Here is a 461,373-nt window from a genome sequence, read left to right as displayed (position 1 = left end):
CCTCGCTCCGCTTTTTGCGCCATAACTATGGCCAGGCCGCATTCTGCGCGGCAAATGATTGTCTGCCGAAGGGCTTTGCCAATAAGCTGGTGCTTATTTTTTTTGCAGGCAAACGCATGGGCACCTCACTCCCCGAACAGGAAGACCACAGATTGCGCCGCCGGGTATGGCTGGCCGTACTGGCCGGCTGTGGTCTGTTCTGGATCGGGCTGATTTGGCTGCTCTGCTATTAGCGCGCCGCGCCCTTCCGCTCCCGACTATAATAGGGAATACAAAGCTGGCTTAACTGTGTATAATGGTCGGCTAAACTTTTTATAAGTGTTTGATTTACTTCATAATAGCTTATAACCCCCCATTTCTGGGCCGTGGGTTTTCCCCGGCGGCCCATCTGACGCCTGTGAAGGCGACAACAGAGGTTGCTCAATGAGCGAGAAATTACAGAAAGTTCTGGCGCGGGCCGGTCATGGTTCCCGCCGCGAAATCGAAACCATGATCCAGGCCGGCCGCGTCAGCGTGGATGGCAAAATTGCCACCCTGGGCGATCGGGTCGATGTGAATCCTGGCATGAAAATCCGCATGGATGGCCACGTGGTCTCGATTAAAGAGTCCGCCGAGGCTGTCTGCCGCGTGCTGGCCTACTACAAGCCAGAAGGCGAGCTGTGCACCCGCAGCGACCCGGAAGGGCGCCCAACCGTGTTTGACCGCCTGCCGAAACTGCGCGGCGCGCGCTGGGTGGCTGTAGGCCGTCTGGACGTCAACACCTCCGGGCTGCTGCTGTTCACCACCGACGGTGAACTGGCCAACCGCCTGATGCACCCGAGCCGGGAAGTGGAGCGCGAGTACGCGGTGCGCGTCTTCGGCCAGGTTGATGATGACAAGATCAAGCAGCTCAGCCGTGGCGTGCAGCTGGAAGATGGCCCGGCCGCCTTCCGCACCATCAGCTTCCAGGGCGGCGAAGGCCTGAACCAGTGGTACAATGTCACCCTGACCGAGGGGCGCAACCGTGAAGTGCGTCGCCTGTGGGAAGCGGTCGGCGTGCAGGTCAGCCGCCTGATCCGCGTTCGCTATGGCGACCTGCCGCTGCCGAAAGGGCTGCCGCGCGGTGGCTGGAAAGAGTTGGATCTGGCCGAGATCAACTACCTGCGCGAGCTGGTGGAGCTGGACCCGGAAACCGTCAGCAAGCTGCCGGTAGAGAAGGAGCGTCGCCGCGTCAAGGCCAACCAGATCCGCCGCGCCGTGAAGCGCCACAGCCAGGTCTCCCCCGGCCGTCGCAGCGCCCCCAGCAAGCGCGGCTAAACCCCTTCGACCTTCCCCAAACCGCAGCCCAGGCTGCGGTTTTTTATTGAATTTTTCTGAAAATTAGCCGTGAAATTATATAAAAATGGCGTTATTTCAGTAATATATTCATCCCTGAATAAAAACAGGCCAGGTTTCAGACGCCTGCCCGTAATAGGAGGGAGAAACCTGTGCTATTAATAGCCAGGCGCAATGCCAGGCGGGCAAGTAAGACAATCACTTAAAGAGCTGGGACTTATATCGATGGACAGATCCGCGTCATGAAAATCTTTTTGGCAACCTTACAATTTTTGACCCGCCTGCCGGTGCCGAGCAACGCCTGTGACCGCATGAGCGTGCATGACTACCCGCGTGGCGTCTACTGGTTCCCGGTGGTGGGGCTGGTGGTGGGGATGTGCTGCACCGTGGTCTATATGCTGACCGCGGGCGCGCTTGGGCCATTGATGGCGGCCATTCTGGCGGTGGTGACCAATGTGCTGGTGACCGGCGCGTTCCACCTCGATGGGCTGGCCGACAGCTGCGACGGGCTGTTTGCCCATGCTCGCCGCGAGCGGGCGCTGGAGATCATGCGTGACAGCCGCATCGGCACCTATGGTGCGGCGGCGGTGCTGCTGACGCTGCTGATGCGCGTCGCCGCCCTCTACCAGATGGGCGTCAGCGGCTACGCCATGTTGCCGGTGCTGCTCGCCACGCCGATGGTTAGCCGCGGTCTGCTGCCGATTCTGATGTTCCGCCAGAACTATGCCCGTGAGGATGGGCTGGGCAACCTCTACATCGGCAAAATTTGCCCGCGCCGTTTCTGGATCACGCTGCTGATCACCGCACTGGGCGTGGCCCTTGTCTGCGGCGTCATGAGCCTGCTGGCCGTGGCGATCACCCTGTTTGTTGGCCTGATCTTCCGCAGCGCGGTACAGGAGAAGATTGGCGGCCAGACCGGCGACACCCTTGGCGCTGGCATCGAGCTGTTTGAGGTGGTGTTCCTGCTGGCCCTGATGTGGCGCTGAGCGCCATCCCCCCGCATTTCCCCCGGCGGCGTCCGCGCCGCCTTTCAACATGGAGAGTGAATCATGAATTCCGTCAACGACATCCTTAACGCCATCGCGCCACCTGACCGCGCGGCGATGGCGCAGGCCCAGATCCGGCTCGATGCGCTGGTGAAGCCGCCCGGCAGCCTTGGTCGGCTGGAGGCGCTGGCGGTACAGCTGGCGGGCATCCGGGGCAGCGGTCGCCCGTTGCAGTTCCCGCAAAAAGAGATTGTGGTGATGGCCGCGGATCACGGCGTCTGGCAGGAGGGGATCACCCCATCGCCACAGGTGGTGACCGCCATTCAGGCTGGCAATATCCTGCGCGGCGTGGCGGGCGTCAACGCGATGGCGAAAATCGCTGGCGCAGCCGTGACGCTGGTGGACACCGGCATCATTGGCGGCCCGGTGCCGGGCGCGGTGGCGTGCCATCAGGGCGAGGGCAGCGGCAACATCGCCCGTGGCCCGGCAATGACGTGCGAGCAGGCGGAACAGCTGCTGCTGTGGGGCGCTAACTGGGTAGCCGAACGGGTAGCGCAGGGTCTGACGGTGCTGGGCGTGGGTGAGCTGGGGATGGGCAACACCACCCCGGCCGCGGCGGTGATTGCCGCCATCACTGGCCAGCCGCCGGAGCAGGTGGCCGGGCTGGGCGCCAACCTGCCGCCGGCGCAGCTGGGGCACAAGGTGGCGGTGATTGAGCAGGCGCTGGCGATCAACCGGCCACAGGCGAACGATGGGCTGGAGGTGTTGGCGAAGGTCGGCGGCTTTGATCTGGTGGCGATGAGCGGCGCGATGTTAGGCGCGGCAGCGGCTGGCATTCCGGTGGTGCTGGATGGCTTCCTCTCCTACGCTTCGGCACTGGCCGCCTGCCAGATTGCGCCAGCCGTCTGGGCCTACCTGATCCCCTCCCACACCTCCGCCGAGCGCGGCTCGCAGATTGCGCTGGCGCACCTGCGGCTGCAACCCTACCTCGATCTCTCCCTGCGGCTGGGCGAGGGCAGCGGCGCGGCGCTGGCCTTCAATCTGATTGACGCCGCCTGCGCCATGCACAATGAGATGGCGACGCTGGCGGAGTGCAATATTGCCCTCTGAGTTACCAGTCGATCCCCTTCTGCGCCATGATGCCGGCGTCGAAGGCGTGTTTCACCGGGCGCATTTCGCTGACCGTGTCGGCCTGCTCCAGCAGGTCGCGGTGGCAGCCGCGCCCGGTGATGATCACCGTCTGGTGGGCCGGGCGCGCCGCCAGCGCCGCCATCAGCTCCGCCAGATCGAGGTAGCCGTAACTCACCATGTAGGTCAGCTCATCGAGCAGCACCAGATCGAGCGTCTCATCGGCCAGCATCCGCTTGCCATGTTGCCACACCGACTGGCAGGCGGCGGTGTCGGTGTCGCGGTTCTGCGTCTCCCAGGTGAAGCCGGTTGCCATCACCTGGAACTCGACGCCATGCGGCTCCAGCAGGTTGCGCTCGCCGTTCGGCCACTCCCCCTTGATGAACTGGATCACCCCGGCGCGCAGGCCGTGGCCCACCGCGCGCGTCACGGTGCCGAAGGCGGCGGTGGTCTTGCCCTTGCCGTTGCCGGTGAACACCATCAGCAGGCCACGTACCTCTTGGGCGGCGGCGATGCGGGCGTCAACCTGCTCTTTCAGTTTTTGCTGGCGTTGCTGGTGTCTGTCGCTCATCTCGGCTTACTCCGCCGGGCCGGGCTTGCGGCCCGGTTGCGCGTCAAAGCTGATGCCGGTCTTGCGGCGGCTGTCATCGCCCATCAAATAGAGGTAGAGCGGCATGATGTCAGCGGGCGTCTTCAGCTTGTTGGCATCCTCCTGCGGGAAGGCAGAGGCGCGCATCGCGGTGCGGGTGCCGCCGGGATTGATGCAGTTGACGCGCAGGGTGGAATGTTTGTACTCCTCCGCCAATACTTGCATCATCCCCTCGGTGGCAAATTTGGAGACCGAGTAGGCTCCCCAGCCCGCGCGCCCCTCGCGGCCGACGCTGGAGCTGGTGAACACCAGCGAGCCGCCGCTGGACTTCAGCAGCAGCGGCAGCAGCGCCTGCGTGAGGATAAAGGTGGCGTTGACGTTGACCTGCATCACCTGTTGCCACAGGTCGCTGTCCTGCTGCGCCATGGGCGCGATCTCGCCCAACAGGCCAGCGTTGTGCAGCACGCCATCCAGACGCGGCACCTGCTGCGCCAGCGTGTCGGCCACGGCCTGGCACTGCGCCGGCGTGGCGGTCAACAGATCCAGCGTGATCACCTGCGCCGGTTTCAGCCCGGCCTGCGCGATGCGCTGTTGCACCGCCAGCAGCTTCTCCTCGGTACGGCCCAGCAGGATCACGCGCGCGCCGAAGCGGGCGTAGGTCAGGGCGGCCTCGCGGCCAATGCCGTCGCCGGCACCGGTCACCAGAATGATACGGTTGTCCAATAGGTTGCTTTTCGGATGGTAGTGCATGGGGAAGTCCTCTCGCGTGGCTGGGGTGCCGGCGGCGTGGGCCGGTCACAAAATGCCAGGATGGCGGCGGGAGCCCGGCTCAACCTGCTCGCCACCCTGGTGCGAAATCGTGGGTGTGAAGAATATTGAACGTATATGCCTCAAATGGATCGACATTTCAATGAATAACCATCATTTCCTCTGGTTTTGTAACAAAACCGCGCAACGTTGTGGCGCTTTGCGCATCAGGCAAGACGGCGCGGTGGGAAATGGCTAAGATAACTTGTAGATGTTAACTGACAGAAAAAGGCGGAAATTCGTGGAGTTATTCTCTCTGTATGGGCTGTTTCTGGCCAAAGTCGTCACGCTGGTGGTGGCAATCGGTGCGCTGGTGGTACTGGTGTTCAGCCTGAAGGCGCGCAAGGCGCAGCGTCCGGGCGAGTTGCACCTGACGGATCTCTCCAAACAGTACCGGGAGATGCAGCAGGAGATGCGTTCATCGCGTCTGGACGAGGCGGCGGGCAAGGCGCAGGACAAGGTGCTGAAAAAGAGCCGCAAGGCCGAGGCCAAACAGGCCAAACTGAACGCCAAACAGGGCGTCAACAGCGGCAAGCCCTGCCTTTATGTGCTTGATTTCAAGGGCAGCATCGATGCCCATGAGGTGGCGTCGCTGCGTGAGGAGATCACCGCCGTGCTGGCGGTAGCCACACCACAGGATGAGGTGCTGTTGCGACTGGAAAGCCCCGGCGGGGTAGTGCACGGCTACGGCCTTGCCTCCTCCCAACTGACGCGCCTGCGACAGGCGGGCATCCGCCTGACGGTGGCGGTGGACAAAGTGGCGGCCAGCGGCGGCTACATGATGGCTTGCGTGGCGGATCGCATCATCGCCGCGCCGTTTGCCATCGTCGGCTCGATTGGCGTAGTTGCACAGATCCCCAACTTTAACCGTCTGTTGAAGAAAAATGATATTGATGTGGAGCTGCACACCGCTGGGCAGTTCAAGCGTACATTGACGCTGTTTGGTGAGAATACTGAGCAGGGACGTGAGAAGTTCCGCGAGGATCTCGACGAAACCCACCAGCTGTTCAAAACCTTCGTCAAGCAGCAGCGCCCGTCACTGGACATTGACAGCGTGGCAACCGGCGAGCACTGGTTTGGCCTGCAGGCGCGTGAAAAGGGGCTGGTGGACGCCATCGGCACCAGTGACGATCTGCTGATTGCCGAGATGGAGAACCATGAGGTGATCAGTGTGCGTTTCCGCCGCCGCAAGCGGATGATGGATCGCTTCACGGGCAGCGCCGCCGAGAGCCTTGACCGGCTGATGTTGCGCTGGTGGCAGCGTGGTGAAAAACCGATGTTATAAGGAAGAAAAAAGGGGCGTTAGCCCCTTTTTTCATGATGATTAATTCTCTAAAAAATATTTATCAGAGAAATAGGTCGCCAGGTATTTAAACATATTAAATACCGCCGTGCTTTTCGCCGTTGGCAACCCCTGAGCATCAAGGAAAAACTCCCCGCTGAATACCAGTATATCCCCCTTTTGCCTGACGTCGGTGGCTACCATGCCGTGCAAATAATCTTCATGTGCCCTGATTATAATATTGGCCTCCTCCAGCAAACGCTGTTTGGAAATCGCCGTTCTATTTTTGTTCATCCTGATGACTCCACAGCTGATTATGTGCGTCCAGTCTAATGCTGGCGGCCAAAACCCGCAAACCTGATGGGGTTATCAGTCGCGAAATCGGGGATTGGCGAAAATGCGTAATCCATGCTAATTAGGTTGCGTGGCGTTTTTTATCAGGTAGAGTGTGGGCTTTCGCGCCGGCAGGTGGAAGATTTACTTTACGCTCAGCCCTTTGTTGGCACTGACCCCCGGCCAGGGAGCAGGCGGCCAGCGACGGCGCGGCAGAGCCTGAGGGCAAAGCTGGGCCGATTGCGGCAGTGATGAGCAGTCAGAGGGACAATGATAAAAAACGTCTTGATCTCCAGCCTCACTGTCGCAATATAAAAAAAGGATGCAGATTGCTGCGGCATAACGGGATAAAAAACTTCTTTTTCGGAAGAATTAATTTAGGTAAAGGTAAATATGGGAAAAGCTCTCGTAATAGTTGAGTCCCCGGCAAAAGCCAAAACGATTAATAAATATTTGGGCAATGACTACGTGGTGAAGTCCAGCGTCGGTCATATCCGCGATTTGCCCACCAGCGGTTCGGCCGCGAAAAAAAATGCAGAATCTTCCGAAGAAAAAGCCAAGAAAAAAGTAAAAAAGGATGAGAAAGCAGCGCTGGTCAACCGCATGGGCGTCGACCCTTATCACGGCTGGCAGGCGCAATATGAGATCCTGCCGGGCAAAGAGAAGGTGGTGTCGGAGCTGAAATCCCTGGCGGAGAACGCTGACCACATCTATCTCGCGACCGACCTTGACCGCGAAGGGGAAGCCATCGCCTGGCACCTGCGGGAAGTGATCGGCGGCGATGACAAGCGTTTCAGCCGCGTGGTGTTCAACGAGATCACCAAAAACGCCATCCAACAGGCGTTCAACCAGCCGGGCGAACTGAATATCGACCGTGTGAATGCCCAACAGGCGCGCCGCTTTATGGACCGCGTGGTGGGTTACATGGTCTCGCCGCTGCTGTGGAAGAAGATCGCCCGCGGCCTGTCAGCAGGCCGGGTGCAGTCCGTGGCGGTGCGGTTGGTGGTGGAGCGCGAGCGCGAAATCAAGGCGTTTGTGCCAGAGGAGTACTGGGAGCTGCACGCCCAGCTGAATAATGGCGACGCCCAGCTGATGATGGAGGTGACCCACCTCCATGAAAAACCGTTCAAGCCGGTCAACCGCGAGCAGACCCACGCCGCCGTCGCGCTGCTGGAGAAGGCGCGCTACACGGTGCGCGACCGCGAAGACAAACCGACCAGCAGCCGCCCGAGCGCGCCTTTCATTACCTCCACGCTGCAACAGGCCGCCAGTACCCGCCTGAGCTTTGGCGTGAAGAAGACCATGATGATGGCGCAGCGCCTGTATGAGGCCGGCCACATCACCTATATGCGTACTGACTCCACCAACCTGAGCAAGGATGCGGTGGAGATGGTGCGCGGCTACATCGGCAGCGAGTTCGGCGACCAGTACCTGCCGAAAGAGGCGAACACCTACAGCAGCAAAGAGAACTCCCAGGAAGCGCACGAGGCGATCCGCCCATCGGATGTACAGGTGCAGGCGGAGCAGCTGAAGGACATGGAAGCGGACGCGCAGAAGCTCTACCAGCTGATCTGGCGCCAGTTCGTGGCCTGCCAGATGACGCCAGCGAAGTATGACTCTACCACCCTGACGGTGCAGGCGGGCGACTACCAGCTGCGTGCCCGTGGCCGCATCCTGCGCTTTGATGGCTGGACGCGGGTGATGCCTGCGCTGCGCAAGGGTGACGAGGATCGCACGCTGCCTAACGTGGCGATCGGCACTGAGCTGACGCTGCAACAGCTGCTGCCAAGCCAGCACTTCACCAAGCCGCCGGCACGCTTCAGTGAAGCCTCGCTGGTCAAGGAGCTGGAGAAGCGCGGCATTGGCCGTCCGTCAACCTATGCTTCCATCATCTCGACCATTCAGGATCGCGGCTATGTGCGGGTGGAGAACCGCCGCTTCTACGCCGAGAAGATGGGTGAGATCGTGACCGACCGTCTGGAGGAGAACTTCCGCGAGCTGATGAACTATGACTTCACCGCCCGCATGGAGGATGGCCTCGATCAGGTGGCCAACAACCAGGCCGAGTGGAAAGCGGTGCTGGATGGTTTCTTCGAGGACTTCAGCCACCAGCTGGAGCAGGCGGAGCGCGACCCAACCGAAGGCGGTATGCGTCCGAACCAGATGGTACTGACGGACATTGACTGCCCGACCTGCGGCCGCAAAATGGGCATCCGCACCGCCAGTACCGGCGTGTTCCTCGGCTGCTCCGGCTATGCGCTGTCACCAAAAGAGCGCTGCAAAACCACCATCAACCTGGTGCCGGAGAATGAGGTACTGAACGTGCTGGAGGGCGAGGACGCCGAAACCAACGCGTTGCGCGCCCGCCGCCGTTGCCCGAAATGCGGCACGGCGATGGACAGCTACCTCATCGACAACCAGCGCAAGCTGCACGTCTGCGGCAACAACCCGGCCTGTGAAGGCTACGAGGTGGAAGAGGGCGAGTTCCGCCTGAAAGGCTACGACGGCCCGGTGGTGGAGTGCGAGAAGTGCGGCTCAGAGATGCACCTGAAGATGGGGCGTTTCGGCAAGTACATGGGCTGTACCAACGAGGCGTGCAAAAACACCCGCAAAATCCTGCGCAATGGCGAAGTGGCGCCACCGAAGGAGGATCCGGTGCCGCTGCCAGAGCTGCCGTGCGAGAAGTCCGACGCCTACTTCGTGCTGCGTGATGGCGCGGCGGGTGTCTTCCTGGCGGCCAATACCTTCCCGAAATCGCGCGAAACCCGCGCGCCGCTGGTGGAGGAGCTGGCCCGCTTCCGCGATCGCCTGCCAGAGAAGCTGGTCTATCTGGCGGATGCGCCGGTCGCTGACCCGGAAGGCAACAAAACGTTGGTGCGCTACAGCCGCAAAACCAAACAGCAGTATGTCTCCTCGGAGAAGGAGGGCAAAGCCACCGGCTGGTCTGCCTTCTACGTGGATGGCAAATGGGTGGAAGGCAAAAAATAACCTCTTGTCCCACCAATGAAAAAAACCAGCGTGCAAACGCTGGTTTTTTTATAGCCCGTGGATCTATTATCAGGCACCGATATAAATTAATCGCCATAGATAATAAATGGTGACGTTAGCCAGTCGGGGATCTATACATCGCCGCTCTATTCGATATAATGGTTATATAAAATAGCTTTTTATTCTAATATGCTATTTATCGACTGACGTTTTGCGCCCTGGCGTTTATCCGCGCGGCGTTATAGCCATACCATGCGACCTCTCACTTGCCTGGCTACCTGCGGGGCAGGGCGAAACCTAGGACGGTAAAGATATGAAATTGCAGCAGCTTCGTTACATTGTGGAAGTGGTCAATCACAACCTCAACGTCTCCTCCACCGCGGAGGGGCTGTATACCTCCCAGCCCGGCATCAGCAAACAGGTGCGGATGCTGGAGGATGAGCTGGGCATTCAGATCTTTGCCCGTAGCGGCAAGCACCTTACTCAGGTCACGCCAGCCGGGCAGGAGATCATCCGCATCGCCCGTGAAGTGCTCTCCAAGGTGGACGCCATCAAGGCGGTCGCTGGCGAGCACACCTACCCGGACAAAGGCTCGCTCTACGTCGCCACTACCCATACGCAGGCGCGCTACGCCCTGCCGATGGTGATCAAGGGCTTTATCGAGCGCTACCCGCGCGTGTCGCTGCATATGCACCAAGGGTCGCCAACGCAAATTGCCGAGGCGGTCTCCAAGGGTACTGCGGATTTCGCCATCGCCACCGAGGCGCTGCACCTCTATGACGATCTGGTGATGCTGCCCTGTTACCACTGGAACCGTGCGGTGGTGGTGCAGCCGGATCACCCGTTGGCTGGCAAATCCCACGTCACCATCGAGGAGCTGGCGGCCTACCCAATCGTCACCTACACCTTTGGTTTTACCGGCCGCTCGGAGCTGGACACCGCTTTCAACCGCGCTGGCCTGACGCCGCGTATCGTCTTTACCGCCACCGACGCCGACGTGATCAAGACCTACGTCCGGCTAGGGCTGGGGGTAGGGGTGATCGCCAGCATGGCGGTGGATCCGGTGCAAGACCCCGATCTGGTGACGGTGGATGCCAGCGACATCTTCACCTACAGCACCACCAAAATTGGTTTCCGGCGCAGCACCTTCCTGCGCAGCTACATGTATGACTTTATCCACCGCTTCGCCCCGCACCTGACGCGGGACGTGGTGGACAGCGCCGTCTCCCTGCGCTCCAACGAGGAGATTGAGGCGATGTTCAAGGATGTCTCCCTGCCCGTGAAGTGATCCCCCGGCCGGGCCATGCGCCCGGCGGCTTTTCCCCCTCTGCACCGCCCATTTCTCCTGCTTTTCCCTGTCTGGCAAGGGTTTGCCGCTCTGCCATTGATCAAAAAGGGTTGTTATCAAATCGTTACGCAATGTTTGTGTTATCTTTAATGTAGACGTACAACCCGACAGGATATTGTCCGGAGTCCCTGCTGAACCCCACACCATTGCGCGTTGTGCGATATGAAAAATCTAAATGGGAGGAGAGCCATGTCTAATCTTCGTGAGCAAAGTAAGGAACAGCTTGAGGCGCAGCAGCGCGAGTACCACTACTACAGCCTGAATGCGGTCTCGGCGGCGCTGGGGGATATCACCCGGTTGCCCAAATCGATGAAAGTGCTGCTGGAGAACCTGTTGCGGCACATTGACGGTGACACTGTCACGGAAGAGGATCTGCGGGCGATGGTGGCGTGGCAGAAGAGTGGCCACGCCAACCGTGAAATCGCCTACCGCCCGGCGCGGGTATTGATGCAGGACTTCACTGGTGTGCCGGCGGTAGTGGATCTGGCGGCGATGCGCGAGGCAGTGAAGCGCCTCGGCGGCCAGGTGGAGCAGGTCAACCCGCTGTCGCCGGTAGATCTGGTGATTGACCACTCGGTGACGGTGGATGAGTATGGCGACCCCGGTGCCTTTGATGAGAACGTCCGGCTGGAGATGGAGCGCAACCACGAGCGCTACCAGTTCCTGCGCTGGGGGCAGCAGGCGTTTAACCGCTTCCGCGTGGTGCCGCCGGGCACCGGCATCTGCCATCAGGTCAACCTAGAGTACCTCGGCCAGACTGTCTGGCATGAGGAGCAGGAGGGCGGCCGCGTTGCCTATCCTGATACGCTGGTCGGCACCGACTCCCACACCACCATGATTAACGGTCTGGGCGTACTCGGCTGGGGCGTCGGCGGCATTGAGGCGGAGGCGGCAATGCTGGGCCAGCCGGTGTCGATGCTGATCCCGGATGTGGTGGGCTTCAAGCTCACCGGCAAGTTGCGCGAGGGCATTACTGCCACCGATCTGGTACTGACCGTGACCCAGATGCTGCGCAAGCATGGGGTGGTCGGTAAGTTTGTGGAGTTCTACGGCGACGGTTTGGCCGATCTGCCGCTGGCGGATCGCGCCACCATCGCCAACATGGCGCCGGAGTATGGCGCAACCTGTGGCTTCTTCCCGGTGGACGAAGTGACCCTCAGCTACATGAAGCTGACCGGCCGCAGCGACGAGCAGGTGGCGCTGGTGGAAGCCTACACCCGGGCGCAGGGGCTGTGGCGGCTGGAGGGCGACGAGCCGATCTTTACCAGTACGCTGTCGCTGGATATGGGCACCGTGGAGTCGAGCGTCTCCGGGCCGAAGCGCCCGCAGGATCGCGTGTCACTGCCCGGCGTGCCGCAGGCATTCAAGGCCGCCACCGAACTGGATCTCAACAGCCGCCCTGGCAGCGAAGCGGAGAATATCCAGCTGCGCGGGCAGGAGGTCAGGCTGGAGAATGGCGCGGTGGTGATCGCCGCCATCACCTCCTGTACCAATACCTCCAACCCCAGCATCCTGATGGCCGCCGGCCTGCTGGCGAAAAAGGCGGTGGAGCGCGGGCTGATAAGCAAGCCGTGGGTCAAAACTTCGCTGGCGCCCGGCTCAATGGTGGTGACCAACTACCTGGCCAAGGCCGGGCTGATGTCCTACCTCGACAAGCTGGGCTTCAATTTGGTGGGCTACGGCTGTACCACCTGCATCGGCAACTCCGGCCCGCTGCTGGCGGAGATTGAGCAGGCGATCAAAGAGGGCGATCTTACCGTCGGGGCAGTGCTCTCGGGCAACCGTAACTTCGAGGGGCGCATCCATCCGCTGATCAAAACCAACTGGCTGGCCTCGCCGCCGCTGGTGGTGGCCTACGCGCTGGCGGGCAACATGAAGGTCAACCTGAGCGAGGAGCCGCTGGGGCAGGACAAAGAGGGCAACCCGGTCTACCTGCATGAGATCTGGCCGAGCGCCAATGAGATTGCGCAGGCCGTGGAGAAGGTGCGCACCGAGATGTTCCTCAAGGAGTACTCTGAGGTGTTCCGGGGCGACGAGAGCTGGCGCGCGATTGATGTCAAAGGCTCACCGACCTACGGCTGGCAGGGTGACTCCACCTACATCCGCCACTCGCCCTTCTTCGATGACATGGAAGCGGCGCCCAAGGCGGTGCAGGACATTGAGGGCGCGCGCATTCTGGCGATGCTCGGCGACTCCGTGACCACTGACCACATCTCGCCGGCCGGCAGCATCAAGCGCGAAAGCCCGGCGGGGCGCTACCTGATGGATCACGGCGTCGAGCCAAAAGATTTCAACTCTTATGGCTCGCGGCGCGGCAACTATGAGGTGATGGTGCGCGGTACCTTCGCCAACGTCCGCATCCGCAATGAACTGGTGGCGGGCGTGGAGGGGGGGTATACCCGCCACCTGCCGTCACAGGAGCAACTCTCGATCTATGACGCCGCGATGCGCTACCAGCAGGAGTCTGTGCCGCTGGCGGTGGTGGCTGGTAAGGAGTATGGCTCCGGCTCCAGCCGTGATTGGGCGGCGAAGGGGCCGCGCCTGCTGGGCATCCGCGTGGTGATCGCCGAAACTTTCGAGCGTATCCACCGCTCCAACCTGATTGGCATGGGCATTCTGCCGCTGGAGTTCCCGGAAGGGGTGACGCGCAAAACGCTGGCGCTGACCGGCGAGGAGCAGATCACGATCCGCGGCCTGCAATCGCTGACGCCGGGCCAGACCGTCAAGGTGCTTTTCACCTACGCCGATGGCCGCACGGAAGAGGTAGACGCCCGCTGCCGCATCGACACCGGCAATGAGCTAACCTACTTCAATAATGACGGCATCTTGCACTATGTGATCCGTAAAATGCTGTGATCCAAAAAATGCGGCGATTGACTGCCGCCATGCAAAAAGGGCACCCGGAGGTGTCCTTTTTTGTGCTGCCGTTTACTTGTCGAGCAGGTGGCCCATCTTGGCGGCCTTGGTAGCCAGATAGTGCTCATTTTTCGGATTGCGGCCGACGATCAGCGGTACGCGCTCCACGATATTGATGCCAGCCTCGCTCAGGATGGCGACTTTCTTTGGATTGTTGGTCAGCAGGCGCACCGCGCTGACGCCCAGCAGGGTGAACATGTCGGCGCACAGCGTGAAGTCGCGCTCATCGGCGGCGAAACCGAGCTGGTGGTTGGCTTCCACCGTGTCAGCGCCCTTGTCCTGCAAGGCGTAGGCGCGGATCTTATTCAGCAGGCCGATGTTGCGCCCCTCCTGACGGTGGTAGAGCAGAATGCCACGCCCCTCTTCGGCGATGTGCGTCAGGGCCGCCTCGAGCTGGAAACCGCAATCACAGCGCAGGCTGAACAGCGCGTCCCCGGTCAGGCACTCGGAGTGCACGCGCGCCAGCACCGGCTCGGTGCCGGTAATGTTACCGTAAACCAGCGCCAGGTGATCGTGGCCGGTGGCCAACTCTTCGAAACCGACCATGAGGAAATCGCCCCAAGGCGTCGGCAATTTTGCCTCGGCGACCCGTTTAAGCTGCATGTTACTCTCCAAAAAAACTGATAATCGATACTCTTGCTGCGCATCCTACGTTTTGCAACGCGCCTTGACCAGCCCTAAGGCCGCTTTACCCTCAGATGGGGACGAAGGACAGGAAAAACAAGCGCCGCACCGGCAGGCGCTGCCCTGCTGTCGGCAGTGCCTGAAATACTATGCCTGATTCCAGTGAGGCGAAATGGATTTATTGTGTCAAGCTTATGACACAGTTGTGAGACTCATGTTCTATTTTAGCAAGGATGTCACCATGTTAGAGATTGTGAAACGTACTACCCTGGGAGCGCTGCTGTTGGCGCTGATGCCGCTGGCGGTCTGGCTCTCCGGCTGGCAGTGGCAGCCGGGGGAGGGCAACGCCGTGCTGCGCGTCCTCTACTGGATCACCCAGACCGTCACCCGCCCTTGGGGCATCCTGACCAGCGTGCTGCTGATTGGCTGGTTCCTCTGGTGCCTGCGCTTCCAGTTGCGCGGCGCGATTGGTCTGGCTCTGCTGCTTGGCGCGGTGATCCTGCTCGGCCAGCAACTCAAAAGCATCGTGAAGGAGCATGTGCAGGAGCCGCGCCCGTTCGTGGTGTGGCTGGAGCGCGACTATCAGGTGAACAATGAGGACTTTTATCGGTTGCCGCGCGACGGGCGCAGTGCGCTGGTGGCGGAGCAACTGCGTGATAACCGCGTGGTGCCGGCCTGGCTGAAGGCGCACTGGCAGTTCGAAACCGGCTTTGCCTTCCCCTCCGGCCACACCCTGTTTGCCGCCAGCTGGGCGCTGCTCGGCGTTGGCCTGCTCTGGCCGCGCCGCCGCTACAAAACGCTGGCGCTGCTGATGATCTGGGCGGTGGCGGTGATGGGTAGCCGGCTGGTGCTGGGGATGCACTGGCCACGCGATCTGCTGATGGCGACGGTGATGAGCTGGGGCATGGTGACCCTTGCCTGTTGCGCGGTGCAGCGCTTTATCGGGCCGCTGACCGTGGAGCCAGACGAGCACCGCGAGATAGACCAGCGCAAGCCCTCATAAAGGGCGGGCGGCGCTTGCAACGGGCCAGCGCCGCCCCCATATCCTTCTGGCCAGCGTGCGCGGTGCGCAGAATAGCGGCAGTAAGCGGCTTTATCGTGGCGCAGGGTTTCCCAGCCCTAGTGGGAAATGCTAACTTAATAGTTCAGGACGCCACAATTGTTGGCTTAATTCATCCGGTTAACCCGGCATTACAGGAATGAATGTGAAATATCTGCTCATTTTTTTGGTCTTGCTGGTGATCATCGTGATCTCCATCACGTTAGGCGCCCATAACGATCAAGTTGTCACCTTCAACTACTTACTCGCCCAGGGCGACTATCGCGTTTCGACGCTGCTGGCGACGCTGTTCGGCACCGGCTTTGTGCTCGGCTGGATCATCTGCGGCCTGTTCTACCTGCGGGTGCGGCTGGCGCTGGGCCGTGCGCAGCGCAAGGTAAAGCGACTGGAGCAGCAGATTGCTCCGGCCGGTGAGGGTGTGCCTGCGGCCCAGGCCCCTCTCAGCAAGGAATAACCCTCTATGTTAGAGCTGCTGTTTCTGTTGTTGCCCGTGGCTGCCGCCTACGGCTGGTACATGGGTCACCGGAGTGCTCAGCAGAACAAACAGCAGGAGGCGAACCGCCTGTCACGGGAGTATGTGGCTGGCGTCAACTTCCTGCTCTCCAACCAGCAGGACAAAGCGGTAGACCTGTTCCTCGACATGCTCAAAGAGGACAGCACCACCGTGGAGGCCCACCTGACGCTGGGCAACCTGTTCCGCTCGCGCGGCGAGGTTGACCGGGCCATCCGCATCCATCAGGCGCTGATGGAGAGCGCCTCCCTAAGCTTCGAGCAGCGTTTGTTGGCGGTGCAGCAACTGGGCCGTGACTACATGGCCGCCGGCCTCTATGACCGGGCGGAGGACATGTTCACCCAGTTGATCAAGGAGGAGGATTTCCAGCACTCCGCGCTGCAACAGCTGTTGGTGATCCATCAGGCCACCAGCGACTGGCAGAAGGCCATCGACGTGGCGGAGAAACTCACCCGCCTCGGCAAGGAGGACAAGCGCGCCGAGATTGCCCACTTCTACTGCGAACTGGCGCTGCTGGCGATGGGCAGCGACGATCTCGACCGCGCCATGGCGCTGCTGAAGAAGGGCTTCGCTGCCGATCGCGACTGTGCGCGCATCTCCATCATGCAGGGACGTATCCTGATGGCGCAGGACGAATGGGCGAAAGCCGCCGCCGCGCTGGAGCGGGTGCTGGAGCAGGACAAGGAGATGGTCAGCGAGACGCTGACCATGCTGCATGAGTGCTACCAGCACCTGCAACAGCCAGAGCAGTGGACGGCCTTCCTCAAGCGTTGCGTGGAGAGCAACACCGGGGCGATCGCTGAACTCTATCTGGCGGAGATTTTGGAGCGCGATGAGGGGCGCGACGTGGCGCAGGTCTATATCAACCGCCAGTTGCAGCGCCACCCGACGATGCGCGTCTTCTACCGCCTGATGGATTACCACCTGGCGGACGCGGAGGAGGGGCGCGCCAGAGAGAGCCTGCAACTGCTGCGCGACATGGTGGGCGAGCAGATCCGCACCAAGCCGCGTTACCGCTGCCACAAGTGCGGCTTCACCGCCCACTCCCTCTACTGGCACTGCCCCTCCTGCCGGGCATGGGCCTCGGTCAAGCCAATTCGCGGCCTCGACGGCCAGTAGCGGCGCTTTCTTCGCCGGCCAGCGCCACCGGCAGGCGGGCGGCTGGGCTTTCCGTCCGCTGGCATGTAGAATGCGGGCGGTTAAAACGGCGAATCCTGCCCCCACCTGCGCATAAGGATGAAGAAATGGCGTCTGCCCACACCCCGACCTCCCGTCTCCCTGTCTCCTCCCCGGTTGTTGTCGCGCTCGATTATGCCGACAAGGCGGCCGCACTGGCCTTTGCCGACCGCATCGATCCCCGCGACTGCCGGCTGAAGATCGGCAAGGAGATGTTCACCCTGTTCGGGCCGCAACTGGTGCGCGACCTGCACAGCCGGGGCTTTGAGCTGTTTCTTGACCTAAAATTCCACGACATCCCCAACACCGTGGCCAAGGCGGTGGCGGCCGCGGCCGATCTCGGCGTCTGGATGGTCAACGTCCATGCTGGCGGCGGCCGCCGCATGATGACTGCCGCGCGTGAGGCGCTGGCACCGTTTGGGGCGGACGCGCCGCTGCTGATTGCGGTCACGGTGCTGACCAGCATGGAGGCGGAGGATCTGCGCGATGTGGGCATCGACCTGTCACCGGCCGAGCACGCCGAGCGTCTGGCGCTGCTGACCCGCGACTGCGGGCTGGATGGCGTGGTCTGCTCCGCCCATGAGGCGGTGCGGCTGAAACAGCGCTGCGGCCAGGCGTTCCAGCTGATCACCCCCGGCATCCGCCCGGCGGGCAGCGAGGCGGGCGACCAGCGCCGCATCATGACCCCGGAGCAGGCGCAGGCGGCGGGCGTGGACTATATGGTGATCGGCCGCCCGATTACCCAGTCTGCCGATCCGGCCGCCACCCTGCGCACCATTCTGGCCAGCCTGACCTGAGGAGAAGAGCATGAGCCGAGATAATCCTTTAGTTTACTCCACCGACAGCGGGCGCATCAGCGCGCCAGAGGTCAAACCGGCGCGCCCGAAGGGCGATGGCGTGGTACGCATCCAGCGCCAGACCAGCGGCCGCAAGGGCAAGGGTGTCTGCGTCATCACCGGCATTGATCTGGACGACGCGGCGCTGGAGAAGCTGGCGGCCGAGCTGAAAAAGAAGTGCGGCTGTGGCGGGTCGGTGAAGGAGGGCGTTATTGAGATCCAGGGCGACAAAAGGGAATTGCTGCAACAGCTGCTGGAAGCCAAGGGAATGAAAGTCAAACTGGCCGGTGGCTAAAACAGAAAACCCGCGGGGCGTGCCCCGCGGGTTGTGTTGGGTTGCTGAGCGTCGTTAAACCTGTGGCTTACGGAGCCATCGCGAAAGGTGGCGGCGATATTCTTTTCGCACTGGCGAATAAAAAATAGCGCACATCATTGTTTTAACTCTCGCCCCCTCATGGGGCCGACATTCTTATTATCAAACGATCCTGCGGCGAATCTTTCGCCTCTCTGCGCGGCGGGTAAATAACTTTACCCAGGCAGACATTTATTTACGCGTGAATTAACGATCAACCTGGTGACCAATAATCCCACCGATGGCTGCGCCGCCCAGAGTACCCAGGGTGCTGCCGTCAGTCAGGACTGCGCCGCCCAGTGCGCCCGCGCCCGCGCCGATGGCGGTGTTGCGGTCACGGTGCGACATGTTGGAGCAGGCAGAGAGGGACAGCGCCAGGGTGGCAGCCAGAGCAGCAGTCGCCAAACGTTTGTTGAACTTCATCATGTTATATCTCCTTGCAGGTGAACATGCCCACTATAGACTTAAGTGAAATTTATCACTCCGTCCTGGCATTCACTTCATTATAGGCAATAATGCCGGGGTTAGCGTCTCTGCCGGGCGAATTTCACACAGCAGATAATAGGGATTATCCACGCCCATGCCGGCTAAAGCCGGAAATAAACCCGCGCTGCCGGCGTTCTATTTTGCGCCACCGCAAAAAGCGGGGCGAAAACACCCGGACGGGGCATCCCAATTGGCGCCTATTTTATTTATCGCCGTGACTACGGGTAGGTAAATATTCTTAATTTGTTCCCCAAAAAAATGCCGTCGCACAAAATGATAAGCCGCCGCAGACAGCAGGTTTCTACGCACTCTTTAGCGATTTCGCCCATACCGGCCATGCGGGCGCGCTCCCAGAATAGGGCATCAGCGCAGTGATAAAGGACACGATGATGCTTACTGAATTAAAACAACAGGTTCTGGAGGCCAACCTGGCCCTGCCGCGCCATAATCTGGTCACCTTTACCTGGGGCAATGTCAGTGCCGTTGACCGGCAGCAGGGGCTGGTGGTGATCAAGCCATCCGGGGTGGAGTACGCGCACATGACGGCGGAGGATATGGTGGTGGTGGAGCTGGAGAGCGGCCGGGTGGTTGAGGGTACGAAGAAACCCTCCTCGGACACCGATACCCACCGCGTGCTCTACCTCAACTTTGCCGGCATTGGTGGCATTGTCCATACCCATTCGCGCCATGCCACCATCTGGTCGCAGGCCGGGCTGGACATCCCGGCGTGGGGCACCACCCATGCCGACTACTTCTACGGCCCGATCCCCTGTACCCGGCTGATGCATGAGGCGGAGATTGCCGGCCGCTACGAGTGGGAGACCGGGGAGGTAATTGTGGAGACCTTCCGCGAGCGCCGCATCGACCCGCAGCAGGTGCCGGCGGTGCTGGTGCACTCACACGGCCCCTTCGCCTGGGGCAGCGACGCCGACAACGCGGTGCACAACGCGGTGGTACTGGAGGAGGTGGCCTATATGGGCATCTTCTCGCGCCAGCTCACGCCTGACCTGCCAGCGATGCAGCCGCAATTGCTGGACAAGCACTACTTGCGCAAGCACGGCAAAAACGCCTACTACGGCCAGTAGGGGCGATCACTCGCCCACGCGATCGACCTGGATGCCCTGCGCCTCCAGCGCCTGCCCATAGTGCGCGGGCAGCTTGTCATCGGTGATCACCCGGCTGAAGGAGGCCAGCGGGCCAAGCACGTTGGGGGTGATGTGGCCGAACTTGGAGGAGTCGGTCAGCACGATATTCTGCGCGCCCTTCGCCAACAGGGTGTTGACCACGTCGGCGCGCATCATGTCACGGCCCGTAAAGCCGCTCTCGACGGAGAAGCCGTCAATGCCGATAAAGGCTTTGCTGAAGTGGAGCTGCTGGATGCAGAGCCGGGTCAGCGGGCCAACCACGGTTTCGCTCTCTTTCTGGTACATGCCGCCCAGCAAAATCACCTCACCAGGGGTGGGGCGCAACAGGTGGGCGATGTAGCTACTGACGGTGATCAGCGTAATGTGCTTGCGCTCGGCCAGGTAGCGCGCCAGCAGGGCGTTGCTGCTGCCACTCTCGATAAAGATGGTCTCCCCATCCTCCACCAGCGAGGCGGCATACTGCGCCAGCTTCTGCTTTTGCGCGAAGTTGGACATCATACGCGCGTCCAGATCGTCGCTCTCAATCGCGACGGCGTAGCCGTGGATGCGCTTGAGGTAGCTGCGTTGCTCGAGCCGGTTCAGGTCTTGCCGGATGGTGACTTCCGAAACGCCGCACTGCTGCGCGAGGGTAGTGACGCTCACCCGGCGATGTTGGTTGACCACCTGCATAATATGTTGTTGTCGTGCGTTCATAACGGCCCAGACGAAAAGGGCAGCCAACCGGCTGCCACGATAGTGTTGCTGAAAAAAACCGAGGTTTCTCAGAGCGTGTGTTCGGTACGCGCAATAATATCATCCTGCGCGTCTGGCGATAAGGCCGTAAAGAAGGCTGAGTAGCCTGCGACCCGCACCACCAGGTCGCGGTACTGGTCTGGATGCGCCTTGGCGGCCAGCAGCGTGTCGCGTGACACGATGTTGTACTGTACGTGCCAGCCCCGGTGCGCCTCAAAGAAGGTGCGCAGCATCGCCATCAGCTTCTCGCGGTCACGCGGGTTATCGAGCGTCGCTGGGTTGAGTTTCTGGTTGAGCAGCACGCCGCCCAAAATCGCCGCGGTTGGCAATTTGCCCAGCGAGTTGAACACCGCCGTTGGGCCAAGGGTGTCGGTGCCGGAGGCTGGGCTGGCCCCCTCCGCCAGCGGCGTATGGGCCTTGCGGCCATCCGGGGTGGCGGGGGTGGCCGCGCCAAACGGCACGTTGGCGGAGATGGAGGAGGTGCCAGCGTAGTAGGTGCCGCCAATCGGGCCACGGCCAAAGCGGGTATTGTGGTACTGCTTCAGCTCATCAATGTAGGTCTGGTAGGCGCGCACCAGCAGCTGGTCCACCTCGTCCCGGTCATTGCCATATTTGGGCGCGCCATTGATCAGCCGCTGGCGCAGCATCTCGCCATCCAGCCCGTCAAAGTCGCTGGCCAGCGCCGCCGCCAGTTGCTGCTGGCCAACCAGCCCCTGCTCAAACACCAGCGTCCTGACCGCCGCCAGGCTGTTGCCGAGGTTGGCAATGCCGACCTGCAAGCCGGAGACCCAGTCATACTTCGCGCCGCCCTGCTTGATGCTTTTGCCGCGCTCGATGCAATCATCCACCAGCGCCGAGCAGAGGATGTCATGGGCATTCTCCTCCAGCACTGTGTCCACCACACACTCAATCTCAATCGATTTGCGGGTGTAGTAGCGGATTTGGCGATCCCAGGCCGCCATCACCTGCGCGAAATCCGTGAAGTTCCCTTGTGACAGCCCCTGCGCCTGTGGCAGGAAGGTGTGGCCGCTCTGGGCGTCGCGCCCCTGTTCCAGCGCCGCCAGCATTACGCGGGCGAAGTTGATGAAGCTCATGCCAGTGCAGCGGTAGCCCCACTTGCCGCCGACCGCCGTCTCAATGCAGCCGATGGCGGCGTAGTCATAGGCATCCGCCTCCTCCACGCCCAGCTTGATGAACTCGGGGATCACAATCTCATCATTATTGAACGCTGGCATACCAAAGCCGCAGCGGATCACCTGCACGCAGGCATCCAAAAAGTCATCGCTCATGCCAGCATGGTAGCGCACGCTCAGGTTGGGCTGGGTGGAGCGCAGGCGGCCGCAGGACTCCAGCACCGCGTAGGAGAGCGGGTTGACCGCGTCACGCGCGCGGCCGTCGGCCCAGATCTGCCCACCGATGGTGACGTTCTGGTAGAGCGGGCTGCCCGCCGAGGCCTTGGAGTGGCTGCCGGAGCGGATCTTGTTCACCTCCAGCAACTTCAGCCAGCAGCCGTGCAGCAGCTCGATCGCCTGTTCGCGCGGCAGGGTGCCGGTCAGCTCCACGTCGCGGCGATACCACGGGTAGAGGTACTGGTCCAGCCGGCCAAAGGAGACAGAGTGGCCATTGGACTCAATCTGCAACACCAGCTGCACGAAGTAGCAGAGCTGCAACGCCTGCCAGAAGCTCTCCGGCGGCTGGTGGGCAATCCGCTCGCAGTTGGCGGCGATCTGGTGCAGTTCGGCCCGGCGCACGTCACGTCTTTCACTGGCCGCCATCTCACGCGCCAGCGCGGCAAAACGCAGGATGTGCTGGGAGAGCGCCTCGAGCGTCAGGTCAATCGCCTTCAGGAACTGCTCTTTATGCAGGTCATCCCAATCAGTGAGCGCCAGCCTTTCGCGGCGCTCCGCCACCTTGGCGCGCAGCCCGTGCAGGCCAAGCGACAGCAGCAGCGGGTAGTTGACCGCCAAATGGGCGTCGCCGGAGGTCATGTTGCCCTCGGCCTTGATGATGCCAGCGTCCAGCAGCGCCTTCTGCTCATCGGTGAACATGCCGTAGCAGCGATCCTGCACCGTCTGGCCGCGCCACCACGGGCAGACGCGGTGCAGCACCGCCTTGTCTTCGGCCGATACCGAGAAGCCCGCGCCGGGGCGATCGGCCAGATCGTCGATCTCCTTCTCAATCCAGCCGACGGTGTACTCCGGGAAGATGGGCGCGGCGCGCACTTGGCTGGCCTGATTGCCGACAATCAGCTCATCATGCTTGATCCAGATGGTGCGCTGCGCCAGGTGGTGGGCCAGCGCCAGCGCGCGGCGCACCGGCAGCGGCTTGTCCTGATGCTGTTGGTAGATGGCGGTGTAGTGCTCGGCGCGCTCGGTGCAGATCGGCGGCTTGACGATGGAAACCAGCGCCGCCTTATGGGCGCGGATGCGGTCGCTTAGAATATCAAGATTGAGTTGGGTCATGGTTTATCCTCTCAACAGGGCAGTCAACCCGCGCCGCCGGGCATGGTGGCAGGCAAAGGCCAGCAGGTCCGGGTCATCCAGGGGGACGGCCGGGGCGCGGTAGGGTTGGTCAAGCAGGGCATACTTCTGGATGCCAAGCGTGTGGTAGGGCAGGAAATGGATCTCGTTGCAGCGTGTCTCATCGGCGGCAAAGTCGATGATGGCGCGCAGCGAGGCGCAATCGGCGTTGAAACCGGGGATCACCGGCACCCGCACAATCAGCGGCGTGCCGGCCTCTTTCAGCCGGCGGAAGTTATCCAGCACCCGTTTGGCGGAACCGTCCGTCCAGTCGTGGAAACGCGCCTCATCAACATGCTTAAGATCCGCCAGCAGCAGCGACAGGTGGGGCAGCGACGGGGCGATGTAGGCCCACGGCACATGCAGGCAGCTCTCGACCGCGGTGTGCAGCCCCTCGGCGCGGCAGCGCTGCAACAGCGTGGCGCACGCCTCCGGCTGCATGAACGGCTCGCCGCCGGAGAGGGTAACGCCCCCGCCGCTGCGCTGGTAGAAGGGGCGGTCGCGCAGCACGGTTTCCACCACCGCCTCCAGATCGAGCGCCTCGCCGCACAGCGTCAGGGCTTGGGTCGGACAGGCGGCGGCGAGCCGCGGCAGATCCTCGGGCGTCAGGCGATCGCGGTGCAGCCGGGGGCGGCCATCCGCCATCTCCACGGCGTGTGGGCAGATCTGCTGGCAGGCGTGGCACCCGGTCAGGCAGCGGCGCGCGTCATACAGCAGCTCCGCGGTGCGGGCACGGCTCTCCGGGTTCTGGCACCAGCGGCAGCCCAGCGAGCACCCCTTCAGGAACACAACGGTGCGAATGCCGGGGCCGTCATGGGTTGAGTAGCGTTGCAGGTTAAACAGCATAGGGACTCCTTTTTCGTTCGTAGATTAAAGTTCTTTCGAACGAAAGATATTTTGATAAGGGTCAAGAAGAGGCAGGCTTTTTCGTTTACCATGCAGACAGTGTGAAAATTGAGCCATTCAGGAGAGTGAAATGGAGCTATATCTGGACACGGCAGACGTCAATGCCGTCAAACGTTTGGCGCGCATCCTGCCGTTGCAGGGCGTCACCACCAACCCGAGCATCGTGGCGCGCGCGGGCAAGCCGCTGTGGGAGGTGCTGCCCGCGCTGCGTGATGCGCTGGGCGAGACGGGCAAGCTGTTCGCCCAGGTGCTGGCGGAGCAGGCCGATGGCATGGTGGCCGAGGCGCAGCTGCTGACGCAGCGGGTGCCGGAGTTGATCGTCAAGGTGCCGGTGAATGCCGAGGGTCTGGCGGCGATCAAGATACTCAAGGGGCTGGGCATCCCGACGCTCGGCACCGCAGTCTATGGGGCGGGGCAGGGGTTGCTGGCGGCGCTGGCTGGCGCGGAGTATGTCGCGCCCTACGTCAACCGGCTGGATGCGCAGGGCAGTGATGGCATTGAGATGGTGCGCCAGTTGCAGAGCCTGCTGACCCAGCACGCGCCGCACGCCCAGGTGCTGGCGGCCAGTTTCCGCACCCCGCGTCAGGCAGTGGATTGCCTGTTGGCCGGTTGCCGCGCCATTACCCTGCCGGTGGATGTGGCGGAGCAGATGCTCTCCACCCCGGCGGTGGAGGCCGCCACCCGCGCCTTCAGCGATGACTGGCAACATGCGTTTGGTGCCCGCCATCTGGGTTGAACCCGCCCGAACCCAAGCCCGCCGCTGGCGGGCTTTTTTATGCCCCCACGCTGCGCTTTTTTTAAGCCAGTGAGATCTCAATGAGATTTTTTAGCCATTGATGATGAGAAGATGAACCTGGGTATTCACAAAAAAGAAACAGCGTTTCAATTTTGTGGGTGAGATCATTTTTATTCACCGTGTGAACAGTTAAGTTACTCAACTAATGGCTCACCAATAAATAACAGCGTGCCGCGCAGTCCGGCACCCCACCCGGTTCTTATTCTCTCTGAGGCGAAAAAGTCCATGCAAATCAAACGTGCGATTGAAAAAATCCCTGGCGGCATGATGCTGGTGCCGCTGTTCATTGGGGCGTTGTGCCACACCTTCGCGCCAGACGCCGGCAAATATTTTGGCTCGTTTACCAACGGCCTGATCTCCGGGACGGTGCCGATTTTGGCGGTGTGGTTCTTCTGCATGGGGGCTTCGATCAAGCTCAGCGCCACCGGCACCGTGCTGCGCAAGTCCGGCACGCTGGTGGTGACCAAAATTGCGGTGGCTTGGCTGGTGGCGGCGGTGGCCTCGCGTTTGTTGCCAGAGAATGGGGTGGAGATTGGCTTCTTCGCTGGCCTCTCCACGCTGGCGCTGGTGGCGGCGATGGACATGACCAACGGCGGGCTGTATGCCTCCATCATGCAGCAGTACGGCACCAAGGAGGAGGCTGGCGCGTTTGTGCTGATGTCGCTGGAGTCCGGGCCGCTGATGACCATGATTATCCTCGGCACCGCGGGTATCGCCTCCTTTGAGCCGCATGTCTTTATCGGCGCGGTGCTGCCGTTCCTGGTGGGCTTTGCCCTCGGTAACCTGGACCCGGAACTGCGCGACTTCTTTGGCAAGGCAGTTCAGACGCTGATCCCGTTCTTTGCCTTTGCCCTCGGCAACACCATCAACCTGAGCGTGATTGCCCAGACCGGGCTGCTCGGCATCCTGCTGGGAGTCAGCGTGATTATCATCACCGGCATCCCGTTGATTATCGCCGACAAACTGATTGGCGGCGGGGATGGCACCGCTGGTTTGGCCGCCTCCAGCTCTGCTGGCGCGGCGGTGGCCACCCCGGTGCTGATCGCGGAGATGGTGCCGCAGTTCAAAAGCGTGGCGCCAGCTGCCACGGCACTGGTGGCGACCTCGGTGATTGTTACCTCGGTACTGGTGCCGATTTTGACCGCCATCTGGTCAAGAAAGGTAAAGGGTGCGCGCAAAACCAGCCTTGATGAGCAGGCGGCGCAGGTGAAATAGCTCATTTATATGCATTACCTGAAACCCTGCCCCTCAATGGGCAGGGTTTTTTTGCAGTAGCCCTATCATTTTCAGGCCCTTTTCACCTCCCTCTGCCGCCCCGGTTTCCACCCTTTCCCGTTTAAACATTAACAGTGTTGATTAGTGATGTTTGTTTACTCCTCACTGCGCCTGATTTCGCTAGTCTTCAGAGTGCTGGGAGGCGAAAAATCATTATCGTCCCTTAAGTTAGCGATTCATGCCTGCCACAGCCTTTCGTAATTTTGCAGGCGTTCATAGTGAACAGGAGGAAGTAAACATGGCTACACAATGTGCTGATATTACCGCCCTACGTAAAATTGAACCGAGTGCTGACGGTGAAACCGTCAACGTTGCCGCCTATTATGCCGGTGTGACCTATACCGACAGCGTGCCAAACGGCGGCGGGCTGTTCGCCCATGATGCCAAGGACACCACCAGCGTTGACAATGGCGGCTCCGTCATCGTCACTGCCAGCGGTAAACGCTGGAAACGCTCGGTTGATCAGCTGCTGCCGGTGCACTTCGGTTGCCGTCCTGGCGGTACCGTGGACTGCACCACCCAGATGAAGGCCTATGTCACGGCCTCCGCCGGGAAAGTGGTGGACTTCCGGTATGGCCCGTGGCGTGTCAATGCCACCATCGACCTGACCAACGTCACCCGTATCATTGCCGATCAGGCCGGTCGCTTCAAAGTGACGCCGAAAGGCTTTACCGGCAACTACGTGCTGACCTTGGGCGACCCGACCAAGGCCGCCAACGCCGGTCGCACCAGCCGGCAGATCATCGATGGCTCGCTGGTGGTGGAGTGTGACAGCCGCGACACCGTTCTGAACGGCATCTATATGAAGGGGCAGTGGTTCGTGGGCGAGCACATCCGTGCCCAGGGTTTCAACGGCATCGGCATCCATCAGGACACCATCTGGGACTCCACCTTCCAGCGCCTGAGCGTGGAGCGTTGTGGCAACTTGACGGACTATGCGTTGGAGATGGGGTCGGACACTGACACCATGAACGCCACCCACATCGCCTCGGTGCAGTGTGAGCAGGCGTACCATCGCGGCATCAAAATCTCCAACAAGGTGCGTAACGTCATCAACAACATCCACGCCGAGCGCCTGATCATCCTGAAAGAGGATGACGGCACCACGGGGCTGGCGTCCGGCCTGAAGTACATGAACCACTACATCGTGGCCGGTAACTCCATCATCCAGCAGGTGATCATTGATGCGGACAAGGTGGACAGCGTGACCCAGCAGACGGTGGGTGTTTCGCTGGTGCCCTCCATCTATCTGGCGGCCGACCGTTCGGAGTTCCGCAACTGGAACTGTGGCAGCTCGGTGGTGAGCACCGCCTACGGCACTAACTCGGTCTTCTCCACCTGCCTGTTTAGCTCCTGGTACATCAAGGCGCCGACCTATGACCTGTCAGTGATTGAGCCGGCGGTGTCAAACGTCTTCATGGTGGAGTCTGACCTCAACATCGTTAACCCGACGGCGACCAACCTGTCGTTCTTCTACAACGCCAACAAGGTCAAAATCACCAAGGGCAACATCACCAACGTAAGTTTCCCGAACAACATCAAAGGGGACATTACCTTCAACGGCACCTATATCAGCGGTGACATCACCGCCACCAAAGTGCCGGCGGCCGGGTATGCGCCTGTCACCTTCAACGACTGTAACATCACCGGCACCTACAGTGGCGCCTACCGCCAGTCTGCCGTCATCAACGGCGGCCACCTGACCGACGTCAATCTGGTGAGTGGGGCGGCAGTGATCTTCACTGACGTGCTGATAGACAGTTTTGCCTACACCGGCGAAGTAGGGTATATCACCCGCGGCTGCCGCGCGACGAAAGTCACCAAGTGGGCGACGCCGACGGGCACCAACTACCCAGCCGGGACCTTTACCGAACGGCTGGGGGTGGATACCGCCAAGGCCGGGCTGGTTTACGTCAACACCAATGGGGCCGTGGCTTGGACGCCAGTTGTGAAATTGCCTTAACATTCGACATGCAGCAAAACGGCTCCCTCGGGAGCCGTTTTTTTTTGCCTTTTTAGCAGGGGCATTTGCCCATTTTTCCCCCCTGGCTGGGGAAGCGCGCCTCCAGACAGCGGTGATGGAAGGCCGCCTCGCTCAGCGGCGGCTCACCGGGGTGATGCAGCTGGTGGTAACGCAGGTAGGCCGGGTAGTCATGCACGCCCACCATCAGCCGGAAGCTCTGCGCCAGCCGGCGGAAAACGCGCCGTACCCGGCCCGGCCAGGTGCGCGGTAGCGTCTCGCTAAGCGGGCAGCAGCGGATGATGGTGAAGGCCGGGCGGCGGGGCGCGGCATAGGGCAGGTCAGCCATGTTTCACCTCCGGGCGCAGGCGGGCATCGGTTTCATGCACTGTTGGGCGGTCAGCGCGCAGCGCCCGGCGGATGGCAAAGAAGGCGGCGACCAGCATGGTGACCGCCACCAGCATAAAGAAGCCGCACAGCACGGCGTTGATCTGGTTGGCAAACACGATAGTCTCCATATCTTTCAGCGACTTGGCCGGGGCGATCACCGTCCCGGCATCAATGCCGGCGGAGAATTTGCGCGCCTGTGCCAAAAAGCCGATGGCCGGTTTCTCATGGAAGATCTTCTGCCAGCCAGCGGTCATTGAGGTGATGAACAGCCAGACGGTAGGCAGGATCGTCACCCAGGCGTAGCGCTGTTTCTTCATCTTGAACAGCACCACGGTGCCGAGGATCAGCGCCATGGAGGCCAGCATCTGGTTGCCGATGCCGAACAGCGGCCACAGGGTATTGATGCCGCCGAGCGGGTCAATCACCCCTTGATAGACGAAGAAGCCCCAGCAGGCCACCGCCACCGTGGTGCCAGCCATGTTGCCGAGCCAGGAGCGGTTGTTCGCCAGCCCCGGCACCACCACGCCTGCCAGATCCTGCACCATGAAACGGCAAGCGCGGGTGCCGGCATCCACCGCCGTCAGGATGAACAGCGCCTCAAACAGGATGGCGAAGTGATACCAGAAGGCCATCATCGCCCGGCTGTTGAACACCTCGGTGATGATGTGGGCCATGCCGACCGCAAAGGTGGGCGCGCCACCGGCGCGGGAGAGGATCGAGGCCTCGCCGACATCACGCGCGATCCCTGACAGCATCTCCGGCGTCACCACAAAGCCCCAGCCATTGATTACCTCGGCGGCGTTCTGCACCGTGGTGCCAATCAGCGCGGAGGGCGAGTTCATGGCGAAGTAGACGCCCGGATCAATCACCGAGGCGCAGATCAGCGCCATGATGGCGACGAACGACTCCATCAGCATCGCGCCATAGCCGATAAAGCGGGTGTGGCTCTCACGCTCCACCAGCTTGGGCGTGGTGCCGCTGGAGACCAGCGCATGGAAGCCGGAGATGGCACCGCAGGCGATGGTGATGAACAGGAACGGGAACAGGCTGCCAGCGAACACCGGCCCGCTGCCATCAATGAAGCGCGACACCGCCGGCATCTTCATCTCCGGCATGGCGAAGACGATGCCGATCGCCAGCCCGACAATCACGCCAATCTTCAGGAAGGTGGAGAGATAATCACGCGGTGCCAGTAGCAGCCAGACCGGCAAGACCGAGGCGACAAAGCCGTAGATCACTAGCACCCAGGTCAGCGAGGTGCCGGAGAGGGTAAACAGCGGCCCCCAGTAGGGGTCTTGCGCCACGTTGCCGCCGTAGACGATCGCCAGCATCATTAGCACGAAGCCGATGATAGAGACTTCGGCAATCTTGCCGGGACGGATAAAGCGCATGTAGATGCCCATCAACAGCGCGATCGGGATGGTGGCGGCGATGGTGAACAGCCCCCACGGGCTGTCGGCCAGCGCCTTCACCACCACCAGCGCCAGCGCCGACAGGATGATGATCATCACCCCCAGCGCGCCGAGCATGGTCACCACGCCGGCGAACGCCCCCAGCTCCTGCTTGGCCATCTCGCCCAGCGACCGGCCATCGCGGCGGGTGGAGATAAACAGCACCAGAAAGTCCTGCACCGCACCGGCCAGCATCACACCAATCAAAATCCACAGCGTGCCGGGCAAAAAGCCCATCTGCGCCGCCAGAATCGGGCCAACCAACGGCCCGGCACCGGCAATCGCCGCAAAGTGGTGGCCGAACAGCACCCACTTGTTGGTCGGCACATAGTCCAGCCCATCATTGTGGCGCTCCGCTGGAGTCATGCGCCGGTCATCCAGCTCAAACACCTTGTCAGCGATAAACCGGCTGTAGAAACGGTAGGCGATGCTGTAGCAGGCGACGGCCGCCACCACCAGCCACAGGGCGTTGACCGGCTCACCGCGCTGGAGGGCCAGCATGGCGAAGGCCAGGGCGCCAACTAACGCCACCACGAACCAGACCACTCTGGTTTTGACGTTGCTCATGGGAACTGCTCCTTGTCGTTATAGGGGAGAGGGGGATCCAAGCGGCGACGCCGGGCGGCGAAAACCGTTGAACCCGTTAAACATAGGGCTTGTGGCGCGCTTGAGAAGCAGGGCGGCGAAGAAGTGTGAAGCAGGCGGGATTTTGGTGGATAAAAAAAATCCTGCACCGGGGTGCAGGATTATTCAGGCAGTCAATGCGACAGCGATCAGGCGACCGGGCGGGCGATCACGCTGCGGGTTTCCATGCGCACTTCGGCGATCTCTACCTCAATCACGTCGCTCTGGCGGTAGGCGACTTCGCCCTTGATCTGCACGGTGCCGGTCTCCTGGCTGCACACCAGCTCGTCACGCACCGCGTGCAGGAACGGGGCCGGGATAAAGGCGACCGCGCCGTTGTCCAGCAGGCGCACGCGCAGGCCGCCACGGGTCACGTCGATCACCTCGGCACGGAAGCGCTCGCCGCTGCCCACTTTCGGGTTCAGGTAGCGGGCGTAGAGCCAGTCACCGACGTCGCGCTCCGCCATGCGGTTCAGGCGGCGGCGCTCGGCCAGTTGCAGCGTCATCTCTGCCTGCGGCTTGACGCCCGCCTGACCGGTGATGATCGCCTTCAGCAGGCGGTGGTTGACCATGTCGCCATACTTACGGATCGGCGAGGTCCAGGTGGCGTACGCCTCCAGCCCCAGACCGAAGTGCGGGCCTGGCTCGGTGGCGATCTCAGCGAAGGTCTGGAAGCGGCGGATGCGGCTGTCAAGGAACGGGGTCGGCTGGGCGTCCAGTTCACGGCGCAGGGTGCAGAAGCCCGGCAGGGTCAGCAGCTCGGCCGGATCGGCCTCAATGCCGTTGGCCTGCAAAATGGTCACTGCCTGCTCGACCAGCGCCGGGTCGAAACCGGTGTGGACGTTGTAGACACCAAAGCCCAGACGGTCACGCAGCACGCGCGCCGCACAGACGTTGGCGGCGATCATCGCCTCTTCCACGATGCGGTTGGCGATGCGGCGGTGCTCCACCAGAATCTCCAGCACGTTGCCCTTGTCGCCCAGCACGAAGCGGAAGTCCGGGCGATCCTTGAACACCAGCGCGTTCTGTTCACGCCACTGGCTGCGCAGTTCACACACGCGCTTGAGCAGGCGGATCTGGGTGGCGATCTCGTCACTCTGCGGCTGCCACTCACCCTGGCCCTCGAGCCAGTCGGAGACCTCGTCATAGACCAGCTTGGCGCGGGACTCGATATGGGCGGCGAAGAAGTGGATGTCATCACCCAGGCTGCCATCCTCGCCCAGCGTCACGCGGCAGGCCAGCACCGGGCGCTGCACGTTGGGGCGCAGGGAGCAGAGGTCATCGGAGAGTTCACGCGGCAGCATCGGGACGTTGAAGCCCGGCAGGTAGTTGGTGAAGGCGCGGATGCGGGCGGCGTCATCGATGGCACTGCCCTCGCTGACGTAGGCGGTCGGGTCGGCAATCGCCACCGTCATGCGCAGCTGGCCGTTGTCGAGGGTCTCGACATACAGCGCGTCATCCATGTCCTCGGTGCTGGCGCTGTCGATGGTGACGAACGGCAGGGCGGTGAGGTCTTCACGCGTCAGTTGCTGCTCCAGCATCTCGCCAACAGCGGACTCCGGTGCCTCGCGCTCCAGGTTGTGGCGCGCCAGCGTGACCCACCAGGGGGCAAAATCATCTTCACCAAAGGTGATGTAGGCGGTCAGGTCGGCGTAGAAGCCGCGGTCGCCCTTCAGCGGGTGGCGGCGCATCTCGGCCACGGCCCAGTCGCCCTCTTTGAATTCATGTTTTACATCGCGCGCCGGGCGGCACGGGATGGCATCTTTTAGCAGCGGATGATCCGGCACGATGGAGAAGCGGTCATCTTTCTTCTGGACGCGGCCAACAAAGCGCGTCAGGAACGGTTCAATCAGCGATTCCGGCTCTGCGACCTCGCGCTCTTTCTCCGTATGCAGGGTAGCCACCACGCGGTCGCCATGCATCACTTTCTTCATGTACGGCGGCGGGATGAAGTAGCTTTTTTGGCCATCCACTTCCAGGAAGCCAAAGCCTTTCTCAGTGCCTTTTACCACGCCTTCCGCGCGGGGAGTCTGAGAGTGAAGTTGCTGTTTTAGCTGTGCGAGCAGCGGGTTATCTTGAAACATAGCATCCAGAGCGTGGGGTTAAAGGGGGCGGAATCGCGGCTGACAGTTTTACGCGAATCAGCCCCGGCGGGCAAGCGCTTTAGCCGCAACCTGTTGCGAAAAAAGCGCCTTGGGGCAAGGCCCGGCCGGGCGGCCGGGCAGACGCATCAGGCGATGCGGCGGGTATCAGCGGCTTCGCTGCGGCGGATGGTCACCGGCACCGATTTGGAGGTCGGGGTGTGGGTGTCATCGCCAAAGCTGGACATCGGCACCAGCGGGTTAGTCTCGGGGTAGTAGGCCGCCAGGTTGCCGCGCGGGATGTCGTAGCTCACCAGCTTGAAGCCGGTCACCACGCGTTCCACGCCGTCATGCCACAGCGTCTCGATGTCCACCAGCTCACCGTCGTTCAGGCCCAGCGCTGCCAGATCCTGCGGGTGGATGAACAGCACTTCACGCTGGCCGTAAACGCCACGGTAACGGTCATCAAGGCCGTAGATGGTGGTGTTGTACTGGTCGTGGGAGCGCAGGGTTTGCAGCGTGAACGGCGCTTTCTCGCCATTCGGCATCGGGATCACCGCGTCCGGCAGCGGGGCATGGCTGAAGTGTGCCTTGTTGCCCGGCGTGTTGAAGCGCAGTTCGGCCGCCGCGTTGCCGAGGTAGAAGCCACCCTTGATGTCGCAACGGGCATTGAAGTCCTTGAAGCCAGGGATGGTGGCCTCAATGTGGTTGCGGATCAGGTTGTAGTCGCCCGCCAGCGCCATCCAGTCCAGCTTCTCGCTGCCGAGTACCGCATCAGCGATGCCACAGACGATCGCGGTTTCGGAGCGCTGCATCTCGGAGATCGGTTTGCCGACACCCTCGGAGGCGTGCACCATGCTGAAGGAGTCTTCCACGGTGATGAACTGCGGGCCGGTGGCCTGGATGTCCGCCTCGGTGCGGCCCAGGGTCGGCAGGATCAGCGCGTCACGGCCCGGCAGCAGGTGGCTGCGGTTGAGCTTGGTGCTGATCTGCACGGTCAGGTCGCAGGCTTGCAGCGCCTGCGCGGTGCGCGCGGTATCCGGCGCGGCCGCGGCCAGGTTACCGCCGAGGGCAATCAGGACTTTCACCTCGCCACGCAGCATCGCTTCCAGTGCCTCAACGGTGTTGTGGCCCTTCTCGCGCGGCGGCGTGAAGTTGAAGTGCGCCGCCAGGCTGTCGATCAGCGCGGCCGGGGCCTTCTCATCGATGCCCATGGTGCGGTTGCCCTGTACGTTACTGTGGCCGCGCACCGGGCAGAGGCCAGCACCCGGCTTGCCGAGCTGGCCGAACAGCAGTTGCAGGTTGACGATTTCACGGATGGTCGGCACCGAGTGCTTGTGCTGGGTCAGGCCCATCGCCCAGGTGCAGATCACGCGCTCAGCGCTCTCATAGATGCTGGCCGCCTCACGCAGATCCTGCTCGCTCAGGCCAGACTGGCTGACGATGTGATCCCAGGAGGTGGCGTCCACCGCGTCGAAGTAGGCTTCCACGCCGGCGCAGTTCTGGTCGAGGAACGCCTGATCGAACAGGCCCGGCTCGCCGGCCGCCAGTTTCAGGCGGTGGCGCTCCAGCAGCACTTTTACCATGCCGCGCACGGCCGCCATGTCACCGCCGAGGTTCGGCTGGTAGTAGCGGGAGCTGATGCGACCAGCCTTGGTGGTCACCACTTCCAGCGGCTTCTGCGGATCGGCGAAGCGCTCCAGCCCACGCTCGCGCAGGGTATTGAAGCTCACCACGTGCGCGCCGCGGTCGGCGGCGTGGCGCAGGCTGTGCAGCATACGCGGGTGGTTGGTGCCGGGGTTCTGACCGAAGACGAAGATCGCGTCCGCCTTCTCGAAGTCATCCAGACGGATGGTGCCCTTGCCCACGCCGATGGACTGCTTCAGCGCCACGCCGCTCGCCTCATGGCACATGTTGGAGCAGTCAGGGAAGTTGTTGGTGCCCAGCATGCGGCCAAATACCTGATAGAGGTAGGAGGCTTCATTGCTGGCGCGGCCAGAGGTGTACAACTCGATCTGGTCCGGGTGGCTCATCGCCTTCACATGGCGGGCGATCAGGTCGAACGCCGCTTCCCAGCTTACCGGGCGGTAGCGGTCAGTGGCGCGGTCATAGCGCATCGGGTGGGTCAGGCGGCCTTGGTACTCCAGGAAGTAGTCGCTCTGCTCACGCAGGGTAGAGACGCTGTGCTTGGCGAAGAACTCTGGCTCCACCGCTTTGCGGGTCGCTTCCCAGGTCACCGCTTTCGCGCCGTTCTCACAGAAGCTGAAGGTGCTGTGGTTGTCATCGCCCCAAGCGCAGCCGGGGCAGTCGAAGCCGCGGCCCTTGTTGACACGCATCAGGTTGCGCAGGTTGGAAAGCACTTTCTTGCTGTCAAAAACGTAACGGGTGGTGGACTCAAGCGCGCCCCATCCGCCGGCTGCGCCGGTGTAAGGCTTAATCGAAGGTTTGAATTTCATTCTTATGTCGCAGGCTTTGTTTCAGAAACGTAAACACTTTTTTAAGTGTTTGGATAATTTATGTCGCAATTTTAGGGAGTGACCGTCACAGCGTCTAATCGAATGACGCAATCGTCTGATAGAGGAAGCTTATCGCATCACCACAGGACGAGAGGGGGAGAAAAGCGGGCAGGGCGGATCGCTGAAATTGTGAGCTTGTTGTAAATGGATGGTTTCATTATGTAATCATTAGCAAAAGTCTTGGGGTTTCACCCCAGCCGGAATTGATGCACTCTAGCCCCCGGATTTTTCGATGGTTTTTTATTGCGTGGGCCAGATTGTCCGCGCAGCAAGAGGATATGTGTGTGAAGCGTAGTGTTTTGAGTATGTTATGTGGTGTGCTGCTGTTCTCCGCTGGCCACGCCGCGGCAGACGCCAGCCCGACCGCCGCCGGCGTGGCGCCGATCAACTTCCCGGTGGTCGCGCCGGGCATCGACGCCGCCTCCTTTGTGCTGATGGACTATGCCACCGGCGACATCCTGGCACAGGGCAACCAGGACGCGCGCCGCAACCCGGCCAGCCTGACCAAGCTGATGACCGGCTACGTGGTGGATCGCGCGCTCGACCAACACAAAATCACGCTGGATGATGTGGTTACCGTCGGCAAAGATGCCTGGGCGGCGGGCAACCCGGTCTTCGCTGGCTCCTCCCTGATGTTCCTCAAGCCGGGCGACCGCGTCACGGTACGTGACCTGAGCCGCGGCATCATCATCGACTCCGGCAATGACGCCTGTGTGGCGATGGCGGACTACGTGGCGGGCAGCCAGCCAGCCTTCGTCAACCTGATGAACCAGTACGCCGACCAGCTTGGCCTGAAGGATACCCACTTCGAAACCGTGCACGGGCTGGACGCACCGGGGCAGTTCACCTCCGCCCATGATTTGGCGGTGCTGTCGCGCGCCATCATCCACGGCGAGCCGGAGGAGTACCACATGTACAGCGAGAAGACGCTGACCTACAACAACATCACCCAGAACAACCGCAACGGCCTGCTGTGGGACAAAAACCTCAACGTTGATGGCCTGAAGACCGGCCACACCGAGAGCGCCGGTTTCAACATCATCGCCTCGGCCACCGAGGGGCAGCGCCGGCTGATCGCCGTGGTGATGGGCGGCAAAAGCCCGAAGGGGCGTGAGGAGCAGGCACGCAAACTGCTGACCTGGGGCTTCCGCGAGTTCGCCACCCTGCCGGTGTTCAAAGCCGGGCAGGGCGTCGCCAATGAGCAGGTATGGTATGGCGATCAGGACAAGGTGAAGCTGGGCAGCGCGGATGAGGTGTTCCTCAGCGTGCCGGCGGGAGACACTGATAAGATCAAGGCGCAGTACGTGCTGGACAACCCGCAGCTCAAGGCGCCGCTGACCAAGGGACAGGCGGTCGGCAAGATCAATATCCTCGATCAGGGCAAGGTGCTGAAGTCAATCCCGCTGGTGGTGCTGGAGCCGGTGAAGCAGGGCAGCCTGATCAGCCGTGCGGTGGACTACATCAAGCTGAAGATCTAGCCCCGCGCCGGGCAGAGGAGAAGCCAGCCCACGGGCTGGCTTTTTTACGCCGGTTGCCGGCGCAGCCAGGTCTGGGCGGCGTCAAAGAAGTGCTGGGCCAGCGGTGTGGCGCGCCCCGGCTCGGCCACCACCAGCGCGGCGTGGCGGCTCATCGGCGCAATCGCCAGCGGGCGGCGGCGCAGCGCCGGGGTCATCTCGTCAATCAGGTGGCCACGCGGCACCAACCCGCAACCAAGGCCGACATAAACCCCCTGCATCAGCTGGAAGATGGAGCTACTGTCAAGGATCGGCCGCAGCGCCAGCCCGGCCAGGCTGAACTGGTTGTCGAGGTAGCGGCGGAAGTAGCGGCTGGGGTCGGAGAGGCAGAGCGGCAGCGCCGCCGCCGCCTCCAGCGCCAGTGGCGACTCGCCCGCCAGTTGCGGGAAGTGCGTCGGGTGGTAGAGCACATCCACGCCATTGTCCTCCAGCGGCTGCAACTGGAAATGCAGCTCGTTGAGGGTGGTCATCTCGAAAAAGCCGATGCCCACGTCCACCGCGTGGCTGTTGAGCGCCTCCAGCAGCTGGTCGGCGCTCAGCTCCGCGACACGGTAGTCGAGGCGCGGGTTCTCCGCCTGCACGCCCTTCAGCATCTGCGCCAGCGACAGGCTGCACTGTGGCATCACGCCGATGCGCAGCGTGCCGGTCAGGCCATGCTTGAGGGAGTCCACCTCCAGTTTCAGCCCCTGATAGACGGCGACAATTTCCCGCGCCCAGTTCAGCACCCGCTCCCCCTCGGCGGTGAAGCCCTCGAAGTTGTTGCCGCGGTTGATCAGGTTCAGCCCCAGCTCCTTCTCTAGGTTCTTCAGCCGCATCGACAGGGTCGGTTGGCTGACAAAGCTGGCCTCGGCGGCGCGGCCAAAGTGGCGCTCCCGCTCCAGGTTACAGAGGTAGATCAGTTGTTTAATATCCATAAAGGGTGCAGATGATTATTATCAGGCAGGGAATGGGGGCATTATACCACCGTTGGCGCCGGATAATCCGCCGTGATGGGGGTGAAAGCCGCTTATTCCGCAACGGCCACCGGGGCGACGTGCAGCGCCACCTGATGCTGCGCCAGCCGGGCCGCCAGCGGCGGTGGCGGCGGGGCGTCGGTGAACAGCGCGCTGATCTCGCCCACCTGCGCCAGCTCCACCGCCGCCGAGGCGCGGAACTTGGTGTGGTCGGCGGCCACCAGCACATTGCGGCTGTGTGCCATCATGGCGCGCGCCATCGCCACCTCGTTGACGTCAAACTCCAGCAGCGTGCCGTCGCCCTCCAGCGCGCCAGTGCTGGTGAGGGTGTAGTCGGCGCGGAAACCAGAGACAAACTGGATGGCGCTCGGGCCAATGATGCCGCCATTGTGGGCGCGCAGCACGCCGCCCGGCACCAGCACCTCGAAATCCTTCTGCTTGTAGAGGATCTGCGCCACCCGCAGGCTATTGGTGATGACGCGCAACTGGCTGTGCGCCAGCAGCGCGCGGGCGATGTGCTCAACGGTGGTGCCGATGGTCATGAATAGCGTGCAGCGGTCAGGCAGGGCGTCGGCGATCGCCGACGCGATGGCGCGCTTCTCCTCGTTGCAGGCCAGCTCCCGCTGCTCAAAGGCGGTATTCACCAGACTGGAGGCGCGGCCCGCGCCGCCGTGGTGGCGGGTGATGAATCCCTCCTCACTCAGCTTGCGAATATCGCGGCGCACGGTCTGGGTGGAGACCGCCAACAGCTGTGCCAGCGCCTCAATGCTCATGTAACCCCGTTCGGCAATCAGCGCGATCAGTTGATCGTGCCGTGGGTTGCCCGTCACTTCCGTCAGGCTCATCTCTGTTCCTCGCTCTGCTGTGCGGCGTTGGCCTATTCTAGCCATAAAGTGACAAAAATGCGCCTAGCTGATCATAGTCCGCGATCCCGGCGCGGCCCCCTCGCGGGTGCACTTCAGCGCCGCCGCGCCGCTGGCCCAGCGCACCGCCTCCGCCGGGGCCATGCCGCGTGCCAGCGCCCACGCCAGCGCGCCGTGGAACACGTCGCCAGCTCCCGTCGTGTCTTTCACCGCCACCGCGAAAGCTGGCTGGTGGCGGCAGACGCCCCGATCGAGCCACAGACAGCCCTCCGCCCCGAGGGTGACGTAGACCTGACCGGCGGTCAGCGCGGCCGCCCGGCGCAACGCCTGCTCCACCGGCAGCTCGCCGGTCAGCCGATGCAGGCCGGGCAGGGAGAAGGCGGCGTGGTCAGCCAGCGCCAGCAGCGGGGTAATGGGTTGCGGCGTGAGGTCGGCGTCCAGCACGGTCACCACCCCGGCGGCGCGCGCCCGCGCCATCGCCACCTCTGCCCCCTCCGGCCAGCGCACATCGGCCAGCAGCGCGTCATAGGCACTGAAATCAATGGCCGCCAGCCACCCGGCATCCGCGTCCAGATTGTGTCCCGGATGGTTGATGATGGTGCGCTCACCGGCGGCGTCCACCAGCACCGCCGACTGGCCGGAGGCCGCGCCCGCCACCTGTCGGCAGTGACGCACGCTGACGCCATAGCCCTCTAGCTCCGCGCGCAGCCGCGCTCCGCAGGCGTCATCGCCGGTGCGGCCGATGAAATCCACCGTGGCTCCCAGCCGCGCCGCCGCCACCGCCGCGGTGGCCGCTGGCCCGCCCCCGGCCTCCTGGTAAGAGTAGGCGATATATTTGCCGCCGCCGGTTGGCAGGCGCTCCAGAGAGTAGAGGCGATCCTCCACCGCGATCCCTACACAGGCCAGATGTCCCATCACATGCTCCTTAACGCTGATTGAGTGCGACCCAGTTTAGCCACGGCAATTGTTCAAAAAGTGACGGCTGTCCGGTTTTTTACTCAAAACAACAAATACGATCAGAAAAAGACAATAAATGACATCGAGGCGTGGCGGCCTGCTCACTGTTGGACACTGCACCCTGCCACCTTCAATCCAGCCAAAGGAGAGTAAGTATGACAGTAGTGGCCTTTATCGGTCTGGGGCAGATGGGTGCGCCGATGGCACGCAACCTGATGCGCCACGGCCATACGCTGCGGGTGCATGACCTCAACCCGCAACCGGTGGCGGCGCTGGTCGCGGAGGGCGCCCACGGCTGTGACAGCCCGGCGCAGGCGGCGCAGGGCGCGGAGGTGGTGATCACCATGCTGCCGACCGGCCCCCAGGTGCACGCGGCGCTGCTGGGGGAGCGGGGCGCGCTGGAGACGCTGACCCCGCAGGCGCTGGTGATTGACATGTCCACCATCCTGCCAACGGAGAGCGATGCCCTGTGCGCGGCGCTGGCGGCGCGCGGCATCAGCTTTATGGACGCACCGGTGGGGCGCACCTCGGATCATGCCATCGCCGGCACCTTGCTGATTCTGGCGGGCGGCAGTGAGGAGCAGGTGGCACGCGCCACGCCGCTGCTGCGCTGCCTCGGCGACACCCTGATCGCGGCGGGCGGGCCGGGGCGCGGCATCCGCCTCAAGCTGATCAACAACTACATGAGCATTGCCCTCAATGCCCTCTCGGCGGAGGCGGCGGTGCTGTGCGAGGCGCTTGGGCTGCCGCTGGATAAAGCGCTGGAGGTGATGAACCTCACCCCGGCGGTGCGCGGCCACTTCGGCACCACCTGGCCGCAGCGGGTACTGAAGGGCGATCTCAGCCCGACCTTCATGATCGATCTGGCGCACAAGGATCTGGGGCTGGCCCTGACGCTGGCTGGCCAGTTGCGGGTGCCGCTGCCGATGGGGGCGGCGGCGCGCGAGCTGTACAGCCAGGCGCGGGCGCAGGGACGTGGCCGGCAGGACTGGAGCGCCATTCTGGAACAGATGCGGGCCGCCGCCGGGCGGCCCTCCGTGGTGCCTGAGGGCACGCAATGAGGAGTAGATCATGCCGTATGTAGCAGGAGACACCATGGTTCGTCATGCGTGGCAGGAGGGGTATGCCATCGGCGCGTTCAGCGCGCACAACGCCGAAACTATTCTGGCGGTGCTGGAGGCGGCGGAGGCGGAGCGCTCGCCGGTGATGATCCAGATTGGCCAGCGCGCCATCAACACCCTGGGCCTCGCGCCGCTGAAGGCGCTGGTGGACGCCTACCTGGATCGCGTCAGCGTGCCGGTCTGCGTCCACCTCGACCACAGCCGCCGCTTTGAACAGACGCTGGAGGCGGTGCGCTGCGGCTTCCAGTCGGTGATGTTTGATGGCTCGCACCTGCCGTTCGCCGAGAATGCGCGCATCACGCGCGCGGTGGCGGAGGTGGCCCACGCGCTGAAGATTGGCTGCGAGGGGGAGATTGGCAAAATTGGCGGCGTGGAGGATGAGATAGACGTGGCCGATGAGGAGGCGCTGATCACCTCCTGCGAGGAGGCGGCGCGCTTTGTGGCGGCTACCGGCGTTGACTATCTGGCCGTCTCGATCGGCACCGCCCACGGCCTCTACACCCGGCCACCAAAATTGGCCTTCGGGCGGCTGGCGGAGCTGCGTGAGACGGTGGCGCGCCCGGTGGTGCTGCACGGCGGCTCCGGCGTGCCGGATGCGCAGATCCGGCAGGCGATTGGACTGGGGGTAGCCAAGATCAATGTGGACACGGAGCTGCGGCAGGCGTTCACCGAGGGCATGGCCGGGGTACTGGCGGAGAACCCGCAGGAGTACGCGCTGGCCGTGACGCTGGGTCGTGGCCGTGAGGCGATGCGCCAGAAGGTGCAGGAGAAGATCCGCCTGTTTGACAGTCAGGGGCGGGCATAGGGGGAACAGGCAATGACAGAGATACATGAGGCTCCCTTCGGGGAGCACCACGGGCAGGCGGTGAGGCTGTTTACCCTCACCAACGGACAGGGGATACGGCTGGCGGTGACCAACTACGGCTGCATCATCACCCAGCTGTGGGTGCCAGACCGGCAGGGCGTGCCGGGCGACGTGGTGCTGGGGTTTGACACGCTGGCGGAGTATCAGGCCGGACACCCCTTTTTCGGTGCCATCGCTGGCCGCTGCGCCAACCGCATCGGCGGCGGCCGCTTCCGGCTGGCGGGCCGGACGCACACGCTGGCCTGCAATGAGGCGGCGACCGGCCAGCATCTGCATGGCGGCGTCTGTGGCTTTGACAAACGGCTGTGGCAGGCGGAGCCGGACGGCGACGGCGTGCTGTTCTACTACCGCGCGGCGGATGGCGAGGAGGGCTACCCCGGCAACCTGGAGGTGATTCACCGCATCAGCCTGCGTGAGGATAACGTGCTGGCCTTTGACTATCAGGCGACCTGCGACCAGCCGACGCCGGTCAACCTCACCAACCACAGCTACTACAACCTCTCGGCGCAGGCGGAGGATATCCGCCGCCATTGGTTGCAGATTGACGCCGATTTCTACACCCCGGTGGAGCATCAAACGATGCTGCCGACCGGTGAGATCCGCACCGTGGCTGATAGCCCGGTCGATTTCCGCCAGCCACGTCCACTGGAGGAGGTGATGGCCCCGCTGCCGCAGCAGGGGATTGACCTCAACTTTGTGCTGCGCGGCGGCGAGGGGGCGCTGCGCCCGGCGGCCACCCTCTACCACCCGGCCAGCGGGCGCGAGATGCGCGTGACCACCAACCAGCCCGGCGTGCAGTGCTACAACGCCTTCAAGCTGTCGAACAAACGCTGGATCGGCAAGGGGCAGCGCCACTATGCCGCCTTCGCTGGCCTCTGTCTGGAGACGCAGGCGTTCCCTGACAGCCTGCACCAACCGCACTTCCCCAGCATCGTGCTCCAGCCCGGCGAACGCTATCGCCACCATACCGAACACACCTTCTCCACCCGAGCGGAGGATTGAGATGAACCCACAACCCACTTTGGGCGTGCTGGCGCTGGGCCGCGCCACCTTCGATGTGCCCTATGCCGAACAGATGCTGGCGCAGGCGTGGCAGACGCTGCGCCAGTTGCCGGTGACGCTGGCTGGCGAGCCGGTGCTCTGTCTGGACGCGGAGACCACCCGCACGGCGCTGGGCACGCTGCGCGCCGCCCAGCCGGATCTGCTGCTGATTGTGCAGGCGACCTTTACCGACGCCTCGCTGACCACCGAGGTACTGCGCGAGCTGGATCTGCCGGCGCTGCTCTGGTCATTCCCCGAGCCGCGCACCGGCGGCCGCCTGCGGCTGAATGCCTTCTGCGGCGTCAATCTGGCCTGCCACGCCCTGAGCCGCCTGAATATCACCCCGCTGACCCTGCACGCCGCGCCAGATAGCCCGGCCGCCGCCGCCGAGCTGGCGCTGGCGGCCAGGGCGGCGGGCATCGTCTCGCGTCTGCGCCGGTCACGGCTGCTGGTGATTGGCGATCATCCCACCGGCTTTGACGCCTGCAACTACCAGCCGCAGGAGCTGGCGAGCCGCCTCGGTGTGGCCCACGACCGGCTGGAGGTGGGGGCCTTCATCAATCAGGTGAAAGCGCTGCCCGACAGCGTGGCTGACGCGCCGTGGCAGCGCCGGGCGCAGGACTTCAGCAACTTGGCGGAGATGGATCCGGTGGCGACGCGCAAGACGCTGAAGACCTACGCCGCCCTGCAACAGCAGGCGGCAGAGGGGAACTATGACGGCATCGCGGTGCGCTGCTGGCCGGACTTCTTCACCGATTACGGCTGTGCCGCCTGCGGTGCGCTGGCGCTGATGAATGAGGATGGCGTGCCCTGTGGTTGCGAGGCGGATCTCTACGGCGTGATCTCCTCGCTGCTGTTGCAGTGGGCTTCCGGGGAGGGGGCGTTCAATACCGATCTGGTGGACATCGACCCGCAGGACAACAGTGTGGTGTTCTGGCACTGTGGTCAGGCACCGATTGAGATGGCCGACCGTGACGGCCCGGTGCGCGCGACGCTGCACTCCAACCGCAAGCTGCCGCTGCTGTCGGAGTTCGCGCTGAAGCCGGGGCGCATCACCCTCTGCCGCATCAGCCAGGGGCAGGGCAAGCTGCGGCTGATGCTGGCGGGCGGCGAGATGCTGAAAGCGCCGCTGGCCTTCTCCGGCACCTCCGGGGTGGCGCGGCTGGACGTGGACGCCGACACCTACCGGCAACGCCTGTTGGCCAGCACCACACCTCACTGGTCTATGGCGATCACCGGCCGTTGCTGCGCAAGGTGGCGCAACTGCTGGATCTGGAACTGCTGGAGCTGGCATGACGCCAGCTCCCACACAGGGAGTCAATGATGAGCACGTTACCCAAGAATGTCCGCTTTATCCCCACTGCCGATGGCTTCCACCTCACGCTGGATGGCAAGCCGCTGCTGTGCCACAGCGCCTCGCGCCCCTGTCTGGTGGCCGGGCGCGGCGTGGCGGACATTGAGATGTTCCGCGGCAACTTTAGCGTGAAAGATCAGTTGGAAGAGAAGCTGGCCCTCACCACTTGCCACATTGCGCCGCACGATGGCGGGCAGGTGGTGACGCTGTCACGTGGCGAGGTGGCCGCCGCCCGGCTGACGCTGGGCAGTGACGACGGCGGGCGGCTGACGCTCAACGTCCAGACGCTGACGCCGCACTACAACCGGCTGTGGATCAACCTCGAGGCGGAGCCGGAGGAGCGCGTCTACGGCTGCGGCGAGCAGTTCTCCTACTTCAACCTGCGCGGCCGCCCCTTCCCGCTCTGGACCAGTGAGCAGGGCGTGGGCCGCAACAAAAAGAGCTTCGTCACCTGGCAGGCGGATTGCCAGGAGAACGCCGGCGGCGACTACTACTGGACTTTCTTCCCGCAGCCGACCTTTGTCTCCAGCCGCCGCTACTTCTGCCACTTCAGCAACAGCGGCTACATGTGCTTTGACTTCTCGCAGCCAGAGCACCACCAACTGGCAGTGTGGGAGGGGCAGGCCGACCTCTGCTTTGAGGCGGCAGACAGCCTGCTGGCGCTGGTCAGCCGGGTGAGCGCGCTGCTGGGCCGCCAGCCGGAGCTGCCGGAGTGGGTCTACGACGGCATCATCCTCGGCATTCAGGGCGGCACCGAGGTGTGCCAGCAGAAGCTGGATCGCGCCCGCGCGCTGGGGGTGCCGGTGGCCGGCATCTGGGCGCAGGATTGGGAGGGTCGGCGCGTCACCTCCTTTGGCAAGCGGCTGATGTGGAACTGGCGCTGGGATGAGACGCTCTATCCGGGGTTGGATCAGCGCATCGCGCAGTGGCGCAAGGAGGGGGTGCGCTTCCTCGGCTACATCAACCCCTACGTGGCGGTGGAGAAGGAGCTGTATGCCGAGGCGGCGGCGCGCGGCTACCTCACCACGGACGCCGATGGCGGCCCCTATCAGGTGGAGTTTGGCGAGTTCTACGCTGGCGTGGTGGATCTGACCAACCCGGCGGCCTACGACTGGTACAAGGGGGTGATCAAGCAGAACCTGATCGCCTTTGGCCTCGACGGCTGGATGGCCGACTTTGGCGAGTACCTGCCCACCGACACCCACCTGCACAACGGCGTCAGCGCCGAAATCATGCACAACGCCTGGCCGGTGCTGTGGGCGAAGTGCAACTACGAGGCGCTGGCGGAGAGCGGCAAGCTGGGCGAGATCCTGTTCTTTATGCGTGCTGGCTTCAGCGGCAGCCAGAAATATTCGGTGATGATGTGGGCCGGCGACCAGAACGTTGACTGGAGCCTAGACGATGGGCTGGCCTCGGTGATCCCGGCGGCGCTGTCGCTGGCGATGTGTGGCCACGGCCTGCACCACAGCGATCTTGGCGGCTACACCACGCTGTTCGGCATGGCGCGCAGCAAGGAGTTGCTGCTGCGCTGGTGCGACTTCGCCGCCTTCACGCCGCTGATGCGCAGCCACGAGGGCAACCGGCCGGATGACAACTGGCAGTTCGACAGCGACGACGACACCCTGCGCCACTTGGCGCGCATGGGGCAGGTGTTCCGCCGCCTGAAGCCCTACCTGCAACAGGCGGTAGCGCAGAACAGCCAACAGGGCGTGCCGGTAATGCGGCCGCTGTTGCTGCACTACGAGGATGACCCGCGCACCTGGGATCTCGGCTACCAGTACCTGCTGGGGCGCGACCTGCTGGTGGCGCCGGTGCACCAGCCCGACCAGCATGAGTGGCGGCTCTACCTGCCCCATGACCAGTGGGTGCACCTCTGGAGCGGCGAGCCGTATGACGGCGGCCGCGAGGTGACGGTGGCCGCGCCGCTCGGGCAGCCACCGGTGTTCTACCGCCGCGACAGCCAGTGGGCCACGCTGTTTGCCAGGTTGCGCGACGCCTAACGCCCGCCACGGCGCACCGCCGTGGCGGTGCGCCTTCAAGGAGAATCCATCATGAATCCACAGACTCAGCCGGCGTTGCCGCTGCGTGAGAAGGTCGCCTATGGGCTGGGGGACGTCGGCTCCAATTTGCTGCTGGACATTGGCACCCTCTACCTGCTGAAGTTCTACACCGATGTGCTTGGCCTGCCCGGTGCCTGGGGCGGCCTGATCTTTTTGGTCGCCAAGTTCTTCACCGCCTTCACGGACATGGGCACCGGACTGCTTCTGGACGCCCGCCGCGCTGGCCCCGGCGGCAAATTCCGCCCCTTTATCCTCTATGCCGCCTTCCCGGTGGCGCTGCTGGCGGTGGCCAACTTTGCTGGCACCCCCTTCGGCCTGACTGGCAGGGCGCTGTTCGCCACGCTGCTGTTTATGCTCTACGGGCTATTCTTCAGCCTGATGAACTGCGCCTACGGCGCGATGGTGCCCGCCATCACCCAACACCCCGATGAGCGGGCGCAGCTGGCCGCCTGGCGGCAGGGCGGGGCGACGCTCGGGCTGCTGCTCTGTACCGTCGGCTTTGTACCGATCCTCGACCTGTTTGCCGACCGGCCCCAGCTCGGCTACCTGATGGCCGCCAGCCTGTTCGCGCTGCTGGGGCTGGCCTGCATGTGGCTCTGCGCCCGTGGCGTCACCGAGCGCCACGTCGCACCGGCGGCCAGCCAGCGCGCCAGCCTGCTTGGTTCCTTCCGCGCCATCGCCGGCAACCGGCCGCTGTTTGTGCTCTGCCTCGCCAACCTCTGCACGCTGGCGGCGTTCAACGTCAAGCTGGCGATCCAGATCTACTACATCCAGTACGTGCTCAACGACCTGTCGCTGATGGCCTGGATGGGCTTCTTCAGCATGGGCTGCGTCCTGCTCGGCGTGTTGTGCGTGCCGCGCGCGGTGCGCCGGTTCGGCAAGAAGCGGGTCTACCTCGGCGGGCTGCTGCTCTGGGCGGCGGGCGACCTGCTCAACTACCTGCTGGGGAACGACCCACTCAGCTTTGTGCTGCTCTCCTGCCTGACCTTCTTCGGCTCCGCCTTCGTCAACAGCCTTAACTGGGCGCTGGTCTCCGACACCGTGGAGTATGGTGAGTGGCGCACCGGCGTGCGCGCCGAGGGCACGGTCTACACCGGCTTTACCTTTTTCCGCAAGATGTCGCAGGCGCTGGCCGGCTTCTTCCCCGGCCTGATGCTGACGCAGATTGGCTACGTGCCGAACGTGGCGCAGTCCGCCGAGGCGCTGGAGGGGCTGCGCCAGCTGATCTTCCTCTACCCCTGTGGGCTGGCGCTGCTGACGGCGCTGATCATGGGGCGCGGCTACCGCCTCAATGAGCAGGTTTACGTGAAGATTGTCGGCGAACTGGCGGCCCGGCGGCACACCGCCTGATTTGGCCCTACACTTACCCACCGGCCTGTGGCCAGAGAGGGAACCATGACGCAACAGAGTGATGTGCTGGCAGTGCCCCCGGCGGTGGATGCCGCCCCCAGCGTGCTGCCGGTGACGCTGCGGGAGAAGATCGCCTACGGGCTGGGCGACGTCGGCAATGGCTTTATGTTTGACCTCGGCCAGATCTACCTGCTGAAGTTCTACACCGACACCCTCGGCCTGCCACCGGCGGCGGCCGGTGGGGTCTTCTTCTTCACCAAAATCTTCGACGCGCTGGCGGACTTCAGCGTCGGCACCTGGGTTGACCGGCGGCAGCGCATCGGGCCGCGCGGCAAGTTCCGCCCCTTTATGCTCTATGGCGCGGTGCCGCTCGGGCTGGCGACCGTCGCCAGCTTCACCCAACCGGGCTTCTCGCCCGACGGGATGCTGCTGTGGGCCTACTTCACCTACATGTTGTTTGGCCTGATCTACAGCATCGTCAACATTCCCTACGGCTCGATGATCGCCGCCATGACCCAAGACCCGGTGGAGCGGGCGCAGCTCGCCGCGTGGCGGCAGGGCGGCTCCAACCTGGCGCTGCTGATCACCACCGTCAGCTTTGTGCCACTGCTGTCGCTGGCACCCGCCACCCCGCAGGGCGCGCTGTGCGTGGTGGCGCTGTTTGCCAGCGCCGGGGTGGCGCTGCAACTCTTCTGCTACGCCAATATCCGTGAGCGGGTGCGCCCGGCCATCCCCGCTGCGCGCGATCGCGCCCCGCTGCCGTTGCGCCCGGCGCTGCTGGCGATTGCGCGCAACCGGCCGTTGCTGCTGCTCTGTCTGGTGAACGTGCTGACCTTCTCCGCCTTCAACGTCAAACTGGTGGCGCAGGTCTACTACTGCCAGTACGTGTTGCAGGACATCAACATCCTGCCGTGGATGGGCTTCTTCAGCATGGGCTGCGTCTTCCTCGGCGTGCTCTGCGTGCCCTGGCTCTCCAAGCATCGCGGCAAAAAGTTCACCTTTATCCTTGGCTGTGCCATCTGGGCGCTGGGCGAGCTGTGCAACTACTTCTGGCCGACGCCGGACAGCGTCAGTTTTATCCTCTTCTCCTGTCTGGCCTTCTACGGCAGCGCGCTGGTTAACAGCCTCTACTGGGCCTTCGCCTCCGATGCGGTGGAGTATGGCGAGTGGCGCACCGGGCTGCGCACCGAGGGGATGGTCTATGCCTTCTTCACCTTCAGCCGCAAGCTGTCACAGGCGATTGCCGGCTCGCTGCCGGGGGTGGTGCTGGCGTGGGTGGGTTACCGGCCCAACACCCTCCAGACCGTGGAGGTGCAGCACGGCATGACGCTGCTGATGTTCATCTACCCCGGCGCGCTGGCCCTGCTGACGCTGCTGATCTGGTGGCGCGGCTACCGGCTGGATGAGCAGCGTTACGAGGAGATCCTGCTGGATTTGCAGCGGCGCAGCGGTTAAGGCGTGTTCATTTTCCCGACAATTGTCTATACTGAATACTGACAATTGTCGAACAAGGAGAGAACCATGCGCGCATATATCCCTACCCAACCCTCGCAGGACCACGCCCTGTGGCGTTTTGCTGGCCTGCCGGGTGACCGGGGGCGGGCGCTGATCTCAGCGTTGCAGGCCGGGCTGCCGGTCGAGGTGCTGGAGAGCATCCGCGACTGGTCATCCATGTCGCAGGCGGAGATTTTGCGCATCGCTGGCATCAACGAGCGCAACATTGCCCGGCGCAAGCAGGCGGGCAGCACGCTCTCGGCCGATGAGAGCGAACGCATCGCACGGCTGGTGCGGGTGTTTGACGCCGCCGTGCAGCTTTTCGGCGGCGATAAGCAGGAGGCTGGCGACTGGCTGCGCTCGCCGGTCAAGGGGCTGGGGCAGGTCAGCCCGCTGTCGCTGATCGCCACCGAGAGTGGCGCGATTGAGGTGCTGGATCTGATTGGCCGGCTGGAGCATGGTGTGATCGCATGATCTTCTACCGGTTGGTCAAGGCCGCATTTGCCGATGAGGCGTGGAGCGGCAGCGGTGCCAAGCGCTTTGGTGGCCGCTGGAACCACAAGGGGCAGGCGGCGGTGTACGTCTCCAGCTCCATCGCGCTCGCCGCGCTGGAGATTCTGGTGCACGCCCCGCGCCAGAGCCTGCTGGAGCGCTACGCGCTGTTCAGCATTGAACTGCCGGACAGCGAGGTGAACTATTTGGAGTCGCGCTACCTGCCCGATGACTGGACGCATGACCCGGCACCGCTCTCGACGATGGATCTCGGCAGCGGCTGGCTGGAGGCCAACAGCGGCGCGGCGCTGATGGTGCCCTCCTGCGTCATTCCCCATGAAAACAACGCGTTGCTTAACCCCCACCACCCGGCATTCCGCGCCGCGCTGGAGAGCGTGGTAATCTATGACTTCAATTTTGACCGTCGGCTGGCGCTTTGACGGCAAAACTCGGATTGTCCCGCATTGAGCATTGTGCTTCCTGCCGCTAGGCTGGGCGGGCATGAAACATGCACCATTTTAATGAATTGAGGGGATAGTATGATCTTTTCCGTACGCCGCCTGATGGCATTGGCGCTGGCTGGCACGCTGGTCAGTGGGGCGGCGCAAGCCGATTTGATGGGCGCGCTGAAGAGTGCCAATGACGCGCTGAATGGCAACAATGCCAACGGCACCGCCACCAGCACCACAACCAACACCGGCGGCACCTCGCTGACCACCCTGATGGGGCTGCTCAACGGCGGCGACAGCGCGCTGAAGGCCGACAGCGCCAGCAACGCGGCGGGCGTGCTGGAGTACTGCGTGAAGAACAATGTGCTCTCCACCAGCAAGGCCAGCAGCGTCAAGGATCAGTTGCTGAGCAAGCTCGGCATCCAGAGCGCCGCGGGCGCGGAGAACGAGGAGTACCAGCAGGGGCTGGGCGGCCTGTTGCAGACCGGGCAGGGCACCAGCCTCAACCTTGCCAGCCTCGGGGCGGGCACCCAGCAACTGCGTGACAAGCTGAAAACCAAGGCCTGTGACGTGGTGCTGAAACAGTCAGCGAAACTGCTGTAACTTGCCAGCCGGGGTATCCGCCCCGGCCTATTCGTAGACCTTCTCGCGATACTCGCACAGATCCTCAATCAGGCAGGAGCCGCAGCGCGGCTTGCGGGCGATGCAGGTGTAACGCCCATGCAGGATCAGCCAGTGGTGGCAATCGACCTTAAACTCCGCCGGCACCACCTTCAACAGCTTCTCCTCCACCTGATCGACGTTCTTGCCCGGTGCTAAATTGGTGCGGTTGGAGACGCGGAAGATGTGGGTATCGACGGCGATGGTCGGCCAGCCAAAGGCGGTGTTAAGCACCACGTTGGCGGTCTTGCGCCCGACGCCCGGCAGTGCCTCCAGCGCCGCGCGATCTTCTGGCACCTCGCCGCCGTGGCGCTCCAGCAGCAGCCGGCAGGTCTTGATGACGTTCTCCGCCTTGCTGTTGTAGAGGCCAATGGTCTTGATGTACTCCTTCACCCCGTCCACGCCCAACTCCAGTATCGCCTGCGGCGTGTTCGCCACCGGGTAGAGCCGGGCAGTGGCCTTGTTGACGCTGACGTCGGTGGCCTGCGCCGACAGCAGCACCGCGATCAGCAGCTCAAATGGCGTGCTGTAGACCAGCTCGGTGGTGGGGTGCGGGTTGTTGTCGCGTAACCGGGTCAGGATGGCGACGCGCTTCTCTTTATTCATGCGTTGCCCGCCTCGCCCGGCAGGGTGGTGACCGGGATGGCCTTCGCTGCCGCGGCCCGCGCCTTCATCTTCTGGTCAATCAGGTACTTGATCGCCAGCAGCATCGCCAACCCGATAAAGGCACCCGGCGGCAGCATCGCCAGCAGGAACGGCGTGTCGAGGTGCGCCACCTCCACCCGCAGCACCTTGGCCCAGCTGCCGAGCAGCAGGTCAGCGCCATCAAACAGCGTGCCGTTGCCCAGAATTTCACGCATTGACCCCAGCACGAACATCGCCGCGGTTCCGCCGAGGCCGGTCATCAGGCCATCCAGCGCCGCGTAGCGCACCGGCGCCTTGGCGGCGTAAGCCTCTGGGCGGCCAATCACGATGCAGTTGGTGACAATCAGCGGAATGAAGATGCCCAGCGACTGGTAGAGGCCGTAGGCATAGGCGTTGATCAGCATCTGCACGCAGCTCACCACCGAGGCGATGATCATCACGTAGATCGGGATGCGGATCTCATGGGGGATCCAGCGCTGCATCAGCGAAATAGAGGTGTTGGTGCAGAACAGCACCAGCGTGGTCGCCAGCCCCAGTCCGAGGGCGTTGGTGGCGGTCGAGGTGACGGCCAGCAGCGGGCACATGCCCAGCAGCTGCACCAGTGCCGAGTTGTTCTTCCACAACCCGTCAACGATTACGCGTTTGGCTTCACTCATCAGAGGCTCCACAAGGGGGTAAGGTGGCAAGGTTCGGCGGTAGGCTCTCCATAAAGAGCGTAGTGCGGCGCACCGCATTCACCACCGCGCGCGGGGTGATGGTGGCACCGGTGAACTGGTCAAACATGCCGCCATCTTTCTTCACCGCCCAGCGGCGGTCATTTGGCCCATCAATGCTCTGTTGGGCAAAGTGCTTGATCCAGTCAGAGATCCGCACCTCAATCTTATCACCCAGACCCGGCGTCTCATGGTGCTCCAGCACACGGGTGCCATAGACCTTGCCGTGGAAATCGGCGGCCACCAGGATCTGGATGGCACCGGAGTAGCCATCCGGCGCGGTGGTCTCAATCGCCGCCGCCACCGGTTCGCCGCCCTTGCGCGCCAGATAGAGGCGGTGCGGGGCAGCGCTGCCGAGCGCTGGGTCGGTCACCAGAAAGCACTCATGCTGCATAGAGTTGTCGTAGATGTCCGTCGGGATCACCTGATCAAACAGCGCTTTCTGCTGCTGGGCGGCCTGATCGTTGATGGTTGGCCGGGTCAGGTGGTAGACCACCGCCGTCAGGCCAGTGGTCAACGCCGCGAACAGCGCCAGGGTGGTGCCGTGGCGTCGCATGGTATCAAACATCATAGCTCCTTAGCGATGCCCGTAGACTCTGGGTTGGGTGTAGTGGTCAATCAGCGGCACGGTAATGTTGGCCAGCAGCACGGCGAAGGCGACGCCATCCGGGTAGCCGCCATAGACGCGGATCAGCCACACCAGCAGGCCAATCAGTGCGCCAAAGATCAGGCGGCCGCGCGGCGTGGTGGAGGCGGTGACCGGGTCGGTGGCGATAAAGAACGCGCCGAGCATGGTCGCGCCGGAGAAGAGGTGGATCAGCGGCGAGGCGTTGGCCGCCGGGTTGACCAGCCACGCCAGCCCACTGCAAAACGCCAGCATCAGCAGGAAGCTGACCGGGATGTGCCAGTGGATCAGGCGACGGCCGAGCAGCAGCAGGCCGCCCGCCAGGAAGCCAAGGTTGATCCACTGCCAGCCGAGGCCCGCCAGAAAGCCGCTGTAGATCGGCTGCGCCAGCAGCTGCGTGTGGCTGTGGCCGGCGCGCAGGCCGGTCTTGAAGCCATCCAGCGGCGTTGCTTGGGTCACGCCATCGACATTCATCTGGAGCTGGTAGGGCGTCAAGCCGTCGCTGTTGTGGCCGCTGAAGATGCTGAGCAGGGTGTCATGCCAGCCCGGCGTATGGAGTTGCAGCGACTCTGGCGGCAGCCAGGTGGTCATCTGCACCGGGAAGGAGATCAGCAGCACCACGTAGCCGACCATCGCCGGGTTGAACGGGTTCTGCCCCAGCCCGCCATACAGCCCCTTGGCGATGACGATGGCGAAGACGGTGCCGAGCACCACCATCCACCAGGGGGCGAGCGGCGGCAAACTGATGCCGAGCAGCAGGGCGGTCAGTAGGGCGGAGTTGTCGCCCAGTTTGGCTTTCACCGACTGGTGGCGCAGCGCCACGATGGCCCCCTCCGCCAGCAGGGCGGTGACCATCGCCAGCGCTACCTGCACCAGGTTGCCGGGGCCGAAGAAGGCCCACTGCGCCGCCATGCCAGGGATGCAGGCCAGCATCACCCACAGCATGATGCTGCTGGTGCGTTGCCGGTTATGGGTAAAGGGTGAACTTGCGATTCTGAAAGCCATTTATTCCTCGTTCGACATCGTTTCTTGTGCGGCCTTGCGCGCCTTGATCCGGGCAATCGCCGCAGCGACTGCCTCCTTGCGCGGGTCGCTTTCTTGTTTTTCCATGCTGTGCTTCTCGTCGCCGACGGCTTTACGCAGCGGCTCCGGGGCATCGTCATTGGCTGAATCCGCCGCCTGCGCGGCACGCTTGGCCTTGGCGCGCGCGACAGCGGCGGCCACGGCGGCCTTGCGTTTCTCCTCGGCGGAGCGTTCGGCGGCTGGTTCCGCTGTTTCTGCCGGGGCTTCTGCCTCCGCGTCTGCCGGGGCATCAGCGGCCTGCGCGGCACGCTTGGCCTTGGCTCGGGCAACGGCGGCGGCCACGGCGGCCTTGCGTTTCTCCTCGGCGGAGAGTTCGGCGGCTGGTTCCGCTGTTTCTGCCGGGGCGTCTGCCTCTGCGTCTGCCGGAGCATCAGCGGCCTGCGCGGCGCGCTTGGCCTTGGCACGGGCGACAGCGGCGGCCACGGCGGCTTTGCGTTTATCTTCGGCGGAGAGTTCGGCGGCTGGTTCCGCTGTTTCTGCCGGGGCGTCTGCCTCTGCGTCTGCCGGGGCGTCAGCGGCCTGCGCGGCGCGCTTGGCCTTGGCACGCGCGACGGCGGCGGCCACGGCGGCCTTGCGTTTCTCCTCGGCGGAGAGTTCAGCGGCTGGTTCCGCTGTTTCTGCCGGGGCGTCTGCCTCTGCGTCTGCCGGGGCATCAGCGGCCTGCGCGGCACGCTTGGCCTTGGCACGGGCAACGGCGGCGGCCACGGCGGCCTTGCGTTTCTCCTCGGCGGCTGGTTCCGCTGTTTCTGCCGGGGCGTCTGCCGGGGCAGCGGCGGCCTCGGCGGCGGCGGCGCGTTTGGCGCGCACCCGATCCAGGGCGTCAGCCACGGCGGCTTTACGCTGCTCTTCGGCCGAAGGGGCGTTGGCCGGGGTCTCGGCCACTGGCGCGCCCTCGGCCGCTTTCTTGGCCTTGACGCGGGCGAGGGCCGCGGCGACTGCCGCCTTGCGCGGATCGACGTCGTGCTGCTGCTCATCCTCAGACTGGGAGATCTGGTCAACCGGTGTCTCTGCCGCGGCGGCGGCGCGTAACAGGCGGCGCTCGGCCGCGCGGGCCTCACGCTCCGCGGCGGCCGCCGGGTTGGCGTCAGCCGGGGTCGCGCTATCATCCAGCCGGACGGCCGCCTTCTTATGGCGATCCTCACGCGCCTGCTTCTCACGCTCCAGCCGCGCCTGCTTGGCCTCAAAGCGTGCCTTGGCCTCGGTGGCGCGCGCCGCCTCTTGATCCAGCTCGCGGATCTCGGCCTTCTCCTGACGGTAGTACTGCACCAGCGGAATGTTGCTTGGGCAGACGTAGGCGCAGGCACCGCACTCGATGCAGTCAAACAGGTTGTAGTTGCGTGCCTTCTCATGCTCCTGGCCGCGGCTGAACCAGTAGAGCTGTTGCGGCAGCAGGCCAGCCGGGCAGGCGTCCGCGCACTGGCTACAGCGAATGCACGCCTCTTCCGCCTGCGGCTCGCCCATCTCGCTGCGCGATGGCGCAAGCAGGCAGTTGGTGATCTTGACGGTCGGCACGTCGAGGTTCGGCAGGGTGAAGCCCATCAGCGGGCCGCCCATGATCACCAGTTGCTGGTCATGCGGGCGGAAGCCGCTGTACTCGAGCAGCTGGGAAACCGGCGTGCCGATGCGCGCCCACAGGTTGCCCGGCTGGCCGACGGACTCACCGGTCAGCGTCACCACGCGCTCAATCAGCGGCTCACCATGCACAATGGCGCGGGTGATGGCGTAGAGCGTGCCGACGTTCTGCATCAACACCCCGATGGAGGAGGAGTGCTTGCCGTGCGGCACCTCCTGCCCGGTCAGGATGCGCGTCAGCTGCTTGGCACCGCCGGAGGGGTATTTGGTGGGGATGACGCGCAGCTCAATCTTCACGCCCGGCGTGTCATCCTGCTTCAGCGCCGCTTTCAACGCGGCGATCGCCTCGGGTTTGTTGTCCTCAATGCCAATCAGCACCTGCTCCGGTTGCAGGATGTGGCAGAGGATGCGCGTACCGGTGATGATCGCCGGCGCGTGCTCCTGCATCAGGCGGTCATCGGCGGTGATGTACGGCTCGCACTCGGCGGCGTTGACGATCAGCGTCTTCACGCCGCGCTGGCCGCCCTGCAATTTGGTGGCGGTCGGGAAGCCCGCGCCGCCAAGGCCCGCCACGCCCGCCTGATGGATGCGCGCGATCAGGTCGGCGGCGTCATGCTGGCGGTAGTCGGCTACCGGCGACAGGTCACACCAACGGTCATTGCCGTCGGCGTCAATCACCACGCACAGCTCCTTCAGGCCGGAGGGGTGGGCGGTGATGCGCGGCTCCACCACCCGCACGGTGCCAGAGGTGGGGGCGTGCACCGGCAGGGTGCGGTTGCGCCCCGCGGTCAGCGGCTGCCCCTTCAGTACCCGGTCACCGGCCTTGACCAGCAGCTCGCCCTCAGGGCCAAGGTGCTGTTGCAGCGGAATGATGAACTCATGGCTCAGCGGTGCCAGCCGCAGCGGCACGTGGCTCGACTGGGTCTTCATCTCTGGCGGGTGGATGCCGCCGGAGAAGTCCCAGATCTTGTGTTTATTAAGGGCCTTCAGCAGGTTAAACATGCTGGCCCTCCGCAATCACGCGGACTGGAATGGCGTTCAGATCCCATTTCCAGTTGGCGGTAGTGGTCTTCACGGGTCTCATCTCAATACAGTCAGTCGGGCAGGGGGCAACGCACAGGTCGCAGCCGGTGCAGAGATCGGCCACCACGGTATGCACGGCGCGGGTGGCACCGACAATCGCATCCACCGGGCAAGCCTGAATGCACTTGGTGCAGCCGATGCAGTTGCTCTCATCGACAAAGGCCACCTTGCGCACCGGGTGCGTGACAGTGTCACCCCCATCCAGCGGCTGCTGCTCAACGTTGAGCAGCGCGGCGATCTTCACCATCACCTGCTCGCCGCCGGGGGCGCACTTGTTGATCTTCTCGCCGTTGGCCACCGCCTCGGCGTAGGGGCGGCAGCCGGGGTAACCGCACTGGCCGCACTGGCTCTGCGGCAGCAACGCATCGACCTGCTCGGCCACCGGATCCTCTTCCACTTTGAAGCGGCGGGAGGCGTATCCCAGAATCAGGCCGAACACCAGCGCCAGCGCGCTCAGCGCGGCAATCGCAATCCACAACGTGCTCATCAGAATTTCACCAAGCCAGTAAAGCCCATGAAGGCCAGTGACATCAGGCCAGCGGTCACCAGCGCAATTGAGGAGCCACGGAACGGTGCCGGCACGTCGGCCACCGCCAGACGCTCACGGATGGCGGCGAACAACACCATCACCAGCGAGAAGCCCGCCGCCGCCGCAAAGCCATACACCGCGGACTGGAGGAAGTTGTGGGATTCATTGATGTTGAGCAACGCCACCCCGAGCACCGCGCAGTTGGTGGTGATCAGCGGCAGGAAGATCCCCAGCAGGCGGTAGAGCGACGGGCTGGTCTTGCGCACCACCATCTCGGTGAACTGCACTACCACGGCGATCACCAGAATAAAGGAGAGAGTGCGCAGGTAGACCAGATCCAGCGGCAGCAGGATGAAGCTATTGATCGCCCAGGCGCTGATGGAGGCCAGCGTCATCACAAAGGTGGTGGCCAGGCCCATGCCAATGGCGGTCTCCAGTTTCTTGGAGACGCCCATAAAGGGGCAGAGGCCCAAAAATTTCACCAGTACGAAGTTGTTCACCAGCACGGTGCCGATAAACAGGAGCAGGTATTCGGTCATTGCAATGCCTGAAAGTCTGAAGCCAAAAGAAGCCGTCGCCAACCGCGACGGGGTTACTCAATAAAGGTCTGCTTGACCCGTCGCGAACGCGTGAAGTAGGGCGCCAGCAGCGCCGCCGCCAGCAGCGGGGTCAGCAGCACGCGCACCGCCAGCTCATCGGGGATCGGCGAAAAGGCGAAGGTTTTGATCGCCAGCAACACGCCCACCAGCAGCCAGAAGATATAGAGCTTCGGCAGCACCCGCCGGCGCTGGGTAAAACGCCAGAGCACCCAGGCGCTGAACAGCCACATGCCCAGGGTCGTCAGCAGCGAAACAAACCACGGCAGGGCCATGCCGGGCGAGCCAGCCAGCAGTTGCGCCCGCGATGTTTCACTGGAGAGCGCCATGCCATACAGCACCAGCATCACGGTGTTGCTCAGCAGGATCAGGATCAGGTAGGCCAGCGGAGCTAGCAACCAGCCGCCAAGCCGTTTGATGGGTTGATTTTGCAGCATAAAAAACCTTTGTGCAGGATGAAACAGCGCGGAAGGCCCGCATTCAGCCGGCACATACTACCAGAGTGAAATTCCCCGGCTTATCAAGAATGTGTTGTGAAAGAGTAACAAAATAACAGGGCCGGGCAGGGCCGGCCCCGGTGGGATTAACGCTGTTCGCCGTTGCTGGCGATCACTTGCTGATACCACGCAAAGCTCTTTTTGCGCTGGCGTGCCAGCCCGCGCTGGTGGTCAACGTAGACAAAGCCATACTGCTTCTGGAAGCCGTTGAGCCAGCTCAGCAGGTCGATGAATGACCACGGGTAGTAGCCGCGCACGTCCGCCCCTTGCTCAATCGCCTCGGCGATGGCGGCGATGTGCTGGCGCAGGTAGTCGATGCGGTCATCATCGCGCACCTCGCCATCGACAATCGGGTCTTTCGCCCCCAGCCCGTTCTCGGTGATGTAGATCGGCACATCGCCATAGCGCGCCTTGATCATCATGATGCCGTCGGTCAGCCCCTGCGGATAGATCTCCCAGTCCCAATCGGTGTAAACGCCCTGCGGGTTGCGCACAAACTTGAACAGCCCCTGCACGCCAAACTCCTTGCCCTGCTGGTGGCCGCTGCCGCGCTGGCCGCTGTGGTTGGCGTTGAAGCTGGTGGGCTGGTCGTTGGCGGCCACGGTCTCGCGCTTATAGAAGTTGAGGCCGATGAAGTCGCAGCGGTTGTTGCGCAATAGCTCGGCATCGCCTGGCGCAAAGCGCGGCACGCCCCACAGCGCCTGTGCCTGTGCCAGCAGCTCCGCCGGGTACTCGCCCTTCAGCACCGGGTCGTAGAGCCAGTGGGTGTAGATGCCATCGGCGAACTGGCAGGCGGCGATATCCTCCGGCGCGTCGCTGCGCGGAGTGTGCGGTTGCAGCACGTTAACGAAACCAATCTGCCCGTCGATGCCGCTGGTGCGGAAGGCCGCCACCGAGGCGGCGTGGGCGACGAACACATGGTGGCAGGCCTGCAACGCACGCGCCGGGTCTTGCACCGCGGGTGGGTGCGCGCCGGTAATGTAGCCGTGGCCGATGAACACCACCGTCTCATTGAAGGTAGACCACAGCTTCACGCGGTCGCCGAAGCGCTGGTAGCAGAGGCGGGCATACTCCACAAAGGCATCGGCGGTGGAGCGCGCCTCCCAGCCGCCCTCCTGTTGCAGCGCCAGCGGCAAATCCCAGTGGTAGAGGGTGATCATTGGCTCAATCTGGTGCTTGAGCAGCTCATCGATCAGATCGCTGTAGAAGGCCACGCCCGCCTCATTCACCTCGCCGCGCCCCTCTGGCAGCAAGCGCGGCCAGGAGAGGGAGAAGCGGTAACTCTTCATCCCCAGCTCGCCCATCAGCGCCACATCCTCACGGAAGCGGTGGTAGTGGTCTACCGCCACGTCGCCGTTGGTGCCCTGATAGGTGGTGCCGGGGCGGTGGGCAAACTCATCCCAAATCGATGGCCCCTTGCCATCCGCGTCAAAGCCGCCCTCAACCTGGTAGGCGGCAGTGGCCGCGCCCCATAAAAAATCCTGTGGAAATGCAGACATGGCAAACCTCTCCTGAGTGAATAACACCGGCGGCCAGTGTAAAAGCCGCCCCGCAACAACCGCAACCGGTTTCTGTAACCGGTTGCGGCTGGGGATGGTTTTTGCGATCCGGCGCACTGTTTCACCGCGACGGGCAGGGGCGTGTTCAGCGTGTGGCGCGGGTCGCCGTCACGCAGGCATAAGTTGCTATGCTAAAAGGAGCGTTGAGAACCCTGGAGGGGCCGATCATGTACGACAAATACTTTTCACAGGCCGAGCAGGCGCAACTGCCGCTCTCCCGGCCAGATGAGGCGCGTGACATTGAGTGGCGCGCGATGGTGAAGGAGGCGGAGTGGCTGATGGAGAACCACACCCTGCCGCAGGAGCCGGCCGCCCGGCAGCTGGCGTTGCGCTGGATGCTGGCGCTGGAGCGCGACACCGCTGGCAACCCAGATTTCCTGCACCGGTTGAACCAGATGCACCAGCAGGAGCCAGCGCTGCGTGAGGCGATCGGCATGACGCCGGAGATTGAGGCGTTCATCACCCACGCCTTTGCCGAAAACCGGATGCAGATCTTCCGCCGCTACCTGAATGAGGCGGAGTACGCCTTCCTGTATGAGAACTACCCGAAGCAGATGGCCGCCTGGCTGCCGCTGGTGGCGGAGATGCGCCGCGCGCGCGAGCAGGGCATCGCGCCCGATTCGCCGCAGGCGCGGCCACTGGCCCAGCGCTGGCTGGCGCTGTTTTGCGCCTTTGCCGGCAACGATCCACAGACCCACGCCAAAATTCGCCATGCGATGGAGAGCGAGCCAGAGCTGGCGCAGGGGGCGTGGCTGGATGAGCCATTGCGCCAGTGGCTGCGGCAGGCGGTTGACCATCTCACCCGCCGCCCCTGATCCCCGCCTGAAATTGCCCGTTCCGGGCAATTTTTTTCTGGCCGCCTCTTCGCGGCGCGCTTTTCCGGGAAAGCCCTAAAATAGAGAGGGCTAAATCCCCTCACTGACTATTTTCATATTGCCTGCCGGTTCAATCCCCTTAACCTTTGGCGACTTTTTTCCGTCATGAAATAGTTCACCGCCATTAATTCAACCCTGAATTGTGGTTTTTTTATTTCCCGCCAACCGAAGCGGTTATTTTATTTGGCCGCGGCTGGGGTTTATTTGTTTGCCTGCTTAGCGCGCTGTTTTTAAACGGTGATGAGCGGCGTGAATGAGAAAAAAGAGGGAATATGATAGCTCACTGAGAGGGGGGAGGCGCGTGCCAGAAGGCTCATAGAGTTGAATGATGCAAAATGAACCGGGTGAACTTTATCAGTTACCGCGCTGATGTTATGCCTTTAATGAATCGCAGGGATTGGGATGGCATTGAAACAGTGGAATGTATTAATTAACGGAGGTTTTACCATGAGCGAAAAGCAGACTAAACATCCACAGCCCCAACGGGAGGGGTCAGTGGAGCCACACAGCACCTTGCCGGAGAGCCACGCCGCCGTGGCACCGGTGCCAGAGGCCGTTCCTGCCGCTCCGCAGGAGAGAGAGCCGTTCCTGAGCAACAACTTTATCTATATCTACGCCTTTTGCGTCACATTGCTGACTTTCCTGTTTTTGTTCATGGCGTGTTTTTCGTCGGCCGTGGAGATGGCCCAGCGAAAAAGCATCATCAATACCGTTACCGGTTTTCTTCTGGGGGTAGCGCTGTCGGCCATTATCCAATATTTCTTTGGATCCAGCCTCAGTAGCAAAATAAAGGATGACACCATAGGCGCACTGAAAAATAAACGATAGGAGAAATAATTTTCGCCCGTGCGCCATCGCCAGATGTTATTGCGGAGGGGAGATGGCGCACAACCATTATAGAGAATCAGGTTATTCGCGTGAAGGCGCCTTTTATATTCCTGTGGTTTTTCCGGCCACTTTTCTCATTACATTATGCAGAGGTACATTATGTTCTATTTCAGAGCCAACCAAGTCAAACTAACCAGTAATGGCGCCACCCGCTCACTGTTTAATTGGCGCAAGGACCTGTCGAATGTCAAATTGATCAGTTTCGTCACCACCAGCCAGTCCACCCTGCCAGACATCGACACCTGGCTGGACTCCAACGATCCCGCGCAAAAAACCGCGCTGCTGGCGCGCGCGGTGCAGAGCGTTAGCTCCTCGCAGATCCTGACCACGGTGGAGAACGTCAAAGACAACGCGCGGCTGACCTTTGGCAGCACCGGCTACACGCTGTTCCAGTGCGACAAGATGCCGGAGGACGTCAACTGGTGCCTGATGGCGGTCAAGAGCAACAAGGACACGCGCGAGTTGGGGTCGGTCTTCTCCTCTATCGCCGACCACGCCGAGTTCAACAACTTTGCCGGGTCGCTGGGGTCGCTGGTGCTCAACGTCGCCAACCCCGGCTTCCGCGCTGGCGTGGAGATCGTGAAGTTCGTGACCGAGGTGATGTCGCAGCGTTTGCAGGATGAGGATGATGAGCAGCTGGGCCTGCTTTATCTCTCCCTCAACCGGTTGCAGCACTACAAATATGGCGAGCGCAAGGAGAACGGCGTCACCGACCTGACTGGCAACATGCAAGTGGACTACTCCATCTTTGGCGTGGAGGACGCCAACTATCAGCCGAGCACCGTCAGCGCCGAGGAAACGGACATGAGCACTGGCCTGAGCGTGCCGAAAGAGGTGGCGCAGGTGGCGAAGCAGACCGTGGAGGCCGGGCTGGCCGCCGCCACCGCCATCGCCCACAAAGCGGTGAGCGATGGCGCGGAAGCCGTGAGCGAGGTGCCGCTCCAGCCAGCTGACATCCTGATGAAAAAGGCCAAGGCGATCCTCCAGGCCAAGGAGGATGAGCTGCTGTCGAAAGCCAAGGAGGCGGTGGCTGGCGCGGCGTCGGGCGCGGTCTCGGCCGCCACCGGCGCGCTGGCCGATGTAGTCACTGGCGTGGTGGCGCAGGTGGCGCAGGCCGCAGGCGTGAAACTGCCCGCACCGGAGGAGGGCACCACGCCGCAGGCTGACCATGATGCGGGCCGGTTATCGGAGTCCAGCGTGCCGGCCAAGGGTGAGCCGAAGGAGATTGTCACGGAAGAGGCCCCGGATGAGCAGGCTTCCAAGGAGATCGCCACCCCGCCGGGGCTGGCGGTGGGCGAGACACCGAAACCGCAGGGCGGCGACGTTGACCAGATCGGGGATACCACCGATCAGGCTGACCACGATGCCGGACGGGTGCGGGATGCCAGCGCGCCAGCCAAGGGCGAGCCGAAGGAGATTGTCACCGAGGAGCCACCCGCTGACCCAGCCGGGGGAGTTCGCAGCCTGTGGACGCGGCGGCCAGTGACGCCCCGGCTGAAGGCGGCGAGGGTGGCGCGGCACCGGCGGCGGATGCGTCCAGCGATAGCCCGGCGATCCCGGCGCAGCCAGCGGAAGTGAACGCCGCCAATGCCCCGGACGTCGGCCAGCCCGCCGATCTGAACGCACCTGACGCCGCGCCGACCGAGGCGGAGCAGGCTGCCAGTGACGCCATCCCGGTGCAGCCAGCGGAGGTGAACGCTGCCAATGCCCCGGACGTCGCCCAGCCCGCGGATCTGAACGCGCCGGACACGCCGCCGACCGAGGCGGAGCAGGCCGCCAGTGACGCCATCCCGGTGCAGCCCGCCGATGCGCTGGCCGCTGGGGTGGGGGGCAAAAACGCCGCTGGCCAGCCGACCGACGTGGAGGCTGACACCCAGCCAGATGATGGCACCGGCAGTGGCAGTGGCAGTGATGCTGGCCCACAGAGCGTGGCAGGCACGCCCGATCCCTCCAGCGCGGGAGATGGGTCTCAGCCCGGCGCCACTCCCGCGACAGCGGAGTCGGTTACGGAGGCAACAACGGAGACGGCAGCCGCACCCGATGCCTCAGAGCCAGGGCCAAGCGACGGTGCCGAACAAGAGATTGTGGTCGAGGAACCCGCCGCTGATGCCGGTGCCGTTCCAAAGGAACAGGCCGCCGAGGATACCGAGGCCGCCAGCGGTGCTGACGCCGCTGCGGTGGATCAAGCGGTGGATCCAGGCAGTGCTCAGCCAACTAAAAGTGGGAAAAAAAGCCAATAAATCAGGTGGGCAATAACAGGGAGCGGCAAGCAGGAGTGGGCCTTCAGGCCCACTCTTTTTTATGGCGGGGGATCAGCGGGCGCAGAGCTTGTAGTAGACCTCGTTCCAGCGCAGCGCATCCTTGAAGGCGGGCAGGGTGGTCTGGTTGTCAATCACCAGCAGCTCGATGTTGTGCATCTCGGCGTAGAGGCGCAGGTGGTCGAGGTTCAGCGCCTGACTGAACACGGTGTGGTGCGCGCCGCCGCCGAGGATCCAGGCCTCCGCCGCGGTCGGCAGGTCAGGCTGCGCCTGCCAGATGGCGCGCGCCACTGGCAGTTTCGGCAGCGGGTGCGGCTGCTCGACGGTATCCACCACGTTCACCAGCAGGCGGAAGCGATCGCCAAGGTCAATCACGCTGGCGTTGACCGCCGGGCCAGCCGGAGTGGAGAAGATCAGGCGCGCCGGATCGGCCTTGCCGCCAATGCCGAGGTACTGCGCGTCCAGCAGCGGCTTGCGCTCCTTGGCGATGCTCGGGCACACCTCCAGCATGTGGGAGCCGACCACCAGATCATTGCCCGGCTGGAAGTGGTAGGTGTAATCCTCCATAAAGGAGGTGCCGCCCTCCAGCCCCTCGGCCATCACCTTCATGATGCGCAGCAGCGCGGCGGTCTTCCAGTCGCCCTCGCCGCCAAAGCCGTAGCCCTTCTGCATCAGGCGCTGTACCGCCAGCCCCGGCAGCTGCTTCATGCCCCACAGGTTCTCGAAGTTGGTGGTGAAGGCGCGGAAGCCGCCCTGCTCGAGGAAACGCGTCATCCCCAGCTCGATGCGCGCCGCGTCCAGCAGGTTCTCGCGCCGGTCGCCGTTGACCTTCACCGCATCGGTCAGCTCGTAGCTCGCCTCATACTCCTCAATCAGGGTATCGACGTCGCCGTTGCTCACCTCGTTGATCACGCTCACCAGGTCGCCGATGCCGTAGGCGCTGACGCTGTAGCCGAACTGGATCTGCGCGCCCACCTTGTCGCCCTCGGTGACCGCCACCTCACGCATGTTGTCGCCAAAGCGCGCCACCTTCAGTTGCTGGCTCTCCTGGCGCGCCGCCGCCACGCGCATCCACTCGGCGATGCGGCGGTGGGTGGTGCCATCCTGCCAGTGGCCGGTGATGACGCTATGGTGCTGGCGCATCCGCGCGCCGATGAAACCGAACTCGCGGCCGCCGTGGGCGGTCTGGTTGAGGTTCATGAAGTCCATGTCCATGCTCTCCCACGGCACCTGGGCATTGAACTGGGTGTGCAGCTGCAACAGTGGCTTGTGCAGCAGCGACAGGCCCGCGATCCACATCTTGGCTGGCGAGAAGGTGTGCAGCCAGACCATCAGGCCGATGCAGCCCGCGTGGTAGTTGGCCTCGCGGCAGAGTGCGGCGATCTCATCCGGCGTGGTGGCGAGCGGCTTCAGCACCAGCTTCACCGGCAGGCGCGCCTCTTTGTTCAGGCCGTTGACCACCTGCTCGGCGTGATCCGTCACCTGACGCAGGGTCTCCGGCCCATACAGGTGCTGGCTACCAATCACAAACCATACTTCGTGCTGTTTAAATGCGTCCATCTGCAACTCCTGAAAGATAGGGGCGGGCGGCAGGCGCCCGCCGGAAAAATTAGGCAAGGGGTTCGGCCGTCGGGGCGACCGGCTGGGCCGGGGCGGCGGCGAAGCGCGGCTCGGCGGTGTCACACCACTGCTGGTAGTGGCTGTAGAGGCGCTGGAAGGCGGCCACCCGCGCCGCATCCGGCAGCAGGGTGCGCTCAATCTGGCAGGCCATCTGCTGCTGGGCGGCTGGCACGTCGGCATACTCGCCAGCGGCCACCGCGGCAAAGATGGCCGCGCCCAGCGCGCAGCACTGGTCAGAGGCGACAATCTGCAACGGGCGGTTCATCACATCGGCGCACACCTGCATGATCAGCGGCGATTTGCGGGCGATGCCGCCCAACGCCAGCACGTTCTCCACCGGAATGCCCTGCTGCTCGAAGCACTCCATGATGGCGCGCGCGCCAAAGGCGGTGGCGGCGATGAAGCCACCGAACAGCGCCGGGGCGTCGGTGCCAAGGTTCAGGTCAGTGATCAGCCCCTTCAAACGCTGGTTGGCATTGGGGGTGCGGCGGCCGTTGAACCAGTCCAGCACCAGCGGCAGGCTCTCCAGCGAGGGGTTGTCCGCCCAGGCGCGGGTCAGGGTGGGCAGCAACTCCGCCTCAATCTGCTTGAGTTGCGGCGCCAGCGCCGGGTTGGCAGCGGCGGCCTGCTTCAGCGGCCAGCTCAGCAGGCGGCTGAACCAGGCGTACATGTCGCCGAAGGCTGACTGGCCAGCCTCCATGCCAATCATGCCCGGCACCACGCTGCCATCCACCTGGCCGCAGATGCCAGCGATGGCCCGATCCTCGACCCGCGCCTGATCGGCGAGCAGGATGTCGCAGGTGGAGGTGCCAATCACCTTCACCAGCGTGTAGGGCTGCGCCCCGGCACCGACCGCGCCCATGTGGCAGTCGAACGCGCCGCCGGAGAGCACCACCTCTTCAGAGAGGCCAAGGCGCTGCGCCCACTCGGCGCTCAGGGTGCCGACCGGCCGCTCGGCGGTGTAGGTCTCGGTGAACAGCGGGTAGGGCAGGTGCTCCACCAGCGCCGGGTCAAGCGCGGCGAAGAAGTCACGCGGCGGCAGCCCGCCCCAGGAGGGGTGCCACAGCATCTTGTGGCCAGCGCTACAGCGGCCGCGCAGCAGGTCAGCTGGCGCGGTGCGGCCAGCCAGCAGTGCTGGCACCCAGTCGCACAGCTCTACCCACGAGGCGGCCGCCTCACGTACCGCGGCATCGGCGCGCGAGACGTGCAGGATCTTGGCCCAGAACCACTCGGAGGAGTAGACGCCGCCGATGTAGCGGCTGTAGTCGGGGAAGCGGCCACTGCGGCAGAGGCGGTTGATCTCCTCCGCTTCTTCAATTGCGGTGTGGTCTTTCCACAGCACGAACATGGCGTTCGGGTTGTCGGCGAACTCTGGCCGCAGCGCCAGCACGCGCCCTTCGGCATCGACCGGGGCGGGGGTGGAGCCGGTGGTGTCCACGCCAATGCCGCGCACCGCGGCGCGCTGCGCGGGCGTCAATTGGCTGACCACGTTGCGCACCGCCTGCTCCATCGCCTCGATATAGTCAAGCGGATGGTGGCGGAACTGGTTCTGCGCCGGGCGGCAGAAGCGCCCCTCTTGCCAGCGCGGGTAGTAGATGACATCCGTCGCCAGCTCGGTGCCCTGTTGGCAATCCACGGCCAGCGCGCGTACCGAATCGCTGCCAAAATCAAGGCCGATCGCTATGGCACCTTGCGTCATTCTGGGTACTCCTATGGGTCTGGGGAAGTGCTGACTACATTAGGAGCTGGCTGGCGGGCAGGGTGAGGAGCCACTTGCTGCAAGTATGCACTTTTCTGCTTCCTTGGATGTTTCTGTGATGTCAGTCAAAAGTTATCGGTTGGCTAAATTCGCTATATCTATGCATATTCCTGCTGTTATTTGCAGATGTGATAGCGCTCCACATTTTCCGTGCCCATTTCCCGTTAAAACTGTTCCTGTCTTACCGCAGGCGGGCAGCCAGAAAGCGCCCTGTCACGGGCACTGTCCCGCTGCTCCGCCCGACGTGATCCCCTACTGATAACGTTTTCACAGCGCCCGTCGCACCGGGTGAACAACACCAATAAGACCGGAGAGCATCATGCATAAATTCACTAAGGGACTCGCAGCCATCGCATTGGCGGCCGTTATGTCACAATCAGCTATCGCCGAAACCATGAAACTCGGCTTTCTGGTGAAGCAGCCGGAGGAGCCGTGGTTCCAGACAGAGTGGAAGTTTGCCGACAAGGCCGGCAAGGATCTGGGCTTTGAGGTGATCAAGATCGCGGTGCCGGATGGCGAGAAGACGCTGAATGCCATCGACAGCTTGGCGGCCAGCGGCGCGAAGGGCTTTGTGATCTGCACCCCTGACCCGAAACTCGGCTCGGCCATCATGGCCAAGGCGCGTGGCTATGACCTGAAGGTGATCGCGGTGGATGACCAGTTCGTCACCGCCAAGGGCAAGCCGATGGAGACGGTGCCGCTGGTGATGATGGCCGCCACCAAGATTGGCGAGCGCCAGGGGCAGGAGCTGTACAAAGAGATGCAGAAGCGTGGCTGGAACGTGGCGGAGACCGGGGTGATGGCGATCACCGCCGACGAACTGGACACCGCCCGCCGCCGTACCACCGGCTCGATGGACGCGCTGAAGGCCGCCGGCTTCCCGGAGAAGCAGATCTACAAGGTGCCGACCAAGTCCAACGACATCCCCGGCGCGTTTGACGCCGCCAACTCGATGCTGGTGCAGCACCCGGAGGTGAAGAACTGGCTGATCGTCGGCATGAATGACAACACCGTACTGGGCGGCGTGCGCGCCACCGAGGGGCAGGGCTTCAAGGCGCCGAACGTGATTGGCATCGGCATCAACGGCGTGGACGCGGTGAGCGAGCTGTCGAAGGGCCAGGCCACCGGCTTCTATGGCTCGCTGCTGCCAAGCCCGGACATCCACGGCTACAAGAGCATCCAGATGCTGCATGACTGGGTGCAGAAGGATGCGGAGCCAGCGAAGTTCACCGAGGTGACCGACGTGGTGCTGATTACCCGCGACAACTTCAAGACCGAACTGCAAAAGAAAGGGCTGATGTAAGCCTCCCGGCGGCCCCTGCGGGCCGCCTTTTCCGTTGACCATCCCACGAGGGTTATACGATGACAACGCAGTCACCCTATCTGGAGTTTCGCGCCATCGGCAAACAGTTTCCGGGCGTGAAGGCGCTGGACGACATCAGCTTCCACTGCCATGCCGGCCAGATCCACGCGTTGATGGGGGAGAACGGCGCTGGCAAGTCAACGCTGCTGAAGATCCTCAGCGGCAACTACACCCCCACCAGCGGCGAGATCCGCCTGAAGGGGGCGCCGGTCGCCTTTAACAACACCACCGACGCGCTGAACGCCGGCGTCGCCATCATCTACCAGGAGCTGCATCTGGTGCCGGAGATGACGGTGGCGGAGAACATCTATCTGGGCCAGCTGCCGCACAAGCGCGGGCTGGTGAACCGCAAGCTGCTGCGCTACGAGGCGCAGTTGCAGCTTAAACACTTGGGGCTGGAGATCGATCCCGACACCCCGCTGAAGTACCTCTCCATCGGCCAGTGGCAGATGGTAGAGATCGCCAAGGCGCTGGCGCGCAACGCCAAGGTAATCGCCTTTGACGAGCCGACCAGTTCGCTCTCCGCGCGCGAGATTGAGCAGCTGTTCCGCGTGATCCGCGAACTGCGCGCCGAGGGGCGGGTGATCCTCTATGTGTCACATCGCATGGAGGAGATTTTCGCCCTCAGCGACGCCATCACGGTGTTCAAGGATGGGCGCTACGTGCGCACCTTTGACGACATGGCGCAGGTGGACAACGAGAAGCTGGTGCAGGCGATGGTGGGCCGCAATCTGGGCGATGTCTACGGTTATGCGCCACGCCCGCACGGCGCGGTGCGGCTGAAGGTGGAGGAGGTCAAGGCACCGGGCGTGCGCACCCCGATCTCGCTCGAGGTGCGCGCCGGTGAGATCGTCGGCCTGTTTGGGCTGGTGGGGGCCGGGCGCAGCGAGCTGATGAAGGGGCTGTTTGGCGGCACGCGCATCAGCGGCGGCCAGCTGCTGCTGGATGGCGAGCCGCTGCGGGTGCGCTCGCCGATTGACGCCATCCGCGCTGGCATCATGCTCTGCCCGGAGGATCGCAAGGCCGACGGCATCATCCCGGTGCACTCGGTGCAGGAGAACATCAACATCAGCGCCCGGCGCAAGACCGTCACCGCTGGCTGCCTGATCAACAATCGCTGGGAGAGCGCCAACGCCGACAAGCATATCCGCTCGCTCAACATCAAAACGCCGCACGCCCGCCAGTTGATCATGAACCTCTCCGGCGGCAACCAGCAGAAGGCGATTCTGGGCCGCTGGCTGTCGGAGGAGATGAAGGTGATCATGCTGGATGAGCCGACGCGCGGCATTGACGTCGGCGCGAAGCATGAGATCTACCACGTGATTTATGAGCTGGCGAAGCAGGGCATCGCGGTGCTGTTCGCCTCCAGCGACCTGCCGGAGGTGCTGGGGCTGGCTGACCGCATCATCGTGATGCGCGAAGGCGCGGTCTCCGGCGAGCTGTCCCATGATGAGGCTACGGAAGAGAAAGCGCTCAGCCTGGCTATGCTGCGTACCCCTGAACTTGACCCAGGCGCCGCCGCCTGATGTGAGGAGCAATACGATGTCCACTGTTACCACAAATTCCATCAAACCCGGCAGCAGCCCGGCGAAACCGCGCGGCCTGGGGCTGTCCCGCGTCTGGGACAGCTACGGTATGCTGGTGGTGTTCGCGGTGCTGTTTCTCGCCTGCGCCATCTTCGTGCCGAACTTTGCCACCTTCATCAACATGAAGGGGCTGGGGCTGGCGATCTCCATGTCCGGCATGGTGGCCTGCGGGATGCTGTTCTGCCTCGCCTCCGGTGACTTTGACCTCTCCGTCGCCTCGGTGATCGCCTGCGCCGGTGTCACCACCGCGGTGGTGATCAACCTGAGCGAGAGCCTGTGGCTCGGCGTGGCCGCCGGCATGGGGCTGGGGCTGCTCTCGGGGCTGGTGAACGGTTTTGTCATCGCACGGCTGAAGATCAACGCCCTGATCACCACGCTGGCGACGATGCAGATCGTGCGCGGGCTGGCCTACATCATCTCCGATGGCAAGGCGGTGGGGATTGAGGATGAGCGCTTCTTCGCCCTCGGCTACACCAACTGGTTCGGCCTGCCGGCCCCAATCTGGATCACTGTCGCCTGCCTGATCCTGTTCGGCTTCCTGCTCAACAAAACCACCTTTGGCCGCAATACCCTGGCGATCGGTGGCAATGAGGAGGCAGCGCGGCTGGCCGGGGTGCCGGTGGTGCGCACCAAAATCATCATCTTCATCCTCTCCGGGCTGGTCTCGGCGGCGGCGGGCATCATCCTCGCCTCGCGCATGACCAGCGGCCAGCCGATGACCTCGATTGGCTATGAGCTGATTGTCATCTCCGCCTGCGTGCTGGGCGGCGTCTCGCTGAAGGGCGGCATCGGCAAAATCTCCTACGTGATCGCCGGTATCCTGATCCTCGGTACAGTGGAGAATGCCATGAACCTGCTGAACATCTCGCCTTTCTCACAATATGTGGTGCGCGGCGCGATCCTGCTGGCGGCGGTGATTTTCGACCGCTACAAACAGGCGGCAAAACGCACGGTGTAGGGGTAAAAACCTTTTCTGTTCACACTTTCGCAACATGGCCGGGCAGCGCGCTTGCTGCCCGGCCGCGAGATCGGCAATGTGTGGCGTTAACGCGTTGATGTTGGAGGATCAGATGTATCACCGTATGATTCAGGAACCGCAACCCAACCCGCTGCTGCCGGGCTATAACTTCAATGCCTATCTGGTGGCCGGGCTGACGCCCATCATGGCGGATGGCCCGCTCGACTTCGTGGTCGACCGGCCGGGCGGCATGAAGGGCTACATCCTCAATTTGACCATCAAGGGGCAGGGGCGCATCTTCGACGGCGAGCAGGCGTTCTACTGCAACCCCGGCGATTTGATGCTCTTTCCGCCCAAGGCGCCGCACCACTATGGGCGCTCCGCCAACAGCGACTGCTGGTATCACCGCTGGGTCTACTTCCGCCCACGCGCCTACTGGGCCGACTGGCTGGAGTGGCGCAGCAAGACCAACGAGGTGGGCCGGCTGATGCTGCCAGACAATACGCTGCTGCTGGAGTTTGACCGCCTGTTCGCCAACATCGAGCAGACGCAGAAGTCGGGCCGCCGCTTCTCCGAGGAGCTGGGGATGAACCTGCTGGAGCGCCTGCTGCTGCGGGCGATGGAGGAGGATCCGCAAAGCCCGCAGAAGATCCTCGACCCACGGGTGATTGAGGCGTGCCAGTTCATCACCGGCAACCTGGCTGGCGAACTGCGCATTGAGGAGGTGGCACGCCACGTCTGCCTGTCGCCGTCGCGGCTGGCGCACCTGTTCCGCGAGCAGGTGGGAATCAATATCCTGCGCTGGCGCGAGGATCAGCGGGTGATCCGCGCCAAATTGCTGCTCCAGACCACCCAGGAGTCGATCGCCACCATTGGCCGGGTGGTGGGCTATGATGACCAGCTCTACTTCTCGCGCGTGTTCCGCAAGCGGGTGGGCGTCAGCCCTAGCGACTTCCGTCGCCGCAGCACCGAGATCAACTACCCGGCGCGCCCCTACCGCGAACGCCCCTGGCCGGAGCAGGAGGCCGCCAACTCCCGCTAGCGCCCGCCGCCGCCCGGCCGGGTGGCGGAACCGCCAATCTTCACAAATAATTTACTCTTGTTCTGCTGCCCGTCATGGTGTCAAATCAGGGCAGGTAAACGTTCAAGAGGATGTGAAATGGCAGAGAAAATCCGTGTTGGGCTGGTGGGTTACGGCTACGCCAGCAAAACCTTCCATGCGCCATTGCTGGCGGGAACGCCGGGCCTGGAGCTGGCGGCGATCTCCAGCAGTGACGCCAGCAAGGTCGAGGCCGACTGGCCTTCGATGAAGGTGGTAAAAGACCCGCAAACGCTGTTCGACGATCCCAGCATCGATCTGGTGGTGATCCCCACCCCGAATGAGACCCACTTCCCGCTGGCGCAGGCGGCGCTCACCGCCGGCAAGCACGTGGTGGTGGACAAGCCCTTTACCGTGACGCTGGCGCAGGCGCGCGAGCTGGAGAAACTCGCCGCCGCCACCGGCAAGCTGCTCTCGGTGTTCCACAACCGCCGCTGGGACAGCGACTTCCTGACGCTGAAATCCCTGATGGGCGAGGGGAGCCTTGGCGACATCGTCTACTTTGAGTCCCACTTCGACCGCTACCGCCCCGAGGTGCGCAACCGCTGGCGCGAAGGCGGCGGCCCCGGCAGCGGCATCTGGTACGACCTTGGCCCGCACCTGATCGATCAGGCGCTGCAACTGTTCGGTATGCCCGACAGCCTCTACGTTGACCTGGGGATGCTACGCCCCAACGCCCGCGCCGTGGACTATTTCCACGCCATCCTCAGCTACCGCAATCTGCGCGTAGTGCTGCACAGCACCGTCTATGCCGCCGCCGAAACCCCGCGCTTCACCGTGCAGGGCACGCAGGGCAGCTACGTCAAGTTTGGCCTCGACCCGCAGGAGGATCGCCTGAAGGCCGGCGAGCGCCTGCCGCAGGAGGATTGGGGCTATGACATGCGTGACGGCGTGGTGACGCTGGCGAACGGCGACATGATGGCGGAGAAGGCGCTGCTGACGCTGCCGGGCAACTACCCGGCCTACTATGCGCAGGTGCGTGACGCCATCAACGGGCAGGGCAACAACCCGGTGACCGCCGCCGAGGCGATCCGCGTGATGGAGCTGATTGAGCTGGGGCTGGAGTCCGCCGGCCAGAAACGCGCCCTGCCAGTCAAAGCCTAAGGGCATCATATTGGGCGCCGCCTGGCGCCCCTGTTCAAGGAAAGTGTCATGTCGTGGTTGCAACGTTTGCGGATAGACCCCTTTTTGCTGATTCTGGTGACGGTAGTGATCGTTGCCTCGCTGTTCCCCTGTGAGGGCCGGGCCAAAACCGGCTTTGAGTACCTGACCACCGCCGCCATCGCGTTGCTGTTCTTTATGCATGGCGCGAAGCTGTCACGCGAGGCGATCATCGCGGGCATGGGCCACTGGCGGCTGCACGTGGTGGTGTTCCTGAGCACTTTTGTGCTGTTCCCACTGCTGGGGCTGGCGATGAACCTGCTGTCGCCGGGGATTCTGACGCCCACTGTCTACCTCGGCTTTCTCTACCTCTGTGCGCTGCCGGCCACCGTACAGTCGGCCATCGCCTTCACCTCGGTGGCTGGCGGCAACGTGGCGGCGGCAATTTGCAGCGCCTCGGCCTCCAGCATCCTTGGCGTGTTCCTGTCGCCGCTGCTGGTGGGCGCGCTGATGCATACGCAGGGCGGTAGCACCAATATCCTGCACGCCATCGGCTCAATCATCCTGCAACTGATGGTGCCCTTTATCATTGGCCACCTGTCGCGCCCGCTGATTGGCGGCTGGGTGCAGCGCCACAAGAAGCTGGTGAACATCACCGACCGCTCCTCAATCCTGCTGGTGGTCTACACCGCCTTCAGCGCTGCGGTGGTGGAGGGGATCTGGCACCAGATTGATGGCTGGTCAATTCTGGCGATTGTGGTGATGTCGCTGGTGCTGCTGGCGGTGGTGCTGGTGATCAACACCCTCGCCGCGCGCTGGCTCGGCTTCAACACCGCCGATGAGATAACCATTGTGTTCTGCGGCTCGAAAAAGAGTCTGGCGAATGGCATCCCGATGGCCAATGTGCTGTTCCCGACCGCTGCGGTCGGTGCGATGGTGCTGCCGCTGATGATCTTCCACCAGATCCAGCTGATGGTCTGTGCAGTGCTGGCGGCGCGCTACGCCCGGCGCACCGCCGCGGCGGAGGCCAAGGCGGTCGAGCGCCCGGCGCGCTGAGCCTAAATATCCAGGTCTACCCACAGCGCCGCATGGTCTGAACCGGCATGTTCCGGCGCTGTCATCTCCGGGTAGGCCTCCCACTTCACCGGGCGCACGCCCGGCCACATCCCCTTACGAATCACGCCGCCCGCCTGCACCTTGTCCCATAACGCGGGCGACAGCAGGATGTAATCCAGCTTGTTGCTGGCCGCGCAGTTGCCCCAGGTGCCGGGATAGCCGCCCTGATCAAAGCGCGGGTGGGTGAAGGCGTCACGCAGGTCGCTCTCCTGCAACAGCGGCGCGAGGGCGTCGCTCTCCGGCGTGTCATTGAAATCGCCAGCGATGGCGATGAACCGGTGCCCCTCCTGCACCCGCTGCTGGTAGATCTCCCGCACCCGCTGCGCCTGCAACCGGCGGCGGGCGTCGGAGCTGCTCTTGCTGCCGTAGCCCTTGCTTTTCAGGTGGTTGACCATCACCCATAGCGTCTCGCCGGAGGCGAGGGGAATGCTGTACTCCGGGCAGTCACGCGAGAAGATCAGCGCCTCGCCCTGCCGGTCATCGACGTGGCTGCGCATCTCGCGAATCGGCAGTTGGGAGCCGGTCATCAGCCCGACGTCGATGCCGCGCGTGTCATTACCATCAATCACCATCACATGGCGGAACGGCTCGCCGCCCAGCGCACGGATAATCTCCTGATTGAAGGCCGCCAGCGATGGCCGGCTCTCCGCCTCAATCACCGCCAGCACGTCAGCTTTCAGGTCAATCATCACTTTGGCGGTGAGGCGCATGGCGATTTCGTTCACCGGCTCCTCAATCAGCTCCAGCGAGCCAACCCAGTCGGCCCGGCCCTCGGCCGTGATGGTGATGCCACCCGCGCGGGGCCGCGTCAGCAGGCTGCCGCGGTTGCGCCGCAACATGACGAACGGGCCGGTGTCTGACTTCTCCAGCCCCAGATCGACGAGCAGGGCCGCCATCTTCTTTTTCATCGCGTCGGTGTAGGTCACTTCACCCAACAGGGCGTTCAGTGCCGCGAACTTCTCCAGCACCGGCCGGCCGCTGCTCCAGCTGGCCTGATCCATCACCGCTGCCCGGTCAAACAGGTTTTCCACATTGTAGGATGCAATACGCATGGCTCTCTCCTGTGTTGCGCTGTTTACAGCGTAGCCAGCAGGGAGGCAAAAGGGGGGAAAATCAGAAAAGGGTGGGGAGGGGCAGGCCGGGCGGTGCCGGCCTGCAACACATCAGCGGGCGGCGGCCTTGTCGCGCAGCGCCTGCTTCTCCTGCTCGCTGAGGAATGCCATCGTCAGGCCATTCTGCTGGGCCTGGCGGATCTCCTCTGGCGTCAGGCCGGCCTGCGGCGCGGCAACCTGGTACTCGTGTGGCAGCTCAATGCCCTGCACGGCCGGGTCATCGGTGTTGATTGAGGCGAGCACGCCGTGGCGCAGGAAGGTCGCCAGCGGGTGCGCAGCCAGCGAGGAGACGGTGCTAGTCTGGATGTTGGAGGTGAGGCAGGACTCAATGCCAATCTGCTGCTCAGCCAGAAAATCGAGCAGCGCCCGGTCTTCTACCGCCTTCACGCCGTGGCCGATGCGCTCGGCACCCAGCTCGCGGATCGCCTGCCAGATGCTCTCCGGGCCAGCGGCTTCGCCAGCGTGCACGGTGATGCGCATCCCGGCGTCACGCGCGCGGTTGAAGTGACTGAGGAACAGGCTGCCGGGGAAGCCCAGCTCATCGCCAGCCAGATCCAGCGCGGTGATGCCATCGCGGTGCGCCAACAGCCCCTCCAGTTCACGCAGGCAGGCTTCTTCGCCAAAGGTGCGGCTCATGATGCCGATCAGGCGCACCTCGGTGCCGAAATCGCGGATGCCAGCGCGCACGCCGTCGATCACTGCTTCCACCACGCCAGCCACCGGCAACTGGTGGGTCATCGCCATGTAGCCGGGCGAGAAGCGCAGCTCGGCGTAGTCGATCCCGGCCTGGCGGGCATCCTCCACATTCTCATAGGCGATGCGGCGGCAGGCCTCCAGCGACCCCAGCACCGCCACGCCCAGATCCAGCTTTTGCAGGAAGCTCACCAGATCCGGCTCATTTTTCATCACCTGCACATGCGGGCGCAGCGCCTCCAGCTCATTGGCCGGCAGCGGGTGGTTGAACTGGCGACCCAGCTCGAGAATGGTTTGCGCACGGATGTTGCCGTCAAGATGGCGGTGGATGTCAGTCAGGGGAAGGCGGGGATCAATCATGATGTGCACTCTTCTAAGAATAAAGTGCATAACAGTATAAAAATAAACAGATGAAAATTACCATGCGTTGCAGCAAAAAGAGGGCGAATGGCGGGTTGTTTGCGCAATCCACCGCCACCTGTGCTGGCGGCGGTGGGATTTTTGCCAGTTACTGCGCCTGCAAGGTGCGCAAGGCGTGGATCAGCGCGTTGACGCCGTGCTCCAGTTTGCTGCGCGGGCAACCGGCATTGAGCCGCACAAACCCGCGCCCCTCCGCGCCATAGGTGGTGCCGGGCATAATCGCCACCCGCTCATGCTCCATCAGTTGCCGCTGCAACGCTTCGTCATCCATCGCCAGCGGCCGCAGGTCAATCCACGCCAGATAGGTTGCCTCTGGCGGCTGCCATCCGAGCGTTGGGAAGGCGTGGTTGAGCGCCTCTGCCGTCCAGCGCAGGTTCTCCGCCAGATAGTTGCGCAGCGCATCCAGCCAGGGCGCGCCCTTCTGGTAAGCGGCGATGTGCGCCGTTAACGCCAGCACCGCCGGGGAGGAGAGGCCATCGCGCCCCTTCAACTGTTGCAGATAGTGCCCACGCGTGACGTCGTCACTTATCAGGCCATAAGCGCCGGTCAGCGCCGGGATGTTGAAGGATTTGGAGGCGGAGGTCAGCAGTGCCCAGTCACTCTCCGGCGGGGCGATGGCCGCCCACGGGCGGTGCCGCCCCTGCCACACCATATCCATATGGATCTCATCGCTGATCACCCGGACGCCGTGGCGTGCGCAAAGCCCAGCCATGATGCGCAACTCCTCCTCCTGCCACACCTTGCCGGTGGGGTTGTGCGGGCTGCACAGCAGCAGGATTTTGCACTCGGGCCGCGCCAACAGGTGCTCCAGCGCCGCAATATCGCAACGCCAGGTGACGTTGTCACGTGTCAGTGGGCAGGCCAGCACCTGCCGCTGGTTGCCCTCAATCACTTTGTAGAAGGCGTCATAGGCAGGCGTATGGATCACCACCGCGTCGCCGGGCGCTGACCAGAGCTGGATTAGCGCCGAAACCATATAGATCACCGACGGCCCATACACCGCGCTTTTGGTATCAATCGCGGTATCAAAGCGCGACTGGAACCAGCCCTGCAGCGCGCCCAAAAAGTCGTCGTGCTGCCAGCGGCTGTAGCCCAGCACACCGTGCGCCAGCCGCTGGTGGAGCGCCGCCAGCACACAGGGCGCGGTGGCAAAATCCATGTCTGAGATGGTGAACGGCAGCAGATCCGCATGGCCGAAGCGATCGGCCACGTAGTCCCACTGGGTGCACCAGGTGTTATGCCGGTCAACCGGTGTGGAGAAATCAAACATCATGGCTCCTGTTACGCTGTCACGTTCTGTAGTGGGCGCTCAACGACCATCAGCGCCGCCAGCTCATCTTTTACCGACTGCACCTGTGGGCCAATCACCACCTGCAACGTATGGGCGTTGAGGTGCACCACGCCCAGCGCGCGCAGGCGTTTCAGCGCCGCGTCATCCACCCGCGCCATCTCCTGCACGGTCAGCCGCAGGCGGGTGATGCAGTTATCGAGTGACAGGATGTTCTCTGCCCCGCCCAGCGCCGCCAGAATGGCCGGGACGTCATAGCCGGAGCGGCCGGTGGGGGCATTGCTCGTGGCGAAAGTGCCAGCCACCGGCTCGGTTTCACGGCCAGGGGTGTGGATGTCAAAGCGCAGGATGGCGACGCGGAACAGCACATAGTAGAGGGTAAACCACGCGGCAGCGGCCACCGGCACCCAGTACCAGCGGGTGGCGGTGCCATGCAGGATGCCGAACACCACGAAGTCGATGATATTGCCATCGGTGTTGCCGATGGTGACGCCCAGCAGCGCCATCAGCGTAAAGCCGAGGCCGGTGAGCAGCGCATGGGCAAGGTAGAGCAGCGGGGCGACAAACAGGAACAGGAACTCAATCGGCTCGGTGGTGCCGCCCACCACGCAGGCCACCACGCCTGAGATCAGCAGCCCCTTCACCCGTGCGCGGTTCTCTGGCCGGGCGCAGTGGTACATGGCCAGCGCCGCGCCGGGCAGGCCGCCGAGGAAGGCCGGCATCTTGCCCTGCGACAGGAAGCGGGTGGCGCTCTCCGCGAAGCCGTGGGTCTCCGGGCAGGAGAGCTGCGCCTGGAAGATGGTGAGCGCGCCGCTGACATCCTGTCCGCACACCTCCAGCGTGCCGCCCGCCTCGGTAAAGCGGATCAGCGCCACCAAAATGTGGTGCAGGCCGAAGGGGAGCAGCAGGCGCTCGCCGCTGCCAAACAGCATCGGGCCAAAGATGCCCGCGCCGCTGATCAGCTGCCCCAGCCCGTTGATGCCAGCGGCAAACCACGGCCAGACCAGCGGCACCGCCAGCCCGAGCACGCCCAGCACCAGCGTGGTGATGATTGGCACGAAGCGCGCGCCGCCAAAGAAGGCCAGCGCATCGGGCAGGCGGATGGTGTGGAAGCGCTCATGCAGCAGCGTGACCACTATCCCCACCAGCACCGCGCCAAGGATGCCGGTATCGATCGACTGCACCCCCAAAATCATCTGGATATTGTTGGCCTTCAACAGCAGCGGGTCACTGGCGGGCAGGATGCCACGCGCCGTCAGGCAGACGTTGGTCGCCAGGTTCAGCACCGTATAGCCGACAAAACCGGAGAAGGCGGCGACCCCCTTGTTTTCCCGCGCCATGCCGAGCGGGATGGCGATGGCGAACATCACCGGTAGGAAACTGAAGGCCACCGATCCGATCTTGCTCATCCAGGCAAACAGCATCTGGCAGAGCGGGTGGCCGAGCGCTGGCAGCAGGGCAATCACGTCCCGGCTGCTGAGTGAACTGCCGATGCCGAGCATAATGCCGCAGAACGACAGCAGGGCGACCGGCAACATAAAGGTTTTGCCGAGGCTTTGGAAAAATTCCCACAGCGTAAGGCGGGGCCGGGCAGAGAGAGACATACACGCTCCTTGCGAAAATGTTGTAAAAACGCGATAAAATTGTGAAAAAAGCCTGATAAATCAGGTAAAGTAAGATAAAACGTTTTAGCACTTTGGTTTGAGGGGCCGATCACAGAGTATGAGGGCCGCATTCATCAAAGAAGGTCAACGGGGCGGAGAGATGGCGGAGAAGAAGACAACCATTCATGACGTCGCCAGCCAGGCCGGGGTCTCCATTACCACGGTGTCAATGGTGTTGAGCGGCAAAGGACGCATCTCAGCGGAGACGGCGGCACGGGTGCAGGCGGCGATTCAGGCGCTAGACTACCTACCGAACCGGCAGGCCGCGACCCTGCGCGGCGGGCGCTCCGGCACGGTTGGGCTGATTGTGCGCGACCTCTGTGCGCCCTTTTACGCGGAGGTCACGGCGGGGCTGGGCGAGACGCTGGAAGCGGAGGGGCGCACGCTGCTGCTGGCACAGGGCGGCGCGCAGGGCCACGGCACGCTGCGGGCGGCGGAGAGCCTGCTGCGTCAGGGCGTTGAGGGGTTGGTGCTGGCCGGCAACCTGTTGCACGGGCTGGAGGTGCGCCAGCGTGCGGAGACGGCGGGGGTGCCGTTGGTGTGCGCGGCCCGCGGCGCGGCGCTGGAAGGGATGGATCTGGTGCGGCCGGACAACCAGCAGGCCGCGCGGATCGCCACCCGCTATCTGGCGGATGGCGGCCACAAGCAGATCGCCTATCTGGGCGGCGCGGGCCACTCGCTGACCCGCGCCGAGCGGCTTGGCGGCTTCTGCGCCACGCTGTTGCAGTACGGCCTGCCGTTCCACCCGGAGTGGGTGATTGAGTCTGATGGCCGACAGGGCATCGCCGCCAAAACCGAGGCGCTGTTGCGCCGCCACCCGCAGATCACCGCGCTGGTCTGCCACGACGCGGCGGTGGCGCTGGGGGCCTACTTCGGCGTGATCAGCACGGGCCGCGCGCTCGGCGGTCAGGCGCTGGAGGGACTCTACAGCCCGCGCATCACGCTGGTGGGGTTTGGCGAAGCCAGCGACGCCATGCTGGCGGAACTGCCGCTCACGCTGGTCTCCGCCGAGGCGCGCGAAGTGGGCCGCAGCGCCGCCAACCGCCTGCTGCAAAAAATTGACGGCGACACCACCCTCCGCCAATGGGTGGTCGCCCCACAACTGACGGTGCGGGCGGGATGAGCGGTAAGGGAAGCCTTAGAAAAAGCTACGCGGGTCGTAGAGGGATTCGGCAAAGAAAAAGGCCATCCCTGAGGATGGCCTGTTGATTACTGTGCCGGGGTGACCGGTGCCATGCCGGGCAGGGGGGCCAGCGGCGAGACGCCGGGCACCTGCGTCGGGGCGGGGGCGTCAACCGGGGCGCCGAAGATGCCAAACAGGCCAGCGAACTGTTGCAGGCTCATGGTCTGGCCGTTCAAATCCACCTGATTATTGGCGAAGTGGAAGCGGGTGCTGATGGTGTTGTCCTGCACGTTGGTCAGCTTGAACATCTGGCCCATCGCCGCCAGCCCCTGCACCTGCTGCGCCGCCAGTTTCTTGGCGTCCGCCTCGCTGTAACCCTGCATCTTGCCAATCTGGGTCGCCAGCTCGGTTGCCATCGGCATCGGGATGGTCAGGGTGGCGTCGAGGTTACGCACCAGTTGGGCAATCAGCTGATCCTGAGTCTGCGCCGCCGGCTGGCCCGCCGGGGGTTCGTTGAAGTTCAGGTTCAGGGTGAAGGTGCTCTCGCCAGCGCTGTTCTTCCAGCTCAGCGGGTTGATGGTGATGCTCGGGCTGCCCTTCAGCAGGATCGGCAGGTTCTGGCCAAGGATGGCGGCGGCCTGCGCCTGATAGGCGGCCGGGTCGAGCTGGTCGCCCTGCTGCATCAGCTGCATGGTCTGCTGGTTGTACTGCTCAGAGAACTGCTTCAGCGCCGCGGCGTCCAGCTTGTCCAGCGTGACGGTCAGCTTGCCCGCGCCGAGGTCAGCGCCCTGTACCTTCAGCGCGTCCAGACTGTAGTCCAACCGGCCATTCAGGGTGTTGCCCTGCTCGCCGAAGTGGCTGTTCAGACGGAAGTTCTCCAGCGCGGCAGCATCTTTGCCCTCCACGTTGACGACCACCTGTTTCGCCACCAGCTGCTGGTCGCCGATCGCCACCTGCAACGCGCCCTTGTGGGTGTCGCTGCTGGCCGTTACGCCGCTGAAGGTCATCTTCTCCAGCTGGCCGAACTGGTTACGTGAGGTGAGGGCGACGCTGTCGCTGCGGGCGTCAAACTTGGCGGTGGCGAAGTCGCGGGCGATGTCGGCGTCAAGGGTGGCACCGGAGAACTCCAGACGGCTGGCGTTGTTCTGGTAGTCAATCGGGGCCAGCGCGAGGGCGGTCTGGGTATCGCCATTGTAGGCGATGCGCGTCTCGGCGCTGGCCGGGGTCGCGCCCTTGGTCATGGTGAACAGCCCCTGCACGGCGGCGGTGTTCGCCAGCTCACTGTGCACTGAGGCCATGCTGGGGATCAGGTTGAACTTTTTCAGCTGCGCCAGCGGGAAGGGGCCGTGGTCGATGGTCTCATTGAACACCACCTCCTCGCCGGGGCCGAGCGCCTTCTCGCCCTGGGCGGCCGGATCGGCCTGCAACACCAGTCTGGCGTTGCTGCTAAAGAGATGGCGCTGGAAATCCTGGTACACCAGCCGCACGCCGGCCTGTGGGAACTGGGATTTAATTTGGCTGTTGGCCTGCGCCACCATCTCGTCCAGATGGCTTTCGAGTTGCTTCCCGGTGTACCAGGAAGCGCCGGTCCATGCTGCGCCCAGCACCACGATGACGCTGACGGCAATTAACGATTTTTTCATAGCTTCTCATCCTTTACGCGGCCTTGGGCATGGCCGCTGTCTGTTTTCCCACGGCGCCGGCGCATAAAAAAACGCCCGAAGGCGTTTTTTTGGCTGGCCCGCGGCAGAGTTTAGCAAAGAATGGGCCGGGGCGGGGGAGCGGGATCAAGACAACTGGTTGAATACCCGCGCAATCCGGCCCACGCCGCTGGCTTGCACCGGCGACTCAAAGGCGCCGATGAAGCAGGACTCGCCCGGCTTCAGCACCACCTGGTTCCCCTCATTCTCCAGCACCGCCTCGCCCTCCACGCAGAACAGGATGGCCGCGCTCTGCTGCGCCAGCGCCTGCGGCTCGGCCGAGAGATCGTGCAGGGAGAAGGCGAAATCCTCCACCGGGATCGGGAAGTTCAGCTCATGGCCGTGGCGGTGCGGCTGGGTCAGCAGCGTGTCGGCAGGCTTCGGCTCAAATTTCAGGTTGGCCATCAGCTCCGGGATGTCGATATATTTTGGCGTCAGCCCGGCGCGCAGCACGTTGTCCGAGTTGGCCATCACCTCCAGCGCCACGCCGTTCAGGTAGGCGTGCGGCGTCTCGGCGTAGAGGAACATCCCTTCGCCCGGTTGCAGGGTGATGACGTTCAGCAGCAGCGGCGAGAAGAGGCCGCTGTCATCCGGGTAGACGCCGGCGATGCTGCGGATGGCATCCCAGGTCTCGCCCTGCTGGCTGTTGAGCGCTGCCTTCAGCACCGCCAGCGCGCGCGACTTGGCCTCGCCCTGCATACTCAGCAGGCCGGTGAAGAGGGCCGCCAGGCGATCGGCGTCCGGCTGTTGCAGGAAGGCGGCGATGTCCGGGTGCGCACCGGCCACCGGTTGCAGCAGGGAGATGATGTCATTCAGCGCGCGGAAGCCGTTCAGCGCCTGGAACGGGGTCAGGGCGAACACCAGCTCCGGCTTGTGGTTGGCGTCCTTGTAGTTGCGCTCGGCGGCGTCCAGCGGAATGCCGGCCTCATTCTCCTTCGCGTAGCCCACCTCGGCGGCGGCCTTGCTCGGATGCACCTGGATGGAGAGCGGCTGGTCAGCGCACAGCACCTTGAACAGGAACGGCAGTTCGCCAAAGCGATCCGCCACCGCCTGGCCGAGCCAGTGGGCTGGGTCAGCGTCAATCACCTCGCGCAGCGCGCGGCGTTGCCCCTGCTCATCAACAATCTCGGAACTGCTTTTGGGGTGCGCGCCCATCCACAGCTCGGCCATCGGCTTGCCCTGCGGATTAGCAATACCATACAGGCGGGTCAGCGCGTCGGGGCTGCCCCAGGCATAGTTCTGAACCGCATTGTGCATCTTTTGCATGTGGCTATCCTGCTCATGAAAAATATAGAAAGGGGCCGGGGAGATCCCGGCAATCAGCAAAATTTTGGTTAGTTAACAATGGCAACGGGTGATTATCAATAAGGAAAGTCTAATAAATGAGGCTGTATCTCATTATCGTGCGCTTTTCTGTGTCAATATAGGGTGTTGTGCCGAGGGCAGCCTGGGTGCGCCCGGCGGCACACTCACTATCTGTGCTATGCATCTTAAGGAGAAAGTAATGGCAGCCACTCGCATTGAAAAAGACTCAATGGGGCCGATTGAAGTTCCTGCGGAACAACTGTGGGGCGCACAAACCCAGCGTTCATTAGAGCATTTCCGCATTTCCACGGAGAAAATGCCCACCGCGCTGATCAACGCTCTGGCGCAAACCAAGCGCGCCGCCGCCACGGTAAACATGGATTTGGGCCTGCTGCCCGCAGAACGCGGCAATGCGATCCTGCAAGCCGCTGATGAAGTGCTGGCCGGTAAACATGGTCAGGAATTCCCGCTCTCTGTCTGGCAGACCGGTTCCGGCACCCAGACTAACATGAACATGAACGAAGTGCTGGCCAACCGCGCCAGCGAGCTGCTGGGCGGCGAGCGCGGCAACAGCCGTCTGGTGCACCCAAACGATGACGTCAACAAGAGCCAAAGCTCCAATGACGTCTTCCCGACAGCCATGCACGTGGCGGCCGTGGTCGCACTGCGCGAACACCTGCTGCCGCAGCTGGAAACCCTGCAAAACACCCTGGCGCAGAAGGCCGAGGCGTTCAAGGACATCGTCAAGATTGGCCGTACCCACCTGCAAGACGCCACCCCGCTGACGCTGGGGCAGGAGATCTCTGGCTGGGTGACGATGCTGGCCTACAGCCAGAAGCACATTGAGGCGGCGATCCCGCACCTGTGCGAACTGGCGCTGGGCGGCACCGCCGTCGGCACTGGCCTGAACACCCACCCGGAGTATGCCGAGCGCGTGGCCAAGGCCATCGCCGAGCTGACCGGCCAGCCGTTCGTCACCGCGCCGAACAAATTCGAGGCGCTGGCGACCTGTGACGCGCTGGTGCATGGCCACGGCGCGCTGAAAGGTCTGGCGGCCTCGCTGATGAAGATCGCCAACGACGTGCGCTGGCTGGCCTCCGGCCCACGCTGCGGCATCGGCGAGATCTCCATCCCAGAGAACGAGCCGGGTAGCTCCATCATGCCGGGCAAGGTCAACCCGACCCAGTGCGAAGCGATGACCATGCTCTGCGCGCAGGTGATGGGCAACGACGTGGCGGTCAACATTGGCGGCGCGTCCGGCAACTTCGAGCTGAATGTCTTCCGTCCGATGGTGATCCACAACTTCCTGCAATCCATCCGCCTGCTGGCGGACGGCATGGAGGGCTTCAATGAGCACTGTGCGGTGGGCATCGAGCCGAACCGCGATCGCATCAGCCAGCTGCTGAATGAGTCGCTGATGCTGGTGACGGCGCTCAACACCCACATCGGCTACGACAAGGCGGCTGAGATTGCCAAGCAGGCGCACAAAGAGGGTCTGACCCTGAAGGCGTCGGCGCTGAAGCTGGGTTATCTCACCGAAGCGCAGTTCGATGAGTGGGTGCGCCCGGAAGAGATGGTCGGCAGCATGAAACGCTAAGCCCGCTCCCGGCAGCAAAAAGCCAGCGCATGCGCTGGCTTTTTTTATCCCTGCCGCTTAGACGCGATGGTCGGTATAGAGGTGCAGGCGCGGGATCACCAGATGCAGCGGCTGCGCCGCCGGGCGGTACTTGTGCTTGATGGCGTTGACGTCATAGTCCGGCAACTCGCCCAGTTTCGGCGTCTTCACCTGCTTGCCGACCCGCTCGCACAGGGTGATCAGCGGCATCGGGCAGGGGTGCTGCACCTGCTTCTGCTCCGCCGGATACCAAGCGCGGGCGATCGGCTGCACCTTCACTGGCCGGCGGATCTTCAGCGCCGCCTTCTCCGGCAGGCGCATGATGTCATTGATCTCGCGCGTCACATGCTCGGCCCACTGCTCACGCGTGTAGGGGGCAACGGCGCGCCCGGCCTTCAGGCTGCGGTTCAGCTGATCAACAATCTCCTCGCGCGTCACGTTCTTGATGATCTGCTTGTTCGCCCAGCCAAAGCGCACCGAGCCGGGGTTGAGCAGGTAGGTGACGGAGCGGTAGGCGTTGAGGGTGATGAGTCCGCGCAGGTGGGTGTGGACAAACTCAAAGCGCTGCTCGCGCTCCAGCCCGGACTCCACGGTGACGATATGCTCCAGCTCCGCCTTCAGTTTGTTCACCTCCTCAATCAGCAACTGTGCCGCCTGGCGCTCATCCGGTGAGACGGCGTAGCAGAGCACCCCCGGCAGGCGTACCGCCGATTTGCTGCTGATGTGTTCGGCGTTGTCCTGGATAAACAGCCGGCGGAAGTGTTGCAGCGCGCGCTGGTGGGCAACGTCGCCCACCAGTGGGGTGACGGCGATCTGGTCGAGCGGATCATTCTCCTTGCCTTTCTCTATCTCCGGCAGCACAAACACCCGCGCATCCAGCCGCTCCAGCTTGCCCAAAAGATGGGTGAGGTCATCCAGCGCCAGTTCAAGTTCGTGAAAGCATTCATTCATGCGTTCTATAAGCTCGTAGTTACTCATTCACCCCTCCTAGTAGTTACAACATACTTTATAACGCATAAAAAACAGGCTGGCTACCTGAAATTCTGTGTTTTGTGCGTCAGCAGGAAAAAATGCGCACCGGGCGCAAGAGGCCCGGTGCGCGGAGGGAAGGGATCAGGCCGGCAGGCGCTTCTCCGGCAGGCTCTTGAGCCGCCAGCCGACGGCCAGGCCCACCAGCAGCATCAGGCTGATGTAGCCGACCACGCCCAGCCAGCCAAAGTTGTGCCAGAAGACGCCGCCAAAGGTGCCGGCCACGCTGGAGCCTGCGTAGTAACAGAACAGGTAGAGCGAGGAGGCCTGTCCCTTGGCGCGGCGCGCGCGGCGGCCAATCCAGGCGCTGGCGACCGAGTGGGCGGCAAAGAAACCGCCCGTCACCAGCACCATGCCAGCCAGGATCACCGGCACCGGGTTAAAGGCAGTCAGCAGGATGCCCACCAGCATCATGCCAATCGCGCCGAGCAGCACTGGCCCGCGGCCATAGCGGGTGGAGAGCAAACCCGCCTTCGGCGAACTGTAGGTGCCCATCAGGTAGACGATCGACAGGATGCCGACGATCGCCTGGCTCAGGTGGTAGGGCTGCGCCAGCAGGCGGTAGCCGATGTAGTTAAACAGCGTAACGAAGCTGCCCATGATGACAAAGCCCTCCACGAACAGCAGCGGCAGGCCAGCGTCGCGGAAGTGCAGGCGAATGTTGATCAGCAGATTGCGCGGACGCATTGAGGCAGGGCGGAAGTGCTTCGACGCTGGCAGGATGCGCCAGAACATCAGCGCTGCGCCGAGGGCGAACAGACCGACCACGCCAATCGCCACTCGCCAGGAGAAGAAGTCAGAGAGCACGCCCGTCACCAGACGGCCACTCATGCCACCGATGGAGTTACCGCTGATATACAGCCCCATCGAGAAAGCCACCACGCTCGGGTGGATCTCCTCGCTTAGGTAGGTCATCGCCACCGCCGCCACGCCACTCAAGGCCAGCCCCACCAGCGCGCGCATCAGCAGGATGCCGTCCCAGCTGGTCATCACCGCGCAGATCAGCGTACAGACCGCCGCCAGCAACAGCGCCACCACCATCACCGGCTTGCGGCCCACGGCGTCCGAGAGCGGGCCAGTAAACATCAGCCCGATCGCCAGCAACCCGGTCGAGGCCGACAGCGACAGGCTGCTGCTGGCTGGCGAGATGCCAAAGTCATGGGAGAGCAGCGGCAAAATCGGCTGGACGCAGTAGAGCAGGGCGAAGGTTGCCAGCCCGGCCGAGAACAGCGCCAGCGTCACGCGGATGAATTGCGGCGTCCCACGCTTGATAAAGGGCGTCGTCGGGCGCGGCGAGGCGATTTTCAGGGCACGGGATAAGGTCGGCAGTGAGGGTTGTTGATGCGCAGCGTCACTGTCATTGGCTGCATCGCTCGCACGGTGGTCATTCGCAGAGCGTTGGGGGCTGGTCACGGGTAATCCTTATGTTGGGGGAGTCATACAGGTGTAACAAAATCATAGGCAGGTCACATTTTTCTGTCTAATATATTAATCATTGCAATTGATACTTTAAAAATATGATGAACATTGAACTGCGCCATTTGCGTTACTTCATCGCGGTGGCAGAAGAGTTGCACTTTGGCCGGGCGGCAGAGCGGCTGCGCATCTCACAGCCGCCGCTGAGCCTGCAAATCCAGACACTGGAGCAGCAAATCGGTGCCACATTGCTCTCCCGGACGAACCGCAGCGTCAGCCTGACACAGGCGGGCGAGCAATTTTTGCGTGATGCTTACCAGATTCTGGCGCAGGTCAATGATGCGGCGGAGAAGGCGGCGCGCATCCACCGGGGGGAGGTGGGGGAGCTGACCATCGGGTTCACCTCCTCCTCGCCCTTTATCGGCAGCATTTCGCGCAGCCTGCGCCGCTTCCGCCAGATGCACCCCCATGTGCATATCCAGATGGAGGAGCTGAACACCAAGCAGCAGATTGGCCCGCTGTTGGAGGGAAAACTCGATCTCGGCGTGATGCGCAACACCGTGCTGCCGGAGGCGCTGCACTACCAGTTGATGCTGCGCGAGCCGCTGGTGGCGGTACTGCCGGAGGATCACCCGCTGGCGGCCGGCGAACCGGCGGCGCTGGATGTGCAGGCGCTGGCGGATCAGCCATTTGTCTTCTTCTCGCGGCTGGTTGGCACCGCACTCTATGATGAGATCCTTGACCTGCTGGCAGAGGCGGGCATTCGCCCCTTCATCACCCAGGAGGTGGGCGAGGCGATGACCATCATCGGGCTGGTCTCCTCGGGGCTGGGCGTTTCCATCCTGCCGGCCTCCTTCATGCGCCTGAAGATCAGCGGCGTGCGCTATATCCCGCTGGCTGACCCGCGCTTCGCTACCCAAGTGTGGCTGGTGAGCCACGCGCGCCGGCCGTTGACCGCACCCGCCCAAGCGCTGCTGGATCTCCTGCTGGAAGATCGCGGGCTGCTGGCCAAATAGAGGCTTTCACGCCGGGAATCTGTGCGGCGAATCACATAAACAATCAAATGGTTGCCGTCTTATTCCCAAACGCCCGACATGTCGAATATGATTTATTTCGAGGCGCGAAAAATTTCAGGAGCAAGTAAGTGATTGTCGACGGGCTACCCGGGCATATCGATCAGATTAAGCAGACCAATGCAGGCACGGTATACCGGCTGATAGACCAGTTTGGCCCCATTTCACGCATTGAACTCTCCAAACGGGCGCAACTCGCGCCAGCCAGCATCACCAAAATTGTCCGTGAACTGCTGGAGGCCCATCTGGTACAGGAGACGGAGTTCCAGGAGCCGGGTAGCCGTGGGCGGCCGGCGGTAGGGCTGATGCTGGACACTGAGGCGTGGCACTTCCTCTCCGGGCGCATCGGCCCCGGCCACCTGACGCTGGCGCTGCGCGACTTGAGCAGCCGGCTGGTGGTGGAGGAGCAGGTCTCCCTGCCAGCCACCGGCGATTTGCCGCTGCTGGAGTGCCTGCTGCGTGCCATCGATCACTTCTTTATCCGCCACCAGCCGCGGCTGGAGCGCCTGACCGCCATCGCCATCACCACGCCGGGCATCATCGACGCCCCGGCCGGGGTGATCCATCGTATGCCGTTCTACTCGGAGATGGAGCTGCCGCTTGGCCCGGCGCTGGCGCAGCGCACCGGGGTGCCGGTCTATTTGCAGCATGACATCGGCGCCTGGACCATGGCCGAGGCGCTGTATGGTGCCTCGCGCGGCTCGCAGAATGTGATTCAGTTGGTGATTGACTACAACGTCGGCGCGGGCGTGATCACCGGCGGGCGGGTGCTGCACAGTGGCAGCCGCAGCGTGGCGGAGATTGGGCATGTGCAGGTCGATCCCTACGGCAAGCGCTGCTACTGTGGCAACCACGGCTGTCTGGAGACGGTGGCGAGCATTGAGAACATGCTGGAGCTGGCGCGCCAGCGGTTGAGCGTCTCGATGAGCTCACAGCTGCACGCCATGCCGCTGACGGTGGAGTCGCTGTGCGACGCGGCGATGGCGGGCGACCAGCTGGCGCGCGACGTGATTCTGGACGTGGGCAATAGCGTTGGCCGCATTCTGGCGATCATGGTCAACCTGTTCAACCCAGACAAAATCCTGATTGGCTCGCCGCTGAACCGCGCCGCGGCCATCCTGCACCCGGCGATCATGGGCTGCATCCGCCAGCAATCCCTGCCGGCCTACAGCGCGCCGCTGGCGCTGGAGGCGACCCGCTTCCAGAATCAGGGCACCATGCCGGGCGCGGCGCTGATCAAGGATGCGCTCTACAACGGCTCGCTGCTGGTCAAGCTGTTGCAGGGCTGACCCCGCCCGGATCATATTTGTCTCAGTTATGGATACTCACCAAACAAAACCTTGAGCTATCTCAAGGTCTCCCCACCGCCACCCCCTAGACTGGCCCGATAGCGCGGCCTGTGCCGCTTTACTGCTCAAGGGAGCGAGAACTCATGACAGCACTTTTTGTCACCGGCACCGACAGGGATGTCGGCAAAACCATTGTTTCACGTGCGCTGGTTCAGGCGCTGACGGCGCAGGGGCAGCGCGCGGTGAGCTACACGCCGCTGGCGCTGAGTGCCGCCGCGCGTGGCCTGAACGCCAGCATGGCGCAACCAGAGGAGGCGCAGCCGCTCCTGGTGCTGGATGGCGAGGAGATCTACGCCCACCCGCCAGAACCGGCGCTGTTTGAGCGCTTCAGCGCCGGGCTGACCGCGCGAAAGGCACTGGCCGACCGCGTGGTGGTGGAGGGGTGCGGCGGCTGGCGGCTGATGTTGGACGAGACGCGACGCTACGCGGATTGGGTGCGGGCGCAACAGTTGCCGGTGGTGCTGGTGGTGGGCATCAAGCAGGGCTGCATCAGCCACGCGCTGCTGACCGCCGAGGCGATCGTGCGGGATGGCCTGCCGCTGGTGGGCTGGGTGGCGAACCGCATCAACCCCTGTCTGGCGCACTATGCCGAAACCATCCACCTGCTGTGCCGCAATATTGACGCGCCGCTGCTGGGCGAGATTCCCTACCTGCCGCACGCGGAGCGCCGCGAGCTGGGGCATCTGCTCGACCTCAGCCCGCTCGCCGTACCACGCTGATCGCCATTTTGGCATACCCTTCGCAAAAATCGCCGCACGCCCCGCCGGGTGGGCGGCGGGCTGATATACTGAGGCAGTAAACAAAACAGCAAATTGCGAAGGTGTATGAAACAGACTCTCCCACCGGATCGGGTTCCCCATCGTTCCCTTATCTTGATTGCCTGTATGCTGGCGATGTTCATGGCGGCGATTGAAGTGACCATCGTCGCCACCGCCATGCCCACCATCATTGGCGAGCTGGGCGGCTTCCCGCTGCTGGGCTGGGTGTTTGCCGTCTACCTGCTGACCCAGGCGGTCAGCGTACCGATCTATGGTCGGCTGGCCGATCTCTATGGCTGCCGACGGATGTTCTTTATCGGTACGCTGGTCTTCCTGCTTGGCTCGGTGCTGTGCGGCTTCGCGCCCTCAATGATCTGGCTGATCGTCTTCCGCGCGTTGCAGGGGCTGGGGGGCGGGGCGATCATGCCGATTGCCTCAACCATCATTGCCAACGTCTACTCCCCGGTGGAGCGCGCCAAGGTACAGGGTTACCTGTCGAGCGTCTGGGGCATCTCGGCGATTGTCGGGCCGCTGATGGGGGCATTTATTGTCGAGCACTTCAACTGGGCGCTGGTGTTCTGGATCAACGTGCCGATTGGCGTGGTGGCGATGGCGATGCTGGCGCGCTATCTGCCAGCGGCGCAGGCTGGGCGGCAACACAGCCTGGATCTGGCGGGCACCGGCTGGCTGACGCTGGCGGTCTCGGCGCTGCTATTGGCGCTGTTGCAGGCGGAGGCGCTGGGCTGGATGACCGGGGCGCTGCTGCTGGTGGCCATCGGCAGTGCGGTGATGTTGGTGCGGCAGGAGCGGCGCACCGCCGAGCCGCTGTTCCCGCTGGCGCTGTGGCGCAGCCGGGTGATTGTCGCTGGCAACATTGGCGGGCTGGTGATGGGCGCGGTACTGATGGGCATCAGCGCCTTCCTGCCGACCTTTGTGCAGGGGGTGATGGGCGGATCGCCGCTGGAGGCTGGCTCGACGCTGGCGCTGGTTTCGATTGGCTGGCCGCTCGCCAGCACCCTCAGTGGTCGGCTGATGCTGGTCACCTCCTACCGTTTTACCGCGCTGTGCGGCGCGCTGCTGATGATCGCTGGCAGCCTGCTGCTGCTGTTGGTGCAGCCAGAGCAGACGCTATGGTGGGCGCGGCTGGCGGCTTTCACCCTCGGGGCGGGCATGGGGCTGAGCAACACCACCTTTTTGGTGGCGGTGCAGAATGCCGCCGACGCCTCGATCCGGGGCATCGCCACCGCCTCCACCATGTTTTCACGGCTGATTGGTTCAGCGCTTGGCACCGCGTTGTTGGGTGCGACGCTCAATCTCAGCCTGCAACGGCAGTTGCCGGGGGTGGCCGATCCGGTACAGCAGCTGATGGAGGGGCCACAGCGTGACGCGCTGGGCAACGGCCAATTGCAGGGGCTGATGGAGGGTGTAGCGACGGCGCTACACGGGGTGTTTATGGTGTCGGCGGGAATGGCGTTGCTGACGCTGCTGGCGGTGTGGCTGATGCCAGCCAGCCAGCGGCCAGCCGAGCCGGAGGCGCAGGGGAGCCGCCCCTGAGCAGAGGCAAAAGAGAGGCGCCCTGCGGCGCCTCTCTTCATTACTGGGCGGGCGCGGCATCCTGACTGGTGCCGGTCTGCGGGTTGGCGGTGGCGGCCGCATCGCTGCTGCCATCGCCGGTCTTGCTGTAAACAATTTTCTGTGTGTCGTTCTCACAATGGCCGACAACCTGTCCGCCAGCCTGCTCGACCTGATCGTTCGGGACAATATCCAGGGTAAAGCCCGACTCAGGCACGCCGTTATTGATGATCTTTTGGGTAATGTCCGCTTTCACGCTCTCGCATGAGGCTTGCGCTGCCAGAGGTAACAGGGCCAGCAGGGCCGCGGCAATCAGTGGTGATCTCTTCATCATTCCATCCTTTAGCAAAGCCAGTCCGGGGTATCGCGCTCGCAGCCAATGCCCCCGCCATCGAAAAGTTGCCTACCTGGGGCCTTACGGCAGAATCTGGCGGCCAGTGCGACGATCCAGACAGCGCTCAGTGTTCGGTTCCCAATAGGCATTCAGGTTCATGCTCTTGTCACAGCTTTCGCGCTGGTCAATGGCGGTGTCGAACTTGTCGAACTCCTTCTCGGCACGGTTGTTGACTTTTTTGCGCAACATCCGGGTATCATCCCACTGCTCTTTGTTCTGGCGCGCCTCCTCATTGGAGAGGGCATTGTCGCCATTGCCGTTGAAAATACAGGTGCCGCTGGCGCAGTTGGTCGCGGCCACGGCCGGTGCCTGCCAGACGGCAAACAGGGCTGCCAGCGCAATCGGCGCGAGGAGTCGCCACCGAGGGATCATGGGTTCAGTCATTTTCATATCCTTATCAGTGATTCGCCGCAGGCTTCACCTGTGCGGTCAACAGGGTGCCCCGCAGATCCGGGGTACGCTCTAATTATAACACTCCACCTCCTGCTGGGCAGTGGCGCTGCCTGCGGGTTTAGGGATGATTGAAGGAGAAATCCGGTGCTCAACACCACATTGCTGTTCTTCGCCACCGCGCTGGCGGAGATTGTGGGCTGTTTTTTGCCCTACCTCTGGCTAAAAAAAGCGGCCAGCGTCTGGCTACTGCTACCGGCGGCGCTTAGCCTGATGCTGTTTGTCTGGCTATTGACGCTGCACCCGGCGGCCAGCGGGCGGGTCTATGCCGCCTATGGCGGGGTCTACGTCTGCACGGCTCTGGTCTGGCTGCGGCTGGTGGATGGGGTGCGGCTGGGGGTGACGGACTGGCTGGGCGCGCTGGTGGCGCTGGCCGGGATGCTGATCATCGTCTCCGGCTGGCGCGGCGCGTAAAGCGCGGGGCAGTGAGGCCCCGCACCGGCGTTACCCTTCGCGGTGGATATTCAGCGCGGAGAAGGATTGGCTGACCGGCATGATCTCCAGCCGGTTGATATTGACGTGTGCTGGCAGGGTGCTGCACCAGTAGACGGACTCGGCAATGTCCTCCGGCATCAGCGGGTTGGCGTTGTCGTAGGTCTTGCTGGCTTTCTCATCATCGCCCTTGAAACGGACGTTGGAGAACTCGGTGCCGCCCACCAGACCTGGCTCGATGTCGGTCACGCGCACTGCGGTGCCCGCCAGATCGGCGCGCAGGTTGAGGCTGAACTGCTTAACAAACGCCTTGGTCGCGCCATAGACGTTGCCGCCCGGATAGGGCCAGCTACCGGCAATCGATCCCATGTTGATCACGTGGCCGCGCTGGCGCTCCACCATGCCCGGCAGCAGGGCGCGGGTCATGAACACCAGCCCCTTGGTGTTGGTGTCAATCATCGTCTCCCAGTCATCGCTATTGGCGCGGTGCGCTGGCTCCAGCCCCAGCGCCAGACCGGCGTTGTTCACCAGCACGTCCACTTCGCGCCATGCTTCGGGCAGGCTGGCCAGCATCTCATCGATGGCGGCGCGGTCACGCACGTCGAGCTGCACCACATGCACCTGATCTCCCAATGCCTCCTTCAGCGCATCCAGACGCTCCTGACGGCGGCCAGTGGCGATCACCTTGTGGCCTTCGCGGATGAAACGGCGTGTGATGGCTTCCCCAAACCCGGCAGTCGCACCGGTAACCAGAATGATCATATCCATATTCCTCAACAAGTTATTCGCCTTGGCAGGCAACGTCTCATCATACCCGCTACAGGGCGCGTACGGCTTATTTGGAGGCCGGGGTGTTGCACGGGTTTTTGGCCTTCTCCCCGGCGCTGGCCTCCTGCAATTTTCTCTGTCGCACCTCATTCCCGGCGGCCGGGCTGAGGGTAAAGGCATCCGCCACTGCCAACAGTGCCAGCAGGCCAATCACCATAAAGGCGAAGTGGAAGGCGGTCAACGCCTCTCCGGTGGCGGCGGGCGTCAGCCACTCGCCGCTGCGCAGCGCCAGCGCGCCGATGGCGATCCCCAGCCCACTGCCGAGCTGTTGCGCCATATTCAGCAGGGTATTGGCCCCGCTCATGTGCGGCTGCGGCACTTCAGCGAAGGCCAGGGTATTGAGCGCGGTGAACTGCATTGAGCGCGTCAGGCCGCTGACGAACAGCAGCAGCACCACCAATAGCGTCGGCGTCTCCGGCGTCAGCAGCGCGCAGGCAAAGATGGTCAGGGCGTTGAGCGTGCCATTGACCCACAGGGTGGTGCGGAACGGGAAGCGGTAAAGAATGGCAGAGGTAAAGGGCTTCATCGCCAGGTTGCCGGCAAACACTGCCAGCACCAGCAGCCCGGCGCTAAAGGCGCTCATGCCAAAGGCGAGTTGGAACATCAGCGGCAGCAGGAAGGGCACCGCGCCAATTGCAATGCGGAACAGGGTGCCACCATAGAGCGTGACGGCGTAACTTTTCAGCCGCAGCGCCCACAGATCGATCAGCGGGAAGGGCGCGTTACGGGCGTGGCGCACCGCCAATACTCCCAGCAGCGCACTGCCCGCCAGACAGGCCACCGGCAGCCACAGCCGCTCAGCAGCGTGGTTGAAGAGATCCAGCCCAAACATCAGCCCAAAGCAGGCCAGCCCGCACAGCATAAAGCCGCGCACATCAAAGGGCACCGAGCGATCGCCCGTTTCATTGGGCACCAGCCGCAGGCTCAGCCAGAAGGCCACCAGCCCGAGCGGCACATTGAGCAGGAAGATCCAGTGCCAGGAGGCGTAGGTGGTAAAGAAGCCGCCGACCGCTGGCCCGAGGATCGGTGCCACCAACCCCGGCCAGGTGATGGTGGCGATGGCACGGATCAGCCCTGACTTTGGTGTATTGCGCAGCACCACCAACCGGCCGACCGGCACCATCAGCGCGCCAGCGAAGCCCTGCACCATGCGGGCGGCGGTAAAGGTCATCAGGCTGGCGCTCAGGGCGCACAGGATCGAGGCGAAGGTAAACAGCAGCAGCGCGCAGCTGAACACCCGGCGCGCGCCAAAGCGATTGGCTATCCAGCCGCTGGCCGGGATAAACACCGTCAGCGTCAGGATATAGGCGGAGACGCCAATGTTCAGGTCAACCGCCCGCACACCGAACGCCTGTGCCATCTGCGGCAGCGCGGTGACAATCACCGTGGCGTCGAGGTTCTCCATAAAAAAGGCACCGGCAACCAGCAGCGGCAGGGCCAACTCCCCGGACACTCGACCCCTCATCGCCGCCACCCTGATAACCACGCCTTGCATTCACCGGACATAGCACCGCCTTTTATAGAGTGGAAGGGTAAAAAAGAGCCTTGAGCATAGCCGATCCGCCTTTTGCGTCAACCGGTGCACAGCTGCCCATACTGCGCCCCGGCCAGCCCGCGGCAGAGCTTTATTTTTCCACCAGAAAGCCGGCCAGCAAGAGATGCGCCACCGCCAACGGACGGCAGTAAAAATGTGTCGGATTATGCCGAAAAAATTTTAGCCTCCGCCAAAATCTTAATTTCTTATCCTTGCTCACTGATGGTGCAGCATTACGCGGGCAACGCGCCCCGCGCCAAATTGCAAACGGTTGCGTTTATTGTGAGTTCCCATTCACTGCCCACCTTGTCTAAAAAGTGCCTCCCGACGTACGGGCGCTCACGCGGTTAAAGATTAGTTTTCAATGGGATGAAAAGGAAATGGCGGAGGTGGCATAACGCTTGCTGGGGAAAGATGAACCATACTCAACCATGACCATAACAACAAGAAGGGCGTCATCATGAACCAGACCGTCACCCGTGCCATTCGCGGCAACTTTTTTGACCTGACCGGCTGCGCCAGCCGACCCGAAGAGATCGCTGACCGGGTGCGCTATATCGAGGATGGCGCGCTGCTGCTGGAGGAGGGGCGGATTGTCTGGCTCGGCCAGTGGCAGGCAGCGCAGGCGCGGCTGCCGGCCGGCACGCCGGTGGAGGATTACCGCGGGAAACTGATTGTGCCCGGTTTTATCGACACCCACATCCACTACCCGCAGACCGAGATGGTCGGGGCCTATGGCGAGCAGTTGCTGGAGTGGCTGAAGAGTTACACCTTCCCGACGGAGGCGCAGTACCACTGCCCAACGCACTCGGCGGAGATGTCGCGCTTCTTCATCCGCCAATTGCTGGCGAATGGCACCACCACCGCGCTGGTGTTCGGCACCGTCCACCCGCAGTCGGTGGAGGCGCTGTTTACCGAGGCGGACGCCCACCAGATGCGCCTGATCGCTGGCAAGGTGATGATGGATCGCAACGCGCCGGAGGGGTTGCTGGAGGATGCCGACACCAGCTACCAGCAGACGCGTGAACTGATCCGCCGCTGGCATGGGCGCGGGCGGCTTGGCTACGCCCTGACGCCGCGCTTTGTGCCGACCTCTTCCCCGGAGTTGCTGACCGCCGTGCGTCGGTTGCGCGAGGAGTTCCCGGATACCTGGGTGCACACCCACCTCAGTGAGAACAGTGATGAAGTCGATTGGGTACGCGCGCTCTACCCGGATCATGCCCACTACCTCGGCGTCTACCATGACTACGGGCTGACCGGCAAAAAGAGCGTGTTTGCCCACTGCCTGCACCTGGATGAGCATGAATGGGCGTGCATGGCGCACACCGGCTCCTCGATTGCCTTCTGTCCCACCTCCAACCTGTTCCTTGGCAGCGGGCTGTTCCGGCTGAAAAAGGCGTGGGAGATGCAGGTGCGGGTGGGCATCGGCAGTGACATCGGCGCGGGCACCACCTTCAGCATCCTCTCGACGCTAGGGGAGGCGTACAAGGTGGGGCAGTTGCAGCAGTACCGGCTGTCGGCATTTGAGGCGTTCTACCACGCCACGCTGGGCGGCGCGCGCGCCCTGCACCTGGAGGAGAAGATCGGTAACTTCGAGCCGGGCAAGGAGGCGGATTTCGTGGTGCTCGACAGTCAGGCGACGCCGCTACAACGGCTGCGCGCCGCCAACAGCGGCACCCTGGCGGAGAAACTGTTTGTGCTGATGACGCTCGGTGATGACCGCAACATTCACGCCACGTGGGTGAATGGCGTGCCGGTCTATCGCGCCGGTGAATAATCCCCGCTACACTGCCGGCAGGGGCGCGCAGCCGGTTCGCCCCACCATGAGGCAACTTGCAGGGATCACGCACCACCAATGAACAGTGAAACCAATGGCCGTGGGCGGCGGGAGCAGATGCTGGAGGCGATCCGCCACGCGGCCATCAGCGAATTCAGTGAGAAGGGCTTTGCCGGGGCGACCACCCAAGCCATCGCCCAGCGCGCCGGAATGAAAAAGACCCAGCTCCACTACTACATCCAGGGCAAGGAGGAGCTGTATGAGGAGCTGCTGCAACGGGTGCTGGCGGCCTGGGCGGAGATCATCCGCTTCGACGACGCCCTGACCGAGCCGCAGGCGGTGCTCAGCCGCTACATCCGCAACAAGCTGCACTTCTCCTTCACCCAGCCGGCGCTGTCGCGCATCTTCACCAGCGAGGTGCTGGCGGGCGGGCACTATCTGGAGAAGTACTGGCCGCAGGCGCGCGAGAATATCCTGCGCAAGGAGCAGCTGATCAACCAGTGGATTGCGCAGGGGGCGCTGCGCCCGCTGGATGCGCGGCTGTTCATCATGCACATTTGGGCGATCACCCAGTACTACGCCGACTTCGCGGTGCAGGTGAAACACATGTACCACGACACCGACGCGGCCCCCGCCACCCAGGAGCACATCATCCGGGAAGTGACCGAACTGGTGCTGCGCGGCTGCCTGCCCACCACGGCCGCCTAGCCATCGGCGATTCTGGCACTGAATTTGCTTAGTTAATCAGCATTATTTGACCAGTTGTACAAATCAAATGGTCAGCCATGCTTACTGAGTAAGCGCCGCACAGGCGGCGCACCGTGCCGAGGATCGCCACCATGATTCAATTCCTGCTAAACCAACGCCTGCATACCGAGCAGCTTGACCCCAACACCACGGTGCTGACCTGGCTGCGCCGCAGCCAGCAGCGCTGTGGCACCAAAGAGGGCTGCGCCTCCGGCGACTGTGGTGCCTGTACCGTGGTGCTGGCGGAACCGGCGGGTGACCGGCTGCGCTACCGCACCGCCAACGCCTGCATGACGCTGATGTCCGCGCTGGATGGCAAGCAGCTGATCACCGTAGAGGATTTGAAGCAGCGCGACCGCCTGCACCCGGTGCAGCAGGCGATGGTTGATTGCCACGCCTCCCAGTGCGGCTTCTGCACGCCGGGCTTTGTGATGTCGCTGTTTGCGCTGCAAAAGCAGGGGGGCGAACCGGGGGAGGCGCTGGCTGGCAACCTCTGCCGCTGCACCGGCTACCGGCCGATTGCTGACGCCGCCGAGCGCGCGATGCGCCCGGCCCAGCGGGCGCTGGAGGATCAGTTTGACCGCGCAGAGGCGCAGACGCTGGCGCAATTGCAGGCGCTGGCCGCTCAGCCCGCTCGCGAGCTGGCATCAAGTGCGGCGCGCTGCGAAATGCCCACCTCGCTGGCGGCGCTGGCTGCCGCCTATCAGGTTGACCCGGCGGCGCGGCTGGTGGCGGGCGGCACCGATCTGGTGCTGGAGATCACCCAGCGCAACCGGCGCTTCCCGCGCTTGATTGCGCTGGGGCAGGTGGCGGAACTGCGAGCCATTAGCTGCTCATCCACCCACCTCTCCTTGGCGCGGCCGCGCCGCTCACCGACTGCCAGCCGGCGCTGGCGGGCCACTTCCCGGCCTTCGCCGCGCTGCTTGGGCGCTTCGCCTCACAGCAGATCCGCAACCTTGGCACCCTTGGCGGCAGTCTGGCGAACGCCTCACCGATTGGCGATGCCGCCCCGGTGCTGCTGGCGCTCGGTGCGTCGCTGCACCTGCGGCGTGGGGCGGTGGCGCGTGTCTTGCCGCTGGAGGCGTTCTTCCTCGGCTACCGCCAGACCGCGCTGCAACCCGGCGAATTCATTGAACGCATCGAGATCCCGCTGCCGCCCACCGCGCATCCGTCGGCGCTGCGCGTCTATAAAGTCTCGAAACGGCTGGAGGATGACATCTCCACGGTGTGCGCCGCCCTCTGCCTCGACATCCGCGAGGGCATGGTGCAGGGTGCACGGCTGGCCTACGGCGGCATGGCTGCCACCCCGGCACGGGCGCGCGCCGCCGAACAGGCGCTGGTGGGGCAGCCGTGGCGGGCCGCGACCGTCGAGCTGGCCTGCCGCGCGCTGGTGCAGGACTTCACCCCGATCAGCGATTTCCGCGCGGGCAGCGGCTACCGGTTGCAGGTGGCGCAAAATTTGCTGCGCCGTTACTTCTTCGAACTCGCTGCGCCCCAGCAGCCAATCACGGTGACTGACTATGTCTAAAATCAAACCGGCGATGAGCCAGCAGGAGATGGAGGTGCGCTTCCGCGCCGATCTGAACCGTGGCGTCGGGCGCAGCCACAAGCATGAGAGCGCCGAGAAGCACGTCACGGGTGAGGCGGTCTACATCGATGACCGGCCGGAGTTTCCCCACCAGCTGCACCTTGCGCCGCGGCTAAGCGAGATGGCGCACGCCGAGATTGTGCGTATCGATGTGACGCCGTGCTACGCCTTCCCCGGCGTGGTGCGGGTCTTCACCGCCGAGGATGTGCCGGGCGACAATGACATCGCGCCGCTGACCCACGGCGATCCGCTCTATGCCGAGGGCAAGGTGGAGTACCTTGGCCAGGTGGTGCTGGTGGTGGCGGCAGAGGATCCGCAGGTGGCGCGGCAGGCCGCCGCGGCGGCGATTGTCGAGTACCGCGCGCTGCCAGCGATTTTTGACGTCCGGCAGGCGCTGGCGCAGGGGCATCTGGTGGAGGAGAGCCACCAGCACCGGCGCGGTGATTCGGCGGCGGCGCTGGCCGCCGCGCCACGTCGCCTGAGCGGTGAGTTGCACATTGGTGGGCAGGAGCACTTCTACCTGGAGACGCAGATCGCCTCGGTGATGCCGGGCGAGGATGGCAGCGTGCTGGTCTATAGCTCGACCCAGAACCCGACTGAGGTGCAGAAACTGGTCGGCTCGGTGCTCAACCTGCCGATGCACAAAGTGGTGATTGACATGCGGCGGATGGGCGGCGGCTTCGGCGGCAAGGAGACGCAGGCCGCCACCACCGCCTGCCACGCGGCGCTGGCGGCGCGGCTCACCGGTCGGCCTGCCAAGATGCGGCTGGCGCGTGAGGATGACATGCTGATGACCGGCAAACGCCACCCGTTCTATGTGCGCTATGAGGTGGGCTTCGACGACCGTGGCCTGATCCACGGCATCGAAATTGAGCTGGCCGCCAACTGCGGCTACTCGCTCGACCTCTCCGGTTCGATCGTAGACCGGGCGATGTTCCACGCCGACAACGCCTACTATCTGGGCGACGTCACCATCACCGGCCACCGCTGCAAGACCCACCTCGCCTCCAACACCGCCTACCGTGGCTTTGGCGGCCCGCAGGGGATGCTGGCGATTGAGAACATCATGGATCACCTCGCGCGTGAAACCGGCCTCGACCCGTTGGCGGTGCGCCGCGCCAACTACTACGGCGGGCCGGGGCGCGACGTCACGCCCTACTACCAGACCGTAGAGCAGAACCTGCTGCATGAGATGACCGATGAGCTGGCGCTCAGCGCTGGCTACGCCGCCCGCCGCGCTGAGATCAGCGCCTTCAACGCCGTCAGCCCGGTGCTCAAGCGCGGGTTGGCGCTGACGCCGGTCAAGTTCGGCATCTCCTTCACTGCCAGTTTCCTCAATCAGGGCGGGGCGCTAGTGCTGGTCTACACCGATGGCAGCATCCAGCTCAACCACGGCGGCACGGAGATGGGGCAAGGGCTGAACACCAAGGTGGCGCAGGTGGTGGCCGAGGTGTTCCAGGTGGATATCAGCACTATCCAGGTGACGGCGACTGACACCGGCAAGGTGCCGAACACCTCGCCGACCGCCGCCTCCTCTGGCACCGATCTCAACGGCAAGGCGGCGCAGAATGCCGCCGAGACCATCAAGCAGCGGCTGGTAACGATGCTGATGGCGATCCATCAGGCACAAGAGGCGGAGATTGTGTTCCGCAACGGCGTGGTGTGCGCCAAAGGGCACTACTACAGCTTCGCCGAGGTGGCACGGCTGGCGCACTTCCATCAGGTATCGCTGGCCAGCACGGGTTACTACCGCACGCCAAAAATCTTCTACGACCGCAGCAAAGCTGCTGGTCACCCGTTCTACTACTACAGCTACGGCATGGCCTGTGCCGAAGTGGTGATTGACACCCTGACCGGCGAGTACCGGCTGCTGCGCGCCGACCTGCTGCATGACGTCGGCGACTCGCTCAATCCGGCGATAGACATCGGCCAGGTGGAGGGTGGCTTTGTGCAGGGCATGGGCTGGCTCACTTGTGAGGAGCTGGTGTGGGGCGAACAGGGGCAGTTACTGACGCGCGGCCCGGCCAGCTACAAGATCCCGGCAATGGGTGATGTGCCGGCGGATCTGCGCGTCCGGCTGGTGGAGAACCGCAAAAACCCGGAGGAGACGGTGTTCCACTCCAAGGCGGTCGGCGAACCGCCCTTTATGCTCGGCATCGCCGTCTGGTGCGCGCTGAAGGATGCGGTCGCCTCGGTGGCTGATTACCGCCACCAGCCGCCGGTGGATGCCCCGGCCACGCCAGAGCGGGTGCTGATGGGCGTAATGGCGATGCAACAGCAGCGTGACAACGTCACTGAAGGGGAGCCAGCCGATGCGACACGATGAGTGGATCACCACCCTAAGCGAGCTGCAACGGCGCGGCGAATCCTGCGTGCTGGTGACGGTGGCGGAGCACCTTGGCTCCACGCCGCGTGACAGCGGCAGCAAGATGCTGATCACGGCGGAGCGCCACTACCACACCATTGGCGGCGGCAACCTGGAGTTCCGCGCCATCGCCATTGCGCGCGAACTGTTGCAGGGCGGGCAGGCGGAGAGCCGGCTAGAGCGCTTCCCGCTCGGTGCGCGGCTCGGGCAGTGCTGCGGCGGCAGCGCCACGCTGCTGTTTGAGCCGCTGCTGCGCCCCAGCCGCTGGTGGCGGTGTTTGGGGCCGGGCATGTGGGTCGCGCGCTGGTGTCGATACTCGCGACCCTGCCGTGCCGCATCCGCTGGATTGATGGGCGCGCGGCAGAGTTCCCGCCGCCGCTGCCCGGCGTGGAGCAGCGGGTGGCCGAGGAGCCGCTGGACGAGGTGCGGCGGCTGCCGCCGGAGAGCTACATCGTGGTGCTGACCCACGATCACCAGCTTGATCTGGCACTCAGCGAACAGATTTTGCGGCGCGGCGATTTCCGCTACTTTGGCCTGATTGGCTCGGCCACCAAGCGCAAGCGCTTTGACTACCGCCTGAGCGGCAAGGGCTTCAGCGCGGCGCAGTTGCAGCGAATGCGCTGCCCGGTCGGGCTACCGGACGTGACGGGCAAACTGCCCGCGGAGATCGCCGTCGCCATCGCCGGTGAGATCATCGCCTGCTACCAATCCGGCGCGCCCACGCCGCCAACGATTACTGGGTAATGCCTCGCAAAAAACAGCACGCCATTTTGCCGACCGGGGCAATGCCGCCTATGCTCAAGGGGTCGTGAATCAGCAGCTTAGCCGGCGCGTGGCCGGCCCACAGGGAGGCGTCATCCGCATGTCCAGGCCATCTATCCATCTGCCGCGCCGTCGGCTGTCATCCACCTTCTGCCGTCCCGTTTCCTGCTTCCGACTGGCGCTGCTGGCGCTGGCGGTAAGCTGGGGAACCAGCGCCTTGTCGGCCGGGGCGGCCCCCACCACACCACAGGAGCCCGCCATGCCAACTGACCAGCCTAGCCCCTCGTCGCCTACCGCCGTGCTGCAACGGCTGGAGAATCCGTTCTTCAGCGCCAGCACCCTGCCAATGGAGGCACCGCTGTTTGACAAGATCAAAGAGGGCGACTTCCGCCCGGCGCTGCTGGAGGGCATCCGCCAGAAAACCGAGGAGGTGGAGAAGATTGCCAGCAACCCGGATGCGCCTACCTTCGACAACACGCTGGTGGCGCTGGAGCGCAGTGGCGTACTGCTGCGGCGGGTGAACAATGTGTTCAGCGCCATGACCTCCGCTAACACCAGCGACGCCCTGCAAACGCTGGACGAGGAGATCTCGCCACAGCTGGCGGCGCTGGATGACACCATCAAACTCAACAGCGCGCTGTTCCAGCGCATCGATACCCTCTACCAGCAGCGGGAGAGCCTGTCGCTGGCGCCGGAGGATCTGCGCCTGCTGGAGGTGACGCGCCAATCCTTCGTGCTGGCGGGCGCGCAGCTCTCTGATGCGGACAAGGCGCAGCTCAAGCAGCTTAATCAGGAGGCGGCCACCCTCAGCACCCGCTTCACCCAGCGGCTGTTGGCGGCGACCAAGGCCGGGGCGCTGGCGCTGACTGACCCCGCGCAACTGGCGGGGCTGAGCGAGGCGGAGCTGGCCGCAGCGGCGGAGGCGGCCAAGGCGCGCAATTTAGAGGGGCAGTGGGTGCTGGTGCTGCAAAACACCACCCAGCAACCGGCGTTGCAGTCGCTGGAGGATCGCGCCACCCGGCAGGCGCTATTTGAAGCCTCCTGGAACCGCGCGGAGCGGGGCGATGCCAACGACACCCGATTGCTGATCGCCCGGCTGGCGCAGGTGCGCAGCCAGCAGGCGAAGCTGCTCGGCTTCCCGACCTATGCCGCGTGGAAATTGCAGGACCAGATGGCGAAAACCCCCGAGGCGGCGCTGGCGTTCATGCACAACATCGTGCCGGCCGCCACCGACCGGGTGAAGCGCGAGGCGCAGGATATTCAGGCGCAGATGGCGAGCCAGCAGCCGGACATGACGCTGGAGGCGTGGGACTGGCAGCACTATGCCGAACAGGTGCGCAAGGTCAAATATGATCTGGATGAGAGCCAGATCAAACCCTACTTTGAGCTGGACAATGTGCTGGAGGATGGCGTGTTCTATGCCGCCACGCTGCTCTATGGCATCACCTTCAAGGCACGCCCGGATCTGCCGGTCTACCACCCAGACGTCAAGGTGTATGAGGTGTTCGACAAGAAGGCCAAGTCGCTGGCGCTGTTCTACACCGACTACTTCAAGCGCGACAACAAGAGCGGCGGCGCGTGGATGAGCAACTTTGTTGACCAGTCAACGCTGCTCGGCACCCGGCCAGTGGTCTACAACGTCGCCAACTTCCCCAAACCGGCGGAGGGGCAGCCAGCGTTGCTGGCCTGGGATGACGTGATCACCCTGTTCCATGAGTTCGGCCACGCGCTGCACGGCATCTTTGCCGCCCAACAGTATGTGTCGCTCTCCGGCACCAACACCGCGCGCGACTTCGTGGAGTTCCCCTCCCAGTTCAATGAGCACTGGGCGGACGATCCCAAGGTGTTCAGCCACTATGCCCGCCACTACCAGACCAAGAAACCGATGCCGCAGGCGCTGCGCGACAAGATTGAGCGTGCCACCACCTTCAACAAGGGCTATGAGATGACCGAGCTGCTGGCGGCGGCGCTGCTGGACATGCACTGGCACGCGCTGGCGGCTGGCGGGCCGTTGCAGGACGCCGACGCCTTCGAGGCGGCGGCGCTGAAGCAGGATGGGCTGGACATTCCGTATGTGCCGCCGCGCTACCGCTCCAGCTACTTCCAGCACATCTGGGGCAACGGCTACGCGGCGGGCTACTACGCCTACCTCTGGACGCAGATGCTGGCCGATGATGCCTTTGAGGCGTTCAAGGAGCAGGGCGGGCTGACGGCGAAGAACGGCCAGCGCTTCCGCGATCAGGTGCTGTCACGCGGCAACAGTGAGGATCTCGAGCAACTCTACCGCGACTGGCGCGGCAAAGACCCAGAGATTGGCCCGATGCTCAAGGCGCGTGGCCTGACGCCGGATGAGGAGCCGCCCGCACCCGCTGCGCCCAACGCCGCTGGTAAGTAGCCGCCATGCGTGACCCCTGTGTGATGGTCTATCCTTGGGAGAGCAGCCCCGGTTGTGCTACTGCGGCCGGGGCGGCCAGACAGAGGGGTACTTATGCACGTACAGGAATTCTTGCCGGATGAGGCGCACGCTGGCCCGCCACAGCAGCTGATGGTGCTGCTGCACGGGGCAGGTGGCCAACCGGATGATGTGGGCGCGCTAGTGATCATGCTGCGCCAGCACTGGCCAGCGGCGGCCATTGTGGTGCCGGAAGCGCCAGAGATCTTTGACGCGGAGGATGCCGACCCCGGTGGCCGACAGTGGTTCTCCGGCCGCGACATGAGCGAGCAGGATCTGGTGGCTCGGGTCGGGGCCGCCCTGCCGCCGCTGCTGGACTATATCCACGAGGCGCAGCGTCGGCTAGCGCTGACCGGCACGCAGACCGCCCTGATTGGCATGGATCAGGGCGCCATCATGGCGCTGGAGGCGAGCGCCCGCGAACATGACATCGCCGGGCGGGTGGTGGCCTTCTCCGGCCGTTTCGCCACCCTGCCGACGCAGGCCGCGCCCGCCGCCACGCTGCATCTGCTGCACGGCGGCGCAGACCCGGTCATTGAGGTGCGCCACGCGCAGTCTGCCTTTTCACGGCTGGAGGCGCTGGGCGCGGATGCGACGCTGGACATCGCCTGGGAGGCGGGGCATGAACTGAATGCGGAGCTGCTGGCGTGCGCCATCGACTTATTACAGAGTTATGTGCCACAGCGCCTGTGGCGTGAGGCACTGAGCATCGTGCCGCAGGCCGCCAGCGGAACCCGGCACTGAGCGGCCAACCCACCATATTTGACCCACGAGGAGATCAGGATGGAAGAGAGCAACATGGCATTTAACGTCGGCGACAGCGTACAGCCGAAAACCGGCGGCCGAAAAATGACCGTCACCGCCGTCAATGGCGATGAGGTGGAGTGCGTCTGGGGCATTCTGGGCGAGGAGGGGGACAAACGCACCTTTAAGGCGCAGGATCTCTCCCCCTACCATGAAGAGGGTGACTTCGGCGTCTGCTAGACGCTGATCGAGAGCGCCTGCCAGACGGCGGCGCTGCGGCGGATCTCCGCATCCAACCGGCGGCGGTCTGCCTCGGTCTGGGGTGGCGTCATCGGCGTCAGGTGCGGCAGCACCAGTTCAATCGCCACGTCGCCGGTGAAGCCAATCTGCCGCAACGCCCGGTACTGGGCGAGAAAGTCGATGTTGCCACTGCCAATGCCCGCGCGGTTGGAGTCCGAAATGTGGTACACCCCCAGCCGGTCGCCAGCAGCCAGAATGGCCTGCACCGGCGAGGGTTCATTGATGTTCATATGGAAGCTGTCGAGGATCAGGCGGATATTGTCACTGCCGACCGCGTCCAGCAGCGCCAGCCCCTCGCGGGCGGTGTGGATCAGCGGCACCTCATAGTGGTTGCACACCTCATACAGTAACGTTACCCCGCACTCGCGCGCATAGGCATCCACCTCACGCACGCTCTCCAGCAGTTGCGCGTAGGCCTCCGTTTTGTTGGCGGCCTGCTTGGTCCACTGCGCCAGCCCCTGAAGCGTCAATGTTCCGGCCCCGGTGGCCTGCGCATACTCCACCAGCGTGCGGTAGTGGGCGATCGCCTGCTCTGGCGTCGCCTGTTCCGTCCGGGTGGGCGCGGCGTTGAGCGGATCGATGGCGATTATCTGAATATGGTGCATGGCGGCAGCCTTGCGCACGCGCTCAGCCGGGCAGGCGCGCGGGTCGCCGCAATATTGTACGCCCGGCAGGCGCAGTGTGGCGGCATGGGCCATCATGGCATCGACGTTGTTGACGCCGAGCGGCCAACTTACGGTGGCAAGTCTCATCCTTCACTTCCTTGGCGTTTTACAGCTACACTGTTGATTACGGGTGATATCTCCTGTGCCGTGATCCACCCCAAAAAAACCAAAACTTAATGCAAACAAAAGGTGAAATAAAAAAGCGTACTGATGCACAGCTTGTAAAACTGTTGTAACGCAACAGGGGGTAAGATGCCAGCGAAGAAGGCCTGCGCTAACCCTTGATTTCACACTGAATTATTCTGCAACATCGGCCGCTTTCCGGGCCGCAAGGAGTAAACGATGGTGATAAGTGAATGGGAAACCCGGTTCCAACACTATATGGCCTCCCGTCCTGAAGCGGACAAGGCTCACGATATCAATCACTTACATCGCGTATGGCAGAACGCGCAGTTAATCATGCAAGGGCTGGAAGCGAACCGCCTGGTTGTGCTGGCCGCCTGTTACTTCCACGATTTTGTCAATCTGCCCAAAAACCACCCGCAGCGCCATCTGGCCTCGACCATGGCCGCGCAAGAGACCCTCAGCCTGTTGCAGGACGACTTCCCCGATTTTCCGCACGAACTGTATGACGCGGTGGCCCATGCCATCCGTACCCACAGTTTCAGCGCCAACATCCCGCCGCAGACGCTGGAAGCGAAAATCGTGCAGGACGCCGACCGGCTGGACACGCTGGGCGCGATAGGGCTGGCGCGGGTGTTCTATGTCTCGGGTGCGCTGGGACGCGATCTGGTGGATCCGGATGACCCGCTGGCGGAGCGACGTGAGCTGGACGACCGACGCTTCACCCTCGATCACTTCCAGCAAAAGCTGTTGCGTCTGCCCTCAACCATGCAGACCACGGCGGGCCGGGTGCTGGCGGAGAAGCGCTCAATCTTTTTGCAGGGCTATATGGAAACGCTGTGCGCGGAGTTGCGCGGCGCGGCGTGATGGCCCATGCCGACCCGCGGGAGCGGGTCTGGCATCATGGCGCGGGCAGGGCGCCCGAACCGGTTGCGCGATCAATTCAACGAGAGCATATAGTGGTAGTTCACCTGTGACTGCCCCCACTTGGCATTCACGCCCGTCTCATCCACCTCAATCTGTTCAATCTCCTGGCTGGCCCCCACCTGTTTGCGCAGTTCTGGCAGTACGCTGTCAAACAGGAAGCTGGTCAGCTGGTTCGTCTCCGTCATGGTGCCGGAGAAGCGGATCGACATGTAGCAGCCGCCATCAATCGACACCCGCTGGGCGTCATGGGTGCTGCCGCTGGCGCTCTCTGCCAGGGTAAAGCGCACCGAACTGCCGTCACGCGCCTCATTTTTGCCGCTCATGATGCTGAAGATGGGCGTATTGCGCGTGGGGCCACGGCGGAAGGCGTCACACATCAGCTGGTCACGCATCGCCAAAAAGTGCGACTTGCCCTCAGGCGCGCTGCTGCGGTCGAACAACGTGACGTCGTCACGTAGCCGTTTCAGTTGCAGGTCAGGCACCTTGATGCACTCAATATTGAGCTGGAACGGGTCACCAAAGCGGAAGTGGGGCGTCAGCAACTCCACATGCCACTCATCGGAGACGCGGTACTGGTGCGGCGTCACGCCAAACCGTTTCTTGAAGGTGCGGGTAAAGGTCTGCTGCGAATCAAAGCTGTAGTGGGTGGCGATGTCGATAATCGAGTCGTTGCTGGTTTTCAGCGCGATCGCGGCCTTCGAGAGGCGGCGGTTGCGCATGTAGGCGGCGATGTTCATGCCGGTCAGCGCGGTGAATTTCCGTTGCAGATGCCATTTCGAGTACCCGGATTTCTGCGCCACTGTCTCAATGCGCGGCGCACTCTCCAGATGCTCTTCAATCCAGTGGATTAATTCGTCAATCAAGGCGCGATCTTTATTATATTCCATCATGGGGGGAGATACTCTTCATTATTGGCACAGAATCCGCGAGGGTTCATTAACCTGAACGATCGGCGTCGGCTCAATTTATTGTTTCGTCCTGACGCTGTCAATTATTAATTTAATGATCGTTATATTAATGATGCCGTTGACGCCGCGACTTTTTTTGCACAGCGTTTGACCGGATTGGCAGGGCTGGGGATAATGCCGGGGATCCGCCGCCAGCGGGGCGGCGGGCACTGCCGTTGATGCAGGCTGGCAGCCCGGAACAGGATTACGACGAAAATGAATAAAACTGCCACAGCCAAGCAGCTTGAGGTGAAGCGCATTGTTGACATTTTAGCGCAAGCCATTGCACAGCACCGCCTGCGGCCGGGAACCCGGCTGATTGAGGCCCAGATTGTCGAGGCGCTCGGCGCCAACCGTAACCACGTTCAGGTGGCGCTCCAGCGTCTGGCGATACAGCGCATCGTCACCATTGAGCCAAACCGTGGCGCGATGGTGGCCCAGCCCAGCGCCCTGGAGGCGCGTGAGATCTTCATCGCCCGGCGCGCCATCGAGCGGGCGGTGGTGGAGGAGATCACGCCAGAGAGAATGCGTCGCCACCGCCAGCAGCTTGAGGAGCACATGCGCCATGAGCAGGCGGCGATTGCCGCCGCCGACCGGCGCGCGATTGTCCGTGAGCTAAGCAACTTCCATCTGGTGCTGGGCGAGGTGAGCGGCAACGCGGTGCTGAAGGAGATCCTCACCAACCTGATGATGCGCAGCTCGCTGATTGTCGCGCTCTACCAGCGCAACGACGTGCCCGCCTGCGCCTCCGGCGAGCATCAGGCGATCCTGGACGCGCTGGAGCAGGGCAACCAGCAGGCCGCCGCCACCGCCATGCTGGCGCACCTGGATGAGCTGGAGGGCCAGCTCGACCTCTCCGACCGCAGCACCGCCGAGATCAACCTGCGTCAGGCCCTGACCGGCTTCTGACGCCATGCCCGGCCCGCAATGGGCCGGGTAGATCATGCCACATCTCTTTCCCCAATGGCCTATTGGAAATCCCCTGTCACCGCCTGTCACATCCGCGTCATCTGTGGCCGTTACCCTGCCTCTCCCGGTGGGTAGATGGTTCTGTGCTAAGGTTAGTGGCACGACCATCAGAGAAGGAGCACGAATGAACAGTGTGGCTATTTTGGGCGCCCACGGCAAAATCGGGCAGCTTGTGGTACAGAATTTGGTGGCACAGGGCCGCCGGGCGGTGGCGATTGTGCGTAAAGAGAAGCAGGTGGCAGCGCTGCGTGGGCTGGGGGCCGAGCCGATCCTGTTGGATGTGGAGCAGGCGACCGCCGAGCAGCTGGCGACCGCGCTGGAGGGCGTCGATGCGGTGGTGTTTACCGCCGGGGCTGGGGCCGGTTCAGGCGCGGAGCGCAAGCGCACCGTGGACTATGGCGGGGCGGTGAAACTGATCGCCGCCGCGAAACTGGCGGGCGTCAGCCGCTACGTCATGGTCTCGGCGGTAGGGGCCGATGATCCCTTGCCGGCCGATGTGGATGCGGTGTGGCGCGCCTACGTAGAAGCGAAACGGGACGCCGACCGCGAGCTGCGTATGAGCGGCCTGCAATGGACCATCCTGCGGCCGGGGCCATTGACGGACGATCCAGGCACCGGGCGCGTGACGCTGGCCGAACGCACCGGTCGCGGCGAGATCCCGCGGGCAGATGTGGCGGCGCTGGTGGTGGCGACCCTGAATGAGCCAGCCACCATTGGCAAACAGTGGGAGGCCCGCGGCGGGGATACTGTCATAGCCGCGGCCATCCTGGCGTAAAGAGAAGGGCGGCGGGGGCCTCGTCCCGCCGTCAGTTCAGGCCGCAATCAGTCACACTTGGCCAGGGCGTCCCGGTAGGTGAGCATATCGTTAATCGCCTGGTCGATGGAGTGCAGCTTCTCCATCTTGCTGATGCCTTCAGCAAAATGGAGCTTGCCGCCCTCATCCCATGACATGACCCATTTCGGGGCGTTATCGGCAGGTATCGCGCTGCCATAGGCGTTCTCAAACGGCTGTTGCAGTTCGCAGTGGTTATCCATTAAAGACCTCCATAAATACAACGACAGAAGTGGCCGGGCGTCACACGCGGTGGTACGCCAGCGGTGCCGGCTTCCCTGGGGAAGGTCGCGCGAAAGGGCGCGGCAAAGCGGGGGCGGCCAGGTGCCTGTGGCAACGGGCGCGAGATAAGTTTTTGTTATTGCTGGTGCAGGCTCTCAAGGCGCGCAAATAGGGGAGCAATTCAGCACGTGATTCAGGATAACCAACCGTCGATTATTTGCAATAATTATAAGTTGATGCAAATCAATAAATAACCTGAATTTTTTTAACTGGCTGCGGTCTATCTCATCAGGACCCTTGCCGAAAGAAGCCACATGGCCGGAAAAGGCCTCCCGCACATCAATGTGCTGCTACATTTGAGAATGTTCTTAATGCCGTTATACGGCGGACAACAACACTTAGCGGTCTACACCATTGTGATTTTGTACAGGAACCGGTGGCGACACTGTTCAGCAGAGGGGGATTTATGACAGAAACTGAACGTCAACATGCGCGCTTCGACGTAATCAAGACCTACTACTCGAAACTGGACGCGCAGGATGCCACGTTGCTGGATCTGTTCAGCGATGATGTCGCATTGTTCTTTCCGAAATATGGTGTCAGCCGGGGCAAGGCCGAACTGGGCAACCTCGGCAAACGGCTGGGTAAAGAGGTGGTGCGCTTTGAGCACGACACCGAGAATTTCCGCTACGTCTGCCACGGCGATACCATGGTGATCGAGGGCGGGGTAAAGGGGGTGATGCAGAACGGCGACCGCTTCCCGGTCGGTGATGACAGCTACCACCTGTTCTGTACCGTGTTTGAGTTTGACGGCGACCTGATCTGCCGGATGCACACTTATATCGATCCCGACTATAACCATCAGGATGCCCGCCGCGTGGCCAACTACAGCCGCAAGGTGCAGGCCACCCGCACTTGATGTTGCCCCTGGCGCCCGGTTGGGGCGTCAGGTTCTCCTGCCCCTCTCCTGCCCGCCAATTTCCCGCCTTTTTTGTACAAAAACGTTAATAATTTTCCATATTATTTATCCGGAGATTAGCAAGTGTTGGATTGTGTCATTTACAATGTAAATTACATGTTACTTTTAGCCGGATTTATAACGTAAGACCCTCATTTTATGCCAGAGAGCCAGATTATCCCGCCAGAGCAGAATTTTATCCGTGTGTTGCACTTCACCTCCCGTGCCCTACGGCAGGCCATTGACCGCCGACTGAAGGCGCAAGGGCTGAATCAGGCCAGTTGGGTCGCGGTCTCCACCATTGCGATGTCAGAACCTCCACTGTGTCAGGGGGAGCTGGCGGCCCGGCTTGGGCTGGAGGGGGCCACCGTGGTCAGCATGATTGACAAGCTGGTGCGCCAAGGGCTGGTGCGGCGGCTGATGACGCCAGAAGATCGCCGCAAACGGCTGGTGGTGGCGACCGAGGCTGGCTTCGCGCTCTATGAGCGGGCGAAGGGCGAGGCCGACGCGCTGCACAAGTCACTGATGTCCAAACTGGCCCCGGCAGAGCTGGCCGCGGCGGTGCGGGTACTGGACGCGCTGCGCGAGGCGTCCGAGCAGAGCGAATGAAACCCTATATTGTGCGGGAGTGGGCGCCCCATGAGCGCCCGATGCTGCCCGGCTCCCCCTCAACGCCGCTACACCCGTGGCACAAGCGGCTGGCGTTTGGGATAGTGGGTATCCTGGTCGCCATCACCGGCGGCCTTGGCAACGCGCTGGTCAGCGCCAACCTCACCAACCTGCAAGGGGTGCTGGGCGCGTTCAGCAATGAGATCGCCTGGCTGCCAGCGGTCTATGTGATGACCAACATCTCCATCAACCTGCTGCTGGTGAAGTTCCGCTTGCAGTTCGGCCTGCGGCTGTTCTGCGAGGCGTTTTTGGTGCTCTATGCGCTGATCACCTTCTTCCACCTGTTCGTCAATGACTTGGCCTCGGCGATTGCGGTGCGCGCCGCCCACGGCGCGGTGGGGGCGGCGCTCTCCTCGCTGGGCATCTACTACCTGATTCAGGCGTTCCCGGCCAAGCACCGGCTGAAGGGGCTGGTGATTGGCATCGGCGCGTCACAGCTGGCGATCCCGCTGGCGCGGCTCTTCTCCGCCGAGCTGCTTGAGCTGAATGAGTGGCGCGGCCTCTACCTGTTTGAGCTGGGGCTGGCGCTGCTCTGTCTCGGCTGCGTGCTGATGCTGAAACTGCCGCCCAGCGACCGCTACAAAGTGTTCGAGAAGATGGATTTCGTCACCTTCTTCCTGATGGCCCCCGGCATGGGGCTGCTGTGCGCGGTGATCTCGCTCGGCCGCTATGACTGGTGGACCAGCACCCCATGGCTGGGGGCGGCGCTGGCCGCCGCGATTGTGCTGATCACCGCCGCGGTGCTGGTGGAGCACCGGCGCACCAACCCGCTGCTCAACATTCGCTGGCTGAGCAGCGGCAACGTGCTGCGGCTCGGCCTCACCATGCTGCTGATGCGCATCGTGCTGTCGGAGCAGAACGTCGGGCCGATTGGCTTTTTGCAGTACATCGGCTTGCAGAATGACCAGATGCAGGCGCTCTCGCTGGCGGTGCTGATGGGGGTGATCGCTGGCATGGCCGCCAGCGCGCTGACCGTCAAACCCGGCCAGTTGGAGGTGCCGGTGGTGATTTCGCTGGTACTGATGATCATCTCAGCGCTGATCGATGCGCAGGCCAACAACCTGACCCGCGCGTCGCAGATGGTGTTCAGCCAGTTTTTGATGGGCTTTGGCGGTGCCTTCTTCCTTGCCCCGGCGATGCTGTCGATCATCGGCAGCGTGGTGGCGGAGCCGCGCAATCTGGTGAGCTTCGTGGCGGTGTTTGGCATGAGCCAGAACCTCGGCGGGCTGATTGGCTCGGCGCTGCTCGGCACCTTCCAGATCGTGCGCGAGAAGTACCACTCCAGCATCATCGCCGACAACCTCAGCAACCTTGACCCGCTGGTGATGGAGCGCATCACCAGCTACAGCGCTGGCCTCAACGGCGTGCTGAATGACCCCACGCTGCGTGGCGCGGAAGGCTCGGTGCTGTTGCAGGCCGCCGCCACCCGTGAAGCCAACGTGCTGGCCTACAACGACGTCTACCTGCTGACCGCCGCCATCGCCGCGGTCACGCTGGTGTGGATGCTGGGCCGCTATTTCCTAAAACAGTTACGCGCACGCCGTGAGCGGCAGGCGGAACAGAACACAGCAACATCGGCGCCACCGCGCGCCAACTCCCCGGAGGGTTCATGAGTGAAGTGGTCACCCCGGCGCCACCGCGTCGGGCCAAACGTTACCTTACCATTGCGTTGCCAGTGGTAATTGCCCTCCTTGGCGTGCTGGTGGTGCTCTATGCCTGGCAACTGCCGCCGTTCTCACCAACCCGCCAAGCCACGGAGAACGCCTATGTGCGCGGGCAGGTCACTATTATCAGCCCACAGCTCAACGGCTATATCACCTCGGTGCGGGTGAATGACTTCGACCACGTGCGCAAGGGCGACCTGATCATGACCATCGATGACCGCATCTATCAGCAGCGCCTGCATCAAGCGCAGGCGCAATATGCGATGAAAAAAGCGGCGCTGGCGAACAATATCCAGCAGCGGCGCAGCGCCGAGGCATCGATAGCCCGCAGCGAGGCGGCGGTGCAGAACGCCAGCGCGCAGGCGCTGAAGGCGCGGCTCGATCTGAAACGGGTGGAGGATCTGGTTTCCGACGGCTCGCTGTCAGTGCGCGAGCGTGACGCCAGCCGCGCGGCGGCGGCGCAGGCCGAGGCCGACGTGGCGCAGGGCAAGGCGGCGCTGGAGATGGCGAAACAGGACAAACAGACGGTGATCGTCAACCGCGCCTCGCTGGAGGCGGATGTCGCCAACGCCGCGGCGGCGGTGGAACTGGCGGAGATTGATATGGCGAACACCCGCATTACCGCGCCGCGTGACGGCCAGCTTGGGCAGGTGAGCGTGCGGCAGGGGGCCTATGTCAGCGCTGGCACCCATCTGACGGCGCTGGTGCCGCAACAGCTGTGGGTGGTCGCCAACATGAAGGAGACGCAGATGGCGCAGGTGCGCGTCGGCCTGCCAGTGACCTTCAGCGTCGATGCGTTGGATGGCGCGGTCTACAGCGGCGTGGTGGAGAACCTCTCTCCGGCCACCGGCTCGGAGTTCAGCACCATTGTCGCTGACAACGCCACCGGCAACTTCGTCAAGATCGCCCAGCGCATCCCGGTGCGCATCCGCATCAAGGCGGATGAGGCGACGCGCGCGCGCCTGCGGCCGGGAATGTCGGTGGTGGTGACCATCCACACCGACCGGCCGACCGAGGCAGTGCCGCCGCTGGAGCCGGTACGATGAGGCGGCGCATGGCGCTGTTGCCGCTGGCCCTGCTGCTGGCGGCCTGTGGCGGGCGGCAGGTGGAGCAGGCCGCCCCTCCTTGACCATTCCGTCGCAGTGGCGGGAGACGCTGGGGCCAGCCTCCGCCGCCGGTGGGGCGTGGTGGCGCGGCTTTGGCGATCCGCAACTTAACCAGCTGGTGAACCGGGCGCTGGTCGCCAACACCGACATTTTGGTGGCGCGCGCACGGGTAGAGGAGTATCAGGCCCGGCTGCGCGCCGCCTTTGGCGAGCAGTTGCCGACGCTGGACATCGGCGCGAACGCCGCGCGCCAGCGCACGATCTCCTCGGTCACCGGCCAGCAGGCGCGCAGCACTGTCTATCAGGGCACGCTGCAACTCAACTACAACGTCGATCTCTGGGGCGGCCAGCGCAGCGCCACCGAGGCGGCGCGCGCCAGCGCCGAGGCGCAACAGGCCGCCGCCGAGGCCGCGGTGTTACAGGTCTCGGCGGCGGTGGCCTCCGGCTACCTGACCCTGCGCGGGCTGGACGCCCAACTGGCGCTGACCGAGGCGACGCTCACCTCGCGTGAGAATTCGCTGAAGCTGGCACAGCGGCAGTATGAGACTGGCTACAGCTCGCGGCTGGAGTGGGTGCAGGCGGAGTCGGAGTACCGCGCCACCCGCGCCCAGATCCCGGCGCTGCGTCACCAGATCACCGAGCAGGAGAATGCCCTGAACCTGCTGCTGGGTGGCAACCCCGGCCCGATTGCCCGTGGCCCGGCGCTCGACAGCCTGCACGCGCCACCGCTGCCGCGCTCTCTGCCCTCCGCGCTGCTCAACCGCCGCCCGGACATCGTGCAGGCGGAGCGGCTACTGGTGGCGGCGGACGCCTCGCTGGCGGTCTCACGCGCCAACCTGTTGCCATCGCTCAACCTGACCGCCAGTGGCACCCTGCAAGATGACACGCTGGCCGAGGTGCTGGCCAGCCCGTTCCGCCTCTGGTCACTGGGCGGCAGCGTGCTGGCCCCGATCATCAACCGCGAGGCACTCAACGCGCAGGTGGATGTCTCGATGGCGGCGCGCAATCAGGCGCTCTACCAGTATGAGTCGGTGGTGCGCAACGCCTTTGCGCAGGTGAACAACAGCATTGATGCCATCAACCGCCTCGGTGAGCAACTGGCGGAGGCGGAGCAGCAACAGCAGGCGCTCTCGGACGCCTTGCGTATCGCCCATAACCGCTATAGCAACGGCTACGCCTCCTATCTGGAGGAGCTGGACGCCCAGCGGGCGCTCTACAGCACCCAGCTGACGGTGATCCAGCTGAAAACCAACGTGATGCTGGCGCAGATTGACCTGTGGCAGGGCATGGGCGGCGGCTGGCAACGGGACACCGCGTCGCGTTAGGGCGGCGCGGAAAAAAGGCGAAAAAAAACCCACATCGGACAGTGGGCATGGTCGCAACAGGCAACAAAGAGGAACTGCTCTTCCTCGGCCCCTAGCATAACTGTTTGATGTTGCTAATGGGTAAAGACAATTGCTAAGTAATTGTGAGGAGTTGTGAAGACCTCGAACAGGTATATCAAAATATTTCAGTGTTGAGCAGCGTGATAGTTACACTGCGCATGGAATATTGTGCTGGGCTGGTTTTTCTTGCAGAAATATCATGTTTACTTAAGTAAAACGTGACCCAGATCATTGAATGTTTCTGTCGATGCTTTGTCGGTTTTTTCGGGCGGTAGGTCAAGTTGGGTCAAGTAGATTGAATTATTTTAGTATTTCTCTTAACGATACCCTTACATGAGTTAAGAAAACGCTTCTCGTATAGTAGCCCTCTTATTTTGAGAACGACTGTTCTCGCTTTTAACCAGAGTGGAAACTATGCGCCGCAAACTTCTCTCATTGAGCATTGTGATGCTTCTCTCCGCGTGTGATCAGGCGGCCTCTTCGCAGGCCGGCGCGCCCGCCCAGGACCCGGCTGTTGATGTGGTCACCCTGCACGCCCAGGCCGTCAGCCTGACCACTGAACTGCCCGGCCGCACCACCGCCGTGCGTACCGCCGAGGTGCGCCCGCAGGTCAGCGGCATCATCCAGAAACGCTACTTCACCCAGGGCAGCGAAGTGAAAGCTGGCCAGCCGCTGTACCAGATCGACCCGGCCACCTATCAGGCAGCCTACGACAAGGCACAGGCCACCCTGCGCAACGCCACCGCGCTGGCGAAGCGTTACAAGCCGCTGGCCGAGGCGCACGCCGTCAGCAGCCAGCAGTATGAGGACGCCGTGGCGGCGCAAAAAGAGGCCGAGGCAGATCTGGAAGCGGCCCGCGTCAACCTGAACTACACCCGCATCACCGCGCCGATCAGCGGCCACATTGGCCGTACCCTCTATACCGAAGGGGCGCTGGTGACCAACGGCCAGAGCGCCTACCTGACCACCATCCAGCAGCTCGACCCGATCTATGTCGATGTCAGCGAGTCCTCGCAGGATCTGCTGCGCCTGCGCCGCGCGCTGGCGTCCGGCCAGCTGGCCTCCGCCGGTGAAAACGCCGCCAAGGCGACCCTGACGCTGGAAGATGGCTCGCACTACGCGCAGCCGGGCCGTCTGGAGTTCTCGGAAGTGACCGTTGACCAAGGCACCGGCTCAGTGACGCTGCGCGCCGCCTTCCCGAACCCGCACAACGAACTGCTGCCGGGGATGTTTGTCCACGCCACGCTGCAACAGGGCGTACAGCAGAAGGGGATTCTGGTGCCGCAAGAGGCGGTCGGCCATGACACCAAGGGCCACCCCTATGTCTATCTGGTGAAGGCGGACAACACCGCCGAGCAGCGCCAGATTGAGACCGGTGAGATGATCAAGGGGGAGTGGCTGGTCAACAGCGGCTTGGGTGAGGGCGATCGCGTGGTCACCAATGGCCTGCAAAGCGTGCGCAATGGCGTCAAGGTGGTGGCGAAAGAGCGCCAGCCGCAGGCTTACGCGGATGCCACCAAAAACCTCTCCCTGACCGATCCGTCCGCACAATAAAGGCCACGTCATGTCGAAATTTTTCGTCGAGCGTCCGATCTTTGCCTGGGTAGTGGCAATCGTCGTGATGCTGGCGGGTGCGCTCTCCATTTTGCACCTGCCGATTAACCAATACCCGAACATCGCCCCGCCGGCGATTTCGGTCTCCGTCACCTATCCGGGCGCCTCCGCGCAGACCGTGCAGAACACCGTGGTGCAGGTGATTGAGCAGCAGCTGAACGGGCTGGACAACCTGCGCTACATTGAGTCGCAGAGCAACAGCGACGGCAGCGCCTCCATCATCGCCACCTTCGATCAGGGCACTGACCCGGACATCGCGCAGGTGCAGGTGCAGAACAAGGTCTCGCTGGCCGAATCCCAGTTGCCCACCGAAGTGGTCAACCAAGGGATGCGCGTCGCTAAGTACCAGTCCAACTTTATGATGGTGGTCAGCCTGATTGCCGACAGCGGCTCGATGTCCAACTCGGATCTGAGCAACCTGTTGGTGACCAAGCTGGAAGACCCGATCACCCGTACCAAGGGCGTCGGCGACTTCCTGATGATGGGTTCGGAGTACGCGATGCGTATCTGGCTCGACCCGGCCAAGCTCTACAAATACCAGCTGATCCCCAGCGACGTCACCACCGCCATCAACCAGCAGAACGTGCAGGTCTCCTCCGGTAAGCTGGGCGGCCTGCCGACGGTGAAGGAGACCAAACTGAGTGCCACCATCATCGGCAAGACCCGCTTCACCACGGTGCAGCAGTTCAAGGACGTGCTGTTAAAGGTCAATGCGGACGGCTCGCAGGTGCGCCTAAGCGATGTTGCCAACATCGATCTGGGGCCGGAGAACTACAGCATCGCCTCCACATTGAATGGCAAGCCCTCCACCGGTATCGCGTTGCGTCTGGCGAGCGGGGCGAACATCCTCGACACCGCCAAGGCGGTACGCGCCACGCTGGATGGCCTGAAATCCTCTCTGCCGGAGGGCGTGCGCATCGAATTCCCGTATGACACCTCGCCGGTGGTCAGCGCCTCGATTGAAGAGGTGGTGAAGACCCTGCTGGAAGCGATCGTGCTGGTGTTCTGCGTGATGCTGCTGTTCCTGCAAAACCTGCGCGCGACGCTGGTGACCACGCTGGTGGTGCCGGTGGTGCTGCTTGGCACCTTCGGCATCCTGTCCGCCTGCGGGTACTCCATCAACACCCTGACGATGTTCGGCATGGTGCTCGCCATCGGCTTGCTGGTGGATGACGCCATCGTGGTGGTGGAGAACGTCGAACGCGTAATGCATGAGGAGAAGCTCAGCCCGAAAGAGGCGACCATCAAATCGATGGAGCAGATCCAGGGCGCGCTGTTCGGCATCGCGCTGGTGCTCTCCGCAGTACTCATCCCGATGGCCTTCTTCGGTGGCTCCACCGGCATCATCTACCGCCAGTTCTCCATCACCATTGTGTCGGCGATGGCGCTGTCGGTGCTGATGGCGCTGATCTTCACCCCGGCGCTCTGTGCCACCCTTCTCAAGCAGTATGACGAGGAGAAGGCGCACACTGGCTGTGCCGGCTGGTTCAACCGCCAGTTTGACGCCGGTACGCTGCACTACACCCGCAGCGTGAAGGGCGTGATCTCGCGCCGCAACCTGTTTTTGGTCATCTATCTGGGCATCGTGCTGCTGACCGGCTTCCTGTTCACCCGCGTACCCACCTCCTTCCTGCCGGATGAGGATCAGGGCGTAATGCTGGTGCAGGTCACGCTGCCGCCGAATGCCTCCTCCGAGCGCACCCAGAAAGTGCTGGATGACATGCGCAGCTACCTGCTGGACAAAGAGGGCGCCTCGGTGCGGTCGGTGTTTACCGCCAACGGCTTCAGCTTCTCTGGCCGTGGCACCAACGTCGGCATCGCCTTCGTGCTGCTGAAGGACTGGAAAGATCGTGAGGGCAGTGACCTGACGGTGCAGGCGCTGGCGGGCCGCTCGATGGCGCGCTTCTCACAGGTGAAAGACGCCAAGATCTTTGCGCTGGTGCCGCCAGCGGTGATGGAGCTGGGCAACGCCACCGGTTTTGACTTCTACCTTCAGGACACCAACAACGCTGGCCATGAGGCGCTGATTGCCGCACGCAACCAGTTCCTTGGCATGGCGGCGAAGGACAAACGCCTGATGGCGGTACGCCCGAACGGCATGGATGATGAGCCGCAGTATGAGCTGATGATTGATGACGAACGCGCCCGCGCCCTTGGCCTGAGTCTGGAAGATATCAACGACACGCTCTCGGCGGCCTGGGGCTCCAGCTACGTCAACCAATTCATGTACCAGGATCGCGTGAAGAAGGTCTACATCCAGGGCCGCGCCGCCTCGCGCGTGACGCCGGAAGATCTCGACAAGTGGTACTTCCGCAACAGCAGCGGCCAGATGGTGCCTTACTCCTCCTTCGGCAGCGGCAAGTGGGGCTACGGCTCACCACGCTTCGAGCGCTTCAACGGCGTCTCCTCGGTGGAGATCATGGGCTCCCCGGCCAGCGGCTATAGCTCCGGCGATGCCACCAAGGCGGTGATGGAGATTGCGGCCAAGCTGCCAGCGGGCTTCCGCGTGCAGTGGCACGGTATCTCCTATGAGGAGCAGATGTCCGGCTCGCAGGCCCCGGCGCTCTACGGCCTGTCGGTGCTGGTGGTGTTCCTCTGTCTGGCGGCGCTGTATGAGAGCTGGAGCATCCCGTTCTCGGTGCTGCTGGTAGTACCGCTCGGCGTGCTGGGCACCATCGGCGCGGTGCTGATGCGCGGCCTGCAAAATGACGTCTTCTTCCAGGTCGGCCTGCTGACCACCGTCGGTCTGGCGGCGAAGAACGCCATCCTGATTGTTGAGTTCGCCAAAGAGCTGCATGAGCGTGAGGGGATGGGCATCGCGGAGGCTGCGGTTGAGGCCGCCCGCCTGCGTATCCGCCCCATCATCATGACCTCGATGGCGTTTATCCTCGGCGTACTGCCGCTGACCATCTCGCACGGCGCGGGGGCAGGCAGCCAGCACTCGATCGGCACCGCAGTGGCCGGCGGGATGCTGACCGCCACCTTCCTGGCGATCTTCTTCGTGCCGATGTTCTACGTGGCGGTGGTGCGCCTGTTTTCCCGTCGCAAGGCGGGCCAGAACCAACCCGTGACCGCCAACGGCCACGCTAGTGAGACTACGAACCATGACTAAGCCACTCCGCCTCTCTTTGCTGGCGTTGGTGACCCTCGCGACCCTGAGCGGGTGTACGCTGGAACCCCACTATGACCGGCCCGCCATGCCGGTTCCCGCCAACTGGAACGCGCCCGAGCAGGGCGCGTCAACCGCCACTGGCGCGGACATTGGCTGGAAAGCCTTCTTCAACGACGCGGCACTGCAACAGCTGGTCAGCCTGACGCTGGCCAACAACCGTGACCTGCGGGTCGCGGCGCTGAACGTGGAGTCGGTGCAGGCGCAGTTTGACATTGACCGCGCCGCGCTGCTGCCGACCATTTCGGCGGGCGCGGGCAGCACCGCCGCGCACCTGCCGGGCGGGCTGTACAACACCCGCAGCACCGGCCCGGTGACCTACCACCAGTATCAGGCCAATTTGGGCGTCACCTCCTATGAGCTGGACCTATTTGGCCGGGTGCGCAGCCTGCGCGACCAAGGGCTGGAGACTTTCCTCCAGACCGAAGCGACGCAGCGCGCCACCCAGATCAGTCTGGTGGCGGAGACCGTCTCCGGTTACCTGTCGCTGTGTGCTGACCGTGACCTGCTGGCGCTGGCGCAACAGACCGTCGCCAGCCAGATGGACTCCTACAACCTGACCAAGGTGAGCTATGAGCAGGGCGTCGCGACCACGCAGGATCTGGCGCAGGCCGAGACCACGGTGCGCACCGCCCAGGCTGACGTGGCGAGCTACAGCCGTCAGGTGCGTCAGGACATCAACGCGCTCAACCTGCTGGCTGGCACCACCGTGCCGCAGAGCCTGATTGAGGGCGCGACGCTCAAGCGCGACTGGCGTTTCCCGGCCATCCCGGCGGGTCTGCCGTCTGACCTGCTGACCCGCCGCCCGGATATCGTCGCGGCGGAACATGCGCTGAAAGCGGCCAATGCCAACATCGGCGCGGCGCGCGCGGCCTTCTTCCCGAGCATCACGCTGACCGGGCAGGGCGGCACCACCAGCGCCCGCCTCGGCGATCTCTTCTCCGGCGGCACCGGCTCCTGGTCGTTCATGCCCTCCCTCAACCTGCCGATCTTTGATGGCGGCGTGAACCGCGCCAACCTCACCCTGGCCGAGGTGTCGAAGAAGGTGGAGATCGCCCAGTATGAGAAGGCGATCCAGCAGGCGTTTGAGGAGGTGGCGGACGGTCTGGCCGGCCAGAGCACCTATCAGGATGAGTTGCAGGCGCGCGAACTGGACACCGCCGCCAACCAGCGCAACTACGATGTCTCGCAACTGCGCTACAAGCAGGGCGTGGACAACTACCTGAACGTGCTGGTGGCCCAGCGCTCGCTCTATAGCGCGCAGCAAGCGGAGATCACCACCCGCCTCGGCCAGCTCAACCAGACCATCACCCTCTACAAGGCACTGGGCGGCGGCTGGAAACCCTAAGCTTTCCCTCCTATCTCCCAAAGGGCGCAGTGTGCGCCCTTTTTTTATGCCTAGCGCAAACTGATGAAGTCGCAGTGGGTGACGGCGCGATCCCGCGAGCAGACCTCATAGCCGTTGGTGGAGTTCTCATTGTTGGTGTTGCCCTCCACGGTACGGAAGGTGTGGTCGACCCCCTCAAAGCCGATGCCGGTGTGCGTCCAGTCATTGGGGTTTTTGCCGCGCCACAGGAAGATCCAGGCGATGTCCAGATCGCTCCACGGCGAGTTGCCGCTATCAATGTCGCCGCCGAAGACAAAGCGCCCGCGCTGTTTCGCCTGTTGTGCCAACGCATCACAGCTCAACGACCCCGGCAGTGGCAATTCCACCCCCTGTACCGCGCACGCCTGTTTCAGCACAAAGCTGACGAAGCCCGCGCACCAGAGCATCTCTTTGCCCTCCTGGCCGTTGCAGTAGAGCCGCACCCAGGGGCCACGGTTCTCGCCGCCCAGCTCCACCGGGTGCGGGCGCAGATGCTGGAGGGCAATTTTCAGCACCGTCTCCGGCAGAGTGGTGTCTGGCGGCGGACACTGCAAGGCCTCGGTCATCGGGAGCACCAGCCTCTGCCAATCCTCGAGGCTTACCGGGCCGTCGGTGGGCAGGCCGGAGAGCTGGCGAAAGCGCGTCAGGGCCTGATGGGTGGCGGGGCCGTAGTCACCGTCAATCACCAGACCATGCTGGTGATAGGTGAGCCACTCCTGAAGCCGCTTGACGGCAACCGAGTGGTCATGCTGCTGGAGGGGGCCGGGATAGGTGGTTTCTGCCAGAATGCAGTCGAGCTGTTGATAGTAGGACATGGTGCATACCCCACTGGGATGGGTGGTTGAGCGGCAATCCGCACCTTGGCGCGCGGATGTCGTGCCTTTTCGCTTAAGTGTTGGTCAATTTTTGGGCGAAGTAAATCGGGTGTGCGTGGCGCGGGCGACGGGCCGGACAGGCGGTTGAAAGCCGGGGCCATTTTCCCGCCAGAATCAGAATAGCTGTAGCGGCGCAGGGGCAGGGCGCGACACGGCGGTTTGGCAAATGCCGGATTTCACCCATACTTTGGTGTGCGCCCCCTTGGCGCAATGTCGGTCCCCCTTTTTAGACAGGAGCCACACATGAGTAATGCGTTTCTAGAAGCCATCACCCCCCGGCGCAGCATCTATGCGCTGGGCAATGAGCTGCCGCGTTCCCAGGAGGAGGTCATTGAGCTGGTGACCACGGCGGTAAAACTCAGCCCCTCAGCGTTCAACTCACAGAGTTCGCGGGTGGTGATCCTTTTTGATGAGCAGCATCAGGCGTTCTGGGAGATTGTCATGCAATCACTGCGTGAGATTGTGCCAGCAGACGCCTTTTTCAGCACCGAGAACAAGATCAATGCTTTTGCCGCAGGCGCCGGCACCGTGCTGTTCTATGAGGATACCCAGGTGGTGGAGGAGTTGCAGAAACAGTACGCGCTCTACGCCGACAACTTCCCGGTCTGGTCGGAACACTCCACCGGCATCGCCCAGTTCTCTGTCTGGTCGACGCTGGCGCAGGTGCAGATTGGCGCCTCGCTGCAACACTACAACCCGCTGATTGATGAGGCGGTGCAGCAGCGCTGGGAGCTGCCGGAGAGCTGGCGGCTGCGCGCCCAGATGCCGTTTGGCAACATTGTCCAGCCGCCGGGCGAGAAGACCTTCATGCCAGATGAACAACGCTTCCGTATCTTTAAGTGACCTGACGCGCCGCGCCTGGCGCGGCCTTTTGTTTCCCCGCGCACGATCCGCCCCGCCTCACAAAATTGGCACGCCCTCCGTAGCCCCCGCTGCTTTTCCGCCATACTTATCCGGCACTCTTGTTACGCAAGGCGAAGCCTATGTATACACACCGGTTGGTTTTTCCTGCCAGCGTCCTGCGTGGGCGCGGGGCGATTGCCCATCTTGGGCGGATGTGCGGGCGGCTCGGCCAGCGTGCGCTGTTGGTGGGCGGCAAACGGGCGCTGGCCTTTGCCGAGCCGCTGGTGGCGCAGCAACTGGAGGAGAGCGCGCTCTGTTACCTTGGCAGTGAGTGGTATGGCGGCGAGTGCAGCGAGACGCAGATCCGCCGGCTGGCCGACCTGCTGGCGCGGCAGGGGGTGGAGGTGCTGGTGGCGGCCGGCGGAGGCCGGGCGCTGGACACCGCCAAGGCCGCAGCGGCGCAGTGCCGGGTGCCGGTGGTCACGCTGCCGACCGTCGCCTCCACCTGCGCGGCCGTGACGCCGATGGCGTTCCGCTACCATGATGATGGCCAGTACCGCGACATGCTGTCGCTGCCGGAGGGGCCAGCCGCCGCGGTGATTGACGCGAACATTCTGGCGCGCACGCCACTGACCGGCTTTGCCGCCGGGTTGGGCGATACGCTGGCGAAGTGGTATGAGTTTCGCGCCATCAGCGGCGACCCAACGCGCCAGGGGCTGGCGGCGGTGGTGCGCACCAACAGCGCGCTCTGCCGCTCACTGATCGTGACGCACGGCGAGGCGGCCTGCCACGCGGTACGCGCCGGGCAGGCTAACGCCGCGCTGGAGCAGGTGCTGGACGCGGTGTTCCTCTACGCCGGTCTGACCTCGGTGATGAGCAATGGCGGCCACACCGGCGCGGCCCACGCCCTCTATGAGGGGTTCACCGGCTGCCCGCTGACCCGCCACGTGGCGCACGGCCTGCTGGTGGGCTACGGCAACCTCTGCCTGCTGGCGCTGGAGCAGCGCCCCGATGAGGAGTTACTGGCCGCCATTGCACTGGCGCGCGCCTGCGCCATCCCGGTACAGCTCACAGAGATCGCCCCGGATCTGGAGCCAGCACAGTTGCAGCACATCCTGCAACGCGCGGTGCTCTCTTCAGACATGGCAAACATGCCCTTCAGCATCGACGTGGGCCAGCTGCACGAAGCCATCGCCCGCGTCGATAGCCTTGCCGCACGTGAGGTGTAGGGGGCGTGGAGTGTGAGTATGGTGAAATAAAAAAGCCGGCATCCGCCGGCTTTTTTGTGTGTCAGGCATAACGCCGCTGGTGAATGGGGTTTTCAGCTACGCGCTCCTTTCCTGCCAGAACCGGCTCAGCTGGCTCATTGACATGGCGCATTGCCGCACTCAATGCCTGCAATTCATGCTGGCTATTTTTATAGTTGGCCTGCATTTCTGGAGAAAGCGACTGCAAAAGTTCTTCTCTTGATCTCATGATGACGCTCCTATTCTTTACCACAGTGTAACGCTTGCCAGAGTCAGGTCAATAGCCTGTTTTTTAGACACCTTAAACGTATTACCACTCATATGCATGGAAGCCCGCATTGTCAGAGACCTCAGTGAGCCGTGATAAAAATCGGCATCGCTCGATGGTCATGTGATTGCCATCATATTTAAACCCCCAGTATTGGTAATAGGGGATGACATCTTCAATAGGGTGGCAAATTCGGAAAGACTCTGCGTTCACAATCATGGCAAAGGCATAGGCGGCATAAAACGCAATCCATGCCATCCGCTTTTCTACCCCAGAGTTAGGATAAGCTTGCCTAAAGTGCTCCAGCATATGAATAGAAACTTGTTTTATCTCAATGTCGTAAGAATATACAGCGACGCCGACCACCACTGGCGGCTTTCCTGGCGAGGTCAGACTAAGAGAAAAGCAGTTCTCCACGTCATGCTGGCCTTCACGAAACCACCATTTCCAGTCAAGGCGCGAACGTCGGAATTCGACTTCTAAAGCTTGCTCCTCAGAAAGGAGTCCAACAGATACCCTAACTTCTTGCTTTATTAGCTCTTCCTGAAGATCGAGGAATGCCAACTCAGCGGCAGTGTATATCAATGCATGAGTCGCCACGCTTAAGCATCCTTTCTCTAAAATGGGATCGAATTTTAATGAACAACCATCCCCTCCTGCCAGAGGGCAGGCATAAAAAAGCCGGCATCCGCCGGCTTTTTTGTGGGCTGACAAACGTCACTGTGGATAGGGCACCCAGTCGCCGCCGTTGAGGCGGATGTAGGGCTTGCCTTGGTACTGCATCACGATGGCGTTGGCGTTTTCAGAAACCACCGCCGTTTGCGGCAGATTCTGCGCCAGCGTTGACCAGTCCACGGTCGGCGCGGTGAAGACTTTGCCATCCACCGAGCGCGCCACCAGCTCCGACACCGCCAGGTAGCTGCTCGGTGCCGTGACGGTCAGCGGCGTGCTCTGGTGCGGCGCCTGCATCCCGAAGAAGCGGATGCCCGCCGGGATGTGGGTGATGCTCGGGCTGGGGATGTCACGCAGGCCAGACATCTGCATCTTGTCGCCGCTCACCGCTGCGCCATGCTCCGGCACAAACACCACCATCACCTTGCGCCCAGACTTCTCCAGCTCGTCAAAGAAGGTGTTGAGCTGGTTGAGCAGGGTGGTGGCGCGGGTTTTGTAGTCGGCGGGTTTGTTCTCGCCAATGAAGCGGTTGCCGTCGTGCAGCGCAATCAGGTTGAAGAAGGTGGCGCTGCGCGGCGTCTCCTGCTTGGTGTTCAGCCAGCGGTTGAGGATCTCCAGATCGTTGTAGATTGGCTCGCCATCAAAGGAGGTCATCTCATGGCCGATGCCCTGTTGCGACATCAGCGGCACCTGCATGTTGGCCTCTTTGCGCAGGTCATCAATGTAGCCGCCAAACACCCCGGAGTGATCCATCATCAGCTGGGAGGTGAAGCCCAGTTTCGCCAGGTTGTCGAACAGGTAGCACTGCTGGCCGGCTGGCTGGTAGAGATCGTGGTGCGACGGCTGGCCGCAGCTGGCGCGCAGCAGGCGGATGGAGGCCGGGCCGCTGTAGGCGGTGGCGGAGTTGAAGTTGTCGAACTTGATGTCAAAGCGCGACCAGAAGGGCGAACTGTCCTGACCCACCGCCTGCATGTCTGCCCAGGCCAGCGAGCAGACGTTGATCACCAGCACGTCAAAGGGTTGGGCATCCGCTGGCAACTGGGCCGGGAAGCTGGTGGCGCGCGAGCGCTCCTGATCGTAGAACTGGTTGAGGTAGGCGGTCAGGTTGGCGTTGGTCGGCGGCAGGGTCTGCGCCGGCCCGGCACCTGTGGCGCCCGGTGCGGCTCCGGCACCTACCGCAGGCGCACCGCCCGCCGGGGCGGTGGTCACCACAGCGGCATTGGGCGCGGCACTGGTGACCCGATCCGGCAGCACCTGCACCGCGGTCAGCCAGACCAGCGCCACCAGCGTAAAGGTGGTCACGCGGATCCACTGCGATATAAACAGGTAAGCCACCAGCATGGCGAAGGCGATGCCCACCCACTGCCAGTTGATAAAGCGGTTAGCCAGATCGAGCAAATAGGCGGGCGAGAAACCGGCAACCTGCGATCCCTCCGACAGGATGGACTGGTAACTCGGCAGCCAGGTGTCGTGGTAGAACAGCCCCAGCCCAATCGGGATCGCCACCCACATGCGTATCCGGTGCAGCCGCGCCGAGGGCAGCGGGCAGAGCAGGAACGCCACGAAGATCAGGTTGCTGATCAGGTCAAAGTTCAGGTAGCCATGCCACAGCAGGGCGAATTTCAGCAGGTAGTAGTAGTTCCACGCGCCCAGCCCGCGCCAGTGACGCCAGAGTGAGGGGCGGTCGGCGGGCGTCTGCCGCGCGGAGAGGTGTTCGCTCATGGGGTTCGTTTCTCTTTGCTGGTTCCATTACGCACCCACACGCCAGCCGATTTCAGGTAGCGGGTGGGGAAGAGTCGGGCCTGAAGGCGTCGCCAGAGGGCGGGCAGGCTGCGGCACGCCAGCCAGCCAAGGATAAAAAATAGAATCGCGGCGATCAGCGCCACCTGAAGCAGGTCACTCATGGCGATCCCTCCACCATCGGCAGCGTCAGCGGCGTGGGCAGACGGCGCTCCGGCGCGGGCGTGGAGGCCGCCACGCTATGGGTCTCGGTCACCGGCAGGGGTGGCTCCTCGCTGTCGGGCGCGTCCTGGGCGATGCGGTGCAGCTGCTCCAGAATCGCCGTGTCCTCATGCCACTCGCGGCGGCTGGTGAAGGCGTCCGTCACTGGCAACGGGAAGACTGAGCGCAGCGCGATCTCCAGATCCGCCAACCGGCAGTTGGAGAGGAACAGGTGCAGGTGATGGGCATCCACCGTCACCAGATCGCCGTCGCGCCGCAGGGTGCAGAGCGACAGCGCCTGACGCGGCAACAACCCCGGCACCGGCCGCAGCGACAGCAGGATGCCCCGCGCATCCTCCGGCAGCAGGCTCGACGCCAGCAGCGTACCCACCGTATTGCAGAAGGGCAGGCGCGCCATCGGCCCGCGCACCTGCATCGGGCGCATCCCAGCGATCAGCCGGTCGATATCATCCGGCAGTGGGCGCGCGTAGCGACTGCCCTGAATGCCCTCCAACAGGGTCAGGAAAGCGGAGAGCGAGGCGGCATGGGGCACCACCAGATTGGCACCGCTGGCCTGCAACAGCTTCTCATCGGTATAGCGCAGGCTGGAGGTCATCTCCCGCACCGCAATCTTCAGCCCATTGCCGCCCTGACGGCGTACCTGATGGATCTCCCGCGCCAGCGCTGGCACCCCCTGATTGCTGTGCAGGGCAAAGATCAGCGTGGCGGCCTGTAGCACCGCCCCCCGTTGCGCCAGCAGCGTGTTGTCATCAAACAGCTGCCACTGGGAAGAGAGCGGCGGCGCGCCCTCCAGCACACTGCGCTCCGCCAGATACCACCCCTCGTCGCCCCCGTGCTGGCCGCCGGTCTGTTGCTCTTCATGCAGCGTCCAGCCCCCCTCCGGCAGGGGCCGCAGGGTAAAGGAGTGGTTGGTGATAATGCCGAGATCTGCCGCCCACCATGCCACTTGGTAAGCCGGTCTCTCCACCTCATGGGCGAGGGAGGCAAAGCCAAATAAAAGGCGATGTTGTGACATAAGCTGGCCTTTTATTTTATTTATTCCCGTACCGTGGCAAATAATGAGAACTGTGCTACCGGCCTTATTAATCACCTGCCGCAATTGTTTCAACCACTCTACCAACTCATCGTCTGGCAATTGCAGCGCCAGTGCGGCAGGGAAGTAAATAATAACCAGTGATGGGCGGCGGGCGATTATTTTCCATAGATCGCGCGGCAGGTGGCGTAATGCCTTTGCTTCTGCCGGGAAGGTATATAACGGCAGGCGACGCAGGGCCGCGCCCGGCAGCTCGCCAATCACCACATCAGGATTATTTTCTGTACAAATCAAGGATATGGAATTATTCTCCGGCTGCATGCGCAGCACTTGCCGGCATAATTGGCGCGCATTTTCCTGGGTATCCACATTTACCCAGTAACCGCCCCGTGCCTGCATTACGGATAATTCATCCCAAAGATGGGCAATGCCAAAGGGAAATGATAGCGCCATGAAATTTTCTGCTTAATGAGTAAGTTTGCCAGTGAAAACGAGGAAAAAACCTATAAGTCAGTCTAACATTGGCATTTGTAAACACAAACTTTACACATAAAAAATAGTGGATTACGGCGCATGAGAATGGCTGGAATTCCTATTTTTTAGTGAGTTATCGGTAATGATCTGTTTAAGGGATGAGGCATGGATAACAGCGATCAACAGAAGCCCATTTCGGCTATCCCACCCATCAGTGATGATTTTTTAGCGCTGCACCGCACCTTCGGGCTGCCAGTTTTCCACTATGTGGACATTGCCCGGCAGGCGCGTATCCCGGAACTGCTGGCGCGCTGGCCGTTGCTCAGTGAGCTGAGTGCCCGGCCAGATGATGGGGAGTCCGTCTAGATGCCGGTGATTGCCATACAGGGGATACGCGGCGGCGTGGGGGCCAGTGCGGTGACCGCCGGGCTGGCTTGGGCGCTGCAAAGTCTGGGGGAGCGGGTGCTGGTGGTGGACGCCGGCCCCAGCAACCTGCTGCGCCTGCATTTCAACGTCCCCTTTGATGACGGCCGCGGCTGGGCCGAGGCCGGGCAGGCGGGCCGCCCCTGGCAACAGGCGGCATTGCGCTACCTGCCGGGGCTGGATCTGCTGCCCTTCGGCCACAGTGACACCGGCACACTGCCAGACGTCGCCGCGCTGGCCCGCGCCGGGCACTACCAGTGGGTGTTGCTGGATACCCCCAGCGGCAGTGACCCGCTGGCCTGGCAGGCGCTGGCGCAGGCTGACCGGCTGCTGCGGGTGCTGGCTCCCGATGCCAACTGCCACGCCCGGCTGCACCAGCAACCGACCGCGCCCCAGAGCGTGCTGCTGGTCAACCAATTCAGCCCCACCAGCCAGCTGCAACAGGATCTGCTGCTGCTGTGGCAGCACAGCCTGACCGGGCTGGTGCCCGTGACCCTCCACCGGGATGAGGCGGTGAGCGAGGCGCTGGCCGCCAAGCAGCCGGTGGGGGAGTACCGCCCACAGAGTCTGGCGGCCAATGAGATGGTGGTACTGGCAAACTGGTGCCTGATCAACCTGAAGGGGGGCACGGCATGAGTGCGCTGCTGAGGCTGTTTCTGCTGCCGCCAGTGACGCAGGCGCTGCGCGAGCGCTATCAGGACTACCGCCGCCATCGCGCCGGGGTGCTGGCGAGCGCGCTGATGACCACCTGGGTGGCGCTGGCCTGGCTGTTCCTGCGGCTGGAGTCGCCCGCCTGGCAGCCGCTGCGCGCCCATCCGCGCCACTGGTTCCCGCACATCGCCCCGCACAAGCCACGGCTGCTGGATGGCCTGCGCTATCTGTTGCAGGCCGGGTGGCTGCTGCTGACCCGGCCGGGCCGGCGGGTGCGCACCCCCGTGAGCGGCGCGTGGTGCCGATTCTGTCGCGCTGGCGGCAGAGGGCGATCGCCCAGCTGGCGCACCTGCCAACGCGCGTGGCCTCCAGCCAGTTGGAGCGGAAGGCCATCCGTCGGCTGGCACGCATGAACCACGTGCTGCGGCGCGTGCTCTATCTGGCCTGCTGCACGGTGGCGCTGGTGCTGGCATGGTTCTGTATCTCCCAGCCGTTTGGCCTGTTCTCCCAGTTTGTGTTTGTGCTGCTGCTGTGGGGCATCGCGATGGTGGTGCGCAACATCCCTGGCCGCCTGCCGACGCTGATGCTGATTGTGCTGTCACTGACCGTCTCCTGCCGCTACCTGTGGTGGCGCTATACCGAGACGCTGAACTGGGACGATCCCCTGAGCCTCTTCTTTGGCGTCACGCTGCTGGTGGCGGAGACCTATGCCTGGCTGGTGCTGGTGCTCGGGTACTTCCAGACCATCTGGCCGCTGAACCGCAAACCAGTGCCGATGCCAGAGGATATCTCCACCTGGCCGCACGTCGATGTGATGGTGCCGACCTATAACGAGGATCTCAGCGTGGTGAAGCCGACCCTCTATGCGGCGCTGGGAATGGACTGGCCGAAGGACAAACTGGATGTCTGGCTGCTGGATGATGGCAACCGCCCGGCCTTCCGTGCCTTTGCCGAGGAGATTGGCATCCGCTACATCGCCCGGCCCACCCATGAGCACGCCAAGGCGGGGAACATCAATAACGCCCTGAAGCAGGCGACCGGCGATCTGGTGGCTATCTTTGACTGCGACCACGTGCCGACCCGCTCCTTCCTGCAGATGACGGTGGGCTGGTTCTTCAAGGATAAGCAGCTCAGCATGTTGCAGACGCCACACCACTTCTTCTCGCCCGACCCGTTTGAGCGCAATCTGGGGCGGTTCCGTCAGGCCCCCAATGAGGGCGCGCTGTTCTATGGGCTGGTACAGGATGGCAATGACCTGTGGGATGCCACCTTCTTCTGTGGTTCCTGTGCGGTGCTGCGCCGCGACGTGCTGAATGAGATTGGCGGCATTGCGGTGGAGACAGTGACTGAGGATGCGCACACCTCGCTGCGTATGCACCGGCATGGCTATACCTCTGCCTATATCCGTATCCCGCAGGCGGCGGGGCTGGCGACCGAGAGCCTCTCCTCGCACATCCGCCAGCGCATCCGCTGGGCGCGCGGCATGGTGCAGATCTTCCGGCTCGACAACCCGCTGTTTGGCAAGGGGCTGAAGCTGGCGCAGCGGCTCTGCTACGTCAACGCGATGATGCACTTCCTCGCGGGCGTGCCGCGGCTGATCTTCCTGCTCGCGCCGCTGGCCTTCCTGCTGTTCCACGCCTACATCATCTATGCGCCAGCGCTGGCGATTGTGCTCTACGTCTTCCCGCATATGGTACACGCCAGCCTGACCAACTCGCGCATCCAGGGAAAATACCGCCACTCCTTCTGGAGCGAGATCTACGAGACGGTGCTGGCGTGGTATATCGCCCGGCCCACCACGGTGGCGCTGTTCCGCCCGCACGGCGGTGTGTTTGACGTCACCGCCAAGGGGGGGCTGGTGGAGGAGTCCTATGTGGACTGGAACATCTCCAAACCCTACCGCGTGCTGATGCTGATCAACCTGTTTGGCCTGCTGGTGGGGATCTGGCGGCTGGTGGATGGCATCCCTGATGAGCGCCTCACCGTAGTGGTCAGTTTGCTGTGGGTGCTCTACAACATGATTATCCTCGGCGGCGCGACGGCGGTGGCCTTTGAGGCGAAACAGGTTCGCCAAGCGCACCGCGTGGAGATCGCGCTGCCCGCCGCCCTGATGCGCGCCGACGGGCACCTCTTCCGCTGTACGCTGGTGGACTACTCCGACGGCGGCGTGGGCGTCGAGCTGGAGAACGCCGCCGACCACTTCCGCCGCGACGATAGCCTGCACCTGCTGCTGCGACGCGGCAATCAGGAGTTCAGTTTCCCCTGCGTCATTACCCGCCAGTTTGGCAACCGGCTGGGGATGCGCACCGACAACCTCAGCGTGCGCCAGCAAATTGACTTCGTGCAGTGCACCTTCGCGCGCGCCGATACCTGGGTAGTGCAGGGGGACAGCTTCCCGGAAGACCGGCCTCTCGCCAGTCTGCGGGAAGTGATGCTGCTGGGCATCCGCGGCTATGTGCGGATGGCCGACCACTTGCCGGCAGTGATCAGATCGCCCGTGCGGCTGATCAACGCGCTGCTCGCCGGCCTGATCTCATTGGCCCCCCGTAGCGTAACGGCCCTTCCTGCGGCGCATGGGGCGCCCCAGGCTGTGAACTCACCAAGATGATGACACCGATGATTAGACTATTGACCTGCTATACCGCCGTTGCCCTTAGCCTGACCACGCTGGTCAGCATGAACGCCCAGGCCCAGTTGCCCGTGACGCCACTGGTCACCCCGGATGCCCCGGCGGCCAGCAACCCATCGGCCCCGGTGCGCGACATGCAGCTGGCCTTTCCCCAGCTGGCGCCACCCCCCGGCACCTTTACCCTGCGTGGCCTCGCCCCAGAGGGGCAGATTGAGTTTGGCGTGCGTAGCGATGAGGTGGTGACACAGGCGACCCTTAACCTCCAATATACGCCGTCGCCCTCGCTGATCCCGGTGGAGTCACAGATCAAGGTCTACCTGAATGACCAGCTGATGGGAGTGGTGACCATCGCCGCCGACCAGCTTGGCAAGGCCAACCAGATCCAGCTGCCGATTGACCCGCGCTACATCAGCGACTTCAACCGGCTGAAGCTGTCGTTCATTGGTCACTATCAGCGCATCTGTGAGAACCCGGCGAATACCACGCTGTGGGTGGATATCGGCAAGGCCAGCTCGCTCGACCTGCGCGTCCAGAAACTGCCAGTGGATAACGATCTCGCGCACTTCCCGGAGCCGTTCTTCGACAAACGGGACAACCAGCCGCTGACGCTGCCAATGGTGTTTGCTGGCCAGCCGGATCTCGGGATGCAGCAGGCGGCCGCCAAACTGGCCTCCTGGTTTGGTACGCAGGCCCAATGGCGCGGCCAGCACTTCCCGGTGCTCTATAACCAACTGCCAGATCGCCATGCGGTGGTGTTCGCCACCAATGACCATCGCCCGGACTTCCTGCGCGACCTGCCGCCTGCAACCGGGCCAACGGTGCAGATGATTACCCGCCCGGATAACCCCTATGTGAAGCTGCTGGTGGTACAGGGGCGCGATGACAAGGATCTGGTGCAGGCGGTGACCGGCATCGCGCAGGGCAATATTCTGTTCCGCGGCCAACAGGTGGCGGTGACCAAGGTTGACCAGCTCGCGCCACGCCAGCCCTATGACGCGCCCTTCTGGGTGCATACGGATCGGCCGACCACCTTCGGCGAACTGAAGACCTTCCCGGAGCAGCTACAGGCCGATGGCATCCAGCCCTATCCGATCTCGGTGAACCTCAACCTGCCGCCCGATCTCTATCTGGTGCGCAATACCGGTATTACCATGCAGCTGAAGTATCGCTATACGCCACCGGCACAGGCGAGCACCTCGCACCTGAGCATTAACCTCAATAACCAGTTTGCGCACGCCTTCCCGCTGAAGCCCGATACCCGCGAGGGGACACAGCTGCTGCGCCTGCCGCTGTTGGGGCTGTTTGACGATGGGAAACAGGTCAATATTCCGGCGTTGAAACTCGGTGCCATCAACCAGATGCGCTTCGATTTCGAGTACGCCTCGCTGATCGCCAGTAGCCGTACCGATCGCTGTGAGACCTTTACCACCGTCAATAACCATGTGGTGATTGACGATAGCTCCACCATCGACTTCTCGGGCTATCGCCACTATATGCCGATGCCTGACCTGCGCGCCTTCGTCAATGCCGGTTTCCCATTCAGCCGCATGGCCGACCTGTCGCAGACGCTGGTGCTGGTCAACCCGCAGCCCCAGCCAGTGCAGCTGACCACCTTGCTCGATACGCTCGGGCGCATCGGCTCCCTGACCGGCTATCCGGCGCTGGGGGTGAAGATCAGTGATAACTGGCAGCAGGCCAAACAGAGCGATGACGATATCCTGATGATTGGCGCCATTCCGCCTGACTTGCAGAATGACAAACAGCTCAATGTGCTGGTGGACGCCACCCAGAGTTGGGTGACCCAACCGCGCCGCCCGCTGCCGCTGCCGGATAGCGTGGCCGGGGAGGGCGATACCACCGCCGATAGCCGCACGACCATCACGGCGTCCGCGCCGATGGCGGCGATTGTTGGGGTGCAGTCGCCCAATAACGATCAACGCAGCATTGTGGCGCTGCTGGCGAATAACGCCGAGGGGCAGGGCCTGATGAACGATGCCTTGCAGGATAGCGGCAAACGCGCGGCGATGAGTGGCTCAGTGGCGGTGGTGCGCGCCTCGGGCGTCAATAGCCTGCGCGTTGGCGACGTCTACTACGTGGGCCATTTGCCGTGGTGGGAGCAGGCATGGAGCACGCTGGCGAACCATCCCGGCTGGCTGGCGGTGATGGCCGCGGTGCTGGTGGTGATGGTGGCGCTGCTGCTGTGGATGGCCTTGCGCAGCCTGAGCCGCCGTCGTGTGATGACCGATGATGACCATCAGGACTGACCATGCATAAAACTTTTCTGCGGCCAGCGCTGCCGCTGGCCCTGAGCCTGACGCTCTCCCCCCTCGCACCGGCGGTGGAGCAGGCGCTCTCGCCGCCAGCCGGTGAGGCGGTGTCACCCGAGGCATGGCTGCTGGGCCAGGTGCGGCTGGGCGAGGCCACCCACCAGGATGCGCTGGTGGAACAGTCGCTGCACCGGCTGGAGCTGATGTCACCGGCCAACCCGCAGGTGATCATGGCGCGGTTGCGGCTGGCGCTGCGTCAGGGTAACGCCACGCTGGCGCAACAGCAGCTGGCGCGCCTGCAACAGGTCGCGCCAGGCTCGGCGCTGGTTCGTCAAGCGGAGGTGCTGGTGGGGCTGACCCAGCCTGACCAGCGCCAGCAATTGCAACAGGCGCGGCTGCTGGCGACCGCTGGCCGGCTCGACGATGCGCGCGCCGCCTATGACGCGGTGTTCAAGGGGCCGCCGCCGAGCACGGAGCTGGCGGTGGAGTATTGGCAACTGGTGGCGCGGATGCCACAGCAGGCGCCGGAGGCCACCCGCCAGTTACAGGCCCTCGATCGCGCCACGCCCGGTGACACCCAGGTGCGGATGGCGCTGGCCCAACTCTTCTTCAGCCAAAACCGCGAGCCAGAGGGCTACGCGATGCTGGAGCAGGTGGCGAAGGATGCCGCCTCCCGCGAGGCCGCTGGCGATATCTGGCTCAACCGCATCAAACGCATGACGGTGACGCCAGAGAGCGTGGCGGCGCTCAACCGCTTCCTGACGGTGTTTGACAGCGGCAATGCCGCTACCGCGGGCCGGCAGGAGCTGGCACGCCAGCAGACCCAGCTGGCCGATCCGGCCTATCAGGCGCGGTTGCGTGGGCTGGCGCGGGTTGATCAGGGCGGCGGTCGCGAGGCGATCCCGGTGCTGGAGCAGGCGCTACGTGCCACCCCCAATGACCCGGATCTGCTCGGCGCGCTCGGCGTGGCGTGGGCGCGCTCCGGCGACCGCGCCAAGGCGATCGGATTGTTCGAGCAGGCGCAGAAGGTGGACACCGACGGCTTCCACAGCGGCAAGTGGAGCAGCCTGATCAACAGCAACCGCTACTGGCTGTTGATTGAGCAGGGTGACAAGGCCCTCAAAGCTAACAATTTTGCGGCGGCTGACACCTTCTACCAGCAGGCGGTGCCGCTGGAGAGCGATGACCCCTACGCGCTGCTGGGGCGGGGCGACGTGGCGCTGGCGCGCAACGACCTGCCAGCGGCAGAGCGCTTCTACCAGCAGGCGCGGCGCATTGAGCCGGACAACGGCAGCGCGCTGCGCGGGCTGACCAACGTCTACCAGAAGCAGTCCCCGGCGCGGGCGCTGGCCTTCCTCAACAGTCTGCCAGCCAGCCAGCGCAAGGGATTGACCGACACCCTCAACCGTTTGCAGGGCGATCTGCTCAGCGCGCAAGCTGACCAACTCAACCAGCAGCAGCGCTGGCGTGAGGCGGCGGAGGCCTACGCCGCCGCCCGCCGCTATGCGCCGGATGAGGTCTGGCTGGTCTACCGTCAGGCGGGCGCGCTGCAACAGATTGGGCAGGGCGCGCAGGGCGACCAGCTGTTCCGCGACTTTATTGCCGCCCATCCGCCCGGCGCGCAGGAGAACTACGCCTATGCGCTCTACCTCTCCTCCCGCGATCGTGACAGCCAGGCGATCGCGGTGCTCAACCAACTGCCACGCGAGCAGTGGTCGGACAATATGCGTGAACTGGCGCAGCGGTTGCAACAGGAGCAGGCGATCAACCGGGCGCTGGCGCTACGCGAACGGGGTGACAAGGCCGGTGCGGCGCGGCTGTTGCGCACCTTGCCGCCCCAGCCACGCATTGAACTGACGTTGGCGGAGTGGGCGCAAGAGGATGGTGACTATACGGCGGCGCGCGCCGGTTTTAACCGCGTGCTGGCACAGGAGCCAACGAATGCCGATGCCCGGCTGGGGCTGGCCGAGACGGCGCTAACCACCGGCGATCTGGCAGCCGCGCGCCGCCAACTGGAGCCGCTGGACAAGCTGCCCGCTGATACCCTGACGCTCAACCAGCAGCGGCGCATCGCCACCGCCTGGCAGGGCGTCGGGGAGCCGGATCGCGCCGCCACGCTGCTCGCCCGCCTCAAGCCCGCCGCCCGTCAGGCGGGGCCGGGGCTGACCAGCGCACTGATTTTCCGCGACAGCGCGCGGCTGGCACAGCAGCGGGGCGACTACCCGCAGGCGCGTGAGGATTTTGGTGAGGCGATGGTCTCCAGCGGCATTACGCCCGCCGCCCCACGTGACAACGAGGGTTACACCCGCCTGACGCGCAACCAAGCCGGGGATGACTGGCTGAAGCGTGGCATCCGTGCCGATGCCGCCGACGCCTACCGCCAGCAGGAGGTGACGCTCACCCTCGGCCATGACTATTGGGGTTCCAGCGGCACCGGCGGCTACTCAGACCTGTCGGCCAACACCACCATGTTGCAGGCCGATATGCCGCTCGGCGATGGCCGCGCCTTCCTGCGCAGCGACTACGTGCAGATGGACGCCGGCACCTTTGATACCAGCAATGGCCGCTACAGCGAGGATTTCGGCACCTGTGACAGCGTGGCCTGTCAGGGGAATGAGCACCAGACCGCCCGCGGTGCCAGCCTCGCCGCTGGCTGGCGCAACGATCGCTGGAACGCTGACATCGGCACCACGCCACTCGGCTTTGAGGTGGTCGATTGGGTCGGCGGCCTGAGTTACAGCGGCGACTGGCGGCAGATTGGCTGGACGGCCAGCGCCTCGCGGCGCCCCATCTCCAGCTCGCTGCTCTCTTTCGCTGGCACCAAAGACCCGAACACCGGCACCACCTGGGGCGGGGTACGCGCCACCGGCGTCAGCCTCAGCGGCAGCTATGATCAGGGCGGGGCGAATGGCGTTTGGACTGACCTGAGCTACCACCAGATCACCGGCAAGAACGTCGCGGACAACCAGCGCACCCGGCTGATGGGCGGCTACTACTACAAGGTGATCAACGAGGACAACCGCCGGGCGACCATCGGCCTGAACAGCATGTTATGGCACTACCAGAAGGATTTGAGCGGCTACTCGCTGGGTCAGGGCGGCTACTACAGCCCGCAGCAGTACTTCTCGCTGGCGGTGCCGGTCAACTATCGCCAGCGCAGCGACAACTGGTCATGGCAACTGGGCGGCTCGGTCTCCTGGTCTTATTCGAAGACCAAGGATCAGGCGCGCTACCCATTACAGGGACTGGTGCCCGCCAGCTACGCCGACCGCAACGCCATTGAGCAGGGCAGCAGCAGCACCGGTTTTGGTTATACCGTACAGGCGATTGTAGAGCGCCGGCTCACCTCCCACTGGACGCTCGGTGCCGGCATCGACATCCAGCAGGCAGAGGACTACACCCCCAGCCACGCCCAAATCTACATCCGCTACTCCGCCAGCGGCTGGCAGGGCGACCTGGATCTCCCGCCCAATCCACTGACCCCCTACGCCGACTTCAAATAACCGAGGCGCCGCAAGGCGCCTTAATTCTTCCGATAAAAAATTGATAGAATTCAATCGCACACTGAAAAGTATGCTTAACCATCTGGCATGATTTTATCAGAAAGCTACGCTTATTTCATAACCTTCAAGCGGAGCTGATAACATGCCAAGCTTTCCTGCTTTTATAGAATCAGTCTTTTCAGGAGTTACCATTTTAGCAGTGGCAGCATTCTTGGCGCGAAAAATCATTGATTCCATTATTCAAAAACGGCTAAGCGAGGGGGCGGCGCTTCATCAACATAACTTAAATATAGCTCGAGACGATATGCAGGCTGAAATGAATGCATTGCGTGATAAAGTCCAGCATCAGTACGGTAAGTTGCTTGCTAACTATAACCGTGATCTTGCAAAAAAAGATGCGTTAGAAGTTATAGTAACAAAGTATTCTGGCGTCATACTTTTGGCAGCAACGGATTTACAGGATAGGATTTGGCACCTTTGTGAACGTCAAGCTAAAGCCCAACTCCCTGTTTTGAAGATGAAAAATATTGATGAGATAGCATATCCAATGTGGCCCATGACAAAGAAACACTATCTGCACAGTACAATTTATTTATTTGCAAAGTATTTTTGCTGGGTAGAAATTTTGCGCAGGGATATTCAGTTCCTCAATTTCGGCGATGACAAGAAAACTAATGATTTTAATTATTTTCTTAAGAAAATTGAAAGGTGTTTAGCAGAGACCGGCTTAAAAAACTTTTTAAATCCCGGCACTAATATTTCTAGCGATCGTCCTGTTTTTCAACTTATGCAAACAGAAATTGGAGAGTCACTCATTGTTCAGGAGGGCAATCTTAAACAGTGTATGATGTATTGGAGCTATATTGATGCTATCGATGATTTTCTTAATAAATCGAGCGCCTATCAAGCATTGGAAGCGCTATTAGAGGGGGCAATGGGAGATTATAAAACGAAGTTCCACTTGACTCGCTTACGTCTGCTAAATAATGCTCTCGTTGAGCTCATCAATTTTTTGAACGACCATAATAGACTGCTCATTATTGACGAGGTCAAGGAATTAGCGTGTCCTGGATTCGACTTGAAAGCTTATCAAGAGAAGTGGTCTGGCATTTATTTATCTAATGTTGAGCAGCCAGAGGAAGCATCTCCAATTGACAATGGATAGCACATTGCCGCTGGCCTTCTATTTCACATGATTTTAGTTACAACAAACTATTAACATAAGATTAAAAGAAACGATCGTGAGCTTAACAAGGTTAAAATTTCACGAGGCAATAGGTTAGGGCAGAAACGTTCCGTGACAACGTCACTAACGAGATTAGTCATCAAATGAAATGATGCATGCCTTCTTACTGAATGCCTCGACTGCACGATGAGCAGACTAGAAAGGTGTTTACCAATAAAGCTTTTGGCAAATGTTGACGTTTAATATTCATTCATGGCTGAGAGCTATTCATATATCTGAGCCTCACTTATCCCGTCAATCAACCAGATTTCACGTAGCGCCATCAGCAGTGAAGAGCGTGGCGCAGGCAGGCACTTGTCGCTTAGAGAAGATGCGGAAAACAGCGGGCAGCACTTAGAGAACCGCTACGCATTCTTATCCCGCCAACTGCCCAGATTTCACGTAGCGCGATCGGCGGTGAAGAGACGGGCATGGGCTGGACGGAGAGATGCCGCGCCGGTTGGTCAATCTTGGATTTGGGCATCGTTGAAACGGAATGCATCCTCATGGCGTATCAAGTGGTGTCATCATGACAAAACGCCGGAAGCTGGTTTTGATAAACGGGTATCGATAATAACGCTGGAAAGACATGGGTAAATCCGGGGTGAGCATATTGCCAGGCATGGCCGAAAACTGCCAGAGAGACAAAGGATTATAAGAGTTCGCATAATGTATATTATGTTAAATTGGATTGGAAGGTGCGTGTGGGGCTGGTCTGTTATGTCGGTTTGGTACTTCCCTGCTCTGCCAAGATAAATGGCGTCATGGCTGACCCTTGACTATAAAGAGATCGACCCTCCTTTAACACGCCAGTTGGCGTGCCCGATCAGGAAACGCCATGCAGACCGTAAAACCTTTTCGCCTTGATGCGACGACGCCTTTTATTTGGCTGCTGGTGATCGCCGCCGGCCTGACGGATGCCACCCTCTACCTGCACAGCAAAGATCTGCTGGCCGTCTATGTCACGGGCGATACTTCCAAGCTGGGTCAGGCATTGCAACAAGGCGATCTGCAAAAAGCGCTGCCCTTGCTGGGCGTGATTGTGGCTTTCCTGTTTGGCACCACGGCCGGGGCTTGGTTGGGACGGCGCGCTGGCAGTTGGCGTTCGCCGTTGTTGCTGGCATCGGTGGCGCTGCTGTTGGCGATCGCCTGGCTGGCGACGGCTCCACACTATCCGCCGCTGATGGTGCTGGTCATCGCGGTCGCCATGGGTCTGTTGAATCAGGTACGCGGCAGTGAACCGGGCGTGACCTTTATCACCGGAACCTTGGTCAGGCTCGGCCGGGTGGCAGCTGGCGCAGCGCCGGCGGACTTGGGTTGCGCTGGCTCGCCTGGCTGTTGGCCGCGCTTGCCGGTGCCTGGCTCGACAGCCGACTGGCTGCATGGGCCATCGCGATTATCGCCCTCTACTGCCTGTTGCTGGCGGCCGTGGTGGCCGCCAACCATCTGGTGATCCGTGAACGCCTGCAAAAACGGGCGGCGCAGCACGACGCGCACTCCTGACTCCCCTACTCCACCGGCAAAAAAAACCGGGCGCATGGCCCGGTATGGTCTCGATGTGTCGGGAGATTATGGCGTGCCCGCGGCGGTGACGCGCCAGACAATGTTGCCGGCGTCATCCGCGACCAGCAGCGCGCCCTGCTTGTCCTGCGCCAGCCCAACCGGCAGGCCCCTGACCTCTTGTTGATCATCCGTCAGGAAACCCGTCACCACCGGCTTCGGTTCCCCGACCGGCTGGCCGTTCTGGAACGCAACCCACGACACGCGATAGCCGTTGAGGGGTTTGCGGTTCCAGCTGCCGTGCTCACTGACAAAGGCCCCGCCGCGGTACTCGGCAGGCAAGTTGTTGCCGGTGTAGAACCACAGACCCAATGGCGCGACGTGTGAACTGAGCGCGTAATCAGGTTTGATCGCCTTCGCCACCAGATCCGGGCGCTGCGGTTTGACGCGCGCATCGATGTGCTGGCCGAAGTAGCTGTAGGGCCAGCCGTAGAAACCGCCATCCTGCACCGAGGTCATGTAGTCTGGCACCAAGTCTGCGCCAATCTCATCCCGCTCGTTGACGATCGCCCACAGCTTGCCGCTCTGCGGCTCCCACTGCATCCCGGTTGGGTTGCGCAGGCCGCTGGCGAAGATGCGGCTCGCACCGGTGGCGGCGTCCACTTCCAGAATCGCCGCCCGTCGGAACTCCGCGCCGATGCCGTTCTCGGTGATGTTACTGTTCGAGCCAATGCCCACGTAGAGTTTGCTACCGTCCGGGCTGGCCAGCAGTGATTTGGTCCAGTGGTGGTTGATCGGGCCACCCGGCAGGTCTGCCAGTTCAACGCCCGGATCGGTGATGCGCGTCTCGCCGGTCTGGTAGCGATACTTCCAGAGGCTGTCGGCATTGGCGACATAGAGCGTGTCCCCCACCAACTGCACGCCAAAGGGCGAGTGCAGGTTCTCCAGGAAAACATGCTTCTCCCAGGTGCGGCCATCGCCGCTGGTGTTGCGCAGCAGCGTGATGCGGTTGCCCCCTTGCCCGCCCTTGCCGGAGGATTGCTGAACCAGCCCCATGATCAGTTGCTTCGGCCGGCCAATCTGTCCCTCCGGCGCGTTGCCCTCGACCACCAGAATATCGTTGTTCGGCAGCACGTAGAGCTGGCGCGGGTGCATCAGGCCCTCGGCGATCCTTTCAATCTTCAGCCCTGCCGCGACCTTGGGCGTCTCCCCCTCTTTCCACGGCACGCCGCTTGGCACTTGCATCGGTGGCAGCAGGAAGTTTTTCGCCTCCGGCAGTTCCGGGTTCGGCCCTACCTGCTTATTGGGATCGAGGGTGGAGCCGTCGTCGCAGCCAGCCAGGATCAGGGAGGCGGCCAGCAAAGAAAGCAGATGTATCGTTCTCATCGGGTCACCGCCTTAATGTCAGAGGAACGGGGTTCGCGCAGGGCCAGTTGCAGGTTGGCGAACGCCAGCAGCAGTACCACCAGGGTGGAGAGGATCACGCCCATCGGCACCACGGCATAGGCATCCCGGCTGTGGATGAAGGCATTAAAGATGGCGAGGATGATGGCCAGCAGGTTGGCCCAGAAGTGGATCTTGATCGGCGAACCCTGTGGGTAGGCGTGCCCAACCCACACCTGCACCAGATTGATCAGCCGCGGGATGATGGCGAGTACCAGCCCAATGGCGATCAGCCAGCTGGCGGCCTGTGTCCAGAAGATGTTGGTGCTGATGATGTAAATAATGTCGAAAATCCAGGCGGCGACAAACAAGCCGTAAGGAATGGGGTTAAGTAGCTCATACAGCGCCACGGCAGGCGTGGAGGGCCGTGAGGTGCCATTGGACGTCATTCACAAACTCCTTATCAAAGAGGAGAGCCGCGCGGCCCTCCCATCACGGACGGACAGTGAAAGATAGGCTTCCTGCTAGCCGGCCAGGGCAGCCCCTGTTTAACTATAGAAGAAAATGCCTGAATATCAGGCAGATCGGCTGATTAATGCAGCAATCTGGCGGAAAAGCAGCCAAAGTGGACGATCGCCGGCAAAAATGCGGTGGAAAAACGAACAATTTTGGTGTCGCTACGTGAAAAATAGCGCGCTGTAGAGGGTCAGTTATCCCAACGGGAAAGAGAGGTGGGCGTGGGAGAGACGGTGTCGAACATGACAAAAAAACGGGAGCCAGGCTCCCGTTGTTATGGCTGGCTGTGGCGGTGGCCGCCCTAGCCCACTTGCACCGGCTGGGTGGCAAGCGTGAAGTGTTCCAGCGTGCGCAGCAGCGCGAGTTGCTTGACCATCCAGGGGCTGAAGGCCCAAGGGGCGGCATCGGCCCCCTGATAGAGCGCCTCCAGATCGACCCACTGGTAGTCCATCACCTCGCTGGCGCGCGGTGCGGGCGTCGCGTCACTGAAAGCGCGGAAGATTGGGCAGTACTCGTTTTCAACGATGCCCGAGGCGTCCACTTCGCGGTACTGGAAGTTGTCGGTGACCAGCTCCACCTCTTCCACCGCCAGGCCCATCTCATACAGGCAGCGGCGGCGGACGGCATCGGCCATCGCTTCGCCCTGCTGTGGATGGCCGCAGACCGAGTTAGTCCAGACGCCCGGCCACGCCACTTTACTGGTGGCGCGGCGCGTCACCAGCAGCTGGCCGTCCGCATTAAACACATAGCAGGAGAAGGCCAGATGCAGCGGGGTATGCGCGGTATGAACCTGCGATTTATCCATGATCCCAATTTGTTGATGGTTGGCATCCAGCAAAACCACATGTTCGATAGCACGGTTACTCATTACTCACCCTTGTTGCACGCCTGTCATGCGCATGGAAATTTAGGATTTTTGCCATGGAAGTATAGGGTAAACACGTGGCAGAGGCGACCGCTTTGCCATAACTGGCCCTAATGGAAGCGTAAAAAAGTGCGTCAGACTGCCCCTGTCCTGATTTTCTGTGACAACGTCACGCGTGGTCAGGTCTGTGCGCCCGGTTGGTCCAGCAGTTCCCGGTAAATCGCCTCATTCTCCGCGTCGAAACAGATGAACAGCACCTCCTCAATCGTGGTGTTGCTGCTCAGCACGGTGCGGGTGACGTCGATGGCAATCTCCGCCGCCGCCTGTTTCGGGAAACCATAAATGCCAGTGCTGATATTGGGAAACGCCAGCCGCCGGATGCCATACTCCGCCGCCAGATCAAAACAGCGCAGGTAGGCGCTGCGCAGCAAATCCATCTCTCCCCGGTCGCCACCCTGCCAGCGCGGGCCAACGGCATGGATCACCCATTTCGCTGGCAGCTGGCCGCCGCGGGTAATCACCGCGTCACCGGTTTTGCAGCCGCCGATGCGTTTGCAGGCTTCCAAAATCTCTGGCCCGCCGGCATGGTGGATGGCGCCATCTACCCCGCCGCCGCCGAGCAGCGAACTGTTGGCGGCATTCACAATGGCGTCTATCTCCAGGCGCGTGATGTCCCCGGAGAGCACGCCGATACGATCATTCATCCTTTCCTCCCCATGATAAGAAAAAGGCCAACCCCGCTGGGCTGGCCTTTACAGTGTAGACGCTGCTCTGGGAAGGCGGTCACCCCTTGATGGTGGAGACCACGTTCAGCTGCTGGGCATCCGGCAGGATGTTCATGTGCTCCATCACCTGCGCCATGATTTTGCCGAAGATTGGCCCGGCCACCGAGCCACCGAAGTGCTTGCCCGCCTTGGGGTTGTTGACCATCACCACCAGCGCCACGCGCGGGTTGCTGGCGGGCGCGACACCGGCGGTGTAGTTGATGTAGCCGCCATCATACTTGCCGCTCTTGCCCATCTTCTCGGCGGTCCCGGTCTTGATCGCCAGACGGTAGCCCGGAATGGCGGCGCTCAGGCCACTGCCGCCCGGCAGCGCATCGCTCTCCATCATGTGGATCACGGTTTTCACGATCTCCGGGTCCATCACCTGCTTGCCGAGCACTGGCGGCGTGACCTTGGTGATCGACAACGGGCGGTAGACACCATAGGCCCCGATGGCGGCGTACTCGCGCGCCATCTGCAACGGCGTGACGCGCAGGCCATAACCAAAGGAGAAGGTGGCGCGATCGATGTCTGACCACACTTCACGGTGCAGCGGGAAGTAGCCGCTGCTCTCGTTGCCCATGCCGAGGTTGGTCGGCTGGCCCAAGCCAAAGCCGTGGTAGACATTGACCAGCACGCTGGCCGGCATCGCCAGCGCAATGTGGGAGACGGCAATGTCACTCGACTTTTGCAGGATGCCGGTAACAGTCAGCTCCGGCCAGTTGCCAACGTCGCGGATCAGGTGGCCATTGACCCGGTACGGGTGGGTATCAAGCACCGAGTCCGGCTTGATCAGGTGTTTCGCTAATCCGGTCATCACCACCAGCGGTTTGACGGTCGAACCCGGCTCGAAGCTGTCACTGCTGGCAACGTTGCGGATATTCTCCGGTGGCGTATCCGCCAGGTTGTTCGGGTTGAATGACGGGTAGCTCGCCATGCCAAGGATCTCGCCGGTATTCACGTCCACCAGCACTGCGCAGCCGGAATCGGCTTGGTTAAGCAACACGCCATCGCGGATATGCGAATAGAGCACATACTGCATGAACTTATCGATGCTCAGCGTCACGTTGGGCGCGGCCACTGGGTCTACCGTCTTCAGCAGGCTGATTACCGCGCCGTGCCGATCCTTCTGGTAGACGCGCAGGCCGGGCTTGCCCTGCAACAGGCGATTGAAGCCCAGCTCAATCCCCTCCAGCCCTTGGTTATCCATGCCGACAATCCCCACCAGCGCGGCGGCGTCCTGCCCCATTGGGTAGAAGCGGTTGAAGTCCTGCTGGGTGGAGACACCGGTCAGGTGCAGTTTGGTGACATACTCGGCGATCTCGGTATCGACCTTATGGGCGGCGAACAGGAAGCGCTTGCGCGGGTTATCGCGGATCATCTGCTGCAATTGGCTCAGCGGGATCTTCAGCACGCTGGCGAAACTCTGCCAACGTTCGTTATCCAGCTGGGTATCCGCCTCAAGAATATGTTTCGGGTCGAGGATGATGTCACGCGAGGCGACGCTGACCGCCAGCGCCTCGCCATTGCGGTCGGTGATCATGCCACGGGTGGCGGGCAACACTTCGCTGCGTACCGAACGCTGGTCGGCCTGATCATTGAGCTGCTTGTCATTGAGCAGTTGCAGGTCACCGACGCGCGCCACCAGCAGGAAGAAGCAGACCAAAATGCCAGCGCAGATCCAGGCAAAGCGCGCGGAGGAGTAATTTTTGGCAGAGGACGCCGGTTTTTTGCCGGAGAGGCCCGGACGGATCTTTTTCATGCTATTTCCAGAAATGACTCAACGTGGCGGCACGGGCCACGGGAAGGCTCGCGTGGCCAGGTTTAAGATTATTATTAGATTACAGCGGATTACCGCGCCCTGCCGGTCAATTCCGTTGCTGTTTGTAAGAAAGGACGAGGAAAGGTAATGCCTGCCGGATTAATCACCAGCAGGCATCGTGGGCTTAGCGGGCGGGATCGACAATCTGTTGGTTAGCCGCGCTATCGGCATGGGCCGGGTCAAAGATATGGTCGAGAATGGCACGCGCCGTCGGGCCAGCCACCACCCCATCGCCGCCGCCGTTCTCAAGGATCAGCGCCATCGCGACCTTGGGGTTCTTATAGGGGGCGAACAGCGTATAGAAGATATGGTCACGCAGCCGCACCGGCACCATCTTGGCGTTATAGGTCTGGTTCTCTTTCAGGCTGAACACCTGTGAGGTACCGGACTTGGCGGCAATCCCATAGGGGGCGGTATGGAACAGCTTATAACCGGTGCCATTGGGTTGGTTCGCCATCCCGAACATCGCCGCCTTAACGATGCCCCAGTAAGGTGAGCGCGGGTCACCAATCTGTGCCGTCGGGCCGGCCGGTGGCTGGTAGGGCGTGACATGGTTGCCCGCCTTCACCGAGTAGAGCAGGTGCGGCGTTTTCACCTTGCCGTTATTGATCAGGGTGGTCAGCGCCTTCACCATCTGGATCGGCGTGGCAATCCAGTAGCCCTGCCCAATCCCCACCGGCACGGTATCGCCCTGATACCAGGGTTTCTTGTGCACGCGCTGTTTCCACTCCCGGCTGGGCAACACCCCTTGGTACTCCTCATTCAGGTCAATGCCAGTAGGCTGCCCATAGCCGAACTTGCTGAGCCACTCATGGATGCGGTCAATCCCCATCTCATAGGCCACCTGATAGAAGAAGGTATCGGCGGACTCCTCAATCGCCTTGGTGACATTCAGCATCCCATGCCCACTCTTCAGCCAGTCGCGGTAGTGGCGATGGCTGCCGGGCAGTACCCAGCTTGGCGCGCCAAAGAAGGTGGTTGAGGGGGTGATGACGCCAGCAAACAGCGCGGAGATGGACATATAGGGCTTCACCGTGGAGGCCGGTGGATAGAGTCCCTGCGTCACCCGGTTAATCAGCGGCAAATCCGGGTTGGTGAGCAGCGACTTATAGGCCTTGTAGCTGATGCCCTTCACAAAGGGGTTGGGATCGTAACTGGGGCTGGAGACCATCGCCAGAATGCCGCCGTCGCGCGGGTCTTCCACCACCACCGCGGCGCGCTGATTCTTGAGCACCGACTCCACATACTGTTGCAGCGGCAGGCTGAGGGTCAGGTAGATATTCTGCCCGGCCTGCGGGGGCTGCTCCTTCAGCAGGCGCACCACCCGGCCGTGGTTGTCCACTTCCACCTCGCGGTAGCCGGTCTTGCCATGCAGCACGCTCTCATAGTACCCCTCGATGCCCTGCTTACCGATATTGTGGTCGGCGGCATAGTTCTCCGCGACGCCCTCCTTCTCCAGCCGCTGCTCATCGCGGTCGTTGATCTTGGAGACGTACCCCACCACGTGCGCCAGCTGGCCGCCATAGGGGTATTCGCGTTGCTGGTAGCTATCAACGGTAACGCCGGTGAACTTGAACTGGTTGACGGCAAAGCGCGCCACCTGGCTGTCAGTCAGCTCCATCTTCAACGTTACCGGCTTATAGCGGCTGGTATGTCGCGCGGCATCATGGAAATCGGCAATCTCCTCCGGCGTCAGGTCAACAATCGGCGTCAGCGCCTTCAGGGTGGCTGCCAGATCCGGCACCTTGCCGGGCGTCACCTCGATCTGGTAGAGCGTCAGGTTGCGCACTAGCGGGATGCCGTTGCGATCATAGATCAGCCCGCGGCTGGGGGCGATGGGCAGCATCTTGATATCATTCTGGTTGGAGCGGGTCTGGTAGAAGCCATGCTCCTTCACCTGCAAGCGGTAGAGGTTGGCTATCAGTATTCCAGTAAGCAGCAACACAATAACGAAGGCCACCAGCGCGCGGCGGATAAAGAGACGGGATTCTGCGGGATAGTCGCGAAACGGTGCCTGATGGTGCGAAAAATGGGCCATGCCGGAGGGGTTACCTGTCTGCCGTGATTCCTTGCCGGCCGGAGCATGGCGCAGAATAGGGTAAAAGGCGGCAAGGATAACGGTCTGGGGAGTGAGCGCCTATTAAAAGGTTGCTAATGAACGGGTTGGAATGTTTCAGAGTGTTTAAATGTTACATAAGTGAAATTTCCGCGCGCCACGGGGGTGTGCCGGACGCGCGGTGGGGTCACAGGCTACCGGGCTTGCCAGTGAAGGGTGGCGCGGGCCGCGGGGTGGGCTGCTCCATGCTAACGGCAAAGGCGCGCAGGCCATTGAGGATTGGGGTTATGGCGCGCCAGACGCTCTCGTCATTCAACAGGTGATAGAAGCCAGCCAGCCCCGGTGCCTGTGCCTCGCTGGCTGGCGGCTGGCGGCCCACCGCTTCCATCCCCTCCTTCATGGCGAACACCACGCGGGAGAAGGTTTCAGGCGGTACGCTCGACAACGCCTGCATCAGCACCGACAGGTTCTGCACCGCATTGAGGGTGCCCGGCTTGTTCAGCCCATCCACCAGCGCCCCGGCAATCGCATTGTTGGCGGAGACCACCTCATTGGCGAAACGCAGCACGCCGTGGTGATGCAGGGTGTGCACCAAATTCTGTAGCTCCTCGAAGGCGTCCAGCCCTGGGTTATGGTGGGATTGGTCGTGTGAATCAGCCATCAGCGTCTCTCCGGGTTGGATGTCCATGAATTCAAGGTGTAAGGATAGTCGCCATCCGCCGCCTCTGCCTTAATGCGTGCGCGGCAGCAGCAGCCAGACCAGCACACCACCCACCAATCCCCAGAAGGCAGCGCCGACGCCCCACAGCGTCAGCCCGGAGGCGGTGATCAGGAAGGTGACGATGGCGGCGTCACGCCCCTGCTCCTCCTGCAACGCCCGGCTGAGGCTGCCGGAGAGCGTGCTGAGCAGCGCCAGCCCGGCAATGGTCTGGATCAGCGGCGCGGGCAGCGCGCTGAACAGCATACCGATGGAGCCGCCAAACAGCCCAGCAATCAGGTAGAACAGCCCGGCGGCGACGGCGGCCATATAGCGGCGCGCCGGGTCGGGGTGGATCTCCGGCCCCATGCAGATGGCGGCGGTGATGGCGGCGATGCAGACCGAGAAACCGCCGAACGGCGACAGCAGCAGCGCCAGCAGTGCGGTGGCGCTGATCAGCAGCGAGATGGGGACCCGGTAACCGGCCGCCTGTAGGGTGGCGATGCCCGGCGCATTCTGTGATGCCATAGTGACGACAAAGAACGGGATGCCGATGCCAATCAGGCTGTGCAGGTTGAACGCCGGCTGGATAAAGGCCGGGGTCGCCAGTGCCAGCGGTTGGTGGGAGAAGGCGATGCTCCCCTGTAGGGCGGCAATCACCAACCCGGCGGCCAGCGCCAGCAGCACGGCAAAGCGCGGCAGCCAGCGGCGCGCCAGAAAGTAGGCCAGACACATGCCGCCAGCCAATGCCAGGTTTCCCTGCAACGGGGCGAAGGCCCCCAGCCCAAAGCGCAACAGGATACCCGCTAGCATCGCGCCGGAGAGCGCAGGCGGAATGATGTTCATCAGGCGGGCAAACAGCCCGGTGACGCCGCTGATCAGGATCAGGGCATTGGCGAAGATAAAGATGCCAATCGTCTCATTCAGGCCGATGCCCGGCAGGCTGGTTGCCAGCAGCGCCGCGCCGGGCGTTGACCAGGCGGTCAGCACCGGGGCGCGGGTATAGAGCGACAGCCCCAGCGAGGAGAGGCCCATCGCCAGCCCCAGCATCGCCAGCCAGCCGCCAATCTGCGCCGGGGTGGCACCCGCCGCCTCCGCCGCCTGAAAAATGATGGCGGCTGAACTGGTGTAGCCCACCAGCACCGCCACAAAACCGGCAATGATCGCTGACGGCGACAGATCCCGCCATTGGATGCCCGGTTGCCCGGCGCGGCTGCGCGCGTTGTCCATATCCCTCTCCCTCTGGTCATCTCAGTAAAACAGGCACCATAACACCGGCGCGTGGCCCCTGCACCCTGCCCGGCCCCGCGCCACCGGGCGCTCCCTTACCCCTCTGGCGGCATGGCAGGAGATTGTGCCACCGCCCACCGGGGAGACGGCAGGATTGTGACGGAAACGTCAGATTTTATGGACTATTTGAACGTTCTGTTAAGTTCCTCACAATTCGAGAATTTTTCTTGAATTTCATCGTTTAACAATCAGCACCTTACTCACGGCCTAATGCAAACCCGGCAAATTTTACTTTGCCGACAATGGCATGAATGGCAGGACTGTCTACGCTTAACCCTGTAATGCGTGAAAAACGCTGTCCCGTGGCGGGAATAATTCAGAGCAACACCCTCCGGACCATGGCGTATGCCGGGCGCGGGCCACTGGGCAGCAGAGGAGTTCAGACCCAATTTCTGGGTACCCACGGAAAATTGCGAGGAACAACATTATGACCAATTACGATGCCGACTTGACCAAGGATAACCGCGCCGGGTACGCCCCGAACGCGCCGCTGACGCCATTGAAACGGATCTCCTGGAGCGCAGTGTTCGCTGGCGTGATCCTGTCGATGGTGACTTACCTGCTGCTGTCGATGCTGGGTACGGCGATTGGCGCCGCCACCATCGATCCGTTGCAGGAGGGCAACCCCTTCAGCGGCCTGAGCACTGGCGCGCTGGTCTGGATGGTCATTACCATACTGCTCTCCTTTGCGGTGGGTGGCTACATCGCGGGCCGTCTGGCCCAGCGTGAAGGGATGCTGCACGGCCTGCTGGTGTGGGGCGTCAACACCCTCGTCTGTACCTACCTGATGATTGCGCTGGTCTCCTCCGCCGTCGGCGGCGCGGTAAACGTGGCCGGTTCCGGCCTGCGCGCCATGGGCAGCGGCATTGCCAATGTCACCCCGCAGGCGACCCAGATGGTGAAAGACCAGCTGCAACAGGCCAACATCAACCTGGATGACCTGCAAGGCGAGCTGGAAACCACCCTGCGCCAGACCGGCAAACCAGAGCTGCAACCGGAGAACCTGGAGCAGCAGGCAAACACTGAGGCGAACAACGCCGAGAATCAGGCTAACAACGTTGCCCAGAACCCGAACCAGGATCCGAATCAGGCGCTGAACCAGTGGCTGAGCGGCGTGATCAGCCGTAACAACAGCACCCTGCAGGCCGCTGATCTGGATGCCCTGAAAAACATCATCAAGGCCCGTACCGGCAAATCCGATCAGGAAGTGGATGCCATCGTCCAGCGCGCGCAGCAGACCTATGCGCAGGCGTACCAAAAATACCAAGAGCTGAAGGCACAGGCCGAGCAGAAAGCGCGTGAAGCCGCTGATGCCGCTGCCAAGGGTGTCTCCACTGCCAGCTGGTATGGCTTCTTTATGCTGATCATCGGCGGCATTATCTCTGGCGCCACCGGTGCCTGGGGCCGTCGTACCCAGCCGCGTGCCGTGGGCGTGACTGCCGACAACCGCAAGCTGTAATCCCCCCTTTGTCTACCACGGCCAGCTTATGCTGGCCGTTTTTCGTTGTGCGGCAAGGATCTGCCGCGACCGCTGGGCTACGCTTATCACACCCCTACCCAATGGATGAGATGCCATGCCGACCGATGAGGATGATGAGTTCACCAGCCGCCACTACCCGGTGAAAGAGAACATGCACTGGCTGCGCTGGGCGCTATGGCTGGAGAGAGTGGGCACCCTGCTGCTGTTTGGCTTTATTGGGGCGGCGCTGCTTGGGCTGTTCTCCAGCGGCTGGCTCAGTGACCGCGTGGATCTGAATGCGGATCGCAGCGTGCAGATGAAGTATGACCGCTTCGCCCGCCAGCAGTCCGAGAGCCAGATGGTGCTGCATGTCTGGCCCCACGGGCGGACACCGGCGATGGTGCGGCTCGGCGGTGACTTCGCCAGCCACTATGAGATTGTGGCGCTCCAGCCGCAGACCGCACAGATGGTCACCACTGGCAACGAGATGATCATTACCCTGCCCACCTCCAGTGCCTCGCCCTCCACCGCCCTCTACCTGACGGTGCAGCCGAAATCCTTCGGCCACTACCGCAACGAGGCGGCACTGGCTGGCCATCCGCCACTGGTGTTTGAGCAATGGGTCTACCCCTGATAGGAGAACAGAGATGGATATGGTATTGCGTGCGGGTTGCATGTATCTCTTTTTGATGGTGGTGCTGAAGATTGCTGGCCGGCGCACCGTCATGCAGATGACCTCGTTTGATTTTATCCTGCTGCTGATCATCAGTGAGGCGACCCAGCAGGCGTTGCTGGGCAGTGACTTCTCCCTGACCGGGGCCTTCATTACCATCGGCACCCTGATCGCGATGGATATCCTCTTCTCCCAGCTCAAGCACCGGCTGCCCGCCGCTGATTTGCTGCTGGATGGCTCACCGGTGATTCTGGTGGAGCATGGGCGCACGCTCGACAAGCGAATGCAGCAGTTGCGTATTGACCTGGAGGATGTGATGGAGGTGGCGCGCCAGCAGGGGCTGGAGCAGACCAGCCAGATCAAATACGCCATCCTTGAGACCAATGGCCGCATCTCCATCATCGCCGATGAACAGAAGTGACCACCGGGCGCGCTGCCTGCTTTCTTGGCTAGCGCGCCAAAAACCACATTTCCCGCCCTGCCCGCAGTTGAAACGGTTCAAGTGGTGTTCACCGAATCTCTGCGTTTAATCCTAAACCGCACCTCAACAAGTGACCGCCAAAAACTAATTTTTAACCTTGATGCAACATAGTCCATCGGGCTACAAGCTATGCGGCCAGTGGCTTGCGCTCTGGCGTGCAAGGTAAGCGTTTGCCTGCCTGTCGCCTGCATTTATGCTGCGAGTGGTGTCGCTACGTTAGTGGTAAGAGCAGATAATGTTAAATTGCCTGACGTTTTGTGCTAACAATAGAGGTAGCAATACACATTAAACCGCTGACAGAGTGAACTTTTATGGCGAATAAACGGGTGGTTCTATCGGATGTGGCTCGTCTGGCTGGCTTGTCTAAGGCCACGGTTTCACGATACTTGAACAACAGTATCGTGTTGCCGCAACAGACGACGCAAAGGATTGAGGATGCTATCAGCACATTGAATTACCGTGGCAACAGCCTGGCGCGCCGCCTGAGCAAGGGTGGCAGCGAAACCATCGGGCTGGTGTTGCCTGAAATCAGCAACCCCTTCTTTGCCGAACTGGCAGAGGCGGCGGAAGCGGCGGCCTCCGCGCACCAGTACAGTCTGGTGCTGTGCGTGACGCGCAACAACCTGGAGAAAGAGACCCAATTCATCCGCTGGCTGGATACCCGCCAGGTGGATGGCCTGCTGTTCGCCACCAACAAGCCGGATGATGGCCGGTTGCTGGCGGAGCTACAGGGCCAGAGCAATATTGTGCTGATCGATGAGGATGTGCCGGGCGCTGAGGTGCCAAAAGTGTTCGCTGACAATGTCTGTGGCGGGCAGCTGGCGACGCGGCAACTGATTGATGCCGGCCACCGGCGCATTGCCTATGTTGGCGGGCCAGATACGCTGATGAGCGTGCGCGAGCGGCGCGAGGGCTTCCGGCAGGCGCTGGAGCAGGCGGGCCTCGCCTACCGTTCAGAGCTGGTGCTGTGCGGCGACTATACGCGCGAGTTTGGCCAGACGGCGATCGACCGCCTGCTGGCGCTGCCGGAGCCGCCGACCGCCATCTTCGCGGGCAGTGACTATCTGGCGCTCGGCCTGCTGGATGGCCTGCGCACCCACCAGCTGAGCGCCCCGAAGGATATGTCGATTGTCGGGTTTGATGACGCCAACTACGCGGAGTTGATCACCCCTCGCCTCTCCACCATCCGTCAGGATGCCGGCCAGCTCGGCCGCACCGCCGTCGAGCTGCTGATCCGCATGTTGAAAGAGGGGACGCAGGAGAACTGCGTCGCCCGCATCCCGGTGCAGAGCATCAAGCGCGAATCCATCGCCCCGCTGGCGAACGCCCGTTAAGCCCCCACCCGCCGCCCGGCGGGTTTTCCCCCCATAAAAAAAGCGGAGCCAGAGGCTCCGCTTGCTAATTACCCGCTCAGACACAGGGAGGGTAACGAACTCAGCACTGCATCAGAAACGATAGGTCAGGTTCACCGTGACCACGTCGTCCGTCGACAGGTTCAGCGCGTTATCGTCATCCAGCAGGTTCACCTTGTAATCAACATAGGTGTACATGTTCTTGTTCAGGTAGTAGGTCACGCCCACTTCCAGGTATTTCACCAGGTCGGCGTCGCCTACCCCTTCAATGTCCTTGCCCCAGGATTGCAGGTAGGCGATGGAGGGACGCAGGCCGTTGAGGAACTGGTACTGGGCCACCGCTTCCAGGTTCTGGGTTTTGTTGGCATAGCCGCTGATGGCCACGCCGCCGTCAGTGGTGCCGGAGATGCGGGTGGTGTTGCGCGTTTCAGCGTACATTGCCGCCAGGTAGACCTGATTGGCGTCATACTTGATGGCGCTGCTCCACGATTCAGCGGTGTCGCCGGAACCAATCGCGGAAACCTTCTGGTTGGCGGTGCGGTTGGCGTTGGAGTAGGCCGCCGCGACGCCAATGCCGGAGCCGCCGATGTCCTGATACTCCACCGAGAAGCCATAGCCGTCGCCATTGCCGCGCTGCTCAACGCTGCTGCCGTCGCGGTCATTCTTGCCCTGATACTGCACAGCGAAGTTCAGGCCCTCTACCAGCCCGAAGAAGTCGAGGTTACGGTAGGTGGCAAGGCCGGTGGAGCGGGCAGTCATGTAGTTATCAGTCTGGGACCAGGTGTCGCCGCCGTACTCTGGCAGCATGTCGGTATAGGCCTCCACGTCATAGACCACGCCATAGTTGCGGCCATAGTCGAAGGAGCCATATTTGCCGAACTTCAGGCCAGCGAAGCCAAGGCGGGTTTTGTTACCGGTCTGGGCATCACTGCCCTCGGAGTTATTGGCCTGGACGTTATATTCCCACTGGCCATAGCCGGTCAGTTGGTCGGAGATCTGGGTTTCCCCTTTGAAGCCGAAACGGACATAGGTGCCATCCGCGTTGGCGTCATCGGCAAACACATACTTGGCCGAGACACGCCCATATAAATCGAGCTTGTTGCCATCTTTATTATAAATTTCGGCCGCGTTTGACATGCCTGAGGCGGCGATTAAGGAGATTGCCAGGGCCAGCACACTGCGCTTCATCATTATTGCGTTTCCTTGATTTAAATTCTGACTCTTTGGTCTTTGTGATTTTTGTAATGCGATTTATTCCGGCTGGCATCCCGTGCGTGGTGGTCGCTGCTTATTTCAGGCAAGCCTTTCCCGGCCCGGGAATTACCGGAAAAAAGCAGCGCGCACTGTATTAAATAAATATTTAAACGGATGGTTGCCGATTTGTTTATAATTGTTTGGTTATGCAAACGCCAGCAACCATAGCATTACGCACAAAAAGTTAAAATGAAAAAATAACCACAGAATCGACATTTTTGTGAAAAGCAATGTTACAAAATGTTAATAAGGTTATAGCAAATAAGTGACTGTATACCCTATTTTTTTGTCTATAGCCCTGCCTGATAACGGTGCACTGCCCTGCTTTGGTGCAAAATAGTGTCTTTTTGTTACAGAGTAACAGCCTGCCATTGCTGATTTTGTGAGGATACCAACAGTGGTCTACCTAAATAGAATTTGACGCAAGAAATAGAGTATGCCTGCAACTGGGCTATTTATAACAACGGTGAGGATAATTAGCTTGCTTTGTAATAATACGCGGCGGGAAATAAGCCGGAATGTGTTAAGGCGGGAATTTCTTTTATAAACGTTAATTAAACGGATTGGTTATTTATTGAGCGGTTGCATAAAGTAAATCGATGGGTAAAAGCGTGGCGTGGATAGCGGAAGGGGCCGGCAGGCGATCGCCTGCCAGCGGTTAATAGGAAAAGGGCAAGTTCATGCCCTCAGGCAGCGTCAGCAATTTGTGGCGCACCTGCAGCACCTGGCTGGCGACAATCACCCGGTTGCCCAGCAGCTCACACTCAAACTCCGCCCGGCGTGGCGAGAGCTGTTCGGCGTGCAAGTGCGGGCAGCCCAGCTTGTTCGCCCAGTAGGGCGCGAGCGCACAGTGGGCGGTGGCGGTCGCGGCATCCTCGGGAATGCCAGCCGCCGGGCTGAAGGCGCGCAGCACATAGCCCTGCCCGCCATCGGATGCGGAGACGACCACCAGCGGCGAGGGCAACGTCGCCAGCCGGCTGAAATCTGGCCGTAGCGCCGCCACCTGCTCCCGGTTCTCCAGAATCACCACGATATCCCGGTTCTGCCACACCTCGCCCTGCTCCACGCCAAGCGCCGCCAGCGTCGGGCCGGGGTGCAGGCGCGGTTTCAACGTCCACTGTGGCAGATCCAGGCTGAGCTTGCCGCCATGCCGCCATACCCCCACCGTGCCCTGTGGATGGACGAAATCCATCCGCCGCAACCGGCGGTCAAAGAAATCCATGATCACCGCGGCGGCCGCCAGAATGGCGCTGCCGCACAGGTCAATCTCACGCTGGGCAGAGAAGCAGCGAATTTCGCACTTCTCCCCGCGCCGCACCACAAATGCCGTCTCTGGCTTGCCCCCCTTGATGGCAAGTATCTGCAAGGTCTGGCTCCCCAGCCACTCATCCAGCAGCATTACCGCGAGCGGATTGCCGCCCTGTGGCCGGTGGCTGAAGGCGTTTACCTCATATAGGTCAATCTCCATACCCATCCCCCCGGTGTGCCGGCAACGATATTTTCTCACCTGTCAGCCTTTTTCAGCTAACAGTTAACCTATAGAACAGAGTGAAAAAATGTGAAGCAAATCTACTGAAGATTGTGAAACGGCTTGCATGACGTTGCTGAAACCGGTGAAAAACCCGCCAATCTTGCGGGTTGGCTACACTCCCTGTAGACGCCGTAACCCACTCAGGAGATGCCGATGAAGATGATCAATGCCCAGCTGCGCCACCGCAGCGGACTCTACACCCTGTGCGCTGAACAGGGGCGTTTCACGGCCATTGAGCCGCAGCATGGCGAACTGGCTCCGGAGGCGTCGGCCCTTGACGCTGGCGGCCAGTTGGTGATCCCACCCTTGGTGGAGCCGCATATCCACCTGGATGCGGCGCTGACCGCCGGGGAACCGGCGTGGAACATGAGTGGCACGCTGTTTGAGGGCATTGAGCGCTGGGCAGAGCGTAAGGCGACGCTCTCCCATGAGGACATCAAGCTGCGCGCCCACGCTACGCTGGATATGCTGCGTGACCACGGTATCCAGCATGTGCGCACCCACGTGGATGTCACCGATCCGTCGCTGACTGCGCTGGGGGCATTGCTGGAGGTGCGGGACGAGGCGCGCGATCGCATCGATTTGCAGATTGTCGCCTTTCCACAGGAGGGCATTGACTCCTTCCCGCAGGGACGGGCGCTGATGGAGGAGGCGATGGGGCGCGGCGCGGATGTGGTGGGCGGCATCCCGCACTATGAGCACACCCGCGAACAGGGCATCAGCGCCCTCACCTTCCTGATGGATCTGGCGGAGCGCACCGGCGCGCTGGTGGATGTACACTGTGATGAGACGGATGACCCGCACTCCCGTTTCCTCGAGGTGCTGGCGGAGCAGACGCGGGCGCGCGGCATGGGGGCGCGGGTCACCGCCAGCCACACGGTGGCGATGGGCTCCTATGACAACGCTTACTGCGCCAAGCTGTTCCGCCTGCTGCAAAAGGCCGGGCTGAACTTTGTCTCCTGCCCGACTGAGAGCATCCATCTCCAGGGGCGCTTTGATACCTTCCCGAAACGGCGCGGCGTGACGCGGGTGGCGGAGCTGGATCGCGCCGGGCTGAACGTCTGTTTCGCGCAGGACTCGATCAAAGATCCGTGGTATCCACTCGGCAATGGCAACCTGTTGCGGGTGCTGGATGCCGGGCTGCACATCTGCCACATGATGGGCTTTGAGGATCTGCGCCGCTGCCTCGATTTTGTCACCGACCACAGCGCCAAGGTGATGCAGCTTGGCGACCAGTATGGCCTGGAGGTGGGCCGCCCGGCCAACCTGGTGGTGCTGGACGCGGAGAGCGACTACGAGGCGTTGCGCCGTCAGGCCAAGGCACGCCTCTCGGTGCGCCACGGCGAGGTGATCCTGCGGCGTGAGCCGGAACGGTTGATTGTGCCGCACGCGGCGCGCACCTGAGCCACGGCCGATTGGCCTACGCGGGGAAAACGTCTATGCTGTCGGCCGCCCATATTTGGCCGCCCCACGGGGCGGCCTTGCCAGACAGGAGTTTTCATGGCCCTTCCCCCCGCGCTACTGCGGCTTAACGGCGTCAGTTATGCGCCCAACGGCGTGCCGCTGTTGCAGGATCTCTCGTTCACCCTCGCCGCTGGCGAGTTTGTCATGCTGCGTGGCCCCTCCGGCAGTGGTAAAAGCACGCTGCTGCAACTGATCGCCGCGATGCTCACCCCAGACGAGGGGCGCATTGTGTTTGAGGGTCAGGACATCGCCAGCCTTGACCCCACCGCCTACCGCCGCGCGGTCTCCTACGGTTTCCAGTCGCCGCAGCTGTTCGGCGAAAGCGTCTATGACAATCTGGCGTTCCCCTACCGCATCCGCCACCAGCCGGTGGATGAGGCGCGCATCCGCCACGGGCTGGCCGAGATGGCGTTGCCAGCGGGCGTGCTGGGGAAGGCGCCCACGGCGCTCTCTGGCGGGGAGCGGCAACGGGTGGCGCTGCTGCGCAATTTACAGGTGATGCCGCAACTGCTGCTGTTGGATGAGGTGACCAGCGCGCTGGATGAGGAGAACAAACGGCGGGTGGGCGACGTGATCCGCACCGAGACGGCCCGGCATGGCACGGCGGTGCTGTGGGTCAGCCATGATCCGCAGGAGGGGCACCACGCCAGCCGTGAACTATGGCTCGATCAGCAACGCCTCCGCCGCCGCCCGACGGCCGGGGGCGTGGCATGAACCAGCACACCATAACCAATGAGTCGCTGATGATGGCGCTTGGGCTGGTGCTCATCGCGCTGCTGATTAGCCGCCGCGAGCGGCTCGGGCTGGAGCGTGACATCCTCTGGAGCATTGGCCGCGCCATCGTGCAGCTGGCGATTGTCGGCTATGTGCTGAAATACCTCTTCGCGCTGGATAATCTGTGGCTGACGCTGCTGATGGTGCTGTTTATCTGCGTCAACGCCGCGCTGAACGCCCGCAAGCGCAGCCGCAACCTGCGCCACGGCTTTGCCGTCTCCTTCATTGCGATTGGGGTCGGCACCGGTCTGACGCTGGCGACGCTGATCGCCACTGGCTCAATTGCGTTCGTGCCGATGCAGGTGATCCCGATAACCGGCATGATTGCTGGCAACGCGATGGTGGCGGTCGGACTGTGCTACACCCAGCTCCACCAGCGGTTCCGCGACCAGCAACAGCAGGTGCTGGAGATGCTGAGCCTGGGGGCGACAGTGCGCCAGTCGGCGCGCACCATCCTGCGCGACAGTATCCGCGCGGCGCTGATCCCGACGGTGGACTCGGCCAAGACCGTCGGGCTGGTGAGCCTGCCGGGCATGATGTCTGGCCTGATCTTCGCTGGCGTCGATCCGGTCAAGGCGATCAAGTACCAGATCATGGTGACCTTCATGCTGCTCTCCACCGCCAGCCTCGCGGCCATCATCGCCTGCTACCTGGCCTACCGCACCTTCTATAACCGCCGCCAGCAGCTGGTGCTGTCGCCTTCGTCACACTGAAACAAAGGGCTGCACCGCGCCGGAGGCCAGCGACGCCCGCAGGCAGACCGACTGGTGGATCTCGATGTCGAAGTAGTCCGCCTCCGTCCCTTCGTTCAGGTAGCGTGCATAGCAGGCACCGACGCAGGGGCGGTACTCGCTCTCCTCCAGGTGGCGCTCATAGAATTCGCGCCACGCCTTCACAAAGTCGGTCTTGAAGACGCGGGTGCGCCACATGGCGTAGATGCCGCCTGGGATCACCTGCTCCTTGACCTGCACGTTGCCCCGGTTGAGTTTCTGTAGCGCCAGTGGCTCCGCGTCCTCCTCCAGCGTGAAGACCACGTCGGCGCGCAGTGACTCGTTGGCTACCGTCAGCGGGTTGTCCCAGTAGAGGGTAAGGATGTTGCCGCCGCTCAGGTTGCGCGCCTTGCGCCAGCGGGTGAGCTGGATGAAGCCCTGCATGATGCTGCGTTCATACGGCCCCACTACCCGCACGCCGTAGACCGTCTGGTCGGGTTGTTCCAAAATGATCAAAGCCATAGGTGGTTCTCCCTCGTGCGCAAATCGGTTGCTCCTGACAGGATAGACCATGCGCCGCCTGCCGGCAGTGCGCAGAAATTGTGCTGGACAAAAGTTATACACCCTTTCGCAAATGCATCGCTTCTGATAGGCTGGATATAATTACAGTGATGGAGTAAACGTTTTGGCCAGACGCGGTTCCGCGCACCGGCTTGAGTTCGAGCCGGCCGCAATCTACCAATATCCCGAGCACCTGCGGGATTCGCTGGATGCGCTGCCGAAGTGCCCCGGCGTCTATGTGTTCCACGGTGAGAGCGACGTGATGCCGCTCTATATCGGCAAGAGTGTCAATATCCGCAGCCGGGTGCTGTCGCACCTGCGCACCGTCGAGGAGGCGCGCATGTTGCGCCAGTCGCGGCATATTACCTTTATCCCGACCGCGGGCGAGGTGGGCGCGCTGCTGCTGGAGGCGCAAATGATCAAGGAGCAACAGCCGCTGCACAACAAACGGCTGCGCCACAACCGCCAACTCTGCTCGCTACAGATCCTCAATGGCAAGCCGGAGGTGGTCTACGCCAAGGAGATCGACTTCTCCCACGCGATGGGGCTGTATGGCCTCTACTCCAGCCGCCGCGCCGCCCAGCAGACTCTGCTGACGCTGGCGGATAAGTACCAGCTCTGCCACGGCCTGTTGGGGCTGGAGGCGACCCGCGCCGGGCGCGCCTGTTTCCGCGCCAGCCTTGGCCGCTGTGCCGGGGCCTGTTGCGGCAAGGAGACGCCAGAGGCGCATAACCAGCGCCTGCTAGACGCGCTGGCCTCGGTGCAGGTGGTGTGCTGGCCCTACCCCGGTGCCATCGCGCTGGTGGAGGAGCGGCCCAGTATGAAGCAGTACCACATCATCCATAACTGGTTCTATCTCGGATCGGTGGAGGATTTGGCTCAGGCGGCGTTACTAAAACGCACCGCCAAAAGCTTCGACAGCGATGGCTATAAAATCCTGTGCGGGCCAATTGTTCAACAGCGCTTGCCCATCATTCCCCTCTAATAATTAGCGCCGGTTAACCTATCCGGCGCTGATACCCCACCTTTTTCTATTCCGCTCCCTCACCCTTTTGTGATATATCCTTCGCCAATCTTATCTTTCTAACTGCCAGATTTATATGAATAAATAACTGTACAACGAGGAGTTCATGTAGAATTTTTAGCTGAAAATGTGTCGCCTTTCACAATCTAGGAAGGCCATTTTTAAAATTGCTACAAAAATGCAACCTCATTCCGCATTATGGCCTCGCCCTCAAAAGTAGGGATGATTTTGCAGGCTTCGGCCAGACCATGGCCATCCAGGGCAAAAAACCAGCGGTCCCTTGTTTTGCGTTGTGTTACTGAAAGATTTGTAGCCATTACAACCTGAAATGTGTTTCTTAACGTTGGCTTCTGGGGGATAACATAATGTGTGCTCAAGATGAAAAACCTGAGGTTCGTCGTAAACGTACTGATGAAATTGCTGATGCGATCAAAGAGAGCATCATTGTACAAAAGTTGCAGCCGGGCGATCGGTTGCCGCAAGAGAAGGACCTGATCATCCAGTACTCTGCTGGCAAAAGTACCGTACGGGAGGCGCTGAAGGCGCTGGAAGTACAGGGGCTGATCCGCACCCGTACCGGGCCGGGCGAGGGTGCCTTTATTGAGAGTATGCCCGAGGCTCGCGCCATGACGCTGCTCTCCAACTACCTGTTCGCCAAAAACATCGGCATCCGCGATATCTATGCCCTGCGCCGGACGCTGGAGCCACAGGCGGCGGTCAGCGCCATTGGCCGCATCGATGAGGCCGGGTTTCGGCGGCTGCATGAGCTGCTGGCGATCTACGATCCCTCATCGGGGGATGAGAGTGAGGGCGCGCGCTGGACACAGCGCATGGCAGAGCTGGATTTCCACGGCGTGGTGGCCAGCTATGCCGAGAATGCATTGCTGGCGTTTTACTGCCGTTTTCTGCAACGGTTGCTGAAGGAGTTGGCCGTCTGTAAAGATATCTACCTGTTGCCGCACTCGGAGGCCCGCGCTCAGGGTATCCAGTGGCAACGCCAGGCTATCGAGGCACTACGGGAAAAAAATGCCGACGAGGTATACCGAATTACTAGCGAGCATATGCACCATGCCGAAGAGGAGATGCTGAGTTTGCAAGCCACACTTAACCAGCACTTCCTGCACGATCAGTAGCACCCGTTGCAGGAGAGTGTGATCACATTCTAAATTTTTATTTCATTTCATCAATTTTTGGATTTTAAATTTCAAAAGTGCCGTGCTTCTGGATTAGGTTAAGAGTTCTTACCCCACCTTTTTATGGACAGAACAGAACCTATGGCACTTCCAACACGACTCCCTTCCCCGCGGGCGCTGCCCGCCAACCGTATCCCGGCATTGCGATGGGGCATCTTTGGGCCAGGCTGGATCGCGGAACGTTTCACCCAATCCCTGTTGCAACACACCCACCAGAAGATCGTGGCGGTCGGTTCACGCACGCGCCACCATGCTCAGGCTTTCGCTGACAACTTTGGCATCCCGCGCGCCCACGGCGGCGGCATCGGCGCACTGGTGAACGATCCCAATATTGATGCGGTGTATATCGCCACGCCGCACAACCACCACTTCCCGGCAGCGCTTGCCGCCATCAATGCCGGCAAGCATGTGCTGGTCGAGAAGCCGCTGGCGCTGAATGCGCAGGAGGTGCAGGCGCTGACCGAGGCGGCATTTGCCAGGGGGGTGCTCTGCATGGAGGCGTTCTGGAGTGACTTCCTGCCGAAATTTGACGTGCTGCGCCAGGTGCTGGCCGATGGCCTGCTGGGCGAGGTGCACACCATTCTGGCAGACAACGGCGAATCCTTTACGCCTGACCACCGCATCATGAACCCGGCGCTGGCCGGCGGGCCGTTGCTGGATCTCGGCACCTACCCGGTCGCCTTCGCCACCAAAATCCTCGGCGCGCCGACGCAGGTGTTGGCGATGGGCGAGCCAGCGCCGGGTGGCGTCAATGGGCAGGCATCGATTCTGCTGCGCCATGCTGGTCATGCGCAGTCGGTTATCCATACCACGCTGTTCAGCCAGACCACCAACAGCGCGCTGATCGCTGGCAGTGAGGCGACGCTGACGCTGCCGGACTGCTTCTACGCCCCCGGCCCCTTCACTCTGATCCACCGCGACCGCCAACAGCGATTGGTGTGGGAAGAGGAGAGCAACCGCTACCAGCAGCTCTACCATGAGGCGGAGCACTTTGCCTGGTGCATCGGCGAGGGGCTGAGGGAGTCGCCGGTGCGCCCACTCTCTGACAGCCTGCTGACCATGCAGACCATCGATGAGGTGCGCCGCCAGCTCGGCATTGTGTTTGAGGAGGAGAAGGCGTAACCCTGAGCCGCTTTTGCCACGGCTGAAAAATTTCCATACACCCTGTGCCGGTTGCACACACTTTGCCGCGCCCCCCGGGGCGTGGCTTCACTTTTCCTCCATCATTGATCGGCAGACTGGCGTCACCCTTAACTGTATTAATTAACTTATTAATTAATCCCTTATGATTGAGTGAACCGCCTTTCCCATGTCTTGCTCCCTGTTGCCCCGCCGCCTGTTTGCCCGTGCTCTCCTGCTATTGCCGCTCCTGACCCTGCTTCTACCACTCATGCTGGCGCACGCCGCCGCCCACTCGCCGCGGCTCCAGTCGCGCTCCATCTATGTGATCAATGCCGTCAGCGGTCGCACGCTGTATAGCAAAAACAGCGCGCACGCCTATCCACTGGCGTCATTGACCAAATTGATGACCGCCATGGTGGTGCTGGACAGCCACCGGCCGCTGGGCAACCGCATCCAGGTGAAACCGGCCGACCGTGATTTGCTGAAGAAGACCGGCTCGCGCCTGACCGTCAGTTCGGTGCTGTCGCGCCGCGATATGTTGCACATCGCGCTGATGTCGTCGGAGAACCGGGCGGCAGCGGCGCTCAGCCGCTACTATCCCGGCGGCCGCCCCGGCTTCCTGCGCCAGATGAACCGCAAGGCGCGGGCGCTGGGGATGCGCCACAGTCACTTCTTCGACCCGACCGGCCTCTCGCCGCGCAATGTCGCCTCGGCGCGGGATGTGGCGCGCATGGCGCGCGCCGCCTGGCACTACCCGCTGATCCGCCGCTTCTCCACCGACAAGGGCGAGGTGGTCTACCCCGGCCACGGCCGGCTGGTCTACCACAGCTCCAATGGGCTGATCCACAACCACCACTGGCGCATTCAGTTGCAGAAGACCGGCTTCACCGATGAGGCCGGCCACTGCATGGTGGTGCGCACGCTGATCCATGGCAAGCCGGTGCTGATGGTGATCATGGGCGGCAAGAACCGCTATGCGCACTATGCCGACGCGCTGCGGCTGAAGAACTGGCTGGAGCGGCGCTGAGGCGCTACTTCTCCTCGTCAAGCAGGAACGCCTTAAACTGCGGTGACATGTAGCTGGTGAAGCGGTCACCCTCGCGGGTCACCAGATAGACCGCCAACCCTTGCTGTTTCGCCACCGCCAGCGCCTGCTCGGTGCCGAGCAGCATCAGGCCGGTGTCCCAGGTGTCCGCCAGCGTTGCGGTCGGGGCGATCACCGTGGCCGAGACCAGCTTATGGGTAATCGGCCGGCCGGTGTCGGGGTCAATGATGTGGGAGATGCGCTTGCCGTCCAGCTCATAGTAGTTGCGGTAGCTGCCGGAGGTGCTGATGCCGTGGCCCTGCAAGTTCACAATCGCCTGCACCGCGTTCTCACGGTCGGTGGGTTTTTGGATCGCCACCCGCCACGGCTGGCCGTTGGCGTTCACACCGCGCGCCAGCACCGCGCCGCCCACCGACACCAGATAGTTGCGGATGCCGCGCTGCTCCATCAGCCGCGCCAGATGGTCAGTGGCGTAGCCTTCCCCCACCGTGGAGAGATCCACATACAGCCCCGGCAGATCCTTTTGCAGCCACTGGCCGTCGGCGCGCGCGCTGACCGTCAGGTGGCGCAGCCCCACCCGCTGGCGTGCCTGTGCAATCTGCTGGTCAGTCGGCGTCTTCACCGGCTGCTTGTCCGGCCCGAAGCCCCACAGGTTCACCAGCGGCCCGACGGTGATGTCCATCTTGCCGCGGGTCAGGGTGCCAATGCGCAGCGCCGTGGTGATGACATCCGCCATGTCGGCGCTGATCGGTTGCGGATCGGTGCCGGGGTAGCGGTTGAAGCGCGAGATGAGGGAGTCTGGCTTGTAGGTGGAGATCTCCCGATCGTCACGCTCCAGCACCTGCCGTACCGCCTGCTCCAGCGCCGGGCGTTGCGCCGCCGCCACCCCTGCGACGTTGACGCGGTAAGTGGTGCCGAAGATGTGGCCCTCAATCACCATCGCCTCGGCAGGCGGATCGTCGCGCTGGCAGCCGGCCAGCAACAGGGCCGCCAGCAGCGGCAGGGTCAGGCGCGGGGCGCGAATTAGGAAGGCGTGTGGCATAGGTGGTTGTCCAGCAAAAAAAGGAGGCGCTGATTTCAACAAATCACGCGGCAGATTGCAGCAACCCCGCGTCAACAAAAGGGAAAAAACCGGCGCGATGGCCGGTTTTTTGTCTCAGCGGCTGTGCTTGGCGTGCATCTCCCAGTTGTGCTGCTTGGCCTGCGCCGATTTTTTCAGCACCACATAGCAGGCACCCGCCCCGCCATCCTGTTTCAGCGCCTCGCAGTAGGCCTGCACCTCCTCCAGCTGTTTCAGCCAGCGGGCGACGTAACTGCGTACAATGTTGGCGTGGCTGCCCGCCTCACGCCCGCGGCCATGCACAATCAGCAGCGTACGCCACTGGTTCTCCTGCGCGCTGAGGTAGAAGGCAAACAGCTCCTCGCGGCAGGTGGCGACCGGCTTGCGGGTCAGGTTGAGGGTGGCCTGGGGGGGATATTTGCCCTTGCGCAGCTTGTCCAGCACCCCCTGTTGCACGCCGGGATCTTTGTAGTCCAGCGCCTCATCGAGGGGAATGATGTCCAGCATCCCTTGGGTCAGCGGGTTCTCCAGCGCCTCGAGCTGCGCCTGTACCGCCTCCCGGCGGGCCGCGTTGCTGCTGGTTTTGAGGTAAACCACACTGCGTTTTCCTGACAGCGGGGTCACATCCGCCATCTCCTGACTGAACAGGTCTTCTTCATCACTCATAATGGTTTCCTCCTGCGGCTATTGTAGCCATGATGTTGCATACGGCAAATACCCCGCGCCGGGCAGTCTATACTCAAGCGACAACCGTCTGGCAACGCCGGCGGACACAACCGGACGGGGAGCGCATGGCATACGGAGCGGGACAGGCAATAAAGGGACTGGTGCTGTTGGCGGCGGCGGGCACGGCCGCCTCACCGTGGGTCTTCCCCACCTGGCGCGCCCAGCTTGAGCGTTATATCCCCCCCGGCTACAACCCCTTCAGCCCGCTGACGGTGGATGACCCGCCTACCTTCATCACCCGTTATAAGCTTAAGCAGTTGCAGCAAGATCCCGCCGCCTGTTTGCAGGTGCTGGAGCAGGCACAAGCGCGCGGCCGCATCAGCTATGCTCTGCCCGGCGCGATGGACGGCAAGTGCCCGTTGCCCCATCCGGTGCGTGTCACGCGCTTTGGCAAGGTGGCGCTCAGCAGCAGTTTCCTTGCCAGCTGCCCGATGGCGCTCAGCAGCGCGATGTTTGTCAGCCAGACAGCGGCCCCGCAGGCCGAGGTGCTGCTTGGCAGCCGCCTGACGCGCATTGATCACCTCGGCAGCTACGCCTGCCGCAACATCTACCACCGCGAAAACGCCCGGCTCAGCGAGCACGCCACGGCGGAGGCGCTGGACATCTCCGCCCTCCGGCTGGCCGACGGGCGCACCCTCAGTGTGCTGAAGCAGTGGCCGCAGGAGGGGCCGGCCGCCGGCTACCTCCATCAGGTCTTCAGCGAGAGCTGTGGCTTCTTCGGCAACGCCCTTGGCCCGGAGTACAACGCCGCCCACGCCAACCACTTCCACCTCGGGATGCGCGGCTATGGCATCTGCCGCTAAACCATAAGCCACGCTGTAGAATTGGTGGGAAGTTTGCCTTTGCGCAACAGCATCCACTGCCAAGTTCAGGGAATGGCTCTGATAATATTCAGAATTTGACTGTTTACAGCTTAACCATTGCCTGTCTGAATAGCGTATATACTTTTATAGGATATGCAGAGATCGCAGGAGAGCCTTATTGGCGCTGCGGATGATTTGGGGAGAGATAATGCCGTATCTGGATAATTCACTGCTGATCTTTACTGACCTGGACGGAACACTGCTGGATCACCACGACTATAGCTGGCAACCGGCGCAAGGCTGGCTGGAGCGGCTGGCCGCGCATCAGGTGCCGGTGGTGATCACCACCAGCAAGACCGCCGCCGAGGTGGCGGCGCTGCAAAAGGCGCTGAAATTGGAGGATGCGCCGTTTATCGCCGAGAACGGTTCGGTGATCGCCCTACCGGAGAGCTGGCGCGACCACATCGCCTACCCGCGCAAGGTGTTTGGCGCCGAGTATGGCGAAATCCGAAAAATCATTGAGGATCTGCGGCTGCGCTATGATTTTGAGTGCCGTGGATTTGGCGATGTCTCGCCGGCGCAGGTGGCCGACTGGACGGGCCTGCCAGAGGAGGAGGCGCGGCAGGCGATGATGCGGGAAGGCTCGGAGCCGCTGGTGTGGTTCGGCAGCGACAGCGACCTGAAGCGGTTTGAGGAGTACCTGCACCACGAGGGGCTGATGCTGACCCGTGGCGGGCGCTTCTGGCATGTGATGGCCGCTGGCGTCAGCAAGGGCCAGGCCGTGAACTGGCTGACCGGTGAGTACCGCCGCCTGCGTGGCCACCCAATGGTCACCATCGGGCTGGGCGATGGCCCGAATGATATCTCCATGCTCAACGCCGTTGACCGGGCGGTGGTGATCCTTGGTCACCACAACCAGCCAATGCCGCTGGAGCATGATGACAAAGAGCGGGTGTTCCACACCACGCTGCATGGCCCGCAAGGCTGGAAGCAGGGCCTGTCCCACTTTATCAAAGGCTGAGAAGCGGCAAGGGAGCCGCAGCCTCTGGGAAAGCCGCGCGTTGGCATTCGCGTACTGCTTCAGACCCAATACTTTTATCTATTCTAAAATTGGAGAGTGTATGAGCGATTTTTATCAGGACGGTGTGATCACCAACTTCCATAACTTTTCCCGCCGCAAGCTGGAGGAGCTGGAGTATGACCTCCAGGTCTTCTCTGGCCGCCGCGCCATGGGGCTGATCCTGCCCTCGCTCTTCTCTGAACTGGAAGGCCCGGCGCTGACCCACATTGTTGATGAGCTGTGCAAGGTCAGCTATCTGGAAGAGATTGTCATCGGCCTGGATCGCGCCGACCGCGACCAGTTCCTGTTCGCCCGTGAGTTCTTCAGCCGCCTGCCGCAGCGTCACCGTATCCTGTGGAATGATGGCCCGCGCCTGAAGGCACTGGATGAGGAGCTGGCCAAAGAGGGGCTGTCACCGCAGGAGCCGGGCAAGGGGCGCAACGTCTGGTTCTGCGCAGGTTATACCCTCGCCTCGCGCCGCACCACCGCCGTCGGCCTGCACGATTGTGACATTGTCACTTATAACCGTGAGATGCTGGCGCGCATGATGTACCCGATCGCCAACCCGAACTTCCACTACGACTTCTGTAAGGGCTATTACGCACGCGTCGCCAACGGCAAACTGAATGGCCGCGTCGGCCGCCTGCTGGTCTACCCACTGCTGAAGTCGCTGGAGCGCGTCTATGGCCGCTCTGACTTCCTCGAGTATCTGCGTAGCTACCGCTACCCGCTCTCCGGTGAATTCGCAATGCGCACCCACGTGCTCAACGACCTGCGTATCCCGAGCGACTGGGGCCTGGAGATTGGCGTGCTGTCGGAGCTGCACCGCACCACCTCCACCAAGCGCATCTGCCAGGTGGACATTGCCGACAACTACGACCACAAGCACCAGCCGATGTCCGAGGATGACGCCACCGCTGGCCTGCAACGCATGAGTATCGACATCACCAAGGCGCTCTACCGCAAAATGGCGATTCTGGGTGTGCCGATCACCAGCGAATCCTTCCGCGTGCTGCGCGCCACCTATTACCGCACCGCGCTGGACATGATTGATGACTTCGACCATGACGCACGGATGAACGGCCTGACCTTCGACCGCCATAGTGAGGAGTCAGCGGTGGAGATGTTCTCCAACGCCATCATGGAAGCGGGCGCGGCCTTCACTGACACGCCGAGCGAAAAACCCTTCATCCCGAGCTGGAGCCGTATCCAGTCCGCCTTCCCGGACATGCTGGAGCGCATTTACGACGCGGTAGAGAAGGACAACGCTGGCGACGTCTAGTCGCTCCGCCAACAATCAGGGCGCCCTACGGCGCCCTTTTTTATGGTCACGCCTCGCTGGCGGGCGGTAGCCAGACCCCGTGCGGACGGATGCCGCTACAGTAGAGGACGTGGAACCCCTCCGGCGTGCGGAAGATTGGGCTGAGGGTCTCTGATTCCATCGCAAACAGCACCCGCTCCAGCGCCACGGGCAACATGCCGCGCGTGACCCAGCCGAGCGCGCCGCCGTTGTCGGCATCTGAGTAGCGGGCCGCCAGCCGGTGGAAGCGGCGGATGTCAATCAACAGGCGTTGGTAAAGGCTGCGCATACGTTGCTCCGTTTCAGTGGCCTGCTCCGGGGTGCAGGCCAGGAAAAGGTGTCCCGCCAGTCGGCGCTCCGGCAGATGCACCTGCCGGGCTGGTGGCGCTGACGTGGTAAGCGGCTTGGCGGCAAGGTGCGAGGCCGCCCGCTGCTGTGGATGTGTAAACATGCCCTGCTCTGCCATAATCCCCTCCCATGCGCCGCAATGCGGCCTCTCATCTCTATTAAGCAAAGCTTATGCCAGCCAAATTGCCAGCAAAATGGCGGCCACGCGCTGGCTTATGGCGAAAAGTGGTGCAGCGCCTGCACTTTGGCGGTGAACCCTGCACCGCAAAGCACGTTGTGCTACGCTGAACCGACCTTTTCAGGAGAGCACACATGCTGACACTATTCATGGATAAGCTGGCGACCCCGCTGGGCGATCTGCTGCTGGTGGCGGACGAACAGGGCAATTTGCGTAGCGTTGAGTGGCTGGAGTTCAAGGAGCGGATGGATCGGCTGCTGGGCCTGCACTATGGCCGACAGGGAGTTGAGCTGCGCGAGGCGCGCGATCCGCATGGCCTTACCCGTGCGCTGGCCGATTACTTTGATGGCGATCTGGGCATCATTGATACCCTGCCCACTGCCACCGGCGGCACCGAATTCCAGCGCCAGGTATGGGCGGCGTTGCGCACCATTCCCTGCGGCGAGACCCTTAGCTATGGCGCGCTGGCGCAACGGCTTGGCCGACCGGGTGCCTCGCGGGCGGTGGGGGCGGCCAACGGCGCCAACCCAATCAGCATCGTGGTGCCCTGCCACCGGGTGATTGGCAGCGCAGGCGTGTTGACCGGCTATGCCGGTGGCGTGACGCGCAAGGCATGGCTATTGCGTCACGAGGGTGCCAGCCTGATGAAAAATCAGCAACAGTTAAATTTAATTTAAATAAATTTAAAGACTTAATGGCGGCCTTAATAAGCAATAATTTTGCTGAATAACGCCGCTTTTTTCTTTTTTTTGTGCAGGCTGTCACGAATTTTTTGCACAAAAAAACGCCAATTACAGCGCCGCGTAATCTCCCCAAGCAAAATAAGTCTTTATTTTCATGTGACTATAGCTAAACCACGGTTATGTATCGATATTTTGACATGACACAAAGTTGGTGTGGCTTATCAGTGTCCTTAAAAGCTGGTAAAATTGACCAATATCAAACCACGCCTGAGCCAATATTATGATCCCAGAAAAACAGCGCATCATTCGACGTATCCAGTCTGGCGGTTGTGCCATCCACTGCCAGGATTGTAGCATCAGCCAATTATGTATCCCCTTTACCCTGAATGAGCATGAGCTGGATCAGCTCGACAATATCATTGAGCGGAAAAAGCCGATCCAGAAAGGCCAGGCCCTGTTCAAGGCGGGCGATGAACTGAAGTCGCTGTATGCCATTCGCTCCGGGACCATCAAAAGTTACACCATCACCGAACAGGGCGATGAGCAGATCACCGGCTTCCACCTAGCGGGCGATCTGGTTGGCTTCGACGCTATCAGCACCCTGCAACACCCCAGCTTTGCGCAGGCGTTGGAGACCTCAATGGTGTGTGAAATCCCCTTCGATACCCTCGACGACCTCTCCGGCAAAATGCCCAACTTGCGCCAGCAGATGATGCGCCTGATGAGCGGCGAGATTAAGGGCGACCAGGATATGATCCTGTTACTGTCGAAGAAAAATGCCGAGGAGCGGCTGGCGGCCTTTATCAATAACCTCTCCCGCCGCTTTGCCCAACGCGGCTTCTCGCCACGCGAGTTCCGCCTCACCATGACCCGCGGCGACATCGGCAACTACCTTGGCCTGACGGTCGAAACCATCAGCCGCCTGCTTGGCCGTTTCCAGAAGAGCGGCATTCTGAGCGTCAAGGGCAAATACATCACCATTGAAAATGGCGAGACGCTGGCGCAGATGGCTGGTAACCCGCGCAAAATGGCATAATCGCCCTGCGTTTAATCCTGTAAGTCATGCATTTTGACGGATCGATAAATTCCAGCAATTTATTGATCCGTCACATTTCTCTGTCTGTCCTGTTCGCCAATGTTGAGTTACTCTTAATCTGACAGTCTGTGTTTTACAGCTCTGTGAGGAGGAGTTATGGCGAAGTATCAGAACCTGCTGGTGGCAATTGACCCCAACCAGGATGACCAGCCCGCCCTGCGGCGCGCGGTCTACCTGGTGCAGCGCAACGGCGGGAGGATCAAGGCCTTCCTGTCTATCTATGATTTCTCATATGAAATGACCACCTTGCTTTCGCCAGACGAACGGGCTGCCATGCGCCAGGACGTGATCGGCCAGCGCGCCGCCTGGATTAAGGAGCAGTGCCGCTACTACGTGGAGACCGGCATCCCGATTGAGATCAAAGTGGTCTGGCACAACCGCCCCTATGAGGCGATCATTCAGGAAGTGCTGACTGAGCACCATGATCTGGTGCTGAAGATGACCCATCAGCACGACCGGCTGGAGTCCGTGATCTTTACCCCTACCGACTGGAACCTGCTGCGCAAATGCCCTTGCGCCGTCTGGATGGTGAAAGACCAGCCGTGGCCGGAAAATGGCAAGGCGCTGGTGGCGGTCAACCTCTCCAGCGAGGAGCCGTACCACGATCCGCTCAATTTGAAACTGGTGCAGGAGACGCTGGAGCTGGCGCGCAACGTCAACCAGACCGAAGTGCATCTGGTGGGGGCGTACCCGGTCACGCCAATCAATATTGCCATTGAGCTGCCCGACTTTGACCCCAGCGTCTACAACGACGCCATTCGCGGCCAGCACCTGCTGGCGATGAAGAGCCTGCGGCAGAAGTTCATGATGGGTGAGGAGCTGACCCATGTGGAGAAGGGATTGCCGGAGGAGGTGATCCCGGATCTGGCCGAGCACTTGCAGGCTGGCGTGGTGGTGCTTGGCACCATTGGCCGCACCGGCATCTCCGCCGCCTTTATCGGCAACACCACGGAGCATGTGATTGATCACCTGAAGTGTGACTTGCTGGCGATCAAGCCCGATGATTTTGTCTGCCCGATGGTGCTGGAGTCGCAGGAGCCAGCGATGCCCACGGCGGAACCTACCCCGCCCAATGAGAATAACCCGGTGCGCTGACGCGCCGGGCCATAAAAAAAGGGTCGCCTCGGCGACCCTTTTGCTTTTCTGCGTTTGCCCTATCCTTACAGCGCGCGCAGGATGGCGTCCACGCTCTCTTTGGCGTCGCCAAACAGCATCTGGGTGTTCTCTTTGAAGAACAGTGGATTCTGTACACCCGCGTAGCCGGTGTTCATCGAGCGCTTGAAGACGATCACATTGCGCGCCTTCCACACCTCTAGCACTGGCATCCCGGCGATGGGGCTGCGCGGATCTTCCTGCGCGGCCGGGTTGACGGTGTCATTGGCGCCAATCACCAGCACCGTATCGGTGTCGCTGAAGTCGTCATTGATCTCATCCATCTCCAGTACGATGTCATACGGCACCTTGGCCTCCGCCAGCAGCACGTTCATGTGTCCCGGCAAACGGCCCGCCACCGGGTGGATGCCAAAGCGCACCTGGATGCCACGCGCACGCAGTTTGGCGGTGATGTCATGCACCGGGTACTGCGCCTGCGCCACCGCCATGCCGTAGCCGGGGGTGATGATCACCGAGGAGGAGCCTTTCAGCAGCTCTGCCACCTCCTCCGCCGTGGTTTCGCGGTACTCGCCCATCTCCTCGGCATCGCCGGTGGAGGCACCATCACTGCCAAAGTCGCCAGCGATCACGCTGATGAACGAGCGGTTCATCGCCTTGCACATGATGTAGGAGAGGATGGCACCCGATGACCCCACCAGCGCACCGGTGACGATCAGCAGGTCATTGCTGAGCATGAAGCCCGCCGCCGCCGCTGCCCAACCGGAGTAGGAGTTGAGCATCGAGACCACCACCGGCATGTCCGCGCCGCCAATCGAGGCCACCAGATGCCAGCCGAAGGCCAGCGCGATCAGGGTCATCACCAGCAGCGCGAATACCTGCCAGCCGACGCTGTCAGTGCGCACAAAGATAATCATCATCGCCAGCGACACCACCAGCGCCGCCAGATTGAGCTTGTGCCGGTTCGGCAGCATCAGCGGGCGCGACGAGATTTTGCCGCGCAATTTGCCAAACGCCACCAGCGAGCCAGTGAAGGTCACGGCCCCAATGAAGATCCCCAGGAACACCTCCGTCAGGTGGATGTTCTCCATCACCGGCATCATCGGCGCATCGCCGTGATCGAGGAAGCTGTTGAAGCCCACCAGCACCGCCGCCAGCCCGACAAAGCTGTGCAGGATGGCGACCAGCTCCGGCATCTCGGTCATTTCGACCTTGCGCGCCAGATGGACACCGATGGCACCGCCAATGATCATCGCCAGGATGATCCAACCGACGCTGCCGCTGTCCGGGCCAAGAATGGTGGCAATCAGCGCTATCGCCATCCCGGTCATGCCGAAAATATTGCCCTGGCGGGATGTCTCATGCTTCGACAAGCCGGCCAGGCTGAAAATAAATAAAATCGCCGCAACAATGTATGCTGCCGTAACCAATCCCTCAGACATCTGCGACCCCTTAGTGTTTGCGGAACATCTTCAACATGCGCTGCGTGACGGTAAACCCGCCAAAGATATTGATGCTGGCGATCAGCACCGCGATGAATGAGAAGAAGCTCACCCAGCCGCCGTGGTCAATCTGCAACAGCGCCCCCACCACGATGATCCCGGAGATGGCGTTGGTAACGGACATCAGCGGCGTATGCAGCGCGTGGCTCACGTTCCACACCACGTAGTACCCCACCACGCAGGCGAGTGCGAACACGGTGAAGTGCGAGAGGAAGTCACGCGGCGCGACATCTGCCAGCCAGCCGAACAGCACCAGCGCCACCCCCGGCAGCAGCAGCTTTTTCCAGAGCGGCAGGGGCGCTTTCTCCACCGGCGCGACCGGTGCCGGGTTGGCGGCTGGCTTGGGTTGGGCGGAGACCTGGATCGGCGGGGCCGGCCAGGTGAGTTCACCGCTGCGTACTACGGTTACGCCGCGCACCACGGTATCCTCAAAATCGATCTCAATGTTGCCATCTTTCTGTTTGCACAGCAGTTTCAGCAGGTTAACCAAGTTGGTGCCGTAGAGCTGGGAGGATTGGGTCGGCAGGCGGCTCGGTAGATCGGTATAGCCAATGATGCGCACACCGTTCTCGGTCACTACCACCTGATCCGCCACCGTCAGTTCACAGTTGCCGCCGGTCTGCGCCGCCAGATCAACAATCACGCTGCCGGGCTGCATCGCGGCCACCATCTCACGGGTGATCAGCTTGGGCGCCGGGCGGCCGGGGATCAATGCAGTGGTGACGATGATGTCCACCTCTTCCGCCTGCGCGGCAAACAGCGCCATCTCCGCCTTAATGAACGCCTCGGACATCACTTTGGCATAACCGTCGCCACTGCCCGCCTCTTCCTGCAGATCCAGCTCGAGGAACTGCGCGCCCATGCTCTGCACCTGCTCCTTCACCTCTGGGCGGGTGTCGAAGGCGCGCACAATCGCGCCCAGGCTTCCGGCGGCACCGATGGCGGCCAGCCCGGCTACGCCTGCGCCAATCACCAGTACCTTGGCAGGCGGCACCTTGCCGGCGGCGGTAATCTGCCCGGTAAAGAAGCGGCCAAACTCATGCGCCGCCTCCACAATCGCCCGGTAGCCCGCGATGTTGGCCATCGAGCTGAGGGCATCGAGGGATTGCGCACGCGAGATGCGCGGCACGGCGTCCATTGCCAGCACCGTCACCTGCCGCTCCGCCAGCCGTTGCAGCAGTTCCGGGTTCTGCGCCGGCCAGATAAAGCTGACCAGCGTGGTGCCCGGTTGCAGCAACGCCACCTCCTGCTCGTCCGGGGCGTTAACCTTCAGGATAATGTCCGACTGCCAGACATCCGGGCCTGCAACCGTCTGGGCGCCTGCCCGCTGGTAAGCGCTATCCTCAAAGCTGGCCGCCTGTCCGGCCCCCTGTTCAATGGCGACGCTGAACCCCAGTTTCAGCAGCTGCTCCACCGTTTTCGGCGTCGCAGCCACCCTGGCTTCGTTGGTCGTCCGCTCTTTAGGTACACCAATGCGCATAATGATCCTTTTACCTGTGAAAGGTGGTTATAGGGTGATGCCTCTGTGCAGCGCCCGGCGGAAAAGCCCGCGCCCGGTTATGAAATTCCCTGCGGCAGAGCCGGTTTAAGCTACTGAAGTTGTGACCGCTGATCTATAAATGCCCCCGCCACGCGGCAGGTATTTGTAAAAACTGGAAGGCAGCGCGCTTTTTTGCCTGGTGAATTACAAGAAAAAACAACAATTACTCAAAATCTTTGCAAACTTATTGCCAACCTGGCGCATGGCGTTTTTTAACCAATTTGCCCGGTGCACACTGGCCTGCAACATAAATAGCTGAGACACTTCTTGACTTACATGTAATAATTGACGCCGTTTTGTTATACATCACTGTTACATAACAAGAAGTCAGCACGTGACTTAAGTCAATGCGCGAGGCGAAAGGATTTATTTATGAAGCTGAAGAACACGATCATCGCATCAGCCCTGTTTTCAATGTCTGCGCTGTCCGCTGCCCATGCCGCGCAGGAGCTATCCCCTGAGAAAGCCGCGACCCTGCAAGCCAGCGATCGCATTGTCGTCTCTGGCCGTTTCAACGCCATCAATGAAGCGGCGGAAGCTGTCTCCAAGCGGGCGGACAAGGCGGGGATGGATGCCTTCTATATCCAGGACATCAGCAACAGCAACAACGGCGGCAACTGGCGGGTCACGGCCGATCTCTACAAAACCACCACTGCCCCGGAGCCGGCCAGCGACGGCCGCACCTACCGTGAATTCAATGGCGTGCGCGAACTGCCGAAAACTGAAGCGTACCGCCTGGAGCCGTACGATACCGTGACGGTCAGCGGTTTCTTCCGCAGCCAGCCGGACATCAGCGACGCCATCTCCAAGGCGGCCGTGAAGAAAGGTGCCTACGCCTTCTTTATCATTCGCCAGATTGACGCCAACCAAGGCGGCAACCAGTTCATCACCGCCTACGTCTATAAAAAAGATGCGCCAGAGCGCAAGGTGCAAAGCCCGAACGTGATCCCGGCTAACTCTGAGGCGGGCAAAGCGGCACTGGCCGCAGGCGGCGCAGCGGCGAAACAGGTTGAGATCCCGGGCGTAGCCTCCTCCGAGACCCCGAGCCGCAACGTTGGCCGTTTCTTCGAGACGCAAAGTTCCACCGGCGAGCGTTACACCGTGACCCTGCCGAACGGCACCAAAATTCAGGAGCTGAACAACGCCACTGCCGCGCAGATGGTGCCGTTTGACTCCGTGACCTTTACCGGCCACTTCGGCAGCATGACGGACATCTCCTCCGAGGTGGCCAAGCGCGCCGCCGACAAGGGCGCGAAGTTCTACCACATCACGCGCCAGTGGGAACAGAACCAGAGCGGCGGCAACCTGACCATCAGCGCCGACCTCTATAAATAACCCTGCCACACCGCGATCAGGCAGCCCACGGGCTGCCTTTTTTCTGTCCCCTTCGCCACGCACTGCATAAATTGTTTATTTATGCGCTTCTTATGCATAATTTTAGGTGGCAGTCATTGCATCACCCGCCGTCACTCCGTAGAATCGCCCCACTTTTTCAGGGCAATCCCCCGAGATAAGTCCGCAGGCATAAGTATTTATGCTGGCGATGATTAAACACTTGGTCATATATTCTGCATTGGAATAGGACATTGGAAAAAAAATTAGGGTTAACCGCACTGACCGCGCTGGTGCTCAGCTCCATGCTGGGCGCGGGTGTCTTCAGCCTGCCACAAAACATGGCCGCCGTGGCCAGCCCCGCCGCGCTGCTGGTGGGCTGGGGCATCACGGGCGTCGGCATTCTGTTTCTCGCATTCGCCATGCTGCTGATCTCAAGATTGAGGCCAGATCTGGATGGCGGCATCTTCACCTATGCCAAAGAGGGCTTCGGCGAGCTGGTCGGCTTCTGCTCCGCCTGGGGTTACTGGCTCTGCGCGGTGATCGCCAACGTCTCCTATCTGGTGATCGTGTTTGCGGCGATCAGCTTCTTCACTGACTCCCCGGGGCACGTCATCTTTGGCGATGGCAACACCTGGCAGGCGCTGATTGGCGAATCGCTGCTGCTGTGGGGCGTACATGCGCTGGTACTGCGCGGCGTCCAGACCGCGGCGGGCATCAATATGGCCGCCACGCTGGCGAAGCTACTGCCGCTCGGGCTGTTTGTGGTGCTGGCAGCCCTCGCCTTTAAGCTGGAGACCTTTAAGCTGGACTTCACAGGGCTGGCGCTGGGCAGGCCGGTGTGGGAGCAGGTGAAGGACACCATGCTGTTTACCCTGTGGGTGTTTATTGGCGTTGAGGGGGCGGTGGTGGTCTCCGCCCGCGCGAAGAACAAGCGTGATGTTGGCCGCGCCACCATGCTGGCGGTGCTGAGCGCGCTGGGCGTCTACCTGCTGATTACCCTGCTCTCCCTCGGCGTGCTGCCGCGCGCGGAGCTGGCGGAGATGCGCAACCCTTCGATGGCTGGCCTGATGGTGGATTTGATGGGACCGACGGGCCGCTGGATCATTGCGGCTGGGCTTATCATCTCCGTTTGCGGCGCCTACCTGAGCTGGACCATCATGGCCGCCGAAGTGCCGTTGCTAGCCGCGGCGCAAGGGGCATTCCCGCGCATCTTCCACGGCCAGAACCAGTATGACGCGCCCGCGCCCTCGCTCTGGATCACCAATGGCTCGGTGCAGCTGGCGCTGGTGCTGATCTGGCTGACCGGCAGCGACTATAACAACCTGCTGACCATCGCCTCCGAGATGATTCTGGTGCCCTACTTCCTGGTCGGTGCCTTCCTGTTCAAGCTGGCGCGCCAGCAACGCGCATGGGGCCTGACCCTGGCGGCCAGCGGTGCCTGCCTGTATGGGCTGTGGATGCTCTACGCCTCCGGGCTGGTGCACTTGCTGCTGTCGGTGCTGCTCTACGCGCCGGGCCTGCTGGTGTTCCTCTATGCCCGCCGCGAACAGCCGAACCGTACCGCACTGAACCGGCTGGAACTCTCCGCCGTCGCCCTGCTGCTGCTGGCAAGCGTGCCGGCTGGCTGGTTTATGGCGCACTGATCGCGTCATCGACGCCAACAAAAAAGGCCGTATCTCACGATACGGCCTTTTTTATCGGCTCTGGCTAGTGGGTGGCGGCGTTGAGGCTCACCGTCAGGCACTCGCCATGCTGCTCGAAGCCCACATCCTGCTCGCACTCCTCACGTACCACCGCCAGCTGTTCTGGCGTCAGCGCGTAAGGCAGGCAGATATCGATCAGCACCAGGCCCTGCTGTTTAGCCAGCAGGATCAGCCGCGCGATATTGACCTCGTCGCTCACCTGCGTGGAGACCACTTGCAGCGCCAGCTCCTTGAGTTGCTCCTGCCGCGACTGGGCATTGGGCGTTTTGGATTTCAGTACCAGACCGAAGATCGGCATCACGCCATAAATCGCATCCACGAAACGCCACTGTTTCTTGCATGACGCAGAGAGATACTCCATATAGTTGAAGCAGACTCTTTCACTGCGCGCATCGGGTGCAAGGCGATCGGTCGTCATCCCCTGTTCCTCTCCTGGCCCGTTTTGGCATTCTGAAATGGTTTATTGAAAAGACGTTTCATACGCTATGGCGCTTATAATGGCATAATTACGCGGTTTTTTGCCAGCAACAATCAGCGCAATAAATTGGATTAACTGTAATGATTCATTGGCACTATATGTTGGCACTGGAAATAGAACCTAAACCACTCATACCCTATTACCATTGACGCATGGCATACCCCGGTGGCTCGCGCTATGCTGGGGCCATGATTCCGGGCTTCCCCCTTTCCATGACACCATGAATAAAATTGTATACGTCGAAGATGACCAGGACGTCGGCAAACTGATCGCGGCCTACTTGAGTAAACATGACTTTGAGGTGGTAGTTGAGCCGCGCGGGGATACCGCCCAGGCGGTGATCGCACATGAAAAGCCCGATCTGGTGCTGCTGGACATCATGCTGCCCGGCAAGGATGGCATGACGCTGTGCCGTGACCTGCGCCCCACCTATCCCGGCCCGATTGTGCTGCTCACCTCGCTCGACAGCGACATGAACCATATCCTGTCGCTGGAGATGGGCGCCAATGACTATATCCTCAAGACCACGCCCCCGGCGGTGCTGCTGGCCCGCTTGCGGCTGCACCTGCGCCAGCACAGCCAGCAACCGGCACGCGAGGAGTCGCCCATGCTGCTGACCCGCAATGCGCTGCACTTCGGCCTGCTGTGCATTGACCCGGCCAACCGCCAGGTGACGCTCGGCGCGGAGGATATCCCGCTCTCCACCTCGGATTTTGACCTGCTGTGGGAACTGGCCACCCATGCCGGGCAGATTATGGATCGCGAGGCGCTATTGAAGACGCTGCGCGGCGTCAGCTATGACGGCATGGATCGCAGCATTGACGTGGCCATCTCGCGCCTGCGGCGCAAGCTGTATGACAATGCGCTCGACCCGTTCCGCATCAAGACCGTACGCAACAAGGGTTACCTGTTCGCCCCCAACGCCTGGGAGACGGCGCAGCAATGAGAAAGCTCTTTATCCAGTTTTTCTTGCTGCTGTTCGTCTGCTTCCTGGTGATGGCGATGCTGGTGGGGCTGGTCTACAAAGTCACGGCAGAGCGCGCTGGCCGCCAGTCGATGGATGACCTGATGAAAAGCTCGCTCTACCTGATGCGCAGCGAGCTACGCGAAATCCCGTTGCGCGACTGGAACAAAACCATCAATACCCTCGACCTGAACCTCTCCTTCAAGCTGCACATTGAGCCACTGGGTAAGCGCAAGCTAGGGGAAGATCTCGACCGCCGACTACGGCTGGGGGAGATTGTGGCGCTGGATGATGAGTACACCTTTATGCAGCGGGTGCCGCGCAGCCACTATGTGCTGGTCGTCGGGCCGATCCCCTATCTCTTCTACCTGCATGAGATGCGGCTGCTGGATCTGGCGCTGCTGCTGTTTATCGGTTTGTCGCTGGCGTTGCCGGTGTTTCTCTGGATGCGGCCGCACTGGCGCGACCTGATGCAGCTGGAGAAGGCGGCGCAGCGGCTCGGGGCCGGCCACCTGAGTGAGCGCACCCATTTTGACGCCACCTCCAGCCTGAACCGGCTGGGCGTCGCCTTTAACCAGATGGCCGATAACATCAGCACGCTGATCGCCAGCAAGAAACAGCTGATTGACGGCATCGCCCATGAACTGCGCACGCCGCTGGTGCGCTTGCGCTACCGGCTGGCGATGAGCGAGAACCTGGAGGAGAGCGAGCAGCTGGCGCTGAACCGCGACATCGGCCAGTTGGAGTCGCTGATTGATGAACTGCTGACCTATGCCCGCCTCGACCGGCCACAGGTGGCGCTGAAGCTCGACGCCGTCGACCTACCCGCCTGGCTGGCGGACAAGGTGGAGGATATCCAGTTGGTGAACCCCCTGCGGGAGGTGACGCTGGATATTCCCCATCAGGGCGACTATGGCGCGATTGACCAGCGGCTGATGGAGCGCGTGCTGGACAATCTGGTGAACAACGCGCTGCGTTATGCCAACCAGCGCCTGCGCATCGCGCTGTGGATGAACGGCGATGAGGCCTGTTTGCAGGTGGAGGATGACGGCCCCGGCATTCCGCTGGAGGAGCGTCAGCGCATTTTCGAGCCGTTCGTGCGCCTCGACCCCAGCCGCGATCGCGCCACCGGCGGCTGCGGCCTTGGGCTGGCGATTGTGTTTTCCATTGCGCAGGCCTTTCAGGGCCGGGTGCTGGTGGAAACCAGCCCGCTGGGCGGTGCCAGTTTCCGCTTCTGCTGGCCCATCAAGCCGGCCCTTCCCCTGATGACGGCTGGCGCGCAGTGAGCGCCCGGCCCTTTTTGACTAACTATGGAGAGTGACATGACCTCTGCTTACCAGCATTTGCACCGTACCTTTAGCCGGCTGTCGCGTTTCGGCCACCTGTCCGCCATCGCGGGCTGGGATATGCAGACCATGATGCCGCCGCAGGGCAACCAAGCCCGCTCCGAGGCGCTGGCTGAGATGAGCGTGCTGTGCCACGGTATCCTGACCGCACCGGAGGTGGGCCAGTGGCTGGCACAGGCGCAACAGGAGACGCTGAACGATGTGGAGCAGGCCAACCTGCGCGAAATGCAGGTCGCCTACCAGAATGCGGTGCTGCTGCCAGCCTCGCTGGTTGAGGCCAAATCGCTAGCGGGGGCGCGCTGCGAGCACGCCTGGCGCAGCCAACGCCCGGCCAATGACTGGCAGGGGTTTGCCGCCAACCTGAAAGAGGTGGTCAGGCTGACCCGCGAAGAAGCGGAGATTCGTGCGCAGGCGGGCGGCACCAGCCGTTACGACGCGCTGCTGGCGGTGTTCGAGCCGGGCATGACCAGCGTCCAGCTCGACGGCCTGTTTGGCGATCTGAAGCAGTGGCTGCCCGACCTGCTGCAAAAAGTGGTGGCGAAGCAGCAAGCGGAAACCTGCCTGACGCCGACCGGCCCGTTTGACCTCGAGAAGCAGCGCCAGCTTGGGTTGCAGGTGATGTCGTTGCTGGGCTTCAACTTTGACGGCGGCCGTTTGGATGTCAGCGCCCACCCGTTCTGCGGCGGCGTGCCGGAAGATGTGCGTATCACCACCCGCTACAATGAGCAGGAGTTCCTGAGCGCAATGATGGGTGTGATCCACGAGACTGGCCATGCGCGTTACGAGCAGAACCTGCCGCGCGAGTGGCTGGGCCAGCCGGTCGCCCTCGCCCGCTCAACGGCGGTGCATGAATCCCAGAGCCTGCTGTTCGAGATGCAGCTCTCCCGTAGCGAACCCTTCCTGAAGGTGTTGCAGCCGCTGGCGACCACCATGTTTGGCAACCAGCCGGCACTGGAAGTGGAGAACTTCGTGCGCCTTAACCAGCGCGTGCAGCCGGGGTTGATCCGGGTGGATGCCGATGAGGTGAGCTACCCGGCGCATGTCATCCTGCGCTATGAGATTGAGAAGGCGTTGGTCGAGGGCGAGATTGAGGTGGATGACATCCCTGCCCTGTGGGATGAGAAGATGCAGGCCTATCTGGGGCTGGATACCCGTGGCAACTACCGCAATGGTTGTATGCAGGACATCCACTGGACTGATGGTGCATTTGGCTACTTCCCGACCTATACCCTTGGGGCGATGTATGCCGCGCAACTGTTCCAGACGGCCAACCGTGCCATTCCAACCCTGCAACGTGACATTGCCGAGGGCGATCTGAGTGCGCTGTTTGAGTGGCTGCGTCAGAATATCTGGCAGCATGGCAGCCGTTTCCCGACGGCGGCACTGATTACCAATGCCACCGGTGAGCCGTTGAATCCGGCTTACTTCCGTCAACATCTGGAAAGCCGTTATTTGTAGTTGATGAGGGGTCAGCTTGCTGGCCCTTTTTATGTGGCTTATGTTGTCGATAATTAAACAATAAGTATGTTGTAACTATTAATGATAAGGAGATGATAACCTCGGTTTTTCCTGCCTGTACATTCAGTTACACGCCGACACCAATCACTCACGGACGCTGTTTTGCCCTGCCCTTACTATCTTCAGACCTGCCATAGGCGTGAAAAGGTTCGCGAGATATGCTGCGCCGTTACTTGTTCGAGATCATCCTGGCCGCCCTGATCCTCTGTGGCCTGATTGCCGCCTACTGTTATTTGTGAGCCAGCCGGTAAAATTTCCCGCAAAATCAACCGCCGCCAATTCATACTCAGGCTGAATGCCGCTATAGTTATTTTATAAAAATGTTAAAAAATTCCTTTTTCAAGGCCAGATCCTTATGCGCAAGTCGTTAGTCATCGTCTGTTGGTTGGGGTTATCTGCGCCACTGGCGCACGCCGATTCCTCGGCAAGTGAAAAAACGCAGCTGTTCTTCGGGCATGATGACCGCACCCGCCCACCCCGCCCTGCCAGCTGGCCGTGGCAGGCGATTGGTCAGGTGGAGACGTTGAGCGGCAACCTGTGCAGCGCGACCCTGATCTCCCCCCATCTGGCATTGACGGCTGGTCACTGCGTGCTGGCCCCGCCGGGCGTGATCGACAAGGCAGTGGCGCTCCGTTTTATTAGCCGCAACGGCAAATGGCGCTATGAGTACACCAAATTGGAGACGCTGGTCGACAAACAGCTGGGCAAGCGATTAAAAGCCGATGGCGAAGGCTGGATTGTGCCACCCAAGGCGGCCTCGTGGGATTTTGCGTTGATCCGGCTGCCAGAGAGCGTCTCCGTGCCGTTGAAGCCGTTGCCTTTGTGGCAAGGCAGCGAGGCGGAATTGACCGCCGCGCTGAAAGCGGCTGGCCGTCAGGTGACGCAGGCGGGCTACCCGGAGGATCATTTGGATACGCTCTACAGCCACCGTAACTGTCTGGTCACCGGCTGGGCTCAGAGCGGCGTGCTCTCGCACCAGTGTGACACCCTGCCCGGCGACAGCGGCTCGCCGCTGCTGCTGAAACAGGGGGACGCCAGCTGGTCGCTGGTGGCGGTGCAAAGCTCCGCCCCTTCGGCCGCCGATCGCTACCGCGCTGACAACCGCGCCCTGGCGGTCACCACCATCCGGGCGCGATTGGCGGCGCTGGCCCCCAATGCGGGCTTTACGCCACCTGCTCCATAGCCTGTAGGATCCGCTTGTCCGAGATCGGGTAAGGCGTACCCAGCTGCTGCGCGAAGTAACTGACGCGCAGCTCCTCAATCATCCAGCGGATCTCGCGCACGTCCGGGTCATTGACCCGCGCTGGCGGCAATTTGTTGACCCACTGCTGCCACGCTTGCTGCACCTGCTCCACCTTCAGCATCTGCGCACGATCGCGGTGGGGATCGATCGCCAGCTTCTCCATGCGCCGCTCAATGGCGTTCAGATAGCGCAGCGTGTCCAGCAACTTTTTCCAGCCGTTACGGGTCACGAAACCTCGGTAGACCAGCCCGGACATCTGGCTCTTGATGTCTGACAGCGCCAGCGCCATCGACATGTCCACCCGCCCCTTCAGGCGTTTGTTGATGTTGAATACCGCCGTCAGGATCTGCTCCACCTGCTTGGCGATCTCTACCACCGTTTCATTGAGGTGCGCGCGCACCCACTCATGCAGCCGGGTGAAGCTGGCCTCATCCCAAGCCGGGCCGCCAAAGTCCGCGATCAGCTTGTCCACGCCACAGGCGATGCAGTCATCGATCAGATCCAGTACCTTGCCGTAGGGGTTGAAATAGAGCCCCAGCTTGGCCTTGTTCGGCAGCTTCTCATGCAGGTATTTGATCGGCGAAGGGATGTTGAGCAGTAACAGGCGGCGGGTGCCCTCCCACATTGCCTGCTGCTGCTCCTGCTCGCTGTCAAACAGCCGGATGCCGATGCTCTCTTTCTCATCCACCAGCGCCGGGAACGCCTTGACCTGATAGCCGCCGCGCTTCTGCTCATAGCGCTCTGGCAGCGCGCCAAAGCTCCAGATGTGCAGGCCGCTCTGCTCGATGCCGTCATCCGCTACCGCGGAGAGCGTCTCCTGCACCTTCTCTTTCAGCTGCTGCTTCAGCGCCGTCAGGTCTTTGCCCTCGCGCAGCGTGCGGTTCTTCTCATCCACCACCCGGAAGGTGATTTTCAGGTGATCGGGCACCTGATCCCACTGCCATGCCTCGCGTGACACCGTCACGCCGGTCATTTTGCGCAGCTCTTTCTCCAGCGCATCCAGCAGCGGCATGGCCAGAGGCGTCACACGCCCCAGTACCGCCTCGGCATAGTTAGGCGCAGGCACGAAGTTGCGGCGCACCGGTTTCGGCAGCGACTTGATCAGCGCGATCACCAGCTCGCGGCGCACGCCCGGAATCTGCCACTCAAAGCCGGTCTCCTCCACCTGATTCAGCAGCGGCAGCGGGATATGCACCGTCACGCCATCCGCATCCGCACCCGGCTCAAACTGGTAGCTGAGGCGCAGCTTGAGGTTGCCCTGATGCCAGAAGTTAGGGTAGTCGAGCGCGCTGATGCTCGCCGCGCCCTCCTTGATCAGCATCTCTTTCTCAAAGTTGAGGCTGTCCGCTGGCTGCTTTTTCCACCAGCTGTCAAAGTGGCGCGCTGACACCACCTCATGGCTGATACGCTGGTCATAGAAGTTGAACAGCGTCTCATCATCCACCAGGATGTCGCGGCGGCGGGATTTGTGCTCCAGCTCCTCCACCTCTGCCAGCAACTTCAGGTTGGCGCGGAAGAAGGCGTGGCGGGTCTGCCAATCCCCCTCCACCAGCGCATGGCGGATGAATAGCTCGCGACTGAGCGCCGGGTCAATCTTGCTGTAGTTGACCGGCCGTGCCGCGACAATCGGCAAACCGAACAGCGTCACCTTCTCGCTCGCCATCACCGCGCCCTGCCCCTTCTCCCAGTGCGGGTCGCTGTAGCTGCGCTTGATCAGGTGCTGGGCCAGCGGCTCAATCCACTCGGGATCGATACGCGCGGCGATGCGCCCCCACAGTCGGCTGGTTTCCACCAGCTCCGCCACCATCACCCACTTCGGCGGCTTCTTGAACAGGCCCGAACCGGGGAAGACCACAAAGCGGGCGTTGCGCGCGCCGGTGAACTCCTGTTTGTCGGCGTCCTTCTGGCCGATGTGCGAGAGCAGGCCGGTCAGCAGCGCGCAGTGCACCTCGCGGTACTCCGCCGGTACACTGTTCACCGGCAGCCCCAGCTCCTTCACCACCTGGCGCAACTGGGTGTAGATGTCCTGCCACTCGCGCACCCGCAGGTAGTTGAGGTAGTCGCTGCGGCACAGCTTGCGGAATTGCGATGAGGAGAGCGCCTTCTGCTGCTCCTTGAGGTAGTCCCACAGGTTGACGAAGGCCAGGAAGTCCGACTCTTTGTCCGCAAAGCGGCGGTGCTTCTCATCGGAAGCCTGCTGTTTGTCGAGCGGGCGTTCGCGCGGATCCTGGATCGACAGCGCCGAGGTAATGATCATCACCTCACGCACGCAGCCATTTTTCTGCGCCTCCAGCACCATGCGCGCCAGCCGCGGGTCGATGGGCAGTTGCGCCAGCTGGCGGCCGAGCGGCGTCAGCTGGTAGTGGCCATTCTCCTTGGTGCTGATGGCACCCAGCTCCTCCAGCAGGCGTACGCCATCCTGGATGTTGCGCTTGTCCGGGGCCTCGACAAAGGGGAAGGCGGCGATGTCGCCCAGCCCCAGCGAGGTCATCTGCAAAATCACCGAGGCCAGGTTGGTACGCAGAATCTCCGGGTCGGTAAAGGCCGGGCGCGACAGGAAATCCTGCTCATCATACAGCCGGATACAGATGCCCTCGGAGACACGGCCACAGCGCCCCTTGCGCTGGTTGGCCGATGCCTGCGAGACCGGCTCGATCGGCAGTCGCTGCACCTTGGTGCGGTAGCTGTAGCGGCTGATGCGCGCGGTGCCGGGGTCAATCACATACTTGATGCCCGGCACGGTGAGCGAGGTCTCCGCCACGTTGGTCGCCAGCACGATGCGGCGGCCGGCGTGGGACTGGAACACCCGGTTCTGCTCACTGTTGGAGAGGCGCGCGTAGAGCGGCAAAATCTCGGTGTGCGGCAAATTGAGGCGGTTGAGGGCGTCCGCCGTGTCACGGATTTCGCGCTCGCCGCTCATGAAGATCAAAATATCGCCCGGCCCCTCGCGGCCCAGCTCATCCACCGCATCAAAGATCGCCTGTAACTGGTCGCGTTCGCTGTCATCGGCGTCATCCACCACCGGGCGGTAGCGCACCTCCACCGGATAGGTGCGGCCAGAGACCTCAATGATCGGCGCATTGTTGAAATGGCGTGAGAAGCGCTGCGGGTCGATGGTCGCCGAGGTGATGATCACCTTCAGATCCGGGCGCTTCGGCAGCAACTGGCGCAAATAGCCCAAAATGAAGTCGATGTTCAGGCTGCGTTCGTGCGCCTCATCGATGATCAGGGTGTCATACTGCATCAGCATCCGGTCCTGCTGGATCTCGGCCAGCAGGATGCCGTCGGTCATCAGCTTCACCTGCGTGGTGTCGCTGACCTGATCGTTGAAGCGCACCTTGTAGCCGATCGCCCCGCCGAGGCTGGTCTCCAGCTCATCGGCGATGCGGCTGGCGACGGTACGCGCCGCCAGCCGACGTGGCTGGGTGTGGCCAATCAGCCCCTTGATGCCGCGCCCCAGCTCCAGGCAGATCTTCGGCAGCTGGGTGGTTTTGCCGGAGCCGGTCTCACCGGCGACAATCACCACCTGATGGTCACGCACCGCCTCCAGAATGGCCTGTTTCTTCTGGCTGACCGGCAGGTTGTCCGGGTAGGTGATGGCCGGGCGCGCCGCTTCCCGCTGGCTGACGCGCTGGCGCGCGGCCTCGATGTCCTGGCCGATTTCAGCGGCGATGGCCTCCAGCGCCTGCGGGTTGTTGACGCCGCGGGCACCGTGCAGGCGGCGCTGCAGGCGTTGTTGGTCACGGAGCATCAGGTCCGGCAGTTGCTGGGCCAGTGCCGCGAGCGGAGATTTCACCATGGTGTTCCTTGTTGCTGGCAAGCGCCAGACAGGCGCTTGATTCTGAAGAAGTTAGCCTTACGGGCCATGCTGACCCTATGGTAGCACAGGGCGGCGGATCTCTGGCACCCTTCACGCGGGCGGGCGCTTGTTCAATAAAATCGAACATAGATCTCGAAATATTGCGCTTTTACTGATGAGCGTTTGCCCCTACAGTGTGAACCATCAAAGGGCGCGCTGCCCTGACCTGACAAACGAAGGAAGAGACAATGAGCAAAGTTCTGGTACTGAAATCAAGCATCCTGGCGACCTACTCCCAATCAAATCAGCTGGCTGACTTCTTTGTCGAAGAGTGGAAAGCGGCCCATGCGGGTGACGAAATCACCGTGCGTGACCTGGCAGCAGAGCCGATTCCGGTACTGGATGGCGAACTGGTGGGTGCGCTGCGTCCATCTGACGCCCCGCTCTCCCCGCGTCAGGAGGAGGCACTGGCTCTCTCCAACAAACTGATTGAAGAGTTGCAGGCCCATGACATCGTGGTTATGGCGGCGCCGATGTACAATTTCAATATCCCGACCCAGCTGAAAAACTACTTTGACCTGATTGCCCGTGCTGGCGTCACCTTCCGTTACACCGAAAATGGCCCAGAAGGTCTGGTGAAAGGCAAGCGCGCGGTGATCCTGACCACCCGTGGCGGTATGCACAAAGATACCCCGGCTGACCTGCTCAAGCCTTACCTGAGCCTGTTCCTCGGCTTCATCGGCATCACCGATATCGAGTACGTGTTTGCAGAAGGCATGGGTTACGGCCCGGAAGTCGCCAGCAAATCCCAGGAAGCAGCCAAGGGCGAGATTGCCCAGCTGATCTCCGCCTGATTTACGGCTTCGTGATGCAGAGCGCGCCCAAGGGCGCGCTTTTTTATTTCTTCAGCCACAGGCCATTGAGGCCGCGCACATACTGGCCAGCGGGCGCGCGCTCCACCAGTTTCTGCCCGGCCAGCCCCGCGACGCTCTCCAGTGATGCCTGATTGCGCGCCGCCAGTTGCCGGTAGCGCTCACGGCGCGCCGCGTTAATCTGCGCCGCCAGCGCCTCCGCCTCTGCGTCTGGTGCCACGGCGGCCACATAACCGCCCAACGTCTCACCCAGCCGCCCCTGCGTCCGCGCTTCATCCAGCGTCAGGGCGTGGGCCGCGCCGCTGCACAGCAGGCACAGCGCCATTAAAAACGTTCTCATCCCCGCTCCTTAAAAGAGATCGCTCTGGCTCTTCAGCAAATTCTCCACATCCTTGTCGAGCTGGATATGGATCTCATGTTCGATTTTTACATTCATGTTGATGGTGATCGGTTGGGCCGGCGTCGCCAGTTCAATGCGCGGCACACAGCCGGCCAGCAACAGCAGGGGCAGCAAACGCCCGGTCAGGGTGATCATGGTTGCGTCCTCGCAGGTTGGGAGAGCCGTTCGGAGAGCCACTCCTGTAAATTGTCGCCGAAGCGCAGGCTGCGCCACAGCTGGAAGATATTCTCCTGATGGTGGTAGTTCAGGATGATGTTGCGCCGCTGCGTTTCACTGGGGCTGGTGCCGTCGATGCGGGCCGCCAGCGTCAGTAGGCCAAGATTGTCCAAGCTGACGTCAGCCGAGGTGCGGCTGATCTCCAAATAGCGTAACCAGTCCACCACCAGCCGGTTGGTGAAGTTGCCGCTGGCCAGCGCCCGCGCCATCTCGGGAGCCAGCCGCAGGGTCAGCAGGCCATGGTTGCGTACCCAGCCGCCGTGCACCAGCCAGCGCGGATCCTCCAGGTAGAGCGGCAGTTCGCCATCCACCTTGCCGGACATGGCGAACTGCTTGGGTTTCAGCGCGGTAAACAGTTCGCTCAAATCAATCTGCTCCAGCGTGAGTATCGCTGGCTGGTGCTGTGGCAGGCGCAGAGCCGACAGGCTGACCTGGCCGCCCAGCAGCGCCATGCTGACGTTACGCAGGGTCAGCGGCAGATGCTCGCTGTAGGGGTAGTTGCCCTGTAGCTCGGCATGGATATCGCGCACTGTCACCAGATTGTCGAGCCGACCAATGTGCAGGCTCACCGGCTGCTGCGCGCCAAACTGCCAGCGGTGGTTCTCCAGCCGGTAAGGCAGGACAAAATCGACATCGCTGACCTGCCCATCCTTCAGCCAGGCACCGCCCTGTTCTACCGCCCAGTGGCCGCCAGCCACCAGCCCCTGACCGCGCGCGGCGGAGAAGGCGGTCTGGGCGCGGAACCGCCCCTCACGCAGCACAATTTTCAGCGCCGGATCGAGCAGCGACTGGAAGGCGGTCATTGGTTGCTCCGGCCACCACCCTTCGCCGCGCAACCGCTCGCCATCCCAACGGCCGCGCAACCGTATCGGGCCAATCGGGTCAGCCGCCAGCGCGCCCTGCCAAAGAAACGCCTGCGGCGAATGCCCCTTCAACGTCAGATCCAGCGTAGCTGGCGGCAAGAAACCACCGCTGCCCAGCTGGATCTGGCCGGTGGCGAGCGCCAGCCGCCCACTCAAGGCGTCGGCCGGGCGCTGCCACACTAGCGGTTCCGCCAACGTCAGGCGCGGCGCGTGCAGCGTCATCAGCCCGTAGTGCAGCTGGTTAAAGCCGGTGGAGAGGGTATGGATGCCCAGACGCTGCTCCTCCCAGCGCCCTTTACCGCGCATGTCCCAGCGCGCTTGCAACGGCGGCAGGGTGCCATTACCCCAGAAGTTGAACTGCCAGCGGCCGTTGTCGGGCCAGAAGTGCTGCGCCTTACCGTCCAGATGCAACTTCACCGCGCCCCAGTAGCGATCGCGTAGCCGCACAATCGCCTGCAGCGGGCCACTGACGCCTGCCAGTGACAGTGTCACGCCCGCCAGCGGCCAACGGGCCTCCTCCAGCAGTTGCTGCGCCGAGAGATTACCCCACGCGCGGGCCAGCGCCCCACTGCGCAACGCCAGCGACGGGCTGAGCACCGAGCCGCTGAGGTCGGCCGGAATGGAGACCGCCGCCGAAAGCTGTGCGGCATTGGCCTGCCCGGTGAGTTGCAGGTGCAGATCGCTCTCCGCCAGCCCTAACGTGCCCGGCCCGGCCGAGAGCACCACATTGGCGCGGCCATTGTGGCCAGCGGTCACCATGTTCAGCCGCCCTGCAAAATCAGTACGCAGCGTAGCGATATCCCACCCTGAGAGGACAAAACTCAGCCCACCCTGTAGCGGCTGGGCGGCGTAGGGCCAGCGCCAGCTGCCCCCTTCAACGGTCAGGCGACGGGCGGAGAGTTGCCACGGCAGTGCCAGCAGCGGTGGCTGGTCGTCACTGGCCGTGACCTGTAGTGTTCCCTGCTCATCCTGCCACGCCAGCCGGGCGCTGAGCGGCGTAGGCACCTGCGCGACCTTCAGCCGCGCGGTGATTTGCCCCTGTTGCGGCAGGCGGTCAAAGGCAACCGGCAACGTGACACTGCCTGTCAGGGCGAGGGGTTCCGCCATGCCAGCCAGGGTCACGGCGAACTGGGAGAGGGTCAGGCGCGGCCCCTGTAGATCGGCTGCCAGCGCCAGCCGGTTACCGGCCCGGAAGTGCAGGTGCTGGCCGCGCGCGTCACTGCTGAAGGTCAAACGACCGGCGTAGGGTTGCCAGGGGATCAGGGAGAAGCGGTCAATCGCCAGCTCCAGCGCTGGCAGGCGTTGCTGCCAGGCCGCCAACGAGAAGGGTTCGCCCTGCCCGTCGCTGGCTGGCAGGCGGCTGAAGCAAGCGTTGTCGAGGGTCAGTTGCCGCGCCGTGATGATCCAGCGCTGCACCTGATGGCGTACGCGCAAGCCAGAGAGGGAGGCCAGTGTGCAGCCCTGCGCCATGAAACGGGCGGCTGGGAGCCGCAATCCGTGCCGGCCAAGGCCCAGCGGGGCGTCAAACACCAGTTGCGTGCCAGCCGGCAGCCAGTTCTGTGCCACGCGCGGCAGCCACTGAGGCAGGGTCATCCAACCCGCCGCGCCCGCCACTGCCAGCCCAGCCACACCCAATGCCAGCGCCCTCCATCCTTTTCCCATCACCTGTCCTGTTTTTCCCCAAAAACGCTGCAAGATACCATACTTAACACCATTCCTCTGCCAGCGTACGGCGGCGATGCCGAAAAGGCAGCAACCGATGGTGGCAACCGGCCGCATCTGGTAGTTTCACAATAGACTTTTATTATTGGCTTACGGTAGGAGAGCAGCGATGAAGATGGCGATCTACAGTACCAAACACTACGACCGCAAATATATGGAGCTGGTGAACCAGCGCTTCCACTTTGAACTGGCATTTTTTGACTTTCTGCTGACGCCGGTGACGGCCAAGAACGCCGTGGGCTGTGAGGCGGTTTGTATTTTCGTCAATGATGACGCCAGCCGCGAGGTGCTGGAGGATTTGGCATCCCAGGGGGTGAAGGTGCTGGCGTTGCGCTGTGCTGGCTTCAATAACGTTGATCTTGATGCCGCCCGCGAGTTGGGCATCCAGGTGGTGCGGGTGCCAGCCTACTCCCCGGAGGCGGTGGCAGAGCACGCCGTCGGGCTGATGATGACCCTCAACCGCCGCATCCACCGTGCCTACCAGCGCACCCGTGATGCCAATTTCGCGCTGGATGGGCTGATCGGTTTCAATATGCACAACCGCACTGCGGGCGTTATTGGCACGGGCAAGATTGGGCTGGCAACCATGCGTATCCTGAAGGGGTTCGGCATGAAGCTCCTGGCCTATGATCCCTACCCGACGCCGCAGGCGCTGGAGATTGGCGCGGAGTATGTCGATCTCGATACGCTCTACGCCCAGTCGGACGTTATCACCCTGCACTGCCCAATGACGCCGGAGAACCACCACCTGCTGAATGCCAGCGCCTTCCGCAAGATGAAAAACGGCGTGATGATCATCAATACCAGCCGCGGCGGGCTGATTGACTCCACCGCCGCCATTGAGGCGCTCAAGCAGCAGAAGATTGGCGCGCTGGGAATGGATGTGTATGAGAATGAGCGCGATCTGTTTTTCGAGGACAAGTCCAATGACGTGATTCAGGACGACGTCTTCCGCCGTCTCTCCGCCTGCCATAATGTGCTGTTTACCGGCCATCAGGCGTTCCTGACCGAGGAGGCGCTGACCAGCATCGCGGAGACCACATTGCAAAACGTGGCGCAGCTCGCGAGCGGCCAGCCCTGCCCCAATCTGCTGACCAAGGAGCCTTAATTAGCCGGGCAGCCGCCGCGCATCAACGCCCACTCTTCGCACTGCTTGCCGTTCGGCAGTTGGCACATGCCGATGGTACTGCCATCTAACTGGCGCGCCAGCGTCAGTTGGCCTCCCACCCGGCCACAGTTCAGCGAGGCCGGGTTTGCCCGGTTAAGGTGGGCGCTGGTGCCCTGCTGCGCCGGCTCATCGGCATACTGCATATCATCTTCATGACTGCTGCATCCAGTCAGTGCGAGTAAAGTGCCTGCGAATAATAGACCGGCGGCGAATTTCATTGGCCTGCTCCTGCATCGGGGTAAAGGAATGGGCGGCGACCCGACGGCATGACAGGGATACGCCAGCGCTATTTTTAGCGCCCTTTACGGCAGGAGTAAATATGCAAACAGCGATAAAAAAGAATAATCAATTCTCCCTGCTCTTAAAAATAGTTGCGTCCATTGACAACCCACCAACACCCTACCCGCCAGACAGGCGAGCTACCCATCCAAGATCAAGCGCTTAGCCGATGCGGAATCTGGTGTGAGGAATGTCCGAAAAGCATTGCCAGCTATTTTCAGGGTGTCGCCCTGGAAGCGGCGTCACGCGCGGCTTGTGGTAACATTTTATTTCCGCCGACTAAGCCGGACGCCAGTGCAGGCATTTATTTTAGTTGCGGTAATTGTCCGCTTTTATATAGTTCCTGAGCTAAGTAATTAGCATCCACTGTTTTTCAGTTAAATACTGACTGTTTTTCTGCCGGCGAAACCTGATCCTTTCGCCGGACTTTTTTCCCCGTCGCCCTTTTTCGATTATCCCATTGGCCTGCCCGCCGGGGTGTATCTGTTCGACAGCCCCATCTTTGAGCGCCCTTTTCGCCTGTACTGCTACGTTATGGGGTCTCCTTTCCCTGAACCGGGCACCATGACAAAGCCATTCAATTTATAGTATGTTGTAATTAATAGTGGAATGACCGGCGCAATCGCCCATTTTCCTCCCTGCCAGAGCAAAAACGCGCTGGCATTCGCCGTGGCAATCCGTACCATACAGCGCATTAGACACTTTCAGACTCTCCCGGCTCACTGGCCCGCATTGTGGCGGCTGAGCGTGACAACTATGCAAGAGAAACACGTGGTTAATCAAAAAGAACAGTACAACCTGAACAAGTTGCAGAAACGCCTGCGCCGCAACGTGGGCCAGGCCATCGCCGACTTCAATATGATTGAAGAGGGTGACCGCATCATGGTGTGCCTCTCCGGCGGCAAAGACAGCTACACCCTGCTGGAAATCCTGATGAACCTGCAACAGAGCGCGCCAGTGAACTTCTCGCTGGTGGCGGTCAACCTCGACCAGAAACAGCCGGGCTTCCCGGAGCATGTGCTGCCCGCCTATCTGGAGCAGTTGGGCGTCGAGTACAAGATTGTGGAAGAGAACACCTACGGCATCGTCAAAGAGAAGATCCCGGAAGGCAAGACCACCTGCTCGCTCTGCTCGCGCCTGCGTCGCGGCATCCTTTACCGCACCGCCACCGAGCTAGGCTGTACCAAGATCGCGCTGGGCCACCACCGTGATGACATGGTGCAGACCCTGTTCCTCAACATGTTCTACGGCGGCAAGCTGAAAGGAATGCCACCAAAACTGATGAGCGACGATGGCAAGCATGTGGTGATCCGCCCGCTGGCCTACTGCCGCGAGAAGGACATTGAGCGTTTCGCGGAGGCCCGCGCCTTCCCGATCATCCCGTGCAACCTGTGCGGCTCGCAGCCTAACCTGCAACGCGCAGTGATCAAAGAGATGCTGCGTGACTGGGACAAGAAATACCCTGGCCGCGTGGAAACCATGTTCAGTGCCATGCAGAATGTGGTGCCGTCGCACCTGGCCGACCATACCCTGTTTGATTTCCGTAGCATCCGCCACGGTAGCGCGGTGATTGACGGCGGCGATCTGGCCTTCGACCGTGAAGATCTGCCGGCCCAGCCGGTGGGTTGGCAGGGCGATGAGGAGGAGCCAGTGATGGCTGAGCGCCTCAACGTGCTGGAAATAAAATAACCCGCTGAGGGTGGGAAAAGGCGCACTGCGGTGCGCCTTTTTTATGCCTGCTTACCAGATAAGAGGCAAAAAAAAAGCCGGTCAGAGACCGGCTGGTACGAATTAAATGTGCTATGCAGTAATTCTAAAGTAAGAAATAAGACAATATGGAGCGCAACGCCCATCGCTTGGCGTTGCATTCACCTGCGAGAGAGATAGTGCCTGATTCCGCAGGCCGTCATTTTGATTTCGCTCAATATTGGGGCCGATTGTCTGGTTATAGCCACTTGCTGCGCTTCAGCCACCACGCCACGCCCCCTACCAGCAGCACTAACAGCAGGCAGAAGGTGGCGAAACCGTAGGGCGAGTTGCCGCCGGGAATGCCGCCGAGGTTGACGCCAAACAGCCCGGTCAGGAAGGTGGTCGGTAGGAAGATCATTGCCAGCAGCGACATGGTGTAGGTACGGCGGTTCATCGCATCCGCCATCAGGTTGGCAATCTCATCGGTCAGCACCGCCGTGCGCGCCACGCTGGCATCCAGGTCGTCAAGGCCGCGCCCAAGGCGATCGGCGATCTCCTGCATCCGGCGGCGGTCATCCTCACTCATCCACGGCAGGCGCTCACTGGCGAGCCGGGTGAAGACATCGCGCTGGGGCGCCATGTAACGGCGCAGCACAATCAGCTGTTTGCGCAGCAGCGCCATCTGCCCGCGCTCTGGGATCTGCTGGTCCAGCACCCCGTCTTCCATGTCGATGATCTTGTCATGCAGATCCTCAATGAACTCGCTGGCGTGCGCTGTCAGTGCATCACACAGCTCAATCAACCAGGTGCCACTGTTGACCGGGCCACTGCCCTTTTTCAGGTCATCCAGCACATCGTCAATCGAGTAGACCTTGCGGTGACGGGTGGTGACGATCAGCTTGTCGGTGATATAGACCCGGATGGTTACCAGCTGGTCTGGCCGGGAGTCGGGGTTGAAATTGATGGTGCGCAGGGTGATCAGGGTGCCGTCACCCATTCGCGTCACGCGCGGGCGCATACTCTCGCCCCCGAGGGCGTCGCGCACCGTGTCCGGCAGCAGCGGCGTGGTGCTGAGCCACTGGCCGCTGGCGGGCAAGGCGTAATCAAGGTGGATCCAGCAGGGTTTGTCGCTGGTGATGGCGCTTTCCGGGTCGATCGGTATCGCCCCACCCTTACCGTCCAGCTGGTAAGCATAGACTGCGTCTGATATTTGAAGTTGTTTGCCGCTAATGACGTCCACGTATTTCACCTAGATAGTGTCTGCCGGACGGGCACTGCGCCGCCGGCCTTTTCCTCTATTTTAGCGTTAAGTCTTTGAGACGCAACGCAACCGCCCGCAGAGAAGTGTGAACGGGTGTGGCGAATGTCACTGGGGCCGCCGTGCGGCCCCGGTTTCTCAATGCTTCAGGATGTAGAGGGTATGGCTGTAGGCCACATCCTCTGGGTTGGTGATGGGATACCCCTTGACCCACGGCTTGATCAGCCGGCCATTGGTGTACTGGTAAATGGGCGCGATGGGTGCCTGCGTGGCGATGATCTGTTCGGCCTGATTATAGGCCTGATTGCGCGCCGACAAATCCGTCTCGTTGGCGGCCTGACTGATAGCTTTGTCATAGGCCGAATCGCTAAAGCGCGCAATGTTGCCCGGCTGGTTCGAGGTCAGCAGCGACAGGAAGGTGGAGGCCTCGTTGTAGTCGCCAACCCAAGAGGCACGCACCACGTCAAAGTCGCCGCTGTTACGGCTATCGATGTAGGCTTTCCACTCCTGATTGACCAGCTTCACCTCCACCCCCAGTTTCTTCTTCCACATGGAGGCCACCGCGATGGCGATCTTCTGGTGATTCTCGGAACTGTTGTAGAGCAGCGTGAGATGCAGCGGCCGTCCGGGGCCATAGCCAGCGGCTGCCAACAGGGTTTTCGCCTGTGCATCCAACTCTGGCTGGCTCATCTGTTGCAGCGGGCCGGGTTCGGCGCGGAAGCCCGCGGTGACATCCGGGGTAAAGTGCCACGCCGGTTTCTCACCGGTGCCGAGCACCTTCTGCGCGATGATGCGGCGGTCAATGGCAAAGGAGAGCGCCAGCCGCACCCGCGCATCGTTGGTCGGCGCGCGCCGAGTGTTGAAGGCGTAGTAGTAGGTGCCGAGCTGGTCTGGGGTGTAGACCTGGCCGGGGATCTCCTTGAGCAGCTTCTGGTAGAGGTTTTTCGGGAAGGACTCGGTGATATCGATGTTGCCCGCCAGATAGCGCTTGGTGGCGCTGGACTCCTGATTTATCGGCATCAGCGTCACCTTGGTCAACACCGTGTGCGCGTGGTCCCAGTAGTGCGGGTTGGGCACCAGCACCAGCTTCTCATTCACCACCCGCTGTTGCAGCATGAAGGCGCCGTTGCCGACCAGATTACCTACCTTGGTCCACGCATCGCCATACCTCTCCACCGTTGCCTTGTGCACCGGGAAGAGGTTGAAGCTGGCCAGCAGGTTGACAAAATAGGGCACCGGCCGGCTCAGGCGCACGCGCAGGGTGTGGTCATCCATCGCCGTTACGCCCAGCCGGGCCGGCGGCAGTTTGCCAGCGGTGATGGCATCGGCATTCTCCAGCCCCGCCAGCGCGGCAAACCACGCACCCGTGGCGTGGGTGGCGGGGTCCACCAGCCGCTGCCAGCTGTAGACAAAGTCGTGGGCGGTGACGGGATCGCCATTCGACCAGCGCGCATCACGGCGCAGGGTGAACAGGAACTCACGGTTGTCCTGCGTCTGCCAGCTCTCCGCCACGCCGGGAATGGCCTTGCCGTCGGCGTCCTGATTCACCAGCCCCTCAAACAGGTCGCGTGCCACCTGTGCCTCCGGCAGGCCAACGGCTTTCATCGGGTCGAGGGAGGCGGGTTCATCCTTGATGTGGCGCACCACCTCCTGCTTCTCCGCCAGCACGGCACCGGGCGGCACCGTCGCCGCGCCAGCCAGCCCGGCCACTGCCAGCAGCGCGGCGCTGCCGAGTATCATGTTACGTTTTGCCATTCCTTGTTACTCCGGCTTGTGAAATGTCTCCTTTGCCAGTTGTACCACTCTCGCCGCGACGACTGAACAGAAATTCCCGACTATTCCGTGTCTTCCGCTATTGGGTGATGAATTTTGCGAGCCGGCTGGCATCCGCGCTGCAAGAAAAGGCTGTTTCCCTCTCGGGAACAGGCGTAAATAGAGGGAGGCCCTTTAAGAGGAGACACAGGTGACATTATTAAAATTGCGCAGCGAGCGTGGCCCGATGCCAAACAAAGGCGTGGAGTATGGCCGGTCAGTGCTCGGCGCGCCGCTGCTCTACTTTCCCGCCAGCCACTTGACGCCCGAGACCGGCCTGATTCTGGCTGGCACCCACGGCGATGAGGGGGCCGCCGTGGTCGCCCTCTCCTGCGCCCTGCGCGCCCTGCTGCCGGGCCAGCAGCGCCACCATGTCATTCTGGCGGCCAACCCGGATGGCTGCCAGCTAGGGCTGCGCGCCAATGCGAATGGCGTGGATCTCAACCGCAACTTCGCCAGCGACAACTGGCGGGCGGGTGATACCCACTATCGCTGGAACAGTTATGCGTCAGAGCGCGACGTGCGCCTCTCCCCCGGTGATGCCCCCGGCTCTGAGCCAGAGACACAGGCGCTCTGCGCGCTGATTGCCCAGCTGTCGCCGCGCTGGGTGGTGTCGCTGCATGAGCCGCTGGCCTGTGTCGAAGACCCGGACAGCACCGCGCTGGCCGGCTGGCTGGCGCAGGCGTTTGACCTGCCGCTGGTCGCCAGCGTCGGCTATGCGACGCCCGGCTCCTTCGGCAGTTGGTGTGTTGAACGCGAACTGCCCTGTATCACGCTGGAGTTGCCGCCCATCTCCGCCGATGAGGCGAGCGAGCGCTACCTGTCAGCGTTGGTGGGGCTGTTGCAGCACGACTAGCGGGTTAGGTCGATGCCGCCGCGGTGGAACGCCAGCCGGGGTTCCGCGTCGGTCTCCAGCCAGGTCGGCCCGTCAAGATCCAGGAAGCGCGCGCCGGGTGCCAGCGGCAGGGCGGCACGGATGGCGCGTGAGGTGCAGAGCATACAGCCGAGCATCAGCTCCAGCCCCTGCGCGCGTGCCTGCTGCGCCAGCTCCAGCGCCGCCGTCAGCCCGCCCGCCTTGTCGAGCTTGATGTTGACCATCTGGTAGCGCCCCGCCAACGCTGGCAGGTCGGCGGCGGTGTGGCAACTCTCATCGGCGCAGATTGGCAGTGGATGAATGAAGTTGGCCAGCGCGCCATCCTCGCTCGCCGGCAGCGGCTGCTCCAGCATCAACACGCCCAAATCCGCCAGCAGCTGGCAGCGTGCCGCCAGCCCCTCGGCCTGCCAGGACTCATTGGCATCGACAATCAGTGCCACCTCCGGCACCACCGAGCGGATCGCCACCAGCCGCTCGGCAATCAGCCGGTCATCCAGCTTGATCTTGAGCAGGGTCACGCCGTTGTCGCGCAAGGCGGCGGCGGAGCCAGCCATCTCCTCCGGTGAGCCAATCACCACGGTCTGCGCGGTGCTGACGGCGGGCACTGGGGCGATGCCGGTGCGCTGCCAGAGGGTCTCGCCGCTGCGCGCGCACTCCAGGCTCCAGAGCGCCGAGTCCAGCGCATTGCGCGCCGCGCCGGGCGGCAGCAGTTGCTGCAATTGCTGGCGATCCGCGCCGCGCTCCACCGCCGCCACCGCGCCAGCCAGCTGCGCCATCACCGATGCCTCGCTCTCGCCATAGCGCGGATAGGGCGTGCACTCACCTACCCCACGCCAGCCCTGCTCCTCAATCTCCACCACCACCACACGCGCGTCAGTGCGGCGGCCTCGGGCAATCACAAAGGCCGAATGCAACGGCCAGGCTTCCGGGTAGTAACGCAGGGTTCTCATAGCGGCTCCATTTTGAATGCTCTTTTAAGCATGGCCGATTCCTTCGCACAGACAAGGTATTAGCAAACTTTATATACCCAAGCCTGGAGCGATCCCTTATATTGGGGGCCAGTGTTAAACACTTGTAAAAGGATGGCAACATGACACAAACCGTACACTTCCAGGGCAACCCGGTGCCCGTTACCGGCACCCTGCCGCAGTCTGGAGAGCAGGCGGACGCCTTTACGCTGGTCGCGAAGGATCTGTCTGATGTGGCGCTGAGCAACTTTGCCGGCAAGCGCAAGGTGCTGAACATTTTCCCCAGCATTGATACCGGCGTCTGCGCCGCGTCCGTGCGCAAGTTCAACCAGCTCGCCAGCGGCCTCGACAACACCGTGGTGCTCTGCATCTCTTCGGATCTGCCGTTTGCCCAGTCACGCTTCTGCGGCGCGGAGGGGCTGAGCAATGTGGTCACCCTCTCCACCCTGCGCGGCGGTGACTTCAAGCAGGCCTATGGCGTGGAAATCAGCGAAGGCCCGCTGGCCGGTCTGGCTGCCCGTGCCGTGGTGGTGCTGGATGAGCAGGACAAAGTGATCTACAGCCAGCTGGTGGATGAGATTACGACCGAACCGGACTACGACGCCGCGCTGGCCGCGCTGAAGTAAGCCCGTTTTTGACAAAAAAGAGAGGGCATATGCCCTCTCTTTTTTTATTCTTCCGCGTCACCGCCGCGTTTGTTGCCCAGCCCATACTCGCGCAACTTGTTGGCGATGGCGGTATGGGAGACCCCCAGCCGCTTCGCCAGCTTGCGGGTACTGGGGTAGGAGCGGTAGAGGCGCGTCAGTACCGAACGCTCAAAGCGCTTGCTGATCTCATCCAGTGAGCCATCCAGTGCCTCCTCGCTCATCGCCAGGTCGCTGTCAAACTCCGGCAGCGCGATATCCTGCGGCCGCAGCTCATGCCCCTCCAGCTGGGTCAGGGCGCGGTAGATGGCGTTCTTCAACTGGCGCACGTTGCCCGGCCAGCCGTAGTGGGTCAGGAAGGCGGCCAGCCCCGCTGCCAGTTTCGGCCGCGCCACCCCCTGCTCATCGGCAAAGCGCGCCACGAACAGCTCCGTCAGCGGCATGATGTCCGCCGGGCGCTCGCGCAGCGGCGGCAGGTTGAGGGTCAGCACGTTGAGGCGGTAGTAGAGATCCTCACGGAACTCGCCACGCTGCACCAGCTCCAGCAGGTTTTTCTGCGTGGCGCAGATCACCCGCACGTCGACGTGTACCTCATGCTCCTCACCGACGCGGCGGAACGTGCCGTCATTGAGGAAGCGCAGCAGCTTGATCTGCATCCGTGGCGACATCTCGCCAATCTCATCCAGCAGCACGGTGCCGCCGTTGGCCTGCTCGAAGAAGCCCTTCTTGCCCTCCAGGGCGTTCGGGTAGGCACCGGCGGCGTAGCCAAACAGCTCGCTCTCCACCACGTCATCCGGCAACGAGGCGCAGTTGAGGCCAAGGAACGGCTGCTTGCCGCGCGGGCTGCGCAGGTGGCAGGCGCGCGCCAGCAGATCTTTGCCGGTGCCGGTGTCGCCGATGATCAGCAAGGGTGCGTCGAGCATCGCCAGCTTGCGCGCCTGATCCAGCACCTGCCGCATCTTCGGGCTGACGGCCACAATGTGGTTGAACTCGCTGTCATCATTGACCGCCAGGTTCTGCAACTGCCGCCCCATGCGGGCGGTGGATTTCAGCATCACCACCGCACCGACCGCCGCCGGGGCGCGGTTTTCGTCATCCAGGTGGATCGGGGTGATCTCCAGCAGGAAGTCCTGATTGCGGATCACTACCCGCTCGGATTGGGTCTGCACCCGCTCCTGCTCCAGCCAGCGGGTGAAGTTGAAGCCGCCAATCAGGCTGGCGGCGGTGTGGTTGCGGATTTTATCCTCATCCAGCCCGAACAGCGCCTGCGCCGCCGGGTTGGCCTGCTCCATCTTGCCGCGCATGTCGATGGAGAAGACCGGCTCCGGCATCGACTCCAGCAGCGCGCGCAGGGCGCGGTGCTCGCGCTCCGAGGGCAAAAACGGCACGGTGCGCACGTCGGTTACGCCGTCAATACGGCGGATCTCGGCCATCAGGGCGCGGAAGGTATCGAAATCAAGCTGGGCAAAATTGAGGTAGATGCGGCCAATTGGCGCAATCTCGATGCCCTGCAAATCGATGCGGCGCAGCACCAACAGATCGAGCAGTTCCCGGGCCAGACCCAGGCGGTCCTCACAAAATACTTCCAAACGCATTGGCATACCTTCCAGCAGGATCAGAATCACTTCCGGCATCATACTCCTCCCGTCGCGCCGGAAGAAGTTATCTGTCACAAAATGTTGACACAATAACCAGAGTTTTAAACTGGATGCCTACTATTGCGCCTGATGGCGAGATTTCACACCATAAATTGCGCCTTTTTTGACAGGATGCGCGGCCGATCCCCTGCCAGCCGCGTCAAGTTTGCAGGACTGTGACTGTCACGGGAAGCATACGCGCGATCAGGCTGCCGAATCTGGCTGACCAAAGGCGCGCAATACTTCCCCTTCCATCCGGTAGCGTACCCATTCGCTCTGTGCCACCGCGCCAAGGCGCTCATAGAAGTCGATGGCTGGCTGGTTCCAGTCCAGCACGCTCCACTCCAGCCGGCCACAGCCGCGCGCCACGGCCAGTTGGGCCACCCGCTTCAGCAGCGTTTTGCCCGCGCCAGTGCCGCGGAAGTTGGGGGAGATGTAGAGATCTTCCAGGTAGATGCCGTTGCGGCCGAGCCAGGTGGAGTAGCTGGTGAAGAAGACCGCGTAGCCAGCCACCTTCCCCTCCACCTCACAGATCAGCGCCTCGGTGTGGCTGTCCGGCCCAAACAGCGAGGCGGCAATTCCGGCCTCATCGGTCACCACCTCATGCGGGGCTTTTTCATATACGGCCAGCTCAACAATCATGTTGTAGATGGCGGCGGCGTCACGCACTTCAGCGGGGCGGATCGTAATCTCCATGGTATTTCTCCTTTAACGGGCATTGAAAGGCAGACAGGGTAAACAGGAGCGCCACTGAAATACAGGAAAATCACCCGCACGCCGCGCGCGGATGATCGCGCCGGACGAATCTGCTACCATCCGCTCACTCTCAGATTCAGAACGGCTTTGACTATGAAGTTTATCTCTTTCAACATCAATGGGCTGCGCGCCCGCCCGCACCAACTTGCTGCCCTTATCGAACAGCACCAGCCAGACGTTATCGGCCTGCAGGAGACCAAGGTGCACGATGACATGTTCCCGCTGGAGGAGGTGAGCCGCCACGGTTACCACGTCTTCTACCACGGCCAGAAAGGCCACTACGGCGTGGCGCTGCTGAGCCGTGAGGCACCGCTGGCGGTGCGCCGCGGTTTCCCGACCGATGATGAAGAGGCGCAGCGCCGTATCATTATGGCGGACTTCCAGACCAGCCAAGGCGTGCTGACGGTGATCAACGGTTACTTCCCGCAGGGCGAGAGCCGCGACCACCCCACCAAGTTCCCGGCCAAAGAGAAGTTCTACCGCGACTTGCAGAGCTACCTTGAGCACTCCCTCTCCACCGATAACCCGGTGCTGGTGATGGGCGACATGAACATCAGCCCCACCGATCTGGACATTGGCATCGGCGAGGAGAGCCGCAAGCGCTGGCTGCGTGGCGGCAAGTGCTCCTTTCTGCCGGAAGAGCGTGAGTGGATGGCGCGCCTGCAGAGCTGGGGGCTGGTGGACACCTTCCGCGCCGCCCACCCGGAGGTCAACGACCGCTTCTCCTGGTTCGACTACCGCTCACGCGGCTTTGATGAAAACCGCGGGCTGCGCATCGATCTGGTGATGGCCAACGCCCCCCTGGCGGCGCGCTGCATCGCCACCGGCATCGACTATGACATCCGCGCGATGGAGAAGCCCTCTGACCATGCGCCGGTATGGGCAGAGTTCGCGCTGTAATCCGGGCAGGGAGAGGCGATGAGATCGATTGATGTGGTGGCCGGTATTCTGGAGCGCGATGGCCTGCTGCTGCTGGCGCAACGGGATGGCTCGCGCGATCAGCCTGGGCGCTGGGAGTTTCCCGGCGGCAAGGTGGAGCCGGGCGAGAGCCAGCCACAGGCGTTGGCGCGTGAACTGGCTGAGGAGCTGGGCATTGAGGCCGAGGTGGGTGAGTATGTTGCCAGCGAGTGCTGGCAACAGGGTGACCGGGAGATCCGCCTGCACGCCTGGCGGGTGCCGGTCTGGCACGGAACGCTGCGCCTGAGTTGCCATCAGGCGCTGGCGTGGGTCACGCCGGAGCAGGCCGCACACTACGACCTGCCACCGGCAGACATTCCGCTGCTGGTGGCCTGGCGCGCCCACACCGGGCGCTAAAACCTACTTCACCCGTTGCCAGATCAGATCATTGGTGCCCACGACCTGCGGGTCGCGGGCGCACTGCAACAGCTCCCCGTCGACCTTCAACAACGCCCCCTCGGAGTAACGCTCATCCTGGTAGACGCAGCAACGCGTACAGGGCGGGCTGTTGGACGCCCCGCCCCAGCCATCCAGTGATACCACCGCATCGACATTGCCCGTCGTGCCAGTGCCGGTGGCCGGCTCCTCGTGGCGATGCGCCGACGCGGGCAGCGCCAGCATCAGTGCCGCGCCACCAAGCGCCATCAATTGCCAGATTTTCATCCTTTCTCCTTTGCTTTGGTCGGTTTGGCGCTGCGGGGTTTGCGCTTCTTGCCCGCTGAGGGTGCGGGTGGCAGCCGGCGGAAGGCCGGTGACGCGCCGTTCTGTTTGGCCTGCTGGATCAGATCCTGCAACGTCGCCTCCAGCGGCTGCATGAACTCCTGATAACGGCAGCTCTTTTCACTGATTTTGGTCAGCGTCGCCTCCCAGTTGGCGGTCATGTCTGGCCGGGCGGCGATGTCCGGCAATGCGTGGATCAGCGCCCGTCCGGTCTCGCTGGCATGGATAAAGCGCCCCTGCTTGTGCAGGAAGGCGCGCTTGAACAGCAGCTCAATGATGCCAGCGCGCGTTGCCTCGGTGCCCAGCCCATCGGTGGCGCGCAGAATTTTCTTCAGCGCCTTGTCCTGCACAAAGCGCGCGATGCCAGTCATCGCTGACAGCAGGGTCGCGTCGGTGAAGGGGCGCGGCGGCTGCGTCTGGCGCTCCACCACCTCGCCACGCTCACACTGTAGCGTGTCGCCCTTTGCCACCACTGGCAGCGGCGCACCCTCATTCTCATCATCGCGCTCCTTTGCCCCCAGCAGCGCCCGCCAGCCCGCCTCGGCCAGGAAGCGCGCCTTGGCGACAAACACCCCGCCAGCGATCTCAAGGTCAATGACGCACTTGCGATACACCGCGTCGGCGCAGAACTGCATCAGGTACTGGCGCGCAATCAGCTGGTAGACCCGCGCCTCATCCTGGCTCAGCGACACCGCGCTGCTGCGGGCGGTAGGGATGATGGCGTGGTGGGCATCCACCTTTTTGTCATCCCAGCAGCGGTTGCGCCGGTTGCTGTCCACCGCGGGCTGCGGCAGCAGGTCACGGGCGTGCACGCCGATCGCCTTCAGCACACCCTGCCGGCCGGCAAAGTGCTCCTCCGGCAGGTAGCGGCAGTCGGAGCGCGGATAGGTGATCAGTTTATGGGTCTCATACAGCCGCTGGCAGGCGTCCAGCACCTGTTGCGCGCTCAGGCCAAAACGCTTGGCCGCCTCAATCTGCAACGCCGACAGCGAAAACGGCAGCGGTGCCGTTTCCGACTCACGCTTGTCGCTGTAGCCGGTCACCTGCGCCGGCTGGCCCTCAATACGCTTCACCACGTGCTCTGCCAGCGGGCGGTGCAGCAGGCGGCCCTCCTCATCCTGATACGGCTCGCAGGCGTCGCTCGGCTGCCAGAGGGCGGTGAAGCGCTCCTCGGCCGGTGTGACGATGTGCGCCTTGACCTCAAAGAAGTCCTTCGGCACGAAGTTCTCGATCTCCTCATCGCGCCGCACCACTAGCCCCAGCACCGGCGTCTGCACCCGGCCAACTGACAGCACGCCGTCGTAACCGGCGTTGCGCCCCAGCAGCGTATAGGCACGGGTCATGTTGATGCCGTAGAGCCAGTCGGCGCGCGACCGCGCCAGCGCCGAGACGCAGAGCGGCACAAAGTCGCGGTTGTCACGCAGCCGCTCCACCGCGCGCGTCACCGCCTGCGGGTTGAGGTCATTGATCAGGCAGCGCTTTGCCTGCTGGCGCTTCTCCGGGGCCAGTTCGAGGTACTCCAGCACCTCATCCACCAGCAACTGCCCCTCGCGATCCGGGTCGCCAGCGTGGATCACTTCGTCAGCCTGCTTCAGCAGGCCCTTGATCACATTCAGCTGCTTGGTGACGGACGGGCGCGGCTGCAACAGCCACTTTTGCGGGATGATCGGCAGATCCGTCAGCGACCAGCGGGCGTAGCGCTCATTGTAGGCATCTGGCTGCGCGGTCTCCAGCAGGTGGCCAATGCACCAGGTCACCACCTGGTCATTGCCACAGGCAATATAGCCGTCACCTTTGCGGTGCGGCTTGGGCAGGACGTCCGCGATGGCACGCCCCAGACTCGGTTTTTCAGCAATAAACAACCGCATCAGTCACCTGCGGCCGGGCAGTCAGCCACCACAGGCGGCCTATTCAGGGGAAACAGTCTCATCTCCACTCCTTCAGGATTGAGCAATTGGCATAGGATAACGGCTGGCGGGCGGATTGGTAAGGGATGGGCAGCCCATGTGGAACGGGCCGCGCATTTTGCCAGCGGCCACACAGGCGGCCGCTGGGTTTAGAGGTAGCTGACGAACTGGCTGCTGTCCGGCGGCACCACGTGGGTCGCCGATTTGAGCTGCGGCGTGCCCAGGTAGAGGAAGCCAACAATCTCATCCTCCTCCTCACAGCCAAACGCGGCGCGCACGCCCTCATCTTCCGTCCAGGCACCGGAGCGCCAGATGCCGTTGAAGCCCTGCGCCAGCGCCGCCATCTGCATCGCCTGCACCGCACAACCGGCTGACACCACCTGCTCCCACTTCGGCACTTTCTGGCTCTCTTTACAGTGGGCCACGACCGTGATGATCATGGGTGCGCGGAACGGAGCCTGCGTCGCCTTCTCTACGCCCTTCTCATCCATTCCCTCGGCCACTGCGGCATTGTGCAGGATCTGGCTGAAGCGGTTGAGGCCGTCATTCTCGACGATCACAAAGCGCCAGGGTTGCAGGCCGCCGTGGTCTGGCGCACGCAGCCCGGCGTGGATAATGTTTTGCAGCACCTCCCCCGCCGGGGCCGGGGCCGCCAGACGTGAGGCCGAGCGGCGGTTCAACAACAGATCTAAAGCATCCATGGGTTTCTCCTGATGACCATTTGCATGTGCGCAACGTTAACATAGGTTATAAGTGTGTTACCACTGACAGCCATCCGCCCACACAGCTGCAACAGGAAGAGACGATTTAAAGCTGACTTTTTTCCGGTGGGTCATTAGGATAGCAACACTTTTTCCCCTTTTTGGAGTTCCCATGCGCACATTGTGGCGAATTATCGCCGGTTTCTTCAGGTGGACCTGGCGCCTGCTCAACTTTATTCGGGAATGCATTCTCAACCTGTTCCTGATCCTGCTGATTCTGGTGGCGGTCGGCATCTATTTCCAGTTGCAGCCCAAGCCCGCAGAGAACCTCACCAAGGGCGCGCTGCTGGTGGATCTCAGCGGCAGCGTGGTGGACAAGCCCTCGGTCAACAATAAGCTGCGCCAGTGGGGCCGCGAGCTGCTGGGGGCCTCCAGCGGGCGGTTGCAGGAGAACTCGCTGTTTGATCTGGTGGAGACCCTGCGTCAGGCCAAAACCGATCCCAATATCACTGGGCTGGTGCTCTCGCTAAATGACTTTACCGGCACCGATCAGGCCTCGCTGAACTACATTGGCAAGGCGCTGCGCGAGTTCCGCGATAGCGGCAAGCCGGTCTATGCCATCGGCGACAGCTATAACCAGACCCAGTACTACTTGGCAAGCTACGCCACCAAAATCTTCCTGTCGCCGCAGGGCACGGTCGATCTGCATGGCTTCGCCACCAATACCCTCTACTACAAGTCGTTGCTCGACAAGCTGAAGGTGAGCACCCATATCTTCCGCGTTGGCACCTATAAGTCGGCGGTAGAGCCGATGATCCGTGACGACATGTCGCCGGCGGCGCGCGAGGCGGATAGCCGTTGGGTCGGCGGATTGTGGCAGAACTACCTGAACACCGTAGCGGCCAACCGCCAGCTGACCCCGGCCCAGCTCTTCCCCGGCGCGGGCGGTGTGTTGCAGGGCCTGCAAGCGGTGAATGGCGATACCGCGCAATATGCACTGAAGAACAAGCTGGTGGATGAGCTGGCGAGCCGTGCGCAGGTCGAGCGCGAACTGACCAAAGCGTTCGGCTGGGACAAGCGCCAGAACGACATCAATGCGGTCAGCATCTATGACTACCAGCCTGCGCCGCAGCCCACCAACACCCAGCCGCAGATTGCGGTGATCTTCGCCAATGGCGCCATCATCGACGGTCAGGAAGAACCCGGCTCCGTCGGGGGCGATACCACTGCGGCCCAGATCCGTCAGGCGCGTCTGGATGACAAAATCAAGGCCATCGTGCTGCGCGTCAACAGCCCCGGCGGCAGCGTCAGCGCCTCTGAGGTGATCCGCGAGGAGCTGGCCGCCGCACGCGCCGCTGGCAAACCGGTGGTAGTGTCAATGGGCGGCATGGCGGCCTCCGGTGGCTACTGGATCTCAACGCCCGCCAACTACATCGTCGCCAGCCCGAGCACCCTGACCGGCTCCATCGGCATCTTCGGCGTGGTGAACACCTTCGAGAACTCCCTTGACGGCATTGGCGTGCACACCGACGGCGTTGCCACCTCGCCGCTGGCGGATTTGGCGGTCACCAAGGCCCTGCCGCCGGAGTTCGCGCAGATGATGCAGCTCAATATTGAGAGCGGCTACCGCACCTTCCTGGGGCTGGTGGCCACCGCGCGCAACAAGACACCCGAGCAGATTGACCAGATCGCCCAGGGCCATGTCTGGCTAGGCGTGGATGCCAAGAGCAACGGGTTGGTCGATGAGTTGGGTGACTTCGATGACGCGGTGAAGAAGGCCGCCGAACTGGCGAAATTGCCGGCCTGGCAGCTGAACTGGTTTGTTGAGGACCCGAGTTTCAGCGACCTGATCTTCTCGCAGATGAGCGCCTCGGTGCAGGCGGTACTGCCACAGGCGATGCAGGCGTGGATCCCCGCCCCGCTGACGGCACTGGCCACCGCCATGAAGCAGCAGCCGGGCCTGTTCACCACCCTGAACGACCCGCAGAACCGGTATGCCTTCTGCCTGACCTGTGGTGACGTGAAATAATCTGTCCCCCCGATGCAAGCCCGGTCATGCCGGGCTTTTTTTCGGGGCGTTGGCCCTTATACTTTGTTGGATTCCCGTAAGCGTAATTAAGACCTTCCTATGAAAAAGAAATCGATTTACGTCGCCTACACTGGCGGCACCATTGGTATGCAGCGCTCCGATCAGGGCTATGTGCCGGTTTCCGGCCACCTACAACGGCTGCTGGCCGCCATGCCGGAGTTCCACCGCCCGGAGATGCCGGATTTCACCATCCATGAGTACGCCCCGCTGATTGACTCCTCAGACATGACGCCAGAGGATTGGCAGCATATCGCCGATGACATCCGCCAGCGCTACGATGAGTATGATGGTTTTGTGATCCTGCATGGCACCGACACCATGGCCTTCACCGCCTCGGCGCTCTCCTTCATGCTGGAGAACCTCGACAAGCCCGTGATCGTCACCGGCTCGCAGATCCCGCTGGAGGCGCTGCGCTCTGACGGCCAGATCAACCTGCTTAACTCCCTCTACCTGGCGGCCAACCACCCGGTGAAAGAGGTGTGCCTGTTCTTCAACAATAAGCTCTACCGCGGCAACCGCACCACCAAGGCCCATGCCGATGGCTTTGACGCCTTCGCCTCGCCTAACCTGGCGCCGCTGCTGGAGGCTGGCATCCATATCCGCCGGCTGGCGACGCCGACCCTGCCCGCCGCCGCCGCGCCGCTGAAGGTGCACCACATCACGCCGCAGCCGATCGGCGTGGTCACCATCTATCCGGGTATCTCCGGCGAAGTGGTGAGCAACTTCCTGCGCCAGCCGGTGAAAGCGCTGATCCTGCGCTCCTACGGCGTTGGCAATGCGCCGCAGAAACCCGCGCTGCTGGATGAGTTGCGTCAGGCCTCTGAGCGCGGCATCGTGGTGGTCAACCTGACCCAGTGCATGACCGGCCGTGTTAACATGGGCGGCTACGCCACCGGCAACGCGTTGGCCCATGCTGGCGTGATCAGCGGCTTTGACATGACCGTGGAAGCGGCACTGACCAAGCTGCACTTCCTGCTGAGCCAGCCCTTCTCTCCCGAGGAGATCCGCACCCTGATGCAGCAAAACCTGCGCGGCGAGCTGACTGACGTCGTCTGATGCCCTTTGCCGGGCGCTGCCGCCCGGCCCTTTCCCCCAGCTACTCACCAAGGAGCGTTTATGAGTACCGCACTGTTGTTGATTGACCTACAGAATGATTTCTGCCCCGGCGGCGCCTTGGCCGTGCAGGAGGGTGACCAGGTGATTGCCGTCGCCAATCAGGCCATTGAGGTCTGTCGCCGACGCGGCTGGCCGGTGGTCGCCAGCCAGGATTGGCACCCGGCTTCCCACCGCAGTTTCGCCACCCACTCTGGTGAGGCGCCCGGCACGCTCGGCACGCTGGAGGGATTGCCACAAGTATGGTGGCCGGAGCACTGCATACAGGATCAGCCGGGGGCGGATTTCCATCCGGATCTCAATCTGGCGGGCATCGATCAGGTATTCCGCAAGGGGCAAAACCCGGATGTCGACAGCTACAGCGCCTTCTTTGACAATGGACGCCGCACCGAGACGGAACTGGACAGCTGGCTGAAGGGGAAAGGGATCACCACGCTGGTGGTGATGGGGCTGGCTACTGACTACTGCGTGAAGTACAGCGTACTGGACGCGCTGGCGCTCGGCTATACCACCTCACTGATCACCGAGGGGTGCCGCGGGGTCAATCTGCAACCGGATGACAGCGAGCGGGCGTTTGAGGAGATGCAGCAACAGGGCGCGCACCTGATTGCGCTGAAAAGCTTTGAGATGGGCGCGCACTGATCATGGGGGGCGCGGTGGCCGCGCGCCCTATTACTGTGGCTTAAGCGTTGCCAGCGGCGAAGTGATGCCAAACTCCTGCTTCAGCTGCTGCTTGCTCTTCATCACCAACTGGCCGTCAGTGTTGATGGTCATGTGCTGTGCATCCTGGTTGTGGCGGGCCTGATAGAGCATGACCGCCTGCAGGCTGTTCTCTTTCTGCGCCTCGGTCAGCGGTACACCATCCGGCCACTTGCCAAGCTCCACCGCCTGCACCAGACGCTGGTAAATTTCCGGGGTCATGGCAGCAATCAGATCATCTATTTCCACGCATTTATTCCTCTTTTCGGCGCACCAATGAATAATTGGCTGAATCGATTTTGTTAACCAGATGTGGCCATTAGCCTGCGGTTTTTTCGCCGCTTTCGCCATCGGTGAAGCTCAGTGACGCAGAATTGACACAGTAGCGTTCACCCGTGGGTTGTGGCCCATCGGGGAAAACATGGCCAAGGTGGGCATCACATTGCATGCAGCGGATCTCGATGCGGTGCATGTTGTGTGAATAATCATCAATATATTTAATCGAATCATCACGTACCGGCTCATAAAAACTGGGCCAACCACAGCCGGAGTCATACTTGGCATCAGAGTAAAACAGGGGCGCATTGCAGCACAAACAGTGGTAGATCCCTTCACGCTCGTTGTGCAACAACTTGCCGGTATAGGGGGCCTCAGTGCCACGCTGCTGGGTGACATAGCGCTGGATCTCACTGAGTTGGATAGGGTTTTCTGCCTGTTCGTTCTCTTTAGTCATGATGGCCCTTCTTATGCTGACGACATTGCAAATAAGATAACGTTTAATAATAACAAAAAATTAACAACCACACAGCCTATTTTGGCCTAAACTTGATGCCATAAAGGCAACGCGCACATGATGTGTGATGCCGATCACATATATGTAGGCGGGGCGGCTCTTTCCCAGGTTTTGTGTTGTCAGAAATGCAGAGAGCCGGCAAAAACCGGGGCGGGTGATAAGCGTACAATCGGAGTAGGCAGCTTTGACTTATAGCAACAATTGACACGATTCCGCTTGACGCTCGTTAAGGTTTTTGTAATTTTACAACCAACCTTTTATTCACTAACAAATAGCTGGTGGAATATATGACTATCAAAGTAGGTATCAACGGTTTTGGCCGTATCGGCCGCATTGTTTTCCGTGCTGCTCAAGAACGCTCTGACATCGAGATCGTTGCTATCAACGACCTGTTGGACGCAGAGTACATGGCTTACATGCTGAAGTATGACTCTACTCACGGTCGCTTCAACGGGACGGTAGAAGTACAGGACGGTCACCTGGTCGTTAACGGTAAAACCATCCGTTGTACCTCTGAAAAAGACCCGGCTAACCTGAAGTGGAACGAAGTCAATGTTGACGTGGTAGCAGAAGCGACCGGTATCTTCCTGACCGACGAAACTGCCCGTAAACACATCACCGCTGGCGCGAAAAAAGTGGTGCTGACTGGCCCGTCCAAAGACAACACCCCGATGTTCGTCATGGGCGTTAACCACAAAGCCTACGAAGGCCAAGACATCGTGTCCAACGCCTCTTGCACCACCAACTGCCTGGCACCGCTGGCGAAAGTCATCAACGACAACTTCGGTATCGTTGAAGCGCTGATGACCACCGTTCACGCGACCACCGCTACCCAGAAAACCGTCGATGGCCCGTCCCACAAAGACTGGCGCGGCGGCCGCGGCGCATCCCAGAACATCATCCCGTCCTCTACTGGCGCAGCCAAGGCCGTGGGTAAAGTTATCCCTGAGCTGAACGGCAAACTGACCGGTATGGCGTTCCGCGTACCGACCACTAACGTTTCCGTGGTTGACCTGACTGCCCGTCTGGAAAAACCGGCAACCTACGCTCAGATCTGTGAAGCCATCAAATCTGCTGCCGAAGGCGAGCTGAAAGGCGTGCTGGGTTACACCGAAGACGAAGTGGTTTCCACTGACTTCAACGGCGAAAAACTGACTTCCGTGTTCGACGCGAAAGCCGGTATCGCGCTGAACGACAACTTTGTGAAACTGGTTTCCTGGTACGACAACGAAACTGGCTACTCCAACAAAGTTCTGGACCTGATTGCCCACATCTCCAAATAAGTGAGCATCCAGTCAGAGTAAGAAAAGGCGACGCTAAGTCGCCTTTTTTATTGGTGTGGCCCCAGACCGGGCATGTTTTCTTGTTGAAAGGAGATGACGATGAATCAGCACATTTTTACCCTTCCCGTAATCAAACCCATTACCGCCACCCTCAGTGAGCGCCAGCTCGACCAATTGCCGGTGATCGTGGTGGATCATCCGCTGTGCCGTGCCGCCGTGGCCTTGCAGGGCGCGCACCTGCTGGCATGGCAACCGGCGGGCGAACAGCCGGTATTGTGGCTGAGCGCCAATAGCGCCTACGAGCCGGGCACCGCCATCCGTGGTGGCGTGCCAATCTGCTGGCCATGGTTTGGCCCGGCAGGCAAGCCGTCGCATGGTTTTGCGCGCAATATGCCGTGGGAGTTCACTGACCACAGCGAAACGCCAGAGGGTGTCACCCTCACCTTCACCCTGAAGGACAACCCGCAGAGCCGTGAGTTGTGGCCGCACGCCTTTACGCTGGTGGCCCGTTTCACGCTGGGTGCTACCTGCCATATCGAGCTGGAGTCCAGCGGCGATTTCACCACCACTGCCGCGCTGCACAGCTACTTTGAGATTGGCGACATTGACGCCGTCGCGGTGCGTGGTTTGGGTAACCACTACATCGACAAGGTCCGTGATGGCATCGAGGGTGAACAACAGGGCGATCTGACCTTCCCCGGCCGCGTTGATCGCGTCTACACCCAGCCGCAGGCCACCAGCCTGATCCTTGATTCAGCGTTAAACCGTGAGATTGAGGTGGAGCACCACCAGCACAGCGATGTGATCGCCTGGAACCCCGGCGCGGAGCTCTCTGCCAGCATGGCGGACATGGCAGATGACAGCTACAAGACCATGGTCTGTGTGGAGACCGGCTGCGTCAGCACGCCACAGGTGAGCAAGCCCGGCCAACCGGCGCGCCTCGCCACCACCCTGCGGGTGCGCCGTCCGGCGTAACGCATGAAAAAGGAGCCAGATGGCTCCTTTTTTTATATCACGGCCAGCGGAGCCTTGCGCTCAGGCGGCGGGAACGCCTGATTGATGGCCAGCATGTCCTCGGGCGACAGCGTCAACGCCAGCGCACGGGCATTCTGTGCCACATGTTGCGGCTGCACTGCCTTGGGTATCGCCATCACCTGCCCATTACGGATCACCCATGCCAGTGCCACCTCGGCACTGCTGACGCCATGCTCCGCCGCCAGCCGATTGAGGGTGCCCTCCTCCAGCAAACGGTGGCCCGCCTGTGCCAGCGGGCAGTAGGCCATCACCGGAAGCCCGTGCTCGCCGCACCAAGGTAGCAGGTCAAACTCAATGCCCCGCGAGGCCGCATGGTAGAGCACCTGATTGGTCTGGCACTGGTCACCGCCGGGCAAACGCCACAGCGCGTCCATCTCGTCCGTGTCCAGATTCGAGACGCCCCAGCGGGCAATCTTGCCGCTCTGTTGCAGGTTCTCCATCGCCGCAATGGTCTCCTCCAGTCTGGCACTGCCCCGCCAGTGCAACAGGTAGAGATCGATCTGATCAATCTTCAGCCGCCGCAGGCTGTTTTCACACGCCTGCACTGCCTTGTGGCCGGCGACATGGTGCGGGTAGACCTTGGAGACGATAAACGCCTCTTCGCGCCGCCCGGCGATTGCCTGCCCCACCACCTCCTCCGCCCCGCCATCGGCATACATCTCCGCCGTGTCGATCAGCGTCAGGCCCGCGTCTAGCCCTTGTTGTAGCGCGCGCACCTCGGCCGGGCGCTGCTCTGGGCGTTCGCCCATGTTCCAGGTTCCCTGCCCGATGGCTGGCAGCCGTGTCCCATCCGGGAGTGTGACATGTTTCTCCGACATTGCGCCTCCTGATACTGGTTTGTAGCGTTCAGCGTAGCAATAAAAAACGGGGCCGTAGCCCCGTTTGGTCATTTCACCAGCATTCTGGTCAGAAGGTGTAGGTCACACCCGTCCAGAGAATGCCGGTCCAAGATTTGTCCACCATCGGGCTATCTTTCACTTCATCAGAGAGGCGTACATAGCGGCCCATGGCGAAGGCGTTCCACTGCGGGGAGATCTGGTAGGTGGCCGACAGCTCAACGTAAGGCGTGAAGCTGTCATCCGGGTGGTAGCTATCCAGACCGCTGCGGCGCGACTCATCGCTGCTGACGCCGTAGTAGTAGCGGTTCTGGTTTTTGCTGTTCCAGGTGACGCCCACGGCCGGGGTCAGGCTCCAGTTCTGCTGTTTGAAGCGGTAGAGGTAGGCGACGTCGCCCACCAGCCCGTTGCTATTGTCCAGCGTGTCACCGGTGAAGAGCGTACGCAGGGTGCCCCAGTCAGCGTTATAGCTGTAACCCAAGCCGGCCATCAGCGTGGCGCGGCGCTTGTTCAGGCGCTCCATCTGGTCATTGTCGCTGTCACTTGGTGAGAAGTGCAGCGGCGAGTAGAAGGCATTGATGCTGAGCTGGTGGGTCGGGTCTTTCCACAGGTAGTACCCGGCCATCAGGCTGCGGAAGAAGAATTTATCACTCTCGTAGTTCACCACCGGCACCGGATAGACCCGGTCCTGCTCGCTACGGTATGGGTTTGGGCTGACCAGCGCGGACGCCCCCAGAGAAAAGGTATCGGCTGCCGCCAACTGGCTAAACAGTGTACCGGCCATCAGTGGCAACAAGGTTAAACGGGAAATTTTCACACTTTATCCATTAATGTTATCAATAAATCCGCCTGAATTTTATGACAAACCTAATAACAGTGCGAATATCCCTGCTCATTAAGGCACCATTTAACAAAACGCCGGTCCAAAAAAGAGTCAATGGCAAGGTCAGAATGTCATCTGACCGTCATGGAGGCGGTTTAGGCTGCTCAGCAATCAGGCACGGGGGGTGACCCCGCCGGCAGCCCTTCTGTCGTCTGGCTTAGCGCCCCGCTGACCTAAGGAGAATCCTAAAGCGTGTCTGGCAAAAGCGGATGTGACGGCCGCCACTAAACTTGATGGCCTGCAAAAATTTACTATTGAAAGAATTTCTTGATAGGTCAGCTTATTCACATAAATAAAGATAATATTCCCGCACTATCGTCTGCAAAGTAGCCATATTGCGGTCTTAATGACCATTTATTGCTGTTTTATTGCGCGGCACGCCTACTTTATCGCCTGAAAAGTCACTTGCTCTTTAGCTAATAGCCGTCCATAACAATAAGGTAAGAGTTTCATTATTTTACCCAAAAACAGAAGCTCTTAATTTTTGTTCCCAACCAAAACAACAGGACGGGCATCGCTATGAACATTTTTGACCACTACCGTCAGCGCTATGAAGCTGCCAAGGACGAAGAGTTCACACTGCAGGAATTTCTTACCATCTGCCGGCAAGATCGCAGTGCTTATGCCAACGCGGCGGAACGTTTGCTCACAGCTATCGGTGAACCAGTGATGGTGGATACCGCGCTTGAGTCACGCTTATCCCGCCTGTTTTCCAACCGTGTTATCGCACGCTACCCGGCGTTTGAAGAGTTCTATGGGATGGAAGAAGCGATTGAACAGATCGTCTCCTACCTGAAACACGCCGCGCAGGGTCTGGAAGAGAAGAAACAGATCCTCTACTTATTGGGGCCGGTGGGTGGCGGTAAATCGTCACTGGCCGAACGTTTAAAAGCGCTGATGCAACGCGTGCCTATCTATGTGCTCAGTGCCAATGGCGAGCGCAGCCCGGTGAACGACCATCCCCTGTGCCTGTTCAACCCACAGGAAGATGCCAATATCCTGGACAAAGAGTACAACATTCCTTCGCGCTACCTCGGTACCATTATGTCGCCTTGGGCGGCAAAACGGCTGCATGAGTTTGGCGGCGACATCACCAAATTTAAGGTGGTAAAAGTTTGGCCCTCGATCCTGGAGCAGATCGCCATCGCCAAAACCGAACCGGGCGATGAGAACAATCAGGACATCTCCGCGCTGGTCGGCAAGGTCGATATCCGCAAGCTGGAGAACCACGCCCAGAACGATCCTGACGCCTATGGCTACTCCGGTGCGCTGTGCCGCGCCAACCAGGGCATCATGGAGTTCGTGGAGATGTTCAAGGCGCCGATCAAGGTGCTGCACCCGCTGCTGACCGCCACCCAGGAGGGCAACTACAACGGCACCGAGGGTATTTCCGCCCTGCCGTTCAACGGCATCATCCTGGCGCACTCCAACGAATCGGAGTGGGTCACCTTCCGCAACAACAAGAACAACGAGGCGTTCCTTGACCGTGTCTACATCGTCAAGGTGCCTTACTGCCTGCGCGTGTCGGAAGAGATGAAGATCTACGACAAGCTGCTAAACCACAGTGAGTTGACCCACGCGCCTTGCGCGCCGGGCACCCTGGAAACACTGGCGCGCTTCTCCATCCTGTCGCGCCTGAAAGAGCCGGAAAACTCTAGCCTCTACTCCAAGATGCGGGTATATGACGGCGAGAGCCTGAAAGATACTGATCCGAAGGCCAAGTCTTATCAGGAGTACCGCGACTATGCCGGCGTGGATGAGGGGATGAATGGGCTTTCCACCCGCTTCGCCTTCAAAATCCTGTCGCGGGTCTTCAACTTCGACCACACCGAGGTGGCGGCCAACCCAGTGCACCTGTTCTATGTGCTGGAGCAGCAGATTGAGCGTGAGCAGTTCCCGCAAGATCAGGCTGAGAAGTATCTGGAGCACCTGAAGGGCTACCTTATCCCGAAATATGCGGAGTTCATTGGCAAAGAGATTCAGACCGCCTACCTCGAGTCCTACTCCGAGTATGGCCAGAACATCTTTGACCGCTATGTCACCTACGCTGACTTCTGGATCCAGGACCAAGAGTACCGTGACCCGGACACCGGCCAGCTGTTTGACCGTGAGTCGCTCAACGCCGAACTGGAGAAGATCGAAAAACCGGCCGGCATCAGCAACCCGAAAGATTTCCGCAATGAGATCGTTAACTTCGTCCTGCGCGCACGCGCCAATAACAATGGCCGCAACCCGAACTGGACTAGCTACGAAAAATTGCGCACGGTAATCGAGAAGAAAATGTTCTCCAATACCGAGGAGTTGCTGCCAGTCATCTCATTCAATGCCAAGACCTCGACCGATGAGCAGAAAAAACACGATGACTTTGTCGACAGAATGATGGAGAAAGGTTATACGCGCAAACAGGTTCGTTTGCTGTGTGAATGGTATCTGCGCGTCAGAAAATCGTCGTAAGCAGTTATCGCTTCATCATGGAGGGCGTGGCAACGTCGTTTGGGGGAGATATGGGATACTTTATTGACCGACGGCTGAACGGCAAGAACAAAAGCATGGTGAACCGCCAGCGCTTTTTACGTCGCTATAAGTCGCAGATCAAACAGTCGATTGCCGAGGCCATCAACAAGCGGTCGGTGACTGACGTGGAGAGTGGGGAGTCTGTCTCTATCCCCACAGATGATATCAACGAACCGATGTTCCATCAGGGACGCGGTGGCCGCCGCCACCGCGTGCACCCGGGGAACGACCACTTCGTGCAAAATGACCGTATCGAGCGCCCCCAAGGCGGCGGGGGCGGCAGCGGCAGCGGTCAGGGCAACGCCAGCCAGGATGGCGAGGGTCAGGATGAGTTTGTGTTCCAGATCTCTAAGGACGAGTACCTCGACCTGCTGTTTGAGGATCTGGCACTGCCCAACCTGAAGAAGAACCAGTACAAGCAGCTCAATGAGTTCAAGACCCACCGCTCCGGCTTTACCTCCAACGGGGTGCCAGCCAACATCAGCGTGGTGCGCTCATTGCAGAACTCGTTGGCGCGCCGCACGGCGATGACCGCTGGCAAGCGCCGCGAGCTGAAGGATCTGGAGTCCGAACTGACGGATCTGGAAAATCAGGAGCCGGTGCAGTTGCTGGAGGAGGAGCGACTGCGCAAGGCGATTGCCGAGCTGCGCCAGAAGATTGAGCGCGTACCGTTCATTGATACCTTTGATTTGCGGTACAAGAACTACGAGAAGCGCCCCGAGCCCTCCAGCCAGGCGGTGATGTTCTGCCTGATGGATGTCTCTGGCTCAATGGATCAGGCCACCAAGGATATGGCCAAGCGCTTCTACATCCTGCTCTATCTGTTCCTGAGCCGGACTTACAAAAATGTGGATGTGGTCTATATCCGTCACCACACCCAGGCGAAAGAGGTGGATGAACAGGAGTTCTTCTACTCGCAGGAGACCGGCGGCACCATTGTCTCCAGCGCGCTGAAACTGATGGATGAGGTGGTGAAGGAGCGCTACGACCCTGCCCAGTGGAATATCTATGCGGCGCAAGCGTCGGATGGGGACAACTGGGCGGATGACTCGCCGCTTTGCCATGAGTTGCTGGCGAAGAAGATCTTGCCGATGGTGCGTTATTACAGCTATATCGAAATAACCCGCCGCGCCCACCAGACCTTGTGGCGGGAATATGAGGCGTTGCAGGCCAAATTTGATAATTTTGCCATGCAACATATTCGCGAGCAGGCGGATATCTATCCGGTATTCCGCGAACTTTTCCACCGGCAGACTGCCGACAATTAATTATGCAGCCCAGCCAACGGGTTAGCAGCATAAAACCGGTGCCGATGCGCCGGTTTTTTTATTGCCGCTCTACCTGATCTACGCCCATAAAAAAACCGCCGGCGGAGGGCCAGCGGTTTTTACGCATGGGCAACCTATTACAGGTTATACACCAGTGAGATCGTGGTGGTGGTATCGGTCTTCTCAGGCGCGCTGGACGGCGGCTTGGTGTTGTAGGTGACGTTATACGCCAGCTTCAGGGCGAAGGATTTGTTGATCGCCACATTCAGCGCCGTTTCGGAGTTGAGGGTGGTCTCATCGTTCGCCAGCACGGAGAGTGCCTGGGTGAACTTGGCGTTGTCGGAGAGCTGGTAGTCATAGGTCAGCGCGCCATAGGCCAGCGCACGGGTCTGGTTGCCACCCTGCTGGTATTCGTCATGGCGCACGCCCGGGCCCACTTCCAGACGCAGGGTGTGGATCGGGCCGTTGAGCACCTGACGGCCATAGCCGAGGGTGCCGATGGAGCGGGAGCGGTAGCCGTTGTAACGATCGCTTAGCCAGCTCGCCTGACCAAACAGGTAGTTGTCCGCGGAGAGGTTGTAGCGGGTACGCGCACCTACCTGGTACTTCTCAGAGGAGCGCTCATCGTTGGACGAGGCGTTACGCGCCGAGCCCCACAGGCTGTAGGCGGTGTCCGGCTGGAACCAGGTCATGGTGGTGTCGGCACTCAGCACCGAGTTTTTGGTGTTGCCGGTCTGGGCGCTGTACCCGGCCTGCACGTTGCCTTCAAATGTCTTTTTTGCGGTGGATGGGTCATCCAGGGCAGTAAAGAGAGAGGTGTCTGCGAAACTGTTCATGCTGAACAGTGCTGCGCCGCACACCAAGGCGGTGCGTGGTAATGCACGTAAAACCCGACTGGCAATCATGTCTTCCCCAATAAATAACGCAAGGTAAAAAAATAAGCGGCAGGCCCGGCCTGCGCGGCGCTTATTTCAAGTTTTCATCAAGCAAAAGTCAATGCAGGAATATAGCGCACATTAGACCAAATACGCTAAGCCAACGATTTTTTTAGAACATTCTTAATAGTGACACACTTTGTCATGGGAATTTCGTTTAATTTTACCCTACCCGCTCTTGACTTGATTAAATAACAGCCACATTTGCCGCTTATTCTAACTTGTCGCCCCTTGGCGATATTTCCTTTACCCACAATAAAAATGGTGCCTTATTTTTTCATTGTCTCTTTTTCCACCAGATAATTTGACTTAATTCACGCTAGACTTATTGGCACGGTATCGCGCCACTGAGCGTAACCGCTGCCAGCCGGTGGTTAATGGCCTGATTTGTCCGAGAATCTGCGTTAAGTCAGCTGGGTGTCCTATAGTTAGTGATTGCATCACCTCACGCACGCATTGAAGGCAAAGATCTTCAATCAAAAAAGCTGCCCGAAAGGAGTATTGTTCAATGTCGAAAATCAAAGGTCATCATACAACCCTGAAAACCGCCTCACACCAGGCACCGGCGACCGATGGCCGCCAATCCAAGCCCGGTCTGGGTGATCTGGCCCCGGCTGACGATTCGCACCGCCCCTCGCCTGCCCCGACACCGCCCGGCAAAGAGCCGACCGCACCGGGCAGCATGAAAAGCGCGGATATCCATAACGAGAAACTGGACGCGCTGGAGGCCCACCGCAAACAGGGCGCGGGTCAGGCCCTGACCACCAATCAGGGCACCAAAATTGCCAATGACCAGAACTCCCTGCGCGCTGGCAAGCGTGGCCCAACGCTGCTGGAAGATTTCATCCTGCGCGAGAAGATCACCCACTTCGACCATGAGCGCATCCCGGAGCGCATCGTCCACGCGCGCGGCTCGGCGGCGCATGGCTACTTCCAGCCCTACAAATCAATGGCCCACGTCACCAAGGCCGCTTTCCTGCAAGATCCGCAGAAACAGACGCCGGTCTACGTGCGCTTCTCCACGGTGCAGGGTTCGCGCGGCTCTGCCGATACCGTGCGTGACATCCGCGGCTTCGCCACCAAGTTCTATACCGATGAGGGCATCTATGACCTGGTCGGCAACAACACCCCGGTGTTCTTTATCCAGGACGCCCATAAGTTCCCGGACTTCGTCCACGCGGTAAAACCTGAGCCGCACAACGAGATCCCGCAGGGTGCCAGCGCCCATGACTCCTTCTGGGACTACGTGTCGCTGCAACCGGAAACCCTACACAACGTTTTCTGGGCGATGTCCGATCGCGGCATTCCGCGCAGTTACCGCACCATGGAGGGCTTCGGCATCCACACCTTCCGCTTTATCAATGCGGAAGGTATCTCAACCTTTGTGCGCTTCCACTGGAAACCGCTGGCGGGCAAGGCGTCGCTGTTGTGGGATGAGGCGCAAAAACTGGCTGGCAAAGACAGCGATTTCCACCGCCGTGACCTGTGGGAAGCGATTGAAGCCGGCGACTACCCCGAGTATGAACTGGGCGTGCAGCTGATCCCGGAAGAGGATGAGTTCAAGTTTGACTTTGACCTGCTGGACGCCACCAAGCTGATCCCCGAGGCGCTGGTGCCGGTCGAGATCATTGGCAAAATGGTGCTGAACCGCAACCCGGACAACTTCCACGCCGAGACCGAGCAGGTGGCCTACCACCCCGGCCATGTGGTGCCGGGCATCGATTTCAGCAACGACCCACTGTTGCAGGGGCGGCTCTTCTCCTATCTCGATACCCAGATCAGCCGTCTGGGCGGGCCGAACTTCCATGAGATCCCGATCAACCGCCCCACCTGCCCCTACCACAACTTCCAGCGCGACGGCATGCACCGGATGGAGATCGACACCAACCCGGCCAACTATGAGCCGAACTCCATCAATAACAACTGGCCGCGCGAAACGCCGCCGGCGGCCTCCGGTGGCGGGTTTGAGAGCCACTATGAGCGCGTTGAGGGGCACAAGGTGCGCGAGCGCAGCGAATCCTTTGAGGATTACTACTCGCAGCCGCGCCTGTTCTGGCTGAGCCAGACGCCGATTGAGCAGGAGCACATTGTCGGTGCCTTCTCGTTTGAGCTAAGCAAGGTGGGCCGCGCCTATATCCGTGAGCGGGTGGTTGACCTGCTGGCCCGCGTCGATCTCGACCTGGCGCAACAGGTGGCCGAGAACCTTGGCTTCACCCTGCCGGAGAGCTGCCAGAACTATCCCCAGCCCCATGACGTCAATGGCCTCGACAAGGATGAGACGCTAAGCCTCTATGCCACCGGTGACGGCGTGCTGAAAGGCCGTATTGTGGCGATACTGCTAAGCGACGGTGCCCATGCCGCCGACGTGCTGGAGATGTTGCAGGCGCTGCGGGCAGAAGGGGTACACGCCAAGCTGCTGGCACGCCATATCGGCCAGGTGCTGGCGGATGACGGCTCTTCCATCCCGGTGGATGGCACCTTCAGCAACACCCCCTCCATCACGGTGGACGCCGTGCTGGTGCCGAACGGCAACATTGACTCACTGCTGTTGGATGGCGATGCCCGCCACTTCCTGTTGGAAGCATACAAGCACCTGAAAGTGATCGGCCTGAGTGGCGACGCCCGCCGCATCAAGCCGCTGCTCGGCATTGATGACGCGCAGCCTGAAGAGGGGATCATTGAGGAGGATAAAGCGGAGAGTGCGCTGTTGCAGGCCTTCCTGGACGCCATGGAGGAGCACCGCGTCTGGTCACGCAGCGCCAAGGCGGCCAGCGTCCCGGCATGACCCTATGACTATCGGGGAAGCCACGCTTCCCCTTTTCACTCAGTAAGGAGGAGATATGAGCGAACAGACCCTGCCCAAACAGCATCAGGATGAGCAACCCGGCCGCGAAGCGCCGATGGATCCACAGCCGCTGTATGATGACGCCGACTACCGTGCCGGCGATAAGCTGAAAGACAAGGTGGCGCTGGTCACCGGCGGCGACAGCGGCATTGGCCGGGCGGTGACCATCGCCTACGCCAAAGAGGGCGCGCAAGTGGCGATTGTCTATCTGGAAGAGGATGAGGATGCCAAAGAGACCCAGCGACTGGCGGCGAAGTATGGCCCTGAGCCGTTACTGATCCGCGGCGATTTGGGCGATCAGGCGTTTGCCGTGGAGTCCGTGGAGAAGACGGTGCAGGCCTTCGGCAAGCTGGACGTGCTGGTGAACATTGCCGGTGAACAGCATCCCAAAGAGCGGCCGGAAGAGATTAGCGCAGAGCAACTGGAAAAGACCTTCCGCACTAACTTCTTCTCCATGGTCTATCTGGTACAGGCGGCGCTCAAGTATCTGCCAGAGGGCAGCGCCATTATCAACACCAGCTCCATTACCGCCTTCCGCGGCAACCCCAAGCTGATTGATTACTCCTCTACCAAAGGAGCGATCACCGCCTTCACCCGCTCCCTCTCGACCAACCTGGTTGAGCGCGGTATCCGCGTTAACTCGGTGGCGCCCGGCCCCATCTGGACGCCGCTGATCCCGTCGACCTTTGACGAGGAGCATGTCTCCCAGTTTGGTGCCGAGACGCCGATGAAGCGCCCCGGCCAGCCCTCTGAACTGGCGGCGGCCTATGTCTATCTGGCATGCAAGGACTCCTCCTACGTCAGCGGCCAGACCCTCCATGTCAACGGCGGCGTGGTAATCAACGGCTAAGCCTCTCCCCGGCCCAATAAAAAAGCCCCGCTAAGCGGGGCTTTTTTATTGGCGATGTTGCGGGGTCGGTTACCACCTTGCACCCGACTGGATAAAGTGCTGCTGCTTCAAATGACGCAGCAGTACCCGGCCCTCTGGGATGAACTCCGTGCCATAGCGCACCAGACCCACGCCCTTCAACTCGGCGTCAATGGCATAGATCAGCTCGCCCGGTATGGCTTGCTCCAGCAGGAGAACGTTCAGGCCCTTCAGGCGCGGCTCATATTTCAGCAGCGTGGTGGCTAGGACATCCATCAACTGATGGGCGCTACCCGGCATCCCCTGGAGGATTTTGGTCATATCCGGCAGGCCATAATCCGGCAGGTGCTTGATGCTGCCCGCACGGGTATTCAGGATGCGCTGCATGTTGTCCAACACCGACAGGATGACCTGCTCCTGCTCACTGACCGCCTCCAGATTCAGGCCACCCGCGAAGTTACCGTAGAGCATCTCATAGAGTGAAGGCGCATGATAACTGGTCATCGCTGCGCCTCCGCCCGAAGCGTCAGGCTGTTATGCCCGGCCTCAATGACGCGTGGCTTATCGGGATCCAGTTCATCCAGTGTGAGCACCTGTTTCCAGCTGTTGGTGGCCATATCCGGATGGCGGAATAACCCAACAATCGCGACAAATGTTGTTCCCGGCTCCATCGGCATGTCCAGCAGCACATCCCCACCCGGTTTCAGCACCACATCGCGGCGCGCCAACAGGTCGCTGCCCAGTACGGTGTCCCCTTCGTTCAACAGCTGTTGATAGAGGGCCTTATCGAAAGTCTTACGATCCTGGAGCTGGTAGACCCGCACCATCACAGGTTCAGAGAGGGAGTTATTCTCGGTACTGTCGGTATTCAACGCCTCACGGGCCGTGAAATCCAGATGCAGCGTGATGATCTTCTTATAAAAAATAGACTTCACTGTCGAGGTTGTGCCCTGTGTGACACTCTGTGTCAGGCCACAGCCCGTCAGGCCAAGGATCAATGCAGGGAGCAGACAGTAAGTGGTTTTAAGCGAACTGATAGGTAACACGTCGAATTCCTTTTGTTGATGTTGCCGGCGCCAAGCCGTGGTAATGCCCAAGTTCGAAGGTAACGCGCGAGGGAAGATCGGCTGGGGTATGTTGTGCCTCCATGCCAAGCACGCCCCCCAGCCCCAGCCAGAGGTTCTCTGTGCCCAGTTGCGGTGGGGGCAGCAGATGGGTGCTGACCGTCAAGGTAATGTTGGCGATATAGCGCCAGCCCAGATAGACCCGCAGCATCGCCACCAAATCCTGAAAGAGTTGCCCATCAGGCATCCAGGCTTTCGCCTCCTGCTCACTCTCGGTATGCAGGGCAATCAGCAACTGGCTGTTGGCGTCCATCATCTCATCGCCGAGGGGGGTATTGCCGTCCAGCACTATGCCCTCCTCGGTAAACCCCAGCGGCTGCGCGATCGGCACGCGTCGCAGGGAGTGTGGGCTGACCGTCACTTCGGTCTGCGGCGCCAGAAGTTGTACCACCGCCCTGATGCCCCCCTCCGTTCTTCCTGGCAGGTGCAGTGGCCCCAGCAGGGCCAAAAAGCGGGAGAGCGGCGCGGCGACGTGCTTCTCTGTTCCGGGTATCCCCAGTCCCGCCAACCCCAGCAGCGATTGTGAAAGCGCATCCCCACCGCCGGCCTGAAAGGTCACCGGGTAGGAGTATTTACGCCAGATGCGATAGAACTGCGTCAAAATGCGATGGTTAAAAATATCCAGAAAGGCCTGTAGCGCCTCGTGCCCCTCCCGCCGCTGGCTAATGTCGTCGAGATACAGGGTGGGCAGAGGGGAGTCTACGCCATACATCCCCATAAAGGTGGTGCGGATAACCGGGGGCGTAGCATTGCCCTCGCTGTACTCCACCGCTTTCAATTCGCTGATGGGGAAACCCATGCCCGGATGTGGCGAAAAGCGCACAGGATCATCGCTGGGATGGGGGGTGCTACCCAACGGCGGCCGCTGCCGATGCTGTTTTTCCAGAATTTGGCAGAGCCGATAGAAATTGATTCGCGCCAGTTCTGCCTCAAGCCGAGGGGTCAGCCGGGGATACGGCGGTTGTGCTTCTCTGCCCATTCGAGGCGCTCTCCGGTGGGTTGAATGATAAAGATCAACTTATTAAACAGGTGGATATCCGTATAGAGGGCAAAGAAGCGGCTGAGCATTTCACCAAACAGGCAGATGTCACCAGTACCGGCAAAGCCATGGCTATCGAGGGTCACCTCTATCTGCACCCCACGCAGTAGGTATCCCTGCTCAAAGCGTTCAATTTCACTGTGCCGAACGTCCAGAATCGCCTCCAGCCGGCGGCGGTTCATCTCACTGTCACTCCACTCATACAGCGCCAACGTACCACGCAGTACGTCCGCGTTATCCAACAGTGACAGGAAGCCTGCCCCCAGGTGGCTCAATACCCGCCAGTGGAAGCGATCGCGATCGGGCGGATAGCACGGCAAGGTGGGCGGGCAGAGATTGCGCACCCAAATCTGGGCCTCGGTGGTTTTCATCAACGTATCCAGCACCGTGCTTTGCAGCGCCCGTCGGGGGAGCTGCCCGTTGGTGCCGGTCAGCGTCAGGGAGAGGCTCTCCCGTTCCGGCACGCTGTGGGAGTCAAACGCCTCACCGCCGAGGATGAGCCAGGTATCGTGCAGCCCGGATGGCCCACGGCGCACCCGGGTGTGGTAGTAGTACTCTGGTGCCTCATGGCGCATCATGCCGCCCTTATGGCGGAAACTGGAGAAAGGCACATAGGCGTGGTTGCCGGATGAGATCACCGAGTCCACAGAGTAAATCTCAGTATGCCCATCCTGTATGCGCATTGGGCGTAGCAGATATTCCGTCTGTAGTGAGTCAAGCGTCAGCGGATCTGACTCCAGTGAAAAAAGGTTAATCACCGGCGTACAGTTGAGTTGCAGCTGCTTTTCGCTGAAGGTGAAATCGTGTTCCCAGCGTTTCGTCAGCACGATGTCAATTTCAAACCATGGCAATGCTGGCGGCAGCTCCACCCGCTCAAGCCCGCGAAAGCCCGTAAACATAAATTTCTCGCGGAAGGTGAAATACTCCAGCAACAACTGATAGCCGCTGAAATTGCCGGTATCTTTTGGCCAGAGATGGTCATCTTCACTAAAACCCAAGGCGGTGAAGTACCCCTCCAGGGGTTGGCGATCCGGGATGCCCGGCAGACGCAGCCAGAGCCGGGCAACATTCATCACGAGTGCCTCATGCATGGCGCAGGCCAGCGGCGCATCCGCATTGAAATAGAGCGGCAGGTGGCTCAGATCAATGCGGCTCCAGTCAGCCAGGGGACTGCAAACAAACCGCAAGTTCACCACAGAGCGGCCATCGCCGTCAGTGGTGAGCCTGGCCCGGTCAAGGGCCAGCGGCAACACATTCACCTCCCGGGTAGTGGTATAACGGCAGCGGGTGCCCTTCTCCCCGACTGGCCGTGACAACACTTCGAACCCCTTCTCAATGTGCATCGGCTCTTTCATCTGTTGCCAATCTGGTGTGAATGCCACCACTGACATTGAAGGAATGGTGCGTAAATAGTGTGGCCACAGCAAACTGACCAATCCTTCGGTCAATTCCGGCAGGTCATCATCAAGCTTTTCACGAAGCCGCCCCATTAAAAATGCAAAGCCCTCCAACAGTCGCTCCACGTAGGGATCGCGGGCACTCGCCTTATCCAGATTCAACATGGCCGCTCTGTCCGGGTGGGCGTGGGCAAACTCTTCTCCTGCCTCAAGCAGGTAGCGCATTTCGGCGTCATAATAACGCAGCGTTAAGTCATCCATAGATATTCAATAATTAATATGTAATGGTCAAAGAATGGGACAGGTAAAAAATAGGGCCAGCTTATAACGCCCTATTTCTTAACTGCCTCCCTTATTAAAAGGCGCTTATTGCAAATGGCTATATTCAATAACGGGGGTTCAACCCTGCCACTTTCCTTTTATATAAAAATCTTGAGACGCTGAGGAGATAAAAAAGGCGTTACGAAATGGGAGCGTTATCCACACAATATGGCCGCACGTGCTGGATCAAGCGCAATCAGGCCAGCCAGCAGCGTATCCATCTCTGGTTGTAGATGGATTTTCTCCGCGTCATTGCGGCTGGCTTTCAAGCGCAATAATTTCAGGCGGCGGGCTTTGATCTCAAATATCAGATCCGGCGTCCAGTGATAGAGGGTCAGGGAGTGCGCGGCCGTATCGAGATCCCCCAGCAGATGCAATGCCATCTCATGTTTGCCATGCTGCTCCGCCACGCGGGCCATCAGCAGGCGCATTAGCCATTGATGGCGGGGCGATGTCATGCCCGGTCGCGACTGGAGCCAGCTGAGCGCGGCCTCAATGCCATCGCTGTCCGCCATCGCCAGCATCTCCGGTTCAAGGCCAAGGATCTCATCCGCGGCGGGCAGCGCTGCCATTGCCGGCTCATCTTTCCAGAGGGGCATGTCATTCAGGACGTGCTCGTGGATCCAGTGCTGCGTCACCTCGTCGGCAAAAGGCGATCCGTCATTGAACAGCCGCTCCTCCAGACCGGGCAGACGGGTAAGTAACCCTTTCATATCCCTGCAAATAATGTCGGCCCGCACACGGTTGTTATCCATGCCAATCAGCGCCTGCCAGAGATACCACTGCACGTCCAGCCACAGGTGGTTTCTTCCTTGGGCAAAAAAGCTGTCCGCCTGTACCAGCAACTCTGCCCAGTTGCGCTCCAGATAGAGGCGCTTGAGATGGGCGCGGTGCTCGATTTTGGGTGGCAGGATATGCGTCAATTCACTGGCATTGAGCCGCGGAAGCGACGTCAAGGTATCCCAGCGGACGCTTTTGACCAGATGGTGTGCCGCCAGCCAGCCATCTTGCTGCTCCTGGAGATACTTCGCCAGCATCCTGACCTGATTGAGCAGTGCGCCTGCGGAGTCTACGGTTGAGGCGACCGGGGTAAAATCGGCCAACGCCGTAGAGGACTGCGCCTCTTTCGCAGCGTCTGATACGGGATTACTCAGGCTGCCGCGCGGTAACTGCCGGGTTTCCAACGCCTGATAAAGGGCAGAGAACTGGGGACGCTCCTCGGGTGGCAGCGACTGCATAACCTGCTCAATCAGTAACAGCGCGCCGGTGATACGTTGCAGCGTGGCGAGATTGGCGTCACTGTGCAGCGACAGGCTATTGAGGATGCGGTCACTGCACAGCCATTCCAATGCCGCTTTGCGGCTACGCTCGCGTTGCGGATGCAGCTGTACCGTAAAGCGCTGTAGCAGGCTCGCCAGCAGCGTCAACCCTTCCGCCAACCCGGCCTCGCCCTCCTGATGTAGGCGTCCCCATACATAAAACGTGGCGACTCGCAGATCTTTACTTACGCCGGTCAGCAGTTTCTCAGCCAGGGTACAAATTAGCCCGGCATCAGTACCCGTCAGTTTATTTAACTCTTCGCGGATACGTTGAAAGTCATCCTGATAGGCAGGATCTTCCCCGGTAGGATAATGAACACTCACAGGCATAAGCCAACGCTCCCATTTTTCACACTGGGTGATGGCCTGCTGTATTAATTGCCCTTTATCTTTCTGACAGGCAATAATTAAATTTTGTAATGACACCATTACTCTTCTCCCTCTTGCTTGTTACTTTCCATATTATCTTCCGGCAACTGCAAATCGCTCTCCATGGCAATAGTGAAAATCTCTGCTGGCAGAGTGAATTTGCGAAGCTGCAATAGCGCCAGCGGGCCGTTTTCCAATTGCGAACGTAATACCCATTGCAGGGTCTCCCCCTCTGGCGTAATAAAATTCATCATCCACTGGCTGTTATCCAGCGGCTGGCGTTTGCCTGACTCCAACCAACGAATAAAACCCCAAGTACCGGTATAATCCCCCAATAATTTCGCGCCAGCATCCAGGGGTGTCCAGGTCAGCATAGTGCCGGGTTTATAGGTATTTCCTGGCCAGCGGAAAGTCTGCCAGTCGGCCATTTGGTTAAAGTAGTGTAATTTCTGCCCGTCGATGGTCAGCTCCGTTTCCACGACATTTGCCGCAGGCCGCGCCTGAAGCTCGAAGCTGATGCCTTGATTGCCATCGGTGAACAGAATGTCCGATAACTTACTCAATTGGTTAATCGCACTGAGAAACGCGGGATTAAAGGTCAACCCCTGACTATGGGCGCTGTCTGGCACCCATTGGCTGCCCTCTTTATGCAAAATGCCTCCCAGCTCCTGCGCCAGAAAACGCTCTATGCGCCCGGTATCCTTGCGAATAAATTCCGCCAGCATCGGCAATGAGGCTTCGCTTTTGCTGACCGCAAAGGGATAGCGGCCCTCAAACGCCGTCTGCCAATGATTCACAATCGCCCGATGCCATGTGTCATTGAGGCTGGCGGCAGAGGGTTGCAGCACCGTTTCCCACGCTTGCGTCAGCGGTTGTACAAACATCGTCTGCCCAAATCCGTTCCACTCTTCACCAAGGCTGGCGGCAATCAGGCTGCCGTACTGCTGGGTGTCAGTCAGGTCAACGCTTTTTCCATGGAATACCGTCTGCGCCAGGGTCTGCATCATCTCCTGGGGGTCTGGTGCATTGGCGACCTGTTGCAGGCGCAGCCTGACGCGGGTAATCCGCGTCAGGTAGGTCTGCAAACTCAGGCTGCTGTCCGCTGACATTACGCTCTCGGCTTTGTTTTTGCCCATCAGAGTCAGCAGTGGGCCAAATGTCTCATCCAGCGGCCCGGCTGGCCCTGCAACGCTCTGGTCGATAACCGGCTTATCACTGCCCTGTATCAACTCTTTTGCCGATTTGATGACAGACTCCGCCAATTTCGCGTTTTTTTGCCCAGCCTGTCCCTGCCAGGCCAGGGTATTCATCAAAGCAATCAGGGGGGATTGGCGCACATCGCTCATCAATGTCAGCTGGTCTGTGACATCGGCAATATTATTGGCTGGATTCCAGCGCAAATTATTCAGGAAGTTGAGCCAGCTTCCGGCAAAGTCAGTGAAGTAGCGCTCCCTAAGCCGTGCCTTCAGCGCTTCCGGCGAGACCTCCGAGGAGAGGCGTTGCTTACTGTCACTCAGCACCCAATCAATTTCATCACGCCGTGAGTTAGCTGCTTTTTCAATCGCCTGTTCAATTTCACCCTCCCATGCCTGACGGGTGAACATCCCCGGAATGATCTCATTGGTGGCAAATAGCCGCCGGGCGTCCGTTCCGTTGGTCATGTCATCCAACGTGACATCCGCGAAATTGCGCCGCACCGATTTGAGCATGTTTTCGTACAGCGTACTTTCTGCGTTACGGCGGCCAATCTGTTGCAGCAGTATCTGGCGAACGTGCAAGACCAGCGCCATGTCTGGCGTAATTTTCCACTGCGGCTGGTGGGAGAGTTCCGTAATCGAGAAAGCCCAGAGATCCGGTGACAGGCTCTGCCATAAGGCGGTCGAGATCCCTGGATAAGTCGGCTGTACGGATTGCATGGTTTGCACATAAAACGCCGCATCCACTTTATCCGGGCGTGACATCATCAGCCATGCCTTCAACTGGTCGTAACCCGGCTTGGCCAGTTCCGCACGCAACGGACTTTCGGGCGGCAGGTTTGCCAGCTTAGTCAGCCTCTGCCTTAACGCCTTCTCTGCGGGATCCCGTATTAAACGGTTATTCAGCACGCCATACCAAGGCAGCATGGCGTTCAAGAGTGCCTGATTATGATTCAGGCCAAAACGCTGATACCAAGGCGCGCCGTGCTGGAGCTGATGTTGCAGCCGGCCGGCATCATTGCGTAATGCGTGCAGGGCCGTAAGCTGCCCATCGGTGACTGCCCGCTGCGTTATCAGTGCCTGGGTTTTATCGGCCACCGAGACAATCTGTGCCCGGTTCGCCATAAACGAGATCAGCAAGCCAGCGCACCCTACCCCCATTGCCACCATCATCGCCGTTGCACAGGCCCTTTCCCATGCCATGCCCACCCGGCGGCCACGAAGGCGGGCGCAGTCATCAATTACCCCTTGCCAGGAGAGAGGGAGCGCCAGGGCGTGCGACGAGGAGGGCACAGCCGGTGCCACTGCCCTCTCCACTTGTTCCGGCAGTGGCACTGGCTCTGCCAGACTGAACATCAGGCCGCGCAACGGAACACGCTGCTGTGACACATATAGCCAGGGTGCCAGATGGTTTTTCCAACCCTCAATCCCGCCCTGTTCAAGCTGCTGGGCAAGGCGCAACAAAAAATCGTGGGCAAGATGTTCAGCAACTTGTGCCAGTCCCTGCGCGCGCAACGACGGCAGCAATGTGCGAAGTTGTTTTTCTATGTCGCCCGGCGTTGCCCGAACCGGCCACGTCGCCCCCACGGCTTGCTGCACTCGCTCCGCCTGCGGCCAGACGCTGGCGCACAGCTGCCATAGATAGACAGGCGGTTGGTAGTGCAACACTTCGCCAATTTTCTCCAACCCACGTAAATCGCCGTCACTCAGTTGCGGCGTCAGGATCTGCTCCTCACCAAGCACGCGCACAATTCCATCCAATGGACGGCCCCGACGTAACTTGCGCAGAGCCGCATATTTTTCCACCTCCACGTCACCCGCCAGCGTACCGCCATAGATCAGGACGGTACGGCGCCCCTCTAGCCATTGTTTGGCACGCAAATCCGGTAGCAGCAGCGTAATGGCGTTATCATCGCCGGTAATCAGCAAGATCCGAACTTTCCTGCGCCAACCTGTCCGGTAACGCTTACGTAGGTAAGTGGCAATACTATAATTCAGCGTTGGCTGGGCTTGGGTACGCTTTATTTCTGATGTTTCACCCGCGCTATTTGCACCTCTTTTGACACGATTCCTTATCCATAATTGATTGGCTATAAAAATCAGCATCGATAAACATGCCAGCGCAATCCAGCTAATCGCGCACACGATTAACAGTGAACGAATAACGGACCAGTCAGTGGTGGCGTGTTCGGCAAAAAGCCAATACAACAGCCCAGCAATTAATATGAATAGAGTGAGTACGGTGATAACGAGCATCCCCGTGGGGGTTATAGAGATGCTTGGACGTGGTGCGTTGGGTTTATCCTTTTCCATGAGGCTTAACAATTCCAAGTGCAAAAGTATGTTGAGGATCAGGGGCTATCCAGCCACATGGCTGGTTCTGCTGCCGGGCCAATATTGCTGCCAATGAAATAACCACCAATGGCTCCATATCACCCACCTCGCCCCAATAGTTGTCCTGATGATGTTGGTTGATATTCCAGCTACAGCCAGCCAGTGCAGGCAGATGAGCATGGGCAAACAGAAGACAGTCATCCGGTGCAACTTCAAGGCCGCTTTGCTTGACGGCACGTTCACACACCTCCTTGAGCGCTTCATTGGCCGAAGCATCAAAGACCTCGCCGCGGGGCATGACGACATCCCCCTTCGCGCCGATAAGCCAAAGCACCGCGGACTCACCGGCAGGCAACGCGCTATCATGTGCTGGGGGGCATGAACGACATCCAGCCACCAGAAAGTGCTGCTGCTCATCAGCACGCAATGATGCAGCAATGCGGGAGAGCGTGGCCTCCCCCTGCCAAGGCTCTGCAGAGGCAGGCAATAGGGCGTCTGGAAAGGAGATGCTCATCTGTGAGCAAAATACCCGCCAGGCATCATCACTGCCGAGCCAGAAACAACCGGCCAAGGGAGGAACCGGCCCCTGGTGCTCCTTTTGCCATTGCAGAACCAGTGCGTAAGCCAGTTGCTGCTCGCGCTCAGACACATCCGCAGAAAATGTGCGCGCAAGGCGTAAGGTTCTACCACCGGCCTCCTGCCTGACAGCGGGCGTCCGCTGCTCGCGGCGTAATAACCGTATCCAGTCGAGCGCATGGCACCCCGACGGCCCCATCAGACATATTTCATTGAAAGCCAACAAACTCTGATGTTTCTCCCACCAGATATTGCATTCACGCTCTACTTCACTGTCCCAGACGATGCAGTGATGCACCGACACCCGGTAATAAATCAGGCGGCATAACCACAGTGTGCCGGTGATCGCCAACGTGAAGAGCATGGCAGCAAAAATCATGCCGCCATCCTTTACCCCTTTTTGGAGTAACGTAGTGCCGCCCCCTGCCAGCAGATTTAGCACTGCCCCGCTTGTAAGCCACTTTTTGGCGTCCGGGGGCGTTGCCGTTCGCCAGTGTGGGAATTTAGGCAGCGGTCTCACTGTTCAACTCCACAGTCAGCGAGCGAACTCACCAATGTGCACCCACAGGCGCAGCGGTGCCCATGCAAGGCAATAGGCTTACCATCAATTTCAGACAACGCACTGCCTTCAATAATGGTGGTCATGCCATGCTCATAGCATTTAACGGCATCACCTTTAACCGCGACTCCTTTACCAAAACAGAGGGCGTGTCCTTCCAATACTTTGCCGCCATACTCCCGCAACGTATCGCCCTGACGAATTATCTGTTTCATCCTCTCTTCCTATTCAGGTATGGCTCATCTCAAGTGATGTTTTATTTATTGCGCGGATCACGGCTTTTGCCCTGGCCAATTTCAGCTCATTGACTTTGGCGGTCTCTGTTGCCATCAACAGGCCGGGTTTGGTGGTAAATGCGGTCAGCTGTGCGGCATCAGGCGTTTGAGGGATAGATTGGCCCGTGATATAGTCCATGGCCTTAACCTCCAACGTATACGCGCCAACAGTGCCTACCAGACCTGCCAGTTTCTCGGCATTCCCTTTCTGTTTGAAGCTGAATATGACGCCCCCCACCAATGTCGCTGCGCCCACAACATTGCCGGCTATGGTCAATGGCGACAGTGCCTTATTACATTCGCTCCCGAAATAGACCATGCGGTAGCGGAAGTAACTGCCAAATGGCTCACGACAACCGAAGGAGTAGTGCATAAACCAGGCTCGGGAATCATGCACCTGATCATCAAAAAGCGCCCTGACCAGTCCCGCAGGCGTGTCTGCATTACTGGCCTCCCCTTGGGCGGGAAAAAGGATGGATACCTTTTCATCGCCCGCTGCTTTCATTTGGTAGTACTCTTTAGGCTCATCGTCGCTGTTCAATAAATAAATTGCATGCTGAGGAATATTCTCAAATATAATCTGTGGGAAGCTGGTGGGCTTACGGGAGACGTTTCTATAATCTTCGCCAAATTCATGTGCTGCCTGAAGGAGCTGGGTCTTGGCGAGATCCGGATCAAAGTCTTTCACTCCGGGTTCCAGCACGGCCTCTTTCGCCTCCTCCGCAGACATACTTGCCAGCGCATTCTCACGCCGTGCTCTGACCGCACCCTGATCAAGTTCACGTCGGACTTTAGATGTGTCCAATTTCGCAGGATCGTCGTGATCGTTTGTGGCATTTTTATAGAAGGGCATTTTCAGCAGGGTGGATTTCGCATAGCGATCAATTCGCCAGGCGGTGATCCATGCCAGCTGATTTTCAAGCTCCTTCTCCAGCGTGAGGCCAGATCGGAGTGGGCGATACTCCGAGGCCTGTTGCTCTGTAACAGGCGTTGTATCTTTTGGCTGCTTTAAGGTCAGCTCACGCCATGCGTTAAAGCGATTAATAAGGGTGGCATTAATTGCATATTCCCTTAAAACATCCAATGGAAATTTTCGCCATTCATCCTTACTTAAATTATCCGGTAAAGCTTCATCTGGCACCTTAAATGGTGCTCCTGAATTAAAAGCCTGACAATACATATCATGCAGAGTAATTTGTGAAAGCAGTTGGCTATCGCTTTTATCTAAATAAATGGCTTTGCCCTGATCCCCTGGTGGATATCCCCCGCCAATATCTGAATGCATCCCCGGATAGATAACTTCTATGCTATTGGCTGGATATTGGCCATTGCTGCGGCGAATGGAGTCCAATGGAAAACAGAGTCGCTGCTCATGGGCAGAGACCAGATGCACGCAGTGTTTAATCAAGCCGCCATAGGTATGCTCATCCGGTAACGCCTGGTTTCCATCTGCCCAGGCCATATGCCCTTCCGCTATTGGTGCGATATGCGGCACCCCAACTGAGGCCACCGTCTCCAGCAGGCCAAGAAACTCTATACTTAGTGGGATTTTGACATCATCGACCTACAAGCACTGCTCCGCTTTGCCGCCATTTTCAGGTTGGGGTAATAACTCACTCAACCATGTGACAAAGGCGCGGGCCGCTGCCGCCCCCCGTGAAAATCCATAGATATAGAGCTTGATACCCAGCAATCTTGACTTCCCCGGCTCCGACTGTGTCAGGGCAATTTTTAACGCGGAGTCTTTATTTAGATTTCTTAACTGGTTGGTAAACTCTTCATGCCGGTTGTAACTGCCCATCAGACCAAAGGATGCTTTGGAGGTGCCCATTCTTTTTATTGAATCGCGACTTTTACTATTGCTTATCCATTTTCTTTTCAGGGAAAATTGCAATGCATCTACAATACGCAGCAGTGCCCAATTGATACGATCCTCGCCCCTATCGGCAAATGCCAACCCATAAGTGGAGTAGTCCAGATCATTAATTTCCGGGAAAGGGGCACCCACACCAGGAATATAGTATTTAAAATATTTCCCTAAAACCATATCGCTTTGATCAAATAGCTCTTCACCGCCAACAACCCCGCCCGCAGAGCCGCTACCAATGGTAGACCTGAATAGTCTGGCAATATTGGTGGGGTGTTTGGGTTCTGAGCGGTAGAGATCGTTATTTAAATTATTCCCGGTTCCATCAAAGAATAAACTGATATGCAGTGTTTTGCAGCATGGAGGCTCCACAATACGCCCCTGACGCTCACACAGCTCATTACGATAATTGCGCTCCTGGCTCTCTTGCTGATGGCAGTTTTTCCCGACCAGATCCGCATAGGAGGGTAATCGGCCTTCAACAGGAAACGCGGGTGGATACCAAACTGATTGATGCATCATTTCGGACATACTTTTGGCTCCTCCATTTTAAGCGGCAATTTAACCGGATAACTTTCATGATTTGGTGCCCAACAACTGGTTGTCACTCTGACATCATCACAAGGCAGGAAATGCACGGTGATACCACAGACTTCCTCACCGGTATAATCTGGGACAGGTACGGTTTTACTGTGCTGGCGGTTATTCGCACTCATTTTTTTATACCAAGCTTCGTATTTTTCATAATCAGCAAAGCCAGGGAAACCTTTAGTTGAGAATTCACCACTTTCCCAATCAATTCTTACCGTCATTCCCGGCCGCCAACGCCCAGGTACGCCATAGCAGCAGCCGCCTCCGCCGCCATCAAAGGGGCCAATGGCATCAATGCCTGACTGGCCGTTAACGCTGAAGTGGTTAATCGCCCATTTGGTGTGATTAATGGCCCTGATCGTTCCGCCACCGCCGCCTGTATCTGCGTGCACGGTGTGCTGGCTACAGCCAGCCAGTAAAATTACGGCCAGCAAGGTGCTACTTAGAATTATTTTCATATTTAAGTCCGGGTTGTTTAATTTTTATTTAGATAATTACTACTCATTCAATGAGACTGATATTTTGCGCTGTGAATTTATTAGAGAGTGACGCGATGATGAATAACTTCTTACCCTTTCGGGCATACTTTTGGCTCCTCCATTTTAAGCGGCAATTTAACCGGATAACTTTCATGATTTGGTGCCCAACAACTGGTTGTCACTCTGACATCATCACAAGGCAGGAAATGCACGGTAATGCCACAAATTTTTTGACCGGTATAATCTGGGACAGGTACGGTTTTACTGTGCTGGCGGTTATTCGCACTCACCTCTGTTACCCAGGCTAAATATTTTTTTCTGTCTGCAAACCCCGGAAAACCCTCAGTAGAAAATTCACCACTTTCCCAATCAATTCTTACCGTCATCCCCGGTTTCCAACGCCCTGGCACGCCATAGCAGCAGCCACCTCCGCCGCCATCAAAGGGGCCAATGGCATCAATGCCTGACTGGCCGTTAACGCTGAAGTGGTTAATCGCCCATTTGGTGTGGTTAATGGCCCTGATCGTTCCGCCACCGCCGCCTGTATCTGCATGCACGGTGTGCTGGCTACAGCCAGCCAATAAAATTACGGCCAGCAAGATACAACTTAGAATTATTTTCATATTTAAGTCCGGATTATTTTCATTGCGTTATTTAAATAATATCTTAATTAAACTGACGAATTAAGGCTTGCGTTTATTAGCATGACGATGCAGCGTAAAATAATCTTCTTATGCTTATGGGCAGACCTTTGGCTCCTCCATCCTTAATTTTTCTTTGATGGGATAAGAGGGACTACCATAAGTGAAACAACTTGTTGTTACTTTGACATCATCGCACGGCAGGAAGTGCACGGTAATGCCACAAACCTCCTGACCGGTATAGTCAGGGACAGGTACGGTTTTACTGTGCTGGCGATTATTCGCACTCATTTTTTCATACCAAGCTTCATATTTTTCTGAATCCGCAAAGCCCGGGAAACCTTCAGTAGAGGCCTCACCGCTCTCCCAATCAATTCTTACCGTCATTCCCGGTTTCCAACGCCCTGGCACACCATAGCAGCAGCCGCCTCCGCCGCCATCAAAGGGGCCAATTGCATCAATGCCTGACTGACCGTTAACGCTGAAGTGGTTAATTGCCCATTTGGTATGGTTGATGGCTTCAATTATTCCACCACCTCCGCCACCCGTTTCGGCCTGCACGGTGTGCTGGCTACAGCCAGTTAGCAGGAGTGCCACGAACAGCACACCTGAAATTTTTGTCTTCATGCTTTTCCCTATTACTTAATTATTTGTTGCGACACAGACAGCATCAATAGGTAACGTCAAGGTATCCAGAGCAGCAGAAAATGGCACATCAAGCCATATAAAAAAATACATAATAGCCTAATTCTATTGACTTACTTGTTCCTTCATAATATTCCCGATAGCATCCTTCCATATGCTTAACAAGTGAACCACAACCGCTCAGTAAAAATGACAATGCTATTACACTCACTTTTAATAATCTCACTGAACCCACCTTCTATTTGATTGCATAATCTTTATCTTGGGATAACAGGTTAATTACCCACGTGTCTCGTGCCTCTTCGAAGAGTATGCCTTCACGTGTTGCTGCCAACATGGCATGGCAACATGCAGAAAAAGCGTCCTCTTTGGTTGGAAAGGATGCTTTTAATGAGGGGTTGGCATTCAGTAATCTCTTTGCATCACTCAGGCACAACATTTTCTCAAACTGTGCATCACTAAAGGTGATATGCGGTTGAGGCATATTTTCGTCGACAGTGCGCCCTTTGCCTTCAAAAAATTCAAAGGCACCATCTCTGTTCATCCAACTCCAAAACGCTGCGGGCTGCTGCAACTGATCCTGCTCTTTTTGATCCAGAATGGTGGAAAAATAGTAGTGGAAAACACGAGCATCCCAGAAGCGGAAAATTCCTTCCCGCCCTTCTAGCTCGGCCTTTACGCAATTTTTTAACCATGTCTTAAGCGGAGAAAATTGCCAGAACGAGCCAACTGCCATTAATGGCGCGTGTTGTGAAGTTTCGTGTGCCAACTCATAAAGCCAACGAACTTGTTGCTGTTCTGTAAGCTCAATACGCATTAATAAAGGTGCATCTTCTTGATATATATCTTCAGGCAAGCCCTCATACAGAGAACCCCAAATCATTTCAGCCGAGAAGCCCTTAAGGGCAGGAATAACGGAGAAGTCCACGCCACACTGGTCAATGATGATATCAATATAATCTAGTGTCATTTCCTGACAGGCGCGAAGAAGCTTATCCAACCAGAGTGCACTGTTTCCCATTATTACTCTCCTCTTACAACAAAGCCTTGCGCTCGCTGTTGCGCGCGTTTCATGCACTCTTTACAGATGGATGACGGCAAATCCGGTAGCGGGAAATTATTGCTGGCAGGGCCGGCCAATCGGTGTAGTCCTTTCAGGCTTAATAGACCCGGCCCATGAATTTCAATTTCACCCTGTGGCGTTAAGCGAATATAGGCACCGCCACAACCTAGCGTGATACCGTTTTTGGCTGTGAGCTGTATGTGCCCCTGTGTAGATTGGAGAGTGACATCACTTAATGAGGTGAGGGTCAGCGTATCTGCATGAGACTCCACTGCCAGCGGCCCTTTTGCTGATACCAGCCGCAATCCCTCCTTATGTGCCAGCATGGAGATGGCCTGGCTGGCATTCACGGAGTAACGCTGCGACGAGGTGATGTTTACCTCGCCCAGACTTTGCAGATAGAGTCCTTTTCCGCTGTGCAGCAAGGTACTTTCCGGGGTGACGACAGCCGCGCCCTCCGGTGCCGACATGAGTAAAGCCGCGCCTTTCAACTGACTGGCGTTATGTACCAACCTACCAAGAGGGGCTCTTTCTGGCGAAACGTTATGGTGTGTCTCAGCGATGCTTCCCCACTCTGTGACCTGATTCAATGCGCCTTTCAGTAAGCTGATCGCAGGTTGCATCTCCAGTTGCTTACCCTGCGCAGCAGGTTGCCCATCAGCGCTGATGAACAGCCCTTTCTCGGCCCGGATGGCACCCCAAGCGTCTGTTCGGAGTTCAAATCCCTCCCCGCGCTGCTGTTTTTCGCTGTCTACCAGGTACCCAAGATTCAGCTGACTTTTGCCGCCGTACTCGGTGGATATTTTGATGTGCTCCTGACCGCGCGTATCATCCAACCGGATTTTATTGTTCGCTGGCGTGCGCAGTACATTGCGCTTGTAGTTTCGGATAGTGACGTGATCCGGGTGAACGGAGTCATGCAACACACCCGCGATGTAGGGCCGATCCGGGTTGCCATCCTCAAAACCAATGGCGACTTCGGTGCCAGCCAGTAGCGGCAGATGCAGGCCGTAGGTATTGCCAGCATAGGGGCGTGACTGGCGTACCCACAGGCTCTCAAAGCCGCGTTTCCAACTGTGCCGGTCAAACAGCATATTGACACGGTAGCGGCCCGCTTTATCGATGTGGCCATAGAGATCATTTTCTGTGGTACTGGTGACGCGCGCGGGCAAAGTGCCCGCCATGACCGGACGCGCGCCCGGCTCGGGCCGGAAGCCGTAGTCAGCGGTTGCAGGCATGGCGTCAAAATGGATCAGCAACTCCCTATCCCGCCGCGCAGAGCGGATCACGCCGGTGATGAGTACGCCCTGGCTGAAAACATCGGCGACTTCATGGCCGCCAGCCACCTTTAATACCTGTCCGGGTGACAGCGTCACGTAACTTGTCACGCCGCTCAGTTGGGTCTGATTGTTCAGGTAGCGCTCATGCCGCAGGCGGGCATAGAAAGCACCGCTCTCTGGTGTGGAGGTTGCTCCTGCCGTCAGGTAGTTATCTGCCCAGTGGTAGGCTTCGCCGTAGGTGGTCACGTCATCCCCGGGGGCCTCCGCCCGGGCGTTCATCTCCTCTGTCGCCTGACGGTAGTTATAGTCATGGGTACTCACCTGCTTTTGTACCACCTGATGGTGGCTTTTCATCTCCCAGACCGCCTCCACGCCCCGGTCATGCTGCCCGGAGGGCGGCACCGAGGGCAGCGTCAGCGCAGGCTGATACCCCTGCTGGCTGTCATAAAACTCCACTACGTCGATATGCAGGCGGGTATCGGTGGTAAAGCGGAACCAGATCCCCACCTCCCCCAACAGGCGGGTAATGAAGTGCAGGTCATCCTCGCCATACTGCATCACCTGCTCGCGGCGTGGGTATTCGCGCGTCAATGAGAACAGGAAATCCTGTCCGCGCATGTTGTGCCGCTCACGCAGGATGCTCTCCACAATTTGCGGTACCGACATATCCTGGTAAATGGCGTTCTGGCGCGAGCGATCAAGCAGGGCCAGCCGGGGTTGGAGTGTCAGGGCATAGTGCGTCTGATCTTTCGAGGTGCTGAAACGCTCGAACGCCGTCACTACCCCCTGCACCACCCGAACTGGCTGCTGAAGCGTGATGCCAAGCCCCTGCGCCACGGGGGCCTGGAGCGTCAGGGAGGCTGACTTCATCAGCATTGTGTTACGGGTGATGCCATGATCAGGGCTGGTAAACTCAATGCGATAACTGAACGGCTTACTGAGATGCTCTTGTCCCTCAAAGGCCAGGACATCCAGTTCGGCCGGGCTGTCGCGTACGGCAAGCAGATGACAGTTATGGCTAAAACTGATCGGCTTCTCGTTCATGGTCACTCCTTGTTGCTTCCATTCAGATGGCTCTGCTCGCCCAAGTCCAGCACCACGCCCTCCTCCTCGTGCCAGCCAAGGGTCAGAGTGTGTGGTTGCTGCCCCGCGGCCAGATGCGCCAGCAGTTGCTGGCTCAGTACTGGCAGGATCTGTTGGTTGAGCAGGCTATCAATATTGCGCGCGCCAGTGTCTGGCAGCAGACAAGCGGCGGTCAGGGCATCGTACAGGCTCTCTTCAATCTGGCTCCGGATGCCGTAGTGGCGTGTCAGGCGGCCAGTGACCTTCTCGAGTTTCATCTCCACGATGGTGCGCAAGGCACTTTCGTTGAGCGGGCGGTAGAGTACCGTCTGGAAACGTGCCAACAGCGCAGGCTGGAAGTGATCGCGCAGCAGCGGCCGCACTAGCTCGTGGAGATCGGACTCTGTGGCCGCTGGCTGCTCCTCCAACAGTTGCATGATGTGATCGCCGCCGAGGTTGGAGGTCATCAGAATGACGGTATGGCGGAAATCGATCTCGCGCCCTTCGCCGTCACGCATAAAGCCCCGGTCAAAGACCTGATAGAAGAGATTCATCACATCACGGTGCGCTTTTTCGACCTCGTCGAGCAGCACGACGCTGTAGGGACGCTTGCGTACCGCTTCAGTGAGAATGCCCCCCTGACCATAGCCGACGTATCCCGGCGGGGAGCCTTTGAGCTGGGAAACCGTGTGCGGCTCCTGATATTCAGAGAGGTTGAGGGTAATCAGTGACTTTTCACCGCCATACAGACAGTCGGCCAGCGCCAACGCGGTTTCAGTTTTTCCGGTGCCGCTTGGGCCGGCAAGCAGGAAGACGCCTTGGGGGCCATTCTCAGCGGTCAAGCCGGTTTTGGCCGCGCGCAGGCGCTGCGCAATGGCATTCAGCGCGGCGGCCTGACCCACCACCCGTCTGCCCAAATCATCTTCCAGCGATAGCAACTCGCTCTGCTCATCCTTCATCAGGGTCGAGAGCGGTATGCCTGTCCAGTCTGCGATAACGTTGGCAACGGTACGGCTGTCGACATCCACCTGAATCAGTGCCCCCTCTTTTTGCAGCGCGTCCAGTTGCTGTTGTCGTGCCGGTAGCTCCGCCTGACGCTCGCTATCGCGGCGGCACGCCATCAACGCCTCCACCTGCGCCCGCTCCTCAGTCAGGCGCGCCTCCTGCTGCTGCAAGGTGGTGGTCAGCGCCACACGCTGCGTTTCAATCTCCTCCAGACGCTCGCCGGGCAGGCTGCTGCCCGTAGCAATATCATCCCGCAACGCCTGCTCTTCCAGCGCCAGAGCGGTGAGTTGGGCCTTAAGGCAGGTGATCGTTTCTGGCACCGTATCAAGGCTGATGCGGACTCGGGCGGCGGCAGTGTCCAACAGATCTACCGCTTTATCCGGCAGTTGTCGGCCGGTGAGGTAACGGCGGGAGAGCGTGACCGCGGTGCGCACCGCGGCATCGGTGATATGCACGCCGTGGTGCATGGCATAGCGAGATTTCAGGCCGCGCAGCATCAGGCAGGCGGAATCATCATCGGGCTCATCCACGCTCACCCGTTGGAAGCGGCGCTCCAGTGCGGCGTCGCGCTCAAAATATTGCTTGTACTCACTCCAGGTGGTGGCGGCAATGGTTCGCAGCTCCCCGCGCGCCAAAGCAGGTTTCAGCAGGTTGGCCGCATCCGCGCCCCCGGCCTGATTACCGGCGCCAATGATGGTATGCGCCTCATCAATGAACAACAGCACCGGGTTGGGTGACTGCTGTACGGCATCGATGATATTTTTTAGCCGCTGCTCAAACTCCCCTTTCACGCCAGCACCGGCTTGCAACAGCCCAAGATCCAGGGTACGCACACTGACGGTTTTCAGGCTGTCAGGGACGTTGCCCTGCGCAATGCGCAGCGCCAGCCCCTCCACCAGCGCGGTTTTGCCCACGCCCGGCTCACCCACCAAAATGGGGTTATTTTTACGGCGACGGGAGAGGATATCCACCATCTGGCGGATCTCATTGTCGCGGCCAAAAATGGGGTCAATCTCCTCGGCCCGTGCCTTTGCAGTAATGTCCTGAGTGAATCTGTCCAACACGCTCTGCAATGCATCCGCGAGGGCGGGAGAGGCCGTGTCTGTAGGGGAAACCGACGTCACGCCCTCGGCTGCTGGCGACAGGCCTGCCTCCTGTTGCCGTGCTGGCCGTTCATCAGATTGCGCATCCAGCAGCGGGCGCAGCCGCTCCACCTGGCTGATACGCAGGCTCAACAGCGGCCACAGGCTGTTGCAGCTGACCAGTTTAGGATTCTCCACCAGCGCCGCCAGCAAGTGGGCACTCCGGATCTGCGTGTCACCCTCGTCCAGTGACGCCGCCAGCCACGCCTGACGGATCAGGCTCATCAGATTGTCTGCAAGCTGCGGCCGTCCTTTGACGGCGTGCGGCAGGCGATCCAGATGGGCTAGCAGACCTTGCCATAGGTCATCCAGATCCCACTCATAACGGCGGGCGATAACGGTAATGTCGCCCTCGCCCTGCTCCAGCAGTTTCAGGATCAAGTGTTCGGGCGTGATTTCCCTATGCGCCCGGGTTTGGCAAAGGCTGGCTGCCGCTTCCAGCGCGCCGGCGCAGTAAGGGTTGAGGCGTCGTAACAGGGAGGCTGACTGGTGTTCCATGAAGGTTCCTTTCTTCGTATGAGGGTATCTGGTTTCAGGCACGCTACCGCCCGTCGCCATTAACCGGGGCGCATAAGGTCTAGGTTCTGAGGTGTGTTTTGCTTAACGACCGCCGGGCAGGCGTTCAGCAAAAGAGTGCGTCAGGCCAATTTTCTGAACGGGAAGGCGTGAAATGTGGGCCGCCCCGCCAAGATGCCCTGTTCCGGCAGGGGGTGCCGGAACAGGGTGTTGCATCAGGCTGTGGCGCGCTCATTCCAGGAGTCGGAATAGATGATGTTGCCGTCTTTGTAGGTCCAGGTGATTTTTTCGTAACGAAGCTCAATCTGTTCCATATGGTTGTGCTTGTCCTTGGTAGGGTCTTTGACGTCGTACATCACCGGTGTGACGCTCACCAGTTTCACGTTCTCAAGCAGGGTATTGAAATACTCCTCTTCCTGACCGGCTTCGTTGATGCGATACCATTTAAATTCGGCCGATTTCAGGGTCTGGCCACTGGACACCGCCCTATAGAGGTAAGGGGTGGAGCCGTCGGTCTCTTTGGTCAGTATCACCGGCGAATGCACCCGGGTGCCGGTCAGCTTGCCGGTATTGTTGTCGGTTGGAATGTGCAGGTTGTGAGTGAATGCCGTGACCTCAATGCTGCCTTCACGGCCCTGCACGTCGACGGCCCCTTTGATGTGTGCGCCGCCGTCATCTTTCAGCCACAGATAGACTGGAATAGCCATATGTTAATTCTCCATTTAGGTGAGTAGAAGCCTCGGCCGTTCCCGGTGAGGCCAGGTTAGTTGCCGGCAACCGACAGGCATCTGCCTGTGGCACCAGACTGATTTCGACACGCCGGTTAGCCGCGCGGCCAGCCGATGTTTCGTTAGATTGCAAAGGTCGGCTCTCTCCATAGCCCTGTACCGCAAAACAGCTCTCCGGTACGTCGCCGGTGTCGCGCATCCAGTTGCGTACGGAGACTGCCCGCCTTAGCGAAAGCTGTTGGTTGGTACGTTCATCGCCAACATTGTCGGTATGCCCAGCGACGACAATCAGCCAGCCCGGTTTCGCTTTAATATCCACCAGCGAGTTCACCAGCATTTTTGTTGAGCCAGCTTTCAACTCTGCCCGACCAGAATCGAACAGTGACATGCTGTCGAGACGGACAATTTTGGGTGGTTTTGGGGCAGGCTTGGGCGGCGGCGCAGGCGGCGTATAGGTACGGATGACATCCAATATGGGCATTCGCAGCCGGGTGCCTTGATAGAGCCCGAGGCTCAGGCGCAGTGGCTCGCCACCGCGCGCCCACTCATCCAGCTGTGCCAGATCCTGACGCAGCACGTTGACAGCCTCTGCCTTGGGACGGTGGTCATTCATCGGGATACGTTGATAGTGCTGAATGTCAAAGCTCAGGCGTTGCACCAGCTGGCGGTTGTTCCAGCCACTGCTGCACAGCGCAACGATCGCGGCGACGACAAAGAGGGTAAAGCCCCATCGGCAGGCCCGTTGGCGTGGCGTCAGGCCATGTCCTTCCGGTAACAACGGCAAAATAAAGTCAGGTAACAGTGGTGCGTGGGGAAGATCGGTATCCGCTGGCTGCCACCCTGTGACCTGACGCATTGCCGTATGTTGCTGCAACCAGAGTGCCCAGAGGCAGTGCGGCTGTAGGGCATCCATCACGGGCCCCATCCCCCACAGCACCGCCGCAGGTTGCAGACCAGGCATATCCGGGTCACTGTTTGTCAAGGTGGCGACCACATGTTGCTGGAACCAATCCACCAGCGCGTTCATCAGCACCTGGTGTTGGATGGCCTCCGCGCCCCCGGCTTCTAACCAGTTATCGGCCGGGCCGAAGGGCGACACGCCATCCCAGACGCAGAGGCGTTCATTGGGCAACGAAGCCTGCCAGATCATCTGCTTCATCATGGCGCTGCCTGCCACTCCCTGTAGCACCAAGGGAATGGCGAGGCCGCTAGCCCGGCGTAACCGGCCAAGTTTCCAGCGCAGAGACAACAAATGGCTGGTCAGGGTCTCAACGTCATCATGCTGTTGCGGGCAGACCGTCACCATTACTGAGAGTTGACGCCCCCAGTCCGGTCGCAGCCGCAGCACCTGGCGGGCAACCTGTTCGACATCCTGATGCGCGGCCACACGGATCCAGCACCCCTGGCTGGCCGCCAGCACTGCGGTCTCTGCCGGCCAGGGGTGTGGCATGTCGCCGCAGACCAACACCACAGGCTGGCGGTAAGCGGCATTGGGGAGGTGAGCAAGCTGAACCTCTTCATCGGGTTCATGTCGGCGGATGATGACAGCAAAGACAACGCCGGTGAGTCCCCAGATTGCCAGCATTAACAGGGTGGCGGCCAGACGAGGGACAGGCAGAAAACCTTGGCAGACCAGTCCGCTCAGCAGCACTGCCCAGAGCGCCAGCAGGCGCTTTTGTGCCAGACTCATGGCATGGCTCCTGGTAGCAGGGTGGCCAGCAGGTGGTCAAGCCAGCGATTAAGCCCCCACCATAAAGCGGCCAACCCCAGCAGGCTGACGCCAAGGCGTATCGGCCAGGAGGAGATGTACCCACCTTGCGCCCACGTCCGCGAGGCCGCCGCCAGTACTGGCTGGCTCTGCGCCACGGCGAAGGGCGGAACCCGCTCTGTCAGTGCCTTGAGGAGCTTTTCACGGTCGGGATCGTTGAGCGTCCGGTACTCCCCAAGGAACCCCAGCATCATGACCCGGTGAAAGCAGGTGAGCACCGCAAGGTCTGGCGCGGGTTCACGCAGCAGCTCACGCATACGGCCACACAACGTATCTCCGGCCTCAATGGTGCCGAGGAAGTGGCCTTGCAAAGGTATGTCATACCACTGCATACAGGCGTCATCATGACTCCCTCGGCTCTTGACGGCCTCATCCAGCAGGGCGCACTGGGCGATAAGAATGTGCCGGCAGCTGGCCTCATCCATGCCCGCAGCGCGCAACGCCTGCTGTACCTGCTCAACATCGGCCACACACCGCTCCCATAACCTGCGCCCGCCCCCCTCTTCAAACTCAGGCCCATGGCGCAGGCTAATCGCCTGCAGCCAGGTGTTTTGCAGCAGCGCATCAATGTCAGGGGATAAAATTGAACTGCTTTGGTTAGCACTCATGTTCTTAGCACCGCATAGAGTTCAAGTTCTGGATCACCCAGCGTGCCTGGGACGTAAAACATACAGTGCCCGCTCGCCAGCATCTCCTGAGCCGCCGGGTGGCTCAGATCAAGCGAGAAATATTGATTCTCCAAACGCAGGGGAATGGCGGCCGGAACATGGCGCAGCGGGTTAAGGGGAATGCCCTGCCGCGACGCATTGACCAGGCTGGTCACATAATCCGGGCTGCCAACCTTGCACTGCCGCGGGAACTGCTCCTGAATTTGCGCCACCGGCATGGATGAGCGTACCGACAGGTAGTAATCCGCCCCGTCGCGCAAGCGGGGGTCTTGCAACTGGGCGTGCCACTGACGCATTCGCTTGTCGCATGTCAGCTCAATGGCGACTACACGTGACGGCAGGCTGGCCTCCAGCAGATCGCTCAACAGGTCAAACAATGGCGGGAAAACCGCGTTGAGTTGCGTGTGTTGATAGTTCGGAATGGCGCTGACCTTATGCGCAAGGGAGAAGGTCAGTAAGCTGCCGGCCAGACGGGCAAGCTCTGGATAGAGACGTTCGACAGGGCTTTGTGGCGCCTGCCAGAACTGGTTCAACACCGGTTCAGCGCTGTTCAGGGCGTTGAGGAGCCAAAACAGTGAGACGTCCGCGACGGCAAAATCTGCCATCCGCTCATTGCTTTCACGACGCATCGCCATCAGGCGGCTCAAGCGTGCGCGTAGCTGAACCAGAAGTTGCTCCAGGTGGGTCATCAGCCAGCGGCTGCTGTTGATGTTTAACAGGGGCGGCAGGAATGCCTCGTCCAGTATCCAGTTGCCCTGCGAGTCTTGTAGTAAACGCGCTACTGGGCAGGTGAGGTAGTCGCTGTTGTCCTGATGGGCAAACCGCAGGGTCAGCTCTGGTTGAATGACCGCAATCTGGCGATCGTCATCGCCGAAATGGTTGCGGATATCGCGCCAGCGCTGGCGGTAACGCACTGGCCGATCCGCTGTCTCATCCGGCTTCAAGCAGTTGTTTCCATTTGCCCGCAGCAACGGCAATGCCAGTACCACCACCTTCTCTTGCTGTTCACCCTCAAGGAGCAGCGCGGGCGGCAAGGCATCGGCATTGTCCGTATCAATCAGGGTTCCATCCTGGAAACGGACATGCAGCCGGTGCGCCTGCAGGCGGCCAAGCACCAGCATCTGAGGTTCAAAGGAGACGTGCAGAATCCCCCACGGATGGGCCAGGCCCATCCGTGCGATACACTCCTCCGTCCAGGCCGCATAGGCGGCCTGTTGTTGAAAATGCTGGGGTGAGAGCATGATGCCCCGACCCCATAAAGGTTGTTCTGTTTTCACCAGATCCCCTGTCTTACGATTTGGCCTTTGGCATCTGGCTGACCAGTGACAAGTTGACGTCCATCCCTTCCACCTGGAAGTGCGGCACGGCGTAGAGTTTCACGCGGAAGAAGCCAGGGTTGTCCTCGATATCCTCCACCACCACTTTTGCGTCGCGCAGCGGGTGTGAAGCTTGCAGCTCGTCGCCTGGATCGGTCATTTCAGTGACCAGCGTGCGCACCCAGGTATTCAGTTCCAGCTCCAACAGGCGGCGATCCTTGGTAGTACCGATGTTTTCGCGCTGAATCAGCTTCAGGTAGTGGGCAATGCGGGACAGCAGGAAGATGTAGGGCAGGCGCGCATTGATGCGGCTGTTTGCCGTGGCATCCGGGGCATCAAACAGCGCCGGTTTCTGGGCGGAGTTGGCCGAGAAGAAGCAGGCGTAGTCACGGTTTTTGTAGAACGAGAGCGGGATGAAACCGAGGTTGGCGAACTCAAACTCACGGGTTTCAGGAATCATCACCTCAGAGGGGATTTTCACCTGGCTGCCCGTGCCGAGATCGTACAGGTGGATCGGCAGATCCGTGACCGCCCCACCCGCCTGCGGCCCACGAATCTGGACACACCAGCCATTTTTGATGAAGCTGCGCACCATGTTGGCGGCAAAGGCGAACGCGGCGCTGGTCCAGAGGTACTTCTCATGATCCGGGCCTTTCACCTGCTCAACGTAGTTGAAGCTGCGCACCGGCACCGTGTCCGGGCCATACGGCAGGCGACCCAGCACACGCGGCATGGTCAGGCCGATGTAGCGGGCGTCATCGGTGTCACGGAACGCTTTCCACTTGATGTATTCGGCACGGTCAAAGTAGTTGCCGATGTCCTTGATGGCAGCCACCTCCTCCATCGACTCTTTCATGAAGAATTTCGGGCCAACGGTGCCAATGAAAGGCATGTGGGCGGATGCCGCCACCTTGGAGATGTTGCGCAGCAGCGCCACATCTTGCGCCGAGGCATCAAACTCATAGGAGGAGACCAATGCCGCCACCGGTTCGCCGCCGGGGGTGTCATACTCCTGGGTGTAGGTGTGGTAATAGAGGCCGCTCTGGACAATCTCTGGCGCATCCTCAAAGTCCTGGCGCAGATCCTCTTTGGAGACATCCAGGATCTCGGTCTTGACGTTCTGGCGGTAATCGGTGCGGTCCACCAGGTGTTTCAGCCCGCGCCACAGCGACTCCACCTGCTGGAACTCTGGGTGGTGCATCACTTGATCCAACTGGCGGCTGATCTGGTAATCCAGTTCGGCGATGTGGTGATCCAGCAGTGCTTTATCCAGCTTCTCCACTTTTTGGCGGGAGAGGTGCAGGCGGGTGAGGAACACCTGCACGGCCGCGGTGACGCGCTCATCGGCACTGGCGTCGGCCATGGCCTGATTGTCCTGCCAGACGTTCAAATCACGCAGCTCGGCAACCGGCTTCAGGTTAATTTTGTCAAACAGAGAGGCATAGACGCCACCCGCATGAGGCTGTTCCACGACAGCGGTGCTACCGGCGGCAGAGAGGGTTTCGTTTTTTACAGACATCAGCATAATCCTGTGTTATTCCATGAAAAGCATCAGGCTTCTTTCGACGCCAGCGCCGAAATCTCGTCACGCAAATCGTCGCTCAGGGCCGGATCCTTCAGGATGGCCTCCAGCTCTTTACGGAAGGTGGTGTTGTCCAGCAGGTTGGATTTGAGGTCGCGTAATAGGTTGCGCATCGCGAGCATCGCCTTGAGCTGTGGGATCTGCCGCGCTACCCGCTCCGGTTCAAAGTCCTTCATCTCGTTGAACACCAGCTTTACGCTCTCTTCACTGCCATCGCCGGCCAGCGTGTTCTCGACGGTAAGGTTGACGCAGGGATGGAGGTCTGACAGGACGCTGTCAAAATTATTTTTGTCGATATTCATTTTCTCGCGTTCAGAGATTGGCCGGTGCTCCTGACCGTGGCTGAAATCCCCTGCCACCAGCAGTTTCAGCGGCAGCTCGACTTTCTTTTGCGCCCCACCGGTGTGCAGGTCGAGTTTAATATTGACGCGGGCCTTGGGTATTTCCGACTGGAAAGACTCTGACATGAAATAATCCTTTTAATCGCAATGAGAAGTGAGGAATGCCCAACAAAACAGTGCGCCAACTTTTATGCGCGCAGGCATAAAACGAGCGCAGAGTGGCAGGCGTAATTAACTAAGAAATAGCGCGCATTGTGGTAACAGTACGCCGTCAGGGTGCTCATCCTATATTCAAAAATAAGCCTAATCAAGCGCACCCATCCCTCTAAAAACAGCAAGATAGGGCATAATTTGTTACTGAATGGTTGCGAGTAAGCCTAGCAAGAAAAGCCGTTTTTTTTGCCAACCCGTCTGCCATCAGGCATAGCGCAGACTTTTTCCCAAATCGACAGGGTTTTTGAGAAAAGCCTATTTTTAGTCTGACTTTAAAAAAGATGGACGTCTTTTGACATTAATCAAAAATGGTAGATTTTATGGATGAATTTATCATTATTAATTTATATACAAGGCCAATATATTTCCATCGGGTTACTTTATAATTAAATACCCAGCTGTTACGCCTGGTGCAATAATTTACTTCGGAATCATTTTTCCTTCGATTAATAACTGAGCGTTATCGCTAAGTAATAAAAACGCCCCGATAAAATCGGGGCGTGATGCGGGCAGTGCTTTCGTCAGCCGGGTTTACTTAGGCTGTTAGGGAAACATTGACTTCATCCCCTCGCCATCTGCCTCCTCTTCACGCTCACGCTCCGCCAGCGCTTCAAAGGCCATCGCGGTGGCCGGATCAAACAGGGAGAGCGTCTCAATCTGGTTGAGCATGATCACCTTGCGAAAGTAGAGCGCAGAGATGGGTTCCGACGCTGGCGTAATGCCATGTTTCTGGTAGTAGCTGGCGTAGTTGTGCTCGACCTGCATCTTTTGCGTCTCTGGGTCGCGGAAGCCGCTCACCATCGGGATCAGCACCACATTGTCGGTGGAGCCGCTTTCGCAGCGCAGCGTATGCACCATGCCGATGTAGACACGCCGAGAACGCAGCGTGACAAACACTAAATCGCCTTGGTCCATGCACTGATAGAGCAGCCCCTCTACGCCATTGGAGCGGGTCAATTGCTGGTAGAGGCTCTTGCGCCCGGCCGGGTCGAGGTTGCGGCTGCGTGACCAGGAGGTGCAGAACAGACAGAGCAGCACTGACACCGCCAGCATGATCACGACCGGTGCCTGAATGCCAAGGAAACTCCACATAATAAAGTCGCGCTGGAGTTGCAGTTCATCCGAGAGCAACCCTGGGATGTGGTTCATCAGACCTGAAAAGCCCCATAGCAGCAGGTAGACGATGGCGATGACCAGCACGCCCTGAAGCACGAAGATGCAGCCATAGAGCGCCACCACAAAGTAGACGTCCCAGCCAAAGGTGCGCTTGAGTTTAAAGCGTGATGACACATCACGCGTGGTGTACCAGTACCCGCACACCATCAAAACCATAAAGATTGCCGTTCCCATCAGTCAGCCCCCTCCCCGCATTGGCCAACGGCCAACATGGGCAAGCATCGGGCTTGCGCGTTCTGCATATCTCCTCCTGGTGTTTTCCATGTGAATGAATAGCGTGGACACCGCCGGGCGGGGCCGAGTTCCTCGGGTTCCCGGAATGGCGCGGCGGCCCGTTAAGCATAGTTAACCTGCTGGATAACCGGCGGATTATCTGCTCAATGTCCACCCGCTTGCGCGTGGCAGGCGCGATCGCGCCTTGTCCTTTCCGATCTGCCGGGTTAGTTTTATAACTAGAATGAAAAGCGTTTATCCGCAATTAACCCGCATTCAGGAGGAAGTGGTCATGGCATTGCAACAAGAGATCATCGAGGCGCTCAAGGTAAAACCACAGATTGATGCGAAGGAGGAGATCCGCCGCAGCGTTGACTTCCTGAAAGCCTATCTTCAATCGGCATCGCTGAAAACACTGGTGCTGGGCATCAGCGGCGGCCAGGATTCGACCCTGACTGGCAAGCTGTGCCAGCTGGCGATTGACGAGTTGCGTGAAGAGAGCGGCAGCGAAACGTACCAATTTATCGGTGTGCGCCTGCCCTACGGCAACCAAGCGGATGAGTCTGATTGTCAGGACGCCATCAATTTCATCAAGCCGAGCCGGGTGCTGACGGTTAATATCAAGGAGTCGGTGCTGGCGAGTGAGGCTGCGCTGCGTAAGGCAGGCATTGAACTGAGCGATTTTGTCAAAGGCAATGAGAAGGCGCGTGAGCGCATGAAAGCCCAGTACAGCATCGCCAGCATGACGCAGGGGCTGGTGGTAGGGACAGACCACGCTGCAGAGGCGGTCACCGGCTTCTATACCAAGTATGGCGATGGCGGCACCGACATTAACCCCATCTTCCGCCTTAACAAACGTCAGGGCAAAGCGCTGCTGGCCGAGCTGGGCTGCCCCGAGCACCTCTACAAAAAGGTGCCAACGGCAGATCTGGAGGAGGATCGCCCCGGCCTGCCGGATGAGGTGGCATTGGGCGTGACCTATGAGATGATTGATGATTATCTGGAAGGCAAACAGGTTGAGCCAAACGTGGCGGCGATCATTGAGCGTTGGTATACCCGTACCGAGCACAAGCGCCAGCTGCCGGTCACGGTGTTTGACGACTTCTGGAAGAAAAAATAAGCCCGGCGGCCATCGCGCCGCCCCTGCCCTTTTTTTGACGCGCCGCCCTTCGCGGCGCGTTTCTTTTGCCAGCCGCCCAGATACACAGGCGGCCGGCTGCCGCTGAGGAAGTGTTGTTTACGTTATGCAAAAATTTTTACTGCTGTTGTTGTCCATTGTCCTGCTTGGCCCGCTGGGCATTGATCTCTACCTGCCGACCATCCCGGCGATTGCCGAGGGGCTGGGCACGCCACAATCGGTGATTCAGGCGACCATTTCACTGTTTATTCTGGTGCTCGGTGCCGGGCAGCTGGTGGCTGGCCCGCTGGTGGATAACTATGGCCGCAAACCCGTGGCACTGGCCGGCATCGCGCTCTACCTGGCCGGGGCCGTGGTCGCGGCACTGGCGGTCAGCCCGGCGATGTTTATCGCCTCGCGGCTGATCCAGGGGGTGGCGGTCTGCTGCACCGCCGTGGTGGCCTTCACCGGCGTGCGTGACCGGCTGAACGGCGAAGACGCGGCGCGTGCGTTTGGCTTCCTGAATGGCACGCTCAACATTGTGCCGGCGCTGGCACCCTTGCTGGGCGGCCTGCTGGCGGAGGCGTTTGGCTGGCGCGCGCCCTTCTGGTTCCTTGGCGGCTATGCGGTGGCGGTGTTTATCCTGATTGCGCTGCTGATGCCCGAGACACGCCCGGCGGATACAGTACCGGTGCGCGGCCTGCCGCTGCGCCAGTATGGCGCGATTTTACGCGATCGCCGTTTCGTCACCTTCGCGCTGGTCAACGCCGGGGCGATGGGCATGGCGCTGACCTATGTGTCGCTGGCCCCTACGGTCTTGATGGGTGACGGCGGGCTGTCGCCGCTGCACTTCTCGCTGGCCTTTGGCGCGAACGGTTTCTGGATTTTGTTGGTGAGCATCATCGCCAACCGCGTGATCCACAAGATGGGCCGCCCGCTCTGTCTGGCAATCGGCAGTGTGCTGATGCTGGTGGGCGCGGCCGGACTGACGTTGGGTATGGCGCTGCTGCCAGCCACCGTGCAGCCACAGTGGTGGGTCTATATGCTGCCGGTCGCCGCGGCCTGTGCCGGGCTGGCGTTTATGATGGGGCCAGCCACCAGCTACGCGCTGGAGCCGTATGGCAGTGAGGCAGGCGTTGCCTCGGCGCTGGTGGGCTTTGTGCAGATGGCAGGCGGCTCGGTGCTTGGGCTGGCAGCGATGGCACTGCCGCTGGCCCCGAAACTCTCTCTGGCGGTGATGATGCTGGCCGGTTGCCTGCTGGCGCTGCGTGCCCGCCGGTTGAGTAAAACCCTGCGCGGCCAGATCACCTCATTGAAGTCGGACGCCTGACCGCCCTAGCCGTGGTAATGGAACGGCACCCTGGCCGTCACCGCTGTCAGTAGCTCATAACCGAGCGTATCAGCGGCGGCGGCCACCTCATCTACCCGCACTTGCTCCCCCCACAACTCCACCGGCGAGCCAATCTGGGCCGCTGGACAGGGCGTCAGATCCACCGCCAGCATATCCATAGAGACCCGCCCAAGGGTGCGCGTCATCACGCCTCCTACGCTGATCGGCGTACCGGTCGGCGCGTGCCGCGGGTAGCCGTCGGCATAGCCACATGCCACCACGCCCATGCGCTGCGGGCCGTCAGCCGTGTAGCGTGCGCCATAGCCGACGCGGTCACCGGCGCGCAGTTGCTGGATGCCAATAATCTCGCTGGTCAGGCTCATGGCAGGCCGCAGGCCGGTAGCAGCGATGTCCTGCGCCACGCCGCTTGGCGACGCGCCATACAAAATAATGCCCGGCCTGACCGCCGCATGGTGAGTCTGCGGGTGCCAGAGGGTGGCGGCCGAGTTGGCGAGGCAGCGCGGCAATGGCACATCGCGCCCTACCTGTTCAATCACCGCGTACTGCTCACTCACCCCTTCCGGAGCATCCGCCAACGCGAAGTGGCTCATCAGCGTCAGGTTGCCCACCTGTGGCAGCGCCTTCAGCCGTTGCCAGGCCGCTGGCAGCGCATCTGGCGCAAAGCCTAAGCGGTTCATGCCGCTGTTGAGCTTCAAGTAGACATCCAGCGGTGCGGAGAGCCGGGCCTGTGCCAGCGCCTCTACCTGCCAGGCGCTGTGGACGGCGGTGGTAAGGCGGTAGCGATCCAGCAGTGCCAGATCCTCGGCGGCGAAAAAGCCCTCCAGCAACAGGATCGGCCCCTGCCAGCCCGCCTCGCGCAGCGTGATGGCCTCCTCATAGTTCAGCAGCGCATAGCCATCAGCCTGATCGAAAGCCTGCCACATCTGGCGCAGGCCGTGGCCATAGGCATTGGCCTTTACCACGGCCCACAGGTGGGCAGCGGGCGCGGCGCGGCGCGCCACGCCAAGGTTGTGGCGCAGGGCATCCAGGTGAACGGTCGCGGATATCGGACGCGGCATGACAATCTTCCCTCTGTAAACGTGTGTGCCCGGAGGCAGTCAATAGTGAGCTGGCCTTAGCTGACCGGGTGAATGCGGCCCGCACCGGGGCGTACCGTGGCCTGGAATCCTTCCAGATAACGTGCGACCGAGAGATCCTCATACGGGATGGCCGGTGTCACGCCAGAGACGATGTCCGCCAGCAACTGCCCGGAGCCGCAGGCCATCGTCCAGCCCAGCGTGCCGTGGCCGGTGTTGAGGAAGAGGTTCTTCAGCGGCGTGCGGCCCACCACCGGCGTGCCATCCGGCGTCATCGGGCGCAGGCCGGTCCAGAAGGTGGCCTGCTCGACGTTGCCGCCACGCGGGTAGAGATCCTTGACCACCATCTCCAGCGTTTCGCGGCGCGCCTGCATCAGGCCGGTGTTGAAGCCGACAATCTCTGCCATGCCGCCCACGCGGATGCGGTTGTCAAACCGGGTGATGGCGATTTTGTAGGTCTCATCCAATACCGTAGAGTGTGGCGCGCCCGCCGGATCAGTGATTGGGATGGTCAGCGAGTAACCTTTCAGCGGGTAGACCGGGATGGAGACCACCCCTCTCAACAGCGCCGTGGAGTAGGAGCCAAAGGCCACCACATAGCTGTCAGCCGTCAGGGTTTCATTGCCGCACTGGACGCCACGGATGCGATCCCCCTCCACCAGCAGGCGATCCACATTGCGGTCAAACAGGAAGGTAACGCCTGCCTGCTTCGCCATCTCCGCCAGCTGGCGGGTAAAGAGTTGGCAGTCGCCGGTTTCATCGTTCGGCAGGCGCAGCCCGCCGGTCAACTTGTGCGCCACCCCGGCCAGTGCTGGCTCCACGCTTGCCAGTTGGGCCGCCTCGAGCAGTTGGTAAGGCACCCCGGCCTCCTGCAACACCGCGATATCCTTGCTGGCATTCTCATACTGCTGGGCCGTGCGGAACAGCTGCAACGTGCCACCCTGCCGCCCCTCATACTGGATGTGGGTCTCCTGGCGCAGCGCCTTCAGGCAGTCGCGGCTGTACTCTGACAGGCGTACCATGCGCCCTTTGTTGGTCTGGTAATGGGACATGTCGCAGTTGCGCAGCATCTGCCACATCCAGCGCAGCTGGAAGCCACTGCCGTCAAGGCGGATCGCCAACGGCGCGTGGCGCTGGAACATCCACTTGACCGCCTTGAGCGGCACGCCGGGCGCGGCCCAGGGGGCAGCGTAACCCGGTGAAATCTGCCCGGCGTTGCCGGCACTGGTCTCCTCCGCCGGGCCGCTCTGGCGATCGATGACGGTCACCTCATGCCCTGCTTTCGCCAGATACCAGGCGCTGGCCACGCCGACGACGCCACTTCCCAAAACCAACACACGCATAGCGATCTCACCTTTGGCTTGATAAAGCACAATCTTCTGTTAACGACAAATTAACGCAACAGAAAAAACCATCCAACAATATCCACGATAGTCGTGACTGTTTTCACAAATATTTATCCTTTATCACCCGATATTTTTCAATAGCCGTGATCAAATAGCGATAAGATCCGGCTCAGGCCCCCTGCAAGCAGAAATCTGGTACTTTTTTGCTGTCAATGACAGCACTGACAGCGGCGAACGGATCGGCCTGCCAGCGAGGCTTTTTTACCGCAGCTTGTTTCAGCCCATCGTCACATACGCAGCATTTAATATCGCTACAGTGGGCAGTTGCCCCATACTTATTGTTGCACCCCGCTGGAAAGCGCCTGACAGATGGCGGATGATAGGCTTTGGCCCTGCCTGCCGCGGCCTGTGGGCGGATAGGTGCAGCTGGCGCGTATCGCGCTAACCGGCTGCTTTTTCTGGCGGAGTGTGAGGCTGGATAGCCTGCCACCGGCGGTGGCCTAACCCGATGTGTAAAGTTTGAGCTACGATTGATAGTGGGCCGGCAAGATCAGGCCAAACAACAATGAGGGTGCGCTGATGACGATGACGCAAGAGCAGATTAAACAGGAACGCCTGAGTGATGGCCCGGACTGGACATTCGAGCTGCTTCAGGTCTATCTGGAACAGATTGATCGGGTGGCCAAACTCTACCGACTGGACACCTATCCCCACCAGATCGAGGTGATTACCTCTGAGCAGATGATGGACGCCTACTCCAGTATCGGCATGCCCATCAACTATACCCACTGGTCGTTCGGCAAAAAGTTCATCGAGACGGAGCAGCGCTACAAGCATGGCCAGCAGGGGCTAGCGTATGAGATTGTGATCAACTCTAACCCCTGTATCGCCTATCTGATGGAAGAGAACACCATGACCATGCAGGCGCTGGTGATGGCCCACGCCTGCTATGGTCACAACTCCTTCTTCAAGAATAACTACCTGTTCCGCAGCTGGACAGATGCCGGCTCCATCGTTGACTACCTACTGTTCGCCCGCCACTACATCAGCGAGTGCGAGGAGCGCTATGGCGTGGATGAGGTGGAGAAGCTGCTCGACTCCTGCCATGCGCTGATGAACTATGGCGTGGACCGCTACAAACGCCCGCAGAAGATCTCCTTGCAAGAGGAGCGCGCCCGGCAGAAGAGTCGCGAGGAGTACCTGCAAAGCCAGGTGAACTCGCTGTGGCGTACCCTGCCACGCCGTGAGCGCGAAGAGGCACCAGAAGTGGCGCGCCGCTTCCCGGCCGAGCCGCAGGAGAACTTGCTCTACTTCATGGAGAAGAACGCCCCGCTGCTGGAGCCGTGGCAACGTGAGGTGCTGCGCATCGTGCGCAAGATTAGCCAGTACTTCTATCCGCAGAAGCAGACCCAGGTGATGAATGAGGGGTGGGCCACCTTCTGGCACTACACCATCCTGAACCACATGTATGATGAGGGGCTGGTCAGCGAGCGCTTCATGATGGAGTTCCTGCACAGCCACACCAACGTGGTCTACCAACCGCCCTACAACAGCCCCTACTACAGCGGCATCAACCCCTACGCGCTGGGCTTTGCCATGTTCCAGGACATCAAACGCATCTGCCAGAACCCGACGGAGGAGGATCGCTACTGGTTCCCGGACATCGCTGGCTCTGACTGGCTGGATACCCTGCACTTCGCGATGCGTGATTTCAAGGATGAGAGCTTTATCAGCCAGTTCCTGTCGCCCAAGGTGATGCGCGACTTCCGGCTGTTCACCGTGCTGGATGACGATCACAACAACTACCTAGAGATCGCCGCCATCCATAATGAGGAGGGTTACCGTGCCATTCGCCAGTCGCTGTCGGCACAGTACAACCTCAGCAACCATGAGCCGAATATCCAGGTCTGGAACGTTGACCTGCGTGGCGATCGCTCCCTCACGCTGCGTTACATCCCGCATGAGCGCGCGCCGCTGGACAAGAGCCGTCGGGAGGTGATGAAGCATATCCACCGCCTGTGGGGCTTTGATGTCTACATGGAGCAGAAAAATGATGATGGCAGCGTGGAGCTGCTGGATCGCTGCCCGCCGCGCACCTCGCCACTCTGATGACCGGCCAACAAAAAGGGCGCCTGCGGGCGCCCTTTTTATTACATGCGGATTGCGTACTTAGCGGCGGATCTCCGCGATATCACGCGGGATGGCACCCTGCATACCGTGCCAGATGGCGCCACTCTCCTTGCCGTAGTTGCGCACGCACTCCATCACCTGATCGTGCATGTTGTCGCGGCTCAGCGCCGAGAGACGCTCATAGAAGTCCAGCGCCAGCTTGCGGGCCTCCGGGTTGGAGAAGTAGTAACGCCCAACGCGCATATAGAGGCCGCGCAGGCCGTTGAGGATCAGGCCATAGATCGGGTTGCCGGAAGCAAACGCCAGCCCACGGAAGATACCGTAATCCAGCTCGGCAAACGCATCCGCATTGTCCTCCACGGCAGAGGCCTGCTCGAGGATTTCACACGCCTGCTCCGGGTGGTGGCGCACTGCGGTGCGGATAAAGAGCGAGGCGATATTGGTGCGCACCGCCAGCAGGTTGTCGATCAGCTGCGGCACGCTGTCATGATCGAGGCGAGCCAGCGTCTCCAGGATGTTCAACCCGGAGGTCTCCCAGAAGTTGTTGACCCGCGTGGGTTTGCCGTGCTGGATCGTCAGCCAGCCATCGCGTGCCAGACGCTGCAAGACTTCACGCAGCGTGGTGCGGGTGACCCCGATCAGCTCTGACAGCTCACGCTCCGCGGGCAAAATAGAGCCAGGGGGGAAGCGATTATTCCAGATACTCTCAATAATGTACTCTTCCGCGAAACCGGCAGGACTTTGCGCCTTTATAACCATGTATTTAACGTTCCGTAGCGACATATATAAGCCAAATATTTCAGCTCATCATACCAGACGTCCAGGCCAGGTTATAGCACCAAAAGCTAACATTAACTGAATGCCTGCGCAGTGGCTTGCCGCCGCCCCTGTTCATGCCAGGGCGTGTGGGCGCGGCATTTATCCCTAAAAAACCCTGCCTCATTTACCGCTTTTTACGCATATTTGTGCAACGGTGGCTGGCAGCGCCAGCAATTTGGTTTACACTGCCGCTCAGACAGTTATCGCATGGACAGGACATTATGTTGCACTTTCTAAACCGTTGCTCCCGGGGGCGCGGTGCCTGGTTATTACTTGCTTTTGCCGCAGTGGTGCTGGAACTGACTGCCCTCTATTTCCAGCATGTGATGATGCTAAAACCCTGTGTCATGTGCATCTATGAGCGCTGCGCACTGTTCGGGGTCATGCTGGCCGCACTGGTGGGCGCACTGGCCCCGGCGACGCCGCTGCGCTTCGTGGCAATGGCCGGCTGGATCTACAGCGCGTGGGAGGGCATTCGCTTGTCATGGGAGCACACCATGATTCAGCTCCACCCCTCGCCTTTTGCCACCTGCGATTTTGCCGCCCGTTTCCCAAGCTGGCTGCCGCTGGACAAATGGTTGCCCAGCGTGTTTGTCGCCACGGGCGATTGCGCGGAGAAGCAGTGGGAGTTCCTCTCACTCAGTATGCCGCAGTGGCTGGTGGTGGTGTTCGCCATATTTATGCTGATTGCCCTGCTGGTCGTACTGGCACAGTTCTTCCCGCCCCGACGCCGCGACCTCTTTAACCGCTAAAAAGACGGCGCCTGCGGGCGCCGTCTTTATGCACATTTATCATATCCATTCATAAATACTATCATATCGATAGAAGCAACCGATTTACTTAAATTCCTTGCCTATGGCATTGTCTTTACAGATAAAAGCGAAGCAATGTCTGCCCAACACCAGGTTTTCCCGCAGTACCTGAAAAAAATAGCCCGCCCAAGAGCGGGTTTTTCTTTGCATAAACTTCTTCAATTCTCGCCCCGCCAGCAGGGTAAAATTCTTATAAAAATTTAAAATTCAAATAGTTATTGATAATTAAATAACAAGCGTTATTATTACGCGGTGATTATTAACCCCTTTGAATAATCACGCTATAGGATACCTCTTGTAGCGGATAATCTATCCGGCGCGCATCATGCGGGCTTTTTTTGAGACTTCTACCAGTTTCAATCTGGCTACTGGCTGGCTACTATCATGGGGTGGGCGCAGATCCACTTCTAATGATCGGTACTATCCCTACGCCCGCTATCCGTTGTGGGCTTTTTTCTTTCTACTTCCCGCCATTTGCTTTCATTCCCACGCCCCTGCTGGGCCGAGCCTCTACGTCTCCATCGCGCGCGATTACGCCTTTTTGCGTATTCGGTCAAATCATATCTTCAATTGAACCGATAAATATCAAGCATATACTTCGTGCCGGATTCTATGGAGATAACAACAATGCTAAGAGATCACCTGCACCTCACCGAACAGGATACGCTGGAACAGATCCACCATACCCGCCTGCCCAATCAGGGCCAGGAGGAGATCACGGTTTACCAGATCCGCAATGGCGCTGGACGCATCACCGGCACTGTCTCGGTCTTTGATCGATTGAACACGCGCCGCTCCTACCCGGTGGATGTACGCATCACCCAGCAGGACGTAGAGGGAACAGTGGTCGTGGATAAGCTGACGGATCGGCTATAGGCCGCAAGGCTGGCAGAGACTGCCCCGCCCAAGCGGACGGGGCGGCAGGGATCAGTTGTGCAGTTTGTAGTCGAGCGTAATGTCCGCGTTGATCAGTTGTGACACCGGGCAGCCCGCCTTCGCTTTATTGATCAGGGACTCAAACTCCCCCTCCTCAATGCCCGGCAGCGTTACTTCGCTCTGGAGAGCCACTTTCGTGATTTTGTAGCCCTCACCCACTTTGTCCAGTGAGACATCCGCAACAGTATCGATGCTCTCCGGCGTATAGCCCGCTTCACCCAGGATCAGTGACAGCGCCATAGAGAAACAGGCCGAGTGCGCGGCCCCGATCAGCTCTTCCGGGTTGGTGCCCGGCTTGCCCTCAAAACGGGTATTGAAGCCATACGGCTGCTGGTTGAGCGCGCCGCTCTCCGTGGAGATATGGCCCTTACCACGTTTGATGTCGCCTTCCCAATGCGCTTGCCCTTTCTTATGAATGGTCATCGTCGTCCTCCGTTCGGTTATACATAACACTTCAGTGTAGTAGGAAATTTTCAAGATGGTGGCAACCACGGCGCGATGCCTGCCCAGCCCACGCCAGCCGCTGGCTCAGCGGCGGGCGGGCTTTGTCACAAAATGTTGCCACCTGCCGCAGGCGACGGCGGTTTGAGCCATTTCTTGCCCTGACTGCGTGAGAAATTTTTATCGTGCTAAGGGGATAAAAGGGGAAAAAGCGGGAAAATCATCAGGCCCAGGGATGGGCCTGTGAGGGCGCAACGTATGCGACACGCATCAGCAAGCTTACTCCACCTGATACGGGTCCTCTTTATCATCATCGCTGTCATCCCGTTTTCTGGGGATCTCCCCCTCTTCATCCGGCGGCGTATTGACCGGGATATCATCCTCTTCATAAGGATTGGGGACGTGGGGCGCATCTTCCGGCAGGCCATGGTTTTCATGATCGTCCGGGAATGGCGCATTGTGATCGGGGCGTTCAGACATTGCATTACCTCCATTAACCCAACATAGGTTAATGAAGTATAGACTCTTTTCAGGCCGCCGTTTTCCTGACTACGCCTACTGGCCGCTCGGCCGACACCTTAGCGGGGCCGCCGACGGGCCGAAGCCAGACTGAACCATGCACACAGCACCGCAAAGAAGAAGAGAATCAACGCATGCAGCCATAGGCCGGAGATGACCCGCATGATGGCGCCGATCAGGAATGCCAGCGCAAATATCGCGAACAGGATGACTTTATTCATGCTCCCCTCTCTTCATGGCCTTGTCTGCGTCAATCATAGCCTGTATGGGAACGTTGTGCCGCCAGACCAGCCACAAAGCCGAGGTTTCCTGTCAGCGATCAGGGATCTTTGCTAAGGTAATGGCGCTTTCGCGCCGAAAGAGCGGTTGCCGGGCGGTTACCATGACAATCAAGGAGAGCAGATGTCTACATTCACTATCATTGCCATTCCCCAACTGGTGTTAGCGTGCGCCATGCTGGCGCTGGCGGCCACCCAGAAGCAGAAAGCCTTTTGGATTGTAGGAGGCGTGTTTACGGTGTCCGGGATGGTGAATGCCATCATCGGCATTAGCCTGACCTGATTCATCCTGTTTGCCTGCCGAATGGGGGCATTCGGCATCAGCAATGGGGTGCCGGGCTTAGCGCGCCCAGTCCGGTTTATTCAGGATGTGATCCTGCCAGTCCACCACCTCACTTTCGCGCACGGCAATGTTGCGCACTGAGATGCGTTCACCATGCATCGCGGCCTTGGAACCGGTGAGCAACGGGTGCCAGGGCAGCAGCGTTTTGCCCTCACCAATCAGGCGATAGGCACAGGTCGGCGGCAGCCAGTCAAACGTCGTGAGGTTCTCGCGCGTCAGCTTGATGCAATCCTCTTCCAGCTCAAAGCGACGCTCATAGTTACGGCACTGGCAGGATTTGATATTAAGCTGGTTGCAGGCAACGTTGGTGAAGTAGAGCTCGTCCGTATCCTCATCAATCAGCTTGTGCAGGCAGCACTGCCCGCAGCCGTCACACAACGATTCCCATTCACCGTCCGTCATCTCGGACAAGGTTTTTTGCTGCCAGAAAGGGAGTTGGGACATATGCGATACCTGATAAGTGAAAAGACGCAGCCTATATAGACCCTTTGCGCCCTAGATGCAAGTTTTCCGCCCCCAGCGGGGCGGAAAGCGATCACAGTACGCGGGTGGTCAGGCTGTGGTCGTTGAGGGAGATCTCCAGCGCGTCGCCGGCGGCCAGTGGGCCAACGCCCTCCGGGGTGCCGGTCAGGATGATATCGCCGGGACGCAGGGTGAAGAATTTGCTCATGTAGCTGATGAGCGGCAGAATCGGGGTGATCATGTCTGCGGTGGTGCCCTGCTGGCGCACGTCGCCATTGACGGCCAATTTCAGCGTAGCCTGTTGCGGGTCACCAAACTCCGCCACCGGGATAAAGCCAGACACCGGGCTGGAGCCATCAAACCCCTTGGCCTTCTCCCACGGCTGGCCAGCCTTTTTGAACTCCGCTTGCAGGTCGCGCAGCGTCAGATCCAGCGCCACCCCATAGCCAGCGATGGCGCTGGCAACCCGCTCCTCACTGGCCTGTTTCAGCGGCGAGCCAATCAATACGGCCAGCTCCACCTCATGGTGCACGGAACCGAACTCTTTCGGTATGGCAATTGGCTGGCGCAGATCGCACAGGGCGGTCTCTGGCTTGATGAACAGCACCGGCTCAGCCGACGCCTGATTGCCCATCTCTTTAATATGCTTGGCATAGTTACTGCCAACACAGACCACTTTACTGACCGGGTAATCCAGCAGACAGCCCTGCCAGTCACGATGTTGATACATGCCCTTCTCCTGCGTAAACACGTTAGCAACCGGCCCATTGTGCGGGCCAGTCCGGGTTACTGGGCCACGCCGTCCGCCATCATGCCGATGCTGAGGGCAAAATAGTAGGAGCGGTTCCAGTGCATAATGGTGCGGAAGTTATCGTAAACCATAAAGGCGCGTCCCTGAAGATCGTCTGGCGTGATAATCCAGGCACGGGTGCCGGCGGCCGGCAGCGGTTTGGCATCCGCTGGCGTCACACCCAGCGCTTGCCAGTCGCTGATTCGCTTCGCCTGATCATTCTTCAGCCCGGCCAGATCAGCGCTGAAACCGGCGGGCAACCGTACCTCCTGCCCCCAGCCCTGATTGGCTTTCCACCCTTCGGTGGCAAGGTAGTTGGCGGTGGAGGCGAACACATCAGCCCGGTTTTGCCAGATGTCGATGCGACCATCGCCGTCACCATCCGCGCCGTAGGTCAGGAACGAGGTCGGCATAAACTGTGACTGCCCCATCGCGCCAGCCCACGAGCCTTTCATTTCTGCGGCCGGGATATGCCCCTGCTGGACAATCTTCAGCGCCGCCATCAGCTCCTTGGTGAAGAAAGCCTCACGCCGCCCCTCAAAGGCCAGGGTCGCCAGCGCGGAGATGACATCCTCCTTGCCCTGGATCTTGCCGAAGCTGCTCTCCATCGCCCACAGGGCAACGATATATTGCGGCTGCACGCCATAACGTTGGCTGGCGGCATCCACTTCCGCCCGGTTCGCCTGATACTGCGTGCGGCCCTGCGCCACTTTCCAGGCTGGCAGGACGCGTTGCAGGTAGTCATCCAGCGTCACCTTCTTCTCCAGCTGATTGCGATCGGAGGCGATCACCCGGTCAACAAAGTGGATATTAACGAAGGCACTCTCCAGGGTGGCCTCGCTGATCCCCTGGGCACGCGCCTGCTGTTTCAGCTGCTCAACATAGGCCGGGAACTCCGCCGGGTCACGCCCCTGCGCCGCCAGCGTGGTTTTTGCCGGGGGTTTTAGCATCCCGCCACTGGGCGACGCCGCTGGCGCACGGTCCGGGGCGGTGGCCGACGGGGCTGCCGGTGGCTTGCTGGCACAGGCGGTCAGGGTCAGGCCAATCAATAGGGCTACCACGCTCTGTCTCATCACATACTCCTTGGGTCACGGCAGGCAGCAGGCTGCCTGCGGGGCATCACTGCGGGTCTTGGGCGTTCTGGGCCGGTGGCTCGGCGTTGAGCATGCCGCCAGAGGCGGAGGCAGCGGAAGGGGAAGGCGTGGTGTTTTCAGGCGCGGTTTTTTGCGCGGTGGTGCAAGCGGTCAGGGCCAGGGTGCCGAGCAAAATGGCCAATACGGTCTTTTTCATACGGTTTTCCTTATGGTCTAGTCCAGTGGGGGCAGAGGGGAGACGTGCATCACACTCCGCTCCCCGGCCGCCCCCATTCATGCGTCACCGTTCACATTTTCCGCAGAAATTATTCTTCAAAAGAATATTTGGCGATTATTCCGGCTTATTATCCAGATGCAGTTTCAATAATGACTCCGGAGGTGGCGGCAATTGTAAATAATAGCCCTGACTGGAGAGAGCTTCGCGTACTTTTTCAATATCGGCACCGGCCAATTTAGTGCGGGTGGCCAGATTGATGACCATCGAGAACTGCGGTTGGCCGAAGCTTTTCAACAACTCATCTGGAACGGCGGAGAAATCATCTCTTTTTTCGATGTAGAGATAAGTTTGGTCGCGTTTTGAACTTCTATAAATCATGCAAAGCATTTTTTTAACTCTTTTTAATGGATAGCGTCTCTTGCCTAGATATACCGGTAACTATAACATGCTTCACGTACATCGGAATATCGCCCCCCGGGTGCTGTTCCGGGGATTTACGTTGCTGAAACTGAGTCAGGATAGATGTCACAATCGCCCATTGAGCTAAAAGGCAGCAGTTTTACCCTGTCGGTGGTCCATTTGCACCACGCGCAGCCTGAGGTCATTCGCCAGGCATTGCAGGAGAAGGTAGAGCAGGCACCGGCATTTCTTAAAAGTGCCCCTGTTGTGATCAATGTGGCCTCGCTGAGCGGTGAGGTTAACTGGAAGGAGATACAACAGGCCGTGACGTCCGCGGGCCTGCGTGTTGTCGGCTTCAGCGGTTGCAAGGATGAGCAGCAAAAACGTGCCATCGCCCGTGCCGGGCTGCCACTGCTGAACGAGGGCAAGGGGCCGAAAGCGCCGCCCCCGCCGCCTGTACCCGACAACCTCCCGGCCAAGACGCGCATCGTCCACGCCCCTGTCCGTTCCGGGCAGCAGATTTATGCACGTAACAGTGATTTGATTGTAATCAGCAGCGTCAGCGCTGGCGCGGAGCTGATTGCCGACGGCAATATCCACGTTTATGGGATGATGCGCGGCCGTGCGCTGGCAGGTGCCAGCGGTGATGCGCAGTGCCAGATTTTCTGCACGAATCTTAGTGCTGAACTCGTGTCGATTGCCGGGCAGTACTGGCTGAGCGACCAGATCCCGCCAGAGTTTTCTGGTCAGGCGGCGCGCCTCAGTCTGATAGATAACGTGTTAACCATCAAACCTTTAAATTAAGCCCTTTCACAAGGAATCTTTTCATGGCACGCATTATTGTTGTTACATCGGGTAAAGGGGGCGTTGGCAAGACCACATCAAGCGCGGCCATTGCTACCGGTTTAGCCCAGAAAGGGAAAAAGACGGTTGTCATCGATTTTGACATCGGCTTGCGTAATCTTGATTTGATCATGGGGTGCGAGCGCCGCGTGGTCTATGACTTCGTGAATGTCATCCAGGGTGATGCCACGCTGAATCAGGCTTTGATCAAGGACAAGCGGACCGAGAGCCTGTTTATCCTGCCCGCTTCCCAGACCCGGGACAAAGACGCCCTGACCCGTGAAGGGGTGGAGAAGGTGCTGAACGATCTGGTGGCAATGGACTTCGACTTCATTCTCTGCGACTCCCCAGCAGGGATTGAGACCGGTGCGCTGATGGCGCTCTATTTCGCCGACGAGGCAATCATCACCACCAACCCAGAGGTTTCCTCGGTGCGCGACTCTGACCGCATCCTCGGTATCCTCTCCTCCAAGTCACGCCGCGCCGAGCAGAACCAGGAGCCGATTAAGGAGCACCTGCTGCTGACGCGCTACAACCCTGGCCGGGTGAACCGCGGTGACATGCTGAGCATGGAAGATGTGCTGGAGATCCTGCGCATTCCGCTCGTGGGCGTCATCCCGGAAGATCAGTCTGTGCTGCGCGCCTCCAACCAGGGCGAGCCAGTCATCCTCGATCAGGACTCCGATGCGGGCAAAGCGTATGATGACACTGTCTCACGCTTGCTGGGCGAAGAGCGCCCCTTCCGCTTTGTTGAAGAAGAGAAGAAGGGCTTCCTGAAACGCCTGTTTGGGGGATAAACCATGGCACTGTTAGACTTTTTCCTGTCCCGCAAAAAATCGACAGCCAATATAGCCAAGGAACGGCTGCAAATCATCGTCGCAGAGCGCCGCCGGGGGGATTCAGAACCCCCTTACCTGCCGGATCTGAAGCGCGATATTCTGGCGGTGATTTGTAAATATATCCAGATTGACCCGGATATGCTGCACGTTCAGTTCGAACAGAAAGGGGACGATATTTCTGTTCTCGAACTTAACGTCACCCTGCCAGAAACGGAAGAACCGCCGAAATAACGCCCCGGACTTTCCGCTCCCCCTGTGGTTAACGCAGGGGGAAAAATGGCCGTAAACATTATTGCCAACTCCGAGTACTGTACGGACATCCAGCCTATTTTATTTGCCTTGCCAAATTTCACCGCCAATAACCCTAAATCGGGATTAAGACTTATCCCAAATACGCTGGCGACAGCCAACGTTATTCTTATCTTCGCCCCCTTCCGAGTGCTGGCATCCGCATTTCTCTGCATAAATAAATAGGGCCAAAAAGGTCTTCCCCTTTTGGCCAGCTATTTTAGTAGTTCGCCAGAACCGCCATTAATTTCTCTGACAGCAATTGGCCACGCCAGCCAGCGATCAGCTCTGGGCTATTTTCACGCTGCTTTAATCCCCAATGCCAATTCAGCAACTGGTTAATCTGGCGACGTGAAGCCAGCAGTTCGTTGCTCAGCCCACTCTCCGTGCTGACAGACTGGATCACGGCTTTCAGATCCTTAAACGCCTGTTTGTAGCCCGGCTGGTCAATCAGGTTGGCGATCGGCGCGGGTAGCGCCTCCTCTGGCAGGGCGCTGCCCTCTTTCACCAGCTCCAGCAGCGTGCGGCCGTGGTAACGGATCTCTGGCCCACTCAGCCCCAGACTCTCCAGCTCGCCCAGCGAGGTTGGCTGGTAGCGCGCCACTTGCCACAGGTTCTCTTCGCGCACCACAAAGTTGACGGCCAGGTCGCGCTGGCGCGCCTGTTGCAGCCGCCAGGAGGCCAACTTTTGCAGGCAGGCCAATTGGCGGGTACGCAACTGCCAGGCGTTGCTAATCTCGCGGTAGGCCAGCTCCGGCTCTAGCACGTCACGGCGGCGGCGGCAGAGCGCCCGGCACTCGTCTAGCGCGGCCTCCATCCAACCGGCATCGATGGTCTCCTGCTCGAGGCGCAGCGCCATCGGCAGCAGGTAGAAGACGTCAGCGGCGGCATAGTCACACTGGCGGCTGCTCAGCGGGCGCGCCAGCCAGTCGGTGCGCGATTCGCTCTTGTCCAGTTCCACGCCCATGTACTCCCCCACCAGCTTAGCGAAGCCGCAGGAGAGCGGACGCCCGGTGAAGGCCGCCAGGATTTGCGTATCAATCATCGGCGTCGGCAGCACGCCAAAGGCATTGAGGAACACTTCCAGATCTTCGCTCCCGGCATGCAGGAACTTGATCACCTGTTCATCCAGCAACAGCTCACGGAAGGGTTGCCACTCGGTGATGGGCAGCGGATCGATAAGCGTCAGCCGCTCGCCGTCAAACAGCTGGATCAGGCCAAGCTGTGGATAGTAGGTGCGGGTGCGCACGAATTCTGTATCCAGGGCGATACGCGCATGGCGGCGGGCCTGGAGGCATACCTCTTCCAGCTCAGAATTGGTGGTGATCAACTGATAATTCAAAACGTCACTCTCTTACGGATAAAGGATCATACATGGCAACGCCGGCACGGGCCGGCGTTGTAAAAGGGTGGAAGCCCGTCATGCGGCGGTGGGCGGTTTCGGCTTCATGTGCTCATCCCGCAGCGCCCGGCGCAAGATCTTGCCAACGTTGGATTTTGGCAACTCCTCACGGAACTCAATAATTCTTGGCATCTTGTAGCCAGTCAGGTGGCGGCGGCAGTGGGCCAGCAGCTCCTCACGCGTCAGGGAGGCATCTTTCTTGACGATGCATGCCTTGACCGCCTCGCCGGAGGTTTCACTTGGCACGCCGATGGCCGCCGCCTCCAGCACCTTCGGATGCTGCATCAGCACGTCTTCAATTTCATTGGGATAGACATTAAATCCGGAGACCAGGATCATATCTTTTTTGCGATCGACAATCCGCAAGAACCCCTGCGCGTCCACTGTAACGATATCCCCGGTGGAGAGCCAGCCCTCTTTCAGCACCTCGGCAGTGGCCTCTGGCCGCTGCCAGTAACCGGCCATCACCTGCGGCCCGCGGATCAGCAGTTCGCCCGGCTCGCCCATGCCCACCTCCTGCCCCTGATCATCCACCAGCTTGACCTCGGTGGAGGGCACCGGCAGGCCAATGCTGCCGCTGTAGTGTTGCAGGTCATAGGGGTTGCCCGCCACCAGCGGCGCGCACTCGGTCAGGCCGTAGCCCTCCAGCAAGTGCTTGCCGGTCAGCTTCTCCCACTTGTCCGCCACCGCTTTCTGCACCGCCATGCCGCCCCCTACGGAGAGGCGCAGCGTGGAGAAGTCCAGCTCGCGGAAATCCTCGTTGTTCATCAGCGCGTTATAGAGCGTATTGACGCCGGTCAGGGCGGTGAAGGGGTACTTCGCCAGCTCCTTTACCATGCCGGGAATATCACGCGGATTGGTGATCAGCAGGTTGCGCCCGCCGCGCTCGATAAACAGTAGGCAGTTCACCGTCAGCGCGAAGATGTGGTAGAGCGGCAGCGCGGTGACCACCAGCTCATGGCCCTCCTGCAACAGCGAGCCGTAGGCGGCCTTGGTCTGCTCCAGATTGGCCTGCATGTTGCGGTGGGTCAGCATCGCCCCCTTCGCCACGCCAGTCGTGCCGCCGGTGTATTGCAGGAAAGCCAGATCCTGATTCGTGATGTCCGGTTTCACATATTGCAGGCGGCGGCCGCGTTGCAGCACGCTGCGGAAGGAGATGGCATCCGGCAGGTGATACTTGGGCACCAGCCGCTTGATGTACTTCACCACAAAGTTGACTAGCGTGCCCTTGGCAGGCGACAGCTGGTCGCCCATGCGCGTCAGGATCACATGGCGGATGGGCGTGTTGTAGACCACCTTCTCCAGCGTATGGGCGAAGTTGGAGACGATCACGATGGCGCTGGCCCCGCTGTCTTTCAGCTGGTGCTCCAGCTCGCGCGGGGTGTAGAGCGGGTTGACGTTGACCACCACCATGCCAGCGCGCAATACGCCGAACAGCGCAATCGGGTATTGCAGCAGGTTGGGCATCATCAGGGCGACGCGGTCGCCTTTCTGCAATTTTAGGTCATTTTGCAGGTAGGCGGCGAAGGCGCGACTCAGCTCCTCCAGCTTACGGAAGGTCATCACCTCCCCCATATTGATGAACGCCGGCTGGTCAGCATAGCGGAGCGCCGCATTTTCAAACATCTCAATCAATGAGCCGTGACGATCCGGGTCAATCTCGGCCGGAACATCAGCGGGATACCGTGTTAGCCAAACCTTTTCCAAGGTCATACTCCATCATTATTTGTTGTCGTGGTTGCCGATCTGACGCGTCGGTTTGACAAAATTTTAACTCAGCTTCTGGCTGAATTTCTTAAACAATGTTCAGCTTGCGAAGCGGGTCACTTTTTGCCTCAGGCTGCCGCGATGCCAAAAAATAAGGCGGCTTGCGCCGCCTCTGGGGTGCCCTACTCGGTGACTACGGTCTGCACCTGGGCCGGTTGCGGCGAGTACCAACCGCCACCGCCATAGAAGCCCGGCCCCCAGCCGGGGCCGCCCCAGCCCGGGCCCCAGCCCCACGGGCCAGTTGGGCCCGGCGGCATCACCACCTGCTGTTGCAAGCGCCAGCGCTTGTAGCTGTTGGCGTTCATCACCACAAAGGTGTAGTCCGTCTGGCCGATTTTGCCGCGTTCGCTGCCGGTGATCGGGCCGACCACCGTCACCAGCTGGCCGCGCAGGTCAACCGGGTCTACAAAGCCGTTAATGTAAGCCACCACCCGCCCGGTGGAGCGTTCGCCAAGGATGGGCCGCGCCGCCGAGTCCAGCGGTACGGCGGCAATCTCCAGCCGGGTGCGGCGGGGTTCATTGTCCATGCTCACCACCGAGCCGCCAAAGCGCGCCTCCTGGCCGACGTACAGCTGCGGGGCATTCTGTACTGCCGCCAGGTTCTGCTGCGGCGTGGGGGTGGTGCCCCTGATCTCATTAGGGACGCTGACGCAGCCCGACAGCGTCAGCGCCGTCAGGCCAAACAGCGCAACCCGCAGGGGGTGATTGATTAACAGCTTATGCATACCTACTCTCCGGAATGATTCTGACTGTTAGACCTTGTCACCGGGGTAAAGTTGCCGGGTTTCAGCGACCTGGGAGTTTTTTCCAGGTCACCTCATTGCGCAAATAGACCGGCTCGGCCTGTTCAACCGTTACGGTACGCTGCGCCTTCCAGGCTTCCAGCGCCAGCGGCAGCATATCTTCGGCGTGGGGCAGTTGCATGTCGCCATCACGCAGCGTCAACGGCGCACCGGCCACCAGATCAGGATAGCTCGTCCAGCCGGTTCCGGCTGTGGCCCACTCACCAGAAAGCGCCTGCGCTCGGGCCAGCGCCTGCTCCGGCGTTAGCACTGCCTCACTCTCGCCGCCCTGCCAGATGCCATCGGCATCACGCTGGTAGGCGCCCCAGTAGACCTCGCCCATGCGCGCGTCAATCGCGGTCAGCACGCGCGGCGCACCGGTGCGGCGGAACGCGCCCTGCGCCATGGTTTGCAGGGTGGAGACGCCAATCATCGGCAGGTCAGCGCCCAGCGCCAGCCCTTGGGCGATGCCAATGCCGATGCGCACGCCGGTAAAGCTGCCCGGCCCACGGCCAAAGGCCAGGGCATCGAGCTGGCTGAGGGTCAGGCCAGCCTCGGCCAGCACCTGCTCCACCAGCGGCAGAATGCGCTGGGTGTGCTCGCGCGGGCAGAGTTCAAAATGGGCGAGCGTTTCGCCGTGGTTCCAAAGTGCGACAGAACAGGCTTCCGTGGCGGTATCGATGGCTAAAATTCGCGTGGACATGCCAACCTCAGGCAGGAAAAGATGGGGTTTCAATTCAGGGCGCGCATCATACCACAGGGCAGCACTTAATGCTGCCCCGCTTCCCGGCGCAAAAAGGCCATTGCCTGACCGATGTCGCGGGTGCGCGGCGTCGGCGGCAGGCTGTTGAGGAACACCGCGCCATAAGGACGCATCACCAGCCGGTTGTCACAGATCACCAGCACGCCGCGATCGTCCGTATCGCGGATCAGGCGGCCCACCCCCTGCTTCAGGGTGATCACCGCCTCCGGCAGTTGCACCTCGGCGAAGGGGTCGCCGCCACGCAGACGGCAATCCTCAATCCGCGCCTTTAGCAACGGGTCATCCGGCGCGGTGAAGGGCAGCTTGTCGATGATCACCAGCGACAGCGTATCGCCGCGCACGTCCACCCCCTCCCAGAAGCTGCTGGTGCCGACCAGCAGGGCGTTGCCAGCCTCGATAAACTGCTTCAACAGCTGGCCCTTGCTGGTCTCGCCCTGTACCAGCACCGGCAGGGTCATGCTGGCGCGGAACTCCTCTGCCAGTTGGCGCAGCATCTGGTGCGAGGTGCAGAGGAAGAAGCAGCGGCCGCCGTTAGCCTCAATCAGTGGCTTCAGCATTCGCGCCAGTTGCCGCCCGCCGCCCGGCTGGTTTGGCTCCGGCAGGAAGCGCGGCACACAGAGCAGCGCCTGACGGGCATAGTCAAACGGGCTGGGCAGTAGCAGCGAATCCGCCGCCTCCAGCCCCAGCCGCGCGGTGAAGTGCGCCAGCTTCTCATCCACTGACAGGGTAGCAGAGGTGAAGATCCAGCTGCCCGGCTTCTCCTTCATCACTTCCGTGAACTTGTCAGTCACTGACAGCGGCGTCAGCGCCAGAATGAAGTGGCGCGAGGTGCACTCAAACCAGTAGCTGAAACCGGGTTGGGAGGTCTCTTTTAGCCGCTTCAGGCGCGCACGGTAAAGGGTGGCGCGCTCAAAGGCAGCATCCAGCAGCGCCGAGCGCCCCAGCGACAGCTTGACCACGTCGTAGCACAGTTCGAGGGCGTCATCGAGCAGCACCAGTGCGCGTTGCACCTGCTGGTCCTGCAACGCCTCGCGCAGGTTGCCGCGGTAGCCCGGCTCGCCCAGCGCCAGCCGGAAATCCTGGGCGCTCTGCGCCAGTCGGTCGGCGCTCTTTTGCAGCTGGGCCGAATCACGCACCTCGGTGCGATAGGCGATGGTGATGTCCTTCGCCAGATCGAGCAGCTGGCGGCTCGAGAGTTGCTGGCCGAAATATTGGCTAGCGATGTCCGGGATCTGGTGCGCCTCGTCGAAAATCATTACCTCGGCCGCCGGGATCAGCTCGCCAAAGCCGCCCTCTTTCACCACCATATCCGCCATGAACAAATGGTGGTTGACCACCACCACATCCGCATCCATCGCCCGCCGACGCGCCTTCACCACGAAGCACTCCTTGTAGAGCGGGCAGTCGCTGCCAAGGCAGTTGTCATTGGTGCTGGTGACCAGCGGCCACACCGGGCTGTCTTCCGCCACGCCCCCACAGTTGCTGATGTCACCATCCACAGTTTCGGAAGACCAGCGGCGCAGCTGCACCAGCTCCGCCAACGCGGAGTTGGCCAGCTCGCCGCCGGCCAGCGTCTGCTGCTCCAGCCGCTCAAGGCAAAGGTAGTTGGAGCGCCCCTTCAACAGCGCCAGCTTGCCGCTGTAGTCGAGCGCCTTCGCCACCGTCGGCAGGTCACGGCTGTAGAGCTGGTCTTGCAACGCCTTGGAGCCGGTGGAGATGATCACCTTGCGGCCAGCACGCAGCGCCGGGGCGAGGTAGGCGTAGGTTTTGCCGGTGCCAGTACCGGCCTCGACCACCAGCGCCTGCTGTTTCTCTATCGCATGGGCGACGGCGGCCGCCATCTGTTGCTGGGGTTCACGCGGCTTGAAGCCGTGAATATGTTGCGCCAGGGCGCCATCGGGGGCGAAATCGTCGGTCACACTGCCTCTCAGCCGGAAAAAATCAGCGCTGATTATGCCAATCCTTCCCCACGGCTACCACACCCATCTTTGCCACGGCTGTGTTACCCTGTGCCGGTGGCCGGGATTTTCCCCGGCATCCCGTTGAAAACCCAGCCAAAGGAGCTGAGCATGACCATTGAGCGCTATCTGCCGGAGCACCGGATGTCTGAAGCGGCCATCTATAATGACACCATCTACTACACCAGCGTGCCCGAGAATCTGGACGCCGATGCCGAGGCGCAGACCGCCGACGCGCTGGCGGTGATTGACCGGGTGCTGGCGGCGCTGGGATCGGACAAGAGCCGCATCCTGGACGCGACCATCTTCTTGGTGGAGAAAAGTGATTTCGACGCCATGAACCGCGCGTGGGATGCCTGGGTGGCACCGGGCCATGCGCCGGTGCGCTGCACGGTGCAGGCTGGCCTGATGAACCCGAAATATAAGGTAGAGATCAAGGTGATCGCCGCCCGCTGATTGCGGGCATAAAAAAAGCCATCCCGAGGGATGGCTTGGTTTGGCAAGGCAGGATCAGTCGCGCGCGCCAGCGACGGCTTCACGCGCCAGTTCGGTGATACGGTCGTAGTTGCCCTCGGCCAGCGCCTCGGCTGGCACCAGCCAGGAGCCACCGATGCACAGCACGCTCTTGAGCGCCAAATACTCCCGGTAGTTCTTGAGCGAGATGCCGCCGGTCGGGCAGAAACGCACCTGCGGGAAGGGGCCAGCAATCGCCTGTAACGCTTTCACGCCGCCATTGGCCTCGGCCGGGAAAAACTTGAACTCGCGCAGACCGTAGTCCATGCCCAGCATCAGCTCCGACACGGTGCTGATGCCAGGGATCAATGGCACTGGCCCTTGGGTGGCCGCCTTGAGCAGCGGCTCCGTCAGGCCGGGGCTGATGACAAACTGCGCCCCGGCGGCAATCACTTCATCCAACTGCTGCGGGTTGATCACCGTACCGGCCCCAATGATTGCCTCTGGCACCTCTTTGGCAATCGCCCGGATCGCCTCCAGCGCGCACTCGGTGCGTAGCGTCACCTCCAGCACCTTGACCCCGCCGGCCACTAGCGCTTTCGCCAGTGGCACCGCGTGGCGCAGTTCGTTGATGACAATCACCGGGACGACCGGGCCTGTGGTGAGGATCTGTTCCGCGCTAACTTTCCAGTTGTTCATCCGTTTCACTCCATCTATGCCGTACTGGCATGGTTAAGATAGGGCGCGCCCCTGCCACAGGGACCTGTCAGCGAAGTGACAGGTATCCGACCGCACCTTGTGCCATACAAAACGTCTCCTGCCGACTGGCTGTGCCAGTCATGCCGGGGTCAGACTGTCCAGCAGACATCCACCGGCGTGTGTTGTTGGTTCAGGATCGCCCGAACCGGCATCTCGTTGACATCATTGCCCTGCGCGGCGCGCTCATACAGTTCGCGCTTGGCCTCGCCAACCAGATGCAGATAAATATGCCGGCTGTTGAGCAGCGCCGGCAGGCTGAGCGTGATGCGCGCCAGCGGCGCGGTCACGGGGGTCATGGCGAAGCAGAGCTGGCCGGCGTCCAGCGACAGCGCCGCTGGCAAATTGGCGGCGCCAGGGAACAGCGAGGCGGTATGCCCGTCCGCGCCCATGCCCAGCATCACCACATCCGCCGGCCAGGGGAAGAGCGCCAGCGCCGCCTCACTGGCCACCACCCCCTCTTCCGGGGTGGCCGCGCCATTTTTCAGGCCGATGAAGGTGGCGGCCGCAGCTGGCCCCACCAGCAGCGCCCGGCGCACCAGACGCTCATTGCTGAGCGCATCCTCCGGGGCCACCCAACGCTCATCCGCCAGCGTGATCACCACCTTTTCCCACGCCAGCGGCTGTTGGGCGAGCAGCGCGAAAAAGCCCTCGGGCGTGCGCCCGCCGGAGACCACCAGACTGGCACGGCCCCTCGCCTCGATCCCCTGACGCAGGCTGTCTGCCACCTTGCGCGCCAGACTCTGGTTCAGCGTCTGCGCGCTGGGAAACTCGGCGAAGTGTGCCATGCCCTGCCCCCTGTTACTCAAACTCGTTCCAGGAACGGCCATCGCGGGTGATCATCGCCACCGATGCGACTGGCCCCCAGGTGCCGGACTGGTAAGGCTTCGGTGCCTCGTTGTCCGCCGACCAGGCGTTCATGATGGAGTCAACCCACTTCCACGCCTCTTCCACCTCATCACGGCGCACGAACAGTGCCTGAATGCCGCGCATCGCTTCCAGCAGCAGGCGCTCATAGGCATCGGCGATGTGCTGCTGGTGGAAGGTTTCGGAGAAGCTCAGGTCAAGCTTGGTGGTTTGCAGGCGGTGCTTGTGCTCCAGCCCCGGCACCTTGTTCAGCACCTGGATGTCGATCCCTTCATCAGGCTGCAGGCGGATGGTCAGCTTGTTCTGCGGCAGTTGCTGGTAGGAGTCACGGAACAGGTTGAGCGCTGGGTTCTTGAAGTAGACCACCACTTCGGAGCACTTGGTCGGCAGGCGTTTGCCGGTACGCAGGTAGAACGGCACGCCGGCCCAGCGCCAGTTGTCGATGTCCACACGGATGGAGACAAAGGTCTCGGTATTGCTGGACTTGTTGGCGCCCTCCTCTTCGAGGTAGCCCGGCACCTTTTTGCCCTGCACGAAACCAGCGGTGTACTGGCCGCGCACCGTGGTTTCACGCACGTTGCTCTGGTCAATGCGGCGCAGGGAGCGCAGCACTTTCACCTTCTCATCACGGATGCGGTCAGTGGTCAGGTCAGCCGGCGGCGACATGGCGATCATGGTCAGGATCTGCAACAGGTGGTTCTGGATCATGTCGCGCATCTGGCCAGCTTTGTCGAAGTAACCCCAGCGGCCCTCGATGCCCACCTCTTCCGCCACGGTGATCTGCACGTGGTCGATGGTGCGGTTATCCCAGTTATGGGCAAACAGTGAGTTGGCGAAACGCAGCGCCAGCAGGTTCAGTACGGTCTCTTTGCCAAGGTAGTGGTCGATACGGTAGACCTGGGATTCGTTGAAGTACTCGGCCACCTGGTCGTTGATGACGCGGGAGGACTCCAGGTCGGTGCCCAGCGGTTTCTCCATGACCACGCGCGCCGGGTCCTGGTTCAGGCCCGCTTCGCCAAGGCCGCGGCAGATGGCGCCAAAGGTGTTCGGCGGCATCGCGAAATAGTTGATGGTGACGCGGTTTTCCTGGTCAAGCATCTTGCCAAGGTTGGCGAAGTGCTCTTTGTCATTGACATCCAGGTTGCAGAAATCCAGACGGGCGCTGAGGGTTTCCCACAGCTGGTCGTCCAGCTTCTCTTTCATGAAGGTTGTCAGCGCCTCTTTCACCACTTTGGTGTAGGCCGCTTTGTCCCAATCCGCACGGCCAACGCCGATGATTTTGGTCTCCGGATGAATATGGCCGGCTTTCTCGAGCTGGTATAGGGAGGGCAGCAATTTGCGGCGCGCCAAATCGCCTTTCGCGCCGAAAATAACCAGGTCACAGGCCTGGGCTGTAGAGGTTACCGCCATGTTCTTCTCCTCATTGCAGGATATTTGTAATTTTCTTACATGAATAATGTACTCTGTTTGGCCGCAACCCGTAAACCCGGATCTAAGGCCTTAATAAACGTCCAAAAATTACACCTTGGCTGGGTGTGGAAAAAGAGTAAGCAACCCTGCCCGCCTATCATGTAATTTTCTGACGTTTTTGACACCCTTTTACCAATATGAAAGTTAGACACAGTTCAAATTCTGGTGAAAAAAGAGGGGATTATCTCGTCCCGCCGGTGCCAACGCCTTTCAGCTCGTAGTATATTTTCATTAAACCGGCATTGATTTCTCCTTTGGTTGAAATCGACAAAACCATGGACTGTTAAACAATGAATACGCTGGAAACTATCCAGACCCACCTGGATCGCCTGAGTAAGTCAGAGCGCAAGGTGGCTGAGGTCATCCTCGCCTCCCCGCAGACTGCCATTCACTCCAGCATCGCCACCCTGGCCCGACTGGCGGAGGTCAGTGAGCCTACCGTCAACCGTTTCTGCCGCCGGCTGAACACCAAGGGCTTCCCGGATTTTAAGCTGCACCTCGCACAAAGTCTGGCCAATGGTACGCCATACGTAAACCGCAATGTGGAAGAGGCGGACAGCGTGGACGCCTACACCGATAAAATTTTTGAGTCGGTGATGGCCATCCTCGACCATGTCAAAACCACGCTGGACATCGCCGCCATCAACCGGGCGGTCGACCTGCTGACCCAGGCTAAGAAGATCTCCTTCTTCGGGCTGGGCGCGTCAGCGGCGGTCGCCCATGACGCGATGAACAAATTTTTCCGCTTCAACATCCCGGTGGTTTACTTCGATGACATCGTGATGCAGCGCATGAGCTGCATGAACTCCAGCGAGGGGGATGTGGTAGTGCTGATCTCCCATACCGGGCGCACCAAAAGTCTGGTCGAGCTGGCGCAACTGGCGCGCGAGAACGACGCCACCGTGATTGCCCTCACCTCCCGTGACACGCCGCTGGCGCGCGAGGCGACCCTGCCGCTGCTGCTGGATGTGCCAGAGGATACCGATGTCTATATGCCGATGGTGTCGCGCATCGCGCAGCTGACGCTGATTGACGTGCTGGCCACAGGCTTCACCCTGCGGCGCGGCGCACGCTTTCGCGACAACCTCAAGCGGGTCAAGGAAGCGTTGAAGGAGTCCCGCTACGATAAGGATGCCCTCTCCCCGCGCGAGCCCGGCAGCGAATGAATCATGCGCACAAAAGATGCGGAAAACGTTGTCCCCCCTCTCGATAATGGATCGGGAAAGGCATACCCTGCTAACAGTAGCGGGCAAGGATGTTTCACGCAGATGAAACAGTTTTGTCGTAAAATTACAGCCACAGCATTGTTTGGTTATCCTTAAATCTGGGGAAACCCCATGCTTTACCAGTGAACGGAGTTATACATGTCCAGACGGCTCAGAAGAACCAAGATTGTCACCACGCTGGGGCCGGCTACCGACCGCGACAATAACCTGGAAAAAATTATTGCCGCAGGCGCGAACGTAGTCCGCCTCAATTTCTCCCACGGTACCCCGGAAGACCAGCAGCTGCGCGCCAACAAGGTACGCGAGATCGCTGCCCGATTGGGCCGCCATGTCGCCATCCTCGGGGATCTACAGGGGCCGAAGATCCGCGTCTCCACCTTCCGCGAAGGCAAAGTGTTCCTCAACGTCGGCGACCGCTTCCTGCTGGATGCCAATCTGGCGAAGGGCGAAGGCGACAAAGAGCGCGTCGGCATTGACTACAAGGGGCTGCCGGGCGATGTGGTGCCGGGTGATATTCTGCTGCTGGACGATGGCCGGGTGCAGCTGAAGGTGCTGGAAGTCCAGGGGATGAAGGTGTTCACCGAGGTGACCGTCGGCGGCCCGCTCTCCAACAACAAGGGCATCAACAAGCTGGGCGGCGGCCTGTCGGCTGAGGCGCTGACCGAGAAGGACAAGGCGGACATCGTTACCGCCGCCAAGATTGGCGTCGACTATCTCGCCATCTCCTTCCCGCGCACCGGTGAAGACTTGAACTATGCCCGCCGTCTGGCGCGTGACGCTGGCTGCCATGCCAAAATTGTTTCCAAGGTGGAGCGCGCCGAGGCGGTCTCCTCTGACGCCGCGATGGATGACATCATCCTCGCTTCCGACGTAGTGATGGTGGCGCGTGGCGATCTGGGCGTTGAGATTGGCGACCCAGAGCTGGTGGGCATCCAGAAGAAGCTGATCCGCCGCGCCCGCACCCTCAACCGCGCCGTGATCACCGCCACCCAGATGATGGAGTCGATGATCACCAACCCGATGCCGACCCGCGCCGAAGTGATGGACGTCGCCAACGCCGTGCTGGACGGCACTGACGCGGTGATGCTCTCTGCCGAGACCGCCGCTGGCCAGTACCCGGCCGAGACGGTGGCGGCGATGGCGCGTGTCTGTCTGGGCGCGGAGAAGATTCCGAGCATCAATGTCTCCAAGCACCGGCTGGACGTGCAGTTTGAGAACATTGAGGAGGCGATTGCCATGTCCTCAATGTATGCCGCCAACCACTTGAAGGGTGTCACCGCCATCATCGCGATGACGGAATCGGGCCGCACCGCGCTGATGATGTCGCGCATCAGCTCTGGCCTGCCGATCTTCGCCATGTCCCGCCATGAGCATACGCTCAACCTGACGGCGCTCTACCGTGGCGTGACGCCGGTCTACTTTGACAGCAACAATGATGGCGTGGCCGCCGCGCATGACGCCGTCAACCTGCTGCGAGACAAAGGCTACCTGCTCTCCGGCGATCTGGTGATTGTCACTCAGGGCGATGTGATGAGCACGACCGGCACCACCAATACCAGCCGCGTATTACGCGTCGAGTAACCGGTTTACCTTCTTACCAGCCGGCCTTCTTGGCCGGCTTTTTATTTCCGCCTTCTCTTCTCTGTTCAAAATATATTTTAAAATATCCCCTCTAATAAAGCAGGGAATTACCCCTATCCGACTTTGCCGATTAATAAACGCCTTTCCTTGGCCATCAACCAAATAAGAAACAACATTGAGAAAATTTGCTTGCACTTCCTCTAGGAAAATTGCGGATCTTTCTTATTTTCAATTACATTTGTTAATATTTATCCCGCTGAAAATCGTGACCTTCATCACACTTTTGGCCGCCTCTCCTCTTTTCCCTCACATTTTCGTATTGATAACTTGAATGATAATGATTTGCATTTATAATGCTCGGCAAGGTTAAACCTGCGCTTACCTTTTGACTTGTAAGGATTTCACTTTATACGAAAATTTTGAATTCATCTGCTGCTCGATTTTCTGCCCTGCCCTCTGACTGACAGACGCCCTTCGCGGGCGCCGGACGCGGCACGCCAGAACGATTACCACTTTGCTATTCATCTCTTATCCAGGGGAAGGCCAGCGCACGCGCCTGCCTCACCGGGAAATAAAGACAGGGTCATATTATGTATGAAATGAAACACGCTCACGCCAGTGTTGAGAGCCAGGAAAATAACCGGACGGCCGCCTCGTTTATATTTAACCAGGATAGCTCCGCTGAATGGCAACAACAAATTACCCAAGCGTTGTCACTGGTCAAAGACCATATTGATGGCACGGAAAAACCCTTCAGTGGAATATTGCCCAATGAACTGGTCAGCGCCTTTAATCAGGTGGATCTGCACCAGCCATTGGGTGACACCGCGGCGGCACTGCGCGAGCTGGAGCAGCTCTACCTGCGTGACGCGGTCTACTTCCATCACCCCAAGTATGTGGCACACCTCAACTGCCCGCTGGTCCTGCCAGCCCTGCTGGGTGAGACCATCCTCTCCAGCATCAACTCCTCCGTGGATACCTGGGACCAGAGCGCTGGCGGTACGCTGATTGAGCAGAAGGTGATTGACTGGACGCTTGACCAAATGGGCCTTGGCCCGCAGGCGGATGGCATCTTTACCAGCGGCGGTACCCAGTCCAACCTGATGGCAATGCTGCTGGCGCGCGACAGCCACTGCAAACGCACCCACCCTGAGCACAGCATCAAATATCAGGGCCTGCCGGCCGATGCTGGCCGCTGGCGCATCTTCAGCTCCGGTGTCAGCCACTTCAGCATCCAGAAGTCAGCCGCGCTGCTGGGGCTAGGCTACAACGCCGTAGTACCGGTGGCGAGCGACAACGCCTTCCGCATGGATCCGCAGGCGCTGGCACAGGCCATCGAGGCGTGTCTGGCCGAGGGCAACATTCCGCTGGCGGTGGTTGCCACCGCCGGCACCACTGACTTCGGCAGCATCGACCCGCTGAACGCCATTGCCGAGGTGTGCCAGCGCCACCGCGTCTGGATGCATGTGGACGCCGCCTACGGCTGCGGGCTGCTGGTCTCCCAGCGCTTTGCCCAGCGCATTGATGGCATCCGCCACGCTGATTCGGTGACCGTCGATTACCACAAATCCTTCTTCCAGCCGGTGAGCTGTGGCGCATTCTTTGTGCGTGACCACCAGCATCTGGAGCATGTCACCTGCCATGCCGACTACCTCAACCCGCTGAGCGCCAAGCTGGAGGGTACGCCCAATCTGGTCAACAAAAGCATCCAGACCACCAAGCGCTTCGATGCCCTGAAGATGTGGCTGACGCTGCGCATCATGGGTGAGAAAAAGCTGGGCGAAGCCTTCGACCAGTTGCTCGACCTGACGGCCGAGGTGCACCAGAAGCTGGCGGCCCACCCGCACATTGACGTGCTGCACCAGCCAGAGCTGAGCACCCAGGTGTTCCGTTTTGTGCCGCGTCAGTCGCTGCCAGCGGAGGTCATCGACCAGATCAATGCCGACATCCGCAAGGCGATCTTCCGCGCCGGCAATGCGGTGGTGGCTGGCACCAAGGTACAGCAGCGCCAGTATTTGAAGTTCACCCTGCTCAACCCGACCACCACCCTGGCGGACGTTGAGGAGGTGATTGATCTGGTGGTGCACTACGGCAAGGAACTGACCGCCAATACCCTATCCAAGATGATGAGCGAGTGATCCCATGTCCAAGCACATTCATGACTTTATCGCCATCGGCATCGGCCCCTTCAACCTCGGGCTGGCCTGCCTGACCGCGCCGATCGCAGAACTTGATGGCCTGTTCGTTGACCAGAACCCCGGCTTCGACTGGCACACCGGCATGTTGCTGGAGAACGCCACGCTCCAGACGCCCTTTATGGCCGATCTGGTGACGCTGGCCGACCCCACCAGCCCCTACAGCTTCCTTAACTACCTGAAGCAGCAGGGCAAACTCTACTCCTTCTACATCCGTGAAAACTTCTTCATGATGCGCAAGGAGTTCAACCAGTACTGCCAGTGGGCCTGCGCGCAACTGCCGAACCTGCGCTTCAACACCCGCGTCGAGCACGTCAGTCATGATGAGGCGCTTGGTTGCTACTGCGTGCGCACCCGCGACACCCGCAGCGGCGAGGTCTCTGAATTGCTGGCGCGCCGGCTGGTGCTGGGCACCGGGCCATCCGCCTGGCTGCCGCCCTGCGCCAAGCCGCTGGCGGACAAACTGCACCACTCCAGCGCCTACCTGCCAAACAAAGAGGCGATGCAGCAGAGTCGCTCCATCACCGTGCTGGGCAGCGGCCAGAGCGCGGCGGAGATCTTCTATGACCTGCTGGGCGAGATTGACCAGCATGGCTACCAGCTCAACTGGATCACCCGTGCACCGCGCTTCTACCCGCTGGAGTACAGCAAACTGACGCTGGAGATGACCTCGCCGGAGTACATCGACTACTTCCATGCCCTGCCGATGGCGAAGCGCGACCAGCTCAACCGCGAACAGAAAGGGCTGTACAAAGGCATTAATAGCAGCCTGATCAATGACATCTATGACCTGATGTACACCAAGCGCCTGAATGGCCCGCTGGATGTCAACCTCTATACCCATGCCGAGCTGACCGGCCTCCAGTGGCGCAGCAGTGGCGAGCTGGAACTGGAGCTGATGCAGCAGGAGCAGCAGGTAAGCTACCGCCACCGCACCGAGTCGCTGATTCTGGCGACCGGCTACGCCTATCGCCAGCCTGACTTCCTCGAGGGGATTACGGCGCGCATCCAGCGTGATGAGAAGGGGCGCTTTGCCGTCAACCGCAATTACAGCATTGACGACCGCAATGAGATCTTCGTCCAGAACGCCGAGCTGCACACCCACGGCTTTGTCACGCCGGATCTGGGCATGGCCTGCTATCGCAATAGCACGCTGATCCGCGAGATGCTGGGCCGCGAGGTCTATCCGGTGGAACAGCGCATCGCGTTCCAGACCTTCTGCACCCACAAAATCGGAGGCCAATGATGGAGACGCTGTTCAACTGCCACCGCCCGGCCGGCGAGTTCCGCCTGCGGCCGCTGCGCCTGCCAGAGGATGCCGCCATTCTGCACGGCTGGATGACGCAGGCGTATGCCAGCTTCTGGGGAATGCTCGACAGCACGCAGGCGCAGGTCGAGACTTTCTACCGTGAATTGACGCAGCGCGATCCGCACGCCGCCCTGATGGGTGAGGTCAATGGCGAACCGGCATTCCTGATGGAGTTCTACCACGCCAGTGAGGATGAGATTGGCCGCTACTACCCGGCACAACCGGATGATTACGGTATGCACCTGCTGCTGGCACCCGCCGACGCCCCGCTGCCGGGCTTTAGCTGGCAGGTGTTCACCACCGTGATGGACTACATCTTTAGCCTGCCGCAGGTGGCACGGGTGGTGGTGGAGCCGGATGTGCGCAATGAGAAGATCCACCGCCTCAACCGGCGCGCCGGCTTTGTCTACCAGCATACCGTGACACTGCCGCACAAAACCGCCTGGCTGGCCTTCTGCCGCCGGGAAGATTACCCCGGCTACCGCGACCCGGCGGCCGTGACCACTGAACCCCAGGAGTACCCGATGACCGATTCCGTTGCCCGCACTGCGGCCTATCAGGCTGGCGAACACCTGCACGCGCCGCACTGGGCGCAGGCCAATGCGCTGCTGCTGCGCAAGGCGCTGGCGGAGTTTTCCCACGAGCGGCTGATTGCGCCAGAATTAATGGTGGAGAAACATGGCTGGGGCCACTACCGCCTGCCGGTGCCCGGCTCCGAGGTGGAGTACCGTTTCCGCGCGAAGATCCTCTCACTCAACGACTGGCTGATTGACCTGCCCTCCCTGAGCCGGCTGGAGAACCTGTCGCCGCGCCCGCTGGACGCGCTGCAATTCATCATTGAGTTCAGTGAGCAGCTTGGCATCACCCAGGCCCTGCTGCCGACCTACATGGAGGAGATCACCAGCACCCTGGCGGGCAGCGCCTTCAAGATGACGCGCAACGCCCCGGATGCCGCCGCGCTGACGCAGGCGGATTTCCAGACCGTTGAAACCACCATGAGCGAAGGGCACCCCTGCTTTATCGCCAACAACGGCCGCATTGGTTTTGATGCCAATGACTACCTGCACTACGCGCCGGAGGCCGCCTCGCCAGTGGCGCTGATCTGGGTAGCGGTGCATGACAGCAAGGCCACGTTCGCCAGCCTCAGCGGCCTCAGCTACTCACAGCTGATGCGCGAGGAGCTGGGCGATGAGCAGATCGCGGCCTTCACCGCGCAACTGCGCGAGCACGGCGTTGACCCGGCGCGCTACTTCTTTATGCCGGTTCACCCTTGGCAATGGCACAACAAACTGCTGACGGTCTTCGCGCCGGACATCGCCAACCGCCACCTAATCTCTCTGGGGCGTGGCGAAGATCACTATCTGGCGCAACAGTCGATCCGCACTTTCTTTAACGTCTCCCAGCCGCAGAAGCGCTACGTCAAAACCGCGCTGTCGATTCTCAATATGGGCTTTATGCGTGGCCTGTCGCCCTACTACATGGCGACCACGCCGGGCATCAACGAGTGGCTGGCGGAACTGGTGCAGCAGGACAGCTACCTGCAAGGTTGCGGGTTTGGCATCCTGCGCGAGGTGGCCTCCATCGGCTATCGCAACAGCTATTTTGAGTCGGCCATCAGCGCGGACAGCCCATATAAAAAGATGTTCGCCGCCCTGTGGCGTGACAACCCGGCGGCCAACCTGCCCGCCAACCGCCGCCTGATGACCATGGCCGCGCTGCTGCACGTGGATGACGCTGGCCACGGCGTGCTGCCAGCGATGATTGCCGACTCCGGCCTGAGCGCCGAGGCGTGGCTGGCGCGCTACCTCCAGTGCTACCTCGCACCGCTGGTGCACTGTTTCTACACCTACGATCTGGTGTTTATGCCGCACGGCGAGAACCTGATCCTGGAGTTTGAGGGGAACGTGCCGGTTCGGGCCTGGATGAAGGACATTGCCGAGGAGATCGCGGTGATGAACCCGGATGCCGACCTGCCGGAGAAGGCGCGCCGCGTGGCGGTAACAGTGCCAGAGCCGTTGAAACTGCTGTCAATTTTCACCGATGTGTTTGACTGCTTCTTCCGCTTTATGGCGCGCATCCTGCATCAGGAGATGCACCTGAGCGAAGATCGCTTCTGGAAGGTGGTGGCGGACACCATCAGCGACTACCAAGCCACGCACCCGGCGCTGGAGGCCAAGTTCGCCCGCTACGATCTGTTCTGTGAGGAGTTTGACCACTCCTGCCTGAACCGCCTGCAATTGGCGAACAACAAGCAGATGATCAACCTGGCCGACCCGGCGCAGAACCTGAAATTTGCCGGTACGCTGAAGAACCCGATTGCGGCCTTCCGCCCCTGATCGGTACGTTGTCTGTCCATGATGGCGCGGCCCCTGGCCGCGCTTTTTCTGTTTTGGCCTCTTTTGAAGGGACGCTGGATCCATGAGTACCTCCTATACGCCGGCTGCGGCCATGACGCGCCGCCACTGGCTATTTCCCCTTTCGCTGGTGCTGTTTGAGTTCGCCACCTATATCGCCCACGACATGATCCAGCCCGGCATGTTGCAGGTGGTCAAGGATTTTGGCGTCGGCAGCGACTGGGTCTCCACCTCGCTCACCGCCTACCTGCTGGGCGGCATGACGTTGCAGTGGCTGCTTGGCCCACTCTCCGACCAGCTTGGCCGCCGGCCAGTGATGCTGGCGGGCGTGGCGTTGTTTGTCACCACCTGTCTGCTGACGCTGTGGGTGCAGAGCATCGAGCAGTTTATCTTGATGCGTTTTTTGCAGGGCATCAGCCTCTGCTTTATCGGTGCCGTGGGCTACGCCACCATTCAGGAGGCCTTTGCTGAGACGCTGAGCCTGAAGATGATGGCTCTGATGGCTAATATCGCCCTGATCGCCCCGCTGCTGGGGCCGGTGGCGGGTGCGGCCTTTATCCACCTTGCGCCGTGGAAGTCGATGTTTGGGCTGTTTGCGCTGCTGGCGGCATTGGCGCTGTGGGGACTGTGGCGGGCGATGCCAGAGACGGCGGGCAACCGCGGCCAGCGCTTTTCGTCGGCGCGCCTGCTCACTGACTACCGGCACGTGCTGGGCAACCGCCGGACGCTGTGCGGCTCGCTGGCCATCGGTTTCTCCGCCCTGCCTCTGCTGGCATGGGTGGCGCAATCACCGGTAATTTTGATGCAGGATGGCGGCATAACGCCCTGGCAGTATGGGCTGGCGCAGGTGCCCATTTTTGTGTCGCTGATCATTGGCAACCTGCTGCTGGGCAAAATTAGCGGCCGGGTAAGCATTGAGCGGCCGCTGTGGCTGGGTGTCTGGCCAATCATTGGCGGGCTGGCGCTGGCTGCGGCGGCGGCCGTGATCGATCCGCACCAGTGGCTGTTCAGCGTGGCGGGATTGAGCCTCTACGCCTTCGGCACGGGTCTAATCAACGCCGGGCTGTATCGCCTGACGCTGTTCAGCAGCCCAGTGGGCAAAGGCACGGTGGCGGCGGCGGTGGGAATGATCACCATTGCGCTCTACGCTGGCGGCATTGAATTGGCCAAGCAGCTCTACCTGCATGGCGGCAATGGGGCGTTCTCGCTCTACAATGCGCTGGCGGGTGTGCTGTGGCTGGGGCTGATGCGGTGGTTTTTAAAGACGCGCCCGGTAAGCGTATAAAAAAACGCCCGGCGTATGGCCGGGCGTCATGTTAACTCTTCTTGCGCGGATAGAGCTCATCACGGCTGTAGGGCTCTTTCTCCCCCGGCTTGCGGGTTTTCAGCAGCTTCAAAATCCAGGTGTACTGTTCCGGGTTCGGACGCACCAGATTCTCCACCTCTTCATTCATCCGGCGGGCGATACGCGGATCGTCGGCAGTCGCCAGATCGTCCATCGGCGGGCGGACATAGATGTCCAACCGGCTCTCGTTACCGTTATAGACCGGAAACAGTGGCACGATCGAAGCCCGGCACACCTTCATCAACCGTCCCACTGCTGGCAGCGTCGCCTTGTAGGTGGCGAAGAAGTCGACGAACTCGCTGTGCTCCGCGCCGTGATCCTGATCCGGCAGGTAGTACCCCCAGTAGCCCTGACGTACCGAGCTGATGAAAGGTTTGATGCCGTCATTGCGCGCATGCATCCGGCCACCGAAACGGCGGCGCACGGTGTTCCACAAATAGTCCACCAGCGCATTGCTCTGGTTGTGGAACATGGCGGCCATTGGCTGACCATCGGCGGCCATCAGCATCGCCGGGATGTCCACTGCCCAACCGTGGGGCACCAGGAAGATGATGTTTTTCCCCTCGGCGCGCAGGTTGTCAATCACCTCCTGCCCATGCCAGCGCACCCGCTGCTGCACCTTCTCCGGCGCGCGGCAGGCCAGTTCCGCCATCAAAATCATCGATTGCGGCGCGGTGGCGAACATCTGGTCAATGATCGACTCACGGGCCTCTTCAGTCAGTTCTGGCATGCAGTAGAGCAGGTTGATGCGGGCGCGGCGGCGGGCACTGCCTGCATATTTGCCCACCAGCTTGCCCAGGCTCCCCAGAAAAGGGTCGCGGATCCAGGTTGGCACATAACCCATTCCCGCCATGACACCAGCCCCCAGCCAGACGCCCCAGTAGCGCGGATGGTAAAAGGCCTTTTGGAATTGCGGGATAAACTCTACGTTCGATCTATTCTCTGTTTGCATGCGAAAACTCAATGTCTTTTCAGTCGGCTAATGATAATTGCGAAGCAGAATTTTGCAATGCACCAGAGCTAAACGGAAAAGCGCCTGCCCGGCCCGCAATACGCCGGCCAGCAAAATGAAAAAGTGAAAGCCGCGGATGAAATCACCCGCGGCAAATAAAATTAATCCAGCTGCAACTGCGGGATCACCTCTTTGACCGTCGCCAGATAGTCGCTGCGATCCTTGCCGCTCAGCCCTTCCGAACGTGGCAGTTTGGCGTACAGCGGGTTGACGGCCTGCTGGTTAATCCAGATCTCATAGTGCAGGTGCGGGCCGGTGGAGCGGCCGGTGTTGCCTGAAAGCGCGATGCGGTCACCGCGTTTCACTTTCTGGCCCGGTTTCACCAGAATTTTACGCAGGTGCATGTAGCGGGTCATGTACTGGCGGCCGTGGCGAATGGCAACGTAGTTACCGGCGCCGCCGCTGCGTTTCGCGACCACCACTTCGCCGTCGCCTACGGCCAGCACCGGTGTGCCGACCGGCATGGCGAAGTCAACGCCCTTGTGCGGCGCGATGCGCCCGGTCACCGGGTTAACGCGGCGCGGGTTAAAGTTGGAGGAGACGCGGAACTGCTTGATGGTCGGGAAGCGCATAAAGCCGCGCGCCAGCCCGGAGCCTTGCTGGTCGTAGAATTTGCCATCTTCGGCGCGGATGGCGTAGTAATCCTTGTCGCCGCTGCGCATCCGCACGCCCAGCAGCTGGCTCTGCTCGCTCTGCCCCTCCAGACGCTCACGGGACATCAGCACCGAGAATTGGTCGCCCTTGCGCAGCTTTTTGAAGTCAAGCTGCCACTGGAGCGCCTTAACCACCGAGCTGACCTCACCGCTGCTCAGGCCCGCAGCACGGGCGCTGCCGACGAAGCTGCCGTCAAGGCGACCGGTAATCACGCTGTTTTTCCACTCGCCCTCTTGGGTCTGCATCGACATCTTGAAACCGGTGGGGGTGCGGTCATAGGTGCGGGTTTCACGGCGCGACATTTCCCACGTCAGGCGTTGCAGGTCACCGCCATCAGTGAGCGTCCAGGAGAGTTGCTGGCCGACCTTGAGGTTGCGCAACTCGCTGTTCTGTTGCGCCAGGGTCGAGATGTCTGCCATCTCAATGCCATACTGGGTAAGGATACTACTGAGGGTGTCGCCGGTGGAGACGACGTACTCATGCACGCCCTGCTCACCTTCGACTTTTTCATCGATTTCATCTTGCGGAATGTCATCTTCCGGTGCCGGCTGGTCTATCGGCTCACTGGCCTCCGGCAACAGGGAGCGGAGCTGCTCGGCATCCAGCTCGACGTTGCGCACGATGGGGTTCTGTTCGGGGTGGTAAACAAAAGGCCGCCAGACAGCGACGGCCAGGGTTACCACGGTCAGCGATCCCAGCATCACACGGTGGGGTCGCGGTAAGTTGTTGTATGCCAAGGCAATAGCGCGGGCTAGTTGCTGCACGTGATGTTATCCTCTGTTTACTCCAGGCAGCTCACGTACTGGCGGGCTATTTGTGACAGGAAGGTCATATAGCTCTGTTTATCCAGTGTCAGCCCGCTGCCAAGTGGATCAAGGGTGCCCATTTTGACACCGGTCCCTTGCGCAACGGCTGTAATGACGGCCGGCCTGAATTGTGGCTCAGCGAAAACGCAGACCGCTTTTCGCTCAACCAGCTCTGTTCGAATGTGATGTAAACGCTGTGCACCGGGCTGAATCTCAGGGTTGACCGTAAAATAGCCCAGCGGGCTGAGGCCAAACTGTTTTTCAAAATACGTATAGGCGTCATGAAAAACGAAATACCCTTTGTTCTGCACGGGTGCCAGCATAGTAGCAATATTTTGCTGGCTTTGCGCAAGGTTAACCGTAAACTCACGCAAATTCGCGTCTAATTTGTCTTTGTTTTGCGGCATGAGTTCAATTAATTTGTCGTGAATTGCAATTGCTGCCTGTTTTGCAATCTCCGGAGAGAGCCACAGGTGCATATTGTATTCACCATGATGGTGATCTTCGTCATGGTCATGCGCATGATTTTCAGCTGCTTCTGCGCCATGATCGTGATGTTCCTCGCCTTGCTCATCATGATCGTGCGCATCCCGCACTAACAGCGGCTTTACTGTCGGCAGTGCGGCCAGTGAAAGCTGACAGCTGGCAGGCTGTTGCGCCAGACTTTTGGTCATGAAGGCCTCCATCTCCGGCCCGACCCACACCACCAGATCCGCCTTGTTGATGCGCAACACATCGGACGGACGCAGGGCATAGTCATGCTCTGATGCGCCATCTGGCAACAGCACCTCCGTCGGCGTTACGCCATCGGCAATTGCCGCAGCGATAAAGCCCAGCGGACGGACGGAAGTGACCACCGCGGCCGAGGCCGTGTTCAGAGAAGCGGCAACCAGAGCCGCTGCGCCCAAAAAGGCCACAGGCAACCAGCGCTTTTTTTGTATCATAATGAGTTATCTCGTCGTTTTATTTTGTGAAACGTAATATTATAACATTCGAATTTTACTGCAAGATGTAATCACTATGTCCACATTGGTCAACCTTGAGAAAGTGTCGGTTAGCTTCGGCAACCGGCAGGTTCTCTCCGATATTTCGTTGGCGCTGAAGCCGGGGCGAATCCTCACCCTGCTCGGCCCCAATGGCGCGGGCAAATCCACCTTGGTGCGCGTGGTGCTCGGCCTGATTGCGCCGACCGGCGGCCGTCTGGTACGTGAGGGCGGGCTGCGCATTGGCTATGTCCCGCAAAAATTGCACCTCGACGCCACCCTGCCGCTGACGGTCAGCCGCTTTATGCGCCTGAAACCGGGCGTGAAAAAAGCCGATATTTTGCCAGCGCTCAAGCGGGTGCAGGCGGCGCACTTACAGGATCAGCCGATGCAGAAGCTCTCCGGCGGCGAAACCCAGCGGGTGCTGCTGGCGCGCGCCCTGCTCAACCAGCCACAACTGCTGGTGCTGGATGAGCCGACGCAGGGGGTGGATGTCAACGGCCAGCTGGCGCTGTATGACCTGATCGATCAGCTGCGCCGCGAGCTGGGCTGCGCGGTGCTGATGGTCTCCCATGACCTGCATCTGGTGATGGCGAAAACCGATGATGTGCTCTGCCTCAACCAGCATATCTGCTGCTCCGGCACGCCGGAGGTGGTGTCGATGCACCCGGAGTTCATCGCCATGTTTGGCAACCGCGGCGCGGAGCAACTGGCGATCTACCGCCACCACCATAACCACCGCCACGATCTACAGGGCCGCATTGTGCTGAAAAGCCCCAAACAGGCGCGCGCAGGGAGCGTGAAAGATGATTGAATTGCTGTTGCCCGGCTGGCTGGCCGGCATTCTGTTGGCCGGCGCGGCCGGGCCGCTCGGCTCCTTTGTGGTGTGGCGGCGCATGTCCTACTTTGGCGACACGCTGGCCCACGCCTCGCTGCTGGGGGTGGCGTTTGGCCTGCTGCTCAACGTCAATCCGTTCTATGCGGTGATTGCGGTAACGCTAGTGCTGGCGCTGCTGCTGGTGTGGCTGGAGCGCAAGCCGCACCTGGCGGTGGATACCCTGCTCGGCATTCTGGCGCACAGCGCGCTGTCGCTGGGGCTGGTAGTGGTGAGCCTGATGTCCAATGTGCGGGTGGATCTGATGGCCTACCTGTTCGGCGATCTGCTGTCGGTCACCCTCAGTGACATCTGGATGATTGGGATTGGCGTGGCGGTGGTACTGGCCGTGCTCTGCTGGCAGTGGCGCGCCCTGCTCTCCATGACCATCAGCCCGGAGCTGGCGCATGTGGATGGGGTGAATTTGCAACGGGTACGCATCATCCTGATGCTGGTGACGGCGCTGACCATCGGGCTGTCGATGAAATTCGTCGGCGCGCTGATCATCACCTCCCTGCTGATTATTCCTGCGGCCACCGCGCGCCGCTTTGCCCGCACGCCCGAGCAGATGGCGACGGTGGCAGTGGGTGTCGGCATGGCGGCCGTTACTGGTGGGCTGGCCTTCTCCGCCTTCTATGACACGCCGGCTGGCCCCTCGGTGGTGCTGTGCGCCGCGCTGCTGTTCCTGCTGAGCCTGTACCGGCGGCAACCTGCCTGATCCCAACACAGTAAAAAGGCGCCTGCGGGCGCCTTTTCACTGTTTCACTTCGCCTGATTTTACTCGGGCCGTTCAATGCCAAAGTGCCGGTAGGCATGGAGGGTGGCGATGCGCCCACGCGGCGTGCGCTGGATAAAGCCCTGTTGGATCAGGAAAGGCTCCAGCACGTCCTCAATGGTTTCGCGCTCCTCGCCGATGGCTGCCGCCAGGTTGTCCAGCCCCACCGGGCCGCCGGTGAATTTGTCGATAATGGCCAGCAGCAGTTTGCGGTCCATAAAGTCGAAACCCTGCCCATCCACGTCCAGCATGTCCAGCGCCTTGCCAGCGACCGTGCCGTCAATGCTGCCATTGGAGCGCACTTCGGCGAAGTCACGCACCCGGCGCAGCAGGCGGTTGGCGATACGCGGCGTGCCGCGCGAGCGGCAGGCGATTTGGTGCGCGCCCTCTTCCGACAGCGACAGCCCCAGGCACTGGGCGCTACGGCTAACGATGTGTTGCAGATCCTTCACCTGATAGAACTCCAGCCGCTGCACGATGCCGAAACGGTCACGCAGTGGCGAGGTCAGGGAACCAGCGCGGGTGGTGGCACCCACCAGCGTAAAGGGCGGCAGGTCGATTTTGATCGAGCGGGCGGCTGGCCCCTCACCAATCATGATGTCGAGCTGGTAATCCTCCATCGCCGGGTAGAGCACCTCCTCTACCGCTGGCGAGAGGCGGTGGATCTCATCGATGAACAGCACGTCATGCGGCTCGAGGTTGGTCAGCATGGCGGCCAGATCGCCGGCTTTCTCCAGCACCGGGCCGGAGGTGGTGCGCAAATTGACGCCCATTTCATTGGCGACAATGTTCGCCAGCGTGGTTTTGCCCAGCCCCGGCGGGCCGAAAATCAGCAGGTGGTCCAGCGCGTCACCACGCTGGCGGGCGGCCTGGATAAAGATCTCCATCTGCTCGCGCACATGCGGCTGCCCGACGTACTCGCTGAGCATTTTCGGGCGAATGGCACGGTCAATCACCTCCTCTTCGGTGATGGCCGTGGAGGCGATCAGGCGGTCAGCTTCAATCATGGGTCACCTCACAGCGCGGCGCGCAGGGCGTCACGGATCAATGTTTCGCAGTCAGCGCCCGGCTTGGCCGCCTTGCTGACCAGTCGGCTGGCCTCCTGCGGTTTGTAGCCCAGCGCCACCAGCGCGGAGACGGCCTCGGCTTCGGCGTCCGCCTCCTGACGTGCCTCTTCCGCCTGCGGCAGCGGAATGTCGCTGACGCTGTTGAATAGGTCGCCGTTCAGGCCCTTGAAGCGATCTTTCATCTCCACCACCAGCCGTTCGGCGGTCTTTTTGCCGACGCCCGGTAGTTTCACCAGCGCGGTGATCTCCTCTTTCTCCACGGCACGCACAAACTGCTGTGCCGACATGCCGGAGAGGATGGCCAGCGCCAGTTTCGGCCCGACGCCATTGACCTTGATCAGTTCGCGGAACAGCGCGCGCTCCTGCTTGTCATTGAAGCCATAGAGCAACTGGGCGTCTTCGCGCACGATGAACTGGGTGAAGATCACTGCCTCCTGCCCCAGTTCCGGCAGCTCATAGAAACAGGTCATCGGCATATGCACTTCGTAGCCCACGCCCTGCGTTTCCAGCAGCACCAGCGGTGGCTGCTTCTCCAGAATGACTCCTCTGAGACGACCGATCACAATGTTCCCCTTCGCGAATGATGCCGGCCCCGGCCTGAAAATCGTGGTGGCGAGGCGGCAGAATAACTAACTGCGCTGTTTATAACATAAAAAAGGCTGGATGAATATCCAGCCTGTGGTCAGCGCAGCCTGCCGCGCGCCAACTGAAGCCGTTCGCTGCTCATCTTAAGCGTATTCTGGCTCAGATGGCAGTGGGTAATGGCGATCGCCAGCGCATCGGCGGCGTCGGCCTGGGGATTGGCGGGCAGCTTGAGCAGCGAGCGCACCATGTGCTGCACCTGGCTCTTTTCGGCCGCGCCGGTGCCGACCACCGTCTGTTTCACCTGACGGGCGGCATACTCAAACACTGGCAAGTCGTGGTTGACGGCGGCGACGATCGCCACCCCACGCGCCTGCCCGAGCTTCAGCGCCGAATCGGCGTTCTTCGCCATGAATACCTGTTCGATGGCGAAAAAGTCGGGCTGGAACTGGGTGATGATTTCGCATACGCCGGCGTAGATCAGCTTCAGGCGGCTCGGCAAGTCGTCCACCTTGGTGCGGATGCAGCCGCTGCCGAGGTAGCTCAGTTGCCGGCCCTGCTGGCGGATGACGCCATAACCGGTGATGCGTGAACCGGGGTCAATGCCCAGGATAATTGACATGGCGTCGGTTTGCCCTGTGGTTGTGCCTGCCGGGGCAGGCGGTGGGTGCCGTGGCACCCGGCCAAAAAAAAGATGCCGGACAGGTGTCCGGCATCGGGCCTTGCTGCGGGCGAAACGCCTTACAGGGTCGCGGCCACTTCGTCGGAAATTTCACCATTATGGTAAACTTCCTGCACGTCGTCGCAATCTTCCAGCATGTCGATCAGGCGCAGCAGTTTCGGCGCGGTCTCGGCATCCATGTCCGCCTTGGTGGACGGGATCATGGAGACTTCAGCGGAATCCGCTTTGAAACCGGCGGCTTCCAGCGCGTCTTTCACGTCACCCAGGCTCTCCCAGGCGGTGAAGACGTCGATGGCGCCATCGTCATAGCCGACGATGTCTTCCGCGCCCGCTTCCAGTGCCGCTTCCATCACCGTGTCTTCATCCAGGCCCGGCGCGAAACTGATCACGCCCTTCTTGGCGAAGAGGTAGGACACGGAGCCGTCGGTGCCGAGGTTGCCACCAGTCTTGGTGAAGGCGTGGCGCACTTCGGACACGGTACGGTTGCGGTTGTCACTCAGGCACTCAACCATAACGGCGGTGCCGCCCGGGCCGTAACCTTCATAGATGATGGTTTCCATGTTGGAATCATCTTCACCGCCCACACCGCGGGCAATGGCGCGGTTCAGGGTGTCACGGGTCATGTTGTTGGAGAGCGCCTTGTCAATCGCCGCGCGCAGACGCGGGTTTGAACCCGGATCGCCGCCGCCGAGTTTGGCGGCGGTCACCAGCTCCCGGATGATTTTGGTGAAGATCTTACCGCGTTTGGCATCCTGTGCCGCTTTGCGGTGTTTTGTGTTGGCCCATTTACTGTGACCTGCCATATGAATCTCCAAATAGCCTGTTCAGGCTGAATAATTAACAAACTCTTCTATCGCCTGCCGGTTGCTCCAGGACTTGGTCAGGGCCGCGGCATCCGCGGCGTCCAGCCACTGGTAGGCAAGGTGCTCCGCAATCATCACCTCACGCTGCGCGGGCAGCGCGAGGCAGAACCAGTGCTCTTTATTGCGGGTCACGCCCGGGGCGTAACGGTGGCGCAGGTGCGGGAAGATCTCGAACTCAATGCAACGCTGGCAATCCACCAGCGTCAGAGACTCGCCAGCAATGTTGATGCCGGTCTCCTCCATCACCTCTCGTTGCGCCGTCTGGTGCGGCGGCTCCCCGGCCTCCAGGCTGCCGGTCACCGACTGCCAGAAGTCCGGGTCATCCCGCCGCTGAAGCATCAGCACCCGGCCGGTGGACTGGGCGTAGATCACCACCAGCACCGATTCAGGGCGCTTATGGCCCATCAGGCTTGCTCTTCGCTGTCGCTGCCCTTTTTCACCACGCTGATTGCCAGCTCCTGCAACGATGCCGGGTTGGCGAAGCTTGGCGCCTCGGTCATCAGGCAGGCGGCCGCCGTGGTTTTCGGGAAGGCGATCACGTCACGGATGTTGTCAGTGCCGGTCAGCAGCATCACCAGACGATCCAGGCCGAAGGCCAGACCGGCGTGCGGCGGGGTACCGAACTTCAGCGCGTCGAGCAGGAAGCCAAACTTCTCACGCTGCTCGTGCTCATTAATGCCGAGGATGCTGAACACTGTCTGCTGCATCTCACCGCGGTGGATACGCACCGAGCCGCCGCCCACTTCGTAGCCGTTCAGCACCATGTCATAGGCATTGGCGATGGCAGCGGTCGGGTTGGCTTTCAGCTCGTCTGGTGTCATGTCGCGCGGCGCGGTGAATGGGTGGTGCATCGCGGCCAGGCCGCCCTCACCATCCTCTTCAAACATCGGGAAGTCCACCACCCACAGCGGCTCCCAAGTGCCTTCGCGGGTCAGTTGCAGATCGCGGCCCAGCTTCAGGCGCAGCGCGCCCAGCGCGTCGGTCACCACTTTGGCGCTGTCCGCGCCGAAGAACAGGATGTCGCCATCGGTCGCGCCAGTGCGCGCCAGCAGCGCGGCCAGCACCTCTTCGCTGAGGAACTTGGCCACCGGGCTTTGCACGCCCTCCAGGCCCTTCGCCGCCTCATTGATTTTAATATAGGCCAGGCCCTTCGCGCCGTAGATTTCGATGAATTTGCCATACTCGTCAATCTGCTTGCGGCTCAGTTGCGCGCCACCCGGCACACGGATGGCGGCCACGCGGCCTTTGGCGTCATTGGCTGGGCCGGAGAAGACCTTGAACTCCACGTCCTTCACCAGATCCGCCACGTCCACCAGCTCCAGCGGGTTGCGCAGGTCGGGCTTGTCAGAGCCAAAGCGGCGCATCGCCTCGGCGAAGGTCATGATCGGGAACTGGCCCAGATCAACGCCCTTCACTTCCAGCCACAGGTTGCGCACCAGCTTCTCCATCACCTCACGCACCTGCTCGGCGTTCATGAAGGAGGTCTCGACGTCGATCTGGGTGAACTCCGGCTGGCGGTCAGCACGCAGGTCTTCGTCACGGAAGCACTTCACGATCTGGTAGTAGCGATCGAAGCCAGACATCATCAGCAGCTGCTTGAACAGCTGCGGGGATTGCGGCAGCGCGTAGAACTTGCCCTTGTGCACGCGGCTCGGCACCAGGTAGTCACGCGCGCCCTCTGGCGTCGCCTTGGTCAGCATCGGGGTTTCGATGTCCAGGAAGCCGTGCTCATCCATGAAGCGGCGCACAAAGCTGGTGATTTTGGCGCGGGTCTTCAGGCGGTCAGCCATCTCCGGGCGGCGCAGGTCGAGGTAGCGGTACTTCAGGCGCTGCTCCTCGCTGTTGACCTGGTTGGAGTCCAGCGGCAGCGGCTCGGCACGGTTGATGATGTTCAGGCTGTGGGCGAACACTTCCACCCCGCCGGTCGCCATCTCTTTGTTGATCTGGCTCTCCGGGCGCGCGCGCACGGTGCCGGTGATCTGGATGCAGAACTCATTACGCAGTTCTGAAGCCTGAGCGAAAGCGGCCTGGTGGTCAGGGTCGAAGAACACCTGGACAATCCCTTCGCGGTCGCGCATATCAATGAAGATCAAGCCACCCAAATCGCGACGGCGGTTTACCCAACCACACAAGGTCACTTCCTGGCCCACATGGGACAGGTTCAACTGTCCACAATATTCAGTACGCATAACGATATCCTTTAACTCAGCCGATGAAACGGCGGGCGCTCGCCCGGCCGGTGCTGCTGTTTCTAGTGTGCTGTTACTTATCCGCGGCGGTCTTGCCGGTATTGCTGCCGCCCGGCTTGAAGTCGGTGGCATACCAGCCGGTGCCCTTGAGCTGGAAACCGGCCGCAGAGATGAGTTTGGTCAATGTCGGTTTGCCGCAGGCCGGACACTCGGTCAGGGGTGCCGCAGACACCTTCTGTAACTTTTCTAACCGGTGATCACAGGTCTGGCATGCATATTCGTAAATCGGCATCGCGTTTATAGTGTCATAGCTGGTGAAAAAAGGCGGTCATTATAAAGGAAATTCACGCGCCCGATAAGAGTGAAGCAGGGGTCTGGCACGGACAAAATGGCCGGCAGGCGCTTGTCACCACACATCATTTAACAAATTTGCCGCCCTTTTGCCCGCCCCGTAACATAAACTCGTGACGCGGGGCCACTGCCCCCTGATACCCACGCCAACTGAGGGAGCCACCATGCTGACACTTCGCCCTACCACCACCGCGCTGGTTCTGATTGACCTGCAACAGGGGATTTTGCCCTTCGCCGGCGGCCCCCACACCGCCCAACAGGTAGTGGACAACAGCGCCCGTCTGGCGGCGCGCTTCCGTGAGCTGGGCGCGCCAGTGTTTCTGGTGCGCGTTGGCTGGTCTGCGGGCTATGCCGAGGCGCTCAAGCAGCCGGTTGACCAGCCGACCCCCGCGCGCGCGCTGCCCGCCGACTGGTGGGAGTTCGCCCCGGCGTTGCAGGTGGCGGAGAGCGACATCAGCATCATCAAGCGCCAGTGGGGTGCCTTCTATGGCACTGACCTTGACCTGCAACTGCGCCGCCGCGGCATTGATACACTGGTGCTGGCCGGTATCGCCACCAACATTGGCGTGGAGTCCACTGCCCGCAGCGGCTGGGAGCATGGCTATACTCAGGTGATTGTTGAGGATGCGTGCAGCGCCCACAATGCCGAGCAGCATCTCGGCAGCGTTAACGTCATCTTCCCGCGCATCAGCCGGGTGCGCACTACCGACCAGGTGCTGGCCGCACTGGCGGAGTAACGTTTTACCCTGCGCCGCCCGGCGGCGCATTGCCGGAGGGACGCCTGCATGTATATTGGACTGCCACAGTGGCAGCACACCGCCTGGCACCGTATCGGCCTGCATACGCTGGCCGACTACAGCCGCTACTTCAACTGCGTGGAGGGAAACACCACCTTCTACGCCCTGCCGAACGCCGAAACCGTGCTGCGCTGGCGCGACATGACCAGTGACGATTTCCGCTTCTGCTTCAAGTTCCCTGCCACCATCAGCCATCAGGCCGCGCTGCGCGATTGCGATGCGCTGGTGGAGGAGTTCTTCCGCTGTCTGGCACCGCTCACTGGCCGCCTCGGCCAGCTATGGCTGCAACTGCCCGCCGCCTTTGGCCCGACCGGGCTGCCGGCGCTGTGGCGCTTTCTGGATGGCCTGCCCGCTGGCTTCAGTTACGGCGTGGAGGTGCGCCACCCGGCCTTTTTCGCCAAGGGCGAGGAGGAGCGGCGGCTCAATCAGGGGTTGCAGCAGCGCGGCATTAACCGCGTGATGCTCGACAGCCGCCCGGTGCACCATGCCGATCCGGCTAATGCGGCGGTGCGGGATGCCCAGCGCAAGAAACCCCAGCTGCCGGTGCACGCGCACTGCACCGCCGACCGGCCGATCATCCGCTTCATCGGCGGTGACCAACTGGCGGACAACCTGCGCTGGTTCACGCCGTGGTTTAGCAAGCTGGCCGACTGGCAGGCCGATCACCCGCCGTTCCTGTTCATCCACACCCCGGATTGCAGCGACGCCCCGCAGCAGGCGCAGAAGATCTGGCAACAGCTGCAACAGCGGCTCCCCGCCGTCGACCCCGCGCCAGACTGGCCGGAGCAGGCCGCCCTGTTCTGACGCACCGATTTTCAGTACTTTCTGCAAGACAGCGCGATCGGGCGCGCGTATCATTCGTGCGCAAAACAGAGAATCACAGGGGTGGACATGGTTAGCGCGCTATATGTGGTGCTGGGCGCATTGTTGTTGATTAAGCTGTCAGTGGATGTGGTCAGGCTGCGGATGCAGTACCGGGTGGCCTATGGCGATGGCGGGTTCTACGAGTTGCAGACTGCCATCCGGGTACACGGCAACGCCGTGGAGTATATTCCCATCGCCGTCCTGCTGCTGGTGATGATGGAGATGAACGGCGCGGATATCTGGATGGTACACCTGTGCGGCCTGATGCTGCTGTGCGGGCGACTGTTCCACTACGCTGGCCTCAAGCAGCGGGAGTTCCGTTGGCGGCGCACCGGCATGGCCGCCACCTATGCCGCACTGCTGCTGATGGTGGGCGCGAACCTCTACTTCCTTCCCTGGAGCCAGATCCTGACCCTGCGCTGAGGCCAATCCGCGCAAATTCTTGCTTTATGCCGCTGGCCGCATGATTTCCGGCGGTTATCTGTTAGAATATGCCCCCTCATTTTTTCGATCAGACACAGCGCTATGCCAAACCGCGATACCCTATTCTCCGCGCCGATTGCCAAGCTGGGCGACTGGACCTTCGACGAACGCGTTGCCGAAGTGTTCCCGGACATGATCCAGCGCTCGGTGCCGGGTTACTCCAATATCATCTCCATGATCGGGATGCTGGCCGGCCGCTTTGTGCAGTCGGGCACGCAGGTCTATGACCTCGGCTGTTCGCTGGGGGCGGCGACGCTCTCCATGCGCCGCCATATCAACGTGCCGGGTTGCCGCATCATCGCCGTGGATAACTCGCCAGCGATGGTGGAGCGCTGCCGCCGCCACATTGATGCCTTCCGCGCCGAGACGCCGGTTGAGGTGCTGGAGGCGGACATCCGCGACATCAAGGTGGAGAATGCCTCGCTGGTGGTGCTGAACTTTACCCTGCAATTCCTGAAGCCGGCGGATCGCCAGCAGCTGCTGGATGCCATCTATCAGGGCCTGCGCCCCGGCGGCGCGCTGGTGCTGTCGGAGAAGTTCAGCTTCGAGGATGCCGACATCGGCGAACTGCTGTTTAACATGCACCACGACTTCAAGCGTGCCAACGGTTACAGCGAACTGGAGATCAGCCAGAAGCGCACCATGCTGGAGGATGTGATGCTGACCGATTCGGTGGAGACCCATAAGGCGCGGCTGGCGCAGGCGGGCTTTGAGCATGTGGAGAGCTGGTTCCAGTGCTTCAACTTTGGCTCGCTGCTGGCGCTGAAGGCGGGGGACGCGGCATGATCGAGTTTGGCAACTTCTACCGGGCGATCGCCACCGGCCCCCTCAGCCACTGGCTGAACACCCTGCCCGCCCAACTCAGCGCCTGGCAACAGGAGTCGTTGCACGGCAAGTTCCGCCAATGGTTCAACGCCGTGGATCGGCTGCCAACGCGGGTGCCTGACCGCCTCGACCTGCTGCACGGCGTGCGGGCCGAGAGCGAGACGCCGCTGAGCGACGGCCAGCGTGCCGGGCTGGAGAATCTGCTGCGCAACCTGATGCCGTGGCGCAAAGGCCCCTTCTCGCTGTATGACATCCATATCGACACCGAGTGGCGCTCTGACTGGAAGTGGGAACGGGTGCTGCCGCATATCTCACCGCTGGCTGGCCGCACCATTCTGGATGTCGGCTGCGGCAGTGGCTACCACCTGTGGCGCATGGTGGGCGCGGGCGCGCAGATGGCGGTCGGCATCGACCCGATGCAGCTGTTCCTCTGCCAGTTTGAGGCGGTGCGCAAGCTGCTGGGCAACGACCAGCGCGCGCACCTGCTGCCGCTCGGCATTGAGCAGTTGCCGGAGCTGGCGGCCTTCGACACCGTCTTCTCGATGGGCGTGCTCTACCACCGCCGCTCGCCGCTTGACCACCTGTTCCAGCTCAAGAACCAGCTGGTCAGCGGTGGCGAACTGGTGTTGGAGACGCTGGTGATTGAGGGTGACAGCAATCAGGTGCTGGTGCCGGGTGACCGCTACGCGCAGATGCGCAACGTCTACTTCATCCCCTCCGCCGAGGCGCTGAAGGGGTGGCTGGCGAAGTGCGGCTTTGTTGATATCCGGCTGGCGGATCTCTCTGTCACCAGTCTGGAGGAGCAGCGCCGCACTGACTGGATGACCAGCGAGTCACTGGCCGAGTTCCTCGACCCGCAGGATCGTACCTTGACCGTCGAGGGCTACCCGGCCCCACGCCGGGCGGTATTGGTGGCACGCAAGCCCTGATCGCGACGAAAAAAAGCCCCGACAAAATGGACGGGGCTTGGTACGGGCGCAGTACACGCAAAGGGTCTGACGACCCAGGTAATCACCGCCGCTCAGGCGCTGCGCGACAGCGGGCGGCCGACCGCCAAAGCACTCTTCATGGCGGCCACCACATCGGCATCCACGCAGTAGCGGCTGAACTCATCAAATTCCGGATCGGCACACAGTGACACGCCCGCCTTGCGGAAGCGCACCGGCGAGGCCATGCTGCTGCCGGCGGAGCTATGCACCTCCTGGATGCCAATATCAATAAACTTTTGCAGGTTGGTCAGGCGGATGCCGCCGCCGGCCATGATCACTGGCCCCTGGGTGGCGCGCACCAGATCGCGCAGCAGCACCAGCCCGAGTTCGGCGCTCTGCTGCTGCCCTGAGGTTAAAATGCGCGCAACGCCGAGTTGCGTCAACTGTTCCAGTGCCACCATCGGTTTTAGGCACATGTCAAACGCCCGATGGAAGGTCACGGCCATGCCATTGCAGAGCGCCATGATCTGCCGCATCCGCGCCAGGTCAATGTGCCCCTCCTCATCCAACAAGCCAATCACCACACCCGGAAACCCGAGGTCACGCAGGCAAGCGACATCATTTTTAATCGCGTTGAACTCATAGCTGTCGTAGCAAAAGTCGCCGCCACGCGGGCGCACAATTGGGTAGACCGGCACGGAGAGCAGCTCGCGCGCCGCAATCAGCGTGCCGTAGCTCGGCGTCACGCCCCCCTCTGGCTGGCTGGTACACAACTCAATGCGATCCGCCCCCGCTCGCTCCGCCGTCAGCGCACAGGCCAGGCTATAGCAACACACTTCCAGTTTCGTCATTCCTTCTCCCCTCTTCGGCCCACATGCTATAACCCGTATGGCGGGTTAACCGTCAAGATGGCCGGCCGCTGGTTGGGCCAACCGGTCGATTTTGCGGCGAATCCGCAGAAAAATGTCTCGCGCTGATGAGAACGTGCTGCTTTCCGTCAGGCAGGAGAGGGTAACTATGGCATTCAATTTCGACTTACGAGTAGATCGCAGTCACAGCGATAGCATCAAATGGCATAAATATCGCCACCAGCCGGTGATCCCGTTATGGGTGGCTGACACCGATTTTACCGCGCCGCCGGCGGTGATTGAGGCACTGCATCAGCGGGTGGAGCACGGGATATTTGGCTACGGCGGCCCGTCGCCGGAGTGGAAAGCGTTGATTGTTACGCGGATGCGCGATCGCTACCAGTGGGCGATCCAGCCGGAGTGGATCGTGACGCTGCCGGGGCTGGTGTGCGGGTTGAACCTGGCGCTACGCGCCTCGACCGACGCCCATCAGGCCAGTATCACCCCTTCGCCCATCTATCCGCCCTTCAGGCAGGCCGCGGCCCACGCCGGGCGCCAGCAGTATCTGGCCCCGGTACGCGAGCAAGAGGGGCGCTGGCAACTTGACCTGGCGGCGTTGGAGCCAGAACTGACCGGCGATCAGGCGCTGCTGTTTTTGTGCAACCCGCACAATCCCGGTGGCACCGTCTATCGGCGTGAGGAGCTGGCGCAGCATCTCGCCTTTGCGCAGCGCCACAATCTGGTGGTCTGCTCGGATGAAATTCACTGCGATTTGGTACTGGAGCCGGGCCTGCGGCACATTCCGTTCGCCTCGCTGGACGCGGACGCCGAGCAGCGCACCATCACGCTGATGGCACCGTCAAAGACCTTTAACCTTGCCGGGCTGGGGGCCTCGTTTGCCATCATCGCCAACCCTTCACTGCGGCAAGCGTTCAAGCGGCAGATGCAGGGTATCGTCCCGCATGTGGATGTGCTGGCGCAGGTGGCGGCCACGGCGGCCTACCGGGAGGGCGAGGCGTGGCTGGCGGCACAGCTTGAGTACCTGCGCGCCAACCGCGATGAGGTGGTGCGGCGCATCAACGCCCTGCCCGGCCTGCGGCTGCTGCCGATTGAGGCGACCTATCTGGCGTGGATTGATGCCCGCGATCTGCCGGTGGAGAACCCCCACGCTTTCTTCCTGGCGGCGGGGGTCGGCCTGACGGATGGCAAGGAGTTTGGTGACGCGCGCTTTGTGCGGCTCAATTTTGGCTGCACGCGCGCGCTGCTGGATGAGGCGTTGTCACGCATTGAGCGCGCCGTCGCCGCGCTTTAGCCCTGCTCGCTGGCAACAATCTCCCGCAGGGTGTGCGGATGGAACTTGATGGTCACGGAGCCGTCGCTGACCGCCAGCGTTGGGTTTGGCAGGCGTTCGTTCTCGCCCTGTGGCGAGCTGTACTTCAGCTTGATGCCGGGTGCCAGCAGCGCGTCGTCAGAGAGATGGGTCAGCGCGCGCGCATAGAGGGTCTCCGGATCGCCCGGCAGCACCAGTTCCACATGCTCCCACCCCTCGTGGGGATAACGGCGCTCGCCCGGATAGGGCAACTCAATCAGGTCAATCTGCCAGGAGCAGATCCGCAGCGGCTGCGCCAGATCGTAGAGGCAGATGGCGCGCCCATTGATCTGGTTTTCAGAAAGCAGGGTGCCGCACTGCTCAAAACCCCGCCGCCAGCGTTCGGCGGTGGCTACCTGATGGCAGCGCACCGAAATGTGGTCTGCCGTAAATTGCGGCAAGTTCAGGTGCAGTTTCTGGGCGAAGGTTTCCAGCACCAGCTCAAAACGGCTGAGGTCAGCCGCCAGATCGTCCAATTCGGCGATGCCCGCCAACGGGGATAACGACATCTTTTTGTTCTCTCAGGTCAACAGCATAAAGCCCTAATTTACACGCCCACCATGTCGCGTGCCAGCCTCCCCACGCTTTTCCTCTGCCCCACACCGCCTTGCCGCCCCACTATGTTGAAAAAGGGCAGTTATCCCCCTACTTCGGCAAATTGCTGCAAAAATAGCCTGAAATTTCATATTTCACCGAATGAAATTTTATAAGTTATGGATTTAATTAGGAAAAATCGCAATTTCACTTAAGACTTTTCTTAAAGAATTGGTGCCAGATTGTAACGGTTTGGTAATTGGGATAACTTATTTTTAGTTTACTAATGAGTGAGATACCAATCATGCTGTTATTGACTGCTTGCCTGCTGCTGCTGGGAACCGCCTCTTTCGCGATGTACCGCCACTTTAGCCTGATCAAAACGACCCAACTGAGCACTGACCGCCGGATGCGCAAACATTAATCAACTATTTCATTGCGCCCTCCCGTTTACTTTTTCCCCTTTCCCATACCTCTCTTCTGGATACTTGATGCGGCGCCACCTAGTGCGCCGCGCACCTGCCTGACTGGCGGCTTGCCATACTGACGTCGCGGATCGGATCAGGTATAATTGCCGTTTGCTTAACGTCTTGCCCTGACAGCGTATTTATGTGCATCTACGGCAAGCGTCCTATGATCTCAGGCGGCCGCCACCTCACGGCCCCTACCAGCAATAAAGGTATCCCGGTGAATATACAGGCACTTCTTTCCGAAAAAGTCAGCCAGGCGCTGATTGCCGCAGGCGCTCCCGCTGACAGCGAGCCGCAGGTGCGTCAATCCGCCAAGGCCCAGTTTGGTGACTATCAGGCCAACGGCGTTATGTCCGTCGCGAAAAAGCTTGGCATGCCGCCCCGACAACTGGCGGAAAAAGTTGTGGAAGCCCTGGATCTCGACGGCATCGCCAGCAAGGTTGAAATCGCCGGCCCTGGCTTCATTAACCTGTTCCTGGAGCAAAGCTGGGTCGCCCGCCAGGTTGACCATGCGCTGAGCGCGCCGAAGCTTGGCATCACGCCCGTCACCCCGCAGACCATCGTGGTGGACTACTCCGCGCCCAACGTGGCGAAAGAGATGCACGTCGGCCATGTGCGCTCCACCATCATCGGCGACGCCGCGGTGCGTACGCTGGAGTTCCTCGGCCACAACGTGATCCGCGCCAACCATGTGGGCGACTGGGGCACCCAGTTCGGCATGTTGATCGCCTATCTGGAGAAAGTGCAGAACGAGCACGCCGAGGACATGGAGCTTTCCGATCTGGAGCGCTTCTACCGTGAGGCGAAGCAGCACTATGATGAAGACCCGGCCTTTGCCGAGCGCGCCCGCGCCTACGTGGTGAAGTTGCAGGGTGGCGACGAGTACTGCCGCCGCATGTGGCGCAAGCTGGTTGACATCACCATGGCCAAGAACCAGCTCACCTACGATCGCCTGAACGTCACCCTGACTGAGCGCGATGTGATGGGCGAGAGCCTCTACAACGCCATGCTGCCGGGCATCGTCGCTGACCTGAAGGACAAGGGGCTGGCGGTGGAGAGCGAAGGCGCAACCGTGGTGTTCCTCGATGAGTTCAAGAACAAAGAGGGCGAGCCGATGGGGGTCATCATCCAGAAGAAGGATGGCGGCTACCTCTACACCACCACCGACATCGCCTGCGCCAAGTACCGCTACGAGACGCTGGGCGCGGATCGCGTGCTCTACTACATCGACTCCCGCCAGCACCAGCACCTGATGATGGCGTGGTCCATCGTGCGCAAGGCGGGCTACGTGCCGGACTCCGTGCCGCTGGAGCACCACATGTTCGGCATGATGCTGGGCAAGGATGGCAAGCCGTTCAAAACCCGCTCCGGCGGCACGGTGAAGCTCTCTGACCTGCTGGATGAGGCGATTGAGCGCGCCGGCAAGCTGATCCGCGAGAAGAACCCGGATCTGGGCGAAGAGGAGCTGCAACAGCTGGTGAACGCCGTCGGCATCGGCGCGGTCAAGTATGCGGATCTCTCCAAGAGCCGTACCACGGACTACATCTTTGACTGGGACAACATGCTGGCGTTTGAGGGCAATACCGCCCCTTACATGCAGTATGCCTATACCCGCGTGGCCTCTATCTTCAAGCGCGCCGAGATTGACCCGGCCACCGTGCTGGCACAGCCCGTGCTGCTGGGTGAAGAGCGTGAAGTGGCGCTGGCGACCCGCCTGCTCCAGTTCGAAGAGGTGCTGACCACCGTGGCGCGTGAAGGGACACCGCACGTCATGTGCGCCTACCTCTACGATCTGGCGGGCCTGTTCTCTGGCTTCTACGAGCACTGCCCAATCCTGAGCGCGGAGAGCGAGGCTACTCGCCTTAGCCGCCTGAAACTGGCGCTACTGACGCAGAAGACGCTGAAGGCCGGTCTGGATACGCTGGGCATCGAGACCGTCGAGCGCATGTAATCCCCTTCCCGCGCGGGAAGCGGCCACAAAAAAGGGCGACATAATGTCGCCCTTTTTTTATGCCGTGTCGCTATACCGTGCGGCGGGCAAAGTCACGCGGGCGGAAGCCCAGTAGCGCCAGCACGCCGAAGTAAGCAATAACCCCGGCCACCACCACCGCCGCCAGACGCAACAGGCGCAGCGGCATGGTGCCAAGATCCCAGGCCGGCATCAGCCACATCGCCCCGACCAGCACCGCCGACATCACCAGTACCGCCACCACCAGACGCATCAGGAAGGCCGCCCAGCCCGGCTGCGGCTGGAAGATCTGCTGCTTGCGCAGTTGCCAGTAGAGCAGCGCGGCGTTCAGGCAGGCCGCCAGACCGATGGAGAGCGACAGGCCAGCATGTTTGAACGGGCCAATGAACGCCAGGTTCATCAGCTGGGTCATCACCAGCGTGATCATCGCAATCTTGACCGGGGTTTTGATGTCCTGACGCGAGTAGAACCCCGGCGCCAGCACTTTCACCACAATCAGCCCCATCAGCCCGACCGAGTAGGCCACCAGCGCCCGTTGGGTCATGGCGGCGTCAAAGGCGCTGAACTTGCCATACTGGAACAGCGCGACGGTCAGCGGCTTGGCGAGGATACCCAGCGCCACCGCGCTCGGCAGCGCCAGCAGGAAGCAGAGGCGCAGGCCCCAATCCATCAGGCGCGAGTACTCATCATGGTTGCCGCTGGCAAAACTTTTCGCCAGCGAGGGCAGCAAAATGGTGCCGAGCGCCACCCCCAGCACCCCGGAGGGGAACTCCATCAGCCGGTCGGCGTAGTACATCCAGGAGACCGAGCCAGAAGCGAGGAACGAGGCGAAGATGGTGTTGATGATCAGCGAGATTTGGCTCACTGACACGCCAAGGATCGCCGGCCCCATCTGGCGCATCACCCGCCAGACACCGGCATCATTCAGGTTGAGGCGCGGCAGCACCAACATGCCGATTTTGCGCAGGTGCGGCAACTGGTAGCCGAGTTGCAGCACCCCGCCCACCACCACCGCCCAAGCCAGCGCCAGTACCGGCGGGTGGAAATAGGGAGCGGCGAACAGCGCAAAGCCAATCATGCTGATGTTAAGCAGCGTCGGCGCAAACGCCGGGATGGAGAAGCGGTTCCAGGTATTGAGAATCGCCCCCACCAGCGACGCCAGCGAGATCAGCAGGATATAGGGAAAGGTGATGCGCAGCAGCGAGGAGGTGAGCGCGAATTTGTCAGCCGTGTCGGCAAAGCCCGGCGCGGTCACGAAGATCACCCAGGGCGCGGCCAGCATCCCCAGTATGGTCACCAGCGCCAGCGCCAGCGTTAACAGGCCGGAGACATAGGCAATAAAGGTGCGGGTCGCCTCCTCCCCCTGCTGGCTTTTGTATTCCGCCAGGATCGGGACAAAGGCTTGGGAGAAGGCCCCCTCGGCAAAGATGCGGCGCAACAGGTTGGGCAGTTTGAAGGCCACGAAGAAGGCATCCGTCGCCATACCTGCCCCAAACACCCGCGCCACGATGGCATCACGCGCAAATCCCAGCACACGTGAAAACATGGTCATCGAACTGACGGCAGCTAATGATTTAAGTAGGTTCATCTCTTAGTTTCAATTATGCGCCCCAAACAGCGACGCCCGCATCCGCGGGCGTCAAAGGTGGGCCGCCAGGCTCATGGTGCGCTTAGTCTACGGATAACGCGCGCAATAGCCAGAGCCAGTTGTATCAGCCGGTTACTCCGGCAGCTCGCCGTGATAGAGCAGCTGCTCAATGATGCGCTGGGCGAACAGCGCCTGTTCGCCCGAGGTCTCCGGCGCGGTCTGGTTGCTGACGCACTGGATGAAGTGGCGCACCGCGCCATCAAAGCCGCGCTGCACCAGCACCCCCTGCCAGCTCGGTGCCGGCTGTTCGCTGATCTGCCCCGCGCGCTCCTGCATCCAGTGGCGCATCTCCGACACCTGATACAGCGCGCCGTCACAGATCGCCTCCACCCGCTCACGCTGGCTGCCGGCGCGACGGTGCATACTGGTGGTGACCAGCGTCTCGCCGCAGCGGAAGTGGTGCTCGGCGTAGAGCATCTGCCCCTCAGGCGTCAGGCGCAGGTCGCCGCCCTCCAGCGTGGCGTCAAAGCCGCCCAGCCACAGTGCGGTGTCAATTACGTGCAGGTAGTCATCCAGCAGCGTGAACCGCAGGTCATGCGGGCCAACGCTGTCGGTGCGGTGCTTCTCCATGCGCAGCGAGGCGGGCTGGTGCAGGGTGTCACGCAGCTGGCGGTAGCGCGGCGCAAAGCGGCGGTTGAAGCCCACCATCAGCGCCACGCCGTTCTCCCGCGCAATCTCCACCAGGTGCTCGGCCTGCTCCAGCGTTTCGGCCAGCGGCTTATCGACGTAGACATGTACCCCGCGGTTGAGCAGATCGCTGACCACGTGGAAGTGGCTGGCGGTACTGCTGTGGACAAATACCGCGTCGCACTGCTGCGCCAGCTCATCCAGCCGGCCAAAGTGCGCCATCCGGTAGCGGGCGCAGATCGCCGCCGCCTTGGGCGCATTGGGCGAGAAGCCCCCGGCCAGCGTCCAGTCGCTGGCATCCGCCAACACCGGCAAATAGGCTTTCTGGGCGATGTCGCCCAGCCCCACCACACCCACACGCAATGTCGTCATCGTCTGCTCCGTTAGTCAGCTGGCCCGGCCAGCAGGGAATCAAGGCGTTCAGTCAATTCAGCTACCTGGCGCTCCAGCGCCGCCACCCGTGCTTCCAGCGGCTCGGCCGCCTCGGTCATGGGTGCTTCGACGGCCGCTTCATTCGTCGCGCCGCTGAACAGGTGCATATAGCGGCTCTCACGTTTGCCCGGCTCACGCGCCAGCCGGGTGACAAAGGGGCCATCCTCACGCGCCGCCAGCTGCTCCAGCACCCGTTCGGCCTCCGCCACGTCGCTGAAATCATGCAGGCGGGCGGCGCGGGTACGCAACTCGCCAGCGGTTTGGGCACCGCGCAGCAGCAGCGTGGTCACCAGCGCCACCTCCGCTGACGAGAACTTCAGGTTGCCAAACTCCGAGTTGCAGAAGCGGTGCTCATAGCGCTGGGTGCGGCTGGCGCTGACGCTGCGGATCAGGTGTTTCCTGACCAGCAGATCCAGCGTCTGCTGCACCTGGCTCTCACTGAGATCCAGCACCGGCTCGCGGTTGCTCTTCTGGTTGCAGGCGCTGGTCAGGCTGTTCAGCGACAGCGGGTACTGCTCGGGCGTAGTGATCTGCTTCTCCATCAGGCAGCCGATCACCCGCGCCTCCTCAAGGCTCAATAGGTGTTTCATGGTTTTCCCTCAGCGTGGCGGTGCCCAGTCACGGGTGGTCAGCGCCGTCAAAATGTGGTCCTGCCATTTGCCATCAATCAGCAGGTAATCCTTGGCGTAGCCCTCACGCTCAAAGCCCAGCCGCGCCAGCAGCTCCCCGCTGCGCTGGTTGTGGGGCATATAGTTGGCCATGATGCGGTGCATCCGCTGCTGGCGCTGCATGTAGCGGATCGCCGACTGCAGCGCCTCATACATCAGCCCCTGCCCCTGCCACTTCTCCGCCAGCGAGTAGCCGAGGAAGCAGGCGTGGAACGATCCGCGCAGCACGTTGCTGAAGTTGGCGACGCCGCGCACCTCGTTCTCCTCCAAATCGAGCAGGATGAAGTAGTAGGCGTTGCCCTGCTTTTGCAGGTCGGCAATCAGCCCAAGCCGCGCCTGCCAGCCCGAGGGATAGCAGTGGCTCTCATCCCTGACCGGCTCCCAGGGTTTCAAAAAGGCCCGGTTCTCCGCGTAATACTCCGCCAGGCGGTGGGCATCCCGCTCATGGACCAGCCTGACCACCAAACGATCGGTGGTGAGGCGTACTTTTGGTGATGCTGAGCGATAGCCAAACATCCATTCCTCCATTCTCTGGACGGTTCACACCCTGACTTGCCACACGCACCAGCCCCGGCCATCTTTTCGCAGCATAGAACACCGACGGGTGCTCTGCCGGTAAACCGCCAAGGGACGTGGCGCGCCTCATAAAAATTTACCCGGATTTTCCTCTATCGTTAACACTTTGACGACAAAAATATTATTCCCGCGCACCGGCCAGCCACGGGTTTGATCTCCGCCGCTTCCTTAACCATACTTTTTATTCGCACATACGGACGCCCGGTTGCACCGGCTGCCCGTGATGGCAAACCAAAGGAGCCACTATGAAACTGTATATCTATGAGCACTGCCCATTTTGCGTGAAGGCGCGCATGATCTTTGGCCTGAAAAATGTCCCGGTCGAGATTGACGTTCTGGCCAATGATGATGAGAAGACGCCGGTGGCGATGGTGGGCCAGAAGATGGTGCCGATCCTGCAAAAAGAGGATGGCAGCTTTATGCCGGAGAGCATGGATATTGTGCACTACATCGACCAGAAGTATGGCGCGCCGCTGATCACCGGTGCCACCAATCCGGCTATCGCCGCCTGGCTGCGCCAGGTGCAGGAGTACACCGGCCGCCTGCTGCTGCCGCGCTTCGCTCGCGCCAATTTTGAGGAGTTCGCGACGCCCGAGGCGCGCCAGTACTTCGTCAACAAGAAAGAGGCAACCCTTGGCAGCTTCAGCGATCACCTCCAGCACACGCCCGGCCTGACCAAGAAGATCACGCAGGATCTGCATGACCTCGACCCACACATCAAGGAGCCGAACGCGGTGAATGGTGAACTGTCAGAGGATGACTTTAGCCTGTTCCCGCTGCTGCGCTCCCTGACCATCGTGAATGGCATTACCTTCCCGACGCGCGTCGCCGCCTACCGCGACAACATGGCAAAACAGACACAGGTTAACCTGCTTAGCAGCGTCGCCCAGTAGTTGCCCCCGCCGCCGGCCCGGCCGGCGGTTCCCGCCCTGTCATCCCCCACGGAGCTCCTGTACCATTTGGCCGTCCAAGATGGGCCCGGCGCTGCCGGTATGGATTGTTACGGTTGTGAGGAGATGATGAAAAAACGCATGTTAGGGGCCGCGGCCCTGCTTTTTGCCGGCCTGCTTGCCGGCTGTAACCAGATCACGCAGTACACGCTCAGCGAGCAGGATGTGAACCAGTACCTGCAAAAGCATGACCAGTTCGCCAAGCAGATCGGCGTGCCGGGGCTGGTGGAGGCCAACATTGTGCTGACCCAGTTGCAGAGCCAGATTGGCCGCGCCCAGCCGGATCACGTGACCCTGACCGGCCACGCCAATATCCGCATCAACTCGCTGTTGGGCGCGCAGCAGGCGGAGATGGATCTGACCCTCGACGCCCGCCCGGAGTTTAACAAGGAGCAAGGCGCCATCTACCTTAAGGATTTGCAGCTCACGGACTACAGCGTCCAGCCTGACAAGATGAAGGGCGTGATGAAAACCCTTAGCCCCTACCTCAACCAGTCGTTGAAGACCTACTTCGACCAGCGCCCGGCCTATGTGCTGAGCAGCGATCGCAGCAAGGGCGAGGCGCTGGCGAAAAAACTGGCCAAGGGGCTGGAAGTCAAACCGGGTGAACTGGTGATCCCTTTCACCGAGTGAAAAAAAACGCGCCCTGAGGCGCGTTTTTTATGGCGGCGGGCGTTACTCGTCGTCCGCGTCGCCCTCTTCCGACTCCGCCAGCTCATCGCGCATCGCCTGCAGGGCCTCACGGCTCAGCAGCGCCAGCGTGCGGTAGAACGGCGTGGCGGCATGTGCCTCCACCTTGCCGAGGAAGCGGCCACACCACGGCAGCAGGTAGTCGTCAAACAGCGCGAGTTGCGCCTGCACCTCATCCTCCTGCGACTGATCCTCCAGCCAGGAAGCGGCCAGCAGCAGCGCGCCAAAGTGGTCAGCCGGGGCGTCGCCCAGCGGCATCCCGCGCTGTTGCAGGAAGGCGCGCACGGTGCTTTCGGCAATTTCCGGTTCATAGTCGTGGGCATAGGGCGACACCGCCGCCTCATTGCCTGTAAACAGCGCCTGATAATCCGCCACCAGCGCAGGCAGATCGGCTGCGCCGGTTTGCAGACGAGCCAGCAGCTCATCCTGCTCCAGCGGCCAGTGCTGCGCGAGTTTGCCCTCACAGATCAGGGCAAACAGCGGCGCCACCAGCGGATCCTGCGGCGAGCGGTTGAACAGCGTACCCAGTACGCGGCAGACGATGGAGAACTCATTCATGGGACAATCCCTTCAAGGCAGAAAATTTGGCGTGACGATGTCACAGTTCCGCCAGTTCTGCAATCGCCGGACGCCCACGGCGTTCGAGGAAATCCAGGAAGCGGCGCGGCGAGACGTTCAGGATGCGATCCAGTGGGAAATCCACCTCTCTTAAGATGCGTTCGCACTGCTCAAAGCCGCCCAGCGAGTAGGCAATGTGGGAGTCAGAGCCAAGCGACAGCCAGCCGCCGGCATCCCGCACCGCGGCGGCAATCGCGCGGCAATTCGGCTCACTCCCCTTGCGCGAATGGATAAAGGAGGAGTTGTTGAGCTCCAGCGCCACCTCATAATGGGCCGCCGCCTCAGCGATCGCCGGGATGTCAACCGGGTAGTTAGGATTACCGGGATGGCTGATGATGTGCACCTCGCCACCGGCCATCGCCGCAATCATCGCCTTGGTATGGGTTTCGCGATCCTGCGGTGCGAACACCGGCTCATGGAAGCCTGCGATCACTACATCCACCGCCGTCAGCATCGGGCCGGTACAGTCAATCTCGCCCCGCACGTTCTTGATGTTGGCCTCAATGCCGCGCAGGATGCCGACCCCCTCCACCAGACGCGGCCAGACTCTCATATTCATGAAGTGCCAAGCGTGCGGCGCGTCGGCCATGTCTGGCCCGTGGTCGGTGATGGCAAACAGTTGGATGCCCTTCTGCTTCGCCTCGGCGATATAGTCATGCAGGGTGCTGTAGGCGTGGGTGCTGGCGACGGTATGCATATGTAAATCAACCGGGAACATCGACATCTCCTTTCTCTGGGGGAACGCCGCCTCGGCAGCGGCACGCCCTCATCATACACGGCGCAGATGACAATCAGTAACCGCGCGCCAAATCCACCAGTCCGCTCGGCTTTTCGCCCGCCTCGATCCGGCGGATATTGGCGGCGATCTGGTCCATCGCCTGCGACGGCAGGGTCACGGCGGCAATGTGTGGCGTGATGGTAATGCGCGGGTGTGACCAGAAGGGATGCATAGGTGCCAGCGGCTCCTCGGCGAACACATCCAGCGTGGCGGCGGCAATCTGCCCCTGCTCCAGCGCCTTCAGCAGGTCGCCCTCTTTCAAGTGCGCACCACGGGCGGCGTTGATCAGATAAGCCTGCGGTGCCAGTTGCTGCATCAGCGAGAGGTTGAGGATGCCGACGGTCTCCGGCGTGTTGGGCAACAGGTTGATCAGCAAACGGGTCTCCTTCAAAAAAGCGGGCAGCTGGTCATTGCCGTGGAAGCTCTCCACCCCCTCAATCTGCTTGGCCGAACGGCTCCAGCAGCGCACCGGAAAACCAAACGCCGCCAGCTTGCTGGCCACCTGCTGGCCCAGCACCCCCGCCCCCAGGATGCCGAGGGTGAAGCGTTGCAGGTCATGGGGTTTGAGCGGCTGCCACTGCTTCTGCTGCTGTTGCAGCTGGTACTCATCCATCCGGCGGAAGTAGCGCAGCACATAGGCGGTCACGTACTCCTGCATCTGCTGTACCATGCCGGTGTCCTCCAGCCGCACCAGCGGCACGCCGGCGGGCAGTGTGCCCGGCGTCTGGCGCTCCTGCGCCAGAATGGCATCCACGCCAGCACCGAGCGCGAAGATCCCCTTCAGGCCGCTGCGCTGGGCCAGCATCTCATGCGGCGGCAGCCAGACCAGCGCGTAGTCAGCCTCCGCCTCGTCGCCCGGCTGCCAGATGCGCACCTGCGCCTGCGGCAGGCGGTGCGCCAGTCCTTCAATCCATTTCTGGCCGTTAAAAGTCGGGTGGTAGAAAAGAATGTTCATCACGTGGGCCTCCTGGTGTTGTTCAAATTCCGTAATCAGGCAATTAGCGTAGCGGACAAAAAAAGCCCCGCCAATCGGCAGGGCCTGAAGTTATGCGGCGGCGCGCGTAATCAGTTTGCGCAGCAGCGGCACCAGCACCAGCAGCGCCACGCCGGTGGCGACCGCGCCCCAGCCCAGCATCATAAAGATGTGGCTGTAGCCGGGGTTGGTGGCGAGCGGCGTGCTGCCGCTGTTCTGCGGCATCAGGCCGGAGATGTAGCCAGACAGCACCGAGGCAACGCCCGTGACCATCATCCAGCTCCCCATCATGATGCCCTGATAACGCGCCGGGGCCAGCTTGCCAATCATCGCGTAGCCGATGGGGGAGATCAGCAGTTCGCCCAGGCTTTGCAGGATATAGCTGATGACGATCCACTTGAAGGCCACCATGCCATCCGCGCCGGCCAGCGCGATGCCCACCGGCAGCACCAGCATACCCAGCCCGATGCAAAACAGCGAGGCGGAGAACTGCACGGGGATGTCGATGCGCCAGCCGCGCTGGCGCAGGCGGCTGAAAAGCCAGGCCATCAGCGGGCCACCCACCACAATCACAATGGTATTGATGTTCTGCACCCATTGCGGCGCGACGCGCAGCCCCCATACTGCCAGCTCAATGTTGTGCTCGGTAAACAGCATCAGCCCCATCGGCGCCAGCTGGTAGAGCATCCAGAACACCAGCGATCCCAGCGCCAGCAGCAGGTAGGCACCCATGCGGCGGCGCTCGCCCGCATTGCGCTGCCGCAGGGTCAGCAAACCGAGCGCCACAAAGATCAGGATGCCGAGCACCACCACAAAGTAGCCGCTGAAGCCCGCGTGGGTCAGCAGCACGCGCAGCAGCGGCACCAGCGCCAGCAGCACGGCCACGCCCACCAGCATCCGCAGGCGCAGCTGGCGGCACGTGGCCCCCATCAGCGGGGTGTTGATATCCTTCAAGACAGGCCAGCGCAACAGGGTAATGACAATCGCCAGCAGGTTGCCGCAGGTGGCAAACAGGAACAGTGCGCGGTAGTTCTCGCTAAGCTGGAAGTAACCCGCCACCGCAAACCCGATAAAGAAGCCGAGGTTCATGCCAGCATAGTTCCAGAGGAAGGCCGATTCGCGGCGCTCATCCTCTGGGCGGAAACGCTGGGTCAGCATCATGTTCAGGCAGGTGACGTTCAGCCCACTGCCGGTCAGGAACATCGCCAGCCCCCAGTAGAGGCCCTCTACCCCGGCGGTGGCGATCAACCAGCAGCCCACGACCTGCAGGGCCATGCCCATCACGAACAGGTTGCGGTTGCTGAGGAACCGTCCGCCCAGATAGCCGCCGAACATATGCAGGCCGTAATTGAAGGCACCGAAGATGCCCATCATGGCGTTGGCGCTGCCCTCGCTAAAGCCGAGCTTTTTGGTAGCGTAGAGTACCAGCGTGGAGTAGAGCACGGCAAAGCCGAGGGTGGAGAAGATCTGGATGAAGAACAGCGCACCGGCGCCAGCAGGGATAGGGTGCCCGGCCTGCGGTGCGGGAGATGATTGGTTCATGAAGCCCCTGATTATCCTTAACTAAATAGCTTCCGTCGCGAGCCAAGGACGCCGCCCTGCCCGGCACGGAATATGTTCTGACCTCTGTCAGGCTTACCTTATTTAGCGGCAGTCAGGCAGGGATTGCCAGCTTTTATTAGCCTGCTACTGATTGTTTAGTCATTATTTACTCATTCCAACAGCGTAATTATGCAAAAGCGCCCGGTTTTGCCTAAAAAAGGCGTGCAGGCGGCTTTTACTTGCCTTAATCAGGCCATGTTGCACAGATTTAACACAGATAATGCGTTATAAAACAACGCATTGCTGAAATTTTAACTAAACGGTAAAAACCTTGAAAAAGAGGCTTGACCGATCGCACCGACCTCCCTATAGTAGCGCCCCGTTGAGACGCGAAAGCGAAGCGACAAAAATATGGTGAGGTGTCCGAGTGGCTGAAGGAGCACGCCTGGAAAGTGTGTATACGTGAAAACGTATCGAGGGTTCGAATCCCTCCCTCACCGCCATATTCTAAGCAGAAGGCCCCGATGAAAATCGGGGCCTTCTGCTTTTATACGTTTACCACTTCTCTAAGTTTAACCCTTCCGGCAATTTACGAAACTTTCCCCTCCCTCATGCCAAAGATAAAAGGCGTTTCCTCGCCAGCAGGTTCCGCCGTGATTAGCCTGCTCTCTCTTTTTTGGGGCCGAAACGCCCTGTTAGCGGGAAAAATCGAGTGAAAATGGCGAGTTTGCCAACAAAGCGCGCAGAGGTTAACCACTTGCAAATAAACAAAGAAAATATCCTTGACCGATCGCACCGACCTCCCTATAGTAGCGCCCCGTTGAGACGCGAAAGCGAAGCGACAAAAAATATGGTGAGGTGTCCGAGTGGCTGAAGGAGCACGCCTGGAAAGTGTGTATACGTGAAAACGTATCGAGGGTTCGAATCCCTCCCTCACCGCCATATTCTAAGCAGAAGGCCCCGACGAAAGTCGGGGCCTTCTGCTTTTGCGCGCAAGAGTGGTGATCTCCTCTTAACGCGGCACATCGCCCAACTGGTCAAGCTGCATGATGCGGCTGCACATCACCTGGTTCTTGCCGCTGCGCTTGGCCTCGCCGAGCGCCTCCTCGGCCATCTCCACCGCCTTATGCACCACCATGCCCGGCAAGTAGACCGCCGCGCCAATCGACACCGTCACCCGGACGTCGCCCTGCCCCCCCAGCGGCAGCGGGCGGGCCGCCATCGCCTGCCGGATGCGTTCAGCGGTGGCAATGATGGGATCGGTATTGTGGCACTCGGTAATGACAATAAAGGTGGTGCCGCTGTAGCGCCCGGCAAAGTCATCGCTCTCCACCGTCTGCCGCAGCACCTCGCCCAGCCAGGTCAGCACCCGGTCGCCCGCCAAACGGCCCCACCCCTCATTAATGCGGCTGAAGTCATCAATGTCTACCAACAGCACCCCGCCCGGCTTTTGCCAGGTATGCAGGGAGATCAGTTTGAAATCGACGCTGGTGCGGTTGTTCAGCCCGGTCAGGCTATCCAGCGTGGCGTGATCACGCATCTCGAAATAGCGCGTCAGATGGCGTTCGGCAAAATTAAGGGCATGGTAACTGGCCGCCAACGAGGCCAACGCCGCCAGTGCGGTGACCAGCATCCCCGGCCAGCCCTGCGGCGGGGGCCGGAAAGCGGCCAGCACCAGCCAACCCAGCGCCAGTAGCGCCAGCGCGCCGTAGAACACCTGATGGGTTTTGTGCCGCCAGACCCGCCATCCCAACAGGGGAATCAGCACGACGGCATTCACCAGATCGTCGAGCGGAAGGTGCGCCGGCAGCAAGGCACTGACCAGATAGCTACTGATACCGCTCAGCCAGCCCCCAAAGAAGGTCGCCAGAATAATCGGCACCACCCCAAAGTGTAACAGCGCCTGATTCTCCTCCGCTAACTGGCCTGACGCCATCACCCACAGCGAGAGGCCAGAGAAGAGGCCAAAGGCAAACCGTTTCCACGGCCTACTGTCCCACGAAAAGGCCGACTGGCGACTCAGGATAAAGTAGCTCAGGGAGAGCGTCGCGTAGATGACGCAAATATCCGCATAGAGCAGTGAATAGGATAGAACCAGCTGCATCATCGTTGCCTCTCCCTCTGCACTGGCAGCCCTCGCCGCGCAGCTTTTCCCGGTGTTTCTGGCCGGCTGGCCACTTCCACAGGCACGAGAACATGGCCCGTCATTCCCAAATATAATAATTTCTTATTCAAGCACGTTGAATCATAATTGACCAGCCAGTTCCTGCACTTGAATACCCGCCAGAGTTTGACGCACATCTATAATTGCCCGGCCTGACCGGCGTATCTTATGGCCCATTTTTCCTCTACTGTCGGGTTGTTAATTAAATGAAAAAACATGGATGGCGCGCCCTCTTTCCGGGGAGCGCATTGGCTGACGCCTGCTGGCGCGATCCCTACTCCCTTTCGCGCCTGGCCAAAGATGGCGTGGCGGGCCTGACCGTGGGCATCATTGCCATTCCTCTGGCGATGGCGCTGGCGATTGCCAGCGGGGTGCCGCCGCAATACGGGCTGTATACCGCCGCCGTGGCCGGGCTGGTGATTGCCTTGTGTGGCGGGTCGCGTTTCAGCGTCTCCGGGCCGACAGCCGCCTTCGTGGTGATCCTCTTTCCGGTGTCGCAGCAATTTGGTTTGGCCGGGCTGCTGGTGGCGACGCTGCTCTCCGGCGTGATTCTGGTGCTGATGGGCCTGCTGCGCATTGGCAAGTTGATTGAGTATATCCCGCTGCCGGTCACGCTGGGTTTCACCGCCGGTATCGGCATCACCATTGCCACCATGCAGGTCAAAGATCTGCTGGGGCTGGAGGTGGCCGCAATGCCGGAGCACTTCACTGGGAAAGTGGCGGCGCTGGCTATGGTGCTGCCGACTGCCCATGCCGCCGATGCGCTGGTGGGCGTGGTCACACTGGCGGTGCTGGTGATGTGGCCACGGCTGGGCATCCGGCTGCCGGGCCATCTGCCGGCGCTGCTGGCGGGCCTCGGCGTGATGCTGGCGCTGTCAGCGGCGGGTATGCCGGCCGCCACCATTGGCTCCCGCTTCAGCTATGTGCTGGCGGATGGGAGCCACGGCATCGGCATCCCGCCGATCCTGCCACAGCTGGCACTGCCCTGGACGCTGGCGGGCGGCAGCCTCAGTTGGGAGATGGTCTCCGCGCTGCTGCCAGCGGCCTTCTCTATGGCGATGCTGGGGGCGATTGAGTCGCTGCTGTGCGCCGTGGTGCTGGATGGCATGACCGGCACCCGCCACCGCTCCAACCATGAACTGATCGGTCAGGGGATAGGCAACATCATTGCCCCCTTCTTTGGCGGTATCACCGCCACCGCCGCCATCGCCCGGTCGGCGGCCAACGTGCGCGCCGGTGCCACCTCGCCGGTGGCCGCCATGATCCATGCGCTGGTGGTGTTGCTGGCCCTACTGGCGCTGGCACCGCTGCTCTCCTGGCTGCCAATGGCCGCGATGGCGGCGCTGCTGCTGATGGTGGCCTGGAACATGAGCGAGGCGCACAAAGTGATTGCCCTGCTGCGCCGCGCGCCGAAGGATGACATCATCGTGATGCTGCTCTGCATGAGCCTGACGGTGCTGTTTGATATGGTGCTGGCGATTGGTGTCGGCATCGTGCTCGCCTCGCTGCTGTTTATGCGCCGGGTGGCGCGCATGACGCGGCTGAGCGCGTTACCGGTCAGTGATGAACGGGTGCAGGCGTTTCGCATCAATGGCCCGCTGTTTTTCGCCGCGGCAGAGCGGATTTTTGCCGAGCTAAGCCAGCGCTCGCGGCAGGCGCAGACGTTGATCCTCCAGTGGGATGCAGTGGTGGTGCTGGATGCCGGTGGCTTGCAGGCGTTGCAGGGCTTTATTGATGCCCTGCCCGCAGGCTGTGAGTTGCTGATTTGCGAGGTATCCTACCAGCCGCTGAAAACGCTGGCACGGGGCCGGGTTGCACCGCAACCAGGGCGCTTGATGTTCCTGCCGACGCTGGCAGAGGCGCTGGAGGTGGCCCACGCCAGCCGCCCACCGGCAGAGGTGGCGGCCTGATTTCAGGCATAAAAAAAGGCGATACTGAGTATCGCCTTTTTGTTGTGCCGGGGTGTGACTTAGTTGCTGGTATCCAGCGCCGGGAAGCTCTTCACCAGATCGTCGATGGCTTTCATCTGCATCAGGAACGGCTCCAGCTTGTCGAGCGGCAGCGCGGACGGGCCGTCGCACTTGGCATTGGCCGGATCCGGGTGCGCCTCAATGAACAGGCCCGCCAGACCTACCGCCATGCCAGCGCGCGCCAGCTCGGCTACCTGACCACGACGGCCGCCGGAAGCCGCACCAAACGGGTCGCGGCACTGCAGGGCGTGGGTCACGTCAAAGATCACCGGATGGCCGTTGGTTGCCTGAATCATCACATTGATGCCCAGCATGTCCACCACCAGATTGTCATAGCCAAAGTTGCTGCCACGGTCGCACAGGATCACTTGATCGTTGCCACCCTCTTTGAATTTGTCGACGATGTTACCCATCTGCCCTGGGCTGACGAACTGTGGTTTCTTCACGTTGATAACCGCACCAGTCTTCGCCATCGCTTCCACCAGATCGGTCTGGCGCGCCAGGAAGGCTGGCAGCTGGATCACGTCCACCACGTCAGCCACCGGTTGCGCCTGCCAGGACTCATGCACGTCAGTGATGATTTTCACGCCAAAGGTCTGCTTCAGCTCCTGGAAGATCTTCATGCCCTCGTCGAGGCCCGGGCCACGGTAGGAGTGAATGGAGGAGCGGTTGGCTTTATCAAAAGAGGCCTTGAAGACATACGGGATACCCAGCTTCTGCGTCACGGTCACGTAGTGTTCGCAGACGCGCATCGCCATGTCACGGGATTCCAGCACGTTCATGCCGCCAAATAACACGAAAGGCAGATCGTTTGCGACCTGGGTATCACCAATACTAACCACTTTATGTTTCATGCTTTCGCCTTTATTAAAAATAGGAAACAGTCCATTAAACCAGCAGGCTCAGTGCAGCACGACCTGCTTGCTCTCAAGGGCGTCAATTTGAGTTTTCAGCACCTGGGATACCGGATCGTCAGGGCACTTCTCAACAAAATAGCGCAAATCCGCACGCGCGATATGCTCGCAATCGAGGTGGGCATAGATCAGGCCCCGATCACGGATCTCATAGGGGTCGTCTGGCTCGAGGGTCAGAATCGCCTCGCTGGTCGCCAGCGCCAGCTCCATCTGCCGCTCTTCCATCAGTGAGGCTTTCAGCGTCTCCAGCATCTTGCGCACCACCTGGCTGTTGGGGCTTTCGTCGATGTCCTCATCCTCAAGCTGCGCACCTACACCGAGGTTGCCCTTCAGCCACGCCTGCAGCGTGTGCTCGCTCAGTGTCTCGCCATTGAGCGGGTTGATGAGCCACATCTCCTCCTCCAGCCAGTCGGCACGCAGGATCAACTGCGTCGGGAAGATGACTGGCGAGAGCGGCAGGCCAATCGCCGCAGCGATGTAGAGGAACAGCGCGCCAAGGGAGACCGGCGTGCCCTCACGCGAGGCCAGCACCCGGTCCAGCCAGATGGCGTCTGACAGACGGTAGACGCCGCCCGCGCCGCCAAAGCCCCAGGTGTGGTAAAACAGCGTAATCAGCGCTTCCAGCCGCTGCTCATGATGGCCGCCCGATGGCACGGCGCGCTCTGCCTCAGCCACCAGCGCCTGCAACTGGCTCGACACCTCATCGCCAGAAAAGTCAGCGCGAATCGCCTCAAACACGCGGATCATGCCGGCACTCAGCGGCACGTCATCAAAAGCAAATTCAGCCAAACTACTCATTCATTATCCTAACAACAGCGGCATTTTGGTCACCGCCAGATTAACTACTGACGCCACGCAGAGCAGCGCCAGGATGAAATAGGCCCAGCGGGCCGGCAGGCCGCGTGGCTTCTTGGTCAGGGCGCCAAAGCCCAAACCAATATAGATAATAACGCCGAATAACTTCTCCGTCAGCCATGCGCCTTGCGGGCTGAAAGGATAGAAGTGGGTGATGAACACCAGCGCCACGCCACTGGCCAGCAGCAGGGTGTCATTTACATGCGGCAGGATGCGCACCCAGCGCTGCTGCAAACGCGGCGAACGGCGACAGAGCCAGTAAAACCGCACCACCAGCAGCGTGACGCTGAGGATCACGGTCAGGACATGGAGATCTTTTACCCATACATAGGTTGGCATGTTTCTTCCTTAACAGAGGGAGGGGGGAGCCGTCAGCCGGCCCACTGCCCGAAGGTGACGCGGTCATTGCCGCCGTAGTCCTGCCGGGTGGCGACCTGGGTGAAGCCACGGTGTGAGAGCGCCTGACGCACGGCTTCGGCCTGTTGCCAGCCATGCTCCAGCAGCAGCCAGCCAGCGGGCAGCAGGAAGCCCGGTGCCTCGCTGATAATCTGGTGCAGATCCGCCATCCCTGCCTCATCCGCCACCAGCGCGGAGGCCGGCTCGAAACGCACGTCCCCCTCCGCCAGGTGCGGGTCAAGGGCATCAATATAGGGGGGATTGCTGGCAATCAGCGCAAAGCGCTCGCCAGCCAGCGGGCTGAACCAACTGCCCGTCAGGAAACGGACATTGTGGATGTTCAGGGCAGCGGCGTTGCGTTGCGCCAGCGCCACCGCCTCCGGTTGGCGATCGACACCCGTCACCTGATCCTGGGGGCGCTCGCTCGCCAGCGCCAGCGCAATTGCCCCGGTGCCGGTGCCAAGATCCAGCACCCGGCTGGGTGAGGCCGGCAGGCGCGCCAGTGCCTCTTCCACCAGACATTCGGTGTCCGGGCGCGGGATCAGGGTGGCAGGCGAAACCGCCAGCGGCAGTGACCAGAATTCGCGCTCCCCCACCAGATAGGCGATAGGCTCGCCCCGCTCGCGCCGTGCCAGCAGCGTCTCAAGCTGCTCGGCCTGCGCGGCATCCAGCTCCGTCTCGCCAAAGGCGAGCAGGTAGGTGCGCGCACGGCCAGTGACGTGGCCCAGCAGGATCTCCGCGTCGCGGCGCGGGCTGTCGCTTGCGGTAAGACGGGCGGCGGCCGCCGCCAGCCAGCTGCGGAAATCCATTACTCTTGCTCGGACAGCGCGGCCAGCTGATCCGCCTGATACTCCTGCACAATCGGCTGGATCAGCGTATCCAGCTTGCCTTCCATCACCTCGTCCAGACGGTAGATGGTGAGGTTGATGCGGTGGTCAGTGACACGCCCCTGCGGGAAGTTATAGGTACGGTTGCGGTCAGAGCGATCGCCACTGCCGAGCAGGTTGCGGCGGGTAGACGCCTCTTCCTGCTGGCGCTTCGCCATCTCCCCGGCACGGATGCGCGCGCCCAGCACAGAGAGGGCCTTGGCCTTGTTCTTGTGCTGTGAACGCTCATCCTGGCACTCCACCACGATGCCGGTCGGCAAGTGGGTGATGCGGATCGCGGAGTCGGTGGTGTTAACGTGCTGGCCGCCTGCGCCGGAGGAGCGGAAGGTGTCAATTTTCAGGTCGCTTGGGTTGATGTCCGGCAGTTCAGCCTCCGGCACCTCTGGCATTACCGCCACGGTGCAGGCGGAGGTGTGGATGCGCCCTTGCGATTCGGTCTCCGGCACGCGCTGCACGCGATGGCCGCCCGACTCAAACTTAAGCTGGCCATAGGCACCTTCGCCGGAGATTTTGGCGATCACCTCTTTATAGCCGCCATGCTCGCCCTCGTTGGCGCTCATGATCTCCACCCGCCAGCGGCGGCCCTCGGCGTAACGGCTGTACATGCGGAACAGGTCGCCGGCGAAGATCGCCGCCTCGTCGCCGCCAGTGCCAGCGCGCACTTCCAGGAAGCAGTTACGCTCATCGTCCGGGTCTTTCGGCAGCAGCAGTACCTGCAACTGCTGCTCCAGCTCCTCCAGCGCCGATCTGGCCTGCTTGATCTCATCCTGCGCCATGTCGCGCATCTCTGGATCCTCAAGCATCATCTCGGCGGTTTGCAGGTCATCCTGCACCTGACGCCAGTGCTGGAAGCAGCGGGTCACGTCGGTAAGCTGGGCATACTCACGCGACAGGGCGCGGAAGCGCTCCTGGTCAGCAATGACGCCGGCATCGCCGAGCATCGCCTGAACTTCTTCATGGCGCTCTTGCAACGCTTCCAGTTTGGCAACAATAGAGGGCTTCATGCGTGGTGTTTAACCTTGTTTCTGATAGGAAGAATCGATCTGCTTTGTATTGAAAATTATGGCTTTTCCAGCCCAAGCGTGTCACGCAAAATCTGCAGCCGCTCCACATCGCCGGTACGGGCCGCCTGTTGCAGGGATTTGGTCGGCGCATGGATCAGGCGGTTAGTCAGCTTGTGTGCCAACTCATGGATCACTGCCTGCACGTCCGCGCCCTGCGCGATGGCGGCCAGCGCCCGCGCCTCCATATCATCACGCACGCTCTCCGCCTGAGTGCGGTAGTCACGGATCATCTCCACCGCGCCCTGTGAGCGCAGCCAGGCCATGAAGTTGGTGCTCTCCTGAGCGACAATCGACTCCGCCTGCACCGCCGCCGCTTTACGCTGCGCCAGGTTGTTCTGGATGATGGAGTGCAGGTCGTCCACGCTGTAGAGGTAGGCATTGGAGAGCTTGCCCACTTCTGGCTCGATGTCACGCGGCACCGCGATGTCCACCAGCAGCATCGGCTGGTTACGGCGCGATTTCAGGGCGCGCTCGACCATCCCCTTGCCGATGATCGGCAGCGGGCTGGCGGTGGAACTGATGATGATGTCGGCATCCGCCAGACGGGCGTCAATCTCCGGCAGCGTGATCACCTCGGCACCCACCTCATCCGCCAGCGCCTGAGCGCGTTCACGGGTGCGGTTGGCAATCATCATGTGCTTGACCCGGTGCTCGCGCAGGTGGCGCGCCACCAGTTCAATGGTTTCGCCCGCCCCCACCAGCAGCACGTTCAGATCAGCCAGCGACTCAAAGATCTGGCGCGCCAACGTACAGGCAGCGAAGGCCACAGAGACTGCACTGGCGCCAATGTCAGTTTCGGTACGCACTCGCTTGGCGACAGAGAAGGATTTTTGGAACAGGCGCTCCAGTTCGCCGGAGAGCGAATGGCCGCGCTGCGACTCGGCAAAGGCTTTCTTCACCTGCCCCAGGATCTGCGGCTCGCCCAGCACCAAGGAATCCAGCCCGCTGGCGACGCGCATCAGGTGGCTGACGGCATCGTTGCCCTGATGCCAGTAGAGACTTTTGCGCACCTCATCTTCGCTGAGATGGTGGTAGTCGCAGAGCCAGGCCACCAGCTGCTCCTGCAGGTTCTCCTTCTCCTCCACGCTGAGGTACAGCTCGGTGCGGTTACAGGTAGACAATACAACGCCACCCTGCACCAACGGTTGCTGGAGCAGGCTGTCCAACGCCTGATCGAGGGTATCCGGGGAGAAGGTCACCCGTTCACGCAACGACACTGGCGCGGTTTTATGATTAATACCTAATGCAAGCAGGGTCATGGGAATGGCTTTGAATAATACTTGTCTTGATATGGGATTGGTCTGAGCGGCATTCTACTTGATGAGCGGGATCAATAAAAGTAAGACCGCATTATCAGTGCAATTGATGAAATCCTGTTCTCGCCGGGGATCAGTAACATAAGAAAATTGACGCTCCGGGGTTTCGCCGTTTAGCGTGGGCAGCTTATGTTAGAATTAACGTACCATTCGACAAGGACACGATAAATTACTATGCCAATGCAACCGCGAACCCGCCTCCCCGCCCTGTTGCGCCTTCTGCCCCTCGCCAGCGTGCTGCTGGCGGCCTGTAGCACCACCCCGCGCGGCCCGGCCACCAGCCCCGACTCCCCGCAGTGGCAGCAGCACCAGCAGCAGGTTCAGCACCTGAGCGCTTACCAGACGCGCGGCGCCTTCGCCTACCTTTCCGACCGGCAGAAGGTCTACGCCAACTTCTTCTGGCAGCAGTTCAGCCCGACCAGCTACCGCCTGCTGCTCACCAACCCGCTCGGCAGCACCGAGATGGAGCTGAAGGTGCAGAATGGCGTGGCGCAGCTGACCAACAGTGAGGGCAAGCAGTATGTCAGCGACAACCCGGAAGAGATGTTGCAGAAGCTGACTGGCATGGCCATTCCGCTCAACAGCCTGCGCCAGTGGATGCTCGGCCTGCCGGGCGATGCCAGCGACTTCACGCTGGATGACCGCTACCGCCTGAGCGACCTGACCTACCAGCAAAATGGCCTGACCTGGAAAGTCACCTATGCCGACTATAATGATGAGGTGCAACCGTCACTGCCCAGCAACCTGACGCTGACGCAGGGCGAGCAGCGCATCAAGCTTAAGATGAACCGCTGGGTTGTCAGCCAATGACGCGTTACTGGCCCTCGCCGGCGAAACTGAACCTGTTCCTCTATATCACCGGTCGCCGGCCGGATGGCTACCACCTGCTGCAAACGCTGTTCCAGTTTTTGGAGTATGGCGACACCATTGGCGTTGCGCCGCGTGAGGATGGGCAGATTGTGCTCAGCACCCCCGTTGAGGGGGTGCCCGATGAGCAGAACCTGATGGTGCGCGCCGCCCGGCTGTTGCAGAGCCACTGTGTGGCGGCGGGCCTCCCGCTGCCGCCGGGCGCGACGCTCAGCGTGGAGAAGGTGCTGCCGATGGGCGGCGGGCTGGGCGGCGGCTCCTCCAATGCCGCGACGGTGCTGGTGGCGCTCAACGAGCTGTGGCAGTGCGGCCTGAGCGATGAGGCGCTGGCGGCGCTGGGCGTCCAGCTGGGCGCGGATGTGCCAGTGTTCGTGCGTGGCCATGCCGCCTTTGCCGAGGGCATTGGCGAGCAGCTGCAACCCGCTGATCCGGCGGAGAAGTGGTATCTGGTGGCGCACCCTGGGGTGAGCATCCCGACCCCAGTGATCTTTGGCGACCCGGAACTGACGAGAAATACCCCAATCCGGCCAATAGATGTGCTGCTCACCTCACCCTACGCAAATGATTGCGAACCGATTGCAAGAAAACGTTTTTGCGAGGTTGAACAGCTTCTTTCATGGCTGTTAGAATACGCGCCGTCACGCCTGACTGGCACCGGAGCATGTGTTTTTGCTGAATTTGACAGTGAATCCGCTGCCCGCCAGGTTTTGAGTCAGGCTCCTGAGTGGGTACGCGGTTTTGTGGCACGAGGCGTCAATATATCGCCGCTACACCGCGCCCGCGCCGGGAGTTGATGACCGCCGGCCTGCCCTGCACCGCCGGCGGATGACGTGATGGAATACCCGTATGTATATTGGGGCATGCCCGCGAACGTGCCTACAATATCTTCTCTGGACGCAAGCCTGAGGTTCTTCTCGTGCCTGATATGAAGCTTTTTGCTGGTAACGCCACCCCGGAACTAGCACAACGTATTGCCAACCGTTTGTACACCAGCCTTGGTGACGCTGCTGTAAGTCGTTTCAGCGACGGCGAAGTAAGCGTACAAATCAACGAAAACGTACGCGGTGGTGATATTTTCATCATCCAGTCCACCTGTGCCCCCACTAACGACAACCTGATGGAGTTGGTGGTGATGGTCGATGCGCTGCGCCGCGCCTCCGCAGGCCGCATCACCGCGGTAATCCCCTACTTTGGCTATGCCCGCCAGGATCGCCGCGTGCGCTCCGCGCGTGTGCCCATCACCGCGAAAGTGGTGGCGGACTTCCTCTCCAGCGTAGGGGTAGACCGTGTGCTGACTGTGGACCTGCATGCTGAACAGATTCAAGGCTTCTTCGATGTGCCGGTAGACAACGTCTTTGGCAGCCCGATCTTGCTGGAAGATATGTTGCAACAGAACCTGGAGAACCCGATTGTGGTCTCTCCAGACATCGGCGGTGTGGTGCGCGCCCGTGCCATTGCCAAGCTGCTGAACGACACGGACATGGCGATCATCGACAAGCGCCGTCCGCGCGCCAACGTCTCCCAGGTGATGCATATCATCGGTGACGTGGCTGGTCGTGACTGCGTGCTGGTGGATGACATGATCGACACCGGTGGCACCCTGTGCAAGGCGGCGGAAGCGCTGAAAGAGCGCGGTGCCAAGCGCGTGTTCGCTTACGCCACCCACCCGATCTTCTCTGGCAATGCCGTAGAGAACATCAAAAACTCCGTCATTGACGAAGTGGTAGTGTGCGACACCATCCCGCTCTCCCCAGAGATCCGCGCCCTGAGCAAGGTGCGCACCCTGACCCTCTCCGGTATGCTGGCGGAAGCCATTCGCCGTATCAGCAACGAAGAGTCTATCTCTGCGATGTTCGAGCATTAATTCGGGCGGCCCCTGGCCCTCGCGTTAACTCTGCTTGCAACAAAAAACCGCCGGTTATGCCGGCGGTTTTTTTATCGATCAAATCAGCGGGGATGATGGGTATGCGAGCGGGTACAGCGCTTATCAAAATGTTTAACCCACCAGTAGCGATCGCAAACCTGTTCACGGCCACCGATCCTTGCCCCAGTCAGCCAGAGCAACGCCCCCACGAAGATACTGACCACCGCGCCGTGGGCGAAAAACTGCGGCAGATTGAGTTGTGGCAACTGGTTGAGCATTGAGTAGCCAACCCCGCCCACCATGGTGATTAACCCGATGCCCATCAGGACGTTACCTAGCCGGGTTGCGTTTCTGCGTCTCATATGTCACCTCCTTGAGGTCACCTGATTAATGATGGCCGCTAACAGGCTTAAGTATAGGAAGCGCTTATGATGGCGTTTGCGGTTACGATCACAGAGTAGTGCGAATTTTGACAAATCTTTACGGAATTGGCGGCGTTTTGATTAGCAGTTTTAATAGTTTACAGAGTTCACTATTCGAAATGCATTAGATTTGGCACCCTGTGCGGCGGCTTTTGTCATTAGGTTCATCCACGGGTAAACTAACCGGCTTCATTCTTAGTTAAGCGAATTCCCGTGAGCAGCATAAAACTCATCGTTGGCCTGGCAAACCCAGGCGCTGAATATGCCCAGACCCGCCACAATGCCGGTGCTTGGTTCGTCGATCTGCTGGCGCGCCAGCACAATGTCTCCTTAAAAGAGGAGAGCAAATTTTTCGGCCACACGGGCCGGCTGAATCTGGCGGGGCAGGATGTGCGCTTGCTGGTGCCAAGCACCTTCATGAACCTGAGCGGCAAGGCCGTGGCAGCGATGGCGACCTTCTACCGCCTCAACCCGGACGAGATTCTGGTCGCGCACGATGAGCTGGATATCCCGCCCGGCGTCGCGAAGATCAAACTTGGCGGCGGCAACGGCGGCCACAATGGGTTGAAGGACATCCAGAGCAAATTAGGTAACAACCCGAACTTCTACCGCCTGCGCATCGGCATCGGCCATCCGGGTGACAAAAATAAGGTGGTGGGCTTTGTGCTTGGCAAGCCGCCCACCAGCGAACAGCAGCTGATTGACAGCGCGATTGATGAGTCGCTGCGCTGCACCGAACTGTTGATGAAAGAGGGTCTGGAGGTGGCGATGCGCCGCCTGCACAGCTTCAAGGCGTGACGTTCAGGCGGCGGGCCTGCTGCCCGCCGCCCCTCCCCATCAGGTGCGGCGAATGTCGCCCGTCCCCGCTTTCCCCTCATCCGGCTGGTAATCCTCTTCCGCCACAAAATAGTGCGGATCGTCCAGCTCATGGCTACAGAACGGGCCAGCTTTCGCCAGCAGTCGCACGCAATCCGGGCTAAGGTGGCGCAGGCGAATGCGCTTGCCGGCGTCCAGGTAGCGGCCGGTCAGCTTATCAATCGCCTCCACGCCGCTGGAGTCCATCACCCGCGTTGCCGCGAAGTCAATCACCACCTCCGCTGGATCCTGGGCCGGGTCGAACAGCTCCGCAAAAGAGGCGGTGGAGCCAAAGAACAGCGGCCCCTCCAGCTGGTAGACCGCCACGTCGCCCTGCTGCTGGCGACGGCGCACCGTGATGCGCGCGTGCTGCCAGGCGAAGACCAGCGCAGAGATAATCACCCCACTGATCACCGCCACCGCCAGATCGGTGAAGATGGTAATTAACGTAACGATCACCATCACTAGCGCATCGGCCTTTGGCATCCGGCGCAGGCGGCGCAGTGAACTCCACTCAAAGGTGTTGTAGCAGACCACCAGCATGATACCGGCCAGCGCCGCCACCGGCAGCAGGCCGATATAGTGCGACAGGCTGACCACGAACAGGATCAACAGCAGCGCCCCCACGGTGCCGGAGAGACGCCCGCGCCCGCCAGAGGTGAAGTTGATGATGGACTGGCCAATCATGGCGCAGCCGGCGAAGCAGCCAAACAGCCCGCACAGGGTGTTGCCCGCTCCCTGCGCGATGCTTTCACGATTGCCGTTGCCCTTCTTGTCGCCCATCTCATCCAGCACCGTCATGGTCAGCAGCGACTCAATCAGTCCCACCAGCGCGATGACCACCGCATAGGGCAGCACGATGCGCAGCGTCTCCAGCGTCAGCGGCACGGTCGGCAGGCTGAAGCTGGGCAGCGTACCGGTGATGTCCGCCATGTCGCCGACCCGCAGGGTGTGCAGGTTAAAGCCGATGGCCACTGCCGACACAATGATCAGCGCCGCCAGCGACGACGGGATGACGCGGGTCACTTTCGGGAACAGGCAGACCACCAGAATCGCCAGCAGCACCAGCCCATACATCAGCGGCCCCTGCCCGGCAATCATATGCAGCTGCGCCAGCATGATCACAATCGCCAGCCCATTGACGAAGCCGTGGATCGCCGGCAGCGGCACCAGCCGGATGAGCTTGCCGAGGCGGAACGCGCCGATGGCAATCTGGATCAGGCCGGCGAAAATGGTCGCCCACAGCACATAGGCCATACCATGTTCGCTGGCCAGGCTCATCAGCACCACCACGATCGAGCCGGCCGCGCCGGAGACCATGCCGGGCTTGCCGCCAAACAGGGCGGTCACCAGACCGATGATAAAGGCCGTGTGCAGGCCAACGATGGGCGACAGTCCAGCCACCAGCGAGAAGCCGACCGCTTCCGGGACCATAGAGACCGCAACGACGCAGCCCGCCAGGACATCATTTTTGACGTCAGCGAGCCTGGCGTTCTTCATTCCAGACATGAGAATTTCCACATTTTATAGGATGTACCACAGCTCCCCGTTTCAGGGGATACAGAATCCATCGCAGGCGCGATGAGGTGCAGCGAGCGCTGCCAGGGCGGGATCACAACTCAGGGTGGAGTAGGCAGAAAGTGCATCCGGCGCGTTTCCAGTTAGTTAATCAGAAGTAGCAGTATCGGTAATGGAGGCGTGAAAGGCAAGCCCGGCCACCGGGCGGCAGATGCGGATCGAGATAACGGCGCTTTCCGTGTATAATAACGTGATAGTGTGCAATTCGATTGTGCGGACATTGTTAACCGCATGATATTTAAGCGATTAAGGTGATATAAACATGGGATTCAAATGCGGTATCGTCGGCCTGCCGAACGTGGGTAAATCAACGCTGTTCAACGCCCTGACCAAAGCGGGCATTGAGGCGGCGAACTTTCCGTTCTGCACCATAGAACCCAACACCGGCGTGGTGCCGATGCCCGATCCGCGTCTGGACAAACTGGCGGAGCTGATCAAGCCGCAGCGCGTGGTGCCGACCACCATGGAGTTCGTGGACATCGCCGGTCTGGTGAAGGGTGCCTCCAAGGGCGAGGGCCTGGGCAACCAATTCCTGACCAACATCCGTGAGACCGAGGCCATCGGCCACGTGGTGCGCTGCTTTGAGAACGACAATATCATCCACGTGGCGGGCAAAGTGAACCCGGCGGAAGATATCGACGTGATCAACACCGAGCTGGCGCTCTCTGACCTCGAGACCTGTGAACGCGCCATCCAGCGTGTGCAGAAGAAAGCCAAAGGCGGTGACAAAGACGCGAAAGCGGAACTGGCCGCACTGGAGAAGTGCCTGCCGCAGCTGGAGAACGCTGGCATGTTGCGCGCGCTGGATCTGAGCGCGGAAGAGAAGGCAGCCATCCGTTACCTGAGCTTCCTGACGCTGAAACCGACTATGTACATCGCCAACGTCAACGAAGATGGTTTCGAGAACAACCCGTACCTGGATCAGGTGCGTGAGATCGCGGCCAACGAAGGTTCCGTGGTAGTGGCAGTCTGCGCGGCCGTCGAGTCTGACATCGCCGAGCTGGAAGATGAAGACCGCGCCGAGTTCATGGCCGAGCTGGGTCTGGAAGAGCCGGGCCTGAACCGCGTGATCCGCGCCGGTTACGAGCTGCTGAGCCTGCAAACCTACTTCACCGCTGGCGTAAAAGAAGTGCGCGCCTGGACCATCCCGGTAGGCGCCACCGCCCCGCAGGCCGCAGGCAAGATCCACACCGACTTTGAGAAAGGCTTCATCCGCGCCCAGACCATCGCCTATGACGACTTCATCACCTACAAGGGTGAGCAAGGCGCCAAAGAAGCCGGCAAGATGCGCTCTGAAGGTAAAGAGTACATCGTCAAAGATGGCGACGTGATGAACTTCCTGTTCAACGTCTAATCCCAAGCACGCCCTGCCGTGCCTGTGAACCCAAAAATCCACGCTATCGCGTGGATTTTTTTATGCCATGACGTCTTACGCAATCTATTGAAAGCACAGCCAAAATAAGCACGAGGATGAGTACAATCAATTTTTAGGTGAATATCACAAACAGGCACTGAATCCTCAGCGTATCAGGAAGCTATTAAGCTGTTTTGATAACAGCCGTGGCTCATATCAGGTTAACTATTGCATGTGACTAATGGGGTGGACACTAGCGCGACCAGCCGAAGTCACCGAGGCAGAATTCGATCTTGATAATGCCCTGTGGACCATTCCGGCAGCGCGAATGAAAGTCCGCAGAGAACCGTTATTCCCCTACCCTCCCAAGCAGTCAAAATGCTCAGAACGTTACAAGGATTAACCGGGCATCGGCAGCACCTTTTCCAGGCAGAGATAATCCGCCAGGTCCTATGACATCGTACTCCCTGCGTCAGCTACTAAAAGCCTCGGCTGGAGTGGTACTTATAGCCCATATGCAACCCGAACTACAGGGAGTACTGATGGGATATTGGCCTGATACTATTGAGGCCCAACTAGCGCACGCTGATACCAACAATGTTCGTCGAACATACAACCATGCAACTTATCTTGATGAGCGTAAAGTGATGATGCAGGAATGGGCTGATAGGCTTGATGGATGGATAATCAGCACTGATAGCAGTGCTGTTGTTTCGTAAATGATGATGAACTGGTGTGTTAATGCTGATAATAAAATATTGTTCCCTTAGAATAAGAAAATACCATGTTTTCACCTAAGCTTAATCAACTTCCTGATTTTAAGACACCCGCTGAACGTTATCCTTTCATCCCCTCAACCATTATTACCGATTATATATGAGCCGGTACCACGTTTCTGGCAATGAAAGCCAGTATGGGAAAGACTCTGGGGGCAGGTTCTGGCCAATAAACTGAGCATCGATAATTCCGATGGCATAGATGATGCGGAACTTGTCTTATTCGAACAGTAATGTAAGCCCACCCTTTTTAGTTCCAAATACTTTTTGAGATTTCTGGCTTTTCAGACATCAACCGATACTCTTCCGGTGTCAGGTATGCCGGACGAAAACTTAGATGTGGCCATGTGTATAGGTGGCAATTTATGTACGCCATAATCTCACCGCCACATGGCCAATCTTTAGTGTCTTACTTCACCACTTCCATCAGCTTACCGAAGCTATCCACTACGTCATACCTCACGTTTTCTGGAGAAAACTTGCTGTTGATCTCATCGAAGAACTTACGGGCACATTTAATCTTTGTGGCTTCAATAGGCCGTAAATCCAGTGACGACATCGAGCCCTTGGTCTCAGCAACGAAATATACATGCTTGACCGAACCTTCTTTGAAGGAAATGGCCCAATCGGGGTTGTAATCGCCGACAGGGGTTGGAATCAGAAAACCACGTGGCAACTTGGCATATACCACCACATCCTTGCTAGTATCCAACTCTTCGACGAACTTGCGCTCAATCGCGGAGTCGGTAAGCACGTAATCATAGATGTGATTTTGCAATTTATTCCCGGCCTTACTGAGATCCTGTTTGCTCTGTCCCGTGGTAAAGATGTCCAAATCAAACTTATCTTCTAGCGTGTCATAGGCCAGATGCTCGATGATGACATTGGCCTTTTGTTCGTTGACCAAGCGAATGGCTTCGGCAATGAAGCTTTCCGGATTGCTCTTGAATTGTGCGAAGACGTCAGCATTGAGGCCTTTAAGAATTTCGGCAACGGTTCGTCTTGTAAGCAAAGTCCCCTCTGATAACTTGCCAATCAGATCGTACTGCACAGCGGAGTGGATGGAGGCGTTTTGCGATTCTGTTTCGGTAACTTTCAGCTCGAAGGCATTGCCCTTTTTGAGGTCATCGTAAGTTGCCGTATCAGCCTGCTCGCCACGTTGAATAGTGTATTGTAACGGCGTCACTCGCAACCCAGCATTCTTGTCATTGAGCGCCTTTATCGTATTGTTCACTAGCTCAACATCATTGAACAGCACATTGTAGGTAGCCTTGCGATTGATTCGCCCCCACAGCGCCTTAAATTCCTGCTTTTCAAAGTTGGCGTTGGTCTGCAGTCTTTTGGGCTTGCGACCATCGTCTATCTGCATGATTTGGCTTTCGCTGAATACGCTATCAATCAGCTGGAATATCTGCTCTGCATAAGGCTGCAGTTCATCCGGCAATGCCTTCAGCGTGCCGTCTTTCTTAGCTTGATGGTACTTCTCCGTGATATTGCGTTTCTTATCGACGTAGCCGTTCTGGATCAAATAAAACTCGATGTCCGTGGCCTGGTCGTCCGATACCGTAATCGGGCCTTCCTTCGTGTTCAGCATCTTGCCCGTGAAGTAGGCCCTGTCCGCCACACGCGGACGAGCTGACAAGGACTCGCTAATGTCCTTTTGCAAGGCGGTCACGAAATCCTTGTAACTTTCGCTGGCCACGACTGTCAGTACGTTAATGTCATGAACAATGGACGGGTGATTCATGCGTTCACCATTTTGATTAACGGACAAACGCAGGCCGCGCCCGACCTCTTGGCGGCGTGATATGGTGTTATCACTATGCTTGAGCATGCAGATCACAAACACGTTCGGGTTATCCCAGCCTTCACGCAAGGCCGAGTGTGAGAAGATAAAACGCACCGGCTCAGCTAGTGATAACAACCGCTCCTTGTCTTTGAGGATCAGATCGTAAGCATCTACGTCATCCGACAAGCCCGCATTTTCACCGCGCGCAGCGGTCTTGGGATCGGTGAGGCGCTTGCTCTTCTTATCGATGGAAAAGTAGCCGCTATGCGTCTTATCGGCCGCAATGTGGCGTAGATATTTAGCATAAGGGGTATCCCCTTGCATAAACCCATTATCAAACGCTTCTTGAAGGTGCTTAGCGTACTCCTCTTCAAAGATTTTTGCGTACTCTCCCTTTTCATCGGCAGCGGAGTAGTCCCGGTACTTGGCTACTTCGTCGATAAAGAACAGCGAGAGAACCTTCACCCCTTTATCAAAGAGCTCCATTTCCTTATCAAAGTGCGCCCTGATCGTCTCACGGATCTGAATGCGGCGCAGCGCTATCTCGGAAACATCACCAGTCGCATCACCCACCGTCAGTTCTACACCATTGGTAAAGCTGAAGGTGTCCGTATTGGCATTGATGTCCGATACCACAAACCTATCGCGGTATTGATCCAGCTCATTCGATAGTACAAACAGATTGTCACCCTTGCCCAGTTTGCGAGTGACGCGCTTGATGTTTCCTCCGCTGAGTTTCTGTTCGAACTCCACAACCGCGACTGGCGGTTTTTTGTTTGAGATTTCGATGGCTTGTAAATAGAGATAGGCGTTGGTTCCCGCCAGTCCCTTCACCGAGATCCCGCGCACCTCAATCTTCTTCACCAGCTTCTGGTTGTAGGCATCGAGCGCATCCAGGCGGTGGATCTTGTTGTGTGTTGTCTTGTGAGTAGCGGAATAACGCAATACCATCAACGGGTTGAAATTCGCTAGGGAATCCAGCGTCTTGCCTCCCTCCATTCGCTGCGGCTCATCGAGGATTAAGATGGGGCGGTTTGCGCTGATCACATCGATCGGGCGACGTGACTGAAAATCATCGAGCGCTTCATAGATGCGGCGGTTATCTTTCCCAGTGGCGTTAAACGCTTGTACGTTGATCACCATGACATTGATAGCGGCATCGGAGGAGAAGCTCTCCAGATGGTGCAACTGCTTAGAATTATAAATAAAGAAGCGCGCCTTCTTTTGGTAGGTCTCCTGAAAGTGCTCGGCCGTGATTTCCAACGACTTGGTGACACCCTCGCGGATGGCAATGCTCGGTACCACTATGACGAACTTGCTCCAGCCGAACTGTTTGTTCAACTCGAAAATTGTCTTAATGTAGCAATAGGTCTTGCCAGTACCCGTTTCCATCTCGATATCAAGATTTAGCTTGGCGACCTTGGTCTTGACCAAGCTCTCCGACAACGGCAGGTTTTGCTGGCGCTGCACCTGTTGGATGTTATCAAGCAAGGCAATCTCACTGAGGGTTAGCTCAGCATTTTTAAAACCAGTATCTACCGCAAACAGATCACCCATACCGTTTTTGGTATTACCAGGGTCAAGGCGATAGCTCATGGCTGCATTAGAGGACGGTGGCTGCCCCTGAAAAACATCGACGACCGCCTGCACGGCGGCAGCCTGATAGGGCTGATGTTTAAATTTAAGTTTCATTGCACGTCCCCTTAGATACATTTCACTTCGGTGACGGGCGACATGAGCTTGAAGATCTGCTCGACGTTGATCTTGACGGCGCTGTTCTTGTAGCCCGCGTCGCGGAATACCACACGCAGAGGCTGATGCTTGGCCAGATCTTTCACAAAGGCTTCATCAATGCTGCCGCTGGCGTCGAAGCAGGCAGCAAGCACATTGCCATCAACGAAGAACACGTCCTTACCTTGGATGGACTGTTTGGCGATAGGCAGGGCCAGATCGACGCCCCAATCCAACATTACTTGGAACAGTAGATCCTCATGTGTGCGGTCGGGCTTGATGTTGTCAACAAACAGGTCAAAGTTGGCCTCGTCCAACGCATCGGGAGTGTAATAGACGTCAGCCATGTTGGAGGTGTCGATTTTGAGGGTGCGGAAGCCGACGTCACACTTTTCGTTACCCTCTTGGGCTCGAAGCTCATTCGCAACGTTACGAATTCTTTTGAGTCCTATTTCGAAAATGGAGGTCATGCCTTTCTCGGGATTGGGTAAAGGTTCGGCAATTTGCACAGCGATGAAGCGACGGTTGCCGCCATCTTCAGCGTTCTGCTTAAGTACGGCATGTGCGGTAGTTGCACTACCGCTAAAAAAATCGAGCACTATGTCGCTGTCGTTAGGTTGCCCCGCTAGTTGCAGCACTCGTTGCAGTAATTCAACAGGTTTCACCGAATTCAGTACGTTTTCTGTGTGCTCGAATTGTACATATTTAAGCAGTGCCTTCTTGGCATCTTGTGTATGTCCAACTTCTTTATAAAACCAAAGTGTCTGTGGAGTTCGCCCTTGCTTAACCTCTTTAAGAAAACGCTTCAAACGTGGCATGTTATTGCCATCGTTCCCCCACCAAATACGATTCTCTGTTTTGAGTCGCTCAAAATTGACTCTACTTACTCGCCAGTACATACCTTTACCTGGGCCTTCAATTAATCTTCCAGATGGGCAAGTGACGGGATATGTTCCTTCCGCGTAGTAATTTCGGGCTTGTAAATCACCAGAGGTCCAAGGACCGCGAGGATCATTATCAGGGTTCTTGTACCGCGCAATCATCTCATCAGTTTGTGGTAAAAGATTTGGTGTCCAATTCCCAGCTGATTTTGCATATACTAAAATATAATCATGATCTTCAGAGAACCACTGAGCTGAGTTTTTAGGAGAAAAGACTTTTTGCCAGATAATTTGTGCAATAAAGTTATCTTCGCCAAATACTTCGCTACATACCTTCCGCAGGTTATCAACCTCGTGATCATCGATTGATAAAAAAATAACCCCGTCGTCTTTGAGTAGGTTACGTGCCAGTCGAAGTCTAGAATAGATCATACCCAACCAGTCAGAGTGAAATCGGCCGTTTGCTTCTGTATTCGCTACTAGTCTAACCCCCTGATCATTGACTTGGTTGGATTGCTTCAAGTAATTTTGCACGTCGTCGCTGTAGTCATCGTCATAGATAAAGTCGCGACCTGTATTATAGGGTGGGTCGATGTAGATCATCTTGACCTTGCCGAGATAGGTCTCTTGCAGCAACTTCAACGCATCGAGGTTATCGCCTTCGATAAACAGATTCTTCGTGCTATCGAAGTCCACGCTTTCATCACGGCAGGGGCGTAGCGTCTTGGCAATCGATGTATTGGCCGTCAGCAGCGCCTCACGCTTGCCAGGCCAGTTCAGGTGGTAGCGTTCCTGTGGCCCCTCGACAATTGAATCAGCCAGTTCTTGGCGCAACTGGTCAAAATCCACCGCCAGTTTCACTGTGCCGTCCTCGCCCTTGGCTTCGGTGACGCATCCAGGAAACAGATCGCGAATGCGGGCGATATTGTCCTGCGTGAGATTGGGTGAATGCATTTTTAGCTTTTCCATGTTCTTTTCCTCTTGTCGCCGTGCTTTTTATGGAAAAAGCATGGCGGCTCATAATTCAAGTTCGTATGAGTATGGTCAGTCGCCTTGCTGCCAGTCTTGGCAACAGTGCGGGCGCAGACTTTCGATGGCGGATGGCAAGCTGCTCTGGCAGGTCACGCCTAGGTAGGTGGCCGCGCGGGTGGTGCCAACGTACAGGTATTTGTCAAACAGTGCCGGGTGCAGCCGTGGCGAGCTGGTCAATGCTGATAAAGAATACCGCCTCGAACTCAAGGCTTTTAATGTACTGGATGTCGAACACGCGCACGTTGTTTTCCTGCCCCACGCCTGGCCCTCTCGGCAGGCGATGACCTGGATGTTGTGCTCCGCCAAGGCTGTGTTGAGTGCTTCGGCCACCGGGGCTACGTCGTCCTCGGTATTTACAAAAATGGCGGTAGATGGCAACTGACCGACAAAGCGCTCAATCTCGCGAATGCGATCCGCCAGCCAACCGACAATGGTTTCTGCGTTGGTCGCGAGCTCCAGCAAGGCTGGTGCAACACCCATGCTGTCCATATGCGCAGGCAAGCTGGCGTTTTGCTCGGTACCACCGACGGCGTGGATCATGGCGCGAGCCAGATCGTTCAGTTGCTTGCTCTGCCGGTATGAGACCGTAATCTCCTTGATGTCGAAATCCTCAAAGATCCACTTTAAGTCGTCGACAGAGCGTGCGCCCCAGGTGGTCAGGCGTTGATTAAAGTCACCACAGGCAAAGAATGAGCGCAGTCGTGAATGCGCCAGCGCCGCCATGCTCGCGAGTTGAATAGGCAGGATGTAGCTGATCGGCGCGTAAACAGCGAACTTGAGTAAAGACAGCTGCTCGAAAATTTCGTTGAAGCTCATCACATCCGTTCGCTGCGTGAGCGGACTGTCGAACGACAAGGGCTTGCAGCGCTCGGGAAATTGGCCGATTTCCTTGGTGTCGTAGAAGGTCTGAATATGTTTGCGCGAACGTGCAATGGTGACGCTGTCGAGCAATTCGAAGAAGTCGAAGTCCAATGAATCCAGGATGGCCCGCGCTGTGCGCTCTTCCGATGGAAGCTTTGCCCATGCATTGAAGCTGGCCTGCGCACCACGGAAAATCTCCTCTACCGTCTTGCCGGTACGCAGCTTCTTGCTTAGGTTTTCGGAATCACCTTCATAGGCCAGTGCCAGTTGGTTGCGTAGGTCATTGAAGCGATTGTACACCGGGGTGGCCGAAAGCATCAGCACCTTGGTTTTCACGCCCCCCTTGATAACCTTGTTCATCAGCTTCTGATAGCGGGTTTCCTTGTCCTTGTAAGCGTCATTGTTGCGGAAGTTGTGCGACTCGTCGATGACGACGAGGTCGTAGTTGCCCCAATTGATACGGTTCAGCGGTGTACCGAACGACTCACCGCTTGTACGGCTGAGGTCGGTATGGCAAAGCACGTCGTAGTTGAACCGGTCGCGAGCAAATATGTTGGTCTTGAGGTTGCGGCTGTAGTTCAGCCAGTTGTCCGCCAGCTTCTTAGGGCATAACACCAAAACTGACTTGTTGCGCAGTTCGTAATACTTTACCACGGCCAGCGCGGTAAAAGTCTTTCCCAAACCCACGCTGTCGGCCAAGATGCAGCCGCTGTAGCTTTCAAGTTTGTTGATGATCCCGGTGGCAGCATCTTTCTGGTAATTGAAGAGTTTGTTCCAGATGAGCGTGTCTTGATAGCCCGTGCGGTCGTTCGGCAGGACATCCTCGTTGATGTCGTCCAGAAACTCATTGAAGATATTGTAGAGCATCAGGAAGTAGATGCTCTCGGGCGAGTTTTCCTGGTAGACGGATGCAATGTGGTCGCAGATCTGCGCCGTTACATCCTCCAGCTTCTCGGGGTCCTGCCAGATCTGGTTAAACAGACTGAGGTAGGTCGCCGTAAATGTCGGCTCGTCCATCTTGTTGACGAAGTTGGAGACAGCGTTGCCCTGCTGGTAGCCGAGATCGACGGCGGTAAAGCCGTGCAGTGGCATGTAGGCAGTATCTGCGGCAGCAGCCTGAATGCAAGTAAATTGCTGCATCGGTGCCTTGCTGCGATTGGACTTGAATGTTGCCTTGCGCCGCATCCAGTCCGCGCACTCTTTTGCAATTGCGCACTGGGTCAGTTTGTTACGCAGCTGAATTTCGAACTCACTCCCGTACAAGCTCCGTTCGCGGTCAGCCTTCGGTATGTGGAATTCTCTGCGTTCCTTGCGAATCTTGTCGGTAACCTCGTTAGCGGTAAACGTCGGCGAGGTAAAGATGAATTGCAGCTCGTCGACTTTTTCCAGCTCTGCTTTGAGCGCTTCAAATGCGTACATCGAAAAGCAGGAGGCGGCGATCTTCAGGCGAGCACCAGGTTTGAGCGTCTGCTTTAGGTCGTCTCCGAGCAGGCGGTTGATATTATCGATCAGTTCCATTAATAGTCAGTCTTCTTAGTGGCGCTATAGCCTGGTGCCAGTAAGGCATTTTTTACGCCGTAAATTGCGAGATGATCTTTGAGCCATAACCGGTACTCCGGCCCACGAAGGCAATGATCGGGTGAGCAGTCCACCCGCCAGCGCAGCAACATATAGCCCACCACCGCAGCGCGAACGCGCATCCTGATCGAACCATCGGTCATCCCGTAGTCCATCTTGATAATATCGGGACGCTCAACGCTTGGGTGCGGCACGAAATCCAGCTCGACGATGCGTGTCCACTGGATGTCGTTATCCTGTTGTTCGTGGGCCTGTGGCTCCTCGTCGAGCAATGTTGGTGCTTCGATGCGGGTGACGACGAAATCCCGAAACTCTCTACTCTTGCGATCAAAGGCCCGGACGTGCCAGCGCAGGCCAGTATCAACCAAGGCAAAGGGCACAATTACCCGCTCGGACTCGCCGCTGCTCATTGAGTGGTAGCGGATAGCGACGGGTCGCTTAGCGTGGATGCCTCGGCAAATCGTGGCTAACACATCCATCTTGGGAATGCTTAGGGCTGCGGGGGATTCGCATGGTAACAGCGCCTGCATTGAGCCGTTCACGCCATCGCCAAAACCGAGAGCCAGCGCCGACAGAACGCGCTGCGATGCATGCTCGAACAACGGGGAGAATGCATGCCCAATGCGATAGATCTTGTAGCTACCATCGAAGGTGATGTTATGCGGCGCGATTTCCCGGTACAAAGTTAAATCTCGTGTTGCCCCTGCAGGAGCCACACCGAAGCGCTCAAACAGATCTGGGCGACCGATCACACCGAAAAAGTAGAGCCGAAAATCGATGTAGGCCAGCCGCTCGCGCTGGGCCAGACTCAAGTCCTCAAGCCGCTTAGAAGGGGAACTAAGCATGAATCATTACTATAGAGGAAAATGAACATTGAATACGGTAATCCATAAAGCGCCATGATAGTCATCAATTTGATGACAATCATGCATTAATACTTATGTAACAGCAAGAAATGATGTCTCAAACGTAGACAGTTTTCGTATTGGCTGATGTTTCTATACCGTTAGATTGATACCATCCAACTATGAAACCTTACTGCCCAATGCTCTATCAACCCCTCAGATAATTTGCTCTTATCCGCTGATCTTTAGGCGTAAAGTGAGTACCATATTGACGTCTATATATTGGTGAGAGCTACGTTCAAGGGCAGAAGCTCTACCACCTAATTGAAAGGCCACTCAGGATATATTTGAGTTAGGTTTCCGGATCGATAACATTTAGCGTGCATGTCCCGCTCAGTCCATACAGCAGAGCTCCTCGTTCACCTCCATCATCGCTGCCGAAGAAAATATAGTTTTTCTTTCCAGACATACGGCACGTAATGCCCGTTCTGCGGCGTTGTTAGCAGGCTCTGCCAGGCCATCATCACTGTAATAGCACAGCACATCCCACTGATTGAGCACATCTAGGGGAAATATCCTTATTGAAGGCTTCGATAATGTCAGAAACTTAACCCTCTCACCACCGACCACTTTCGTTCCGTGCCATTCAAGCGGCGCAGCCTGAAACGTGTTATTGAGCTGCATATACGAACGAGCTTTTCTTCTTTCTTGGCAAAAGATGGATCAATAGCATCCGCCAGCTTTTTCTTCGCTGCATCACGTAGTGCCCTCACTCGCGCAAGGAACACTGCTAGATAGACACTGAAAGCCATACGCTTTTCTTTGCCATTGAAGCCTTATATTATCCGCTAATATTGAGAACCAGATGGAACAGCCTCAAGATACAAACCCGCACTATCTGCCAGCTTATAGGCTTTCTCTACAGGTTTAGCTGCCTCTACCTGTCATGCATTCAGCTTCACTGGGTCATCTCCTGCACCGAACACAGCCTCACTTATGCCCCAACTGAGACTTGATTCCTGTTGAGTCCAGTTGATACCAAAAGATAAGATACGGGCTAGAAACCGCCGTATACGGGCTTTGAGTTGATTTAGTTAGACTTGGCGAGAGTTTGAAATGGTGTCGATAATAGGAGTCGAACCTACGACCTTCGAATTACGAAAGCAAGCCTACTCCAAAATGAGTATGCTGAAGATAAATTTTTAAACAAAAAATAAATATCAACAAGATACAAATAAATTCACCATTCAACGTCTATCCCAAGCACGCCCTGCCTGAGCACCCCAAAAATCCACGCCATTGCGTGGATTTTTTTATGCCTGAACCGCACCGTTCAGGCGAGGTCTGCGGCCATGCGGCGCAGGGCTGGGTGGGCGTGCTGGTAGAATTTTCTTAGGCCGGGGCAGAGATAGTTCAGGCCCGGCTCTCCGTCGGGGGTCTGGATAAAGCGGTTGCGTGGGCACTCGCCCCAGCATAGGGAAAGATGGGCGCATTGGCGGCAATAGGCCGGTAGCGCGGCGCTTTTGTCACGGCCAAACTGCAACTGGCGCGCTGAGGAGGCCAGCGTGGCGATCGGCGTCTGCTGGATGTTGCCCAGCCGGTACTCGGGGTAAACGTAGTGATCACAGGCGTAGACCGAGCCATCCTGCTCCAGCGCCAGCGCTTTGCCACACTCGCGTGAGTGGGTGCAAATCTGGGCCGGCAGCCCCATCATCTGTGCCACGGCGGTCTCAAACAGGTTCACGAACACGAAACCTAAATCCCTGCCGTACCACTCATCAAAAACGCGGCACAAAAAGTCGCCCCATTGGCTGGCCTTGACCGACCAGTCCGTGACCACCGAGGCCGGGTTGCCGGGAAAGGTGGCGGCCGAGCCGACGCGCGGCATCTGGTCGGCACGCCAGCGCTGCGGGGCCGTGCGGCAAAAGTCCTTGGGTTCCACGCAGGGAATCAGCTGAATCATCAATGGCCGCACCTCATCACGCAGGAAGCGGTAAACCTCCAGCGGATGGTGCGCATTCAGCCGGTTGACCACCGTCAGCGTGTTGAATGCCACATTATGCTTTTTCAGCATCTCCACGCCGCGCATCACCATGCCAAACGTCGGTTGCTGCTGGCGCGTCAGGCGAAAGGCGTCGTGCAGCTTCTCCGGGCCGTCGATGCTCAGTCCGACCAAAAAGTCATGCGCCTTCAGCCAGCGGCACCACCTCTCATTCAGCAAGGTGCCGTTGGTTTGCAGGGTGTTCACAATGCGCTGGCCAGCGGGTTGGAAGCGCTGTTGCAGCGTAATGTCTGCTCGAAATAGGCCAGACCCGCCAGCGTCGGCTCGCCGCCCTGCCATGAAAAGACGATCTCCCTGCCACTTTGTGACGCGATATATTGCTGGACCCACTCGGCAAGCAGCGTCGGCGGCATCGGCTGGCTACGCTGCTGCTGCAACAAACTCTCTTTGTGCAGGTAGTAGCAGTAGCGGCAATCCAGATTGCAGCTGGCGCCGACCGGCTTCACCATGGTGTGGAACTGGCTTTTTAGGGGGGCAGCGGGTTGCACGCCCGGTACTAGGATGCTGTTTGCCATAGGCTCCCTGCGGTTGAAATGAGGAATTAAAACTGGCCCACGAGGCTCAGTTCGAAGGCGTTACCATCAGGCCGGTTTTTGACGGCAAACTCATTGATCCAGCGCAGTGACAGCGACAATGGCAGGCTCCCCCCTTGCCCTCCCAGGTGACGATCGGCTCCCCAGGACTGGGAGCGGTCGCCCCCCAGAACAGTGGCCCGCCCGCCGCGGTCATCGCTGACCTCCGCATACTGAAAGGGTTGCGCCAAGGGGGCACTTCATGCCCCCACAGAACCCCAGACATAGGTGAGGCCCAGCGTCGTGTAGAGCCCAGCTGCGTACCGCTACGAGCGTATGGCCGCGCGGGATGGCGCTGTTGCGGCTGGCACCATCATAGTAGTGGGCGTTCAGCCCGGCATAGATGCCCGGCTCCACCGGCACTACGCCAGCCAACGGGTCAATCTGCTCGCCGGTCAGCGGCCGGCCCATGCCGCCTTCCACGGCGTTTGCCACAGGGAGAGCGCGCGCCAGGCTGATGCCGGCGGCCAGAAAGGTGCGGTAGAGATCTCTCATCATCACCGGGTTGGCTGGGCAGATGGAGCAGCCTCTACCGCCCCACCGTCAGGGTGCGTCAGCTATTTTTGGGTGGGCGGCACGTAAGGATCGGGCGTGCCAGCCACAATCGGATACCCATCGATAAGCCTCATGGCCGGGTGAAAGGAAATTCAGGGCGTGGCCCGCACGGCGTACATCCGCTGAAAACAAAAAATCCACGCCGTGGCGTGGATTTTTTTGCTTGCGTGACCGGGTGCTCAGCGCCTCTCCGGCTGACTGAACCAGCGCGGATCGCTGTGCGCCATATCCACGCCATACAGACTGGCGGCAGAGAGTACCGACTCCATTACCCGGTGATCGCTATGCTCAGAATGGGGCCACAGCCGCGCCAGCCGTCGGATGGCGCCCTGCCAGACGCGCAGTTTCCATGCCTTTTTCATTACTCTCTCCCCTGAACTGGATAACTGCCCCCAGTTGACCCCACTCTGGCGGTGAAGGGAAATATCAATGGCGTCTAAGGTTTCCCGCTGGCTGGCAATGCAGGCTCTCATCCCGGTGCATCCCGTGCGCCCTTTCAGTGCACACCCCGCCGTTACGCCCAATGCGCCCCCTGCTTCCCGTGGTAAACGCCTTTACCCGACCCGCGCCAGCCGGGCATGGCGACCTTTTTTGCTGAACCAATTCAAAATTGGTTCGATTCCTGCAATGTCCTCTTACCTGAGTTCATGGCGAGAAGATGATGGCTGAATTCCCTGAAGTAATCCCACTACCGGAGAGATCGTCGGCCTCGGCGCTGGAGCAGTTGCGACAGCTGCTGGCACAGCACTCCGGCCAGCCGGGCGAGGCGCTGCCGACGGAGCGTGAGCTGTGTCGGCGCTTCAGTGCCGGGCGACGTGCGGTGCGGCGGGCGTTGGACGTGCTGGAGGAGGAGGGGCGCATCTGGCGCAAACAGGGCAAAGGCACCTTTATTGGCCCCGAGGCACCGGCGCAGCCGCTGATGCTACAGGCGCTGCCGAAGCAGTCCAATTTGCTGGAGGTAATGGAGGCACGCCTCCAGCTGGAGCCGGGGCTGGTGCGTTACGCCGCCCTGCGCGCCACCCCAGAGCAGATTGCCCTGCTGCACCGCATCCTCGAGCGGCTGCGCCAGCTGGATGACCATGACGCCGATCAGGTGGAGCTGTGGGACAGCGCCTTCCACCGCACCATTGCCGAGGCGGCGGGCAACCGGCTGATGCTTGGGCTTTTCGACGCGGTGGACGCCATCCGCCGCGACCCGAGCTGGCTGCACCTGCGCCAGCAGGCGCGCACCGGCGAACGGCTGGCGCACTATGACGATCACCACCACCGCATCGTGCAGCATATTGCGGCGCGCCAGCCGGCAGAGGGCGCGGCCGTGATGCATGAGCACCTGTTGGCGCTGCATCAGGCGCTGCTGGCGGCCATCACCCACCATGAAGGAGAGGCATGATGAATGAGCAACCCAACCCGGTGCTGCGCATCCGCGATCTGGTGGTGCAGTTCCGCGGTTCGCCCGCCACGGTGCTGGACGGCATCTCGCTCAGCATCCCGGCTGGCGAGACGCTGGCGCTGGTGGGGGAGTCCGGCTGCGGCAAGAGCGTCACCTCGCTGGCGTTGATGGGGCTGCTGCCCCACGGTGCGCAGGTGCTCGGCGGTGAGGTGACGTTCGCTGGCCATGACCTGCTGGCGCTGGATGAGCGCCGCTACGCCGACCTGCGCGGCAACCAGCTGGCGATGATCTTCCAGGAGCCGATGACCTCCCTCAACCCGGCCTTTACCCTTGGCGACCAGCTGATGGAGGCGGTGATGCGCCACCAGCGGGTGAGCCGCGCCGTGGCGCGCGAGGCGGCGCTGGAGATGCTGGCGCTGGTGCAGATCCCGGCCCCGGCGCTGCGGATGAAGGCCTATCCCCACCAGCTCTCCGGCGGGATGCGCCAGCGCATCATGATTGCGATGGCGCTGATTAACCGGCCAGCGCTGATCATCGCCGATGAACCCACCACGGCACTGGATGTCACCATTCAGGCGCAGATTTTGGCGCTGCTCAACCGGCTGCAACGCCAGCGTGGCAGCGCGATGCTGTTGATCACCCACGATCTGGGCGTGGTGGCGGAAGTGGCCGACCATGTGGCGGTGATGTATGCCGGCCGTATCGTTGAGCAGGGGCCGGTGGCGGCGATCTTTAGCGATCCGCAGCACCCCTACACGATCGGCCTGATGGCCTCGATGCCTTCGCTCGGCGGCCGCACTGGCCGGCTGGCGACCATTCCCGGTGCGGTGCCGCAACCGGCGGATCTGCCGCCCGGCTGCCGCTTCTCCACCCGCTGCCCGTTCGCCACCGGCCACTGCCGCCAACAGCGCCCGCCGCTGGCGGCACTCGGCCCACACCACCGGGTGGCCTGCTTCCGCGCCCCCTTGAACTTCACCTTGCTGCCGGAGATGCCTGATGACCCCCTCCCTGTTCCCTTGCTTGAGGCCATCGGCCTGACCAAAGCGTTCCGCGGCCCGCCGGGGCTGTTCCGCCCGCGCCGCAGCGTGCTGGCGGTTGACCGCGTCTCGCTGCGCATCTGGCCGGGCGAAACCCTGGCCATTGTCGGCGAGTCCGGCTCCGGCAAATCCACCTTGGGCCGGCTGCTGCTGAAGCTGCTGGACGCCAGCGCCGGTGAGGTGCGCTACCAAGGGCGCGACCTGCACAGCTTCACCGGCAGTGAATTGAACGTGCTGCGCCGGGATCTGCAGATCATCTTTCAGGATCCTTTCGCCTCATTGAACCCGCGCATGACAGTCGAACAGATCGTTGGCGAGCCGCTGTGGCTGCACCAAAAGATGGCACGTGCTGACCGCCGGGCGCAGGTGCAGGCGCTGCTGGCGACCGTCGGCCTGCCCGCCGCCTGGGCCGGGCGCTACCCGCATGAGTTCTCTGGCGGCCAGCGCCAGCGCATCGGCATTGCCCGCGCGCTGGCCTCCAACCCGACCCTGCTGCTGGGCGATGAGCCGGTCTCCGCGCTGGATGTCTCGGTGCAGGCACAGGTGGTCAACCTGCTGGAGGGGCTGAAAGATCAGTTCGGCCTGACGATGGTGATTGTCGCCCACGGGCTGGCGGTAATCCGCCACATGAGCGACCGGGTGGCGGTGATGTACCTCGGCCAGATCGTTGAGCTGGCCCCGGTGGATGCGCTGTTTGACCAGCCGCTGCACCCCTACACGCAGGCGCTGATCGCCTCCGCGCCACAGCTGGCACCGGGTGTGCGCCGTGAGACGCCGCTGTTGCAGGGCGATCTGCCGAACCCGGCGGCGATGCCGTCGGGTTGCCGCTTCCATACCCGTTGCCCGTTCGCCACTGACCAGTGCCGCCAGCAGGAGCCGCGGCTGGAGGGCGTCGGCGAGGGACGGCAGGTGGCCTGCCACCGCTGGGCCGAGGTGCAGCGTGACAGCACCGCCGTCGCGCCCCCGCCGCCCTCTGACGCCTTCCGGCTGCGCCGCAGCCTGTTTGAACATGCCGTTAACCGCCACTCCCGCTAAAAGGAACCTGAGATGAGACTGCGACTTCCCCTGCGCCCGACCCTGACCGCCCTGACGCTGCTCGCGGCGGGTGGCCTGCATATTCAGGCCGCACAGGCCGAGAGCGTGCTGCGCATCGGCCTCGGCGCTGACCCGGACATGCTCGACCCGCACACCGCCCGCACCTACTACGGCCGCTTTGTGTTCAGCGCGCTCTGTGACCGGCTGGTGGACATCGACCAGCACCTAAATATCGTGCCGGGGCTGGCGACCTCTTGGGCCTACAGCCCAGACGGCAAGACCCTGACGCTGCAGCTGCGCGAGGGCGTGACCTTCCACGATGGCGAGAAATTCGATGCCAACGCGGTGAAGTTCAACCTCGACCGCGCGATGACGCTGCCCGCCTCACTGCGCAAAAGCGAGCTCTCCTCCATCGACAACGTGGAGGTGACCGGCCCCTACAGCGTGGCGCTGCACCTGAAAACGCCGGACGCCGCGCTGCTGGCACAGCTTACCGATCGCGCCGGCACCATGCTCGCGCCGCAGGCCAGCGCCAAGGGCGAAGTGGCCGCCCACCCGGTCTGCTCCGGCCCCTATGAGTTTGTCAGCCGGGTGCAGCAGGATCGCATCGTGCTCAAGCGCTTTGACAACTACTGGAACAAGGGGGCGTACCGCGTCGATAAGGTGATCTTCCTGCCGATCCCGGACGCCTCGGTGCGGCTCGCCAACCTGCGCGCCGGTGACCTCGATCTGACCGAAGGCATCGCCGCCAGCGACATCAAAACGGTGCAGGCCGACAGCCGGCTGGCGCTCGCCAAGATCACGGGCCTCGGCTACATGGGGCTGACCTTCAATATCGCCAATGGCCCGGCCGCCGCGGATAGCGCCTTCGCCAAAGATGCGCGAGTGCGGCAGGCGTTCTCGCTCGCGCTAGATCGTGACGCCATCAACCAGGTGGTGTTTGAGGGGCAGTTCACCCCGGCCAATCAGGCCTTCTCCACCGTCAGTCCCTACCACGCCGGGGTGCCGGTGCCGGCGCGCGACGTGGAGAAGGCGAAGGCGCTGCTGGCTGCCGCTGGCGTGACCCCGCCGCTGAAGGTTGACCTGCTGGTGCCCAACAACCCCACGGCGTTGCAGGTCGGCCAGGTGATTCAGGCGATGGCCGCCGAGGCGGGCTTTAACGTCAACCTGCAAATGAGTGAGTTCGCCACCCTGCTCGACCGCCAGCAGCATGGCCAGTATCAGGTGAGCATGTCCGGCTGGTCAGGCCGCCCGGACCCGGATGGCAGCATCTACAGCTTTATCCAGAGCGGCGGCAACCTGAACGATGGGCGCTACGGCAACCCGCAGGTGGATCAGTGGCTGCTCACCGCGCGTCAGAGCGGCGACCCGGCCCAGCGCAAGGCGCTCTACAGCCAGGTGGTGCAGCAGTTGCAGAGCGATATGCCCATCGCCTACCTCTACTATGAGCCACGCATCTTCGGCATGAGCAAACGCGTCACCGGTTTCACTCCCTACCCGGATGGCCTGATCCGGCTGGCGGGCGTCACGCTGGCGGCAAAATAACCCAAGGAGCCGCTATGGTTGAGTTAATCGGCAAACGCCTGCTGTTGGCGATCCCGACGCTGTTTCTGGTGACGCTGATGGTCTTCTCGCTGCAAAAGCTGCTGCCGGGCGATCCTATCAGCGCGATGGCTGGCGAGGAGCGCGATCCGCAGGTCATTGAGCTGCTGCGCGCCAAGTACCACCTGGACGATCCGATCCCCAGCCAGTACTTCCACTGGGTGGGCAATGCGCTGCGCGGCGACCTCGGCGTCTCGCTGCGCACGCAGGAGCCGGTGGTGTCCTTGATCGCCGCCAAGCTGCCGGTGACGCTGGAGCTGTCGCTGCTGGCGATGCTGGTGGCGCTGGTGATCGGCATCGCGATGGGGGTGCTGGCGGCGGTGCGCAAGGGGAGCTGGGTGGATCACGGCACCAACTTCATCGCGCTCTCTGGCATCTCGGTGCCACACTTCTGGCTGGGGGTGCTGCTGATCCTGCTGTTCTCGGTGAAGTTGCAGTGGCTGCCCGCCTCCGGCTACGTGCCGTTCAGCGAGGATCCGGTTCAGAACCTGCGCACCCTGCTGCTGCCAGCGCTGGTGCTCGGCTCCGGGCTGGCGGCGGTGCTGATGCGCCACACCCGCTCGGCGATGATCGCGGTGCTGAAGGCTGACTATGTGCGCACCGCAAGGGCCAAGGGGCTGCGGCCACGCCGGGTGATCATGAAGCACGCGCTGCGCAACGCGCTGGTGCCGATCATTACCCTCACCACGCTGCTGTTTGGGGAGCTGCTGGGCGGCGCGGTGCTGACCGAGCAGGTCTTCACGCTGCCCGGTTTTGGCAAGATGATCGTCGATTCGGTCTTCAACCGTGACTACGCGGTGGTTCAAGGGGTGGTGATGGTGGTGGCGGTGGGCTTCCTGCTGCTCAACCTGCTGGCAGACATCCTCTATGTACTGGTCAACCCCCGCCTGCGAGGAGCCTGAAATGAGTGAGACCTTGGTTAACGTGACAACGTCACTTCCGGCGGCGCGGGCGCCCAACCGGGCGCTGGCCCGCTTCCTTGCCAACAAGGGCGCGCTGTTTGGCGCGGCGCTGGTGCTGCTGTTCGTACTGCTGGCGCTGCTCGCCCCGTGGATCGCGCCCTTTGATCCACTGAAGGCGGATTTCATGGCGGTGCGCAAGGCCCCGTCGGCGCTGCACTGGCTGGGCACCGATGAGCTGGGGCGCGACCTGCTCTCCCGGCTGATTTGGGGGGCGCGCACCTCACTGCTGGCTGGCGGCATCTCGGTGCTGATCGCGATGGCGATTGGCGTGCCGCTGGGGCTGGTCGCCGGTTACTGGCAGGGGTGGCTGGACGGCATCATCTCGCGGGTGATTGAGGCGCTGCTCGCCTGCCCGTTCTTGGTGCTGGCGATCGCGCTCGGCGCGTTCCTTGGCCCCAGCCTCGGCAATGCGATGATTGCGATTGGGCTGTCGGCGATGCCGATCTTCGCCCGGCTGACGCGCGGCCAGGTGATGGCGGTACGCAACGAGGAGTATATCGAGGGCGCGCGCGCCATCGGCCTGCCGGATCGCTGGATCGTGCTGCGCTATGTGCTGCCCAACGTGCTCTCACCGATTTTGGTGCAGGCAACGCTGGCGATCGCCTCTGCCATCATTACTGAGGCCAGCCTCTCCTTTCTGGGCCTCGGCCAGCAGCCGCCCGCCCCCTCCTGGGGCGCGATGCTGAATACTGCCAAGGGCTTTCTGGAGCAGGCACCATGGATGTCGATTTTCCCCGGACTGGCGATCTTCCTGACGGTACAGGGCTTTAATTTGCTGGGCGATGGCCTGCGTGACGCGCTGGACCCGCGCGACACCTGATTCCGCCCCATTTCGCGACAATCGCCCGGCCACGCGCCGGGCCACTAAAGGATCTGAGTATGACCCCTGAAATTGATTTCGATGTTGCCTACCCCTCCCTGCGGCCACCGATGATGGGTCGCAACGCCGTGGCGACCTCACAGCCGCTGGCGGCGCAGGCCGGGATGCGGATGCTGCAACTGGGCGGCAACGCGGTGGATGCGGCGGTCGCCAGCGCGATGGCGCTGACGGTGCTGGAGCCAACCGGCTGCGGCATTGGCAGCGACGCCTTCGCCATCGTCTGGGACGGCAAACAGTTGCATGGCCTGAACGCCTCTGGCCGTTCGCCAGCGGGCTGGACGCCGGACTATTTCGCTGGCCGCGACTCGATGCCACAACTTGGTTGGGACGCGGTGACGGTGCCGGGCGCGGTGTCGGCCTGGGTGGCGCTGGCGGAGAAGTTTGGCCGCCTGCCGCTGACCACGCTGGCACAGCCAGCGATTGAGTACGCGCGCGACGGCTTCCCGGTGTCGCCGCTGATTGGCCGCCTGTGGGCGCGCGGCGTCGAGCGGCTGCATGACCAGCCCGGCTTTAGCGACTGCTTTGCACCACAGGGGCGCGCACCGGCTATCGGCGAGATCTTCCGCAACCCGGATCAGGCCCGCACGCTGGCGCTGATTGCCGAGACGCGCGGTGAGGCCTTCTACCGGGGCGAGCTGGCGGAGAAGATCGCTGCCTTCAGCGCCGAGCATGGCGCGGCACTGACGCGGGAGGATCTCGCGCGCCACCAACCGGAGTGGGTGGAGACGTTGGCGCGGCCCTTCGCCGGCGGCAGCGTGCATGAGCTGCCGCCCAACGGTCAGGGCATCGCCACGCTGATGGCACTGGGGATGCTGGAGAAACTGGGCGTCGGCAGCCAGCCTCCGGACGCGGTGGAGACCCTGCACCTGTCGATTGAGGCGATGAAGCTGGCGCTGGCCGATCTCGACCAGCATATCGCTGACCCGGAGAGCATGTTGGTAGAGGCGCGCCACCTGCTGTCGGATGAGTATCTGGCGGCGCGCGCGGCGTTGATTGATCGCCAACAAGCCAGTGAATTCCGCTACGGCGCGCCGCGTCAGGGCGGCACTGTCTACCTGACCAGCGCCGACGCCGACGGCATGATGGTGTCGTTTATCCAGTCCAACTACATGGGCTTCGGCTCTGGCGTGGTGATCCCCGGCACCGGCATCAGTATGCAGAACCGCGGCCACGGCTTTGTGCTGGAGCCAGGCCACGCCAACTGCGTCGCGCCCAACAAGCGCCCGCTGCACACCATCATCCCGGCCTTTGCCCTGGACAGCGACGGCCAGCCGTTGCTCTCCTTCGGGCTGATGGGCGGGCCGATGCAGGCGCAGGGGCACCTGCAACTGGCACTGCGCATGATGCTCTACCGGCAGAACCCGCAGGCGGCAGTGGACGCGCCACGCTGGCGCGTGATCGGCGGCCGTCGGGTGGCGGTGGAGTCCACCTTCGACCGTAACACCCTGGCGGCGCTGCGGGCGATGGGCCACCAGATTGAGGTGGAGGATCCGCTGCTCGGCTACAACTTCGGCGGCGCACAGGTGATCCAGCGCCATCCGCAGGGGCACTACGTCGCCGCCAGCGAATCCCGCAAGGATGGGCAGGCGCTGGTCGTTTGATGTCAGGTACGGCCAGGGGGCGGTGCGTCCCCGGCCGTTTCATCCCGCGGCGAGATACCAAAATTTTTGGCCCGCAGGCGATTTAATTTATTCTGCGCAGCCAACGTTTGCAGAACGGCTGTTACCGTCTGTTTGATCTGTGCCCTCTCCGTGGCTTGGGCAGCCTGAAAAATCGGCCTGTTCCCTGACGTATTCACCGGCTTGTAGGCCAAAAAGGATGAGATAAAGCGGGCCAGCGCCTCCTCCGTGCTATTTTCAAAAAAGGCTTGAAAATCCTGCTCGCTGGCACGGGCCAACACAAAGTAATCATTATCTTCCAGTCTGGTCGAATGCTGCTTGAATTTCTCAAACACCTCCTCCAGTGAGCTTGGCTTGGAAGGTTGGCGATGGATCTTGTCAAATTCTGCTTTCAGGTCCGCATCTATTTTTTCCAAATCTTCGCGCCGCCATGACGTTGACGTATTGAACAGCCTGTCGTCTGCCTGATGCGCCGTGATATAGCATTGGATGATATTATCTGCCTTGACGTTTTCATCCATTTCGCGCAGGAAAACCACGGCCCGGTTAAGTTGCTGGGGCGACAGGTGTTGGCTATGCTGGATGACACTCTCGAAGACTCCTTCAACTATCTCAGCTTGGTTATTGGCAAATCCCAGATTGATACGTTTCATGGCATTGGCAAAACTTTCACTGGCCTCATGACTCTGAAAATAGGCGTTGAGATAATCGGCCTCTCTTTCCAGAGCCTGCTCATCCATATAACCTGTGCTGACAATATCCGCCAGTGTCCGGTCAAAATCTTGGGTATCCTGATAATTGTAATTGGCCAGCAGCCCGTGCCACTGTAAATGTTTCTGCTCGGAAGCCTCCAACTGATCATCATCAGGCTGGGCATCAGTCTGCCGCCCATCGGTCGGGTCATACTGCAATAAATAGTCGTAATCAGGCACCGTATCATCACTCTCCGCGCTATAGTGGCTCCAGGTAAAGAGCGCCAGACTTTGGAGTGCCCGCTCTTTTACCGGATGGCTATACTGTGCCAGCTTCGGATAAACTTGGTTGGCGATATCATCTATTTTTTTCAGCGTCCGCATATTGTTAATACCTAACTTAATGGTGTAACGCTTTAACGCATTATGATAGGGTTCTGATCCAGCAAATACAATATTAGCACTGTAACTCGCTTCGGGGGAGAAACTGATCTCCTTATCGACTATTTTCTCACGGTACTTACGGTAATCCTCTAACCCCTCCTCGCCATCATTCAGCAGCATCAGAATATGGCAGTTCCGCTGCTCTTTTAATAAGGAGATAAGGCCCATCACATCACGTAAACTCAGGGATTGACCACGGCGCTCAATGTCATCAATGCAGATCACCACCCCCTCAATGCTCTGAAAAGCAACGCGCTCGACTATACCAGAGTAATTCTTTACGAAAGGGATGTCTTTTATAAAACCTACCAACTTATTTGTTCTGGCCGTTATTTTTACTTTTTCACCCTCTTCAGCCATAGCCTCTAATTTTATCAAATCACTAAATAGGTCAGCTTTAAGATCGTTTAATGAATTAATGCCAAACAACGAAACATATACATACTTCTTCTCGTTTAATTCTGGATTTTCGCGCTTGGCTTTTTCCAGGCACCTGTTCCATGTATAGGTTTTCCCTACCCCCCAGGCACCTTTAATCGCCAATACCTTTATGCGGGTTGAGGCTAAAAATCCTTTAATTTCCGTTTCGATCGGCAACTCAGCCATGCTTATCTCCTTGTCTGTTTACGCTATTATCAAATAGTTGGGCAATATCCGCACGTTATAACAGGTGAAAAATATTTGATAATAAACGCTTGCAGAAATGTGGTCTTCCTGTTATCCGCGTATTTTTACTGTAAGTTTAGAAAATAGGCAAAACTGACACTTGCGGTGAAGTGGATAGTTACGCCATTTTATTACAGGCCTACATGACATCATCGCCTTTACGATAAAATTTCGTGGCAACGTCACCGGCTAATCCTGTGACCCCCCTTCCACTTTTCACCGTAACTGCCTGCAACCTTTGCCACCGCACAAATTTTCCCCAGCGGATGCTTTATAACTAAAACGCTGTTCCAAAACCTGCGCCCTTTGATATGGAGACGATTATGGCTACCCCACGTTTTTCCGGCGTCATCCCGCCGGTGCCCACTATCCTGAACGCTGATGAGCAACTTGACCGCCGCGGCATGGCGACGCTGATTGACCATGTGATTGCCGGCGGCGTCAACGGGGTATTTTTCCTCGGCAGCGCTGGCGAGTTTGCCCACATGAGCACCGCGCTGCGCCATGAGGTAACGGAGTTCTGCACCGATTACGTGGCGGGCCGCGTGCCGGTGCTGATTGGCGCCGCCCACCCCGGCACTGCGGAGACGCTGGCGCTGACCGAGCACGCCCACCGCTGCGGTGCGGATGGCGTGGTGGTGGTGAATCCTTATTACAATCCCCTGTCAGAGGAGAACCTCTGCCTGCACTACCAGACGCTGGCCGAGGCCTCGCCGCTGCCCATCCTGCTCTATAACTTCCCGGCCCTGACCGGCCAGAACCTGCCGGTATCCGTGATTAAGACGCTGGCCGAACGCTGCCCAAACATTGTTGGGCTGAAGGACACGGTGGACACCCTGAGCCATATCCGCGAAACCATTCAGGCGGTGAAACCGGTGCGGCCCGATTTCGCGGTATTCGCTGGTTATGATGAGTACTTGTTCGGCACCCTGATTCTGGGCGGCGATGGCTGCATCCCGGCCAGCGCCAACTTCGCGCCGGAGCTGACCTGCGGCATCTACCGCGCCTGGCAGTCCCAATCCTGGGAGACGCTGATCGGCCTGCAACAGCGCCTCTCCTTTATTCCACCGCTCTATAGTCTGGATACGCCTTTCTATAATGTGGTGAAGGAGGCGATCCGCCTGACAGGCGTGGAGATCCCGGTGCACTCGTTGCGCCCGGCCCAGCCGCTCAGTGCTGAGAAGCGCGAGATTGTGAGGGGGGTATTGCGGCAGAGCGGCCTGTTAGCCTGACCGGCACCGCGCGGGCGTGGCGGGCGCCCGCGGCCGCGCTAGGGGCGGGGAAAATTTTCAGGCATTGCGATTGCCTTTGGCCTCGCTGGGGCCGGAGAAGGGTTCAGGCACTCTTGGGTGCCTGTGGCCGCGTCAGGCCGGAGCAGGGCCTGCCGGCGCGCCGGCCCTGCACCACGCGGGCGTGTTAACCTTTGGTTTGTCTCTGTATTTTTCTGTCTTTGGCTTTTGTGGTTATTTTTGGCTCCGCTTAGGCCGGAGAAGGGTTTCGGTTGTTCGAGTTCATTTGTCTACCTGTACGCTTGCGCCTCAACCGAGCAGGGCCTGCCGGCGCGCCGGCCCTGCACCCGCGCGCTCTGGGTGCCTCGGCTAATTATTGCCCGCTACCGCGGGTTCCCTCCGTCAGCTTCCGGCCTGTCGGGCCGCGGCAGACGCGCTCCCAGCGCGACTGCCACTTTCGCGCACATCCCTGTGCGCTCACCCGGCCCGGAATCCTCCGTCGGCAATAATTGAACGCCCCCACCTCCTCTGCAAATTCTTGGCTATGTGAGGAAAGAATTGGGGGGATTTTTATTTGTGGGATGCTGTGGGTGAGGCTTGCTGTTGCCTGTTGCCGCGTTTAGGCCGGAGCAGGGTTTCGGTTGTTCGGGTTCCTTTGTCTACCTGTACGCCTGCGCCTCAACCGAGCAGGGCCTGCCGGCGCGCCGGCCTGCACCACGCGGGCGTGTTAACCTTCGGTTTGTCTCTGTATTTTTCTGTCTTTGGCTTTTGTGGTTATTTTTGGCCTCGCTTAGGCCGGAGAAGGGTTTCGGTTGTTCGAGTTCATTTGTCTACCTGTACGCTTGCGCCTCAACCGAGCAGGGCCTGCCGGCGCGCCGGCCCTGCACCCGCGCGCTCTGGGTGCCTCGGCTAATTATTGCCCGCTACCGCGGGTTCCCTCCGTCAGCTTCCGGCCTGTCGGGCCGCGGCAGACGCGCTCCCAGCGCGACTGCCACTTTCGCGCACATCCCTGTGCGCTCACCCGGCCCGGAATCCTCCGTCGGCAATAATTAAACGCCCCCACCGTTTTGCAAATACTTGGCTGTGTGAGGGGGATTATTTAGCCATTGTGGGTGCCTGTGGGCGCGCTTAGGCCGGAGCAGGGTTTCGGTTGTTTGGGTTCCTCTTTCTACCTGTGTTCCCGAGCCTCAACCGAGCAGGGCCTGCCGGCGCGCCGGCCCTGCACCCGCGCGCTTTGGGTGCCTCGGCTAATTATTGCCCGCTACCGCGGGTTCCCTCCTTCAGCTTCCGGCCTGTCGGGCCGCGGCAGACGCGCTCCCAGCGCGACTGCCACTTTCGCGCACATCCCTGTGCGCTCACCCGGCCCGGAATCTTCCGTCGGCAATAATTAACGCCCCCACCTCCTCTGCAAATTCTTGGCTATGTGAGGAAAGAGTTGGGGTGGTATATGGGGAAATTATTTCTATTTAAAGGTTTCTGGATTCTATGCGGCTGGGTATGTGGTGTTTAAGTCTGCCGTAGACAAAAAATACAATCAGCTCCACAGCCAATCCATTCCCCCTTCCAATATAAAAACTCCCCCAACTATTTCCTCACATACTCACAGCGTGCAGAGGAGGTAGGGGCGTTAATCATTGCCGAGTGGAGGCGCAGGGCCGGGTGAGCGGGCAGGACGCCCGCGAAAGGGCCAGCCGCGCCGGGAGCGCGTCTGGGCCGGCCCGAAAGCCCGGAGACGCAGCGAGGGTCACCCGCGAGAGCGGGCAATGATTAGCCATTCCCCCAAAAGCGCGCGGGTGCAGGGCCGGCGCGCCGGCAGGCCCTGCTCGGTTGAGGCTTCGAGGTCAAAGCAGAAAAAGGAACCCGAACAACCGAAACCCTGCTCCGGCCTAAGCGCGCCCACAGGCACCCACGATGGCTAAATTATCCCCCTCACACAGCCAAGCATTTGCAGAAACGGTGGGGGCGTTAATCATTGCCGAGTGAAGTCGCAGGGCCGGGTGAGCGGGCAGGACGCCCGCGAAAGGGCCAGCCGCGCCGGGAGCGCGTCTGGGCCGGCCCGCAAGCCCGGAGACGTAGCGAGGGTCACCCGCGAGAGCGGGCAATGATTAGCCATTCCACCCCAACGCGCGCGGGTGCAGGGCCGGCGCGCCGGCAGGCCCTGCTCGGTTGAGGCTGCGAGGCTCAGGTAGAAAGATGAACCCGAACAACCGAAACCAGTCTCCGGCCTAGCGGAGCCACTGGCAACCACGATGCCTAAATCATCCCCTCACACAGCCAAGCATTTGCACAATGGTGAGGGCGTTAAATCATTGCCGAGTGAAGTCGCAGGGCCGGGTGAGCGGGCAGGACGCCCGCGAAAGGGCCAGCCGCGCCGGGAGCGCGTCTGGGCCGGCCCGCAAGCCCGGAGACGCAGCGAGGGTCACCCGCGAGAGCGGGCAATGATTAGCCATTTCACCCAAAAGCGCGCGGGTGCAGGGCCGGCGCGCCGGCAGGCCCTGCTCGGTTGAGGCTCCGAGGCTCAGGTAGACAAAGGAACCTGAACAACCGAAACCCTGCTCCGGCCTAGTGAGGATACAGGCAACAACAATGCCCTCACGACACTCCACATATATAACGAACTCCCCTATTCCTTCCTCACATAGCAAAGGATTTGCACAATGGTGGGGGCGTTAATCATTGCCGAGTGAAGTCGCAGGGCCGGGTGAGCGGGCAGGACGCCCGCGAAAGGGCCAGCCGCGCCGGGAGCGCGTCTGGGCCGGCCCGCAAGCCCGGAGACGCAGCGAGGGAACCCGCGAGAGCGGGCAATGATTAGCCATTCCACCCAAAAGCGCGCGGGTGCAGGGCCGGCGCGCCGGCAGGCCCTGCTCGGTTGAGGCTCGGGAGCACAGGTAGAAAGAGGAACCCGAACAACCGAAACCCTGCTCCGGCCTCAGCGAGGCCAAAAATAACCACGAAAGCCGAAGCAGAAAAAGGAACCCAAACAACCGAAACCCCTCTCCGGCCTGACGAGACTACAGACAATGATAATGCCCCCGCGACACTCCACATATATAACGAACTCCCCTATTCCTTCCTCACATAGCAAAGGATTTGCACAATGGTGGGGGCGTTAATCATTGCCGAGTGAAGTCGCAGGGCCGGGTGAGCGGGCAGGACGCCCGCGAAAGGGCCAGCCGCGCCGGGAGCGCGTCTGGGCCGGCCCGCAAGCCCGGAGACGCAGCGAGGGAACCCGCGAGAGCGGGCAATGATTAGCCATTTCACCCAAAAGCGCGCGGGTGCAGGGCCGGCGCGCCGGCAGGCCCTGCTCGGTTGAGGCGCCGAGGCACAGGTAGAAAGAGGAACCCGAACAACCGAAACCCTGCTCCGGCCTCAGCGAGGCCAAAAATAACCACGAAAGCCAAAGCAGAAAAAGGAACCCAAACAACCGAAACCCCTCTCCGGCCTAGCGAGGCCAAAAGCACCCGCTATGCCTAAAACCTTTTCCTAAAAAGTGGAAATTGCCAACCCCCCACTGGCTCAAAACTCCACATTAACCCCCAGCTGTACGCTGCGCCCTGGCTGCACCGAGAGCGCTTGATTGTACTGATCCTGCAACCCGGTGTCGGTCAGGGTGCGGCTGCTCAGGTAGTCCCAGTACTTGCGATCGGTCAGGTTGTAGATGCCGCCGCTCAGCTTCACGTTGCTTGCCACCTGCCAGTAGGCAGTCAGATCCACCAGCGCGTAGCCGGGAATGCGCTGGTAGGTGGTGTTGCTATCGGTGATGGCCGTGCCGGTGTTGGCGTAGCTCTGGCGACTGGTGGCGACGGCGCGTTTGCCCTTCACCAGCGTGGTGGTCACCGCCCCGCCCCATGCACGGTCGGGCGCGTCCCAGCTCAGGCCAAGGATCGCCTTCATCGGCGGCACGCTGTCCAGATCGACGTAACGATCACCCAGATAGCTCGACTTCGACTGGCCTTTGCTGTAGCCCCAGCCAAGGGTCGCGCCTAGTCCGCGCAGATCGTCAAACCAGGTGCCGAAACGGATCTTGCTGACAAACTCCGCGCCATAGATATAGGCCTTGTCGCGGTTCTCCTCTTTATAGACGGTATAGATATTGCCCGGCACCGTGGCGAATACCTCCGGGCTGGTGGTACGCGAGTAGCGCGTCTCGGCAATGAAGTTCTTATAACTGTTGTAGAACAGCGCGCCGTTGATGCTCACGCCCGGCACTGCCTCGCCCTTGATCCCCCACTCGAGGTTGTTGCTGGTCTCGGTCTTCAGATCCGGGCTGCCAATCAGCGCGTACTGTGCCGGGCCAGCATAGTTGGAACCCAGGTTCCAGCTGCCATAGAGCTGGCTGGCGTTGGGGAACTGCGCGCCGCGCTTGTATTGCAGGTAGGTGTCGAGCGTCGGCGTCAGGCTGTAGATCAGGCTCAGGGAGGGGAGCACCTGGGCATCGCTGTTGGTGCCGCCATACAGTGCGGCCACCTCGCCCTCATCCAGTACCGCGCTGTTGGCGGTCAGCGACGAGAGATTCTGCGCCTTGGTATTCTGGTAGGCGTAACGCACGCCCGGCACCAGCGCCAGTTCATGGCCGGCCAGATCGAAGGTGATACGATCCTCGGCAAAGGCGCCAAATGCCCAAGTGCGGCTGTCCGCTTCCGGCTGCATGATCGCTGCCCAGCTGTTCTGCACCGGATCCTGACTGAACGGGCGCTCGGTCTTGCTGGTTTTGCCGTTCAGCCCCCAGCGCAGCGCATGGCGGCCAATCGCCTTCTCCATCTGCGTGTCCAGCCCATAAGTGGTCACGTCATAGCTAGAGAGCACACGCTGCGCCGCGGCGGCGCTGGTGGGCATCAGGGTATTGTCGTGGGCCTGCGTGGCCTGCCGGTAGATCTGCGTATCCACCCGATCCACCAGCAGGTTATCCGCCGGTACCCAGGTATCACGCAGGCTGAGGCCAAGGCGGCGCGTCTCGCTGGTCTGGTGGGCGGTGCCCAGGATGCTGCTGCCCGTATCGCTCCAGCTGTCATACTGGCTGTGGCGGGTCTTATGGTAGTAATCGAGGGTGCCGGAGAGGCGGTGCGCCTCGGTGGCGAGCCAGGAGCCAGATGCCTGCACGGCAGTGGAGTGCCAGTTCTCCGGGTAGCTCTGGATCTCGCCGCTGTTATTGCGCGTCTCCTGACCGTCGCGACGGCTAATCACCAGCATCCCTTGCAGATCCGTGTCACCACCGGCCAGCGTCAGGCCGTTGTGCCAACTGCGGTCGGCGGAGTCATAGTCGCTCTGGTAACCGACATAGTGCGTCTTGCCGGGGCGCAGATAGTGGTCGGCGGATTTCGGGCTGAAAGAGACTACGCCGCCGAGGGTGTTGTTGGCGACATCCACGTCAGTGGCACCGGAGGCGATCTCCACCTGCTGATACATGTAGGGATCGAGGTAGTCGCGCCCAATGCCGAAGGTGTTCAGCCCAGCGCGCCCGGCGTAGCTGCGGCCGGTGGCCTGCGGCATCTCCATGCCATCGACGTCAATGCCGACGCGGTTGGACTCCAACCCGCGGATGTTGTAACCGGTGTAGCCAGCGCGGTCAAAACCGCTCTTGCCGGAGGTGCCGCCGCCCGCGGAACCAGTGGCGCTCACCAGCGGCTGGTAGCGCATGATGGTGCCGAAATTGTTGCCGCCCTGTTGCTGCAACGCCTCGGCGCTGAGTGTGGTTTTGCTGCCCGCCTCGCTCTCCACCTTCGGTGACAACACCGTCAGCTGCTCGCCCTCGTTGACGCTGGCACTCTCCGTCGCACCCTGTGCGCCCATGCTGCCCAGCAGGCTGGCAATGGCCAAACTGAGGCCGGTTTTTCTGGTATTGAAAGACATCATTAACCTTCACATCAATGTATTGGAATAATTGCCTTGCCGGGCGAACCGCGTAAAAAGGGTATACGAAGCCCGCCCCGGCGAAGGGGTGCGTTATAGGTACATCATGGTTACTGCGACATTAGGGGTTCAGGAACAGTACCGGCGAATCCCCCATCGGGTGGCGGCCCATCGTCAACTCCGCCTGATAGCATTGCGCCAGTCGGCTGGCCTCCAGCACCTGAGCCGGGTGGCCGTGCGCCACCCGTTGCCCCTGTGCCAGCAAAAAGAGTTCATCTGACCAGAGCGCCGCCAAATTGAGATCGTGCAGCACGCAACAGACCGTCAGCGGGTAGCGCTGGGTCAGCTGCCGGAGCAGGCGCAACAGGTGCTGTTGGTGGTGCAGGTCGAGCGCCGAGGTCGGCTCATCCAGAAATAGCATCCCCTGCGGCCCCGCCGGATGCCAGAGCTGCGCCAGCGTCTGGGCGATGCGTACCCGCTGCTGCTCGCCGCCGGAGAGCTGGCGGTAGCGGCGGCCAGCCAGCAGGTCGCAGCCGGTCAGCGCCATCACCTCCTCCACCACCGCCGCGCTGCCGCGCAGCGGCCAGGGTGCGCGTCCCATCTGGATCACCTCGTGCACCGCAAAATCAAACGCCAGTTGGCTCTGCTGGCGCATCACCGCCCGCTTGCGTGACAGCGCTGCCAGCGGCCACTCGCCAAGCGGCGTGCCCTCCAGCAGACAGACACCCTTGCAGGGTGACAGGTAGCCGCCCAACAGCCGCAGCAGTGTGGACTTGCCCGCGCCGTTGGGGCCGATCAACGAGATCATTTTCCCGGCGCCAAACGACAATGAGATCCCGGTGATCAGATCCCGCCCCTGCGCGCGGTAGTGCAGATCGCGGGCGCACAGCAGCGGCTCAGCCATGATCGTCTCCCCGGCGGCGCAGCATCAGCCACAAAAACCACGGTGCGCCGAGCAGGCTGGTGATCAGCCCGACCGGCATCTCCGCTGGCGCGACGGCGGTGCGTGCCAGCGTATCGGCCAGCAGCAGCAAAATTGCGCCCAGCAGCGCCGAAGCAGGCAACAGCGCGCGGTGATCCGCCCCGAGCGCCAGCCGCGCCAGATGCGGCACCACCAGCCCGATAAAGCCGATGATGCCGCTGGCGGCCACCGCCGCTGCCGTCAGCAGGGCGCTGAGGATCAGCAACCAGCCCTGGGTCTGCCGCACTGGCACGCCGAGGTAGTGCGCCTCCTCATCGCCCAATTGCAGCAGGTTGAGCCGCCGGGCGTAAAACTGGATGCCACAGGCCGCCGGAATCACTAGCGTCGCCACCGCCAGCAGTAGCGGCCACTGCGCCTGCCCCAGACTGCCCATCCCCCAGAGCGACAGCTGGCGCAACTGCTGGTCACTGCTCAGCCAAGAAAGCAGCCCGGTGAGCGCCCCCGCCAGCACATTAATGGCAATCCCTACCAGCAGCAGCCGCGCGACCGGCTGCCGCCCGCCCTGACAGAGCAAAAAGATGATCAGCGTCACCAGCAGGCTGCCAGCGAAGGCCGCCAGCGCCGGGGCGTAGAGCGCCGCCATGCCGCTAAGCGGCAACGGCAGCAGGATGCTGAGCGCCACCGCCAGCGCCGCGCCGCTGCTCACCCCCAACAAACCGGGGTCAGCCAGTGCGTTGCGGAACAGTCCCTGCATCACCGCGCCGGAGAGCGCCAGCGCCAGCCCGACCAGCACTGCCAGCAGCACGCGCGGCAGGCGGATCTCAAACCAGATGCGCCACAGCCCCGGCGACTGCTGGCGTTGCCAGGGCAGTGACAGCGGCAGGCGCAGCGTGCCGTAGTGCGCGGCCAACAGTGTCAGCCCGGCGAGCAGCGCCAGTAGCAGCCAGAGCCTGTGCGCCGGAAAGGCGGCGCGACTCACCGCAGTGCCTCGGCCACCGCGCGCAGCTGGCGCACGGCCGCCGGCGTCTGCGGGCCGAAGCCGAGCAGCGCCATGTCATCCTGCACCAGCAGACGCTTCGCCTGCCCCGCCGGGGTCATCGACAGCCCCGGCAGTGCCCAGATCTGCGCCTGCCCGCCGAGGGTGCGCACGCCATCGGTGGTCACCAGCACCAAGTCCGGCGCGGCGGCGATCACGCCCTCCGCCGACAGTGGCTTGTAGCCCTCGATGCCCTGCATCGCATTGCGCAGCCCGGCGGCCTGCAACACCTGGTCGGCGGCGGTGTGCTCACCGGCCACCAGCGTGCTCATGCCGCCGTGGCTCATGATGAACAGCACCCGCACTGGCAGGGCGCGGTAGTGCATCTGCGCCAGCTGCCCGCGCAACTGGTCGCTGAGCACCTGCCCTTGCGCCTCACGGTGCAACGCCTGCGCCACCGCCTCCACCTTATCGGGGATCGCCGCCAGGCTCTCCGCCTCCGGCACCGTCACCACCGTCACGCCGCTGCGCTTGAGTTGCTCAAACACCAGCGCCGGTGAGGCCGCCGCACTCGCCAGCACCAGCGAGGGCTGCATCGCCAAAATGCCCTCGGCATTCAGCCGGCGCATGTAGCCGATGTCCGGCAGCGCGGTGGCCGCCGGCGGCTGGGTGCTGGTGCTGTCACGCGCCACCAGATCCGGTGCCGCACCCAGCGCATAGGCGATCTCCGTGACGTCGCCACCTACCGTCACCACCCGCGGCGCGGCAGATACGCCGCTGGCCAGCAGCAGCGCGCACCACAGCAGCCGCCTCATGCCACTGCCCCGGCCGGTTTCACCAGCTGTGCCAGCTGCTCGCGCCAGACAGCCTGCTCCGGCTCACCCTCATGGCGCTGACCATACAGCTGGGCGATCTGGGTGCCGTCGGCCGCGAACAGCTCAAGGCTAGTGACCATGCCATCCGCCGTCGGCTTGCGCGTGATCCAACTCTCGGCAATCTGCTGGTCTTGTAAATGGAGGGTGAAGTGCGGGTTGAAGACGTTCAGCCAGCCATGCATCGGGGTCACCTCGTGGATCGCGCCGGTGAAGATCTGCACCACGCCGCGGTTGCCGACGAAGATCATGATCTCATTGCCACGCTGCTGCGCCGCCGCCAGCAACTGCGCCAACGCGCGGTTATCCACCTGCTGGGCGAGATCCGCGGGCACCGCGCGGAACGCCTGCTGGCGGGTCAACTGGTACTTTTTCAGTAGCACAAAGAATTGGTGGACGTTGGTCATGCCGCGCCAGCCAGCCTCAAAGCCGGTGAGATCCGCTTCGCCGCTGGCCGTCGGCACTGTTGCGTCCAGCGCCAGCGGCGGGTTGTCCGGGGAGGTAAACTGCGCCACCAGCGCCTGCCAGGCGGCAAGGTCGGTATGGGGCGTGGCGTAGATTTTCAGTACCGCATCACCGTGCGTGTCAAAAATTTGCAGGCTGCGGCGCACGCCCTGCGGGTGCGCCTCCTCCAGCGCAAAGGCGCTCTGCCACTGGCCGGTGAACAGACGCAAATCCAGCGCGCGCGGATTGAGCACCAGCCCGCCGTGCGGCGTCAGCGTCAGGTTGCGGTAGTGGCCGATCTGCTCATGCACCGCGTAGGCGTTGCGGGCGAGGGTTTTGGTCTCACCGACCGTCTCCAGCGCCGCCAGCAGCGCCGGGGGAGCCAACGCCAGCCGCACGGCGTCATGGCCGACGCGCGCCGCCGTCAGTTCGGCCTCGCTCACGCCCATCTGGTGGGCCAGATCCCGCGCATAGAGGCGCGGCTGGGCATGTTTCAGGGTCAGGAATTGCGTGTAATAGTCAGCCACGTGAGCCTCCGGCCAAAAGGGTACGCCCCGCCGCCACGGCAGGGGCAAGAATTTTTCGGCATTATAGACCACAACTTAAGTTGAATGTAAATGATATTTATTATCATTAAGGTTTGGCAGGGTATCCCAATCCCCTGTTTTAGTGGGTTTATTTCAACTGGTTCTAAACAAGGTCGCGGGCGAGGGCCAGCTTACGGCGGCAGGCAAGCACGGAGGAAGGGAGCGCACGTTCAGATAATAATACAAATAGAAATCATTATTATTTTCCATCAGACTTTATTACACTGCCTGCACAACGCCGCACCCTATGGTGCGGGAGAGGCTGAACAACTGATTTGTGGTGCCGCGCGTGACAATGCAGACAATCCTGGACTCCTTTGCTGATGGCCCGCTTGACTGGGTCAGGCCCATGTTCATCCCCTACGCCGGGCAAGCCGGGGCGGTGTCGGCCACGCAACTGCTGACGCCAGAGGGCGCGCAGGCCGTGATGGCCAGCTACCTGGCGGCCCATCCGGCCAGCGAGCAGCGCGCGCGCGTCTCCATGTGGTCACAGTGGTACTTCGCCCGTTTGCTGCCGGTCTGGGTGATCATCAACCTCGCCCGCGACTGGCAACTGCCGATTGAAGCCAGCCACATTTGGTTTGAGCTGAATGAGCAGGGGCTGCCGCTGCAATTCATGCTGGCCGGCGATGGCGAGCCGGTGGCGGAGCGCGAGCCGCTGTCCCGCTTTGATGGCATGGTGCAGCACATCGCGCCGCTCTGCCGCATCATGGCGGAGATGGCAGGCCTGAAACCGGGCATCTTCTGGAACAACGCCGCGGTGCGCATCCACTGGGGCATTGAGCAGGCGCAGCTGGTCAACGCCGATGTGCACGCCGGTGAGGCGTTGCTCGCGGCCCGTGAGTTGTGTGACGGCAGTAAAAACCCGCTGTGTGACCCAATGCGCCATGAGATCCCCACCGATGCCACCAGCCCGCGCTACCGCCGCCAGTGCTGCCTGCGCTACGAGCTGTGCGACCATGAGATGTGCCCCTCCTGCCCGCTGTTGCAGGCGGAGAAGCGCCGCCGGCCGGGCGCAAAAAGCGTTATCCTTCAGGCCGCTGCGAAAGCGCACTAAGTTATATAGAAAAATGATTTGATCTCGTGTGGTTATAACGATAAATATTGGGTGGTGCCCGCCGGAACCTGACCGCGGGATGACCCTGACCACGAGGTAACGATCATGAATACGAGCACCCCTGCCCGCGTCTCTGCGTCGTTGAAAGAGGCTGCTGGCCTGCTTAGCGCCAGCCTGCGTTCCATGCTGCTCTCCCCGGTCTCCCAAACCTGGGGCACACTGACTGGCCGTCAGACCCCGTTGGCCGCCCGCATTGTCCGGCGCTATGCCCTGCCCTCCACTCGCACCTTTAGCGTCGCGGAGGGGTTCTTCGGCTTTATCCCGATTGAGTCCTTTGAGAGTGAGCGCTATATCCTGGAGGTCACGCACGATACGCAGACCTATCAGGTGGAGGTGCCGCACCAACTGTTCCTGAGCAGCCGCATCGGGGACATTGTTGAGGTGCATACCCACTGACAGGTCAGCCGCATAAAAAAGCCCCATCAGGAAACTGATGGGGCTGTTGTCATCTATTTGCCGACTCGTTCACATGATCATTTGCTTAACCGAACGGTGTTAGCCTAAAGGCAAATTTTTTATCGTTGGGAGGGCCGTTGGCCGCGTTTTTGCGCATACATCAGCGCATCGGCCTCCGCCAGCAGGCGGCCTATCTCCACCGGATCGCGCCCGTTGTAATCAATCTGCCCGACGCTGTAGCGCAGCGGGTAACCACGGCCATCGCGCTGGTTGTACTCGCCCACCTTCCCCTCCAGCCGCGCCAGCGCGTGCTGCGTCTCCTCGGCGCGAGCATTGGTCAGCAGCACCGCGAACTCATCACCGCCCAGCCTGCCCACCACGTCGCTATTGCGCAGGCTGCACTGGATCAGGCAGGCGAAGTCGCGCAGCGCACGGTCGCCCTCCGCATGGCCGAGGTTGTCATTGATCGCCTTGAACTCATTCAGGTCAAAGAACAGCAGCGACGCTGGCAACCCAAGGCGCTGGCACACCCCCAACGCGTGCTGGCCCAATGTCTCAAAGCCGCGCCGGTTGGAGATCTGGGTCAGCGCGTCCATGGTCGCCAGCTGCATGGCGCTGATCTCCTGCTCTGCCATGCAGGCCAGATCCGTCAGCAGTTGCCGATCCTCCTCCGTCAGGTGGCGCGGCACGGTGTCAATCAGGCAGAGGGTGCCGAGCTTGACGCCATCCGTCACCACCAGCGGGCAGCCAGCGTAGAAGCGGATGTTCGGCTCGCCGGTGACCAGCGGGTTGTCGTGGAAGCGGACATCCTCCTGCGCGTCCGGCACCTCCATGATCTCATTGCCAAGGATGGCGTGGCCGCAGAACGAGATGTCGCGCGGCGTCTCATGCACCTCCAGCCCCTGGCAGGATTTGAACCACTGGCGGTTCATGTCCACCAGCGACACCAGCGCAATCGGCACGTTGAACAGCCGCCGGGCCAGACGCGTCAGGCGGTCAAAGCGCTCTTCGGGCAGGGTATCAAGGATATTGTAAGCACGGAGGGTGGCGAGACGGTGTAGCTCATCAGACGGTTTGTCAGGTAATTGCATAGACACTCTCATTCCTGGTGGTGCCAAGGCGGCGAAAAAATAGCGGAAAAACCTGTTATATCAGAAAGGCTAACGCATCATGGCGCGAAAAGAAAGCAGGGTAGAAGGCGCGAGGGCTGGTTGGGCCGTCCCCGCCTGTCCGCCTCCGGCATTGCACCGGCGGCGGAAGGGCTACGACGGAGTGGGCGGGATTACGCCCGGAGGGAATTCATATCAATCACAAAGCGGTATTTCACCTCACCACGGCTCATGCGGGTGAAGGCCTGCTCAATATTGTTGATGCTAATCACTTCGACATCAGCCGTGATGCCATGTTCCCCACAAAAATCGAGCATCTCCTGGGTTTCACGGATGCTGCCGATGGAGGTGCCAGCAATGCTAAGGCGCTTGAACACCATCGGGGTGATCTCTGGCGCGGCGTGCGGGCTGTCCGGAATGCCGACCAGGATCAGGCTGCCGTTGCTTTTCAGCGTCGCCAGATAGGGGTTGAGGTCATGGGGCGCTGCCACGCAGTTGAGGATCAGGTCGAGGCTGTTCGCCACCGCCGCCATCTGTTCGGCGTCACGGGAGATGACCACCTGTTTCGCGCCGAGGCGCAGGGCATCCTCACCCTTGTGGGGAGAGGTGGTGAACAGCACTACCTCTGCGCCCATCGCGGTCGCCAGCTTGACCGCCATGTGGCCGAGGCCACCAAGGCCGACCACGCCAACGCGCTGGCCGGGTTGCACGTTCCAGTGCTTCAGCGGTGACCAGGTGGTGACGCCAGCGCAGAGCAGCGGCGCGACAGCGGCCGCGTCAAGGTGCTCCGGTACGCTAACCACAAAACTCTGGCTCACCACGATATCATTGGCGTAGCCGCCAAAGGTGGTGCCGCCAAGGATCTTCTCCTCGCCGTTATAGGTGGCGGTGAAGCCCGCGTCGCAATACTGCTCCTCGCCCTCGCGGCACTGCCCACACTGGCCGCAGGAGTCCACCATCACGCCGACACCAACGCGCTGGCCGACCTGGAAACGGCTAACGTTCGCGCCCGCATGGGTGACACGGCCCACAATCTCATGGCCCGGCACCAGCGGGTAGCGGCTCATGTTCCACTCATTGCGCGCCATGTGCAGATCGGAGTGACACACGCCACAAAACTCGATCTCAATGCGCACATCGTCTGCGCCTACCGGGCGACGGTCAAAATGAAAAGGCGCCAGCGGCGCGTCAGCCGACTGGGCGGCATAGCCATAAGATGTTTTCATCGGAATCCCCTTTTTGAAGGGGGCGAACCCTAAACCCTCATGCCGGGTACATCAAGTTTTCACCCGGCAGAAATGTAGCAAAATGTGGCAAAGTTCAGACATCCAGACTGCCGCCCCGACAGAAGACCGATTTTCCCACAGCCACCGGCTCACCCGCGCTGCGCGTAAACCTCCACCCGGCGCCGGGCGGATGAAGAAAGCGCCATCACCGTTACATTGCGTTACAACCCTGCCTTTAAAATCATCAACCCCGTGCTGTTTTTGCCTTGTTTTTCAACGGGCAGAACGAGAGGAGAGGAATTGCTGGCTGATACGTCGCCAATGGCAGCGAGAGGTTGACGGCGTGGGCGTGCCAATGATAATCGTTATCAATACCCTCGAATAAGGCGCATCAGATGAGAGAGAAAGAGCTTCCGCCCCGCCAGACCCAATGTTGCATCGCTGGCGGTGGCCCGGCGGGTATGATGCTGGGCCTGCTATTGGCCCGGCAGGGCATAGAGGTGGTGGTGCTGGAGAAACATGCGGATTTCCTGCGCGACTTTCGCGGCGACACCCTGCACCCCTCCACGCTGGAGGTGATCCACCGCCTCGGCTGGCTGGAGGCGTTTTTGCAACTGCCGCACCAGCGGATGACCCAGTTGCAGGCGGAGATGGGCGGCCAGCCGATGACCATCGCCGATTTCACCCGGCTGCCGACGCACTGTAAATTCATGGCCTTTATGCCGCAGTGGGACTTCCTTAATTTCCTCCGCGCGCGTGCCGAGGCCCTGCCCCACTTTACTTTGCTGATGGAGGCGGAGGTGACCGGCCTGCTGCGCGACGGCGAGCGGGTGAGCGGCGTGGAGGTAGAGACGCCACAGGGCGCGCTGCGTATCCACAGTGACCTGTTGGTGGGCTGCGATGGCCGCCACTCGCGCATCCGGCAGGCTGCCGGGCTGACCAGCGAAAGCTTTGGCACGCCGCGTGACGTGCTGTGGCTGAAGGTGCCGAAGCAGCCAGACGATCCGGCCTGGGCCACTGGTCACCGGGGCGCGCGCAAGAACTTCATCATGATTGACCGCGGTAACTACTGGCAGTGCGGCTACTCGATTGATAAGGGCGCGCTGCCAGTGCTGAAACAGGCGGGGCTGCCAGCCTTTCTGGCACAGGTCAGCGAATCCGCACCCTTTGACGCCGCACGGCTGGCGACGGCGATCCCGGAGTGGGATCAGGTGAAGCTGCTGGTGATCCGCATCGATCGCCTGCACCACTGGGCGCAGCCGGGACTGCTGTGCATTGGCGACGCCGCCCACGCCATGTCGCCGATTGGCGGCGTCGGCGTCAATCTGGCGATTCAGGACGCCGTGGCCGCCGCCAACCTGCTGGCCGGCCCGTTGCGGCGCGGCGTCCCGACGCTGCGGGAGCTGAACCGCGTGCAGCGCCGTCGCACCTTCCCCACCAAGGCCACGCAATTTTTGCAGGTGATGATGACGCGCCGCCCGCGTGATGGCCGCCGTCCCCCGCCCCGATCCGCGCCCTCGGCGGCTGGCTGCGCACCCGCCCCTGGCTCCCCTTTCTGTTTGGCCGGCTGATCGGCGTCGGTTTCCGCAGTGAGTTGCCGAAGTAAACCAAAAAGGCCAGTCAGTGACTGGCCTTTGGCACTCATCGGCATGGCCACGAGGGCCTCAGGCTTTTTTTCCGCCCGGTTTTAGCAAAGCGGGCCGATTGACGTGGTAAGCCTCATTGAAGGTGTAGCGACCATTCTCATATCGCACTTCGCCGCTGTTGAGTTTCTTTCTCAACGCCACACTTGCGGCAAGCTGAAGGCGCTGCCCCTTCTCACCCCGCCGGGGTAGGATCTCTTTCAATAATGCTGAGTAGTGATGACATAGTTTCTTCCTCCCGTAACCACGTCACTGTACGCCTTACATCCATCGAGATGCCGCATCAAACGGCTCCTGGATTTACCCTCCAGCCCTAGCAGGCCATTGTAAATCTCAACCAGATCCGTTCTGCGATCTTGATGGCGATCGCTGGCCGCAGAAAACACATAGGCACCTGCGTGGCACAGTGTAATGGTCATAAATTACTTGCAACGTTAAACAAGACACGTCCTCCCATGACACCCTGATGTTGGATATGGCGAAATCCCAGAAAGTCCCCGGCCACGGGGTTGATCCCATCGAAGGTCACGGCCCCCCTCCCCGTCACTGGCAAGGTGAACGCGGGACGGCGCTGCATCATATTGATTCCCTTGGCTGCGCTAAGATGCCGCGCATTGGGGATGGCCTCAAAACCCACGGCGTAAGGTATGCCTGCCACATTAAACAGACGAGAGATCACATCCTGACCAAAGCTACGGTCAAACGGCGGCAACCAGCGTATTGTCCCAATCACATTACCCCTCCCTGCGTATGGATGTCGGGCGCATTTAACCAGCCCTGCTGGGCTGACTCACATCCCTCACGGCAAAGTTGGAAGGCAGTAGGGAAAAATAGAGAGTATGTTGTAACAAAATGCCGGGCGAGCCGGCTTAGATCTTGCCGACGGAGTGGCGCAACTTCAGGGTGGCGGGGAAATCGGTCTGCATGGGCGGTTGGGGCAGGCAGCCGAGGCGATGCAACAGCAGTTCGGCGGCGGCGCTGCCCATCTGGTGGCCGGACTGGCGCACGGTGGTGAGCGGCGGCGACACCAGCGCGGCAGCGGGGATATCATCAAATCCCGTGACGCTCAGATCGCCCGGTACTGCTATCCCCTGCTGCTGGCAGTGGCGGATGACGCCAATCGCCATCAGGTCATTGGCGCAGAGGATGGCGGTCGGCCACTCCGCACGCGGCTGCGCCAGAATGCGGGCGGCGAGGCGCATCCCGCTCTGTTCGGTATAGTCGCCTGCCAGCAGCGGCATCTTCTCCGGCTCCAGCCCCTGCGCGCGGCAGGCATCATGGTAGCCAGACAACCGCTCCTCGCTGGTCCACATGCCGCGCGGGCCGCTGATGAACAGCAACCGGCGGTGGCCGCAGGCCAGCACATGGCGCGCCAGCTCGGCCGCGCCCTGCCGGTTTTGCGCACTGACAAAGGGGGCAGAAATGCCCGGCAAGCACTCATCGACAAACACCACCGCGCCGCGGCGCGCCAACGCCTGAAGTGACGGGCTGGGCTGGCCGGTGCCGGAGAGGTAGATCACCCCATCCAGCCGCTGGGTGCGCAGCACCTGCGCGTAGTACTCCTCGCGGGCGGTGTCAGACCAGGTCAAACAGAGCACCAGCAGGAAGTCAGACTGGCCCAGCACCAGTTGGATGCCCTCGGCGATGTCAGCAAAAAAGGCGTTGCCCAGATCCGGCGCCACCAGACCAATGGAGGAGATGCGCTGGCTCTTGAGGCTGCGGGCGGCGTTGTTTGGCTCAAAGCCCAACTCGGCGATGGCTTGCAACACCCGCTCACGGGTGCGGGCCGCCACCGGGCGGCCGCTGTTGTTGATGACGGCGCTGACAGTGCCGATGGAGACCTCCGCCTGACGCGCCACGTCGCGGATGGTGGGCCGGGCGGCGGGTGCCTCCGGTGCCTTACCGTTCATCGCGGGCCTGCTCCGCCGGGGTGTCACGCCAGTAGCGGCGCGACCAGCGGCGGGCTTTCGAGCCACTGCGCCACGGCGTCATCAGGTGCTCGGCCCCTACCACCAGCAGGAAGCTCACCACCCCCAGCAGCGCCAGGAAGACGATGGCGGCAAAGGTGCCAGCGGTGTTGAGGCGCGAGTTGGCCTGCAACAGGTAGGCCCCCAGCCCGCCACTGGTAGAGGCCGTCCACTCGCCAATCACCGCGCCAGTGACGCTGAAGGTGGCAGAGAGTTTCAGTGCCGAGAAGAGCGGCGTGTAGGTGGCTGGCAGCTTGACGTAGCGGAACACCTTGGCGCGCGACGCGCCCATCGACTTCACCAGATTAAGCATGTCACGGTCAACCGAGTGCAGGCCATCCAGCACGTTCACCACCACCGGGAAGAACACCACCAGCGCCACAATCACCAGCTTCGGCGCGAGCCCAAAGCCGAGCCAGATGGTCAGCGCCGCCGCGATGGCAATCACCGGCACCGCCTGACTGGCGATCAAAATTGGGTAGAGCACGCTGCGCACCCAGCGCGAGCTATCCATCAACACCGCGAACACAAAGCCGCTCACCGCGCCGAGCAAAAAACCCATCAGGAAGGTGACGAAGGTGATGCGGAAGCCCTCCCAGAGGGTGTCCGAGTCGGAAAGGATATGCTCGAGGGTGCGCTCCGGCGAGGGCAGCACATAGGCCGGGATGTCGAAGGCGCGTACCGCAATGCCCCAGCCGAGCACCACCAGCACCAGGGCCACCACCGGGCCGCCAATCCGCAGCAGCCAGCCGCGCCAGCCGTAGGGTTCAGTGTACATTGGCTCTCTCCTGCGCCGTCAGCGCCGCCTCATCCTGATAGATCAACCCGAGGATCTGCTGCTTCAGCGCCATAAAGGGCGCGCTGGTCAGGCAGGAGAGCGGGCGCGGGCGCGCCAGCTCCACCGGGAAGACCGCATTGACACGGCCGGGACGCGGCGTCATCACCACCACCCGGTCAGCGAGGAAGATCGCCTCGTCAATGTCGTGGGTGACGAACACTACCGTACGCCGCTGCTCCTCCCACACCGTCAGCAACCACTGCTGCATGGAGAGGCGGGTTTGGGAGTCGAGCGCGCCGAATGGCTCATCGAGTAGCATCACGTCATGCTGCATCGCCAGGGTACGCATCAGCGCCACGCGCTGGCGCATCCCGCCGGAGAGCGCCGCCGGGTAGTGGTTGATAAAGTCGCCCAGGCCATAGCGGCGCGCCAAGGCCACGCCAGCACGCCGCTGGGCCTCGCTGGCCCCCCCCTTGAGGGTGGCGCCGAGCACGATATTGTCAATCACCGTCAACCACGGCAGCAGCAGATCCTTTTGCAGCATGTAGCCGACGTGGCCGGTCTTGCCGGTCACGTCCTGCCCGTCAATCAGGATGCGGCCTGAACTGGGCGGCAGCACGCCGGAGATCAGGTTGAACAAGGTACTTTTTCCGCAGCCGGACGGGCCGACCACCGAAATGAATTCCCCCTCGGCCACCTGGAGATCGGTGGGCGCCAGCGCGGTCAGCTCGCCGAACTGGCGCGACACCTGCTCGATCCTAAGTTTTGCTTGGGACATCGGAACTCCTTTCTCTGCTCCAGGCGGGTGCTACAGCACCTCGCACCGCTCACGGCCGAACCACACCAGATCTTCCACCTTCACCGCGATGTCGCCACGCGCGGCGAACGGCTCCACGGCCCAGGCGCCCCACATTGGCGTGTCGTTACCGGCATCAATGAAGTTGTGCAGGTAGGCGGCACCCGGCGTCAGGGAGTGGCCAATGTTCGCCAGCAGGTCGAGCAGCACGAAGCCCTCCGCCTGCAAACGCTGGTGGCTCAGGCCAAACAGCTCGCTGGCTGGCATCCCGGGGCGGCACTGCGCCAGCACCTCATAGTGCAGCGCCTCGAGGTCACGCAACGCCTCGGCGGCCAGCGGGTTGTCGCCAATCACCTTGCAGCGGGTGCAGTCGCCCCAGAACCCCTCCTGGGTAATGGGGTGGACGTCAATCATCAGCAGATCCTGCTCGGCAGCAGCCAGCGCCGTCGGCGGGTGGGTTGGGAAGCAGATGCGCGCGTTCTCGCCCAGCCCGACGTTGGTGATAGTCCAGATGCCAGCGGCATTTTGCGCCTCCAGCGAGGCCCCCACCGCCAGCTCCACCTGCTGTTCCGTCATGCCGGGTTTGGCCGCGGCCAGCCCGGCGGCAGCGGCGGCTTTCGCCATCGCCTGTGCGCGGCGCAGGCCAGCCGGGGCTTCCAGGGCCACGTCCGGCCCCGGTTTATACGTCCATTCCGGCACCCAGCGGGTGCCCGGTTGATGTGCGCTCATGCCCTATTTCCCCTGCGGCAGGAAGTCATTGGTGTAGTACTGCTGCGCCGGCAGGGTCTCTTTGACGATGCCCTCTTGCTTCACGGCGTTCAGCAGGTCGCTCCAGGCGGCGTCGCTCAGCTTCAGCTGATCCGGGCCGGGCTGGCCGAGCAGCGTGATGGTGTCAGCCCACTGCTGTTTGATAAAGGCCGGATCGTAGGCTTTGCTGTAAGCCTTGGTGAAGGCGGTGGTGCCCTCTTCCGGGTGGGCGATGGCGTAGGCGATACTCTTCTCGGTGGCGCGCATAAAGGCTTTCGCCACCTCTGGGTTGTTCTTCAGCCAGCGCTCGTTGCCAGCCAGCATGAAGATCGGGGTGTTCGGCACGCCGTGCTCCACCGCAGGCAGGAATTCTGGCTTCTGTTTGCCGGTGGTGACCACGCCCGTCCCCTCGGCGTTGGTGATGCCGGTGATGGCGTCCACGCGTTTTTGCAGCAGCAGCGGCACGGTGTCATCGGCGGCGGCGACCATTTTGATGTCATTCAGCGTCATATTGGCGCTCTTAAGCATCAGCGCCAGCTGCGCCTTGGTCCAGGCGTCATTGTAGATGCCGATGGTTTTGCCCTTCAGCTCCGCGACGGTGAACTTCTCACCCTGACGGGAGACGATGCCCCAGTTGTTGCCCTGGCCGTAGCGGCCAATGGCGGTGACCGGCGCGCCCTGCTCTTTGGCGAAGATGATGTCCATGACGGTGGTGAAGGCCAGATCCGCACGGCCAGTGCCGAGGAACTTCATGGTGTCAGCCACGGTCGGCGGCGCGATGATGTTGAGGTCAATCCCCTCCTCGCGGTAGAAGCCCTTCTCTTTCCCCAGAATCCACGGGATCCAGAAGCCGTCCGCCACCGGCCACTCCTGCACGAAGTTAATCTTGGTCAGCTCCGCCGCCTGAGCCTGTGGGGTCACCACACCGGCTCCCAGCCAAGGTGCCAGAGCAACCGCCCCGGCCAGCAGCGCGCCCTTCAGGATTGAACGTCTTTGCATCATCTTCTCCATTTGCTTTTCAGTGAATGAGGGGGGCTTCACCGCGTGCTCCGTCCGTCACGCGCAAAGCCAAATCAGCCGCACGAATTATCAGCAATGCGCAGATAGTGAAACGGTTTGATGAATTATGTCAACAACTTACATATTTAATATTTATTTATTGTAACGAGCGGCGATTAATGACACAGTTTTCCCTATTGAAACGGTTCAATTTTGTCTACTATTTACTCTGTCAAGCAGGGATTTTTTTCGCCCTGCCTATGCACAATGACCCAAGAGGGAGCACGGGGTGGAAAAAACGAAGAAGGTACTGTTAGTCGGCGAAACCTGGGTGAGCGCATCCACTCACTTCAAGGGATTTGACCAGTTCAGCAGCGTCACTTTCCATAGTGGCGCGCAGGCGCTGATTAACGCGCTGGCCGAGACAGAATTTGAACTGACCCATTTGCCGGCGCATCAGGCGGTGGAGCAACTGCCCTTTACCGTGGAGGCACTGGCGGAGTATGACGCCATCCTGCTGTCTGACATTGGGGCCAACTCATTGCAGCTGCACCCTGATGTCTGGTTGCACGGTAAACCGGTTGCCGATCGGCTGAAGTTGCTGCGCGACTACGTGCGGCAGGGTGGCGCGTTGGCGATGTTTGGTGGCTACCTCAGCTTCCAGGGGATTGATGGCAAGGCGCGCTGGCGGCGTACGCCGGTGGAGGAGGCGCTGCCCGTTACCTGCCTGCCCTATGATGACCGGCTGGAGACGCCAGAGGGCTTTGCGCCGGAGCTGACGGCGCAGGCGCAGGGGCATCCGATTCTGGCCGGGTTGCCGACCGAGTGGCCACTGCTGCTGGGGGCCAATGAGGTGGAGGTGAAACCGGGTGCCGAAGTGTTGGCGCGCCTGCCGGCTGACCTTGGCGGCCACCCGCTGCTGGTGACCGGCCACTATGGCGCGGGCCGCACGCTGGCGTGGATGTCGGATGTCAGCCCGCACTGGTTGCCGCCCTCCTTTATTGCGTGGCCGGGCTATGCGCCGCTGTTTGGCAATATGCTGCGCTGGCTCACTGCCGACCAGGCGGCGTAGCCGCAGATCCTGCGGCAAATGGCGCAAAAAAGTTAATTCAGCGTTGCAAATGTGAAACAGCGCTGACTATTCCATACAAAATTAGGGTTTAATGGGCGGCCGTACCCTTTGAGAGGTGCCGCCCATGAGTCGCCCGCAATACCTGCGCCAGAGTGTCATCAATCAGATGCTTGACGGCATCGCCAGGGGTCAGCTGACCTCGCCCCTCCCCTCGCAGGCCGCGCTGGCCCGCCTCTACCACATCAGCCGCACCACCGTGCGCCACACCCTCGACTACCTGAAGCAGCGTGGCATCGTCGCGCGCCGCGCCGGTCGGCTCTGCATCGCCCGTGCGCCGACCGATGACGAGGGCTTTATGCCGCTGCCCTGCCCGGCGCACGTCGCGCAGTTTGAGCAGGCGCTACATGCGCTTATCCGTCAGCGGCAGTTGCGCCTCGGGGACAACATCAATGAGCAGCAACTGGTGCAGGCTTCCGGCATGGCCGCCGCCGCGGTACGCGACCTGCTGCTGCGCTTTAGCCGCTACGGCCTGCTGGAGAATGCCGGGCGCGGCGAGTGGCAGATGCGCACGCTGGAGCCAGCCTATGCCGAGAATTTGTGTGAGTTGCGCGAGATGCTGGAGATGCACGCCCTGCGGCGCTTCTTCAGCCTGCCGCCGGAGGATGGGCGCTGGGCCACGGTGCGCGCGCTGCTGGCCCGCCACCGCCAGCTGCATGTCGAGATGAGCAGCGACTACTGCCGCTTCGCGCAGCTTGACCGCCAGCTCCATGCGCTGATCCTCTCCGCCGCCGACAACCCCTTCTTTGATCGCACGCTGGAGATTGTGGCGGTGATCTTCCAGTTCCACTGCCAGTGGGATGGGCAGAATCTGGCGCGACGCACGGTAGTGGCGGTGGAGGATCACATGGCGCTGCTGCTGGCGATGGTCAACCGCAATGAGCGCGAGGCGCTGCGCGAACTGCGCGCCCACCTCGGCCATGCGCGCCAGACGCTGACCAGCGCGCTGGATGGCCGGGCGCGCTGCCCCTAACGCCGTCAGGCCACCGGCACAAAGTAGCAGCCTTGGTAGACGCCATCAGCCATCTGATCGATGCGCAGCAGGTCATGGCCGTCACGGCGGATGTGACCATGCTCGGTCATCTCATACAGGTAGAAGTGCATGATGGCGCGGCTCAGCGTCTCCTGCGTGCCGGTGAGTGGCAGCGCCAGATAGTCACCGCTGGCCGCCAGCGTCGCCTCGCCCTCTGCCGTCGGGCGGCAGAGGCAGGAGGTGAAGCTGATCTCCGCGCTGCTCTCCGGCACGTTCTGCTCCGCCAGCCACACCGCGCCGGGCTGCGTCGCCAGCATACCGTCAATGGCGGCAAACAGCGGCGCGCGCGTCTCATAGTGGAACGCCAGCGACTCCAGTTGATCGACGCCACAGTGGGAGATGCGCCCGCCGTGGCGCGTCAGCCGCTGCGCCAGCGTGACCCGCGACACCGCAGGCCGGGGCGACAGGTCAGTGAAGGCGTGGCGTGGCCGGATGCCGGTGAAGCGCCAGTCGCCCGCGCGCCGGTACTCGCCGGGCGGCACGCCAAAGTGCTGCTTGAAGCGGCGGTTGAAGCTCTGTTGGGAGTCAAACTGGTAGCGAGCGGCGATCTCCATCATCGGCAACCGTGACATGCGCACCAGCAGCGCCGCCTTGCAGAGCCGACGGTCGCGGATATATTTCGCCAGCGGGATGCCGGTCTCACGTTTGAAGCGGCGCTGCAAGTACCACTTGCTGTAGCCAGCCTTCTGCGTCACATCATCCACCAGCAGCGGGTTCTCCAGGTTGTCCTCAATCCAGGCGATCAGGTCTTCGGTGAATCCGCTCATGCCGCCGCCCCATCCTGTGGGTAGGTGAGATGCAGCAGCCGCTGCTCCAGCTCGCGGCTGGCGGCGCTCTCTGGCCGACGGCTCAGCTGGCGCTGGAACCACGCCCCGTCGGCCGCCAGCCGCACAATCTCCAGCGCCGGTGCGCTGTCCGTAGCCTGATGGCGCGCCAGCCGCCCGGCGATCCAGGCATCCCACAGCTCAATCAGCTCGGAATCGGACTTGATGGAGTAAGTGATGGCCGCCCACGTCACCCGGTCATCGCTCTCGGCAAAGCCGGAGCGCACGTAAGCGCGGGTGAAGCAGCCGTAGCCGCCCGCATCCTGTTGCAGGTAGTCGTCAATCTCACGGTCAATGTCAGCGATCAGCGCCGTGAACAGCGCGGAGATCAGCGCCCGCTTGCTGGGAAAGTGGTGGAACAGCCCACCCTTGGTGACGCCAGCGGCCGCGGCCACCGCGCTCAGCGAGATTTCGGCCAGCCCGTTGTCCGCCGCCAGCCGGGAGGCGCTCTCCAGCAGGCGGCTGCGCACCTGTTGCGGATCTTTTTTACGGCTCATGTCCTCGCCCCGTGGCAAAAAGTGAGCGCGCATTATAGATACCTACCGGTCGGTATGTAAACCGGCTACAGCCCCCTGACCAGCTCCCCCAGCGTCTCGATCGCCTGCTGGTGGCGCGCGTCCCAGACAAAGGAGCTATTAAGGCGGATGCAGTCGCGGAACTGGTCGCCCGCGGTGAACATATGCCCTGGCGCGATGCTGATGCCCCGCGCCAGCGCCTGCCGGTAGAGGGTGCGGGCGTCGCGCCCCTTGCCGAGCGTCAGCCAGAGGAAGTAGCCGCCCTGTGGCCGGCTGATGCTCACCTCCTCCGGGAACGCCTGCTGGATGCCGCGGTACATCGCCACCTGACGCAGCTCCAGCTGGCGGCGCAGCCTTCGCAGGTGCGCCTCATAGCCGCTTTGGTGCAGGTAGTCGGCCAGCGCCAGCTGGGTCGGTACGCTGGCGGAGAGGGTGCTCATCAGTTGCAGCCGCTGGATGCGCGCCGCATGGGGGCCAGCCGCCACCCAGCCGACCCGGAAGCCGGGTGCCAGGCTTTTGGAGAAGGAGGCGCAGTGCAGCACCGTGCTGCCCTGCGGATCAAAGGCGCGCAGCGGGGCCGGCCGCTCCGTGCCAAAGTAGAGCTCGTGGTAGACATCATCCTCAATCAGCGCCACGCCGCGCTCCGCCAGCATCGCCACCAACCGCTGCTTTTTGTCGCGCGGCATGGAGGCCCCCAGCGGGTTCTGGAAGTTGGACATAAACCAGCAGGCGCGGATCGGATAACGCGCCAGCGCGTCTGCCAGCGCCGCCAGATCGATGCCGGTCTGCACATCGGTCGGGATGGCGACCGCCTTCAGCTGGCGGCGCTCTATCGCCTGCAACACGCCATAGAAGGCCGGCGACTCAATCGCCACCCAGTCACCCGGCTCAGTGACCGCCTGGAGGCTCAGCCCCAGCGACTCCATTGCGCCAGAGGTGATGACGATGTCATCGGGCGCCACCTCCATCCCCTGCTGGGCATAGCGCTGCGCGATGCTGCGGCGCAGATCCTCATTGCCCGGCGGCAGGTTGGCGACGGCACTGAAGGGCGACATGCGCCGCACCGCGCTGGCCAGTGAGCGCGCCAGCCGGGGTTGCGGAAAGAGCGTGGCATCCGGGAAGGCGGAGCCAAAGGGGACGATGGCCGGGTCTTTCGCCGCCTGCAAAATGTCAAAGATGGCGTCATTGATGCCGACCTGCTCGGAGGGGTGCAGCGTGCGGCTGCTGTCCGGCAGCGGGGCCGGATCGGGGGCGACGTAGTAGCCCGACTGCGGGCGTGCCACCACCAGCCCCTGGCTCTCCAGCAGCTGGTAGGCCTGCAGCACGGTCATCAGGCTCAGGCCCGACTGCCGGCAGCTCTCGCGCAGGGAGGGGAGTTTGTCACCGGGCAGCCAGATCTGGTTCTGGATCTGGCGGCGCAGGCTCTGGGCAAGCTGTTCATAGCGGGTCATGGCGGCATCCGGCAACTGTTATAGGATAATTTTACGAAACTGGCTCTATTATAGCCGGACTCCCTGCCCTATTGTCACCTGACGGGTCACACGGTTTTCCGGCGGAAATCGTCCCATGTGCTATACCTGTTGCAGGTTAACAAAGATTAACCGTCCTGATTGCGGGGAGACACGTGCGCCACCCGGCGCACCGGGCGTTTACCCTCTTGTCGGCGGCATATTTTGCACGGAATGCATGACGTCCGGTTGAAGTGTCTTATTTGTTGGGCAATATGAGGTGGCTATGTTGGGCTTAGACGCGTTCGAGTTGGCGAGAATCCAGTTCGCCTTTACCGTTTCGTTTCATATTATCTTTCCGGCCATCACCATCGGCCTCGCCAGCTTCCTGGCGGTGCTGGAGGCGTGTTGGCTAAAAACCAAAAATACCACGTACCGCGATCTCTACCACTTCTGGATCAAGATCTTCGCCGTCAACTTCGGCATGGGGGTGGTCTCCGGGCTGGTGATGGCCTATCAGTTCGGTACTAACTGGAGCGGCTTCTCCGCCTTTGCCGGTAGCATCACCGGGCCGCTGCTCACCTATGAGGTGCTGACCGCCTTCTTCCTGGAGGCTGGCTTCCTCGGCGTGATGATGTTTGGCTGGAACCGCGTGGGGCCGGGGCTGCACTTCTTCTCCACCTGCATGGTGGCGCTCGGCACCCTGATGTCCACCTTCTGGATCCTCGCCTCCAACAGCTTCATGCACACCCCGCAGGGCTATGAGATTGTCGATGGCCAGCTGATCCCGGTGGACTGGTTCAAGGTGGTGTTCAACCCCTCCTTCCCCTATCGCCTGCTGCACATGGCGACCGCCGCCTTCCTGGCCTCGGCGTTCTTTGTCGGTGCATCCGGGGCCTGGCACCTGCTGCGCGGCAACAATACGCCGATGGTGCGCAAGATGTTCTCAATGGCGATGTGGATGGCGCTGATTGTCGCGCCGATTCAGGCGGTGATTGGCGATGCCCACGGCCTGAACACCCTGGAGCACCAGCCAGCGAAGATTGCCGCCATTGAGGGGCACTGGGAGAACCCGCCGGATGAGGCGACGCCGCTGATCCTGTTCGGCCTGCCGGACATGGAGGAGGAGCGCACCAAATATGCGGTCGAGATCCCCTACCTCGGCAGCCTGATTTTGACCCACAGCCTGACCAAGCAGATCCCGGCGCTGAAATCCTTCCCGGCTGACCAGCGTCCCAACTCCACCATTATCTTCTGGTCATTCCGCATCATGGTGGCGATGGGCCTGCTGATGATCGCCACCGGCCTCTGGAGCCTCTGGCTGCGCTGGCGCGGCAAGCTGTTCCTGACGCGCGCCTTCCACCGCTTTGCGCTGGTGATGGGGCCGTCGGGTCTGATCGCCATCATCGCCGGCTGGTTCACCACGGAGATTGGCCGCCAGCCGTGGGTGGTTTATGGCCTGCTGCGCACCCGCGACGCGGTCTCTGACCACGGCACGCTGCACATGTCCCTCAGCCTGCTGGCGTTCCTGGTGGTCTACTGCTCGGTGTTTGGCATCGGGCTGGTCTACCTGCTGAAGCTGATTGGCCGTGGGCCGCAGCCCTTTGTCGCCCACACCGGCCCCGAAGGCGGGCCTGGGCAGAAACGCACCCCGGCGCGGCCGCTCTCCGCCGCGGATGAGTCCCTGGATGAACCGACCAAAGATGACCTGCGGAGGAGTGAATAATGGGTATCGATCTCTCGCTGATCTGGTTTGTGATCATTGTGTTCAGCATCCTGATGTATGTGGTGATGGATGGCTTCGACCTTGGCATCGGCCTGCTCTACCCAATGGTCAAGGATGATGGCGATCGCGATGTGATGATGAACACCGTGGCCCCGGTATGGGACGGCAACGAAACCTGGCTGGTGATGGGCGGGGCCGGGCTGTTCGGCGCCTTCCCGCTGGCCTATGCCGTGATCCTCGACGCGCTGGCCATCCCGTTGACCGTGATGCTGATTGGCCTGATCTTCCGCGGCGTGGCGTTTGAGTTCCGCTTTAAGGCCACCGTCTCGCACCGCGCGTTCTGGGACAAATCCTTCATTGCCGGCTCCTTTATTGCCACCTTCTCGCAGGGGGTGGTACTGGGGGCGTTCCTGAATGGCTTCCCGGTGGAGAACCGCACCTGGGTCGGCAGCGTGTTTGACTGGATCACCCCCTTCTCGCTGTTCTGCGGCGTTGGGCTGGTGGTGGCCTATGCGCTGCTCGGCAGTAGCTGGCTGATCATCAAGACCGAGGGGCACCTGCTCGCCACCATGCGCCGGGTGTCACGGCCGCTGCTGCTGGCGCTGCTGGCGATCATTGCCATCGTCAGCATCTGGACGCCGCTCAGCTACCCGACCATCGCTGACCGCTGGTTCACGCTGCCGGATCTCTTCTTCTTCCTGCCGGTGCCGGTACTGGTGGCGCTGGCGGCCTGGGGGGTGTGGCGTACCACGCAGAATGCCCACTCCCACTACGCCCCCTTTATTTTGACGCTGGCGCTGATCTTCCTCGGCTTCAGCGGACTGGGCATCAGTATCTGGCCCAACCTGATCCCACCGGCCATCAGCTTCCGCGAGGCGGCCTCCCCGCCGCAGAGCCAGGGCTTTATGCTGGTGGGCGCGCTGTTCATCATTCCGTTGATTCTGGTTTACACCTTCTGGAGCTACTACGTCTTCCGTGGCAAGGTCAAACCGGAGCATGGCTACCACTAAGGGGGGATATGCCTTCCATTGACCCAATGACCGAGAAGACCACCCGCAGCCCGCTGTGGCGGCGGTTGATCTGGTTAATCATTATCTGGGCCGGCAGCGTGCTGGCGCTGTTCGTCGTCGCCTCGCTGTTCCGGCTGATGATGACCGCCGCCGGGATGCGCAGCCACTGATTTCACTTTTTGCCGGGGGCGGCCCATGCGACAGTGGCGCCGCCCTCCACGATCCCTCCATTATCTTTACCCCGCGCCTACCCTGTTAATACTATGCCGGCACTTTGCTCACAATCCCTTCATTTTCGTTCACTTTTTGCCTTTTCTGCTTTAATAGCTTTACGTTAACTCGCACTACTATTCATTTGCTTGGGTAGACTTATCTTCGTCAACTCAATGGCGCCGAGGCGCTGAACGAACAATAATGTGAGGTATCGATTATGCGTAAATTTACTGCCCTGGCTTTAGCGTCCACCCTGGTTTTCGGTTCTGTTTCCATGGCCTTTGCCGCTGACACCGCCGCCACCGCGCCGACCGCCACCGAGCACAGCAAGCCGATGCATAAAGGGGGCCGCCATGGCGATCCGTTTGCCGGCCTGAACCTGACCGAGCAGCAGCGCCAGCAGATGCGCGACCTGATGAGCACCGAGCGCCAGCAGCACCCGCGTGACGAGATGAAAGCCCACTTTGAGTCCATGCACAAGCTGGTGGCCGCAGATAGCTTTGATGAGGCGAAGGCGAAAGCGGAAATTGACAGCCTGCACAAGGCGCAGGCCGACCAGATGCTCTCCCACATGCGCATGGAGAACAAGATGTACAACCTGCTCACCCCAGAGCAGAAGAAGCAGTTCAATGAGAACTACCAGAAACGCGCTGAAAAGATGGCCGAGAAGCACGCTGAGCGCGCGGCACGCCACAACAGTGAGACGCACAGCGCCAACTGATTCACCGCTACCCTCTGGCACACCGGGCATGGCAACATGCCCGGTTTTTTTGTGCCTGCATGTCAGGGGGCCGCGCCCTGCCCCAGGTGTTGGGCAAGCCCCAAAAGAAAATGCCCCGGGAAAACCCACCGGGGCATGGCTGGCGCAGTGCGCCGGTCAGACGATACGTTTCATCGCCTGAGCCAGAGAAGAGAGGTAGTAGTAGAACGACTTATAGTACGGCAGGCGCAGGTAGTCGCGGTAGATGCGCCACTGCCAGCTGTCGAACGGGTTCTTGCTGAGGAAGCTCTGGCGCGGTGAAATGCGGCAGTAGGCCAGCGTCTCAGGGATGCAGTAGGCCATGGTGCCCTTGGCACGCTTAAGCAGCGACAGCCACATCAGGTACTCCTGATGCGGGACGTTCTCCAGATAGACCTTACCCAGACGCGCCTGATTGTACATGCCGGTAATGTCGGCAATGCGGTGGCCGCGCAGCAGGTCGCGATAAGTGATGATCTCGCGGCTCTTGTAGGTACGGGTCAGCTTGTTCACGCTATTGAGGAAGGTGGCGTAGTGCGAGCACACCATGTCATAGCGCTTGGTTTGCAGGATGTTAACCTGGGTAAACAGCTTGTTCTTCTCCCAGACCGCGTCACTGTCACAAAAGGCGATGAACTCCCCTGCCGCCATGTCGATGCCCATGTTGATGGTTTCAGCACGGCCCAAACGGCGCTCATTGCGGTAGTAAGTTACGCGTGGATCATCGGTAAAGCGCTGGACAACATCGCCCGTCGCGTCCGTTGAAGCATCATCAATAATATAGAGATGAAAATTGGCATACGTTTGGGACAATACGCTGTTAATCGCATATTCAATATAGTCTGCTGTGTTAAAGGCAGGCATTACCACTGATACTTTTTCCATAAATCCTCGCTTATCACCCGATAACGACCTAACCCTGCCTCCTGAACCGGCGTCGATGCCCACGCGGTTCCTGGTTATACGCCGTCTGTTATCCGGTTTATTTTGAAACGATTGTAGTTATTGATTATTAATTCCCTTTCCCCCTTTAACGCCGTTTATTCCGTAAAATAACTCCCCCATTCACGCTGCACATTGCGAGGCCAGATGCGGCAGAGGCCGGCACCGGGTGTAAACGTCAGCTCGCCGAAATAGACCCGGCCACCCACCTCATAAAAATCGATGCGCACATAGGAGAACTGGCTGGCGATGGTCTTGGCCAGATGCAGCATCTCGTCCAGCTTCTCCGGGCGCGGCATGGTTTCCGGGTTGTTCTTCAGGCCCATGCGGATCTCGGTGCGGTTCCACTCTTCGTCGAACACGTCGCGGCGGTGCACGCCATAGCGCGAGTAGTCCACCTGGATGAAGACGCGCAGTTCGCCATCTTTGTTGAAGCAGTGGAACTTCAGGTCGTTCGGCACCTGGCCTTGAACCTGCAACAGCTCCTCGAAGATCAGGCCCGGCTTGATCCCTTGGTAGTGGCGCTCCTTGTTGGAGAGATACCAGTTGGAGTCCATCCAGGTGGAAGCCTGCTCATAGAGCGCCTCATAGGTGATCTTGCTCTTATCGAACACCAGACTGTTGAAGCCGCACCCATGGTTGGCCTTCATCACGAAGGAGTTGGGCAGGCTCTTGTAAAGCTCATAGCTCATCTCCGTGGTAGTGGCATAAACCGGGATCAGGTACTGCTCGCCAATAATCGCCGCGATGTAGTCCCGCACCTTGATTTTGTCCGCCAACAGCGTGTAGATCTTTTTCGGCCAAATATTGCGAATCATGATCTTTTCGCTAAATAACTGCGGATTCTTAATATTGGCCTGTTTCTTGAATACACGAGCATAATTTATCTGGTGAAAAACAGGATCAGGCAAATTGCGATAAATTCTCTTAGCTAAATTTCTTAACATAATTTTTCACCTTTCTGTTTACTACAGGAATACTTTGATAGCACGTCAACTGCAGCACAGTAATTTTCCCTTTACGGAAGAAGATATTAAACAAAAAGAACGATAAAAATTCTGCAATTAACATGGAAATGGCCGCCCCTTCAATTCCATAGCGGGGGATCATCACCCAATTCAGTGCCACGTTAACCAGCGCCACCGCCGGCATCTTAAATGCGATGAAACGAAAACCTGAGTAGAGAACCATCACCCGCATGGAGAGTGTCCCCAATACGGAGCACAGGGCGGTGAAAGTACAGAGCGGTACGATAGTAGCCGCCTCGCGGAACCCCTGGCCAAACAGCAGCACCAAAATTTGGCTGCCGAAAAATAAGTAAAAGAGCACGATCGGCGCGGTAATCACCAGCACGATCAAAAACAGCAGCCGGATACTGTGCGCCTGCGTCTCCGGGTTACGGTCACTGACCACCGATGACATCAGTGAGGTGATCAGGGCAATCGGCACAAAGGTCCAGGCGTTGCAGAGCGTCAATGCGGCGGTGTAAAGGCCCACCGCGTGGCTGCCCACCATGTTCTCCAGCATCACCTGGTCAATGCGCACATAGATCACGATGGACAGCGCCGAGAGCGACAGCGGCAGGCCAACGGTCATCAAGTACCGTGAGTAGCGGTTTACCAACGCCGCCGGCACTTTCTGGTCGCCGCTCTGCGGGTGTTCACGCATGAACATCCAGCGCCGCACCAGATAAGGGATCGCGCTGCTGACAATATAGGGCAGCACGAACCACGCCAGCGTCATCTCATACTTCACCATCGCCACCCGCATAATGATGGCCAGTACCAGCACCCCATTATTGATTAACGCGTTGCGCTTTGAGTTCAGGGTGGCGTCATAATAGATCTTGAACACATCCTGAATCTGGAAATAGGAGCTGATCAGCACCAACACCAGCATCACAAACGGGACATGATCCAGAGTCAGGGCGCCCCACACCAACAGCAGCGCGCTGGTCACGCAGAACCAGCGGGCGCGCAGCCGGGCCGAGGCGAGCATCAGCCGGATGCCGCTTTGCGGCTTGCGCGCGATCCGGTTGAACAGAATATTGTCTGCCCCCATCTGAATCAGTGGGACAGTAATAGCAACAATGGACAACAAATAACTGATGGTGCCAAATTGCGCTGGCTGCAAATAACGCGCGACATAAATCGAAATAAATACGCCGGAGAAGCCAAACAACAGTCGTTCCGCGATTAACCAACACGCATTAAAGATTACAGGCTTCATGTCATTTCCCAACGGAATCTAATTCATATCAAGTGTGATATGTCCCTGATTCAGCGATGGCGCGTGCCCGGCAGTGATTACCGGATATTATCCTTTAATTCCGCGAAGTTACTGGACAGCATCCATCCTGAAACGGCAGACTCTCGTCAGATTGTCTGCCTTTATCTCAAATTCATCATCAACAGGTCAGACCGGCAATGCAAATAACAATTAATAAAACAACCAGGTGAAAAAATGAAATTCGCTGTCCTGCCGGCCTGCATCCGTGATTTACAGTGGAATACCGGGGTTAATGGTTAAGCCACTATTATCATTATTCAGCATACAACCCTTTTTAACATGGTCGAGCAGCCAGACCGAGGTCACCGAGTGGCGGTCAGGAATGTTCACCATGCAGATCACGCTGTCATGCGGCGCGCTCTGGGAGAACCCCTGCTGCAGGGTGGCCTGGCGGTTGGGCTGCAATCCCAGGGTCGATGGGTCAACTCGCAAAATCAGAACAACATTTTTACCGTTACTGTCAGATCCGGACGTGTGTGTAGTTTCATAAAAAAGCTGACCAACAATGATCAAAGAGAGAGCAACCAGCGTGAGGTATCTCCAGCTTGCGCCGAAGTTGACCAGATCACGCATACGGGTAAAGGGTCCTTTTTTGACATCCGGCACTGTCTGAGCAGGCTCGGTGGGTGCGTGTTGCACGATGGACTCACTTTCCACACTCTGTGTTTCAGGCTGATGACTGACTGCCACCTGCTCTTCCGCCACCGGCACTTCAGCCTGGGGCAGCACGGTCTCTACCGGGGCGGAATGGTGCTGCGCGGCGCGCGGCTCCTCTACCGGGGCGGTAGGCTCACTTGGCCGGCTCTCTTTTTTCTGAGTACCCGGTTTAGTATTAAAATCTAATGCTTCATCTTCGTTCAGGAAGTGAAACAACTCTTTTCGATCTATCTTATAACCAACGCGTGGGATGGTTTTAATCAGGACGTGATCCTCATCACCAATTTTTTGCCGAATCGACTTAATTGTCTGATTGATAGTGGAATCAGAGCAGTAGGTCCCCTTCCAGATATTTTCGATGATTTCGGCTCGGGTGACCAACTCAGGCGAACGGGCAAATAATAGTGAAAGGATCTGGTATTCCTTCCAGCGCAAATGAGAGATTTCATTTGGCGGGATGAATACATCCAGATTCTTTATGGTTAATTTATTATAGTCACTCATGCGCTTTTCCTTCATCTTTGCTCACATCCAGTAAGCTTAAGAAATATCGTATTATTTCCGTACCCAATCCCTTGTGGGTTCTGGTGTGTGTCGAAATAAAATGGTTAGTGTGGCTGCCCTGTTGTGGCTCCTTTTTGAGCATCTACCGCCAGATTGCCATAAATTCATTAAAATAATTATGTACAACAGTAATAGCGCGCAAAGGGTAATTATTCCATTGAGAATAGTCGCAATTCTCTAATGCTTTGGCCCTTCCAAAATTCATGAATAGCCATAATCAACAATCTGTTCACAAATCAGATACTATCCCAATGGTTCTTAATGTAAAACGCTCACCCCATAAATAGGATTTATCCCACTAACAGGAATAGCAATCATTTAAAATATTTATGACCCTCGATTCATCACCTCCGCTCATTTAACTTAAACAATTGTGATGCATACCTAACATTTTATTGTGAAAATTAAATGAAGTTATCAACAAACATAATACTACTTATTGATTTTTAAGGATTTTTTAAGAAACATCTAAAGTGAAATCCCGTTATTTGTGTGAAATTTGATAAAAAAGATTTTATACAAATAAAACATTAAGCCTGCTAATTTTAGATAAGAGCCCGGCTGGTGCAGAATACCCACACTAAAAATAGGAATTTATTGCCAGGGTGTTGTAAAAAAGAATGATTCTCGATTTAAAGAAATTCCTGCGCTTTATGCAGCAGCGATGCTTTGGTAATTACACCTAATAGGTGGCGATTTTCGGCATTATCGAGTACCGGCAACCGTTCCAGCGGTGAATCTGAGAGCAGCGCCCACGCCTGTTCATAGCGCGCATCCTGATATACCGTGGTGAACTCCTTAATAATGAAGGGCGTAATCGCGGCCTCGGCGGCCAGTGACCCCTCCATGATGCCGGTGGCCAGATCGCTGGTGGAGACCACGCCCAGGAACCGCCCCTCCCCGCTAATCACATAAACAAAGCGCGTCTTCTGCTTCAATCCCTCGCGCATTGCCTCGGCGGCGGTGGCGCTCTCCACCACGAACGAACACTCCCGATTCATTAGCGGCCCGATAGTGCCGGTCTCAAATTCACTCTTCGCCTGGAAGCGCGCATTGTGGCGATTGAGCACCGGATAGGCCCCGGCAGTGGCAAAGCAGCTCGCGACGACATAAGAGATGGCGGTCGCCAGCATCAACGGGAACAGCAGCGAACTGTTCAGCGTCATCTCAAACGCCATCATGATCGACATCAGCGGCGCATGGCTGGTGGCGGCCAGCATGGCGCTCATGCCGATGGCGGCATACAGTCCCATCGGGCCGGGGTCGATGCCGAGGGCGTGCAGGCTGGCGCACACCAGCGCCCCAGCGGCGGCCCCCACCAGCAGCGAGGGTGAACAGCCCGCCCACCGCGCCGGAGCCGACGGTCAGCGCCGTCGCCAGCACCTTGAGCAGCAGCAGTGCTAGCAGCGGCGTCGCCAGATCGCCGCCGTTGAGCAGGCGGTCAATCACCTCAAAGCCATTGCCCAGCACCAGCGGTGACACCATTGCCACGCCGCCCACCAGCACCCCACCCAGCCCCAGCCGCCACACCGGGTGGGCAATCGGGCTGAAGGCGCGGCGGGCCAGCTCAATAATAGAGAGGAACAGCGGCCCAGCGACGCCGGCGGCCACGCCAATCAGCAGCACCGTCAACAGCGCGCCCGCGCCCGGCTCAAAGGTGGCGGCGGCATAGAAGTAGAGGGGCGCGTCACCAGTCAGGGATCGCACCGTCAGCACCGACACCGCCGCCGCGATAAACAGCGGAATCAGCCGCTGCACCGCCGTCACGCCAAAGGCGATCTCCGCCACAAACAGCGCCCCGGCCAGCGGCGCGTGGTAGACCGCGGCCAGCCCACCGGCTGCCGCCATCGCAATCACGTCGCCGCGCCGTACCGTCGGCAGGCGCGCGCCCTGTGCCAGCAGGCTGCCGCTCAGCGCGGAGAGCTGCACCATCGCCCCCTCCCGGCCAATCGATCCGCCGCTGGCGATGCTGGCCAGCGAGGAGAGGCCGCGCCACAGCGTGCCCTGCATGGGGATGCCCGGCAGGCGGCGATCAATCACCTCCAAGTAGTCCGGGGCACTGCCCTGACGCGCCTCTACCCGCCGCGCCTGCCACAGCAGCGCGCCGGCCACCAGCCCGCCACAGCCGGTGATCAGCGGCCAGATCCAGCGCGGATACTCCAGGAATGCGCGCGTGATATCGGTTCCATTTTGGAACATAACACCATTAACAGCGGAGATAGCCTCCCGGAACAGCACGGTGACCAGCGCGGCAATGATGCCGACTGGCAACGCCAGGAGCAGATTAAAAAAATCACTCTTATTCCATGAATCAAAGGCTTTCAACGTCATGTATGCTCGTAGCTAAGGGATTATTAGTAGATCTCTACCGGCATAATGCCATAAAAAACAGTGGGCACCTCATCCACTCTCCGGCGCTGGAACACTTTCGGAATCGGTGAAGGAAGCTATTTGGCGGGTTTCGCGCAATCGCCATCCCTGGCACCGGTGGGTGCATGCTCTCACTGTTGGGCGCAACATCCTGTCAGCAGTTGCTCAGCATCCTTACAGGGTAATGCGAACTTTCTGAAAGTAAAATAGATGATCACAGTTCAAAACAGGCTAAACAACAGAGTTAAATTTTAAGAGCAAACCTCCCCACACCCCACTTAAGTCATGATGAAATTCCACTAAAACCCAAAGCATTTTTCTAAAATTTCACCAAACCACATGGTTTTTCTGCTGAATTCGCCCAAAAAAAGCACGGCCGCCTGCTGGGCGGTTCCAGCGGGCGGCCGTGCGGCGTGCCATTGGGCGTGTCAGAAAGTGCGGGTTGGCGGCGCGCTGGCGGTTAGCGGCGACTCCAGCGTCAGGGTGATCCAGTTCGAGGTGACGCGCTGCTGCTTCTCATCCTCCAGGGTGACAGAGAGGCGATAGCTGTTGCTGGCACCGGGGGTCGCGTCCCAGGCGGGCATGATAATGCTCCAGCCATGCGGGTCATCATTGTCCTTCGGCGGCGTCAGGCTAAGCGCCTGGGTATCGCCCTGCCAACTGAGCGCGGTGATGCGGTACTCGGCATGGATCTGTACCTTCAGCGCCAGCACTTCACCGGGGCGCAGCGTCCAGGGCGGCGTCGCCAGAAACACACTGAGGCTCTTGCGCTGGGCAAACTCCAGCACGGGCGTGCTGTTGCGCTCCACCGCGTCAAAGCGGCTGCCGCGCAGCGAGTTGGCCTCCGCCACATAGGCGGGCGAAAGCTGCTGCTTCAGCGGCACCCCCAGCCGATAGTTCAATGACAGCCCCACCTGATCCTGATTGGTGCCGCTCTCCCCCTGCTGGTGCTTGGCGGTGAGGGTCACTAGCGGCACCGGTGTATAGTTGAGGCCGAGTGACACCGCTACCGGGTTGTTCTGCCGGGTGCCATCGCCCAGCAGGTCAACGTTGTCGCCCAGATACTGCTCATAGCTGAGGCTGGCGCCCAGCTGGCGGTAGAAGGGCAGGTAACCCTTGGTGGTGATGTCATAGCCACGCGCCTGCCGCCGCACCTCGGTGGTGCTGTTTGGCACGCGGATCATGCCGCTCAATGGGTGGTAGTAGTTGGCGGAGATGTGCAGGAAGTCCGTCCACGCCTCCGCGCCGATGCTGCCGCGCATCTGCTCCTGCTCAAAATCCCGGTCAAGGAAGGCGTTATAGCCAAACAGCCAGCGGCCATCCGCCCAGCGCTGGCCGACGCCGACGTTGCCGAGCGTCAAGTCGCTCTGGTCAATCACCCCCACCTGGCTGTAGGTCACCTGATCGCCACTCTCATACAGCGGGCTGAACAGCTGGCTATTGGTGCCGGTGAAACGCCCGTCATTGACCTTCAGGCCGATGCTGGCGGTGCCGAGCGGCGACAGGAAGGCGCTGGCATCTTTCTGTACCAGCTTGGCCGCCTGCGTCAGCGCCAGATTGCTGGCCTGCTCGCCCAGTGACTGGCTGCTGCTGCTGTCCACCTGCTCGCCAAAGTTTTTCGCCAGCGTTGCTAGCTGCGTTTCGGTATAGCGTGGCGTGCTGGGGGTGCTGCTCAGCTCCGGCAGGCCCTTGGCCATCTCCTGCACGGTGGCGGCATTGAACATGGAGTTGTCGTCGCCGGCCGGGGCGCTCTGGTCGGCATGGGCCAGCGGGTGCAGGGTATCCTCCGTCAGCGCCATTGCGCTGCCAGCATAGCTCATCATCAGTAGGGCCACACAGAGGCGACATCTGGAGGGGGAGAGAACGTACTTCATTACCGTCATCTTAATTAACAAGCGCACTATCCTAACGAATGTGAGCAAAAAAACAACTATTGCTGTGATTGTCGTTCTACGCCTGTCTGCTGGCACGCTAAGGGGTTAAATAATGTGCTACGGCGTGCCAGAGTGATCTATGCTGTGTAAGCCGATGTTTTTACCCGTTGATAGATAAGGAGTTATTATGCGTCTTCCTGCCCGTTGCGCGCTGGCCGCCGGCCTGCTCGCCAGTACCCTCGCCGCCCTGCCAGCCGCTGCCGCGCCCTTTACCCTCAGCTCCCCTGACTTTGCCGACAATGGCCTGCTGGCGCAGAAGTTCGCCGGGGCCACGCCGGGCAACGCCTCCTGCACCGGGGAGAACCTCTCACCAGCGCTGGCGTGGGAGAATGTGCCGCCGGGCACCCAGAGCCTGGCGCTGCTGGTGTATGACCCGGAGGGGCGCAACGGGCTGGGCGTCAGCCACCTGGTGGCCTATAACATCCCAGCGCAGGCCAAGGGCTTCGCGCAGGGCGACCTGACGCACGGCAAGGGCTTTACCGGCGGGCCAAACAGCCGCAAGACGCTGGCCTGGCACGGCCCCTGCCCGCCCGCTGGCTCTGGCTACCACCACTACACCTTTACCCTGATCGCCACCGACCTTGCGCCGGATGCCCTGCCCGCTGGGCTGGATCGGGAGCGGCTGATAAGCTCGCTGGAGGGCCATGCCAAGGGCGCGGCCGGGCTGATTGGCCGTTTCGGCCAGTAAGCTAGCCCGCCACCACCCCCTGTTGCGCCGGGCTGGCGACGCCCGGCGCACGGTAGCACGTCACCACCTCACCAATAATCAGCAGGCTCGGCGACGGCGGTTGCGCCCGCCGCACTGTCTCCGCCAGCGTCGCCAGTGTGCAGGTCCACACCTGCTGGTCAGCGCGGGTGCCGCGCGCCACCACCGCCACCGGCATCGTGGCCGCCATGCCATGCGCCATCAGCTGCTGCGCCAGCTGGCCGCAATGGGTCAGCCCCATGTAGCACACCAGCGTCTGCCGTTCCGCCACCAGCGCCCGCCAGTCGAGATCGGGCGCGCCGTCGCGGCCGTGGCCCGTCACCAGCCGCACCGACTGGGCACAGGCGCGGTGGGTGAGCGGAATGCCGCTGGCGGCGGCACAGCCCAGCGCGGCGGTGATGCCCGGCACCACCCGGCAAGCAATGCCAGCCTGCTGCAACGCCGCCTGCTCCTCGCCGCCGCGGCCAAAGATGAAGGGATCGCCCCCTTCAGCCGCACCACCCGGCTGCCGCCCTGTGCCAGCGTCACCAGCAGCGCATTGATCTCCGGCTGCGGCAGGGTGTGGCGGCCGGGCGTTTTGCCGACGTCTATTCGCAGGGCAGTGGGCGGGGCCAGCGCCAGAATCTCTTCGGAGACCAGCCGGTCATAGACCACTACCTCCGCCTGTTGCAGTACCCGCAGTGCCTTGAGGGTCAGCAGCTCCACGTCCCCCGGCCCCGCGCCCACCAGCCACACCTCGCCCGCCGCCGTGGGGCGCTGGCAGAGGCTGTTGAACAGGGCGGCCATCCGCGCCGCCGGATCGGTCATGTTGGCGTAATTCATCACACTTTGGGCTGCGTGGCAGCCCAGCAATTTTTTCAGTTCCGGACGGCAGGAGCCGCATTGCGTACCGCACTTCAGCGCCGCGCCCAGCGCCTCCAGCGTGTCGCAGCCAGCCGCCACCGCCTGCCGGATGGCCTGTTCCCCGACGCCCACGCAGCTACAGATGATGGCGCCACGCGGCACGTCCGCGCCCGGCGTCCGTCCGGCCAATAGCGCCCGCCGCGCCGCGGCTCCTCCGGCGGCGTGGCAAAGGCCGCCGCCACCGCCTCGCGGTCTATCACCGGCAGGCGCTGCGGGTGCAGGTAGAGCGCCGCCTGCAACACCCCTCGCGCCAGCCGAGCAGGTGGCACGCCTCCCCCATCCACGCCGGTTGCAGCAGCAGATCGCCGCCGCACAGGGCGCGCAGCCAGCCAGCGGCATCTGCCAGCGGGGCGATGTCCGCCACGATGAAGTGGCTGACGCCCGGCTGGGTGACGCGGCTCCAGTAGCCGACCGCCGGTGGCGGCGCGCCCTCGCCGCGCAAAAACAGCTCCGCCTGCCAAACCGCTGGCCAGCGCTGCACCCGCACCGGCGTGTATTTGCTCTGCGGCTGGCCGGAGAGGGGTCAATCTGAGCCGCCACCAGCGCATTGACCCGCGCCTGCGCGCTGAACTGGCGGTTCCAGTGCATCGGCACAAACAGCGTACCGCGCGGCTGCCCAGCGTCGGCCTGCGCCCGCAGCAGCAGCCAGCCGCGGGGCGAGCTGACGCGCACCAGATCGCCGGGCGCAATGCCCGCCATCTCATCCGGGTGGAGCAGGCAGAGCGGCTCCGGCATGTGGCGCATCAGCGCCGCCGCCTTGCCGGTGCGGGTCATGGTGTGCCACTGGTCGCGAATGCGGCCGCTGTTCATCACCATCGGGTAGCCCGCCTCCACCGGCAGCGCGGGTGGCCGTACCGCCAGCAGCCGCGCCTTGCCATCCGGGTGCCAGAAGGCGCGCTCAGGCCGCGGCAGGGCTGGCAGCGGCCAGCGCTGCGGGGTGAGATCGCGGTACTGCGCCGGGGTAAGCGTCGCCAGCGCGCTGATGTCAAAGGCGCGCTGGCCGTGGTTCTCAAAGCCGGAGAGCGCCGCGTGCTCGACAAAAATCTGCTGCGGATGGGTATAGGCGAAGGCGTGGCCGTGGCCCAGCCGCCGCGCCACCTCACTGATGATCCACCAGTCGGCGCGCGCCTCGCCCGGCGGCGGCAGGAAGGCGCGCTGGCGCGAGATGCGTCGCTCCGAGTTGGTGACGGTGCCCTCCTTCTCGCCCCACGCCAGCGCTGGCAAACGGATATGCGCCAGCGCGGCGGTGTCGGTGTCGCGCATCACCTCAGAGACAATCACCAGTGGGCAGCGCGCCAGCGCCTGCCGCGCGCGGTCGGCGTCCGGCAACGACACCAGCGGGTTGGTGCCCATGATCCAGATCGCCTGCACCTGCCCGCGCTCCAGCGCCTCAAACAACGCGGTGGCGTTCAGCCCCGGCGTGCGCGTGACGTTGTCACTCCCCCAGAAGCGTCCGACGCGCTCCACCTCCTCCGCGCTGAAGCCCATGTGCGCTGCCAGTTGGTTGGCCAGCCCACCCACCTCGCGCCCGCCCATCGCATTGGGCTGGCCGGTCAGTGAGAAGGGACCACAGCCCGGCCGGTTGATCTGCCCGGTTGCCAGATGCAGGTTGGTGATGGCATTGACCTGATCGGTGCCAGCGCTGGATTGGTTGATGCCCATTGAAAAGAGCGTCATCAGACGCGGGGCGGCGGCCACCTGCTGGAAAAAGGCCAACAGTTCAGCCTGCGCCAGCCCGCACGCCTGCGCCACCCGCGCCACCGGCCACGTCGCCGCCTCGGCCAGCGCCGCCTGCGCGCCTTCGGTATGCTGGCTTAAAAAGGCACTGTCCAGCGCATCCTGCTGGTGCAGCCAGTGCAGCAGCCCGTTGAACAGCGCGATGTCACTGCCCGGCCGCAATGCCAGATGGCGGTCGGCCAGATCGGCGCTGGCGGTGGCGCGCGGGTCAATCAGCACCACCTGCATCTGCGGCCGCTGCTGTTTGGCGGCCACCAGCCGCTGGTAGAGCACCGGGTGCGCCCAGGCGGCGTTGGAGCCAACCAGCAGCACCAGATCGGCCTGATCCAGATCCTGATAGCTGCACGGCACCCAATCTGCGCCAAACGCCCGCTTGTGGCCAGCCACCGCCGAGGCCATGCAGAGGCGCGAGTTGGTGTCCATGTTGCCCGCGCCAATAAAGCCCTTCATCAGTTTATTGGCGACGTAGTAATCCTCGGTCAGCAGCTGGCCGGAGCCGTAGAAGGCCACCGCCTGCGGGCCGTGCGTCGTGATGGTGTGGCGCAGGCCGTCCGCCACTTGCGCCAGCGCCGCCTCCCAGCTGACTGGCGCGCCCGCCACCTCCGGATAGAGCAGCCGACCCTGCAGATCCAGCGTCTCCGCCAGCCGACTGCCCTTGACGCAGAGCCGCCCGGCGTTGGCCGGATGCTGGGTGTCGCCGCTGATGGTCACGCGGCCCCCTGTCACTTCGGCGCGCACGCCGCAGCCGACGCCGCAGTAGGGGCAGGTGCTGCGCAGCGCCGTCATCATGCTGTCTCCGGCACGGCCGCCGTCACTGGCTGGCGGCAGACCCAGACGCGCCCCTGCTCAATGCGCACCGGCCAACAGGCCAGCTGTACGCCGGGCTGGTCGAGGCTCACGCCGTCCCGCAGGCGGAAGCGCTGTTTATAGAGCGGTGAGATCACCACCGGTTCGCCCTGCACGTCGCCGGTCAGGCCGCGCGCCAGCACATTTGCGCCGCTGCCCGGCTCGCGATTCTCCAGCGCGAACACCCTCTCTGGCGTGTGCGGCAGGTGGAACAGCGCAATCTGCTGCGTACCCAGCCGCGCCGCCCGGCCGCCCTCCGCGGGAATGGCGGCCAGCGCCCCCACCTCCTCCCACCCCTCGCCGGGCGGGCTGATGGGCACGACCACTGGCGTGTCAGCGGGACGCGGCTGGCCGCGCTCCTGCACCTGCACCACCGCCTCATCCGGGCGATCGCTGTTGAGGAACGGGCGGAACTGCGCCCGCTCGCTGGCGGAGTCCAGCGTGGTGCGCCACTCGCACTGGTAGCTCGCCACCACCGCCGCCATCTCTTGCTCCAGCTCGGCGGCGATGCCGAGGGAGTCATGCAGCACCACGTCGCGCAGCATCTCCAGCCCGCCCTCCAGATTGTCGCGCCAGACGCTGGTGCGTTGCAGCCGGTCGGCGGTGCGGATATAGAACATCAGCAGCCGGTCGATGGTGCGGATCAGCGTCTCGCGATCGAGATCGGCGGCCAGCAGCTCGGCGTGGCGCGGCTTCATGCCGCCGTTGCCGCAGACATAGAGGTTCCACCCCTTGTCGGTGGCGATGACGCCAATGTCCTTGCTCTGCGCCTCGGCGCACTCGCGGGTACAGCCGGAGACCGCCATCTTGATCTTGTGCGGCGCACGCAGCCCCTTGTAGCGGTTCTCCAGCTCAATCGCCAGGCCGGTGGAGTCCTGCACGCCGTAGCGGCACCAGGTGGAGCCGACGCAGGATTTCACCGTGCGCAGCGACTTGCCGTAGGCATGGCCGGTCTCAAAGCCAGCCTCCACCAGCGTTTGCCAGATCTCCGGCAACTGCTCCAGCCGCGCGCCAAACAGGTCGATGCGCTGGCCGCCGGTGATTTTGGTGTAGAGGTTGAAGCGTTTCGCCACCGCGCCAATCGCCAGCAGGCCATCCGGGGTGATCTCGCCAGCCGGGATGCGCGGCACCACCGAGTAGGTGCCATCTTTCTGGATATTGGCGAAGTAGCGGTCGTTGGTGTCCTGTAGCGGCCGGTGCGGCGCGGCCAGCAGGTAGTCATTCCAGCAGGAGGCGAACAGCGAGGCCGCCAGTGGCTTGCAGATCTCGCAGCCGTGGCCGCGGCCATGTTTCGCCAGCAGCGCCGGGAAGGTGCGGATCTGGCCGACGCGAATCAAGTGGTACAGCTCTTGCCGCGACCAGGGGAAGTGCTCGCAGACGTCGCGCTTCACCTCCACGCCCTGCGCCGCCAGCCCGGCCTCCATCACCTGTTTCACCAGCGCCGAACAGCCGCCGCAGCCGGTGGCGGCCTTGGTGCAGGCCTTGATGCCAGCCATGTCGCCACAGCCATCGCCCACCGCCGCCAAAATGTCGCCCTTGCTGACGTTGTGGCAGGAGCAGACCTGCGCGCTGTCGGGCAGTGCCGCCACGCCGAGCGCCGGGGCCGCACCGGCGCTGGCTGGCAGGATCAGGCTGCCCGGCTGCGTTGGCAGGGGCAGGCCGTTGAGCATCATCTGGTGCAGCGTCGGGTAGTCGCTGCTGTCGCCCACCAGTACCGCGCCCAGCAGCCGCGTGCCATCGGCGGAGACCACGATCTTTTTGTAGATCTCCGCCGGGCCATCCACCCAGCTGTAGCTCTGGCTGCCGGGCGTGGTGCCGTGGGCATCGCCAAGGGAGGCGACCTCTACCCCCAGCAGCTTCAGTTTGGTGCTCATGTCTGCGCCGGTGAAGGCGCTGTCACCACCGGCCAGCGCGTCGGCCAGCACGCGCGCCATCTGGTAGCCGGGGGCCACCAGCCCAAAGATGCGCCCCTCCCACAGCGCGCACTCGCCGAGGGCGAACACCGCCGGATCGGAGGTGCGGCACTGGTCATCAATCACGATGCCGCCGCGCGGGCCGACCGCCAGCCCGCTGTCACGCGCCAGTGCGTCACGCGGGCGGATACCGGCGGAGAACAGCACCAGATCGCTCTCGAGCGCGCTGCCATCGGCGAAGCAGAGGCGGTGGCGCGCCTGCTCACCGTCGGTGATGCCGGTGGTCTCATGGCGGGTGTGTACCGTCACGCCGAGCGCCTCGATCTTGCGCTTCAGCAGCGCCGCGCCGCCCTCATCCAACTGCACCGCCATCAGGCGCGGCGCGAACTCCACCACGTGGGTCTCCAGCCCAAGCTGCGCCAGCGCGTGGGCCGCCTCCAGCCCCAGCAACCCGCCGCCAATCACCACACCGCGTGTCGCGCCCTTGGCGCTGGCGGTGATGGCTGCCAGGTCATCCAGCGTGCGGTAGACCAGACAGTGCGGGCGGTCGTGGCCGGGGATCGGTGGCACAAAGGGGGCGGAGCCGGTAGCCAACACCAGCAGGTCGTAGGGGGTCTCCCGCCCGAGGCTGTCCGTGACGCAGCGGCGCATGCGGTCAATCGCTGCCACCGTGCAGCCGAGCCGCAGCTCAATGCCGTGGCGGGCGAAGAACCCCTCCTCCACCAGCGAGAGCGAGGCGGCGCTGCGTCCGCCGAAAAACTCCGACAGGTGCACGCGGTCATAGGCGGGCATCGCCTCCTCGGCGCAGACGATGATCTGGTAACGGCGGTGCAGGTTGCGCGCCACCAGTTGCTCCAGCAGGTAGTGGCCGACCATGCCGTGGCCAGCCAGCAGCAGCACCGGGCGTTCGCCGGCGGAAGAAGGGATCGTGGTCATCGGGTTGCTCCTCTGCGGGACGGCCCCGGCCGCCCCCAATGTGTCAGCGCCAGCCGCCGGAACGGCCAGCAACAGGGTGTCTGTGACCGGCTGCCCGAGCCGGTCGTGGTAGGTCGCGGCGTCATCGGTGTCGCCGTAGAGCATCACGCCGCGTAGCCGGCCCTCGCGCACCAGCAGGCGGCGGTAGTGGCGCGCCAGCGGGTCGAAAGTGTGGTGCAGGGTGTCGCCGGGACACGCGGTGACCTCGCCGCTGGAGAAAGCCGCGATGCCCGTGACTTTCAGCCGCGTCGGCAGCGGCGACGGCTGCCACGCCCCCGCGGGTTGGCCAGCCAGCCGCGCTGCCAGCACCTCCGCCTGTCCCCGGCATGGGGCCACCAGTCCGGCGGTGAAGTCGCCCACCTGCGCGCACTCGCCGACGGCCGAGATGGCCGAATCGGCGGTCGCCAGTTGGTTATCCACCTGGATACCGCGCCCACAGGCCAGACCGGCACGGGCGGCCAGCGTGGTATCCGGGCGCGCGCCGAGGCAGGCCACCGCCAGCACCGCTGGCAGGGTGTCGCCCTCGGTGAGCGTCACGCCAGCCAGCGCACCGTCGCCGTGGAAGGCCGCCGCCTCGCAGCCTAGCCGCAGCGTGATGCCGCGTCCGCGCAGATCGGCGGCCAGCAGCGCACCGGCCTGCGCATCGAGCTGGCGCTCCATCAGCGTGGCGTGGCGGTGCACCAGCGTTACCGCCATGCCGCGCTGCGCCAGCGCCGCGGCCGCCTCAATGCCGAGGATGCCGCCGCCCAGCACCAGCGCCGGTGCGCCGGGCTGGCAGTGCGCCAGCATCTGTTCCACATCCGCCAGCGTGCGGAACCCCATCACCCCCGGCAGCGCATGACCAGCCACCTGCGGGCGCACCGGCTGCGCGCCGGTCGCCAGCACCAGATGGTCATAGGCCAGTCGGCGCTGGGCGGTGATCACCTGCTGCTGCACGCGGTCAATCTCGAGGGCGCGCTCACCGGCATAGAGCGTGACACCGTAACGCGCATACCATGTCAGCGGGTGCAACAGCGTCTCCTCGGCGCGCTGCTCGCCCGCCAGCACCGGCGAGAGCAGTACCCGGTTGTAGTTGCCGTACGGCTCTGCGCCCACCACGCTGATGGCATAGCGATCCGGGGCCAGCTGGCAGAGCCTCTCCACCAGATGCATACCGGCCATACCGTTGCCAATCACTACCAGTCGCTCTCTCATCTTGTTCCCTCAGGCAACGCTAGGCTGTTTGGCATAGAGGAACTGCAAAATCTGCTGGCGGCCATGCAGGTAGGTGGCGTCCTGTGCCAGCGCTACCCGTGAGCGGGGGCGTGACAACGTCACCGGCAGGATCTGCCCGACGTGGGCGGCCGGGCCGTTGCTCATCATCAGCACCCGATCCGAGAGCAGCACCGCCTCATCGACGTCATGGGTGATCAGCACGATGGTGGTGTGCAGCCGCTGCTGGATCGCCATCACCGCGTCCTGCAAGTGGGCGCGCGTCAGGGCATCCAGCGCGCCGAACGGCTCATCCATCAGCAGCACCTTGGGTTTCATCGCCAGCGCGCGGGCAATGCCGATGCGCTGCTTCATGCCGCCGGAGATCTCCCCCGGTCGCTTGTCGCGGGCGTGGCCCATCTGCACCAGCGCCAGGTTGTGCTCGATCCAGTCGCGCATCTCCGCCCGGCTCATCTGGCCGCGGAACACCTGATGCACCGCCAGCGCCACGTTCTCGTAGCAGGTGAGCCACGGCAGCAGCGAGTGGTTCTGGAACACCACGCCGCGCTCCGGGCCGGGGCCGTCAATCTCGCGGTTATCACACAGCAATACCCCCTCGCTCGGCCGGGTCAGGCCAGCGATCAGGTTGAGCAGCGTCGATTTGCCGCAGCCGGAGTGGCCAATCAGGCTCACCGTCTCGCCAGCGGCAATCGAGAAACTGACATTGTCCAGCGCCAAAAAAGTGCCTTGTGGGGTGGTAAAGCGCTGGCTGACGTTCTGTACCTCAATCAGGGGATGGGTCGGCATGGCTCTCTCCTTAGCGGGCGTCATAGGTAAAGCGGCGGGCGATGGCCATCAGCCCCTGCTCCAGCAGCAGGCCGACTACGCCAATCACCACGATGGCGATGATGATGTTTTCCACGTTCAGGTTGTTCCACTCGTTCCACACCCAGAAACCGATGCCGACGCCGCCGGTGAGCATCTCGGCAGCAACAATCACCAGCCAGGCGATGCCGATGGAGAGGCGCACGCCGGTCAGCACATGCGGCAGTACCGCCGGGAACAGGATGCGGCGCATCACCGTCAGTTCGTTGAGCTTCAGCACCCGCGCCACGTTGAGGTAGTCCTGCGGCACCCGCGCCACCCCCTCGGCGGTGTTGAGGATCATCGGCCAGATGGAGCAGATAAAGATGGTCCAAGTGGAGGCTGGTTCGGCGCGCTGGAACAGCAGCAGACCAATCGGCAGCCACGCCAGCGGGCTGACCGGGCGCAGCAGCGAGATCACCGGGTTGAGCATCCGCGCCAGAAAGGTGAAGCGGCCAATCAAAAAGCCCGCCGGGATGCCGACCAGCGCCGCCAGCCCGAAGCCGATGCCGACCCGTTGCAGCGAGGCGAGGACATTCCAGCCGATGCCCTGATCGTTTGGCCCGGCGTTGTAGAAAGGATCGGCGAACAGCGTGCGCGCCGCCTCCCAGGTGGTGAGCGGCGTCGGGAAGCCGTGGCTGTTGAGCGCCGCCACCTGCCACACCACCAGCAGCAGCGCCATGCCGAGCAGGCCGGGGATCAGGCGTTGCAGCAGCGGGCGCAGCCGGGCCGGGCGCGGGCGAACCGGTGCGGCCGGGTTGAGCGGGATGACGGTCGCGCCAGTGGCGGGCGGCCGGACGGGCTGTGGTTGCAGGTTGCTTTTCATCTCATTCCCCTATCGTTTGATGGTGAAGCCGTTGGCGTAGCCAGCCGGGTCGCGGCCGTCCCACACCTTGCCGTCAATCAGTGTGCTGCGGCGCATCTCGCTGGCCGGTACGCTGATGCCCAGCGCGCTGGCGGCCTGACGGTAAATCGCCGTGCGGTTGATCGCCTGCGCCACGCCGGTGTAGTCCGGGTCGGTTTTCAGCAGCCCCCAGCGGCGGAACTGGGTCAGGAACCAGAGGCCGTCCGAGAGCCACGGGTAGTTCACCTCGCCGTCGGCGAAGAAGCGCAGCGGGTGCGCCTCCTGCCAGCGCTGGCCGAGGCCATTCTCATACTCGCCCTGCATTCGCCCGGCGATCAGCGCCAGCCGGGTGTTAATGTAGGCGCGCGCCGTCAGCACCTGCGCCGTCTCCTGGCGGTTGGCTGGCGAGGCATCAATCCAGCGCGCCGCCTCCAGTACCGCCGTGGTCAGGGCGCGCGCGCTGTTGGGGTGGTCACGCACCCACTCGTCACGGCAGCCCAGCACCTTCTCCGGGTGATCCGGCCAGATCTGCTGGCTGGTGGCGGCGGTGAAGCCGATGCGATCGGCGATGGCGCGCTGGTTCCACGGCTCGCCGACGCAGAAGCCAGCCATGTTGCCGATGCGCATGTTCATCACCATCTGCGGCGGCGGCACCACCACGTTGCGCACGTCGTTAAACGGGTGGATGCCAGCGTTCGCCAGCCAGTAGTAGAGCCACATGGCGTGGGTGCCGGTCGGGAAGGTGTGGGCAAAGGTGACGCTGCCCGGTGCCTGTGAGCGGACCCAGTGATGCAGCGCCTGCGGGTCGGTGGCCCCCGCCTGTTGCAGCGCCTCGGAGAGGGTGATCGCCTGCCCGTTCTGGTTGAGGGTCATCAGCAGCGCCATCGGGTGACGCGGGCCAGCTAGCCCCAGTTGCAGGCCATACAGCAGGCCGTAGAGCACGTGGGCGGCATCCAGCTCGCCGGAGACCAGCTTGTCACGCACCGCCGCCCAGCTTGCCTCCTTGCTCGGCAGGATGCGGATGCCGTGCTTCTGGTCAAAGCCCTTCACCGCCGCCATCACCACCGGTGCGCAGTCCGTTAGCGGGATGAAGCCGACCCGGATCTCGCGCTGCTCTGGGGCGTCACTGCCCGCCGCCCAAGCGGCATTCAGCACGCCAGGGATCAGCAGGCTGCCGCCCAGCGCCGCGCCGCCCGCCAACAGGCGACGGCGGGAGGGGGAGAACGGGCGGGAGGTCACTCGCGTCATGGTGGTTCCTTCTCAAGGGACAAAAACAAAAAAAGCGTCCGGTTATTGCACAGCCTGCGCTGTGCAATAACGGACGCCTTTATCCGGGAGCCCCACGTTTTCGCCGCCATTAGCGAAAAGGGGTATCAATGAAATGCAAGGGGTGTGCCACTTCTTAAAACAGCCGTAAATCAGCGATTTGGTATCAATGCCCCCACCTGCCGCGCGGCCGTTGCCCCATCAGATGGCAAACCCTGCCCTGAACAGGGGCATTCAGCCGGGCGGGGCCAGCATGTCGCCCACCGCCAGCAGCGCCTGCGCGATCTCCACCAGCTTTTTGTTCTGCGCCATCGCCAAATCGCGCAGCGCCTTGTGCGCCGCCGGTTCGCTCAGGCCGCGGTGTTGCATCAGCAACGCCTTGGCGCGCTCAACCTGCCGCCGCTCATCCAGCGTGGTACGCAGCGTAGCCAGCTCCGCCGACAGCCGTTGCAGGTGCTGTGCCTGCTCCTGGATCACCTCCAGAATCGCCCGGCCCAGCGGCGGGCTGACGCCATCGGCCTGATAGCGTGCCTCGCCGTCGCCCGCTGGCAGCAGCAGCGCATAGCCGCCTGTCGCCAGTGGCGCGAGGCTGAGTTGCTGGCGCGCCAGCATCTGCTCCGCCTCGGCCAATGCCTGCCGGCAACCGGCGGTCAGCGCCTCCGCCAGCCCCTCCTCCACGCTTTTCATCGCGTCGATGCGCGCGGTGGCGATCTCGAACCACGGCTGCGCCGTCTCCGGCGGCAGCGGGCCACGGCCGGTGCAGAGCGCCCGCCGCAGCCGCTCAAAGGCCGGGTTGCCCTGCCCCGGCCCCGCCTGCCAGCTGGCCAGCGCCGCGCGGTCGGCAAAGGCCAGAAAGGTCTGGAGGCAGCGCTCCTGGCCATCAATCAGGTCGATCAACTGCTGCTGCGCCGCCGCCTCCAGTTGCCCGGCGGCAAAGCCCGCCGCGCCGAGCGCCCGCTCCTGCCCCGCCAGCTCCTTGCCCTGCATCAGGCCAAACAGCGCGATCAGCGCCTTGGAGATGGCCGGGTTGCCGCAGCCGTCGGCGGCCTCAAACACCACGCCCAGCAGGCGGGCGATGATGTCGCTGTAGCGTTGCAGCGCCGCCGACGGCGAGAGGCATTGCGCCGCCACTGCCGCCCGCAGCGCTGACAGCCCCTCCAGACCATGCAGTGCACCTGCCACCCGGTTAAACAGCCGACTGAGGTTGCCCGCCTGCGGGTGGGCGCGATCCAGCCGCGCCAGCGGCGGGTGGATCGCCGCCAGCGCCCGGTCAGCGGCAAGGATGCGCGCTGGCAGCTGCGCCGCCGCCGGGCTGGCAGGGTTGGAGAGGTGGATGTTGCTCAGGCCGCGCTCGCGTTGCAGCGCGTGCACCAGCGCGCTGACTGCCGCCACCAGCGTGCCGGTGTGCAGCAGCTGGCGCAGGCCGGCGATCTCACTCTGTTTTGAGGCGAGGATAAAGTCTTGCGCCCGCAAGCGGGCTGGGGTGGGGGTCATCAGCCAGCACTCCATCAGCAAAAGCCAGGAGCACTGTACTGCAAGAAGCGTGCCGGGTCAGATCTGGTAGTCGCCCACCGTCTCCAGCTGGCTGGCGAACACCTTCTCCTTGATCTCGGTCAGGGAGAGCGCCGGGTTGCAGAGTTGGATGAACTGCCAGGCGAAGTTGCGCTGCAACTGGCTGCGCTTTAGCCCCAGCCAGACGGTGTTGGCGTCAAACAGGTGCTCGGCGTTGAGGTAGACCAGCCCCTGATCGCGGGCGCGATCCTCGGACATGTCCGCCACGATGCCGACGCCCAGCCCCAGCTCGACATAGGTCTTGATCACATCCGAGTCCTGCGCGCTGAGGGTGATGTCCGGCGTCAGGCCAGCGTGCTTGAAGGCGGCGTCCACCTTGCCGCGCCCGGTGATGCCGTGGCGGTAGGTGATCAGCGGCAGCGTGCTGAGTTGCTCCAGCGTCACTGGCGTGCCCTGCTCCGCCAGCGGGTGCCCGGCCTGCACCACCACCGCGTGGTGCCAGCGGAAATAGGGGAAGGCCGCCACATCCTCGTCGCTCATCAGCCGCTCACTGGCAATGCCGATGTCCGCCTCGCCGCTGTGCAGCATCGCGACAATCTCCTCCGGCGTCGCCTGATTGAGGGTCAGGCGCACGCGCGGGTAGAGGCCGCGAAACTCCTTGATGATGCGTGGCAGGCTGTAGCGCGCTTGGGTGTGGGTGGTGGCGATGTGCAGTTCGCCATTGTCGCTGTTGCTGAAGACATCGGCCAGCCGGCGAATGTTGCCCGCATCATTGAGGATGCGCTCCGCCACCACCAGCAGCTCCTTGCCCGGCTCGGTCATGCCGAGCAGCCGTTTGCCGCGGCGGATGAAGATCTCAATCCCCAGCTCCTCCTCCAGCTCGCGGATATGGCGCGAGACGCCAGATTGGGAGGTGTAGAGCGCATTGGCCACGTCAGTCAGGTTGAAGCCGCAGCGCGCGGATTCGCGGATGATTTTTAGCTGCTGGAAGTTCACGATTTATCTCCTTATGCATCCTTCAGATAAGCCTATTGATACGGCGGAATAGGCCTGATGCAAAAGAAGAAAAACGCAACACTTATGCCATTCTGCGCTAAAGGGAATCTGAGAATGTATTCTTCTGTCTTTTTTTCAGTACAATCAGGGCGCTGAGTCAATATAATTGGGCTAAATGAATTCGCATTGGCGTTCCGTTAGCGCTAAATATATCCGTTCAAGAAGTGAGCCGGACAACAAAGAGGACATTGTGAAAACACGCATCATGCTGGTACTGTTGACAACGCTGGCGCTTAGCGCCTGTAAATCCGGCCCGCTGCACAAGGATGGCCCGGACGACATCATCACCAGTCAGGTCGGCGACCTGACGCTCAAGCACCGCCGCGCCATTGAGGTGCCGGCCAGCCTGAAACCGATCAACCAGCCATACACCAGCCTGTATGCCGCCAGTATCATGACCCGCCCGGACTACGGCGGCCAGGTGGTGGGTTACCTCACCAATGCCAAGCCGTTTTACGTGATTGGTCAGCCGAACAACCGCTGGCTGGCGATCAGTGAGGAGAAGGAGGGCAATCTGGTGGGTTACGTGCCCTTTAATGCGGGGGTGCCAAGCACCCACTATCAGGCGACCCTGCGCCAGGATCGCCCGCGCCGCGTGAAGGCGAAAAATGACTGCGTGACGGTCGGCGAAGACAGCAAAGCCTGCAAGGATGCGTCCGAGACCTGGATCATCGAGTGAGTGACCGGGTTGACCTTCACCCTAGATTTTAAGAATAAGTAAAAATTCTAATGAAAAGCAGTAAAAACTCTATTGGTATTTGTTTAAAATCGCTGCTGGTTTTGGTGGCGGTAAATGTTGGCTCCGGTGCCCGGGCATCAGACAACGCAGCAACCCTCGCGATCCATCCAGCCGAACCCGTCCAGGAGGCGCTGTTCCGCAACTGGCTGTTTAGCCGCTGCATTGCCAAGGCGGACAGCGCCAGCGCGCTCTCTGCGGACGCCCACCGGTCGGCGGCCCTGTATGCCGGGAAGAGCCTGCTGCCCGCCGCGGCCTATAGCGCGGGCGATGCCCTGATCGATCGCTTCCTCGACCGCCCCTTTACCGGGCCGGTGGCGGGAAGCTATCACACCGTCGCCTGTATCGACCTCTACCACAGCGGGGAGGCGGGCCGCCTGTTTGCCCGTTTCGCCGCGCAGCTTGATCAACCGTAACCCATAAGGGTGCGACCGGCCGGCCGCCGTCAGCCAGCCCCGGCGCCATTGCGCGGGCGGATGCCCGGTGGGGCGCCCGCGCCAGACACCACTGCAGGAATATGTTATGCGATTCACGATTGTTAAGAGTAAACAGGGCCATTTTCCCCCGCAAAGCAGCTTTGACTTCCTGCCGCCCGGCGGAACCATCGGCCGCAGCGTGGACAATAACCTGGTGTTGCCTGATGAGGACCGCGCCATCTCGCGGTTGCAGGCCATCGTGCATATTTCGGCAGAGGGTGAGTGCCGCATCACCAACCGCGGCAACGTGACGCGGGTGGTGCTCAACGACATCCCGCTGGAGCGCGGTCGGCAGGTGGAGTTGCAGGATGGCGACCTGCTGGACATTGATGACTACCAGTTGCAGGTGACCGACCTGAGCCAGTCGGCCCCGCCGCCCTCTTACACCACCCCGCCCGCCGAGGTAGTGCCGCCGCAACCCGTTGCGGCCCCACAGCCCGTCGCGGCCCCACAACCCGTCGCGGCCCCACAGCCGGTCGCCGCGCCGCAGCCGGTGATTGTGCCACCCGTGGTGCCGCAGGATCAGGCCGAGTTCGTGCAGCCCGCCGCCCCCTATGACGCGCAGGCGCAGCAGCGCGCCGAGCAGGCGTTGCTGATGCGCCAACAGGCGATGCAGGAGGCCCCGCTGCCTGCCGCCCCAGCCCCGGTGGAGACACCGCGCGCGCCGGTGCGCCCTGGCCGTCTGGGCATCGATCCGGTGGGCTACACCGCGCCGCCCGTGCCGCGCCACAGCAACCTGTTGCACGGTAGCCAGCAGGCGCTGGATGGCAACATGCTCGACGCGCTGCTGGAGGGGATGGGGCTGAATGATCTGCAACCGCCGCCGCGCTTCGATGAGCACCAGCTCAACGAGGTGGGCCGCCTGCTGAGCCTCTTCTCACAGGGCACCGTCGCCCTGCTCTCCTCGCGCTCGATCCTCAAGCGCGGCGTGAAGGCGGAGATGACGATGATCCTCGATGAGGCCAATAACCCGTTCAAGCTGCTGCCTTCGGGCAAAACCGTGCTGATGCAGATGTTCGGCAGCAAGATGCCGGGCTTCATGCCGCCGGAGCAGGCGGTGCGCGACGCGCTGATTGACCTGCAGGCGCACCAGCTGGGGATGATCGCCGGTATCCGCGCCATCATCTCCGCCATGCTGCAATCCTTCAACCCAGACCGGCTGGAGGAGGAGGCGCGCCGCGAGGGCAATGCGCCGCGCTTCTCGCTCTCCCCCAGCCGCAAGGGGGCGCTGTGGGATCACTTCACCCGCACTTATCAAAAGACCGCCGGTGAGGTGGAGAACGATTTCCACACGCTGTTTGGCGAGGCGTTCCTGCGCGCCTATGACGCCGAGGTTAACCAGTACAAAGATTCCCAGATCAAACCGGACGAATGATGAATATAACGATCGCCTCCACCTCGCAGCGCGGCAGCCGTGCCACCAATCAAGACCAGACCGGTGAGGTGGTTGGCCAGCGCTCCGCCTGCTTTGTGGTGTGTGACGGCATCGCTGGCCTGCCTGGCGGTGAGGTGGCGGCCAGGATCGCGCGGGACGCCATTCTGGCACAGTTTGATGGCGAACAGCATCTGGATGCCCAGAGCATCCGCCGCTACGTGACCGGGGCCAACGCCGCCATCCGCCGCCGCCAGCGCGAGGACACCACGTTGGCGAAGATGGGCACCACGCTGGTCAGCTTGTTCATCGATCGCGACTACTCGCTGGCCTACTGGGCACACGCGGGCGACAGCCGGCTCTACCTGTTCCGCCGTGGCTACCTGTCGGAGGTGACCACCGACCACAGTCTGGTGCAGCAGATGAAGGATGCCGGTTTCTCCACGCAGGGAATCAATGGCAACCTGCTCTACTTCGCGCTGGGTCTGGATGAGGCGCGGGACGCCAGCTACAGCGACGTGCTGCAACTGGAGGATGGCGACGTGTTCCTGCTCTGCACCGACGGCTTCTGGCACAGCTTCACCGAGGCGGAGCTGGAGCAGTCGCTGCACATGGTCAACTCCCCCCATGAGTGGATTGCGTTGATGGATCGCGCCCGGCAGAACGAAAACAACAGTGATAACTACAGTGCCATTGCCGTTTGGGTCGGCTCCCCACAGGAGACCACCCTGATGCACTCCTTTCCGGATGCCGGCCGCTTTATGCCGTCGAAACGGGGTTGAGGCTTATGTCTACCTACACACAGTCAGGGTTCGCTATGAAATTATGGATGTCAGGAGTTGTCGCCTTGCTGGCCGTGCCGGCCGCGCAGGCGCAGGATTACCGTCTGGCTTACTCGCCCAGCCTGAAGCTGGAGATCTACATCGATGACGTCAAGAGCAACCAGCCGGAAGATTGGTGCCAGCCGACGCTGCCGCTGCGGATCGTCTCGCTGGAGAGCAAAGACCCGGCGGTGCTGAACGACTTCCTGCCGCGCGTCGGCACCCTGATTGAGAAGCAGTGTACCGAGACCACCCACCTCGCCTTCACCCTGAATAATAAGCAGGGCGCACGGCTGGCACAGGGCGATGCGCTGAAGAGCGGCGAGTGGCAGCCGGTGGTGCTGCCCGATGCCGCCGCAGGCCCGGCAGTGCCCGGCGTGCCAGCCGATGGCCAGACGCCCATTACCTTCTCCCTGCCGAACGGCTGCCATATCCGCACCTTCTGGGACGCCGAGCGCGACGGCAGTGCGATGTTCATCCCGAGTGGCGACAGCGTCACCTGTACCCCGGATGGCTGGATGACCGATCGGAGCGACGTCAGCGTGACCCCCTCCGCCAGCGCCGCGCCGACGCCCCTGACCTTCTATCGCGGTTTCCCGCTCGCCAACCTCAACCCGACCAGCGCCGCGCTGGCGGTGGTGAGCGCCGACAACCGCCAGATGCTGCTCTCCAACAGTGAGAAGGCACCAGACAGCTTCCTGCTGCTGCCGTTCGACCCGGCGCTGCACGCCTGGCGCTTCGATGGCCGCGTGGTGTTGCAGATCAGCCGCAAAGAGGCCGCCGATCCGGATACGCTGAAGCAGGCGATGGGGCTGGCGCAGGCCGCCTACCTGCCGCTGCTGCCCCAGACCAGCACTGCCCTGACCTTCCTGCTGGTGGAGAAGGTCAGCCCTGAAATGCGCGACCCGGCCGCTGCGGCCTATCGTACGGTTAACTAACAGAGAAGCCACTATGTCGGGAATTGAACAGAGTCAGCGCCCCTCCAACAGCCTGCCGGTAGGCTACCGTTTCCGGGAGTTTGAGATTTTGGAGGTGATTGGCGAGGGCGGCTTTGGCATTGTCTACCGCGCCTACGATCACCAGCTGGAGCGGGTAATCGCCATCAAGGAGTACATGCCGACCAAGCTGGCGCAGCGCAACGAGGATCTGAGCGTAGGCGTGCGCAGCGACCGCTTTAGCAAGACCTTCCAGGCGGGGCTGCACAGCTTTATCCAGGAGGCGCGCCTGCTGGCGCGTTTCTCCCACCCCGGCCTGCTGCATGTGTTGCGCTTCTGGGAGGAGAACGGCACCGCCTATATGGGCACCCAGTTCTATACTGGCTCCAGCCTGAAGAACCTGAAGACGCAGCAGCCGGAGGTGATGGATGAGGCGTGGATCCGCCAGCTGCTGCCGCCGCTGTTTAGCGCCATCCGCACCATCCATCAGGAGGGCTACCTACACCGCGATATCTCGCTGGACAATATCCAGATTCAGGAGAACCAGTTGCCGGTGCTGCTCGATTTTGGCTCGGCGCGCAAGGAGATTGGCAACCTCTCTGATGAGACTGAGGTGATGTTGAAGCCGGGCTTCGCGCCGATTGAGCAGTATATGGAGGAGAGTGACGGCGAGCAGGGGCCGTGGACGGACATTTACGCGCTGGGCGCGGTGCTGCATACGCTGATTGCTGACGCGCCGCCGCCGGTGAGCGTGGTGCGCAGCATTGAGGACAGTTACGTGCCGCTGGTGCAGCGCCGGCCCGCTGGCTATTCGCTGGGGCTGTTGCAGGTGGTGGATCATGCGCTGGCGCTGAAGCCAGAGGATCGTCCGCAGTCGATTGACCAGATGGCCGCCGAGCTGGAGTTGCCGGTCACCGAGGTGAATGAGATTGCCAGTTCGCCGATGACCGCGCCCGCCGCGGTGCTGAACGCTGCCCACCCGGCCGCCGCCGCCGCGGTGCCGGTGGCGGAGGTGGTGGCTGCCAATCAGTCACGCGCCAGCCGCCCTGGCTGGTGCTGGTGGCCGGCGGGCTGGTGCTGGCCGCCGTGGTCGCCGCCATCGCCTGGCTGGCGACCGGCTCCGGCGACGCGCAAGACCCGGCCACCGTGGATAACCGCGCCCCTGCCCCGGCCGCGCTGGCCCCGGCAACTGACAGCGGCGATGGCCCGGCGAGCAGCGCCACCGCCCCAGCCGCCCCCGGCACGCCGCTGGCACAGGTCTATTTCCGCATGCAACCCGACGAGCAGGTGCTGCTGAATGGCCAGCCGCAGGAAGTGAAGATCAACACCAGCGGCTTTGCGATGCTGTTCCTGCCAGCCGGTCACTACCAGCTGGAGATCCGCGCTGGCACCCAGCCACGCGGCAGCCAGACACTGGAGATTGACCGGGCGGGAACATGGTTAATCGCCCCCAAGGGGGGGAGGTAAAGTTTTCAGGCATTGCGGGTGCCTGTGGCCTCGCTGGGGGCGGAGCAGGGTTTCGGTTGTTCGAGTTCCTCTGTCTACCTGAACGCCTGCGCCTCAACCGAGCAGGGCCTGCCGGCGCGCCGGCCCTGCACCACGCGGGCGTGTTTAACCTTCGGTTTGTTCATGTCTTTTTCTGCTTTGGCTTTTGTGGTTATTTTTGGCCTCGCTGAGGCCGGAGCAGGGTTTCGGTTGTTCGGATTCATCTTTCTACCTGAACGCCTGCGCCTCAACCGAGCAGGGCCTGCCGGCGCGCCGGCCCTGCACCCGCGCGCGTTGGGGGAATGGCTAATCATTGCCCGCTCTCGCGGGTGACCCTCGCTGCGTCTCCGGGCTTGCGGGCCGGCCCAGACGCGCTCCCGGCGCGGCTGGCCCTTTCGCGGGCGTCCTGCCCGCTCACCCGGCCCTGCGACTCCACTCGGCAATGATTAACGCCCTCACCATTGTGCAAATCCTTTGCTATGTGAGGAAGGAATAGGGGGAGTTCGTTATATATGTGGAGTGTCGTGAGGGCATTGTTGTTGCCTGTATCCTCACTAGGCCGGAGCAGGGTTTCGGTTGTTCAGGTTCCTTTGTCTACCTGAGCCTCGGCGCCTCAACCGAGCAGGGCCTGCCGGCGCGCCGGCCCTGCACCACGCGGGCGGTTTGCCGAATGTTCTCAAATGGCGTCAGCCAAATCGTGGGTTTGAAGGGCTCACCCGCATGCCGGATGGGCGTATCATCGCCGCGGTGCAGAGCACGCTGGATATTGACGGGAAAAGTAAAAAGCAGGCGCGCTTTACCCGCCTGTTGAGCTTCGATCCGGCGACCGGGAAAACCGCGATGTATGGTTACCCTATCGACAGCACCGCTTACAGTAAAAACAGCGACGCAAAAATTGGCGATATCGTGGCGCTCGACAATCAGCATATCCTGCTGATTGAACAGGGCAGCGACAAAGACGATGCGATGCGCAACCTTATCTATAAGGTGGATCTTAGCCCGGCTACCGAGCTGACAGCGTTCGATAAGCCTGGCGAGTATCCGGAGTTTGACGACGAGAACGCGCTGGCGCAGCGCGGCATTAAGCTCGCCGCCAAAACGCTGGTGGTCGATTTACGTCAACTCGGCTGGCAGCAGGAGAAGGCCGAAGGCCTGGCGCTGATCGACAACAAAACGCTGGCCGTCACCAATGACAATGACTTCGGCGTGAGAACGGTCATGCAAAATCCGATTGAAGGTAAGAAGCGTAAGGATTATCGGGTGAACGAACAGGGGACGCTTACGGTAGATGATAAGCCGGTTGCAACGACTATCGGCATCAAGCCGCTGGAGAAACCTGAATCGGACAGCAAGTTGTGGATTGTCACGCTGGCGGCACCGCTGAAATAAACGCCCTCCCTCCCCTAGGCTGCGTCCCTCAATTGCATCACTTTTTGTAAAAGAGCCGGATGCAGCCCCATATTGCCCTCGACAGATTATTGTTTGGTCACTGCGGGCTACGGGCCAGACATCGTCCGCTATGAGCAAGAAGCGAACCTTATTTCTAGAGATTAAAATTATCTATTTGCATAAATAAAAAAATTAAAATTAAATTGGTTATCTGGAGGGTAAACCTCCAGATAAAGTCTATTTATTCAGGCGTTAATTTAAAATCGCCTTAACCCTACCAACCAATTCTGAGCAGTAATCATCGTTTTGTCTTGACCATAAGCTTAAAAATGCACCTCTAACGATAATTTCAGATATAAATCCTAAGTCCATCCCTATCTGATTGAATAGCAAGTGAGGATCTCGATTTGTCCTAGAAACTGATTCAACTACTTTTCTCACTTGCGATTGAGATTCTGGTGGTAGCTGGCAAGAAACTGTAAGTACCGCTAAAGTAGTTTCAATATTTTTTAAAATATCATCGAATACGCTACGCTCCGGTTGAGATCCTGGAAGCCTCAAAATCCCTACGGAGTCATCTGTTATCTGCGAAGAATCCCCATCAATAATACATAGTGACTTAAATTTTATTGACGGGTTTGCTGTATGTGATTTATGGATTGATACAGCATTGCCATCACCAGCAACCGCATGTACCTCAAGCTGGTCATAATCACTTCTTAATCTCTCTCGTAAAATAGAATCAACCCAATTTTTGGCGAAGTCATCCTCAACAAAAATCGCCAACTTTTTGTCTACTCTTCCTGAAATAGCGCGAAGAGATTCTACATTCAATCTCCCTTTCCTTAACCGGCCATCAATACAAGCCCAAATGGCTTCTTGAGGTAAAGGCATTAGAGCATAATCACTATGGGTAGTAAAAACAGTTTGAATGGACTTTCTTTTCGCGACATCTATTAAATATTCTACCATCCGCTTTGTAGCGACTGGATGTAGCCCATTCTCTATCTCTTCAATTAAAACAAGACTATTATCTGAAGCATTTTCTATTTCTGAAACCATTCTTATTATTGATGACTCTCCAGCCCCAAAGTGGAACTCTGAATATCTATTACCCTTATTATCACCAACAAAGAATTTCTCATTATGCCCAATGTCTGTCACATTAAATCTAGATACATCTTTACCTAAAATATGCTCTATCTGTTTAGCTACGTCAGCACTCAAAGATGTTAAAAGACCAGTGTGATGATATGACGAGCGAGTAAGTTTTTTATATTTCGTTTTTTCACCCGCAGGTACAGTGCGCTCTATACCAAAAAAATATACATCTCTTGAAACTACTTCATCTCTTACCCATTTGGCTCTACGAAAACTGCTAGTTCTACGAATAGATTGGCGGGGGTTAACATCCTTATCGATTATTTCATATTCTACTTTCCATCCTGCCATACTTTCGTCGCCAATGGCACTCTTGGGGAAGAATATACCCGGTTTAATATCCTTATAGGCACATCCTGCAACTCCTAACACTGAAGATTTTCCGCTGCCATTAGGCCCCACCAAAGCCGTCACAGGAAATTCAAAGGAAATATCTTCCCCAGTAAAACCACGTATTTTACCAATTTTGGCTTTCAACAAATATTTTCCATATTTGTTTTGCCTTACCTTATCTAAAAGTTCATTTACGGTAGATTCTCTAATCTCACTCAGGTTGTCAGCCATTTAAAAGGTTCGCCCCATATATTTAATAGCAAAAATTTTCATTTTTCCCACTATAGGAATTCACTCATGTTACTATTTGCAATAGCCAAATCAAGTTCTTCTTTAATTTTAATCAAAATCTTGATGTGTCCAGCTAAATTGTCGTATTATAGCTCAAGCTGGGATTAATCCTTACTGGCTCAGGATATAGTTAACGTCTCATTTTGGCACAAAGCGGACCGCTAATCCTGATACCTGATTGATGGTAATCGCGATAAATGAGCACTCCCTTGTGCGGATAAAGCATCAGGGCAGCATATGGACTTAATTAAGCCTCTTGGATTCAATAAAGTACCTTGCTATGGCTACGTGATATTTGAATGTAACTCGCGTTGGGCTTGATCCAAGGATATGTCCATAAGTGAAAAGCGCTCTATCGGCGTCGAATCTTTCGTCTTAATACCCCCAACTATTTCCTCACATAGCCAAGAATTTGCAGAAACGGTGGGGGCGTTAAATCATTGCCGAGTGGAGGCGCAGGGCCGGGTGAGCGGGCAGGACGCCCGCGAAAGGGCCAGCCGCGCCGGGAGCGCGTTTGGGCCGGCCCGCAAGCCCGGAGACGCAGCGAGTTAGAATTGAGGGGCGAGCCGCTGCCGCGTCCGCCCAGGACAGGCCGATAAAAAGATATCAGCCGGAGTAAAGACCGGTATCAGAATGCTTCGATAAGCGCCACGTTGTACTGCAGGCCTGGCATCATTTCTTCAAGCCCATCCGTCAGCATTTTTCCAGCTTCGTGCAGGGCGTCGAGCGGCATTTCAGGCAGACTTTCCAGGATGAACCACATATGTTTATCTGACGCACTCAGGCGGGTCCGCACACCCTGTCGCCAGTTCCAGCGACGACAAGTGACGCCTGTGTCATCGCACCACACGACTTCTCCGGCGTCCGGATATTCAGTCGCTTCCAGCCCCTCTTTCATCGTATCAAACGGTTCGTTGCCGCTGGCTACCATCAGTCGGGGGCTGCCGCGATATGCATCCCCATTTTCACCGCCAACAGGGACGGCGTAGCGCAGGCTTACTGCGTTATACAGGTCTACCACCGGATCAAGGGCCGCCATGAAGCCGTCGCGCAGTACGCGTTTGCGCAGGGCCTCTGCCGAGCAGGGCGTGCGTTTTGGCTTTGCCCCGAAGGCGCGAAAGACCTCTGACCAGGCATTCAGATGGGCGTCCGCCCAGTCCGGCTGACCGGCGAGAACATCTTCACACGCCCTGTGTAGCGCAGCCTCACCGACGCTGGCATTAACGACCGGGGCGGCAGCCACGCTGATGCTCAGTGCGCGAAAACCTGGCGCCAACTTTGCGATGTCAGGGCTGATTGACGGATGTACTGTGAACATTGGATAATCCTGTAATGACCATTTTAATACATGATAATGACCAGTGAACAAAAAAGTCAATATATCGACCGGCACGGGTGCGGATGCATCCGTGGTTAATGAGGCCCTCTCGGCTGCCGTCAGGCAGTATCGCAGCCAGAAGAAAATGTCGCTGGACGAGCTGTCGCGGCAGGCGGGCGTGAGCAAGGGTATGCTGGTGGAAATTGAAGCCTGCAGGGCCAATCCCAGCATTGCGTTGCTCTGCAGACTGGCATCGGCCATGGGCGTTTCAGTAGCCGACATCGTTAACGTGGCAAGCAGCCCGAGCGTGCACGTTATTCCTGCGGAAAACATCCCCTGCCTATGGCACGGAGAGCATGGAGGCAGCGCGCGCCTGCTGGCCGGCACAAGCGGTCCTGACATGGTTGAGCTTTGGGAATGGGAAATGCACCCCGGCGAGATTTTTGAAGCCGCAGGACACACTCCGGGCACAAACGAGCTTCTGCACGTGGTACAGGGTTCCCTGCATCTGACCGTGGGAGAGGAAAGCGTTGTTATCACGGAGGGCTGTTCGGCAATTGCCCGGACGGACGAGCGGCACAGCTATGCCTGCTCAGGCGGCAGCTTGCTGGTTTTTACCATGACAGTGAACGAACGGGCGCGCTGAGAAAGAAATGGCGGCTGCCCGCCACTTCTTTCTGACAGCTTTAGTCCGTCAGGACGCGAGTTTCATCATGATGAGGCCTGCCACGATGACTGTCGCAGCCAGTATGCGCATCGGCCAGGTTCTGAGTCAGGGCCGCTGACTGTTCATCACTGAGTGAACCGGACGTCAGGTGGATAGCATGCCGTGGCTCCGAAAGATAAAAGCCTGTCCCCGGTCAAGTAAGCCAACCGCGTGCTTCCATCAGGCTGACGAGCGCAGCGGGTTCTTTGTACAGCGGGAGTCAGAGGTTAAGACTGTCATCTTCCCGTGTACGCGCGGCAAAGTCCGCTTTGAGCGAGGAGCGGACGTTCAAAGCATTAGGCTGGGATACGAGGATATTGGCAATTTTGCGGCTGTGATTCCATATACAGCCGCCTAAAGCTCTTACTTAAAACCGAACCCACGTCCTTCAAGAGTCGCGCGGAGATTCTGACGCCCATCCATATAATCCAGACTGGTAGCTGCGCTCTGAACTGCCTGTTTCCAGGTTTTGTCCTTCATGCCCAGGCCTTCACGGAACACATGGAATGCCTCTTCATAACTTTTAACATGAGCGTCAAAGTCACAAGTGCTGTAAAGATTATGATGCGCTACAACACTTTGAGGCAGGCGCGGACGGATAGCTGCATCGCTGTCAGTCGCAGGCCATCCGACGACCAGGCCGCATACGACGTAGCTGTGAGCCGGAAGCTGGATAAGCTCAGCCAGCTCTTTAGCCTTATTGCGTGTCGCACCTATATAAACCGTACCCAGTCCGATTGACTCAGCTGCCACCGTTGCATTCTGTGAAGCCAGTGCGGCATCAACTGTTGCCATAACAAATGAATCAAGGTAGTCATGCACTCCCGGAGAAAGACCATCGGAGACGGTCATATCATGATTTCGCGACAGGTCTGCAATCCAGAGAAGTATCGCAGGAGCCTCTTCTATGTATCTGTTTGCCAAACCTTTGTCTCCCGCGGAGAGCTTTCTGACCTGAGCCTTAAGCGCAGGATCTGAAACTGCTACCACGCTCCATTGCTGCAGATTTGAGGATGTTGAAGCTGACTGGGCGGCTGCAACAAGCGTCTCAAACCAGTATTCTGGCAGTGCTTGCTGTGAAAAACTCCTGATGGAACGATGGCTGAGAAGCCCTTCTATTTGCGCGTTCCATATAATGTTTTCTGGTCGATCTTTCTCACAGTAATGGGCAGTAATCAGCTGACTCTTGTTTAAATCTTCAGACATTAACATTCTCCCATACATACTGTAACGATCATTCAAGAATTAGGTAAATAAAAAGGCCGGGTGGCCTTTAAACTAAATGCTCATTATTAACGCTTCGATTGCATCCCGTTGATACTCAGGTTCATGCACAACTCTGCCGAACACCCGGAAACCAAAATATGCGCACATAAATGCCTTAGCCATAACTTCAGGCTGCCGGTCGGCCTGAAACTCCCCGGCAGCAATCCCGGCGGCGAAAAGCCTGATGAACATTGCCTCAAGCTTTTTGATATAACTGCGGCTGAGTTCTTCAACGGTTTTATCTTTAGCGGCTCTTTCCAGGGGAGAGAATATTGCCATACAGCCGTTTCGCTCGATGTTGCTGAAATCCAGCTCAATACCTTTTTCAAGCAGACTGCGTAACCTGTCCTTAACGCTACCGGCCTGGCTGAATACAGCCTCGTGAAACTCAATACTTGAGCTGTGATAGCGGCGCAGGGCTTCATGGTAGAGGTTTTCTTTGTTACCGAAAGCCGCATACAGGCTTCCACGACCCAGCCCTGTACTCTCAACGAGTGCCTGAGCGGATGTCGCTTCAAAGCCGTTTCGCCAGAACGTATCCATAGCAGCCTGTATCACAAGCTGGTCATCAAATTCTCTCGGTCTGCCTGCCATTAGGCTCTCCCGCAATAAACACAGCAGTCACCTTAGCAATTATGGAATGAACGGTCAAGAATTGCGATAGCGCAATATTCTTCATTGATGGCCTCTAGACGATGCCAGTAAACGTCCGCTTCTGGCACAGAGCGGACTAACAAGCAGGTCAATGTCCGCTATGAGCGAGAAGAGGACATTTCGATAACGTGATCATCGCTAGAATAAGCAATGACACATAGTAAATTTTTGCGCGATTCGATATAACTGAAACAAAGGACAACCCCACCGTAGAGGTAAGCATGGCGCTTTCGCATGAATTGATTCTGATTTACACCACTTATTTTGTCGCAACAGCCAGTCCAGGGCCAAGTAATATGGCTATTATGGGTACGGCCATGAATAAGGGCCGCGGTGCAGCTTTGGCTCTGGCAGGTGGTGTCATCGGCGGTTCGATGATGTGGGCGCTTCTGGCGGCCTGCGGCGTGTTAACCGTTCTAGCAACTTTTGCGCAGTTGCTGATCGTGTTAAAAGTCGGCGGTGGGTTGTATCTGTTATGGCTGGCAGGCAAAGCGGGTAAATCTGCGCTTTCCCGCTCTGGCGGCAGCGTGTGTAAATCACAGGACAAAAGCGTCGCATATGGCAAAATTTTCCGGCAGGGTATCCTGATGCATGTCGGCAATCCGAAAGCGATTCTTACCTGGGTGGCGATCATGTCCGTAGCTCTTAAGCCCGGTGCGACAGCCTCTGCTCTACCCATGATCGTTTTCGGCTGTGCGGCTATTTGCGTGGCGGTATTTTGCGGCTACGCGCTGCTATTCTCGACGCCATTAATGAGCGCATTTTATCGTCGTATTCGCCGCGGGCTTGATGCGTTATTAGCCTGCTGCTTCGCGATTGCGGGATTGAAGCTGATATTTAGCCGCAGTTGAAAACAGCACCTGAATCCTTATTTGTAACTACATCTGTTGTTGGTCGTGTCCGCTTTTGGCACAAAGCGGATCGCTAATCCTGATACCTGATTGATGGTAACCGCGATAAATGAGCTATCCCTTGTGCGGATAAAGCATCAGGGCAGCATATGGACTTAATTAAGCCTCTTGGATTCAATAAAGTACCTTGCTATGGCTACGTGATATTTGAATGTAACTCGCGTTGGGCTTGATCCAAGGATATGTCCATAAGTGAAAAGCGCTCTATCGGCGTCGAATCTTTCGTCTTAATACCCCCAACTATTTCCTTACATAGCCAAGCATTGGCAGAAATGGTGAAGGCGTTAATCATTGCCGAGTGAAGTCGCAGGGCCGGGTGAGCGGGCAGGACGCCCGCGAAAGGGCCAGCCGCGCCGGCAGGCCCTGCTCGGTTGAGGCTCTGAAGCACAGGTAGAAAGAGGAACCCAAACAACCGAAACCCTGCTCCGGCCTAGCGCGGCCACAGGCAACAGCAAGCCCTACCCACAACACCCCACAAATAAAAATCACCCTCCCTACTCTTTCCTCACATAACCAAGAATTTGCAGAAACGGTGGGGGCGTTAAATCATTGCCGAGTGGAGTCGCAGGGCCGGGTGAGCGGGCAGGACGCCCGCGAAAGGGCCAGCCGCGCCGGGAGCGCGTCTGGGCCGGCCCGCAAGCCCGGAGACGTAGCGAGGGTCACCCGCGAGAGCGGGCAATGATTAGCCATTCCACCCAAAAGCGCGCGGGTGCAGGGCCGGCGCGCCGGCAGGCCCTGCTCGGTTGAGGCGCAGGCGTACGGGTAGAAAAAGGAACCCAAACAACCGAAACCAGTCTCCGGCCTAAGCGAGGTCGCAAATCATCAAAGAAGCTAAAGCAAAAAATACTAAAAAGACAAACCGAAGGTTAAACACGCCCGCGTGGTGCAGGGCCGGCGCGCCGGCAGGCCCTGCTCGGTTGAGGCGCAGGCGCACAGGCAGAAAAAGGAACCCAAACAACCGAAACCCTGCTCCGGCCTAAACGCGGCAACAGGCAACAGCAAGCCCTACCCACGACACCTCACAAATAAAAATCCCCCCAACTATTTCCTCACATAGCCAAGCATTTGCAAAAACGGTGGGGGGCGTTAATCATTGCCGAGTGAAGTCGCAGGGCCGGGTGAGCGGGCAGGACGCCCGCGAAAGGGCCAGCCGCGCCGGGAGCGCGTCTGGGCCGGCCCGCAAGCCCGGAGACGCAGCGAGGGTCACCCGCGAGAGCGGGCAATGATTAGCCGAGGCACCCCAGAGCGCGCGGGTGCAGGGCCGGCGCGCCGGCAGGCCCTGCTCGGTTGAGGCGCCGAGGCTCAGGTAGACAAAGGAACTTGAACAACCGAAACCCCTCTCCGGCCTGACGAGACCACAGGCAATAATAATGCTCCCGCGATACTCCACATATATAACGAACTCCCCTATTCCTTCCTCACATAGCCAAGCATTTGCAGAAACGGTGGGGGCGTTAAATCATTGCCGAGTGAAGTCGCAGGGCCGGGTGAGCGGGCAGGACGCCCGCGAAAGGGCCAGCCGCGCCGGGAGCGCGTCTGGGCCGGCCCGCAAGCCCGGAGACGCAGCGAGGGTCACCCGCGAGAGCGGGCAATGATTAGCCATTCCACCCCAACGCGCGCGGGTGCAGGGCCGGCGCGCCGGCAGGCCCTGCTCGGTTGAGGCTCTGAAGCCAAAGCAAAAAAGGAACCCAAACAACCGAAATCCTGCTCCGGCCTAAACACGGCAACAGGCAACAGCAAGCCCTACCCACAACACCCCACAAATAAAAATCACCCTCCCTACTCTTTCCTCACATAACCAAGAATTTGCAGAAACGGTGGGGGCGTTAAATCATTGCCGAGTGGAGTCGCAGGGCCGGGTGAGCGGGCAGGACGCCCGCGAAAGGGCCAGCCGCGCCGGGAGCGCGTCTGGGCCGGCCCGCAAGCCCGGAGACGTAGCGAGGGTCACCCGCGAGAGCGGGCAATGATTAGCCATTTCACCCCAACGCGCGCGGGTGCAGAGCCGGCGCGCCGGCAGGCCCTGCTCGGTTGAGGCGCAGGTGTACAGGTAGACAGAGGAACCCAAACAACCGAAACCAGTCTCCGGCCTAGCGGAGCCACTGGCAACCACGATGCCTAAATCATCCCCTCACACAGCCAAGCATTTGCACAATGGTGAGGGCGTTAAATCATTGCCGAGTGGAGGCGCAGGGCCGGGTGAGTGGGCAGGACGCCAGCGAAAGGGCCAGCCGCGCCGGGAGCGCGTCTGGCCCGGCCCGAAAGCCCGGAGACGCAGCGAGGGTCACCCGCGAGAGCGGGCAATGATTAGCCATTCCCCCCAAAGCGCGCGGGTGCAGGGCCGGCGCGCCGGCAGGCCCTGCTCGGTTGAGGCGCCGAGGCTCAGGTAGACAAAGGAACCTGAACAACCGAAACCCTGCTCCGGCCCCAGCGAGGCCAAAAATAACCACGAAAGCCAAAGCAGAAAAAGGAACCCAAACAACCGCAACCCGCCTCCGGCCTAGCGAGGTCACAGGCAATCGCAATGCCTGCCCCCTACGCTTGCCCCACCTGGGGCACATCCTCACTATTCGCCGCATCCTGCTGCAACAGGCGCACATGATCCACCAGCTCGCGCAGGCACTCGTCCTGCATATTGTGCTTCTTCAGCTCCTGCTCCAGCGCATAGAGGTACTGGGCGTTGGTGCCAAGCGGGCCGTGGGCGCGGGCGATCAGTGGGGCGATCACTTGGGAGCGGGTATCGGCCTCAAACAGCGGGTGGGCGGCGTCCATCACGAACACCAGCGCCGTCACGCGACTGCCATCCTCCAACACCAGCTCGCACCAGGTCGGCACGTAGCAGCCAGTCACCATCTCGCGCTTCCACAACAGCTCCAGCTCCTCTTCCAGCTTCTCCTCGGGGAGGCGGAAGGCCAGACCGGTGGTGCTGCCGCCCTCCTTCAATGCCAGCATCCGGCCCGGCTGGGCGGCGGTGCCGCGACCGGCCGTCAGCCGCAGGCAGAAAGCCCGGTGCCAACCGTTCAGTGTCGCGCGCCGCACTTCCTCAGAATCAAAAATCGGGTTCCACATCAGCGAGCCGTAGCCAAAAATCCATACCGGGCTGTTGTCCGGCCGACGCGAGAGGGTACAACGCAACGACGCCAGACGCTGCTCCGGTGAGAGCAGCAGCGCCTCCTCAATCGTCCCGAAAGCCGTCTTACAATCCGCCTTCTGTAGAAAATCTCGCGTTAACACCTGTGGCTGCCCTCCTCTCTTACGACCTTGCTTATACATTTATCAGCCTGACGAATAAGGTAATCCCTTCGATTGACCGGGCTAATTAGGATAAACCTTATGCGTTTCTCGCCCGTCAATCAAGCTGGCGACAAATCACAGCACAAAAAATTATGACAATAGTACGATTGTGGGATAACAAAGCCGTTGAAAAGCCAGATGGAACCGATACCAATCACATGGGCCTATCAGAGGAATCGGTGATGGCTGAATGTTTTCTCTAAGGAACACGCAGGAGTCTGGCAGAAATGGTAGGCAGGGTCAGGAACCCCGCCCTGCCGGTTGAAAGCGTGGGTTTAATGCTTTTTGGGATGCCAGCGGTCGTCATCCCCTTTCTCATAATCATGCTTTACCGCAGCCCACGCCACTTTGTGGGCTGTCTCTTCGCGCGTGTCATCGCCGCGCCGGTCATCCTTGTCCTTGTATTGGTCCCAGGCGCTGTTGAACGCCTCTTTATAGATATCCTGCGCATGGGGCGGCAGCACGTGGCGCACGTTGTCTGGCAGATCGGTACGGGATTTAAATGGCATCAGGCTCCTCCTGTTCCAGTATCACAAGGGGCCAGCCAGTGGCTGGCATCGTTTCAAGTGTAGAACATCACTTGTGGGTATGCTGAAACCCACCTTTTTTCTCATGATCCCCGTTTTTACTGCGCCACATGGCAAAAAAGCATAAATCCTTTGGCGAGGGTTGCGTAGCAAGGCATGGCTTGGAAGACAAAAGCAAGCACTCACAGGCATACCCTCCTTAAACGGCGATTAAACATGGGGTAATCAGGACTCGATAAATGAAAAAAAACCAACGCGGTAAAATTAGGTAAATTCGCCCAAAAGCCTGACATACTTTGTTACTGTAACGCTGTTTTCCTAGGCCGGGGCTATACTTAGCGCCACGGCACCCCGTTACTGCATCATCCCTTTGCCCCGGCAACATTGAAAAGGAGCATGAGAACCATGACGTCGACCGCCCCACCGGCCCGCGCCAAAACCCGCCACAGCGAGTACTCCCTGCTGCTGCCGCTGCTCGCCCTCGGTATCCTTACCCTCTGGGGAAATACCACCGCCCTGCCCGCGCTGGCCGGCATCAATTTGGTGGCGCTGGTCGGCATCCTTGCCAGCGCCTTTAGCGTGGTGCGCCACGCGGATGTGCTGGCGCACCGGCTGGGCGAGCCGTATGGCTCGCTGATCCTCAGCCTGTCGGTGGTGATTCTGGAGGTCAGCCTCATCTCGGCGCTGATGGCGACCGGCGATGCCGCCCCGGCGCTGATGCGTGACACCCTCTTCTCCATCCTGATGATCGTCACCAGCGGGCTGGTGGGCGTCTCGCTGCTGCTCGGCGGGCGCAAGTTCGCGACCCAGTATGTCAATCTGGGCGGCATCAAGCAGTACCTGATGGCCATCTTCCCACTGGCGATCATTGTGCTGGTGCTGCCGGCGGTACTGCCGGAGGGCAACTACAACACCACACAGGCGCTGCTGGTGGCGGGCATCTCCGCGGCGATGTATGGCGTGTTCCTGCTGATCCAGACCAAGACCCACCAGAGCCTGTTTGTCTATGAGCATGAGGATGAGGGGGATGACCCGCACCACGGCAAGCCCTCGGCGCACAGCAGCCTGTGGCACGCAGTCTGGCTGGTGGTGCATCTGGTGGCGGTGATTGCCGTGACTAAGGTCAACGCCACGCCGCTCGAGAACCTGTTGCAGACGCTCAACGCACCGGCGCAGTTCACCGGCTTTTTGGTGGCGCTGCTGATCCTCTCACCGGAGGGGCTGGGCGCGCTGCGGGCGGTACTCAATAATCAGGTGCAGCGGGCGATGAACCTGTTCTTCGGCTCGGTGCTGGCGACCATCTCCCTGACAGTACCGGCGGTGACGCTGATTGCCACCCTGACCGGCCAGCGGCTCATCTTTGGGCTGGAGGGGCCGCACATCGTGGTGATGCTGGCGGTATTGATGCTCTGCCAAGTCTCCTTCTCCACCGGCCGCACCAATGTGCTGAACGGCACCGCCCACCTGGCGCTGTTCCTCGCCTACCTGATGGTGATCATGCTGTAATAAAAAAAGGCCGCGCAGTGCGGCCTTGCTATCAGGGTCTGTTGGGGTTACGGCCTGCCGGGCAGGCCGACAGAGTGTCAGGTATACGCATTGAGCGTGCGTTGGCAGAGCGCCGAGCGTACGCAGTCCTCTTTGGTGAAGCGGATAATGCCGATCATCTCATCCTCCTCGAAACGCTCCAGCGCATCGCTCAGCCCAGACTTGACGCCGCGCGGCAGGTCACACTGGGTGATGTCGCCGTTGACGATCACGGTGACATTCTCCCCCAGCCGCGTCAGGAACATCTTCATCTGGCTGGCAGTAACGTTCTGCGCCTCATCCAGAATCACCACCGCGTTCTCGAAGGTGCGCCCACGCATATAGGCAAACGGGGCGATCTCCACCTTGCCAATCTCCGGCCGCAGGCAGTATTGCATGAACGATGAGCCAAGGCGGCGCAGCAGGATGTCATACACCGGGCGGAAATAGGGGGCGAACTTCTCCGCCACATCACCGGGCAGGAAGCCGAGATCTTCATCGGCCTGCAACACCGGACGGGTGACGATGATCCGGTCCACTTCTTTATGAATCAGGGCTTCGGCGGCCTTGGCCGCGCTAATAAAGGTTTTCCCACAGCCAGCCTCGCCCGTGGCGAAGATCAGCTGCTTGTTCTCTATGGCTGATAAGTAATGACCTTGAGCTTCCGTACGCGCCTCAATGGTCGAGGTGTCCCGACTGTCGCGCGCCATGCCGATGGATTCTACCCCGCCCATTTGGACCAGGGAGGTTACCGACTCCTCCTCACGCTGCCGGTGGCTGCGTGCGTCGCGCCGGATAACACGTTTCGCTTCACGACGAGCTTTGATCACTGCTTTCTGTCTTCCCATAGTGGCACCTTACAGTTTGTTTCACCTACCGTTGCGGCTGTGCAGCACCGCAGACGAATACTCTGACAACAGGTTTCACATACAGATGAGGTTGGTCCCCTTTAAGACCGCATTAGCCAATGACAATGGCGACGGGTGGCTGTCTGGCAGGGCGCTGGCCCGGCCGGGACGGCGTGCGCCATGAAGAGAGGTTGCCAGGCTGGCAACATTTTCCATTTTTGGTATGACGCAAGAGATGCTGGTTGGTTGGTAGAGTGGGAGGTTGTGCCGAAAATGGCGGTGGCGCGGCATTCGCCCTCGAGACGACGAAAGAGAAAGTGTTTGATGGTAAACCTAACAGCCCATTCATGGACTTCCGCATCAGCGCTCCTCGCAGTCAGGACAGGCAGTGACGCCCGCACCGGCTTTTTCGGTTAGCTGCCACCGGCTGGTGGCAACTAATTTGAGTATAACGACACTTTATGACTCCGTGTTACAGCAATGTAAATATTTAACTACAAATAAGTCAAGTGCTTATTTTTTGCGCTTTCCAATCAACCTGCTGCCTCTCTCACCAGTAAGAAATGCATAAAACAGGCCGCCTTAAGCGACCGGTTTACTCAAGCGGGGCTAACTGTTAACGGCGTCACATTTTTAGCAGCGCCTCACCCAATATTTGCCCCTCGCGCACCCCGGGCAGCGCGAAGAAGTAACCGCCGCCGATCGGCCGTACATACTCCTCCAGCGCCTCGCCATTCAGCCGCCGCTGCACCGCCAAAAAGCCCTGCTCCAGATCGTGCTGGTAGCAGATGAACAGCAACCCCATCTCCAGCTGCCCGGAGGCGCTGATGCCCTGCGAGTAGCTGTAGCCGCGCCGTAGCATCAGGCTGCTGGCACTCTCCGGCGTGCGCGGGTTCGCCAGCCGGATATGGGCATCCAGCGGGATCACCTGCCCCTGCGGGTCGGCGCGGTAGTCGGGCACGTCATGCTCCTGCGCCATGCCGAGCGGCGCGCCGCTGAGCTTGTGGCGGCCAAAGATCGCCTCCTGCTCCTGCAACGGCGTGCGATCCCAGGACTCAACGTGGAAACGGATGATGCGCACCGCCTGATAGCTGCCGCCCACCGCCCACGCCGGTTCGCCCTGCCCCTCCGTTACCCAGATCGCCTGCCCCATCAGCGCCGCGTTGCGGGTGTCGGGGTTGGCGGTGCCATCCTTGAAGCCGAGCAAATTGATGGGCGTCTCCTGGCTGCGCGCCGCATGGGGCGAGATAAAGCCCTCGCGCCGCCAGCGCACCGCCAGCAGATCCGGCGTGTGCTTGATGATGTCGCGCAGGGCGTGGATCACCGTGTCGCTGCTGTTGGCGCAAATCTGCAACAACAGGTCGCCGTGGCACTGGGCGGCGTCCAGCGAATCGTTGGGAAAGCGCGTCATCCGTTGCAGGTGCAGCGGCTTCTGCGCCGCCAGCCCAAAGCGCTCGTCAAACAGCGCGTGGCCGACGGAGAGCGTCATCGTCAGGTTGTCCGGGCTGATGCGCGCGCCAAGGATGCCGGAGTCCCGGGGCGGCAGTTTCGGATCTGCCGCCGGAGCCTCGCCCCCTTGCGTGAGGAAGGCAACACGCGCGGTGAGCAGCGCGAACAGGCGGCGCAGATCCTCACGGTTGGTGGCCAGCACATCAAAGGCCACCAGCATCGCTGACGCCTGCTGTGGCGTCAGGATGCCGGACTGGTGCGCGCCATAGAAGGGCTGGCGCATCTCACGCGCGTCAGGCGGCAGCACGCCGGGGCGGCCGGCGGCTCGGCATGCGCCGGGCCACGGAGCGCCAGCGCGCCGCCCAGCGCCCCCATCCCCAGCAGCAAACGCCGCCGGGCTGGCTGGTGCCCGCCGAACGGGCAACCGCCGCCCGCCGCGCCAGTGGTTTTGCTCATCGTGATGGCCTCAATCCAGACCCAGTACGCCGCGCAGCGTGGAGAGATCTTCCGCCAGTGCGGTGATCGGCCCCTTCATGGCGTTGCGGTCGGCATCGGTGAGCTTCTCATAGGAGGCAAAGCCGTTGCTGGTGCGGTACTTCGCCAGCAGGCTATCGACCTTGGCAAAGTTACCGTCGATTTTTGCCAGCAGCGCCGGATCGGCCTTCACCAGCAGCGGGCGCAGCAAGTTAACGATCTTCTGCGCGCCATCAATGTTCGCCTGAAAATCCCACAGGTCGGTGCGGCTGTAGCGATCTTCCTCACCGCTAATCTTGCTGGCGGCAATCTCCTCCACCAGCCCGGCCGCGCCACCCACCACCTTGGAGGGCGGGAAGGTCAGCTCGCTGATGCGGGTTTGCAGCGCGCGGGTATCCGCCAGCAGGCGATCGGCGAAGGGTGCGCCGCCCTGCGTGGTGTTGTCGCCAAACAGGATCTTCTCCAGACGGTGGAAGCCGGTGAAGGCCGGGTCTGCCGCCTTCTGCTCAAAGTCATCCTCACGCGCGTCGATGCTGCCGTCGAGATCAGAGAACAGCTCGGCAATCGGCTCGATGCGCTCATAGTGCTGGCGCGTCGGTGCATAGAGCGCTCGCGCCTGCGCCAGATCGCCGCGCTTCACCGCCTCGGTGAAGGCCTGCGTCTGGATCACCAGTTGCCCCACCTCGCTCATCACATACACCTTATACTCGGCGAGCGGGCCAATCAGCGCGGCGGCATCCGGCTTGGCCGCGGCCGCCCCGGCGGTGACCGTCAGCTTGCCCTTCGGGTTGCTGAGCAGGCCGCAGGTCATGTCATACTCGCCCGGCTCGAGGGTGGCAGTCATCTTCTGGGTGAAGCCCGGCGCGATGTTCTCGCGCTCCTCCACCACCATCACCCCTTGCAGGATCTCCCACTCCAGCGCCTTCTGGCTGGCATTGCGCACGATAAACTGGGTTTTGCCCGCCGGCACGGTGAGCTGCATCGGCTCACACTGTTTGTCGGTGACGGTAACGTTGACCTGACGCAGGTCGGCGGCCAGTGCGGTGGTGCTGAGGGCGCAGGCTGGCAGCGCCAGCAGGGCCAGATTGAGCGCGCGGCGCAGGGCAAAACGGGACAAGGTGGACATCACAGGCACTCCCTGAAAAAAGTCATCAAATTACGCCCGGCCACGGGTGGCCGTCGGCGTGCGGTGGTAAGGCAGAAAGAAGAGGATCAAGGCTGGGATCAGGTAGGCGAAGTAGACCACCACCTCACTGACGGTCGGGGACTCCTGATAACCAAATATCCCCTCCAGCAGGGTGCCGCCCAACGAGTGGGTGGAGAGCACGCCGCTCAGATCCCAGGCCAGCGACTGGAAACCATTCCACAGCCCGGCCTCGTGGAAGGCGCGGATCGCGCCAGCGGCCAGCCCGGCGGCCACCAGCAGGATGAACAGGCCGCTCCACTTGAAGAAGCGCGCCAGATTGAGCCGCACGCCGCCCCAGTAGATCAGCGCGCCCAGCAGCATGGCGCAGGCCAGCCCCAGCAGCGCGCCAGCCGGTGCCGCCGCGCCGACATCCTGCTGGAAGGCAGCGAGCAGGAAGAACACCGACTCCAGCCCCTCGCGCGCCACGGCAAAGAACACCATCGCCACCAGCGCCCACGCCTGCGCGCGGCTGCTGGCATGTTTGCTGAGCGCCTGATCGATCGCCTGCTCCAGTTGCCCCTTGACGGAGCGCGACGCCTTGCGCATCCAGAACACCATGTAGGTCAGCATCGCCACCGCGACCACCGCCACCAGCCCCTCAAACAGCTCCTGCTGCTTCTGCGGAAATTCGCCGGTGGTGGCGTTGATCGCCATGCCCAGCGCCAGACAGAGCGCCGCGGCCAGCCCAATGCCCAGCCACACCACGCCCAGCCAACGGCGGCGGCCAGTGCGCGCCAGATAGCCAGCAATCAAACTGACAATCAAGGCGGCTTCCAGCCCTTCACGGAACATAATCAGAAATGGCACAAACATCACGGCTTACCCCAAGGGTGCGACGCCCGGCAGGGCGGCTCTGTAAAGTTAGGTAAAAGAAAACGAGAGTGATTATCATTCCAAAAAAAAGAAAAGCAAGGGGGGAGGACGGGAGAATTTGCACGGTGATGAGGCACGCCACTGTTGCCACGGGAAAAGCACAAGGCCCCACAGGGGGGCCTTGGTAAATCGCGTGATGTGGCACCGCTTGGGCGCCCATCATTTAGCGGGTGTTGAACTCCGCCTCGGCCACGCGGAAGCGCTCGGTGACCACCTTGGAGGGCTGGCGGCCCATCAGGCTCACCACCACGATGGCGACAGAGGCAAACAGGAAGCCAGGGATAATTTCATACAGCTCTTGCCAGCCATACTGTTTCCAGAAGATCACCGTCAGTGCGCCCACCAGCATCCCCGCCAGTGCGCCGTTGCGTGTCATGCGTGACCACATCACCGAGATCAGGATCACCGGCCCGAATGCCGCACCGAAGCCAGCCCAGGCGTAGCTCACCAGACCCAGCACGCGGTTCTCCGGGTTGGCGGCCAGCGCGATAGCGACCAGCGCCACCACCAGCACCATCAGGCGGCCGACCCACACCAGCTCATGCTGGCCAGCATTTTTGCGCAGGAAGGCTTTGTAAAGATCTTCCGTGATGGCGCTGGAGCAGACCAGCAGCTGGCAGCTCAAGGTACTCATCACCGCCGCCAGAATGGCGGAGAGCAGGATACCGGCAATCCACGGGTTGAACAGGATTTTCGCCAGCTCGATAAAGACGCGCTCGCCATTTTCGGTCACGGTGCCAGCCTGCGCCGGGTTGTTGCTGAAGTAGGCGATGCCGAAGAAGCCGACGGCGATGGTGCCTGCCAGACAGAGGATCATCCAGGTCATGCTGATGCGGCGCGCATTACGGATGGTGTGGTGTGAGTCCGCCGCCATGAAGCGTGCCAGAATGTGCGGCTGGCCGAAGTAGCCCAGACCCCAGCCCAGCAGTGACAGGATGGCAACCAGGTTCAGCCCCTTGAACATGTCAACGTAGGCCGGGCTTTTCGCCTCAATCACCAGCATCGAGCTATCAATGCCGCCGACGGCCAGAATCACGAACACCGGCGTCAGGATCAGCGCGAAGATCATCAGCGACGCCTGCACGGTATCCGTCCAGCTCACGGCCAAAAAGCCACCGATGAAGGTGTAGAGGATGGTCGCGGCGGCCCCGGCCCACAGCGCGGTCTCATAGCTCATGCCAAAGGTGCTCTCGAACAGGCGGGCACCGGCCACAATGCCCGAGGCGCAGTAGATGGTGAAGAAGACCAGGATCACCAGTGCCGAGATGATGCGCAGCAGCTTGCTGGTATCCTCAAACCGGCTGGTGAAGTAGTCCGGCAGCGTCAACGCGTTGTTGTTGGCCTCGGTGTGGACACGCAGGCGGCCCGCCACCAGCTTCCAGTTGAGGTAAGCGCCCAGCGTCAGGCCGATGGCGATCCAGCTCTCCGAGATGCCGGAGATGAAGATGGCACCCGGCAGGCCCATCAGCAACCAGCCGCTCATGTCAGAGGCACCGGCGGAGAGCGCGGTCACCACGCTGCCCAGGCTGCGGCCGCCCAGAATGTAGTCGTCAAAATTTGTGGTGCGGCGGTAGGCCAGCAACCCAATTACTACCATCCCCAGGATATAGACCAGAAATGTCACCAACATAGGTGTACTTACTGTCATGTAGATTCTCCACGTACTTTGTCATGAGTATTCACCTGGGTAACCCCTGTGAAACGCCCTGTCATGTTTCCCGGCAGCCGGAGCGACGGCCAGGCATAAGCGATACCGGAACGGGGTATCGGGTATAACCTTGTCAACTTTCAGACTATCCGGGTTGCGACCCTGCCCTTTTTATGGCTGCCGGGGTCAGGGGCGCGGCCCATCCTAGATGAGGTCTGTCGCGTTCGCCAAGTCATTTAACATTCAAGAAACATAAAGCTTACGCTCCATCACACAAATAATAACCAGCGGTTGTACTAACTAGCGGTTCCGCGGTATCACCTTAGGCTATAACAAAAGTGCAGCAGTGATACCCGAACCTTCTCCCACCGGGCCTGGGCTTCGCTTTTCCCCGGCCGCCCGAACAGCAGGCGGCTAAAACCTAGCAATTTTCGTGCCTGGTTATTTTGTTAGCAAAATTTCGGGTAAAAAGCGGCATGAATCCTGCATGGTTTTACAAACCAAAAACAGGGTTGCACTTAGTTGCAACATGATGGTCAGCGGCGCTATGCTCAGCGCGCGTTACTGTCATATGCGTCAAACGGGGCGGCCTTCCCTGCCCCGTGCACCATATCCTTAGAGCAGTTGCATTAATTACAGGAGTCAGTTGGCATGGGCACTACCACTATGGGCGTGAAGCTGGACGAAGCAACACGCGATCGCATCAAAACCGCCGCGCAACGCATCGATCGCACGCCGCATTGGTTAATCAAACAGGCAGTTTTCACCTATCTGGCGCGCCTGGAGAGTGGCGAGGATCTGCCGGAGTTCCCGGCGGCCGGCACGCCAAGCCAAGAGGGTGAAGAGGCATTTGCCCTGCCCACCAGCGAGGCCCCGCAGCCCTTCCTGGAGTTTGCTGAGCAGATCCTGCCGCAGTCGGTGACCCGCTCGGCCATCACCGCTGCCTATCGCCGCCCGGAGACCGAAGCGGTGCCCATGTTGCTGGAGCAGGCACGCCTGCCCGCAGCGTTGGCAGACTCCACCCACCAACTCGCCTATCGCATTGCCGAGAAGCTGAGGCACCAAAAAGGTGCAAGTGGGCGCGCCGGCATGGTGCAAGGGCTGCTTCAAGAGTTCTCCCTCTCCTCACAAGAGGGCGTGGCGCTGATGTGTCTGGCGGAGGCGCTGCTGCGTATCCCGGACAAGGCGACGCGTGACGCGCTGATCCGTGACAAAATCAGCAACGGCAACTGGCACTCCCACGTGGGCCGCAGCTCCTCGCTGTTCGTCAACGCCGCCACCTGGGGCCTGCTGTTCACCGGCCGTCTGGTCTCCACCCACAATGAGGCCAACCTCTCCCGCTCCCTGAACCGCATCATCGGCAAGAGCGGCGAGCCGCTGATCCGCAAGGGCGTAGACATGGCGATGCGCCTGATGGGTGAACAGTTCGTGACCGGCGAGACCATCGCCGAGGCGCTGGCCAATGCCCGCAAGCTGGAGGAGCGCGGCTTCCGCTACTCCTACGACATGCTGGGTGAAGCGGCGCTGACCGAGGCGGACGCGCAGGCGTACCTCGCCTCCTACCAGCAGGCGATCCATGCGATTGGCAAGGCCTCCAATGGCCGTGGCATCTATGAAGGCCCCGGCATCTCCATCAAGCTGTCGGCGCTGCACCCGCGCTATAGCCGCGCCCAGTATGAGCGCGTGATGGAGGAGCTCTACCCGCGCCTGCTGGCGCTGACCCTGCAAGCGCGCAAATATGACATCGGCATCAACATTGACGCCGAAGAGGCTGATCGTCTGGAGATCTCCCTCGACCTGCTGGAGAAACTCTGCTTCGAACCGCAGCTGGCCGGTTGGCATGGTATTGGCTTTGTGATTCAGGCCTACCAGAAGCGCTGCCCGTTTGTTATCGACTCACTGATTGACCTCGCCAACCGCAGCCGCCGCCGCCTGATGATCCGTCTGGTGAAGGGTGCCTACTGGGACAGCGAGATCAAGCGCGCGCAGATGGATGGCCTCGAAGGCTACCCGGTCTACACCCGCAAGGTCTACACCGACGTCTCTTATCTGGCCTGCGCCCGCAAGCTGCTCTCGGTGCCGAACCTGATCTACCCGCAGTTCGCCACCCACAACGCCCACACGCTGGCGGCGATCTATCACCTCGCCGGCAACAACTACTACCCCGGCCAGTATGAGTTCCAGTGCCTGCACGGCATGGGCGAACCGCTGTACGAGCAGGTAGTGGGCAAGGTGGCCGACGGCAAGCTGAACCGTCCGTGCCGTATCTATGCGCCGGTTGGCACCCACGAAACGCTGCTCGCCTATCTGGTGCGCCGCCTGCTGGAGAACGGGGCCAACACCTCGTTCGTTAACCGCATCGCGGACGCCACCCTGCCGCTGGAGGAGCTGGTGGCCGATCCGGTGAGCGCCGTGGAGGGGCTGGCGGCACAGGAGGGCCAGATGGGCCTGCCGCACCCGCGCATTCCGCTGCCGCGTGAATTGTATGGCGACGAGCGCGTCAACTCCGCGGGCCTGGATCTGGCCAACGAACACCGTCTGGCCTCGCTCTCCAGCGCCCTGCTTAGCACGGCCGCCCATCCGTTGCAGGCCGAGCCGCTGATTGACGCCGAGAAAGACGCGGGCGAGGCGCAGCCGGTGATCAACCCGGCCGAGCCGCGTGACGTGGTCGGCAGCGTGCGTGAAGCGACCCCGGCCGAGATTGGCCGCGCGCTGGACGCCTCTGCTGACGCTGGCCCGATCTGGTTCGCTACCCCGCCGGAGGAGCGTGCCGCCATTCTGGTGCGCGCCGCCGAATTGATGGAAGCGCAGATGCAGAACCTGCTGGGCGTACTGGTACGCGAGGCGGGCAAGACCTTCAGCAACGCCATCGCCGAGGTGCGTGAGGCCGTTGACTTCCTGCACTACTACGCGGGCCTGATTGAGCAGGACTTTGCCAATGACAGCCACCGCCCGCTTGGCCCAGTGGTCTGTATCAGCCCGTGGAACTTCCCGCTGGCAATCTTTACCGGCCAGATTGCTGCCGCGCTGGCGGCAGGCAACAGCGTGCTGGCGAAACCGGCGGAGCAGACCCCGCTGATCGCCATGCTGGCAGTGAAGCTGCTGCACGAGGCCGGCGTTCCGGCGGGCGTGCTGCAACTGCTGCCGGGTGACGGTGCCACCGTCGGCGCGGCGCTGGTGAATGATGCCCGCGTGCGCGGCGTGATGTTCACCGGCTCCACCGAAGTGGCGGCGCTGCTGCAACGCAACATCGCCGGACGCCTCGACCCGCAGGGCCGCCCGACGCCGCTGATCGCCGAAACCGGCGGCCTGAACGCGATGATCGTTGACTCCTCGGCGCTGACCGAGCAGGTGGTGACTGACGTGGTGGCCTCCGCCTTTGACAGCGCCGGCCAGCGCTGCTCCGCCCTGCGCGTGCTCTGCGTGCAGGACGAAGTGGCCGACCGCACGCTGGAGATGCTGCGCGGCGCGATGGCCGAGTGCCGCATGGGCAACCCAGAGCGCCTCTCCACGGACGTCGGCCCGGTGATTGATGCCGAGGCCAAGGCCAACATCGAGAAGCACATCAACGCGATGCGCGCCAAGGGCCGCAAGGTCTATCAGGCGGCGCGCGCCAATGCGCAGGATGAGAAGGAGTGGCCAACTGGCACCTTCGTCAAGCCGACGCTGATTGAGCTAGAGAGCTTTGATGAGCTGAAGCGCGAGATCTTTGGCCCAGTGCTGCACGTGGTGCGCTACTCCCGCCAGAACCTCGACGGCCTGATCGACCAGATCAACGCCGCCGGTTATGGCCTGACGCTCGGCGTGCACACCCGCATCGACGAGACCATCGCCCGCGTCACCAGCAAGGCGAAGGTGGGTAACCTCTACGTCAACCGCAACATGGTGGGCGCGGTGGTCGGCGTGCAGCCGTTCGGTGGCGAGGGCCTCTCCGGCACTGGCCCGAAGGCGGGCGGCCCGCTCTACCTCTACCGCCTGCTCTCCAGCCGTCCGGACGACGCGGTGCACCGCACCCTGTCGCGTCAGGATCAGCAACTGGCCCTCGACAGCAGCGCCCGCGCGCCGTTGCAGGCCCCATTGCAGGCGCTGCAAGCCTGGGCGCAGGGCCAGCAGATGGCGCCGCTGGCGGCACTCTGCCAGCACTACGCCGAGTGGGCGCAGGGTGGCACCGTGCGCACCCTGCCCGGCCCGACGGGCGAGCGCAACACCTACGCCCTGATGCCGCGCGAGCATGTGCTCTGTCTGGCGGAAGATGAGAACGACGCCTGGACGCAACTGGCGGGCGTGCTGGCGGTGGGCAGCCGTGCGCTGTGGCCGGAGGGTGAGATGCAGCGTGCGCTGTTTGGCCGCCTGCCAGCTGAGGTGCGGGCGCGTATCGACTTTACGCCAGAGTGGCAGTCGGACAACGCGGCCTATGACGCGGTGATCTACCACGGCGACTCTGACCAGCTGCGCGCCCTGTGCGAGCATGTGGCGAAACGCGCTGGCGCGATTGTCTCGGTGCAGGGCTTCGCCCGTGGCGAGACCCACCTGCTGCTGGAGCGCCTGTTGCTGGAGCGTTCGCTCTCCGTCAACACCGCGGCGGCGGGCGGCAACGCCAACCTGATGACCATCGGCTAAGCCAACCATTAGCCAATAAAAAGGGGAACCCACTGGGTTCCCCTTTTTTTTCGCCGGGCGTTACGAGTTCAGGAACTTGTCGAGGAACTGGCGGGTGCGCGCCTGCTGCGGATGAGTAAACAGCGCCTTGGCCGGCCCCTGCTCAACAATGCGGCCGTTGTCCATAAAGATGGCACGATCCGCCACGTCGCGGGCAAAGCTCATCTCATGGGTGACGATCACCATGGTGCGGTGCTCCTGCGCCAGCGCGCGGATGGTGTTCAGCACCTCGCCCACCAGCTCCGGGTCAAGCGCCGAGGTTGGCTCATCAAACAGAATCACCTCCGGGCGCATCGCCAGCGCGCGGGCGATGGCCACCCGCTGCTGCTGGCCGCCGGAGAGGCGGCGTGGGTAGGCGCTCTCCTTGCCGCTCAGCCCCACTTTCGCCAGCAATTCACGCGCCCGCTGCTCCGCCTCGGCGCGCTTCTCGCCCTTCACAATCACCGGCCCCTCAATGATGTTCTCCAGCACCGAACGGTGCGGGAACAGGTTGAAGTTCTGGAACACGAAGCCCACCTGCTGGCGCAGCGCGCGCACCTGCGCCTTCTGGCGGCTCAGGGGCTGACTGCCGTCGATGGTGATGTTGCCCACCTGGATGGTGCCGCCATCCGGCGTCTCCAGCAGGTTGATGCTGCGCAGCAGCGTGGTTTTGCCCGAGCCACTCGGCCCGATGATCGCCACCACTTCACCGGCGTTGACTGACAGGTCGATCCCGTGCAGTACCGTATTGCCCTTGAAGGCCTTGGTCAGGTTTTTGACATCAATGGCACTCATGGTTACTCCTGATCCTGTCGGTTGGCGCGGGCCTCAAGGCGGTTCTGCAAGGCCGAAAGCACGGTGGCCAGCACCCAGTAGATCAGGGAGGCGGCCAGATACATGGTGAACACCTCAAAGGTGCGCGAGGTGATCAGCTGCGCCTGACGGAACAGCTCCGGCACCTGGATGGTGGCGGCCAGCGAGGTGTCCTTCACCAGACTGATGAAGCTGTTGCCGAGCGGCGGCAAGGCGGTGCGCGCCGCCTGCGGCAGGATCACCCGGCGCAGGGTTTGCCACGGCGTCATGCCGATGCTGGCGGCGGCCTCCCACTGCCCCTTCTCAATCGAGGAGATGGCGGCGCGCAGCGTCTCGGAGGTGTAAGCGGCGGTATTGAGCGACAGGCCAATCAGCGCCGCCGGAATCGGGTCCAGCTCAATGCCGAACTGCGGCAGGCCGTAGTAGATCATGAACAGCTGGGCGATCAGCGGGGTGCCACGGAAGATGGAGACGTAGATGCGTGACAGCCAGGCCAGCGGCCAGAAGCGGGAGAGGCGCATCAGCGCCAGCAAAAAGCCCAGCGCCAGACCAAAGGCCATGCCGCCGATACTCAGCTGAAGGGTGAACAGAGTACCCTTCAATAAAAAAGGTGCGGAATCCAGCACCAGTTGAAGACTTTCTTGCATATGTGCAGACCCTGACGGCGCAGCGCGCCGGAGGTGGAAAACGGGCCGGCGATCGCTCGCCGGCGCGGGGGTTACTTGGTGACGTCAGCGCCGAACCACTTCTCGGAGATTTTGCTCAGGGAGCCATCCTGCTGCATGTCAGCAATGGCCTTGTCAATGGCGGCCAGCAGCTGCGGGTTGTTCTTGCGCAGCGCCACGCCCGACTCCAGACGGGAGAAGGCCGGGCCTGCCACCGCCATGGTGTTGCCGGTCTTCTTCACCAGATCCAGCGCCGCCAGACGGTCTACCAGAATGGCGTCAACGCGGCCAAAGCGCAGATCCTGATATTTGGTCGGATCATCATCATAGGTACGGATGTCCACGCCCTTCACGTTCTCACGCAGCCACTGCTCGTAGTTGCTGCCCAGACCCACGCCCACTTTCTTGCCACCCAGATCCTCAGGCTTGGTGATGCCGCCCTCGCTGCCCTTTTTGGTCAGCGTCTGGATGCCCGAAATGGTGTACGGGGTGGAGAAGTCGTACTTCTTCTTGCGCTCGTCGGAAATCGTGACCTGATTGATCACCACGTCGATGCGGCCAGAGTCCAGTGAGGCCAGCATACCGTCCCATTTGGTCGGCGACAGCTTGGCCTGCACGCCCAGATGCTGCGCCAGCGACTGGGCGAACTCCACCTCAAAACCGGTCAGCTTGCCATCTTCACCCTGGAAGCTGAATGGCGGGTAAGTCCCCTCCAGCCCGACCACCAGCGATCCGCGCTGCTTGACCTTGTCCAGCAGGTCAGCGGCGAGGGTGTTGCTCACCACGCCACCGGTCAGTGTGACAGCCACCATACCCAACAGCAGGTTGCGACGAAATGCGGAAAAACCCATACGTACCCCTTATCAATCAGTTTATTATTTTCAGGATGTTATCATTTGGTGTCCCGGTTAACAGGAATGAATCACCTTATCCTTAGTCCTGAATGGCATAAGCGAGCCTGTCATACCGCCGGTGGATAGGCAAACAGCGCTGGCGCGCCGCCGGTATGCACAAACAGAATCGGCCCGCTGGCAAAGCGCTGGCGCGCCAGACCATCAATCAGCCCGGCCATCGCCTTGCCGCTGTAGACCGGGTCCAGCAGAATCCCCTCCTGCGAGGCGAGCAGCTTGATCGCCGCCATCCCCTCCTCGTTCGGCTCGCCATACTGCGGCGCGAAGTACTCGTCCCACAGGGTGATCGGCGCGGGCGCGTCCGTCAGCCCCAGCCGGGCGGCGATCGCCTGTTGCAGTGCCTCCACCTTGGGGCGCTGATCCTGCGCCTTGCGCGAGACCGTCACGCCAATCAGCGCCGTCTCCGGCATCAATTGTTGCAGGCCCACCGCCAGCCCAGCGTGCGTACCGGCGCTGCCGGAGGCCACCACCACGCTGCCAAACGCCACCTGCTGCCCTTGGTCGGCAATCTCCAGCGCACACTGCACATAGCCCAGCCCGCCGAGGTCGTTGGAGCCGCCCACCGGGATGACGTAGGGGCGGAAGCCCTGCGCCTCCAGCCGCTCCGCCTCGTCCCGCAACTGCGCCTGCGGGTCATGCAGCGCGTCGCACATCACCACTTCAGTGTTGAAGAGATCGAGCAGCCGACGGTTGCCGTTGGCGAGGTAGTTGTCGCCGGGCTGGTAGCCGCCCGCGGCAAACGGGTTCTCCAGCAGCGCCACGCAGTGCAGGCCGAGGCGCGCGGCCACCGCCGCCGTCTGGCGCACATGGTTGGACTGAATGGCACCGGCGGTCACCAGCGTGTCAGCCCCCTCACGCAGCGCGTCAGCGGCCAGAAACTCCAGCTTGCGCAGCTTGTTGCCGCCCAGCGCCATCGGCGTGGTGTCGTCGCGCTTGATGTAGATCTCATGGCCCAGATAGTCCGAGAGGCGGTCGAGCCGCTCCAGCGGCGTGGCGGGGCCGACCAGATCAAGGCGCGGCACGGCGGCCAGTTGGTCACTCAGATAACGGTAAGATGGTGTGGAGAGGTTGCTCACCCGGTTCCCCTTAGGAAAGTGTCGAGATACAACCTATAGATCTAGCAGATGTTTCTGTAACAATCACCCGTTGCAGGACGCAATCGTGATTGATTTGGCCGATTACACCCATTAGCGGCACAAATGAAAGGCCCGGCTGGGGTGGCCGGGCCTTAAGTGGTCAGCGCGGCTGGCTCTGCCACGCGAGGTACTGGTCATATTTGCGCAGGGCGATGCGGTAGTTGTTGTGGCCAGCGTCCGGCAAGTCCTCAATGATCCGCTGATGGATGCTGTCACCGCTGATGCGCTCGCGCGGGTAGTTGCGGGCAATCAGCATCTCGTCGAGGCGGCGCAGGCGCACCACGTACTCGCGCACCGTGCTGTGGCTCATCTCGGTCTGCTCAAACAGATACTGCTTGAAGGCCTTGATGTCGAAATACTCCGGGTTGCTGTTGCAGGAGATCTCGCTGCAAAAGCGGCACAGCGCCATCAGCTCGTCCTGTAGCTTCAGCCACACCTGATCGTCGATCAGCTGGTCCATACCGGCGATGGCTTCTTTATTGATGATCTGCCCACGGAAGACCAGCGCCATCCGGTCAAGGTGCTTGGCGCATTGGGAGCAGTGAGTCTGGCTGTGTTTGTAGTCTTTAAGGTAACGGCTCAACGGCCGTTTTTTAACAGATGTACCTGGCATATAAAATTCCGCTAATGTGTTGCTTTTAAGGGGCGGAACTCCGAGGGCGCAGACCTGTTGGGCAGGCGGCGCTTAATGATCGGCGTTAAGTCTGGCTCGCAAGCGCTTGATAGCCTGACTGTGCAGCTGGCTGACGCGGGACTCCCCGACCTCAAGCACAGCCCCGATCTCCTTCAGGTTCAGCTCTTCCTGGTAATACAGTGTTAACACCATTTTTTCGCGCTCGGGCAGGGCCTCAATCGCGTCCATCACCCGCTGGCGCAGATTGCCCTCCATCAGGTGGTGCAGCGGATTGCTCTCCTCATGCCCCTCCATTAGCGCATCGGCGCTGTCGCCGTGCTCCTCGCGCCACTCGTCGTAAGAGAAGAGTTGGCTGTTGTTGGTGTCCATCAGGATCTGACGGTACTCCTCCAACGGGATGGACAACGCGTGGGCCACCTCCCCCTCCGTCGGCGGCCGGCCGAGCTGCTGCTCTGCCTGCTGCATGGCCACCTGCACTTCCCGTGCATTGCGCCGTACGCTGCGCGGCGCCCAGTCACGGCTGCGCAGTTCGTCCAGCATGGCCCCGCGGATGCGTTGCACCGCATAGGTGGTGAAAGCCGTCCCCTGTAGCGCGTCGTAGCGTTCCACTGCGTTAAGCAGCCCGATCCCACCCGCTTGCAGCAGGTCATCCAGCTCGACACTGGCCGGCAGCCGCACCTGCAGGCGCAGGGCTTCATGGCGGACCAGCGGAACATAGCGCTGCCACAGAGAATTTTTGTCGATTACGCCTTCGGCGGTATACAGATCGCTCACTGTCGAAACCTGGCAAATTGAGGGTCTGTATGCATTATCCCTATGCCGGTGCGAAGTAATCGGTGGAACAAACCGCAAAAAAGGCGGCTATTTGTGGGTTGTCCGACAGGCTTTTCCAAGATGCCTTAAGATAATTCTTAATCGCCGGCGTTACTTTACACGACATTCACCGCCAAACAACGCAATGATGAAAAAAATTTAACTTAAGGCGGAGCACCACCCAAAATAAACCCCGCCGAGGCGGGGTCTTGTCAGGTCCGGCTAAGCGATTAACGCAGCAGGGACAGGACGTTCTGCGGAACCTGGTTCGCCTGAGACAGCACGGAGGTGCCAGCCTGTTGCAGGATCTGCGCGCGGCTCATGTTGGAGACTTCGGTCGCGTAGTCAGCATCCTGAATACGGGACTGCGCGGCGCTCAGGTTGGTCACGGTGTTGTTCAGGTTGTTGATGGTGGAGTCGAAACGGTTCTGTACCGCACCCAGGCCACTACGTGCTTTGTCAACGGTGCTGATAGCATCGTCAATGGTTGCCAGGGTAGTGTCGGTGTCATCCATAGAGGTCAGGTCAATGGCATTCACACCCAGGGTGGTGGCATCGGCTTTCGCGCCAGACAGATCCAGGGTGATGGTCTGGCCATCGTCTGCACCAACCTGGATGCTAACTTTACCGTCAGTACCTGCGCTGCCGTCCAGCAGGTTGGTGCCGTTGAAAGAGGTCTGGCTGGCGATACGGTTGATCTCAGCAACACGTGCGGTCACTTCGTCCTGCAGGGAGGTCAGGTCGCTGGCGCTGTTGGTGCCGTTTTTCGCCTGAACAGTCAGCTCACGGACACGCTGTAAGTTGGTGTTGATCTCGTTCAGCGCGCCTTCAGCGGTCTGCGCCATAGAGATGCCGTCGTTGGCGTTACGGGCTGCCTGAGTCAGGCCTTTGATGTTGGAGGTGAAACGGTTGGAGATCGCCTGACCTGCTGCGTCATCTTTTGCGCTGTTGATACGCAGGCCAGAGGAGAGGCGCTCAATGGCGGTGCTCAGGGTAGACTGAGATTTGTTCAGGTTGTTCTGAGTAGTCAGGGACATCAGGTTAGTATTGATAACGGCCATTGTATTCTTCCTTCAATATCAAAATTTGTTTAGGTTTGGGCTTATTTACCCACGGCGTCTCTCACCGTCCTAAAAAGTATCGGCGTGACTTCACAGAACTTTAGAATGAAATAATAAAATTCGTTAATTTGTTGATTTTAGACGAATTAAACTTATTAAAGTGATTTCGGTTCGCCTCGTCGGCGAAATAAACGCCGGCGGATAAAAGAATAATGCGCCCTCCTCTCTTCCTTCTCTATGCACTATCGCCTTAATACCCCCCGTTCTGGCTCGCTATTCCGCGCATCATTTTTTTGGCGGTTGCGTAAACTTTTCACTATTCGGGCCGATACCTCTTTTTAGGTCATCCCCTTCATTTATAGGAAGCATCGTGGCAACTATCAGCAACCTGGGCGTCGGCTCTAACCTCGATCTCGACACCCTTTATACCTCTCTGGAAACCGCAGAGAAGTCGAAGCTCACCACCATCACGGATCAGCAATCCAGCTACCAGAGCCAGTTGAGCGCTTATGGCAAACTGCAAAGCTCGCTGCAAAGTCTGGAGACGGCGACCGCCGCGCTGACCAAGAGCACCGCCTTTAATAGCACCACGGTCAGCAGCACCAACACCGCCTTTACCGCCACCACCGACAGCACCGCCGACGTCGGCAGCTATTCGGTCTCCGTGACGCAGGTCGCCAAGGCGCAATCCCTGCTCTCCAGCGCCATCAGCAGCAACAGCACGCAGCTGGGCACCAGCGGTGCCGGCACCCGCACCCTGACCATCACGCAGGCCGGCAACAGCACGCCGCTGACCGTCAGCCTGACCGATGAGCAGACCACCCTGAGCGGCATTGCGGACGCCATCAACAAGAGCGGCGGCGACGTCAGCGCCACCATCATCAAGGCCAATGACAGCGACTACCGCCTGATGCTCACCTCCAAGTCCACCGGCACCGACTATGACATGACGGTCAGCGTCAGCGGCGACGACACTTTGCAGGGCGTGATTGGCTACACCAGCGGCAGCGCCAGCAACGGCATGACCGAGCAGGTGGCCTCGCAGAACGCCAAGCTGACGGTCAACGGCGTGGCCATTGAGCGCAGCAGCAACACCATCACCGACGCGCCGCAGGGCGTGACGCTGACGCTGAAATCCGCCAGCGCCTCGGGCAGCAGCGAGCAACTGGAGGTGACGCGCGCCACCGATGACACCAAAACCGCCATCAAGGCGTGGGTCACCGCCTATAACTCGCTGCAAAGCACCATCGCCACCGTCACCAAATACACCGCGGTGGAGAGCGGCGAAGACCAGTCCACCAGCAACGGCGCGTTGCTAGGCAACAGCACCGTGCGCAGTATCCAGTCCCAGTTGCGCAGCCAGTTGACCAGCGTCCAGAGCAGCAGCCTGGCGATCATGGCGCAGCTCGGCATCACCCAGGATCCGACCATTGGCTCTGACGGCTCCAGCGGCAACTTGGTCATCGATGACACCAAGCTGACCAAGGCCCTGAGCGATAACCCGCAGGGCGTGGCCGACTACTTCATTGGCGATGGCAAAACCACCGGCTTTGCCACCATGATGGACAGCACCCTGACCACCATGCTGAGCACCTCGACCGGCAAAGAGGGGGTGATCAAGAACGCCACCGACAGCATCAACACCACGCTGAAGACCCTGAGCAAGCAGTATGACGCGATGAGCGACAGCATCGACGCCACCATGGCGCGCTACAAAACACAATTCACCCAGCTCGACACGCTGGTCTCCAAACTCAACAACACCTCGACCTACCTGACCCAGCAGTTCAGTACGTCGAGCTAATAAGGACGCGTTATGTACCATCGTTCCGGCGTCAGCTCCTATCAACAGGTGGGGCTGGAGAGCAGCGTGATGAGCGCCACCCCGCACCAGTTGATCGTCCTGCTGTTTGACGGCGCGCGTAGCGCGCTGATTCGCGCTGGCCTGTTTATGGCCCAGGGTGACATCGTCCACAAGGGCGAGGCGATCTCCAAGGCGATCAACATCATCGACAACGGGCTGAAGGCTGGCCTGGATGCGGAGAAGGGCGACCCGGCGCTGGTCGCCAACCTGGAAGCGCTGTATGACTACATGTGCCAGCGCCTGCTTCAGGCCAATCTGCACAATGACCCGGCGGCACTGGATGAGGTTGCGGCGCTGCTAAGCAACCTCGCCGAGGCCTGGCAGCAGGTAGGCCCCTACCCCCAACCCTCTCAGGATGTGAATTAATGGATCGCCACCCGCACCTTATTACCGAATATCAGCTGGTTTTCGGACTCAGCGAGCAGATGCTCGCGCTGGCCAATCAGGCCCAATGGCAGGCGCTGGTGGAGATAGAGATCCAATACGCCAAGCAGGTCGAGCGGGCCACCGCCCTGATGGCAGCAAGCCCGGTGCCTGCCCCCACGCAGGCCGCCATCCGCACGCTGCTCGACCGCACCCTGGCAAACGAGGCGCAGGTGACCCAACTGTTGCGCGCACGCATGGATCAGCTAGCCGAACTGATCGGCCATACCAGCCGCCAGAAGGAGCTGACCCACGCCTACGGCCAGTTCGCCGATCGCCGCCCGCTGTTTTAGGCGGCGGCTCGCCCCCCGCCTTGCGCCGGTAACCGCTCATCGGTTGCCGGCTGCTTACTGCCACACAGTCACGATTATGCAACGCACCCTTTACGCTTACCCCGGCACCGGCATTGCCAGCCACATTATCCAGCACAGCGCGCTCACCATCTCTGGGCTGTACCTCAGTCGCCCCAGCCTGCTTCAGGTTCTGCACGGCTCCCAACGGGTCCAGACCGCCGAGGGTGACTGGCTGGTGCGCGAGGGTGAGATGCTGGCGCTGGACGGCGGCCAGATGATCGAAGTCCATATGGATCTGGACGAACGGGGCCGCTACGCCAGCCGTACCCTCAGCTGGGACGAGACGCTACTCGCCGCCTTTGACCGCGAGGCGCCGCCGGCCCGGATGCCGCACGCCGCCACGCCAATTGCCGCCCCGCATCGCCACTTTACCCTGACGCTGGAGAACCTGTTTGACGCGCTGGCACAGGAACCGCCGCTGCCAACGGCGATTGTCCACCACCGGATGCGCGAGCCGTTGCTCTGGCTGGCGGAGCATGGCGTCCGGCTGGCAGACCGCCGCGCCCAGACCCTGACCCAGCAGGTACGCGATCTGCTGATGAGCGACATCGCCCACCCGTGGTCAGCGGCGGAGGTGGCCGAACGGCTGGAGATGAATGAGGTGATGCTGCGCCGCCGGCTGGCGGCCGAAGAGGGTGCGCTGCGCAACCTCATCACCGACACCCGCATGACCCATGCGCTGCGCCTGTTGCAGAGCACCGACGCGGCCATCGCCACCATCGCCCAGCAGGTTGGCTACGAGAGCGGTTCACGCTTCGCCGGCCGCTTCCGTAGCCGTTTCGGCTTCCTGCCAACCGCCATCCGTGGCCATCACCGCCCCACGCCCTGCCCGGACAGCGCGGCCTGACGCAGGGTTGGAATGCGCCGCACAAAATGCAAAAAGAGTGGGACGGGTGGATGGCGCGCCCTGGCAAAAGCTTTTATCGTGTGGCTTCTGTCAACCGGCGTCAGCAAGGGCAATGAGCATGGGCAAAGAGAGAGGAGTGCGGATTGCCGCGCTGGCCGCCCTGGCGGTCATGGTAATGGTGCCGCTGTTGCAGGGCGCGATCTGGTATGGGCATGATTGGGAAGCACACCTGCTGCGCATGACCTCGCTGAATCAGGCGCTGGCGCATGGCCAGTTCCCGCCGCTGTTTGACTACTGGAACGCCAACCAGTATGGCTACAGCTGGCAGATGTTCTACCCGCCGCTCAGTTCGCTGCTATTTTTGCTGGCGCGCGCCCTGACCTTCGGCCTCGCCTCTGACGTGGTGCAGATGAAGCTGGTGTTCGTGTTTATCCTCGGCATTGGCTTTGCCAGCGCATGGTTTGCTGGCCGACGGGAGCATGGCAGCGCCGCGATGGGTGGCCTGTGCGCCCTGCTGTTCCTCAGTTCGGTCTACTTCCTCAATAACATCTTTATCCGTTTCGCCGTCGGCGAGTGTCTGGCGATGGCGGTGATGCCACTGTTTATCCGTGGCTGTAGCTCGCTGGTGGGCGATCGGCGTGACATCCGGCTGATTCCCATCGCCGCCACGCTGATCCTGCTCTCCAACATCCCCAGCGTGATTGCCTGCGTGATCTTCTTCCTGCTGTTCGCCGCCCTGAATGTCCGGGCGATGTTCACCTTCGCCAACCTGCGGTTTTTGGTGCGGGCCGTGCTGATTATTTTGGCGCTCACCTGCCTCTACTGGGGGCCGCTGCTCTACCACATGCGCCATTCCGATCTCTACGCCTTCAAGGGGATGCTGTTCAGCTACCACTATATGGACAGGTACAAGAGCGACCTGCTGCAAACGCTGCTCGGCCTGCCCAGCCAGTATGGGCTGACTCAGGCGGGCACCTACTCCTCGCCCGGCCTGCCGCTGCTGCTGCTCAGCCTGCTGGGGCTGTGCCTGCCGATTGGCCGGCGTGGCAAGACCCTGCTGGCAACCGGGCTGCTGCTGGTGCTGCTCTCCACCAATCTGGTGAATTGGAACTGGCTGCCGCTGAAGACGCCGCTGTTTAACCTGATGCAGTTCCCCTGGCGGTTGCTCACCTGCGCCTGCGCCCTGCTGGCACTCTATGCCGCCGTGCCGCTGCAACGCCTGCTGGCCTGGCGCCCCGCCGTAGGCGGGCTGGCACTGGCGGCGCTGCTGGCCGCCGCCTGGCTGCCGGTGCAGAGCGCGCTCAACAGCCCATTGGCGGCGTTCCACACCCTCCGCCTCTATCCCGATTACCTGAATAACAGCATCATGCAGGGCGACACCTTCCGGCAACTGTCCGCGCAGACGCTGCCGCCCATCAGCCGGGAGAATGTGCTCCAGACGCCCAATGGCTACATCAACGGTTACCCTAGCTTCCACGTGTCGGTGCCAGCCCCGACGCTCTACACGCTGCCCTATGTTCGCTACGCTGGCTACTACCTGATGGTGGATGGGCAGAAAGTTGCGCCCAGAGCGCTGGATGATGGCTTTATCGGTGTGCGCCTGACCCCCGGTGAACATACGGTGACGCTGGGTTATCACATTTACATCGTGGTGGGGCCAGCGCTGGTCTCCTTCAGCACGTTGTTGATGCTGTTAGTCCTGTGGCTGCGCAAGCGGCGCTGGCGTCTCTGGCTGATGGCCCGGCCACAGGGCCGGCTGCCCGGTTAAACTGAGTGGATACGTCATGGTAAATTGATCCCTGCCACGCCTGCTATGTAAATAAATTGATAAAAATGTAATCTCAAGGTAATTATATTGTTAACTTGAACTACATGGCTGCCGTGCAGGGACGTATGGAAAAAAATTTCAATCTCGAGATGATGCGCGCCATCGCCATCTACGCTGTAATCGTAATCCACGCCTCAATTACCACGTTTTATTCTACGCCCCTTGATAGCTTTACCTGGAATATCAGTAATATAAGTTATTCGCTGACGCGCTTCTGTGTGCCCTTCTTCTTTATGATCTCGGCCTTCTTGCTCATCAAGGAGGAGATGTCGATGGGGTCGTTCTTGCGCCGCCGACTGCCCCGCATCCTGTTGCCACTGGTGGCATGGTCAATGATCTATGGCCTAATCAACGGACAGAATATTTTTAGTCGCCAGTGGCTGATTGGCACGCTGCTGAACCAAAATGCCGCATTCCACCTCTGGTTCCTCTATGCGCTGATTGGCCTCTATGTCCTGATGCCCTTGGTGGGGCTGCTTTACTATCGCAGCAGCCGCAGCCTGTTCCTGGCCTATGCGGCCATCATCTTTGTCTTCTCCTGTACCATGCCTTTCCTGAGCGAGACGTTGCAGTACCGCACAGGCTTTGTCGGCAGCATGTTATTGGGTAACTTCCATCCGCTGGTGATCTACCTGTTCCTGCCGCTGTTGATAAAAGATCTGGCCTTTACCCGCCGCCGTGGCTGGCTGGCACTGGCGCTGTTTGGCCTGATGACGCTGCTCATCTTCACGGGTACACGCCATATCTCACTGGCCGCCCACCAGCCGCGTGAGACCTATTACACCTACTACTATCCCCCCGTGGTCATCGCCTCCGCGGCGCTGTTTTATCTGCTACTGAATGTCCGGCTGACCCTTAGTGAACTCTGGCGGCGGCGCATTCTTTCAGTGGCCGAGTGCTCTTTCGGCATCTACCTGATGCATGTGGTCTTTTTATTGCTGCTGATGCGTTGGACCAACCTGGGTGCAGCCCTGGACTGGCCCTTCGGCGGGCTGGTCTTCTCCGTGGTGTGGTTCCTGTTGACCTACGCCCTGGTGCGCGCCCTGCGCACCGTGCCCTATATCCGCGCCATTTTATAGCGCCCATAAAAAACCCCGCCGCGGCGGGGTAGCATTTCATGCAGGCTCAATCATTAATTTCCTGCATCTCTTTAATGGTGTTCTGGTTGATCTGCTGCTTGTTGCCCCAGGCATCGGTGTAACTGATCATGCCGGTGGCATCGTCAGTTTTGGGCTTGCCCTCACTGATAATGGTGCGGCCATCCAGGGTGTGAATGGCGTAATTGCTCGAGCAGCCGGCCAGCAAAGCAGAGAGCATAACCGTTGAAGCTATAACGATTTTTTTCATTACTCACTCCTTTTTGTTAAGAACGTTTTAATCATAGTGCATATTGCCCCGGCGGCAAGTGAACCGCACGTTTCGCCCTTGGGAGGAGAGTTCCGCCTATTTGTGTTAAGTGTGATCGCAATCGCATCATTTAGTTAAAATTTTGCTACCGAAATAAGTAACCAGCGCTTTACTATAGCTTTTCTACAGATCCCAACTTGGTGACTTATGGTATGAAAGCCCTCATTGCAGAACTGTTGGTGAAATTAGCGGAAAATGATGTTGCCTCCAAAGAGACGCTGATTCAGGTTGAGGCCTTACAGATTGCGGTTACGGCGTTGATGAACTCGCTGGATGCGCAAACCAAGGCCAACATCTCGCGTCAGGTCAATATGGCGCTGGATGCGGCAGCCGACAATGTCAGCAACCCAGACGATCTGGTTAAGCTGCGCAGTTGCCTCTACGCCCTAATCGATAAACCCCGCCTCCAGTCGTAATCGCCCCCTCTCTGCTTCAGGGCAGGCGTCGCGCCTGCCATCCTTTTTAATGCTTCCGGTCGCCATCATTGCGTGGCTAACGTTACCGCGTCGGCATTACCGCACAAAAAGCTAACCTCAAAATTATACAAAATCCAATTCTTTGTATAAGTTTAATGGCGAGTATGAATCGCCCTGTAATGAATGCTGTACTTCTCCTCTGAAGGTGAACAGGTTTTCACCTTCAGAGGTTTTTTTTGCCACCCGCCCACTTTTTGTGCTGCCCCTTTATGGCGTACAGGTGGAGAAGATCGACGAGGAAAACAATGAATAAGCACACCATCTCTGCCGAACGAGAAATCGCTTCCTATTTCAACGGCGGTGACGCCCTGCCCGCCACTGAGTCAGAAGTGATCAAGGCAATTGTGACAGAGTTGCTGCAAAGCAACGAGGTGGTCAGCAATAAGGCCATCATGGCCAACCTGATTGACAAGCTAGAGAGCGAAACGGATGTCATCAAGCTGGATATTTACCGTCATGCGCTAGAGAGTCTGATGCTCAACTCGCGTGAAGCGATGTTTGCCCGCGGCTAACCCCCCTGCCGGGACACCCGTCCCGGCTGTTGCCTCTACGCTGAAGCTTTGCTCATCTGCATCACCTCGTCCAACCGTTGTTTCATCTCAAGAATGGTGCGCTGCAACTCCGCATCGGCCTCGGTGGCTGTCTCCCCTTTGCCGGTCAGGGTAAAGTGGTAGCCTGCCTCGTGGCATACCACCTCATACTGGTAACTCCCCTGCTGCTGCTCGCTTTTTTTGATCTCTAATGACATGGCGTTTCCTCCTTTGTTATTAAAAAGATAGCAGAAGCCAGCGTGGCCGACAGGAATTGAACGGCATAAAAAAGGCTGCGCCTGGGCGCAGCCTGTGGGGAGGTATCGCGAGGTATCAGGTGCCGGAGGTGGTCGGTGGCACCTGGCCGTCAATCTGCTCCAGCTGTGCACCTGAGCCGGGGCGGGCTTTGCCCAGATCTGGCTCCTGGCCGAGGATATCCGGCTGCTCTTTGGCGGTGAACTGACCACGGCCATCGTAAGCGGGGCCACTGCTCCAGCGGCCTTGCGGCAGCGGTTTGTCCAGCGAGGTGTTCAGGCAGTAGTAGGAGTGCTCAGTGGCCTCGTGCTCCTGCGGCGCGCTGTTGGGGATCGGCAGGGACGCATTCAGGCCGCCCATCTCCTCGATCACCGCCAGCCACTGCTGTTGGTGCATGGTGTCACGGGCGATCAGGAAGGAGAGGAAATCTTTCATGCCCTTGTCTTCGGTCATATTGTACAGGCGGGTCGCCAGCACACGGCCCGTTGCCTCGGCGGTGACGTTGGCCAGCATGTCTGCCGCCACGTTGCCAGACGCGTAGATATGGCTCATATCAAAGGGCACGCCATTGGCATTGACCGGCATGGCCGCCAGGCCAGAAGAGAGGATGTGGCGCGGGTTCATGCCACCCATGATGGCGTTGACCACCGGATCTTTGGCGGAGGCTTCCTGATAGGAGAGCGGCGCGCCCTCAAGATTGAGGGCGACAGCGTGGCCCAGCATCTCAATGTGGGCCAGCTCTTCGGTGGCTGTCGAAATCAACAGATCTTTGATGCGGGCATCACCGCGGGTCCCCATCGCCTGGAAGAAGTACTGCATGGCTACGCGGATTTCACCCTCTACCCCACCGATGGCCTGCTGCAACAGCATGGCAAATTCTGGATCGGGCTTATCTACTCGGACTGGGTACTGAAGTTTCGACGAATGATGAAACATACCATGCTCCTCTGGTTGAGTGGTTGGATGCTGCGCCCGATCAAGCATGGGAGGCGAATCCCACAATTGCAAAGTCAACCAAGAAACATTATCAATTTAATTGCTAACCGGCCCCGCAGGCCCGCCCCGCGCCCGGTTGGGAGAGCCGCGTTAACCCGCTGCTTTTTCGACGATAATGCGTGCCGCGGGCTGCCAGAGTATGGCGGCACTTCAGCGTGCTCTGAATCTCCGCCCACTAAGGATTACTGAGTGATTCAAAAGGTGAGCTGCACACTCAGGGCCGCGATGGCTGGCAGGATAATCCCCGCCCGCAGCCCGAGGTAGGGCGTCAGATGGTAGTTGACGCCGTGGTAGATATAGGGCGCATAGCCGATGCCCGTCACCTTCTTGTGATCGCGATAGACGCCCGCATCGCCGCAGTGCGAGAAGGCGTCGAAAAAGAACTCCCCGGTATAGACGTAGATGCCCTCCAGCGTCCAGTTGCCACGCCGCTGCCACACCTTCTCCATGCCCAGCATCGCGCAGCGGTTGCCCCGGCTGTTGATCAGCGTGCCTGCATACAGCCCGTAGTCCGACTCCGCGCCGAAGCGCCGCTCCACCGCGAACAGATCGTTCTGGAAATATTGGGTGTAGTGCCCGGTAGGATCATAGAGATGAAACACAAACGACCCAGTGTGGATCGAGTAGCGCGACAACGCCTCTGCCGTGGCGGGCGCGCTCAGGCACAGGGCGCACAGGCCGGCGATAGGGATAAGTAGATAGGGCGTGGCCAACGTTCCCCCTGCATCAGTGGTCGCGATGTGGGGCACCCATAACCTCCCCGTGGCAATGTGAAGATAGTCCGGCAAGGGCAGGATCACAAACCGTGGAGTGGGTTTTGGCATGAAAAGGCCACCCGGAGGTGGCCTTGTTTAGCAATAGGATTTCACTCACCGCCGTGGAAACGCATTTTTGCCCGGCGCTCCTGCATATTTGGCCCATGGTGGTGGCGTTGGTTACCACACATCCAGCAGGAGCATCCGCAAGGGGTGACGTAGGCGATGCCAGCGCTCACGGGCGTTACCGCATCGCACGCAAAACCGGCATTGCTATAGCGACTGCGTTTGGTTTTCAGACGTTGTTGATGGTGCCGACGCACGGCTCGTTGGGTCTTATTCATCGCTGAACTCCTTACATGATCAGGAGCGGCCCCGCCTTCGCAGAGCCGCCACAACATGTATTCAGAGTGGAGATGGGCGCGTTCTCTATGCATGCCTTTGATTATCTAGCTATTACGGTAAGAGACAAGGCCACCCAGCCTGAAGCGGCAAAAAATCGTTTTTCCCTTCCCACCACGATTTTTACTGATAAAAACGCATGGGGTCTATAGTTGTCAGTCTGGATGTTTTTTATTCACCCTGGGTGTGCAGGCTGCCCACTGACTGAGAGGTTATGATGAAAGACGGACTCTATGCAGTGCATTTTGATAGCAATCAGCAAGATACTGGCGGCGGTGTGATCTCGATCCGCGACGGGGCGCTAAATGGTGGCGACAACGGCTATATCTATCAGGGGATGATTGAGGATGGCAAGACCACCTTGCGGGTCAAGCAGCACAATGACCAGGTGATTTCGGTGTTTGAAATCACCGGCGACTTTGATGTTGACCTGAAGGTCGAGGAGAGCGAAGAGGGATTTGAGATGGAGGGGCATGTTCAGGACAAGCAGGATCTGACCATCCATATCACTGGCAAATTCCTCTCCGCCCTCGTCTGATACCCAGCCGCCCAGCGAGGCGGTTTTTTATCGCCGCCCCCTTCCGTGCAGCTTCCCGCAGATGGCATATACTTGCGACCAGAAACCGGGTTGCCCGTGTGGCAAGGGAGTGTGTATGGAAGAGGGTTTACTTAGCCAGTTGATCACCGCTGGCGCGGGCATTTTGGGCGTGATACTGGGCGGCGCGGTCACCTATCTCAGCAGCAGCCGGATTGAGCTGGCGCGCTCCGCACGCGAGAAAAAAGCCTATCAGGCTGGCTTTCTGGCCGAAGTGCAGGCGCTGGTGACCATCATCCGCGAGCGGGGCTATCTGGAGGAGCTGGGCCAGCGGGTGGCACACCGCGGCGTTGCGGCCGATGCGCTCAACGTCAAGCTGGAGATGGTGGTGCCGGACAACTACGCCCGCTTCTATGAGGCCAACCTGACCAAGGTGGGCGATATCGATCCCGCACTGGCGACGCGCCTCGTCACCTTCC

At 61.0% G+C, this 461,373-nt stretch carries 388 protein-coding genes, 2 tRNA genes and 17 pseudogenes (1 of these 407 only partly in view); 190 read left to right on the top strand and 217 right to left on the bottom strand.

Annotation, left to right across the window (positions count from 1 at the left end):
- Positions 1-116 precede the first annotated feature (116 nt).
- The 4 genes from ACK3SD_RS09425 (at position 117) to cobT (ending at position 3,410) form a co-directional block, all read left to right on the top strand.
- On the top strand, positions 117-233 hold the full coding sequence (locus ACK3SD_RS09425; protein ID WP_481125312.1) for a YmiA family putative membrane protein: 117 nt from the start codon (positions 117-119) through the stop codon (positions 231-233).
- Positions 234-423: 190 nt separating this feature from the next.
- Positions 424-1,296: a 23S rRNA pseudouridine(2605) synthase RluB gene (gene rluB, locus ACK3SD_RS09420; RefSeq protein WP_137763317.1), complete on the top strand. Its 873-nt coding sequence runs from the start codon at positions 424-426 to the stop codon at positions 1,294-1,296.
- 272 nt (positions 1,297-1,568) lie between these two features.
- The gene (gene cobS / locus ACK3SD_RS09415; RefSeq protein ID WP_481125311.1) at positions 1,569-2,300 is read left to right on the top strand and encodes an adenosylcobinamide-GDP ribazoletransferase; all 732 of its coding nucleotides are present in this window, start codon (positions 1,569-1,571) and stop codon (positions 2,298-2,300) included.
- Between the two features lie 63 nt (positions 2,301-2,363).
- Complete coding sequence (cobT, locus tag ACK3SD_RS09410; RefSeq protein ID WP_481125310.1) at positions 2,364-3,410, top strand: nicotinate-nucleotide--dimethylbenzimidazole phosphoribosyltransferase; 1,047 nt, start codon at positions 2,364-2,366, stop codon at positions 3,408-3,410.
- A 1-nt stretch (position 3,411) separates the two neighbouring features.
- Here cobT and cobO read toward each other — a convergent pair whose 3' ends face one another.
- On the bottom strand, positions 3,412-3,999 hold the full coding sequence (gene cobO / locus ACK3SD_RS09405) for a cob(I)yrinic acid a,c-diamide adenosyltransferase (RefSeq protein ID WP_481125309.1): 588 nt from the start codon (positions 3,997-3,999) through the stop codon (positions 3,412-3,414).
- 6 nt (positions 4,000-4,005) lie between these two features.
- On the bottom strand, positions 4,006-4,767 hold the full coding sequence (locus ACK3SD_RS09400; RefSeq protein ID WP_137763313.1) for a YciK family oxidoreductase: 762 nt from the start codon (positions 4,765-4,767) through the stop codon (positions 4,006-4,008).
- Between the two features lie 298 nt (positions 4,768-5,065).
- Between ACK3SD_RS09400 and sohB the strand changes: the two genes are divergently transcribed.
- Positions 5,066-6,109 (top strand): protease SohB, encoded by a 1,044-nt coding sequence (gene sohB / locus ACK3SD_RS09395; protein ID WP_481125308.1) that lies wholly within the window; start codon positions 5,066-5,068, stop codon positions 6,107-6,109.
- A 39-nt stretch (positions 6,110-6,148) separates the two neighbouring features.
- On the opposite strand, the gene ACK3SD_RS09390 is transcribed toward sohB, so the two are convergent.
- Complete coding sequence (locus ACK3SD_RS09390) at positions 6,149-6,400, bottom strand: YciN family protein (RefSeq protein ID WP_481125307.1); 252 nt, start codon at positions 6,398-6,400, stop codon at positions 6,149-6,151.
- A gap of 432 nt (positions 6,401-6,832) precedes the next feature.
- Here ACK3SD_RS09390 and topA point away from each other — a divergent pair, with 432 nt between their 5' ends.
- From topA to acnA, 3 genes are all read left to right on the top strand, one after another.
- Positions 6,833-9,427, top strand: coding sequence for a type I DNA topoisomerase (gene topA / locus ACK3SD_RS09385; RefSeq protein WP_481125306.1), 2,595 nt, complete (start codon positions 6,833-6,835; stop codon positions 9,425-9,427).
- Between the two features lie 313 nt (positions 9,428-9,740).
- Complete coding sequence (gene cysB / locus ACK3SD_RS09380) at positions 9,741-10,715, top strand: HTH-type transcriptional regulator CysB (RefSeq protein ID WP_481125305.1); 975 nt, start codon at positions 9,741-9,743, stop codon at positions 10,713-10,715.
- A 249-nt stretch (positions 10,716-10,964) separates the two neighbouring features.
- Complete coding sequence (acnA, locus tag ACK3SD_RS09375) at positions 10,965-13,631, top strand: aconitate hydratase AcnA (RefSeq protein ID WP_481125304.1); 2,667 nt, start codon at positions 10,965-10,967, stop codon at positions 13,629-13,631.
- A 72-nt stretch (positions 13,632-13,703) separates the two neighbouring features.
- Here the strand turns inward: acnA and ribA are convergent, their stop codons facing one another.
- The gene (ribA, locus tag ACK3SD_RS09370) at positions 13,704-14,294 is read right to left on the bottom strand and encodes a GTP cyclohydrolase II (protein WP_481125303.1); all 591 of its coding nucleotides are present in this window, start codon (positions 14,292-14,294) and stop codon (positions 13,704-13,706) included.
- A gap of 262 nt (positions 14,295-14,556) precedes the next feature.
- Between ribA and pgpB the strand changes: the two genes are divergently transcribed.
- The 5 genes from pgpB to yciH all read left to right on the top strand — a co-directional run bounded on the left by pgpB (position 14,557) and on the right by yciH (position 18,193).
- Positions 14,557-15,318, top strand: a complete 762-nt coding sequence (gene pgpB, locus ACK3SD_RS09365) for a phosphatidylglycerophosphatase B (protein WP_481125302.1) — start codon at positions 14,557-14,559, stop codon at positions 15,316-15,318.
- Between the two features lie 202 nt (positions 15,319-15,520).
- Positions 15,521-15,829, top strand: coding sequence for a LapA family protein (locus tag ACK3SD_RS09360; RefSeq protein ID WP_481125301.1), 309 nt, complete (start codon positions 15,521-15,523; stop codon positions 15,827-15,829).
- Between the two features lie 6 nt (positions 15,830-15,835).
- The gene (gene lapB / locus ACK3SD_RS09355) at positions 15,836-17,005 is read left to right on the top strand and encodes a lipopolysaccharide assembly protein LapB (RefSeq protein WP_481125300.1); all 1,170 of its coding nucleotides are present in this window, start codon (positions 15,836-15,838) and stop codon (positions 17,003-17,005) included.
- Positions 17,006-17,130: 125 nt separating this feature from the next.
- Positions 17,131-17,859, top strand: a complete 729-nt coding sequence (pyrF, locus tag ACK3SD_RS09350) for an orotidine-5'-phosphate decarboxylase (RefSeq protein WP_481125299.1) — start codon at positions 17,131-17,133, stop codon at positions 17,857-17,859.
- 10 nt (positions 17,860-17,869) lie between these two features.
- Complete coding sequence (gene yciH / locus ACK3SD_RS09345) at positions 17,870-18,193, top strand: stress response translation initiation inhibitor YciH (RefSeq protein ID WP_137763302.1); 324 nt, start codon at positions 17,870-17,872, stop codon at positions 18,191-18,193.
- 264 nt (positions 18,194-18,457) lie between these two features.
- Here yciH and osmB read toward each other — a convergent pair whose 3' ends face one another.
- Complete coding sequence (osmB, locus tag ACK3SD_RS09340) at positions 18,458-18,676, bottom strand: osmotically-inducible lipoprotein OsmB (protein ID WP_137763301.1); 219 nt, start codon at positions 18,674-18,676, stop codon at positions 18,458-18,460.
- A 449-nt stretch (positions 18,677-19,125) separates the two neighbouring features.
- Here osmB and araD point away from each other — a divergent pair, with 449 nt between their 5' ends.
- Entirely contained in the window at positions 19,126-19,821 is a 696-nt protein-coding gene (gene araD / locus ACK3SD_RS09335; RefSeq protein ID WP_137763300.1) for an L-ribulose-5-phosphate 4-epimerase, read from the top strand.
- 6 nt (positions 19,822-19,827) lie between these two features.
- On the opposite strand, the gene ACK3SD_RS09330 is transcribed toward araD, so the two are convergent.
- The 3 genes from ACK3SD_RS09330 to ACK3SD_RS09320 form a co-directional block, all read right to left on the bottom strand.
- On the bottom strand, positions 19,828-20,574 hold the full coding sequence (locus tag ACK3SD_RS09330; protein WP_481125298.1) for a DeoR family transcriptional regulator: 747 nt from the start codon (positions 20,572-20,574) through the stop codon (positions 19,828-19,830).
- Between the two features lie 68 nt (positions 20,575-20,642).
- Positions 20,643-23,075 (bottom strand): formate C-acetyltransferase/glycerol dehydratase family glycyl radical enzyme, encoded by a 2,433-nt coding sequence (locus ACK3SD_RS09325; RefSeq protein ID WP_481125297.1) that lies wholly within the window; start codon positions 23,073-23,075, stop codon positions 20,643-20,645.
- 3 nt (positions 23,076-23,078) lie between these two features.
- Entirely contained in the window at positions 23,079-23,978 is a 900-nt protein-coding gene (locus ACK3SD_RS09320; protein WP_137763297.1) for a glycyl-radical enzyme activating protein, read from the bottom strand.
- A gap of 130 nt (positions 23,979-24,108) precedes the next feature.
- On the opposite strand from ACK3SD_RS09320, the gene fsa reads away from it, so the two are divergent.
- From fsa to ACK3SD_RS09305, 3 genes are all read left to right on the top strand, one after another.
- Positions 24,109-24,774 (top strand): fructose-6-phosphate aldolase, encoded by a 666-nt coding sequence (gene fsa / locus ACK3SD_RS09315; RefSeq protein WP_481125296.1) that lies wholly within the window; start codon positions 24,109-24,111, stop codon positions 24,772-24,774.
- Positions 24,775-25,059: 285 nt separating this feature from the next.
- Positions 25,060-26,049 carry a 2-keto-3-deoxygluconate transporter gene (kdgT, locus tag ACK3SD_RS09310; protein WP_481125295.1) on the top strand — a complete coding sequence of 330 codons (990 nt, stop codon included), beginning with the start codon at positions 25,060-25,062 and terminating at the stop codon, positions 26,047-26,049.
- A gap of 298 nt (positions 26,050-26,347) precedes the next feature.
- A complete protein-coding gene (locus ACK3SD_RS09305; protein ID WP_481125294.1) occupies positions 26,348-28,072 on the top strand; it encodes a hypothetical protein in 1,725 nt (574 codons plus the stop codon).
- Positions 28,073-28,124: 52 nt separating this feature from the next.
- Here the strand turns inward: ACK3SD_RS09305 and ACK3SD_RS09300 are convergent, their stop codons facing one another.
- The 4 genes from ACK3SD_RS09300 to ACK3SD_RS09285 form a co-directional block, all read right to left on the bottom strand.
- Positions 28,125-28,418 (bottom strand): YbdD/YjiX family protein, encoded by a 294-nt coding sequence (locus tag ACK3SD_RS09300; RefSeq protein ID WP_481125293.1) that lies wholly within the window; start codon positions 28,416-28,418, stop codon positions 28,125-28,127.
- A complete protein-coding gene (locus tag ACK3SD_RS09295) occupies positions 28,411-30,477 on the bottom strand; it encodes a carbon starvation CstA family protein (RefSeq protein WP_481125292.1) in 2,067 nt (688 codons plus the stop codon). Before ACK3SD_RS09295 ends, ACK3SD_RS09300 begins: the two co-directional genes overlap by 8 nt.
- Positions 30,478-30,683: 206 nt before the next feature.
- Positions 30,684-32,618, bottom strand: a complete 1,935-nt coding sequence (locus ACK3SD_RS09290) for an exoribonuclease II (protein ID WP_481125291.1) — start codon at positions 32,616-32,618, stop codon at positions 30,684-30,686.
- 146 nt (positions 32,619-32,764) lie between these two features.
- The gene (locus tag ACK3SD_RS09285; RefSeq protein WP_481125290.1) at positions 32,765-35,071 is read right to left on the bottom strand and encodes an FdhF/YdeP family oxidoreductase; all 2,307 of its coding nucleotides are present in this window, start codon (positions 35,069-35,071) and stop codon (positions 32,765-32,767) included.
- A gap of 344 nt (positions 35,072-35,415) precedes the next feature.
- On the opposite strand from ACK3SD_RS09285, the gene dacD reads away from it, so the two are divergent.
- Entirely contained in the window at positions 35,416-36,609 is a 1,194-nt protein-coding gene (dacD, locus tag ACK3SD_RS09280) for a serine-type D-Ala-D-Ala carboxypeptidase DacD (RefSeq protein WP_481125289.1), read from the top strand.
- A gap of 44 nt (positions 36,610-36,653) precedes the next feature.
- Here the strand turns inward: dacD and ACK3SD_RS09275 are convergent, their stop codons facing one another.
- The 3 genes and pseudogenes from ACK3SD_RS09275 to ACK3SD_RS09265 all read right to left on the bottom strand — a co-directional run bounded on the left by ACK3SD_RS09275 (position 36,654) and on the right by ACK3SD_RS09265 (position 39,376).
- Complete coding sequence (locus ACK3SD_RS09275) at positions 36,654-37,559, bottom strand: LysR family transcriptional regulator (RefSeq protein ID WP_481125288.1); 906 nt, start codon at positions 37,557-37,559, stop codon at positions 36,654-36,656.
- 92 nt (positions 37,560-37,651) lie between these two features.
- On the bottom strand, positions 37,652-38,443 hold the full coding sequence (locus ACK3SD_RS09270; protein WP_481125287.1) for a DeoR/GlpR family DNA-binding transcription regulator: 792 nt from the start codon (positions 38,441-38,443) through the stop codon (positions 37,652-37,654).
- A gap of 37 nt (positions 38,444-38,480) precedes the next feature.
- Positions 38,481-39,376: pseudogene (locus tag ACK3SD_RS09265) on the bottom strand (PfkB family carbohydrate kinase).
- Between the two features lie 197 nt (positions 39,377-39,573).
- On the opposite strand from ACK3SD_RS09265, the gene yihU reads away from it, so the two are divergent.
- The 10 genes from yihU (at position 39,574) to ACK3SD_RS09215 (ending at position 50,247) form a co-directional block, all read left to right on the top strand.
- The gene (gene yihU, locus ACK3SD_RS09260; RefSeq protein WP_481125286.1) at positions 39,574-40,479 is read left to right on the top strand and encodes a sulfolactaldehyde 3-reductase; all 906 of its coding nucleotides are present in this window, start codon (positions 39,574-39,576) and stop codon (positions 40,477-40,479) included.
- 34 nt (positions 40,480-40,513) lie between these two features.
- Positions 40,514-41,344 carry a class II fructose-bisphosphate aldolase gene (locus ACK3SD_RS09255; protein ID WP_481125285.1) on the top strand — a complete coding sequence of 277 codons (831 nt, stop codon included), beginning with the start codon at positions 40,514-40,516 and terminating at the stop codon, positions 41,342-41,344.
- 12 nt (positions 41,345-41,356) lie between these two features.
- Positions 41,357-42,406: an aldose epimerase family protein gene (locus ACK3SD_RS09250; RefSeq protein ID WP_481125284.1), complete on the top strand. Its 1,050-nt coding sequence runs from the start codon at positions 41,357-41,359 to the stop codon at positions 42,404-42,406.
- 1 nt (position 42,407) lies between these two features.
- Positions 42,408-43,769 (top strand): L-fucose/L-arabinose isomerase family protein, encoded by a 1,362-nt coding sequence (locus ACK3SD_RS09245; RefSeq protein ID WP_481125283.1) that lies wholly within the window; start codon positions 42,408-42,410, stop codon positions 43,767-43,769.
- Positions 43,769-45,799, top strand: coding sequence for an alpha-glucosidase (locus ACK3SD_RS09240; RefSeq protein WP_481125282.1), 2,031 nt, complete (start codon positions 43,769-43,771; stop codon positions 45,797-45,799). Before ACK3SD_RS09245 ends, ACK3SD_RS09240 begins: the two co-directional genes overlap by 1 nt.
- A gap of 51 nt (positions 45,800-45,850) precedes the next feature.
- Positions 45,851-47,209: an MFS transporter gene (locus ACK3SD_RS09235; RefSeq protein WP_481125281.1), complete on the top strand. Its 1,359-nt coding sequence runs from the start codon at positions 45,851-45,853 to the stop codon at positions 47,207-47,209.
- Positions 47,210-47,254: 45 nt separating this feature from the next.
- The gene (locus ACK3SD_RS09230) at positions 47,255-48,664 is read left to right on the top strand and encodes a glycoside-pentoside-hexuronide (GPH):cation symporter (protein WP_481125280.1); all 1,410 of its coding nucleotides are present in this window, start codon (positions 47,255-47,257) and stop codon (positions 48,662-48,664) included.
- Between the two features lie 66 nt (positions 48,665-48,730).
- A complete protein-coding gene (parS, locus tag ACK3SD_RS09225; RefSeq protein WP_137763278.1) occupies positions 48,731-49,177 on the top strand; it encodes a type II RES/Xre toxin-antitoxin system antitoxin in 447 nt (148 codons plus the stop codon).
- Positions 49,174-49,635 carry an RES family NAD+ phosphorylase gene (locus tag ACK3SD_RS09220; RefSeq protein WP_481125279.1) on the top strand — a complete coding sequence of 154 codons (462 nt, stop codon included), beginning with the start codon at positions 49,174-49,176 and terminating at the stop codon, positions 49,633-49,635. Before parS ends, ACK3SD_RS09220 begins: the two co-directional genes overlap by 4 nt.
- 99 nt (positions 49,636-49,734) lie before the next feature.
- The gene (locus ACK3SD_RS09215) at positions 49,735-50,247 is read left to right on the top strand and encodes a YjjA family protein (RefSeq protein ID WP_481125278.1); all 513 of its coding nucleotides are present in this window, start codon (positions 49,735-49,737) and stop codon (positions 50,245-50,247) included.
- Between the two features lie 27 nt (positions 50,248-50,274).
- Here the strand turns inward: ACK3SD_RS09215 and nth are convergent, their stop codons facing one another.
- From nth to ACK3SD_RS09170, 9 genes are all read right to left on the bottom strand, one after another.
- Positions 50,275-50,910, bottom strand: a complete 636-nt coding sequence (gene nth, locus ACK3SD_RS09210) for an endonuclease III (protein ID WP_481125277.1) — start codon at positions 50,908-50,910, stop codon at positions 50,275-50,277.
- Entirely contained in the window at positions 50,907-51,605 is a 699-nt protein-coding gene (locus ACK3SD_RS09205) for an electron transport complex subunit E (protein WP_481125276.1), read from the bottom strand. Before ACK3SD_RS09205 ends, nth begins: the two co-directional genes overlap by 4 nt.
- Positions 51,598-52,230 (bottom strand): electron transport complex subunit RsxG, encoded by a 633-nt coding sequence (rsxG, locus tag ACK3SD_RS09200; protein ID WP_481125275.1) that lies wholly within the window; start codon positions 52,228-52,230, stop codon positions 51,598-51,600. Before rsxG ends, ACK3SD_RS09205 begins: the two co-directional genes overlap by 8 nt.
- A gap of 9 nt (positions 52,231-52,239) precedes the next feature.
- Complete coding sequence (gene rsxD / locus ACK3SD_RS09195) at positions 52,240-53,292, bottom strand: electron transport complex subunit RsxD (protein WP_481125274.1); 1,053 nt, start codon at positions 53,290-53,292, stop codon at positions 52,240-52,242.
- On the bottom strand, positions 53,293-55,944 hold the full coding sequence (gene rsxC, locus ACK3SD_RS09190) for an electron transport complex subunit RsxC (RefSeq protein WP_481125273.1): 2,652 nt from the start codon (positions 55,942-55,944) through the stop codon (positions 53,293-53,295). It lies immediately after the preceding gene.
- The gene (gene rsxB, locus ACK3SD_RS09185) at positions 55,937-56,512 is read right to left on the bottom strand and encodes an electron transport complex subunit RsxB (RefSeq protein WP_137763270.1); all 576 of its coding nucleotides are present in this window, start codon (positions 56,510-56,512) and stop codon (positions 55,937-55,939) included. Before rsxB ends, rsxC begins: the two co-directional genes overlap by 8 nt.
- Entirely contained in the window at positions 56,512-57,093 is a 582-nt protein-coding gene (rsxA, locus tag ACK3SD_RS09180) for an electron transport complex subunit RsxA (protein ID WP_137763269.1), read from the bottom strand. The genes rsxB and rsxA overlap by 1 nt, the downstream gene beginning before the upstream one ends.
- Before the next feature lie 53 nt (positions 57,094-57,146).
- Positions 57,147-57,587 carry a DUF2569 domain-containing protein gene (locus ACK3SD_RS09175; protein ID WP_481125272.1) on the bottom strand — a complete coding sequence of 147 codons (441 nt, stop codon included), beginning with the start codon at positions 57,585-57,587 and terminating at the stop codon, positions 57,147-57,149.
- 146 nt (positions 57,588-57,733) lie between these two features.
- On the bottom strand, positions 57,734-59,146 hold the full coding sequence (locus ACK3SD_RS09170; protein WP_481125271.1) for a glycoside hydrolase family 1 protein: 1,413 nt from the start codon (positions 59,144-59,146) through the stop codon (positions 57,734-57,736).
- 227 nt (positions 59,147-59,373) lie between these two features.
- Here ACK3SD_RS09170 and ACK3SD_RS09165 point away from each other — a divergent pair, with 227 nt between their 5' ends.
- The 4 genes from ACK3SD_RS09165 (at position 59,374) to ACK3SD_RS09150 (ending at position 63,209) form a co-directional block, all read left to right on the top strand.
- A complete protein-coding gene (locus ACK3SD_RS09165) occupies positions 59,374-60,021 on the top strand; it encodes a TipAS antibiotic-recognition domain-containing protein (RefSeq protein WP_481125270.1) in 648 nt (215 codons plus the stop codon).
- 462 nt (positions 60,022-60,483) lie between these two features.
- The gene (locus ACK3SD_RS09160; RefSeq protein WP_481125269.1) at positions 60,484-60,909 is read left to right on the top strand and encodes a hypothetical protein; all 426 of its coding nucleotides are present in this window, start codon (positions 60,484-60,486) and stop codon (positions 60,907-60,909) included.
- Positions 60,910-61,068: 159 nt separating this feature from the next.
- Positions 61,069-62,547, top strand: a complete 1,479-nt coding sequence (locus ACK3SD_RS09155; protein ID WP_481125268.1) for a hypothetical protein — start codon at positions 61,069-61,071, stop codon at positions 62,545-62,547.
- Positions 62,436-63,209 (top strand): hypothetical protein, encoded by a 774-nt coding sequence (locus ACK3SD_RS09150; protein ID WP_481125267.1) that lies wholly within the window; start codon positions 62,436-62,438, stop codon positions 63,207-63,209. Before ACK3SD_RS09155 ends, ACK3SD_RS09150 begins: the two co-directional genes overlap by 112 nt.
- Before the next feature lie 72 nt (positions 63,210-63,281).
- Here ACK3SD_RS09150 and araA read toward each other — a convergent pair whose 3' ends face one another.
- Together araA and ACK3SD_RS09140 are read right to left on the bottom strand one after the other, a co-directional pair.
- Positions 63,282-64,787: an L-arabinose isomerase gene (araA, locus tag ACK3SD_RS09145; protein ID WP_481125266.1), complete on the bottom strand. Its 1,506-nt coding sequence runs from the start codon at positions 64,785-64,787 to the stop codon at positions 63,282-63,284.
- 49 nt (positions 64,788-64,836) lie between these two features.
- Entirely contained in the window at positions 64,837-66,546 is a 1,710-nt protein-coding gene (locus ACK3SD_RS09140) for a ribulokinase (RefSeq protein WP_481125265.1), read from the bottom strand.
- Positions 66,547-66,925: 379 nt separating this feature from the next.
- Between ACK3SD_RS09140 and ACK3SD_RS09135 the strand changes: the two genes are divergently transcribed.
- From ACK3SD_RS09135 to ACK3SD_RS09110, 6 genes are all read left to right on the top strand, one after another.
- Entirely contained in the window at positions 66,926-67,909 is a 984-nt protein-coding gene (locus tag ACK3SD_RS09135; protein ID WP_481125264.1) for an arabinose ABC transporter substrate-binding protein, read from the top strand.
- 59 nt (positions 67,910-67,968) lie between these two features.
- Positions 67,969-69,495: an L-arabinose ABC transporter ATP-binding protein AraG gene (araG, locus tag ACK3SD_RS09130; protein WP_481125263.1), complete on the top strand. Its 1,527-nt coding sequence runs from the start codon at positions 67,969-67,971 to the stop codon at positions 69,493-69,495.
- Between the two features lie 16 nt (positions 69,496-69,511).
- Complete coding sequence (araH, locus tag ACK3SD_RS09125) at positions 69,512-70,513, top strand: L-arabinose ABC transporter permease AraH (protein ID WP_137763259.1); 1,002 nt, start codon at positions 69,512-69,514, stop codon at positions 70,511-70,513.
- 112 nt (positions 70,514-70,625) lie between these two features.
- The gene (gene araC / locus ACK3SD_RS09120) at positions 70,626-71,555 is read left to right on the top strand and encodes an arabinose operon transcriptional regulator AraC (RefSeq protein WP_481125262.1); all 930 of its coding nucleotides are present in this window, start codon (positions 70,626-70,628) and stop codon (positions 71,553-71,555) included.
- Positions 71,556-71,672: 117 nt separating this feature from the next.
- Positions 71,673-72,716, top strand: coding sequence for an oxidoreductase (locus ACK3SD_RS09115; protein WP_137763257.1), 1,044 nt, complete (start codon positions 71,673-71,675; stop codon positions 72,714-72,716).
- Positions 72,717-72,764: 48 nt separating this feature from the next.
- Entirely contained in the window at positions 72,765-73,769 is a 1,005-nt protein-coding gene (locus ACK3SD_RS09110; protein ID WP_481125261.1) for a bile acid:sodium symporter family protein, read from the top strand.
- Between the two features lie 2 nt (positions 73,770-73,771).
- Here ACK3SD_RS09110 and ACK3SD_RS09105 read toward each other — a convergent pair whose 3' ends face one another.
- From ACK3SD_RS09105 to malX, 4 genes are all read right to left on the bottom strand, one after another.
- The gene (locus ACK3SD_RS09105; RefSeq protein WP_481125260.1) at positions 73,772-74,881 is read right to left on the bottom strand and encodes an endonuclease/exonuclease/phosphatase family protein; all 1,110 of its coding nucleotides are present in this window, start codon (positions 74,879-74,881) and stop codon (positions 73,772-73,774) included.
- 111 nt (positions 74,882-74,992) lie between these two features.
- A complete protein-coding gene (add, locus tag ACK3SD_RS09100) occupies positions 74,993-75,994 on the bottom strand; it encodes an adenosine deaminase (RefSeq protein WP_481125259.1) in 1,002 nt (333 codons plus the stop codon).
- Between the two features lie 148 nt (positions 75,995-76,142).
- Positions 76,143-77,324 (bottom strand): MalY/PatB family protein, encoded by a 1,182-nt coding sequence (locus ACK3SD_RS09095; RefSeq protein WP_481125258.1) that lies wholly within the window; start codon positions 77,322-77,324, stop codon positions 76,143-76,145.
- A gap of 11 nt (positions 77,325-77,335) precedes the next feature.
- Positions 77,336-78,946 carry a maltose/glucose-specific PTS transporter subunit IIBC gene (gene malX, locus ACK3SD_RS09090; RefSeq protein WP_481125257.1) on the bottom strand — a complete coding sequence of 537 codons (1,611 nt, stop codon included), beginning with the start codon at positions 78,944-78,946 and terminating at the stop codon, positions 77,336-77,338.
- A 160-nt stretch (positions 78,947-79,106) separates the two neighbouring features.
- Between malX and malI the strand changes: the two genes are divergently transcribed.
- Positions 79,107-80,129, top strand: coding sequence for a Mal regulon transcriptional regulator MalI (gene malI, locus ACK3SD_RS09085; RefSeq protein WP_481125256.1), 1,023 nt, complete (start codon positions 79,107-79,109; stop codon positions 80,127-80,129).
- A gap of 86 nt (positions 80,130-80,215) precedes the next feature.
- Here the strand turns inward: malI and ACK3SD_RS09080 are convergent, their stop codons facing one another.
- A complete protein-coding gene (locus tag ACK3SD_RS09080; protein WP_481125255.1) occupies positions 80,216-81,772 on the bottom strand; it encodes a YdgA family protein in 1,557 nt (518 codons plus the stop codon).
- A 144-nt stretch (positions 81,773-81,916) separates the two neighbouring features.
- On the bottom strand, positions 81,917-83,095 hold the full coding sequence (manA, locus tag ACK3SD_RS09075; RefSeq protein WP_481125254.1) for a mannose-6-phosphate isomerase: 1,179 nt from the start codon (positions 83,093-83,095) through the stop codon (positions 81,917-81,919).
- Between the two features lie 238 nt (positions 83,096-83,333).
- On the opposite strand from manA, the gene fumC reads away from it, so the two are divergent.
- Positions 83,334-84,731 carry a class II fumarate hydratase gene (gene fumC / locus ACK3SD_RS09070; protein ID WP_481125253.1) on the top strand — a complete coding sequence of 466 codons (1,398 nt, stop codon included), beginning with the start codon at positions 83,334-83,336 and terminating at the stop codon, positions 84,729-84,731.
- Between the two features lie 57 nt (positions 84,732-84,788).
- Here the strand turns inward: fumC and tus are convergent, their stop codons facing one another.
- Entirely contained in the window at positions 84,789-85,727 is a 939-nt protein-coding gene (tus, locus tag ACK3SD_RS09065) for a DNA replication terminus site-binding protein (RefSeq protein WP_481125252.1), read from the bottom strand.
- 135 nt (positions 85,728-85,862) lie between these two features.
- Positions 85,863-87,107 carry an MFS transporter gene (locus tag ACK3SD_RS09060; RefSeq protein ID WP_481127525.1) on the bottom strand — a complete coding sequence of 415 codons (1,245 nt, stop codon included), beginning with the start codon at positions 87,105-87,107 and terminating at the stop codon, positions 85,863-85,865.
- Between the two features lie 191 nt (positions 87,108-87,298).
- Between ACK3SD_RS09060 and ACK3SD_RS09055 the strand changes: the two genes are divergently transcribed.
- From ACK3SD_RS09055 to ACK3SD_RS09040, 4 genes are all read left to right on the top strand, one after another.
- Complete coding sequence (locus ACK3SD_RS09055) at positions 87,299-88,210, top strand: LysR substrate-binding domain-containing protein (protein WP_137764961.1); 912 nt, start codon at positions 87,299-87,301, stop codon at positions 88,208-88,210.
- Between the two features lie 128 nt (positions 88,211-88,338).
- Positions 88,339-89,556 carry a sugar metabolism global transcriptional regulator Mlc gene (mlc, locus tag ACK3SD_RS09050; protein ID WP_481125251.1) on the top strand — a complete coding sequence of 406 codons (1,218 nt, stop codon included), beginning with the start codon at positions 88,339-88,341 and terminating at the stop codon, positions 89,554-89,556.
- Between the two features lie 143 nt (positions 89,557-89,699).
- The gene (gene bioD, locus ACK3SD_RS09045; RefSeq protein ID WP_481125250.1) at positions 89,700-90,335 is read left to right on the top strand and encodes an ATP-dependent dethiobiotin synthetase BioD; all 636 of its coding nucleotides are present in this window, start codon (positions 89,700-89,702) and stop codon (positions 90,333-90,335) included.
- Positions 90,336-90,440: 105 nt separating this feature from the next.
- Positions 90,441-91,928 (top strand): MDR family MFS transporter, encoded by a 1,488-nt coding sequence (locus ACK3SD_RS09040; RefSeq protein ID WP_481125249.1) that lies wholly within the window; start codon positions 90,441-90,443, stop codon positions 91,926-91,928.
- Between the two features lie 40 nt (positions 91,929-91,968).
- On the opposite strand, the gene ACK3SD_RS09035 is transcribed toward ACK3SD_RS09040, so the two are convergent.
- Positions 91,969-92,277, bottom strand: coding sequence for a DUF1161 domain-containing protein (locus ACK3SD_RS09035; RefSeq protein WP_481125248.1), 309 nt, complete (start codon positions 92,275-92,277; stop codon positions 91,969-91,971).
- An 84-nt stretch (positions 92,278-92,361) separates the two neighbouring features.
- Positions 92,362-92,730, bottom strand: coding sequence for a DUF1283 family protein (locus ACK3SD_RS09030; protein WP_137763242.1), 369 nt, complete (start codon positions 92,728-92,730; stop codon positions 92,362-92,364).
- Positions 92,731-92,877: 147 nt separating this feature from the next.
- Between ACK3SD_RS09030 and ACK3SD_RS09025 the strand changes: the two genes are divergently transcribed.
- Positions 92,878-93,204, top strand: a complete 327-nt coding sequence (locus ACK3SD_RS09025) for a YnfA family protein (RefSeq protein WP_481125247.1) — start codon at positions 92,878-92,880, stop codon at positions 93,202-93,204.
- A 30-nt stretch (positions 93,205-93,234) separates the two neighbouring features.
- Here ACK3SD_RS09025 and ydfG read toward each other — a convergent pair whose 3' ends face one another.
- Positions 93,235-93,984 (bottom strand): bifunctional NADP-dependent 3-hydroxy acid dehydrogenase/3-hydroxypropionate dehydrogenase YdfG, encoded by a 750-nt coding sequence (gene ydfG / locus ACK3SD_RS09020; RefSeq protein ID WP_481125246.1) that lies wholly within the window; start codon positions 93,982-93,984, stop codon positions 93,235-93,237.
- Positions 93,985-94,057: 73 nt separating this feature from the next.
- Positions 94,058-95,515 carry an MFS transporter gene (locus tag ACK3SD_RS09015; protein WP_481125245.1) on the bottom strand — a complete coding sequence of 486 codons (1,458 nt, stop codon included), beginning with the start codon at positions 95,513-95,515 and terminating at the stop codon, positions 94,058-94,060.
- Between the two features lie 529 nt (positions 95,516-96,044).
- On the opposite strand from ACK3SD_RS09015, the gene guaD reads away from it, so the two are divergent.
- From guaD to ACK3SD_RS08975, 8 genes and pseudogenes are all read left to right on the top strand, one after another.
- Positions 96,045-97,361 (top strand): guanine deaminase, encoded by a 1,317-nt coding sequence (guaD, locus tag ACK3SD_RS09010; protein WP_481125244.1) that lies wholly within the window; start codon positions 96,045-96,047, stop codon positions 97,359-97,361.
- Between the two features lie 78 nt (positions 97,362-97,439).
- Positions 97,440-98,069, top strand: coding sequence for a TetR family transcriptional regulator C-terminal domain-containing protein (locus ACK3SD_RS09005; RefSeq protein WP_481125243.1), 630 nt, complete (start codon positions 97,440-97,442; stop codon positions 98,067-98,069).
- Positions 98,070-98,200: 131 nt separating this feature from the next.
- Positions 98,201-99,636 (top strand): annotated as a pseudogene (gene xdhA, locus ACK3SD_RS09000) (xanthine dehydrogenase small subunit).
- Positions 99,629-102,022, top strand: a complete 2,394-nt coding sequence (gene xdhB / locus ACK3SD_RS08995) for a xanthine dehydrogenase molybdopterin binding subunit (protein WP_481125242.1) — start codon at positions 99,629-99,631, stop codon at positions 102,020-102,022. Before xdhA ends, xdhB begins: the two are co-directional and overlap by 8 nt.
- A pseudogene (gene xdhC / locus ACK3SD_RS08990) lies at positions 102,009-102,805 on the top strand (xanthine dehydrogenase accessory protein XdhC). Before xdhB ends, xdhC begins: the two are co-directional and overlap by 14 nt.
- A 277-nt stretch (positions 102,806-103,082) precedes the next feature.
- Positions 103,083-105,218 (top strand): peptidyl-dipeptidase Dcp, encoded by a 2,136-nt coding sequence (gene dcp, locus ACK3SD_RS08985; protein WP_481127524.1) that lies wholly within the window; start codon positions 103,083-103,085, stop codon positions 105,216-105,218.
- A gap of 93 nt (positions 105,219-105,311) precedes the next feature.
- On the top strand, positions 105,312-106,019 hold the full coding sequence (gene ypfH, locus ACK3SD_RS08980; protein ID WP_481125241.1) for an esterase: 708 nt from the start codon (positions 105,312-105,314) through the stop codon (positions 106,017-106,019).
- Positions 106,020-106,058: 39 nt separating this feature from the next.
- On the top strand, positions 106,059-106,259 hold the full coding sequence (locus tag ACK3SD_RS08975) for a YodC family protein (RefSeq protein WP_370465554.1): 201 nt from the start codon (positions 106,059-106,061) through the stop codon (positions 106,257-106,259).
- Here ACK3SD_RS08975 and ACK3SD_RS08970 read toward each other — a convergent pair.
- Positions 106,256-107,071 (bottom strand): sugar phosphate isomerase/epimerase family protein, encoded by an 816-nt coding sequence (locus ACK3SD_RS08970; RefSeq protein ID WP_481125240.1) that lies wholly within the window; start codon positions 107,069-107,071, stop codon positions 106,256-106,258. The two genes, ACK3SD_RS08975 and ACK3SD_RS08970, sit on opposite strands and share 4 nt — an antisense overlap.
- Before the next feature lie 255 nt (positions 107,072-107,326).
- On the opposite strand from ACK3SD_RS08970, the gene ACK3SD_RS08965 reads away from it, so the two are divergent.
- Entirely contained in the window at positions 107,327-107,974 is a 648-nt protein-coding gene (locus ACK3SD_RS08965; protein WP_137763231.1) for a phosphohydrolase, read from the top strand.
- A gap of 71 nt (positions 107,975-108,045) precedes the next feature.
- Here ACK3SD_RS08965 and ACK3SD_RS08960 read toward each other — a convergent pair whose 3' ends face one another.
- On the bottom strand, positions 108,046-108,924 hold the full coding sequence (locus ACK3SD_RS08960; protein ID WP_137763230.1) for a helix-turn-helix domain-containing protein: 879 nt from the start codon (positions 108,922-108,924) through the stop codon (positions 108,046-108,048).
- 273 nt (positions 108,925-109,197) lie between these two features.
- Between ACK3SD_RS08960 and ACK3SD_RS08955 the strand changes: the two genes are divergently transcribed.
- Both ACK3SD_RS08955 and ACK3SD_RS08950 read left to right on the top strand, forming a co-directional pair.
- The gene (locus ACK3SD_RS08955) at positions 109,198-109,890 is read left to right on the top strand and encodes a GntR family transcriptional regulator (protein WP_481125239.1); all 693 of its coding nucleotides are present in this window, start codon (positions 109,198-109,200) and stop codon (positions 109,888-109,890) included.
- 184 nt (positions 109,891-110,074) lie between these two features.
- The gene (locus tag ACK3SD_RS08950) at positions 110,075-110,725 is read left to right on the top strand and encodes an SDR family oxidoreductase (protein ID WP_481125238.1); all 651 of its coding nucleotides are present in this window, start codon (positions 110,075-110,077) and stop codon (positions 110,723-110,725) included.
- 47 nt (positions 110,726-110,772) lie between these two features.
- Here ACK3SD_RS08950 and ACK3SD_RS08945 read toward each other — a convergent pair whose 3' ends face one another.
- Entirely contained in the window at positions 110,773-110,985 is a 213-nt protein-coding gene (locus ACK3SD_RS08945) for a hypothetical protein (RefSeq protein ID WP_481125237.1), read from the bottom strand.
- Between the two features lie 485 nt (positions 110,986-111,470).
- On the opposite strand from ACK3SD_RS08945, the gene ACK3SD_RS08940 reads away from it, so the two are divergent.
- From ACK3SD_RS08940 to ACK3SD_RS08905, 8 genes and pseudogenes are all read left to right on the top strand, one after another.
- A complete protein-coding gene (locus tag ACK3SD_RS08940) occupies positions 111,471-111,923 on the top strand; it encodes a nuclear transport factor 2 family protein (RefSeq protein ID WP_137763223.1) in 453 nt (150 codons plus the stop codon).
- A 198-nt stretch (positions 111,924-112,121) separates the two neighbouring features.
- Entirely contained in the window at positions 112,122-112,571 is a 450-nt protein-coding gene (locus tag ACK3SD_RS08935; protein WP_481125236.1) for a MarR family winged helix-turn-helix transcriptional regulator, read from the top strand.
- Entirely contained in the window at positions 112,568-114,244 is a 1,677-nt protein-coding gene (locus ACK3SD_RS08930) for an MFS transporter (protein ID WP_481125235.1), read from the top strand. The genes ACK3SD_RS08935 and ACK3SD_RS08930 overlap by 4 nt, the downstream gene beginning before the upstream one ends.
- A complete protein-coding gene (locus ACK3SD_RS08925; protein WP_481125234.1) occupies positions 114,241-115,341 on the top strand; it encodes an HlyD family secretion protein in 1,101 nt (366 codons plus the stop codon). Before ACK3SD_RS08930 ends, ACK3SD_RS08925 begins: the two co-directional genes overlap by 4 nt.
- A pseudogene (locus ACK3SD_RS08920) lies at positions 115,338-116,725 on the top strand (efflux transporter outer membrane subunit). The gene ACK3SD_RS08925 and the pseudogene ACK3SD_RS08920 overlap by 4 nt, the downstream one beginning before the upstream one ends.
- 474 nt (positions 116,726-117,199) lie before the next feature.
- Positions 117,200-118,339, top strand: coding sequence for an efflux RND transporter periplasmic adaptor subunit (locus ACK3SD_RS08915; protein ID WP_137763219.1), 1,140 nt, complete (start codon positions 117,200-117,202; stop codon positions 118,337-118,339).
- Between the two features lie 10 nt (positions 118,340-118,349).
- Positions 118,350-121,511 carry an efflux RND transporter permease subunit gene (locus ACK3SD_RS08910; RefSeq protein WP_481125233.1) on the top strand — a complete coding sequence of 1,054 codons (3,162 nt, stop codon included), beginning with the start codon at positions 118,350-118,352 and terminating at the stop codon, positions 121,509-121,511.
- On the top strand, positions 121,504-122,916 hold the full coding sequence (locus ACK3SD_RS08905) for an efflux transporter outer membrane subunit (RefSeq protein WP_481125232.1): 1,413 nt from the start codon (positions 121,504-121,506) through the stop codon (positions 122,914-122,916). Before ACK3SD_RS08910 ends, ACK3SD_RS08905 begins: the two co-directional genes overlap by 8 nt.
- A 50-nt stretch (positions 122,917-122,966) precedes the next feature.
- On the opposite strand, the gene ACK3SD_RS08900 is transcribed toward ACK3SD_RS08905, so the two are convergent.
- Complete coding sequence (locus tag ACK3SD_RS08900) at positions 122,967-123,749, bottom strand: peptidoglycan-binding domain-containing protein (protein WP_481125231.1); 783 nt, start codon at positions 123,747-123,749, stop codon at positions 122,967-122,969.
- 303 nt (positions 123,750-124,052) lie between these two features.
- Between ACK3SD_RS08900 and ACK3SD_RS08895 the strand changes: the two genes are divergently transcribed.
- Together ACK3SD_RS08895 and ACK3SD_RS08890 are read left to right on the top strand one after the other, a co-directional pair.
- Positions 124,053-124,652 carry a nitroreductase family protein gene (locus tag ACK3SD_RS08895; protein ID WP_481125230.1) on the top strand — a complete coding sequence of 200 codons (600 nt, stop codon included), beginning with the start codon at positions 124,053-124,055 and terminating at the stop codon, positions 124,650-124,652.
- 140 nt (positions 124,653-124,792) lie between these two features.
- On the top strand, positions 124,793-125,881 hold the full coding sequence (locus tag ACK3SD_RS08890) for an iron-containing alcohol dehydrogenase family protein (protein WP_481125229.1): 1,089 nt from the start codon (positions 124,793-124,795) through the stop codon (positions 125,879-125,881).
- Positions 125,882-125,942: 61 nt separating this feature from the next.
- Here the strand turns inward: ACK3SD_RS08890 and ACK3SD_RS08885 are convergent, their stop codons facing one another.
- The 5 genes from ACK3SD_RS08885 to bcsE all read right to left on the bottom strand — a co-directional run bounded on the left by ACK3SD_RS08885 (position 125,943) and on the right by bcsE (position 130,287).
- Entirely contained in the window at positions 125,943-126,128 is a 186-nt protein-coding gene (locus tag ACK3SD_RS08885) for a hypothetical protein (RefSeq protein WP_481125228.1), read from the bottom strand.
- A gap of 81 nt (positions 126,129-126,209) precedes the next feature.
- Positions 126,210-126,767 carry a hypothetical protein gene (locus tag ACK3SD_RS08880; protein ID WP_481125227.1) on the bottom strand — a complete coding sequence of 186 codons (558 nt, stop codon included), beginning with the start codon at positions 126,765-126,767 and terminating at the stop codon, positions 126,210-126,212.
- A gap of 117 nt (positions 126,768-126,884) precedes the next feature.
- Entirely contained in the window at positions 126,885-128,561 is a 1,677-nt protein-coding gene (gene bcsG, locus ACK3SD_RS08875) for a cellulose biosynthesis protein BcsG (RefSeq protein ID WP_481125226.1), read from the bottom strand.
- The gene (gene bcsF, locus ACK3SD_RS08870; RefSeq protein WP_481125225.1) at positions 128,558-128,743 is read right to left on the bottom strand and encodes a cellulose biosynthesis protein BcsF; all 186 of its coding nucleotides are present in this window, start codon (positions 128,741-128,743) and stop codon (positions 128,558-128,560) included. The genes bcsG and bcsF overlap by 4 nt, the downstream gene beginning before the upstream one ends.
- Positions 128,740-130,287 carry a cellulose biosynthesis protein BcsE gene (bcsE, locus tag ACK3SD_RS08865; protein WP_481125224.1) on the bottom strand — a complete coding sequence of 516 codons (1,548 nt, stop codon included), beginning with the start codon at positions 130,285-130,287 and terminating at the stop codon, positions 128,740-128,742. The genes bcsF and bcsE overlap by 4 nt, the downstream gene beginning before the upstream one ends.
- A 186-nt stretch (positions 130,288-130,473) precedes the next feature.
- Between bcsE and bcsR the strand changes: the two genes are divergently transcribed.
- From bcsR to ACK3SD_RS08825, 8 genes are all read left to right on the top strand, one after another.
- The gene (gene bcsR / locus ACK3SD_RS08860) at positions 130,474-130,674 is read left to right on the top strand and encodes a cellulose biosynthesis protein BcsR (protein WP_481125223.1); all 201 of its coding nucleotides are present in this window, start codon (positions 130,474-130,476) and stop codon (positions 130,672-130,674) included.
- Positions 130,675-131,367 carry a cellulose biosynthesis protein BcsQ gene (bcsQ, locus tag ACK3SD_RS08855; protein ID WP_481125222.1) on the top strand — a complete coding sequence of 231 codons (693 nt, stop codon included), beginning with the start codon at positions 130,675-130,677 and terminating at the stop codon, positions 131,365-131,367. It abuts the gene before it with no gap.
- Positions 131,364-131,795, top strand: coding sequence for a hypothetical protein (locus ACK3SD_RS08850; protein WP_481125221.1), 432 nt, complete (start codon positions 131,364-131,366; stop codon positions 131,793-131,795). The genes bcsQ and ACK3SD_RS08850 overlap by 4 nt, the downstream gene beginning before the upstream one ends.
- Positions 131,678-133,990, top strand: coding sequence for a UDP-forming cellulose synthase catalytic subunit (gene bcsA, locus ACK3SD_RS08845; protein ID WP_481125220.1), 2,313 nt, complete (start codon positions 131,678-131,680; stop codon positions 133,988-133,990). Before ACK3SD_RS08850 ends, bcsA begins: the two co-directional genes overlap by 118 nt.
- A gap of 8 nt (positions 133,991-133,998) precedes the next feature.
- Positions 133,999-136,275, top strand: a complete 2,277-nt coding sequence (gene bcsB, locus ACK3SD_RS08840) for a cellulose biosynthesis cyclic di-GMP-binding regulatory protein BcsB (RefSeq protein ID WP_481125219.1) — start codon at positions 133,999-134,001, stop codon at positions 136,273-136,275.
- Positions 136,276-136,277: 2 nt separating this feature from the next.
- Positions 136,278-139,781 (top strand): cellulose synthase complex outer membrane protein BcsC, encoded by a 3,504-nt coding sequence (bcsC, locus tag ACK3SD_RS08835; RefSeq protein ID WP_481125218.1) that lies wholly within the window; start codon positions 136,278-136,280, stop codon positions 139,779-139,781.
- 142 nt (positions 139,782-139,923) lie between these two features.
- Positions 139,924-140,946, top strand: a complete 1,023-nt coding sequence (locus ACK3SD_RS08830; RefSeq protein WP_481125217.1) for a hypothetical protein — start codon at positions 139,924-139,926, stop codon at positions 140,944-140,946.
- An 898-nt stretch (positions 140,947-141,844) separates the two neighbouring features.
- Positions 141,845-142,459, top strand: coding sequence for a DUF1275 family protein (locus tag ACK3SD_RS08825; protein WP_481125216.1), 615 nt, complete (start codon positions 141,845-141,847; stop codon positions 142,457-142,459).
- Between the two features lie 116 nt (positions 142,460-142,575).
- On the opposite strand, the gene ACK3SD_RS08820 is transcribed toward ACK3SD_RS08825, so the two are convergent.
- From ACK3SD_RS08820 to ACK3SD_RS08785, 8 genes are all read right to left on the bottom strand, one after another.
- Positions 142,576-143,892: a PQQ-dependent sugar dehydrogenase gene (locus ACK3SD_RS08820; protein ID WP_481125215.1), complete on the bottom strand. Its 1,317-nt coding sequence runs from the start codon at positions 143,890-143,892 to the stop codon at positions 142,576-142,578.
- Positions 143,889-144,338 (bottom strand): DUF2231 domain-containing protein, encoded by a 450-nt coding sequence (locus ACK3SD_RS08815; RefSeq protein WP_137763197.1) that lies wholly within the window; start codon positions 144,336-144,338, stop codon positions 143,889-143,891. The genes ACK3SD_RS08820 and ACK3SD_RS08815 overlap by 4 nt, the downstream gene beginning before the upstream one ends.
- 368 nt (positions 144,339-144,706) lie before the next feature.
- Positions 144,707-145,273 carry an isopentenyl-diphosphate Delta-isomerase gene (gene idi, locus ACK3SD_RS08810; protein ID WP_481125214.1) on the bottom strand — a complete coding sequence of 189 codons (567 nt, stop codon included), beginning with the start codon at positions 145,271-145,273 and terminating at the stop codon, positions 144,707-144,709.
- A 176-nt stretch (positions 145,274-145,449) separates the two neighbouring features.
- Positions 145,450-145,974: an O-acetyl-ADP-ribose deacetylase gene (locus ACK3SD_RS08805; protein WP_137763195.1), complete on the bottom strand. Its 525-nt coding sequence runs from the start codon at positions 145,972-145,974 to the stop codon at positions 145,450-145,452.
- A 79-nt stretch (positions 145,975-146,053) separates the two neighbouring features.
- Positions 146,054-147,796, bottom strand: coding sequence for a penicillin-binding transpeptidase domain-containing protein (locus ACK3SD_RS08800; RefSeq protein ID WP_481125213.1), 1,743 nt, complete (start codon positions 147,794-147,796; stop codon positions 146,054-146,056).
- Positions 147,797-147,980: 184 nt separating this feature from the next.
- A complete protein-coding gene (gene mrdA / locus ACK3SD_RS08795) occupies positions 147,981-149,894 on the bottom strand; it encodes a penicillin-binding protein 2 (RefSeq protein ID WP_481125212.1) in 1,914 nt (637 codons plus the stop codon).
- 205 nt (positions 149,895-150,099) lie between these two features.
- Positions 150,100-150,573, bottom strand: a complete 474-nt coding sequence (locus ACK3SD_RS08790) for a helical membrane plugin domain-containing protein (protein ID WP_481125211.1) — start codon at positions 150,571-150,573, stop codon at positions 150,100-150,102.
- Between the two features lie 69 nt (positions 150,574-150,642).
- Positions 150,643-151,839 (bottom strand): benzoate/H(+) symporter BenE family transporter, encoded by a 1,197-nt coding sequence (locus ACK3SD_RS08785; protein ID WP_481125210.1) that lies wholly within the window; start codon positions 151,837-151,839, stop codon positions 150,643-150,645.
- Positions 151,840-152,326: 487 nt separating this feature from the next.
- On the opposite strand from ACK3SD_RS08785, the gene ACK3SD_RS08780 reads away from it, so the two are divergent.
- From ACK3SD_RS08780 to ACK3SD_RS08765, 4 genes are all read left to right on the top strand, one after another.
- Positions 152,327-153,358 (top strand): TIGR04086 family membrane protein, encoded by a 1,032-nt coding sequence (locus tag ACK3SD_RS08780; RefSeq protein ID WP_481125209.1) that lies wholly within the window; start codon positions 152,327-152,329, stop codon positions 153,356-153,358.
- Between the two features lie 115 nt (positions 153,359-153,473).
- Positions 153,474-153,992, top strand: coding sequence for a hypothetical protein (locus ACK3SD_RS08775; protein ID WP_481125208.1), 519 nt, complete (start codon positions 153,474-153,476; stop codon positions 153,990-153,992).
- A 13-nt stretch (positions 153,993-154,005) separates the two neighbouring features.
- Positions 154,006-154,452 (top strand): DUF421 domain-containing protein, encoded by a 447-nt coding sequence (locus tag ACK3SD_RS08770; protein WP_481125207.1) that lies wholly within the window; start codon positions 154,006-154,008, stop codon positions 154,450-154,452.
- A gap of 371 nt (positions 154,453-154,823) precedes the next feature.
- The gene (locus ACK3SD_RS08765) at positions 154,824-155,846 is read left to right on the top strand and encodes a LacI family DNA-binding transcriptional regulator (RefSeq protein WP_481125206.1); all 1,023 of its coding nucleotides are present in this window, start codon (positions 154,824-154,826) and stop codon (positions 155,844-155,846) included.
- Positions 155,847-155,957: 111 nt separating this feature from the next.
- Here ACK3SD_RS08765 and ACK3SD_RS08760 read toward each other — a convergent pair whose 3' ends face one another.
- Together ACK3SD_RS08760 and ACK3SD_RS08755 are read right to left on the bottom strand one after the other, a co-directional pair.
- On the bottom strand, positions 155,958-157,055 hold the full coding sequence (locus ACK3SD_RS08760; protein ID WP_481125205.1) for a porin: 1,098 nt from the start codon (positions 157,053-157,055) through the stop codon (positions 155,958-155,960).
- Between the two features lie 721 nt (positions 157,056-157,776).
- The gene (locus tag ACK3SD_RS08755) at positions 157,777-158,586 is read right to left on the bottom strand and encodes a PhzF family phenazine biosynthesis protein (protein ID WP_481125204.1); all 810 of its coding nucleotides are present in this window, start codon (positions 158,584-158,586) and stop codon (positions 157,777-157,779) included.
- Positions 158,587-158,802: 216 nt separating this feature from the next.
- On the opposite strand from ACK3SD_RS08755, the gene codA reads away from it, so the two are divergent.
- The 3 genes from codA to fetB all read left to right on the top strand — a co-directional run bounded on the left by codA (position 158,803) and on the right by fetB (position 161,600).
- A complete protein-coding gene (gene codA / locus ACK3SD_RS08750) occupies positions 158,803-160,053 on the top strand; it encodes a cytosine deaminase (protein ID WP_481125203.1) in 1,251 nt (416 codons plus the stop codon).
- A gap of 96 nt (positions 160,054-160,149) precedes the next feature.
- A complete protein-coding gene (locus tag ACK3SD_RS08745) occupies positions 160,150-160,827 on the top strand; it encodes an ATP-binding cassette domain-containing protein (RefSeq protein WP_481125202.1) in 678 nt (225 codons plus the stop codon).
- Entirely contained in the window at positions 160,824-161,600 is a 777-nt protein-coding gene (gene fetB, locus ACK3SD_RS08740; RefSeq protein WP_481125201.1) for an iron efflux ABC transporter permease subunit FetB, read from the top strand. The genes ACK3SD_RS08745 and fetB overlap by 4 nt, the downstream gene beginning before the upstream one ends.
- Here fetB and ACK3SD_RS08735 read toward each other — a convergent pair.
- A complete protein-coding gene (locus tag ACK3SD_RS08735) occupies positions 161,592-162,119 on the bottom strand; it encodes a GyrI-like domain-containing protein (protein ID WP_481125200.1) in 528 nt (175 codons plus the stop codon). The two genes, fetB and ACK3SD_RS08735, sit on opposite strands and share 9 nt — an antisense overlap.
- 163 nt (positions 162,120-162,282) lie before the next feature.
- On the opposite strand from ACK3SD_RS08735, the gene cho reads away from it, so the two are divergent.
- From cho to ACK3SD_RS08715, 4 genes are all read left to right on the top strand, one after another.
- Positions 162,283-163,143: an excinuclease Cho gene (gene cho / locus ACK3SD_RS08730; RefSeq protein WP_481125199.1), complete on the top strand. Its 861-nt coding sequence runs from the start codon at positions 162,283-162,285 to the stop codon at positions 163,141-163,143.
- A 404-nt stretch (positions 163,144-163,547) separates the two neighbouring features.
- A complete protein-coding gene (locus tag ACK3SD_RS08725; RefSeq protein ID WP_481125198.1) occupies positions 163,548-164,315 on the top strand; it encodes a FadR/GntR family transcriptional regulator in 768 nt (255 codons plus the stop codon).
- Positions 164,316-164,456: 141 nt separating this feature from the next.
- A complete protein-coding gene (locus tag ACK3SD_RS08720; protein ID WP_481125197.1) occupies positions 164,457-165,497 on the top strand; it encodes a Gfo/Idh/MocA family protein in 1,041 nt (346 codons plus the stop codon).
- 187 nt (positions 165,498-165,684) lie between these two features.
- On the top strand, positions 165,685-166,524 hold the full coding sequence (locus tag ACK3SD_RS08715; RefSeq protein ID WP_481125196.1) for a serine hydrolase: 840 nt from the start codon (positions 165,685-165,687) through the stop codon (positions 166,522-166,524).
- Positions 166,525-166,528: 4 nt separating this feature from the next.
- Here the strand turns inward: ACK3SD_RS08715 and apbE are convergent, their stop codons facing one another.
- Positions 166,529-167,584 (bottom strand): FAD:protein FMN transferase ApbE, encoded by a 1,056-nt coding sequence (gene apbE / locus ACK3SD_RS08710; protein WP_481125195.1) that lies wholly within the window; start codon positions 167,582-167,584, stop codon positions 166,529-166,531.
- 114 nt (positions 167,585-167,698) lie between these two features.
- The gene (gene smrA / locus ACK3SD_RS08705; protein WP_137763177.1) at positions 167,699-168,268 is read right to left on the bottom strand and encodes a DNA endonuclease SmrA; all 570 of its coding nucleotides are present in this window, start codon (positions 168,266-168,268) and stop codon (positions 167,699-167,701) included.
- A gap of 125 nt (positions 168,269-168,393) precedes the next feature.
- Here smrA and ACK3SD_RS08700 point away from each other — a divergent pair, with 125 nt between their 5' ends.
- From ACK3SD_RS08700 to ACK3SD_RS08690, 3 genes are all read left to right on the top strand, one after another.
- Complete coding sequence (locus tag ACK3SD_RS08700; protein WP_481125194.1) at positions 168,394-169,131, top strand: extensin-like domain-containing protein; 738 nt, start codon at positions 168,394-168,396, stop codon at positions 169,129-169,131.
- A 208-nt stretch (positions 169,132-169,339) separates the two neighbouring features.
- Positions 169,340-170,152, top strand: a complete 813-nt coding sequence (locus tag ACK3SD_RS08695; RefSeq protein WP_481125193.1) for a mannosyl-3-phosphoglycerate phosphatase-related protein — start codon at positions 169,340-169,342, stop codon at positions 170,150-170,152.
- Between the two features lie 100 nt (positions 170,153-170,252).
- Positions 170,253-171,473: a glycosyltransferase family protein gene (locus ACK3SD_RS08690; RefSeq protein ID WP_481125192.1), complete on the top strand. Its 1,221-nt coding sequence runs from the start codon at positions 170,253-170,255 to the stop codon at positions 171,471-171,473.
- A 46-nt stretch (positions 171,474-171,519) separates the two neighbouring features.
- On the opposite strand, the gene ACK3SD_RS08685 is transcribed toward ACK3SD_RS08690, so the two are convergent.
- Entirely contained in the window at positions 171,520-171,942 is a 423-nt protein-coding gene (locus ACK3SD_RS08685) for a peptidylprolyl isomerase (protein ID WP_481125191.1), read from the bottom strand.
- A 209-nt stretch (positions 171,943-172,151) separates the two neighbouring features.
- Here ACK3SD_RS08685 and ogt point away from each other — a divergent pair, with 209 nt between their 5' ends.
- From ogt to uspE, 3 genes are all read left to right on the top strand, one after another.
- The gene (gene ogt / locus ACK3SD_RS08680) at positions 172,152-172,694 is read left to right on the top strand and encodes a methylated-DNA--[protein]-cysteine S-methyltransferase (RefSeq protein WP_481125190.1); all 543 of its coding nucleotides are present in this window, start codon (positions 172,152-172,154) and stop codon (positions 172,692-172,694) included.
- Between the two features lie 286 nt (positions 172,695-172,980).
- On the top strand, positions 172,981-173,736 hold the full coding sequence (locus ACK3SD_RS08675) for an FNR family transcription factor (protein WP_481125189.1): 756 nt from the start codon (positions 172,981-172,983) through the stop codon (positions 173,734-173,736).
- Positions 173,737-173,892: 156 nt separating this feature from the next.
- Positions 173,893-174,891: a universal stress protein UspE gene (gene uspE, locus ACK3SD_RS08670; protein WP_481127473.1), complete on the top strand. Its 999-nt coding sequence runs from the start codon at positions 173,893-173,895 to the stop codon at positions 174,889-174,891.
- 65 nt (positions 174,892-174,956) lie between these two features.
- Here uspE and pntB read toward each other — a convergent pair whose 3' ends face one another.
- Together pntB and pntA are read right to left on the bottom strand one after the other, a co-directional pair.
- On the bottom strand, positions 174,957-176,348 hold the full coding sequence (gene pntB, locus ACK3SD_RS08665) for a Re/Si-specific NAD(P)(+) transhydrogenase subunit beta (RefSeq protein WP_481127472.1): 1,392 nt from the start codon (positions 176,346-176,348) through the stop codon (positions 174,957-174,959).
- 10 nt (positions 176,349-176,358) lie between these two features.
- Complete coding sequence (pntA, locus tag ACK3SD_RS08660; protein ID WP_481127471.1) at positions 176,359-177,888, bottom strand: Re/Si-specific NAD(P)(+) transhydrogenase subunit alpha; 1,530 nt, start codon at positions 177,886-177,888, stop codon at positions 176,359-176,361.
- A gap of 432 nt (positions 177,889-178,320) precedes the next feature.
- On the opposite strand from pntA, the gene ydgH reads away from it, so the two are divergent.
- Complete coding sequence (gene ydgH, locus ACK3SD_RS08655; protein WP_137763167.1) at positions 178,321-179,283, top strand: DUF1471 family protein YdgH; 963 nt, start codon at positions 178,321-178,323, stop codon at positions 179,281-179,283.
- A gap of 251 nt (positions 179,284-179,534) precedes the next feature.
- Complete coding sequence (locus ACK3SD_RS08650; protein WP_481127470.1) at positions 179,535-180,926, top strand: amino acid permease; 1,392 nt, start codon at positions 179,535-179,537, stop codon at positions 180,924-180,926.
- 64 nt (positions 180,927-180,990) lie between these two features.
- Here ACK3SD_RS08650 and ACK3SD_RS08645 read toward each other — a convergent pair whose 3' ends face one another.
- Complete coding sequence (locus ACK3SD_RS08645; RefSeq protein WP_481127469.1) at positions 180,991-181,404, bottom strand: hypothetical protein; 414 nt, start codon at positions 181,402-181,404, stop codon at positions 180,991-180,993.
- 280 nt (positions 181,405-181,684) lie between these two features.
- Here ACK3SD_RS08645 and rstA point away from each other — a divergent pair, with 280 nt between their 5' ends.
- The 5 genes from rstA to ACK3SD_RS08620 all read left to right on the top strand — a co-directional run bounded on the left by rstA (position 181,685) and on the right by ACK3SD_RS08620 (position 186,475).
- Positions 181,685-182,410, top strand: coding sequence for a two-component system response regulator RstA (gene rstA, locus ACK3SD_RS08640; RefSeq protein ID WP_481127468.1), 726 nt, complete (start codon positions 181,685-181,687; stop codon positions 182,408-182,410).
- Positions 182,407-183,714 carry a two-component system sensor histidine kinase RstB gene (gene rstB, locus ACK3SD_RS08635; protein WP_481127467.1) on the top strand — a complete coding sequence of 436 codons (1,308 nt, stop codon included), beginning with the start codon at positions 182,407-182,409 and terminating at the stop codon, positions 183,712-183,714. The genes rstA and rstB overlap by 4 nt, the downstream gene beginning before the upstream one ends.
- A gap of 36 nt (positions 183,715-183,750) precedes the next feature.
- Positions 183,751-185,232, top strand: a complete 1,482-nt coding sequence (locus ACK3SD_RS08630; RefSeq protein ID WP_481127466.1) for a carboxypeptidase M32 — start codon at positions 183,751-183,753, stop codon at positions 185,230-185,232.
- 218 nt (positions 185,233-185,450) lie between these two features.
- Complete coding sequence (gene ydgU / locus ACK3SD_RS08625; RefSeq protein WP_481127523.1) at positions 185,451-185,531, top strand: small membrane protein YdgU; 81 nt, start codon at positions 185,451-185,453, stop codon at positions 185,529-185,531.
- 116 nt (positions 185,532-185,647) lie between these two features.
- On the top strand, positions 185,648-186,475 hold the full coding sequence (locus ACK3SD_RS08620; protein WP_481127465.1) for a trypsin-like serine peptidase: 828 nt from the start codon (positions 185,648-185,650) through the stop codon (positions 186,473-186,475).
- Here the strand turns inward: ACK3SD_RS08620 and hrpA are convergent.
- Positions 186,456-190,331, bottom strand: coding sequence for an ATP-dependent RNA helicase HrpA (hrpA, locus tag ACK3SD_RS08615; protein ID WP_481127522.1), 3,876 nt, complete (start codon positions 190,329-190,331; stop codon positions 186,456-186,458). The two genes, ACK3SD_RS08620 and hrpA, sit on opposite strands and share 20 nt — an antisense overlap.
- A 251-nt stretch (positions 190,332-190,582) precedes the next feature.
- Here hrpA and ACK3SD_RS08610 point away from each other — a divergent pair, with 251 nt between their 5' ends.
- Entirely contained in the window at positions 190,583-191,188 is a 606-nt protein-coding gene (locus ACK3SD_RS08610) for an FMN-dependent NADH-azoreductase (RefSeq protein ID WP_137763159.1), read from the top strand.
- A 43-nt stretch (positions 191,189-191,231) separates the two neighbouring features.
- Here the strand turns inward: ACK3SD_RS08610 and ACK3SD_RS08605 are convergent, their stop codons facing one another.
- From ACK3SD_RS08605 to ACK3SD_RS08595, 3 genes are read right to left on the bottom strand one after another with little or no spacing between them, the layout of a single operon-like run.
- Positions 191,232-191,546, bottom strand: a complete 315-nt coding sequence (locus ACK3SD_RS08605; RefSeq protein WP_481127464.1) for a YdbL family probable chaperone protein — start codon at positions 191,544-191,546, stop codon at positions 191,232-191,234.
- Positions 191,547-191,555: 9 nt separating this feature from the next.
- Positions 191,556-191,741, bottom strand: coding sequence for a YnbE family lipoprotein (locus ACK3SD_RS08600; RefSeq protein WP_137763157.1), 186 nt, complete (start codon positions 191,739-191,741; stop codon positions 191,556-191,558).
- Positions 191,738-194,347 carry a YdbH family protein gene (locus ACK3SD_RS08595; RefSeq protein ID WP_481127463.1) on the bottom strand — a complete coding sequence of 870 codons (2,610 nt, stop codon included), beginning with the start codon at positions 194,345-194,347 and terminating at the stop codon, positions 191,738-191,740. Before ACK3SD_RS08595 ends, ACK3SD_RS08600 begins: the two co-directional genes overlap by 4 nt.
- Positions 194,348-194,516: 169 nt before the next feature.
- On the opposite strand from ACK3SD_RS08595, the gene ACK3SD_RS08590 reads away from it, so the two are divergent.
- Positions 194,517-195,515, top strand: a complete 999-nt coding sequence (locus ACK3SD_RS08590) for a 2-hydroxyacid dehydrogenase (RefSeq protein ID WP_481127462.1) — start codon at positions 194,517-194,519, stop codon at positions 195,513-195,515.
- Here the strand turns inward: ACK3SD_RS08590 and ACK3SD_RS08585 are convergent.
- Complete coding sequence (locus tag ACK3SD_RS08585) at positions 195,512-195,793, bottom strand: putative hemolysin (protein WP_137763154.1); 282 nt, start codon at positions 195,791-195,793, stop codon at positions 195,512-195,514. The two genes, ACK3SD_RS08590 and ACK3SD_RS08585, sit on opposite strands and share 4 nt — an antisense overlap.
- Positions 195,794-196,610: 817 nt before the next feature.
- Between ACK3SD_RS08585 and ttcA the strand changes: the two genes are divergently transcribed.
- Positions 196,611-197,543, top strand: a complete 933-nt coding sequence (ttcA, locus tag ACK3SD_RS08580) for a tRNA 2-thiocytidine(32) synthetase TtcA (RefSeq protein WP_481127461.1) — start codon at positions 196,611-196,613, stop codon at positions 197,541-197,543.
- A 256-nt stretch (positions 197,544-197,799) separates the two neighbouring features.
- Here the strand turns inward: ttcA and zntB are convergent, their stop codons facing one another.
- Together zntB and ACK3SD_RS08570 are read right to left on the bottom strand one after the other, a co-directional pair.
- The gene (zntB, locus tag ACK3SD_RS08575; RefSeq protein WP_481127460.1) at positions 197,800-198,783 is read right to left on the bottom strand and encodes a zinc transporter ZntB; all 984 of its coding nucleotides are present in this window, start codon (positions 198,781-198,783) and stop codon (positions 197,800-197,802) included.
- A gap of 156 nt (positions 198,784-198,939) precedes the next feature.
- A complete protein-coding gene (locus ACK3SD_RS08570) occupies positions 198,940-200,556 on the bottom strand; it encodes a peptide ABC transporter substrate-binding protein (protein ID WP_481127459.1) in 1,617 nt (538 codons plus the stop codon).
- A 208-nt stretch (positions 200,557-200,764) separates the two neighbouring features.
- Between ACK3SD_RS08570 and mpaA the strand changes: the two genes are divergently transcribed.
- A complete protein-coding gene (gene mpaA, locus ACK3SD_RS08565) occupies positions 200,765-201,469 on the top strand; it encodes a murein tripeptide amidase MpaA (protein ID WP_481127458.1) in 705 nt (234 codons plus the stop codon).
- On the opposite strand, the gene ycjG is transcribed toward mpaA, so the two are convergent.
- A complete protein-coding gene (gene ycjG / locus ACK3SD_RS08560) occupies positions 201,466-202,437 on the bottom strand; it encodes an L-Ala-D/L-Glu epimerase (protein WP_481127457.1) in 972 nt (323 codons plus the stop codon). The genes mpaA and ycjG overlap by 4 nt on opposite strands.
- Positions 202,438-202,577: 140 nt before the next feature.
- On the opposite strand from ycjG, the gene tpx reads away from it, so the two are divergent.
- Positions 202,578-203,081, top strand: coding sequence for a thiol peroxidase (tpx, locus tag ACK3SD_RS08555; RefSeq protein WP_137763147.1), 504 nt, complete (start codon positions 202,578-202,580; stop codon positions 203,079-203,081).
- Between the two features lie 44 nt (positions 203,082-203,125).
- On the opposite strand, the gene tyrR is transcribed toward tpx, so the two are convergent.
- The gene (gene tyrR, locus ACK3SD_RS08550) at positions 203,126-204,694 is read right to left on the bottom strand and encodes a transcriptional regulator TyrR (RefSeq protein ID WP_137764954.1); all 1,569 of its coding nucleotides are present in this window, start codon (positions 204,692-204,694) and stop codon (positions 203,126-203,128) included.
- Positions 204,695-204,940: 246 nt separating this feature from the next.
- Positions 204,941-205,432, bottom strand: a complete 492-nt coding sequence (locus ACK3SD_RS08545; RefSeq protein ID WP_137763146.1) for a GNAT family N-acetyltransferase — start codon at positions 205,430-205,432, stop codon at positions 204,941-204,943.
- Positions 205,433-205,585: 153 nt separating this feature from the next.
- On the opposite strand from ACK3SD_RS08545, the gene xthA reads away from it, so the two are divergent.
- Both xthA and ACK3SD_RS08535 read left to right on the top strand, forming a co-directional pair.
- Positions 205,586-206,392, top strand: a complete 807-nt coding sequence (gene xthA, locus ACK3SD_RS08540; protein ID WP_137763145.1) for an exodeoxyribonuclease III — start codon at positions 205,586-205,588, stop codon at positions 206,390-206,392.
- Between the two features lie 18 nt (positions 206,393-206,410).
- On the top strand, positions 206,411-206,806 hold the full coding sequence (locus tag ACK3SD_RS08535; protein WP_481127456.1) for a pyrimidine (deoxy)nucleoside triphosphate diphosphatase: 396 nt from the start codon (positions 206,411-206,413) through the stop codon (positions 206,804-206,806).
- A gap of 3 nt (positions 206,807-206,809) precedes the next feature.
- Here the strand turns inward: ACK3SD_RS08535 and ACK3SD_RS08530 are convergent, their stop codons facing one another.
- The 3 genes from ACK3SD_RS08530 to ACK3SD_RS08520 all read right to left on the bottom strand — a co-directional run bounded on the left by ACK3SD_RS08530 (position 206,810) and on the right by ACK3SD_RS08520 (position 209,777).
- Positions 206,810-207,112 carry a DUF1496 domain-containing protein gene (locus ACK3SD_RS08530; protein WP_481127455.1) on the bottom strand — a complete coding sequence of 101 codons (303 nt, stop codon included), beginning with the start codon at positions 207,110-207,112 and terminating at the stop codon, positions 206,810-206,812.
- Positions 207,109-209,037 (bottom strand): DNA topoisomerase III, encoded by a 1,929-nt coding sequence (locus ACK3SD_RS08525; protein WP_481127454.1) that lies wholly within the window; start codon positions 209,035-209,037, stop codon positions 207,109-207,111. The genes ACK3SD_RS08530 and ACK3SD_RS08525 overlap by 4 nt, the downstream gene beginning before the upstream one ends.
- A 188-nt stretch (positions 209,038-209,225) precedes the next feature.
- Positions 209,226-209,777, bottom strand: a complete 552-nt coding sequence (locus ACK3SD_RS08520) for an NAD(P)H nitroreductase (RefSeq protein WP_137763142.1) — start codon at positions 209,775-209,777, stop codon at positions 209,226-209,228.
- 172 nt (positions 209,778-209,949) lie between these two features.
- Here ACK3SD_RS08520 and sppA point away from each other — a divergent pair, with 172 nt between their 5' ends.
- From sppA to pncA, 3 genes are all read left to right on the top strand, one after another.
- Positions 209,950-211,806 (top strand): signal peptide peptidase SppA, encoded by a 1,857-nt coding sequence (gene sppA / locus ACK3SD_RS08515; RefSeq protein ID WP_137763141.1) that lies wholly within the window; start codon positions 209,950-209,952, stop codon positions 211,804-211,806.
- 99 nt (positions 211,807-211,905) lie between these two features.
- Positions 211,906-212,922 (top strand): asparaginase, encoded by a 1,017-nt coding sequence (ansA, locus tag ACK3SD_RS08510; protein WP_137763140.1) that lies wholly within the window; start codon positions 211,906-211,908, stop codon positions 212,920-212,922.
- 60 nt (positions 212,923-212,982) lie between these two features.
- Positions 212,983-213,621, top strand: coding sequence for a bifunctional nicotinamidase/pyrazinamidase (gene pncA / locus ACK3SD_RS08505; protein ID WP_481127453.1), 639 nt, complete (start codon positions 212,983-212,985; stop codon positions 213,619-213,621).
- 30 nt (positions 213,622-213,651) lie between these two features.
- Here the strand turns inward: pncA and ACK3SD_RS08500 are convergent, their stop codons facing one another.
- Together ACK3SD_RS08500 and msrB are read right to left on the bottom strand one after the other, a co-directional pair.
- Entirely contained in the window at positions 213,652-213,927 is a 276-nt protein-coding gene (locus ACK3SD_RS08500; RefSeq protein ID WP_137763138.1) for a YeaC family protein, read from the bottom strand.
- Between the two features lie 70 nt (positions 213,928-213,997).
- Complete coding sequence (gene msrB / locus ACK3SD_RS08495) at positions 213,998-214,411, bottom strand: peptide-methionine (R)-S-oxide reductase MsrB (RefSeq protein WP_481127452.1); 414 nt, start codon at positions 214,409-214,411, stop codon at positions 213,998-214,000.
- 347 nt (positions 214,412-214,758) lie between these two features.
- Here msrB and gapA point away from each other — a divergent pair, with 347 nt between their 5' ends.
- A complete protein-coding gene (gapA, locus tag ACK3SD_RS08490; RefSeq protein WP_168195836.1) occupies positions 214,759-215,754 on the top strand; it encodes a glyceraldehyde-3-phosphate dehydrogenase in 996 nt (331 codons plus the stop codon).
- 99 nt (positions 215,755-215,853) lie between these two features.
- Complete coding sequence (locus tag ACK3SD_RS08485) at positions 215,854-216,729, top strand: D-hexose-6-phosphate mutarotase (protein ID WP_481127451.1); 876 nt, start codon at positions 215,854-215,856, stop codon at positions 216,727-216,729.
- A 32-nt stretch (positions 216,730-216,761) separates the two neighbouring features.
- Here the strand turns inward: ACK3SD_RS08485 and ACK3SD_RS08480 are convergent, their stop codons facing one another.
- Positions 216,762-217,607: an aldo/keto reductase gene (locus tag ACK3SD_RS08480; protein ID WP_481127450.1), complete on the bottom strand. Its 846-nt coding sequence runs from the start codon at positions 217,605-217,607 to the stop codon at positions 216,762-216,764.
- A gap of 88 nt (positions 217,608-217,695) precedes the next feature.
- Positions 217,696-218,409 carry a MipA/OmpV family protein gene (locus ACK3SD_RS08475; RefSeq protein WP_481127521.1) on the bottom strand — a complete coding sequence of 238 codons (714 nt, stop codon included), beginning with the start codon at positions 218,407-218,409 and terminating at the stop codon, positions 217,696-217,698.
- Between the two features lie 618 nt (positions 218,410-219,027).
- On the opposite strand from ACK3SD_RS08475, the gene yeaG reads away from it, so the two are divergent.
- Entirely contained in the window at positions 219,028-220,962 is a 1,935-nt protein-coding gene (gene yeaG, locus ACK3SD_RS08470; protein WP_137763133.1) for a protein kinase YeaG, read from the top strand.
- A gap of 50 nt (positions 220,963-221,012) precedes the next feature.
- On the top strand, positions 221,013-222,290 hold the full coding sequence (locus ACK3SD_RS08465; RefSeq protein ID WP_137763132.1) for a YeaH/YhbH family protein: 1,278 nt from the start codon (positions 221,013-221,015) through the stop codon (positions 222,288-222,290).
- A 137-nt stretch (positions 222,291-222,427) separates the two neighbouring features.
- Here the strand turns inward: ACK3SD_RS08465 and ACK3SD_RS08460 are convergent, their stop codons facing one another.
- Entirely contained in the window at positions 222,428-223,195 is a 768-nt protein-coding gene (locus tag ACK3SD_RS08460) for a DUF481 domain-containing protein (RefSeq protein WP_137763131.1), read from the bottom strand.
- Between the two features lie 538 nt (positions 223,196-223,733).
- On the opposite strand from ACK3SD_RS08460, the gene katE reads away from it, so the two are divergent.
- Both katE and ACK3SD_RS08450 read left to right on the top strand, forming a co-directional pair.
- A complete protein-coding gene (katE, locus tag ACK3SD_RS08455) occupies positions 223,734-226,010 on the top strand; it encodes a catalase HPII (RefSeq protein WP_481127449.1) in 2,277 nt (758 codons plus the stop codon).
- A gap of 55 nt (positions 226,011-226,065) precedes the next feature.
- Positions 226,066-226,920, top strand: coding sequence for an SDR family oxidoreductase (locus tag ACK3SD_RS08450; protein ID WP_481127448.1), 855 nt, complete (start codon positions 226,066-226,068; stop codon positions 226,918-226,920).
- A 69-nt stretch (positions 226,921-226,989) separates the two neighbouring features.
- On the opposite strand, the gene tssE is transcribed toward ACK3SD_RS08450, so the two are convergent.
- From tssE to ACK3SD_RS08340, 22 genes and pseudogenes are all read right to left on the bottom strand, one after another.
- On the bottom strand, positions 226,990-227,442 hold the full coding sequence (gene tssE / locus ACK3SD_RS08445; RefSeq protein WP_481127447.1) for a type VI secretion system baseplate subunit TssE: 453 nt from the start codon (positions 227,440-227,442) through the stop codon (positions 226,990-226,992).
- Positions 227,439-227,984: a type VI secretion system lipoprotein TssJ gene (tssJ, locus tag ACK3SD_RS08440; RefSeq protein WP_481127446.1), complete on the bottom strand. Its 546-nt coding sequence runs from the start codon at positions 227,982-227,984 to the stop codon at positions 227,439-227,441. The genes tssE and tssJ overlap by 4 nt, the downstream gene beginning before the upstream one ends.
- The gene (tssG, locus tag ACK3SD_RS08435; protein ID WP_481127445.1) at positions 227,962-229,041 is read right to left on the bottom strand and encodes a type VI secretion system baseplate subunit TssG; all 1,080 of its coding nucleotides are present in this window, start codon (positions 229,039-229,041) and stop codon (positions 227,962-227,964) included. Before tssG ends, tssJ begins: the two co-directional genes overlap by 23 nt.
- Entirely contained in the window at positions 229,005-230,759 is a 1,755-nt protein-coding gene (tssF, locus tag ACK3SD_RS08430; protein WP_481127444.1) for a type VI secretion system baseplate subunit TssF, read from the bottom strand. The genes tssG and tssF overlap by 37 nt, the downstream gene beginning before the upstream one ends.
- 215 nt (positions 230,760-230,974) lie before the next feature.
- On the bottom strand, positions 230,975-232,567 hold the full coding sequence (gene tssA, locus ACK3SD_RS08425; RefSeq protein ID WP_481127443.1) for a type VI secretion system protein TssA: 1,593 nt from the start codon (positions 232,565-232,567) through the stop codon (positions 230,975-230,977).
- Positions 232,567-236,016, bottom strand: coding sequence for an ImcF-related family protein (locus tag ACK3SD_RS08420; protein WP_481127442.1), 3,450 nt, complete (start codon positions 236,014-236,016; stop codon positions 232,567-232,569). Before ACK3SD_RS08420 ends, tssA begins: the two co-directional genes overlap by 1 nt.
- A complete protein-coding gene (locus ACK3SD_RS08415) occupies positions 236,003-236,992 on the bottom strand; it encodes a hypothetical protein (protein ID WP_481127441.1) in 990 nt (329 codons plus the stop codon). Before ACK3SD_RS08415 ends, ACK3SD_RS08420 begins: the two co-directional genes overlap by 14 nt.
- A 137-nt stretch (positions 236,993-237,129) precedes the next feature.
- Positions 237,130-237,387 (bottom strand): PAAR domain-containing protein, encoded by a 258-nt coding sequence (locus tag ACK3SD_RS08410; RefSeq protein ID WP_481127440.1) that lies wholly within the window; start codon positions 237,385-237,387, stop codon positions 237,130-237,132.
- Positions 237,388-237,400: 13 nt separating this feature from the next.
- Positions 237,401-239,845: pseudogene (locus ACK3SD_RS08405) on the bottom strand (T6SS phospholipase effector Tle1-like catalytic domain-containing protein).
- The gene (gene tli1a / locus ACK3SD_RS08400) at positions 239,833-240,363 is read right to left on the bottom strand and encodes a Tli1a family immunity protein (protein ID WP_481127439.1); all 531 of its coding nucleotides are present in this window, start codon (positions 240,361-240,363) and stop codon (positions 239,833-239,835) included. Before tli1a (ACK3SD_RS08400) ends, ACK3SD_RS08405 begins: the two are co-directional and overlap by 13 nt.
- 110 nt (positions 240,364-240,473) lie before the next feature.
- Complete coding sequence (tli1a, locus tag ACK3SD_RS08395) at positions 240,474-241,007, bottom strand: Tli1a family immunity protein (protein WP_481127438.1); 534 nt, start codon at positions 241,005-241,007, stop codon at positions 240,474-240,476.
- 114 nt (positions 241,008-241,121) lie between these two features.
- Positions 241,122-241,652 carry a Tli1a family immunity protein gene (gene tli1a, locus ACK3SD_RS08390; protein ID WP_481127437.1) on the bottom strand — a complete coding sequence of 177 codons (531 nt, stop codon included), beginning with the start codon at positions 241,650-241,652 and terminating at the stop codon, positions 241,122-241,124.
- A gap of 256 nt (positions 241,653-241,908) precedes the next feature.
- Positions 241,909-242,691 (bottom strand): toxin Tle1 chaperone Tla1, encoded by a 783-nt coding sequence (gene tla1 / locus ACK3SD_RS08385; protein WP_481127436.1) that lies wholly within the window; start codon positions 242,689-242,691, stop codon positions 241,909-241,911.
- 2 nt (positions 242,692-242,693) lie between these two features.
- Entirely contained in the window at positions 242,694-245,057 is a 2,364-nt protein-coding gene (locus ACK3SD_RS08380) for a type VI secretion system Vgr family protein (RefSeq protein WP_481127435.1), read from the bottom strand.
- Positions 245,058-245,059: 2 nt separating this feature from the next.
- Complete coding sequence (gene tssH, locus ACK3SD_RS08375; protein ID WP_481127434.1) at positions 245,060-247,720, bottom strand: type VI secretion system ATPase TssH; 2,661 nt, start codon at positions 247,718-247,720, stop codon at positions 245,060-245,062.
- A gap of 233 nt (positions 247,721-247,953) precedes the next feature.
- On the bottom strand, positions 247,954-248,445 hold the full coding sequence (locus ACK3SD_RS08370; protein ID WP_481127433.1) for an Hcp family type VI secretion system effector: 492 nt from the start codon (positions 248,443-248,445) through the stop codon (positions 247,954-247,956).
- Positions 248,411-250,156: an OmpA family protein gene (locus ACK3SD_RS08365; RefSeq protein WP_481127432.1), complete on the bottom strand. Its 1,746-nt coding sequence runs from the start codon at positions 250,154-250,156 to the stop codon at positions 248,411-248,413. Before ACK3SD_RS08365 ends, ACK3SD_RS08370 begins: the two co-directional genes overlap by 35 nt.
- On the bottom strand, positions 250,153-250,842 hold the full coding sequence (gene tssL, locus ACK3SD_RS08360; RefSeq protein WP_481127431.1) for a type VI secretion system protein TssL, short form: 690 nt from the start codon (positions 250,840-250,842) through the stop codon (positions 250,153-250,155). Before tssL ends, ACK3SD_RS08365 begins: the two co-directional genes overlap by 4 nt.
- Positions 250,839-252,182, bottom strand: coding sequence for a type VI secretion system baseplate subunit TssK (tssK, locus tag ACK3SD_RS08355; protein ID WP_481127520.1), 1,344 nt, complete (start codon positions 252,180-252,182; stop codon positions 250,839-250,841). The genes tssL and tssK overlap by 4 nt, the downstream gene beginning before the upstream one ends.
- Positions 252,183-252,192: 10 nt before the next feature.
- Positions 252,193-253,743, bottom strand: coding sequence for a type VI secretion system contractile sheath large subunit (tssC, locus tag ACK3SD_RS08350; protein ID WP_137763109.1), 1,551 nt, complete (start codon positions 253,741-253,743; stop codon positions 252,193-252,195).
- A gap of 26 nt (positions 253,744-253,769) precedes the next feature.
- Positions 253,770-254,267: a type VI secretion system contractile sheath small subunit gene (tssB, locus tag ACK3SD_RS08345; RefSeq protein WP_137763108.1), complete on the bottom strand. Its 498-nt coding sequence runs from the start codon at positions 254,265-254,267 to the stop codon at positions 253,770-253,772.
- Between the two features lie 630 nt (positions 254,268-254,897).
- Positions 254,898-255,704, bottom strand: coding sequence for a hypothetical protein (locus ACK3SD_RS08340; RefSeq protein WP_481127430.1), 807 nt, complete (start codon positions 255,702-255,704; stop codon positions 254,898-254,900).
- A gap of 331 nt (positions 255,705-256,035) precedes the next feature.
- Here ACK3SD_RS08340 and nadE point away from each other — a divergent pair, with 331 nt between their 5' ends.
- A complete protein-coding gene (nadE, locus tag ACK3SD_RS08335; RefSeq protein ID WP_481127429.1) occupies positions 256,036-256,863 on the top strand; it encodes an ammonia-dependent NAD(+) synthetase in 828 nt (275 codons plus the stop codon).
- A gap of 124 nt (positions 256,864-256,987) precedes the next feature.
- Positions 256,988-258,190 (top strand): multidrug effflux MFS transporter, encoded by a 1,203-nt coding sequence (locus ACK3SD_RS08330; protein WP_481127428.1) that lies wholly within the window; start codon positions 256,988-256,990, stop codon positions 258,188-258,190.
- Between the two features lie 5 nt (positions 258,191-258,195).
- Here the strand turns inward: ACK3SD_RS08330 and dadX are convergent, their stop codons facing one another.
- On the bottom strand, positions 258,196-259,269 hold the full coding sequence (gene dadX, locus ACK3SD_RS08325; protein WP_137763104.1) for a catabolic alanine racemase DadX: 1,074 nt from the start codon (positions 259,267-259,269) through the stop codon (positions 258,196-258,198).
- 56 nt (positions 259,270-259,325) lie between these two features.
- The gene (locus tag ACK3SD_RS08320) at positions 259,326-260,630 is read right to left on the bottom strand and encodes a D-amino acid dehydrogenase (RefSeq protein ID WP_481127427.1); all 1,305 of its coding nucleotides are present in this window, start codon (positions 260,628-260,630) and stop codon (positions 259,326-259,328) included.
- 582 nt (positions 260,631-261,212) lie between these two features.
- On the opposite strand from ACK3SD_RS08320, the gene ACK3SD_RS08315 reads away from it, so the two are divergent.
- Positions 261,213-262,742: a SpoVR family protein gene (locus tag ACK3SD_RS08315; protein WP_137763102.1), complete on the top strand. Its 1,530-nt coding sequence runs from the start codon at positions 261,213-261,215 to the stop codon at positions 262,740-262,742.
- Positions 262,743-262,802: 60 nt separating this feature from the next.
- Here ACK3SD_RS08315 and fadR read toward each other — a convergent pair whose 3' ends face one another.
- A complete protein-coding gene (fadR, locus tag ACK3SD_RS08310) occupies positions 262,803-263,522 on the bottom strand; it encodes a fatty acid metabolism transcriptional regulator FadR (protein ID WP_481127426.1) in 720 nt (239 codons plus the stop codon).
- A gap of 281 nt (positions 263,523-263,803) precedes the next feature.
- Between fadR and dsbB the strand changes: the two genes are divergently transcribed.
- Positions 263,804-264,334 carry a disulfide bond formation protein DsbB gene (gene dsbB, locus ACK3SD_RS08305; RefSeq protein WP_481127425.1) on the top strand — a complete coding sequence of 177 codons (531 nt, stop codon included), beginning with the start codon at positions 263,804-263,806 and terminating at the stop codon, positions 264,332-264,334.
- A gap of 687 nt (positions 264,335-265,021) precedes the next feature.
- Positions 265,022-265,270 (top strand): hypothetical protein, encoded by a 249-nt coding sequence (locus ACK3SD_RS08300; protein WP_481127424.1) that lies wholly within the window; start codon positions 265,022-265,024, stop codon positions 265,268-265,270.
- A gap of 51 nt (positions 265,271-265,321) precedes the next feature.
- Here ACK3SD_RS08300 and ACK3SD_RS08295 read toward each other — a convergent pair whose 3' ends face one another.
- The 3 genes from ACK3SD_RS08295 to ACK3SD_RS08285 form a co-directional block, all read right to left on the bottom strand.
- The gene (locus tag ACK3SD_RS08295) at positions 265,322-265,753 is read right to left on the bottom strand and encodes an OsmC family protein (protein WP_481127423.1); all 432 of its coding nucleotides are present in this window, start codon (positions 265,751-265,753) and stop codon (positions 265,322-265,324) included.
- Between the two features lie 297 nt (positions 265,754-266,050).
- Entirely contained in the window at positions 266,051-266,251 is a 201-nt protein-coding gene (locus ACK3SD_RS08290; RefSeq protein ID WP_137763097.1) for a hypothetical protein, read from the bottom strand.
- A 98-nt stretch (positions 266,252-266,349) separates the two neighbouring features.
- Positions 266,350-266,511, bottom strand: a complete 162-nt coding sequence (locus tag ACK3SD_RS08285) for a hypothetical protein (RefSeq protein WP_481127422.1) — start codon at positions 266,509-266,511, stop codon at positions 266,350-266,352.
- Between the two features lie 181 nt (positions 266,512-266,692).
- On the opposite strand from ACK3SD_RS08285, the gene ACK3SD_RS08280 reads away from it, so the two are divergent.
- Positions 266,693-266,851, top strand: a complete 159-nt coding sequence (locus ACK3SD_RS08280) for a hypothetical protein (protein ID WP_481127421.1) — start codon at positions 266,693-266,695, stop codon at positions 266,849-266,851.
- A gap of 57 nt (positions 266,852-266,908) precedes the next feature.
- On the opposite strand, the gene ACK3SD_RS08275 is transcribed toward ACK3SD_RS08280, so the two are convergent.
- The 5 genes from ACK3SD_RS08275 to ACK3SD_RS08255 all read right to left on the bottom strand — a co-directional run bounded on the left by ACK3SD_RS08275 (position 266,909) and on the right by ACK3SD_RS08255 (position 269,861).
- On the bottom strand, positions 266,909-267,355 hold the full coding sequence (locus tag ACK3SD_RS08275; protein WP_137763096.1) for a YcgN family cysteine cluster protein: 447 nt from the start codon (positions 267,353-267,355) through the stop codon (positions 266,909-266,911).
- A gap of 91 nt (positions 267,356-267,446) precedes the next feature.
- On the bottom strand, positions 267,447-268,103 hold the full coding sequence (locus ACK3SD_RS08270; protein ID WP_137763095.1) for a fumarylacetoacetate hydrolase family protein: 657 nt from the start codon (positions 268,101-268,103) through the stop codon (positions 267,447-267,449).
- A gap of 56 nt (positions 268,104-268,159) precedes the next feature.
- Positions 268,160-269,236, bottom strand: a complete 1,077-nt coding sequence (locus tag ACK3SD_RS08265) for a lytic murein transglycosylase (RefSeq protein ID WP_481127420.1) — start codon at positions 269,234-269,236, stop codon at positions 268,160-268,162.
- Positions 269,237-269,282: 46 nt separating this feature from the next.
- Complete coding sequence (locus ACK3SD_RS08260; protein ID WP_481127419.1) at positions 269,283-269,453, bottom strand: hypothetical protein; 171 nt, start codon at positions 269,451-269,453, stop codon at positions 269,283-269,285.
- A gap of 135 nt (positions 269,454-269,588) precedes the next feature.
- Complete coding sequence (locus tag ACK3SD_RS08255; protein WP_481127418.1) at positions 269,589-269,861, bottom strand: YcgL domain-containing protein; 273 nt, start codon at positions 269,859-269,861, stop codon at positions 269,589-269,591.
- Between the two features lie 135 nt (positions 269,862-269,996).
- Between ACK3SD_RS08255 and minC the strand changes: the two genes are divergently transcribed.
- The 3 genes from minC to minE are packed head-to-tail and all read left to right on the top strand — an operon-like array spanning position 269,997 to position 271,786.
- Positions 269,997-270,677, top strand: coding sequence for a septum site-determining protein MinC (gene minC / locus ACK3SD_RS08250; protein ID WP_481127417.1), 681 nt, complete (start codon positions 269,997-269,999; stop codon positions 270,675-270,677).
- A gap of 23 nt (positions 270,678-270,700) precedes the next feature.
- Entirely contained in the window at positions 270,701-271,513 is an 813-nt protein-coding gene (gene minD, locus ACK3SD_RS08245; protein ID WP_137763091.1) for a septum site-determining protein MinD, read from the top strand.
- A gap of 3 nt (positions 271,514-271,516) precedes the next feature.
- A complete protein-coding gene (minE, locus tag ACK3SD_RS08240; protein ID WP_137763090.1) occupies positions 271,517-271,786 on the top strand; it encodes a cell division topological specificity factor MinE in 270 nt (89 codons plus the stop codon).
- A 277-nt stretch (positions 271,787-272,063) separates the two neighbouring features.
- Here the strand turns inward: minE and rnd are convergent, their stop codons facing one another.
- From rnd to yoaA, 5 genes are all read right to left on the bottom strand, one after another.
- Complete coding sequence (gene rnd, locus ACK3SD_RS08235; RefSeq protein WP_481127416.1) at positions 272,064-273,185, bottom strand: ribonuclease D; 1,122 nt, start codon at positions 273,183-273,185, stop codon at positions 272,064-272,066.
- Between the two features lie 78 nt (positions 273,186-273,263).
- Positions 273,264-274,952 carry a long-chain-fatty-acid--CoA ligase FadD gene (gene fadD / locus ACK3SD_RS08230; RefSeq protein WP_481127415.1) on the bottom strand — a complete coding sequence of 563 codons (1,689 nt, stop codon included), beginning with the start codon at positions 274,950-274,952 and terminating at the stop codon, positions 273,264-273,266.
- A gap of 182 nt (positions 274,953-275,134) precedes the next feature.
- Complete coding sequence (locus ACK3SD_RS08225) at positions 275,135-275,737, bottom strand: Slp family lipoprotein (protein WP_481127414.1); 603 nt, start codon at positions 275,735-275,737, stop codon at positions 275,135-275,137.
- A 61-nt stretch (positions 275,738-275,798) separates the two neighbouring features.
- On the bottom strand, positions 275,799-276,497 hold the full coding sequence (tsaB, locus tag ACK3SD_RS08220) for a tRNA (adenosine(37)-N6)-threonylcarbamoyltransferase complex dimerization subunit type 1 TsaB (protein WP_137763087.1): 699 nt from the start codon (positions 276,495-276,497) through the stop codon (positions 275,799-275,801).
- Between the two features lie 65 nt (positions 276,498-276,562).
- On the bottom strand, positions 276,563-278,476 hold the full coding sequence (gene yoaA / locus ACK3SD_RS08215; protein ID WP_137763086.1) for a DNA repair helicase YoaA: 1,914 nt from the start codon (positions 278,474-278,476) through the stop codon (positions 276,563-276,565).
- A gap of 150 nt (positions 278,477-278,626) precedes the next feature.
- On the opposite strand from yoaA, the gene ACK3SD_RS08210 reads away from it, so the two are divergent.
- A complete protein-coding gene (locus ACK3SD_RS08210) occupies positions 278,627-278,971 on the top strand; it encodes a RidA family protein (RefSeq protein WP_137763085.1) in 345 nt (114 codons plus the stop codon).
- 54 nt (positions 278,972-279,025) lie between these two features.
- Here ACK3SD_RS08210 and ACK3SD_RS08205 read toward each other — a convergent pair whose 3' ends face one another.
- From ACK3SD_RS08205 to zwf, 3 genes are all read right to left on the bottom strand, one after another.
- Positions 279,026-279,667 carry a bifunctional 4-hydroxy-2-oxoglutarate aldolase/2-dehydro-3-deoxy-phosphogluconate aldolase gene (locus ACK3SD_RS08205; RefSeq protein ID WP_137763084.1) on the bottom strand — a complete coding sequence of 214 codons (642 nt, stop codon included), beginning with the start codon at positions 279,665-279,667 and terminating at the stop codon, positions 279,026-279,028.
- Positions 279,668-279,816: 149 nt separating this feature from the next.
- Positions 279,817-280,512, bottom strand: coding sequence for a 6-phosphogluconolactonase (pgl, locus tag ACK3SD_RS08200; protein ID WP_481127413.1), 696 nt, complete (start codon positions 280,510-280,512; stop codon positions 279,817-279,819).
- A gap of 13 nt (positions 280,513-280,525) precedes the next feature.
- Positions 280,526-282,001: a glucose-6-phosphate dehydrogenase gene (gene zwf, locus ACK3SD_RS08195; RefSeq protein ID WP_481127412.1), complete on the bottom strand. Its 1,476-nt coding sequence runs from the start codon at positions 281,999-282,001 to the stop codon at positions 280,526-280,528.
- A gap of 350 nt (positions 282,002-282,351) precedes the next feature.
- Between zwf and ACK3SD_RS08190 the strand changes: the two genes are divergently transcribed.
- The 6 genes from ACK3SD_RS08190 (at position 282,352) to ACK3SD_RS08165 (ending at position 292,011) form a co-directional block, all read left to right on the top strand.
- Positions 282,352-283,227: a MurR/RpiR family transcriptional regulator gene (locus ACK3SD_RS08190; protein ID WP_481127411.1), complete on the top strand. Its 876-nt coding sequence runs from the start codon at positions 282,352-282,354 to the stop codon at positions 283,225-283,227.
- Between the two features lie 198 nt (positions 283,228-283,425).
- On the top strand, positions 283,426-284,868 hold the full coding sequence (gene pyk / locus ACK3SD_RS08185; RefSeq protein WP_137763080.1) for a pyruvate kinase: 1,443 nt from the start codon (positions 283,426-283,428) through the stop codon (positions 284,866-284,868).
- 599 nt (positions 284,869-285,467) lie between these two features.
- Positions 285,468-287,006, top strand: a complete 1,539-nt coding sequence (locus tag ACK3SD_RS08180; protein WP_481127519.1) for a pyridoxal phosphate-dependent decarboxylase family protein — start codon at positions 285,468-285,470, stop codon at positions 287,004-287,006.
- 4 nt (positions 287,007-287,010) lie between these two features.
- Positions 287,011-288,309: a lysine N(6)-hydroxylase/L-ornithine N(5)-oxygenase family protein gene (locus tag ACK3SD_RS08175; RefSeq protein WP_481127410.1), complete on the top strand. Its 1,299-nt coding sequence runs from the start codon at positions 287,011-287,013 to the stop codon at positions 288,307-288,309.
- Positions 288,306-290,708, top strand: coding sequence for a GNAT family N-acetyltransferase (locus tag ACK3SD_RS08170; protein ID WP_481127409.1), 2,403 nt, complete (start codon positions 288,306-288,308; stop codon positions 290,706-290,708). Before ACK3SD_RS08175 ends, ACK3SD_RS08170 begins: the two co-directional genes overlap by 4 nt.
- 82 nt (positions 290,709-290,790) lie before the next feature.
- A complete protein-coding gene (locus ACK3SD_RS08165) occupies positions 290,791-292,011 on the top strand; it encodes an MdfA family multidrug efflux MFS transporter (protein ID WP_481127408.1) in 1,221 nt (406 codons plus the stop codon).
- A gap of 31 nt (positions 292,012-292,042) precedes the next feature.
- On the opposite strand, the gene lpxM is transcribed toward ACK3SD_RS08165, so the two are convergent.
- From lpxM to znuA, 3 genes are all read right to left on the bottom strand, one after another.
- Positions 292,043-293,023, bottom strand: a complete 981-nt coding sequence (lpxM, locus tag ACK3SD_RS08160) for a lauroyl-Kdo(2)-lipid IV(A) myristoyltransferase (protein WP_481127407.1) — start codon at positions 293,021-293,023, stop codon at positions 292,043-292,045.
- 161 nt (positions 293,024-293,184) lie between these two features.
- On the bottom strand, positions 293,185-294,501 hold the full coding sequence (mepM, locus tag ACK3SD_RS08155) for a murein DD-endopeptidase MepM (RefSeq protein WP_481127406.1): 1,317 nt from the start codon (positions 294,499-294,501) through the stop codon (positions 293,185-293,187).
- A gap of 17 nt (positions 294,502-294,518) precedes the next feature.
- Positions 294,519-295,487 carry a zinc ABC transporter substrate-binding protein ZnuA gene (znuA, locus tag ACK3SD_RS08150; RefSeq protein WP_481127405.1) on the bottom strand — a complete coding sequence of 323 codons (969 nt, stop codon included), beginning with the start codon at positions 295,485-295,487 and terminating at the stop codon, positions 294,519-294,521.
- A gap of 76 nt (positions 295,488-295,563) precedes the next feature.
- On the opposite strand from znuA, the gene znuC reads away from it, so the two are divergent.
- Together znuC and znuB are read left to right on the top strand one after the other, a co-directional pair.
- Positions 295,564-296,340, top strand: a complete 777-nt coding sequence (gene znuC / locus ACK3SD_RS08145) for a zinc ABC transporter ATP-binding protein ZnuC (RefSeq protein WP_481127404.1) — start codon at positions 295,564-295,566, stop codon at positions 296,338-296,340.
- Entirely contained in the window at positions 296,333-297,118 is a 786-nt protein-coding gene (gene znuB / locus ACK3SD_RS08140; RefSeq protein WP_137763071.1) for a zinc ABC transporter permease subunit ZnuB, read from the top strand. Before znuC ends, znuB begins: the two co-directional genes overlap by 8 nt.
- Before the next feature lie 59 nt (positions 297,119-297,177).
- Here the strand turns inward: znuB and ruvB are convergent, their stop codons facing one another.
- The 7 genes from ruvB to ACK3SD_RS08105 form a co-directional block, all read right to left on the bottom strand.
- The gene (gene ruvB, locus ACK3SD_RS08135) at positions 297,178-298,182 is read right to left on the bottom strand and encodes a Holliday junction branch migration DNA helicase RuvB (RefSeq protein WP_481127403.1); all 1,005 of its coding nucleotides are present in this window, start codon (positions 298,180-298,182) and stop codon (positions 297,178-297,180) included.
- 8 nt (positions 298,183-298,190) lie between these two features.
- On the bottom strand, positions 298,191-298,805 hold the full coding sequence (ruvA, locus tag ACK3SD_RS08130) for a Holliday junction branch migration protein RuvA (RefSeq protein WP_137763069.1): 615 nt from the start codon (positions 298,803-298,805) through the stop codon (positions 298,191-298,193).
- Positions 298,806-298,924: 119 nt separating this feature from the next.
- Complete coding sequence (gene ruvC, locus ACK3SD_RS08125; protein ID WP_481127402.1) at positions 298,925-299,446, bottom strand: crossover junction endodeoxyribonuclease RuvC; 522 nt, start codon at positions 299,444-299,446, stop codon at positions 298,925-298,927.
- A 119-nt stretch (positions 299,447-299,565) separates the two neighbouring features.
- The gene (locus tag ACK3SD_RS08120) at positions 299,566-300,309 is read right to left on the bottom strand and encodes a YebC/PmpR family DNA-binding transcriptional regulator (protein ID WP_481127401.1); all 744 of its coding nucleotides are present in this window, start codon (positions 300,307-300,309) and stop codon (positions 299,566-299,568) included.
- Between the two features lie 21 nt (positions 300,310-300,330).
- On the bottom strand, positions 300,331-300,774 hold the full coding sequence (nudB, locus tag ACK3SD_RS08115) for a dihydroneopterin triphosphate diphosphatase (RefSeq protein WP_137763066.1): 444 nt from the start codon (positions 300,772-300,774) through the stop codon (positions 300,331-300,333).
- A complete protein-coding gene (gene aspS, locus ACK3SD_RS08110) occupies positions 300,774-302,558 on the bottom strand; it encodes an aspartate--tRNA ligase (RefSeq protein WP_481127400.1) in 1,785 nt (594 codons plus the stop codon). The genes nudB and aspS overlap by 1 nt, the downstream gene beginning before the upstream one ends.
- Positions 302,559-302,631: 73 nt before the next feature.
- Complete coding sequence (locus ACK3SD_RS08105; RefSeq protein ID WP_137763064.1) at positions 302,632-302,850, bottom strand: FmdB family zinc ribbon protein; 219 nt, start codon at positions 302,848-302,850, stop codon at positions 302,632-302,634.
- 223 nt (positions 302,851-303,073) lie between these two features.
- Between ACK3SD_RS08105 and ACK3SD_RS08100 the strand changes: the two genes are divergently transcribed.
- The 5 genes from ACK3SD_RS08100 (at position 303,074) to cmoB (ending at position 306,807) form a co-directional block, all read left to right on the top strand.
- Entirely contained in the window at positions 303,074-303,646 is a 573-nt protein-coding gene (locus ACK3SD_RS08100) for a hydrolase (RefSeq protein ID WP_481127399.1), read from the top strand.
- Positions 303,647-303,694: 48 nt separating this feature from the next.
- Positions 303,695-304,510: a DUF72 domain-containing protein gene (locus ACK3SD_RS08095; RefSeq protein WP_481127398.1), complete on the top strand. Its 816-nt coding sequence runs from the start codon at positions 303,695-303,697 to the stop codon at positions 304,508-304,510.
- Between the two features lie 87 nt (positions 304,511-304,597).
- Positions 304,598-304,993 (top strand): MAPEG family protein, encoded by a 396-nt coding sequence (locus ACK3SD_RS08090; RefSeq protein WP_481127397.1) that lies wholly within the window; start codon positions 304,598-304,600, stop codon positions 304,991-304,993.
- A 102-nt stretch (positions 304,994-305,095) separates the two neighbouring features.
- Positions 305,096-305,839, top strand: a complete 744-nt coding sequence (cmoA, locus tag ACK3SD_RS08085; RefSeq protein WP_481127396.1) for a carboxy-S-adenosyl-L-methionine synthase CmoA — start codon at positions 305,096-305,098, stop codon at positions 305,837-305,839.
- The gene (gene cmoB / locus ACK3SD_RS08080; protein WP_481127395.1) at positions 305,836-306,807 is read left to right on the top strand and encodes a tRNA 5-methoxyuridine(34)/uridine 5-oxyacetic acid(34) synthase CmoB; all 972 of its coding nucleotides are present in this window, start codon (positions 305,836-305,838) and stop codon (positions 306,805-306,807) included. The genes cmoA and cmoB overlap by 4 nt, the downstream gene beginning before the upstream one ends.
- A gap of 92 nt (positions 306,808-306,899) precedes the next feature.
- Here cmoB and cutC read toward each other — a convergent pair whose 3' ends face one another.
- On the bottom strand, positions 306,900-307,658 hold the full coding sequence (gene cutC / locus ACK3SD_RS08075) for a copper homeostasis protein CutC (RefSeq protein ID WP_481127394.1): 759 nt from the start codon (positions 307,656-307,658) through the stop codon (positions 306,900-306,902).
- 166 nt (positions 307,659-307,824) lie between these two features.
- On the opposite strand from cutC, the gene ACK3SD_RS08070 reads away from it, so the two are divergent.
- Complete coding sequence (locus ACK3SD_RS08070; protein WP_481127393.1) at positions 307,825-308,967, top strand: MalY/PatB family protein; 1,143 nt, start codon at positions 307,825-307,827, stop codon at positions 308,965-308,967.
- Here the strand turns inward: ACK3SD_RS08070 and ACK3SD_RS08065 are convergent.
- Positions 308,964-309,533, bottom strand: a complete 570-nt coding sequence (locus ACK3SD_RS08065; protein ID WP_481127392.1) for a VOC family protein — start codon at positions 309,531-309,533, stop codon at positions 308,964-308,966. The two genes, ACK3SD_RS08070 and ACK3SD_RS08065, sit on opposite strands and share 4 nt — an antisense overlap.
- Before the next feature lie 712 nt (positions 309,534-310,245).
- Between ACK3SD_RS08065 and argS the strand changes: the two genes are divergently transcribed.
- A complete protein-coding gene (gene argS / locus ACK3SD_RS08060; protein ID WP_137763055.1) occupies positions 310,246-311,979 on the top strand; it encodes an arginine--tRNA ligase in 1,734 nt (577 codons plus the stop codon).
- Positions 311,980-312,049: 70 nt separating this feature from the next.
- On the opposite strand, the gene murJ is transcribed toward argS, so the two are convergent.
- The 4 genes from murJ to rimJ form a co-directional block, all read right to left on the bottom strand.
- Positions 312,050-313,585: a murein biosynthesis integral membrane protein MurJ gene (gene murJ / locus ACK3SD_RS08055; RefSeq protein WP_481127391.1), complete on the bottom strand. Its 1,536-nt coding sequence runs from the start codon at positions 313,583-313,585 to the stop codon at positions 312,050-312,052.
- Positions 313,586-313,717: 132 nt separating this feature from the next.
- Positions 313,718-314,644, bottom strand: a complete 927-nt coding sequence (locus ACK3SD_RS08050; RefSeq protein WP_481127390.1) for a Gfo/Idh/MocA family protein — start codon at positions 314,642-314,644, stop codon at positions 313,718-313,720.
- An 11-nt stretch (positions 314,645-314,655) separates the two neighbouring features.
- Positions 314,656-315,294, bottom strand: coding sequence for a DUF480 domain-containing protein (locus tag ACK3SD_RS08045; protein ID WP_481127389.1), 639 nt, complete (start codon positions 315,292-315,294; stop codon positions 314,656-314,658).
- Between the two features lie 9 nt (positions 315,295-315,303).
- Entirely contained in the window at positions 315,304-315,888 is a 585-nt protein-coding gene (rimJ, locus tag ACK3SD_RS08040) for a ribosomal protein S5-alanine N-acetyltransferase (protein ID WP_481127388.1), read from the bottom strand.
- Positions 315,889-316,193: 305 nt separating this feature from the next.
- Here rimJ and grxB point away from each other — a divergent pair, with 305 nt between their 5' ends.
- Positions 316,194-316,841 (top strand): glutaredoxin 2, encoded by a 648-nt coding sequence (gene grxB, locus ACK3SD_RS08035; RefSeq protein WP_137763050.1) that lies wholly within the window; start codon positions 316,194-316,196, stop codon positions 316,839-316,841.
- A 126-nt stretch (positions 316,842-316,967) separates the two neighbouring features.
- Complete coding sequence (locus ACK3SD_RS08030) at positions 316,968-317,531, top strand: lipoprotein (RefSeq protein WP_481127387.1); 564 nt, start codon at positions 316,968-316,970, stop codon at positions 317,529-317,531.
- 42 nt (positions 317,532-317,573) lie between these two features.
- Here ACK3SD_RS08030 and ACK3SD_RS08025 read toward each other — a convergent pair whose 3' ends face one another.
- The 4 genes from ACK3SD_RS08025 to ACK3SD_RS08010 form a co-directional block, all read right to left on the bottom strand.
- Positions 317,574-318,146, bottom strand: coding sequence for a TorD/DmsD family molecular chaperone (locus tag ACK3SD_RS08025; RefSeq protein ID WP_481127386.1), 573 nt, complete (start codon positions 318,144-318,146; stop codon positions 317,574-317,576).
- Between the two features lie 40 nt (positions 318,147-318,186).
- Positions 318,187-318,924, bottom strand: coding sequence for a PHP domain-containing protein (locus ACK3SD_RS08020; protein WP_481127385.1), 738 nt, complete (start codon positions 318,922-318,924; stop codon positions 318,187-318,189).
- A 73-nt stretch (positions 318,925-318,997) separates the two neighbouring features.
- On the bottom strand, positions 318,998-319,939 hold the full coding sequence (gene ghrA / locus ACK3SD_RS08015) for a glyoxylate/hydroxypyruvate reductase GhrA (protein ID WP_481127518.1): 942 nt from the start codon (positions 319,937-319,939) through the stop codon (positions 318,998-319,000).
- Between the two features lie 90 nt (positions 319,940-320,029).
- Positions 320,030-321,499 (bottom strand): peptide MFS transporter, encoded by a 1,470-nt coding sequence (locus tag ACK3SD_RS08010; protein WP_481127384.1) that lies wholly within the window; start codon positions 321,497-321,499, stop codon positions 320,030-320,032.
- A 413-nt stretch (positions 321,500-321,912) separates the two neighbouring features.
- On the opposite strand from ACK3SD_RS08010, the gene ACK3SD_RS08005 reads away from it, so the two are divergent.
- Positions 321,913-322,002, top strand: a tRNA-Ser gene (locus ACK3SD_RS08005).
- A 349-nt stretch (positions 322,003-322,351) separates the two neighbouring features.
- A tRNA-Ser gene (locus ACK3SD_RS08000) sits at positions 322,352-322,441 on the top strand.
- Positions 322,442-322,511: 70 nt separating this feature from the next.
- On the opposite strand, the gene ACK3SD_RS07995 is transcribed toward ACK3SD_RS08000, so the two are convergent.
- Positions 322,512-323,606: a GGDEF domain-containing protein gene (locus ACK3SD_RS07995; RefSeq protein WP_481127383.1), complete on the bottom strand. Its 1,095-nt coding sequence runs from the start codon at positions 323,604-323,606 to the stop codon at positions 322,512-322,514.
- A 263-nt stretch (positions 323,607-323,869) separates the two neighbouring features.
- Between ACK3SD_RS07995 and dauA the strand changes: the two genes are divergently transcribed.
- On the top strand, positions 323,870-325,573 hold the full coding sequence (gene dauA / locus ACK3SD_RS07990) for a C4-dicarboxylic acid transporter DauA (RefSeq protein WP_481127382.1): 1,704 nt from the start codon (positions 323,870-323,872) through the stop codon (positions 325,571-325,573).
- 59 nt (positions 325,574-325,632) lie between these two features.
- On the opposite strand, the gene kdsA is transcribed toward dauA, so the two are convergent.
- Genes kdsA through hemA form a run of 6 tightly spaced genes read right to left on the bottom strand, consistent with a single transcriptional unit; the run spans position 325,633 to position 331,008 of the window.
- Positions 325,633-326,487, bottom strand: a complete 855-nt coding sequence (gene kdsA, locus ACK3SD_RS07985; RefSeq protein WP_481127381.1) for a 3-deoxy-8-phosphooctulonate synthase — start codon at positions 326,485-326,487, stop codon at positions 325,633-325,635.
- 48 nt (positions 326,488-326,535) lie between these two features.
- Positions 326,536-327,345: an invasion regulator SirB1 gene (gene sirB1 / locus ACK3SD_RS07980; protein WP_137763042.1), complete on the bottom strand. Its 810-nt coding sequence runs from the start codon at positions 327,343-327,345 to the stop codon at positions 326,536-326,538.
- Between the two features lie 3 nt (positions 327,346-327,348).
- The gene (locus ACK3SD_RS07975; RefSeq protein ID WP_137763041.1) at positions 327,349-327,741 is read right to left on the bottom strand and encodes a SirB2 family protein; all 393 of its coding nucleotides are present in this window, start codon (positions 327,739-327,741) and stop codon (positions 327,349-327,351) included.
- Positions 327,742-327,773: 32 nt separating this feature from the next.
- Positions 327,774-328,607, bottom strand: a complete 834-nt coding sequence (prmC, locus tag ACK3SD_RS07970; protein ID WP_481127380.1) for a peptide chain release factor N(5)-glutamine methyltransferase — start codon at positions 328,605-328,607, stop codon at positions 327,774-327,776.
- Positions 328,607-329,689, bottom strand: a complete 1,083-nt coding sequence (gene prfA, locus ACK3SD_RS07965; protein ID WP_481127379.1) for a peptide chain release factor 1 — start codon at positions 329,687-329,689, stop codon at positions 328,607-328,609. Before prfA ends, prmC begins: the two co-directional genes overlap by 1 nt.
- A 56-nt stretch (positions 329,690-329,745) precedes the next feature.
- Positions 329,746-331,008 carry a glutamyl-tRNA reductase gene (hemA, locus tag ACK3SD_RS07960; protein ID WP_481127378.1) on the bottom strand — a complete coding sequence of 421 codons (1,263 nt, stop codon included), beginning with the start codon at positions 331,006-331,008 and terminating at the stop codon, positions 329,746-329,748.
- 231 nt (positions 331,009-331,239) lie between these two features.
- Here hemA and lolB point away from each other — a divergent pair, with 231 nt between their 5' ends.
- The 3 genes from lolB to prs all read left to right on the top strand — a co-directional run bounded on the left by lolB (position 331,240) and on the right by prs (position 333,796).
- Positions 331,240-331,875, top strand: a complete 636-nt coding sequence (lolB, locus tag ACK3SD_RS07955) for a lipoprotein insertase outer membrane protein LolB (protein ID WP_481127377.1) — start codon at positions 331,240-331,242, stop codon at positions 331,873-331,875.
- A complete protein-coding gene (gene ispE, locus ACK3SD_RS07950) occupies positions 331,872-332,726 on the top strand; it encodes a 4-(cytidine 5'-diphospho)-2-C-methyl-D-erythritol kinase (protein ID WP_481127376.1) in 855 nt (284 codons plus the stop codon). The genes lolB and ispE overlap by 4 nt, the downstream gene beginning before the upstream one ends.
- 122 nt (positions 332,727-332,848) lie before the next feature.
- Positions 332,849-333,796 (top strand): ribose-phosphate diphosphokinase, encoded by a 948-nt coding sequence (prs, locus tag ACK3SD_RS07945; RefSeq protein WP_137763035.1) that lies wholly within the window; start codon positions 332,849-332,851, stop codon positions 333,794-333,796.
- 83 nt (positions 333,797-333,879) lie between these two features.
- On the opposite strand, the gene ychH is transcribed toward prs, so the two are convergent.
- Complete coding sequence (gene ychH, locus ACK3SD_RS07940; RefSeq protein ID WP_481127375.1) at positions 333,880-334,158, bottom strand: stress-induced protein YchH; 279 nt, start codon at positions 334,156-334,158, stop codon at positions 333,880-333,882.
- Between the two features lie 273 nt (positions 334,159-334,431).
- Between ychH and pth the strand changes: the two genes are divergently transcribed.
- On the top strand, positions 334,432-335,016 hold the full coding sequence (gene pth / locus ACK3SD_RS07935) for an aminoacyl-tRNA hydrolase (protein WP_137763033.1): 585 nt from the start codon (positions 334,432-334,434) through the stop codon (positions 335,014-335,016).
- Between the two features lie 39 nt (positions 335,017-335,055).
- Here the strand turns inward: pth and ACK3SD_RS07930 are convergent, their stop codons facing one another.
- A complete protein-coding gene (locus tag ACK3SD_RS07930; protein ID WP_481127374.1) occupies positions 335,056-336,582 on the bottom strand; it encodes a SulP family inorganic anion transporter in 1,527 nt (508 codons plus the stop codon).
- Between the two features lie 331 nt (positions 336,583-336,913).
- Between ACK3SD_RS07930 and ychF the strand changes: the two genes are divergently transcribed.
- Positions 336,914-338,005 carry a redox-regulated ATPase YchF gene (gene ychF / locus ACK3SD_RS07925; protein WP_481127373.1) on the top strand — a complete coding sequence of 364 codons (1,092 nt, stop codon included), beginning with the start codon at positions 336,914-336,916 and terminating at the stop codon, positions 338,003-338,005.
- Positions 338,006-338,150: 145 nt separating this feature from the next.
- A pseudogene (locus tag ACK3SD_RS07920) lies at positions 338,151-338,724 on the top strand (tyrosine-type recombinase/integrase); the annotation flags it as partial.
- 466 nt (positions 338,725-339,190) lie between these two features.
- Here the strand turns inward: ACK3SD_RS07920 and ACK3SD_RS07915 are convergent.
- The 10 genes and pseudogenes from ACK3SD_RS07915 to ACK3SD_RS07870 all read right to left on the bottom strand — a co-directional run bounded on the left by ACK3SD_RS07915 (position 339,191) and on the right by ACK3SD_RS07870 (position 351,049).
- Positions 339,191-342,262, bottom strand: coding sequence for a type III restriction-modification system endonuclease (locus ACK3SD_RS07915; RefSeq protein WP_481127372.1), 3,072 nt, complete (start codon positions 342,260-342,262; stop codon positions 339,191-339,193).
- Positions 342,263-342,273: 11 nt separating this feature from the next.
- The gene (locus ACK3SD_RS07910) at positions 342,274-344,151 is read right to left on the bottom strand and encodes a site-specific DNA-methyltransferase (protein WP_481127371.1); all 1,878 of its coding nucleotides are present in this window, start codon (positions 344,149-344,151) and stop codon (positions 342,274-342,276) included.
- A 75-nt stretch (positions 344,152-344,226) separates the two neighbouring features.
- Positions 344,227-346,593 (bottom strand): annotated as a pseudogene (locus ACK3SD_RS07905) (SNF2-related protein).
- The gene (locus ACK3SD_RS07900; protein WP_481127370.1) at positions 346,593-347,465 is read right to left on the bottom strand and encodes a helix-turn-helix transcriptional regulator; all 873 of its coding nucleotides are present in this window, start codon (positions 347,463-347,465) and stop codon (positions 346,593-346,595) included. The pseudogene ACK3SD_RS07905 and the gene ACK3SD_RS07900 overlap by 1 nt, the downstream one beginning before the upstream one ends.
- A gap of 353 nt (positions 347,466-347,818) precedes the next feature.
- Positions 347,819-348,059 (bottom strand): annotated as a pseudogene (locus ACK3SD_RS07895) (IS66 family transposase); the annotation flags it as partial.
- Positions 348,052-348,403 (bottom strand): annotated as a pseudogene (locus tag ACK3SD_RS07890) (integrase arm-type DNA-binding domain-containing protein); the annotation flags it as partial. The pseudogenes ACK3SD_RS07890 and ACK3SD_RS07895, both read right to left, overlap by 8 nt.
- Before the next feature lie 428 nt (positions 348,404-348,831).
- A complete protein-coding gene (locus tag ACK3SD_RS07885; RefSeq protein WP_481127369.1) occupies positions 348,832-349,839 on the bottom strand; it encodes an anaerobic sulfatase maturase in 1,008 nt (335 codons plus the stop codon).
- Positions 349,743-350,075 carry a hypothetical protein gene (locus ACK3SD_RS07880; protein WP_481127368.1) on the bottom strand — a complete coding sequence of 111 codons (333 nt, stop codon included), beginning with the start codon at positions 350,073-350,075 and terminating at the stop codon, positions 349,743-349,745. The genes ACK3SD_RS07885 and ACK3SD_RS07880 overlap by 97 nt, the downstream gene beginning before the upstream one ends.
- Before the next feature lie 210 nt (positions 350,076-350,285).
- Complete coding sequence (locus ACK3SD_RS07875) at positions 350,286-350,633, bottom strand: hypothetical protein (RefSeq protein WP_481127367.1); 348 nt, start codon at positions 350,631-350,633, stop codon at positions 350,286-350,288.
- Positions 350,634-350,866: 233 nt separating this feature from the next.
- On the bottom strand, positions 350,867-351,049 hold the full coding sequence (locus ACK3SD_RS07870; protein WP_481127366.1) for a hypothetical protein: 183 nt from the start codon (positions 351,047-351,049) through the stop codon (positions 350,867-350,869).
- 299 nt (positions 351,050-351,348) lie between these two features.
- On the opposite strand from ACK3SD_RS07870, the gene ACK3SD_RS07865 reads away from it, so the two are divergent.
- From ACK3SD_RS07865 to ACK3SD_RS07835, 7 genes and pseudogenes are all read left to right on the top strand, one after another.
- On the top strand, positions 351,349-352,077 hold the full coding sequence (locus tag ACK3SD_RS07865; RefSeq protein WP_481127517.1) for a FadR/GntR family transcriptional regulator: 729 nt from the start codon (positions 351,349-351,351) through the stop codon (positions 352,075-352,077).
- Positions 352,074-352,979 (top strand): annotated as a pseudogene (locus ACK3SD_RS07860) (ABC transporter ATP-binding protein); the annotation flags it as partial. The gene ACK3SD_RS07865 and the pseudogene ACK3SD_RS07860, both read left to right, overlap by 4 nt.
- A gap of 87 nt (positions 352,980-353,066) precedes the next feature.
- Complete coding sequence (locus ACK3SD_RS07855; RefSeq protein WP_481127516.1) at positions 353,067-354,149, top strand: ABC transporter ATP-binding protein; 1,083 nt, start codon at positions 353,067-353,069, stop codon at positions 354,147-354,149.
- A 12-nt stretch (positions 354,150-354,161) separates the two neighbouring features.
- Positions 354,162-355,694 (top strand): ABC transporter substrate-binding protein, encoded by a 1,533-nt coding sequence (locus ACK3SD_RS07850; protein ID WP_481127365.1) that lies wholly within the window; start codon positions 354,162-354,164, stop codon positions 355,692-355,694.
- A gap of 14 nt (positions 355,695-355,708) precedes the next feature.
- Complete coding sequence (locus ACK3SD_RS07845; RefSeq protein WP_481127364.1) at positions 355,709-356,653, top strand: ABC transporter permease; 945 nt, start codon at positions 355,709-355,711, stop codon at positions 356,651-356,653.
- Position 356,654: 1 nt separating this feature from the next.
- A complete protein-coding gene (locus ACK3SD_RS07840; RefSeq protein ID WP_481127363.1) occupies positions 356,655-357,533 on the top strand; it encodes an ABC transporter permease in 879 nt (292 codons plus the stop codon).
- Positions 357,534-357,592: 59 nt separating this feature from the next.
- Positions 357,593-359,194 carry a gamma-glutamyltransferase family protein gene (locus ACK3SD_RS07835; RefSeq protein ID WP_481127362.1) on the top strand — a complete coding sequence of 534 codons (1,602 nt, stop codon included), beginning with the start codon at positions 357,593-357,595 and terminating at the stop codon, positions 359,192-359,194.
- Between the two features lie 2 nt (positions 359,195-359,196).
- Here the strand turns inward: ACK3SD_RS07835 and ACK3SD_RS07830 are convergent, their stop codons facing one another.
- The gene (locus tag ACK3SD_RS07830; protein ID WP_481127361.1) at positions 359,197-360,954 is read right to left on the bottom strand and encodes a P-loop NTPase fold protein; all 1,758 of its coding nucleotides are present in this window, start codon (positions 360,952-360,954) and stop codon (positions 359,197-359,199) included.
- Between the two features lie 383 nt (positions 360,955-361,337).
- On the opposite strand from ACK3SD_RS07830, the gene ACK3SD_RS07825 reads away from it, so the two are divergent.
- The gene (locus ACK3SD_RS07825; protein WP_481127360.1) at positions 361,338-362,246 is read left to right on the top strand and encodes a dihydrodipicolinate synthase family protein; all 909 of its coding nucleotides are present in this window, start codon (positions 361,338-361,340) and stop codon (positions 362,244-362,246) included.
- A 3,513-nt stretch (positions 362,247-365,759) separates the two neighbouring features.
- Here the strand turns inward: ACK3SD_RS07825 and ACK3SD_RS07820 are convergent.
- The 5 genes from ACK3SD_RS07820 to ACK3SD_RS07800 all read right to left on the bottom strand — a co-directional run bounded on the left by ACK3SD_RS07820 (position 365,760) and on the right by ACK3SD_RS07800 (position 371,834).
- Positions 365,760-368,096: a TonB-dependent receptor domain-containing protein gene (locus ACK3SD_RS07820; protein WP_481127359.1), complete on the bottom strand. Its 2,337-nt coding sequence runs from the start codon at positions 368,094-368,096 to the stop codon at positions 365,760-365,762.
- Positions 368,097-368,214: 118 nt separating this feature from the next.
- Positions 368,215-368,997 (bottom strand): heme ABC transporter ATP-binding protein, encoded by a 783-nt coding sequence (locus tag ACK3SD_RS07815; RefSeq protein WP_481127358.1) that lies wholly within the window; start codon positions 368,995-368,997, stop codon positions 368,215-368,217.
- Positions 368,990-369,994 carry a FecCD family ABC transporter permease gene (locus ACK3SD_RS07810; RefSeq protein WP_481127357.1) on the bottom strand — a complete coding sequence of 335 codons (1,005 nt, stop codon included), beginning with the start codon at positions 369,992-369,994 and terminating at the stop codon, positions 368,990-368,992. Before ACK3SD_RS07810 ends, ACK3SD_RS07815 begins: the two co-directional genes overlap by 8 nt.
- Positions 369,991-370,806 (bottom strand): heme/hemin ABC transporter substrate-binding protein, encoded by an 816-nt coding sequence (locus ACK3SD_RS07805; RefSeq protein ID WP_481127356.1) that lies wholly within the window; start codon positions 370,804-370,806, stop codon positions 369,991-369,993. Before ACK3SD_RS07805 ends, ACK3SD_RS07810 begins: the two co-directional genes overlap by 4 nt.
- The gene (locus ACK3SD_RS07800) at positions 370,803-371,834 is read right to left on the bottom strand and encodes a hemin-degrading factor (RefSeq protein WP_481127355.1); all 1,032 of its coding nucleotides are present in this window, start codon (positions 371,832-371,834) and stop codon (positions 370,803-370,805) included. The genes ACK3SD_RS07805 and ACK3SD_RS07800 overlap by 4 nt, the downstream gene beginning before the upstream one ends.
- A gap of 355 nt (positions 371,835-372,189) precedes the next feature.
- Between ACK3SD_RS07800 and fhuF the strand changes: the two genes are divergently transcribed.
- The gene (gene fhuF / locus ACK3SD_RS07795) at positions 372,190-372,951 is read left to right on the top strand and encodes a siderophore-iron reductase FhuF (RefSeq protein ID WP_481127515.1); all 762 of its coding nucleotides are present in this window, start codon (positions 372,190-372,192) and stop codon (positions 372,949-372,951) included.
- 105 nt (positions 372,952-373,056) lie between these two features.
- On the top strand, positions 373,057-373,407 hold the full coding sequence (locus ACK3SD_RS07790) for a hypothetical protein (protein WP_137763015.1): 351 nt from the start codon (positions 373,057-373,059) through the stop codon (positions 373,405-373,407).
- A 119-nt stretch (positions 373,408-373,526) separates the two neighbouring features.
- Here the strand turns inward: ACK3SD_RS07790 and ACK3SD_RS07785 are convergent, their stop codons facing one another.
- On the bottom strand, positions 373,527-374,498 hold the full coding sequence (locus ACK3SD_RS07785; RefSeq protein ID WP_481127354.1) for a GGDEF domain-containing protein: 972 nt from the start codon (positions 374,496-374,498) through the stop codon (positions 373,527-373,529).
- A gap of 191 nt (positions 374,499-374,689) precedes the next feature.
- A complete protein-coding gene (locus ACK3SD_RS07780; RefSeq protein WP_481127353.1) occupies positions 374,690-375,742 on the bottom strand; it encodes an NAD(P)-dependent alcohol dehydrogenase in 1,053 nt (350 codons plus the stop codon).
- 395 nt (positions 375,743-376,137) lie between these two features.
- Between ACK3SD_RS07780 and ACK3SD_RS07775 the strand changes: the two are divergent.
- Positions 376,138-377,348, top strand: a pseudogene (locus ACK3SD_RS07775) (FAD-dependent oxidoreductase).
- A 452-nt stretch (positions 377,349-377,800) separates the two neighbouring features.
- Here ACK3SD_RS07775 and ACK3SD_RS07770 read toward each other — a convergent pair.
- The 6 genes from ACK3SD_RS07770 to ACK3SD_RS07745 form a co-directional block, all read right to left on the bottom strand.
- Entirely contained in the window at positions 377,801-378,118 is a 318-nt protein-coding gene (locus tag ACK3SD_RS07770) for a hypothetical protein (protein ID WP_481127352.1), read from the bottom strand.
- A gap of 136 nt (positions 378,119-378,254) precedes the next feature.
- Positions 378,255-379,295 carry a LacI family DNA-binding transcriptional regulator gene (locus ACK3SD_RS07765; RefSeq protein WP_481127351.1) on the bottom strand — a complete coding sequence of 347 codons (1,041 nt, stop codon included), beginning with the start codon at positions 379,293-379,295 and terminating at the stop codon, positions 378,255-378,257.
- Positions 379,285-380,130, bottom strand: a complete 846-nt coding sequence (locus ACK3SD_RS07760; protein ID WP_137763007.1) for an ABC transporter permease — start codon at positions 380,128-380,130, stop codon at positions 379,285-379,287. Before ACK3SD_RS07760 ends, ACK3SD_RS07765 begins: the two co-directional genes overlap by 11 nt.
- Positions 380,120-380,908, bottom strand: a complete 789-nt coding sequence (locus ACK3SD_RS07755) for an ABC transporter ATP-binding protein (protein ID WP_137763006.1) — start codon at positions 380,906-380,908, stop codon at positions 380,120-380,122. The genes ACK3SD_RS07760 and ACK3SD_RS07755 overlap by 11 nt, the downstream gene beginning before the upstream one ends.
- A gap of 30 nt (positions 380,909-380,938) precedes the next feature.
- Positions 380,939-381,655 (bottom strand): M24 family metallopeptidase, encoded by a 717-nt coding sequence (locus ACK3SD_RS07750; protein WP_137763005.1) that lies wholly within the window; start codon positions 381,653-381,655, stop codon positions 380,939-380,941.
- A 3-nt stretch (positions 381,656-381,658) separates the two neighbouring features.
- The gene (locus ACK3SD_RS07745) at positions 381,659-382,672 is read right to left on the bottom strand and encodes an ABC transporter substrate-binding protein (RefSeq protein ID WP_137763004.1); all 1,014 of its coding nucleotides are present in this window, start codon (positions 382,670-382,672) and stop codon (positions 381,659-381,661) included.
- A gap of 289 nt (positions 382,673-382,961) precedes the next feature.
- Here ACK3SD_RS07745 and ACK3SD_RS07740 point away from each other — a divergent pair, with 289 nt between their 5' ends.
- Together ACK3SD_RS07740 and ACK3SD_RS07735 are read left to right on the top strand one after the other, a co-directional pair.
- Positions 382,962-383,744 (top strand): glutamine amidotransferase, encoded by a 783-nt coding sequence (locus tag ACK3SD_RS07740; protein ID WP_481127350.1) that lies wholly within the window; start codon positions 382,962-382,964, stop codon positions 383,742-383,744.
- Between the two features lie 124 nt (positions 383,745-383,868).
- Complete coding sequence (locus tag ACK3SD_RS07735; RefSeq protein ID WP_481127349.1) at positions 383,869-384,774, top strand: GntR family transcriptional regulator; 906 nt, start codon at positions 383,869-383,871, stop codon at positions 384,772-384,774.
- A gap of 5 nt (positions 384,775-384,779) precedes the next feature.
- Here ACK3SD_RS07735 and ACK3SD_RS07730 read toward each other — a convergent pair whose 3' ends face one another.
- The 3 genes from ACK3SD_RS07730 to ACK3SD_RS07720 form a co-directional block, all read right to left on the bottom strand.
- Complete coding sequence (locus tag ACK3SD_RS07730) at positions 384,780-385,601, bottom strand: helix-turn-helix domain-containing protein (RefSeq protein WP_481127348.1); 822 nt, start codon at positions 385,599-385,601, stop codon at positions 384,780-384,782.
- Positions 385,598-386,155: a TetR/AcrR family transcriptional regulator gene (locus tag ACK3SD_RS07725; protein WP_481127347.1), complete on the bottom strand. Its 558-nt coding sequence runs from the start codon at positions 386,153-386,155 to the stop codon at positions 385,598-385,600. The genes ACK3SD_RS07730 and ACK3SD_RS07725 overlap by 4 nt, the downstream gene beginning before the upstream one ends.
- Before the next feature lie 65 nt (positions 386,156-386,220).
- Positions 386,221-387,624, bottom strand: coding sequence for an aminotransferase-like domain-containing protein (locus ACK3SD_RS07720; RefSeq protein ID WP_481127346.1), 1,404 nt, complete (start codon positions 387,622-387,624; stop codon positions 386,221-386,223).
- A 283-nt stretch (positions 387,625-387,907) separates the two neighbouring features.
- On the opposite strand from ACK3SD_RS07720, the gene ACK3SD_RS07715 reads away from it, so the two are divergent.
- The 4 genes from ACK3SD_RS07715 to spy all read left to right on the top strand — a co-directional run bounded on the left by ACK3SD_RS07715 (position 387,908) and on the right by spy (position 391,291).
- A complete protein-coding gene (locus ACK3SD_RS07715) occupies positions 387,908-389,347 on the top strand; it encodes a cytochrome ubiquinol oxidase subunit I (protein WP_137762998.1) in 1,440 nt (479 codons plus the stop codon).
- Positions 389,347-390,357: a cytochrome d ubiquinol oxidase subunit II gene (gene cydB, locus ACK3SD_RS07710; protein ID WP_137762997.1), complete on the top strand. Its 1,011-nt coding sequence runs from the start codon at positions 389,347-389,349 to the stop codon at positions 390,355-390,357. Before ACK3SD_RS07715 ends, cydB begins: the two co-directional genes overlap by 1 nt.
- 26 nt (positions 390,358-390,383) lie before the next feature.
- Positions 390,384-390,527 (top strand): DUF2474 domain-containing protein, encoded by a 144-nt coding sequence (locus ACK3SD_RS07705; protein ID WP_137764942.1) that lies wholly within the window; start codon positions 390,384-390,386, stop codon positions 390,525-390,527.
- A gap of 260 nt (positions 390,528-390,787) precedes the next feature.
- A complete protein-coding gene (gene spy, locus ACK3SD_RS07700) occupies positions 390,788-391,291 on the top strand; it encodes an ATP-independent periplasmic protein-refolding chaperone Spy (protein ID WP_481127345.1) in 504 nt (167 codons plus the stop codon).
- 156 nt (positions 391,292-391,447) lie between these two features.
- Here spy and ACK3SD_RS07695 read toward each other — a convergent pair whose 3' ends face one another.
- The 7 genes and pseudogenes from ACK3SD_RS07695 to ACK3SD_RS07665 all read right to left on the bottom strand — a co-directional run bounded on the left by ACK3SD_RS07695 (position 391,448) and on the right by ACK3SD_RS07665 (position 400,005).
- Complete coding sequence (locus tag ACK3SD_RS07695) at positions 391,448-392,173, bottom strand: glycosyltransferase family 2 protein (RefSeq protein ID WP_370465597.1); 726 nt, start codon at positions 392,171-392,173, stop codon at positions 391,448-391,450.
- A gap of 176 nt (positions 392,174-392,349) precedes the next feature.
- Positions 392,350-393,069 carry an ATP-grasp fold amidoligase family protein gene (locus ACK3SD_RS07690; protein WP_481127344.1) on the bottom strand — a complete coding sequence of 240 codons (720 nt, stop codon included), beginning with the start codon at positions 393,067-393,069 and terminating at the stop codon, positions 392,350-392,352.
- 109 nt (positions 393,070-393,178) lie between these two features.
- Positions 393,179-394,480 carry a flippase gene (locus ACK3SD_RS07685; RefSeq protein ID WP_481127343.1) on the bottom strand — a complete coding sequence of 434 codons (1,302 nt, stop codon included), beginning with the start codon at positions 394,478-394,480 and terminating at the stop codon, positions 393,179-393,181.
- A gap of 270 nt (positions 394,481-394,750) precedes the next feature.
- On the bottom strand, positions 394,751-395,701 hold the full coding sequence (locus ACK3SD_RS07680) for a winged helix-turn-helix domain-containing protein (protein WP_481127342.1): 951 nt from the start codon (positions 395,699-395,701) through the stop codon (positions 394,751-394,753).
- Positions 395,702-396,393: 692 nt separating this feature from the next.
- Positions 396,394-396,609, bottom strand: a complete 216-nt coding sequence (locus ACK3SD_RS07675; protein ID WP_481127514.1) for a CBS domain-containing protein — start codon at positions 396,607-396,609, stop codon at positions 396,394-396,396.
- A gap of 60 nt (positions 396,610-396,669) precedes the next feature.
- Positions 396,670-397,960, bottom strand: a pseudogene (locus tag ACK3SD_RS07670) (chloride channel protein); the annotation flags it as partial.
- Between the two features lie 599 nt (positions 397,961-398,559).
- Entirely contained in the window at positions 398,560-400,005 is a 1,446-nt protein-coding gene (locus ACK3SD_RS07665) for a YchO/YchP family invasin (protein ID WP_481127341.1), read from the bottom strand.
- A gap of 187 nt (positions 400,006-400,192) precedes the next feature.
- Here ACK3SD_RS07665 and ACK3SD_RS07660 point away from each other — a divergent pair, with 187 nt between their 5' ends.
- Positions 400,193-400,753 (top strand): YbhB/YbcL family Raf kinase inhibitor-like protein, encoded by a 561-nt coding sequence (locus ACK3SD_RS07660; RefSeq protein ID WP_481127340.1) that lies wholly within the window; start codon positions 400,193-400,195, stop codon positions 400,751-400,753.
- A 1-nt stretch (position 400,754) separates the two neighbouring features.
- On the opposite strand, the pseudogene cobA reads toward ACK3SD_RS07660, so the two are convergent.
- From cobA to cbl, 8 genes and pseudogenes are all read right to left on the bottom strand, one after another.
- A pseudogene (gene cobA, locus ACK3SD_RS07655) lies at positions 400,755-401,557 on the bottom strand (uroporphyrinogen-III C-methyltransferase).
- A 36-nt stretch (positions 401,558-401,593) separates the two neighbouring features.
- Positions 401,594-404,200 (bottom strand): annotated as a pseudogene (locus ACK3SD_RS07650) (nitrate reductase); the annotation flags it as partial.
- Positions 404,197-408,339, bottom strand: coding sequence for a nitrite reductase large subunit NirB (gene nirB, locus ACK3SD_RS07645; protein ID WP_481127339.1), 4,143 nt, complete (start codon positions 408,337-408,339; stop codon positions 404,197-404,199). The pseudogene ACK3SD_RS07650 and the gene nirB, both read right to left, overlap by 4 nt.
- Before the next feature lie 9 nt (positions 408,340-408,348).
- The gene (locus tag ACK3SD_RS07640) at positions 408,349-409,143 is read right to left on the bottom strand and encodes an ABC transporter ATP-binding protein (RefSeq protein ID WP_481127338.1); all 795 of its coding nucleotides are present in this window, start codon (positions 409,141-409,143) and stop codon (positions 408,349-408,351) included.
- A gap of 10 nt (positions 409,144-409,153) precedes the next feature.
- Positions 409,154-410,026: a nitrate ABC transporter permease gene (gene ntrB / locus ACK3SD_RS07635; protein ID WP_481127337.1), complete on the bottom strand. Its 873-nt coding sequence runs from the start codon at positions 410,024-410,026 to the stop codon at positions 409,154-409,156.
- Positions 410,027-410,035: 9 nt separating this feature from the next.
- Positions 410,036-411,292, bottom strand: a complete 1,257-nt coding sequence (locus ACK3SD_RS07630) for a CmpA/NrtA family ABC transporter substrate-binding protein (protein ID WP_481127336.1) — start codon at positions 411,290-411,292, stop codon at positions 410,036-410,038.
- Positions 411,293-411,544: 252 nt separating this feature from the next.
- Entirely contained in the window at positions 411,545-412,804 is a 1,260-nt protein-coding gene (locus tag ACK3SD_RS07625) for a nitrate- and nitrite sensing domain-containing protein (protein ID WP_481127335.1), read from the bottom strand.
- Between the two features lie 57 nt (positions 412,805-412,861).
- Positions 412,862-413,818: an HTH-type transcriptional regulator Cbl gene (cbl, locus tag ACK3SD_RS07620; RefSeq protein ID WP_481127334.1), complete on the bottom strand. Its 957-nt coding sequence runs from the start codon at positions 413,816-413,818 to the stop codon at positions 412,862-412,864.
- A gap of 250 nt (positions 413,819-414,068) precedes the next feature.
- Here cbl and ACK3SD_RS07615 point away from each other — a divergent pair, with 250 nt between their 5' ends.
- The 8 genes and pseudogenes from ACK3SD_RS07615 to ACK3SD_RS07580 all read left to right on the top strand — a co-directional run.
- Complete coding sequence (locus ACK3SD_RS07615; protein WP_137762981.1) at positions 414,069-414,557, top strand: hypothetical protein; 489 nt, start codon at positions 414,069-414,071, stop codon at positions 414,555-414,557.
- A gap of 104 nt (positions 414,558-414,661) precedes the next feature.
- Entirely contained in the window at positions 414,662-415,030 is a 369-nt protein-coding gene (locus ACK3SD_RS07610; RefSeq protein ID WP_481127333.1) for a T6SS amidase immunity protein Tai4 family protein, read from the top strand.
- 106 nt (positions 415,031-415,136) lie between these two features.
- Positions 415,137-416,465 (top strand): type VI secretion system-associated FHA domain protein TagH, encoded by a 1,329-nt coding sequence (gene tagH, locus ACK3SD_RS07605; protein WP_481127332.1) that lies wholly within the window; start codon positions 415,137-415,139, stop codon positions 416,463-416,465.
- The gene (locus tag ACK3SD_RS07600; RefSeq protein ID WP_481127331.1) at positions 416,465-417,244 is read left to right on the top strand and encodes a PP2C family protein-serine/threonine phosphatase; all 780 of its coding nucleotides are present in this window, start codon (positions 416,465-416,467) and stop codon (positions 417,242-417,244) included. The genes tagH and ACK3SD_RS07600 overlap by 1 nt, the downstream gene beginning before the upstream one ends.
- Positions 417,245-417,291: 47 nt before the next feature.
- The gene (locus tag ACK3SD_RS07595) at positions 417,292-418,221 is read left to right on the top strand and encodes a type VI secretion system-associated protein (protein ID WP_481127330.1); all 930 of its coding nucleotides are present in this window, start codon (positions 417,292-417,294) and stop codon (positions 418,219-418,221) included.
- A 13-nt stretch (positions 418,222-418,234) separates the two neighbouring features.
- Positions 418,235-419,222 (top strand): annotated as a pseudogene (locus ACK3SD_RS07590) (serine/threonine protein kinase); the annotation flags it as partial.
- 265 nt (positions 419,223-419,487) lie between these two features.
- Complete coding sequence (locus tag ACK3SD_RS07585; protein ID WP_481127329.1) at positions 419,488-419,685, top strand: hypothetical protein; 198 nt, start codon at positions 419,488-419,490, stop codon at positions 419,683-419,685.
- A 672-nt stretch (positions 419,686-420,357) separates the two neighbouring features.
- A pseudogene (locus tag ACK3SD_RS07580) lies at positions 420,358-421,092 on the top strand (esterase-like activity of phytase family protein); the annotation flags it as partial.
- Positions 421,093-421,344: 252 nt separating this feature from the next.
- Here the strand turns inward: ACK3SD_RS07580 and ACK3SD_RS07575 are convergent.
- Positions 421,345-422,817 carry an ATP-dependent nuclease gene (locus ACK3SD_RS07575; protein WP_481127328.1) on the bottom strand — a complete coding sequence of 491 codons (1,473 nt, stop codon included), beginning with the start codon at positions 422,815-422,817 and terminating at the stop codon, positions 421,345-421,347.
- 688 nt (positions 422,818-423,505) lie between these two features.
- Positions 423,506-424,195, bottom strand: a complete 690-nt coding sequence (locus ACK3SD_RS07570) for a B3/B4 domain-containing protein (RefSeq protein WP_481127327.1) — start codon at positions 424,193-424,195, stop codon at positions 423,506-423,508.
- Positions 424,196-424,238: 43 nt separating this feature from the next.
- Here ACK3SD_RS07570 and ACK3SD_RS07565 point away from each other — a divergent pair, with 43 nt between their 5' ends.
- Positions 424,239-424,841: an XRE family transcriptional regulator gene (locus tag ACK3SD_RS07565; RefSeq protein WP_481127326.1), complete on the top strand. Its 603-nt coding sequence runs from the start codon at positions 424,239-424,241 to the stop codon at positions 424,839-424,841.
- 423 nt (positions 424,842-425,264) lie between these two features.
- Here the strand turns inward: ACK3SD_RS07565 and ACK3SD_RS07560 are convergent, their stop codons facing one another.
- Entirely contained in the window at positions 425,265-426,107 is an 843-nt protein-coding gene (locus ACK3SD_RS07560) for a nitroreductase family protein (RefSeq protein ID WP_481127325.1), read from the bottom strand.
- Positions 426,108-426,179: 72 nt separating this feature from the next.
- A complete protein-coding gene (locus ACK3SD_RS07555) occupies positions 426,180-426,761 on the bottom strand; it encodes a TetR/AcrR family transcriptional regulator (protein ID WP_481127324.1) in 582 nt (193 codons plus the stop codon).
- A gap of 281 nt (positions 426,762-427,042) precedes the next feature.
- Between ACK3SD_RS07555 and ACK3SD_RS07550 the strand changes: the two genes are divergently transcribed.
- Positions 427,043-427,672, top strand: a complete 630-nt coding sequence (locus ACK3SD_RS07550) for a LysE family translocator (RefSeq protein ID WP_481127323.1) — start codon at positions 427,043-427,045, stop codon at positions 427,670-427,672.
- A gap of 2,592 nt (positions 427,673-430,264) precedes the next feature.
- Here the strand turns inward: ACK3SD_RS07550 and ACK3SD_RS07545 are convergent.
- Together ACK3SD_RS07545 and chaB are read right to left on the bottom strand one after the other, a co-directional pair.
- On the bottom strand, positions 430,265-430,963 hold the full coding sequence (locus tag ACK3SD_RS07545) for a gamma-glutamylcyclotransferase (RefSeq protein ID WP_481127322.1): 699 nt from the start codon (positions 430,961-430,963) through the stop codon (positions 430,265-430,267).
- A 335-nt stretch (positions 430,964-431,298) separates the two neighbouring features.
- Positions 431,299-431,532 (bottom strand): putative cation transport regulator ChaB, encoded by a 234-nt coding sequence (chaB, locus tag ACK3SD_RS07540; protein ID WP_137762968.1) that lies wholly within the window; start codon positions 431,530-431,532, stop codon positions 431,299-431,301.
- Positions 431,533-431,955: 423 nt separating this feature from the next.
- Between chaB and chaA the strand changes: the two genes are divergently transcribed.
- Entirely contained in the window at positions 431,956-433,056 is a 1,101-nt protein-coding gene (gene chaA / locus ACK3SD_RS07535; protein WP_481127321.1) for a sodium-potassium/proton antiporter ChaA, read from the top strand.
- Positions 433,057-433,133: 77 nt separating this feature from the next.
- On the opposite strand, the gene phoH is transcribed toward chaA, so the two are convergent.
- The 5 genes and pseudogenes from phoH to putP form a co-directional block, all read right to left on the bottom strand.
- The gene (gene phoH, locus ACK3SD_RS07530) at positions 433,134-433,922 is read right to left on the bottom strand and encodes a phosphate starvation-inducible protein PhoH (protein WP_137762966.1); all 789 of its coding nucleotides are present in this window, start codon (positions 433,920-433,922) and stop codon (positions 433,134-433,136) included.
- A gap of 625 nt (positions 433,923-434,547) precedes the next feature.
- Positions 434,548-435,827 (bottom strand): annotated as a pseudogene (efeB, locus tag ACK3SD_RS07525) (iron uptake transporter deferrochelatase/peroxidase subunit).
- A gap of 10 nt (positions 435,828-435,837) precedes the next feature.
- Positions 435,838-436,971, bottom strand: a complete 1,134-nt coding sequence (gene efeO / locus ACK3SD_RS07520; protein WP_481127320.1) for an iron uptake system protein EfeO — start codon at positions 436,969-436,971, stop codon at positions 435,838-435,840.
- A 30-nt stretch (positions 436,972-437,001) separates the two neighbouring features.
- Positions 437,002-437,844, bottom strand: a complete 843-nt coding sequence (gene efeU / locus ACK3SD_RS07515; RefSeq protein WP_137762964.1) for an iron uptake transporter permease EfeU — start codon at positions 437,842-437,844, stop codon at positions 437,002-437,004.
- Between the two features lie 223 nt (positions 437,845-438,067).
- A complete protein-coding gene (putP, locus tag ACK3SD_RS07510) occupies positions 438,068-439,552 on the bottom strand; it encodes a sodium/proline symporter PutP (protein ID WP_481127319.1) in 1,485 nt (494 codons plus the stop codon).
- A 651-nt stretch (positions 439,553-440,203) separates the two neighbouring features.
- Here putP and putA point away from each other — a divergent pair.
- The gene (putA, locus tag ACK3SD_RS07505) at positions 440,204-444,172 is read left to right on the top strand and encodes a trifunctional transcriptional regulator/proline dehydrogenase/L-glutamate gamma-semialdehyde dehydrogenase (RefSeq protein WP_481127318.1); all 3,969 of its coding nucleotides are present in this window, start codon (positions 440,204-440,206) and stop codon (positions 444,170-444,172) included.
- A 60-nt stretch (positions 444,173-444,232) separates the two neighbouring features.
- Here the strand turns inward: putA and tcyN are convergent, their stop codons facing one another.
- The 7 genes from tcyN to ACK3SD_RS07470 all read right to left on the bottom strand — a co-directional run bounded on the left by tcyN (position 444,233) and on the right by ACK3SD_RS07470 (position 450,223).
- Positions 444,233-444,985 carry an L-cystine ABC transporter ATP-binding protein TcyN gene (gene tcyN, locus ACK3SD_RS07500; RefSeq protein WP_481127317.1) on the bottom strand — a complete coding sequence of 251 codons (753 nt, stop codon included), beginning with the start codon at positions 444,983-444,985 and terminating at the stop codon, positions 444,233-444,235.
- 2 nt (positions 444,986-444,987) lie between these two features.
- Positions 444,988-445,650 (bottom strand): cystine ABC transporter permease, encoded by a 663-nt coding sequence (gene tcyL / locus ACK3SD_RS07495; protein WP_481127316.1) that lies wholly within the window; start codon positions 445,648-445,650, stop codon positions 444,988-444,990.
- Positions 445,651-445,721: 71 nt separating this feature from the next.
- Positions 445,722-446,519, bottom strand: a complete 798-nt coding sequence (tcyJ, locus tag ACK3SD_RS07490; protein WP_481127315.1) for a cystine ABC transporter substrate-binding protein — start codon at positions 446,517-446,519, stop codon at positions 445,722-445,724.
- Between the two features lie 110 nt (positions 446,520-446,629).
- On the bottom strand, positions 446,630-447,622 hold the full coding sequence (locus ACK3SD_RS07485; RefSeq protein ID WP_481127513.1) for a D-cysteine desulfhydrase: 993 nt from the start codon (positions 447,620-447,622) through the stop codon (positions 446,630-446,632).
- 193 nt (positions 447,623-447,815) lie between these two features.
- Positions 447,816-448,328: a flagella biosynthesis regulatory protein FliZ gene (gene fliZ, locus ACK3SD_RS07480; RefSeq protein WP_137762958.1), complete on the bottom strand. Its 513-nt coding sequence runs from the start codon at positions 448,326-448,328 to the stop codon at positions 447,816-447,818.
- A gap of 72 nt (positions 448,329-448,400) precedes the next feature.
- Positions 448,401-449,123, bottom strand: coding sequence for an RNA polymerase sigma factor FliA (locus ACK3SD_RS07475; protein ID WP_137762957.1), 723 nt, complete (start codon positions 449,121-449,123; stop codon positions 448,401-448,403).
- Between the two features lie 269 nt (positions 449,124-449,392).
- Positions 449,393-450,223, bottom strand: coding sequence for a flagellin N-terminal helical domain-containing protein (locus ACK3SD_RS07470; RefSeq protein ID WP_481127314.1), 831 nt, complete (start codon positions 450,221-450,223; stop codon positions 449,393-449,395).
- A gap of 370 nt (positions 450,224-450,593) precedes the next feature.
- On the opposite strand from ACK3SD_RS07470, the gene fliD reads away from it, so the two are divergent.
- The 6 genes from fliD to ACK3SD_RS07440 all read left to right on the top strand — a co-directional run bounded on the left by fliD (position 450,594) and on the right by ACK3SD_RS07440 (position 456,617).
- Complete coding sequence (fliD, locus tag ACK3SD_RS07465) at positions 450,594-452,027, top strand: flagellar filament capping protein FliD (protein ID WP_481127313.1); 1,434 nt, start codon at positions 450,594-450,596, stop codon at positions 452,025-452,027.
- A 12-nt stretch (positions 452,028-452,039) separates the two neighbouring features.
- Positions 452,040-452,453, top strand: coding sequence for a flagellar export chaperone FliS (fliS, locus tag ACK3SD_RS07460; RefSeq protein ID WP_481127312.1), 414 nt, complete (start codon positions 452,040-452,042; stop codon positions 452,451-452,453).
- Complete coding sequence (gene fliT / locus ACK3SD_RS07455) at positions 452,453-452,803, top strand: flagellar protein FliT (RefSeq protein WP_481127311.1); 351 nt, start codon at positions 452,453-452,455, stop codon at positions 452,801-452,803. Before fliS ends, fliT begins: the two co-directional genes overlap by 1 nt.
- A gap of 76 nt (positions 452,804-452,879) precedes the next feature.
- On the top strand, positions 452,880-453,710 hold the full coding sequence (locus tag ACK3SD_RS07450; protein WP_481127310.1) for a helix-turn-helix transcriptional regulator: 831 nt from the start codon (positions 452,880-452,882) through the stop codon (positions 453,708-453,710).
- A gap of 112 nt (positions 453,711-453,822) precedes the next feature.
- Complete coding sequence (locus tag ACK3SD_RS07445) at positions 453,823-455,478, top strand: hypothetical protein (protein WP_481127309.1); 1,656 nt, start codon at positions 453,823-453,825, stop codon at positions 455,476-455,478.
- Positions 455,479-455,603: 125 nt separating this feature from the next.
- Positions 455,604-456,617: an acyltransferase gene (locus ACK3SD_RS07440; protein ID WP_481127308.1), complete on the top strand. Its 1,014-nt coding sequence runs from the start codon at positions 455,604-455,606 to the stop codon at positions 456,615-456,617.
- A 46-nt stretch (positions 456,618-456,663) separates the two neighbouring features.
- Here ACK3SD_RS07440 and ACK3SD_RS07435 read toward each other — a convergent pair whose 3' ends face one another.
- Positions 456,664-456,885 (bottom strand): YgdI/YgdR family lipoprotein, encoded by a 222-nt coding sequence (locus tag ACK3SD_RS07435; protein WP_481127307.1) that lies wholly within the window; start codon positions 456,883-456,885, stop codon positions 456,664-456,666.
- 212 nt (positions 456,886-457,097) lie between these two features.
- Here ACK3SD_RS07435 and ACK3SD_RS07430 point away from each other — a divergent pair, with 212 nt between their 5' ends.
- Both ACK3SD_RS07430 and ACK3SD_RS07425 read left to right on the top strand, forming a co-directional pair.
- Positions 457,098-457,361: a sigma-S stabilization anti-adapter protein IraP gene (locus tag ACK3SD_RS07430; RefSeq protein WP_137762949.1), complete on the top strand. Its 264-nt coding sequence runs from the start codon at positions 457,098-457,100 to the stop codon at positions 457,359-457,361.
- A gap of 305 nt (positions 457,362-457,666) precedes the next feature.
- A complete protein-coding gene (locus tag ACK3SD_RS07425) occupies positions 457,667-457,933 on the top strand; it encodes a biofilm development regulator YmgB/AriR family protein (protein WP_481127306.1) in 267 nt (88 codons plus the stop codon).
- A gap of 35 nt (positions 457,934-457,968) precedes the next feature.
- Here the strand turns inward: ACK3SD_RS07425 and ACK3SD_RS07420 are convergent, their stop codons facing one another.
- The 4 genes from ACK3SD_RS07420 to ACK3SD_RS07405 form a co-directional block, all read right to left on the bottom strand.
- Positions 457,969-458,169: a hypothetical protein gene (locus tag ACK3SD_RS07420; protein ID WP_481127305.1), complete on the bottom strand. Its 201-nt coding sequence runs from the start codon at positions 458,167-458,169 to the stop codon at positions 457,969-457,971.
- 115 nt (positions 458,170-458,284) lie between these two features.
- A complete protein-coding gene (locus ACK3SD_RS07415; protein WP_481127304.1) occupies positions 458,285-459,142 on the bottom strand; it encodes a manganese catalase family protein in 858 nt (285 codons plus the stop codon).
- 254 nt (positions 459,143-459,396) lie between these two features.
- A complete protein-coding gene (locus ACK3SD_RS07410; protein WP_481127512.1) occupies positions 459,397-459,894 on the bottom strand; it encodes a hypothetical protein in 498 nt (165 codons plus the stop codon).
- A 173-nt stretch (positions 459,895-460,067) separates the two neighbouring features.
- Positions 460,068-460,301, bottom strand: a complete 234-nt coding sequence (locus ACK3SD_RS07405; RefSeq protein WP_481127303.1) for a hypothetical protein — start codon at positions 460,299-460,301, stop codon at positions 460,068-460,070.
- A 272-nt stretch (positions 460,302-460,573) separates the two neighbouring features.
- On the opposite strand from ACK3SD_RS07405, the gene ACK3SD_RS07400 reads away from it, so the two are divergent.
- Together ACK3SD_RS07400 and ACK3SD_RS07395 are read left to right on the top strand one after the other, a co-directional pair.
- Positions 460,574-460,897 carry a GrlR family regulatory protein gene (locus ACK3SD_RS07400; RefSeq protein ID WP_481127302.1) on the top strand — a complete coding sequence of 108 codons (324 nt, stop codon included), beginning with the start codon at positions 460,574-460,576 and terminating at the stop codon, positions 460,895-460,897.
- A gap of 115 nt (positions 460,898-461,012) precedes the next feature.
- Positions 461,013-461,373, top strand: the 5' portion of a protein-coding gene (locus ACK3SD_RS07395) for a hypothetical protein (RefSeq protein ID WP_481127301.1). It continues 164 nt past the right edge of the window; only the first 361 of its 525 coding nucleotides appear in the window; its start codon is at positions 461,013-461,015; its stop codon lies off the right edge, out of view.

The organism is Chimaeribacter sp. YP20170169, from assembly GCF_056739715.1.
This window is presented reverse-complemented; position numbering and strand designations above follow the sequence as displayed.

Bases quoted from the DNA above. Each gene is read 5' to 3' on its own strand.
- ACK3SD_RS09425 (WP_481125312.1), top strand. From the start codon at position 117: ATGGGCACCTCACTCCCCGAACAGGAAGACCACAGATTGCGCCGCCGG.
- rluB (WP_137763317.1), top strand. From the start codon at position 424: ATGAGCGAGAAATTACAGAAAGTTCTGGCGCGGGCCGGTCATGGTTCC.
- cobT (WP_481125310.1), top strand. From the start codon at position 2,364: ATGAATTCCGTCAACGACATCCTTAACGCCATCGCGCCACCTGACCGC.
- cobO (WP_481125309.1), bottom strand. From the start codon at position 3,999: ATGAGCGACAGACACCAGCAACGCCAGCAAAAACTGAAAGAGCAGGTT.
- ACK3SD_RS09400 (WP_137763313.1), bottom strand. From the start codon at position 4,767: ATGCACTACCATCCGAAAAGCAACCTATTGGACAACCGTATCATTCTG.
- ACK3SD_RS09390 (WP_481125307.1), bottom strand. From the start codon at position 6,400: ATGAACAAAAATAGAACGGCGATTTCCAAACAGCGTTTGCTGGAGGAG.
- topA (WP_481125306.1), top strand. From the start codon at position 6,833: ATGGGAAAAGCTCTCGTAATAGTTGAGTCCCCGGCAAAAGCCAAAACG.
- cysB (WP_481125305.1), top strand. From the start codon at position 9,741: ATGAAATTGCAGCAGCTTCGTTACATTGTGGAAGTGGTCAATCACAAC.
- acnA (WP_481125304.1), top strand. From the start codon at position 10,965: ATGTCTAATCTTCGTGAGCAAAGTAAGGAACAGCTTGAGGCGCAGCAG.
- ribA (WP_481125303.1), bottom strand. From the start codon at position 14,294: ATGCAGCTTAAACGGGTCGCCGAGGCAAAATTGCCGACGCCTTGGGGC.
- pgpB (WP_481125302.1), top strand. From the start codon at position 14,557: ATGTTAGAGATTGTGAAACGTACTACCCTGGGAGCGCTGCTGTTGGCG.
- lapB (WP_481125300.1), top strand. From the start codon at position 15,836: ATGTTAGAGCTGCTGTTTCTGTTGTTGCCCGTGGCTGCCGCCTACGGC.
- pyrF (WP_481125299.1), top strand. From the start codon at position 17,131: ATGGCGTCTGCCCACACCCCGACCTCCCGTCTCCCTGTCTCCTCCCCG.
- yciH (WP_137763302.1), top strand. From the start codon at position 17,870: ATGAGCCGAGATAATCCTTTAGTTTACTCCACCGACAGCGGGCGCATC.
- osmB (WP_137763301.1), bottom strand. From the start codon at position 18,676: ATGATGAAGTTCAACAAACGTTTGGCGACTGCTGCTCTGGCTGCCACC.
- araD (WP_137763300.1), top strand. From the start codon at position 19,126: ATGCTTACTGAATTAAAACAACAGGTTCTGGAGGCCAACCTGGCCCTG.
- ACK3SD_RS09330 (WP_481125298.1), bottom strand. From the start codon at position 20,574: ATGAACGCACGACAACAACATATTATGCAGGTGGTCAACCAACATCGC.
- ACK3SD_RS09325 (WP_481125297.1), bottom strand. From the start codon at position 23,075: ATGACCCAACTCAATCTTGATATTCTAAGCGACCGCATCCGCGCCCAT.
- ACK3SD_RS09320 (WP_137763297.1), bottom strand. From the start codon at position 23,978: ATGCTGTTTAACCTGCAACGCTACTCAACCCATGACGGCCCCGGCATT.
- fsa (WP_481125296.1), top strand. From the start codon at position 24,109: ATGGAGCTATATCTGGACACGGCAGACGTCAATGCCGTCAAACGTTTG.
- kdgT (WP_481125295.1), top strand. From the start codon at position 25,060: ATGCAAATCAAACGTGCGATTGAAAAAATCCCTGGCGGCATGATGCTG.
- ACK3SD_RS09305 (WP_481125294.1), top strand. From the start codon at position 26,348: ATGGCTACACAATGTGCTGATATTACCGCCCTACGTAAAATTGAACCG.
- ACK3SD_RS09300 (WP_481125293.1), bottom strand. From the start codon at position 28,418: ATGGCTGACCTGCCCTATGCCGCGCCCCGCCGCCCGGCCTTCACCATC.
- ACK3SD_RS09295 (WP_481125292.1), bottom strand. From the start codon at position 30,477: ATGAGCAACGTCAAAACCAGAGTGGTCTGGTTCGTGGTGGCGTTAGTT.
- ACK3SD_RS09290 (WP_481125291.1), bottom strand. From the start codon at position 32,618: ATGTTTCAAGATAACCCGCTGCTCGCACAGCTAAAACAGCAACTTCAC.
- ACK3SD_RS09285 (WP_481125290.1), bottom strand. From the start codon at position 35,071: ATGAAATTCAAACCTTCGATTAAGCCTTACACCGGCGCAGCCGGCGGA.
- ACK3SD_RS09275 (WP_481125288.1), bottom strand. From the start codon at position 37,559: ATGGATATTAAACAACTGATCTACCTCTGTAACCTGGAGCGGGAGCGC.
- ACK3SD_RS09270 (WP_481125287.1), bottom strand. From the start codon at position 38,443: ATGAGCCTGACGGAAGTGACGGGCAACCCACGGCACGATCAACTGATC.
- yihU (WP_481125286.1), top strand. From the start codon at position 39,574: ATGACAGTAGTGGCCTTTATCGGTCTGGGGCAGATGGGTGCGCCGATG.
- ACK3SD_RS09255 (WP_481125285.1), top strand. From the start codon at position 40,514: ATGGTTCGTCATGCGTGGCAGGAGGGGTATGCCATCGGCGCGTTCAGC.
- ACK3SD_RS09250 (WP_481125284.1), top strand. From the start codon at position 41,357: ATGACAGAGATACATGAGGCTCCCTTCGGGGAGCACCACGGGCAGGCG.
- ACK3SD_RS09245 (WP_481125283.1), top strand. From the start codon at position 42,408: ATGAACCCACAACCCACTTTGGGCGTGCTGGCGCTGGGCCGCGCCACC.
- ACK3SD_RS09240 (WP_481125282.1), top strand. From the start codon at position 43,769: ATGAGCACGTTACCCAAGAATGTCCGCTTTATCCCCACTGCCGATGGC.
- ACK3SD_RS09235 (WP_481125281.1), top strand. From the start codon at position 45,851: ATGAATCCACAGACTCAGCCGGCGTTGCCGCTGCGTGAGAAGGTCGCC.
- ACK3SD_RS09230 (WP_481125280.1), top strand. From the start codon at position 47,255: ATGACGCAACAGAGTGATGTGCTGGCAGTGCCCCCGGCGGTGGATGCC.
- parS (WP_137763278.1), top strand. From the start codon at position 48,731: ATGCGCGCATATATCCCTACCCAACCCTCGCAGGACCACGCCCTGTGG.
- ACK3SD_RS09220 (WP_481125279.1), top strand. From the start codon at position 49,174: ATGATCTTCTACCGGTTGGTCAAGGCCGCATTTGCCGATGAGGCGTGG.
- ACK3SD_RS09215 (WP_481125278.1), top strand. From the start codon at position 49,735: ATGATCTTTTCCGTACGCCGCCTGATGGCATTGGCGCTGGCTGGCACG.
- nth (WP_481125277.1), bottom strand. From the start codon at position 50,910: ATGAATAAAGAGAAGCGCGTCGCCATCCTGACCCGGTTACGCGACAAC.
- ACK3SD_RS09205 (WP_481125276.1), bottom strand. From the start codon at position 51,605: ATGAGTGAAGCCAAACGCGTAATCGTTGACGGGTTGTGGAAGAACAAC.
- rsxG (WP_481125275.1), bottom strand. From the start codon at position 52,230: ATGTTTGATACCATGCGACGCCACGGCACCACCCTGGCGCTGTTCGCG.
- rsxD (WP_481125274.1), bottom strand. From the start codon at position 53,292: ATGGCTTTCAGAATCGCAAGTTCACCCTTTACCCATAACCGGCAACGC.
- rsxC (WP_481125273.1), bottom strand. From the start codon at position 55,944: ATGTTTAACCTGCTGAAGGCCCTTAATAAACACAAGATCTGGGACTTC.
- rsxB (WP_137763270.1), bottom strand. From the start codon at position 56,512: ATGAGCACGTTGTGGATTGCGATTGCCGCGCTGAGCGCGCTGGCGCTG.
- rsxA (WP_137763269.1), bottom strand. From the start codon at position 57,093: ATGACCGAATACCTGCTCCTGTTTATCGGCACCGTGCTGGTGAACAAC.
- ACK3SD_RS09175 (WP_481125272.1), bottom strand. From the start codon at position 57,587: ATGCTGCAAAATCAACCCATCAAACGGCTTGGCGGCTGGTTGCTAGCT.
- ACK3SD_RS09170 (WP_481125271.1), bottom strand. From the start codon at position 59,146: ATGTCTGCATTTCCACAGGATTTTTTATGGGGCGCGGCCACTGCCGCC.
- ACK3SD_RS09165 (WP_481125270.1), top strand. From the start codon at position 59,374: ATGTACGACAAATACTTTTCACAGGCCGAGCAGGCGCAACTGCCGCTC.
- ACK3SD_RS09160 (WP_481125269.1), top strand. From the start codon at position 60,484: ATGGCATTGAAACAGTGGAATGTATTAATTAACGGAGGTTTTACCATG.
- ACK3SD_RS09155 (WP_481125268.1), top strand. From the start codon at position 61,069: ATGTTCTATTTCAGAGCCAACCAAGTCAAACTAACCAGTAATGGCGCC.
- araA (WP_481125266.1), bottom strand. From the start codon at position 64,787: ATGGACGCATTTAAACAGCACGAAGTATGGTTTGTGATTGGTAGCCAG.
- ACK3SD_RS09140 (WP_481125265.1), bottom strand. From the start codon at position 66,546: ATGACGCAAGGTGCCATAGCGATCGGCCTTGATTTTGGCAGCGATTCG.
- ACK3SD_RS09135 (WP_481125264.1), top strand. From the start codon at position 66,926: ATGCATAAATTCACTAAGGGACTCGCAGCCATCGCATTGGCGGCCGTT.
- araG (WP_481125263.1), top strand. From the start codon at position 67,969: ATGACAACGCAGTCACCCTATCTGGAGTTTCGCGCCATCGGCAAACAG.
- araH (WP_137763259.1), top strand. From the start codon at position 69,512: ATGTCCACTGTTACCACAAATTCCATCAAACCCGGCAGCAGCCCGGCG.
- araC (WP_481125262.1), top strand. From the start codon at position 70,626: ATGTATCACCGTATGATTCAGGAACCGCAACCCAACCCGCTGCTGCCG.
- ACK3SD_RS09115 (WP_137763257.1), top strand. From the start codon at position 71,673: ATGGCAGAGAAAATCCGTGTTGGGCTGGTGGGTTACGGCTACGCCAGC.
- ACK3SD_RS09110 (WP_481125261.1), top strand. From the start codon at position 72,765: ATGTCGTGGTTGCAACGTTTGCGGATAGACCCCTTTTTGCTGATTCTG.
- ACK3SD_RS09105 (WP_481125260.1), bottom strand. From the start codon at position 74,881: ATGCGTATTGCATCCTACAATGTGGAAAACCTGTTTGACCGGGCAGCG.
- add (WP_481125259.1), bottom strand. From the start codon at position 75,994: ATGATTGATCCCCGCCTTCCCCTGACTGACATCCACCGCCATCTTGAC.
- ACK3SD_RS09095 (WP_481125258.1), bottom strand. From the start codon at position 77,324: ATGTTTGATTTCTCCACACCGGTTGACCGGCATAACACCTGGTGCACC.
- malX (WP_481125257.1), bottom strand. From the start codon at position 78,946: ATGTCTCTCTCTGCCCGGCCCCGCCTTACGCTGTGGGAATTTTTCCAA.
- malI (WP_481125256.1), top strand. From the start codon at position 79,107: ATGGCGGAGAAGAAGACAACCATTCATGACGTCGCCAGCCAGGCCGGG.
- ACK3SD_RS09080 (WP_481125255.1), bottom strand. From the start codon at position 81,772: ATGAAAAAATCGTTAATTGCCGTCAGCGTCATCGTGGTGCTGGGCGCA.
- manA (WP_481125254.1), bottom strand. From the start codon at position 83,095: ATGCAAAAGATGCACAATGCGGTTCAGAACTATGCCTGGGGCAGCCCC.
- fumC (WP_481125253.1), top strand. From the start codon at position 83,334: ATGGCAGCCACTCGCATTGAAAAAGACTCAATGGGGCCGATTGAAGTT.
- tus (WP_481125252.1), bottom strand. From the start codon at position 85,727: ATGAGTAACTACGAGCTTATAGAACGCATGAATGAATGCTTTCACGAA.
- ACK3SD_RS09055 (WP_137764961.1), top strand. From the start codon at position 87,299: ATGAACATTGAACTGCGCCATTTGCGTTACTTCATCGCGGTGGCAGAA.
- bioD (WP_481125250.1), top strand. From the start codon at position 89,700: ATGACAGCACTTTTTGTCACCGGCACCGACAGGGATGTCGGCAAAACC.
- ACK3SD_RS09040 (WP_481125249.1), top strand. From the start codon at position 90,441: ATGAAACAGACTCTCCCACCGGATCGGGTTCCCCATCGTTCCCTTATC.
- ACK3SD_RS09035 (WP_481125248.1), bottom strand. From the start codon at position 92,277: ATGAAGAGATCACCACTGATTGCCGCGGCCCTGCTGGCCCTGTTACCT.
- ACK3SD_RS09030 (WP_137763242.1), bottom strand. From the start codon at position 92,730: ATGAAAATGACTGAACCCATGATCCCTCGGTGGCGACTCCTCGCGCCG.
- ydfG (WP_481125246.1), bottom strand. From the start codon at position 93,984: ATGATCATTCTGGTTACCGGTGCGACTGCCGGGTTTGGGGAAGCCATC.
- ACK3SD_RS09015 (WP_481125245.1), bottom strand. From the start codon at position 95,515: ATGAGGGGTCGAGTGTCCGGGGAGTTGGCCCTGCCGCTGCTGGTTGCC.
- guaD (WP_481125244.1), top strand. From the start codon at position 96,045: ATGAACCAGACCGTCACCCGTGCCATTCGCGGCAACTTTTTTGACCTG.
- ACK3SD_RS09005 (WP_481125243.1), top strand. From the start codon at position 97,440: ATGAACAGTGAAACCAATGGCCGTGGGCGGCGGGAGCAGATGCTGGAG.
- xdhB (WP_481125242.1), top strand. From the start codon at position 99,629: ATGTCTAAAATCAAACCGGCGATGAGCCAGCAGGAGATGGAGGTGCGC.
- dcp (WP_481127524.1), top strand. From the start codon at position 103,083: ATGCCAACTGACCAGCCTAGCCCCTCGTCGCCTACCGCCGTGCTGCAA.
- ypfH (WP_481125241.1), top strand. From the start codon at position 105,312: ATGCACGTACAGGAATTCTTGCCGGATGAGGCGCACGCTGGCCCGCCA.
- ACK3SD_RS08975 (WP_370465554.1), top strand. From the start codon at position 106,059: ATGGAAGAGAGCAACATGGCATTTAACGTCGGCGACAGCGTACAGCCG.
- ACK3SD_RS08970 (WP_481125240.1), bottom strand. From the start codon at position 107,071: ATGAGACTTGCCACCGTAAGTTGGCCGCTCGGCGTCAACAACGTCGAT.
- ACK3SD_RS08965 (WP_137763231.1), top strand. From the start codon at position 107,327: ATGGTGATAAGTGAATGGGAAACCCGGTTCCAACACTATATGGCCTCC.
- ACK3SD_RS08960 (WP_137763230.1), bottom strand. From the start codon at position 108,924: ATGATGGAATATAATAAAGATCGCGCCTTGATTGACGAATTAATCCAC.
- ACK3SD_RS08955 (WP_481125239.1), top strand. From the start codon at position 109,198: ATGAATAAAACTGCCACAGCCAAGCAGCTTGAGGTGAAGCGCATTGTT.
- ACK3SD_RS08950 (WP_481125238.1), top strand. From the start codon at position 110,075: ATGAACAGTGTGGCTATTTTGGGCGCCCACGGCAAAATCGGGCAGCTT.
- ACK3SD_RS08945 (WP_481125237.1), bottom strand. From the start codon at position 110,985: ATGGATAACCACTGCGAACTGCAACAGCCGTTTGAGAACGCCTATGGC.
- ACK3SD_RS08940 (WP_137763223.1), top strand. From the start codon at position 111,471: ATGACAGAAACTGAACGTCAACATGCGCGCTTCGACGTAATCAAGACC.
- ACK3SD_RS08935 (WP_481125236.1), top strand. From the start codon at position 112,122: ATGCCAGAGAGCCAGATTATCCCGCCAGAGCAGAATTTTATCCGTGTG.
- ACK3SD_RS08930 (WP_481125235.1), top strand. From the start codon at position 112,568: ATGAAACCCTATATTGTGCGGGAGTGGGCGCCCCATGAGCGCCCGATG.
- ACK3SD_RS08925 (WP_481125234.1), top strand. From the start codon at position 114,241: ATGAGTGAAGTGGTCACCCCGGCGCCACCGCGTCGGGCCAAACGTTAC.
- ACK3SD_RS08915 (WP_137763219.1), top strand. From the start codon at position 117,200: ATGCGCCGCAAACTTCTCTCATTGAGCATTGTGATGCTTCTCTCCGCG.
- ACK3SD_RS08910 (WP_481125233.1), top strand. From the start codon at position 118,350: ATGTCGAAATTTTTCGTCGAGCGTCCGATCTTTGCCTGGGTAGTGGCA.
- ACK3SD_RS08905 (WP_481125232.1), top strand. From the start codon at position 121,504: ATGACTAAGCCACTCCGCCTCTCTTTGCTGGCGTTGGTGACCCTCGCG.
- ACK3SD_RS08900 (WP_481125231.1), bottom strand. From the start codon at position 123,749: ATGTCCTACTATCAACAGCTCGACTGCATTCTGGCAGAAACCACCTAT.
- ACK3SD_RS08895 (WP_481125230.1), top strand. From the start codon at position 124,053: ATGAGTAATGCGTTTCTAGAAGCCATCACCCCCCGGCGCAGCATCTAT.
- ACK3SD_RS08890 (WP_481125229.1), top strand. From the start codon at position 124,793: ATGTATACACACCGGTTGGTTTTTCCTGCCAGCGTCCTGCGTGGGCGC.
- ACK3SD_RS08885 (WP_481125228.1), bottom strand. From the start codon at position 126,128: ATGAGATCAAGAGAAGAACTTTTGCAGTCGCTTTCTCCAGAAATGCAG.
- bcsG (WP_481125226.1), bottom strand. From the start codon at position 128,561: ATGAGCGAACACCTCTCCGCGCGGCAGACGCCCGCCGACCGCCCCTCA.
- bcsF (WP_481125225.1), bottom strand. From the start codon at position 128,743: ATGAGTGACCTGCTTCAGGTGGCGCTGATCGCCGCGATTCTATTTTTT.
- bcsE (WP_481125224.1), bottom strand. From the start codon at position 130,287: ATGGCGCTATCATTTCCCTTTGGCATTGCCCATCTTTGGGATGAATTA.
- bcsR (WP_481125223.1), top strand. From the start codon at position 130,474: ATGGATAACAGCGATCAACAGAAGCCCATTTCGGCTATCCCACCCATC.
- bcsQ (WP_481125222.1), top strand. From the start codon at position 130,675: ATGCCGGTGATTGCCATACAGGGGATACGCGGCGGCGTGGGGGCCAGT.
- ACK3SD_RS08850 (WP_481125221.1), top strand. From the start codon at position 131,364: ATGAGTGCGCTGCTGAGGCTGTTTCTGCTGCCGCCAGTGACGCAGGCG.
- bcsB (WP_481125219.1), top strand. From the start codon at position 133,999: ATGATTAGACTATTGACCTGCTATACCGCCGTTGCCCTTAGCCTGACC.
- bcsC (WP_481125218.1), top strand. From the start codon at position 136,278: ATGCATAAAACTTTTCTGCGGCCAGCGCTGCCGCTGGCCCTGAGCCTG.
- ACK3SD_RS08830 (WP_481125217.1), top strand. From the start codon at position 139,924: ATGCCAAGCTTTCCTGCTTTTATAGAATCAGTCTTTTCAGGAGTTACC.
- ACK3SD_RS08825 (WP_481125216.1), top strand. From the start codon at position 141,845: ATGCAGACCGTAAAACCTTTTCGCCTTGATGCGACGACGCCTTTTATT.
- ACK3SD_RS08820 (WP_481125215.1), bottom strand. From the start codon at position 143,892: ATGAGAACGATACATCTGCTTTCTTTGCTGGCCGCCTCCCTGATCCTG.
- ACK3SD_RS08815 (WP_137763197.1), bottom strand. From the start codon at position 144,338: ATGACGTCCAATGGCACCTCACGGCCCTCCACGCCTGCCGTGGCGCTG.
- idi (WP_481125214.1), bottom strand. From the start codon at position 145,273: ATGAGTAACCGTGCTATCGAACATGTGGTTTTGCTGGATGCCAACCAT.
- ACK3SD_RS08805 (WP_137763195.1), bottom strand. From the start codon at position 145,974: ATGAATGATCGTATCGGCGTGCTCTCCGGGGACATCACGCGCCTGGAG.
- ACK3SD_RS08800 (WP_481125213.1), bottom strand. From the start codon at position 147,796: ATGAAAAAGATCCGTCCGGGCCTCTCCGGCAAAAAACCGGCGTCCTCT.
- mrdA (WP_481125212.1), bottom strand. From the start codon at position 149,894: ATGGCCCATTTTTCGCACCATCAGGCACCGTTTCGCGACTATCCCGCA.
- ACK3SD_RS08790 (WP_481125211.1), bottom strand. From the start codon at position 150,573: ATGGCTGATTCACACGACCAATCCCACCATAACCCAGGGCTGGACGCC.
- ACK3SD_RS08785 (WP_481125210.1), bottom strand. From the start codon at position 151,839: ATGGACAACGCGCGCAGCCGCGCCGGGCAACCGGGCATCCAATGGCGG.
- ACK3SD_RS08780 (WP_481125209.1), top strand. From the start codon at position 152,327: ATGACCAATTACGATGCCGACTTGACCAAGGATAACCGCGCCGGGTAC.
- ACK3SD_RS08775 (WP_481125208.1), top strand. From the start codon at position 153,474: ATGCCGACCGATGAGGATGATGAGTTCACCAGCCGCCACTACCCGGTG.
- ACK3SD_RS08770 (WP_481125207.1), top strand. From the start codon at position 154,006: ATGGATATGGTATTGCGTGCGGGTTGCATGTATCTCTTTTTGATGGTG.
- ACK3SD_RS08765 (WP_481125206.1), top strand. From the start codon at position 154,824: ATGGCGAATAAACGGGTGGTTCTATCGGATGTGGCTCGTCTGGCTGGC.
- ACK3SD_RS08760 (WP_481125205.1), bottom strand. From the start codon at position 157,055: ATGATGAAGCGCAGTGTGCTGGCCCTGGCAATCTCCTTAATCGCCGCC.
- ACK3SD_RS08755 (WP_481125204.1), bottom strand. From the start codon at position 158,586: ATGGAGATTGACCTATATGAGGTAAACGCCTTCAGCCACCGGCCACAG.
- codA (WP_481125203.1), top strand. From the start codon at position 158,803: ATGAAGATGATCAATGCCCAGCTGCGCCACCGCAGCGGACTCTACACC.
- ACK3SD_RS08745 (WP_481125202.1), top strand. From the start codon at position 160,150: ATGGCCCTTCCCCCCGCGCTACTGCGGCTTAACGGCGTCAGTTATGCG.
- fetB (WP_481125201.1), top strand. From the start codon at position 160,824: ATGAACCAGCACACCATAACCAATGAGTCGCTGATGATGGCGCTTGGG.
- ACK3SD_RS08735 (WP_481125200.1), bottom strand. From the start codon at position 162,119: ATGGCTTTGATCATTTTGGAACAACCCGACCAGACGGTCTACGGCGTG.
- ACK3SD_RS08725 (WP_481125198.1), top strand. From the start codon at position 163,548: ATGTGTGCTCAAGATGAAAAACCTGAGGTTCGTCGTAAACGTACTGAT.
- ACK3SD_RS08720 (WP_481125197.1), top strand. From the start codon at position 164,457: ATGGCACTTCCAACACGACTCCCTTCCCCGCGGGCGCTGCCCGCCAAC.
- ACK3SD_RS08715 (WP_481125196.1), top strand. From the start codon at position 165,685: ATGTCTTGCTCCCTGTTGCCCCGCCGCCTGTTTGCCCGTGCTCTCCTG.
- apbE (WP_481125195.1), bottom strand. From the start codon at position 167,584: ATGCCACACGCCTTCCTAATTCGCGCCCCGCGCCTGACCCTGCCGCTG.
- smrA (WP_137763177.1), bottom strand. From the start codon at position 168,268: ATGAGTGATGAAGAAGACCTGTTCAGTCAGGAGATGGCGGATGTGACC.
- ACK3SD_RS08700 (WP_481125194.1), top strand. From the start codon at position 168,394: ATGGCATACGGAGCGGGACAGGCAATAAAGGGACTGGTGCTGTTGGCG.
- ACK3SD_RS08695 (WP_481125193.1), top strand. From the start codon at position 169,340: ATGCCGTATCTGGATAATTCACTGCTGATCTTTACTGACCTGGACGGA.
- ACK3SD_RS08690 (WP_481125192.1), top strand. From the start codon at position 170,253: ATGAGCGATTTTTATCAGGACGGTGTGATCACCAACTTCCATAACTTT.
- ACK3SD_RS08685 (WP_481125191.1), bottom strand. From the start codon at position 171,942: ATGTTTACACATCCACAGCAGCGGGCGGCCTCGCACCTTGCCGCCAAG.
- ogt (WP_481125190.1), top strand. From the start codon at position 172,152: ATGCTGACACTATTCATGGATAAGCTGGCGACCCCGCTGGGCGATCTG.
- ACK3SD_RS08675 (WP_481125189.1), top strand. From the start codon at position 172,981: ATGATCCCAGAAAAACAGCGCATCATTCGACGTATCCAGTCTGGCGGT.
- uspE (WP_481127473.1), top strand. From the start codon at position 173,893: ATGGCGAAGTATCAGAACCTGCTGGTGGCAATTGACCCCAACCAGGAT.
- pntB (WP_481127472.1), bottom strand. From the start codon at position 176,348: ATGTCTGAGGGATTGGTTACGGCAGCATACATTGTTGCGGCGATTTTA.
- pntA (WP_481127471.1), bottom strand. From the start codon at position 177,888: ATGCGCATTGGTGTACCTAAAGAGCGGACGACCAACGAAGCCAGGGTG.
- ydgH (WP_137763167.1), top strand. From the start codon at position 178,321: ATGAAGCTGAAGAACACGATCATCGCATCAGCCCTGTTTTCAATGTCT.
- ACK3SD_RS08645 (WP_481127469.1), bottom strand. From the start codon at position 181,404: ATGACGACCGATCGCCTTGCACCCGATGCGCGCAGTGAAAGAGTCTGC.
- rstA (WP_481127468.1), top strand. From the start codon at position 181,685: ATGAATAAAATTGTATACGTCGAAGATGACCAGGACGTCGGCAAACTG.
- rstB (WP_481127467.1), top strand. From the start codon at position 182,407: ATGAGAAAGCTCTTTATCCAGTTTTTCTTGCTGCTGTTCGTCTGCTTC.
- ACK3SD_RS08630 (WP_481127466.1), top strand. From the start codon at position 183,751: ATGACCTCTGCTTACCAGCATTTGCACCGTACCTTTAGCCGGCTGTCG.
- ydgU (WP_481127523.1), top strand. From the start codon at position 185,451: ATGCTGCGCCGTTACTTGTTCGAGATCATCCTGGCCGCCCTGATCCTC.
- ACK3SD_RS08620 (WP_481127465.1), top strand. From the start codon at position 185,648: ATGCGCAAGTCGTTAGTCATCGTCTGTTGGTTGGGGTTATCTGCGCCA.
- ACK3SD_RS08610 (WP_137763159.1), top strand. From the start codon at position 190,583: ATGAGCAAAGTTCTGGTACTGAAATCAAGCATCCTGGCGACCTACTCC.
- ACK3SD_RS08605 (WP_481127464.1), bottom strand. From the start codon at position 191,546: ATGAGAACGTTTTTAATGGCGCTGTGCCTGCTGTGCAGCGGCGCGGCC.
- ACK3SD_RS08600 (WP_137763157.1), bottom strand. From the start codon at position 191,741: ATGATCACCCTGACCGGGCGTTTGCTGCCCCTGCTGTTGCTGGCCGGC.
- ACK3SD_RS08595 (WP_481127463.1), bottom strand. From the start codon at position 194,347: ATGGGAAAAGGATGGAGGGCGCTGGCATTGGGTGTGGCTGGGCTGGCA.
- ACK3SD_RS08590 (WP_481127462.1), top strand. From the start codon at position 194,517: ATGAAGATGGCGATCTACAGTACCAAACACTACGACCGCAAATATATG.
- ACK3SD_RS08585 (WP_137763154.1), bottom strand. From the start codon at position 195,793: ATGAAATTCGCCGCCGGTCTATTATTCGCAGGCACTTTACTCGCACTG.
- ttcA (WP_481127461.1), top strand. From the start codon at position 196,611: ATGCAAGAGAAACACGTGGTTAATCAAAAAGAACAGTACAACCTGAAC.
- ACK3SD_RS08570 (WP_481127459.1), bottom strand. From the start codon at position 200,556: ATGGCAAAACGTAACATGATACTCGGCAGCGCCGCGCTGCTGGCAGTG.
- ycjG (WP_481127457.1), bottom strand. From the start codon at position 202,437: ATGAGAACCCTGCGTTACTACCCGGAAGCCTGGCCGTTGCATTCGGCC.
- tpx (WP_137763147.1), top strand. From the start codon at position 202,578: ATGACACAAACCGTACACTTCCAGGGCAACCCGGTGCCCGTTACCGGC.
- tyrR (WP_137764954.1), bottom strand. From the start codon at position 204,694: ATGCGTTTGGAAGTATTTTGTGAGGACCGCCTGGGTCTGGCCCGGGAA.
- ACK3SD_RS08545 (WP_137763146.1), bottom strand. From the start codon at position 205,432: ATGGAGATTACGATCCGCCCCGCTGAAGTGCGTGACGCCGCCGCCATC.
- xthA (WP_137763145.1), top strand. From the start codon at position 205,586: ATGAAGTTTATCTCTTTCAACATCAATGGGCTGCGCGCCCGCCCGCAC.
- ACK3SD_RS08535 (WP_481127456.1), top strand. From the start codon at position 206,411: ATGAGATCGATTGATGTGGTGGCCGGTATTCTGGAGCGCGATGGCCTG.
- ACK3SD_RS08530 (WP_481127455.1), bottom strand. From the start codon at position 207,112: ATGAAAATCTGGCAATTGATGGCGCTTGGTGGCGCGGCACTGATGCTG.
- ACK3SD_RS08525 (WP_481127454.1), bottom strand. From the start codon at position 209,037: ATGCGGTTGTTTATTGCTGAAAAACCGAGTCTGGGGCGTGCCATCGCG.
- ACK3SD_RS08520 (WP_137763142.1), bottom strand. From the start codon at position 209,777: ATGGATGCTTTAGATCTGTTGTTGAACCGCCGCTCGGCCTCACGTCTG.
- sppA (WP_137763141.1), top strand. From the start codon at position 209,950: ATGCGCACATTGTGGCGAATTATCGCCGGTTTCTTCAGGTGGACCTGG.
- ansA (WP_137763140.1), top strand. From the start codon at position 211,906: ATGAAAAAGAAATCGATTTACGTCGCCTACACTGGCGGCACCATTGGT.
- pncA (WP_481127453.1), top strand. From the start codon at position 212,983: ATGAGTACCGCACTGTTGTTGATTGACCTACAGAATGATTTCTGCCCC.
- msrB (WP_481127452.1), bottom strand. From the start codon at position 214,411: ATGACTAAAGAGAACGAACAGGCAGAAAACCCTATCCAACTCAGTGAG.
- gapA (WP_168195836.1), top strand. From the start codon at position 214,759: ATGACTATCAAAGTAGGTATCAACGGTTTTGGCCGTATCGGCCGCATT.
- ACK3SD_RS08485 (WP_481127451.1), top strand. From the start codon at position 215,854: ATGAATCAGCACATTTTTACCCTTCCCGTAATCAAACCCATTACCGCC.
- ACK3SD_RS08480 (WP_481127450.1), bottom strand. From the start codon at position 217,607: ATGTCGGAGAAACATGTCACACTCCCGGATGGGACACGGCTGCCAGCC.
- ACK3SD_RS08475 (WP_481127521.1), bottom strand. From the start codon at position 218,409: ATGGCCGGTACACTGTTTAGCCAGTTGGCGGCAGCCGATACCTTTTCT.
- yeaG (WP_137763133.1), top strand. From the start codon at position 219,028: ATGAACATTTTTGACCACTACCGTCAGCGCTATGAAGCTGCCAAGGAC.
- ACK3SD_RS08465 (WP_137763132.1), top strand. From the start codon at position 221,013: ATGGGATACTTTATTGACCGACGGCTGAACGGCAAGAACAAAAGCATG.
- ACK3SD_RS08460 (WP_137763131.1), bottom strand. From the start codon at position 223,195: ATGATTGCCAGTCGGGTTTTACGTGCATTACCACGCACCGCCTTGGTG.
- katE (WP_481127449.1), top strand. From the start codon at position 223,734: ATGTCGAAAATCAAAGGTCATCATACAACCCTGAAAACCGCCTCACAC.
- ACK3SD_RS08450 (WP_481127448.1), top strand. From the start codon at position 226,066: ATGAGCGAACAGACCCTGCCCAAACAGCATCAGGATGAGCAACCCGGC.
- tssE (WP_481127447.1), bottom strand. From the start codon at position 227,442: ATGACCAGTTATCATGCGCCTTCACTCTATGAGATGCTCTACGGTAAC.
- tssG (WP_481127445.1), bottom strand. From the start codon at position 229,041: ATGGGCAGAGAAGCACAACCGCCGTATCCCCGGCTGACCCCTCGGCTT.
- tssF (WP_481127444.1), bottom strand. From the start codon at position 230,759: ATGGATGACTTAACGCTGCGTTATTATGACGCCGAAATGCGCTACCTG.
- tssA (WP_481127443.1), bottom strand. From the start codon at position 232,567: ATGGTGTCATTACAAAATTTAATTATTGCCTGTCAGAAAGATAAAGGG.
- ACK3SD_RS08420 (WP_481127442.1), bottom strand. From the start codon at position 236,016: ATGGAAAAGGATAAACCCAACGCACCACGTCCAAGCATCTCTATAACC.
- ACK3SD_RS08415 (WP_481127441.1), bottom strand. From the start codon at position 236,992: ATGATTTTTGCTGCCATGCTCTTCACGTTGGCGATCACCGGCACACTG.
- ACK3SD_RS08410 (WP_481127440.1), bottom strand. From the start codon at position 237,387: ATGAAACAGATAATTCGTCAGGGCGATACGTTGCGGGAGTATGGCGGC.
- tli1a (WP_481127439.1), bottom strand. From the start codon at position 240,363: ATGAAAATAATTCTAAGTAGCACCTTGCTGGCCGTAATTTTACTGGCT.
- tli1a (WP_481127438.1), bottom strand. From the start codon at position 241,007: ATGAAAATAATTCTAAGTTGTATCTTGCTGGCCGTAATTTTATTGGCT.
- tli1a (WP_481127437.1), bottom strand. From the start codon at position 241,652: ATGAAGACAAAAATTTCAGGTGTGCTGTTCGTGGCACTCCTGCTAACT.
- tla1 (WP_481127436.1), bottom strand. From the start codon at position 242,691: ATGGGAAACAGTGCACTCTGGTTGGATAAGCTTCTTCGCGCCTGTCAG.
- ACK3SD_RS08380 (WP_481127435.1), bottom strand. From the start codon at position 245,057: ATGAACGAGAAGCCGATCAGTTTTAGCCATAACTGTCATCTGCTTGCC.
- tssH (WP_481127434.1), bottom strand. From the start codon at position 247,720: ATGGAACACCAGTCAGCCTCCCTGTTACGACGCCTCAACCCTTACTGC.
- ACK3SD_RS08370 (WP_481127433.1), bottom strand. From the start codon at position 248,445: ATGGCTATTCCAGTCTATCTGTGGCTGAAAGATGACGGCGGCGCACAC.
- ACK3SD_RS08365 (WP_481127432.1), bottom strand. From the start codon at position 250,156: ATGAGTCTGGCACAAAAGCGCCTGCTGGCGCTCTGGGCAGTGCTGCTG.
- tssL (WP_481127431.1), bottom strand. From the start codon at position 250,842: ATGAGTGCTAACCAAAGCAGTTCAATTTTATCCCCTGACATTGATGCG.
- tssC (WP_137763109.1), bottom strand. From the start codon at position 253,743: ATGCTGATGTCTGTAAAAAACGAAACCCTCTCTGCCGCCGGTAGCACC.
- tssB (WP_137763108.1), bottom strand. From the start codon at position 254,267: ATGTCAGAGTCTTTCCAGTCGGAAATACCCAAGGCCCGCGTCAATATT.
- ACK3SD_RS08340 (WP_481127430.1), bottom strand. From the start codon at position 255,704: ATGGGAACGGCAATCTTTATGGTTTTGATGGTGTGCGGGTACTGGTAC.
- nadE (WP_481127429.1), top strand. From the start codon at position 256,036: ATGGCATTGCAACAAGAGATCATCGAGGCGCTCAAGGTAAAACCACAG.
- ACK3SD_RS08330 (WP_481127428.1), top strand. From the start codon at position 256,988: ATGCAAAAATTTTTACTGCTGTTGTTGTCCATTGTCCTGCTTGGCCCG.
- dadX (WP_137763104.1), bottom strand. From the start codon at position 259,269: ATGCCGCGTCCGATATCCGCGACCGTTCACCTGGATGCCCTGCGCCAC.
- ACK3SD_RS08320 (WP_481127427.1), bottom strand. From the start codon at position 260,630: ATGCGTGTGTTGGTTTTGGGAAGTGGCGTCGTCGGCGTGGCCAGCGCC.
- ACK3SD_RS08315 (WP_137763102.1), top strand. From the start codon at position 261,213: ATGACGATGACGCAAGAGCAGATTAAACAGGAACGCCTGAGTGATGGC.
- fadR (WP_481127426.1), bottom strand. From the start codon at position 263,522: ATGGTTATAAAGGCGCAAAGTCCTGCCGGTTTCGCGGAAGAGTACATT.
- dsbB (WP_481127425.1), top strand. From the start codon at position 263,804: ATGTTGCACTTTCTAAACCGTTGCTCCCGGGGGCGCGGTGCCTGGTTA.
- ACK3SD_RS08300 (WP_481127424.1), top strand. From the start codon at position 265,022: ATGCTAAGAGATCACCTGCACCTCACCGAACAGGATACGCTGGAACAG.
- ACK3SD_RS08295 (WP_481127423.1), bottom strand. From the start codon at position 265,753: ATGACCATTCATAAGAAAGGGCAAGCGCATTGGGAAGGCGACATCAAA.
- ACK3SD_RS08290 (WP_137763097.1), bottom strand. From the start codon at position 266,251: ATGTCTGAACGCCCCGATCACAATGCGCCATTCCCGGACGATCATGAA.
- ACK3SD_RS08285 (WP_481127422.1), bottom strand. From the start codon at position 266,511: ATGAATAAAGTCATCCTGTTCGCGATATTTGCGCTGGCATTCCTGATC.
- ACK3SD_RS08280 (WP_481127421.1), top strand. From the start codon at position 266,693: ATGTCTACATTCACTATCATTGCCATTCCCCAACTGGTGTTAGCGTGC.
- ACK3SD_RS08275 (WP_137763096.1), bottom strand. From the start codon at position 267,355: ATGTCCCAACTCCCTTTCTGGCAGCAAAAAACCTTGTCCGAGATGACG.
- ACK3SD_RS08270 (WP_137763095.1), bottom strand. From the start codon at position 268,103: ATGTATCAACATCGTGACTGGCAGGGCTGTCTGCTGGATTACCCGGTC.
- ACK3SD_RS08265 (WP_481127420.1), bottom strand. From the start codon at position 269,236: ATGAGACAGAGCGTGGTAGCCCTATTGATTGGCCTGACCCTGACCGCC.
- ACK3SD_RS08260 (WP_481127419.1), bottom strand. From the start codon at position 269,453: ATGAAAAAGACCGTATTGGCCATTTTGCTCGGCACCCTGGCCCTGACC.
- ACK3SD_RS08255 (WP_481127418.1), bottom strand. From the start codon at position 269,861: ATGCTTTGCATGATTTATAGAAGTTCAAAACGCGACCAAACTTATCTC.
- minC (WP_481127417.1), top strand. From the start codon at position 269,997: ATGTCACAATCGCCCATTGAGCTAAAAGGCAGCAGTTTTACCCTGTCG.
- minD (WP_137763091.1), top strand. From the start codon at position 270,701: ATGGCACGCATTATTGTTGTTACATCGGGTAAAGGGGGCGTTGGCAAG.
- minE (WP_137763090.1), top strand. From the start codon at position 271,517: ATGGCACTGTTAGACTTTTTCCTGTCCCGCAAAAAATCGACAGCCAAT.
- ACK3SD_RS08225 (WP_481127414.1), bottom strand. From the start codon at position 275,737: ATGCATAAGCTGTTAATCAATCACCCCCTGCGGGTTGCGCTGTTTGGC.
- tsaB (WP_137763087.1), bottom strand. From the start codon at position 276,497: ATGTCCACGCGAATTTTAGCCATCGATACCGCCACGGAAGCCTGTTCT.
- ACK3SD_RS08210 (WP_137763085.1), top strand. From the start codon at position 278,627: ATGACCATTGAGCGCTATCTGCCGGAGCACCGGATGTCTGAAGCGGCC.
- ACK3SD_RS08205 (WP_137763084.1), bottom strand. From the start codon at position 279,667: ATGAACAACTGGAAAGTTAGCGCGGAACAGATCCTCACCACAGGCCCG.
- pgl (WP_481127413.1), bottom strand. From the start codon at position 280,512: ATGGCACACTTCGCCGAGTTTCCCAGCGCGCAGACGCTGAACCAGAGT.
- zwf (WP_481127412.1), bottom strand. From the start codon at position 282,001: ATGGCGGTAACCTCTACAGCCCAGGCCTGTGACCTGGTTATTTTCGGC.
- ACK3SD_RS08190 (WP_481127411.1), top strand. From the start codon at position 282,352: ATGAATACGCTGGAAACTATCCAGACCCACCTGGATCGCCTGAGTAAG.
- pyk (WP_137763080.1), top strand. From the start codon at position 283,426: ATGTCCAGACGGCTCAGAAGAACCAAGATTGTCACCACGCTGGGGCCG.
- ACK3SD_RS08180 (WP_481127519.1), top strand. From the start codon at position 285,468: ATGAAACACGCTCACGCCAGTGTTGAGAGCCAGGAAAATAACCGGACG.
- ACK3SD_RS08175 (WP_481127410.1), top strand. From the start codon at position 287,011: ATGTCCAAGCACATTCATGACTTTATCGCCATCGGCATCGGCCCCTTC.
- ACK3SD_RS08170 (WP_481127409.1), top strand. From the start codon at position 288,306: ATGATGGAGACGCTGTTCAACTGCCACCGCCCGGCCGGCGAGTTCCGC.
- ACK3SD_RS08165 (WP_481127408.1), top strand. From the start codon at position 290,791: ATGAGTACCTCCTATACGCCGGCTGCGGCCATGACGCGCCGCCACTGG.
- lpxM (WP_481127407.1), bottom strand. From the start codon at position 293,023: ATGCAAACAGAGAATAGATCGAACGTAGAGTTTATCCCGCAATTCCAA.
- znuA (WP_481127405.1), bottom strand. From the start codon at position 295,487: ATGATACAAAAAAAGCGCTGGTTGCCTGTGGCCTTTTTGGGCGCAGCG.
- znuC (WP_481127404.1), top strand. From the start codon at position 295,564: ATGTCCACATTGGTCAACCTTGAGAAAGTGTCGGTTAGCTTCGGCAAC.
- znuB (WP_137763071.1), top strand. From the start codon at position 296,333: ATGATTGAATTGCTGTTGCCCGGCTGGCTGGCCGGCATTCTGTTGGCC.
- ruvB (WP_481127403.1), bottom strand. From the start codon at position 298,182: ATGATTGAAGCTGACCGCCTGATCGCCTCCACGGCCATCACCGAAGAG.
- ruvC (WP_481127402.1), bottom strand. From the start codon at position 299,446: ATGTCAATTATCCTGGGCATTGACCCCGGTTCACGCATCACCGGTTAT.
- ACK3SD_RS08120 (WP_481127401.1), bottom strand. From the start codon at position 300,309: ATGGCAGGTCACAGTAAATGGGCCAACACAAAACACCGCAAAGCGGCA.
- nudB (WP_137763066.1), bottom strand. From the start codon at position 300,774: ATGGGCCATAAGCGCCCTGAATCGGTGCTGGTGGTGATCTACGCCCAG.
- aspS (WP_481127400.1), bottom strand. From the start codon at position 302,558: ATGCGTACTGAATATTGTGGACAGTTGAACCTGTCCCATGTGGGCCAG.
- ACK3SD_RS08105 (WP_137763064.1), bottom strand. From the start codon at position 302,850: ATGCCGATTTACGAATATGCATGCCAGACCTGTGATCACCGGTTAGAA.
- ACK3SD_RS08100 (WP_481127399.1), top strand. From the start codon at position 303,074: ATGCTGACACTTCGCCCTACCACCACCGCGCTGGTTCTGATTGACCTG.
- ACK3SD_RS08095 (WP_481127398.1), top strand. From the start codon at position 303,695: ATGTATATTGGACTGCCACAGTGGCAGCACACCGCCTGGCACCGTATC.
- ACK3SD_RS08090 (WP_481127397.1), top strand. From the start codon at position 304,598: ATGGTTAGCGCGCTATATGTGGTGCTGGGCGCATTGTTGTTGATTAAG.
- cmoA (WP_481127396.1), top strand. From the start codon at position 305,096: ATGCCAAACCGCGATACCCTATTCTCCGCGCCGATTGCCAAGCTGGGC.
- cmoB (WP_481127395.1), top strand. From the start codon at position 305,836: ATGATCGAGTTTGGCAACTTCTACCGGGCGATCGCCACCGGCCCCCTC.
- cutC (WP_481127394.1), bottom strand. From the start codon at position 307,658: ATGACGAAACTGGAAGTGTGTTGCTATAGCCTGGCCTGTGCGCTGACG.
- ACK3SD_RS08070 (WP_481127393.1), top strand. From the start codon at position 307,825: ATGGCATTCAATTTCGACTTACGAGTAGATCGCAGTCACAGCGATAGC.
- ACK3SD_RS08065 (WP_481127392.1), bottom strand. From the start codon at position 309,533: ATGTCGTTATCCCCGTTGGCGGGCATCGCCGAATTGGACGATCTGGCG.
- murJ (WP_481127391.1), bottom strand. From the start codon at position 313,585: ATGAACCTACTTAAATCATTAGCTGCCGTCAGTTCGATGACCATGTTT.
- ACK3SD_RS08050 (WP_481127390.1), bottom strand. From the start codon at position 314,644: ATGACGACATTGCGTGTGGGTGTGGTGGGGCTGGGCGACATCGCCCAG.
- ACK3SD_RS08045 (WP_481127389.1), bottom strand. From the start codon at position 315,294: ATGAAACACCTATTGAGCCTTGAGGAGGCGCGGGTGATCGGCTGCCTG.
- rimJ (WP_481127388.1), bottom strand. From the start codon at position 315,888: ATGTTTGGCTATCGCTCAGCATCACCAAAAGTACGCCTCACCACCGAT.
- grxB (WP_137763050.1), top strand. From the start codon at position 316,194: ATGAAACTGTATATCTATGAGCACTGCCCATTTTGCGTGAAGGCGCGC.
- ACK3SD_RS08030 (WP_481127387.1), top strand. From the start codon at position 316,968: ATGAAAAAACGCATGTTAGGGGCCGCGGCCCTGCTTTTTGCCGGCCTG.
- ACK3SD_RS08025 (WP_481127386.1), bottom strand. From the start codon at position 318,146: ATGAATGAGTTCTCCATCGTCTGCCGCGTACTGGGTACGCTGTTCAAC.
- ACK3SD_RS08020 (WP_481127385.1), bottom strand. From the start codon at position 318,924: ATGTTCCCGGTTGATTTACATATGCATACCGTCGCCAGCACCCACGCC.
- ghrA (WP_481127518.1), bottom strand. From the start codon at position 319,939: ATGAACATTCTTTTCTACCACCCGACTTTTAACGGCCAGAAATGGATT.
- ACK3SD_RS08010 (WP_481127384.1), bottom strand. From the start codon at position 321,499: ATGAACCAATCATCTCCCGCACCGCAGGCCGGGCACCCTATCCCTGCT.
- ACK3SD_RS07995 (WP_481127383.1), bottom strand. From the start codon at position 323,606: ATGATGCAGCTGGTTCTATCCTATTCACTGCTCTATGCGGATATTTGC.
- dauA (WP_481127382.1), top strand. From the start codon at position 323,870: ATGAAAAAACATGGATGGCGCGCCCTCTTTCCGGGGAGCGCATTGGCT.
- kdsA (WP_481127381.1), bottom strand. From the start codon at position 326,487: ATGAAACATAAAGTGGTTAGTATTGGTGATACCCAGGTCGCAAACGAT.
- sirB1 (WP_137763042.1), bottom strand. From the start codon at position 327,345: ATGAGTAGTTTGGCTGAATTTGCTTTTGATGACGTGCCGCTGAGTGCC.
- ACK3SD_RS07975 (WP_137763041.1), bottom strand. From the start codon at position 327,741: ATGCCAACCTATGTATGGGTAAAAGATCTCCATGTCCTGACCGTGATC.
- prmC (WP_481127380.1), bottom strand. From the start codon at position 328,607: ATGGATTTCCGCAGCTGGCTGGCGGCGGCCGCCGCCCGTCTTACCGCA.
- prfA (WP_481127379.1), bottom strand. From the start codon at position 329,689: ATGAAGCCCTCTATTGTTGCCAAACTGGAAGCGTTGCAAGAGCGCCAT.
- hemA (WP_481127378.1), bottom strand. From the start codon at position 331,008: ATGACCCTGCTTGCATTAGGTATTAATCATAAAACCGCGCCAGTGTCG.
- lolB (WP_481127377.1), top strand. From the start codon at position 331,240: ATGCCAATGCAACCGCGAACCCGCCTCCCCGCCCTGTTGCGCCTTCTG.
- ispE (WP_481127376.1), top strand. From the start codon at position 331,872: ATGACGCGTTACTGGCCCTCGCCGGCGAAACTGAACCTGTTCCTCTAT.
- ychH (WP_481127375.1), bottom strand. From the start codon at position 334,158: ATGAGACGCAGAAACGCAACCCGGCTAGGTAACGTCCTGATGGGCATC.
- ACK3SD_RS07930 (WP_481127374.1), bottom strand. From the start codon at position 336,582: ATGTCTGGAATGAAGAACGCCAGGCTCGCTGACGTCAAAAATGATGTC.
- ychF (WP_481127373.1), top strand. From the start codon at position 336,914: ATGGGATTCAAATGCGGTATCGTCGGCCTGCCGAACGTGGGTAAATCA.
- ACK3SD_RS07915 (WP_481127372.1), bottom strand. From the start codon at position 342,262: ATGAAACTTAAATTTAAACATCAGCCCTATCAGGCTGCCGCCGTGCAG.
- ACK3SD_RS07910 (WP_481127371.1), bottom strand. From the start codon at position 344,151: ATGGAAAAGCTAAAAATGCATTCACCCAATCTCACGCAGGACAATATC.
- ACK3SD_RS07885 (WP_481127369.1), bottom strand. From the start codon at position 349,839: ATGGCAGGGCGGCGAGCCGACGCTGGCGGGTCTGGCCTATTTCGAGCA.
- ACK3SD_RS07880 (WP_481127368.1), bottom strand. From the start codon at position 350,075: ATGGCAAACAGCATCCTAGTACCGGGCGTGCAACCCGCTGCCCCCCTA.
- ACK3SD_RS07870 (WP_481127366.1), bottom strand. From the start codon at position 351,049: ATGAAAAAGGCATGGAAACTGCGCGTCTGGCAGGGCGCCATCCGACGG.
- ACK3SD_RS07865 (WP_481127517.1), top strand. From the start codon at position 351,349: ATGGCTGAATTCCCTGAAGTAATCCCACTACCGGAGAGATCGTCGGCC.
- ACK3SD_RS07855 (WP_481127516.1), top strand. From the start codon at position 353,067: ATGCCTGATGACCCCCTCCCTGTTCCCTTGCTTGAGGCCATCGGCCTG.
- ACK3SD_RS07850 (WP_481127365.1), top strand. From the start codon at position 354,162: ATGAGACTGCGACTTCCCCTGCGCCCGACCCTGACCGCCCTGACGCTG.
- ACK3SD_RS07845 (WP_481127364.1), top strand. From the start codon at position 355,709: ATGGTTGAGTTAATCGGCAAACGCCTGCTGTTGGCGATCCCGACGCTG.
- ACK3SD_RS07840 (WP_481127363.1), top strand. From the start codon at position 356,655: ATGAGTGAGACCTTGGTTAACGTGACAACGTCACTTCCGGCGGCGCGG.
- ACK3SD_RS07835 (WP_481127362.1), top strand. From the start codon at position 357,593: ATGACCCCTGAAATTGATTTCGATGTTGCCTACCCCTCCCTGCGGCCA.
- ACK3SD_RS07830 (WP_481127361.1), bottom strand. From the start codon at position 360,954: ATGGCTGAGTTGCCGATCGAAACGGAAATTAAAGGATTTTTAGCCTCA.
- ACK3SD_RS07825 (WP_481127360.1), top strand. From the start codon at position 361,338: ATGGCTACCCCACGTTTTTCCGGCGTCATCCCGCCGGTGCCCACTATC.
- ACK3SD_RS07820 (WP_481127359.1), bottom strand. From the start codon at position 368,096: ATGATGTCTTTCAATACCAGAAAAACCGGCCTCAGTTTGGCCATTGCC.
- ACK3SD_RS07815 (WP_481127358.1), bottom strand. From the start codon at position 368,997: ATGGCTGAGCCGCTGCTGTGCGCCCGCGATCTGCACTACCGCGCGCAG.
- ACK3SD_RS07805 (WP_481127356.1), bottom strand. From the start codon at position 370,806: ATGAGGCGGCTGCTGTGGTGCGCGCTGCTGCTGGCCAGCGGCGTATCT.
- fhuF (WP_481127515.1), top strand. From the start codon at position 372,190: ATGCAGACAATCCTGGACTCCTTTGCTGATGGCCCGCTTGACTGGGTC.
- ACK3SD_RS07790 (WP_137763015.1), top strand. From the start codon at position 373,057: ATGAATACGAGCACCCCTGCCCGCGTCTCTGCGTCGTTGAAAGAGGCT.
- ACK3SD_RS07785 (WP_481127354.1), bottom strand. From the start codon at position 374,498: ATGCAATTACCTGACAAACCGTCTGATGAGCTACACCGTCTCGCCACC.
- ACK3SD_RS07780 (WP_481127353.1), bottom strand. From the start codon at position 375,742: ATGAAAACATCTTATGGCTATGCCGCCCAGTCGGCTGACGCGCCGCTG.
- ACK3SD_RS07765 (WP_481127351.1), bottom strand. From the start codon at position 379,295: ATGAACGGTAAGGCACCGGAGGCACCCGCCGCCCGGCCCACCATCCGC.
- ACK3SD_RS07760 (WP_137763007.1), bottom strand. From the start codon at position 380,130: ATGTACACTGAACCCTACGGCTGGCGCGGCTGGCTGCTGCGGATTGGC.
- ACK3SD_RS07755 (WP_137763006.1), bottom strand. From the start codon at position 380,908: ATGTCCCAAGCAAAACTTAGGATCGAGCAGGTGTCGCGCCAGTTCGGC.
- ACK3SD_RS07750 (WP_137763005.1), bottom strand. From the start codon at position 381,655: ATGAGCGCACATCAACCGGGCACCCGCTGGGTGCCGGAATGGACGTAT.
- ACK3SD_RS07745 (WP_137763004.1), bottom strand. From the start codon at position 382,672: ATGCAAAGACGTTCAATCCTGAAGGGCGCGCTGCTGGCCGGGGCGGTT.
- ACK3SD_RS07735 (WP_481127349.1), top strand. From the start codon at position 383,869: ATGAGTCGCCCGCAATACCTGCGCCAGAGTGTCATCAATCAGATGCTT.
- ACK3SD_RS07730 (WP_481127348.1), bottom strand. From the start codon at position 385,601: ATGAGCGGATTCACCGAAGACCTGATCGCCTGGATTGAGGACAACCTG.
- ACK3SD_RS07725 (WP_481127347.1), bottom strand. From the start codon at position 386,155: ATGAGCCGTAAAAAAGATCCGCAACAGGTGCGCAGCCGCCTGCTGGAG.
- ACK3SD_RS07720 (WP_481127346.1), bottom strand. From the start codon at position 387,624: ATGACCCGCTATGAACAGCTTGCCCAGAGCCTGCGCCGCCAGATCCAG.
- ACK3SD_RS07715 (WP_137762998.1), top strand. From the start codon at position 387,908: ATGTTGGGCTTAGACGCGTTCGAGTTGGCGAGAATCCAGTTCGCCTTT.
- cydB (WP_137762997.1), top strand. From the start codon at position 389,347: ATGGGTATCGATCTCTCGCTGATCTGGTTTGTGATCATTGTGTTCAGC.
- ACK3SD_RS07705 (WP_137764942.1), top strand. From the start codon at position 390,384: ATGACCGAGAAGACCACCCGCAGCCCGCTGTGGCGGCGGTTGATCTGG.
- spy (WP_481127345.1), top strand. From the start codon at position 390,788: ATGCGTAAATTTACTGCCCTGGCTTTAGCGTCCACCCTGGTTTTCGGT.
- ACK3SD_RS07695 (WP_370465597.1), bottom strand. From the start codon at position 392,173: ATGCCTGCCTTTAACACAGCAGACTATATTGAATATGCGATTAACAGC.
- ACK3SD_RS07690 (WP_481127344.1), bottom strand. From the start codon at position 393,069: ATGATTCGCAATATTTGGCCGAAAAAGATCTACACGCTGTTGGCGGAC.
- ACK3SD_RS07685 (WP_481127343.1), bottom strand. From the start codon at position 394,480: ATGAAGCCTGTAATCTTTAATGCGTGTTGGTTAATCGCGGAACGACTG.
- ACK3SD_RS07680 (WP_481127342.1), bottom strand. From the start codon at position 395,701: ATGAGTGACTATAATAAATTAACCATAAAGAATCTGGATGTATTCATC.
- ACK3SD_RS07675 (WP_481127514.1), bottom strand. From the start codon at position 396,609: ATGGAGGGGTCACTGGCCGCCGAGGCCGCGATTACGCCCTTCATTATT.
- ACK3SD_RS07665 (WP_481127341.1), bottom strand. From the start codon at position 400,005: ATGAAGTACGTTCTCTCCCCCTCCAGATGTCGCCTCTGTGTGGCCCTA.
- ACK3SD_RS07660 (WP_481127340.1), top strand. From the start codon at position 400,193: ATGCGTCTTCCTGCCCGTTGCGCGCTGGCCGCCGGCCTGCTCGCCAGT.
- nirB (WP_481127339.1), bottom strand. From the start codon at position 408,339: ATGAGAGAGCGACTGGTAGTGATTGGCAACGGTATGGCCGGTATGCAT.
- ACK3SD_RS07640 (WP_481127338.1), bottom strand. From the start codon at position 409,143: ATGCCGACCCATCCCCTGATTGAGGTACAGAACGTCAGCCAGCGCTTT.
- ntrB (WP_481127337.1), bottom strand. From the start codon at position 410,026: ATGAAAAGCAACCTGCAACCACAGCCCGTCCGGCCGCCCGCCACTGGC.
- ACK3SD_RS07630 (WP_481127336.1), bottom strand. From the start codon at position 411,292: ATGACGCGAGTGACCTCCCGCCCGTTCTCCCCCTCCCGCCGTCGCCTG.
- ACK3SD_RS07625 (WP_481127335.1), bottom strand. From the start codon at position 412,804: ATGACCCCCACCCCAGCCCGCTTGCGGGCGCAAGACTTTATCCTCGCC.
- tagH (WP_481127332.1), top strand. From the start codon at position 415,137: ATGCGATTCACGATTGTTAAGAGTAAACAGGGCCATTTTCCCCCGCAA.
- ACK3SD_RS07600 (WP_481127331.1), top strand. From the start codon at position 416,465: ATGAATATAACGATCGCCTCCACCTCGCAGCGCGGCAGCCGTGCCACC.
- ACK3SD_RS07595 (WP_481127330.1), top strand. From the start codon at position 417,292: ATGTCAGGAGTTGTCGCCTTGCTGGCCGTGCCGGCCGCGCAGGCGCAG.
- ACK3SD_RS07585 (WP_481127329.1), top strand. From the start codon at position 419,488: ATGCAACCCGACGAGCAGGTGCTGCTGAATGGCCAGCCGCAGGAAGTG.
- ACK3SD_RS07575 (WP_481127328.1), bottom strand. From the start codon at position 422,817: ATGGCTGACAACCTGAGTGAGATTAGAGAATCTACCGTAAATGAACTT.
- ACK3SD_RS07570 (WP_481127327.1), bottom strand. From the start codon at position 424,195: ATGTTCACAGTACATCCGTCAATCAGCCCTGACATCGCAAAGTTGGCG.
- ACK3SD_RS07560 (WP_481127325.1), bottom strand. From the start codon at position 426,107: ATGTCTGAAGATTTAAACAAGAGTCAGCTGATTACTGCCCATTACTGT.
- ACK3SD_RS07555 (WP_481127324.1), bottom strand. From the start codon at position 426,761: ATGGCAGGCAGACCGAGAGAATTTGATGACCAGCTTGTGATACAGGCT.
- ACK3SD_RS07550 (WP_481127323.1), top strand. From the start codon at position 427,043: ATGGCGCTTTCGCATGAATTGATTCTGATTTACACCACTTATTTTGTC.
- chaB (WP_137762968.1), bottom strand. From the start codon at position 431,532: ATGCCATTTAAATCCCGTACCGATCTGCCAGACAACGTGCGCCACGTG.
- chaA (WP_481127321.1), top strand. From the start codon at position 431,956: ATGACGTCGACCGCCCCACCGGCCCGCGCCAAAACCCGCCACAGCGAG.
- phoH (WP_137762966.1), bottom strand. From the start codon at position 433,922: ATGGGAAGACAGAAAGCAGTGATCAAAGCTCGTCGTGAAGCGAAACGT.
- efeO (WP_481127320.1), bottom strand. From the start codon at position 436,971: ATGTCCACCTTGTCCCGTTTTGCCCTGCGCCGCGCGCTCAATCTGGCC.
- efeU (WP_137762964.1), bottom strand. From the start codon at position 437,844: ATGTTTGTGCCATTTCTGATTATGTTCCGTGAAGGGCTGGAAGCCGCC.
- putP (WP_481127319.1), bottom strand. From the start codon at position 439,552: ATGACAGTAAGTACACCTATGTTGGTGACATTTCTGGTCTATATCCTG.
- putA (WP_481127318.1), top strand. From the start codon at position 440,204: ATGGGCACTACCACTATGGGCGTGAAGCTGGACGAAGCAACACGCGAT.
- tcyN (WP_481127317.1), bottom strand. From the start codon at position 444,985: ATGAGTGCCATTGATGTCAAAAACCTGACCAAGGCCTTCAAGGGCAAT.
- tcyL (WP_481127316.1), bottom strand. From the start codon at position 445,650: ATGCAAGAAAGTCTTCAACTGGTGCTGGATTCCGCACCTTTTTTATTG.
- tcyJ (WP_481127315.1), bottom strand. From the start codon at position 446,519: ATGGGTTTTTCCGCATTTCGTCGCAACCTGCTGTTGGGTATGGTGGCT.
- fliZ (WP_137762958.1), bottom strand. From the start codon at position 448,328: ATGCCAGGTACATCTGTTAAAAAACGGCCGTTGAGCCGTTACCTTAAA.
- ACK3SD_RS07470 (WP_481127314.1), bottom strand. From the start codon at position 450,223: ATGGCCGTTATCAATACTAACCTGATGTCCCTGACTACTCAGAACAAC.
- fliS (WP_481127312.1), top strand. From the start codon at position 452,040: ATGTACCATCGTTCCGGCGTCAGCTCCTATCAACAGGTGGGGCTGGAG.
- fliT (WP_481127311.1), top strand. From the start codon at position 452,453: ATGGATCGCCACCCGCACCTTATTACCGAATATCAGCTGGTTTTCGGA.
- ACK3SD_RS07450 (WP_481127310.1), top strand. From the start codon at position 452,880: ATGCAACGCACCCTTTACGCTTACCCCGGCACCGGCATTGCCAGCCAC.
- ACK3SD_RS07445 (WP_481127309.1), top strand. From the start codon at position 453,823: ATGAGCATGGGCAAAGAGAGAGGAGTGCGGATTGCCGCGCTGGCCGCC.
- ACK3SD_RS07440 (WP_481127308.1), top strand. From the start codon at position 455,604: ATGGAAAAAAATTTCAATCTCGAGATGATGCGCGCCATCGCCATCTAC.
- ACK3SD_RS07435 (WP_481127307.1), bottom strand. From the start codon at position 456,885: ATGAAAAAAATCGTTATAGCTTCAACGGTTATGCTCTCTGCTTTGCTG.
- ACK3SD_RS07430 (WP_137762949.1), top strand. From the start codon at position 457,098: ATGAAAGCCCTCATTGCAGAACTGTTGGTGAAATTAGCGGAAAATGAT.
- ACK3SD_RS07425 (WP_481127306.1), top strand. From the start codon at position 457,667: ATGAATAAGCACACCATCTCTGCCGAACGAGAAATCGCTTCCTATTTC.
- ACK3SD_RS07420 (WP_481127305.1), bottom strand. From the start codon at position 458,169: ATGTCATTAGAGATCAAAAAAAGCGAGCAGCAGCAGGGGAGTTACCAG.
- ACK3SD_RS07415 (WP_481127304.1), bottom strand. From the start codon at position 459,142: ATGTTTCATCATTCGTCGAAACTTCAGTACCCAGTCCGAGTAGATAAG.
- ACK3SD_RS07405 (WP_481127303.1), bottom strand. From the start codon at position 460,301: ATGAATAAGACCCAACGAGCCGTGCGTCGGCACCATCAACAACGTCTG.
- ACK3SD_RS07400 (WP_481127302.1), top strand. From the start codon at position 460,574: ATGATGAAAGACGGACTCTATGCAGTGCATTTTGATAGCAATCAGCAA.